This window comes from Mycobacterium sp. DL, assembly GCF_039729195.1.
Classification (GTDB): Bacteria; Actinomycetota; Actinomycetes; order Mycobacteriales; family Mycobacteriaceae; genus Mycobacterium; species Mycobacterium hippocampi_A.
Genome location: NZ_CP155796.1, coordinates 4,798,609 through 5,255,408, shown reverse-complemented (window position 1 = coordinate 5,255,408; position 456,800 = coordinate 4,798,609). Strand labels below are relative to the sequence as shown.

Sequence of the window (456,800 nt, the reverse complement as noted above, 5' to 3'; positions counted from 1 at the left end):
CTGCGTGGCGGATCAATCCGCCGCCACCGGCGCACGAGCTTCTCGAGCACTATCGACACACCGAGTCGGCGACTGGTGTCGGGTGGAACTATCTGGCGGCGATCAACCTGGTCGAGACCGCGTTCGGCCGCATCGAGGGCGTCAGCACCGCCGGGGCGCAAGGACCGATGCAGTTCATGCCGTCGACGTTCGCCGCGTTCGGCAACGGCGGCGATATTCTTTCGCCCCGCGACAGCATCATGGCGGCGGGCCGCTACCTCGCCGCCAACGGCTTCGTCGGCGACCCGGACTTCGCCCTGTACCGCTACAACAACTCACAGCAGTACGTCCGTGCGATCAAGGACTATGCGGCGGTGATCGCTTCCGCCCCAGAAGCATTCACCGCGTACCACCTGTGGGACGTGTACTACAGAACCACCGCCGGCGACGTCGTACTGCCCGTCGGGTACACCGCAGACACCCGCATTCCCGTCGAGGAGTACCTGGCCGACAACCCGCAGTGATCGTGCCGACGCGGCTAGATGCCCAACGTCGTGCCGGTCTCACGCTCGGCGAACTCCCAGAGCGTGCGGGCGTCCTCGTAGTCACAGGCCACGGGCGCGCGGCCGCTCAGCGTCGGGCCGCCCTTGAAACCGAGCCTGCCGTCGATGCCGACGTAACTGCCCGGCGGGATCGGCTCGGTGAGGCAGTACAGCGTGGGCGCGGCGCCGGCGTCGAGGTCGTTGCCGATGACGTTGGCCACCGACGTCACCACCGAGTGGAACGCCGACATCATCCGGGTGTCGGACAGGTTCGGCAGGTTCGAGGCCACCCAGCCCGGGTGGGTCAGGTAGGTGGTCACCGGCGAACCGGCCTCGCGCAGGCGGCGATCCAGTTCCAGGCCCCACAGCATCACCGCCAGCTTCGAGCGGGCGTACGCCGGAAACGAGGACCACTTGCGGGTGCGCAGATGGGGATCGTCGAACGCGATCGACGCCGACTTGTGGGCATCCGAACCGACGTTGACGATCTTCGAGCGGACCCGACCGAACATCAGATTGGTCAGCGCGAACGGACCGAGGAAGTTCGTGCCCATCGTCATCTCGAAGCCGTCGACGGTGTCGCTGCGGTGCTGGGCGACCAGCCCGGCGTTGTTGATCAGGACGTCGACGTCCCCGTCGACCAGCCCGGGGAACGCCTTGACCGAGGACTGATCCGCGAGGTCCAGTTTGACGATCGACGTGTCGCCGCCCATCTCGGCCGCACGCTGCGCGCCCAGTTCCAGATTGCGGACCGCCAGGATCACGTGCGCCCCTGCCCGGGCGAGCGCGCTCGCCGTCGCGAGGCCGACGCCGTTGGTGGCGCCGGTGACGATGATGCGTTTGCCGGTCATGTCTCCGAGGCGGGCCGGCGACCATTGTGAAGTCATCGTGTGAGGTTAGCGGTGCCCAACTGGGCGCAAAACGTTGACATGACAGTTTCTGGCTGGTTGTCTACCGCCGATGAGCGATGCCGCCCGCGAGATCGAGAACCTGGTGTACACCTACGCCGAGCGGATCGACGCGGGTGATCTGGACGGCGTCGCCGCGCTGTTCGCCCACGGCCGGATCTGCGGCGTGGAGAACGGCCCCCCGGAAACAGTCTTCGAAGGCACCGCCAGGGTCCGGCAACTCTACGAGATGGCGACGCGCCTCTACGACGACGGCACACCCAAGACCAGGCACTTCACCACCAACGTGCGACTGCATGTCGACGAGGACTCCGGTACCGCGAGCGGTGGTGCCTACTACTGCGTCACCCAGGCCACCCCGGATCTGCCCCTGCAGATCATCGTGACCGGCCACTACCGCGACACCTTCCACCGCATCGACGGCGCCTGGTGGTTCGACACCGGACCATGTTCATCGATCAGGTGGGCGACACGAGCCATCATCTGAAGTTCTGACCGCGGTGGCATCCTCCTTCGACGCGGCTGCGCTGATGGCCCGCGCCCAGCAGAAGGAGAACCTCTCCGACTGGGGTCCCCTGCCGTTCGAGGAGCCGCTGCAGGTTCTGGTCGACAGCTACCGTCGCGCCGACCTCAACGACATCGGCGTGCATATCCTGCGTTCGGGCCTGGTGCACAGCCTGCGGATGCGGCTGCGCGCCCAGGAGTGGATCCGCCGCCACCCGGAGATCACCGAGGAGGTCATCGCCGCGCCGATCGTCGTCGTCGGCATGATGCGGAGCGGAACCACCCTGCTCCAGCGACTCCTGGCTGCCGACAACCGCTTTCACTGCTGCTACGGCTGGGAGGTGGTCGAGGTCGCTCCCCGACTCGACTACGACTGGGCGGCTGCGCAGGATCCGCGGATCGCCATCAGCGAGAAGCGCGAGGCGACTTCGCGCGAACTGGCACCGGAGTTGTTCGCCATCCACCCGATGTACGCCCGGGAGCCCGAGGAGGAGATCGTCTTCCTGTCCGACGCGTTCCTGTCACACGTCCCGGAGTCCGGCGCCCACGTGCCGGACTACCGGTCGTGGATCGACGGACAGGACTTCGCACCGGCGTACGCCTACCTGCACCGGATGCTGCAGTTCGTGCAGTGGCAGAAGCGAAGGCAGGGTCGCACTGCGCAGCGGTGGGTGCTGAAATCCCCTGCACACCTGGGGTACCTCGACACCCTTCGTGCCCGGTTTCCCGATCTGCACCTCGTGCACATGCACCGTGACCCGCGGGAGACGATTCCGTCCGGCGCCGGCCTGAACGCCACCCTGCACGCCATGCACGCCGACGAGGTCGACCGCCACCGCGTCGGGGCCGAGTGGCTGGCCCGGATGGGCTGGACCAACGACCGCGCGATGACCACCCGGCGGGGCTGGGACGACGAGCGCGTCCGGTGCACCGACATCGAGTTCGCCGATGCCGTCGCCGACCCGATCGGCCAGGTGGCCCGGGTGTACGACGCGATCGACGTGCCGTTGACCTCCGAGGCCGAATCGGCGATGCGGCGCTGGCTGGCGCAGCGTCCGCGCGAGCCCGCGCGGACGCCCTACTGTGCGGCCGACTTCGGGTTGAGCGACGACCAGATCGCCGAGCGGTTCTCGGCCTACAACTCTCTATTCCGCCCTGTTCGAGGAGGACAAGATGACCCAGTTCACCGGTGATCCGGTAGCGACCGACTCACAACACGAGCAGGAGCTTGCCGCACTGGAACTCACCAGCCACCCGACGGTGAAAGCGGCGTATCGCAGTGTGGCCGACACCTGGCTGGGTCGCGCGAAAGCATCAGAGGCGATGCGGGAACGCTTCGACGCCGCCTTCGCCGAGGTGATGTTCTCCGCGGCGGTGTGGTCGTCCAATCAGGACAAGCTGCGGCCGAAAGTCAGCTGCATCACCCGGATCGGGCACCCCGTCGCCGGCCGCGCGGTGCCCGGATCACGTTGGGGCATCGACAATCCCGACAGCGTGTACCGGGTCATTCCGATCTCCGGTGACGAGCGCTACGAGATCACCGGGCGCGTCGGCGCGAACCGGATGACGGAGAACTACTTCACCCTGTGGGACGCCAACATGGGCACCGTCGCCGTGCTCAACGGCCGCACGATGGACGTCGGCGCCGACGGATCCTTCACGATCACCGTCGACGCCGACCCTGCCGGTGGTCGGCCCAACCATGTGCAGACCACGCCGGCCGCTCACGAGTTCTACATCCGTGACGTGCTGCTCAACTGGGACCGTGATGATCCGAATCACCTTGCGGTGCAGCGTCTCGGCGGGATGCCCTCGGTGCCGGCGCGCACGCTCGACGAGCAGGCCGACGCGACGGTGGAGATGATGGCGTACTTCGCGAACTTCACCGGCAAGCTCAGCCACGGCGTCTACAAGATGGCGCCCAACAACTTCAACCTCGCGTGGTCCGCCGACAAGGTCGGCGCGATGCGCAACCAGGTGTACGTCATGGGGCGCTTCGACCTGAACCCCGGGGAAGCGTTTGTGGTCGACGTGAGCGACGGCGGCGCCGAGTACTTCACCGTCCCGCTGAGCAACATCTGGGGCACCACACTCGACATCGTCGACCGCACCGGAAGCCTCAACAAGGCCCAGTCGGTACCGAACGAGGACGGCACCTACACCTACGTCATCTCGCCCACCGATCCCGGAGTGGTGAACTGGATCGACTCCGACGGACTCACCGAGGGGATCCTGACCCTGCGGATGGCCGAGTTCGGCGGCGACGGGCCGAAGGAGGACCTCGGCGCTCGCGGGCGGGTGATCAACCTCGACGACCTGGACGCCGAGGTCCCTGCGCTACGGCGAATATCGGCGCAGGAGCGGGCCACCGAGTTGGCCGACCGGCGCACCGCCTATCTGCGTCGGCTACCCGAAGGGACCAACTGACATGGCACGCTGGCTGATCACCGGATGTTCCACCGGCATCGGACGCGAAATCGCGCGCGCCGCATTGGAAGAGGGACATTCGGTGGTGGTGACCGCACGTCGCACCGAGTCGGTGGCCGATTTCGCCGACGAGTTCGGCGACCGTGCGGTGACCGTCGCACTCGATGTCACCGACAAGGATCAGATCGGTGCCGCGGTCCGGGCCGCAGACGAGGCGTTCGGCGGCACCGACATCCTGGTCAACAACGCGGGCAACGGCTACCTGTCGGCCATCGAGGAAGGCGAGGACGAGCAGGTACGTAAACTGTTCGACACCAACTACTTCGGCGTCGTCGACACCATCAAGGCAATCCTTCCCGGGATGCGTGCCCGCGGCTCGGGGCACATCGTCAACATCTCGTCGATGACCGGACTGGTCGCCAACCCGCCCAACGCGTACTACTCGTCGACGAAGTTCGCGCTCGAGGCGCTGACCGAAGCGCTGGCCCAGGAGGTCAAACCATTCGGCATCAAGGTCTCCGCGATCGAACCCGGCGCGTTCCGGACCGACTGGGCCGCGCGGTCGATGTGGGAATCCGCCACCCCCATCGGCGATTACGACGACAACGTCGGATCCCGCAAGACGCTGATCAAGGAATTCGCCAACCATCTACCGGGTGACCCCCGCAAAGTCGCCGAAGCGGTGCTGATGGTGACGAAGCTCGACGAACCACCCTTGCGACTGCTGCTCGGCCGCGACGTGTTGTATGCGGTGCGCGACAAGCTGGCCGCGTTCTCTGCCTCGATCGACGAATGGGAAGCGGTCACCAAGAACGTCAACTTTCCGCCCGCGGACGCGAGGAGCGAAAGTACCGGAGGTTGACCGTGACGACACTCGACGGCCACGTCGCCTTCATCACCGGTGCCGCACGCGGCATGGGCCGCGCGCATGCGGTCCGACTGGCCGGCCAAGGCGCAGACATCATCGCCCTCGACGTCTGCTCGGAGTTCGACTTCACCGACTACCCGGGAGCGACCGCCGACGATCTGGACGAAACCGTGAGGCTGGTCGAGGCCCAGGGCCGCCGGATCCTCGCCCGGCAGGCCGACGTGCGCGACGCCGACGCGGTGGACGCCGTCGTTTCGGACGGGCTCGAAGCGTTCGGCCGGATCGACATCGTCGTCGCGAACGCCGGCGTCATCCGCGTCACCGACAGTGACCGGCGACGTCGGGACTTCCGCGAGATCGTCGAGGTCAACCTCATCGGGGCCTGGAACACCGTCGATGCCGCGATACCCGCCCTCATCGCCGGCGGCCGTGGCGGCTCGATCGTGCTGACCAGCTCCACCCAGGGGCTCAAGGCCTCCGACACCGACCGGGCGGGACTACAGGCCTACGCGGCATCCAAGCGCGCGCTGGTGGCCCTCATGCAGGGATGGGCCAGCAACCTCGCACCCCACTCGATCCGCGTCAACACCATCCACCCCAGCGGGGTGAACACCGACATGATCATCAACGACGCGACGATGACCCTGGCCGCGGCCGGCGATCCGTGGCTGATGGCCCAGCAGAACGCCCTGCCGATCGCGCTCGTCGAACCCGACGACATCGCGACCGCCGTGGCGTGGCTGGTCTCCGAGGAGGGCAGGTTCATCACCGGCACTTCGTGGCCGCTCGACGCGGGGTTCACACTGCGCAATTGAGTGCGGGCCGCGGTGCGCGGGCGCCCGTAAGCCGCCCGTCACACTCAGCGCCCAACCAAGTGGTTAGTCTGCATGGAGATCCGACGATGGACCCAGGAGGCCGGAATGCAACTGGCACTGACACCCGAGGAAGCCGCGTTCCGCGACGAGCTTCGCAGCTTCTACCGGACGAAGATCCCCGCCGACATCCGCGAGCGCTCCCGCATCGGCGCGGAGGTCAGTCGTGAGGACATCGTCACCACCCACAAGATCCTCAACGACAACGGGCTCGCGGTACCCAACTGGCCGGCCGAATGGGGCGGCCAGGACTGGACGCCCACCCAGCAGCAGATCTGGCTCGACGAGATGCAACTGGCCAGCGTGCCCGAGCCACTGACGTTCAACGCCAACATGGTCGGCCCGGTGATCGCCGAGTTCGGATCCCAGGAGATCAAGGAACGCTTCCTGCCGCCCACCGCCGCGCTGGACATCTGGTGGTGCCAGGGCTTCTCCGAACCCGAGGCCGGTTCGGACCTCGCGTCGCTGCGCACCACCGCACTGCGCGACGGGGACAGCTACGTGGTCAACGGCCAGAAAACGTGGACGACACTCGGCCAGTTCGCCGACTGGATCTTCTGCCTGGTCCGCACCGACCCCGACGCGCCGAAGAAGCAGGCGGGGATCTCCTTCCTGCTCATCGACATGAACACCCCGGGCATCACACTGCGACCGATCAAACTGGTCGACGGCAGCTACGAGGTCAACGAGGTGTTCTTCGAAGACGTCCGGGTGCCCGCCGACCAGCTCGTCGGCGAGGAGAACCAGGGCTGGTCCTACGCGAAGTTCCTACTGGGCAACGAACGCAACGGCATCGCCCAGGTCGGCCGCACCAAGCTCCGGCTCTCCGAGGTCAAAGAGCGCGCGAAAGAGAGCGGCCTGCTCGACGATCCGCTGTTCGCGGCGCGGCTCGCCGAAGCCGAAAACGACGTCCTGGCATTGGAATTGACCCAGATGCGGGTCGCTTCCGGGTCGAAGGGCGGTAAGCCGAACCCGGCCTCGTCGGTGCTGAAGCTGCGCGGTAGCCAATTGCAGCAGCTGGCCACCGAACTGCTCGTGGAAGTCGCCGGGCCCGACATCCTGCCGTTCGACGCCGGCGACGGCATCGTGTCCCCCCAGTGGGCGCAGCGCAGCGCCCCTCGATACCTCAACTACCGCAAGACATCCATCTACGGCGGCAGCAACGAGGTGCAGCGCACCATCATCGCCTCGACCATCCTCGGATTGTGAGCTAAGCCATGGACTTTCAGCTGAGCGAAGAGCAGGTTCTGCTCCGCGACACCACCCGCGATGTGCTGTCGCGGACCTACGACACCGAAACCAGGCTCAAGGTCATCGACACCGACCTCGGGTGGAGCCGCGACGTGTGGCGTCAACTCGCCGAAATCGGCATCCTCGGGCTGGGATTGGACGAGGATTCGGGCGGTCAGATCGAACTGCAGGTGGTGGCAACCGAGATCGGCCGACGTCTGGCACCGGAGCCCGTCGTGCACGCCGCGCTCGGCCCGGGCACGCTGATCGCCGAAGCAGGCACCGTCGAACAGCGCGCGCTGCTCGACGAGGTCGCCGCTGGCGAGCGGCTGCTCGCATTCGCCCACCTCGAGCCCGGGATGCGGCTACCCAATGGCGCGGTCACGACAACCGCGGCGCGCGAGGGTGATTCGTGGGTTCTCAGCGGACAGAAGAACCCGGTGCTGGCCGGTGACTGCGCAGACACCCTGGTGGTCAGTGCAGCGCTGCCCGACGGCGGAAGCGGACTGTTCGTCGTCGACGCGTCGGCGGTGAACAGGCAGCCGTACCGGACCTTCGACGGTCAACGCGGCGCGCAGATCGACCTCGACAAGGTGGCCGCCGAACCGTTGGGCGAGGGCGGCGACGCGTCGGAGGCAATCGAGCGCACGCTGGTACGGATCTCCTCGGCGCTGTGCGCCGAAGCGCTCGGCGCGATGGAGGAGGCGCTGCGGCTGACAACCGAGTACCTCACCCAGCGCAAGCAGTTCGGCGTAACCCTGAGCAAGTTCCAGACCCTCACCCAGCGCGCCGCCGACATGTACGTCTCGCTCGAACTCGCGCGCAGCATGACGCTCTACGCGGCGATGTCGATCGCCGACGGCAACCTCGATCCGACCATCGCCGCGCGGGCCAAGCTACAGATCGGCCGTTCCGGCAAGCACATCAGCGAAGAAGCGATCCAATTGCACGGCGGCATCGGCGTGACCGCCGAATACCCCGTCGGGCACTACGCGGCGCGGCTGACCGCGATCGAGCACACTCTCGGTTCGTCCCAGGACCAGCTGCACGTGCTGATGAACCAGCTCGGCGGCTACGAGGTCGTCACCGTCTGACCTGCGTCTTCGTCACGGGTGAAATGTCTGCTGCCTCCGATGCGATATACCTTGGGTAGAAACCTGAACGACGCATCCATCCAGGCAAAGGAGTGCACGATGCAGGTGAAGAAGTATTTCGCCACCACCGCGATCTTCGCAGGTCTCGGGGCAACTGCCCTGGGGTTCGGCGCCGGCCAGGCCGGTGCGGGCCCGCACGGGTGGGGACCGCACCCACCGCCACCGCCGCCGCCTGGCCACGTTGGCCACATCGTGGGCGTTCCGCCCGGTCACATCGCACATTGGGTCGGTGTCCCGCCAGGTCATTGGGACAAGCCGTGGAAGTGGCTCAAGTAGCGCCGTAGGCGTCGTCACGAGTTACGTAGCGCGCTACTGAAGACCCGTACGCCGCAGTGGGCCATCCTTTGCTCAGCCGTGACAGCTGAGCAAAGGACGCATTGCCATGACGACGGAACCCACGCCCGTCTTCGATCGAGACGAATCAGAGGCTGAGGAGCGCCCGTACGCCGGGCCGGCTGTTCGACTGCTCGCGTTCCTCCTCGACGGCCTCTGTTTGACCATCGTCTCGTTTCTTGTCAGCGTGCCCGTCGCTTTCGTCTTGGAAGTCTTTTCTCCGGGCACCATCGGTGATTGGACGACCTCGTACGACGCGGTGGACGCGGGATGGACGGGATGGGCCATCTATGTGGTGGGCAGCGCGATCTTGCTCCTCTGGTTTGGTGCTTGGCAGTCCGGGCTCGGCGCCTCGCCTGGCATGCTGCTGTGCAAACTTCGTGTTGTCGACCCCAACGGGCGGAGTCGACCTTCCTTCCGGGCAGCGGTGATCCGCAATTGCCCGCAGACATTGCTCTATTTCGGTTCGCTGACCGGCATCGCCGCCGTTGACGCGGTGTTGGCCGTGATCACGCTCGGCGGCTACATCGCCATCGGTGTGTCGATCAGCAACAGCCCCACCCGTCAAGGGTTCCACGACCGGCTGGCCGGGGGCACCTTCGTGGTGCGGAAGCCGCGCAGACATCCCTCGGACGGCGGTCGCATTCAGTAGGCGTCGTGCAACCGCATCCACTCGTAGGGCGGCTGCTGCGGCCAACCCTCGGGCGAGTTCTCCCAGGTCTCCTGACGGCCATACGGGGTCAGGTCGAGCAGGTCGAACACCAGCATGAACGGTTCCTCGCCGCGGTTGAACGTCTGCCAGGTGTGGAACACCCGGTCACCGTCTCGTAGGAAAACGCTGATCGAATGGTGTTCCTCGCCGTCGACCGTGGCGTGGAAGTCCTCGTTGAACGTCGTGCGCCCCGACGACACCCACGGCAGGTCCCAGCCCATCCGGTCCTTGAACGCGATCAGCTTGCCCACCGGGGCGTGCGACACCATCACGAACGAGGTGTCTTTGGCGTGCAGGTGAGCCAGCGGGCCGATGTGGTCGGCCATCATCGAACAGCCCGAGCAGCCTTCATCCCAGTCGGACCCGAACATGAAGTGCTGCATGATCAGCTGACTGCGGCCGTCGAAGAGATCCGGCAGCGTCACCGGGCCCGACTCGGTGTCGAACAGGTACGGCGTCTCGATCTGCACCATCGGTAGCCGGCGACGGGCAGCACTGACCGAGTCTTTCAGCCGGAAGAGTTCCTTCTCACGGACCAGCAAGTCGGCGCGGGCGCTCTCCCATTCGGCGCGCGAAACGATCGGCGGCAAGGCTCTGTCAGTCCCCATACCCAGAGCATGCCACCGCGACTCAGCCGAAGTCTCGAACCACGTCGGCGACCCGGCGCACCTGGTCGATGTCCGAACTCGTCGGGATCAGGTGTACCTCGTCGGTGCCGATGTCGGCGAAGCTTTGCAGCACCGCGTGCAGTTCGTCTTCGGTGCCGGCCCAGCCGGTGGTCGGCGCCATCGCATCGACGAACTCCGCGGGAATCCAGTTCATATAGCGACGGAGGTGGCGATGCACCTGTGCGCGTGGTTCGTCGCCGTCGCCGATCGCGAACCAGAACGATGTCGCCAGGTGCGGTGCGCCCTTACCCGCCTGCCGCCAGGCATCCCGGGCGATGTCGAACAGTTCGTTCTGTTGGTCGGTGTCCAGATCCAGGGTGGTGCCGGCGAGCCCGTCGGCCCACGCGGCGGCATGGCGCGTCGTCTTGGGCCCCAGCGTGCCCACCATCAGCTTCGGACCACCCGTCTGTACCGGCGGTGGGCCCACCGGCAGCGTCGAGTCGGTCACCTTCTCACCGGCCCATACACGTTTCATCACGGCCACCCGCTCGGCCATCTCGCGCATCGTCTGGGTTGCGGGATCCGCGCCGGCGGCGACGTAGTCCTCGTGGCGCCCACCCACGCCGACCCCGACGGTGAGCCGGCCGCCGCTGAGCATGTCGCCGGTGGCCAGCGCCTTGGCCAGCATCACCGGGTCGTGCAACTGCGGGATGATCACCGTGGTCACCAGCTGGACCCGGTCGGTCCAGGCGCCCAAGGCCCCGAGAAGCGTCAGGCTCTCGGGGTTGTCGAACGCCATCCGCTCGCCCCAGCACAGCGAGGAGAACGGGCCGCTGTCGACGAGCAGCGCCCACGACTTCAGCATTGCGGCGTCGAGGTTGGGCTCCATCACCGGCATCGTCATTCCGATATCCACGTCGGCGATTCTGGCACGCCGGGCGAACAGGGCGCGGCTACCGACCGCAGTGGGGCATCAGCGCGCCGGATCCGCGGCGGGCGGGTCCTTCTGCGCCCGGATCGGATCGGCTGCCGGTGGCGCGAACAGGCCGCCCCTCATGCCACCGCCGAAGGTACGCACCCCGACCAGACACCAGGTACCCAGCAACCCGACGTAAGCGATCGCCGCGGCGATCCGGAATGCCGGCAGACCGGTGTGCACAGCCAACTGCGTCGTCCCGGTGACGAACGTGCCGACCGGGAACGTCAGGCTCCACCAGGTCAGCGCGAACGGCATCCCGCGGCGCAGGGTCCGCACGGTCAACGCGGTGGCCAACCCGATCCACAGCACGGCGAATCCCCACACCGGAACCCCGTACAGAATCGCGAAGATGCTCATCCCGTCGGCGAGCTGCTGGTCGACGGCGAGGGCCGCATCGGTGGCGAGAAGACCTGCGACGGTGATCGATTGGCCCAGCGGCCCGAGAACGATCCACAGTGTGGGCACCCGCGCGGTTCCTGATGTGCCGAAGTGCGCCAACCGACTCCAGATGATGGTGATGATGATCAATGACGCGATCAGCGACAGCCCGAACATCGCGAAGCAGCCGTAGAACATCGTGGTGCGGCCGGTTCCCGGCGCCATGTGCGGGATCAGCATCGCGCCCGTCGCGGCCGATACCATCGGCGGCACCACCGGCATCAGCCACCCGCCGAACGCGGCGTCGGGTTCAACGCGGTACTGGGTGAACATCATGAAAGGGATGCTCATCGCGGTGAACAGGCCGCCGACGGTCCCTGCGGTCCACAACACCCAGGCCAGGTTCACCGCGGCACGGTCGCCGATCAGGTCGTGACCGACCAGCAGTGCCCCGGCACCGACGGTCAGCAGGGCCATCGGAGCGGCCCCGTAGAAGTGCGCCATCTGCGGGTTGCGGGCGTGACTGCGGGCCACCGTGGGGTTACGCACCCAGTGGGCGATCATCGCGACGATGAGCAGCACCAACCAGACCGCCGAGGCCACCCAGACCACCAGTGCGAACGTCCGCAATCCCGGGACGTGTACCGGCAGCGTCGCGCCGGCCGTGGCGACGATGCCCGTGCCCATCACCGAGGCGAACCAATTGGGCCCGAGGTAACCGAGAGGGTTGGGCCGGTCGCCGGTCATGGAGTCAGTATGGCCACCGCGACTCGTCCGGGGGTTATCCCCCGCTGGAATCTGGGGAAAACGCTGTGTCGCGCGCCCGCGCAGGTCCCTAGGTTGGAGTCCATGACCGCAGTGACCGACATGGATGCCGTGACCGATCCGGGTTCCGGCGTCGCGCAGCCACCCACCGATCCGCCGCCGCGCACCCGCGCGATCGGGCTCGTGCCGAGCGCGTCCATGATCACCGGCGGTGCTCTGGCGACGGTGTGGTTCTGGATCCCGTTGGCAATCCTGATCATCGGCATCTCGTCGATCCCGAGCATCGTCGGCTTCCTGGTGGCCGGGGTGGTCTTCATCTACCTGATCCGCGGGGTCGACCGCATCGAGCGGGTACGCAGCGAAGCGGTGTTCGGCATGGGCATCGGCAGCCCGCCGCGGAAGCTTTCGCACTACACCGGCTTTCAGCGCTGGGCCCATCAGCTCTGGCTGGACGTCAGCAGCGCCCGGTTCTGGAAGTCGGTGGCCCACCACTACCTCCGGATGACCTACGACGTCCTGGTCACCGGTCTGGCTCTGGCGCTACTCGCGTTCGGGTTCCTGGCACCGGCGGCGGCGATCGCCATCGGCAACAGTGACGCCGAGGCCGGGCTGTCGTTCCTGCCCACGCCGGTGGCCTGGCTGTTGGCTGCGGTGGCGCTGGCCGCGGCCGCCGCGTTGCTGGTCTTCGCACCCGCGCTCGACGCGACCATCGACCGCTGGCTGTTGTCCCCGTCGCCGACCGCCGAACTGCAATATCAGGTCAGTGCACTCGCCGATGCCCGTCAGGGTGCGGTGACGTCCGCGCAGACCGAACGGCACCGCATCGAACGCGACCTGCACGACAGCGTCCAGCCGAGGCTGGTGTCGTTGGCGATGACGATCGGCCTGGCTCAGACCAAGCTCGACACCGACCTGCCTGCCGCGAAAGCCTTGATCACCGAGGCCCACGAGGACGCCAAGAGTGCCCTGGTGGAGCTCCGAAATGTGGTGCGCGGCATCGCGCCGACCATCCTGTCGGACCGCGGCCTCGACGCCGCACTGTCCTCGGTGGTGCAGCGCGCGGTGAACTCCGGGGTGCCGACGACGCTGAGTGTGCACCTGCCGCGCCGACTGCCCGACGAAGTCGAGGCATGCGCGTACTTTGTTGTCGCCGAGGCGCTGACGAACGTCACGCGCCACGCCGGCGCCTCGCACGCCGCGGTCACCGTACGACTCGAGGAACCCGCGAATCAGTTGCACGTCACGGTGTTCGACGACGGCCACGGAGGTGCATGGATCGTGGACGACACCAACGTCGATGCCACCGGACTGCGCGGCCTCGACGAACGGGTGCGCGCCGCCCGGGGCACGTTCGCGGTTTCCAGCCCGGCCACCGGACCCACCATCGTCACCGCGGTGCTGCCATGCGGATAGTGATCGCCGAGGATTCGGCGCTGCTGCGTGCCGGGATCGAGCGCATCCTCACCGACGCCGGCCACGAGGTGGTCGCCGGCGTACCCGATGCCACGAACCTGTTGCGCCTGGTCAACGACAAGCAACCCGATCTGGCGATCCTGGACGTGCGGATGCCACCGACCTTCACCGACGAGGGCATCAGGGCAGCGGCACTACTGCGCAGCCAGAACCCGGAGTCACCCGTGCTGGTGCTGTCCCACTACGTCGAAGAGCGGTACGCAGCCGATCTGATCGCCTCGGACACAAGAGGTTTCGGCTATCTGCTGAAGGACCGGGTCGCCGACGTCCCCGCGTTCCTCGATGCCGTGGGTGTGGTCGGGGCGGGCGGTACCGTCCTCGACCCCGAGGTGGTGTCCCAGATCCTCGCCCGCTCCCATCGACGCAACACCCTCGACGCGCTGACCATACGCGAACACGACGTGCTCCAACTGATGGCCGAAGGCAAGACCAATTCCGCCATCGCCGTAGCTCTGCACATGTCGGTCGGGTCCGCCGAGAAACACATCGCATCCATCTTCACCAAACTGAACCTCGCACCGGACGAGAGCGAGAACCGCCGGGTCCTCGCCGTGCTGCGGTACCTCGAATCCTGAAGTACTGAAAGGACTCTGACGTGACGATCATCGCCCCACCCCCGGCTCCCCCATCACCACCGGCACCGCCGCCCCCGTTGTCGCCGGGCGGACGAACCGCCGTCCGCGTGATGCTGGTCGTCGCCGCCGCTGTCCTGATCACCGGGGTCGTCGTGTCGCTGACGACGCTCGCGTGGGGTGTCAGCTCCTTCCGGGTCGTCACCGACTCGCAGACACTGCCGAGCACCCTGCGCTCGGTCGCGGTCGACACCGGTTCGGTTCCGGTGGCCATCCGCATCACCAGCGATCGCGACGTTCGCGAACCCCGGGTGGACATGCGGATGGTCAACTCCACCCGCGCCGGCTCAGACCCGCTGTCGGTCAGCACCGACGACATGACGGCGCGGGTGACGATCGACGCCGAAACCTCTCCGTTCCTGGATTGGGGCCGGGCCTCGGAGGTCACGCTGGTGCTCCCTCCGGAGCTGGCACGCCGATTGACGGTGACCACCCAGCAACAGATGGGTGTGGTGATCGCCCAGGCCGATATCGACCAACTGATCGCGCGATCGGTCGACGGCACCGTCGTGCTGAACGGCGCGGCGCGCCACGTCGACATCACCACTGAGCACGGCGACGTCACATCCCGCAGACCCGTCGCGGTGTCCGAGTCGTTCCGCGCGGTCACCACCACAGGAGATGTCGATGTCGAGTTCACGCAGGCCCCGCCGACGGTGGACGCGCAGACGGGCAACGGTGACATCGAGCTCGCGCTGCCCGCACCGGGCCCGTTCGTCGTCAATGCCACCACCGGGCAGGAGTGGGGCACGACGGTCGTGCGGGTGCCGCAGACCCGCGAGAGTGAGGACGCCGCATCAGTGGTCAACGCACGGTCGGAGACCGGCGACGTGATCGTCGAAACGCTGGATTAGCCGAGCGTTTCCCAGAAGTGGTTCAGCGGCGCGGTTCACAACGCCTCAGTCTCCGGATTGCCATGCACCAGAACGACCGTCATGGTTAGCCGTCAATCCGACAACATCTCCGCTATCGGTGTCGAATCGTCGGCGTGACTCGCCGACGCACACCGGCGATTGGCCCTAGCGACCCGCCAAAGGAACGACGGGTTGAGCAGACGTGTCGGGGGATCGAGCAGGCCGGTGACCCTGAAGAACTGGCCGCCGACAAGGGAATCGGTTTCGGCGGCGGTGAGCACCCAGTTGGCGAATCGGTTCGTCACGCGCATCACCGGTGTACGGCGACCCTGCACCTGCGGAAACTCCAGATCAGATGCCGCCGCCAGCTGCCACGGCACAGCGATCGACTTCGCAGCGGTGCGGAAGTAGCGGCGGGGCAGGTCGGTCACACCGCGCCGGAGACAGTCACGTAGAGCCAACGCATCCAATGCCGCCACCGACATCCCCTGCCCGTAGATCGGGTCGAAACTGCAGATGGCGTCGCCGGTGACGAGCAGGCCGTCAGGGAACCGTCGCATCGTGTCGTAGCGTCGCCACTGACTGGACGGCATCCGGTGCTGCACCGGTGCAGCGAGTGGTTCGCCGGCGCGTACCGCAGCCAGCAGATGCGGAGGGCTGTAGTCCTGAGCGAAGGACAGCATGCCGTCCAGATCGCGGGGCGGCTCGTGGCCGACCATCCCGAAGACCGTGAAGATCCACGTGTCGTTCTCGTAGCCGAAGAGGAACATCCCGGTCGGTCGGCCCGCGGCGGGGCCGATGATGGCCATCATCTCGTCCAAGGTGCCAGGCGGGATCCGCAGAGCTTGGCTGACGTAGCTCATGTGCATGACGACGTGGTCCTCGGTGGGGCGCCCGTATCCGAGGTTCTCCAGGAACGCGGGGGTATGCGCGGCGCGCCCCATCGCATCCATGACCAGATCGGCCGTCAACTCCCGTTCCGCCCCGTCGCCGCGGTCAGTCACGCGAACGCCGTTGACGCGGCCACGATCCGGCGTCGCAGTCAGTCCGACCACATCGTGACCGTCCACGATCGTCACGTTGTCCAGCTCCGTCAGGCGCCGTCGGACGTGGCACTCCAGGAACGGCCTGCTGGCCATGTACATCGCCACGGCCTTGTGATCGCCGACGAACGTACCGGTGCGGTCGGTGACGTGGCCGCTGTAGGACAGATAGAACCTCGAGAGTTTCCCGTCGTTCCACACAGGTGCGCCGTCGGCGACCAATTCGTCGAGGATGGACGGGAAGAACTCCTCCAGGGTCTGGGCGCCGCGGGCCAGCAGCACATGGACGTGCCTGCCCTGCGGTACTCCGCGCCGATTGGCGGGTTCGTCGAGCAACACGTCACGCTCGACCACTGTGACCGTCTCGAACCGATCGGCCAGCACTCTCGCCGCGAACAGCCCCGCCATGCTCGCTCCCAGAACGACCGCACGCTCCCCCAGCTTCGTCATGGGCTAATGGTGGGACGGCGCCGGCCTATCCGAATGCAGTAGTGCACTACCTAATTTGCGCCGAGAATCCGCTCTGCCTCCCGCAGACCGCTCAGGTAGGCGCCGTGCACGGTGGCGGAGAACTTTCGTGCGTCGCCTCGCCCGCGAACCCGAGCTGGTCACCCACCGGTTCAGCGAGCGCTCGCTGGTCGTCCGGACTCGACCCGACGGCGAGGAAGCTGTACGACCCCCTTGCGAACGGATCGGCCGCCCACCGGGTGACGAGCGCGCCGGTGGGCTGAGGGGCGCGCAATGTCGCGAGCACCTGCCCGACCGTTTCCTCATCCGACTGCGCCTCGCGCACCCGCGCATTCGCCCCTCCCCGCAGGCCCACCAACAGCGGGGAGTCGGTGAAACGCAGGCCGTTGACCAAGTCTGATACCGGTTGATCGCGGCCGGAGATGCCGATCATGTCCCGATCGGTCGGCCAGAAGGACTCGTCGAAGCTGAGCACGACCTTGTCGAGAAGCCCGAACCCGAGCCGCTGTATCGCCTGGCGCTTGGCGCCCGGCAGCGGCGGGTCGAAGGCGATGACGTCGGCCTTGAGCACCCCCAGCGGGACGGTGACGATCACCCGATCGCCCTCGAAGACACCCTGTGAGGTGTCCACGCGAACCCCTGTGTCGCCATACGCGATTCGGGTGACATCGGCATTCAGCGTGACCTTCAGTCCGCGTGCAAGATGATCGACCAGCTGTACATAACCTCCGGGCAGGATCACGTCTGGACCACCGAGTTGGCCTTCGCTGCCGAACCATCGGAGCGAGAGTTCGGCGGGGCCGGCGGCATACTCGGCTTCGATGGTGGACGCCACACACCACTGCATGAGCGGATCGTCGAGATCCACTCGCGACGCCAAAGCGTCGGCCACCGTCTCGGTGGGTCCGGCATCCCCGGCCGCATCGTAGATCTCGTCCATGATCTTCGGCCAGCCGCCCAATGCTGCTTCGACGACGGCGGGGGCCACCGGAGTTCCGTCGGCGAACACCACGGCATTCTCGAAGTCGGTCTCCACGGTCCGGGCCCCGATCTCGTCGGCTAGCGCCATCAGCGGGTTGCCGTCGGTGCCGTGCAGCCACGCCGCACCGAGGTCGACGGGCACACCGAGCGAGGTATCGGTCCAGGTCCGACCGCCGATCCGGCTGCGAGCCTCCAGCACCGTCACCGCGACTCCGGCGTCGGTCAGCCGACGCGCTGCAGCCAGCCCCGCCATTCCCGCTCCGACAACCACCACACTCTGCGCCGAGGGTGGCCGTGGTTCGCTGCAGGAACCAAGCAGCGGCACCATCACGGTCGCGCCGAGACCCAGCGTGAACTCCCGCCGGGTCAGCCTGATCATCGACTGCGCTTTGTCAGCTTCTCGATGATCGCCGCCACCGGGGCGGCCTCGGCCTGCCGAAACCCCGTGCCCGCCCAGACGTTGACGGCCTGCGGATCACCGGCCCGTACCGAGGCGGCGCGCACCGGGCTGGTCAGGTAGTGCAGCTCGGGATAACCGAACGGCGCCTCGGCGTCGTGGTCGTCGATGAACCGGTTGCGGAGTCCGCGCGCGTACCGACCCGAGAATGACCGGGTGACAGCGGTTTCGGTGAAACGCGGATCCTGCAGTGCGCTGCGATGCACCACGCTGCTGCCGGCCTCGTCGGCGAGTAAAAACGCTGTCCCGAGTTGTGCGGCAACCGCCCCCGCATCCAACACCCGTCGCACATCACCGGCGTTCATCAATCCGCCCGCAGCGATGACGGGGATGTCGAAGCCTGCGACGATCGAGGCCAGCAGGTCGTCCAACGGTTCCTCTGCGGGGGATGCGGTCGGGTCGAACGTGCCGCGGTGCCCACCCGCCGACGGGCCCTGCGCGACCACGACGTCGACGCCGCACCCGACCGCGAGTTCGGCCTCGGCCACCGACGTCACCGTGCCGACGGTGGTGATCCCCGCGTCGGTGAGCCGACGCCGTTCGTCGGCACTCGGCAGACCGAACGTGAACGACGCGACTGCAGGCCGCAGGTCCAGCAGCACCTCGAGCTTGGCCTCCCAGTCGTCATCGTCGAAGCGGGGCTCCCCGAGGGCGACGTCGTAGCGGTGCGCCTCCGGGGCCAGCGCCTCGGCGTAAGCCGTGATGGCGGCGGCGGTGGCCGCACTGGGTTGTGGCGCAAAAAGATTGGCACCGACCGGTCCGGTGGTCAGGCGCTGCGCCGCCTGCACCCGCTCGGCGAACACCTCGGCGGTGAGATAACCGGCCGGCACGAACCCCATGCCACCCGCGTCGGCGGCCGCAGCCACCAACTCAGGGGTGGACGGCCCACCTGCCATCGGCGCGACGAGGACCGGAACTGCCAGATCTCGAAAGTCGAACACCACTACCTCCCTGGACCCACATCTAACCGATCGAATGCCCGCGCGCTTCCTCCTGACCGCGGTAGTCGTCGGCCAGGACGCACACGTGCTCGGGGAGCGCACCGGCAGCGACGTCGGCGAGGGTGGTCTGCTCGAGCACCGACCGCATGCTGGCCCTTAGCGCCCGCCACACGTCGGTCAACGCCGCCGTGGGACCCGCGTACGGCAGGTCGCCCAGACCGATGTCGCGAACGCTGGCCAGCGGCCCGTCGATGCAACGCAATACATCGGCGATGCTGATCTCGGCCGCGGCTCTCGCCAGCTCGTAGCCGCCCTCGCGGCCGCGGTGGCTGCGCACCAGACGGTCGGTGCGCAGGTCGGAAAGGATGTCGACGAGGAACTGCGCTGGGATGCCCTGGGCCTTCGCCAGATCGTCGGTCTTGACGACGGTGCCGTCGTCGACCGTGGCCAGCTGGACCATCGCCCGGACGGCATACTCCGCCTTGGCCGACATCCGCATACGCCCAGGCTAGTCGGGTATGTCCGCCGAGCCCGCAACCACCACGGCAAACAGGTCGGCCATGGCCGCGAGGCTGGCGCTCTGCATGGCCGCGGCCGGGACCGCGTCCTCCCCCACGCCCGGCAGGGCGCGGGTCGCCGTCGCCGCCGCCACCACCGTGGGCGAATACCCCAGGTTGAAGGCGCCGCGGGCGGTGGAGTTCACACACATGTGTGTCATGAACCCAGCCAGCACCAGGTTCGAGGCATCGACGGTCTTGAGGAGCCCGTCGAGCTCGGTCTTCACAAACGAGTTCGGATAGTTCTTGACGACGACCGGCTCGGCATCACGCGGGGCGACCTGCGCGACGATCGCTCCGCTCTCTCCTGCGATGTCATAGAGCCCGCCGCCGTCATCGTGCTGGATGTGGATGACGGGGATACCCGCTGTTCGCGCCCGGTCGAGCAGGGCCGCGGCCTCGTCGAGGGCCGCCTGCACACCCTCGAGTTCCATCACCCCTCGGGTGTAGGTGTTCTGGCAGTCGATCAGCACAAGGGCAGAATCGGCCAGGCCCACCGGTTCGAGGGGAAGGCCGGACATCGCACGCAACGTATTGAGATCAGACACACCCGAAGCCTACTGCGGGTGATGACAGTCGTCGTCAGGATCCTGGCGCGCGGTCGCCGACCGGATCAGCGCGCGGTGACCGCCAGAACGGCATCGGCGTACTCGGGACGGCAGACGATCAGGTCGGGCAACTTCGAGTCGCGCTGGTTGTAGATCAGCGGAGACCCGTCGATGCGGGAGGTGTGCAGCCCGGCCGCCCGGGCGACCGCGACAGGGGCCGCGGAGTCCCATTCGTACTGGCCGCCGGCGTGCACGTACACATCCGAGAGTCCCTGCACGACCGAGGCGACTTTGGCTCCCGCGGAACCCATTTCGACAAGAACTCCGTTGAGCGCGTCACGAACCTCCAGCGCCACGGCGGGCGGACGGGTCCGCGACACCACGATCCGCGGAGCCTCGGGCGCGGCGGGCGGGGCGGCAACCGTCGGCGTGGCCAGGGTCATCCCCTGCGCCGGTAGGGCGACGGCGCCGGCGATCAACTCGCCGCCAGTGCCGTTGCGCTCCCACAGCGCCACATGCACCGCCCAGTCCGCCCGGCCCAACTCGGAGAACTCCCGCGTGCCGTCGAGCGGATCGACGATCCAGACCCGGTGCGCGGCCAACCGCACCGGATCGTCGACACCTTCTTCGGAAAGCACCGCGTCATCCGGGCGTTCCGCGCTCAGCGCCGCCATCAGGAAGTCGTGGGAGCGCTTGTCCCCCGCGGCTTTTCTCTCCTCGGCGGTCGCCTCGGCGAGTTCTTCCCGGACATCGAGCAGCAGGTCGCCCGCCTCGGTCGCCAACCGGGCGGCGAGCTCGTGCTCGTCGCTCACCTCTCCCGGCTTTCGAGCAACGCGATCACGGCGTCGGCGTGCTCATCCGGCGTCCGCTCCGGGGTCAATCGCACATCCGGATTCTTGGGCCGCTGATACGGACTGTCGATGCCGGTGAAGTGAGTGATCTCGCCGGCACGCGCCTTCGCGTACAAACCCTTCGGATCCCGGCGCTCGCAATCATCCAGCGGGGTGTCACAGAACACCTCCATGAACTCGACACCGGCCTCCGCGGCGACCTTGCGGGCCAATTCACGATGCTCGGCCAGCGGGCTGATCGCCGGGACCAGGACCACCTGCCCCGAATCGGCCAGGATCGATGCCACGTGGGCGAGCCTGCGCAGGTTCTCCGACCGGTCGGCCATCGAGAAGCCGAGGTCGGCGTTGAGGCCGTGACGCAAGTTGTCACCGTCGAGAACGTAGGCTGGGACGCCCTTTTCGAGTAGCTTCTGCTCGACCAGCATCGCGACCGATGACTTGCCCGAGCCGGAAAGGCCCGTGAACCAGATCATCCGACCTGTGCTCAGCCGATCCTCGGACTTGCACAGAGACTCATGGCGCACCGTGTTCGGGCTCGAGGTACGTGACGAAACCTGCGGAAGGATCATGCCGGCGCCGACAGTGCCGTTGGTGTTCGGGTCGATAAGGATGAACGAACCCGTGGCCGCGTTGCGGCTGTATTCATCGAGTAGCAGGGGCACCTGGGTACGCAGCGAGATACGGCCGAGCTCATTGAGTTTGAGCGCCGTGGCTTCCTTGTCGCGGTGAAGCGAGTTGACGTCGAGCCGGTAGTCCAGACCTGTCACCTTGGCCCGCGTCGTACGGGTGGTGTGCTTGATCAGGTAGTCGCGGCCGGGCTCCAGCGACGAACCGTCGGCCATCCAGCAGACGGTGGCGTCGAATTCCTGAGCGACCCTTGGCCGATTGTTGGGGCGCGCGATCATGTCACCGCGGGAGATGTCGATGTCGTCAGCCAAGCTGACCGACACGGCCATCGGTGGGAAAGCCTCCTCCACCGGTCCGCCGGGCCCCTCGATCGCCGCGATCCGCGACGACAACCCGCTGGGCAGCACGACGACGTCGTCGCCCACCTTCATCACACCGCCGGCAACCGTGCCGGCGTAGCTGCGGTGATCGTGGTGCTCCAGGCTCTGCGGACGGATCACGTACTGAACCGGGAACCGCACGTCGGTCAAGTTGCGGTCGCCCGCGACGTAGACCTCTTCGAGGTGGGCCAGCAGCGGCGGTCCCTCGTACCACGGCGTCTTGTCGGATTTCGTGACGACGTTGTCACCCGTGAGCGCCGACAGCGGGATGGTCGTGACGTCGTGGACGTCCAACCGCGCGGCGAAGTCATGGAAGTCGTCCCGGATCTTGTCGAAACGCTCCTGATCCCAGTCGACCAGGTCCATCTTGTTGACCGCCAACACGATGTGCTGGATACCGAGCAGCGACGCCAGGAACGCGTGCCGGCGGGACTGCTCGAGCAGGCCGTGGCGCGCATCCACCAGCACGATCGCCAGTTGCGCGGTCGATGTCCCGGTGACCATGTTGCGCGTGTACTGGATGTGGCCGGGAGTGTCGGCGATGATGAATTTCCGCTTGGCCGTGGCGAAGTAGCGATAGGCGACATCGATGGTGATGCCCTGCTCGCGTTCGGCGCGCAACCCGTCGGTCACCAGAGCCAGGTCGGTGTACTCGTTGCCACGTTCCTTCGAAGTGCGCTCGACGGCCGCCAGTTGATCCTCCATGACGGCCTTGGAGTCGAAGAGCAACCGCCCGATGAGCGTGGACTTCCCGTCGTCGACCGAACCGGCGGTCGCGATCCTCAGAAGCGTTGCCATGTTATTTCCCCCGTCGCTTCGCTCGCCCCGACATCAGAAGTAGCCCTCTCGTTTGCGGTCTTCCATACCGGCCTCGGAGATCCGGTCGTCGGCACGGGTCGCACCACGTTCGGTCAGCCGCGAGATAGCGGTCTCGGCAATGACCTCCGCGACGGTGGCCGCCGTGGACTCGACACATCCGGTGCAGGTGACGTCTCCGACGGTGCGGAACCGCACCGTCTTCTCGATGATCGGCTCGTCAGGGCGCGGCTGCAGGTGCTTGTCGACGGCCAACAGCATGCCGTCACGCTCGAACACCTTGCGCGTGTGCGCGTAGTAGATCGACGGGAGCTTGATCTTCTCGGCGCCGATGTAGGACCAGATGTCGAACTCGGTCCAGTTCGAGATCGGGAAGGCCCGGATGTGCTCGCCCTTGTGGTGGCGCCCGTTGTAGAGGTTCCACAGTTCGGGGCGCTGCGCCTTCGGATCCCACTGGCCGAACTCGTCGCGGAAGCTGAAAACCCGTTCCTTGGCGCGGGCCTTCTCCTCGTCGCGACGCGCGCCCCCGAAGGCGGCGTCGAACTTGTTCTCCCGGATGGCGCGCAGCAGCGTGAACGTCTGCATCGGGTTGCGCGACGGGATGGTCTCGACGACGCGACCGGCGTCGATGTCGTCCTGCACCTTGGCGACAACGAGGCGCACGCCGCTCTCGGCGACGAGTTCGTCACGGACTGCGAGCACCTCCTCGAAGTTGTGACCGGTATCGACGTGCATCACCGGGAACGGCAGTCGGCCAGGCCGGAACGCCTTGATGGCCAGGTGCAGCATGACGATCGAGTCCTTGCCACCGGAGAACAGCAGCACCGGCTTCTCGAACTCCGCGGCCACCTCCCGGATGATGTGGATGGCCTCGGCCTCCAACGCGCGCAGGTGGCTCAACTCGTAGCGGCCCGCGTTCTGGACGAGCTCCTCGGTCACCGTCATCATTTCTCCGTAAAGTTGGTAGAAATGACCAAGTTAGCAATCATGCCCTGCAATTTAGCGAGCGTTGGTGGTCGTGTCAACGTCGGCCCGATTCCGGCGCCGCAGGCGCGCCGAACGTGGCGGAGGCCTGCCTAAGCAGCGACTTCGTTCAACTGTCCGGTGGCGACGTCGAAGACGAAACCCCGCAGCGATTCGTGCTTGGTGACAAACGGGCTGGCCTCGATGCGGCGCAGTGACTGGCGCACATCCTCCTCGACATCCGGGAAGGACTCGGCCGCCCACTCGGGCTTGAGGCCGGTCTCTTCCTGGATGGCCCGCTTGAACTCGTCGTCGGTGAAAGTCAGCATTCCGCAATCGGTGTGGTGGATGAGGATGATCTCCCTGGTCCCGAGCAGTCGCTGGCTGATCGCCAGCGAGCGGATCTCGTCGTCGGTGACGACGCCTCCGGCATTGCGGATGACGTGTGCCTCACCATCGTGAAGACCCAGTATTCGGTAGACATCCAGGCGGGCGTCCATGCACGCGATCACCGCCACATGCTTGCTCGGTGGCAGCGGCAATGGCCCCTCGAACGACTTGGCGTACTCCTCGTTGTTCTTCAGGTACTCGTCTGTGACCGTCATGGCCGCAAGTTAGCAGCGTGATCAGGAGAAGTCACGAGTGCGAATCACCCAGATCCTTTCGACCCGATCCGGCCGGGTCGCTCAGTCCTGCAGGTCGTAGACAGTGCTCCCGCCGACATCGATCGGGGTGAAGCTCTGCTCGACCCACGAGGTGATCTCGCTCGACGAACCGGAACCACCCCCGGGCCCACCATGGCCGCCGGCGACGAAGTAGCCCACCTCGCCGTCGGCCACATAAGCCTGGAACTGCTCGAGGGTCGGCGAGTCGTCGCCGCCGGTGAACCCGCCGATCGCCATCACCGACGCGCCCGTCGCCAGTTCGAGACTCCCTGCCGACATCGACCCGACGGTTGCTGCCGCCCAGCGGTTGTCAGCCGCGTTCACGAGTTCCTGTAACTCTGCGTTGTCCGACACCGACTCACCGGGCACACGACCACCGGGTCCTCCGGGTCCTCCGGGTCCTTCGGGTCCTCCGGGGAAGCCCGGACCGCCATCGGTCGTCGCAGGGCCCGACATCGCCATCGGCCCGTTGTGGGATTGCAGGGCGGTCTCGATCGCGAACGCCGCGGGTGCCGCAGCTCCGAAGAGGATCGCCGCGGTGGCCACCACCGCGGCGGCACGACCGAGCTTGTGCACCCCGGCCGCGGTCACCGCCGCCACCAGCACGGCACCGATCAGCACCACCCATCGCAGCCACGGCAGCCACTCGGGGGTGCGGTCCAGAAGGATGAACGCCCACACGCCGGTCGCCGCGGACATCGCCGCCAGCACCAGTCGGGGCGCCAGATGGGTTCTGCCCCGCCAGAGTTCGATCACCGAGATTCCGACCAGCGCGGCGATCGCGGGTGCCAACGCCACCGTGTAATACGGGTGGATGATGCCGTCCATGAAGCTGAAGACAGCACCGGTCACCAGCAGCCAACCACCCCAGAGCAGCAGGTTGGCCCGCACGGCAGAGGTCCGCACGGCGCGGCGGGTGAACCACAGTCCCGCCACCAGCCCGATCAGCGCGGCCGGCAACAGCCAGGACGCCTCCGCACCCATCGATGCGCCGAAGAGCCTTCCGATTCCGGGGTCGCCGCCGAAGAACAGGTTGCCCGCCCCACCGGGGCCACTGGGCCCGCCTCCACCGCCGGGACCGCCGCCCGGGCCGCCTCCACCGCCGGTCACTCGCTGGATTCCGTTGTAGCCCAATGCCAGCTGCACCAGGCTGTTGTCTGTCGAACCACCGATGTACGGCCGGGAATCGGCTGGCCAGAAGCTGACCATCGCCAGGAACGACCCCGCGGTGGCGATCATCGCACCGGCCGCCAACAGCAGCTTGCGGATGCGCGGCCACAGGGCAACCGGCGCCGCCACCAGGAACGCCAGCGCGAATCCCGGAACGACGAGAACGGCCTGCAGCATCTTGGTCAGGAACGCGAACCCCAGAACCACCCCCACCAGGACCAGCCAGCGGGTGCCCGCCGTTTCGATGGCACGCACCATGAAGTAGCCGGCGATCACCAGCAGCAGCACCAGCAACGCGTCCGGATTGTTGTAGCGGAACATCAGGGCGGCCACCGGAGTAGCGGCCAGAACGACGCCGGCGACGAGTCCGGCACCGGGTCCGCTGACCCGGCGCACGGCGGCATACAGGACACCGGCGGCGGCCACCCCCATCAACGCCTGCGGCAACAGCATCGTGAACGGACTGAACCCGAACAACCTGCCCGACAACGCCATCAGCCACAGGGCGGCGGGCGGCTTGTCGACCGTGATCGCGTTGCCGGAGTCCAGTGATCCGAACAGCCAGGCTTTCCAGTCCTGCGTGCCCGCCTGCGCGGCCGCCGCGTAGTACTCGTTGGCCCAGCCCGAGGAGCCCAGATCCCACAGATAGAGCACCGCTGTGGCGGCCAGCAGAACAAGCAGAGCGGGTCGTACCCAGCGCGGTTGCGTGCCGTCCCCGAAGAAGATCCGGCCGGGAAGACCTGCTCTCGGAGGTGAATCTGCGCGGGTACGCACAGCTGCGTCAGCGGTGAGTGTCATCGGCGGTTTCCTTCTGTGTTGGTGCGGCGGGGGTGAAACACCCAGCCGCGCAGGAGAACAAAGCGCACGGCGGTGGCGAGCAGGTTCGCGGCGACCAGCACCGCGAGCTCGACCATGTGATGCGGCGCCGGTGTGGTGGCATGCAGCAGACCCAGTGCACCACTGGTGATCGACAGCGCGATACCGAAGACGATCAGGCCCTCCATATGGTGGCGTGCCAGGTGAGGGCTGCCCGCGACGCCGAAGGTGAAGCGCCTGTTGGCCGCGGTGTTGGCGATCGCGGTGAGCAACAGCGCGATCAGGTTCGCCAACTGTGCGCCGGCCCAGCCCTGCATCAGGATGAACAGCAGCACATACGCGGCGGTGGATGCCACCCCGACTGCGCCGAACCGGACCACCTGCCGCAGTAATGAGCCGGGCGCGGCCGCACCGCTGGACAGGCCGAGCTGGGCGGCGATGGTGTTGACGGGGATCGTACCGGTGGTGAAGCCGCGCAGCAGCCGCCCGATGCCGCGGAGGTCGGCCGCCGCGGTCGCGACGATGTCGACGCGGCTGTCGGGATCGTCCACCCAGTCCACAGGGACCTCGTGAATCCGCAGCCCGCTGCGCTCCGCGACCACCAACAGCTCGGTGTCGAAGAACCAGCCGGTGTCCTCGACGAACGGCAGCAGTCGGGCGGCGACATCGGCGCGGATCGCCTTGAAACCACACTGTGCGTCCGAGAATCCGGTGGACAGTGTGGATTTCAGGATCAGGTTGTAGCAGCGGGAGATGAATTCGCGCTTGGGTCCGCGGCGGACGCGCGCTCCGCGGCCGAGTCGGGTGCCGATCGCGAGGTCCGAATGACCGGAGATCAGCGGCGCCACCAGCGGGGCGAGCGCCGCGAGGTCGGTGGACAGGTCGACGTCCATGTACACCAGCACGGCTGCATCGGACTGCGACCACACCTGATGCAGTGCCCGCCCGCGCCCTTTCTGTTCCAGTCGCACCACGCGCACGTCGGTCAACTCGGTGGCGAGTTCGGCGGCGATCCGCGGGGTGTCGTCGACGCTCGCGTTGTCGGCGATGGTGATCCGGGCCGGGAAGGGGATCGCATCCCGCAGGTAGCGATGCAGGCGGTGCACCGAATCCGCCAGCGCGGCCTGCTCGTTGTAGACGGGGACGACGACATCCAGGACGGGCGCACCGGCGGCGCGCGGCGCGCGGGCGGCGTTCGGCCGTGGGCCGAAAGGGCGTCGAACGCAGTTCAACTCGAGGGCGGAGTGTGTCATGTCGTCAATGGTCGGTCGGGCAGGTGTGCTCACCGTTGGCCCGAGCTATGCACCGGCTGTGAGATGACACCGGGTTCGGTGAGGTCGTAGACCACTGCACCGTTCACGGTCTGCGCCGGGTAGCGTGCCTGGACCCACTCGCGGATCGCCGCCGAGGCGGTTGCGCCCTCGGCGCTCCCCCGTGCCATCATCATCCGGCCTTCGATGAAGTAGTGGATCTGACCCTCGTCGACCAAGCGGACGAACTGGTCGAGGGTCGGCGACGGATCGGTGCCGTTGAACCCGCCGACGGCCATCACCGGCACTCCGGCGGACAGTTGGTATCCCGCGGCGTTGTTGGACCCGATGACCGCTGCGGCCCAGGTGAATCGGTCTGCATCGGTGGACAGCAGCCGCGCCAGATCAGGGTGCGGAGTCGGTGCACTGAGCAGCCCGCCGCCGAAACCGCCGCCGGGGCCGAGTCCTCGCGACGGCCCGACCGAGGGGATCGCTCCGCTGTGTGGTGTCGACGCGGTGGCAAGCGAGTACGCGGCCGGAGCGGCGAGGCACGCCACCACCGCGAGACCGGCGACCGATCGGGTGAGCGCTTCGCTCAACCTGCCCGCCACCAGTATCAGTGCGGCCGCGCCCACCCCGGCGACGCCGATGGCCGCCCGAAGCCACGGCATCCACTCGCTGTGGCGCGACAGCAGCACCGCCGCCAGGATCGTGGTGACGAGCACAGCTCCCGACAGTGCGGTTCTGGCACGGATGTCGTCACGGCGCTGCCACAGCAGGGTGGCACCGATGCCGATTCCGGCGGCGATGGCAGGCGCGAGTGCCACCGTGTAGTACGGGTGGACGATGCCGTTCATGTAGCTGAACACCAGCGCGGTCACGGCGAGCCAGCCCGCCCAGATGATCAGGGCTGCCCGGGTGAGGTCGGTGCGCGGTCCGCGGCGGGTGATGACGAATCCGGCGGCGATGCAGATCACCGCGGCGGGCAGGAGCCACGCGATGTCCGCGCCCATGCTCGAACCGAACAGCCTCCCCCAGCCGACGTCGTGGTTGAGGTTGCCCAGACCACCCGGCTCGTCACCGGTCAGACGGCCGAATCCGTTGTAGCCCAGCGTGAGTTCGATGATGCTGTTGTGCTGCGACCCACCGATGTACGGCCGCGACGACGTCGGCCACAGCTCCACCAGCAGCAGGTACCACCCGGCGGACACCACAACGGCAGCGCCGGCGGCCGCGGTGTCGATGATCCGTCGACCCAGCTGCGCGGGGCCGGCCACCACATAGGCCGCGGCGAGTGCGGGCAGCACCAGCAGCGCCTGCAGCATCTTGGCCAGGAAGCCGACACCGACCGCCGCCCCCGCAGCGATCAACCACCATCGGCTCGCATTCTCCTCGCACGCGCGCTGGGTGCAGTACGCAGCCACGACGAGCAGTAGAACCAGCAGCGCATCCGGGTTGTTGAAGCGGAATATCAACGCCGCCACAGGCGTCAGCGCGAAGACCACACCCGCCAGAAGCGCCGCGGAGGTTCCACTGGCGCGCCGCACCGCGGCGTAGAGCACCGCGACCGCGGCCACCCCCATCACGGCCTGCGGCGCCAGCACGGCCCACGGGTTGAGTCCGAACAGGCGCACTGAGGCATCCATCACCCACAACGCGGCCGGCGTCTTGTCCACGGTGATGGCGTTGGCGGCGTCGCTGGAGCCGAACAGCATCGCTGTACCGTCGCTCGCGCCGGCCTGCACGGCAGCCGAGTAGTAGGCGTTGGCCCATCCGCCGGCACCGAGATTCCACAGGTAGAGAAGCCCCGTACCGAGCAGCAGCAGGACGAACCCGACCCGTGCAGGAGAGACGGGAAAATGCCTGCGGGGTGTGCTTTCTGCGCGATTCTGTGTCCGGTCGGCAGAAAGGAGAAGGGTCACCAGTCGAGCATCGAAGGCCGCGCTAGGTGCCCGATTGGTCTCCGCTGTGAGTCGACTGTGGATCGCCGGACAACCTCACGACAAATTGTGTTCTACCCGGCACGCTCTGCACCTCGATCGTGCCGGCGTGTGCCCGCACCACCGCGTCGACGATCGCCAGCCCCAGGCCGGTGCTGCCACCGCGCCGGGAGCGCGACGAGTCGCCCCGGGCGAAGCGCTCGAAGACATCGGGTTGCAGCCAGGCCGGGATGCCGGGCCCGTCGTCGAGGACCGTCAGGACCACCTCGGCCCTGTCGCCGACGGCGAGCGATGTCGTCACCGACGTGCCCGGCGGTGTGTGGGTGCGCGCATTGGCCAGCAGGTTGGCCAGCACCTGGTGCAGGCGCGCTTCATCTCCTGCGACAACGACGGGTTCGTCGGGCAGATCCAGTTCCCACACATGGTCGGGCCCGGCGATGTGCGCGTCGCTGACCGCATCCACGACGAGCCTGGTCAGGTCGACCGCTTCCTGTTGCAGTGGCCGCCCGGCGTCCAGGCGGGCCAGCAGCAGCAGATCCTCGACGAGTTGGGTCATCCGTTCGGTTTCGGACTCGACACGGTTCATCGCGTGGGCGACGTCGTCGGGAAGCTCCCGCTGTTTCCGTTGTGCCAGTTCGGTATATCCGCGGATGGCCGCCAACGGGGTACGTAACTCGTGGCTGGCGTCGGCGACGAACTGCCGCACCCGCGTCTCGCTGGCATGCCGCGCCGACAGCGCCGCGGCGATGCGGTCGAGCATCCGGTTCAGCGCGGCGGACAGCTGTCCGATCTCGGTGTGGGCGGCGGCCGGATCGACCTTGACGATCGGAGTGGGCAGCCGCACCTCGCCGCGGTCGAGCTCCAGATCGGCGACCTGTTGGGCGGCAGCGGAAACCCTTGCCAGCGGCTCGAGTTGGCGACGGACGATGACAACCCCCGCCGCGCCCGCAGCGACCAGAGCAATGGCCCCGACGACGCAGAAGATGACGAACACCCACAGCAAGGTGTCGTCGACGTCGGCGGTGGGCAGGCCCGTGACGATGGTCTGGCCCGGGTGATGAACCACCGAGCTCACCACGCGATAGCGGCCGAGCCCGTCGAGATCGACTGTCCTGGGCCGCATGTCGGCGGGTTGTTCGGCGAGCTGTTCGGCTGCGGCGCTGGAGATCTCGGCGCGGGCACCGTCGGCCGTGATGACACCTGCCTGCGCAGCGGTGCCTTCGACGACGACGGCACCGACGGTGCGGATCGCCTGCCCCGGTGCGTTCAGGAACTCCGGCCCGGGTCCGTCGTCGATCTCACCGATGACCGGGGGTCGACCGGGAACGGGCGGCCGGGGCCCGGCCCGTCGATCGCGCGGCCCCATCATGGGCGGCGCCATGCCCGGCGGTGGCGGCGGCCCGAAGTCGAAGATCACCGCCGATCGCTGGCCCGCTTCGACGACCTGCTCGTCGAGCTGATTCATCAGGAAGCGTTGCAGCGCGAACTCCGTCGCGATTCCGATCCCGGCGCACACCACCGCCAGGAGCAGGACCTGGGTGACCAGCAGGCGCGTCCGCAGCGTCCAGCTTCGTGGATCACGCAGCAGGGCCCGGCTGTGGTCAGCGCGCGGGCTTGAGGACATATCCCGCACCGCGCAACGTGTGGATCATCGGCTCTCGCCCGCTGTCGATCTTCTTGCGCAGGTAGGACACATACAACTCGACGATGTTGGATCGGCCGCCGAAGTCGTAGCTCCACACCCGATCCAGGATCTGAGCCTTGCTCAACACCCGTTTGGCGTTGCGCATCATGAAACGCAGCAGCTCGAACTCGGTGGCGGTCAGCGAGATCAGATCGCCGGCACGCGTCACCTCGTGACTGTCCTCGTCGAGCACCAGGTCTCCGACGACGATCTTGGCGCCGCCCGTCTCGGTGGTCACCCCGGTACGCCGCAGCAGCGCCCGCAGCCGCAGCACGACCTCCTCGAGGCTGAACGGCTTCGTCACGTAGTCGTCACCGCCGGCGGTCAGGCCGGCGATGCGGTCTTCCACCGAGTCCTTCGCGGTGAGCAGAAGCAAGGGCAGACCCGGCTTCTGCTCGCGCAGTCTGCGCAGCACCTCCAGCCCGCTCATGTCGGGCAGCATCACGTCGAGCACCACCACATCGGGCGGGGTCTCACGGGCCAGCGCGACGGCGGACGCACCATCGGCTGCGGTGGTGATCTCCCATCCTTCGTATCGCAGCGCCATCGACACCAGCTCGGCCAGCACCGGTTCGTCGTCGACGACGAGTACGTGGATCGGGCTGCCATCGGCACGGCGCATCACGACGCGGTCGTCGACCGCGGGTGCAGGGTTGTCAGCCACCGACCCATTATGTGTCCGCGGCCTAGGGGTTCTCTATGCCGTAGCTATGTGCAGGCTGTGAAGATCCGGGCACATCCGATGCTGGGTCGGCTCACAGCTGCTCCACATCGAGCGAGGCCAGTGTGGTGTTCCATGAGCACCGAGCACATGACGTCCGACGACCCGGCGTGGGGCAGCCCTGCGGAGGCGCCGCGACGATGGGGCAGGCGCGAGACGGCCGCTGCTGTGGGAATCGCGGCTGTCATCGCCGGACTGGGCGGTGCCGCGATCTATGCGGCAACCGGCCAGTCCTCACCGCACCTGGGCCCCGCCGCACATCAGGCGTTTCCAGCGCCGGGCGCCCCACAGCCGGGCGGCCCGCCGTGCGCGCCGGGACCGGCTGACCCCGGGACCCCGCCGCCGCGATAGCTGGTCAGCCACGCCGGGGCCACCCTGACGGGCTGTATCAACACATTTCTCATAACCTGTCCGGATGCGGCGCATCGGCGGAGTCACCGGGTGACCCGTTTTCTCGCGCGTCGGCTCCTCAACTACGTGGTGCTGCTGGGTCTGGCGTCGTTCCTCACGTTCTGTCTGACCTCGCTGACGTTCGAGCCGCTCGACAGCCTGCTCGAACGCAACCCGCGACCTCCGCAGGCCGTCATCGACGCCAAGGCCGCCGAACTGGACCTCGACAAACCGATTCCGCTGCGTTACGCGAACTGGGTGTCGGGGGCTGTTCAGGGGGACTTCGGCACCACGGTCACCGGCCAACCGGTCACCGAGGAACTGTGGCGACGCATCGGGGTCAGCCTGCGGCTGGTGCTCATCGGATCGGTGGTGGGAACAGTCATCGGGGTCGTGGTGGGCGCGTGGGGCGCGATCCGCCAGTACCGGGTGTCGGACCGGGTGATCACCGTGACGTCGCTGCTGATCCTCAGCACGCCCACCTTCGTGATCGCCAACCTGCTGATCCTGGGCGCGCTGAAGGTGAACTCGATCCTCGGCATGCAGGTGTTCGAGTACACCGGCGAGACATCCCCCGATGCGGTCGGCGGCGCCTGGCCGCAGTTCGTCGACCGTCTGCAGCATCTGGTGCTGCCCACCTTTACCCTCGCGCTGGCGTCCATCGCCGGGTTCAGCCGCTATCAGCGCAACGCGATGCTCGACGTGCTGGGCCAGGACTTCATCCGGACGGCGCGGGCCAAGGGGCTGACCCGGCGCCGCGCGCTGTTCAAACACGGCCTGCGCACCGCGCTGATCCCGATGGCCACGCTGTTCGCCTACGGCGTCAGCGCCCTGGTCACCGGTGCGGTGTTCGTCGAGAAGATCTTCGGCTGGCACGGCATGGGTGAATGGGTGATCCAGGGCGTCGCGACCCAGGACACCAACATCATCGCCGCGATCACGGTGTTCACCGGGGCGACGATCCTGCTCGCGGGACTGCTCTCGGATGTGTTCTACGCGGTTCTCGACCCCAGGGTCCGTGTCTCGTGAGCGCGCCCGAGTACCAGTTCGTGTCGCGGCGCACCCTCGTGCTGCGCCGGTTCGTACGCAACAGGCCCGCGGTGGTGTCGCTGATCGTGTTGGCGGTGCTGTTCATCGGCTGCTACGCGATCCCACCGCTGCTGCCCTACTCCTACAGCGATCTGGACTACTACGCGCTGCAGCAGCCCCCCACCACCACGCACTGGTTCGGCACCAACGCGCTGGGCCAGGATCTACTGGCGCAGACGTTGCGCGGGATGCAGAAGTCACTGCTGATCGGTGTGTGCGTGGCGTTCATCTCGACGATCATCGCGGCCACTGTCGGTGCGATCGCCGGCTACTTCGGCGGCTGGCGGGACCGGACCGCGATGTGGATCGTCGACCTGCTGCTCGTCATCCCGAGCTTCATCCTGATCGCGATCGTCACCCCCCGCACCCGGGAGTCCGGCACCATCCTGTGGCTGATCCTGCTGCTGGCGGCGTTCAGTTGGATGATCAGCTCACGCATGGTCCGGGGCATGGCGATGAGCCTGCGTGAACGCGAATTCGTGGTCGCTGCACGGTATATGGGCGTCAGTCACTGGCGCATCATCGTCCGCCACATCCTGCCCAACGTGGCGTCGATCCTGATCATCGACACCGCGCTCAACGTCGGCATCGCGATTCTGGCGGAGACCGGTCTGAGCTTCCTGGGCTTCGGGGTGCAGCCTCCCGATGTGTCGCTGGGGACGCTGATCGCCGACGGCACCCGGTCGGTGACGACCTTCCCGTGGGTGTTCCTGTTCCCGGCCGGGGTGCTGGTGCTGATCGTGTTGTGCGCCAACCTGATCGGCGACGGGCTGCGGGACGCGCTGGATCCCGGCGCGCGGCCCGCGCCGCGTCGTACCCGAAAGGGGCGGGCGATGAGCGCTCGCGCGAAGAGCAGAGGACACCAGTGAGCCTGCTGGAGGTGCGCGGCCTGACGGTGACGTTCCCCACCGACGCCGAACGCGTCGCCGCCGTGCGCGGGCTGGACTACCACGTCGACGCCGGCGAGGTCGTGGCCCTGGTGGGTGAATCCGGCGCCGGGAAATCAGCGGGCGCGATGGCCGTCGTCGGACTGCTGCCCGAGTACGCCGAGGTGGCCGGCTCGGTCCGGTTGCACGGCGACGAACTGCTGGGACTGTCCGATCAGCGGATGTCGCGCATCCGGGGAAACAGGATCGGGACCGTGTTCCAGGACCCCATGTCGGCGCTGACGCCGGTCTACACCGTGGGTGACCAGATCGCCGAGGCGATCCAGATCCACCACCGCGACACCGGCAAGCGGGCAGCGCGCACCCGCGCGATCGAACTGCTCGAACTCGTCGGCATCGCCCAGCCGGAGCGGCGGGCCCGCGCCTTCCCGCACGAATTGTCCGGCGGCGAACGCCAGCGCGTCGTCATCGCGATCGCGATCGCCAACGACCCCGATCTGCTGATCTGTGACGAGCCCACCACCGCGTTGGACGTCACAGTGCAGGCGCAGATCCTCGACGTGCTGCGTACTGCGCGCGACGTGACCGGCGCGGGGGTGCTGATCATCACCCACGATCTCGGCGTCGTCGCCGAATTCGCCGACCGCGCACTGGTGATGTACGCGGGCCGGGCCGTGGAGACGGCTCCGGTCGCCGATCTCTACCGCAGCCGCCGGATGCCCTACACGGCGGGACTGCTGGGCTCGGTCCCCCGCCTGAACGCACCCCAGGGCACCCGCCTGGTGCCGATCCCGGGCGCTCCCCCGTCGCTGGTGGCACTGCCCCCGGGCTGCCCGTTCGCCCCGCGGTGCCCGCTCGCCGTCGACGCGTGCCGGGAGGCCGAGCCGGACCTGGATACAGTCGCACCCGGCCATCAGGTGGCGTGCATCAGGAACGAGCAGGTCGCTGATCGCAGTGCGGCCGATATCTACGGCGTGTCCGCAGCTCCGACACCGGAGACCGATGCCCTCGCCGACGAGGCGGTGGTGCTGCGTGTCGACGGTCTGGTCAAGACATACCCGCTGACCAAGGGAGTGGTGCTGCGCCGCCGCATCGGCGAAGTGCGGGCGGTCGACGGCGTCGGCTTCGAGCTGCGACAGGGCCGCACGCTGGGCATCGTCGGCGAATCGGGGTCCGGCAAGTCGACGACGCTGCACCAGATCCTCGAACTCACCGCCCCGCAGGACGGGACCATCGAGGTGCTCGGCGTCGACGTCGCGACGTTGGACCGACGCGCCCGCAAAGCACTCCGGGGCGACCTGCAGGTGGTGTTCCAGGATCCCGTGGCCTCACTCGACCCTCGGCTCCCGGTCTTCGACGTCCTCGCAGAGCCGTTGCACGCCAACGGCTTCGACAAACTCGACACCGAAGATCGGGTCGGCGAGCTTCTCACCGTGGTGGGATTGCGCCGCGAGGACGCCGGCAGGTACCCGGCCGAGTTCTCCGGAGGGCAGAAGCAGCGCATCGGCATCGCCCGGGCGCTGGCGCTGCAGCCGAAGATCCTGGCGCTCGACGAACCGGTGTCGGCGCTCGACGTGTCCATCCAGGCAGGAATCATCAACCTGCTGCTGGACCTGCAGGAGCGGTTCGGATTGGCGTATCTGTTCGCGTCCCACGACCTGTCGGTCGTCAAGCATCTCGCCCATCGAGTGGCGGTGATGCAGAAGGGCAAGATCGTCGAGCAGGGTGACAGTGAGCAGGTCTTCGCCGACCCGCGCCACCAGTACACCCGCACGTTGCTGGCGGCAGTTCCGCAGCCACTGGCCGATCACAGTTAAAGTCGGTCGGCATGACCTACCTGAGGCCGCGAGCAGACGCACGATCGCACGATCCATCGCTCAGGCGTGTGACCCTGCGACTGCTCGGCATCACGATGGCGGCCACCCTGGTGCTGGCCGGTTGCTCCAGCGGCGACACCGAAGTTCCGTCCGCGGGCGGCAACGCCGAGATCGGCGCCACCGCCGACATCAACCCGCAGGACCCGAGCACGCTGCGCCAGGGCGGCAACCTGCGGCTCGCGTTGTCGGGCTTCCCGCCCAACTTCAACTACCTGCACGTCGACGGCAACCTCGGTGAACTCGGGGCGCTGCTGCGGACCACGCTGCCGCGCGCGTTCTTCATCAAGCCGGACGGGGAGATGACCGTCAACAGCGACTACTTCACCAGCGTCGAGCTGACCAGCACCGAGCCGCAGGTCGTCACGTACACGATCAACCCGCAAGCGACATGGTCCGACGGCACGCCGATCACCTGGGAGGACTTCGCCGCCCAGATCAACGCCACCAGCGGCGAGGACGACGCCTACCTGTTCGCCTCCCCCAACGGCAGCGAGCGTGTCGCGTCGGTGACCAAGGGCGTCGACGACCGGCAGGCGGTCATCACGTTCGCCAGCCACTTCGCCGACTGGCGGGGCATGTTCGCCGGCAACAGCATGCTCGCCCCCAAGGCGATGACAGCCGATCCCGAGGCCTTCAACCGCGGTTTCCTCAACGGTCCGGGGCCCTCGGCCGGTCCTTTCATGATCACCTCGGTCGACCGCGGCGCCCAGCGAATCACGTTGACCCGCAACCCGGACTGGTGGGGCACACCGCCGCTGCTGGACTCGATCACCTACACCGTGCTCGACGACGCGGCCAAGATCCCCGCCCTGCAGAACAACGCGCTCGACGCGGTAGGGCTGGCATCCTTGGACGACCTGGCAATCGCCCGCCGCACCGACGGGGTCTCGATCCGGCGTGCGCCGGCACCGAACTGGTATCACTTCACGTTCAACGGCGCGGAGGGCTCCATCCTGTCCGATCCCGCGCTCCGGGCCGCAGTCACCAAGGGCATCGACCGGCAGGCGATCGCAGCGATCACCCAGCGTGGTCTGACCGACAACCCGGCGCCGCTGAACAACCACATCTACCTGGCCGGCCAGGAGGGCTACCAGGACAACAGCATCGGTTTCGACGCCGAGGCGGCCAAGCGCGAACTGGACGCGCTGGGCTGGCAACTCAACGGCCAGTTCCGCGAGAAGGACGGCCGGCGACTCACGATTCGCGACGTGTTCTACGACGCCCAGAGCACTCGCCAGATCGCGCAGATCGCCCAGAACAATCTGGCCCAGGTCGGCGTCGAACTCGAGTTGATCCCCGTCGCCGGCGGCACCCTGTTCAGCGACTACGTGACACCCGGCAACTTCGACGTCGCCCAATTCGCCTGGGGCGGTGACGCGTTCCCGCTCGCGAGTCTCACCCAGATCTACGCCTCCAACGGTGAGAGCAACTACGGCAAGATCGGCAGCCCCGAGATCGATGCGAAGATCGAGCAGACGCTGTCGGAGCTCGACCCGGAGAAGGCCCGCACCCTCGCCAACGAGCTCGACGAGATGATCTGGGATGTCGGGTTCAGCCTGCCGCTGTTCCAGTCGCCGGGCAACGTCGCCGTGCGCAGCAGTCTCGCCAACTACGGCCCCGCCGGCATCGGGGATCTGAACTACAGCGCGATCGGCTTCATGAAGTAGGGGCCTGACGCATCACCCTCGGCACCGCATCGGGTACCACCGATTCGGCTCTTGCCGCGAAACTGATGCCGCGGACCAGGAGCCGAATCGTCAGGTTTGCCGATAGCGCGTCCAATTCTGCCGAGCGGGAACCGAGTTCATGCACGTTGCCGCCACTGGCCGCCAGGCAGACCCGCAGCGCGGCCTGCTCGCGGGTGTCGAGGATGCTGTGACCGGCAGTGGGGAGTTCGACGAGCACCGAATCCGGAATCAGCTCGGCGACGCGGCGCGCCACGGCGGGCGGTGTGGTCAGGTCGCGGCCCCCGGAGATCACCGCGGTGGGCCAGGAGAAGCCGGGCATGGCCGACACCAGATCGTAGGGTTCGGCGATGAAATCGACGTCTCCGGTTGCGATCTGCCGAAAGGCGACCGCGGGATCCAGCGGTCCGCCGTCGGGCACGGCGCCGTAGTTCAGTTCCCGGTAGGCGATGCGCTCGACGAGGTCGGGCTCGTGATGGTACGGAGTTTGGCGTTCCAGCAGCAGTCTGGTGCCCAGACCCACTGCGGCCCAGAGCCAGTCGTGGCCCGCCAGCAGCAGATCCAGCTGCCGGCGCAGCACCTCCGGCCCGGCGATGCCGTACATGTCCGCGGCCCGCAGCACGGCCGTCGGATCGAGAACGCCGTCGGAGACCAGTCGGCGCACCTTGGCTGCGAGGTCGGCGTCCTCAGGCACCACGCCCTCCCAGAGCACCCGGCGGATCTGCGCCCGGACCTCGTTGATGTCGTCAGCCGAGAGCAGCGGTGAATCGAGCACCATCGTGTGGATCCGTGCCGGGTGTCGTACGCCGAGGCCCGCGGCCAGATAGGTGCCGTACGACGCTCCGTAGACGACGGCCTGATCGACCCGGGCGTCGTCGAGCACTGCCGCGACGTCGTCGACGACCATGTCGACACAAAGCGCTTCCGGGGGCAGGTCGTGGCCCGCATCGTCGTGACGGGACAGACCCACCCCACGGTGCTCGACCATGATGACGTCGAGACCGTCGATGGCCGCGTGCCGCCGCAGCGACCGATACAGCGCGATCGATGCCGCACCTGGGCCGCCGGGGATGACCACCAGTGGATGGGCGGATTTGCGACCGGTCCGCACGTAGTAGAGATCGAACTCCTCGTCACTGCCGCGGCGGATCGGCCTGCGGATCGGGCGCACACCGGCCAGCGAGGCCAGCTTGTCATGTGCCCGGCGCCGTGAGGCGTTCATCGTCATCTCGTTCATTGTGCATGCCGGCAGGGTGCGCGCTCTCGACGGCGGCGAGCGCGCTCGTTTGTACGCAACACGCCGAGCGAGGGCGTGCAGACACGCGCACTCGCGGAAGAAGGGATCTCTAGGTGGCGCGGATGAGGTCGGCGGCCTTCTCGCCGATCAGGACGCTGGGTGCGTGGGTGTGGCCGCGGATGATCGTCGGCATCACCGATGCATCGGCCACCCGCAGCGCCTTGACGCCGCGGACCCGTAGCTGGGGATCGACGACGCTGGCGTCATCGCTGCCCATCCGGCAGGTGCCGACCGGGTGGTACAGCGTGTGGGACAGCGATTCCATTGCCCTGACCAGCGTTTCATCGTCAAGATCAGTGGCGTCCAGCGGACGGGCGATCCTTCCGATGGTGCCCCGCAGCGCAGGGGCCCGGGCGATGTCGGCGCACACGCGCAGTCCGGCCATCAACGCTTCCCGGTCCGCCCCGGCGTCGTCGGTCAGATACCGAGGGTCGACCAGCGGCTTGTCATGGGGGTCGGCGCTGCGCAGGGTGATGGTTCCCCGGCTCTGCGGCTTGAGCAGGATCGGACCCATCACCACGGCGTGGCCGACGTAGGGGTCGCCGATTCCCTCGTCAAAATACGGTGCGGGCGCGAAGATCAGCTCCAGATCCGGTAGCGCCAGATCCGGTCGGCTCTTGATGAAGCCGTAGGCCTCACCGATGTTCGAGGTGAGCATGCCGCGACGACGCACGAAGTAGTTGAGCAGTTCCAGCGGCTTCTGCGCCGCGAACAGCGAGTCATGGGGGACGTCGAAACCCAGTGGTATGACGAGGTGGTCGAGCAGGTTGGCGCCCACTTCCGGCGAGTGCGCAACGCTGACGATGCCGTGCCCGCCGAGTTGGTCGTGGTCCCCGATACCGGAGAGCATCAGCAACTGGGGGGTGTTGATCGCTCCTGCGCACAGCACCACCTCGCGTCGCGCGGTGGCCACCGTACGGCCGCGCGTGCCGTCGAACTCGACACCGATGGCCCGGTCGCCGGCGAACACCACCCGGGTTGCCGTGGCCTCGGTGATTACCTTCAGGTTCTTGCGTTTACGGATCGGCTTCAGGTAGGCGTCGGCGGTGCTCCATCGGGAGCCCCGACGCTGGGTGACGCGCGTCTCGCAGAACCCTTGCGGCTGAGCTTGATTCGGTTCCTCGACCCGATACCCGCATTCCTGCGCGGCGGTCAGCCACGCTGCGGTCGACGCCCGCGGGCTGCGCTGGCGCGAGATGACAAGCGGCCCCGACTCGATGCGCCGCAGGTACGGCTCGAGGTGGGCATGGTCCCATTCCTCGCCCGCGTGCTCGCCCCATTCGTCGTAATCGGCGGCGAACCCCCGCACCCACATCATCGCGTTCATCGACGACGAGCCGCCGAGCATCTTGCCGCGGGGCCAGTAGATCTGTCGTCCCGCAAGACCCAGCTGCGGCTCGGTCATGTAGTTCCAGTCGAGCGGACCGCGCATCAACTGGGCGAAGCCGGCCGGGATGTGGACGAACTTGTCCTTGTCGCGCATGCCCGCTTCGAGCACGACGACCCGCACGGAGGGATCCGCGCTGAGTCGGTTGGCCAGGACAGCCCCGGCAGAGCCCGTTCCCACGATGACGTAATCGGCGTCCACGTCCCGGAGTCTAAACAGCAGGCAGCGGCGAATCGGTCGATCTAGGCGCTCAACTCGATGTGCTGTGCACAGCGGATGCCGCCGTAACGCTGTGGACTGCACGTCAGGATGATGACCTGGCTGTCGCCGGCGACCGCGTCGAACACCTCGGCCATCTTCGTCAGCCGATCGGCGTCGGTGAAGCCGAGCGCATCGTCGATCACCACGGGCACACTGTCCTCCTTGGCCACCAGCGCGGCACCGGCCAGCCGCGCGACGATGCCCAACTGCTCCTTGGCGCCGCCGGACAGCGACTCATACGGCACCGTCCGTCCCGACAGGGTGCGGTGCCCGATGCGCAACTCGCTGTCGACGTCCACCTCGAAGGTCTCGCCGAACACCAGACGGCCCAACCGTTCGACCTCACCGCGAAACGGGTCGACATAGCGCAGCCGCATGGTGTCGCGGTGCCGGCCCATCACCGACCTGAGCAGCTCTGCGGCACGGGCCCGGCGCTGCACCCTGCGGTATTCACCTTCGGCGTGTTCACGTTCGGTTTCGGCGACGTCCAACCTGCCCTTGCGACCCTCGGTGCCGTACACCTTCAGCTGGGTGGCGACCTCGCGCAGCGCCTCGGCAGCCTGGTCGTACCGCACCTGAACCCCCGCGGCGTCGCGCTCGGCGTTCTCGAGTTCAGCGGTGACCGCGGCGGGCTGGTGCTGGGCCAGTTCGTCGCCGAGTTCGGCCACCAAGGCCTGCGCCTTGGCCAGCATCTCGCCGTCCGTCTCGGCCTTGACGGCGAGCTGATCGTCTCCGACGGCTCCGCGCTGGGCGGCGAGGCGCTGTCCCGCGACGTCCAGCTCCGTCTGTGCCGCTTCGAGCTTCTCCTTGGCGCGGGCGGCATGGAGCCCCCGCTGAGCAAGCAGCTTGGCGGCCTCTTCGGCCACCTTCCGATGCGTCTCGCAGTCCCGAACGGCCTGCTGGTGTGCCGCGGTCGCTCCGTCGAGTTCAGCGCGCAGCGTGGCGGAATCCTGCGGGCCGTCCGCGGCGGGGTCCCACAGCCCGTCCTCGGCGGGCAGTGCGGCCTGCAGCGCCGACAGCCGCAGCCGCAGGTTTTCCACGGTGTCGGCCCCGGTCACCGCGCAGAGCACGGACCGGGCTCGCTCGGCTTGAGTGAGAAGGGCGCGGCGGCGCTCGTCGAGCGCGCGCGCGGCGGCGACGTCGGCGACACCGGCCTGCTGCAGGGCGGCGGCCAGCGCGGCCTCGGCGGTGTCGAGCGCCGAACGGGTGGCGGCCGCGGGAGCGCCCGGGGTGACCCGGACGGTCAGCACGCCGGGGACGTCCAGACCCGTCGGTCCGCTGAGCGCGGCGGACCAGGTGCCGCCCGCGGCCAGCGTGACCGGTTCGTCGCCGATGTGCACCTCGAGATCGGTCGCGGCGAGCACTTCGACGTGGGCTGACGCCTGTTCGGCGGCGGCGGCGGCGCGGTCGACGTCGCGTGCGGCGGACTCGATGGTCTGCATCAGCTGATCGGTGAGGGTGATCGTTGCGTGCTGGGACTGCACGGAGTCGAGTTCGTGTTGGTGTGTCTCGATGGTGCTGATCCGGCCGACAAGATGGTCGACCTGTTCGCGATCGGCCAATCGCTGCGCGGCGCTGCGGGCGGCGTCGACGCGGGCCTGGCTGGTTTCCAGCTCCGCCCTCGATCGGACCGCCACCTCGTCGGCAGCCGCCTGAACCTCGGTTGCGGTTGCCAACTCGTCGGCGGCGGTCTGCGACGCCGCTTGCAGCACCACGATCGTCGCCATGCGCTCGTCGAGGTCGGCGCGGGCGCGGCGCCGTTCGGTCAGAGCCGCGAGCGACGCTGCGTGCGTCGACTTCGCCGCATCGGCCAGGACGGTGGCCCTGTCGAACTCGCCGCGCAACGTCGCGACCGCCTCGGCTGCGGCCCGGGCACGCACCAGTCGCTCTGCGGCACAGGTGCTTTCGACGGACAGTGCCGCCAACTCACCGGTCAGGTTCGTGTGCCGGCGCACTGCGTCGTCGACCTCGGCGATCGACGCGGCGCACCTGGCGACGTCCTCGTCGGCAGCCCGCAACCTGTTGGCTGCAGCGGCCCATTCTCCGGTGGGGCGTCCCGTGGCCGTGAAGTAGCGGCGGAACTCCTCGTCGATCCGGTCGATCAGCAGGGTGTCCACGTCGCCGCGATTCGCCGCCGCGGAGTCCGGGTCGTCCACCTCGCCGGCGACCACGTCGAGCGCACGGGACAGCGCGTTGCACCCGGACAGATCCGCTGCCGAGGTCGGCGCCGACTGCAGCACCCGTTGCGCCTGCCACAGGTCCAGGTCGACGGTCTCGGCGAGCATCGCGCGCACCTTCTCGTGCGCTTCGTCCCCGGTGAGTTGGGCGCGCCGCGGCGCCAGCAACGTCAACTCCGTCTCGGCGCGCTTGTGGAAACGCTTGCGGTACACGAATCGATAGGGACCGGTGGAGATCTCGGCGGTGACCTCGGCGCCGACGTCGGCGTGGGTCGGCTTGACCTGCTTGACTTCCTTCTTGGTCGAGCGGTCCTTGGCCTCCAGCAGCAGATCGAGCGCCTCGAGCATCGACGTCTTACCGATCTCGTTGGCGCCGCTGACGATGACGACGCCGTGATCCGGAAACTCGATGTCGCGGTGGGTGATTCCGCGGTAGTTCGTCAGGGTCAGACGATGCAACTTCACGCCGCACCTCCCTCGGCAAGACGCAGCAGCAACGCCAGTGCGGCCCTCGCGTCCTCGGCGTCCTCACCGGCGGAGCGTGCGGTGGCCACCAGCTCGTCGACCGCCGCGACCGCAAAACCGCCGATGCCGAGGTCGTCGAACTCGCCGTCGGCGGGCATCACGGCGATGTCGGTCTGCTTGTCCCACGGCACGAGCGCGGCGAACAACCGTGCATACCGGTCCAGGCAGGCATCCAGCGCCGCCCGGTCGGTGACTGTCAGCGACCCGGTGAGACCCAGCCGGATCACCGTGCGCTCCTTGTCGGGCATCAGGTCGAGATTGATGTCCAGGTCCGCGATGTCGCGACTGGTGTCCACGGCACGGCGCAGCGAGACGAACCGCCAGGCGCCGATCCGGCGGGCGTCGACCTCGACCGACCGCACTGGATCGGCCTCGTCGATGTCGACGACGAGCACCTGCCCCGGGTCGGGTTCGATGTCGTCGTAGTTCGTCACCTCGGGCGAGCCGGAGTACCAGATCCGGCCGGTCGAGCCGACGTTCATCCGGGAGTGCTTGTCCCCCAACGCCACATAGTGCACCGCACCTCGGTTGATGGCCGCCTCGAGCGCTGCCAGCCCGATCAACGACGCCCTGTCCTTGTCGGGAACCAGGATGTCGACCGCTCCGTGTCCGACGACGATGCGGGTGACCCCGTCGGCGGGCAGCGCGTCGAGCACCTCAGCGACCAGATCCGTGGTCGGCGCCTTCGAATGCCACGGCGCGGCGACCAATTCGAGCCCCGGGCGCACCTCGTGGACGCCGGGACGGTCCAGCACGATCACGTTGTCGGGTCGTTCCGCGGTGAACAGCGCACTGGTGTATACCGACCCCGCGTCCAGCGGGTCGTGATTCCCGGGAAGCAGGTAGACGGGCACCTTGACACCGCGCATCGCCTCCAACGACTGGCTCACGTCGCGCGGCGCCAACTGGTTGTGCTCGAACACATCTCCGGCCACCACGACGAACTCGGCGGCCACCTCTTCGGCGAGCGGACCGAGCGCGGTGACCGCGGCCCGGCGGGCGGCCGAATAACGGGGCTGCGCCTCCTCGCTGAGGAAGTGACGGGTCATGCCGAGTTGCCAGTCGGCAGTGTGCAGAAACCGCATCTCAAACCCTCCTCTCCATCAGTTCGTGATCGGGCAACGCGAGTCTAGGGCGGGCCGCCGACAAGTCCCGGGACGCGCACCGGCATGGCCTACCGTTATCCGGATGACGACGACCATTCGCACGCTGCTTCTGCTCCGACACGCCAAATCGGACTATCCGTCCGGCGTCGACGACCACGACCGCCCGCTGGCGGAGCGGGGTGTCCGGGAGGCCGCGGTGGCCGGCGATTGGATCCGGGCCTATCTGGGCGACAACTCCGAGGTGGACGCGGTTCTGTGCTCGACGGCGACGCGCACCCGACAGACACTGGAGCGGACGGGCATCACCGCCCCCGTGCAGTACGTGGATCGACTCTACAACTCGACGCCCGGGGTGGTCATCGACGAGATCAACGGCGTCCGGTCCCGGTTCGCCGGCGATATCGGCGATCACGGCGAGCTCGCCACACTGCTCGTCGTCGGACACGAACCGGTGATGTCGGGTCTGGCACTCAATCTGGCGAACGAGCAGACGGCCGACAGTGCTGTCGCCCAGGAGATCTCGGCGAAGTTCCCCACGTCGTCGATCGCGGTGCTGCGTACTGCCGCACCGTGGGATCAGCTCGCGCTCGGCAGCGCCGAACTCGTCGACTTCCACATCGCGCGCTGAGCGCGCAAGACGGCAGGGCGCGCTAAGCGCGGGTGGCCAGCGTCAACTCCATCAGCTTGATCGCCATTCCGCAGGCGTCGATGCCGGGCGACTGAGGGTTGACCCACCAGCCGACGACGCCGGCGGCGTCGCTGGCGACCCCGCACGCCCCGTTGGGGTCGTTGGGCCGCATCACGATCGACTGGATGCCGGCGATCGACCGGCTCTCGATCTGATACTCCAACTGTTCGGCGGTGGAGCGTTCGTTGTCCAGGTCGCCCAGTTCGAACCAGAAGCGGGTGATGTCGACCAGGCCGGCGGGATTGGCCGCCTGCCACCGACAGACCGCACCGACGAACGTGCTCTGGATGTCCAACGGATCGGCCCCGACGGTCTCGGCGAGGATGTCCTCGGTGAGCACGTCGCATTCCTTCAGCAGGTTCGGGTACTGGCGCTCCGAGTCGTTGTTGCGGGGCACGTTTCCGCTGCCCGCCTGTGCCGCCGTGCCCTCGACGGTCTGCGTGCACCCGGTCAGCACGACCAGGCCGGCCAACGCCCCGGCCAGGGCCCGACGGGCGCTCACCGGGAGTTCACGATCGACTGGCGGGTGAGTTCGGTCGCGACGTCGCACGCGTCCGGGAACGGCGGCTGGGCGTAGCTGATGGACCACTCGATGAAGTCGTCGTCGAACTGGATACCGATTTCGCAGAGGTTCACCGCACCCGTGGTGAGGTCTTCGTTGACCCCCATGAAGCCATCGTGGCCTTCGATGCTGATGTCTTCGACGCTGGTGCGGGACAACTCGATGGTCTTGCGCTCACGGCCGATCGGGCTGCCGCGGAACCAGGTGAAGGAGAAGTGCGGACCGAGGATGCTGCCGCCGGCCAGCCACTGGCAGCCCACCGACGTCTGGGCGGTGTTCACCAGACCGGGCACCTGGGTCTGCTTGATGATCTCCTCGTCGCTGATGCCGCCGCATTGGGGGAAGAACGGTCCGTGCGCGATCTCCTGCTGCGGAGCGTCGGTGGCGGGCACTTCCGGGGATGCCGGGTCCGAATCCGAGCACCCGGCGACCACCGTGAGCATGGCCGCGGCGGCCACGGCCAGCGCCCCGCGCACGCGGGGGGACGAGGCAGCGCGTGCCGACTTGCTGGATGTCACGCCATGCACTGTAGCGGCAGCGTTCGGCGTGAACCACCGACATGCCGACTGACCTGCTTATTTAAGCAATTCTCAGGTGGGCCAGCCGAACACGCGTCCCGCCGGGCCGGTGTGCGACAGTAGCGGGATGCTCTGGGTGCTGCTCCGACGGCACGTGCAGCCGTACCGGAAGCCGCTCTCGGTGGTGGCAGCACTCCAGGTCATCAGCACTCTCGCGACGCTCTACCTTCCGACGGTCAACGCCGCGATCATCGACGACGGCGTCGCGCGGGGCGACCTGCGGCGGATCGTCGAGCTGGGTGCGGTGATGCTCGCCGTGACCGCACTGCAGGTGGTGTGCGCCGTCGGTGCGGTCTACTTCGGATCCCGGGCCAGCATGGGTGTCGGCCGGGACCTGCGCTCGGTGATCTTTCACCACGTCACAGGGTTCTCCGCCGAGGAGACCGCACGCTTCGGCGCGCCGTCGCTGCTGACCCGGACCACCAACGACGTCCAGCAGATCCAGTTGCTCGTGCAGCTGACCTGCACGATGCTGATCACCGCGCCGATCATGTGTGTGGGCGGCATCTTCATGGCCATCCACCAGGACGCCGGTCTGTCGTGGCTGCTGGTGGTCAGCGTGCCGCTGCTGGCCATCGCCAACTACTGGATCGTCTCGCATCTGCTGCCGATCTTCCGACGCCTGCAGCACCAGATCGACGCCATCAACCGGGTGATGCGTGAGCAGCTCACCGGACTACGGGTGGTCCGGGCGTTCGCGCGGGAGTCGTTCGAACGCAAGCGATTCGCCGAGACCAACCGCGCGCTGGCCGACACCGCGCTGGAAGCCGGGCGATGGCAGGCGCTGATGCTGCCGGTGACCACCCTGGTGATCAACGTGTCCAGCGTGGCGTTGATCTGGTTCGGTGGGATGCGCATCGACGCCGGCGAGATGCAGGTGGGATCGCTGATCGCCTTCCTGTCCTACTTCATGCAGATCCTGATGGCGGTGCTGATGGCGACGTTCATCCTGGTGATCATCCCGCGGGCGTCGGTCTGCGCGGAGCGGATCACCGAGGTGCTGTCGACGCAGCCGGCGATCAGCAGCTCGCCGCAGGCACTGAGCCCGGCAACGCTGACCGGCGAGGTGCGGTTGGACGGGGCCACCTTCAGCTATCCGGGCGCGGACCGTCCGGTGCTGCAGGAGGTCTCGCTGACCGCGCGACCCGGCTCCACCACCGCCATCGTCGGCTCGACGGGGTCGGGCAAGTCGACGCTGCTGTCGCTGATCTGCCGCATGTACGACGTGACGGACGGCTCGGTCAGTGTGGACGGGATCGAGGTGCGGGAACTCGACGTCGAGCGCCTCTGGTCGATCATCGGCCTGGTCCCGCAGCGCGGGTACCTGTTCTCGGGCACGGTGGCCGACAACCTGCGCTACGGCAAAGGGGACGCAACGGACGAGGAGATGTGGTCCGCGCTACGGATCGCTGCGGCCGACGACTTCGTCGAAGCCCACCCCGACGGCCTGCAGATGCGGGTGTCACAGGCGGGCATGAACTTCTCCGGCGGACAACGCCAGCGGTTGGCGATCGCCCGCGCCGTCATCCGCCGGCCCGCGATCTATCTGTTCGACGACGCGTTCTCCGCGCTCGACGTGCACACCGATGCCCGCGTCCGCGCCGGCCTTCGCGGGATCTCCTCGCAGTCGACGGTGATGATTGTCTCGCAGCGCATCTCGACCGTCGCAGGCGCCGACCAGATCGTCGTGATCGACGACGGCCGAGTGGTGGGCACCGGAACCCACGAGCACCTCCTGCAGACCTGTGACGCCTACCAGGAGTTCGCGGAGTCCCAATCGGTGAAGGCCGGCGAGGCATGACCGGGCCGATGGGGCGTGCCATGCGCGGGACGGAACCGCCCGAGGTGCGGTCGCGCGACTTCAAGGGCACGGCGCTCCGGCTTCTCGCTCGTCTCACCCCGCAGCGGGGCATGACCGTCGCGGTGATGCTGCTCGGGGTCGGCGGCATCACGATCGGGGTGATAGGACCACGAATTCTCGGTCACGCCACGGATCTGCTGTTCAACGGCGTCATCGGCCGCCAGTTGCCCGACGGCCTGACCAAGGAGCAGGCGGTCGAGGCGGCGCGCGCCCGCGGCGACGACAGTTTCGCCGACCTGCTGTCCGGGATGAACGTGGTGCCCGGGCAGGGAGTCGACTTCGGCGGCGTGGCACGGACGCTGGCGCTGGCGCTGGCCCTGTATCTGGTTGCCGCGCTGTTGGTCTGGATGCAGGCGCGGCTGCTCAACGTCGTCGTCCAGCGAACGATGGTCGCGCTGCGGTCCGATGTCGAGGACAAGGTGCACCGGCTTCCGCTGCGGTACTTCGACTCGCGCCAGCGCGGCGAGGTACTCAGCCGGCTGACCAACGACGTCGACAACGTGCAGACGTCCCTGTCCATGTCGATCACCCAGTTGCTGACCTCGGTGCTGACCGTGTTCGCGGTGCTGGTGATGATGTTGACGATCTCCCCGCTGCTGACGCTGCTCACCGTGGTGACGGTGCCGTTGTCGCTGTGGGTCACCCGCTCGATCGCACGCAGATCGGCCAAACTGTTCGTCGCGCAGTGGCGTGACACCGGAAGGCTCAACGCCCACATCGAGGAGACCTACAGCGGCTTCACCGTCGTCAAGACCTTCGGACACCGGGCCCATGCCGAGGAACAGTTCCGCGAGCTCAACGACGACGTCTACCGTGCCAGCTTCGGCGCCCAGTTCCTGTCGGGGTTGGTGTCACCGGCGACGATCTTCGTCGGCAACCTGAGCTACGTGGCGGTGGCCGTGGTGGGCGGTCTGCAGGTCGCCACCGGCCAGATCACGCTCGGCAGCATCCAGGCGTTCATCCAGTACGTGCGGCAGTTCAACCAGCCGCTGACTCAGATCGCCGGCATGTACAACACTCTGCAGTCCGGCATCGCGAGCGCCGAACGGGTCTTCGATCTGCTCGACGCCGAGGAGGAGCCGCCCGATCCGTCGGAGGCACTACCCGACCCCGATCATCAGCGTCGTGGCCGGGTGGAGTTCGACCACGTGTGGTTCGGCTACCTGCCCGACACCCCGGTCATCGAGGATCTGTCACTGGTCGCCGAGCCGGGCACGACCGTGGCCATCGTCGGCCCGACCGGTGCGGGCAAGACGACGCTGGTGAATCTGCTGATGCGGTTCTACGACGTCGAGGCGGGACGGATCCTGCTCGACGGTGTGGACATCGCCTCGGTGAGCCGTGGTTCACTGCGATCGCGCATCGGGATGGTGCTGCAGGACACCTGGCTGTTCGCCGGCACGGTGTACGACAACATCGCCTACGGCCGGCCCGATGCCACCGAGGAGGAAGTGCTCGAGGCTGCCACGGCGGCCTATGTGGACCGCTTCGTGCACACGCTGCCCGACGGGTATCAGACCCGGATCAACGACGGCGGTACCAACATCAGCGCGGGTGAGAAGCAACTCATCACGATCGCGCGCGCGGTGCTGGCCCGACCTCAGCTGCTGATCCTCGACGAAGCGACGAGTTCGGTGGACACCCGCACCGAGGTCCTGATCCAGCACGCGATGAGCCGACTGCGTCGCGACCGCACCAGTTTCATCATCGCGCACCGGCTTTCGACGATCCGCGATGCCGACCTGATCCTCGTCCTGGAGGCAGGCAGGATCGTCGAACGCGGCAGTCACGCCGAACTGCTCGCCCGCCGCGGCGAATACTGGACCATGACGCAGGCGTGAGTCCATAAGCGTTGTGCTCAATGACGATCGGCGGATCTCGCCGACGGTGTCGGGCAGGATGGCGTCATGAGCCCCGAGTCGGACCCGAGGACGGTTCACACGTTCTGCAGGTACTGCCTGGCCTCGTGCGGTGTCGACGTGACGGTGCAGAACAACCGGGTGGTGAAGATCTCCGCCGACAAGCAGAACCCGCACACCTGGCACGACTTCTGCGCCAAGGGTCGCACCGCCGGTCGACTCGTCGAGCATCCGAGGCGGATCCTCAATCCGATGCGCCGGGTGGGCGAGTCCTACGTCGAAGCGACGTGGGAGGAGGCGATCGCCGACATCGCGGCCCGGATGAACGCCGTCATCGACGCCGACTGCCCGGACGCTGTCGGCGTGTACTACGGAAATCCGTCCGGCTTCTCGTCGTCCAACATCATCTTCATGAACGGCTGGCTGGACGCGATCGGCACCCACAGTCGGTACTTCGTCGGCTCGATCGACCAGAACGCGATGCACGTGGTGGCGGCGGCCATGTACGGGTCGATTCTGATGGCACCGGTCTCCGATATCGACAACTGCGACTACTTCCTGCTCATCGGCACCAACCCCGCAGTCAGCGCGTGGAACTGGCTGGAGACTGTGCCCGGTGGGTGGCGACGCGCACTGGCTCGCCAGGGGCAGGGCGCCACGATCGTCGTCGTCGACCCACTGCTCACCGAATCCGCAGAGAAGGCCGACCGTCACCTGGCGGTGCGGCCGGGCCAGGACTGGGCCCTGCTGCTCGCGATGGTCAAGGTGATCCTCGACGAGGGCCTCGAGCACCGGCAGGACTGCGCCGAACTCGCCACCGGCGTGGCGGAGCTGCGGACCCTCGTCGCCGACGCCGACATCAACGACCTTGCGCGGCGGTGCGACCTCGACAGCGCTCAGATCGTCGACGTGGCAAGGGAGTTCGCATCTGCCGAACGCGCGATGGTAGTGACCCGCACGGGAGTGTCGATGCACCTGACCGGCACCGTCGCGGAATGGCTCGGCCACGTGCTCAATGTGATCACCGGACGGATGGACCGCCCCGGTGGCCGACGGTACGAGCCCGGTTACGTCGACGCGATCCGGATGTCCGGCATGGTCAAGACGAGCCCGCACCGCAACCGACTGTCGGGTCGCGAGATGGTGGCCGGAGCCCACGCGCTGTCCGAACTCCCCGACGAGATCACCACACCCGGACCAGGCCAGATCCGGGCGATGCTGATCAACTGTGGCAATCCCGTGGTGTCCGGACCCGATGGGGCCAGGCTCGACGAGGCGCTGTCGCAACTGGACCTGCTGGTGGTGATCGACTTCGTGCAACGCGAAAGCCATCGCCACGCGCACTGGTTGCTGCCCGCGGTGCACTGGCTCGAACGCGATGATCTGCTGGCGTTCACCAGCAACATGCACGACGAGCCCTATCTGCAGTACGGCGCCAAAGCCGTCGAGCCACCCCCGGGCGCACGCCAGGAGTGGCGGATCTTCGTCGACCTCGCGATCGCGATGGGCAAACCGCTGTTCCGCGCCAAGGGTTTCAACAGCTTCATCACCGCCACCCGTCGGGCCGCCGCTCTGACGGGCACACCGCGACTGGAGTTCACTCCGCACTGGATCGACCGCCTTGTGCTCGCCACCGGCCGGAAGTTCAACGGCCGCAGGATCAGATGGCGCGATGTGCTCGCGCATCCGCACGGCTGGGTGCTGGGCCCGCGGGAATTCGGGCACTTCAAGGAAGCGCTGCGCACGCCCGACAAGAAGGTACACGTGGCGCCGCCCGAATTCGTCGCGCGGACAACCGAACTCCTGGCCGAACCTCCTGTCGAGGCCCCCGCAGGCTATCCGTTCCAGCTGGCCAACCGGCGGCACCGGCACTCGATGAACTCCTGGCTCAACGAGATACCCGGGCTGCACCCGGCGGGCAAGGGCACCGAGGTGCTCATCCACCCCGAGGACGCCGCCGCGCTGGGCATCAGCAACGGCGATCGGGTTTCGGTGTTCTCGGCGGTGGGCGCGATCGACCTCGATGCCGCGCTGAGCGAGCGACCCCGGCCCGGCGTGGTGATCATCGACCATGGCTGGGGCTCAAGAGTTTTCGACCCACGCGGCGGCGCGGCCCCCGAGTCGTTCGGGGTCAACCGCAACCTGCTGGTCGACGGCGGGCCGGTGGACCCACTGTCGCAGACCTCGGCGCTGAACTCGTCCTACGTCGGCGTCCGACGCGTGGGCTGACAACCACCCCGCAGTCAGACCTGCGGGCCCTCGGCCCTCAGGTCGTCGACGTTGCGCATGGCGTCCCGAAGCTTGCCGAGCCACTCGTCTGTGTGCTCGCCGACCAGCCGGACCGACCACGCCAGCGCATCGGAGCGCGACCGCGCCACGCCCGCATCGACCAGCGTGTCGAGGACCTGGCGCTCCGGCTGCCGCAGCCGGGTCATCACCGGTACCGCGATGTGGGTGAACAGAATTCGCTCGGGCGGAGAGTCGGAATCGATCGCTGGAATTTCTACGCCCCAGGCGACCTTGCGGTCGTAGCGCGCCTCGGCCTCGTCGGCAATGCGCATCCGGTCGGCGCGGGTCTGCTCCCGGAACCGCGCCGCCCGACCCGATGCGCGAGCGTCGCTCTCGGCGCTCTCGGGTTCGGGCAGTCGGCCGATCACGGTGATCTCCTCCCGGTCGACGACGACCTCGGGGTCACCGGCGAACCAGCCTTCGGGCAGCCGGCCGGCGAACCAGTCGGCGGCATCTGTGGCATCGGGTTGGTCGGCTTGCTGCCAGCCGCCGGAGCGGCCCGACCTACGGCTGTGCGGATGGTGTCTCATGATTACATGATTACACCGTTGCAGCGCTGGTGGGCATGCGTTCACCGCCGGCGAAACTGTTCGAGTGGCGAACCGTCAGCGGCGCTTGAGCAGCACTGCCGCGCCGGCGCCCAGAACCCCGGCGACCAGCAACACGAACGCCCAGCCCGCGCCGAACAACCACCAGACCACGCCGAGCGCAACGACGGCGGGCGACAGCACGGACAGCACCATGCCGGGATGCTGTTTGATGACCGCGACGGCGCCCTGCGCGCGCTGGCGATCCATTTCCTTTGCCATCTCCCAAGGATGCCAGCCCGCGGGCGCTGGGCGGCATAGTGTGTGAATCCGGTGCAAGTCGAAGGAGGCAGCGATGACAGGACCTGGACAAGGCAGTTGGCAGCCCGACCCCGAGGGTCGTTACGAGTACCGGTGGTTCGACGGACAGCAGTGGACCGATCAGGTCTCTGTCCAAGGTCAGGTGAGTAGGGCCCCGCTGGGCGGCGCGCCCCAGACGGAATCGGCGACAGACCCGGGCAGATACGGCCAGCACCAGGCCCAGCACCAGGGCGGCCAGGCGCAGCCCGTGCTCGGCGGAGCCGACGGATTCGCCGGCATCAGCGGTGACCTGGTCGACGGCCGGTTCAGCGAGAAGGAATCCAAGGCGATCGCCAACCAGAACTCGAGGCTGCTCCGGGTCCGGCTGGGCGAGCCGTTCATGGCCAGGCAGGGATCGATGGTGGCCTACCAGGGCAACGTGGATTTCGCCTTCGAGGGCGGCGGGGCGTCGAAGTTCATCAAGAAGGCCCTCACCGGTGAGGGACTGCCCTTGATGCGCTGCTCCGGCCAGGGCGACGTCTTCCTCGCCGAGCGGTCCTACCACGTGCACCTGCTGAATCTGACGAACACGGGCCTGTCGATCAGCGGAAAGAACGTCCTGGCCTTCTCCACGAGCCTCGACTGGAACATCGAGAGGGTCAAGGGCGGCAGCATCGCGACGGGCGGACTGTTCAACACCACGCTGCGCGGCAGCGGTTGGGTCGCGCTGACCACCGACGGCCCACCCGTCGTGCTCAACGCGGCCGAGGCCCCGACGTTCGCCGACACCCAGGCGGTGGTGGCGTGGTCGGCGAACCTGCAGACGCAGCTGAAAACGAGCTTCAAGGCAGGCGCCCTCATCGGCCGCGGCTCCGGCGAGGCCGTGCAGGTGTCGTTCTACGGCAACGGATTTGTCATCGTGCAGCCCTCGGAGGGGTTCCAGATCACGGCGGCGCAGTAGTAGGTCACAGCTCGAGCAGCACGGTCACCGGCCCGTCGTTGACGAGCTCGACCTGCATGTCCGCACCGAACACCCCGGTCTGCACCGGGGCGCCCAGCACCGTCAGCGCGTCGACGAACTCACCGACCAACGGTTCGGCGACCGCCCCCGGCGCCGCGGCGTTCCACGTCGGGCGACGGCCCTTCGCGGTGTTGCCGTAGAGCGTGAACTGACTGACCACCAGGATCGGCGCGCCGACATCGCTCGCGGATTTCTCGTCGTCGAGAATCCTGAGCTGCCACACCTTTTCGGCCAGCCGTCGCGCCTTGTCGACGGTGTCGTCGTGGGTGACACCAACGAGTGCGACAAGCCCCTGTCCCTGCGGGCGAATCTCGCCGACGGTCTCGGTTCCGAGACCGCCGGCGACCGTCACGCGAGCGAACGTCACCCGCTGCACCAGGATTCGCACGATCTACAGCGTGCCGAGGATCTGCTTCATCACGACGATCTCGCGCTGCTGGGTGTCGACGATGTCGTTGGCCAGCTGTCGCGCAGCCTCGGACTGCCCGCCGTCGATCTCGGTCTGAGCCATCCGCACCGCGCCCTCGTGATGGGCGATCATTCCGTCGAGGAAGAGCCGGCTCGCCTCGGCGCCCTGCGCCTGTCGGAGCTGCTCGAGTTGCTGTTCGGTCATCATGCCCATCTCTTCGTGGGCCGACATGTCTCCCGACATCTCGCCGGACATGTCGTGACCTTCGTGACCTGAGGGTGCCGAGTCCGTTCCCCACTGTGCGAGCCAGCCCCGCATGGTCTCGATCTCGGGATTCTGCGCCGCCTTGATCTGTTCGGCCAGCTCGCTGACGCGTGGGTCGATCCCGTCCTTGGCCAGCACGATGTCGCTCATCACGATCGCCTGCTCATGGTGGGGAATCATGTCCCGGGCGAACGTCGCATCCACGTCGTTGTGCGAACTGGCCGCCTGCGATGTCGACTCCTGGTCCTGCGTACTCTGCTCGCCCTCGGCTTCTGTCGCGGTGCTGCTGCACCCCGACATCAGCAACACGAGGGTGGCTCCCACGGCACCCGCTCCGGCCAGCACACTGTGTCTGCGCATCAGTCCATGCTCCTTTCACATCACTTGAATACCCTAGGGGGGTATGGTACACATGGGTCACGCGGCCGCCACGAACCACCCCGGGGAAGGAACTCCATGAGCAGCACGACCATCACCGTCGCCGGCATGAGCTGCGGCGGGTGCGCCTCGTCGGTGCGCGCCGAACTCTCCGCAATCCCCGGCGTCGTCGACGTCACCATCGACGTCTCCAACGGTACGGTGACGATCGACAGCGACGCGCCCGTCGAGGCCACGGCCGTGCGGACAGCAGTGGAAGAAGCCGGCTACCAGCTGGCAGGCTGACGCAGACCCCCATGACCGTCGTCGCCAGGATCGCCGCATTCGCCGCCGCGCTCGTCGCGGTGTTCGCCATCGCGGTCTGGGTCGGCGGAACCTTCGGCCCCAATCCCGACATCTCGGTGCCGCACCCGACCGTGACGAGCGAACAGCAGCCCTCCCACGACGGACACCTCCGATGAACACCGTCGAACTCTCGATCGGCGGGATGACGTGCGCGTCGTGCGCCGCACGCGTGGAGAAGAAGCTCAACAAACTCGACACCGTGACCGCCACCGTCAACTTCGCGACCGAAAAGGCCCGCGTGCGTTTCGGTGACGACGTCACCCCCGAACAACTCGTCGCCACCGTCGAGGCCACCGGCTACCAGGCCCGACTGCCCGAGCCCTCCCCCGGCGCCGAAGACCGGCCCTCCACCGATCCGACTGCGGCGCTTCGCCAACGGCTCCTGATCTGCCTTGCCCTGTCGATCCCGGTGATCCTGATGGCGATGGCCCCCGCCCTGCAGTTCACGAACTGGCAGTGGCTGTCCCTGACGCTCGCCGCGCCCGTCGTGGTGTGGGGCGCCTGGCCGTTCCACCGGGCGGCGTGGGCGAACCTGCGGCACGGCACCGCGACGATGGACACGCTGATCTCGGTGGGAACCCTCGCCGCACTGGGCTGGTCGGTTTTTGCGCTGTTCTGGGGCACCGCAGGCACACCGGGGATGACACACCCGTTCGAGCTGACGATCGCCCGCACCGACGGCACCGGCAACATCTATCTCGAAGCGGCCGCCGGGGTGACCACCTTCATCCTGGCGGGCCGGTACTTCGAAGCACGCGCCAAGCGGCAAGCCGGCACCGCCCTGCGCGCGCTGCTGGAGATGGGCGCCAAGGAGGTCTCGGTTCGCCGGGACGGTGCGGAGCGGCGCATCCCCGTCGAGCAACTGCAGATCGAGGACGAGTTCGTGGTCCGCCCCGGCGAGAAGATCGCCGCGGACGGCATTGTCGTCGAAGGCAGTTCGGCGGTGGATGCGTCGATGCTCACCGGTGAGTCGGTGCCGGTGGAGGTCGCACCCGGCGATCCCGTGGTGGGCGCGACGGTGAACATCGACGGCCGACTGGTGGTGCGGGCCGGCCGTGTCGGCGCCGACACCCAGTTGGCGCAGATGGCCCGGATGGTCGAGGACGCGCAGAACGGCAAAGCTCAGGCGCAGCGGCTGGCGGACCGGATCTCCGCGGTGTTCGTCCCGGTCGTGATCGCATTGTCAGTGGCCACGTTGGGATTCTGGCTCGGCACTGGGGTTTCGGTCGCCGCGGCGTTCACAGCGGCGGTAGCGGTGCTGATCATCGCGTGCCCCTGCGCTCTGGGATTGGCCACCCCGACAGCGCTGATGGTCGGGACCGGCCGAGGCGCGCAGTTGGGCATCCTGATCAAGGGACCCGAGGTGCTGGAGTCCACCCGGCGGGTGGACACGGTGATCGTCGACAAGACCGGCACCGTGACGACAGGGACGATGACGCTGTTCGACGTGTTCGCAGTCGATGACGAGCAACCCGACGAGGTGCTCAGAATCGCCGGCGCAGTGGAGAGTCCGTCGGAGCACCCCATCGCCCGGGCGATCACCGCCGGCGCCCGCGACAAACTCGGGGAACTCCCTGCCGTCGATGCTTTCGCCAACCTCAGGGGCCTTGGCGTGGAGGGTACGGTCGACGGTCACCCCGTGCTGCTGGGTCGGCTTCAACTGCTGGCCGATCGTTCGTACACGATTCCCGAGGGGCTGGCCGACGTCACGGAGCGCGCCGAACTCGAGGGTCGGACGGTGGTCGCCGTGGGCTGGAACGGCCGGGCCCGCGGGCTGCTGATGGTGGCCGATTCGGTGAAACCCACTTCCGCCGAAGCTGTTTCGCTGCTCAAACGACTCGGGCTGACACCCATCATGGTCACCGGTGACAACGCAGCGGTCGCTCGCGCCGTGGCCGCGCAGGTCGGCATCAACGAGGTGATCGCCGGGGTGCTGCCACAGGACAAGGTCGACACCGTCACACGTCTGCAGAATGAGGGCAGAGTGGTGGCGATGGTCGGCGACGGCGTCAACGATGCCGCCGCACTGGCGCAGGCCGACCTCGGCCTGGCCATGGGCAGCGGCACCGACGTGGCGATCGAAGCGAGCGATCTGACACTGATCGGTGACGACCTGCGGGCCGTGCCGGACGCTATCCGGTTGTCCCGCAGGACCCTGAGCACGATCAAGGGCAACCTGTTCTGGGCGTTCGGCTACAACGTCGCCGCGTTGCCGCTCGCCGCCGCGGGGCTGCTGAATCCGATGATCGCTGGTGCCGCAATGGCATTCAGCTCGGTGTTCGTCGTCGGCAACAGCCTGCGGCTGCGTGGGTTCACCCCGTCGCGCTGATCACCGTCGTCACTCTGCGCGTCGCGCCCTGAATGCCTTCACATCCGGCTTGATGCCCTTGAGGTGTTTGGCACCGGCGAACGACCACGTGAACCGCTCGTCGTCGCCGATCGCCTCGCGGGTCGCCTCGGCCACGAGCACCGACCCGGGGCGTGCCGCACCGGTCACCCGGGCCGCCAGGTTGACCGGGCTGCCGAACCAATCCCCCTCCCGGCTCACCGCCATGCCGCTCGCGACGCCGACACGCAGCCGCGGGAACCCGTCGTCGCTCTCGGCGGCGTCGACCAGCTGCAGAACCGCGTCGAGTAGCGGGGCCGGGTCCGGGCTGACGAGCATCACCTCGTCGCCGATGGTCTTGATGAATCGCACCGGCCCGACCGCAACGTCGCGGGTGAGGTCGGCCAGCCGCTGCGAGAGCCGCTCGAGGTCCTCGGGTGGAAGCGCTTCACCCAACCCGGTGAAACCGACAAGATCGGCGAACCCGATCGTCACCATCCGCGCGCCGGGCAGATGCTGCCCTTCCGCGCGCTCGGTGGCATTGACGGCTTCCGTCTCGATCGCGTGGCGCAACTGAAGCAGCAGCACCTCTTCGATCATCGGCCCCAGCAGCGGCGCGACGTTGCCGACGAGAACCTCGGACGCCTGCGCGATCTCCAATTCGGTTACGCCCGGCCGCATCACCGCGGCCAGCGCGGCATACCGCATCGCCTCAGCCGCCCGGGCCAGACCGTCGCCGAGGAGCCGGGTGATCTGCACCAGCTCGTCGGCATCGATGCCCGCTGCGAGGAACTCCCGGGTGAACTTCGCCGCCTCGGCGTCGGCACGCAGAAACACCGCGGCGTCCGGATCGTCGACCCTGGGCAGCCCCATGGCCCGCTGAATTCGCTCGAACAGCTCGAGGTCGACGCCGGCTTTGGCCGCTGCCTCGCACGCGGACACGTACACGCCGTCGTCGCCGATGGCGCGCCGGGAGCCCAGCAGCATCGGTGCCGGGGTGGCGCGGATCTGCTCAGCACGGACTCCCCGCTCCAGAAGCCAGTGGATCAACTCGGCCCGCTCTGTCCGTGCCTCACCTTCGAGCCCGTCCAGCAGTCCTGATGTCTCGAGATCGACGTCGTCACGCACCTGCCCACGGTATACGGCGCCCGTCGGTGCGATAGACATGAGCGATGACGCCGCCCACGTTGCAGGGATTCCCGCCGATCATCGCCGCCGGCGCGCGCATCCTGATACTGGGCAACATGCCGGGCGTCGCATCGCTGGACGCGCAGCAGTATTACGCACATCCGCGCAACACGTTCTGGCCGATCGCCGCCGAACTCTTCGGATTCGACCCGGCCGCGCCCTACGACGATCGGGCCACGGCCCTGACGGAAGCCGGCGTCGCCGTGTGGGATGTGCTGAGATCGTGTCGCCGAGTCGGCAGCCTGGACGCGGCGGTGCAACGGGACAGCATGGTGGCCAACAACTTCGGCGATCTGTTCACCACGTATCCGACGATTTCGCGAGTGTGGTTCAACGGCGCGGCCGCGGAGAGGAACTACCGCAGACTCGTTGCTGTCGAACAACCCCTGAGCTACGCGACACTCCCCTCGACCAGCCCTGCCCACACCCTGCGATTCGAGGACAAGCTGGCCGTGTGGCGTGAAGCGCTGAGCGGTTAGGACACCGCCGGGCGTCGATCCCGCCAGGGCCGCGCCGTCTCGATCTGCGCGCTCAGCGACAACAGCGTCGCTTCGTCACACGGCCTGCCCACCAGCTGGATCGACGTCGGAATTCCGTGCGCGTCCACCCCCCACGGCACCACCGCGGCGGGTTGGCCCGTGACATTGAACATCGCCTGGAACGGCACCCGCGCAGAGACCAGCGCCAGCGTGGCGATCGCGCCGCGCCGTTGATAAGCACCCACGCGCGACGGTCCCGCCGCGGAACCGGGCGTGATCACCACGTCGACATCGTCGAAGATCGACAGGATGCGGGCGGTGATGTCGTGTTCGGCGGCGCGCATCGCTGCCAACCTGCGATCGGAGACCATGGCGCCGATGCGGGCGAACGACCGGGTGCGCCGGTCCAGACGCTCGGGATGCGGCAGCATCGCGACATCGTCGCTGACACCGCGGAAGTAGCGGGGCAACGCCTGGGCGTAGACCGCAGACGGTGGATAGTCGGGGTCGCGCTGCACCACGTCGTGGCCGAGGTCTCGGAGCAACGCGCCGGCTCCGACGAGCGCGGCCCGCTGCTCCCGGCCGACACGAGCGGCCAGCGGCGGTGGAACTTTGTCGCTCAACGCAATTCGTAGGCGCCCAGGCGAGCGTCGGGCGGCACCGACGAATCCGCCGTCCGGGCCGGGCAACGTCGTCGTCGCGTCCAGGAACACCGCGGCATCCTCGACCGAGCGTGCCATCGGACCGTTCACACTCAGTCCGCTCCAGGCGTCGTCGTGCGGTGCCAGCGGAACACGATCGCGTTGGGGTTTGATACCGAACAGCCCGCACCACGTCGACGGAATCCGAATCGACCCCATGCCATCGGAACCGACGGCCAGCGCCGCCAGACCCGCTGCCACCGCGGCACCACTGCCGCCACTGCTGCCGCCCGGTGTGAAATCGGTGTTGTACGGGTTTCGGGTGGCTCCGAAGGTGAGGGTCTCGGTGAAGGGCCAGATCATCATCTCCGGCACCGCGGTCTTGCCGAGAATCACCGCGCCCGCGGCGCGAAGGCGGCCGACGACGTCGGCGTCGCTGGTTCGAGCCGGCCCGTGGGCGGCACTTCCGTAGGTGGTCACCTCACCGGCGACGTCGATGTCGTCCTTGATCGCGATCGGCACCCCGAGTAGTGATGACCGTTCCCCGGCATCGAGTCGAGCCTGCGCGGCGGCCGCCTCGTGCCGCGCGCTGTCGGCCAGCACCACCCGGTAGGACCTCAGCACGGGGTCGAGTGCCGCGATCCGGTCGAGGTAGGTCTCGACGAGGGCGGGCGCACTGATCACCCCGTCGGCCAGGAGTCGCGCCTGGGCAGCGGCGCCGGCGAAGGCGAGATCGTCGGGGTTCACGTGGATAGTGTGCGCCGGGATGCGGTGGTCCGTGGTCGATCGATACCCATTAGCGTGACGGCATGACCTGCGTGTTCTGTGCCATCGTCGCCGGGGATGCCCCCGCCATCCGGATCCACGAGGACGACGACTACCTCGCCATCCTCGACATCCGACCGTTCACCAAGGGGCACACGCTGGTCTTCCCGAAGAACCACGTCGTTGATCTGACCGACACTCCCCCGGACACCGTGGCCGGGATGGCGACCCTCGGCCAGCGCATCGCGAGAGCGGCACGGGTCTCCGGTCTGCACGCAGACGGCAACAACATCGCCATCAACGACGGCAAGGCCGCGTTCCAGTCGGTGTTCCACATCCATCTCCATGTGGTGCCGCGACGGACCGGCGACAAGCTGTCCTTCGCCAAGGGCATGTTCGTGCGACGGGACCCCGACCGCGAGCAGTCCGGTCGACTGCTGCGTGAGGCACTGGCGCGGATCGACACCGCAGAGAAGGATTGACGCCATGGGCATCGCACTCTGGATCGAGCAGAACATCGGATACCGACTGCTGATGGTGCACGACAAGGTCTACAAGAGCACCAACGGTCGCCTGGGACACCGCATCCCGCTGCCCGGCGTGGCGCCGAGCCTGCTGCTGCACACCGTGGGCGCCAAGACCGGCAAACAGCGCACGAACACCCTGTCGTACTTTCCCGACCGTGGCGACTATCTGGTGGTCGCCTCCAAGGGCGGTGACCCGAAAGCGCCCGGCTGGTATCACAACCTGAAGGCCAACCCCGACATCGAGATCAACGTCGGCCCAAAGCGATTGGCCGTGACGGCGAAACCTGTGCTTCCCGACGATCCCGACTACGCCCGGATGTGGAAGCTGGTGAATGCGCAGAACTCGAACCGCTACGAGGGCTATCAGCGGCGGACGTCGCGGCCGATCCCGATCGTCCGGCTCTCCCCTTAGAACAGCTCCTTGGCCAGCAGCTCCAGTGTGCGCTCGCGGCCCGGCGCCGTCGCCGGGTCGGTGCCGCGGAACGCCGAGGCCACCGGGTGAATCATCACCTCGTCCACACCGAACCGCTCCGCGAGCGCGCGCACCTGGTCTGCCGCCTCGGCGGGTGAGCCCACCACGGCCTGGCGCAGGCCCGCGTCGATGATCGCCTGCGCCTGCGGGCCGACCCGCTGCTGCTCGGCGTCCTCGACGAGGTCCAGTGGAACCATCGGCTGACCCGTCCGCAGCCGACCCATCATCTGCAGGTTCGGCAGGATCAAACGTGTTGCTTCGTCCCGTGTTTCGGCCACCGCGGCGTTGACCGTCAGGAATGTCACCGGCTCGGCGGCCTGCTCGCTGGGCCGGAACTCCGTGCGGTAGGTCCGCAACGCCTCCTCGGTGCCCTGGCCGGAGAAGTGGTGGGCGAAGACGTAGGGCAGTCCCTTGGCCGCAGCCAGCCGTGCCGAGTACATCGACGAGCCGAGCAGCCACAGTTTGGGCTCGCTGACCGCAGCCGGGGTCGCCTTGAGGATGTAGTTGTCACGCATCAGATCGCGGGGTAGCGGCACCCGCACGCCGCGGGCACTCATCAGCGACACCACGTCGTCGAGATATTCGGGGAAAGCCTCGATGTCACGATCGTCACGACCTGCGGCTCCCCGAAGCGCCATCGACGTCACCGGATCCGAACCGGGCGCGCGACCGATGCCCAGATCGATACGGCCGGGATGCGCGGCCTCCAGCAGCGCGAACTGCTCGGCGACGGCCAGCGGCGCATGATTGGGCAGCATCACCCCGCCTGACCCCAGCCGCAGCGCCGAGGTCTGGGCGGCCAGGTGGGCGATCAGCACCGGCGGGCTGGTCGCGGCGACCGACGGCATGTTGTGGTGCTCGGCGATCCAGTAGCGCGTGTAGCCGAGCCTGTCGGCGGTCTGGGCGAGACGGGTGGTCGCGGACAGCGCAGCCGAGGTGCTCTGGTCGGAACGCACCGGGACGAGGTCGAGAACAGAAAGACGCATTGAGGGTGCAACGCCTGCCGACCGCCTGACGTTCCCGGTGGCGTCGGTGCCGATTGTCACGGTGAGCGTGACGGGCTAGGCCGAAATCGCGCGGGCGGTGGCGAAGACCTCGTCCATCATCGCCGGGGTGAGCCTGCCGGTGAAGGTGTTCTGCTGGCTGGGGTGATAACAGCCCAGCAGCGCCACCTCACCACCTGCGAAGCCGAGCGTCGCGATGGTGCCGTGGCCGAACTTCGGCGCGGGCGTGCCCACGGTCCCGCCGGTCCGGCGGATCATCGCCAGCGCCACCTGCCAGGCGAACCCGCCGAGCGCGACGATCACTCGCACGTCGGACCCGGTCAGCCGCCACTCGGCGTCCAGCCACGGCGCACAACCGGTGCGTTCGGCCGGCGTCGGCGCGTTCGCCGGCGGTGCACACCGCACCGCTGCCGCCACCCGAACGTCGTTGAGCACCAAGCCATCTGCGCTGTCGGTGCACGTCGGCTGGTTCGCCAGGCCACAACGATGCAGCGACCCGAACAGGAAATCGCCCGACCGGTCACCGGTGAACACCCGTCCGGTTCGGTTGGCGCCGTGTGCCGCCGGCGCCAGTCCGACGACGAGGATGCGCGGTCTCGTCGATCCGAAACCCGGCGCAGGTCTGCCCCAGTACGGCTGGTCAGCGTATGACCTGCGCTTTTCCACGGCGACCTGTTCCCGCCACTGCACCAGCCGCGGGCATGCGCGGCACACCGACACCCCGGCATCAACCTGTTTGAGCGTCTTGGCCGCCGCGGCCAGCGCCACCACCTGGTCGGGGGCGGTCGCGACCGCCGTACGCACCGTCGCCGGATCACCGGGCCAGCCGGAGCCGGGCCGCACCGGAGAGTCGAACAGCTTTCCGGTGCGTGGGTGGGGCCGCGGCGGAGGGGGTTGCGTCACGCCTCCACTCTGACTCACCTCAGCCGGACGAGGAAAAACAGTCGTGGCAGTTGCCTTCGCGCTGCTAGATTCGCCGCGATACCCATGACGCAAGGACAAGCGCCGACGCGGCGCGGACCGATGATGATGATCCTGTTCGCGGCCCTGATGGCCGGGGCGGGCAACGGCATCTCGATCGTCGCGTTTCCCTGGTTGGTATTGCAGCGCACCGGCTCGGCGCTCGATGCGTCGATCGTCGCGATGGCAGGCACCCTGCCGCTGCTGGCGGCGACGTTGATCGCCGGGGCCGCAGTCGACTTCCTCGGACGCCGGCGGGTGTCGATGATCTCGGACGCGCTGTCCGCGCTGTCGGTGGCGGCGGTGCCGGTGCTGGCGCTCATATTCGGGGCGCAGGTCGTCAACGTGGCCGTGCTGGCCGGGCTGGCGGCGCTCGGCGCATTCTTCGATCCGGCCGGGATGACCGCCCGCGAGACGATGCTGCCCGAGGCGGCCACCGGGGCGGGGTGGACCCTCGACCACGCCAACAGCGTGTACGAGGCGATCTTCAACCTCGCCTACATCGTCGGACCCGGGATCGGCGGCCTGCTGATCGCCACGCTCGGCGGCGTCAACACGATGTGGGTCACCGCCGGGGCGTTCGGCCTGTCGATCGTCGCCATCGCCGGACTGCGCCTCGAAGGCGCCGGCACCCCCGATCCGGCGGCACGAACCGGTGGCGTGTGGGCCGGAATCCTCGAGGGCCTGCGGTTCGTCTGGAACAACCGGGTGCTGCGCACCCTCGCGTTCGTCGACCTGACCGCAACCGGGCTCTACATGCCGATGGAGAGTGTGCTGTTCCCGAAGTACTTCACCGACCGCAACGAGCCCGCGCAGCTGGGCTGGGTGTTGATGGCGTTGAGCATCGGCGGGCTGGTCGGCGCCCTGGGCTACGCGGTGATGTCGAAGTACATGCGCAGGCGGACCGTCATGTTGATCGCGCTGCTCACTCTCGGGGTGGCGATGACCGTCATCGCCTTCCTGCCGCCGCTGCCGATCATCCTCGTGCTGTGTGTCGTCGTCGGCTTCGTCTACGGCCCGATCGCCCCGATCTACAACTACGTCATGCAGACCCGTGCGCCCCAGCATCTGCGCGGCCGGGTCGTCGGGGTGATGGGATCGCTGGCCTACGCGGCGGGACCGCTGGGCCTGATCCTGGCAGGTCCGCTGGCCGACGCCACCGGTCTGCACGCGACGTTCCTGGCGCTGTCGGTGCCGATGCTGCTGCTGGCGGTCGTCGCGTTGTTCCTGCCCGCGCTGCGTGATCTCGACCGTGATCCGCGAGAGGGTGCGGGGATGCCCGAGCCTGTGTCGTGACGCGCCGGCCGACGCCTACCATCGGGCACATGGAGTCCCCTGTCGAAGGCCTGATCTCCACACTGCCCGAGGGCATGGTGATCACCGATCCCGACATCCTCGAGTCCTACCGACACGATCGAGCGGCGGATCCGAACGCGGGTACCCCGCTGGCGGTGGTCCGGCCCCGGCGTACCGAAGAGGTCCAGACAGTGTTGCGGTGGGCCACCGCCCACCGGATCGCCGTCGTGCCCCGCGGCATGGGCACCGGTCTGTCCGGCGGTGCGACGGCGCTCGACGGCGGCATCGTGTTGAGCACCGAGAAGATGCGCGACATCTCCGTCGACCCCGTCACCCGCACCGCGGTCGCGCAACCCGGCCTGCTCAACGCCGAGGTGAAGAAAGCCGTCGCCGAATACGGAATGTGGTACCCGCCGGATCCGTCGTCGTTCGAGATCTGCAGCATCGGCGGCAACATCGCCACCAATGCCGGCGGGCTGTGCTGCGTCAAGTACGGCGTCACGTCCGACTACGTGTTGGGTGTGCAGGTGGTGCTGGCCGACGGCACCGCGGTGCGCCTCGGCGGGCCCCGCCTCAAAGATGTTGCGGGACTCAGCCTGACGAAGCTCTTCGTCGGCAGCGAGGGCACGCTCGGCGTCGTCACCGAGGTCACGCTGAAGCTGCTGCCCGCTCAGCACCGCGGGTGCACGGTGGTCGCGACGTTCGACTCGGTGGCCGCGGCCGCCGACGCCGTCGTGACGATCACCGGCAAGATCAGGCCGTCGATGCTGGAGTTCATGGACGCCGTCGCGATCAACGCCGTCGAGGACAAGCTCAAGATGGGCCTGGATCGCAACGCCGCCGCGATGATGGTCGCGGCCTCCGACGACCGTGGGCCCGCCGGCGCCGAGGACGCCGAGTACATGGCCGCTGTGTTCACCGAACACGGTGCCACAGAGGTGTTCTCGACCGATGACCCGGATGAGGGAGAGGCCTTCGTGGCCGCTCGCCGGTTCGCGATCCCCGCGGTGGAGGCAAAAGGGTCCCTGCTACTCGAGGACGTCGGTGTGCCACTGCCCGCATTGGCCGAACTCGTCAGCGGTGTCGAGAAGCTCGCCGAACAGCACGACCTGATCATCTCGGTGATCGCGCATGCCGGCGACGGCAACACCCATCCGTTGATCGTCTTCGACCCCGGTGATGCCGCGATGACCGAACGGGCCCACACGGCGTTCGGCGAGATCATGGATCTGGCCGTAGGCCTCGGCGGCACGATCACCGGCGAGCACGGGGTCGGCAGGCTCAAGCGGCCATGGCTGGCCGGGTACCTCGGCCCCGAGGCCATGGAGCTGAACCGGCGCATCAAGGCCGCCCTGGACCCGGACAACATCCTCAACCCGGGTGCAGCAATCTGACCGTGCTATTGACACAAGGCCAGGAATTGTCGTACTCATAAGACATGACTGCGATTCTGTCTCAGGATGTGCCGGTGCGGTTCGAGCTGTTCAACGCCGCGACCTGGGCTGATCCCTGGCCGATGTATCAGGCGCTGCGCGATCATGATCCTGTCCATCACGTGATTCCCGCCGGAAAGCCCGACGCTGCCGAACCCGGGGACTACTACGTGCTCTCCCGCCATGCCGACATCTGGGCAGCGGCCCGGGATCACCAGACGTTCTCGTCGGCTCAAGGCCTGACCGTCAACTACGGCGAACTCGATCTCATCGGGCTCGCGGACAACCCACCGATGGTCATGCAGGATCCGCCCGTGCACACCGAATTCCGCAAGCTGGTCTCCCGCGGTTTCACCCCGCGGCAGGTCGAGGCGGTCGAGCCGAAGGTCCGGGAGTACGTCGTCGAACGTATCGAGCGCATCAAGAGCAACGGCGGCGGCGACATCGTCGCCGAACTGTTCAAACCCCTTCCGTCGATGGTCGTCGCGCACTATCTCGGTGTCCCCGAGGAGGATCGTGGGCAGTTCGACGGCTGGACCGATGCGATCGTCGCGGCCAGCACGTCGGAGGGAGGCATCGGCGGAGCACTGGAGACGGTGGGTGATGCGCTCGGCGGCATGATGGCCTACTTCACCGCGCTCATCGAGCGGCGCCGCGCCGAACCGGAAGACGACACGGTGTCCCACCTGGTGGCCGCCGGGGTCGGTGCCGACGGTGACATCGCCGGAGTGCTGTCCATCCTGGCGTTCACGTTCACGATGGTCACCGGAGGCAACGACACCACCACCGGCATGCTGGGTGGCACCGTGCAGTTGCTGCACCAACGGCCAGATCAACGGCGGCTGTTGGCAACTCAGCCCGAACTGATACCCGATGCGGTCGACGAACTGCTCCGGCTGACCTCCCCGGTTCAGATGCTGGGGCGCACCGTGACCCGCGATGTGACCATCGGCGACGTCACCATTCCCGAAGGACGGCGCGCGATGCTCCTCTATGGGTCGGGCAATCGGGACGAACGTCAATACGGCCCTGACGCAGCAGAACTCGATGTCACGCGCCGGCCACGCAACATCCTGACCTTCAGTCACGGCGCCCACCACTGCCTGGGCGCCGCCGCGGCCCGCATGCAATCCCGGGTCGCGCTCACCGAGTTGCTCGCCCGGATACCGGATTTCGAGATCGACGAGTCCGGGATCAGCTGGGCCGGCGGCAGTTATGTGCGCCGGCCCGTTTCGGTGCCGTTCACGGTGTCGACCTGATGGCCGGCGACTGGCTGGCGGGACGGCGCACCGAGGTGGCCGCCGACCGCATCCTGGACGCAGCGGGCGAGTTGTTCGTCAAGAAGGAGGCCGCGACCGTCGGCATGCACGAGATCGCCACGGCTGCAGGCTGTTCGCGCGCGACGCTGTACCGCTATTTCGAGAACCGCGACGCGCTCTACACCGCGTACGTGCATCGCGAGAGCTACCGTCTCTACCGCGAGATGACCGACCAGATCACCTCGGTGGTCGATCCGGGGGAACGGCTGATCGAGGGCATGCTGTCGTCGTTGCGCAATGTGCGCGAAAGCCCGGCCCTGGCATCGTGGTTCGCGACCACCCAGCGCCCGATCGGCGGTGAGATGGCCGAACAGTCACAGGTCATCAAGGCGCTCACCGAAGCATTCGTGATCTCGCTCGGACCCGATGAGCCGGCGCTGGTCGAGCATCGGGCGCGCTGGCTGGTGCGGGTGATGACGTCACTGCTGGTGTTCCCCGGCCATGACGAAGCCGACGAGCGCAGCATGCTCGAGGAGTTCGTGGTCCCGATCGTGGTGCCCGGCCAGCAGGCCGATCAGGCCACCCAGTAGGCCTGAGCCTTGATCGCCTTGCGGGAGATGTTGTAGTCCTCGCGGAGCAGCTTGGCCACCGCGCGGGTGGTCCGGTTGTCGCACGCCACCCAGCCGAAGTGATCCGCGGCGTCGAAGGCCGCCGATTCCACTGCCTGCACCAGCGATTCGCCGGCGTTCTTGCGGTCCACCCACGTCACGTCCGAGGCCCGCGCCACGGGCAGTTGCTTGTCGTCGTCGTGCGCCGCCTCGAGGAAGACCTTGGCCGGCGCATCCCCGATCGCGTCGAGCAGGGAGTTGATCGCCGGCAGGGACGCGGTGTCGCCGACGATGACGTACCCGGCCGGGGGCGGGTCAGGTAGCGCGAAGTTGCTGCCGAGGACGGTGACCTCGATGGTGTCGCCGACCTGGGCCTGCTCGGCCCAGCGCGACGCGACGCCGTCGTGCAGCGCGAACTCGATGTCCACGGTGTTGTCGGCCGGGGCCGGATTGACCAGCGTGTAGCCGCGCTGGTGCACCTTGTCTCCGTCGGCGAACCACATCCGGACCCACATCGTCGGATGCAGCGACCGCTCCGCCAGCACGCCGCCGGCGTCGAAGCTCAACCGCAGATAGTGCGCGCTGACCTGATTTCTCGCGGTGACCGTGAACTCGTAGTCGCCTGCGCGCAGCAGCTTGAGCACTGCGCCGGCGAACCCACGCGACGGCTTCGTGTCCGACATGAACCCTCGATCCGGGTGAAATTTGCTGGAAACTTAGGCCAGCTTAACCTAACTCGGTGATCGCCGGACAGGCTCGGCTACGACCGCACCCTGGTGAACCGGTGCAGCAACCAGGCCAGCGGGATCGTCGTCGCCAGCGTCCAGCCGAACAGCACCCAGACCGACCCGGTGTAGATCGGATAACGCACGATCTCGACCATCACCAACTCCATCAGGATCAGGTGGATCAGGAAGATCTCGTAGGAGATCTCGCCGAGGAACACCATGGGCCGACTGGCCATCACCCGGGTGTACAGCCCCCGGTCCCCCAGGGCCAACGGCGCGACGAGCAGCGTGGCGATGACGGCGTAGAACGCGGTCTTGACGAGTCCCTCCCGCAGTTCCGCCGGGGAGGTCGTGGGCTCTCCGGCGATCGGCGTGGACACGATGAAGTAGCTGACGATCGCCAACGGGACGCACGCCAAGGCATAGGCGCGCACCCCGAGCGGCTGTAATGCCGCCAGCGCCATCCCACCGACGAACCACGCCAGGTAGCCCGGCAGCCACAACCGGGCACCGTCGGGCAGCCAGTCGGTGTTGTGCACCAGGACCAGCCATGCCGGCGACACCAGCGCAAGCGCGACCAACCCGGCCAGCAGGAGTCGAGGCTGCCACCGCCGTCGGCACAGCACCACCAACAGCAGGTAAGCCAGCAGTGGGAGCACCACGTAGAACGCGACTTCGACGGCAAGGCTCCACATCTGGGTGAGTCCCTGATGCAGGAACGAGAACAGATAGTCGTCGGTGTAGATCTGGGTGAGCGTGAGGTTGCGGAACAGCCCCTCCCAGGTGTGCCCGGGATTGGGGCCACCCGTGCGGAAGTGGTACACGAGATAGGCCGCGATCACGGTCACCGCGTAGGCGGGCATGATGCGGCGCACCCGATGCCAGGAGTAGCGGCGCACCGACGGCGGTGTGCCACCCGAGGCGGCGGCCTTCACCCACGGCAAGAACAGCAGGAAACCCGACAGCACGAAGAAGATCGGCACGCCGATCTCCATCCGCGAATACACCAGTCCGACGTAGCCCTGCGGGTACTTGCCGGTGGTGTACGCGGCATGGGTCAGGACGACGAGCAGCGCTGCGACAGCGCGGATCCCGGTGAGCGAATCGACCCGCCCGGTCGCGGTGACCGACTCGAGGCCGCCCTGCGCATCGAGCTCTCTGGATACGGCCATGGGACGGGTCGCCTCAGTACGACGGCCGGCGCGCCTTCGGCCCGCGATCGGGTTCGAGGTGGATCAGCTGACCCTGGATCCTGGTGTGCTCCAGCTTTTTCAGCGTCTCCTTGGACAGCTTCGCCGGAAGCTCGACCAGCGAGTAGTCCACCTTGATGGTGATGTGCCCGAAGTCGCTGCGGTGCAGTCCGCCCTCGTTGGCGATGGCACCGACGATCGCGCCGGGCGCGACCTTGTGCCGCTTGCCGACGGCGATGCGATAGGTCGCGAGGTCGCTTCGGCGTTCGCGGGGCTTGCGTGATGGCCCGTCGTCACGCCCGGGGCGGTCGGCCCGCTCGCGTCGTTTCTCCGGCGGCGGCTCCTTCATCAGGAACTCTCCGCCGTCACGGCTCTGCAACGCCAAGGCCAACGCCGCGGCGATATCGGCCATCGGGACGTCGTGGTCGCGCTCGTAGCCTTCGATCAGCTTGCGGAACAACTCGATTCCCGGCGACGTCAACGCCTCGGTGATCGAGTCGCGGAACTTCTCCACACGCTGGGCATTGACGTCGTCGACCGACGGCAACTGCCCCTCGACAAGCTTCTGCCGGGTGACCCGCTCGATGGAGTTGAGCAGATGCCGCTCACGCGGGGTGACGAACAGCAGCGCCGTCCCGGACCTGCCCGCGCGCCCGGTGCGCCCGATGCGGTGGACGTAGGACTCCGGGTCGTGCGGAATGTCGTAGTTCAGCACGTGCGAGATGCGCTCGACGTCGAGTCCGCGCGCGGCCACATCCGTCGCGATCAGGATGTCGAGCTTTCCGTCCTTGAGGGAGGCGATGGTGCGCTCGCGTACGGCCTGCGGAATGTCACCGTTGATCGCCGCCGCGGAGAATCCCCGCGCGCGCAGCTTCTCGGCAACCTCCTCGGTCGCCTGCTTGGTCCGGACGAACACGATCATCGCCTCGAACGGCTCGACTTCGAGCAGCCGGGTCAGCGCATCCATCTTGCGCGGGCCGGCCACCTGGATGTAGCGCTGCAGGATGTTGTCGGCGGTTGCGGACTTGGATTCGACCCTCACCTGCACCGGGTCGTGCAGGTACTTGGTGGTGATCTTGCGGATCGCCGGCGGCATCGTCGCCGAGAACAGCGCGACCTGCTTGTACTCCGGGGTGCCTTCGAGAATGCGCTCGACGTCCTCGGCGAAGCCCATCTGCAGCATCTCGTCGGCCTCGTCGAGGACCAGGTAGTCCAGGTGCGAGAGGTCGAGACTGCCCTTCTCCAGGTGGTCGATGACCCGGCCGGGGGTTCCCACCACGACCTGCGCGCCACGCTTGAGCCCGGCCAGCTGGGGTCCGTACGGGGAGCCGCCGTAGATCGGCAGCACGTTGACGGGCAGATGCGCGCCATAGCGGCTGAAAGCCTCCGCGACCTGCAGGGCCAGCTCGCGGGTGGGCGCCAGCACCAGCGCCTGGGTGATCCGGCTAGAGGTGTCGATCTTCGACAGGATCGGGATCGCGAAGGCCGCGGTCTTGCCGGTGCCGGTCTGGGCGAGTCCGACGACGTCGGAGCCCGCCAGCATCGCCGGGATGGTGGCCGCCTGGATGGGCGAGGGTGTCTCGTAGCCGACATCGGCAACGGCCTGCAGCACCTTGGGGTGAATCTGCAGGTCAGCAAAGCTCAGGTCGCCGCTTTCCGGCTCCTCGTTCATAGACGTCATCGAGGTCGCAGTCTAGTGCCAGTTGCCGGGCTTTCCCGCCGCGCGCCTCACAGGACGCCGCGAGGCGTGCCGGTACGGTGCGCACTTGTGAATTGGTCGGCGGTCCTCGGCGCTGTGGCGGGTGTCGCCGCGCTGACCGTTGCGGGCTGCGGGTCGGGCGACTCCACCGCGTCGAAGACACCGGAACCGACGAGCGCGTCTCCGACGGCCGAACCGTCCGCGATCCCGGAACCGGCGCCGTCGACCGGCCCCGCCCCCGGCCCGCCGGCGGCCAACGATCCCTGCACGACCGACCTCGCCGCCCCGGAAATCGTCAGGGCGGTGTCCGAACTGCCCCCCGACCCACGCAGCGAGCAGGCCTGGAACCCCGAACCGCTGGACGGCAACTACAACGAGTGCGCGCTGCTGTCGGCGGTGATCATCAAGGCCAACACGAACTCGGAGAACCCCAACACCCGGGCGCTGCTGTTCCACCGCGGAAAGTTCATCCCGACGGGGGTGCCCGACACCTTCGGCTTCAACGGTCTGGACAGCTCGCAGACCACCGGCGACACCGTCGCTCTCCAGTACTCCGGCGGCGTGCCCGGGCTGGCCAGCGTCGTGAAGTTCCGCTGGAACGGCAGCGGGGTGGAACTGATCGGCAACACCGCCGGCTGAGTGTCCGCGGAATAGCGTTCCCGGCTGTGAATTGGACCTCGGTTGCGACCCGGAATGCGCTTCCGCGGGCGGCGGGGGTGTCGGTGGGTGCGCTTACAGTGGCTGGGTGTTCGTCACCGACGACGGCGCCGGAGAAGTCCGTGTCGTCTACAGCGCCTCCGATCTCGCCGCCGCCGCGCGCTGCGAGTACGCGCTGCTGCGTGCGTTCGACGCCCGGTTGGGATGGGGGCCCGCGACGTCGGCGGACGACGAACTGCTCAGCCGCACCGCCGAACTCGGCGACGAGCACGAGCAGCGCCACCTCGATGAACTTCGGCAGCGACGGGAGTTCGATGACATCGTGGTCATCGGCCGCCCGGAGTACACGGTCGCGGGTCTGTCGGCTGCCGCCGCTCAGACACTGGGGGCGATCGAACGCCGCGCACCGGCCATCTACCAGGCCGCCATGTTCGACGGCCGATTCGTCGGCTTCGCCGACTTCCTGCTGATCGAGAACACCCCCGACGGGCAGCGCTACCGGTTGCGCGACACCAAGCTGGCCCGCTCGGTCAAGGTCGAGGCCCTGCTGCAACTGGCGGCCTACGCCGACACGCTGACTGCGGCGGGTGTTCCGGTGGCACCCGAGGTCGACCTGGTGCTGGGCGACGGAACCGCCGTGAGTTACCCCGTCGACGAACTGCTCCCGGTGTACCGGCCGCGCCGAGAGTCACTGCAGCGGTTGTTCGACGACCATCTGGCCGGCGGAAGCCCGGTGGCGTGGGAGGACGGAAACGTTCGCGCCTGCTTCCGCTGCGCGGAGTGCGAGGTGCAGGTCCGCGCCCACGATGACCTGCTGCTGGTCGCCGGCATGCGGGTCAGCCAGCGCGCGCGACTGATCGACGCGGACATCACCACCGTGCACGACCTCGCCGGGCACCGCGGCCCGGTCCCCGAGCTGCCGGCCCGCGTGGTCACCGCCCTCACCGCGCAGGCGCGCCTGCAGGTCACCGAGCGCATCGACGGCAAACCTCCCTACGAGGTCGTCGATCCGCAGCCGCTGATGGTCCTGCCCGACGCCGACAGAGGCGATCTGTTCTTCGACTTCGAAGGCGATCCGCTGTGGACGGTCGACGGTCACGAGTGGGGACTGGAATACCTGTGGGGAGTGCTGACCACCACCGACGAGTTCACCCCGTTCTGGGCGCACGACCGGGCCGGCGAGCGTCAGGCGCTCGTCGACTTCCTGGCCATGGTCCGCAAACGGCGCAAGCGGTTTCCGGGCATGCACATCTACCACTACGCGGCCTACGAGAAGACCACGTTGCTGCGACTGGCCGGACGCTACGGCGTCGGCGAGGACCAGGTGGACGCGCTGCTGCGCGAAGGTGTCCTGGTCGATCTGTATCCACTGGTACGCAAGAGCATTCGGGTAGGCAGCGAGAACTACAGCATCAAGTCGCTCGAGCCTCTCTACATGGGCAACGAACTGCGCAGCGGCGAGGTCACCACGGCGACCGCATCGATCACCGAGTACGCCCGCTACTGCGGGCTGCGCGACGAGGGCCGCGTCGACGACGCCGCGACGGTGCTCAAGGAGATCGAGGAGTACAACCGTTACGACTGCCGGTCGACCCATCGGCTGCGCGACTGGCTGGTCGCCCGGGCCATCGAGTCGGGGGTACCACCACGCGGCCCGGTGGTGGTGACCGGCGACACGACACCGGCAGGTGTCGAGGTCGACGCGGTGGAGCGGAAACTGTCGAAGTTCGCCGGTGACGGGGTCGAAGCACGCACGCCCGCCCAGACCGCGGTCGCAATGTTCGCCGCTGCCAAAGGTTTCCACAAACGCGAGGACAAGCCCTTCTGGTGGGGGCACTTCGACCGGGTCAACAACCCCGTCGATGAATGGGCAGACAGTGGTGGGGTGTTCATCGCCGATGACCACGAACTCGTTGCGGACTGGCATCAACCGCCGAGAGCCCGAAAACCCCAGCGGCACATCCGGTTGTCCGGCGAGATCGCCACCGGCGATCTGACGAAGGACATGTACGCGCTCTACGACCCGCCGTCACCCGCCGGCCTGGCCGAGGATCCGGACCGCCGGGGATTCGGCATGGTGACCGTGCTCGAGTGCGACGACCCCGAAGTGCCCACCGAGGTCGTGGTGTGCGAGCGGCAGCCCAAGTCCGGTGATCCGCACACCCAGATGCCGTTCGCGCTCACCCCCGGCCCACCGATCAGCACCAGGACGCTGCAGGACGCCATCGCCGACGCCGCCGCCACCGTCGCCGACGGCCTGCCGAAACTCGGCACCGCCGCCATGACCGATCTGCTGCTGCGTCGGCCCCCGCGCACGGTCAGCGGTGACCCACTGCCGCGCGGCGATGATGCCGCGGCGGTGATCACCCGCGCGCTGCTCGACCTCGACTCGTCGTACCTCGCGGTGCACGGACCCCCCGGTACCGGAAAGACCTTCACCTCCGCGAAGGTTATCGCCTCCCTGGTCAACACCCACGGTTGGCGCATCGGGGTGGTCGCTCAAGCACACGCGGTCGTCGAGAACCTGTTCAGCGACATCGTCGCGGCCGGTGTCGACGGGTCACGAGTCGGGAAGAAGCAGACGACCAGCCCGTTGTGGACTGAGCTGGACCGGGACGACTACGCCGGTTTCCTCGACCGTCCCGGCGGGTGCGTGGTGGGCGGCACCGCGTGGGACTTCGCCAACGCCAACAAGATTCCGGCCGGAAGTCTCGATCTGCTGGTCGTCGAGGAGGCCGGGCAGTTCAGCCTCGCCAACACCATCGCGGTGTCGCGGGCGGCGCAGAATCTGCTTCTGCTGGGTGATCCCCAGCAGCTGCCACAGGTCAGCCAGGGCACGCATCCCGAGCCGGTGGACGGCTCCGCTCTGGCCTGGCTCGTCGACGGGCACAGCACGCTGCCTGCCGAACGCGGCTACTTCCTCGATCGCTCGTACCGGATGCATCCCGACGTCTGCGCGGCGGTGTCGCGGCTGTCCTACGACCGCAAGCTGCATTCGCACGAAGCGGTCACGAGCGCGCGCACCCTCGACGGTGTCGCGCCGGGAGTGCAGACACTGCTCGTCGACCACGACGGCAACGCCACCGAGAGCCCCGAAGAGGCCACGGCGATCGTCGCCGCGACAGCCCGCCTGCTGGGTGCGGCGTGGACCGACGAGGACGGCACCCGGGCGCTGACCCAGCACGACGTACTGGTCGTCACCCCCTACAACGCCCAGGTCGCGCTGATCCGACGGCAGTTGGACGCCGCAGGTCTCGGCGATGTGCGCGCAGGCACCGTCGACAAATTCCAGGGCCGGCAGGCGCCCGTGGTGTTCGTGTCGATGACGGCGTCGTCGATCGACGACGTCCCTCGTGGAATTGCCTTCCTGCTCAACAGGAACCGACTCAACGTCGCCATCAGCCGGGCCAAATATCTCGCGGTGATCGTGCGTTCGACGCAGCTGACCGAGTATCTGCCCGGCACACCCGACCGGCTGGTGGAGTTGGGGGCGTTCTTGGCGCTGACCGAATGTGATACACCGGCGAGGTGACCGAAACGCTCCCCGAACGGCTCGCGACGATCGTCGGTGCGTCCTACGTGAGCGTCGATCCCGACGTGCTGGCCGGCCGAAGCGTCGACCACACCGGACGCTATCGAGGCCGCGCCAGCGCGCTGGTGCGACCCGCCTCCGAAAACGAAGTCGCCGAGGTGCTGCGCGTCTGCCACGAGGCCGGTGTCTGCGTCACCGTGCAGGGCGGCCGGACGTCTCTGGTGGCCGGCACCGTGCCCGAATACGACGACGTTCTGCTCTCGACGGAGCGGTTGCGCGACGTGGGTGAGGTGGACGTGGTGGAACGCCGGGTGCACGTCGGTGCCGGGGTGACGCTGGCCGAGGTGCAACGCGCGGCGAGCGCGGCAGGCCTGGTCTTTGGTGTCGACCTGGCGGCGCGGGACACCGCGACGGTCGGCGGCATGGCGTCGACGAACGCCGGCGGCCTGCGCACCGTGCGCTACGGCAACATGGGCGAACAGGTTCTCGGCCTGGACGTGGTGCTGCCCGACGGGTCGGTGGTGCAGCGGCACAGTCAGGTACGCAGCGACAACACCGGCTACGACCTGGCGTCGCTGTTCGTCGGCTCCGAAGGCACCCTCGGCGTCATCACCGGACTCGATCTGCGGCTGCACCCCGCACCCCGGCACCGCGTGACGGCCATCTGCGGGTTCGCCGACCTGCACGCCCTCATCGAGACCGGGCGGGTGTTCCGCGACATGGAGGGCATCGCCGCGCTGGAACTGATCGACGCCCGCGCGAGCGTGTTGACCGCCGAGCACGTCGGCGTCGGCGCTCCGGTCGAGGGCGCGTGGCAGCTGCTGATCGAGTTGGCCGGCGACGCAGATCTCACCGAGCGACTCGCCGAGGCGCTCGAGCCCGCGGAACTGTCCGGCGAGCCGGCGGTCGGCGTGGACGCGACTGCCCAGCAACGACTCTGGCAGGTGCGCGAGGCGGTCGCGGAGGTGCTGGGGGTCTACGGACCTCCCCTGAAATTTGATGTGTCGCTGCCACTTTCGGCCATCCCCAACTTCGCCGCGGAGTCCGCCGAGCTGGTGGCCGCCCACGCCCCGCACGCGATCCCGGTGTTGTTCGGACATGTCGGCGAAGGCAATCTGCACCTCAACATCGTCCGCTGCGCGCTGGCCGGGGACGCCGAGCAGACCCTGTACGCCGCGATGATGACGCTGATCGCCCGCTGCGGCGGAAACGTCAGCTCCGAACACGGCGTGGGCACCCGCAAGCGCGACTACGTGTCGATGGCACGCACCGTTCCCGACATCGCCGCGATGCGGGCGGTGAAGACGGCATTCGATCCGGACGGCTATCTGAACCCCGCGGTGCTGTTCGAACGTCACCGACCCGTCACCGTCACAACCGATGCGGCCACGTAGCGTGTCCGTGCAGTGACACGGATCGAAGCGGATTACCTCGTCGTCGGGGCGGGCGCCATGGGCATGGCGTTCGTCGACACGCTGCTGACCGAAACCGACGCAACGGTGGTTCTCGTCGACGAGCACCATCAGCCCGGCGGTCACTGGAACTCGGTGTACCCCTTCGTGCGGCTGCATCAGCCGTCGGCGTACTACGGCGTGAACTCCTGCGCCCTGGGCAACGAGGACTCCGTGGACACCGCCGGCTGGAACGAGGGGTTCTTCGAGCTGGCCACCGGCCACGAGGTGTGCGCCTACTACGACCAGGTGATGCGTCACCGGATGCTGCCCACCGGCCGGCTGACCTACTTCCCGTCGGCCCGCTATCTGGGCGGGAGCACCTTCGCCACCCTGGACGGGACCGAACACTCCGTGAGCGTTCGGCGGCGGGTCGTCGACGCAACCTATCTGCTGACCGTCGTGCAGTCGATGAGGTCCGGGCCGCCGTTCGCGGTCGCCGACGGGGTCGACGTGGTGACCCCCAACGAGCTGCCCCGGCATGCCCCCGGCCGGCAGCACTTCACCATCGTCGGCGGCGGCAAGACCGGGATGGACTGCTGTCTGTGGTTGTTGCGCAACGGCGTTCCGGCCGATCGACTGCGGTGGATCATGCCGCGCGACTCGTGGCTGCTGAACCGCGCCAACGTGCAACCGGGTCCGGTATTCGTCAAGCAACTCCGCAAGTCGATCGGGACCCGGATGACGGCGATCACCGAGGCTACCTCGATCGATGACCTGTTCACCCGGCTGGAGGCCGACCAGAGCCTGCTCCGCCTCGACCCGACGGTGCGCCCCACCATGTATCACTGCGCGATCGTCTCGCTCGGCGAACTCGAGCACCTGCGCCTCGTCGAGGATGTGGTGCGGATGGGCCACATCAACCGGGTCGACCCGGATCAGGTGGCACTGCAGGGCGGCTCGGTCTCGACACCGGTGCCGTCGTTGTACGTCGACTGCACGACGCAGGGACTGCCGCGGCCCCCGTCGGTGCCGGTCTTCGACGGTGACCGGATAACTCTGCAGAGCGTGCGCGGATGCCAGCAGGTGTTCAGTTCGGCGTTCATCGCCCATGTCGAAGCGGCGTACGGGGACGACGCGGCGCGAAACGCCCTATGCGAACCGATCCCGCACCCCGATGCTCCGATCGACTGGTTGCGGATGTTGTTGGCGGACAACCGCGCCCAGGCGCGGTGGCTGAAGGACCCCGAGCTGCTGGAGTGGCTGCAATCTGCCCGGCTCAACGTGCTGCGCGATCTGTTCCTACTGCTGCCGGACAAGCCCCGGGTGCGGGAGAAGGCGATCGGTGCGCTCACGGTGGCGCTCGGGGCCGCCAACGAACGGCTCGCCGCACTGATGGAGAGCTCGGTTTAGTCCGCTTCCCGCGAATGTCGGCCTCGGGCGCCGAGTGGGTCCCCGTCGACATGAAAACCGTTGTGCGCGGATCCGACCGGGTCGTCGCCGGGTGATGTCGGCGGTTCCGCCAGCAGCTCATCGACGAGACTGCGCCATTCCCGTTGTGCGGCAGGGGGTTCAGTGACGGGGACCGACACCTCGGAAGGCAACGGTTCGGGGTCGTCCCAGGTCACCACATACTCGACGTACTCGTCGTCGTCGACGAAAGTTTCGTCGTCCCAGTCGTGGTGATCATCGTCGCCGGCGGGGACCCGGTCGGCTGCGGCGCCCTGCACGATGTGAGAGTTGGCGAATCCCAGCAGGAGCAGAGCAGCGATGACACCGAGCAGCGCGATGAAGGCCGGCAGCAGCATGGCCTGCGACATCGCCGCGGCGAACGGCCCCTGCAGGTAGGCCGGTAGTTGAGCGACCGACCCTTCGGTCTGCGGCGTCGCGGCCGTGGCGCCCGGCATCTCGGCGGACAGCCGGGACGCCATGAACGCGGCCATGCCCGCGCTGCCGAGGACCGACCCGACCTGGCGGTTGGTGTTGTAGACACCCGAGCCTGCGCCCGCCAGCTGCACGGGCAGGTTTCGGGTCGCGGTGGCGGCCAGCGGCGACCAGATGAACGCCATGCCCACCCCCATGGCGGTCAGGGGCAGCAGCAGGCGCCAGATCGGGGTCGTCGGCGTCATCTCGATCGAGAGCCACGTCAGCCCGATCGCCATCACCGAGAAGCCGAAACCCACCACCGGCCGCGGATGCGACCGGTCGACGATCCTGCCGACCAGCGGCGCCAGCACGCCGGTGGCGACCGCCATCGGCGCGGTCAGCAGAGCGGCCTGCGTCGGCGTCAGACCGCACACTGCCTGGGCGTAGAACATCAGCGGCAGGATCATCGACGTGGCGACGAACCCGATGGTCGCCACCCCCAGGTTGGACATGGAGAAGTCGCGGTCGCGGAAGATGGCCAGCGGGATGAGCGGCGCCCCGGTGGTGACCGACTGCCAGTAGACGAACGCGGCCATCACCCCGATCCCGACGACGATGGTCGCCCAGATCCACGGCTCCCAGTCGAAGGCCTGCCCCTCCTGCAGCGCGAACACGATCAGGAACATGCCGACGGCCGACAACACCACGCCGGGCACGTCGAACCCCTGCTTCTGGGTGGACAGCGCCGGCACCAACCGGACCGCGACCACCAGGCCGATGATGCCGACGGGCACGTTGACGATGAAGATCCACTGCCATCCCAGGTGCTCCACCAGCACCCCGCCGGCGAGCGGACCCACGAGCGTGGCGACGCCCGCGGTGGCACCCCAGATGCTCATCGCCACCCCGCGGCGGTGAGCCGGGAACGTCCTGGTGATCACCGACAGCGTCTGCGGTGTCAGCAGTGCCGCACCGACGCCCTGGACCATCCGGGCGGCGATCAACATGCCGATGCTGTCCGACAGCCCGCACCACAGCGACGCCACCGTGAACACCGCCAGCCCCAGCAGGTAGATGTTCTTGGGGCCGTACCGGTCCCCGAGCCTGCCGGACACCAGCAGCGGCACCGCGTAGGCCAACAGATATGCGCTGGTCACCCAGATCACGGCGTCGTAGTCGGCGCCGAGGCTCGACATGATCGCCGGGTTGGCGACGGCGACGATCGTGGCGTCCACCAGGATCATGAAGAACCCGATGAGCAACGCCCACAACGCATGCCAGGGATTGGCCTCGCGGGCGGGCGGTCTCACGGTCTCGAACATGGTGGGGTCGGCAGTCTCGTCTGATGGAGCGGTCGGCGGTCGGTCAGCGTGGCATCACGGTACGCGGAGCAGCGGACGGACCGACCGTACGGACCCGCGAGTATCCCGACAAATCAGCGTGTCCGACGCCGGGCCGTCACGCAGGTTCGGCGATGGCCTCTCCGGCGACGCGCTCAGCCGCAGCCGACTTGTGCACGCCCGTCGCCAGCAGAGCGGCCAGTGCGATCATCACCCCGGCCGACATCACCACCGCCATCGCCAGCTCGTTGTTGCCGAGCACACCGACCAGTGGGGCGACCGCGGCACCCAACCCGAACTGCGCGGCCCCCAGTAGCGCTGCCGCGGTGCCGGCCGCCTCCTGATGACGGGTCAGCGCAACAGCCGGAGCATTCGGGATCACCAGACCCATCGCAGCGAGGATCGCCCAGACCGGCACGATGAAACCGAACACTCCGCCGACCTGGGCCGCGGCCAGCGCGACGAAGACCGCGCCGGACACCGAGGCGGCCACCAGCGCCCACACCATGATCTGCTGGGGCGAGAAGCGTCGGAGCAGCACCACGTTGCACTGGGTGGAACCGATGAGCGCGATGGCGCCCGCACCGAACACCAGCGCGAAAGCGGTCTGGTCGAGCCCGTAGCGGCCCTGCAGGACAAACGACGCGCCCGAGATGTAGGCGAACAGGCCGGACATGCCCAGTGCCGCCACGAGCACCAGAATCACGAAACGCACGTCGCGCATCAGTCCGAGGTAGGTCGCGCCGATCCCCCGCACCCTTAGCGGACGCCGGTTCTTCTCCGGCAGCGTTTCGGGCAATGCGACGGCGGCCATCACCAGCAGCCCGCCCGCCAGGACCACCAACGCCGCGAAGATCCAGTGCCAGGACGCCTGGAGCAGCACCACTGCCCCGAGCGAGGGCGCGAGCACCGGCGCCACTCCCAGCACGAGCATCAGGCGCGACATCACCGTGGCGGCTGCGTTGTCTTTGTAGAGGTCACCGACGACCGCGATCGCCACGACCATCGCCGCGGCCGCGCCGAAGCCCTGCAGGCCGCGCGCGACGCCGAGCAGCGCGATGTTCGGCGCGAACATGCACAGCAGCGAGGCCACCATGTGCACCAGGATTCCGGCGATCATCGGTTTGCGGCGACCGAGGGAGTCCGACAGCGGGCCGACGATCAACTGCCCCAGCGCCAGCCCGGCGAGGGTGCCGGTCAACGTCAACTGCACCACCGACGAGGAGACCGAGAGATCCTCGGCGATCTTCGGCAGAGCCGGCAGGTACATGTCGATGGTCAGCGGACCCAGCGCCACCAGGAGTCCCAGGACCACGATCATCCGGGTGCGACCCGGCGGCCGGGCCGCCAGATCAGACTCCGGCGGGCGAGCAGCCACGCCGGATTGGGGTCGAGTCACGTCCACGTCACCGGATACTGCCATGCAATTGGTTAGCGTCGCTATCCGATTATTTCTTCCCCGATCCGCAGACAGTGACCGCTATCACCTTCGGGCACGCCTTGTCGGCCGCCGTTCGTTTCACAACCGTTAGCCTGAGTGCATCCGTCGTAGACGGTTTTGAACAGGAGAGGCCACCGAATGAGTGCCCGATCACGCACCAAGAATCAGTTGCCGGCTGTCAGGGACGAGGATCCGAGCACTGCGGCGAAGGTGCTGTCCCAGATCATCGAGCGCGGCGCCCGTGTCCAGGGCCCGGCGGTCAAGGCCTACGTCGACCGGTTGCGCGAGCACAATCCCGGCGCGACCCCTGCCGACATCATCGACAAGTTGGACAAGCACTACATGGCCGCGGTGATGGCCAGTGGGGCGGCGGTCGGGTCTGCCGCCGCGTTCCCGGGCATCGGCACGCTGATCGCGATGTCGGCCGTTGCGGGTGAAACCGTGGTGTTCCTCGAGGCGACGGCGGTGTACGTGCTCGCGGTCGCCGAGGTGCACGGCATCCCCGCCGAGCACCGTGAGCGCCGCCGCGCCCTGGTGCTGGCCGTCCTCGTCGGCGACGACAGCAAGCACGCCGTCGCCGATCTACTCGGCCCGGGACGGACCAGCGGGGCGTGGCTGTCCGATGGCGCGGCGTCGCTGCCGCTGCCCGCGGTGTCCCAACTGAATTCCCGACTGCTGCGCTACTTCGTCAAGCGCTACACCCTCAAGCGCGGTGCGATCGCGTTCGGCAAGCTCCTTCCGGTCGGCATCGGAGCGGTCGTCGGTGGTGTCGGCAATCGAATGATGGGCAAGAAGATCGTCGGCCACGCCCGCAGGGCGTTCGGCGAACCGCCGACGCGCTGGCCGTCACCGTTGCACCTGCTGCCCGCGCCGCGCCAGTAGTCGCATCCCCTGCCACTCGATCCTCGAGCGCACGGTTGGTGACGGTTTCCGGCTGAAATCCATCAGAAACCGTACTTTGGACGGGTGATCCCCGCCGCACGGCTGCGGTGATGGTGTGACCGCAATGACCATAAGCACGTTGCGTGGTCGGGTCCCCGGCGGAAGCGCTAGCCTTTACAAGGCGGAAATGCGGGAGACCGCACACCGGGGTTGGATTGGGTGGCCGGCTGCCGCTGGGGGCTGGCTCGAAGCGAAGAATTGAGGCGAACAGCAGCCGTGAATTCACCTTCACCATTCGGTCAGAACGAGTGGTTGGTCGAAGAGATGTACCGCAAGTTCCGAGAGGATCCCTCGTCGGTCGACCCGAGTTGGCACGAGTTCCTCGTCGATTACTCCCCCGAACCCACCGGTGACGCCGCCGCCGTGCGCAGCGCACCGCGCTCCGCCCCGAGCGGGAACGGAAAATCCGCTCCCACCACCGCGCCCGAACCCGCACCACCGCCACCGCCGAAAGCCACAGCCACCAACGGCGCCGGGAAACCCAAGGAAACCGGGTCCGACGCGGGCACCCCGAAGCCGAAGGCCGACAAGCCCGCCCCCAAGGCAGCCGCCCCCGAGAAGACGCCGGCCAAGAAGCCGGACGCGCCTGCGAAGAGCGCGCCGGCCGCCACCGAGGACGAGACCCAGGTGCTGCGCGGCGCCGCAGCGGCCGTGGTGAAGAACATGTCGGCATCGCTGGACGTGCCCACCGCGACCAGCGTGCGCGCCATCCCGGCCAAGGCGATGATCGACAACCGGATCGTCATCAACAACCACCTCAAGCGCACCCGTGGCGGCAAGATCTCGTTCACCCATCTGCTGGGGTACGCGATCGTGCAGGCGGTCAAGAAGTTCCCGAACATGAACCGCCATTTCGCCGAGGTCGACGGCAAGCCCAATGCGGTCACGCCGGCCCACACCAACCTCGGCCTGGCGATCGACCTTCCCGGCAAGGACGGCAAGCGCTCGCTGGTGGTAGCTGCCATCAAGAACTGCGAAACGATGAGCTTCGGTCAGTTCATCGCGGCCTACGAGGACATCGTGCGCCGCGCCCGCGACGGCAAGCTGACCGCCGAAGACTTTGGCGGGGTGACGATCTCGTTGACCAACCCCGGCACCATCGGAACCGTGCACTCGGTGCCCCGGCTGATGCAGGGTCAGGGCGCGATCGTCGGCGCCGGCGCGATGGAGTATCCGGCGGAGTTCCAGGGCGCCAGCGACGAGCGCATCGGTGAACTCGGAGTCGGCAAGCTGATCACGCTGACCTCGACCTACGACCACCGCATCATCCAGGGCGCGGAGTCGGGCGATTTCCTGCGCACCATCCACAACCTGCTGCTCGACGACGAGTTCTACGACGAGATCTTCCGCGAACTCGGTATCCCGTACGAGCCGGTGCGCTGGCGCATCGACAACCCCGATTCGATCGACGACAAGAACGCCCGCGTCATCGAACTGATCGCCGCCTACCGCAACCGCGGACACCTGATGGCCGATATCGACCCGCTGCGGTTGGACAACACCCGCTTCCGCAGCCACCCCGATCTCGACGTCAACACCCACGGGCTGACGCTGTGGGATCTGGATCGCGAATTCAAGGTCAACGGCTTCGGAGGCCAGACCACCAAGAAGCTGCGCGACGTGCTGGGGTTGTTGCGTGATGCCTACTGCCGCCACGTGGGTGTCGAGTACACCCACATCCTCGAACCCGAGCAGCAGAAGTGGCTGCAGGAGCGGATCGAGGTCAAACACGAGAAGCCCACGGTCGCCGAGCAGAAGTACATCCTGAGCAAGCTCAACGCGGCCGAGGCGTTCGAGACGTTCCTCGCAACCAAATATGTTGGCCAGAAACGATTCTCGCTCGAAGGCGCGGAAACCGTCATCCCGATGATGGACGCCGCGATCGACCAGGCCGCCGAACACGGCCTCGACGAGGTCGTCGTCGGCATGCCGCACCGCGGCCGGCTCAACGTGCTGGCCAACATCGTCGGCAAACCGTACTCGCAGATCTTCACCGAGTTCGAGGGCAACCTGAACCCGTCGCAGGCGCACGGTTCGGGCGACGTCAAGTACCACCTGGGCGCGACCGGCAACTACATCCAGATGTTCGGCGAGAACGACATCACCGTGTCACTGGTCGCCAACCCGAGCCACCTGGAAGCGGTCGATCCCGTCCTCGAAGGCCTGGTCCGCGCGAAGCAGGACATGCTCGACAAGGGCAACGGGCCCGACGGGTTCACCGTCGTGCCGATGATGCTGCACGGCGACGCCGCGTTTGCCGGCCAAGGTGTGGTCGCCGAGACGCTGAACCTGGCGCTGCTGCGCGGGTACCGCACCGGCGGAACGATCCACATCATCGTCAACAACCAGATCGGGTTCACCACCTCGCCGAACGACTCGCGCTCCTCGGAGTACTGCACCGACGTCGCCAAGATGATCGGCGCGCCGATCTTCCACGTCAACGGCGACGACCCGGAGGCTGCGGTGTGGGTCGCCAAGCTGGCCGTCGACTTCCGGCAGCAGTTCAAGAAGGACGTCGTCATCGACATGTTGTGCTACCGGCGACGGGGCCATAACGAGGGCGACGACCCGTCGATGACCCAGCCGAACATGTACGACGTCATCGACACCAAGCGCGGCGTGCGCAAGACCTACACCGAGTCGCTGATCGGCCGCGGCGACATCTCGATGAAGGAAGCCGAAGACGCGCTGCGGGACTACCAGGGCCAACTCGAACGGGTATTCAACGAGGTCCGCGAACTCGAGAAGCACACCATCGCGCCCAGCGAGTCGGTCGAGTCGGACCAGATGGTTCCGGCCGGGATGAACACCGCGGTGGACAAGTCGATGCTGGCCCGCATCGGCGACGCACACCTTGCGGCCGACGAGGACTTCAGCGTGCATCCGCGGGTGAAGCCCGTGCTGGAGAAGCGCCGGGAGATGGCCTACGAGGGCAAGGTCGACTGGGCCTTCGCCGAGCTGCTGGCACTCGGGACGTTCCTCGCCGAAGGCAAGACGATCCGGTTCACCGGACAGGACACCCGGCGCGGCACGTTCACCCAGCGTCATGCGGTGATCATCGACCGCAAGACCGGCAGGGAGTTCACCCCGCTGGACCTGCTGACGGTCGACACCGACGGCAACCCCACCGGCGGCAAGCTGATGATCTACGACTCGGCGCTCTCGGAGTTCGCCGCGGTGGGCTTCGAGTACGGCTACTCGGTGGGCAACCCCGACGCGCTGGTGTTGTGGGAGGCGCAGTTCGGCGACTTCGTCAACGGGGCTCAGTCGATCATCGACGAGTTCATCAGCTCCGGCGAGGCCAAGTGGGGCCAGCTCTCCGATGTGGTGCTGCTGCTCCCCCACGGCCACGAGGGCCAGGGGCCCGACCACACCTCGGGGCGCATCGAGCGGTTCCTGCTGCTGTGGGCCGAGGGGTCGATGACCATCGCGATGCCGTCCACCCCGGCGAACTATTTCCATCTGCTGCGACGCCACGGACTCGACGGCATCCACCGGCCGCTGATCGTCTTCACCCCGAAGTCGATGCTGCGCAACAAGGCCGCCGTCAGTGATCTGCGGGACTTCACCGAGATGAAGTTCCGCTCGGTCCTCGAGGAGCCCACCTACACCGAGGGCACCGGCGACCGCAGCGCCGTGAAGCGGGTTCTTCTGACCAGCGGCAAGCTGTACTACGAGTTGGCGGCCAGGAAGAACAAGGAACAGCGCGACGATGTGGCGATCGTCCGCATCGAGCAGCTGGCTCCACTGCCGAGGCGGCGACTGGCCGAGACGCTCGATCAGTATCCGAATGCCCAGGAGTACTTCTGGGTCCAGGAGGAGCCGGCGAACCAGGGCGCCTGGCCGACGATGGGGCTGACGCTGCCCGAGGTGCTGCCGGAGAAGCTCACCGGGATCAAGCGCATCTCGCGCCGCGCCATGTCGGCACCGTCGTCGGGCTCATCGAAGGTGCACGCGGTCGAGCAGCAGGAGATCATCGACGAGGCGTTCGGCTAGTCCCGTTGCACCGCGAGCGCGCATGTCTGCACACCGACACGCCGTAAATCGTGTGCACATGCGCGCGCTCGGCACCCGCGAAGGTGCGCTGCCCGTCAGAAGAACGAGAACGGGATCCCGTCGGTCATCGCGTCGACTGCGCGCGGGCAGAAGATCGTGATGGCCAGCCCGGTGAACATCGTCGCGGGCCCGAGCGGCCGGCCGAGATCGTCGGCGATGTCGGCGGCGACGTTGGCCATGTTCTGTCCCGGTTCGGACAACATCGGGCACACCTCTTGGCCGACCCGCGTCGCAATTGCCGGATCGATGTCGCCGAGGCGGTAGTGCTGCAGCGTCGAGAGGAACGCATCGGTGGTGGGGTCGGCGTGTGCAGGAGCCGCGGACAACGTCGCTGCGATGGCGGAGGAGGCGACAAGGGCCGCGACGGCGGGGAACTTCGACTTCATGTCCTTAGTGTCGCTCGGCGGCCGCTCACCATTACCGGCCCCTTGCGAGGACGCGACCGCCCTCACATACGCGGGACCACGGGTACCGGGTAGGCTGACCCTCACTCAACACGCGTAGAACAACCCAAAAGGAGCGGATATGCAGGGCTTCGCCGGAAAGGTGGCCGTCGTGACCGGCGCCGGCTCAGGCATCGGTCAGGCGCTGGCCATCGAGTTGGGACGCTCCGGCGCCCACGTCGCGATCAGCGACATCGACACCGAGGGCCTGGCTGTCACCGAAGAGCGCTTGAAGGCCATCGGCGCCCAGGTGAAGTCCGACCGGCTCAACGTCACCGAGCGCGAAGCATTCCAGCTCTACGCCGACGGTGTCGCCGAGCACTTCGGCAAGGTCAACCAGATCTACAACAACGCGGGCATCGCGTTCACCGGCGACATCGAGGTCAGTCAGTACAAGGACATCGAGCGGGTCATGGATGTCGACTTCTGGGGTGTCGTGAACGGCACGAAGGCATTCCTGCCGCATCTGATCTCCTCCGGCGACGGGCACGTCGTGAATGTCTCCAGCGTCTTCGGCCTGTTCGCCGTGCCCGGCCAGAGTGCTTACAACGCAGCGAAGTTCGCGGTGCGGGGCTTCACCGAAGCGCTGCGCCAGGAGATGACACTGGCCAAACACCCCGTGAAGGTCACCTGTGTGCACCCCGGCGGCATCAAGACCGCGATCGCGCGAAATGCCACCGCCGCTGAGGGCATCGACGCCGACGAACTCGCCAAGACCTTCGACAAGAAGCTCGCCAGCACCACACCCGAGAAGGCCGCCCAGATCATTCTCGACGGGGTCCGCAAGAACAAGGCGCGAGTCTTGGTGGGCAACGACGCGAAGATGTTCGACATCGTCATTCGCGCCGTCGGCGCCCACTATCAGTCGCTGTTCCCCCGAGTGGTCTCCAAGCTGACGGGACCGGCGGCACACTGACCGGCTAGTTGCCGACGCCCAACGGGTGGGCGTCGAGCCACTGCCCGGCCACCGCGGCGGGATCGTCGCCCTCGGCGACCTGACGGCGCATGTCGGCCAGAGAGCCGGTGTCCAGCACACCGGCGATCTCGTTGAGCGCCAACACCTGCGACTCGTTCAGTTCGTTGCGCCGATACAGCGGCACCACGTTCTCGGCACGGATCAGGGCGGTCTCATCCGAGAGCACCACGATCTCCGACGGCACGTCCGGCGCGGCCGTCGTCGTCCACGCGGCGTCGATCTGACCCGACTGCAGCGCCGCGAACAAGCCGGCGTCGTCGGCGAACTCGCGCGCATCCGGCAACGTGCAGGTGCCGATGGAGGACGGCCGCGGGGTGCCCGTCACCGCTCCGATCGACACGTCCTCACACCGACCGACCATCGCCGACACGTCGCTTGTATCCCAGTCCGCAGCGGTGGTCTCGGTGATTCCGAGGGTGGGTTTGTCCTCCGCCGAGGTGGTGTAGTCGCCGCCCGCGACCCCTTCGGGCAGGACCGAGAGCAGCACCCGGTACACCTGTACATCTGATCGCGCCGGCACATCCGGGGCGAACCGCGTCAGCAGGGTCCCGGTGAAACCGGGTGCGACGCGGACCTCTCCCGAATCCAGTCCACCGATCGGATCGTCTCCGATCTGGACGTGAGCCGAATTGCCATAGAAGCGCAGCGCCGACGCGTAGAGATGAGCTAACAGTGCGGACTCCGGGTCGGCCGTCGCCCCGACAGGGATCGACGGCGCCGGTTCCGGCCCGCCGCAACCTGCGGCGACCAACATCGCGACCATCACGGCCGCCAGTCGGCCGAAGATGCGTGCCGGGCTCAGTCGCCTGAATCCTGGGACGCCGCGGCGACCGCAGCCGCCACCGCAGGACCGACCCGCGGGTCCAGCGCGCTCGGCACGATGTGATCGACGGCCAGATCGTCGCCCACCACGGAGAAGATCGCCTCGGCTGCGGCAACCTTCATCTTCTCGGTGATCCGGCGTGCGCCCGCATCCAGTGCGCCACGGAAGACGCCCGGGAACGCCAGCACGTTGTTGATCTGGTTGGGGAAGTCGCTGCGGCCGGTGGCCACCACGGCGGCGTACTTGCGCGCCACATCGGGGTGGATCTCGGGGTCGGGGTTGGACATCGCGAACACGATGCAGTCCGGTGCCATCGTGGCGATGAGCTCTTCGGGAACCAGACCGGCCGACACCCCCATGAAGACGTCGGCTCCGGCCAACGCTTCGGCGGTGCCCCCGCGCAGCCCGCGCGGGTTGGTCCGGGACGCCAGTTCGGCCTTGAAGGGGTTGAGGTCGTCGCGATCGGCCGACACGATTCCCTTGCTGTCGAGCACCGTGACGTCACCGATGCCCTTGGCCAAAAGGATGTTCGCGCAGGCGATACCGGCCGCACCGGCACCTGAGATGACGATCTTGAGCGTGTGCATGTCGCGATCGAGCACCGTGCTGGCGCCGAGCAGAGCCGCCAGCACGACGATGGCGGTGCCGTGCTGGTCGTCGTGCATGACCGGGCAGTCCAACGCCTCGATGACGCGGCGTTCGATCTCGAAGCAGCGTGGTGCGGAGATGTCCTCGAGGTTGACCGCGCCGAACGTCGGACGCAGGCGGATGATCGTCTCGACGATCTCGTCGGTGTCCTTCGTGTCGAGCACGATCGGGATCGAGTCCAGCCCGCCGAAGGTCTTGAACAGCGCGCTCTTGCCCTCCATCACCGGCAGCGATGCCGCGGGCCCGATGTCGCCGAGGCCGAGCACGGCGGTGCCGTCGCTGATCACCGCCACCAGCCTGTTGGCCCACGTGTACTTGGCTGCGAGGGTGTGGTCAGTCGCGATGGCCCGGCTGACCTGCGCCACCCCAGGGGTGTAGGCGATCGAGAGGGCACGCTGGGTGTCCAGGGGCGATTTCAGTTCGACAGAGAGCTTGCCGCCCTCGTGGGCGGCAAAGATCTCGTTGTCCTCGATGACAACCTGCGGCGTGGGGGCCATCGACGAGCGCTCGCGCGAGGAGTCGACCTCTGTTTCCGACACGGCTTCACCGTAGCCGACCGGGGGTACTCACTGTGATGGGTTCCCCATCGTGAGGCGATCCGGTAAGACCCGGCGCGTAGCATCCCTGCGTACCGACGTGGGGTGCTCGCCCTGTCTCGGAGGGAGGTCCGCGCATGCCGTCATTTCGCGCGTTGCCGCCGTCGCGGCTACGGCCCGGGACCCGCTTCGACGGGCCGGACGCCACGACGATTCACGTGCCCGTCGCGCGGGCGATGGTCGACTGCGGCGTGTACTGCGAGGGCACCCGACTGCCCGGTAAGTACACCCACGCCGCCGCTCTGGACAAGGTGCACGAGATCGAGGCCGGGGGCCGGGACGCGTTCGTCTGGATCGGACTGCACGAACCCGACGAGCACCAGATGCAAGCCGTCGCCGACGTGTTCTGCCTGCACCAACTCGCCGTCGAGGACGCAGTCCACGCCCACCAGCGACCCAAGCTCGAGCGCTATGACAAGACGCTGTTCCTGGTCCTCAAGACGGTGAAGTACGTCGACCACGAGTCGATGGCCAACGCGCGCGAGATCGTCGAAACCGGCGAGATCATGATCTTCGTCGGACCCGACTTCGTCGTCACCGTGCGTCACGGCGACCACGGCGGACTGGCCGGGGTGCGTAAGCGTCTCGAGGCTTCCCCCGCCACCCTCAAACTCGGCCCCTACTCGGTGATGCACGCCATCGCCGACAGCGTCGTCGACACCTACCTCGATGTCACCGAACTGATCGAGACCGACATCGATTCGATGGAGGAGGAGATCTTCTCGCCGCTGTCGCAGACCAACATCGAATGCATCTACCTGCTCAAGCGTGAGGTGGTCGAACTCCGCCGTGCCGTCAGCCCGCTGGCGACCGACTTCGAGCGCATCGGCACCGAGCACAACGACCTCATCAACGTCGAGATCCGCCGGTACATGCGCGATGTGCTCGACCACACCATCAAGGCCGCAGACCGCATCGCCAGCTACGACGAACTGCTCAGCTCGCTGGTGCAGGCCGCCTTGGGCAAGGTCGCCATGCAGCAGAACGTCGACATGCGCAAGATCTCCGCGTGGGTCGCCATCGCGGCGGTGCCGACCGCGGTGGCCGGCATCTACGGCATGAACTTCGAGAACATGCCCGAACTGCAATGGGTTTGGGGTTATCCCGCCGTGTTACTGCTGATGGCGACCGTGTGCACGCTGCTGTACCGGACGTTCCGAAGGAACAACTGGCTCTGAGTTCACGCAGGACTGGCGGCCCGCCGCTCACGCAGGACTGGCGGCCCGCCGCTCACGCAGGACTGGCGGCCCGCCGCTCACGCAGGACTGGCGGCCCGCCGCCGTGGATCCGTGGGATCGACCCCGTCCTGCACCCACGCCTCCCTCATCGCCTCAGCACCTTTCAGTCGCACCCAGGCCGCCTCCGTCGCGGTGATGGGAACCGCCGACAACACCCTCACCGGCGACAGCGGCTCCGGTAGGTCGACGTCGTCGATGTCACTGCGCCCCAGGAGATAGGCCGTGAACGGCGCGCCCTGCCACACCGGGGTCTCCAGGTCGACGAGTGCGTCGGGCTCCAGGATCAGCCCTTCGACGGCGGGCGCCGCGGCGACCACCGCGAGCGAGCGAGCCAGCCCGGCGGGCGAGGGACCGCGCAGGGCCATGACGATCTCGGCGCGGGGGCCGCGGACCGGATCTGCGAGCAACTCGGCCGGATCCACCATCGGGTTTCGGGAACAGCCCACCGAGACATACTGCGCAGCAACATTATCGGCGTCATCCGGGATACCGAATCGGATGACGGCGATGGGGTCGGCGCCGAGGAAGGTGACGCTGGCCTCCACCGGTTCTGCCGTGATTCCCCTCTCGGAGAAATGCTCGCGCAGATGCGCGCGCACCCGGGTCAGGACGTCACTCACCCGGCGACCGTCCCGCAGAACTCGAACCGCACGAGGCCCCGGCAGCGGCATCTGGAGATGTGATGATCACCCCGCTGGTCAAATCGTCAGGCGGGCCAGCAGATCCCGGCCCCGCTCGGCGCTCTGCGGGTCACACAGCACGTCGTAACGGCCGGCCACCAACTGCATCGTCGAGCTGAAATCTCTTGTGCCCCGTGCCATCGCATACGGAATCGCTGTGGTGATCAGTCCGAAGAACACACCTGCCACCAGACCCGTGACCAGTGCGCTCCACGGGTTCGGGCTGAAGAAACCGAGGATCAGGCCGATGAACAGACCCAACCAGGCGCCGGTGAGCACCCCGCCACCGAGGACTTTGGGCCAGGACAATTTCCCGGTGACCCGCTCGACCTGCATCAGGTCGACGCCGACGATCGTCACGTGCTCGACGGGAAACTCCTTGTCGGAGAGATAGTCGACGGCGCGCTGGGCCTCGGCATAGGTCGGATACGACCCGATCGGCCACCCCTTGGGAGGGGTGGGCAGTCCGACCGGCCTGCGACGACCTGCCGTCGGGACACTGGGTGCCGCACCGGGATTCTGTCCAGGCTGGAATGGGCTGGTCATATCCTTGACTCCTTCGATTGCGCCACGTGCAACGCTAGTCTGCATGCCAACGATCCGGACCCGTCAAAGGTGCCCCGGTTCGCGCTCACCCGCGTCTCACTGGGGTTCCCGCGCATTGCGCTAGGTTTATCAGCATGACAAATTCGGACGACGACGCACGCCGAATCGAATCTTCTGATTCCACCGGCAGTGGGTCCGAGCCACCACCCTCCGGTCACGAGGCGCCCCCGGTCGAGCAGTCGTCGAGCTCTTCGACGCCCCCGCCCGAGCCGTCGGACTACCCGCCGCCGCCGGCGTACGACGCGCCGCCGTCCTACACCCAGCCGCCCTCCGGATACGACGCACCGGCGTACACCCCGACCGGCTATCCGCCCTCCGGGGAGTTTCCGCCGGCCGGCTACCCGCCCCCGCAGGGCGGCTACTCGCCGCCGCCCGGTTACGGCTACCCGCCGCCCTATCCCGATCCGAACTCCTCGCCCTACCCCGACCAGGGTTACAGCGCGCAGGGGTATCCGCCGCCACCGCCCTACGGGAGCTACCCCCCGCCGCAAGGTGGATACCCGGCCGAGTACGGCTACGGCGCTCCGGTCCAGCAGGGCAACAACACCTTCGCGATGTGGTCGCTGGTCGCGTCGATCCTCGGCGTGTGCTGCGGTATCGGCTCCATCATCGGCATCGTGCTCGGTGTGATCGCGCTCAACCAGATCAAGCAGTCGCGTCAGGCCGGCCACGGATTGGCTGTCGCGGGCATCGCGGTCGGTGTGGTGACAATGCTGATCAGTCTCGCGTGGACCATTTCGGCCCTCGCCGCCTGACGTCACCCATACGGGCATGACTGCGAGCGGGCCGGAAGGGCCGGAGCGTTTCGACCCGCCGCTGGACTATCCGGCGGATGTCGGTCTGCCACCGCCGGTGTACCCGACGTCGTATCACGGCCTGCCGAATCCCGGCTACTACCAGCCTTATCCGGCGTACCCGCCGCCGAAGCCGCCCGGCTACAACGGCAAGGCCATCGCGGCGCTGATCACCTCGCTCGCGGGCATGGTCTGCTGTGGGCTGCCCTCGCTCGTCGGGATGGTGCTCGGGATCATCGCGATTCGCGAGACCAAACGCACCGGTCAGGACGGGCACGCGATGGCTGTGGCCGCGGTGATCGTCAGCGCGCTCGTCATGGTCGGCTATTTCCTCTACCTGCTGGTGACGGCCCTGCTGTACTCCAGCGACCTCTAGCCGGGCGGCTGGAACGGCTCGCCGTGGCGCTGCATGCCCGCGGCGCGGCCCTTACCGGCGACGACGAGTGCCATCTTGCGGCTGGCCTCGTCGATCATCTCGTCGCCGAGCATCACCGCTCCCCTCGCGCCACCGGCCCCCGAGGTGTGCCACTCGTAGGCCTCCAGGATGAGCTCCGCGCGATCGTAGGCTTCCTGTCGCGGGCTGTAGATCGTGTTGCCCGCCGCGATCTGGTCGGGGTGCAGCACCCATTTGCCGTCGTAGCCCAGCGCGGCTGACCGGCCCGCCACCCGGCGGAAGGCGTCGGTGTCGCGGACCCTCAGATAGGGCCCGTCGATCGCGGCGATGCCGTGGGCACGCGCGGCGACCAGAATCCGCATCAGCACATGGTGGTACGCGTCGCCGACGTCGTATCCCTCGGGCTGCTCACCCACCTCGAGCGTGCGCATGTTCAGGCTCGCCATCAGATCGGCGGGGCCGAGCACCAGCGCCTGCACACGTGGCGCATCGGCGATCGCGTCGATGTGGGTGAGGCCCCTGGCGTCCTCGATCTGTGCCTCGATACCGATCCGCCCCACCGGCAGACCGTGGGTGGCCTCGAGCTGGCTGAGGAGCAGATCCAGGGCATGCACGTGCGAGACATCGGTCACCTTCGGCAGCACCACGACGTCGAGGGACGCGCCCGCTCCCGCCACCACGTCGATGATGTCGGCGTGAGTCCACGGCGTCGTCCAGTCGTTGACGCGGACGCCACGCAACTGGCCGGCCCAGCCGGGCTCACCGAGGGCGGCCGCGACCTGTGCGCGCGCTTGCGTTTTCGCGCCCGGGGCGACGGCGTCCTCGAGATCCAGGAACACCTCGTCGGCGGGCAGTGTCTTGGCCTTCTGGATCATCTTGACGCTGCTGCCCGGCACGGACAGGCACGTCCGCCGGGGTCGATACCGGTTATCCACAACAACACTCTCTACCCTTGTCACCCATGGCGTCGGTCAACAGGGTCTATGCGGCTCGACTCGCGGGAATGGTCGTGCTCGGCCCCGACGGTGAATCCATCGGCCGGGTCCGTGATGTGGTCATCGGCATCAGCCTCGTCCGCCAACAACCGCGGGTGCTCGGCCTGGTCTGTGAGTTGCTGACCCGCAGAAGAATTTTCGTGCCCATTCTGCGCGTGACCGCCATCGAGCCCGGCGCGGTGACCCTGGCCACCGGCAACGTCTCGCTACGTCGCTTCTCGCAGCGTCCCGGTGAGGTGCTCGTCCTCGGGCAGGTCATCGAAACCCGGGTCCGCGTCGACGATCCCGACCTGACGCAGCTGGCGGGAATCGACGTGGTCGTGGTGGATCTCGGCATCGAGCAGACCCGAACGCGTGACTGGTTGGTCACCAGGGTCGCCGTCCGTCCCCAACGTCGGCTCGGCCGTCGCAGCAATGTGTACGCCGTCGACTGGCAGCACGTGCACGGTCTCACCCCGTCGGGTCTTGCGATGCCCGACCAGGGCGTGGCTCAACTGCTCGAGCAGTTCCAGGGGCAACGACCCGTCGAGGTCGCCGACGCCATCCGCGAGCTGCCGGTCAAGCGCCGCTACGAGGTGGTCAACGCGCTCGACGACGAACGCCTGGCCGACGTGCTGCAGGAGTTGCCCGAGGACCAACAGGTGGCGCTGCTGCGGCAGCTGAAAACCGACCGCGCCGCCGATGTGCTCGAGGCGATGGATCCCGACGACGCCGCCGACCTGCTGGGGACGATGACACCCGCGGATGCCGAGCAGTTCCTGCGCCGGATGGATCCGGAGGACTCCGAGGACGTCCGCCGACTGCTCGCCCACTCGCCGAACACCGCCGGCGGCCTGATGACGTCCGAGCCGGTGATCCTGGCTCCGGACACCACGGTCGCCGAAGCCCTTGCGCGGGTACGGGATCCGGACCTGACGCCGGCGCTGGCATCGCTCGTTTTTGTGGTGCGCCCGCCGACCGCCACTCCCACCGGACGCTATCTGGGGTGCGTCCATCTCCAGCGCCTCCTGCGCGACCCGCCCGCTGCACTGGTCAGTGGGATCGTCGACACCGACCTGCCCAGCCTGCGGCCGGAGGACTCGCTGAGCGCGGTCACCCGATACTTCGCCGCCTACAACCTGGTGTGCGGGCCGGTGGTCGACGACGAGAACCATCTGCTCGGCGCGGTCTCGGTCGACGACGTGCTCGACCACCTGCTGCCCGACGACTGGCGCGAACGTGAGGCCGAACTCGTGATCGAGACCGCCGAGAGGGCGACATGAGCGAATCGTCGGCACGCCAGCGCCTCGACACGCCCCGGATCTCCCGGTCGTTCGCCCCGCGACTGGACGTCGAGGCGGTCGGCCGGGTCAGCGAACAATTCGCCCGCTTCCTCGGCACGGGTCGCTACCTGGCGATCCAGACGATTCTGGTGATCGTCTGGATCCTGCTCAACATCGGGGCCTTCGCCTGGCAGTGGGATCCCTACCCGTTCATCCTGCTCAACCTCGCGTTCTCCACCCAGGCTGCATATGCCGCACCCCTGATCCTGCTCGCCCAGAACCGGCAGGAGAACCGCGACCGCGTCGCTCTCGAAGAGGACCGCAGGCGTGCCGAGCAGACCAAGGCCGATACCGAGTACCTGGCGCGCGAACTGGCCGCGCTGCGGCTTGCCGTCGGCGAACTCACCACCCGCGACTACCTGCGCCGCGAACTGGAGGAGATCCGCGACCTGATCGGCGAATTGCAGCAACCGACCGGCACCGAGTCCTCGGGCAGGCAGGCCTCCGAGCGGCGCTCCAAGAAAAAGGGGTGAGACGGCTGTGGCGATTGCTGTTACGGCATCGTTGCTCAATAGGTATGGTGACTTGGTTCACAGGCGATCTCACAGCTAGGACGGTTGAGTGCATATAGGGGGACGTTCAACCCTCCGAGCAGCGGGGCGGCGTGCGGGACGCGTTGCCCGCATGCCGGCCGTCGGCGTGGCCGCCGTGCTCACCCCCCTGGTGCTGGCGGGCGCCGTCGGAGCATCGGCGCCGTCCACTGTCACGGCGACCCGCGATTCCGCGGTGATGCCCCTGGCCGCCGTGGAGCGCACACCCGGAGACGAGTCCGGCGTATCGGTGGTGGCGGTCACCAAGACACCGACGCCGGTACGCATCGCCGCGAGCGCCGCGTCCTCACCACCCCCCGCAGCGGTGGTGAATTCCCCCGGGACACTTCGCATTCCGTCGATGGCGCTGTCGGCCTACCGCAACGCCGAGAGCATGATGGCAGCCGCCTACCCGGGCTGCGGTGTGAGCTGGAACCTGCTGGCCGGTATCGGCCGGATCGAGTCGATGCACGCTTACGGGGCCACCGACGCGCGGGGCAATGCGGTGCGGCCGATCTACGGGCCCGCGCTGGACGGCACGCTGCCCGGCAACGAGGTCATCGTGCAGAGTCGCAGCGCCGACCGCGTCACCTACGCCCGGGCGATGGGCCCGATGCAGTTCCTGCCCGGCACCTGGTCGCGCTACGCGTCAGACGGCGACGGTGACGGCAAGGCCGACGTACAGAACGTCTTCGACGCGTCGCTGGCGGCGGCCCGCTACCTGTGCAGCGGAGGGTTGAACCTGCGCGACCAGTCCGATGTGATGGCCGCGATACTGCGCTACAACAACTCGATGGCCTACGCCCGCAATGTGCTGAGCTGGGCGGCGTCCTACGCAACGGGTGTCGTGCCTGTCGACCTGCCCCCGATCAACGGGTCCGTACCGGCCCTCGGCAGCGGCAGCAGCGACAGCGGGAGCACGCACCTCGAGAGCACCCGGGGCCAGGGCCTCGGACCGGGAATGCCGTTGAATGCCACCGGCTTGCCGGCGAACGATCCGCTGTCGCTGATACCGCTCATGGAGCGCACCGACGCGGCCAGCCAGATCTCCACCAACCTGCCGGGATTCGCTCCGGGGCAATCGCTGGGCCCGCTGCCCGGCCCGGCACCCGCGCCGCAGGCCGCACCGCAGCCGGTGGCCCCGCCGCCGGCCTGGCTGCCTCCGTGGGTGCAACCGCCGCCGCAGCAGCAGCCGGAGTGCGCCGTGTTCTGCATCCAGAGCACCGCACCGCCGGCCGCACCTCCCGCCCCGGCGGGCCTGCCCGGACCGGCCGTTCCGGTGGCCCAACCGTTGCTTCCGCCGGGGCCGCCTGCACCGGTGGCTCCGCCGCCGCCCGGCCCGCTACCAGCCGCTCCGGGACCCGCGCCCGGCCCCGTGGGCTGAGCGCCGCGGTCGCCCGCATGCCGGCCGGCCCCTGTCGGCGGCCTAGACTCGCAGGCGATGTCCCCAACTCCGACTGACCTCGAATCCTCGGTGCGCGCCGCGCTGGCCAAGGTGATCGACCCCGAACTGCGGCGCCCGATCACCGACGTCGGCATGGTCAAGAGCGTCACCGCCGAAGCCGACGGATCCGTGCACGTCGAGGTGTACCTGACCACGTCGGCATGCCCGAAGAAAACCGAGATCACCGACAGCGTCAGCCGGGCCGTCAGCGACGTCCCCGGTACCGGCGCGGTCAAGGTGACCCTCGACGTCATGAACGACGAACAGCGCGCCGAACTCCGCAAGCAATTACGTGGCGATTCCCGGGAACCGGTGATCCCCTTCGCCCAGCCCGGTTCGCTGACCCGCGTGTATGCCGTCGCATCCGGCAAGGGCGGTGTCGGCAAGTCCAGCGTCACCGTGAACCTGGCCGCCGCGATGGCCGCACGCGGTCTGTCCGTCGGACTCCTCGACGCCGACATCTACGGGCACTCGGTGCCCAGGATGATGGGCACCGCCGACCGCCCGACCCAGGTCGACTCGATGATCCTGCCGCCCGTCGCCCACGACGTCCGGGTGATCTCCATCGCGATGTTCACCCAGGGCAACACGCCGGTGGTGTGGCGAGGGCCGATGCTGCACCGCGCGCTTCAGCAGTTCCTCGCCGACGTCTACTGGGGTGATCTGGACGTTCTGCTGCTGGACCTCCCGCCGGGCACCGGCGACATCGCGATCTCGGTGTCACAGTTGATTCCCGGCGCGGAGATCCTGGTCGTCACGACGCCGCAACTGGCCGCCGCCGAGGTGGCCGAGCGTGCCGGCGCGATCGCGCTGCAGACCCGGCAGCGCATCGTCGGCGTGGTGGAGAACATGTCCGGGCTGCTGCTGCCCGACGGAACCACGATGCAGATCTTCGGCGAAGGCGGCGGCGCCAAGGTCGCCGAGTCCTTGACGAGGGCGGTCGGCGCGGATGTGCCACTGCTGGGTCAGGTGCCGCTCGACCCCGCGCTGGTGACGGCGGGAGATTCCGGTGTCCCGCTGGTGTTGTCCGCCCCGGACTCCGTGGCCGGCAAGGCGCTGCGCGGCATCGCCGATGCGCTGTCGAGTCGCAAGCGCGGTCTGGCCGGTATGTCGCTCGGCCTCGATCCCGCAGGCCGCTAGCACCCGGCCCGCCGGCCCTGCCGGCCTGCGGGCATGCCGAAACGGTATTCCGCGCGGTCGTCACGCGAGATGTCGCGCGTGGAATACAGTTTCGGCGCGAAAGCTAGGTGGCGTCGCTGTCGAACGGAGTGGCCGCCGAGGGTTCGGGTTGCTTCGTGACAGGCTGTTTCGTGACAGCCGTGGCGGCGGCCTCGGCCGGACCGCCCGCCGACTGCGGCTTCTCAGCGGGGCGTTGCGCCCCGTCGAACTTGCCGGTGAAGATCGAATCGTCGCCGTCGAGAAGATGTTTGGTCAGCGCCGCACGTGGCGTCATGCCCCTGAGCTTCTGCAACTCGGACAGCGGCTCCCTCAGATCCTCGAACTCCGGACCGAAGTCGTCGCGCAACTGGCTGGTGGCACCGCTGATGTAGTCCCGCGCCTGACGCAGCGCCCCGGATGTCCAGCGGATCGCTCCTGGTAGCCGTTCCGGCCCGAGGATCACCAAACCGGCGATCACCAGGACCAACATCTCGCCCCAACCGACGTTGGCGAACATCGGCTACGTGCTGGTGTCCGGGCCGGGGGTCACTTCCAGCGTGACGTTGCGGCCGTCGCGGACCACCTCGATGGGTGCGGCCTCGCCGATCCTGAGTTGCCGGACGGCGACGACGAACTCGTCGGCGTCGGCGACCTCACGATCCCCCACCTTGACGACCACGTCGTTCTCGAGGATGCCCGCCCGCTCCGCCGGTCCGCCGGCGGTCACATTCGCGATCTGCGCGCCCTTGGACACGTCGTTACTGACCGATCGGGCTGTCAGGCCCAGCGTCGGGTGGGAGATCTTGCCGGCCTCGATCAACGTCTCGACGACCTGCTTGACCTCGTTGACCGGGATCGCGAAACCGAGGCCGCTGGCGCTGTCCGACAGTGACTTGCCCGCGGTGTTGATGCCGATGACCTCGGCGTTCATGTTGATCAATGGCCCACCGGAGTTGCCGTGGTTGATCGAGGCGTCGGTTTGCACGCCGTCGATGACGGTGTCGGTGTCCGAGCCGTCACCGGACAGGGGCACCGGGCGGTTGAGCGCGCTGACGATGCCGGTGGTGACCGTGCTGCGCAACCCGAGTGGCGCACCGGCGGCTATCACCTCTTCACCGACCTGGAGTTTCTCAGAGTCGCCCATCCGGGCGACGACGAGGTTGTCGACGTTGTCGACCTTGAGCACCGCCAGATCGGTCTTGGGATCGCGGCCGACCAGGTTGGCCGGCACCTCGGTGCCGTCGTTGAACACCACCGCCAGCTTGTACTTGCTGGGGTTGGTGGCCGCCTCGGAGATCACGTGGTTGTTGGTGACGACGTAGCCGCGGCCGTCGACGACGACACCGGAGCCCTGCGAGCCCTCGGTGTCGCTGGAAGCCTCGATGGTGACGACAGAATCAGCCACCGCGGCAGCGACCTCGGTGAACCGTCCGGGCGGCAGGTGGGGCCTGTCGCTGGTCTCCAGAGTCACTTTCGACGTGGTGAACGCTTCGACGACCTCTGCGGTCTTCCGACCCACCAGACCGCCGGCGACGCCGATGACCAGCGCCACGATGCCGAGCACCGCGAGTGCGGTGAAGGAGACCCTGCGGCCGAAGATCACATCGCGGACGCCCAGCTTGCCGGGCACTTCTGTGGGCGCCGCCTGGGCGGTCGGCACGAAGGCGGGAGTCCCCAGTCCTGCTGCGGCGCCCGGGTTGCGCCACGGATCGTCAAAATCGTCGGCGCTGTCGTCGCGTTCCGCGTCGAGCGCACCGGCGTCGGTGGGATGCCGCTGGAGTGACTCTCCGGGGGTACGGCCGAACGCCTGGGCCAGCACGGGGTCGGGAGCTTGGTCTTTGGGCGTGTACTCGCCCTGATCGCGGTACTGGCCGGCACCGGTGAACGAGCCGTCCACACCCGCGGGCCTGCCGAACGCTCGCTGGGCTGCCGGATCGACAGGAGGACGCGACACGGGACGCGGTTCGAGACGCTCCCGACCGGACTCATCCAGATTGCTCACCCGTTCATCACCCTCTGCTCAGGCGCCAGCAATCGCCGACGCGCGTCTCTTATCGACTCTGCTCCACCCTACCGACGCTTGCGACGGGTGCGCTCCACGCCGTCAGCCAGCTGTGGGGCTTCGGCCGGCTCCTGAACCTCGTCCGGAGCATGGTGCGGGATCTGAGACAGCAGGCCCAGCAAAGAACTCGGCATCGCCACCGGGCAGGAGTCCCGCAGCGCGGTTCGTGCCTGCCGCTGCGCGTCGACCTCCCACGCGCACTCTGGACACAACGAAAGATGATGGGCTGCGCGCAGGTGGGCGGTCATCCGCAATTCGCCGTCGACGAATGCCGCGACAGCCTCGGTCGACAGATGCTCGGTGGACCCGAACTGGCGCGGACCGACGGGTCCCTCGCTCTGCGAGGCGAACTGAGAGGGCAGCCACGAGAAGGCGCGCCGGAAGGCATGTCCGGGATCGACCATCAGCAGCTCCTCTCGGCTCGTGTGATGCCGCTGCATTCGAATGTAGCGCGGCATGCTGTGGAGCAACGCGCGAACGTCAGGCCGACTTGGCGATGGCGCGGAAACCCTCCGCGGTACCGGCGTCGGAATGGCGCGCCAAATGCTCACGCAGCGCCTGCCGCCCCCGGTGGATGCGGCTGCGAACCGTTCCCAGCTTGACGCCGAGAGTCGCGCCGATCTCCTCGTAGGACAGACCTTCGATGTCGCACAACACCACCGCCGCGCGGAACTCCGGGGGAAGCGAATCCAGTGCCGCCTGCAGGTCCGGCCCCAGCCGGGAGTCGTGGTAGATCTGCTCGGGGTTCGGCTCGTCGGCCGGAACCCGGTCGTAGTCCTCAGGCAGCGCTTCCATGCGGATGCGGCCGCGGCGGCGGACCATGTCGAGGAACAGGTTCGTGGTGATGCGGTGCAACCAGCCCTCGAATGTGCCGGGCTGGTAGTTCTGCACCGACCGGAACACCCTGATGAAGGTCTCCTGGGTGAGGTCCTCCGCGTCGTGCTGACTGCCGGACAGGCGATACGCCAGTCGATATACGCGGTCGGCATGCTGGCGGACGAGTTCGTCCCAGCTCGGCATCGCCGCTTTGTCTCCGGTTGCGTCGAACACCGCCGTGCCGGTCAACTCGTCGGTCGGCTCGACCCATTCGCCATCGGTGAACTGCTCGAGATGCGCCATCGACACAGGTGCGGCCACGGGAGCGGCAGCTGGGCCTATCTGGGTGGTGGTCGTCGGATCCTCCAAGTCATGAGTGCCGCGGTCGTCGGTGACCGACGGCTCGATATCGACAACGCGGTGCGACATGGCTTTCTTCCCCGCGTCGACCCCGGGGCGGAAGATGCCACTGCGTGCGCTGAATGCGCCGTCTGTCATGCGACTACCGTCTCCTGCGCTGGTGTGCCTGGCATATGAGCAAACTGAACATTTCCTGAGAAAGATTTCTACCCATTTTGCGACCAGCAAAAACAGTGGTCACGCTCGTGAAGTATCGGAACTGGGGGCGGGCGTGTCGCGGCACCCGGCACCAGCGCTTGGCTCTACGCTGCGGGGCATGGCCAGCACCGACGAGCCCGTGGTCGGCTCCGGCGACTCCGGGGCGAGGGCGAGTCAGGCGGAGGCGATCGTCGCCCACGCCGAACACTCGATCTCCGAGGACGCCATCGTCGCGGCGGCACGCGAACGCGCGGTGGACATCGGCGCGGGGGCGGTGACCCCGGCGGTCGGCGCTCTTCTCTGCGTCCTGGCCAAGCTGACCCGGGCGAAAGCGGTGGTCGAGGTCGGTACCGGCGCGGGAGTCAGCGGCCTCTGGCTGCTGTCGGGAATGCGCGACGACGGGGTTCTGACGACCATCGACGTCGAACCCGAACACCAGCGCATCGCCAAACAGGCCTACACCGAGGCGGGAGTCGGACCGGGCCGCACCAGGCTGATCAGCGGCCGCGCCCAGGAGGTCCTCACCCGACTGGCCGACGAGACCTACGACCTGGTGTTCATCGACGCCGACCCGGCCGACCAGCCGCAGTTCGTCGTCGAGGGGGTGCGACTGCTCCGCCCGGGAGGCGCCATCGTCGTGCATCGCGCCGCCCTGGGCGGGCGGGCCGGCGATGCGTCGGCCAACGACAGCGAGGTCGGCGCGGTGCGTGAGGCGGCCAGGCTGATCGCCGAGGACGAGCGACTCACCCCCGTGCTGATCCCGTTGGGCGACGGCTTGCTCGCCGCCGCCCGCGACTGACCCCCTTTCCCTCTCCTCGGCGAGCGCGCATGTCTGTGCGCCGACACGCCGCCAGTTCCGGCATTTTGCGCGCGCTCATCCCCGTCGACGACCACCCGCCTGCGCACTCTTGACCGCCCACTGAACATTCGTTTAGCATACTGAACATGCGTTCAGCAGCAGCGGACCGAACTGCCCTCGCCCGCATCCGTGACGCCGCGATCGACGAGTGGGGCCGCGACGGCTTCACCGTCGGCCTGCGCCGCATCGCCGAGGCCGCCGGGGTCAGCGCCGCCCTGGTGATCCACCACTTCGGATCCAAGGACGGTTTGCGCAAGGTGTGTGACGACTACATCGCCGACGTCATCCGCTCCACCAAGTCCGAGTCGATCCAGTCCTCCGACCCCGCAACGTGGTTCGCGCAGATGGCCGAGATCGAGGACTACGCGCCGATGATGGCCTACCTGGTGCGCAGCATGCAGGCGGGCGGCGATCTGGCAAAAACTCTGTGGCACACCATGATCGACAACGCTGAGCAGTACCTCGAGGAGGGCGTGCGGGCCGGGACGATCACCCCGAGCGTCGACCCGCGGGCCCGGGCCCGATTCCTGTCGATGAGTGGCGGCGGCAGCTTCCTGCTGTACCTGCAACTGCATGACAACCCCTCCGACTTGCGCGCTGTCCTACGGGACTACAGCGAGGAGATGTTGTTACCCGCTCTGGAGATCTACACCCACGGCCTGATGAGGGACTCGACGATGTTCGACGCCTTCATGGAAAAGCGCGAGCAGGGCATCCCGTTCACCTCGGATGAAGGAGTTCACGATGACTGAGCAGGGCACCAGACTCGCCGTCGAGATCAGCGGCCTGTCGAAATCGTTCGGGCGCACCAAGGCTCTCGACGGCCTCGACCTCGCTGTCGCCCCCGGCGACGTGGCCGGCTTCCTCGGCCCCAACGGGGCGGGCAAGTCCACCACACTGCGAGTTCTCCTCGGGCTGCTTCGCGCCGACAGCGGCACCGTGCGACTGTTGGGCGGCGACCCCTGGCGTGACGCGGTGAAACTGCATCGTCGGATCGCCTATGTGCCAGGTGATGTCACGCTGTGGCCCAACCTCACCGGAATGCAGGCGATCAATTTCCTCGCCGACCTCCGGGGCAGAAGCGCCGTCGACACCAAGCGCAGAGACGACCTGATCGAGCGCTTCGAACTCGATCCACACAAGAAAGCCCGCACCTATTCCAAGGGCAACCGGCAGAAGGTGGCGATCGTCGCCGCCTTCAGCACCCGCAGCGAGCTGTTCGTCCTCGACGAACCGACTTCAGGCCTGGATCCGTTGATGGAGCACGCGTTTCAGCAGTGTGTCCGCGAAGTCGCGGACCAGGGTGCGGCAGTGCTGCTGTCCAGCCACATCCTGGCCGAAGTCGAAAAGCTCTGCCGCACCGTGACGATCGTGCGGGCGGGCCGGACGGTCCGGTCCGGGACGCTGGAGCAGATGCGGCATCTGATGCACACCACCATCACCGCACGCACCCGCGGCGACGGCCGCGCCCTGGAGCGGGCACCGTACGTCCACGATCTTCGCGCACAGGACGGTCGACTGCACTTCTCCGTGGACCGCGACGACCTCGACCGGGCGATGTCCGACCTGACCGGCTTGGGCATCGAGGAACTGACCGTATCGCCGGCCTCTCTCGAGGACATGTTCCTGCGGGAGTACCAGGGGACGGGCCGATGAGCGCCGGCGCGACCACCACCGCGTCGCCGACGACGGCGAGGCGCCATGCCGCATCTCCGGCAGTATCGCGCTGGACCGGCACCGGTCATTTGATCCGCCTGGCGCTGCGCCGCGATCGGGTCCGGCTGTCGGTGTGGATCACCGCACTGACCGCGATGATGGCGTACGCACCCACCACCATCGAGCTCGCATACCCCGAAGAGGCACAACGCCTGGCACGGGTCGAACTCCTCAAGACCCCTGCCGGAATGATGTTGGGCGGCCCCATGTTCGGTGGCAACGAGACCGAACTCGGGGCGATGATGGCCAACGAGATGATGCTCACGTTGATCGTCGCCACGTCGATTCTCGGGATTCTCACGGTTGTTCGACACACTCGCGCCGAGGAGGAGAGCGGAGCCGCCGAACTGGTGCTGGCTTCAGTCGTCGGCCGCTACGCCAGGACCACCGCCGCTCTGGTTCTTGTCGCCGCGGTCAATGTGGTTCTCGCCGTGACCATGACGGCCGCGATGGCGGCGACCGGCTTCGACCTGATCAACACCGCCGCGATGTGCGTGGGAGTCACCGCGGTGGCCACCGTGTTCGGCGCCGTCGCGGCCGTGACCGCACAGCTGTGGCGAACCGCGCGCGCCGCTACGGGTGCGGCGATGGCCACCCTCGCCCTGGCCGCGCTGGTCCGCGGGGTCGGCGACGTCATCAACAACTCGGGCAGCGTGCTGAGTTGGTTCTCCCCCATCGCATGGGCCCAGCAGATGCGTGCGTTCGTTGATCTGCGGTGGTGGCCACTGGCCCCGCTGATCCTGCTGACCATCGCAGTGGTCCTCGCCGCCGCGCTGCTGGAAGCCCGCCGCCAGTACGACGACGGCACCATCGCCTCGAGCGGCGAACGTCCCGACGCGCGCCCCGTCCGCGGTGTGCTCGGCATGCACCTCGTTCTGCAGCGCGGCCAGACCGTCGGCTGGTCGGTGGGTCTGTTCGTAGCGGGACTGGCGTTCGGATCGATGACGAAATCGCTGATCGATGCGGCCGAGGGCAACGAGTTGCTCGCCCGGATCATGTCCACCCAGGGCAATGACGGGGTCTATACGACGATGTCGCAGTTTCTCGCTGCCGCGGCATGCGCCTACACGGTGTCCGCCGTGTTGCGGGTGTACGCCGACGAACAGTCCGGACTCGGCGAGGCCGTGCTCGCAGGAGCGGTGTCACGCCGCCGGTGGCTGTTCACCGCGGTGGCATCGGCAGTCCTCGGTTCGGCGGTGTTGATGTTCTTCGCCGGTCTCGGCAACGGCCTGGGCGCCGGGCTGACACTGGCAGAACCGCACACCGTGGCGCGACTCACGCTGGCCGGACTGGCCTTCGTCCCTGCTCTCGCGGTGATGGCAGGCGTCGCGGCTCTTGCGGTGGCGGTGCGACACACCTGGATCGGCTGGCTCGCCGTGACCTTCGTCGTCACCTCGCTCTACCTCGGCGCGCTACTGCGCTTGCCGCGCTGGCTGCTCGACCTCTCACCCGTCGCGCAGACCACGGTCCCCACCGAGGTACCCGTCACCGCCTTGCTCGTGATGGTCGCGGCGGCAACAGCTTTGACGTTGGCTGCCGGATTCCTGTACAGGCGCCGAGACGCCGTGTGAGGAGAGAATCATGAAGCTTGCGCTGCAGTCCCTGGCATCGGCTCTGTTCGGCCTCCTGCTCTTCGGGTCGGCGCTGTTCCTGCCTGCCGGGACGTTTCACTACTGGCAGGGCTGGGTGTTCATCGCGGTGTTCACGGTCTGCACCCTGGTGCCCAGCAGTTACCTGGCGGTGCGCAGTCCCGCCGCGTTGGAGCGCAGGCTCAGAGCCGGACCCACCGCGGAAACCCGTCCCGCTCAACGGATCATCATCTCCGCCGCCGGGGCTGCCTTCGTGGCGGTGCTGGTGGTCAGCGCCTTGGACTGGCGATTCGGCTGGTCACCGGTACCGGTGTGGCTGGTGGTGGTCGGCAACCTCGCTGTCGCGGTCGGGCTGGTCGGAGCCCAACTGGTCGTGGTGCAGAACCAGTACGCGGGTTCGACCATCCGGGTCGAGGACGACCAGCCCCTGGTGTCCACCGGGATGTACGGCGTGGTCCGGCACCCGCTGTACAGCGCGTCGCTGGTCATGATGATCGGCTTGCCGCCGGCCCTCGGGTCGTTGTGGGGGCTGGTGGTGGTGGCGCTGACATTTCCGGCCGTACTTGTGGCCCGCGTTGTCGACGAGGAGAAAGCACTGGTCGACGAACTGGCGGGTTACCGCGAATATCGGGCGCGGGTGCGATACCGGTTGATTCCCGGAGTGTGGTGAAAGATCCGATCCGCGGGCGTCGCGCCGCCGCATACTGATCCGATGGAACTGCTCACCGGTTTCGGGTTGGCGACCGCAGCGGGGTTGAACGCCTACATTCCACTGCTGTTGCTGGGGCTGCTGTCGCGATTCACGGATCTCGTCACGCTGCCGCAGGGCTGGATCTGGTTGGAGAACGGCTGGGTGATGGCGATCGTGGCAGTTCTGCTGATCGTCGAGGTCGTCGCCGACAAGATCCCCGCCCTCGACAGCGTGAACGACATGATCCAGACGTTCGTGCGACCCACCGCGGGCGGCATCGTGTTCGGCTCCGGCACGGCGTCGCAGACCTCGGCGGTCACCGATCCGGGCGCGTTTGCACAATCCGGCCAGTGGATCCCGGTGGTCCTCGGCGTCGTCGTCGCGCTGGCGGTGTCCCTGACGAAGTCGACGGTTCGGCCGGCGGCCAACGTCGCCACCGCAGGGGTCGCCGCACCTGTGCTGAGCACCGCGGAGGACGTCACCAGCGTCGCCCTGGTCTTTCTGGCCATCGTGTTCCCGGTGCTGGTGCTGGCGGCACTCGTCGCGCTGGTGTGGGCCGCTGTCCGGTTGATACGCCGACGACGGCGTGACCGGCCTCGCGCGCCGAGTGAGAGCTGAGGGCTGTGCATCACGGCCGAATCGCGACCGGGAACGCTATTTCGGCGCAGAGGCGCTGCGCTAGACCCAGACGCCCTTGCCGACGGCGACCACGCCACCGCTGCTGATCGTGAAACGTTCGCGGTCCTTGTCCAGATCCACACCGACCATCTCGCCGGGCCCGACCACCACGTTCTTGTCCAGGATCGCGTGACGCACCACCGCTCCCCGCCCGACACGGGCGCCGGGCATCAGCACGCTGCCCTCCACGATCGCTCCGTCGTCGACGACGACATTCGACGACAGCACCGAGTTGCGCACCGACGCAGCGGAGATGATGCTGCCCGCACCGACGACGGACTCCTGGGCGGATCCGCCCCGCACGAACTTGGCAGGCGCCAGGTTCTCCGAGCTTCCCCGGATGGGCCAGCGCTTGTTGTACAGGTTGAACACCGGGTGCACCGAGACCAGATCCATGTGTGCGTCGTAGAAGGCGTCCAGCGTGCCGACGTCACGCCAGTATCCGTGGTCTCGTTCGGTGGCCCCCGGCACCTCGTTGGCGTTGAAGTCGTACACCGAGGCCATCCCGTCGGCCACCAACTTGGGGATGATGTCGCCGCCCATGTCGTGGTCGGAGTCGTCGTTGTCGGCATCGGCACGGATCGTGTCGATCAGCACCTTGGTCGTGAAGATGTAGTTGCCCATCGACACGAAGGTCTGCTCGGGATCGTCGGGGGTGCCCGGCGGGTCGGCCGGCTTCTCGATGAACGACCGGATCCGTCCGGACTCGTCGGAGTCGATGCAGCCGAATGCGCTCGCCTCCGAACGCGGCGCCCGGATTCCCGCGACGGTAGCGCCCGCGCCGCTCTCGATGTGCTGCTGCAGCATCTGCTCGGGATCCATCCGGTACACATGGTCGGCACCGAAGATGACGATGTATTCGGGGTCCTCGTCGTAGATCAGGTTCATCGACTGGTAGATGGCATCGGCGGATCCCGTGTACCACCGAGGTCCGAGGCGCTGCTGCGCCGGAACCGGCGTGATGTACTCCCCGGCAAGCCCCGACAACCGCCAGTTCTGCGAGATGTGGCGATCCAGCGAATGCGATTTGTATTGGGTCAGTACACAAATTCGCAGGAACCGAGCATTGACCAGATTGGAGAGCACAAAATCGATGAGCCGGTAGGCGCCGCCGAAAGGAACTGCGGGCTTCGCGCGGTCGGCCGTCAACGGGTACAGCCGCTTGCCCTCTCCGCCGGCCAGGACGATGCCCAACACATGTGGCGCTTCCCTCATGTGACAAACCTATCGGCACGTCGGGACGAGGGCTAGGCATTCGCGCTATTGATGGCTAGTGCGCGTGCTGTTTCAAGACAATTGGTGATGCGGCGCGACGGCTCGCGATTCTGGGTACGGTCACCTCATGCGGGTGGCGATGATGACTCGGGAGTATCCGCCCGAGGTTTACGGTGGCGCGGGCGTACACGTCACAGAACTGGTCGCGCAGTTGCGGCACCTCTGCGAGGTCGACGTGCACTGCATGGGGGCGCTTCGGGAGGGGGCCACCGTCGCTCAGCCGGATCCCGCTCTGAAGGGCGCCAATGCGGCGCTGTCGACACTGTCCGCGGACCTCAACATGGTCAACGCGGCGGCCGAAGCCACCGTCGTGCACTCGCACACGTGGTACGCCGGGATGGCGGGGCACCTGTCCGCCCTGCTCTACGGGGTGCCGCACGTTCTGACCGCGCATTCGCTGGAACCGATGCGCCCGTGGAAAGCCGAGCAACTCGGCGGCGGTTACCGGATCTCGTCGTGGGTGGAGAAGACGGCCGTCGAGGCCGCCGATGCCGTGATCGCCGTCAGTTCCGGGATGCGTGAGGATGTCCTGCGCTCCTATCCGGCTCTGGATCCCCACCGCGTCTACGTCGTCAAGAACGGCATCGACACCGAGGTGTGGCACCCCGCCTCCCCGGCCGACGGTGACTCCGTCCTCGCCGAGCTCGGCGTGGACCGCTCGCGACCGATTGTGGCTTTCGTCGGCAGGATCACCAGGCAGAAGGGGGTGGCCCACCTGGTGGCCGCCGCCCACCACTTCGCCCCCGACGTCCAGTTGGTGCTGTGCGCCGGCGCACCGGACACCCCTGAGATCGCCGCGGAGGTGGCCTCCGCGGTGCAGGAGCTCTCCGAGGCCCGCACCGGCGTGTTCTGGGTGCGCGAGATGCTCCCGACGAACAAGATTCGCGAAATCCTATCGGCATCAACAACTTTCATATGCCCGTCGGTGTACGAACCCCTGGGCATCGTGAACCTCGAAGCGATGGCGTGCGGGACGGCGGTGGTGGCCTCCGACGTGGGCGGCATCCCCGAGGTGGTCGCCGATCAGCAGACTGGTCTGCTCGTGCACTACGACGCCCACGACACCGCGTCCTTCGAGCGCGAACTCGCCTACGCGGTGAACTCACTGGTCGCCGACCCGGAGAAGGCCCGCCAGTTCGGCGTGGCAGGCCGGCAGCGGTGCATCGACGAGTTCTCCTGGGCGCGGATCGCCGAGGAGACAGTCGAGATCTACCGCAAGGTCACGTCCTAGCGGAACAGCAACGAACGGCCGCGGTGACCGCGACCGTTCGCCCGGGTTGACTAACTTGCGCTTGTGACGGCCTTGAGTTCTTCGCCCAAGGCGGCAGCTTCGTCGGGAGTGAGTTCGACGACGAGTCGGCCGCCACCTTCCAGTGGTACCCGCATCACGATGCCGCGCCCCTCCTTGGTCGCTTCCAGTGGACCGTCTCCGGTCCGGGGCTTCATCGCCGCCATCGAGTGCTCCCTCCGCATGGGCGTGCCCGTCAGGGCCCGGTCTGTCGATACGAGCCGGGTCTGCCCAACTCTGCGAGGAACACAGACAGCACCCGGCCTTGAACTGCTACAGACGTCCATTGTTCCCTATCCGGCACGCATCGTGTGCAAAGACCCGGCCAAGGCGCCTCAGTTGCCCGCGATGACCGCCGGTCTCGGCCTCCCGCTGCGCCGCCGTCAGCTGTCCTCGTCGGCTACTCGGACAGCCGCGGAACCCAGCAGTTGGTGACGTGATCGTCGACCATGCCGGTGGCCTGCATCAACGCGTAGGCCGTCGTCGGGCCGACGAAACGGAATCCGCGGCGTTTGAGCTCCTTGGCCATCGCCGTCGATTCGGGTGTCACCGCCGCGACCTTCGACAGATCCGCCGGTCTGTCCCGGGTGACCCGATCGGGCGGCGCGAACGACCACAGCAGTTCGCCCAGGTCGACACCGTCGTCCGCCAGATCGGCGACGATCCGGGCGTTGGAGATCGTCGCGTCGATCTTGGAACGGTTGCGCACGATTCCCGGGTCGGCCATCAGTCGGTCCACGTCCCGGTCGGAGTATTGCGCGATCCGCTCGACGTCGAACCCGTCGAACGCGGACCGGAAGTTGTCCCGCTTGCGCAGGATGATCAGCCAGGAGAGTCCGCTCTGGAAAGCCTCGAGGCTGACCCGCTCGAACATCGCCGCCGAGTCCCGGACGGGACGGCCCCACTCGGTGTCGTGGTAATCGCGGTACAACTCGAAATCGTCTGGTGACAGCCGTGATTGATCGATCCAGCCGCACCGGATGCGACGATCGGTGGGCACCGTCGTCACGGCTGTTCCCCATCCGGCGGCAGCGCGTGCGCGCCCGCCCTCTCGTCATCGGCGACGACGGGGTCGAGCAGGCCGTGGGCAGCGCGGACCGCCTCCAACTCACCACGCAGCTGGTCGAGTTCCTGCCCGAGCCGGTCGAGCACCCAGTCGACCTCGCCGGCCCGGTAGCCACGCACGGCCTGGCTGAACTTCACCGCGTCGACGTCGGCCCCGGTGACACCGGAGGCAGGCAGGACGGTCGCCGTCGTGGCGCGGGGCAGCGGAGGCAGCACCTCGCCGCGGCCGAAGAGCACGCTGCCGATGGCGAACAACACGACGCCGACCAACACGAGCACCAGGAGATAGAGCAGCACCAGGGTCACATGTCGATAGTGCCTCATCCCGCCGGAATTGCATTCCCGCAGGTCCCCTGTCGATCTACGGCTGCCGGAACACAGTTCCGGCGGGCGGAAGAGTCAGCGCGGCCGAAGCGTGATCATCGGCGGACGGTCGTCCAGCGACACCGATGACATCCGCGGGGTGTAGTCCTCGCCGTCGGCGAAGAACTGAGTGAGGCCGACACCGGAGTCCGGGATGCCGCAGCGGGACAGCAGCGTGGCGATGACCTGCCTGCTCATCGACGCGAGTTCGGTCAGCGGCCGGTTGCGGTGGGTCCGGACCCCGAGGTTCACCTGGGCGATGGCGTCGAGGCCGAGGCGGTCGTAGGCATCGATGAGCAGACCGATCTCCACGCCGTAGCCCGGGGCGAATGGCACCGAGGTCAGCAGCTCGCGCGTCCCCGCGTACTCGCCGCCCAGCGGCTGATACAGACACATCAACTCGGGCCGCAGCGCCGCCAGCAGCGGGCGGGCGACCAGTTCGGTGACGCGGCCGCCGCCGTTGGCATCCTCGCTCCCGCTGACCTTGAGAGGCCGCCGGTAGAAGCCCTTGACCAGGTGCACGCCGTCGGCGGTCAGCAACGGCCCGAGCAGCTTGGGCACGAACATCGGATCGGGATCGAGCAGGTCGGAGTCGACGAACGCGATGATGTCGCCCGCGGTGGCGGCCAGCGACCGCCACAGCACCTCACCCTTGCCCGGCTGCGGTGCGACCTCGGGCAGCGCGACCTCGCGGCTGATCACCCGGGCTCCGGCGGCGAGCGCGCGGATCTCGGTGTCGTCGGTGGATCCGGAGTCGAGCACGATCAGCTCGTCGACGAGTCCACCGAGCAGCGGGGTGATGGTCTCGACGACGCCGGCGACCGTCTCCTCCTCGTTCAGCGCCGGCAACACCACCGACACCGTGCGTCCCGCCTTGGCGGCCTCGAGTTCGGCGACCGTCCAGTCCGGGCGGCTCCAGCTGTGGTCTGTGAACCAGCGGTGTGCGGCGACACCTTCGGTGGCCAAGTCTGAGACTCGATCGGATAAAACTGTCATGCCAGTCCCCTCACCGTGCGAGTCGGCGGCCGCGCGCCCTGGATCGACGCGACCATTTCGAGTACGCGTCGTGTGGGCCCGACCTCGTGCACCCGGAACATCGCTGCTCCATCGGCGGCGGCCAGCGCGGTGGCCGCAAGGGTGCCTTCCAACCGTTCTGTCAGGTCCACACCCAGAGTTTCCCCGACAAAATCCTTGTTGCTGAGTGCCATCAGGACTGGCCATCCAGTGTTTACAAGGTCGTTTACGTGGCGCAACAAACTAAGACCGTGGTAAGTGTTCTTGCCGAAATCGTGCGTCGGATCGATCACGATGCCGTCCCGCCGCACGCCCAGGGCCGCGGCCCGCTCCGCTGCCGTGGTCACCTCGGTGATGACGTCGTCGACGACCCCGCGCTCGGTGATCCCGTAGTTGACCCGGAACGGGCGGGTCCGCGGCACGGCGCCGCCGGTATGCGAACACACCAGCCCGGCGCCGAACTCCGCGGCGACTCCCGCAAGGTCGGGATCCACCCCACCCCACGTGTCGTTGATCAGGTCGGCGCCGGCAGCGCAGGCCTGCTTGGCCACCTCCGCGCGCCAAGTGTCGACACTGATCAGCTGGTCGGGGAAGGCGTCGCGGAGCCACTCGATGAACGGCACCACCCGAGCGACCTCCTCGGCGACGTCGACGACGTCACCCGGTCCGGCCTTCACGCCGCCCACGTCGACGATGTCGGCACCCTCGCCGACCACCCGGTGCGCCGCCTGCTTGGCCGCTTCGTCGGTGAACGTCGCCCCACGGTCGTAGAACGAGTCCGGCGTGCGGTTCACGATCGCCATGATCAGGGCGCGATCGCCCGCCACCGGGCGCCCCAGAAACGTCGACTGCACGCTTCCAAGGCTACGGCCTGCTACTTGGGCTTCTTGCCGTCCTTCACCTCGGTCAGGTACTCGTCGTAGAACGGCACATAGCCCTCGTCCTTGCCGGACAGCACGTAGATCGGATCCTCGACGGTGACATCGTCGTCGTCGCCTTCACCACTGGAACCTCCGAAGCCCTCCTTGCGAAGGTCGCCCTTCTGGCTCTTGAACGTCGACGTGTGTGCGAGTTCCTTCACGATCCGGACGAAGAGGGGCACCGCATAGCCGGGCAGCTTGCTGTAGGCGGCGTCCGCGAGCGCCTTGCCGTCGAACTCCTGGCCGTCCTTGAGCTGAATCGCCACCATGCCCGCCTTGCCGCCGGTGTCGGGAACCTCGACGCCGAAGACCGTCGCCTCTTCGACCTGAGAGTCGGTGGAGACCGCGGCCTCGACCTCGGTGGTGGCCACGTTCTCGCCCTTCCAGCGGAACGTGTCGCCGAGCCGGTCGGTGAAGGCCGCATGCCCGAAGCCCTGCGAGCGCATCAGGTCGCCGGTGTTGAACCACACATCGCCCTCTTTGAAGGCGTCGCGCACCAGCTTCTTCTCGGTGGCTTTTTTGTCGGTGTATCCGTCGAAAGGCTGGAAGTTGCTCACCTTGGACAGCAGTAGACCGGGCTCGCCCTTGGCGACCTTGCGCACCCGGCCCTCCTTGTCGCGCACCGGATCGCCGGATTCGTCGTACTCGACGAACGCCACCGGTGTCGGGCAGATACCGGTGGTCTTGTCGACGTTGAGAACGTTGACGAACGCCGTGTTGCCCTCGGAGGCGCCGTAGAACTCGCAGACCCGCTGGATGCCGAAACGCTCGGTGAAGTCGTCCCAGATGGCCGGGCGCAAACCGTTGCCCGCGATGACGCGGACCCGGTGCTTGCGGTCGGTGTCCTTGGGCGGCTGGTTGAGCAGGTAGGTGCAGACCTCACCGATGTAGACGAACGCGGTCGCGTCGTAGCGGATGATGTCGTCCCAGAACTTCGACGCCGAGAACGACTTCCCGATCGCCAGGGTCGCCCCGGAGTTCAGCACCGACGACAGCGCGACCGTCAACGCGTTGTTGTGGTAGAGCGGCAGACAGCAGTACAGCGTGTCGTTGCTGGTGAGCCGCATGCCCAGGCCGCCGAAGCCCGCGAGTGCCCGCAACCACCGGTAGTGGGTCATCACGCTGGCCTTGGGCATGCCGGTGGTGCCCGAGGTGAAGATGTAGAACGCCTTGTCCTTGGCCAGCACGGCGGAGGTGGTCGCCGGGTTCGTGGTGGGCGCGGTCTCCGCGAGCTGCTTGAGTTCGTCGAGGGTCATCAGTCCGTCGGTCCCGGCGCCGCACTCGGTGATGGGTTCGACAAAATCGGTTTCGGCAACCACGACGGAGGCGGACAGCAGCCCGAGGCTGTGCTTGAGCACGTCGTCGCGCTGGTTGTAGTTGAGCATCCCCGAGATCGCGCCGCACTTCACCGCAGCCAGCATGAGCAGCACGGGGTCCACGGAGTTGCGCAGCATGATGCCGACGACGTCACCGTGTCCGACACCCTTGCTGGCCAGGACCGCGGCGTAGCGGTTGACGATCTTGTTGGCGTCGCCGTAGGTGACCTCGCGGTCTTCGAACTTCAGGAACAGTTTGTCGGAGTAGCGCGCGGCACGGTCCTGGAAGACCTTGCCGATCGAGGTCTTGGCCGAGGGTCGGGCGAGAAATCCGGTGGTGACGCCCCTCAGGATCGTCGGTGCATCCATCAGTAGACCGGGCACCTGGCCCGCGATGTCGAACAACCCGACGCTGCTGCGGGTCCCGGACTTCTCGCTCATAGATGTGTTTCCTCCGCTGTGTCGGTTGTCGGTCACCCTAGCCGTGGGCGATATTCGTCACAGGACCGGTGCGCACGCGGCAAGAGCGGAATCGACGTCGTCGACGACAACGAGGCGCCCCAGCGCGTCCTCGGCGACGTAACCACTCTCGACCAACCCCCGCAGCCAATCCAGCAACCCCGTGTAGTGCCCGAACGGGTCGAGCATCACGATCGGTTTCGAGTGCATACCCAAATAACCTGCTGTCCAGGCTTCGAAGAATTCCTCGAGGGTCCCGATGCCTCCGGGCAGCGCGATGAACGCGTCGGCGCGATCCTCCATCACCTGTTTGCGTTCCCGCATCGTGTCGGTGACGACGAGCTCGTCGGCCTCGGTGTCGGCGACCTCGCGATGGACCAGGGCCTTGGGGATCACCCCGACGGTGTGTCCCCCACCGGCCCTCGCGGCCGACGCCAGGGCACCCATCGCCGAGACGTTGCCGCCACCGGAGACCAGCGTCCACCCCCTGTCGGCGATGCCGCGTCCGATCCGGTCGGCGAGGTCGAGTAGCTCGGGGTGCGTCGGGCCTGAGGCGCAGTAGACGCAGACAGCCCATTCATGATCGGGTTCTCGGGACACGGCTCAAAGGTAGCCATAGGCCCCCTAGGCTTGGCCGGTGCCTGTGCCTGTCAACTGGGTGACCGCGCCCCGCGGACCCGCACTCGACCAGCTCGAGTCGGGGGTGCGCACCGGCGTCGGCGCGGTGCTGATCGGCTCTGCCGGTGTCGGTAAGACGTCCCTGGCACGGGACGCGGCCGGGCGTCTGGCCCCGGACTTCCCGCGGGTCGACTGGGTGCGAGCGACGGCGTCGGCGGCGGTGATCCCGTTCGCCGCCTTCGAACCGTTGCTCGACGTGCCCGAGAGCGGTAAGACCGCCGAGGTGTTGCAGACCGCGCGGGAGACCCTCGGTGACGGTCGACTACTGATCGTCGACGACGCGCACCTGCTTGATCCGCTGTCTGCCGCGCTCGTGTACCAGCTTGCCGTCGGCCGCCGGGTCCGGCTGCTGGTCACCGCCACCGTGGCCCGCAATCCGGTGCCCCCGGAGATCGCCGCGCTGTGGCAGGACGCAGTGGTGACGCGGATCGACCTCGACCCGCCCGGTCACGAGGACGGTCGGCTGATGGCGCAGGTGGCCGACTTCGTCGAGGCACTGCCCGCCCCTGCGCACCGCGTCCTGGAATTCCTCGCTGTCGCTGACCCGTTGCCGCTGTCCGATGCCTCGGCGCTGGCCGGGGCAGACGCGGTCGACGAGGCGTTGCACTGCGGGGCGGTCGTCGCCGAGGACAACACGCTGCGTCCCGCTCATCCGCTGTACGTCGACGCGGTCCGCGGGGCACTGGGCGGACCCGACCTGCGCCGGTTGCGCAGCGCGCTGGTCGAACAACTCTCGGCCTCAGGCCGTGGCGGTGTCGTGGGGCGGCTGCGGCTGGCGGTGCTGGCGATCGGCAGTGATCGCCCGGAGTCGGTCGCGGCTGTTCGCGCCGCCGCTGCGGAGGCGTTGCGGTTGGGCGATCTGGAGCTCAGCGAGCGTCTCGGGCAGGCCGCACTGGCGCGGGAACCGGATCTGGCCACCCGCCTGACCGTCGGATATGCGCTCGCGTGGCAGGGGCGCGGCCGAGAGGCCGACGCGGTGCTCGCCGAGATCGACCCCGTGACGCTGACCGAAGACGAACTGATGGCGTGGACACTGCCAACCGCAGCCAACCAGTTCTGGATGTTGTCCGAGCCGGAGCGTGCGACGGCCTTTCTGCGGGCCACCCGCGCGAAGGTGTCCTCTCCCGCAGCACTGACGACGCTGGACGCCCTGTCGGCGACGTTCACGATGAACGCCGGAAACCTCAGCCGCGCAAGGGAGATCGCCGACGAGGTGCTCGCATCGCCGACGGCCGACGACACCGCGATCGGGTGGGCGGCATCGGCGGCGGCGCTGAGTTCGGCGCGGATGGGCCGCTTCGACGAGGTGGACACGCTCGCCGAGCAGGCGCTCTCCGCCGGGCACCCCGGGTTGCTCCGTTTCACCAGCGGATTCGGCCAGACGACCGCACTGCTGATGACGGGCCAACCGGAGCGGGCGCTGGAGTTGGCGCAACGGCTCACCGATTTTTCGCAGCGGCAGCAGCCGGGACGCTCCATCGGTGAAGTGCTCGTCGCGGACGTGTTGATCAACACCGGCGATGTGCACGGCGCCGTGACGCTATTGCGGGGCGCCGCGCACACTCTCGCTCCGACGGGATACTCCTGGGGGCCGCTGGCGTGGATGCTGCTGGCGCAGGCGCTGGGCCGGCTCGATGAACCGGTCGAGGCGGCAAAAGCATTGGGCCGCGCGGAATCCCGGCATGGACTGAAATCGATGCTGTTCGCCCCGGAGCTGATCCTGGCCAAGGCGTGGACGATGGCATCACGAGCCGACACGCACGGCGCCGCCGCCGCAGCCCGCGACGCGGTCAAGGCCGCCGAGCGTGGCACCCAGAACGCGGTGGCGCTGCGGGCGGCGGCCGACGCGGTCCGCCTCGGCGATCCGCGGGGAGTCGACACCCTGGCCCGGCTGTGCGGGCAGGTCGACTGCCACTTCGGCCGTGCCGCGCTGGCGGCCGTCGACTAGCCCTCCACCAGCCTGCCGTCCACGAGGTTCAGCACACGTTCCACGCCGATCGCGTCCAGGAACGAGTTGTCGTGGCTGACCACGACGAACGCTCCCCGGTAGGAGGCCAGCGCGTTCTCCAACTGGGAGACGCTGCCGAGGTCGAGGTTGTTGGTCGGCTCGTCGAGCAGCAGCAGGTGTGGCGCCGGTTCGGCGAAGAGCACACATGCCAGGGTTGCGCGGAGCCGTTCACCTCCGGAGAGGGCCGACACGACCCTGTCGACGTCGTCATCACCGAACAGGAACTGCGCCAACAGGTGTCTGCGCCGCGTCGCGGACAGGCTCGGTGCGAAGTCCGCGAGATTCTCGGCGAGCGTCCTGTCGTCGTCGAGAAGATCGAGGCGTTGCGACAGGTACGCCACCCGCCCGTCGGCCACGTGGACCGTGCCCTCGTCGGGGGCGATCTCCCCCAGCAGGGTCCGCAGCAGCGTCGTCTTGCCTGCTCCGTTGGCTCCGGTCAGTGCGATCCGTTCCGGGCCGCGGACCGCGAGGTTCGCCTCCCGCACCACCGCCCGGCCGCCTCGCCGGACGCATAACCCGTTGACCTCCAACACCGTTCGGCCTGCAGGTGTCGCACTGTCGGGCACGTCGAGAACAAGGACGGCATCGTCGCGAAGCATCTGCTCAGCCCCCTCGAGTCGGGCCTTCGCGCCGTCGATCCGCTTGGCGTGGACGTCGTCGGTACGTCCTGCGGTTTCCTGGGCTCGTCGCTTCATCGCGCCGGCCACGATCTTCGGCAGCCCGGCATCCTTGAGGGTGCGCTTGGCGGTGCCCGCCCGTCGGGCCGTCCGCTCCCTGGACTGTTGCCGCTGGCGTTTCTCGCGTTTGAGGTGTTGCTCGGCGCTGCGCACCGCAGTCTCGGCTGCCTGCCGGGTCTGCTCCACCGCGGCCTGGTAGGCGGTGAAATCGCCCCCATAGAAGACGATCTCGCCGCGGTACAGCTCGGCGATCCGGTCCATTCGGTCCAGCAGCACCCGATCGTGGCTGACCAGCAGCAGGCAACCGGTGAAGTCGTCGAGCGCGCCGTAGAGCCGCGCCCGGGCATCGGAGTCGAGGTTGTTGGTCGGCTCGTCGAGCAGCAGCACATCGGGGCGCCGCAACAGTTCCCGGGCCACCCCGAGGGTGACCACCTCGCCCCCCGACAGCGTGCGCAGCGACCGGTCGAGCGCGACGTGCCCGAGTCCGAGACGATCGAGTTGAGCGCGGGCGCGTTCCTCGATGTCCCAGTCCTCGCCGATGGCGGCGAACACGGACTCGCCGGAATCGCCCGCGGCCAACGCCTCCAGCGCCTCGATCGTGGCCGCGACCCCGAGCAGTCCGGCGACGGTGCGGTCGTCGAGCAGCGGCAGCGTCTGGGGCAGGTAACCGATCGCGCCGTCGACGGTCACCGACCCGGAGGTGGGCCGCAGGTCACCGGAGATCAAGCGCAGCAGCGCGCTCTTGCCTGAACCGTTGGGGGCGACCAGCCCGGTTCGGCCGGGTCCGACCGTGAACGACAGGTCGGTGAACAGCGGCGTGTCGTCGGGCCAGGAAAAGGACACACCGGAAAAAGTCACGGAGGAAGACATGCGGGATCTCTCGAGAAGCGGGCAGCAGAACGCCCGAAGATCAGAGGTGGACGGTGAGGTCTCCGGAGCTATCCGGAGATGTCGTCTGCTCCCAGCATGGTTTCCAGGCTAGCGGCGACGTCAACCGATTAAGTAGCGGCGCAACGTGTCGGTGGTCGCGGTGATCTGCTCCGCGTCGACCCGCTCGTCGGCGCGGTGCGCGAGGTTGGGGTCACCGGGGCCGTAGTTGACGGCGGGAATGCCCAACGCCGCGAACCGGGCGACATCGGTCCAGCCGTACTTCGCGCGGACCTGCCCACCCGCAGCCTCGACCAGGGCGGCCGCGGCCGGTCGGGCGAGCCCGGGTAGTGCACCGGCCGCCGAGTCCGTGAGCTCCATACCGACATCGAGTCCGTCGAAGACCTCGCGCACGTGCGTGTAGGCCTGTTCCACGGTGCGATCCGGCGCGAACCGGAAGTTGACCGTCAGCGTCGCTGCGTCCGGGATGACGTTTCCGGCGATCCCACCGTCGATGCGTACCGCCGAAAGTCCCTCGCGGTACTCGCACCCATCGATGTCCACACTGCGCGGCCGGTACTCCGCGAGCCTGGCGAGCACCTCACCCAGCTTGTGGATGGCGTTGTCTCCCAACCAGGATCGCGCCGAGTGAGCGCGTGTTCCCGCGGCGCTGAGCACCACCCGCAGGGTGCCCTGGCACCCGGCCTCGATGAAGCCGCCCGACGGCTCCCCGAGGATCGCGACGTCGGCATCGAGCCACTCGGGCATCTCCCGCTCGATGCGGCCGAGCCCGTTGGCCGATGCCTCGATCTCCTCGCAGTCGTACATCACCAGCGTGATGTCGTGGGCGGGGTCGGCGACGGTGGCGGCCAGATGCAGGAACACCGCGTCCCCCGACTTCATATCCGAGGCTCCGCAGCCGTGCAGCACACCGTCGACGAGCCGGCTGGGCAGGTTGTCGGCGGCGGGCACCGTGTCGGTGTGGCCTGCGAGCAGCACCCGCGACGCTCTGCCCAGGTTGGTGCGGGCGAGCACCGCGTCACCGTTGCGCACCACCTCGAAACCGGTGGTCTGCTCGCGCAGCGCCGCCTCGATCTCGTCGGCGATGCGCGTCTCGTGACGCGATTCGCTGGGGATGTCCACCAGCGCCGCGGTGAGCGCAACAGGGTCGCGTCGTAGATCCAACACGGGTCATCACGTTAGTCGGTGATCACCCCCCGGGGACCGCGTCAGTACCGGATGGGCTCGATCAGCGGCGAGGGCTCGTCCATCAACGCCCAGAACCGGTCCCGGATGGCAACGGTCATCGGCCCCGGCTCGCCGTTCCCGATCGGTTCACCGTCGAGGGTGTTGATCGGAGTGACACCACCCGCGGTGGTCACGGCCATCAGCTCGTCAGCGTCGTAGAGTTCACGGCTGGAGACGTCACGCAGCGTGGCATCGATACCCATCGTCTCGGCGATCTCGAACACGGTCTTGCGGGTGATTCCGGGCAGGGCATTGCGAGAGGGCGAGGCCAGCTTGCCGTCCTTGACGACACAGACGTTGAAGCCGGGGCCCTCGGCGACGCAGTTGTCGGAGTCCAGAAGGATCGCGGTGCGCGCGCCTCGGTCCTTGGCCTCGAAGCTGGCGGCCGTCAAATCACCCCACTGGTAGTTCTTGATCGTCGGATCCACCGTGTTGCGGCCGGCACGCCGAACGTGGCGCGGCACGATCGCGGTGGTGCCGAAGATCTGCTCGTCCGGCGGGAAGGCCCACAGATAGGGGATGGCGTAGATGTACACCTGATGGGTGAGCTTCGACAAATCCTTCTCCCCCTTCTTCTTTCCGTACCCCCGGGTGACCGTCAGGTTGACGAACGACTCACGCAACTGCGACATCGAGACACACTTCTTGGTGATCTCGGCGAGTTCGTCCTTGCTCATCCCGGCATCGAGACGAAGCTTGCGGGCGCCGTCGAGCAGCCGGTCGATATGGTCGTCAAGTCGGAAGATGTTGCCGTGCCACACATGCGCGACGGTGTAGGTCACATCGGAGTGCCCGAAACCGGTGTCGAAGATCGAGATCCTGGCGTCCTCCGCGGGAATGAACTCGCCCTCGATCCACGCCACGCCACCCGCGAACGGGCTGGACGTGTCGAGTTCGTAGTCGCTGTACTGGATCACCGATCCCGGTGGCGTGTGTTCGCGGATGGCCGCGCCCGGTTCGACGGCGACCAGGTTGCTGGTGCCGGTGTCTGCGGTGGTGGTCATTGCATGAAATCCTTTTCTGGTAGCTGATTTTCAGTCGGAGTGGGTCTTGGCGTAGTTCTGCCCGGCATCACCGTTTCGAAGCCGTGCCCTGAGGCCGGTCGCCCACCAGATCGCGGCGACGACGACGATCCCGAGGAACACCCATTTGTTGCTGGCGAACTGTGGCAGGAACACCAGGTTGGCGGCGACCCCGAGGAACACCACCAGCGCGGTGATGTAGACCGGCAGCCGCCAGCGGCCCAGGTCGAATGTGCCGGGCTCCGGCGCCGGAATGGTGCCCCTGCGGTAACCGACGAGCAGTCCGATGGTCTGCAGGATGTAGACGAAGAAGAACAGCAACGAGGCGATCCCGAGAATGAAGTTGAAGGCCTTCTCGTTGACCAGGGCCGACAACAGCAACAGGGTCGACAGGCCGCCGAGGCAGAGGATCGAGTAGGTCGGCGTCTTGCGGGTCGGTGAGACGTGGCGCCAGATGTGTGAGAACGGCAGCATGTTGTCGCGGGCCATCGAGTAGGCCAGCCGGGTGGCGACCAGGATGTTGGCCAGCAGGCAGGCCAGGATGTTCGTCAGCGCCACGGCCACAATGATCTTGGTGACGACAGGCCCGGCCTGCTGGTTGATGATCTCCTCGATGGGCGCCGCGGAGTTGGCGGCAACGGCATCGGTATCGCGGATGGCCAGGACGAACACGATGTACATCGCCAACTCGATCACGATGGAGGCCACCAGGGCGTACATCATCGTGCGCGGCACCACGTGCCGGGCGTTCTTGGTCTCCTCGGCCACATCGGCGCCGGACTCGACGCCGATCAACCCGAAGAAGGGTCCCAGCGCCGCGGCCAACCAGGCGATCATGTAGGAGTCCTTGTCGCCGGATTCTCCGCCGGTGAACAGCACCGACAACGGCTGGTGGTTCTCGGGTGACGAGAACGCGATGATCGCGATCAGAGCGGTCGCACCGACGGTGACGACGAGTTCGAGGCTGACGCCGATGTTGTTGACCATTGTCGCGAACTTGACGCCGTAGATGTTGATCAGCACGCAGAGGAAGACGACGCCGATCGCGACCAGGATCTGCGCGGTCTGCGTCATCGCCCAGCCGAACAACCCGCCGAGATAGCCGGACAGGATGAAGCCGACGCCTGTCATGCCACAGACCCAGCCCATCAAGGCGATGAACCCGGTGAACCAGGCCAGGTCCGGACCGTTGATCCGGCTGATCCACTGATACGAGTAGCCGGCCAGCGGGAGCTTGGCGGTCAGGTCGGCGGCGATGAATGCCCACAGGGCGAACACTGCGCCGGCGAGCAGCAGCGTCCAGACGAACGGGGCTCCGGCCGAGAAGTAGCCGGCGCCGAAGCCGGTGAACACGGCGGTCGTGGCACTGATCGTCGCAAACCCGATCGCGAAGGACGCCCACGTCCCGACTGAGCGGTCGAGCTTCTGGACATACCCGAGTTCGGCGAGCTTCCTGTCTTCGGTGTTCAGCGCAGGCGGCGACGAATCGGTGGGTCGTGCGGGGGCATCGGTCATGGTCTCTCCAGGTCAGACGCAGGGGGCGAGCGTAACGACGGGATCAGAACGGGTTATCGAAGAACGACTGATGACAGGGAAGCCCCGTTTGGCGCCCACCGGAAGTTCGATGTTTTGATGTGCTCATAACCTGCGGTTATCACTGCCGGTCAGAAGCAGGTCGCCGGCGCGTCCCGGTGCCGACCGTCGCCGAAGTTCCAGTGCTCCTGCACGTACCGGACCAGCGCCTCGGCCTGCGGACTCAGGGCCGCCGGATTCCACGCGAGAGCCGTGTGGCTGGGCGGCCGATCTGTGATCGGCACGTAGACGATGCCCGGACGGTCGTAGAACCGGGCCACCGAGGACGTCGTGAAGCTGATGCCGAGCCCTCGGGCGATCGAGGTCGTCTCCGCTTCGTACGTCGCTGCTACAGCCGCGATGTTCGGGGGGCGGTTGCCACGGACATCCATCGCCAGCCAGTAATCGCGCCAGGTGCCCGCGGTCAGCGGCGCACACACGATGGGATCGTCGAGGAGTTCGGAAATGGCGACCTCGGTCCGTTCGGCCAACCCGTGATCCCGCGGCAGGCAGGCCATCCACGACTCGGAGTCCAGGATCAACATGCGGTGGCTGGGCAGATCGACCGGCGGACGGATCAGCGCGACCTCGGTCGACCCGTTGGCCAAACCTGCAGTGGGGTCGGCGAAGTCGAATTCGATGGGCTCGACCGTCACGTCGGGATAGGCGGATTCGAAATGACGGGCGACCCGGAACAACAGATCCGCGCCTGTGCCGATCAGGTAGCCGAGGCGCAACCGGCCCTGCCGGGTGCCGGACAGCGTGACGAGATTCTCGACGACGGCGTCCACCCCGGCCAAGGCCTGCTGCACCTGCGGCAGCCAGGCGGCGCCCAGATCGGTCAGTGCCACCTCGCGCGTGTTCCGGGTGAACAGCACAACACCGAACTGGTGCTCGAGTTGCTTGATCGCGGTCGACAGCGCCGGTTGGGTGATGAACAACATCTCCGCTGCACGCCGGTAGTTCAACTCCTCGCCGAGCGCGGCGAAGTATCGCAGCTGACGCAATGTCACATCACCGCTCGTGGTGCGCCTCCTCGCTGGTCGGGACCCCGTGAAGCGATGCTAGGCGCACCGGTAGCCTGAAGCACCGTGACTTCTGCATCTGGCGTCGGCGTGGCGACGATCGCGGCCGACGGAACGGTCCTCGATACCTGGTTCCCGGCACCCGAACTGATCGGGGACGGTCCGTCGGGCACGGCCCGGCTGTCGGTGGCCGAGGTGCCCGAGGAACTGGCCGCGCTGGCCGGGCGCGACGACGACCGCGACGTCGAGACCGTGCTGGTGCGGACCGTCATCGCGTCCCTGGCGGACAAGGCGGTCGACGCCTACGACGCCTACCTGCGGTTGCACCTGCTGTCGCACCGCCTGGTCGCACCGCACGGACTCAACGCCGACGGGCTGTTCGGTGTGCTCACCAACGTCGTGTGGACCAACCACGGCCCCTGCTCGATCGACGGCTTCGAGATCGTGCGCGCCCGGCTGCGCAGGCGCGGTCAGGTCACCGTCTACGGCGTCGACAAGTTCCCCCGGATGGTCGACTACGTGGTGCCCTCCGGCGTACGCGTCGCCGACGCCGATCGAGTCCGGCTGGGAGCGCACCTGGCATCGGGCACCACAGTGATGCACGAGGGCTTCGTCAACTTCAACGCCGGCACGCTGGGCAACTCCATGGTCGAGGGCCGCATCTCGGCGGGTGTCGTCGTCGACGACGGCTCCGACATCGGCGGTGGCGCGTCGATCATGGGCACGCTGTCCGGGGGCGGCACGCAGGTGATCTCCGTGGGCAAGCGGTGCCTGCTCGGCGCCAACGCCGGCCTGGGCATCTCCCTCGGCGACGACTGCGTCATCGAGGCGGGGCTTTACGTCACCGCGGGCACCAAGGTGCAGACAGGTGATGGTCAGACCGTCAAGGCGCGCGAGCTGTCCGGGGTGAACAACCTGCTGTTCCGCCGCAACTCGGTGACCGGGGCGGTCGAGGTCGTCAAGCGCGACGGCACCGGCATCACGCTCAACGAGGCCCTGCACGCCAACTAGCCCCGTGGCGCGAGCGCGCGCGTCTGCACAGTGGCGCGCCGCTACAGCTGGCATTCGGCGCACGCTCGCGGCCGACCAGAGTGCCCCGACTGCACTCACACCCGCTGGCGCTCAACCCAATCAGCGAGCCCGGCTGCGCTGGTCACATGGTCCATGGCCAACGCGACGGCGCCGTGGAGCGACCCGTCCTCGCCGTGCTGGGCATCTTCCACCGGCGGTGGAGAATCCTTCCGGAAAGCCATCAGGCCGTCACGGTAGGCCGCGTCGAAAACCTCGGCAGCCGTTGCCCGTAACGATGCGCCGACGCCGCCCAGCGTGACGATCTCCGGATCGTGGAGGTTCACCAGGCCGCCGATACCGCGGCCGAGCGACGACGCGACTGCGTCGAATGCCCGACGGGTCCCGGCGTCCTGCTCGCGGCCCAGCAGATCGTGCACGTACCCGACAGGGTCCGCAGGCGGGGGATCGCCTCTGTGCCGCGCCAGCGCTCGTCCGTCGACGGTGAGATCCCAACAGCCTCGAGCACCGCACGGGCACAGCAGCTCTGGGTCGCCGAACGGAATATGGCCGTACTCCCCCGCCGCGCCGTGGGCCCCGGCCAGCGGTTCTCCGTTGACGACAAGCGTCCCGCCGACACCCTGCGCGACGATCAGGTGCAGCGCCGTCGCCGCCGAACGGGCGGCGCCGGTGCGGGATTCGGCCAAGCCCGCGAGGGTGGCATCGTTTCCGAGTAGCAGACCGACCCCTGCGCGCCGTGGGATTCTCGAAGCCAGCACCGACAGATCGACGTCGCGCCAGCCTCTCGACGTGAACTGGACCAGCCTGTCGCCACTGATGGTCCCGGCTACCGAAACTGCTATTGCCCTGATTCGCTTGCTTTTTCGACGGTAAGCTGCGCCGATCGCGTGGGCCAGGGTCCCCAGCACACCGTCGAGGTCGTCGTCGGCGTAACCGGCTCGAGTGACCACCCGCGGCAGTCCGTCAATGCCGGCCCATGCCAGTTGCCAGTCCGCCGCGCGCAGGTCTGCTGCCAGGACCAGCGGCCCCTCCGCGTGGGCGCCCAGTACGGTCGTCGGCCTGCCGCGGCCGTGTGCCGGCGCGGGTGTCTCGTCGAGTAGTCGCGCCTGCCGCAGCCGAGCCACCAGTTCACTGCCGCTGCCACTGCCGATGCCGAGTCGCTGGGCAGCGGCCGCACGGGTGATGCCCGGCTCGGATCGCACCAGGCCGACGAGTTGGGCGGCGCCCGACCAGCGCACGTAGGTGGCCTGTGACGGGTCGGCGAACATCGTCGGTAGTATTGCACTTGATTAAACTCGCCGCACGAGTATATTCGAGTTCCATGACGCTGGCCGCCGAACCAGCTGCCCGACGCAGCCTTCGTCGCAGCCTCCCGGGGCTGTTGTCGCTCGCGCTGGCCTCGAGCCTTGCGGTCACCACCGAGATGCTGCCGGTGGGGCTGCTACCTCAGATCGGCGACGCCTTCGCGGTGCCCGACTCCGTCACCGGGCTCCTGGTCGGCCTCTACGCCGTCATGGTCGCCGCGCTCGCGGTGCCGCTGACGGTCGCCACCTCCCGGTTCTCCCGTAAACCCCTGCTGTTGACCACGGTGGCCGGCTACGCACTGAGCAACTTCCTCGTGGCGGCGGCGCCGGTGTTCGCGGTGCTCGCTGCGGGACGGGCGCTCGGCGGCGTGACGCACGCCCTGTTCTTCTCACTGGCCATCGGATACGCCCCACGGCTCGTGGCCCGGGCGCAGGCAGGGCGCGCCCTTGCTCTCGCCGGCGGTGGCGCCTCCGTCGGACTGGTTCTCGGCGTGCCTCTATTGACCTCGCTGGGCACCGCCGCGGGATGGCGAACGTCGTTCCTGGCTTTGGCCGCATTGTCGGTCGTCACGTTCGTCGTGGTCGGTCGGGCACTGCCCAAGGTGGACTACCACCCGACTGCGGGCGGATCGGCCCCGGGTGTCCGCCCTCGGCTGGTTGCCGTGACAACCTCGAACACGCTGGTGTTTCTCGGACAGTTCACCGTCTACACGTTCATCAGCACGCTGCTGCTCGGGAGCGGCGTTCGCCCCGTCTTCCTCGGACCCATCCTGCTCGGCTGTGGTGCCTGCGGGCTCCTCGGCCTGTGGTACGCCGGCCATGGCCTCGACCGGAACCCGAGACGAACCGCGGGTCTCGTATTGGGGCTGACCCTGGGAGCCGTCGTCGCGCTCGCCGGCACATGGCCCGGCCTGGTGGCCGTGCTCGTCGCGACTGCGGTGTGGAGCGGGGCTTTCGGGGGCGTGCCGTCGATCTACCAGACGTGCGCGGTGCGCATCCCCGCGGTCTCCCCTGAACGTGCCGGGGCATGGGTCAACGCGACGGCAAATGCCGGGATCGCCGGCGGGTCCGCCGTCGGCGCCGGCCTTCTCCAGACGACGGGCCCGTCGTCACTACCATGGGTAGGAGCGTCACTGATCGGCCTAGGATTGGCCGTGGCGATGTTGTCCCGCAGAGCATTCCCGGCGACGACGGGGTAGTCGTCAACCCGCGGCGTTGGGTCGCAGCGGCGGGCAGTTGCCGTTCACGTCGGCGGCGAGCTCGAAGTGCCAGATCTCGTTGTCGTAGATCTGACACAGCCCGAAGCGGCTGCCGTTGGCGATCAACCACATGTCGGCCTCGACCGGACCGATGTCGATCGCCTGTCCGGTGACGTGCTTGGACACCTCGGGCGTCGCGACGAACTCTGCGGCCGCGCCAACACTGCCGTAGCTGACCACCGCGTTGTCGAATAGCCTCTGCTGGAACCCTTTCGAGCGCCACCCGGAGGTGACCCAGAGCTGCACACCCTGAGCCTCCGCGGCACGGGCCGCTTCCTGTACGGCCTGCAACAGTGCCGGATCTAGTTGCGAGAGTATGGGATTCGATACATCGAACGGTGACAGCATGGTGCCGTCGGGTAGCCAGCCGCCGGTGGTGTCGACCGCAGCGGGTCCGATGTCGAAGGTGTCGCCGGGTGCTGGCGTCGGCGGTTCGGGAGCCGGCGGTTCGGGAGCCGGCGGTTCGGGAGCCGGGGGCACCAGAATGCTGGTCTGCACCAGAGCGACCTCGGGAGACTGCCCACACGCCGAGACCAGCAGGACACCGAACGCGCCGCCGATCGCCGCGAGCGCGCGCGACATGCCGGCGGGGCGCGGCGTGTCGTGTGCAGACACGCGCGCTCGCGGGGAAAGGGGAGTCACGGAGCGGCCAGGATGCAGAATTCGTTTCCCTCGGGATCGGCGAGGACCACCCAACTCTGGTCACCCTGCCCGACGTCGACATGCCGTGCGCCCAAGGCGATCGCCCGCGCGACCTCGGCATTCTGATCTTCGGGGACGAAGTCGAAGTGGATGCGGTTCTTGACCACCTTGCCGTCGGGTACCGCGAGGAACAGCCAGTCCGGACCCGCGCCGGCGGGGGCCCGCAGCGCCACGTCGCCGTCGTCGGTGAACTCCTGCGGCCAGCCCAACACCTGCGACCACCACGATGCCAGCGCATGGATGTCGGCGGCATCGATGCAGATCTCGGTGAACCTCAAACCCATTGCATCAGTTCCTTTTTGAGCACCTTACCCATGGCGTTGCGGGGCAGACCGTCCACCAGCCTGACCACACGTGGCCTTTTGTGCGCCGAGAGTTGCTGTGCCACGAACTCGATCAGCTCATCGGGCGCCGCGTCACCGACCACGAACGCGACGATGCGCTGACCGAGATCCTCGTCGGGGGCACCGACCACCGCGACTTCCCGCACGCCGGCATGCCCCAGCAGCACGGTCTCGATCTCCCCCGCGCCCACCCGGAAGCCACCGGTCTTGATCAGATCGACCGATTCCCGGCCCACGATCCGGTGCATCCCGTCCTGGTCGATGACGGCGACATCGCCGGTGTGGTACCACCCGTCGGCGCTGAGCACCTCCGCGGTGGCGTCCGGCCTGTTGAGGTAGCCGTCGAACATCGTGGGGCTCTTGACGTGAAGTCGTCCGATGGTTTCCCCGTCGTGTGGCACTTCGCCGCCGTCCTCGGCACCCAACCGCGTCTGGACGCCGACCAGCGGCAACCCGACCCAGCCCGGCCTGCGCTCCCCGGTCGCCAAGGTGCTCATCGTGATCAAGGCTTCGGTGCTGCCGTAGCGTTCGACGGGCTGATGTCCGCTCAGCGCGGCGAGCCCGTCGAAAACCGGTACAGGCAGCGGCGCACTGCCGGAGACGAGCAGCCGCGCCGAGGACAGCGCCCGCGCCGCGTCGCCGTCGTCGACGATCCGCGACCATACGGTCGGAACCCCGAACACCAACGATCCCCCGAGATCGGACACCGCGTGAGCGTAGGCCGCCGGGCTGGGTTTGCCGGTGTGCACGAAGCGGTTCCCGATGCGCAGCGACCCCAGCAGTCCCAGCACCAGACCGTGCACGTGGTACAGCGGCAGCCCGTGCACCAGGGTGTCGTCGGCAGTCCACTGCCACGCCGCGGCGAGCATGTCGATGTCGGCGGCGATCGCGCGACGGCTCATCACGACACCCTTGGGCAGCCCGGTGGTGCCGGAGGTGTAGACGATCAGCGCCGTGGCGTCAGGTGCCGGTTCGGCATACCGGTGCCAGGAGCGGGCGTGCAGCCGAACGGGGATGTGGCCGAGCCCCTCGGTGTCCTCGGGCCTGTCACCGAGCCAGGCCTGGGCACCGGAATCGGCGAGGATGTGACGCCGCTCGGCCACCCCGACGTCGGCGGGCACGGGCACCACGGGCACCCCGGCGATCAGACAGCCCGCGATGGCGAGCACGGTGGCAGGTGTGGGCGTGGCCAGCACCGCGATCCGGCTCGCGTGACCGACCCGTTCGGCGACCGAGGTCGCCGCACCGACCAGATCACTGCGGCTCAACGTCGTTCCGTCGATCCGCACCGCATCGTCAAGATCCGCACCGGCGGCCACGGCCGCGGGGTTCAAGGAGGCCAGCAGCACGGAAACTGAGGCTACTCCCCATACTGAGGCGGTGGATTCGATCCAGACCGTGGGGTCGCGCGAGGTGTACCGGAACAATTGGCTGACCCTGAGAGAGGATGACATCCGCAGGCCCGACGGCAGCGCCGGGATCTACGCGGTCGTCGACAAGCCGGCCTACGCGCTGGTGATTCCCCGGGACACCGACCGGTTCCACCTCGTCGAACAGTTCCGCTACCCCCTGGGCCTGCGGCGCTGGGAGTTTCCACAGGGCACCGCACCCGGTCGGGCCGACATCGATCCGGCCGAACTCGCCGCGCGCGAACTCCGGGAAGAGACCGGATTGCGTGCTGCGACGATGACCGAACTCGGGCTGCTCGACGTCGCCCCCGGAATGAGCAGCCAGCGCGGGCGGGTCTTCCTCGCCACCGGGATCACCGAAGGTCCCCATGAGCGCGAGCACGAGGAACAGGACATGCGCAGCGCGTGGTTCACCCGCGCCGAAGTCGAGGCGATGATGCGCGACGGCGTCATCACCGACGCTCAGTCGCTCGCCGCGTGGACGTTGCTGTTGCTCTCCGCAGGCTGACACCGAGCACCGTTCCGCACGAACGTGATTCGTTCGTCGGCTCCGAGACCAACCCGTGATCCAACTGTGCCCCAACCCGCCGTGTCGGTCAGGCACGTTGACTGTCAGGACAATTAGGTTTCAACTGCCACACTCAGACCATCGTGAGGAATCCATGTCTGCCCGACGGGCGCGCACTGCACTCACCACCGCGACTCTTGTTGCGGCCGCGGGGATTTGCACCGTAGCCACGGCGCAGGCAGCACCCGCGGAGTGGATCGGGCGTTACACCATGGTGACCTTCGCGTCGGACAAGATCGGTACCAGCATCGCCGCCCGCCAGCCGGAACCCGATTTCAGCGGGCAGTACACGTTCAGCACGTCCTGTGCGGGTACCTGCGTGGCCACCGCGGCCGACGGCCCGGCACCGAGCAACCCCACCGTCCCGCAGCCGAGTCGCTACACGTGGGACGGCAAGCAGTGGGTGTTCAACTACAACTGGCAGTGGGAGTGCTTCCGGGGCGACGACGTGCCGCGCGAGTACGCCTCGGCCCGTTCGCTGGTGTTCTATGCGCCCACGCTGGACGGGTCGATGTACGGAACCTGGCGCACCGAGATCCTCGAGGGCGTGTGCAAGGGCAGCATCGTCATGCCCGTCGCGGCGTACCCGACGTAACCCCCCGGTCACAGACAGGGAAAACTCCCGAAACCAACGGCTCCGAAAATTGGACCTTCGGCCCGGTCGCCATGTGGCGTGGGCACCGCAGAGGCGGGGAGCTGAGTTTCAGATGGCGACATTGACCAAGATCCTGACCCAGGGCAGAACCGGCACGAGACCGGTCGACGAGGTTCCACCGCTGAAACGGCTGCTGCCGCTTGGTATCCAGCATGTGTTGGCCATGTACGCGGGCGCGGTGGCGGTCCCGCTGATCGTCGGCGGCGCCATGGTGAGCGCGGGGCAGTTGGAGCAATCCGACATCGTCCACCTGATCATGGCCGACCTGTTCGTGGCCGGCATCGCGACCATCATCCAGGCCGTCGGGTTCTGGCGGTTCGGTGTGCGACTGCCGCTGATGCAGGGCGTGACGTTCGCCGCGGTGGGGCCGATGATCACCATCGGCCTGAACCACGGCGTGACCACGATCTACGGTTCGGTGATCGCCTGCGGGCTGTTCATGATGGTGCTCGCCCCGGTGTTCGGCAAGCTGATCCGCTTCTTCCCGCCCCTGGTCACCGGCACGATCATCCTGATCATCGGGGTGTCGCTGATGCGGGTGGCCGCCGGGTGGTTCGGCGGCGGCACCGCCACCGGCGCGGACTTCGGTTCACCCGCGGCGATCGGCATGGGCTTCTTCACCCTCGCCACGATTCTTGTCATCGAGAGGTTCGCGCCCGAGAGCCTGCGCCGGGTGTCGATCCTGCTGGGACTGCTCATCGGAACGATCGTGGCGATTCCGTTCGGCATGACCAACTGGAGCCACATGGGTGACTACAGCTGGATCGGCATCGTCACGCCGTTCCAGTTCGGGTTGCCGACCTTCGAGATCAGCTCGATCATCGCGCTGCTCATCGTCGGGATCGTGATCATGACCGAGACGACCGGCGACATCGTGGCGGTCGGCGAGATCGTCGACGAGAAGATCACCCCGCAGAAGCTGGCCGACGGATTGCGCGCAGACGGACTGGGCACCGTCATCGGCGGGGTGTTCAACACCTTTCCCTACACGGCGTTCGCCCAGAATGTCGGGCTCGTCGCGATCACCGGGGTCCGCACCCGCCACGTCGCGACCGTCGCCGGCATCATCCTGGTGCTCCTCGGTCTGCTGCCCAAGATGGCCGCGGTGGTGGAGGGCATCCCGCTGCCGGTGCTCGGTGGCGCCGGCGTGGCGCTCTTCGGCATGGTCGCGGCCAGCGGCATCCGCACGCTGACCAAGGTCAAGTTCACCAACACCAACATCCTGGTCGTGGCGATCTCGGTCGGTGTGGCGATGCTGACCGAGGCCAAGCTGTACTACACCGACCGGTCGCTGTCGGATTCACCGGTGAATGTGGCGCTGGACCTGTACCACCAGTTCCCCGACTGGTTCCAGACGATCTTCCACTCCGGCATCTCGGCCGGCGCGATCACCGCCATCCTGCTGAACCTGTTGTTGAACAGTCGAATCGACGACGAGCAGCTGGGCGACCTGGCCGCCCACGACGCGCCCCGCGGAGCGCTGCCCGACCCGCTGGATGCCCTGCGGGCCGCCGATCCGTCGACCTCCCCCGAGGAATTGGAGGCCCTGGCCCGTAAGCGGCCCGAGTTGCACACGATCATCGTCACCAATCCGTCGACGTATGTGACGACGTGCGACTGGATCAAGGAGCAGGGCAACCCGCAGGTCGACCAGGTGTATCAGAAGTGGGACGAAGTGACCGAGGGCAGATTCTCGAAGCGCAACCGGGAGTAGGACACAAGGACTCATCGAGACTGCAGCCAGGGCGGAAATGTTCGAGAGAACCGCGCCATGAGCGCAGTCTCAACGCCGTTGGCTCAACGAAGTTGGCTCAGTGCGTTGGCTCAGCGGCGTTCGGCCAGCGCCCGCAGGAAGAACGTGAGGTTGGCCGGACGCTCGGCTAGCCGCCGGACGAAGTAGCCGTACCACTGGGTTCCGAAGGGCACGTAGACGCGCACGTGATTGCCCTCCTCGGCAAGCCGGCGCTGCTCGGCGTCGCGGATACCGTAGAGCATCTGGTACTCGAAATCGTCGACGCCGCGGCCGTTCTCGCGAACCATGCCCGGTACGGCGGCGATGATCTCGGGGTCGTGGGACGCCACCATCGGATAGCCGCTGCCGGCCATCAGCACCCCCAGACACCGCAGGTAGGAATCGGTGACCGCCTCACGGTCCCGGTAGGCGACCGACGCCGGCTCGTCGTAAGCGCCTTTGCACAACCGGATCCGGGCGCCGCCGGCGAACTCGACACAGTCGGCCTGAGTGCGTTTGAGGTAGGCCTGCAGCACCGTGCCCACCCACTGGAAGTCGGTGCGTAGTTCGCGCACGATCGACAGCGTCGAGTCGGTGGTGGTGTGGTCTTCGGCGTCGACGGTCACCCAGATCCCCGACTGTTGGGCCCGTTCGCAGATCGCTCGCGCATTCTCCAGCGCGATCTTCTCGCCGTCGCGTGGCAGCGCCTGGCCCAGTGCGGACAGCTTGAGCGACACCTCCAGTGGCCGGACATCCTCGCGCGCTTCGCCACGGCCCGACAGGGCTTCCAACAGCTGCAGGTACGCCTCGACGGTGGCCTCGGCCGTATCGGCGTCGGTGACGTCCTCACCGAGGTAGTCGATCGACACCAGACGGCGGGAAACCCTCAGCGGCTCCACTGAATTCATCACCTCGGTGATGCTCTCCCCGGGGACGAACCGATGGACGACGTCGCGGGTCATCGGTAGTCGCTCGGCGGTCCGGCGCAGACCGTCGCGGTCGCCCGCAGCGAGGATCACCGGACGGGCGAATCGCTCGAACATGCCCATGGTCACGACTCCATGTGAGGGTAGCCGTGATGGGTCGGTGGCACGAACGACTCCTTGATCGACCGGGCCGAGGTCCAGCGCAGCAGGTTCTGCGCGGAACCGGCCTTGTCGTTGGTGCCCGACGCGCGCGAACCGCCGAACGGCTGTTGTCCCACCACCGCGCCGGTCGGCTTGTCGTTGACGTAGAAGTTGCCTGCTGCGTGCCGAAGTCGTTGGGCGGCGTGCAGCACCGCGGCGCGGTCGTCGGCGATCACCGCACCGGTCAGGGCGTATCGGGCCCCGGCGTCGACGACGTCGAGAATCCGCTCGTAGTCCGCGTCGGGGTAGACGTGCACCGCCAGGATGGGACCGAAGTACTCGGTCGAGAACGCCTCGTCGGTCGGATCGTCGGACAGCAACACTGTGGGCCTGACGAAATAGCCTTCGCTGTCGTCGTATTCACCACCGGCTGCGATCGTCACATTCGCCGCGCTCTTCGCTCGCTCGATGGCGTTGACGTTCTTGGCGAATGCCCGCTCGTCGATCAGTGCTCCGCCGTAGTTGGCGAGATCGGTGACGTCGCCGAACCGCAGCGCGTCGGTGGCGCCGAGGAAGTCGTCGCCCATCTGCTGCCACACCGAGCGCGGGATGAACGCCCGCGACGCGGCCGAACACTTCTGCCCCTGATAGTCGAACGCGCCGCGAATCAGGGCTGTGCGCAACACCTCTGGTCGGGCCGACGCATGAGCGACGACGAAGTCCTTGCCGCCGGTCTCGCCAACCAGTCGGGGGTAGGTGTCGTAGCGGTCGATGTGGGTGCCGACCTCGCGCCACAGATGCTGGAAGGTCGCGGTCGAACCGGTGAAGTGGATACCGGCCAGCCTGCTGTCGGCCAGCACCACGTCCGAGACGGCCTTCCCGTCCCCGGTCAGCAGGTTGATCACCCCGGCGGGCAAGCCGGCCGCCTCGAGCAACTGCATCGTCAGGTACGCCGCGAAGGTCTGCGTGGGTGACGGTTTCCACACCACGGTGTTGCCCATCAGCGCCGGCGCGGTGGGCAGGTTCCCGGCGATGGCGGTGAAGTTGAAGGGTGTGATCGCGTAGACGAAGCCCTCCAGAGGGCGGTAGTCGGTGCGATTCCACACCCCTCGCGAGCTGACCGGCTGCTGGGCGAGGATCTGGCGGGCGAACGCGACGTTGAAGCGCCAGAAGTCGATGAGTTCGCACGGCGAGTCGATCTCGGCCTGATACGCGGTCTTGGACTGCCCCAGCATCGTGGCGGCCGCGATGCGCTCCCGCCACGGCCCCGCCAACAGGTCGGCAGCTCGTAGGAACACCGCGGCGCGTTCGTCGAACGGCGTGGCCTCCCACTGAGCCTTGGCTGCCACGGCCGCCTCGACGGCAGCGGCGGCGTCGGCGTGGTCGGCGTTGGTCAGGGTGCCCAGCGTCGCCGAATGTCGGTGCGGCTGAACCACGTCGACTCGGGCACCGGCGCCCATCCGGTGCTCGCCACCGATGACGTGGGGCAGGTCGATCGGGTTCGCCGCGAGACTGCTCAGCGCGTCGGCGAGGCGGGTGCGTTCCGGTGATCCCGGCGCGTATTCGTGGATCGGTTCGTTCAGCGGCAGGGGTACGTCGGTGATGGCGTCCATGCAGCAACGATCCCTGCTTCGGCACCGATATCCGATAGTCGATCGGACAAGTCCTGGCACACTGGGTAGTCGAATCGGACAAAGGAGCGACGATGGCGTCCACGCCGGGCGGTCTCGGGTTCGGGCAGTTGCTTCTCGCACTGGACCGCACGATGGTCACGCTGGTGGAGGCGCCGCGTGGGCTGGACATGCCGGTGAGTTCGGTGGCGCTCGTGGATGCCGACGACGTCCGGTTGGGCCTGTCGGTCGGCCCCGGTTCGGCTGATCTGTTCTTCCTGCTCGGGGCGTCCGACGTCGAGGCGGTGGGCTGGCTCGAACACCACGCGGGCCGGCCCGTCGCGATCTTCGTCAAGGAACCCACCCCCACTGCGGTGGCCCGGGCGGTCGCGCTGGGCACTGCCGTCGTCGCCGTCGAACCCAGGGCCCGCTGGGAGCACCTGTACCGCCTGGTGAACTACGCCCTGGACCATCACGGCGACCGCAACGACCCCGACCGCGAGTCCGGCACCGATCTGTTCGGCCTGGCGCAGTCGATCGCCGACCGCACGCGCGGCATGATCTGCATCGAGGACGCCGACAGCCACATGCTGGCCTACTCCGCCTCCAGCGAGGAAGCCGACGAGTTGAGGCGGCTGACCATCCTGGGCCGCACGGGACCGGCAGAGCATCTGGAGTGGATCGGGCAATGGGGGATCTTCGATGCGCTGCGGTCGGGCACCGAGGTGGTCCGCGTCGCCGAGCGCCCCGAGTTGGGCCTGCGGCCCCGGCTGGCCGTCGGCGTGCATCTGCCCCGCACCGATGGCCGCCCCACCCCGCGGTTCGCCGGAACCATCTGGCTCCAGCAGGGGTCGTCACCGCTGAGCGAGGACGCCGAGCAGATCCTGCGCGGCGGGGCGGTGTTGGCGGCCCGGATCATGTCCCGACTGGCCGCCGTGCCGTCACAGCACGCCGCCCGCGTGCAACAGATGCTCGGCCTGACAGGCGCAGACACCGAGGACGTCGTCGCCCTGGCCCGAGAGCTCGGCATTCCCGCCGACGCCCGCGCCGCCCTCGTCGGCTTCCGGGCGCACGACGGAGTCGTTCCGCCTGATGTGATCGCGTTGAGCGCCAGCGCTTTTCGGGCCGACGCCCAGATCGCCTCAGGTGGTGACCGCGTCTATGTGCTGCTGCCGAAGATCACCGCCGCGGCGACGGTCACGTCGTGGGCCCGCGGCGTGGTCGCCGCACTGGGCCGCGAACTCGGCCTCGACGTCCGCGCCGTGACGGCCGCACCGTTGACCGGACTCGCCGGCGCGGCCGCCGTACGCACGGAGGTCGACCGGGTGTTCGACAGCGCGGCCCGGCACCCCTCTGCGATCGGCCAGGTCACCTCCCTGGACGAGGCCCGCACCACGGTGCTGCTCGACGAGATCGTGTCCCACGTCGCGGCCGAACCCCGGTTGGTGGATCCGCGGGTGCGTGAGCTGTGTGAGCACGAGCCCATGCTGGCGACGACGCTGCGGGCCTACCTCGACGGTTTCGGTGACGTGGCCACCATCGCCGGGCAGCTACACGTGCACCCCAATACCGTGCGCTACCGCATCCGCCGGATCGAGAAGCTGCTGTCGACGTCGTTGGCCGACCCCGACGAGCGCCTGGTTCTCGCTCTGGGACTGCGCGCCAACGAGCTTGCCTGAGCGGATCGAGCGGACGCAGCGACCGCGGGGGTGCTTCAGCGCGCCGGATCCGCCAGGCGTTGCACGGCCGCAGCGATGCGTTCGTCGGTGGCCGTCAAGGCCACCCGCACATGGCGGGTGCCCCGCGGCCCGTAGAACTCGCCGGGCGCTACCAGCATCCCGCGCTGGGCCAGCCAGGCGACGGTGTCGCGGCACGGTTCGTCGCGGGTCGCCCACAGATATAGCCCGGCCTCGGAGTGGTCGACGGTGAAACCGGCAGACCGCAGCGCCGGCAGCAGGGCGTCGCGCCGGTGCGCATATCGCTCGCGCTGCACCTTTTCGTGGGCGTCGTCGTCCAGCGCGGCGACCATCGCCCCCTGCACCGGCGTCGGCACCATCATCCCGGCGTGCTTGCGCACCGCCAGCAGTTCGGCGACGACGGCGGGATCGCCGGCGACGAACCCCGCGCGGTATCCGGCCAGCGACGAGGTCTTCGACAGCGAATGCACGGCCAGCAACCCGGTGTGGTCACCGTCGCAGACGTCCGGGTGAAGCACCGATACCGGCGCCGCATCCCAGCCGAGCCCGAGGTAGCACTCGTCGGAGGCGACCAGCGCTCCGCGTTCGCGAGCCCATTGGACGACTTTGCGAAGGTGATCAACACCCAGAACCTTGCCGGTCGGATTGCTCGGCGAGTTGAGGTAGATCAGGGCAGGCTGTTGCGGGCCGAGCTGGAGAAGCGAGTCGGCCCGCTCCACCATCGTCTCCGCCAGCAAAGCGCCCACCTCATAGGTGGGGTAGGCGAGCTCCGGGACGACAACGGTGTCGGCGGGACCCAGACCCATCAGTGTCGGCAGCCACGCGATCAGTTCCTTGGTGCCGATCACCGGTAGCACAGCATTCTCGGACAGCCCGGTGATGCCGTATCGACGCGCCAGCGCCTTGACGGCGGCCTCCCGCAGCGCTGGCGTGCCTGCGGTGGTCGGGTAACCCGGAGCGGCGCTGGCGGCCGCCAGCGCGTCCCGGATCACCGGGGCCACCGGGTCGACCGGCGTTCCTACCGAAAGGTCGACGATGCCGTCGGGGTGGGACCGTGCCAGCGCCGTGACATCGGCCAGAGTGTCCCAGGGGAACACCGGCAGCGACGACGAGACGCGCAGGCGGTGGTAAGCGCGAGACGTCGCTCAGTCCTCACCCTGCGGAGGCATGTCCTTGACCGGCTGCGGGTCGTTGTCGGTCTGGCCGACCTTCGATGCGCCGCCGGGCGATCCGAGCTCGGCGAAGAAGTCCGCGTTGTACTGCGTGTAGACGTTCCACTGGTCGGGGACGTCGTCCTCGTAGTAGATCGCCTCCACCGGGCAGACCGGTTCGCAGGCACCACAGTCGACGCACTCGTCGGGGTGGATATACAGCATGCGTGCACCCTCGTAGATGCAGTCGACAGGGCATTCCTCGATGCACGCCTTGTCTTTCACGTCGACGCAGGGTTCGGCGATCGTGTACGTCACGAAGGTCTCCTCAAGTCCTCTCGAACAACCGGTGTGGGCTGCTGTCTCAGGCACGGCACAGCTGGCGACCGCGACCAGCCTCAGCAAGTATCCCTGCTGGATGTCGGACGGGTTTCTCAGTGTGCCCTAACTCGCGCGCAGGCCCGGTTAGGGGTTGCGCGTGGTTACAGATACTAAACGTCCCACAGAGAAGTCGCCTAGTACCACACGCCTATGCGCCTGAGTGCAGTGCAACTAGTTGCATAGTGGTCGATGTCCGGCTTACTGTGCGCCGGTGGCACTTCCACACGCGATCCTGGTCTCGCTCTGCGAGCAGTCGAGTTCGGGCTATGACCTCGCCCGCCGTTTCGACCGCTCGATCGGCTACTTCTGGGCGGCCACCCATCAGCAGATCTACCGCACTCTGCGCACGATGGAGGACGACGGCTGGGTGCACGTCACCGAGATCGCCCAGCACGGCCGACCGGACAAGAAGGTCTACACCGCTTCGGCGGCCGGCCGCGCCGAACTGGCCCGCTGGATCGCCGCCCCCCTGGTCGGCCGGGGCGGATCGGTCGCCGACAGCCGAACACGTGACCTCGCGGTGAAGATCCGCGGGGCTGCACACGGCGACACCGGCGCCCTGCGCGCGCAGGTCGTCTCGCTGCGTTCCGAACGCGCCGAGTTGCTCGACGTCTACCGGGAATTCGAGAAGAGCCAGTTCCCGGATCCGAGCATCGTGCGGGGTACCGACCTTCACCAGTACCTGGTGCTTCGCGGCGGCATCCGCGCCGAGGAGAGCGCGATCGAGTGGCTCGACGAAGTGGCTACCGCCCTGGAAGGTCCCGCATGACCCACCCCTACCCAAACCTGTTGTCGCCGTTAGATCTCGGTTTCACCACGCTACGCAATCGGGTGGTGATGGGTTCGATGCACACCGGCCTCGAGGACCGCGCCCGTGACACCGGTCGACTGGCGGAATACTTCGCCGAACGCGCCCGGGGCGGTGTCGGACTGATCATCACCGGCGGTTACGCGCCGAACCGCACCGGTTGGCTGCTGCCGTTCGCTGCGCAGATGGTGTCGGGTTCGGACGCCCGCAGACACCGCCGAATCACCGGCGGCGTGCACGATGCCGGGGGCAAGATCCTTCTGCAGATACTGCATGCGGGCCGTTATGCGTTCCACCCGTTCTCGGTCAGCGCCTCGTCGATCAAGGCCCCCACCAACCCCTTCCGGCCGCGAGCACTGCGCGACGTCACGGGCACGATCGACGACTTCGTCCGCAGCGCGGTCCTCGCCCGCGAGGCGGGTTACGACGGCGTCGAGATCATGGGCAGCGAAGGCTATCTGCTCAACCAGTTCCTGGCGCCGCGCACGAACAGGCGGACCGACGCGTGGGGTGGCTCACCCGGGAGGCGCAGGCGGATGCCCGTGGAGATCGTGCGCCGCATCCGCGAGGCCGTCGGCCGCGACTTCATCATCTGCTACCGCCTGTCGATGGCCGACTACGTCGAGGACGGCCAGAGTTGGGACGAGATCGTCGCGCTGGCAACCGAAGTCGAAGCAGCCGGGGCGACGATCATCAACACCGGGATCGGCTGGCACGAGGCGCGGATCCCGACCATCGTGACCTCGGTGCCCAACAGCGCCTTCGTCGACATCAGCAACGCGGTCGCGCAGTACGTCGACATCCCGGTGATGGCGTCCAACCGGATCAACATGCCCCAGTCCGCCGAGCAGATCCTCGCCGACACCGACGTCAGCTTGATCTCGATGGCCCGACCGCTGCTGGCCGACCCCGACTGGGTGCACAAGGCGAGCGCGGATGCCGCTGACGAGATCAACACCTGCATCGCGTGCAACCAGGCCTGCCTGGACCACGTGTTCGTCCACAAGACCGTGTCGTGCCTGCTCAACCCGCGCGCGGGCCACGAGACGACGCTGACCCTCGGCCCGACCCGGCACACTCGACGGGTCGCGGTCGTCGGCGCCGGGCCCGCCGGACTGGCCACCGCCGTCACCGCTGCGCAGCGGGGACACCGGGTCACGCTGTTCGAGTCTCGACCCGAGATCGGGGGGCAATTCGATTTGGCCCGAAGGATTCCCGGCAAGGAGGAGTTCAGCGAGACCATCCGCTACTTCACCCGCATGCTCGACAAGCACGGCGTCGATGTGCGGCTCAACACCCGCGCCGACGTCGACGCGCTGGCCGGCTTCGACGACATCGTGTTGGCGACCGGCGTGGCACCGCGGATGCCCGACATCCCCGGTATCGACCACCCGATCGTGCTGTCCTATGCCGAGGCGATCACCGGCACACCCGTCGGCAAGAGCGTCGCGGTCGTGGGCGCGGGCGGCATCGGATTTGATGTCAGCGAGTTCCTGACCACCGATCACTCCCCCACCCTGAACCTCAAGGAGTGGAAGGCCGAGTGGGGCGTGGCCGATCCGCAAGAAGCCCGTGGTGCGTTGACGACACCGCTGCCCGCACCCGCGGCACGGGAGGTCTACCTGCTGCAACGCACCAAGGGCCCGCAGGGCCGCAACCTGGGCAAGACGACCGGCTGGGTGCATCGGGCCTCGTTGCGGGCCAAGGGTGTTCACCAACTCTCCGGCGTCAACTACGAGCGCATCGACGGCGCGGGGCTGCACATCAGCTTCGGCTCGGACCACTCCGACCCTCGACTGCTGGCGGTCGACAGCGTCGTCATCTGCGCAGGCCAGGAGCCGGTGCGTGACCTGGAGGACAGCCTGCTGGCACGCGGCATCACCCCGCACATCATCGGCGGTGCCGCCGTCGCTGCCGAGCTGGACGCCAAGCGGGCCATTCGTCAGGGCACGGAGCTGGCCGCCCGGCTGTAGCCCCGCTGTCCCGCAAGGGAGCGTTGTTTCGCGAGCGCGCATGTCTGCACGCGACACGCCGCGGCAGATTGGCATTTCGCGCGCGCTCGCGGGCTACGAGAGATCGGAGCCCGTCACCTGCGCCACCCGCAGGTGGGGCACATCGCCGGGATCGCCGGGGCGGTCCGGGAAGTCGAACAGCCCGAGAATCAGCATCATCGGGTAGTCGGGCGCCTGGTCGGCGGTGCGGGTCGTAACCCCGTCGATGGTGAACTCGACCGATCCCCGCCGCCAGCGGACGGCATAGGTGTGCGACTCTTCGATGTCGATCTCGCGCGGGTCGGCCGAGAAATCTTCGCGCAGTGCAGGATCACGGAACCGGTGGATACCCTGGCCCACCGAGGCGCGACCGTCGACGATCGAGTCGCCGAACACCTCCATAAGACAGATCTCGCCGCACCGCTCGGGTTCGTCCTCGAGGCCGACCATCCACGCCGAGCACATCGAGCGTGGAGTCAGGTGCGCCGAACAGGTGACGGAGATGCTGCCGAAGTGCGGGACAAAACCGAGGACAGTGGGTTGCGCCTCACGCACCACCAACCCCTCGCGGAACGGTTGCGGCGCGTCGGTGGAGCCGACGGGGCCAGATCGGTTGGCGCTGTGGATGGCGGACACCCGCAGAGGCCCGTCGTGCAGGTCGGGGCACCACAGGGGCTGTGACGGTGGAATCGACAGGTCGAGGCCGCCAGGTCCGGTCTCGTACGTCGCCGCGGCTGCGGTTCGGGAACTCCACGCCGGCAGGTAGGACGCCGTCCAGATCGTGGGGTCGAGACGGGTGAATCGCTCGTCGAGTTCCGCGCTGTTCACGCGGGAAGACTACCCGGGAATGAATTCGGACCATGGTCCGTTTAGCCGGAGGTACCCCGTCGGAGGACCCGACGCCCGTCCACGAAAAGAGACATCCCATGACCACCGCCACCAGCCAACTGTCCACCGGCACCTGGGCCATCGACCCCGTGCACTCCTCGGTCGGCTTCTCGGTACGCCACCTCGTCGTCAGCAAGGTCCGAGGCGAGTTCGAGACCTTCAGCGGCGCGATCACCATCGCCGAGGACGGCACGCCGTCGGTGCAGGCCGAGGTTTCCGTCGAGTCGATCAACACCCGCAACGAGCAGCGCGACGGGCATCTCAAGTCCACGGACTTCTTCGACGCCGAGAAGTACCCGCTGGCGACTTTCACCTCCACCGCGGTCCGCGCAGACGGCGACGGCTACGCCGTCGACGGCGACTTCACCCTCAAGGGCATCACCCGGCCCGTGACCTTGAACCTGGAGTTCAACGGCGTCAACCCCGGCATGGGCCACGGTGAGGTCGCCGGCTTCGAGGCCTCGGTCGTGCTCAATCGCAAGGACTTCGGCATCACCCTCGACATGCCGCTGGAGACCGGTGGTTCGGTCGTCGGCGACAAGGTGACCATCACGCTGGAGATCGAGGCGCTCAAGCAGGCCTGACGGCCTCCGGGAAGCCACTGCGGCGCTGGGCCGCAGTGGCTTTCACCGTGGGACGCTCAGGTCACCGGCCCCGGGGCCTCTGAGATCGGGTGGCTGATCTCGCCGATCTGGTCGATGGCCAACGTCAGCCGGTCCCCCGGCCGCAGCCACCGGCCGGTCTCCATGCCGCTGCCGCCGGGAAGGGTTCCGGTGGCAAAAAGCTCACCCGGATAGAGCATTTCGCTGCGGGATGCGTGGGCAAGCACCTCCCCGAGCGACCACTGCATACCGCTACTGAACACGGTGCTGATGGTCGTCCCGTTGATCGCGACGGATCCGCTGAGATCATCGATGCGGGGCAGGATCTCGTCGGCGCTCACCGCGATCACCGACATCGACGACAAAAAATGCTTGGCCTTCTGCGGCCCGAAGCCGGTCGCCATCTCCCTGCGCTGGACATCGCGGGCACTGAAGTCGTTGACCACCACGAACGCGCCGATCGCGTCGAGCGCGTCCCGCGGGCTCGCGTCGAACAGTGGGGCTTTGAGCACAAAGCCGATCTCCAGTTCGAAGTCCAGCGCCGAGGAGTACGACGGGATCGCGACCGGACTGCCACTGGGCACGAAGTTCAAATGGTTGGACATGTAGTAGACGGGTTGCCGGTAGAACAGCGCCTTGGGTTTGAACAGCGGGAACGGTTTGCGCGTCAGCTTCTCGACGGCCGCGGTCGCGCGGAACTGCCCGGGGTGGAACCGCTTGACCAGCCCGCGTGCCGCGTCGATCGCGTGTCGTTCGTAGAGCAGGAAATCGCGGAACGAGACGGGCTGGAACGGGAGCACGTGTCCGGCCGCGTCCAGGTGGCGCATAGCGGCCGCGAGTTCCCAATCCCCGTCGAACACCGCACCGCCCAGTGCTGACCGATCCTGCGTCGGCGCCCACGACCCGTCGGATGCCAGCGCCTGCAGTTCCAGGACACCGTCGGTGACAATCCGTCGAAGCTTCACACCGTCAGTCCTACCAGCCTCGCCGACGAGCAAAGAGGTCCGGGTCGACGCCCGCGAGCGCGCGCAGAATGCCAGCAGTTACGGCGTGTCGGCGTACAGACATGCGCGCTCGCGGGGCAAAGCCTAGGCGGCCAGCGGGGTGTAGGTGGTGGTGCGCTGCCGCGCGGGACGGCCGATACCGGCAGCGATACCGACCAGATCCTCGACGCTCTTGTACGAGCCGAACTCCGAACCCGCCATTCTGGAGATGGTCTCCTCCATCAGGGTGCCGCCGAGATCGTTTGCGCCGCCGCTGAGCATCACCTGGGTGCGCTCGATACCGAGCTTCACCCAACTGGTCTGGATGTTGGAGATCCGGCCGTGCAACATGATTCGTGCCAGCGCGTGCACTGCGCGATTGTCCCGGTGCGTCGGCCCCGGCCGGGCCCCGCCCGCCAGGTACAGCGGTGAGGACTGATGGACGAACGGCAACGGCACGAACTCGGTGAATCCGCCTGTCCGATCCTGGATTCCGCGCAGCACCCGGAGGTGTCCCACCCAGTGCTTGGGTGTATCGACGTGGCCGTACATCATCGTCGAACTCGACCGCAGCCCGACCTCGTGGGCGGTGGTGACCACGTCGATCCACGCCGAGGTCGGCAGCTTGCCCTTGGTCAGGATCCAGCGCACCTCGTCGTCGAGGATCTCCGCCGCGGTGCCCGGAATCGAGCCCAACCCGGCTTCCCGCAGCGAAATCAGCCATTCGCGAATACTCAAGCCGCTCTTGGTGACTCCGTTGGAGATCTCCATCGGGCTGAACGCGTGCACGTGCATCGACGGCACCCGCGCCTTGACCGCACGGACCAGGTCCGCGTAGCCGGTGACCGGCAGTTCGGGGTCGATGCCGCCCTGCATGCAGACCTCGGTCGCCCCGGCGACGTGCGCCTGCCATGCCCGCTCGGCGACCTCACCGGTCGACAGCGAGAAGGCGTCGGCGTCACCTTTGCGCTGGGCGAAAGCGCAGAAGCGGCACCCGGTGTAGCAGATGTTGGTGAAGTTGATGTTGCGGTTGACCACAAACGTCACGTCGTCGCCGACGACGTCGCGCCGCAGTGAATCAGCCAGTGCGGCAACCGCATCCATTGCCGGCCCTTCAGCGGTGGCCAGCGCGAGATACTCGTCGTCGCTGCATCCGGCGGGATCGCGTTCGGCTGACCGCAACGCGGCCAGCACGTCGGTGCCCAGACGCTCGGGGGCGCGCGCGGCAAGCTCGTGCACCTTCTCCCGGATGGACTCCCAGTCGCCGAACGCGCTGCCGAGATCGCTGCGGGTCTCGGTGAGCCGGCCCTGCGCGTCGATCGCCGAGTGCAGGTCGGTGCGGCCCAGCGACTCGGTCGCCTCGTCGGGCTCCTGCCAGGGACGACCGACGGGGTTGACGTCGAGGGCATACCCGGTCTCGGGATCGGCGAGGACGTCCACGTGTCCCTGCACCCGCGGGTCGATCCAACCGGCGCGGGCCTGCACGTACTCAGGCTGCGCCGTGAGCCGTTGCACCAGGTCGAAACCGGCTTCCGCGGTGACCGCGGCGAGTTCGTCCAGCGCGGGCCACGGACGCTCGGGGTTGACGTGGTCGGGTGTCAACGGTGACACCCCGCCCCAGTCGTCCACCCCGGCCCCGAGCAACGCCAGGCACTCTGCGCGCGACACCAGGTTCGGCGGGGCCTGGATACGCATCTTGGGCCCCATCACCAGCCGGGTGACGGCGAGGGTCGCGAGGAATTCGTCGATATCGACGTCGGGCGTCGAGGCCATCGCGGTGTGGTCCTTGGCGCGGAAGTTCTGCACGATCACTTCTTGGACGTGCCCGAACTCTTTGTGGGAGCGCCGGATGGCGTGGATGGTCTCGGCGCGTTCGGTGACGGTCTCGCCGATGCCCACCAACAGCCCGGTCGTGAACGGAATGGACAGCCGGCCCGCGTCGTCCAGCGTGCGCAGTCGCACCTGGGGGTCCTTGTCGGGACTGCCGTAGTGCGCCTCGCCGCGCACCTCGAAAAGGCGGCGCGACGTGGTCTCCAGCATCATGCCCATCGACGGCGCAACCGGTTTGAGCCTCGACAGTTCCGACCAGCTCATCACGCCGGGGTTCAGGTGCGGCAGCAGGCCGGTCTCCTCCAGCACCCGGATCGCCATCGCCCGCACGTAATCCAGCGTCGAGTCGTAGCCGCGTTCGTCCAACCACTGACGCGCCTCGTCCCACCGGTCCTCAGGGCGGTCTCCGAGGGTGAACAACGCCTCTTTGCAACCGACTTCGGCGCCGCGGCGTGCCACGTCGAGAATCTCGTCGGGCTCCATGTACATGCCCTTGCCCGCGGCACGCAGCTTGCCGGGAACCGTCACGAACGTGCAGTAATGACAGGTGTCGCGGCACAGGTGGGTGACGGGGATGAACACCTTGCGCGAGTAACTCACCGGCAGTCGGCCGGTGGCCCCGCGACGGCCTGCGGCCTCCAGACCCGCGTCACGCACCCGCGCGGCACTGACGCACAGGTCGGCGAGGGCGTCGCCGCGTGCCGTCAGGGCGATCGCGGCTTCGTCGATGTTGAGGGCCACGCCGTCACGGGCCCGGCGCAACACCCGCCTCAGGGCGGCCGGACTGGGAGTACTGGACCTCGGCGGAACCGCCGGGTTGGGCAGATCGGCGCCGCGCTGGGTATTCAGAGCCACTTCCCTGTAACCCCGGCGATCTCGCGGATCATCCGCGCGTCTCACTATTTGAAACCGAGTGCGCACGGAATGCCCCTGACATAGGAGTCACAGTAGTCACCCGATGCGGGCGCCGGTGTCCGCCCCGACAAAGGCCGGGGTCCGGCGTCATCGCCCCGGAGACGGCGGACGACGCGTGAGCAACCACGCCGCCGGCAGCGCTCCCAGCGTCAGGAGCAGGAGCGGGGCGAACTCCATGATGCCGGTGCCACCGAACACGATGTCGTCACCCGGACCACCGAAGCTGAATACCAGCACGGTCAGAAGCCAGGTCCACACCGGCACCGCCGCCACACGCGCGTTGTCCGTCCACTGCAGCGCCACCCAGACCAGGAGTGCATTCAGCACCCCGCTGAGCACCGCGCTGACGGGAACCGGGACGCCGCCGATCCGCAACGGCAGGAAAAACACCGCCATCAGGGCTGAGAGCACTCCGTCCACGCCGAGAAGGACGAAGACCACCACACGGAGCCGGTCCGACACCGGCGCGGGCGACTCTGTCAGGTCGGGATGCTGTCGAGCACCGAGACCAGCGAACCGACGACCCACTGGAAGCTGTCGAGGCGGTCCTGCCAGTGCTGCAGGTTGGGATCCAGGTCCGGGTCCATGTGCTTCCCCTCGGTGCGGCAGTCGGTTTCGGGCAGCTTACCCGGTCGCCGCGGCGTTAACCCACGTTCAACCCGGCCAGCAGGTCGGTCTCCCAGTTGCGGTCGTCGCGTTGCCCGGAAGCACCGGCAACCAGCACGTAGTACTCGGTCGAGTCGACAGGCAGTGCGACGTTGTTGGACAGAGCAAAGCTCCGGTCGTCAGGTGCGACGCTGACCTGCGTCTCGTGGGCCCGCATCGCGGCTACTCGGGCAGAGGCATGTGCGCTGACATCCAGCGCGGCGTCGATCGCTTCATCGGAGTAGCCGAAGAGAGGTAGGTCGTCGGCGGACACCGTGATCCATCCGTCGGGCACGTCGGTCATCGCGGCCAGTCCGGCCGCCAGCGCCGATGCCGACGTCACGGTCCAGTACAGCTTGGGCACCTGCCAGCGGGCCGCCTCCACAGCCGCAGTCGTCACCCGGTGGACGTGGATGTGGTCGGGATGTCCGTATCCGCCGTCAGGGTCGTAGGTGACGACGACGTGCGGACGGAACTCGTCGATCGCCGCGGCCAGCGTGGCCACCTGCTCGGTGAGATCCCCGTCGACGAACCGTTGCGGTCCCGGCCGAGGCGGTGCCTCAGGTCGCCGCCGGGGCGGCTCCGGTGTGCCCGCCATCCCCGAATCGCGCCAACGCCCGGGCCCGCCGAGGAACCGCGGGCGGTCCACTCCCAACGCGGCCAACGCCGCCGTCAGCTCACCGATGCGGTATCCGCCCAACTGGTCGGCGCGGTCGGCCGCGAGCTGCGCCCACTGATCGCCGATGACCTCACCCTCCTCGCCGAGCGTGCACGTGATCACCTGCACCTGCGCGCCGCGGGCCACGTAATGGGCGATCGTCGCGCCCGTGGTGAGGGTCTCGTCGTCGGGATGGGCATGAACGAACAGCAGCCGCGCGGTCTCCATGCCGACAGCTTGCCCGCTCATGGCGGTACGCGGGCGGCGGTACTGGCATAGATTCGCCTCGTGACGCGGCGCACCGTTGAGTTCGGCTGCGCGATCGTCGTCGTCGGGCTGCTCGCCGGTGTCGCCGGGGCTGCGACGACGCTGCTGCTGCACGCTGTCGAGCACATCACCTACCACTACAGTTTCGGCACCCTGCTGACCGGAGTCGAGAACAGCGAGCACCTCCGTCGCGCGCTCGGCCCGATGGTCGGCGGTGCGCTGGCCGGTTGCGGGTGGTGGCTGCTCCGGCGCCGCTGCGAGGTCCCGTCGCTGTCGGTCACCATCGCCGAACACCGCCCGATCCCCCGGCTGGCGATGTCGCTCGACGCGGGTCTGCAGGTGTTGCTCGTCGGATCGGGCGCCTCGCTCGGGCGCGAGGGCGCACCGCGACAGCTCGCCGCCGCGTGGGGCGATCTCGGCACGTCGCGGTGGGCGCTGACGGCGCGCGACCGCGAGATCCTGCTGGCCTGCGCTGCGGGCGCCGGCCTCGGCGCGGTGTACAGCGTTCCGCTCGGCGGCGCGGTGTTCGCCGCTCGCATCCTCCTGGGTACCTGGCATCCGCGGGTGCTCGGCACAGCGTTGATCACGTCGAGCCTGGCGGTCGCCGTCGCCGCGCCGGTGACCCACCTCGAGCACCCGCTGGTGTGGCCGGACTTCGAGCTGTCCTACCTGTTCGTTTTCCTCGCGCTGGCGCTCGCCCCGCTGGCGGTCGTCATCGGGCTGTCCTTCGACCGGGCGATGACCGCCGCCCGCCCGGGCGTGCAGCCGCGAACGTGGCTGCTGATCCCGGCGATCGCGGCCGCCGGGCTGTTGACGGGAATCTGCTCGATCTGGCTGCCGGAACTGCCCGGCAACGGCCGCAGCATCCTCGAAGTCAGCGTCAACAGCGGCCTGACGTTCGGCGCGGCGGCAGCGATCCTGCTGCTCAAGCCGCTGCTGACCGCGGCATTCCTGCGTGCCGGCGCGGTCGGCGGACTGCTCACCCCGGCGCTGGCCACGGGCGCGGCTGCGGGTTCACTGGTCGCCCTGGGGCTCAACCAGTGGGCGGGCACCGATCTGCACATCCCGGCGGTGTCATTGAGCTGCGCGGCGGGGGTCCTCGCGATCACTCAGCGCTCGCCACTTTTTGCGGCGCTGTTCGTGTGGGAACTCGCCCGACCGCCGCTGTGGCTACTGGCGGTGTTCGCGATCGCGGCCTACTCGGCGTACGGCATCGCCGAGATCCGCCGGCGCCACGCCACCGTGGCGGGTGACTCGGAGATCACCGACCCACCCGAACGTCATTGAGGCAGCTTGACCCAGTTGCCGGCGTCGCCGACGATCCCGACCGGCACGGCGCCGGTGAGGCTGACGTTCTGCAGTCGCGGTCCCGCGGCGACGATCGTGGTGTCCTGCAGGATCGGCAGTACCGTCCACATGTTCCACAGCCTGGGCTCGACCTCGTCGATCACCTCGCCGATGTCCGCCGTACCGCGCAGCGCGGCATCGATACGGGGTTGGATGGCACGGTCGCAGGTCCCGGTGATGTTGCTCGGCGCCTGAACCAGCTCACCGGTGTCGGGCACGGGTGTCGGCGTCGCCGTGGTGGTGGTCCCGGGCGGTTCCGGGGGCGACGTCGTCGACGACGGGGGCGACTCGGGTGACGCGGACGACTCGGTGGACGCGGCCGGCGACTCGGTGGTGGTCACGATCGGCGTCGCCTCCAGCGCGGGGCAGCCGTAGCGCGATGCGAGCGCGGTCGCCAGGTCCCCGCCGGCCTGACGCCATCCGATCACGGCGTCGACCCGGTTGTTGACCAGCGCGTCGCTGTAGAGCACCACCGGATCCAGCGCGGAGACCGATGCCGCGATACCGACGTTGCGCAGTTGGTCGGCGGCGGTGTTGGCGACCGAGATCGACGTCGGATCGTTCGCGGCGACACCGAGCACGAGCGTCAGCGCCTCGCCATCCTTGGTGAGATGCCCCCGGTTGTTCTCCGGGAGGGTGGGGGTGGGTGGCGCCGGGGGCGTGGTCGACACCGGGTCGATCTGGTATCCGGCGCCGGCCAGCAGCGTCATCGCCTGTTCCCGGCTCATCGCCGGCGGAGCGGTCGGGACGTAGCCGGGATCGGATGGGGAGCGCACCTGCGCCTGGGCGAGGGTGACGGAGTTGTCGTCGCCGGCCCCGACCGCGGCCAGCAGGTCGACGTCGAGCAGACCCAGGATCGCTTGTCGCACTTGGGGTTCCGCCAGAGCGGGCTGTTGGGCGCGCAGCGTCAGCTGCATGACGCGCGGGGTGACGATCCGCGCGGTCCGGACGTCGGGGATGGCGGACAGCTGCGCAAACGCCACTGCCCCGCCGTGTACCTGGGCTACCTGGGTGTCGCCGTTGCGGATCGAGTCGGCCAGTGCAGCGGGCGCGCCGCCGCGGCGGAACAGGATCAGATCGGGAACCGCGGGCTGACCCCAGTACCTGTCGTTGCGTGCCAGCAGGATCTCGTCACGCTGCGGATCGATGGTCTCGACCCGGAACTGCCCGCCGGTGACCGGTAGCGCCTGCACCAACCCGGCTCCGAATCCTCCCGGCACGTCCTTGACGATGTGGGCGGGCAGGATGTTGTTGAACAGCTCCCGCCACGCCGGGTACGGCTGCGAGAAGGTGACGACGGCGGTCTTCCCGCCCTCGATGGACTGCACCCCGGTGATCAGGTCATAGCCGGCCGGATCCACAGTGCCGGGCTGGCTGACCATCTGGCGCCACAGATACCAGTAGTCGTCGGCCCCGATCGGCGCGTTGTCCGTCCACTGCGCCTCGGGGCGCACCTGGTAGGTGACCGTGAACGGCTCCTCGGAGGTCACCTCCGCCGACTCCAGCAGCGACGTGTCCAACTCCCAGCGCGAGCCGGTGGGCGTCCGCGCGTCGGGGATCGGACGGAACGAACTGGGCAGCACCAGCGAGCTGATCGCCGCGTTGACCGGGGATTGGTCGGACAGCAGGTGGGCGTTGAAGCCGGGACCGATCGAATCGATCGCCATGATGATCTGGGTCGCCTTCATCGGCGGCGGCGGCGTCGACTCGGTGGTGTCGGTGCTCTGGGGCGCCGGTGGCGGCTTGACGGTACACGCCGTGACCAGCGCCAACGTCATGAACAGGGCGCCGGCGACGGCGCTGACGCGTCGCTGGGTCGTCGGCACGCCTACAGAGTATCCATCGGTCAGTTACGGGCTTTGGCGCGTGACCGCGCCCGCCCCCGGGTGGTCGCGTCGAGTTCGGCTTTGCGCACCCGCACGATCTCCGGCGTCACCTCGACGCACTCGTCCTCCGCACAGAACTCCATCGCCTGTTCGAGACCCAACTCGAGGGGACGGGCCAACGTCTCCATCACGTCCGCGGTCGAGGAACGCATGTTGGTGAGCTTCTTCTCGCGGGTGACGTTGACGTCGAGGTCTTCGGCACGTGGGTTGATGCCGACGACCTGCCCCTCGTAGGTGTCGTCACCGGGTTCGACGAAGAACTGACCGCGATCGGAGAGCTGGATCATCGCGAACGGCGTCACCGAACCGGAGCGGTCCGAGACCAGGGACCCGGTGTGGCGGGCCCGGATCTCGCCGGCCCACGGACGGTAACCCTCGAAGACAGCGTTGGCGATGCCGGTGCCACGGGTCAGTGTCAGGAAGTCGGTCCGGAAGCCGATCAGTCCGCGGCTGGGCACGATGAAGTCCATCCGCACCCATCCGGCGGCGTGGTTGGCCATCTCCTCCATGCGGCCCTTGCGGGCGGCCATCAGCTGGGTGATGGCGCCCACGAACTCTTCGGGGCAGTCGATCGTCATCGCCTCGAACGGCTCGTGCAGCTTGCCGTCGATCGTCCGGGTGACCACCTGCGGCTTGCCGACCGTGAGCTCGAAGCCCTCGCGGCGCATCTGCTCGACGAGCACAGCGAGCGCCAACTCGCCTCGGCCCTGCACCTCCCACGCGTCGGGGCGGCCGATGTCGACGACCTTGATCGACACGTTGCCGACCAGTTCCTGATCGAGGCGGCTCTTGACCATCCTGGCGGTGAGCTTGTGCCCGGAGACCTTGCCGGCGAGCGGCGAGGTGTTGGTGCCGATGGTGACCGAGATGGCGGGTTCGTCGACGGTGATCCGCGGCAGCGCGTGCGCATGCTCGACGTCGGCGAGGGTGTCGCCGATCATGATCTCGGGCATCCCGGCGACGGCCACGATGTCACCGGCGACCGCCTCGTCCGTGCTGGTCCGTTCGACGCCCTCGGTCGCGAGCAACTCGGTGATCTTGGCGTTGGTGATGACCGGATGGCCGTCCACTTCACGCATCCACGCCACCTGCTGGCCCTTGCGAATCCGCCCCTTGTAGATGCGGATCAACGCGAGCCTGCCGAGGAATGCCGACGCGTCGAGGTTGGTGACCAGCGCCTGCAGCGGAGCTTCCGGATCGCCCTGCGGCGGCGGGATGTGCTCGAGCAGGACGTCGAAGAGCGGATCGAGATTCTCGCCGTCAGGGTTCTCGCCGTTGGCGGGTTCGGTGGTGCTGGCGATGCCCGCCCGGCCCGATGCGTACAGCGTCGGCAGTCCGAGCGCGTGCTCGGCGGCCTTCTGCGCCTCCTCGTCGAGGTCGGAGGCGACGTCGAGCAGCAGGTCGTGGCTGTCGGAGACCACCTCGGCGATCCGCGCGTCGGGGCGGTCGGTCTTGTTGACCACGACGATCACCGGCAGGTGCGCGGACAGCGCTTTGCGCAGGACGAACCGGGTCTGGGGCAGCGGACCCTCCGACGCGTCAACGAGCAGCAGCACGCCGTCGACCATCGACAGGCCGCGTTCGACCTCACCGCCGAAGTCCGCGTGGCCCGGGGTGTCGATGACGTTGATGACGGTCATCCCGCCGTCGGGGTGGTGACGGTGGACGGCGGTGTTCTTCGCCAGGATGGTGATGCCCTTTTCCTTCTCGAGGTCACCGGAGTCCATGAGGCGTTCGATTGCGTCGTCGCCGCGGTGACTCAGGGCCCCCGATTGGCGCAGCATCGCGTCGACCAGGGTTGTCTTGCCGTGGTCGACGTGAGCCACAATGGCGACGTTGCGGAAATCGGGGCGTGCATTCACGTCGTGATTGTCGCAGTGCAGCGCACTGATCACGAAAACGAGAGAGACAACTCACTTGAAGCCCGGCAAGCTCGCCGACCTGAAACCGAAGAAGAAGTGTTGCCGCAGCAAGCCCCGATGCAAGCGCTGCCCGGTCGTCCTCAACAAGGTGCACAAGGCCGAACTGAACGGAATCCGGGGTAAGGAACTGGCCAAGGTGCTCAAGCGGGCCCGCAAGTCCTGACCTGCGGCGTACCGTGGAAACATCCCGTCAGAACGTCTCGGCGTTTGGAGGTCCGGTCATGACGGTTTACGAGATTCTCGCGGTGTTCACGATCCTCGCCGTCGGCACGTTGGCGACGGTGGCCCTCTATCTGGGCCTGCTCAGCTGGGTCGGAGCGTTGTACATGGTGCGATGTTCGGAATGCCACCACCTCTCGTTCAGCTCGGCCAAAGAGCCCAGGACGTCGTGTCCGCACTGCCGGCATCCCGTGCTCACGCACCCGATCCACGCGCTGCACCACCCCGGCAGCCGGACCGATGTGCGGATAGTCGGAGATCGCCTGCGCTACTGAGGCGCGGTCGGCTCGCTCGCTCGTGCGGCCGATGCCGAATTCCGTCGTGCCTCGTCGGCCGGACGGTCGTCAGAGATTTGCGGCAGGTAGGGTCTTCCGCGCGCCGACAACTCCGGCCCTCCACTGCGAAACCTGTACCGATACGTAACAGACGATGACGACGATGACGACGACGACTTTGAGGAGGCGGTAATCGTGCCGACCCCATCGGACCGCACGAGTGCCGAAGGCAAGCGGCAGAACCCGCTGATGAATGCGTGGCGAAGCCTCGAGCCGGCGGTGTTCATTCCCTCGTCGATCATCATCATCGGGCTCATCCTGTTCGCGGTGGTCTACTCCGGCCAGGCCGAAGATGCCTTCACTCAGCTCAACGGTGCGATCACCGACGGCGTCGGGTGGTGGTACGTGCTGGTCACCACCGGCTTCGTGGCGTTCGCGATCTACTGCGGCGCCTCCCGGATCGGCACCATCCGACTCGGCGACGACGATGAGAAACCCGAGTTCAGCTTCATGGCGTGGCTGGCGATGCTCTTCAGCGCCGGAATGGGCATCGGCCTGGTCTTCTACAGCGTCGCCGAACCGCTCACGCACTACGTGAGCCCGCCGGAGTCGCGAGGCATCCCGGGTCAGACCGACGAGGCGGCCAATCAAGCGATGGCGCTGACGCTGTTCCACTGGGCGCTGCACCCGTGGGCGATCTACGTCGTCGTCGGCCTCGGCATGTCCTACATGACCTACCGCCGCGGCCGGCCACTGTCGGTGCGCTGGCTGCTGGAGCCGCTGTTGGGGCGCGAGCGGGTCGAGGGCCCGATCGGGCACGCGGTGGACATCACCGCCGTCGTCGGCACCCTGTTCGGCGTGGCCACCTCCCTCGGCTTCGGCATCACCCAGATCGCGGCAGGGCTGGAGTACCTGGGCTGGATCCAGATCAACAACTGGTGGACGATCGGGATGATCGCCTTGATCACGCTGGTAGCGACGATTTCGGTAGTCACCGGAGTCAGCAAGGGCCTGAAATGGCTGTCGAACATCAACATGATGCTGGCCGCCGCACTGGCACTGTTCGTGATGTTGCTGGGCCCGACGCTGTTCCTGTTGCAGGCGTTCGTGCAGAACCTCGGGATCTACATCCAGTCGCTGCCGGAGCTGATGCTGCGCACGGCGCCGTTCACCGACGGCGAGTGGCTCGGCGGCTGGACCATCTTCTACTGGGGATGGTGGATCAGCTGGGCGCCGTTTGTCGGCATGTTCATCGCCCGCATCTCGCGGGGCCGCACCATCCGTGAGTTCGTCGGCGCAGTGTTGCTCGTCCCGAGTGTCATCGGCGCGCTGTGGTTCACCATCTTCGGCGACTCGGCGATCCTGCGGCAGCGGGAGAACGGCGACATGCTGGTCGACGGCGCCGTCGACACCAACACGTCGCTGTTCCAACTCCTCGGCACGCTGCCGATCGCGACGATCACCAGCGTGCTCGCGATCGCGGTGATCGTGTTCTTCTTCGTCACCTCGTCGGATTCGGGATCGCTGGTCATCGACATCTTGTCCTCGGGCGGAAATGTGGATACCCCGAAGCTGTCCCGGGTGTACTGGGCGGTCATGGAGGGGCTTGTCGCCGCCGTGCTGCTGCTGGTCGGCGGCTCCGGCTCTCTGACCGCGCTGCAGACCGCCTCCATCGCGACGGCGGTGCCGTTCTCACTGGTGATGGTGGCAGCCTGCGTGTCGATGTTGCGCGCGTTCCGGTACGACCTGGCGACCACGCCGAGACTGCTGCGCGTCTCGGTGCCCGACGAGATGTCCGCGTCTCAGCGCCACGACGTCTCGGCCACGTTGGCGGGGCTGGTTGCGGTCCGCTCGGTTCATCCCGATTCCTACGCCGTGCACCCCACCACCGGTGAGGTGACGTTCGAGGAACCGGTCGATCCCCTCAACGGCGAGCACGTCGGCGAGAGCGAGAGCGAGACCGAGACCAAGGCGCGGTGACAGCCGGCGTCACCGGAGCAGTGTCGCCAGCTGCGGCAGCCACGCGGTGTCTGCGGGCACCCACGCCAACTCATCGAGGTCGTCGGCGCGCACCCATCTCAGCGCGCGATGGTCGTGGGGTTGGAGCACGCCGTCGATCTGGGTGACGAGGTAGGCGCGCAACGTCGTCGTGGCGTTCAGCGCCACATCGGCGCCGAGGCGGGCCCCGACGACCACGCCGATACCCAGTTCCTCGCGTAGTTCGCGAGCCAGCGCGACCTCATCGGTCTCGCCGGCGGCGACCTTGCCGCCCGGCAGTTCCCACAGCCCGGCCAACTCGGGCGGCCGAGCACGCTGTGCGACGAGCAGCGCAGCGTCGTGGATCAACGCACCCGCGACCACGATCAGATTCGGCAACTGGTTTGACACCGTCTGGTTCGACACTGCCGCGAACGGTATACCGTCGAACACATGGCTGTGTTAACCGACGACCAAGTAGACGCCGAACTGCCCGACCTCAGAGGCTGGGAGCGCGCCGAGGGTGCGCTACGACGCGCGATCGAGTTCCCGTCGTTCCTCGACGGCATCAACGCCGTCACCCGCGTCGCGGAACACGCGGAGGCCCGTGATCACCATCCGGATATCGACATCCGTTGGCGGACAGTGACTTTTGCACTTGTCACGCACTCCGAAGGTGGCATCACCGACAAGGACGTGGAGATGGCGGGCGACATCAACCGGATCGTCGGCCAGTAGCGGCGATCCACGCCAGCGTCGCCAACGTGGCGACGATGTAGACAAGGCCGGCCCACGCCAGGTACCAGGGACGCGATATCTCCCAGATGGTCGGCTGCGCGAAGCTCAACAGCCACGGCACCCCGATCAGCGTCAGCACCAGCCAGCCCACCCCGAGCACCCGGGCCCCGAGCCGCTCACGCAGCGGACCGTGCAGCAGCCAGATCATCAACGGCACCAGCCAGGCCCAGTGATGGGTCCATGAGATCGGTGACAGCAGGAGACCGAACAGCTGCACGATCACGATCGCGGCGAGCCGGTCCCGGGCACCCCCGACCGCGCGCCACGCCAGCACTGCCAGCACGGCTGTCACGACGATGCCTGCCAACACGACGGGGCCGTAGCCGGCGTCATGGCCGAGGATCCGCGAGATGCCACCGCGCCACGACTGGTTGAACGACGTGCCGATCGGTCCGACCCTGCCGGCGTCGCCGAGGAGTTCGGTGAAGTAATAGCGCGCCTGGTCGCCGACGACGACGGCGGACAGGCCGACGGTCAGGAAGAACACCACCGCGGAGAACACCGCCGCACCCCAGCGACGCGCACCGACGAAGTACAGACCGGAGACCGCGGGCGTCAGCTTCACTCCGGCAGCCAGCCCCACCAGGAGCCCGGAGAGCCACCACCGCGTGGTGTACACGGCGTACAGAACACCCAACACCAGCAACACGTTGACCTGGCCGTAGTCGAAGGTGCTGCGCAACGGCTCGATCCAGATGCCGACTGCCGTCCACAGCATCGCGACACGCCGGCCGGCGCCGTGGCCGTCGGGGTTCGGCAGCAGGCGCTGGCTGATGCGCACCACGCCGTACAACGCGGCCATCGTGGCGATCTGCCATCCCAGGGCAGCCACGCCGAAGGGCAGCAGCTGCAACGGGTAGAACAGCACCGCGGCGAACGGCGGATACGTGAAGGGCAGTGGGAAGTCCGGGGTCTGGTCTGCGTAGACGTAGTCGTAGAGGGTGCCCGGCTGATCCAGCGCGGCTGCGCCTCCGAGATAGACGTGCAGGTCGACGAAGTTGGCGCCGTTGGGCAGCAGATACGTCCACGCCAGGCGCGCGGCGATGCTGAGGAGCAACAGCACGGGCGCCGCGGCGGACAGCCGGGACACCAGACGTGAGCCGGGAATTGCTGAGGCGGATGCGGTGGCGTCTATGACCCAGAACTCTATCGAGCGGTCACCATCGGCACTCGTGTCAGTAACGGTTCCATAAATGCCACACGTGTCACTTGAGTAACTCTAGTAACAGGCTAGCTTCGGGTGCAGGCGTGCCACCTATGCCGTTCAGAGCCACCAAAGGATTTGGGAGAACCATGCATCGCACCGGGAAATTGTTTGCAACCACGTTGGTCGCCGCGGCGGGAGCCGTCTCGGCTGCGTTGGCGCTCAGCACATCTGCGGCGGCGCAGCCCGCGCCCGCTCCGGCACCGGTGCCCGCACCCGAGGTGCCCGGCCTGCCGTTCCTGCAGCAGCTCGCGGCGAATCCCGCCGCGGCAACGCAGCTCATGCAGACGTTTGCGTCGGCGTTGGGCAATGCCGGGTCGACGGCTGCGACCGGTCCGGTCACCCCGGCCGCTCCGGTCACCCCGCCGGCGGCGACCGCGTCGGTCACCATCCCGCAGCCCGCATCCATGCTGCCCGGGGCAGCGGCACCCGCGCTGCCCGAAGCCACCATCCTGCCGGGCAATACGACCACTGTGCCGCCGGAGACGACCGCGGCATCCTCGACGACGGGCCCGTCACTGCTGCCCGCCGCGCTGACCGATCAGCTGGGCGTACCGGGCGGCCTCGCCTCGCTGCTGCCGGCCGGCACCCCGCTGGCCAACCTGCTGCCCACCGGCGGCACGGCGGCAGCACCTGCCGCACCCGCCGCGCCGGCGGCTCCGGCCGCGCCGCTCGCACCGGTGTTCACGCCGCTGTCGGCTCTGCCCTGACGTCCAGTCCGTCTCCAACCCACTGATCCACCGAATGCATTGGGGAATCATGACAACCACCAGGACGATGCTCACCACCGCACTGGCGGTGGGCTCGTCGGCCGCGTTGCTGATGGTCGGCGTGTCCGGAGTCGCTCACGCCGACCCGGCGGCCGCGCCGCCGCCGATCGACGGACTGCAGGCTCCGGGCCTGCCTGCGGTGCAGAGCATCGGACCCGTGATCCAGCAGGCGGCGTCTGACCCCACCAATGCCGCATCCATGCTGATGGCCGCCGCCGCGGTGTTCGCCGGAGATGCGGCCGCGCCGCGCCCCTCCCGCGACGTCGCGTCGGCGGTCAATCAGTTCGTGCAACCCGCGGCCCACGTACCGGCCACAGGTGCGACCCCGGGCACCGAAGCGCATCTGCCCGCGGGTGTGAATCCTGCGCATGCGGTGGGCCCGATCCCCGAGGTGCCGGCACCCCCGGCGGCCGAACTCGCCCACACCCCGGTCCCCGACGCTGCGCCCGGACCCGCTCCGGCCGCGGTACCAGCGCCGGATGCAGTACCCGCGCCGGCGCCCGGACCCGGTGGGCCGACACCAGGAGGCACTCCGGACTTCGGACCGGACGCACCGGTGACGCAGGACTTCCTGTATCCGTCGATCAGCAACGGATGCCTGGCCGACGGCGGAAACGTACTGGCGACAGCGATCTCGGTCGCCGGTCCCGCCAAGATCCCGGCCCCGGGCCCCGCACCCGGCCAGACCGCGTACGTCTTCACCGCGATCGGCACTCCCGCCCCCGCCGCTGAGCAGAAACTGCCGCTCAACGTCACGTGGGTGAACCTGAGCACGGGCAAGTCCGGCAGCGCGACGCTCACGCCGCGGCCGGACATCAATCCCGCCGGGCCGACGACCTTGACGGCGATCGCGGACACCGGATCGGGCAGCATCATGTCGACGATCTTCGGTCAGGTCACCACAACCGAGAAGCAGTGCCAGTTCATGCCGACGATCGGCTCCACCGTCGTCCCATGACCCGGCCCCGCTACTGCGCCGGAATAGCGTTCCTGGTTGCGAACAGCCAAGAAATCGCGACCCGGAGTGCTATTCCGCGGCTGATCAGTAGGCCATGAAGAGGATGGCGTCGCGGTCGTAGTCGCGGCCGGGATGGATCTCCGACAGGTGCGCCTGGGCCTTCTCCACCAGATCGTCCTCGTTCTCGCCGGTGATGGCTTCGCCGCAGGGGCAGTTCAGGTGAGTCTTCATCTGTTCACAATGACACAGCCACGCGATGCGCTCGACGGCTGACGGCGAGTCTCGCCGGCCCGACGCGCGCCACGTGAGACCTTCGAAGAGTGACGGTCACGTTGGGTTACGCCACGACCGGAGGCAACGACCACACGCTCGACGAGCAACTCGCCGAGCTGGCCGCCGCGGGCGTGGATCCGAAGCGGATCTTCACCGATCAGACGTCGGGATCGGTGGACAAGATGCGGGCGGGGCTGCTGGCGTTGCGCAGCTATGCCCGCGCGGGTGACGTCGTCGTGGTCGTGGCGCTCGACAAGCTGGGGCGCACGGCCGCGGAGGTCGCCCAGATCGTCACCGACCTCGGCGCCCGCGGGATCACGCTGCGCTGTGTGAACAACGGCCTCGACACGGCCACCGCGACCGGCCGGGTGGTGGCGACGGTCCTCGCCGAACTGGCTGCCCTCGACGCGGCTCAGCACACCGGGTCCACGCACCGAACGTGATCCGGGTTCAGGCCTTGGCCTCCTTGTTCTTGGCCTTCGCTTCCTTCTTGTAGGACCGCACTTTCTGCAGCGAGCCGGCGTCCTTCACGTCCGCGACCGACATGTGCGTCCCCGCCTTGCCGTAGTCGCCCGCAGCAGCCCGCCAGCCCTTCGGTGTCACGCGGTACTGCTTGCCCAGCAGCGCGAGGAAGATCTTGGCTTTCTGTTCGCCGAAGCCCGGTAGCGCCTTGAGTCTGCGCAGCACCTCCGGCCCGTCGGGGTCGCCTGCGGTCCACAGTGCTGCGGCGTCACCGCCGTACTCGTCGACGATGACCTGGGCAAGCGCCTGCACCCGCTTGGCCATCGACCCCGGAAACCGGTGTATCGCAGGCGTTTGCGAGCACAGCGCCGCGAATTCTTCGGGGTTGTAGTCCGCGATCACCCGGGCGTCGAAACCGCCGATGCGGTCGTCGATCTTCTTCGGACCGCCGAAGGCGACCTCCATCGCGATCTGCTGATCGAGAAGCATTCCGACCAGGAGCGCGAACGGGTTGGCATCGAGCAGGGCGTCGGCCGCAGGTTCCTGGGCCAGCTGCAAGGTAGGCACCCGGCCAGTTTATGACGACCCGGAATGCTGTGAGCCGACGAAACGCATCCTCTTCGGCGTGGCCGGGTCAGGTCGGTTCAGTAGGTGAGACCACTGCGGTCGTCGAGCAGGCGGTCGATCAGAGGGTGTTGATCCGCTGTTTGAGCACCGCCCCCACCGGCGTGTGCCCGAACTCCTGGCAGTGGTCGATCGCGTCGATCACCGCCATACCCCGGAAGATCCTCGGCTTCCCTTGGTAGCCGCATTGGCACTGGGCTCGGTTTCGCAACCAGGAGACGAGCACGTACGTGCGCTTCTCCACCATCGCGCAAATTTAGCAAACAATCGACATCCGTATGGTCGTGTTCTTCCAGGTTTTCACCCAACTGGATATGACACCGCTACCAATGAGCCACCCCGAGCGCAGATGACCTCTCCGGCGGCCGCGGTGTCGCCGCTGTCGTGACGACCGCGGGTTACCGAATCGACCGCAGTTCGGCCACGCCGCATGTTTAAGGTGGCACAACTGCAGACGAGGTGAGATGTCCGGCGAGCTCGCAATTGCGCTGACGACGGCGCTGATCCTGGCGGCCGTGGCTGCCGTGGTGCTCGCCGTGCGAACCAGGCGGGTGGTGGCCACCCCCACCGAGCGCGCCGTGCACGCCGCGCTGCACACCGCATCGCTGGCCGCGCGGGCACTGCGCCAGGGCCTCGACACCGACTCCGCCGAGACCGCCGCCCCGTTCCTGCGTGGGCTCACCGGGACCGACGGGCTGGCCCTGTTCGACGGCGACGGCCAACTGCTCGCTCGCGACCCCGCCGAAGACGACATCTGGCAGAGCCACGTGCTCGACGCCTGCGACGGCGCCGCGGCACAGTCGGTCTCCGGAGAACGCCGTGTGCTCACCCACGTGGGGACCTCCGCGGTCGTCGCGCAGCCACTGCTCGCCGAAGGCGGTGATCTCCTCGGCGTGCTCGTGGTAGTGACCACCCGCTCCCCCGCACCCGGAATGCTCGGCGCTGTCGGCGAAGTCGCGCGTTATGCGGCCAGCCAACTCGAGTTGGCCGAACTCGACGCTTCCCGCGCACGACTGGACCGGGCCGAGGTGCTGGCCCTGCGGGCACAGATCAGCCCGCACTTCATCTACAACGCGCTCAACACCATCGCCTCGTTCGTGCGGACCGATCCGGACCGCGCCCGTGAACTCATCCTCGAGTTCGCCGACTTCACCCGGTACTCGTTTCGCGCGGCCGGGCAGTACACCACGCTGGCCGACGAATTGCGCAACATCGACCGCTATCTGAATCTGGAACGTGCCCGCTTCGGCACGGCACTGAAGGTCACGCTGCAGGTGGCCCCGGAGGTACTCAACGTCGTCGTACCGTTCCTGGCGTTGCAACCGCTGGTGGAGAACGCGGTTCGGCACGGCTTCGCCGGACGCGGCGGCGGATCGATCGACCTCGTCGCCCGGGACGAGGGCTCCGACTGTGTCATCACCGTCGAGGACGACGGAGTCGGAATGGATCCCGCCGCGCTGCGTACCGGCCCCAGCGACGCACTGACCGATGGTGCGCCTGCCGAGGACGGGAACTCCGCGCATGTCGGCCTGACCAATGTGGACCATCGCCTGCGCGCGGCCTTCGGAAACGACTACGGTCTGGTGGTCGAAACGGCGATCGGCGCGGGCACCAAGGTCGTGATGCGAGTCCCGAAGTTCCGGTCGGGTGTGCGGGCCAGCGGAGGGGCGTACGGAGTGGGCAGGTGATGACGAAGCCACAGCAGCATTCGCTGACCGTGCTCGCCGTCGACGACGAAGCCCCGGCGCTCGACGAACTGGCCTATCTGCTCGGCAGGCATCCCGATATCGGCGAGGTACTGCGTGCCGGCGACGCCACGTCGGCGCTGCGAGAACTCAACGCGCGCACCATCGACGCGGTCTTCCTCGACATCAACATGCCCGGGTTGTCAGGTATCGAAATGGCCGGGGTGCTGACCAACTTCTCCCGACCGCCCGCCATCGTGTTCGTGACGGCCCACGACGACAAGGCGATCGCCGCCTTCGATGTGGGCGCCGTGGACTATCTGCTCAAACCCATCCGGGAACACCGCCTCGACGAAGCGATCCGGAGGGTGGTGACGGCGCAGGCCACGGCGACCACCGGTGCGCCGCCTGCCGATGGCACCGACGTCAGGGAAACCGATTCCGACGTCGTCCCTGCCGAACTGGGCGGCGTCACCCATCTGGTGCCCCGCGACAGCATCGGCTGGATCGAAGCGGAGGGCGACTATGCGCGACTGCACTCCTCGTCGGGTTCGCATCTGGTGCGTATTCCCCTCAGCACTCTCGAAACCCGTTGGCGTGAACACGGTTTCCAGCGGGTGCACCGCTCGTACCTGGTGGCCCTCCGGCTGGTCACCGGGCTGCGCACCATAGACGGCGGGGTGCTGGTGCGGCTGAAGGCCAACGGAGCCTCACCGCCGGTAGAGCTTCCCGTCAGCCGCAGGCAGGCCCGTGAACTGCGTGACCGGGTGGTGCGCAATCCGATGCGCAGCCTGCGACCTGCCGGCAGCGGCGATGACTAGCGGCGAACGGCCACAACGCCAACGGGTGGTGCTCGCGCACCGGCGAGGCGCGCGACTGGTGCGCACCCGGGTCGAGGTGCAGGAGCAGACCCAGGTCGGCGATGCGCTCGTGCGGGGCCTTGTGCGGGCCCAGCTGGGACTGGCATTGCGACTGGCCGCGGTCGTGGTGTGCCTGATCGGAGCCATCCCGTTGCTCAATGCGGCTTTTCCCGGCCTGGGTGCGATCACCGCTTTCGGTATCCGGCTCAACTGGCTCGTCCTCGCGGTCCTGGCGTATCCGCTGCTGTACGGCATCGGGTGGTTCTACGTGCGACTGGCCGAGCAGGCCGAGCGTGACTTCGTCGGCGTCGTCGACGCGGAGCCATGACCGGGTCCCCGCTGACCGCCGCGGCGCTGCTGGCTGCGGCGTTGGCCACCGTGGCGATCGGCGTCTACGGCGTGCGCTTCTCCCGCACCACATCCGACTTCCTCGTCGCGTCACGCTCGGTGGGGCCGCAGTGGAATGCCGCCGCCATATCCGGCGAATACCTCTCGGCTGCATCATTTCTCGGTGTAGCCGGACTGATCGCCAAGTACGGTGCAGACGCGCTGTGGTATCCGGTCGGGTTCACCGCCGGCTACCTCGGGCTGCTGCTGTTCGTCGCGTCCCCGCTGCGACGGTCGGGGGCCTACACGGTCCCGGACTTCGCCGAGTTCCGACTCGGCTCCGCGCGCCTGCGCAAGGTGGCGATGCTCGTCGTCGTCGTGATCTGCATCTTCTACCTGGTACCGCAGTACCAGGGAGCAGGTCTGGCGTTGAAAACCCTTCTGGGCACACCGGTATGGCTGGGACCACTCGCCGTCGGCGCCATCGTGATCACCAACGTCGTTGCCGGAGGGATGCGCTCGATCACGTTCGTGCAGGCATTCCAGTACTGGCTCAAGCTGACCGCGGTGGCGATCCCCGCGCTGGCATTGGCGGGTCTGTTCCTCTCCGACCGCACTGGTGACCTGGGAGGGCCGCTGCCCCCGACGGTGCAGCAGGAGACGACGGTGACCATCGAGACCGACGTCGTCGTGCAGGTCGCCCAGCCCGCCGGGATCACGGTCACGGGCACCCTCGACGATCGACGCGTCGACGCGGCAACCATCAGTCGGCCGGGTGAGCACACGCTGGGCGCGGGCAGCACGCTGACCGTGGCCGCGGGCGCAGCCACACCGGTGCTGGCCGGCACACCGGCCGCAGGTAGCGACTGGATCGCCTCGGGAGGTGGGTTCGGCGGTCACCACCCGCTGTACCAAGTGCTGTCCATCATGGTCGCGACGTTCCTGGGCACCATGGGACTGCCCCACGTGCTGGTCCGCTTCTACACCAATCCTGACGGGCGCGCCGCTCGTCGCACCGCGCTCGCCGTGATCGCCCTGCTGTCGCTGTTCTATCTGTTCCCCACGCTGCTGGGTGTCTTCTCCCGGCTCTACGTTCCGCAGTTGTTGATCACCGGGGCCGCCGACGCGGCAGTGCTGCTGGCACCGTCGTCGGCGATCGCGGGGGCCGCAGGGCAGTTGCTCGCTGCGCTCGTCGCCGCCGGCGCGATCGCCGCATTCCTGGCGACCTCGTCCGGCCTGCTGGTCAGTTTCGCAGGAGCGCTGGCCACCGACGTGCTTCCCGGGCGGGTCCGCGACTTCCGGGTGGCGGCGGTGATCGGTGGGCTGATCCCGATCCCGCTGGCGCTGGCCGCATCCGGCGAGATGGAGTTGTCCCGCAGCGTCGGTCTGGCCTTCGCGGTCGCGGCGTCGACCCTGTGCCCACTGCTCGTGCTCGGCATCTGGTGGCGCGGGCTGACCGCGGTGGGCGCCATGTGGGGCCTCGCCGTGGGCGGGGTGTTGTCCGGCGGAGCGGTGACCGTCGCCGTGGCGGGCGGGATCAACGACGAGGCGCTGGGCGGCTGGCCGGCCGTGCTGATCGACTATCCCGCCGCGGTCAGCGTCCCGCTGGCTTTCGCCACGATGATCGTCGTCAGCCGTCTCACCCGATCGGCGGTCCCTGTGGACGTCGCGCCGATCTTCGCCCGGATGCACGTACCCGAGAACCTCGGCATGGGCATCGAGCGGCTGCCCAGGGGCTGACGCGGACGACCTTCTGCCGTTCGTCGTCGACGACCGACCGCTCACCGCAGCCACTCCCGGCCTCAGCGTGTGACCTGCGTCAGGCCTGGGTATGTGACCCACATCTCAACTAGGTTCACCGCAGTACCGGTTCACTCAGTCAGGAGCGTGAGATCAAGGTGTCCGAGACAGATTCTCCTATTATTCGCCCGGAAGCGATCAGCGGTGAACGCTATCTGGAAGTCCAAGCCAGTCCCGAGTTCCAGGAACTGCGAAGTAGGCTGCGCCGCTTCGTGTTCCCCATGACGGCGATCTTCCTGCTCTGGTACGCCCTCTACGTCGCCCTGGGCGCCTTCGCCAGTGACTTCATGGGTACGCGGGTGTGGGGGGATGTCAACATCGGGCTGATCATCGGTCTGGGCCAGTTCCTCTCCACCTTCGTGATCACCGGCCTGTACGTGCGGTTCGCCAACCGCGAACTCGATCCGCGGTCGAGCAAGATCCGCGCCCAACTCGAGGAAGAGCTGCTCAAATGACCACGCTCCTTGCGCAATCCGAGACGGTCGGCAACCCGATCGCCAACATCGGCATTTTCAGCCTGTTCGTCATCGTCACCATGGTGGTGGTGATCCGGGCCAGTAAGAAGAACGCCACGGCCGACGAGTTCTTCACCGGTGGCCGAGGCTTCTCGGGCACGCAGAACGGCATCGCGATCGCGGGTGACTACCTGTCGGCCGCCAGCTTCCTCGGCATCGCCGGCGCGATCGCGGTGTACGGCTACGACGGCTTCCTGTACTCGATCGGCTTTCTGGTGGCCTGGTTGGTCGCCCTGCTTCTGGTAGCCGAATTGCTGCGCAACACAGGCAAATTCACGATGGCCGATGTGCTGAGCTTCCGACTGAAGCAGCGGCCGGTGCGCCTCGCCGCGGCGACCAACACGTTGACGGTGTCGCTGTTCTACCTGCTCGCCCAGATGGCAGGCGCGGGTGGCCTGGTGGCCTTGCTGCTCGACATCCAGAGCCGGGCGGGCCAGTCGGTCGTCATCGCCGTCGTCGGCGTGCTGATGATCACCTACGTGCTGGTCGGCGGCATGAAAGGCACCACCTGGGTGCAGATCATCAAGGCGGTCCTGCTGATCGCGGGTGCGGGAATCATGACGATCATGGTGTTCGCGAAGTTCGGCGCGAACTTCTCCGAGATCCTCGGCGCTGCGCAGTCGGCGATCAGCGGCGCCACCACTGCCGGAGTGGCCGACCGTGACGTGCTCGCCCCCGGCGCGCAGTACGGCGGTTCGCTGACCTCGCAGATCAACTTCATCTCGTTGGCAATTGCCCTGGTGCTCGGCACCGCGGGTCTGCCGCACGTGCTGATGCGCTTCTACACGGTGCCCACCGCCAAGGAAGCGCGGCGCTCAGTGGTGTGGGCGATCGCCCTCATCGGCGCCTTCTACCTGTTCACCCTGGTTCTGGGTTACGGGGCGGCGGCACTGGTCGGACCGGACCGAATCCTCAGCGCGGCAGGTGGAGTGAACTCGGCGGCCCCGCTGCTGGCATTCGAACTGGGCGGCGTGATCCTGCTGGGTGTCATATCGGCGGTGGCGTTCGCAACCATCCTGGCGGTGGTGGCCGGCTTGACGATCACCGCCTCCGCGTCGTTCGCCCACGACATCTACGCCACGCTGAGGAAGAGCCGTAAGGTCACCGAGGCGGAGCAGGTGCGGGTCTCGCGGATCACCGCGGTCGTGCTCGGCGCACTGTCGATCGGACTCGGCATCCTGGCCAACGGTCAGAACGTCGCGTTCCTGGTGGCGCTCGCGTTCGCGGTCGCCGCGGCGGCGAACCTGCCGACGATCGTCTACTCGCTGTACTGGAGGCGGTTCAACACCCGTGGCGCGTTGTGGAGCATGTACGGCGGTCTGATCTCGACCATCGTGCTGATCGTCTTCTCGCCCGCAGTGTCAGGGTCGCCGACGGCGATGATCCCCGGCGTCGACTTCTCCTGGTTCCCGCTGGCCAACCCGGGCATCGTGTCGATCCCGCTGGCCTTCATCCTGGGCATCGTCGGAACGTTCACCTCACCCGATGACGAGGATCCGAAGGTCGCCGCCGAGATGGAGGTGCGGTCGCTCACCGGGATCGGCGCCGAGAAGGCGGTCGCCCACTAACCCCACCCTCCGCCGGAATTGCATTCCAGCAGGCGCTTCGCGAGAAGCGGCCTGCTGGAATGCAATTCCGGCGTCAAGGGGTGTGCGGATCAGCCGCTCTTGCGGCGGAATTCGCGACGGTTCTCGACCGGCCCGTGCGCGCGTGGCTTCTTGAGGCCGCCGTCGGTGTGGGACGAGCCCTCGGCCGACTTCGCCTTCTTGCGTTCGAGCGCCTCGCGGAACTTGCGCTTCGTGTCGTCCTCGGCGGACTCTGAAGACTCTGCGGACTCCGCCGACCCCTTGGATGCCATTCCCGCAGCCTAGACCCTCAGCGCCGCCCCGGCGGCATGCCGTAGACGTGAGAGATGGGCAGTGTCATCAGGACCCGCCGGTCGTCGACCATCGCCCGGCGGTAGTCGTCCCAGTCCGGGTGCTCCCCTGAAATGCTGCGGTACAGCGCAATCAGTCCCTCGACGGTGTCGTCGTCCGGTTCGGCGGCCGGCGGGGTCAGCACCGCGTCTCCTTCGGCAACGGCGTAGGCCCAGCCGTCGTCGGAACTGACGTGCAGCGCAGCGCGCGGATCACGACGCAGGTTGCGGGTCTTGGCCCTGGGCTCGGTGATCGACACCGACAGGGTCAGCGCGCGGGCGTCGAAATGGTAGGAGACATTGGACAGCTGCGGCCTCCCGTCACTCTTGAGGGTGGCCAGCACGCCCAACGAGTTGCCGGCGATCACCGCCAGCAGCTTGTCGTCGAAGACATCGCGCGTCATGCCACGAGCCTACGACTCCGCTGCGTCTGGGATGATCGAACAGATGGCCCGATTCTCCTCGATCGACGGCGGCATCCTCGACGGCGTGTCCGCCACCACGCTGTGGACCCTGCGCAACCGTGCCGGCGAAGCCAAACGTTCCGACGGGGTCATCCGCGACCCGTGGGCGATCACCCTGTTCGACGCCATCGACTACGACTACCCGAAGTTCGGCAGGCCAGATCAGGTGCACGCTCTGCGGGCCAGGGCGTTCGACGCCGCGACCCGCGACTATCTGACGAGTCACCCGAAGGCCTCGGTGGTGGCTCTCGCCGAGGGTCTTCAGACCAGCTACTGGCGGTTGGGCGGGCACGGCGGACTCACCGGGTCGACGTGGTATTCGATCGACCTGTCTCCTGTCATGGAGTTGCGGGCTCGGCTCCTGCCTGCAGAGGACCACATCGTCGGGCTGGCCCAGTCGGCGTTGGACCTCAGCTGGATGGATCGCGTGGACGCGACGCACGGGGTGTTCATCACCGCCGAGGGGTTGCTGATGTACCTGCAACCAGAGGAGGCGCTCGGCCTGATCCGCGAGTGTGCGCAGCGATTCCCCGGCGGCGCGATGATGTTCGATTCGATCCCGCGGTGGTTCAGCAACCGCACACTGCGCGGTCTGAACCTGTCCGAGCGCTACGTGGCGCCGCCGATGCCGTTTGCGCTGAGCGCCGACGAAGGTGTCGCCCTGGCCGGTGGCGTCGCAGGGGTGAAGGTTGCCCACGATGTGCGGCTGCCCGCTGGTCGCGGCTGGTTCCGGTTCGCCTCGTGGCCGCCGCTTGACCGCGGGGTGATGCGCAGGATCCGGCCCAGCGTCACGCTGCTGGAATTCGGCTGATGACGCGCTACGCGGCGTTCCTGCGCGGGGTCAATGTGGGCGGAGTGAACCTGAAGATGGCCGCTGTGGCCGAGGCGCTACAGCAGGTCGGATTCACGAATGTGACGACGATACTGGCCAGCGGCAACGTCCTGCTCGACAGCCGATCCGCGACAGCTAAGGTCAGAAAACAGGCCGAGCAGGCGCTGCGTGATGAATTCGGTTACGACGCTTGGGTACTCGTCTACCCAGTGGATGCGCTTGCCGGAATCTCTGAGGCGTACCCGTTCGAGCGGGAGGTCGCCGACCACCATTCCTACGTGACGTTCGTCAGCGACGACGACGTGCTGGCCGAGCTCGCAGCGCTCGCCGACGGGCCGCACCCCGACGAGAAGGTTCAGCTCGGCGACGGCGTGGTGTACTGGCAGGTGCCGCGCTCCTCGACCCTGCAGAGCACCATCGGCAAGACGATGGGCAAGAAGCGCTACAAGTCTTCGACCACCACGCGCAACCTGCGCACAATCAACAAGGTCCTGCGTGGGCCGGGGATGGATGTCCGATGACCGGAAAGCACGCCGTCGACCTCACCGGGGTGTCCGAGACCGCTCTGATGACGCTGATGGTGCGCGCCAGCGAGGCCAGGAGGCCTGACGCCATCCTCGACGACCCGATGGCGATTCACCTCGTCGACTCGATCGACTACGACTTCGCCAAGTTCGGTTTCACCCGACGCCAGGATATGGCGTTGCGCGCGTTGGTGTTCGACAAGTACACCCGCCGCTACCTCGTCGACCATCCCGAGGCCACCGTCGTCGCGCTCGCCGAGGGGCTGCAGACGAGCTTCCATCGACTCGATGCCGCCGGCGGCGACACGAGCCGGTTCCGCTGGCTGACCGTGGATCTCCCCCCGATGGTCGAACTGCGACGCAAGCTCCTGCCGTCCTCCGATCGGGTGCGGTTGTGTGCGCAATCGGCCCTGGACTTCAGCTGGATGGACCAGGTGGATCCCGAGCACGGTGTGTTCATCACCGCCGAGGGACTGCTGATGTACCTGCAACCCGACGAGGCGATGGCGCTCATCACCGAGTGCGCGGCGCGGTTCCCCGGCGGCCAGATGATCTTCGACCTGCCGCCGTCGGCCGCCGCCGCGCTGGTTCGGCGCGGCGTGCGGACATCTCTGCGCTACCGGGTACCGCCCATGCCGTTCACGCTGTCAGTCGCGGAGGTGGCCGATCTGGTCAACACGGTTCCGGGGGTTCGGGCGGTCCACGACCTGCCGGCCCCGCAGGGTCGCGGGCGCCTACTCAACGCCTTGCTCTGGACGGTTCAGCGGATCCCGCTGCTCGACCCGGTGCGGCCGCTGACGACGCTGCTCGAGTTCGGCTGACCAACAGGCGCTGCCGGATCTCCGGCTCAGCCGAAAGCCGTCTCCACATAACGCAGCGCCTCACCTTTGTCGACGCCCAGCGCCCGTGCCGCCGACACGAACGTGTTGGCCGCTGTTGCCATCGCGGCATCGGCCGGGTCGGACCGCGCCACGAAAGTGCCGAAGCGACCCCTGGTTTCAAGAATGCCTGCTGCTTCCAACTCTCGGTACGCGCGCGCCACGGTGTTGACTGCCAGGTTGATCTGACCGGCCAGATCACGGACCGTCGGTAGCCGGGTGCCCGGGGCCAGTTCCCCGTCCCGGATGCCTTCGATGATCTGTGATCTGAGCTGGTCGAAAAGCGGCCTGGCATCGTGCGGATCGACGCGTACCCAATCCCCCAATTCGGCCACGTGCCCAGTATCACCCACAGCAGCTATTTTGGTGGGGTGCAGGTGACGGTATTCAGCGGGGCGGGCATTTCAGCCGAGAGCGGCGTGCCGACGTTCCGCGACGTCGAAACCGGTCTGTGGGCCGAGGTCGACCCCTATGAGATCTCCAGCGCTCAGGGGTGGCACGACCACCCGGAGCGGGTGTGGGCCTGGTATCTGTGGCGCCACCACATGATGCGCACCGTCGCACCCAACAATGCCCATCGCGCCGTCGCCGCCTGGGAGGACTACGCCGGCGTCCACGTCGTGACCCAGAACGTCGACAACCTTCACGAGCGCGCCGGCAGCAATCAGGTGTATCACGTCCACGGAAGCTTGTTCGAATTCCATTGCGACCGGTGCCGATCCGCGTACCGCGGCGAGGTGCCCGCGATGCCCGAACCGGTCGAGTCGGTGGATCCGCCGCGCTGCGAGTGCGGCGGGCTGATCCGGCCCGACGTGGTGTGGTTCGGCGAAGCGCTGCCCGATGACGCCTGGCAGCGGTCGGTCGACGCGGTGGTCAATGCCGACCTGGTGGTGGCCGTCGGCACTTCGTCGGTGGTGTATCCGGCGGCCGGACTGCCCGAGATGGCGGTCGCCAACGGCACCCCGGTGATCGAGGTCAATCCCGAGGCCACCCCGCTGTCGAGCAGTGCGACGGTGACGCTGCGCGAGTCAGCGGCGACCGCGCTGCCGGGGCTGTTGCAGCGGCTGCCGGCACTGCTGGGCTGACCGGGCCGGACCCGACTATCCGGGCTTGACCGCGGTGCCGATCGCGAACTCGGCAACCGGCAACGGCACCCACGCGGGAAAGGTCCACTCGCGGCGGGCACCGGAGACACGGAAACCCGCGCCGGTGATCGTCTCCTCGGTGTGCCGGTGTGTGTGGCAGTTGCCCAGCAGTCTCGGCCAGACGGTGGCGTCGGCGACCCGCTGCAGCCGGGCCCGGGCGCCGACACCGGCGATGTGCTCGAGGTAGCGCAGTTCGCCACCGGGTCGGAGCATCGAGAACAGTTGCCCGACAACCTGTTCGGGATCATCGACCGAACACAGCACCAGTGAGCACACCACGGCGTCGAACTGCCCGCCGTCGCGGAACTGTTCGACGGTGCGGGTGCTGACGGTCACCGGGACGGACGCGGTGGCTGCCGCGCGTTCGGCCAGCGCCGCGAGTCGGTGCTCGGGTTCGACGGCCACCACCTCGCTGACGGTGTCGGGATAGAACTCGAAGTTGGTCCCGGTACCCGCACCGACCTCCAGGACCCTGCCGGAGAGTCCGGCCAGGTTCTCACGCCGCAACCGACGCAGCGATTCGGGCTCGCGCGTCGACATCACGGTCCACAGCCGCGCGAAGAACGGGTTATCGACGACGTCGCTCATCAACGACCTCCTTGAGCCAGTTCACCGTCTCCGACGGCGCATCGGTGGGCCCGATGGCCCCGGACACGATCTGCCCGAGGCAGACCGCACGCAACACTCGCTCGGCGAACTCCTCGGCATCTGCCCAGGGGAGGTACGGACGCGAGATCATCAGCGCCACGACGCCGTGCGAGACGGTCCACAACTCCAGGGCGAAGGTGGTGGGGTCCCCCGGCGGATAGATCCCCTCGTCGATCAGCGCCTGAACCGACGCGCGCATGTGCACAAAAGCCGACGTGTTCAGCGTCATGTCGACATCGCTGCCGGGACTGCCCTCCCCCATCAACGCGATGCGGTACAGCTCAGGGTTTTTCAGGGCAAAGCGGACGTAGGCCAGACCCTGCGCCCGCAACACGTCGACGGCCGATTGACCACCCTCACCGAGGGCGCCCGAGACGCCCTGCATCTCCTCGTCGAGTTTCTCGAAGTACCGCGCGCACACGGCGTCGAGCAGTGCGTCCTTGTCGGCGAAGTGCAGGTAGATCGACGGTGGCGTCACCCCGACCCGGTGAGCCACCGACCGGATCGACACCGCTTTGGCGTCACCGGTATCCAACAGCAGATCGGTTGCCGCATCGAGGATCTCGTCGCCGAGTTGATCACCCGATCCACGGGGGGCGCGGTGGCGCCGCAGCCGTTGGCCACTCACGCTCGATGCCTCCCCGCTCCGACCCGATCCCCGGTCGTGGCGCCCGGCAGATCGTCGTCGGCCACGTGTTCGCTGAAGCCGATCCGTTCGTGCAACTTCGCCAACGGCTTGGGCGCCCACCAGTTCCAGCGGCCCAGCAGGTGCATGAAGGTCGGGACCAGCAACATCCGGACCAGGGTGGCGTCAGCGAGGATCGCGAGGGTCAGGCCGACGCCGAACATCCGCATGAAGGCCACCTTGGCTGCGATCAGCGCCGCGAACGAGATCGACATCACCAGCGCCGCCGCCGTCACCACCCGACCTGTCCTGGCCAGACCGAGTGCCACGCTCTCGTCGTTGTCGGCAGTCGTCTTCCCGGACTTCAGCCAGTACTCGCGGATCCGGGAGATGAGGAACACTTCGTAGTCCATCGACAGCCCGAAGGCGATGCAGAACAGCAGTACCGGCATGTTGGCCACCAGCGTGCCGGTCGGCGTCGTTCCCAGCGCGCCGAGATGGCCGTCCTGGAAGATCCAGACCAGTGCCCCGAACGCAGCACTGAGAGACAAGACGTTGAGCACCAAAGCTTTCAGCGGAAGCACCACACTTCCGGTGAGAAGGAACAGAAGCACGAAGGTGATGGCCGCGATGACACCGAGGACCATCGGGAGCCGGGAGGTGATCGCGTCGGCGCTGTCCCGGTTGATCTGCGCGAGACCGGTGAGCTGAACCTGCGCACCGGCGGGCGGCGCCACCGCATCCAGCCCGTCGAGCTGGGCGTCGGACGCGTCGGTGAACAGCGGCGCGGAGCTGGCGACGGTGAGGAAGGCGCTGCCGTCGGCGAAGCCGGTGGCCGCGGACGGCGGACCGGTCAACGCCCCGGCGACGAACGTGCCGCCCGGCGCGGACACCGAGGTGACGTCGGCGACGCGGGACAGTTCCGCGGCGTAGCCGTCGAGGGCGTCGGGGGTGATTCCGTCGGTGTTCGGCAGCACGACGGTGACGTTCGTGGACGAGTCGACCTCGAAGTCGGTGCGCAGCGCGTCGCCGATCTGACGCGACGAGGCCGATGTGGGCAGCACCCGGTCGTCGGGGAATCCCCACCTGGCGCCCAGGAATGGCGCACCGAGCAGCAACAGCAGCACGACGACGGTCAGCCCGATCGGAATCGACCGTCGCATCACGAATTTTGTCGATCGGTACCAGAACATCTGCTCGATCGGCTTGGGCTCCGGTTCGGGCCTGCCGAGGATGCGCCGGATCAGCCTGCGCACGTCGAGCGAGTCGAGGCGGTCGCCGGCGAGGACGATCGCAGCGGGCGCCACCACGATGGCTGCCACGGCCGCGAACCCGACCACGGCGATGCCCGCGTACGCGAACGACTTCAGGAAGTACATCGGGAACAGCACCATCGCCACCATCGACAAGGCCACCGTCATCGCCGAGAACAACACGGTCCGGCCCGCCGTCACCATCGTGCGCACCAGCGCCCGCTCCGGGTCGGCGCCGTCGGCGAGTTCGTCGCGGTATCTGCTGATGATCAGCAGGGTGTAGTCGATCGCGAGCGCGAGGCCCATGGCGATGGACAGGTTGAGCGCGAAGATCGAGACGTCGGTGACCATCGTGACGCCGCGCAGCACCGCCATCGAACCGAGGATCGCGAAGGCGCCGACCGCCAACGGCAGCGCGGCGGCGAGCAGCCCGCCGAACACCCAGACGAGCACGACGAAACTCAGCGGGATCGCGATCGCTTCCATCCTGAGCAGATCTTTTTCGCTCTGGGCGTTGATCTGCACATTGACCATCACAACGCCGCCGGCCTTGACCGTGACCCCGTCGCGGTCGTACACGAGCTCGTCGGTCAGGTCTTTGGCGTACTTCTGAGCAGCGCTCTCCCCGCCGGTGATGCCCGCGACGATCAGGCCGGTCTTGCCGTCCCTACTGATCAGTGCCGGGGTGGCGGCGGGCGGCGCCGTCCATGCCGACGTGACGTTCGCGACGTGAGGCGATTGCTCCAGCTTCGCGGCGATGTCGGTGCCGACGGCGCGCGCTGACCCTCCCTCGACGCCGTCGGCCCCATCGGAGGTGACGCTGATCAGCAGCTCCATGTCACCCTGGTCGAACTTGTCGACCAGTAGTTGCGTGGCCTCGGCGGACTCCGAGGTCGGATCCTGGAAGCCGCCGGCGGACAGATGCTGGGTCACCGGGACCCCGAAGATGCCACAGCCCACCATCACGAGCAGGGCGACAACAAGGATCCGGCGTGGCGCCGCGATGGCCGACAGTGCGATGCGTTGCAACACCTGGGAGTCCCGTCTGACACTGTGATATCACGGCTAAGTTATCAGCGATAACTTGCTTCGGTCAATGGTCGACGATGACTTCTCCGGCCGCGATGAGTCGACATGATCATGAACAACCACACCGCCGACACCGCGATACGCTCATCTGCGATGACGACCGACCACGCGACCGTGCAGACGGCCCCGACCGGGGTCGCCGACCTCGGCCTGTTGATCCTGCGTCTCGGGGTTGGTGGCGCCACTCTGCAGGCAGGTTTGATCAAGGCGCTCGACTTCTCCACCACCACCCAGTTCCTCGCCGAGGCCGGTTGGCGACTGCCGACGGTCGCGGCGTTCATGGTGACCGCATCGGAGACTCTCGGTGGGATCCTCCTGCTGCTCGGGGCGCTCACACCTCTCGCGGCGTGTGCCGTGCTGAGCGCGATGCTCTGTGCGTGGGCGGTGAACGTCTCGGGAGCGGCATTCTGGTCCGAACCGTTCAACGTCCCGTTCCTGATCGGCCTCGGCGCGGCGGCACTGTTGCTCACCGGGGCGGGCGGTTATTCGCTGGATCGGGCGCTTCTGCGGCGCGTGAACTGGTCACAGCGGGTTTTGCTGGCCCTGCTGGGCGTGGCCTTCGTCGCTGCGATCGTGACCTGGGTAGCGCTCTACGGCATCAATCCGATCCACTTCTCGGCGCCGCCGGCCTGACGGCTACCTGCCGGTAGATCGGCGAACCTACCGGGCGGTAGGAATTGCCACCATTTTGCGAGTAGTGGCTCATAGACTCCTTAAGAGCCGTGGTTACTGTTCAGTACATGTGGATCGACGACACCAGTGCTGATGTCATCAAGGTTGACTTCGAGGCTCTCTACCACGGCGATGTCCTGGTCGAGGGAATCACCTCCGAGCAGCTCGACGACGAACACTTCCTACCCACCGCAGTGTGAAAGAACGCGCGGCCCGCTGGGCCGCGCGTTCCTCATCCGGTGTGCCTGACGCAGGCGCGCGCAACGGCTAGTTGCGCCCCGACTCGCCTCCGTCGGATGTCTGCCTCACACTCCCGCACCCTCTACCGCCGGTGTCAGCATGTCGGCCAGGCGCCCGGCGATCAGGCTTTCGGCCTCGCCCACGATGCGCGCGACCAGATCACCGACGGTCGGGATGTCGTTGATCAAGCCCATGGCCGTGCCCACCGTCCAGATCCCGGCGTCGACATCGCCGTCGTCGAACACCTTGCGCCCGCGGACACCGGCGACCAGGTCCTTGACGTCCTCGAACTGACCACCCTGCTTGAGGATGTCCACCACTTCGCGTGACACCTCGTTGGACGCGACCCGCGCGGTGTTGTGCAGGCTGCGGAAGATCAACTCGGTGCCCCGCTCATCGCCGGCGACGATGGCTTGCTTGACGTTCTCATGGATGCAGGACTCAACGGTGCACATGAACCGCGAACCCATGTTGATGCCGTCGGCACCCAGCGCCAGCGCGGCGACCAAACCGCGGCCGTCGGCGAATCCGCCCGAGGCGACCATCGGGATCTCGATCTTGTCGGCCGCAGCAGGGATCAGCACCAGGCCCGGGATGTCGTCCTCCCCCGGATGGCCCGCGCATTCGAACCCGTCGATGCTGATGCCGTCCACACCCAGGCTCTGCGCCTTGACCGCGTGCCGCACCGAGGTGCACTTGTGCAGCACCTTGATGCCGTTGTCGTGGAACATCGGCAGGTGCGGCGCCGGGTTGGAACCCGCGGTCTCGACGATCTTGATGCCGGCATCGACGATGACCTGCCGGTACTCGTCGTAAGGCGGCGGGTTGATCGACGGCAGGATCGTCAGGTTCACCCCGAACGGCTTGTCTGTCAGATCCCGTGTCTTGGCGATCTCGTTGGCCAGATCGGCCGGCGTCGGCTGCGTCAGCGCCGTGATGAAACCCAGCGCACCCGCATTCGCCACCGCCGCAACCAGTTCCGCGCGGCCCACCCACTGCATACCGCCCTGGGCGATCGGATGCTCGACCCCGAAAGCCTCGGTGAACTTCGTCGTGATGCTCATCGCGGGGCCATGCGGATGGCGCCGTCGAGGCGGATCACCTCGCCGTTGAGCATCGGGTTCTCGACGATGTGCACGGCCAGCGCACCGTATTCGTCGGGATCGCCCAGCCGGGCCGGGTGCGGAACCTGCTTGCCCAGCGACGCCTGCGCCTCCTCGGGCAGACCGGCGAGCAACGGGGTCTTGAACAGGCCCGGAGCGATGGTGACCACACGGATGAACTCGCGGGCGAGGTCACGGGCGATCGGCAGGGTCATGCCGACCACACCACCCTTGGATGCCGAGTAGGCGGCCTGGCCGATCTGACCGTCGAACGCCGCCACGGATGCGGTGTTGACGATGACGCCACGCTCTTCACCGAGGGGTTCGGTCTTGGCGATCCGCTCAGCCGACAACCGCAGCACGTTGAAGGTGCCGATGAGATTCACCTGGACGACGGCGTTGAACCAGTCCAAGGGGAACGGCCCGTCCTTGCCGAGGGTCTTCACGGCGTTGCCGATGCCCGCACAGTTGATGTTGATCCGCAGCGGACCCATCTCCTCGGCGGCATCCAGTGCGGCGCTCACCTGCTCGGGATCGGTGACGTTGGCCTCGACGAACTTGGCACGTGAGCCGAGTTCCTTGACCACGTCCTCGCCCTTGAGGTCGATCACCACGACCGACGCTCCACGGTCGAGCAGTCGCTTCGTCGTCGCGAGGCCGAGCCCGGAGGCACCTCCGGTGACGACTGCTACGGCGTCTTTGATCTCCACAGATCTTTTCCCTTTCTGTTGCTCAAACCCATTCCTGGAGAATGTCTTCGGTGTCAGCACCGGGGATTCCCGGCGGCTTCGGAGCGGTGGTGGCGCTGCGTGAGAACCGCGGCGCCGGCGCCGGGTAGAGAGAGCCGTTCTCGCTGTAGAAGGTGTCGCGCTCGGTGTTGTGGGGTTCGGACTCCACTTCGGCGAACGACAGCACCGGCGTCACACACGCATCGGTGCCGGCAAAAACCCCAGCCCAGTGGTCCCGGTCGTGCGCGGCGAACGCCTCGGTGAGACGTTCACGGAGTTCGGGCCACCGGCTCATGTCGTTCTGGTCGGGCAGATCCGCCGGGTCGAGGCCGACGCCGGCAAGCATCTCGGCGTAGAACTGCGGCTCGATCGCGCCGACCGCGACATGGCGGCCGTCGGCGCAGGTGTAGGTGTCGTAGTAGGGCGCACCCGTGTCGAGCATGTTCACGCCGCGTTCGTCACTCCACATGCCCATCCCGCGGAACGCCCACATCATCATCGACAGCACGCTCGATCCGTCCACCATCGCGGCGTCGACGACCTGACCCTTGCCGGAGCGCTCCCGCTCCCACAGTGCCGACAGCACGCCGACCAGCAGGAACATCGACCCGCCACCGAAGTCGCCGACGAGGTTCAGCGGCGGCACCGGCCGTTCACCGGCCCGGCCGATCGCATGCAGGGCCCCGTTGAGTGAGATGTAGTTGATGTCGTGGCCGGCCTGCTGAGCGCGTGGTCCGTCCTGGCCCCACCCGGTCATCCGCGCGTAGACGAGCCGCTCGTTGACCTTGGCGCAGTCGTCCGGTCCCAGGCCGAGGCGTTCGGTGACACCGGGCCGAAAGCCCTCGATCAACACATCGGCCTTCGCGATCAACCGGAGCACGAACTCGCGGCCCTCATCGCTTTTCAGGTTCGCGGCCACCGACCGGCGGTTGCGCAGCAGGTAGTCGCCGCCGGGCTTGGTCGCCGGACCGGGCCCCTTACCCGGGCGCTCGACACGGACCACGTCGGCGCCGAGGTCGCCGAGGATCATCGCCGCGTGCGGCCCCGGGCCGATGCCGGCCAGCTCCACAACCCGCAGTCCTTGCAGTGGTCCCGCCATGCCTGCCCGCCCTTCATCAGAATCGCTCAGTTGACCGCCGACATAGCTTACTTGTATAACCAAGTCGGACCGGCCAGGGGGCATCAGCCCTCGGATAGGGGACGCTCGTGACCACCATCGACTCGGACACCGACGCCTACGCGGGAATCGAGGACCTCACCGTCGCCCTCGAGAAGGGGGTGCTGGCGGTGACACTCAACCGGCCGGACAGTCTGAACTCCCTGACCGCGCCGATGCTGAGCACGTTCGCCGCAACGCTGGAACGCGCCGCGGAAGACCCCCGGGTGAGGGTGGTCCGTATCGGCGGCACAGGACGCGGGTTCTCCTCCGGCGCGGGCATCAGCGAAGAAGACCACGCCAATCCCGGCGCCGCCGGAACCCCGGCCGACGTGCTCGACGCAGCCAACCGCTGCATCCGCGCGATCGTGAACCTCCCGCAACCGGCGGTGGCCGTGGTGCAGGGTGCGGCGGCCGGCGTCGGAGCGTCGCTGGCACTGGCGTGTGACGTCGTACTCGCCTCGGAGAAGGCGTTTTTCATGTTGGCGTTCACCAAGATCGGGCTGATGCCCGACGGCGGGGCGTCCGCCCTGATCGCGGCGGCGGTGGGCCGGATCCGCGCGATGCGGATGGCGCTGCTGGCAGAGCGGATCTCGGCGGCGGAGGCCTACGGGTGGGGCCTGGTCAGCGTCGTCTACCCCGCTGACGAGTTCGACGCCGAGGTCGACAAGGTCATCACCACACTGGTGTCCGGCCCGGCGGTGGCCTTGCGCAAGACCAAGAACGCGATCAATGCGGCGACGCTGACCGAGCTCGAAGACGCCCTCGAGCTCGAGAAGCAGGGCCAGCTGATGCTGCTGGAGTCCCGCGATTTCCGCGAGGGCACCAAGGCTTTTCAGCAGCGTAGAGCGGCGAACTTCACCGACTCCTGAGCGCTCTTACATCGAGACTGAGCGCTCATTCATCGAGACTGCATTCCTGGCGGAAAAGTCCGAGTGCGAGCCGCCGCCAGTGCAGTCTCAACGGCTGTTCGATCCGGGATTGCCTACAGACCGAAGATCGGCGGCAGTGCGAGCACCAGGACGAGGCCCCAGAAGAAGTGGGTGAGCATCGGTGCGAGCACACCGCCGGTCGCCCGGCGTTCCAGCGCACACACCGTGCCCAGGATGATCGCGGCGAAGCCCAGCATCGGGTTGCCCGTGGTCGCCGCTGTCGCGATCACGTACAACACCGTCGACACGAGCACCGGTCGGTACTTGGCCAGCGTCGTGTACAGCGCACCGCGGAAGAACAGTTCCTCGGCCACCCCGTTGATCACGGTGATGAAGACGATCAGCCACAGCGGGCCGGCGTTGGAGAACTCGAGTACCACGGTGATGTACTCACGCACACCGGGGATCTGGCGGGCGACCAAACCGCCCACGACGAAGACGGCGCCCAGCGCCAACCCGACCGCGGTGCCGGTGATGACGGGGCGCTGGTTGCGTGCCCGGAAACGGACATGTCCGAGGTGCAGCGGGCCGGAGGCGAAGGCGCCGACAGCCCACACCGCGGCCAGTGCGAGCGTGAGCCAGATGAACGATTCGTCGCCCGGCGGCCGACTCAGCGAGTAGCCGAGCAGCACAGCGCCGATCAGGAGGAAGACCGAGACGACGATCTTGCGACGACGGATCACCGCGGGCCATTCGTTGTACGGCGCCGCCCGGGTGCGCGCAATGCCGTACAACTCGCCGGGCAAGCCGGGATCCTTCGGTGTGGTCACGCAGGACTCCCCTTCGGCACCAGACCGATCATCGTATCGAGGCCGGTCCGCACCGCACCCGCGACGGGACCGGGCACCATCCCGATCAAGCCCAGGATCGGGCGCACCGGCGGCGGTGTCACCGCACGGGCGAGCTGACGGATCCTCGACGTGTCGCCCCCCGCCCACAGCGGATCGGTGTCGGCGAGATGGTGGTCGTCGGCCAGGGCGTTCACCGGCCGCCGCGGCGGACTCGTCACCGCACGACGCATCGCGTCCTCCACCCCGAGCAGCCCGCCCGGCGGCTCGGCGACGTGGTCGGCGATGCCGCGCTTCGACGCCATCATCGGATAGTCAAGGGACTCAATGAGATCCCCGGCCAGCCCCCCGGGCACGGGGAGGATGACACCGCTCACCCGCGACACCAGACAGGGCTCGACTCCGTATACCGCCACCGGTGTGCGCCAGATACCGGCGACGCGGGCGTAGGTCCGAAGCAGGTCGCCGTAGGTGGTGGTCTCCGGACCACAGATGTCATAGGCGCCTGCGGGCACCTTCTCATCGGCCACTGCGACGAGGTAGTGCAGTACGTCGCGGATGGAGATCGGGTCGATCGGATTGGCCGACCAATCGGGCATCGGCAGCAGCAGGAACCGGTCTGCCACGTACCGCAGCATCTCGAACGACGTCGACCCGGCGCCGAAGATCATCGCGGCGCCCAGCCACACCACGTCGGGTCCGCCGTCGACGGTCAGCGCCTCGGCCACTTCGGCGCGACTGGTCAGATGCTCGGACAGCGAGTCGTCGTCGGGAACGAAGCCTCCGAGGTACACGATGCGGCGCACCCCGGCATCCTTGGCCGCGGCGGCGACGTTGGCCGCGGCGAGGTTGTCGGCCTCCCGGAATCCGGGCTCGCCGATGCCGTGAACAAGGTAGTAGACGACGTCGATCGGGCCGGCGTCGACGAAAGCCTGCCGCGCCGAGACCTCGTCGTGTGCGTCGAGTTCGACGGCCGCCACCTCGTCGTGCCAGCCGAAATCAGCGAGCCGTCGCGGGTTGCGGCTGACCGCGACCACGTCGTGGCCCTCCGCGAGCAGCGAGGTGACCAGACGCGAGCCGATGTAGCCGGTCGCGCCGGTGACCAGTGTCCGCATGGTTTTCACCGTACGGATGTACCCGAACCCACCGGTTCGGAACCCGTTCTAGACGTTGCCTGCATCACGATGCACCTTGACCAGTTCCTGGTACAGCACCGCATTCATCCGGATGTTGGCGATCTCGTCGTCGCTGAGCTCACGGCGCACCTTCCCCGGCACCCCGGCCACCATGGACCGCGGCGGGATCACCGCCCCCTGCGGCACCACCGCGCCTGCAGCGATCAGCGACCCGGTGCCGATGGTGGCGCCGTTGAGCACCACCGCACCCATGCCGATCAGCGACTCGTCCTCGACCGTGCAGCCGTGCAGCACCGCGTTGTGGCCGACGCTGACACCCGCGCCGACGCGGGCGGGGAAGCCGGGGTCGACGTGGATGGTGACGCCGTCCTGGATGTTGGTGCCCGCGCCGATCTCGATGGGCTCCACCTCCGCACGCAGAATCGCGCCATACCAGGCGCTGGCCCCGTCTCCGAGGATGACCTGACCGATCAGGGTGGCATTCGGCGCCACCCAGCTCTGCGGGTGCAGCTCAGGGGTGTGCCCGGCGATGGGCAGGATCAGTGGCTCGGGCATGGCCGCCATCGTAGGGACTGCAGACCGGGTGACCCGGCGCGGGACTGCGCGTGCGATCCTCACGTCGTGACCACAGCATCCGCACCCTCCGCGCTCGATCTTGTCGACGGTGTCGACCTGACCGGCAAGATCTGTGTCATCACCGGTGCGTCGTCGGGTCTGGGACGGGAGTCGGCCAGAGCGCTGGCTGCGACGGGAGCCCACGTGATCATGGCCGGCCGCAACGGTGACGACCTCGCCGCCACCGAGACGTGGGTGCGTGAACACGTTCCGGCCGCGACGCTGTCGAAAGTTCACCTCGACCTGGCCTCACTGGCCGGCATCGCCGCCGCCGCCGCACAGATCCAGGACCTCACCGGCGCCGTGCACGTTCTGATGAACAACGCGGGCGTGATGTTCACCCCGTTCGGCCGCACCGCTGACGGCTTCGAAATGCAGTTCGGCACAAACCATTTGGGGCATTTCGAACTGACCAGAGCGCTGCTGCCGGCACTGGTGGCCGCGGATGGGGCGCGCATCGTCAACCTGTCGTCCGCCGGTCACCGGATGGGCGACGTGGACTTCGACGACCCGAACTGGGAACGGCGTGACTACGACAAGTTCGTCGCCTACGGCGCGTCGAAGACCGCTAACGTGCTGCACGCCGTCGAGCTGGACCGCAGGTTGCGCGACAACGGGGTGCGCGCGTTGGCGGTACATCCGGGGATCGTGGCGACCTCGCTGGCACGGCACATGAGCAGTGACGACTTCGCCGCCCTGGGCACGGTGAGGACCGTCGAGCGCGACCCTGCTGCGCGTCGTGTTGATGTCAGCCGCGAGTTCGTACCGCCGGAGATGGGCGCCGCGACACAGGTGTGGGCAGCGGTCAGCGACGAGTTGGACGGACAGGGCGGGATCTATCTGTCCGACTGCCGGGTCGCGACCGCGGCGTCCTACGCCGTCGACGAAGCCCGTGCGCTGGCGCTGTGGGACCTGTCCGAACGACTCTGCGCGCCGGGAGCAGCGCGCTTAGGCTCGAGCGTGTGAACTGGACGGGCAGGTAGCCGGCATGGCTGAGCCGGCACGGAATTCGTCCGCGAAGATCATCTACCTGCGTTCGTACGGCGAACGGGACCGCGAGGACCACGATGTGGTGGACCGCGTGCTGGATGTGACGGTCGAGTTGCTGCGCGACGTGGCGTTCGCCGATCTGAGCACTCGGGGCATCGCCGATCGTGCCGGTGTGTCGCACGGTGAGGTGTGCGCGTACTTCAGGTCGAAAGACGCGATCGTCGCCGAGGTGTACCTCGGCATGCTGCGGGGCGCCCCGCTGAGCGTCGACGTCACCCAGTCGGCCCGCACTCGCGTCGTCGCCCTGTTCAACCAGTTGGTGATGCTGCTCGCCGATGAACCAGAACTGGCTGCGGCCTGCTCGAGCGCGTTGATCTCCAATGAACGATCGGTGCAGGCGATCCGACGGCGTATTCACGCAGAGTTGCATCGACGGGTGCGCACGGTGCTGCGCTCGGATGCCTGGCCCGAGGTGGCCGAGACGCTCGAGTTCGGACTGGTCGGAGCAATGGTGCAGGCGAGTTCGGGTTCGGCGACCTTCCAGGACACCGCCGACGACCTCGCCCGGGTGGTCGCTGCGCTGCTGCCGGAAGAGCCCTGAGACCTGTTCCTCACCGGGCACAGAACCCGCTGGTCACAAGCTTGATTGCCGTCGGTTTCGGGGTCCACGGCAATGGTGCCGACTTGGTCGTAGCCAATTCGTGCACATACCATGCCAGACGACCTGAGAGCATGAGGAGCAGAACGTGAAGACCAACACCAGCAAAGCCATCGGCGTCGCTGTGGGTGCCGCCGCGATCGCCCTGTCGGTTCCGCTGGCAGTCACCGCGTACGCCCAGCCGACGACTCCCACCCCCACGCCCGTCGCTGAGATTCCCGATCCGCAGGGACCCGAGTGCGGGCCCTTCAAGGAAGCAGTGCCCAACTGGAAGGGCCTGGCCAACCTGCCCGTCAGCACGGCGCTGGCCAGCATTCCGGAAGCCGCGACGTTCAGCCAGGCGATCTCCGGCCAGATCAACCCCGCCGTCAATGTGGCGTCGGTGTTCGACAACGGCCCCTACGTGATCTTCGCGCCGACCAATGAGGCCTTCGCTGCCCTGCCGCCCGAGCAGCTCGAGATGCTGCGCACCGATCCGGCCGCGCTGACACAGCTGGTCTACTACCACGGGTTCCTCGGCCTGCTCGGACCCGACACCGTGAAGGGCCAGCGTCCGACCCAGGAGGGCACCGAGATCGAGGTGACCGGCTCCGGCGGCGACATCCAGGTCAACGAGACCACCAAGGTCCTCTGTGGCGGCATCCCGGCGCAGAACGCGAAGATCTATCTGGTCGACAACGTCTTGAACCCGGCCGACGCGCCGGAACCGATCCTGGCGACGCCGACGAGCCCCACCACCACGACCACGACTCCGACGACGACGCCGACCGAGACGCTGCCCGCCGAGGCGCCTGCCGCCGAGGCACCGCTCTCGCCGGCCGCCGAAGCACCCGTCGGCTAGATGCGAATCGGGCGCGTTGTGCGACGCTGAGCGTCGCAAAACGCGCCGAATTCGCTGTCAGAGGCCGAGGTCGCGGCCGATGATCTCCTTCATGATCTCGGTGGTGCCACCGAAGATCGTCTGGATTCGGGAGTCCACGTAGTCGCGGGCCACCCGGTACTCCATCATGTAGCCGTAGCCGCCGTGCAGTTGCACACAACCGTCGATCACCTTCTTGGCGGTCTCGGTGGCCCACCACTTCGCCTTGGCCGCTTCGACAGCGGTCAGTTCACCGTCGACGACACCCTGCAGACACCGGTCGACGTACTGCTCGGTCACGTCGAGTTCGGTGTCCATCTCGGCGAGCAGGAACCGGTTGTGCTGGAAGCTGCCGATCGACTGTCCGAAGGCCTTGCGATCCTTGGCGTATTGCACTGTCTGCCGCCAGGTTTCGCGGGCACCGGCGATCGCCGAGATGGCGATCGACAGCCGCTCCGAGGGCAGGTTCGTCATCAGGTGGTAAAAGCCACGGCCCTCTTTGCCGAGCACGTTGGCCGACGGCACCCGGACGTTCTCGAAATGCAGTTCCGAGGTGTCCTGGGCGTGCAGGCCCATCTTGTCGAGCTTGCGGCCACGGGTGAAACCGTCCATGTCACGCTCGACCACCAGCAGCGAGAAGCCCTTGTGGCCGGCCTCGGGATCGGTGCGGGCGACGACGACGACGAGATCGGAGTTGATCCCCGACGAGATGAACGTCTTGGACCCGTTGAGGATCCAGTCGTCTCCGTCGCGCACCGCCGAGGTGCGGATGCCTGCCAGGTCACTGCCGGCGCCGGGTTCGGTCATCGCGATCGCGATGATCGTCTCGCCGCTGACGATGCCGGGCAACCAGCGTTTCTTCTGCTCGTCGTTGGACAGGTCCTTGAAATACGGTGCGACGACGTCGTTGTGCAGGCTCAGCGCGGGTCCGGCGACACCGGCCTTGGCGATCTCCTCGTCGATGACAGCGTTGAACCGGAAATCATCGGTGCCACCGCCCCCGTACTCCTCGGGCATGTTGAAGCCGATGAGCCCGTGCTTGCCGGCGGCCACGTAAGCGGACCGGTCGACCATGCGGTCGGCTTCCCACTTCTCGGCGTTCGGAACCAGCTCACTCTCGATGTATCCGCGAACGGTGTCGCGGAACGCCTCGTGTTCGGCGTCGTAGATCAATCGCTTCATCGTGTTCCTAACTCTGTTGGCTTACTTGGCTTACTTCGCCTTCCATACCGGCGGTCTCTTCTGCGCGAACGCCAGCGGCCCTTCCCTGGCATCTTCGGTGGTGAACACCGTCGCGACCTCGCGCATCGTCCGCGACCACCCCGGCTCGTCGGCGGCCACCACGCCGTCGTCGGCGCCGACGGCGACACGCTTGCTGGCCTGAACGGCCAAGGGCGCGTTGACCGTGATCCGCTCGGCCAATGCCAGCGCGGCGTCCAGTTCGGTCCCGTCGGGCACCACGTCGTTGATCAGGCCCCATCGCAGCGCCTCGGCCGAGGTGATCGGCTCGCCGGTGAACATCATCTCCAGTGCGACCTTGCGCGGGAGTTGGTCGACGATCCGGAAGACACCGCCGGCGGCGGCGATCAGCCCGCGCTTCACCTCGGGCAGGCCGAATTTCGCGCTCTCACCGGCGACGACGAGGTCGCTGGCCAGTGCAAGCTCGGTGCCGCCGCCCAGCGCGGTGCCGTTGACCGCCGCGATCGTCGGCTTGTCGATGAAGTGGCGGACGTAACCGGCGAATCCCCACTTCGGACGGTCGGGATGGCCGATGTTCTCACCCTTCGACAGTGCCTTGAGATCCGCACCGGCACAGAAGGATTTGTCGCCTGCACCGGTGATGACAACGGCCCAGACATCCGGGTCCTGCTGCGCCTGATCCATCGCGTCACCCACCGCGATGCTGACCGCGCTGTTGATGGCGTTACGCGCCTCGGGCCGGTTGATCGTGATGACCATGACGTTTCCCCGGCGCTCGACCAGAGCGCCGGGGGCGTCGACTCCATCGGTCACAGCAGTTCCAGGATGGTGGCGTTGGCCTGGCCGCCACCCTCACACATCGTCTGCAGGCCGTACTGAATTCCCTTGTCCCGCATGTGGTACAGCATCGTCGTCATGATCCGCGCGCCGGACCCACCCAGCGGGTGACCCAACGCGATGGCGCCGCCGTTGGGGTTGACCTTCTTCTCGTCGGCGCCGATGTCCTTCAGCCACGCCAACGGGACGGGCGCAAAGGCCTCGTTGACCTCGAACACGCCGATCTCGTCGAGCGAGAGGCCGGAGCGCTGGAGCGCCTTCTGGGTGGCCGGGATCGGCGCGGTCAGCATGATCACCGGGTCCGCACCCGCAAGCACCGCGGTGTGCACCTTGGCAAGCGGCTTGAGCCCCAACGACTTCGCTTTCTCGGCGGACATGAACAGCAGTGCCGCCGAACCGTCCGAGATCTGCGAGCTGTTGCCCGCGTGGATCACACCGTCTTCTTTGAATGCCGGCTTGATCTTGCCGATCGACTCGATGGTGCCGCCGCGACGGATGCCCTCGTCCTTGAGCACCGGATTTCCGTCCTGATCCTTGATCGCCACGATCTGGTCGTCAAAAGCTCCGGAATCCTGTGCTGCGGCGGCCTTTTCGTGTGATCCCAGCGAGAACTGGTCCAGGTCGGTGCGGCTGAGTCCCCACTGGTCGGCGATCATCTCGGCGCCGATGCCCTGGTTGGGCGTCTGGGTGTAGCGGCTACGGAACGCTTCCGGGTAGGGATGACCGCCGTTGGCCAGCGACGAACCCATGGGCACGCGCGACATGGATTCCACGCCGCCGGCGACCACCACGTCGTAATGACCCGCGACCACACCCGCGGCGGCAAAGTGCACCGACTGCTGACTGGACCCGCACTGGCGGTCGACGGTCACCCCGGGGACGGATTCGGGCCACCCCGCGGCGAGCACCGCGGTGCGTGCGATGTCGAGAGCCTGCTCCCCGGCCTGCATGACGCAACCCCAGATGACGTCGTCGACGAGGGCGGGATCGACACCCGCACGCTCGACCAGGCCGTTGAGCACCTGCGCGGAGAGTTCGCCCGGATGCACCCCCGACAGGCCGCCATTGCGCTTTCCGACCGGTGAACGGACAGCCTCGACGATCACGGCTTCAGCCATGGAGATACTCCTTCAGTCTCAGTGGTGTCCCTCGAACGTAAACGAACAAGGTTTACTAGGTCAACCTACTGGTTGGTAGGCGTATCGCCACCCCCGGCACTCGCCGACCCCTCTGCTCAGACGACCGGTGAGCGTCCCTTCGCCGCGCGCTCGGCGGCAGCCAGCAGATCGTCACGGAACAGCGGGTGGGCGATCGCCGCGAGGGCGTGCCCGCGCTCCTGCACCGTCCGGCCTTCCAGTTCCGCGGCGCCGTACTCGGTGACGACGACGTCGACGTGATGGCGCGGGGTGGTGATGACCGCCCCGGGGCCGAACCACGGCACGATCCGCGAATGCAGTTCGCCGTCCTTCTCGAACGTCGAGCGCAGGCAGATCAGCGAGCGGTCCGACAGATCGAGGCCCGCACCGGCCACGAAGTCCTCGGCTCCGCCGATCCCGCTGAACTGGTCGCCCGCGATCGTGTCGGCGACGACCTGGCCCTGGATGTCGACCGCAAGTGCGCCGTTGATCGAGACCATCTCGCGGTTGGCGGCGATCACGTCCGGGGAGTTGACGATCTCCACCGGCAGGAACGCGACGGACTCGTTGTTGTCCAGCCACGCGTACAGATCCGCCGAACCGAACGCGAATGTCGTCACACTCACGCCGTCGTACTGTCCTTTGGCGGCGTTGGTGATCTTGCCCGCCCGGTGCAGTTGCATGCAGCCGTCGGTGAACATCTCGCTGTGCAAGCCGTAGTCACCACCCGCACCTTCTGCCAACAGCGTGGCGATCTGGCTCGGAATCGAACCGATCCCGGTCTGCAGGGTCGCTCCGGAGCGGATGAACTCGACGGCGTGCCGGGCGATGGCCGCGTCGGCGTCGGTCGGCGGCGGCCCCGGGAGCGACACCGGGCTGTCGTTCGAGCGCACCAGGATGTCCATCTCGTCGACGTGCAGCGCGTGGCGGTGCTGCTCGCCGAACCCGAACGTGCGCGGGTAGGCATCGGAGACCTCGACGACGAGCACCCGATCGGGATCGGCGCCCGCGCGGTGCATCTCGTCGATGGTGCCGCCCGCGTGCAGTGACAGCGAGCACCAACCGTCGGCGTCGGGCGGCGTCGCGACCGTGGTCATCACCCGCGGCGCCTGTCGTTCGATGAGCGGCGCGAACCGCCGGAAGTCAGCGGGCATGAACTCGATGTCGGCGCCGGCATCACGCAGCGCCCGCTCCAACGGGCCGTAGAAGCCCGACAGGTAGTGCACGCCGGTTTTCGAGAACAGGTCGGTGCCCACCGCGAGCAGCGCACCGAACACCCGCAGCCCGGTCCAGTCGTCACGTTCGCCCAGGGCGCGCAGAAACGCCGGGGGCTGACCCGGCCCGAGCGGTATCCCCAGCGTGTCGGCGGTCCTGAGCCGCGCGGCGGCCTCCTCGGCGGTGAGCTCCTCAGCCATGGCCGCTACCCTGCCATGCGACCCGGGAGCACCGCCCGCACTTGCGCACAGACAGCGTCACGCGGCGTCAACGTCCTGCGGAAACCATCGGGCCGGGCATCGGTGCCACCACATGGTTTACTGAGTTGCATAGCTTGCCGGTCCGCCGGTGACCAGTTGTTGGGAGAGGTCGTGACGCGTAGCACCCGGTTGGCGCCGATGATCGGGCCGGACGCCGCCAGTGCCAGTTCGGCGGTCCGGTCCCCGAAGACCGCCGAACTCGTGGCCGGAACGCTGCGCCGCATGGTTGTCGACGGCACGCTCAAAGACGGCGACTTCCTGCCCAACGAGGCCGAGTTGATGGCCCATTTCAGCGTGAGCCGCCCGACGCTGCGCGAAGCCGTCCGGGTGCTGGAGTCCGAGCGCCTCGTCGAGGTGCGCCGCGGTTCCCGGACCGGCGCGCGGGTGCGGGTTCCCGGGCCGGAGATCGTCGCGCGACCCGCGGGGCTGTTGCTCGAGTTGTCCGGGACCACGATCGCCGACCTGCTGACCGCGAAGTCCGGCATCGAGCCGATGGCCGCGCGCCTGCTCGCCGAATCCGGGCCCGCCGAGGCATTCGACGAACTCGAGCAGATGCTCGAAGTGCTCATCTCCGACGGCTGGCAGTCGAGTCGTCTGGCCGAGACCACAGGGGCTTTCCATCTGCGGGTGGTGCAGCTTTCCGGCAACGCGACGCTGGGAATGGTCGCCGGCATGCTCCACGAGATCACCGTCCGGCACACGGCGTTCGTGTTCAAGGAACGCCGTCCGGTGTCCAAAGCCGACTACGACAAGCTCATGCGGTCCTACCGCAAACTCATGCAGTATCTCCGCGCAGGGGACGCCCCGGGCGCGGAGGCACACTGGCGCAAGCACCTCGACACGTCGCGCGAACTGCTGTTGACGGGCCTGGAGAGCGTTCCGATCCGCGACGTGATGGGCTAGGCGGAGCGATTCAGGGCGCGTCGGCGCTGTCCTTGCGCCACGTCACCGTGACCGGCACCGTGTCGTCCCAGGGTTGCCGCGTCACCATGTCGGCGACCTGCACGTAACCGCGTTCGAACTCACCGGTGGCGGCGTCGACCAGGCGGTACTGCTGACGCTGCTGGTGAATCGGCTGCGCGTCGAGCAACATCACCCGCACCTCGCCCGGCTCGAACCCGCACCGTTTCTGCAGCGCGGCGATCAACTGCTCGTTGTGCATGTGCCCGTCGCCGAAGTTCCATCCGATCGCGGTGCTGCAGATCCGCTCCCCGTCGGTCAGCACGAAGTCGGATTCGTCGTGCCCGGCCATCACGTGGTGCGCGAGGGTGAACATGGCGCGGCCGTGGGTGTTGAACGAGCGGAACGCGTACCCCATGTACTGGTACATCTCCGCGGTTTCCTTGCTGCCGTAGAACTTCTCCATCTGCGCGGCGGGCATGCTGGCGATCGCGACGATGCCGTTCTCGATCTTGGCCGCCGCCGACGGCTTGATGCACCACAGCGAGGTGTCCCAGTTGCCCGCGTAGTACCGCATGCCGGGCAGGAAGGAGACTTTGCGCGGGAACAGGTTTCCGACCACCACGGTGCCCGCCACGACGGCGAACAGCACGAGCGGCCACGGGCTCTGCAGGTCGCCGAGACCCACGCCGGCATTGCCGACGAACAGCGCCAGCACGCTGAACATCATGAACACGTTCCACTCCAGCGGCACCCCCATCGGGATCGCCGACAGGATGCCGAAGTGGAAGCAGATCATCACGAACGCGGCGATTGCAGTCACCCAGCCCCCGTGGCTGAAGAACAGCACCAGCGGGACCAACATCTCGATCGCGGTGCTGAAGTGCGCGAGCCACCGCGACGCCCGCCCCGGGCGAAGGTCATCGGGGAAGTGCTCGAAGAACTTGCGCTTGATCCAGCGCGGCCGGAACACCGGGTTGTTGCTCATCATCGTCGAGATGACAAAGGGGAAGTGCTTGTTCAGCTTCGACGTCGCCGCCCCCATCCAGATGACCAGACAGACCAGCTTGGCGGCGATGATGATGTCCGCACCGCTGAACAGGAAGCACACCGCCAACGCGCCGTACACCTCACCGCGTGCGGCCAGGAAGATCACCTTGTCGCGCAGTCCGGCCACGGCGAGCAGCCCGACGATCGTCGCCGTCTGCCAGACGGGCAACACACCGACCTCGGAGCCGAGCTCCGGTATCGGGCCGGTGCCATCAGAAAAGAGAGCGATCACCAGAGCGACAAGCAGGGCGGCGTAGACCAGCACGTCGAACGGTGTGCGCGAATCGCCCTTGGTCAGCGGGATGCGGTTCGGCCATGGGGGCAGCCGGATGGTCTTCGGCCGCAACCAGTAGAGGATCGAACCCAGTGGCGGGAAGAACCGGTTGTTCAGCGGCCCGAACCCGCAGCCCAGCCCGACGACCTCGAACAACATCGTGAAGAGGACGACCTTCTGGTACACGATCGGCTCGTGGTACCAGGCTCCGACGTTGGTGAAGCCGTCTATGCCGGCGGTACTGAGCACGATCAACCACGCCACCAGCACGTACAGCAGGATCTTCACCACGTAGAAGAGGTGCAGCACACCCGGCGTGCCGAATCCGACCTCGGCCCAGTGCCGCGCCATCGGGACGATCCGCTCGGCCCGAGTCCCCTTGCTCCACTCCGCGTAGTCGACGACGGGCGCTTCCTGCTTGAGAAAACCCATGCCGGTCAGACTAGAACGTGTTCCAGTTCGTCAGCACCGATTGTGCGGTTTCCGCCGTGTCTCGCGCTATGCGTCCTGCTTGGCCGGCGGCCGGTAGAAGATCACCAGTTGCCCGATGCCGCCGCCGAGTCCGAGCACCACCGCGATCAGCAGACCCCACCAGCCGTGCAGCAGGTCGTAGACGCCGGTGCCGGCGAAGAGCAGGTGATCCAGGCTGAGCTTGCCCGCCCCGATCGTCGCGACGGCGACCGCCGCAACCGCCAGCACCAGGTTGTACTCCCAGCCCTCCTTGACGATGAAGAATCCGTTGGGCTTGTGCACCGTCCAGGCCGCCACCAGCATCAGCGCGACGAAGCCCGCCGCCGGGATCGGGGTGAGCAGACCGAGCGCCAGGCCCAGACCGGCCGCCATCTCCGTGCTGGCAGCGACGCGGGCGTGGAACATGCCCGGCTTCATGCCCATGCTGTCGAACCAGCCGGCGGTGCCCTTGAGTCCACCCTTGCCGAAGAACTTGTTGTAGCCGTGTGCGGCCATGGTCAGACCAAGGACAACACGCAGGATCAGCACTCCGACGTCGTAGGCAGTCATGTAACAGAATCTAGGCCATCTGTTACGCCGCCGCCGCACTACCCCGAGCCGCGAGCGTGTGCATTCTGCACCCAGTTGCCGTGGAATCCGGCGGGCACGCGGTGCGGCAGCTTGATGGCGGCGATGTCCTCGAGAGTGCGCGCGTCGAGTATCGCCAGCTCGCTCCGATCCGCCGACCGGTCGTACACATAACCCATCAGCACCCCGTCATCTTCGGCGGAATCCGGTGAGGACGCCTGGAAAACGAACTCGCCCAGTGCTTTTCCATCGCCGAAGTGCCGAGTCACACTGTCGCCGCCGACCAGGTCGTGTTTGAGCAGCGTGTCACTGCCGTCGGTTCCCTCACCGACGGTCGGCGCGTAACCGTAGCGATGCTGCTTTCCGACAAGCCGCTCGTCGACCCGCGGAAACTCCTGGGCGCGATCATCGATCCGCGACTCCCGCACCTTGCCGGCAACCAGATCGACGGTCCATCGCTCGAGTGTCGGCGGCCCCTCGTTGGGGCCGAGGTGGTCGGTGTCGAACATCTTCGGGTGCCGCACGACGTCGAGCACGATCGTGTCGTCGATCGGTGAGTCGTAGGCGTTCATCGGGTGGAAGACGTAACACGGCTCGACGTCGAACCACCGCACGTCGGCATTGCCGCCGTCGCGCGGCATGACGCCGATCCTGGCGGGGTACTTCGGATTCCACGAGTACGGGAATCGGCGATCCGAGCCACCTCCGGCCGGGATGCGCGCGGCGACGGGGTCGGGGATGCGCACGCGACCGATCAACGCGGACAACAACAGTCGCGCCGGCAGACGGAGACCACGCGGAACCGACATGCTCGCCGCCTGCTCGGTGTCGAACGTGACGGGCAGGTCGTAGAAGACCACGAAACGTTCGGTCAACGAGAAGTCGTGCATCATCGGGCTGCCGGTCACCTCGATGTCGACAGCGCGCCGGGCGCGACCGTCGGCGCCGATCACCGAGTACTGCACCGTGTTTCCCCGCAGCATGCTGTAGGACACCGCGTGCAGCTCACCGCTGTCGGGGTCACGTTTGGGGTGGGCGGTGTATCCGCCGGTGACTGTGCCGTCGAAATCGCAGACACCCACGGTGTCCAGTTCGTCGGTCAGTTCGTAACTGGTGGCACCGCCCTCGATCAACGCGAGTGTCCTGCCGGCGTGCCCGATCACGTTGGTGTTGGCGCCCACCTGCGAGACCGGGGACCGTGCGGCGGGCACCTTTTCGCCGAGCGCCCTGGCCACGATCGGACTGCGGACCCAGCGGTTCCGGTACCACTCGGCCTTACCGTCACGGATGCGGACGCCGTGCACCATTCCGTCGCCGATGAACCAGTGGTAGAGCGCCGGGTCGATCTCGCCGACGGGGTTGGGGCCGTTACGCAGGTAGCGACCATCCAGGTGGTCGGGGATCCGGCCCGTCACCACCAGATCGGTGAGCGTGACCTCCTCCGACACCGGGGCGAACGCCCCCTCCAGGTAGCGGTTGCCCATAAGAACTCCTCATAACAGTGTTATCGCCGCAGGCTCTCTGTATAACACCGTTATTGTGGCCAGGCAACGGGTCGACCGGCAGCAGCGGCGCCCCGATCTCGGCGCCTTGTCCAGCAGGACAAAGCCTCATTGCATTTCTGATGCGATTCGCCAAATGATTCGCGTCACATCCCCGGTTTACTGCACCCATGACCGACTCCACGTACCAGATGCTGGCCATCGGACTGTATTTCGCCGCGATGATCGCGATCGGCTACTACGCCTACCGCCAGACCAGCGATCTGGACGACTACATGCTCGGCGGCCGAAGGCTCAGTCCCGGCGTGGCAGCACTGTCCGCGGGGGCGTCCGACATGTCCGGTTGGCTGCTCCTCGGGGTGCCCGGCGCCATCTACGCAGCGGGCCTCGGCGAGTCGTGGATCGTCATCGGCCTGGTGATCGGCGCCTATCTCAACTGGCGCTTCGTCGCCCCGCGCCTACGCGCCTACACCGCGATCGCCAACAACTCGATCACGGTGCCGAGTTTCTTCGAGAACAGGTTGCGTGATCATTCGCATGTCCTTCGGATCGCGGCCGGGGTGATCATCCTGGTGTTCTTCACGTTCTACGTGTCCTCGGGCATGGTCGCCGGAGGCGTGTTCTTCGAAACCACCTTCGGCTCGTCGTACTTGCTGGGCATGCTGCTCGTTGCGGGAATCACGTTGAGCTACACGCTGTTCGGCGGCTTCCTCGGCGCCACGCTCACCGACGTCGCGCAAGGGTGTCTGATGCTCGCCACCCTCATCGCGGTACCCGTGGTCACCATCATCGCCGTCGGCGGTCCCGGTGAGGTGCTCAACGCGATCCAGGCTTCCGACACCGCCCAGAATCTCGCCGACCCCGGCAATGAAATCCATCGCACCTCCCTGTTCTACGGAGGAAGTGTGATGGCCATCCTGTCCGCTGCCGCCTGGGGACTCGGCTACTTCGGCCAGCCGCACATCATCGTCCGGTTCATGGCGCTGCGCTCCCCCGCCGACGCCAAGGCCGGTCGTCGCATCGGCATCAGCTGGATGGTGCTCAGCTCCCTGGGCGCCATCGTCACCGGCTTCGCGGGTTTCGCCTACTTCTACAATCGCGGCGAAACGCTGGACAATCCCGAAACGGTGTTCCTGGAACTGGCGAAGATCATGTTCCACCCCTTCATCGCCGGGATCGTGCTCGCGGCAGTGCTCGCCGCAGTCATGTCGACCATCTCCTCGCAGTTGATCGTCTGCTCGTCGGCCCTCGTCGAGGACATCTACAGGGCATTCGGCAAGGAAACGAGTCCGACGAGGCTGGTCGCCTATGGCCGGCTCGGGGTGCTGACGGTCGCCATCGTCGCGATCGCCCTCGCTCTGAACCCGGATGGATCGATCCTCGACCTGGTCGGCTTCGCGTGGGCGGGCTTCGGTGCGGCGTTCGGTCCGCTCATCATCTTGTCGCTGTTCTGGCGCGGACTCACCTCCCCCGGCGCGATCGCCGGCATGATCAGCGGCGCCGTGGTGGTGGGGATCTGGGGTCAGACCGAGGCGTTGGCCAGCGCGATGTACGAGATCGTTCCCGGCTTCATCGCCTGCGCGGTTGTCGCCACGGTGGTGTCGCTGATGACCGCGCGCCAGAACGACGACATCGACCGCGAGTTCACCGAGATGGACGCGGCAGTGCGTGAACCGGCCGTCGCCGCCGCCACCGCCGAATGATCACGGCGCGGCACAAGACTGGTGTCAGCACCCACTCGATAACGCCGTTATGGTTACATGGCATACGTGAGCGCACCCCGCCATTCCCTGATCGAGGCGGGAGTGCGCATCCTCGAACGCGACGGGCTTCCCGCGCTCAGTGCGCGCAATGTCGCGGCCGAGACCGGCACCTCCACGATGGCGGTGTACACACACTTCGGCGGAATGACAGGCCTGCTCGATGCCATCGCCGGGGAGGTGTTCATCCGTTTCACCCGGGCGTTGACCGAGGTGCCCGAAACCGACGATCCCGTGGCCGACTTCCTGGCGATGGGACTCGCCTACCATGACTTCGCGCTCGCCAATCCTCAGCGATACCAACTGATCTTCGGCACCTCCGCACCGGCCTCGCTCACGGTCTACCGCACCGACATCACCGTCACCGGAAGCGCAACCAACCGCGCCGAATGGGCCCCGTCCTTCGGGGCGCTGCACAGTGCCGTGCGCCGGATGATCGCCGCCGGCCGCATCCGCGACGACGACGAACTGGCGGTGGCGGGGCGGTTGTGGAGCCTCAACCACGGCGCGGTGATGCTGGAGATGGCCGGATACTTCGGGCATGAAGGGCACGGACTCACCCAGATCCTGGGACCTCTGGTGATCGACACCCTGGTGGGGATGGGTGATGACCGTGACGCAGCGATGAAGTCGATGAACGCGGTCGTCGCCGCGCTCGCCGAGAACGCCTGACTCAGTTCCCTTTGCGAACTTCGTGTTCCAATCGCTGCACATAGGAATCGATGTCGCCGATCGCCGACTCGGCCGCATGCACACTGATCACGATCGTCTCGCCGATGCCGTGCACACCGTGGGTCAACGCCATCATCGGGGACAGGCCGGGGAATCCGGCGGTCAGCGTCACCGGAGCCCCACCGAAATGCAGATCCTTCGCGCCGCGGTTGACGCTGGACACCACTGTGTTCCCGGTGGCTGTGGGCCACCGGGTGTCGGGATCGAACTGGGCTACGCCCCAACGGAGCACCGGTGCCGGAACCGCCGCGAATGCCGCGCTCTCGGCGCGCATCGCCGGGTGGGAGGCGCGCCGCCGGCGTTGCTCCAGCTCGACGCTGATCCGTTGGGCCCGTTGGTCGAAGGCCAGGTCCGGGTACAGGCCGACACCGACGTTGCCGAAATGATTGTGCGCCGCGCGCGGACCTGACTTGGCCATCGGCACCTCCGCAGCGAGCTGCGACGGGTCGTCGCCCAACGCGCGGAGCTGCCCGGACAGCGCCGCGGACACCGCAGCCAGCACCCCCACCGTCACCGTCGGCCCTCGCAGCCGCCCGCGGTCACACATCACTGTCCGCACGTGGCGAGATCCCGACGGTCGCGCGTTGCTACGCAGCAACGGGCGCGACGGTGCCTGGCCGGGAACCAATCCGGCACGGCCGTCACGCACCAACCGGCGATGCGCGAGCGCCGAGTCGAGTGCGCGCTGTGGGAGCGCAGTCGCGGAACCCCGCGGCGCCGGGACGGCATCCACCTCGCCGGCGCGGCCGAAAAGATGGCCGGCCAACGCCGCGGACCGGACCCCGTCACCGAGTGCATGACAGATCTGCACGACGACCACGGTGGCGCTGCGGGCGCCGGGAATGCCGTCGATGTCCGGGAACACGTGCACCCGCCAGGTCATCTCCCGCGGATCGAGCTGCCGGTCAACCAGATTCGTCACCGCGGCCAGACAGGACGCCCAGGTGCGGTCGGCCAACTCGTGGACGACGAACTGGTCCTCACCGATCCCGCGGGGCACCCAGGCCGGGTAGGTCCAGAAACCGGTTTCGGCGATGCACAGCCCCAGTTCGGCACAGCCCCGTGCCCGATCCGCCACCACCTCGACAGCGTGACCGATGTCGGCCGACCCCGGCCCGAAGGCGTAGAGCAGGAACTGGTCGCTGGGGACCGCAGCGGACATCCAGTAGGTCTGCGCATCGATCGCGGCGAGTCGGCGCACCGTCATCGACGCGCGAACCTATACGGGGTCGAACTGCGAGATGAGCCAGCGGTTGTCGACCTTGTCCAGCGTGACGCGCACGCTGGACGCCGTATCGGTGGGCGGGTCCTGGCCGACGCTGACGGTCTGGTTGACGAACACCAGCACCACCGCCTCGGTCGGGGATGCCGACACCGACGCCGCGGCCGGCACCGAGGCGACGGCGGAGATCTGCCTCTGCTGCGCACCGGGGATCACCACGTCGTTGGTGAGCGCGGTGTACGAATCGCGGAATTCTCCGGTCAGCAGCTCGCGCGCATCCCCCAGCTGCTGCTCCACCGTGTCGGGTGCATACGACAGCAGCGCGATGGTGATGTCTCTTGCCGCCTGCACCGATGTCGACGCCGCCAGGTCAGCGCTACGGACCGAGTTGTCCCGCCACTTCAGGTATCCGGCGCCCAGAGCGAGGACCAGGGCCAGCGCGGGCAGCAGCACGAAGGCGACCAGCCGCGACCACTGGATGCCGCGCTTGGGCGCGTCCGGTTCGGCCTCGGGGTGGTCGGCGTCGTCGGACGCGACCTCGGTGGCCTCGTCGGCAGTGTCTCCACCCGCAGTGTCATCGTCGGCAGTGTCATCGTCGGCGGGGCCGTCGGCCTCGGTGGTCTTCTCCGTGGTGTCCTCGACCGTGTCATCGACCTCGGTCTCAGCACCCACAGCGGTGTTGTCCTTCTCCAAGCTCACAGTCGCCTTGTCCTCGTTGTCCTTGCTCACGGGACGAACTCCACATTGGACACCTTGGCTTCGTCACCGATCTTCTCCACCAGGATCCGCATCCGCCATGCCCGCGGTTCCTGTTCTGGCGCACCGGCGTTCGACGTCCGCACCGTGACTGCGACCAGTACCTGCGCCTCGTTGTCGCTCTCGGACTCGATGCCCGCCTCGGCGATGGTGCCGACCGACTTCGATTGCGCCTGCTTGACGACCTCCACGAACGGTTGCGCACGCTGCTGGAAGTCGTCGTAGAAGGTGCCGGTCGCGGAGTCCAGAATGCGCTGGACATCGGCCTCGGCGTTCTCGAAGTCGATGCTGGTGAGATTCAGCGCACCCTGACGTCCCACCTGCAGGAACAGCGCGCTCTCGGCCGCAGCCTTGTTCGACTCGTACGCCCGGAAGCCCAGCCAGCCGGTCAGCCCGGCCAAGGCCAGAACACCGGCAAGCCCGCCGATGAGGGCGAGCTTGACGTGCGAGATCGGGGTGCGCACGGGAGCTTCGGCCTCGTAGTCCTCGGCTTCGGTGTCCCCGGCTTCGGTGTCCTCTACGTCGGTGCCCTCGGCTTCGTCCCGGGCGTCCGACTCGCCCGCGTCGATCTCGTCGGCAGCCGTCACCTCGGCGGCTGACTCCTCGACAGCCGTGGACTCTGGTTCCACCGCACCGGACTCTTCCACCCCGGCTTCATGGTTCGGCTCCGAGGTCTGCTTGCTCAATTCCCCGTCGGGGGCAGCATCATCGACTGCCATGTTTGCTCCTCTTCGGCACTGCGGGCCAGGTTGGACTGTGTGTACACATGTCCGTCCGGTCCAACGTACGTGCCGCTCGCCGGGTCGTATTCGGCGGCTGCGATCGGAGGCGGCGCGGGAGCCGCTGGCGGAAGCGCTTCTGCAGGTGGTGCCCCCGGCCGTAGCTGAGGGACGGCCTGGCCGGAGATCGTCGCGTTGGGGTCGCCCTTCCAGTTGTACCCGTCGTTGAGCGGTACGTAGTTCTCATCGCTCTCGCACATCTTCGCGGTCGGCGCGCGTTTGCCGGGCCTCGTGACGCACGGGATATTGCGGGCACCACGAACGTTGAACGCACCGTCCTGCGGCACGCGGCAGTACACGTCGCCCGCCGGGCGGTCGGGATAGTCCTCGAACGTCGGTGCCCGCTGCTGCTGGGCCGGCAGGAAGCCGGTGCTGCACGGCGGCGGAATGTTGAGGTTCAGATTCAAGGTGAGGTAGTCACCCATGTAGTCCTGTTTCGTCCCGTTCTTGGCCACGCCCACGCCCTGGGTCACCGCGGTGCCCTGCGGAAGCAGCACCAGCAGTTGCTCGAGGTTGGGCTGGTAGGTGACGGCGACCTCGCCGACGTTGACCAGATTGGCCAGCACGATCGGCAGGGTGGGTTGGAGCTGGTCGAGCAGCGCCCGCACCTCCTCGGCGGCGCCGGGACCGGTGCTGAGGAGGCCCGACACCGACGCATCCTCGCTTCGCAGCTGCCCGGTGACGTTCGCCAGGTTCGCCGCCCACGCCTGGATCGAGCCCGAGGTGTCGGTCTGGGAGTCCAAAATCGGACGAACGTCGTCGATCACCGTCGTCAGCGAATCGAGGTCCGCCCTGGCGTCGATCGCCAACTGGGTGGAACCGCTGACCAACCGCCGCAACTCCGGACCGAGCCCGCCGACCGCCAGGTACGCCTCGTCGACCACGGTGCGGAGGTTGTCCTGCGGAATCGCCTGCAAGCCACTGTTGGTGAGCTCGAGCACGGTGTTCACATCGACGGGCACCGACGAGCGGTCCCGCGGGATCACGTCGCCGTCGCGCAACTCCGGGCCGTCGCTGCTCTGGGGCAGGAGCTGGACGAACTGCTCGCCGACCGCCGACTGGCTGCGCACCTCGGCGATCAGGTCGGCGGGGATCGGCACGTTGGAGTTGAGCGAAAGCTTGGCCTCCACACCGGATTCGGTCAGGTCGACGCTGTCGACGATGCCGACCTGCGATCCCCGGTAGGTGACGTTGCTGCGCTCGTAGAGCCCGCCGGTCTCAGGCAACTCGAGGGTCACCCGGTACTGGCCGATGCCCATCAGTGCCGGCAGCCTCATGTATCCGAAGAGCATGATTCCCAGTGCCGTCACCGCGATCACGGAGAAGATCGCCAGCTGGATCAGCATCTGTCTTGTCACACGCATGTCATGGCCCCTGATCCCAGCGGTACGGCGCGAGCAACGGGTTCCCCGGGGTGGTCCCCGGGGACTTCCACGCCACCGACGGCGAGTTGGGCGCGGTGCAGGGGCTGGGCATCTGGCCGATGGTCCGGCCCCACTGCAGCTCCAACCATGTCAGGTCGCACTCCCACCGGGTTCCGGTGAAGAAGCCGGCGTCGATCCGACTCAGCGTCAGGTCGACGATCAGTGACAGGTTGGCGTAGTCGCCGCGCAGCCAGTTGGTCAGTGTCTCCTTCGGGAACGGGAACGTCGGCAGGAAGCTCAGTGACCGCGTCAGCGCAGGTCCGGCATCGGCCAAGGACTGCAGCACCGGGCCGAGATCCTTGAGTTCCTGCACGAGCGCTTCCCGGGTCTGGTTGACAGAGTCCGCCGCCAAAGCGCTGAACCTGCCGAGCTGCACCAGTGTCTCGGAGAGGGCATCGCGTTGGTCGCGCAGCACCGACAGCGCGTCGGGGATCGTCTGCAGCGCCCTGTCCACGACCGGTTTCTGTTCGGCGATCTGCCCGATCAGGCCGTCGAGGCTCTCCGCGGTGGCGATGATGTCGTTCTTCTGGTCGTCGAGGTGCCCGATCGCGATGTCGAGTTGCTCGATCAGGCTGCGCAGGTCGTTCTCACGCCCGGTGAAGGCAACGCTGAGCGCCTCGGTGATGTCCTGGATGTTGCCGAGACCACCACCGTTGAGCAGCAACGCGACCGCGGCCAGTGCCTGCTCGGTGGTCGGGAACGCACCTGAGGAGGCGAGCGGGATCAGCGAGCCGCCTTCGAGGCGGCCTTCCGGAGCCTCGTCGGCGGGCGCCGCCAACTCGATGTGCTGCGAACCCAGCAGGCTGGTCTGGCCGATCTTGGCGGTTGCGTTGGCGGGCAACACGACGTCACGGTCCAGCGACATCGTCACCAGTGCGTTCCAGCCCTGACGCTCGATTTCGGTGACGGTGCCGACGTTGACGTCTCCGACGCGGACCCGGGAGTTGCGTTCGACGTTGTCCACGTCGGGCATCTGCGCCTGGATGGTGAACGAACCCGGTCCCATGCCCTCGACACCCGGCAGGGGAACAGAGTTCAGGCCCCGCCACCCACATCCCGAGCTGACCAGTGTCACGGCGAGCAGCGTGACACCGACACCGGTGCGGACCCGCATCATGAGCCCGCCCCCGCCGGAACCATCAGCCCGTGCAGTCCGTCGGTCGGGTTGGTGGCGACCGGCGGCATCTCGGCCGCCAGCGGCGGAGCATCGGCCAGCGCCGTTGCCGGTGCGGGAACCCCGGCCGGTGCCGGGACCGGCGGCGCAGCAGGCGGCGGTGGCCCACCGGGCGGGATGTAGTCCGGACGCAGCCAATCCTCGCTGTAGGTCAGCTCATTCGGGCGCGTGCTCGCACCGATGAGCTGGTTCAGACCCAATGGCGGGAAGTTGTACTGCCGGTTCTTCATGATCGGCGCCAGGTACTGCACGCACAGCTTCGACGACTGCTCCGCTCCCAGCCTGGACGCGGCCTGCACTGCGCCGCAGAGGAATTGGATCGGGTTGGCGAAGTTGTTGACCGCGAGGATGGCGCTTGCCGCACCTTGGGCGGGCTGCCAGATGTTGACGTAGTTCTGGAACGTGTTGGGTGCACTGTGCAGGAACTGGGTGATGTCGTCGAGGCTCTCGTCGAGCGCCGTGGTCACCCCCGCCAGCTTCTCCGACGTCGTACCGAGGGCATCGCGGTTCTCGGCGACGAAGGACTGGACCTCACCGACGGCGGCGTTGAGATCCCGCACCGCCGTGCCCACTTCGCCGGGATCATCGGCGAGCAGCCCGCTGACCGAAGCCAGGTTCTGGTTGAGCTGCCGCATCAGGTCTGTGCTGTCCTGCAGCGCCGACACCAGGATCGCCAGGTTCTTGATGGTGGAGAAGATGTCGGTGCTGCGATCCCCCAGCGCCGAAAACGCCTGCGACAGCTTGATGACCGTCTCGCGGATATTGGCGCCCTCGCCCCGCAGGTTGTCTGCGGTGGTGTTGATCACCGACCCCAGCGGACTGACGCCGCCGGGCTCGGTGGGCTGCAGCGTCTCGCTGAGCCGTTCCAACTGCCCCCGCACCTGATCCCACTCGACGGGCACCGCGGTCCGCTCCTCGGGGATCACGGTGTTGTCGGCCATCACCGGACCGCCGGTGTAGACGGGCGTCAACTGGATGGCACGGGAGGTCACCAGCGCCGGCGACAGGATCGCGGCGTTCGCATCTGCGGGTACGTCGTAGCGGCTGTCGTACCAGAACGTGATCTTCACCCGTTCCGGCTCGGGATCGATCGAGGTGATCCTGCCGACCGGCACCCCGAGGATGCGGACGTCGTCACCGACGTAGATGCCGTTGCTGTTGTCGAAGTAGCCGACGACATTCACCCGGTTGACCGAGTCGGTGGTCCGCACCAGAACGGCGACACCGGCGACCAGCAGCAACGCCAGCACAGCGGCGACCCAGGTTCGGGGATTTCTCATGGGGTGCCCTCCACGGTCGCGATCGGAGGTGCCTCACCGGGCGCAGGGACGTACACCGGATTCGGCGTCGGGGCCGGGACGGAGCCGAGTCCGTGCGGTGCCTCAGCCGGTGGTCCCGGCGGCGGACCGCCCGGCGGCGGTGCGGGCGGCGGCTCACGGTACGGATAACAACCGGTGGGACCGGGCGCAGGCAGGCCTCCCGGTCCACCCGGGCCGCACCCCTGGTCGCCCACATTGCCGGTGATGGCATCGGGGATCGTCATCCGAGGTTCGCCACCCTGGCCGGTCCTCGGGAACGGCACCGGCATCGCGGGCGTGCCGGGCTGGCCGACCTGCGGGTCGCTGCGCTGGGACGGCAGCAGCACGTTCGGGTCCAGTCCCAGATCGGAGAAGGCCACGTCGATGAACGGCTGAAGGAACTGCCCGGGCAGCAGATTGGAGATGTAGTTCTTGAAGAACGGACCCGACGAGACCGACTCGCCCAACGACAGCGAGTACTGGTTCAACAGGTTGAGCGACTTCTGCAGGCGTTCTTTGCGGTTGTCCAGGATCGTCAGAACCCCGTTGAGCTTGTCCAACGCGGGTTTCATCGTTTCGCGGTTCTCGCCGATGAAGCCCTGGAGTTGTTGGCTGAGCGCGGAGATGCTGCCGGAGATCTGATCCAGCGCCGCACTCTGGCTCTGCAGTTCGGCCAGTAGCGCATTGGTGTTGGAGACGAGGCTGACCACCTGATCGCTGCGTTCGGCCAGCACGGTGGTGGCCTTGTTCGCATTGGCAAGCAGGCCACGCAGTTCCGCGTCGCGCTCGTTGAGGGTGTCGGAGAACCGCGCCACGCCCTCGACCGCGATCTTCAACTGCGGTGGTGTGTCGGCGAACGTCGCCGAGAGCACCCGAAGCGAATCGGACAGCTGATCGGTGTCGAGGCCGCTGATCGTGGTCGCGAGCTCACCGAGGGCGTCCGGGAGTTGGTAGGGCGAGGTGGTGCGGGCCAACGGAATGGTGCCGTCCTGCTGGCCGTCACCGCGCGCGACGACCTCCAGGATCTTGGTCCCGAGCAGGCCCTTGGTCTTGATCGCCGCCTCGGTCCGGTCACCGAGCCGGATGTCCTTATCGACCGTGAACGTCACCAGCACCTGGGGTCCGTCCAGCTCGATGGACTTGACCTGGCCGACCTTGAAGCCCGAAACCTGTACGGCCGCATCGGTGGTCAGGCCGCCGGCCTCGGCGAAGTTGGCGGTGTACTCGCGTCCCTGCTCGACGAACGGCAGTCGCTCGTAGTTGATCGCCCCGAGCACGATCGCCGCGGTGGCGGCGAGGCCGACGGCACCGACCACGAACTGGTTGCGTTCACTGAAAGGCTTCATCGCGGTGCGCACCTCCCGGTGTCCTGGCCGGCCACCTTCACATACACCGGTTGTCCGCCCTTGCCGTTGAGCTTGAGCACGAGGTCGCACAGGTAGAAGCTGAAGAAGTCACCGTAGATGCCCTGCCGGGCCAGCGCCTGGTAGGCATCCGGCAGCGTGTTGAGGAGGTTGTCGAAGTAGTCGGCGTCCGCGACGACGATCCCGGCGGTTCGGTCCGTCTCGTTGACCACCTTCTGCAGAGGCGGACGAGCCTCGGACAACAGGTCGGCGATGGTGCCCGCCGCGGCGTTGGTGTAGGCCAGCCCGCTGCTGATCTCTTCGCCCCGGGATTCCAGCCCTTCCACCAGTTCCGAGAGTGAGTCGACCGCCTTGCCGAACTGGTCGCTCTGATCACCCAGCGACCCGAGCACGGTGTTCAGGTTGATGATGACGTCACCGATCAACTGGTCCCGGTCGGCCAGCGTGCTCGTCAGGGCGGCGGTCTGCGCCAGGAACGAGTTGATGGTGCCGCCCTGGCCCTGCAGGGCGGTGATGAGCTGACCGGACAGCGCGTTGATCTGTTCGGGATCCAGCGCCTGGAACAGTGGCCGGAAGCCACCGATCAGTGCATCGAGATCCAGTGCCGGTGAGGTGAGGGCCAGCGGAATGGTGTCCCCCGGGTTGAGCCTCTCTACCCCGCCCGCGCCTTCCTCCAGCGCCAGGTAGCGGCCGCCGATCAGATCGTCGTATCGGATGACAGCTCTGTTGCCCTGGGTGAGAACCACCGAATCGTCTGCGGAGAACTCGACCAGCGCGGTGGTGTCGGGCTGGATCTCCACCTTCGTGACCTTGCCGACCTCGACACCGGCGATCCGGACGAAATCGTTGGTCTCCAACCCGGTCACGTTCACGAACTCGGCGCGGTACTGATGGGACTTCTCGCCGAACCGCATCTGCCCGAACACCGCGAACAGAGCGAACACACCGAGCAGGCACACAGCCAGGAACACCCCGAGACGCACTGCGTCTCCACGGATATTCGCTGTCATCGGTTACCTCTCATGATGGTTGGTCTGCTCCGGTCATGGCACTGGGTAGTAGGGCGGTAGAGGTGCGGGCTGTCCGGGCACGGCCGGAACCGGGGGCGGGACCTGTTGCCAGGGAACGGCCGTAGGTTGCAGCTGCGCAGGATTAGGAACCACGAACGGCTCGCTACCCGGCGTCGGTCCCGGATCCCGCGGAGCCCCTGGCGGTGGCGCCGGTGGCAGGCCGGGCCACAGCGGTGTGCCGTCGGGCGCGTAAAGCTGCGCACCGTAAGCCGGGGCGCCGGGGTACGGGATCGGTCCGATGGCGGGTCCGCCGAACAGGTTGCGGATGCTCGGCGGCTCCGGGACCGCACGGGTCACCGGCAGGTAGTTGGCGTAGATGGGGAAGGAGATGCCCGGGTTGGGGCGCCAGTCCAGCCCGCTGCCGAAGCCGGTGTTGGTGACGAGATTGCGTACCGGCCAGTTCTTCGACACGTCCGGCAGCGAGCCACAGCCGGGCTTGCCGCCGGGGCCACCCTTGGCGCCGATGATCGGCAGATGTCGCGGGTAGTTGTAGGGGTCGTCGCCCAGCGCCAATCCGGCATCGAGCACCAGCGAGCGGCCGTTGCCGCCGGGGCTTTCGTACCCACCGTTGTCGAGGAGGTGCTTGGCGCCCAACAGCAGGCAGGTGTACGACGGGTTGTACTTGTAGAGCAGGTTCGTCGTCGGCTCCAGCACGTTGATGGCCTTGATCAGGTTGGCCTGGTTCGGTGCCAGCAGGCTGATACCGCTGTTGGACAGCCCGATCGTGGACAGCAGCAACGCATCCAGTTCCTGGGACTGGTTCACCACGGTGGTGCTTGTTGTGCTCGCCGCGTCCAGCGTCGTCAGGATGTCCTGCGCGGCCGAACTGAACGTCTCGTTGAAGGAAGTCAGCGCCCGGAGGTCGGAGGTGATGGTTTCGTTGCGCGGGTTCAGCGCGAGCAGAACCTCATTGGCGTCGGTGGTGGCCTGGCCGATGCGCTCACCCTGACCGCGGACGCCGTCGGCCAGAGCCGACAGGGTGCTGTTGAGCTTGGCTGCATCAACCTGATCGAGCACCGCGACGAGGTTCTGGAACACGGTGTTGACCTCGGTGGTCACGTTCCGGGACTGCAGTACCTGGCCCGCCTCGAGGCGGCCGGTGGGGTTGTCGGGGAACACCAGATCGACGAACTTGGCGCCGAAGATCGTGGTCGCGCGGATCTGCGCCTCGACGTTGGACGGGATGAATTGCAGCTTGTCCGGGTCGATCTCGAGGCGCAACGCGACCGGGGGGTTCTCCTGACCCGTCACCCCGATGCCGGAGACCCGGCCCACCTGCACGCCGCGCAGTTTGACCTTCGCGTTGGTCTCCATGACCAGGCCCGCCCGGTCGGAGGTCAAGGTCACGGGGACCGTGGATTTCAGCGTTCCGGTGAACAGTGCATACGTCAGCCACACGGCCACGGCGAGCACCGCGACCAGGATGAGCGTCCACCACCCGGGTTGCAGACCTTCTTCGTCCATACCTCAGCCCGCCAGGTTGAAGTTGCCGGATTGCCCGTACACCGCAAGCGAGATCATCACCAGCACGAAGGCCGACACGATCAACGACGTGCGCACAGCGCGCCCGACGGCCTCGCCGACCCCCGCGGGCCCGCCGCGCGCCGTGAAACCGTAGTAGGTGTGCACCAGCATGATCACCACTGCCAACGCCACGCACTGGATCAGTGACCAGAACAGATCGACCGGGTTCAGGAACGTCCGGAAGTAGTGGTCGTAGACGCCGCTCGACTGTCCGTAGAGGACCGTCGTGCCGAATCGAGCCGCCCAGAACGACGCGAGCACGCCAACGCAGTACAGCGGAATGACCACGAGCAGACCGGCAATGACCCGGGTGGAGGCCAGATAGGCGACGCTGCGGATACCCATCACCTCGAGCGCGTCGATCTCCTCGTTGATCCGCATCGCACCGAGTTGCGCGGTGGCACCCGCGCCGATGGTCGCCGACAGCGCCACCGCCGTCGTCGCCGGCGCGATCAGACGCACGTTGAAGAACGCCGAAGCGAAGCCGGTGAGTGCCTCGACGCCGATTTCGGCGAAGTCGGTGTAACCCTGCACCGCCACCAGTGCGCCGGTGGTCACGGTGAGGAATCCGACGATCGCGACCGTGCCGCCGATGACGATCAACGCCCCTGCACCCAAACCCATCTGGGCGATCAGCCGGAGAAGCTCGACGCGGTAGTGGGTGATGGCCACGTGGATCGAGCGCAGCGTCCGGCCGTAGAACTTGGCCTGCACGCCGACGCTGTTCCATGGATCCACCACGGACCGGAACCGGGCTTTGAGCCACGGGAACTGAGAGTGGGGCCGCGAAACGGTCACATCGTCACCTTCACCGCGACCGCCGTGGCAACGATGTTGATGGCGAACAGCGCCATGAAGGTGAACACCACGGTCTCGTTGACCGCGTTGCCGACACCGGCCGGTCCACCACCCACCGAAATACCCTTGTAGCAAGCGATGAGGCCGGCCGAAAGCCCGAACAGCGCGGCCTTCACCAGCGCGATGAAGACGTCGGTGGCACCGATGATCAGTGTCAGGCCGGAGGCGAAAGCGCCCGGGGAAACGTTCTGGATGTACACGGTGAAGAAGTAGGCGCCGGCCAATCCGACCAGGATGACCGTGGCCGACAGGGCCAACGACACCAGCATTGCCGCGAGCACCCGCGGAACGACAAGAGCCTGAATGGGATTGATACCCATCACCCGCAGCGCATCGAGTTCCTCGCGGATCGTGCGCGCGCCCAGGTCGGCACACATCGCGGTGGCGCCTGCACCGGCGACCACGAGCACGGTGACGATCGGGCCGATCTGCCGCACGGTGCCCAGCGCCGCGCCGGTGCCGGAGAAGTCCGCCGCACCGAACTCCCGCAGCAGGATGTTGAACGTGAAGGTCAGCAGCACCGTGTAGGGGATGGTCAGCATCAGCGTCGGCAGGATGGATACCCGTGCGACGAACCAGGACTGGGAGATGAACTCGCGCCACGCGAACGGCGGCCTGAACATCGCCACGAACGTGTCGAGCGCCATCGAGAAGAATCCGCCGACTGCCCGGACGGGTTTGGCGACAACGCTAGAAGCGACCATCTAACGGGTCCTTCCTCGTGAACACCTCACCGCCATCGGCCGCTGTCCCCTCCGACGAAGCCTGCGCTCAGTCAGTTCGGCTGACGTTACACATGTGAGGACGCTGAGGAACCTTATATCAACAAAAATTGACGCGGCAACAGGAGACCACTTCCGCGCAGCACCGGGGCGATCTCGGCGTCCTGGGTCCAGCACCCTCGCACAGCGAACACCCTGTTCAGGGCCGGTCTCGATAGTGAAGGAGCGTCGCGGTGAACGGCTGGGGGCCCGCAACAGCGGGCTCGATAAGTCCCAGCAGTGGTCCAGTCCGGTCCGGTCCCGGCACGTGATCAGGAACGAGACGGCCTCGGTGAACGCGATCTGAGGTGCGTCGGCTTTGGGCGATGAACCGCTGACGGGCGAGGGTGAACGCTGCCGACACCCCCTGTCCGGGTGTCCCCGGCCCGGCGTCGCTGCAGCGGTCCACCCTCTCGACCGCCGAGTCGGAAACCCATCGTCGGAAATCACACGGCAGCGACCGCGCCCACGGCCCGCAGCGCGAAGTCGAGCACCTTGGCCTGTGTCTGCTTGAGGTGCTGGAGGTCGTCGGGGGTCTCGTTGTTCAGCGCCCGACTGACCACGGCACCGATCAACTCTGCGTCACAATCCGGATCGGTGATCGGGAACGAGCCGTCGTCGCGGCCCCGGCGCAGGATCGTCGCAAGGGAGCGCTCGCGGTCGCACCGCGCGCGGTCACGAGTCTCCTGATACCCCTTGGCCATTCGCACCTCTTCGGAGTCGACGACGCTCAGGTGCGCCCGCTGCTCGGGTTCCACCATCAGGTCGAACATCTCACCGATCCAGGCCGCGAGCTGGTTGGCGGGGGTACCGACGGCCGCTGCGGCGATCCGCTCCACCCGCGCGGCCACCTTTTCGCATTCCTGCTGGAGCAGCGCCAGGAACAACTCGTCCTTGGAGCTGAAGTGACGGTAGAACGCCCGTGTCGAAACCTCGGCGCTGCGCAGGATGGCCGACACCGGGATCGGACCGGAGTGCGGCTCGGAAAGGCAGCGATGCGCAGCCTCGATGATCCTGCGACGATCGTCGTCAGGATCGGACCATTTCTGCACGAGCGTAAATACTAGGGACTCGGTGGCCGCCCGGTACCCGAGACAGCCGGAAACGCCCCGCTCGGTAACGTGACATCCCTGGGGCCAGCCGAGAGGACGCCTGTGAGCACAATCCGCAGCGAGCCGACGACCGCGACGTTTCGTGGCTCTGACGACCTGACGCTCGTCGCCGACGAATGGAACAACCCCGACGCGACCGCGGGGTTCGACCGGTCCCGCCCGTCGGTGCTGATGTTGCACGGCGGTGGCCAGAACCGCTTCTCGTGGAAGAAGACCGGGCAGATCCTGGCGTCCCGCGGCCTGCATGTGGTGGCGCTCGACAGTCGGGGTCACGGGGACAGTGACCGCTCACCCGAGGCGAAGTACACCGTGGAGGCGTTGTGCGCGGACACCCGGCGGGTGATCGAGCAGATCGGCCGCCCGGTGGTTCTCATCGGCGCGAGCATGGGTGGGCTGACCGGCATCCTCGCCGCGCATGAAGCCGGCCCCGACAGCGTGACGCGACTGATTCTCGTCGACGTGGTGCCGCGCTACGAGAAGGACGGCAGCGCGCGCATCCGTGACTTCATGTTCAGCCACGTCCACGGGTTCGAAACACTGGAGGACGCGGCCGAGGCGGTCGCCGCGTACCTGCCGCACCGCCCGAAGCCGCGCAGCCCCGAAGGATTGAAGAAGAACCTGAGGCACCGCAACGGCCGGTGGTACTGGCACTGGGATCCGGCGTTCCTCACCAAGCCGCAGGAGGATCCGTTCGTGCGGGTCGAGTTGCTCGAGCAGGCGGCGATCGAGTTGACCATCCCGATTCTGCTCATTCGCGGAAAGCTCTCCGACGTGGTCAGCGAGGAGGCGGTCGCGGACTTCCTGGAGAAGGTCCCCAACGCCGAGTTCGCCGAATTGTCCGGGGCGGGACACACCGCCGCCGGCGACGACAACGACGCGTTCTCGGATGTGGTCGTCCGATTCGTGTTGCGATGAGAGCGTGCGCGGGCTTCAACTTCTTCGAGCAGTCCGAACTGCCCGCTCCCCGGGTCAGCGAGGAGCAGGCGCAGGAAATCCTGTCCTCCCATTACGGACTGACCGCTCGGGCGACATCGCTGGGCAGCCAACAGGACAAGAACTTCATCGTCAGCGACGCGCACGGCTCGGTGATCGCCGTGCTCAAGATCGCCAACCCCGCGTTCAGCGCGGCCGAGCTGCAGGCCCAGGACGACGCCGCACAACTGATCGCCGACGCCGACCCGGGCCTACGGGTCGCGGTGCCGTTGGCCAACACCACCGGCGAGAAGTGCACGGCCGTCGACGGTCTGGTCGACGGGACGGCCTACGTCCGGCTACTGCGACACCTCCCCGGCGGCACGCTCTCGGAGTCGGGCTATCTCCCCCCGGCCGCCGTAGCGGGCCTCGGGGACGTCGCAGGCCGGGTGAGCCAGGCACTGAGAGACTTCACCCATCCGGGTCTGGATCGAATCCTGCAGTGGGACTTACGCTTCGGTAGAGATGTTGTCGACGAGCTCAGCTCCTTCGTCGGCGACCCCGCGTTGCGCTCGCGACTGCAGACTGCGACCTACGACGCGTGGTCACGAATCTCTCCACTCGACGGCGCGCTGCCCCGGCAGGCCGCACACATCGACCTGACCGACGACAACGTGGTGGTGTCGTGGGACCGCGGAGGACCGCATCCTGACGGGATCATCGACTTCGGCGATCTGTCCTACACCTGGGCGGTGTCCGAGTTGGCGATCACGGCTTCGTCGGTTCTGGGACACGTTGGAAATCAACCGACTTCGGTGCTGCCCGCGATCCGGGCCTTCCACGCCGTCAGGCCGCTGTCGATCGCAGAAGCGGACGCCTTGTGGCCGCTGCTGGTGCTGCGGACCGCTGTGCTGATCGTCAGCGGCGCCCAGCAGGCCACCCTGGATCCCGACAACGAGTACATCACCGAGCAGACCGACGCCGAGTATCGGATGTTCGACGCAGCCACGTCGATCCCGCTCGACGTGATGAGTTCGGTGATCAAGGCTGACCTGGGGCTGACAGCGCCTCCGGCCGCAGTGACGGTGCAGGCACCCCTCATCGCCGTCGACCCGGCCACGGTGGCCACCCTGGACCTGTCCAGCACGTCGGAGGTCTACGACACCGCCGGCGTGCTGTCGACCGAGGTGGAGGCCGACGCGGCCCGCGCCGCACTGCGCAACGGCGCCACGCTCGCCGTCACCCGATTCGGGGAGGCGCGGCTCAGTCGGGCCCCCCGTCTGAGCCAGGACGCCCCCGCCGTCGTCGCCACCGGGATCAGCGTGTGGCTGGCGGCAGACACCTCCCTGGCCGCTCCGTGGGACGGGGAGGTGAGCGAGGACGGAACCGGCGGAATCACGCTGCGCAGCAAGGATCTCGAGTTGTCGGTCACAGGGGTGACAGAGGCCGTCGGCGGCACCGTCCGCGCCGGGCAACCCCTGGCGCAGGCGGGTGCGAATACTCCCGTCGAGCTTCACGTGCGCACCATCGGCTCACCTGTGGCACCGCCGTTCGTCCCCGCTGACCTGGCGCCGGGCTGGCTGGCCTGCACCCGAGATCCCCGCCCCCTTCTCGGACTGACACCGGCTGAGATGGTCGAGGCGACCGACCTGCTGTCGCGCCGGGACGCGAGCTTCGCGCCGGTGCAGGAGTTCTACTACCGCACCCCACCCCAGTTCGAGCGGGGCCGCCGCCATTTCCTGATGTCGACTGCCGGCCGCAGCTACCTCGACATGGTGAACAACGTCACCGTTCTCGGTCATGCCCATCCCCGTATCGCCGCCACCGCAGCCCGGCAGCTTCGACGGCTCAACACCAACTCACGTTTCAACTACTCGGCGGTGGTCGAATTCAGCGAACGCCTCGCCGCTCTGCTTCCTGAACCCTTGGACACCGTGTTCCTGGTCAATTCCGGTTCGGAGGCAAGCGATCTGGCGATTCGACTGGCGACAGCGGCCACCGGTAGGCGTGACGTGGTCGCCGTCCGCGAGGCCTATCACGGGTGGACCTACGGCACCGATGCGGTGTCGACGTCGATCGCCGACAACCCGAATGCGCTTGCCACCAGGCCAGATTGGGTACACACGGTCGAGTCGCCGAACAGTTTCCGGGGGAAGTACCGCGGCGCCGACGCGTCCCGGTATGCCGGGGAAGCGGTTGCCGAGATCGAGGCTCTGCGCGCGGCGGGCCGGGCGCCCGCGGCATTCATCTGCGAGAGCGTGTACGGCAACGCCGGCGGTATGGCCCTGCCCGACGGCTACCTGCAGCAAGTGTATGCAGCTGTCCGAGCCGGCGGTGGGCTGGCGATCTCCGACGAGGTGCAGGTGGGTTACGGGCGCCTCGGTGAGTGGTTCTGGGGATTCCAGCAGCAGCAGGCGGTGCCCGACATCGTGTCGGTCGCGAAGTCGACGGGCAACGGATATCCGCTGGGGGCGGTGATCACCAGTCGCGCAGTCGCCGATGCCTTCTCCTCGCAGGGCTACTTCTTCTCGTCGACCGGCGGGAGCCCGCTGTCCTGTGCCATCGGGATGACCGTCCTCGACGTGCTGCGTGACGAGGGGCTGCAGGACAACGCCCTGCGAGTCGGCGGCCACCTCAAGACCAGGCTTCTGCAGCTGCGGGACAAGCACCCCATCATCGGTACGGTGCACGGGTTCGGCCTGTATCTGGGGGTCGAGATGATCAGGGACACCACCACATTGGAGCCTGCATCCGAGGAGACCTCGGCGATCTGCGATCGGATGCTCGATCTCGGCGTGATCATCCAGCCTACCGGCGACCACGTGAACATCCTGAAGACCAAACCGCCACTGTGCATCGACACCGAGGCGGCCGACTTCTATGTCGACACGCTGGACCGAGTGCTCACCGAAGGTTGGTAGTCGGTGACAGGACTGCAGTTCGCGGCGTACGCACTGGCGGTGGTTGTCATCGGCGAGACCATCGCGCTGGTGGTCCTCGCGCTGCGCCTGAAGGCGGCGCAGCAGGAGGCAGAAGAGCTGCGTCGCCGCGTTGATACCCGCCACCTGCTCCTTTCCGGAGGGACCAAGGCTGTCAAGACCGTGTGGGAGACCGCAGGCATCCTGCGCCGGGACGGCTTCGGCGCGGCCGTGCGGTCCTCGATCGAGGAACTCGCCGACTGGGCTGAGGTGGAGCGGCCCGATCTGGCCCGACTGGCACCCGGCGGCAGAGTCGCGATCATGTTCTCCGACATCGAGGAATCCACTGCGCTCAACGAACGCATCGGCGATCGAGCCTGGGTCAGGCTGATCGGCAGGCACGACAAATCGGTGCGCCGACACGTCGACAACCACGACGGCTACGTCGTGAAAAGTCAGGGCGACGGATTCATGGTTGCGTTCGCCAAGCCCGAGCAGGCAGTCCGGTGTGCGGTCGACATCCAGCGTTCACTGCGGAAGGACCGCGACGGCATTCGGGTGCGGATCGGTATCCACGTCGGCAAGTCGGTGCTGCGCGGCGACGACCTGTTCGGCCGCAACGTCGCCATGGCTGCCCGGGTGGCCGGAGAAGCCGACGGCGGCGAGATCCTGGTCAGCGACGCGGTACTTGACAGCTGCGGGGACCTCGCAGACATCGGCTTCGATGACGGTCGGGACGCCGAGCTCAAGGGTTTCGCCGGGACTCAGACCCTGTATGCGGTGGCGCTCTAGCCGCGATCGCGCCAGTGCGGCTTGACGAACCGGACTTGAGTTCCTAACTGGAGTCAAGCTACTTGAGGACTCGTCGTAGGCTTGTGTGTAGCGGGCTGGGATGTTGGAGCGCCTGGCGACTCCTGTGACTCCTGGCCCGCCTTTTTGCGTCGGTCGCGCATGAGTTTGTGGCGGACGTGGTCGCGTCGGCGCGGATCGAGTTGGTAGCGCTCTTTGACGATGGCGCGGCCTTCGGATTCGGTGATCGCGGTGCCGTCGACATCGCGCAGCTGGTAAGGCGTGTCGTTGCGCATGCAGGTGGCGATGCGGGTGATCAGCATGGTGGCGAGGTGGCAGATCGCTGAGTCGTGGTGACGGTCTCCGGCCATCAGGCGGTGGTACTTCGCGGCGAACTGGGGATCGGTTTTGCGTGCCTGATCGGCTGCGGTGTAAAGCATTTCGCGTAGCAGCGGGTCGCCAGCCTTGGTGATCGACGACTCGGACTTGACCACTCCAGATTGGCTGACTTTCGGGACCAGCCCGGAGTAGGCGCGGATCGCCGCGAGGGAGGTGAACCGGTGTGGGTCGCCGATCCGGCCGGCGATGACCGCGCTGATGGTGGCTCCGACCCCGGGTGCGGACGCGACGATGCCCTGCGGGTCGGCGTCGGTGTAGAGGTTGGCGATCCGTTCGTCGATCTCTTTGATCTGGCCGGTCAAGAACAGCGCTTGTTCGGCCTCGTGGGCGATGTCAGCAGCCAGTTCGGCGAAGTTCATTCCATCGGTGCCGTCAACATTCCACAGGGCGAGGGTTTCCTTGGCCGCGGCGATCAGTCCGGCGGCATGGTCCTCACGCCAATTGCCACGCGAGCGGGCGATGAGGAACCTGGTCAGCCGGGCCTGGCCAAGCCGGATGACGGCGTGCGGATCGGCGTAGTGCGCCAGAAACTGCAGCGCGGCGTTGCCGTAGTTCGAGCCCAGTACCGCGTACCAGGCTGGTCCCAGTAGCTCGATGAGGGCGTCGAGGCGGGCATAGACCGCGGTGCGGCGCTTGACCATCGTGGAACGCTGCTTCGTCAGCCGCCGCAACGGGTCAGCTGGGCCTTGTCCGGTGTAGGGACGCAATCCTTCCGGGTGCAGTAGCGGCAGCCGGGCCAAAAGCTCGGAGTCGATTCGGTCGTTCTTTGCGTGCTTGGAGTAGTACTTGCGCAGGTCCGCCGATTGCGTGGTCGGCACCGGGCTTGTCAAGATAACTGTGTAAGGTGCTGTGGCCGTTGATGTTCGGGTTATAGGGGTAGTCGTTCGGGGAATTGGATGGCGAAGGTGTTTAGGGCCTGAGTCCAGTTGTGAGTTCCTTGTCCTTGGTTTCCTCGTTTCTGGTTGATGTTGCGGATGGCTAGATAAAGCAATTTCATCGCTGCGGCGTCAGAGGGGAACGAGCCGCGTGCTTTGGTGACCTTGCGCAGTTGGTAGTTCAGCGACTCGATGGCGTTGGTGGTGTAGATGATCTTGCGGATCTCGACCGGGAACGCCAGGAACGGCACGAACTCCGCCCAGGCCCGGTCCCAGACCGCCACCGCCCCGGGTGACTTGGTTTTCCACTCGGCGCGGAACTCCTCGAGCGCCAGGGCGGCGGCCTCCTCGGTGGAAGCGGTGTAGATCGGGCGCAGCGCGGCAGCCATTTTCTTGCGGTCGGCGTAGGAGGCATAGCGCATCGACGCTCGCAGCAGATGCACCACACAGGTCTGAATGATGGCCGCCGGCCAGACCGCGGCGATCGATTCCGGCAGCCCGGTCAGCCCGTCGCAGCAGACGAACAACGCGTCGCGACAGCCCCGGTTGCGCAGCTCGGTGAGCACGCCGTGCCAGAACTTCGCCCCTTCGGTCTGCTGGATCCAGATCCCCAGGACCTGCTTGATCCCGTCGACATCGACGCCGATCACGACGTGGGCGGCCTTGTTGGCGACTACGCCGCCGTCGCGGATCTTGATCCGGATCGCGTCGATGTAGAGGATCGGATACACCGGATCGACCGGACGGGACTGCCAAGCCGCGATCTCGTCGGTCACGACATCGGTCACCCGCGAAATCGTGGCCGCCGACACGCTGGCGCCGTAGACCTCGCCGAGGTGCTCGGTGATGTCACGGGTCGACATCCCGCGGGCGTAGAGCGACAGGATCATGTCCTCGACCTGCCCCAGGCGCCGTTGGCGCTTCGGGACGATCGCCGGGGTGAAGCTGCCGTTGCGGTCGCGGGGGACCTCGAGATCGACCGGTCCGGCGGTGGTCAGCACCGTCTTACGGCCGTGGCCATTGCGGGAGTTGCCTGAGCCCTTACCGGCCGGATCGCCATGTTCATAGCCCAGGTGATCGGCGATCTCGACGTCCAATGCACGTTCGAGCACGGCCTTGGTCATCTGCGCCAACAGCCCCTCCGGGCCATCGATGGGGGTTCCAGAGGCTTCCGCGTCGGCGAGCAACGCATCCACAGCTGCCGGCGGAAACATCTGCGCCAACCGCTGCGCAGCATCATCACGAGTTGAGTCGGATCGAGACAAAGCAATTCACTCCTGTCCGGCAGTCAGCATGCCTGACCACCATTCAGGCCCAACCCCTTACACAGTCAATGAGACACGCCCTCGGCACCATCACCACCTTCGCGCCGCGCCGGCGAAACCACTCGGCAACCACGATCCAGGCGTTTCTGGTCGGCTCGAGTACCACCGTCAGCTCAGCCGGATCCTCGACACCCACATCGGCCCACACCCGCTCCAGATCGTCAGGGCGGGTCAAGAACTTGCGGCCCCGCCACACCGTTTTCCCGTCACGGGCCAAGGTCGCCTGGTGCGCAGCCCGAACCGCGACGTCGATTCCCAACGTCAATGCCACTGCAAAACCCTCCTGCCCTAACATTTTCAGATCCTCAGGTGACTGACCGCCGCGGCCACGGCCCAGACATTCTCTAAGCAGGAATCCACACCCACGGGTGGCTCCAAGTTCCCGAACAAGGACACCGCACGACCAGACACCGAAGTCCACGGGAGGCCGCTCAAATCTCAGGGATCACCAAGTGTCCCGGTCGGACCCTCGGACCTGCCCGTGGACTCACACCAAGGCTAAATGTCGGACCTGTCTGTGATGATGGTGTCATGTCCTCGGCTGCACCGTGTTTCATCCCCAGCCCGCCCCGGGGGGCGCGGCTGGAGGTGCTGTTCGACGAGTTGTCTGAGCTGGCGGGTCAGCGGAATGCGATCGACGGGCGCATCGTCGATATCGTCGCCGAGATCGACCGCGACGGCTTATGGTCGACGACCGGCGCCAAGACGGTGGCCGCGCTGGTGGCCTGGAAACTGGGCACCTCCCCGCACAACGCCGAAACCCTGGTCACCGTCGCCGAACGCGTCGAAACCTTCCCACGCTGCCTCGACGCGCTCCGCGAGGGCCGGTTCTCCCTCGATCAGGTCGGTGTCATCGCCGAACGCGCCGCTGACGGCTCCGATGAGCACTACGCGCTGCTGACCGAGAGCGCCACGGTCTCCCAACTGCGGATCGCGCTGCGGGCCGAACCCCGACCCCAACCCGAACCCCAACCCGAACCCGAATCTGAGTTCGATTCTGAGCCCGAACCGCAGCCCCCACCCGAACCCGAACGCACGATCGCCAAAACCAGCGACCACACCCACACCACCTACCGGATCCGGCTCCCCCACGCCGAAGCCGCCACCGTCGACGCCGCCCTGGCCTCGCACCTCGACGGGTTGGTCGCCGACTGGAAACACCACCACGCCCCAGACGGTGAGCGGACCAGTGAGCAGGCGCCGCCGTTCCCGAGCACGATTGATGCGTTCATGAGTGTGGTCGAGGCCGGCTGGGACACCGAGGCCGCCCGGCGCCCACACGGACAACGCACCACCGCGGTGATCCACGTCGACGCCGACTCCCACGTCGCCTCTCTGCACCTGGGGCCGCTGCTGTCCGACGCTGAACGGCAGTACCTGCTGTGCGACGCGACCTGCGAGGTGTGGTTCGAGCGCCACGGCCAGGTGATCGGCGCCGGACGGGCCACCCGGACAGTCAACCGGCGGCTGCGTCGGGCGTTGGAACACCGCGACCGCTGCTGTGTGGTCCCCGGGTGCGGCGCAACCCGAGGACTACATGCCCACCACTTACGGCACTGGGAGGACGGCGGCCTCACCGAACTGTGCAACCTGGCGCTGGTCTGCCCGTACCACCACCGCGCCCATCACCGCGGGCTGATCACCATCACCGGACCCGCCGACCGCCTCGTCGTCACCGCCCACACGGGCCAACCACTGAACAACCGCTCGTTGGCCCGACCCCCGACGACACCACCACCAGCAGTGGACCCCTACCCCGGACCGACCGGCGAACGCGCCCAATGGAAGTGGTACCACCCCTACCAACCCAAGCCACCGCCCGCCACTGACAAAGCGAGCTAGTTAATCGGCCTCGTCGGCCTTGGCTTCTGCTTCGGCGAGCCGCTGATGCAGCCGGGCGCGGATGTCGTCGGGGGTGTAGGCATTGCGGCGCCGCTGATCGCGTGCGACCAGCACCCCGCCCGCGACGACGCCGGCGACGCTGGCCAGCCCGACCCACTTCCAGATTCCACGCATGCGTCGAGTCTGCCTAAACTCTGGGCGTGAATCCAAGCACGGTGTCGCTGCAGCGCGCGCTCGACGAGACTCGCACCGGCGACATCTGGTTGTTCCGCGGGCACTCCGGGCCGGATCGGGCCATCCAGTCGATGACGAACAGCCCCGTCAACCACGTCGGGATGACCGTGGCGATCGACGACCTGCCGCCCCTGATCTGGCATGCCGAACTCGGCGACAAACTGGTCGACATGTGGACAGGAACCAATCATCGTGGGGTGCAGCTCAACGATCTGCGTCAGGCCGTGGAGCGTTGGACCGAGACCTACGACCAACGTTGCTGGCTGCGTCAGCTCACCCCCTATGCCAGCCGTGAGCAGGAAGACCGGATGCTGCAGGTCATCGCCCGGATGGACGGCACGCCGTTCCCGACGACAGCGCGACTGACCGGCCGCTGGATGCGTGGTCGGCTTCCCAACACCGCCGACTTCACCCGTGGAATCCCGTTCCTGCACAGAAAGGTTCGTCAGTCCGTGGAACGGCGGAAGGCCGAAAAGTTCAGCGCCGGGTTTCAAACCGCCTACTGCGCCGAGACGGTCGCCATCACCTACGAGGAGATGGGCCTGCTCGAGACCGAGAAACACTCCAATTGGTTTGATCCAGGCTCATTCTGGAGCGGAGATAGCTTGCCGCTGAGGGCCGGGTACCGACTCGGTAACGAGATCTCGGTCCTCCCCTGAGTCTGCGTCCGCCATCTCAGTGGGCGAAACGCCGACCGAGATGGCGCAGCGCTCGAGGCTCAGGTGGTTTGCTGTTCGACAGAGAACTCTTTCGGCGAACGCAACAAGGGAGCGCAGGCATGCCCACAGCGACCGAGCCCGCTCCCACTCCCGACGCTCCGTCACGCGGCCTCCTCAGCGCGAAGGCGTCGGCGATCTCCATCGTGGTGGCGTCGATCGCAACGCTTGCCCTCGTCTACACCATGCTGAACTCCCCCGACGACGAACCTGCGCAGATGCAATCCATTCCGGCTCAACCGAATACCGCGTCCCCGTGGGTGGCCGCACCGGTGATGCCCACCACCACGGTCGCGCCGCAGCCGCAGCCGGAACCGGAACCCGCCGTGCTCGCCATCGACGATCGCGGCTTCGTCGACACCAGCGCGCGCTGCGACCCTCTCCAGGAGGCCGTCGCGATCGCGCGCACGGAACGGTCGGCGATGGTGGTCTGCCGTGGGGCCGACGGAGCCTACGAGTACTCGGGAATGCGACTGCAAGACGGGGCATCTCTGCAGTTGGACGATGTCCGCGTGATACCGACGGGCTTCGAGGCGCGCAACGACAACACCACCTACCGGCTTTCTGCGACCGAGTTGGTGGTCATCGCGGGTGAAGACCTGTTGAGCCGTGATGCGGTCGTGGAGTACCGCGCGGGTTGATCAGCGGCGCCCCGCGCACCTTCCGGTTTCACCGCGTCCGGGTGAAGATGATGGTGTGGCGGATTGGGATGGCGCTCAGTACGGCGTGGTGAGCGAACTGCAGCGGGAGATGGCTGCCGAATCGCTGTCACTGCTCACACTCGACGGCGGCGAGCGCGTCCTCGACATCGGCTGCGGCGACGGATATGTCACCGCGCAGATCGCCGACCGACTCCCCCGCGGCATGATCGTGGGCATCGACCCGAGCCCGCGGATGATCGAGGCCGCCCAACGCCGTGCGACGTCGGCCACCTTCCAGCTCGGCGAGGTGACCACGCTGACCTACGACGCCGAGTTCGACGTCGTGACATCGTTCAATGCGCTGCACTGGGTCCGCGATCAGCACCGGGCCTATCGGTGCATCGCCTCGGCGTTGCGCCCCGGCGGCCGGGCTCTGGTGACGTTCGTCTGCGGCGGCTCGCGTCCCAGCGTCGAAGACGTCGCGATGGACGTGTCCCGGGATGCCCGGTGGGCCGAAGGATTCGCCGGCTTCGTCGCGCCCTTCGTTCATCCGCTGCCGGAGTCGTTCGCCGCCATCACGAACGCTGAGGGGCTGGACGTTCTCGAGAGCGCAGTGGTCGACCAGTCGTGGGATTTCGGCTCGCGCGACGCCTTCGCGCAATGGTGCGCCGTGGGCTTCGGCGATTGGACGTCCCGACTGGGAACCGATCTGGCGGCGACGTTCGTCGACGAGGTGGTCGATCGCTATGCCGACGTCGCAGGCCGCGCGGGCCTGCTCGCCTTCTACCAGTTGAGAGCCATTCTGCGCCGGTCATAACGTCGCGGAAAAGGGCCCCATCGGTTGGCAGTCCGGCGCCGGTGGCTGTCCGATCCAGGCGCCGCAGCCTCTGCCCGTCGCCACATAGGTGGCACCGGCGACGTAGAGGTCGAGGAAAACCTGCGCGGTCCCGGAGGCGTCGCTCGGGTAGCAGCGCGGGACCCCGTCACCACCCTGCATCTGCAGACAGGCCACGCTGGTGGCGGGCTCTGCCGGTGGCCCGCACTCAGCCGGTGACAGCGTCGCCGTGACCGTGGCGACGCCGGCGACCTGCACGACCTGCGGCGCGGTGAGCGTGAACGAGCACGGCGGCGGCGGGCCGGCGTGAGCCAGGGGCGCACCCGGCACCCCGGTGAACACAGCGGCGAGGGTCACCGCGCAAGCGAGCATGGGCCGAGTCATACCTGATGGTAGGTCGCAGATGGACGGTGAGATTGCGGTTCGGCGCACGTCGTCCGGACACCGGCGCGCCACCGGAGGATGTGGGCACGCTCGGCGGTAGCCTCTGCCCGTGCCATCCCGCAGTCCGACTCGCGCGGTCAGATATGCGCGTCGCCGTAAGCGGCGGATGGCGTTGAAGGTGCATGACCTCACCGATTCCCAGTGGGCCGCATTGACATTGGCCTGGGGTGGGTGCGCGTACTGCGGTGCGGTTGGGACGCCCCTGCAGAAGGACTGTGTGCTCCCGATTTCGCGCGGCGGACGGTACGCGCTCGACAACGTCGTCCCCAGTTGCCGTTCCTGCAACACCAGCAAGTGCAACTCCGAGGTGACGAGCTGGATGCGACGCAAGAAGCTCGATGAGCGCGATTTCCTGATTCGTCAAGCCGAGATCAACAGGACCCTCGCAGCCGACGCTGAGTGATCTCGCCGGCAGGCCCGCGCGGTACGGTTCCGAGGTGCCACTCCGCTATGTCGATCCACACAAGAAGCGAGGCCCGCGGTATCAGTCGGGTGTTCGTTTCGGGCGCTCGCGCTTCGGGCAGTTCGTCGCGCGGCACATCGCCCGGCGCACCGACCCGTATCTGTTCCGCCTCACCGACGGACGGGTCAACATGGGGCCGATCGTCAACGCCCCGCTCACCACCACGGGCGCGAAGTCGGGAAAACCACGCACGGTGCAGCTCACGTACTTCCACGACGGGTCCGACGTGATCCTGCTCGCCTCGAACTACGGGGGCAGCAAGCATCCGCAGTGGTATCACAATCTGAAGGCCAATCCGGACTGCGACTTCGGCGGAGAGAGCTTCTCGGCTTCACAGGTCACCGACCCCGACGAGTACACGAGGCTCTACGCGCTCGCGGAGAACGTGTACGCCGGGTACTCCGACTACCGCGACAAAACCGCGCCCGCCGGCCGGCAGATTCCCATCTTCCGACTCACTCCGCGCTGACATCGGTCCCGCCGGAGGGGGTTGTGCCTGAGGCGACTCGTTAGCTACTCTGCGGTCGAGGCGGGGGCCGAGCTGCATCATCGACGTGGGGGAACGCATGATTCGCACCCTGATTGTCGCTGCCGTTGTCGCGGTAGCTGGAATCGGACTGGTCCCCCCGGCTACCAGCGCCGCCCAGGGCGTCGACACCACCGCCGAGGTGCTCAGAGTCGTCGATGGCGACACCATCGACATCCGCGATGACAACCGTGGACGTCTGCGTGTGCGTGTCCTCGGCATCGATACCCCTGAGACCAAAAAACCCGGACACACCGTCGGGTGCTGGGGACCCGAAGCGACCCAGTTCGCCACGACGACGTTGCTCGGGCAGCGTGTCGCCCTGCAACTCGACCCCACTCAAGACCGCACCGACAGCTACGGGCGCACTTATCTGCATTAGTCAAGCTGTTGCTGACGCGCCTGCCCGCGAAGGCCCGTGGCGAGGGGAGGACCTCCGCTCGCTGACCGGTTTATACCCGCGATATGCCCGTTTCATCGTCGGTGAGTTCACTCCAGATGCGTATTCACCGTCGTCGATCACAGGTGTGAGACAAGAAATGAGACACCGCGACCTGGCGCTATGCGAACACAAGTTAGGCCGTGCATGGCTGTCTCGTTTCTCTAGAAACGAGACACAGCCGCCCTAGCTGCGCCCCAATGCTTGGTCGAGTGCGGTGGTGAGGTCTTCATAGCTGCGGGGTTGGATGCGTTCGTCGTTGATGAAGAAGGTGGGGGTGCCTTGGACGCCTAGTGCGGTGCCGTCGCTGACGTCGAGTTGGATGCGCTCCAGGGTTGCGGGGTCGTTGTAGGTGGCGTCGAACGCGCCCATGTCGAGGCCAAGTTGTTGGGCGAACTCGCGGAACACGTCGTCGGCCGGAACCTGTTGTTCACCCCATTCGGCCTGTGTCTCATACATTTTCTTGTACATGGCTTCGAGTTGGCCTTGCTGGGCGGCGGCTTCGACAGCGCGGGCGGCGCGTTCGGCGTTGAAGTGGGAGCGCAGCGGGAAGTAGCGCAGCACGAAGTTCACCCGGTCGCCGTACTCGGCGCGCAGCTGCTCGACGACCGGGTAGAGCGCGCGGCAGCCTTCGCATTCGAAGTCGAGGAACTCGACGAAGTAGATATCGCTGTCGGGTACTGAGTTCAGTCGGTGGCTGTTGTCTCGGACTGTCTGGCCGGCGGTTGAATCGTCGAGTGCAACCTCGGCCGTCGAGCCGGTATCGCGCACTGAAAGAAACACCACCGTCGCAACGGTGGCGACCGCGATGACGAAGATCGTGAGGAGCACGCGGGTGTTGGCCAGGATCGAGCCGAGGCCTTTCATACTCATATCGACGTACTTTAGTATATGGATATGAGCGAGCCGCTGGGTACCTGCGATCTGCTGTGTTTGGACCTGCCCCACGCGGAGCAGATCCGGACCGCGGTGCCGGACATCGCCACGGTGCAGGCCGCGGCCGCGGCAGCCCGCGGCTTGAGTGATGCCACCCGGTTGTCGATCGCCGCGGCGTTGGCGGCCGGCGATGAGCTGTGCGTATGCGACATGGCCTGGGTGATTGGCCTCCCACAGGGTTTGGTGTCGCATCATTTGCGCCAGCTCAAGAACGCCTCGCTGGTGTCCTCGCGGCGGCAGGGAAAGTTGGTGATGTACCGGCTGACCGAGCGTGGACGTCAGTTGATGGCCGCGGTGCTGCCCACGGTGAACGTGGCCGCCGGGAAGGAGCCTGATCGTGTCTGATGCGTGCTGCGGATCCAGTAGCGCCGCCGAACCCGAGGCGGAACGACCGCGACCGGTGGTGCAACCCGGCCCGTCCTACCCGTCATCACACCTACACGCACCGCGGCTGCCGTTGAGGTCGGATGCCAGTGCTGCGCCCCCACCCCTGGGCCAGACGCCAAGAGCAGCACCACCGCACCCGCTAAGTCGGCAGCCAACCTGCAGCGACGAGGCTGACCGCCCCGAGAGGAGCACCCGATGACACGGATCAGCGACCAGGCCGCCCTGGTCTACCGCAACGAGATGGCGGCCGCCAAGAACGCCGCCGACGCGACGACTCGGTGGCGACATCTGGAGCGGGCGCACATCGTGTCGCAGCCCGACCCGTGGCTGCATACCTGCAACCACGCCGCGATGTTGGCGCTCGCGCTGCGCCAACGCGACCGCCGCGAAGCGCTCGGCCAGGTCGTGCGCCTCATCGTCGCCGCGGCGCCAGGCTCGCTGAGCGGGCGGTACCCCGTGGGCAACACCGGCCGTGTCGCTGCCGGGCTGATGACCCCGATGCTCATACCTGACGACCTCGCCACGCTGACCAGCTAACCCACCCAAGCGAGCACGCGCGAGACAGAAACTGAGACGTCCAAAATTCTCTAGAAACCAGACAGATTCGGTGGGGCGTCGCGCGGTCTCAGTCAAACCATGGATGCGTAGTGGAGCTGTTCCTCGCGCTCGCCTGACCATCGCCGAGCACGAGATTCATGAGGTGTGTGTCAGGGCTCGGTGGTCAGCCGGTCTAGTAGTGGTCGTAGGTCTTCGGCTAGTAGTGCCATGAGGTACACCGCCGCGACTCTGTGCTGGCGGTCGAGGACCATCGTGGTGGGCACCACGCTGGTCGGATAGTTGCGTCCCAGGGTGATGAGGCTGCGCAGCGAGGGGTCGAAGATGGAGGGATATTGCACGTTGCGGTCGGTCACGAAATCGCGTGCGGTGTCGCGGTTGTCGCGGACGTCGATGCCGAGGAACTGCACGCCCCGGTCGCGATATTCGGTGTACACCGTTTCCAGCTCCGGAGTTTCGGTGCGACACGGCGCACACCAGGAGCCCCACACATTGATGAGAACCACTTTTCCGGTGAAATCCGACAGCCGGATCGGTGTGTCGGTGAACAAGTCGGGTCCGCTCAGATCGCCGATCGTGCCCCGCGTCGAGGGTGGGTCATAGAAGATCGCGGTCTGGCCGCCGGGCGAGACGAAGTCGAAGGTGCCGCCTTGGGCGACGGCATCCTCGCCGGTGGTGCAGCCGGTGACCAGGCCTGTCGCGGCGACAACGGCCGCGACGGCGGCGACACATCGCCTGACGCTGGTCCTGACAAACCCTCGCGACGGCCACGTTGTGGACGGCGATGTCACCGCCGACGTTTCTGGCTGCTTAGTTCTCAAAGGCGAGACCGTGGACCAGGATGAAAATGCCGAGACCGATCAACACGATCGGGAAGAGGACGTGTTCCCAGCGTTCCAGGACTTCGGCGACGGGCCGGCGGGTGGCGACGAATTTAGCGGCGAGGACGAGGACCGCGACGAGGGCGAGGAAGACGATGCAGTAGGCCACTACGGCGGCAGGTCCCACGCTCAAAAAGACCGGAACGTAGACCCCGATGTTGTCTCCGCCATTGGCGAAAGTGACTGCGGCGACGGTCAAGACACCAACGTTCTTGCCCGCAACTTTGCCGTCGTCGTCGTCATCGCCGTTGCCCCGCCACGCTTGCCAGGCCGCCCACAGTCCCAGGGCCAGGGGGATGAGCCCGAAGTACGGAATGACCTCCGGGGGCAAGAACGCGCCCGCGCCCAGCGTCACGAGCACCGCCGCGCCCAGAATCCCGGCGAATCCCAGGTATTGCCCCGCGGTGATCCGCGCCGTTGTCCCCCGTTGTCCCGCGCCGCGGGCGAAAAACAGCGAGAGCACGATGATGTCGTCGATGTTGGTGACGATGAACAGGCCGATGGCGGGCAGAACGGAGGACAAGATCATGCCCCTGGCCCCATGTCTGCAGCCGCTTTCGCCTGCCCACCAGCTGTAACGCCGGTGTGGCCGGCGGTCATGACGGCGCGCCTACCGGTGCTGTGCTGGTGGGACTGGCGGCTGGATCGACCGGCGCGGGGGCCAGGGGTGTGGTGCGCCCGGCCCGTACACCGTTGGCGATGACCACGATCTCGGCGAGTTCATGGACGAGCACCACGGCGGCCAGACCAAGTACACCGAACAGTGCCAGCGGCACCAGCGCGATGATCAAACCCAAAGACAGGGCGACGTTTTGCAGCATGATCCGCCGGGCCCGGCGTGCGTGGCGGAACGCTTGAGGCAGGTGGCGCAGGTCTTCACCCATCAACGCGACGTCGGCGGTTTCGATGGCCACGTCGGTGCCCATCGCACCCATCGCGATACCCAGGTCGGCGGTCGCCAGCGCGGGAGCGTCGTTGACGCCATCGCCGACCATCGCCGTGGGACGCTGGGCGCGCAGCTGTTCGATCAGTCGGGCTTTGTCTTCGGGGCGTAGCTCGGCGTGCACGGCCTCGATCCCGACATCGTGGGCCAATGCGGTGGCGGTGGCGTGGTTGTCGCCGGTGAGCATCGCCACGTGGTAGCCGTCGCGGCGCAGTTGGGCGACCACTTCGGCGGCCTCGGGCCGCAGTTCATCGCGCACCGCGATCGCGCCGATCAGCTGCCCGTCGTCTTCGACGAGGACCGCAGTGGCGCCGGCCCGCTGCATCCGCGCGACGTCACCGGCCAGCGGCCCGGGCTCCAGCCAGCCCGGTCGACCCAGCCGGATGGTGCGCCCATCGCGGCGTCCGGTGAGCCCGGCACCGGTGACGGCTTCGACGTCAGTCGCGGGGACAACGCCGGGGGCGGCGGCGAGGATCGCCGCGGCCAGCGGGTGTTCGCTGCGCGCCTCCAGCGCCGCGGCCACACCCAGTACCTGCTCGCGGGTGGCGCCGCTGCTGGTGGCCACCTCGATGACGGTGGGCCGGTTCGCGGTCAGTGTGCCGGTCTTGTCCAGGGCGACGCCGCGGATCTTGCCCAACCCCTCCAGCGCCGCACCGCCTTTGACCAGGGCGCCCAGCTTGCTGGCGGCGCCGATGGCGGCCACCACGGTTACCGGCACCGAGATCGCCAACGCGCACGGTGAGGCAGCGACCAGCACCACCAGGGCGCGTTCAATCCATAAGGTCGGATCACCGAGCAGGCTGCCGATCCCCGCGATCAGCGCCGCGGCAATCATGATTCCGGGCACCAGCGGTTTGGCGATGCGATCAGCCAGGCGCTGGGAGGCGCCTTTGCGGGACTGCTCGGCTTCCACGATGCGCACGATGCGGGCCAGCGAGTTGTCCTCGGCGGTGGTGCTGACCTCCACCTCCAGCACCCCGGTGCCGTTGATCGACCCGGCGTACACCTCATCACCGGGCCCGGCTTCGACGGGCACCGACTCCCCGGTGATGGCCGAGACATCGAGTGCGGTGCGGCCCTGGCGGACGATGCCGTCGGTCGCGACCCGTTCACCGGGCTTGACCAGCATCCGGTCACCGATCCGCAAATCGGCAGGCGCAACAGTTATTTCGGCGCCGTCACGCAGCACCGTGGCCTCATCAGGCACCAGTGACAACAGCGCACGCAGACCGCGGCGCGTGCGCGCCAGCGAGTACTCCTCCAGTCCCTCGCTGATGGAGAACAGGAAGGCCAGCATCGCGGCCTCACCGACCTCGCCGAGGATCACCGCACCTACCGCGGCGACGGTCATCAGCGTGCCCACCCCGATCTTGCCCTTGGCCAGCCGCCTGAGGGTGGACGGCACGAAGGTGTAGGCGCCGGCCAACAACGCCACCGCTTGCAGCGTGAGGACCACCGGTTCAGCGGCGTTCATGAATCCCGCAATCACCCCCGCCAGCAGGAAAATCCCTGAGAGGGCGGCGAACTGCATTTCCTTGATCTGCCAGAGCCGTTCGGGCTCATGTTCCTGCTCGTCGGCGCTGCGGGGTTCGTCGTTGCCGCAGCCGCACGCATCGCTCATCGGTCAGTCTCCTGGGCATCAGTTGTCGCGTCGGTGCGCGAACGGTTTCCGTAGTTGGGGCACAAGGCGACGGCATTGCCGGTGGCGGCCAACAGCGTCTCGGCCGAGGCCAGCAGGTCGAGCAGCTCGGGGTGGGTCAGCGAGTAGAACACCTGCCGACCTTCGGGGCGACCGGTCACCAGCCCGCAGTCCCGCAGACACGCCACATGCGCCGACACCGTGGACTGCGCCAGGCCCAGCTCCCCGATCAGGTCGACCACGCGGGCCTCCCCGTCGGCCAGGCGGCGCACGATTGCCAACCGGGCCGAGTCGGACAGACTGTGAAACAGCGCTACCGCGGCATCGAGATTCGATTCCCCCGACGTCGTGTCGGCGAGGCAACCATCCGCCTTATTCATCGTCATTCATCGATGATAACCGGTCAGCAGCGATACTTCGAGGCCGGGTCGGAGGCCGATGTCGGCGCATCGCCGTGCGGCGTCGCGGTCGTGGACTTCAGCGCGCAACCCCCGCCGCGGGTGAACGGATAGATCATCTGGTGCAGGTAGTCGCTGGGGTAGTCGGGTTTGGCGGCCATGCCGAGCTGGGTGGAGTCGAAGCGGCGAGCCGGGTCATAGGAGTAGGTGCGCATCAGGTGATCCCAGATCAAGGTGAACAGTCCGAAGTTGACATCGCCGACGCCGGCCCATTTGAGGTGATGGAAGCGATGGCCTTCATTGAGGGCAAGCACGTACTTTGCGGGGCCGATGCGGTAGTCGGCGTTGGAGTGTTGCAGCAGCAGCTGAATGGCAACCGCCAGCGCCAACGCTGAGGCGACGTTGACCGGAAGGCCGATCAGGATCAGCGGGGCGACGCCAGCGGCCATCTCGACGGTTTGGTGCAACGGGTGTTTCATCAAGCCGTTGAGGCCGTAGAAGCGGGTGATGCTGTGATGCACCGCGTGGAAGCGCCACAGCAGGCCGACCTTGTGGCTGGCCAGGTGCACGACGGTAATGCCGACGTCGGCGACCAGAATCGCGGTGAGGACCTGGGCGACGAACGGCCAGTGCTGCGGCCACAAGTGGGGTGCGGGCACGATCGCCGCCAGGAGTGGGATGGCGGCGACGCTGGCCAGGATGAGGGTTTCGTTGACCGCGACGTGAATGCGGTCGCGGGTGCTGTCGGCGCGGTCGTGGTTCCACTCGGAGTCATAGGGAATGATTCGCTCGACCAGGAACGCCGTCACGATCGCGACCGCCAACACCACGAGCAACCAGACCTTGGGGGCTCCGGAGGAGGCCAGTGCGATGCCGACGCCATTGAGGCCGATCAGCATGAACGGCACGTACCCGTAGCGGGCCACCATCCGAATCGGGGTGCGGGTCGATGTCGAGGAAGTCGCGCTCATGCGTTGATGGTCGGCGCCCTGCCCGGTGTGGGGCTTGAACGTTTCGGCTACCCGCTGCCCGCGTCGAGGTCCCATGACACATGCCGGCTCAGCACCGAAGGCGCCAGGCCGAACATCTCGCGGGTGGTGCGACTCAGATGCGCGCTGTCGGCGAACCCCGCACCATGGGCGGCGCCGGTGAGGTCATCCCCGGCCTGCACCCGGGTGATTGCGATCCGCAGCCGCGTCCACAACACATACCGGCGTAGCGGGATGCCGACCTGCTCGGTGAACAGATGAGTCAATCGGCTCACCGAAACCCCCACTTGCGCAGCCAATTCCGTTCCGCTGACCGGGCCGTCCGCCGTCAGTTCGGGCAGCAGCCGCAACGCGTCGTCGACCGCCGGGTGACGCGTCGCGACGTCACCATGTGCGGCCGCGGCCGGCGCCAGGTGTGCGACCAGCTCATCAACCACGGCGGCAAGCGGGCGTCGCCGGGTGGAGGCGAAGCTGGGAGTGACCGCCCACCCGCAGCGCACGGCCCGCAGGTGCGCGGCCCGTCCCGGCGCGGACTCCGGCTCCAAGAACACCACCGTCCCCTCCTGCGCGCCGACCTCGATCCGATGCTCGGCGTCGGCGGGCACGACCACCTTCGAGCCGCGATACCGGGTGCCGTGGTCGTCGAGCACCGCCAACACCGTCGTGGCCGACATGACCTGCACAGCGTGATGGGCATGGGCATCGGTGCTGCCAATTGATCCGGTGAAGGCCAACACCCCCGGACGCAACAACGCCGATCCGCCCCAGCGCGGTCCAGCGGTGGGTTCAGTGCCAGACCTGTTTGTCGTCACGAGCGATGGGCCGGATTGGTCGGGTTACGCCGAATGGGTCGACACCGCGGCGGCGACGCGGTTGAGCGCCTCGGGGTTGACGCGGTAGTAGGCCCATTTGCCGCGTTGGTCTCGGCTGACGAGGCCGGTGTCGACGAGCAGTTTCATGTGGTGCGACACCGTGGGCTGGCTCAAGCCGAGTGGTTCGGTGAGGTCGCAGATGCACGCCTCCCCACCGGCCGATGCGGCAATCAGGGACACCAGTTTGACCCGCGCGGGGTCGGCCAGGGCCTTGAACACCGAGGCGAGACGTTCGGCGGCCGGGGTGTCCAGGACACCGCCGGTCAGCGGTGAGCAGCAGGCGGCCACGTCTCTTGAGGTCAACGCAGTGGTCGCGGTAGCCATGTCCCCATGATGACACACGCATTGACAAACGTCGATGCGTCACGCACCATCGGTCTCATCGAAGAACGTCGATGAGAGGAGTCGAGGATGTCGGAGCTGCCCGTCGTAGTGATCGGGGCCGGACCGCTGGGGTTGGCGGCCGCCGCGCACCTGTCCGAGCGTGGTCTGACCCCGTTGGTGCTGGAGGCCGGCAGCGGTCCAGGGGCGGCGGTCGAGCAGTGGGCGCACGTGCGCACGTTCTCCCCGTGGCCCGAGCTGGTGGACCCCGCCGCCGCCGCGCTGCTGGAACCGACCGGGTGGACCGCCCACGAGTCCGGGTTCCCGACCGGTCGGGAGTGGATCGACGACTATCTGGCGCCGCTGTCCGACGTCCTGGGCGCACGGGTCCGGTACGGCGCACGGGTGGAGGCGGTGTCGCGGCTGGGCCGGGATCGGCTGGTCACACCGGGCCGGGCGGAGACACCGTTCGTGGTGCACGTGAGCAACGCCGACGGCACGCAGTGCCGGGTGCAGGCCCAGGCCGTCATCGACGCCTCGGGCACTTGGGGTCAGCCCAATCCCGCTGGCGCTGATGGTGTTCCGGCGATCGGTGAGCGTGCGGCAGCGGCCGCCGGGGTGTTGAGCTACGTTCCTCCGACGCTGGCGCAGGCTTCCGCGCTGGCGGGCAGGCATGTGGTGGTGGTCGGTAGCGGGCATTCGGCGATGACCGCGGTGATCCAGCTCGGCGAGGTGGTGCGCACGGACCCGTCGACGACGGTGACGTGGGTGCTGCGCCGCGGGGTCACCGGCGACACCTTCGGCGGTGGTACGGCCGACGAACTCCCCGAGCGCGGCGCGCTGGGTGTGCGCTCCAGGGAAGCCGTCGAGGCGGGACGGGTGGCCCTGGCGACCGGGTTCCGCACCGAACGCATTGATCTGGTGGACGGTCGCGCGGTGGTGACCGCCGAGGACGGGCGCACGTTGGCGCCGGCTGATCACGTGGTGGTGCTGACCGGGTTCCGGCCCGACCTGTCGTTCCTGTCGGAGATGCGCATCGAGCTGGACCCGATCCTGCAGGCCCCGGTCAACCTGGCCGCCTCGATCGACCCGAACATGCACTCCTGCGGCAGCGTGGCACCCCACGGTGCCGCCGAGTTGGCCCACCCGGAGCCGAATCTGTACATCGTGGGCATGAAGTCCTACGGACGGGCGCCGACGTTCTTGGCGATGACCGGCTACGAGCAGGTCCGCAGCATCGCCGCCGAACTGGCCGGTGACCACGAAGCCGCTCGCCGGGTCGAGCTCACCCTGCCCGACACCGGGGTGTGCAACGGGGCCGGGCTGTTCGACAGCCCCGAGGGCGAGAACGCCGGCGGCGGCTGCTGCGGGTCCGCCCCGGCATCACAGCCGGTGTCACTGCAACCGTTGTCGTTGGCGCTGAACCCCGTTGGCGGATGACCCAAGCGGATTCTCCTGCGGCACCCAGTGCGGCCCGGCACGGGTTGCGCTGGGTGCTGGTGACGTTGTGCGTCACCGAGATCACCAGCTGGGGCGTGCTCTACTACGCCTTCACGGTGCTCTCGGAGCGGATCAGCACGGACACCGGGTGGTCGGCGCCGGCGGTGACCGCGGCGTTCTCCGCCGGGCTGGTGACGTCGGCGGTGGTGGGCATCCCGGTCGGGCGGTGGTTGGACCGGGTGGGTCCGCGCTGGATCATGACCGCCGGCTCGGTTCTCGGGGTGTTCTCGGTGGTGGCGGTCGTGACGGCACCCGACTACGGCTGGTTCGTCGCGGCGTGGGTGCTGGCCGGGGTGGCGATGAGCGCGGTGTTCTACGCACCCGCGTTCGCGGCGCTGACCCGGTTCTTCGGCACCGACGCGGTACGCGCCCTGACGGTGCTGACGTTGGTGGCGGGGTTCGCCAGCACCGTGTTCGCACCGGTGACCGCCGCGCTGTCCGCGCAGATGAGTTGGCGGCACACCTATCTGGTGCTGGCCGTGGTGCTGGCGGTGATCACCATCCCGGCGCACGTCGTCGGGTTGCGGCGGCCGTGGCCGCCGCTCACGGGCTCGCACCAGCACGTCGAGGCGCCGGGCCGCACGGCGCGCAGCGGGCCGTTCCTGGCGCTGGTGGCGGCGTTCGCGCTGGCCGGGCTGGCCTCGTATGCGGTGATCGCGAACCTGGTGCCGTTGATGAGCCAACGCGGCATCAGCACCGGCGCCGCCGCGGTCGCACTCGGCCTGGGCGGCGCCGGCCAGGTGCTGGGCCGCCTGGGCTACCGCACCCTGGTGCGTTCCGTCGGTGTCGTGGCGCGCACGGTGCTCATCATGGCCGGTGTCGCGGCCACCACGGCGCTGCTCGGAGTGTTCAGCTCCTACGCGGTGTTGGTGGCGGTCGCGATCGGGGCGGGAGTGATGCGCGGCATCATGACGCTGCTGCAGGCCACCGCGGTCACCGAACGCTGGGGCGCCACCCATTACGGCCACCTCAGCGCCTTCCTGAACGCCCCGATCATGATCGCCACCGCCATCGGCCCGTTCGTCGGCGCGGCACTGGCCAGCCTGCTCGGCGGGTACGCCGCGATGTTCCTCGCCCTCGGTGCGATCGCGGCGGCGGGGGCACTGCTGGCGGCGGCCAGCAGGCCGCGCGTCGCGACCCCCGCGCCGATCGTCCGGGTCTGACCGTTGTCGGCTCGCGGGCTGATCGGTTGCTGCCCGACGATCAGCTGAATGCTTCGGCTCGCAGGTGTCGGGCCCAGGTCTGGGTGGCCATTTGGGTGGCGTCCCAGGGCGATCCGAGCGGTGGGGTGTAGGACAGGTCCAGCTCGGAGAAGCCCTCGACGCTCATCTCGTGAAACAGCGCGGCGGCGTAGGTGTCGACCCGCTTGGAGACCTCGGCGCTGCGGTGCCCGACGAGCTGGGCGCCCAGCAGCCGGCCGGTGTGTTCGTCGCCGGTGATCCGGATGTGAATCGGGGTGGCGCCCGGATAGTAGGCCTTGTGGTCATCGGGGGTGGCCGTGGTGGTGACCGGTGTCCAGCCGCGGTCCGCGGCGAGGACTTCGTGGTCACGCAGGCCGGTGCGGGCGGCCACCAGGTCGAAGACCTTGACGACCTGGGTGCCCAGGCTGCCGGCGTACCGCGCTGAGCCGCCCAGGGCGTTCTCCCCGGCCACCCGGCCCTGCTTGTGGGCGGTGGTGCCCAGCGGCAGCCACGTCAGGCCGAGGAGGCGGTGGTGGGTCTGCACGCAGTCCCCTGCGGCGAACACATCGGGCAGGTTGGTGCGCATCGCCTCGTCCACGGCAATGGCGCCCTTGATCCCGAGTTCGGCCCCGGCATCGGCGGCCAGCTCCACATCGGGTCGCACACCGACCACCACCAGAACGAAATCGACTGTCTGCTGCAGTGTTTCGCCGTCACGGTGGGCGGTCACGGTCAGCGCTCCGGTGGCGGTGCGGGTAACCGCGGAGACGGTGGTGTTGGTGAGGACCCGCACGCCGTGGCGTTCCAGCTCGTCGTGGACCAGGGCGCCCAGCTCGGGGTCGACCGTCGGCAGCACTTCGGGCAGCGCCTCGATCTGAGTGACGGCGATACCGCGCATGGTGAGCCCTTCGGCCATCTCCAGGCCGATGTAACCGGCGCCGATGATGACCGCCGTCTTGGGGTCACGCTGGGTCAGGGAGTCCATCACGGCGAAGGTGTCGCCCATCGAATGCAGCAGGTGCACACCGTCTTTCGGGCCGAGCGCGTCCGGTCCGGTGAGCCCGTCGATCGGTGGTCGGGCGCTGACGGCGCCGGTCCCCACGATCAGGGCGTCATAGGACAGTTCCGTCGGTGCGCCGGTGGGGTCGAGGACGTCGAGGGTGTGCTCGGCGACGTTGATCCGGGTGGCGCGGGTGTCGGTGAGCACGCGCATGCCGGTGGCGGCCAGGTCATCGGCGGTGCGGTGCGCCAGGTTGGTCCAGTGGGTGACTTCCCCGGAGACGTAGTAGGGGATGCCGCAGATGGAGAAGTTGGGGTAGGCGTCGGCGACGACCACGGTGACCTCGGTGCCGGGGTCGAGTTCCCGGATGCGCAGGGCGGCGCTGATTCCGGCGTCGCTGCCGCCGATGGCGACGATGTGGCGTGCGGGCATGACGAGGACTCCTCGATGTGTCGAGTGGTTGACGGTGGGGTGCAGGCCGCGGCGCGGCGTGAGAGCGGGGTGGTGTCAGGCGCCGGTGAGTGTGGTGTGCAGGCGGTGCACGCGGGCGGTGATGTCGTCGCGGACCAGGCGCATGCGTTCGAGGCCGTCGATGCCGCGTTCGGAGGGTTCGTCGGTGTCCCAGTTCTGCACCCGTGTGCCGGGCAGCGGATCGAGTCGCGCTTCCCGGCCCAGGGTCACCACCAAGTCGACGTCACGGGCCAGCTCGTAGTCAACCGGCTTGGGCTTTTCGCCGGTGATGTCGACGCCCACCTCGAGTAGTGCTTGGGCAGACAAGTCGTTGACCGCACTGCCGGGTTGGGTGCCGGCTGAGTGCACGGTCACGGAGTCACCGGCGATCTGGCGCATGAGCCCGGCGGCCATTTGCGACTTGCCGCCGTTCTTGACGCAGACGAACAGCACTGAGGGCGTACTGGATACGGCCATGGTCATCCTTGGCGTGCGGTGACGTGGAGTTCAGTCAGGAGCCGGCGGACGCGTTCTTCGAGGTCGTCGCGGATGGGACGGACCGCGTCGACGTCCTGGCCGGCGGGGTCGGGCAGCTCCCAGTTCTCGTAGCGCTTGCCGGGGAAGATCGGGCAGGCATCCCCGCAGCCCATGGTGATCACCACGTCGGCGGCTTGGACGATCTCGTCGGTCCAGGGCTTGGGGAACTCGCCGGTGATGTCGATTCCGACTTCGGCCATCGCGGCGACGGCGGCCGGGTTGATGGCATCGCCGGGCTCAGAACCACCCGACCACGCCACCGCGCCGTCACCGGCGAAGTGGGTGAAGAACCCCAACGCCATCTGAGACCGACCGGCGTTGTGGGTGCACAGGAACAGCACGGTGGGTTTGCCGTCGCTGATCTTGCCTTCGACCCGGGCCAAGGCGTGCAGGCGTTGGCGGGCGAACCGTTCGGCCAGCAGGGGCAGGAAGTTCGGGACCGTTGCGCGGCCGGCGAACTGGTCGTAGGAGGTGTGCAGGAACCGTTCAATGGTCTCGACACCAAAGCTGTCGCCGAAGTCACGTTCCAGGCGGGTGGCCGCGGTGGTGAGTGCGTGTCGTTGATCGATGGACAGGTCGCGGTGTGGGCGCAGGGCGGCAGGACTGTCAGACATGGTGCTACGACTCCTTTGTCGCGACGGGGGGAACTGCATCGGTAGCGGTGGACTGGTCGGCGAAGCGGCGGCGCAGCGCCAACGACACATAAACCAGCGCCACCAGCACCGGGACCTCGATGAGCGGGCCGACGACTCCGGCTAGGGCTTGTCCGGAGGTGGCGCCGTAGGTGGCGATGGCAACCGCGATGGCCAGCTCAAAGTTGTTGCCCGCCGCGGTGAACGCCAGGGTGGTGGTCCGCTGATAACCCAGCCCGATCGCCGCACCCAGCAAGTAACCCCCGCCCCACATGATCGCGAAGTACACCAGCAACGGCAGCGCGATGCGTACCACGTCCAGCGGCTGGCTGGTGATCTGGTCACCTTGCAGCGCAAAGAGGATCACGATGGTGAACAGCAGCCCGTACAGGGCCCACGGCCCGATCTTTGGCAGGAATGTCGACTCGTACCAGTCGCGACCCCTAGCCTTCTCGCCGAGTCGGCGCGAGAGGTAGCCGGCCAGCAGCGGGATGCCGAGGAAGATGAGCACCGACTTGGCGATCTGCCACGGCGAGGTGTCGATGGTGGTCTGTTCCAGACCGAGCCACCCCGGTAGGACGGACAGGTAGAACCAGCCCAGGACGGCGAACATGATGACCTGGAATATCGAGTTCAGCGCGACCAGGACGGCGGCGGCTTCGCGGTCTCCGCAGGCCAGGTCATTCCAGATGATGACCATGGCGATGCATCTGGCGAGACCCACGATGATGAGGCCCGTGCGGTATTCGGGTAGGTCCGGCAGCATCAGCCAGGCCAGGGCGAACATCAGCGCCGGGCCGAACACCCAGTTCAAGAACAACGAGCTCAGCAGCAGTTTGCGGTCACCGGTCACGGTGTCGAGGCGGTCATAACGCACCTTGGCCAACACCGGATACATCATGATCAGCAGGCCCAGCGCGATCGGCAACGAAATACCGTCAAGCTGCACGCTTTCCAGCGCGGTGTTCAGACCCGGGATCCAGCGCCCCAGCAGCAGACCGGCGACCATCGCGATGCCGATCCACACCGGCAGGAACCGGTCCAGGGTAGACAGTTTTGCGACGACCGGTGTTGAAGAACCCGAGGCCACGGTGTCGGTCATACCGTCACCCCTGCCAGCGCTGCCGCGTTGAGATCCAGCAGCGCCGAGAGGTCACGAAGCGCTTCGGGGACCACGGCGTAATACACCCACGACGCCCGACGCTGCGAGGTCAACAGGCCAGCGTCGCGCAGCACCTTGAGGTGATGTGACACCGTGGGCTGGGAAACGTCAATGCCACCGGAAATGTCACAGACGCACGCCTCACCACCGGAATGGCTGGCAATGGCGCTGAACAGCCGCAACCGCACCGGATCGGCCAGCGCCTTCAACTTCTTGGCCATTTCGGTAGCGGCCAGCTCCGTCAGCGGCTCACGCAGCAGCGGCGGGGTGATGCAGCAGGCGTCCGCCCCACCACCGTCTTGATTCGACATACGTCGATATTGACAGTCATCAAATCAAGACGCAACCAAACAACTGGTGAACTCGCGGGACGATCGCTTGATACCTCACTCGGAGCACGTCGACGGCCCAGACTTCGCCGGGAGTCTTTGAGTCTCATTCGACCGGGCCGAGCTGATGATCTGTCTGTCATCAGTCCGGACGACAGCGCTCAGAGGGACGGAGCGTCGGTGGTCGTCAGGACGTGCGGCGCCAGCAGCATGGGGTCCGCCTCGGTGAGGGCGGCCAGTCTGGCCGCCTTGCGGTCGGCGTGCTCGATGGTGATGCGTAGCTGGTTGACGTCGCCCAGCCACCGATTCTTCTGGGCTTCGTCGACCTGGGCTCGAAGGTTGTCGCGAATCGCGTTGAGCCTCGCCGCTTGGGACGGTTCGACCTCGCAGAAATCGCACCGGAGGCAAGCATGTTCATGGCTGCAGTCAGATCCGTAGGGACGGTGGCAGTTGCCGAGCGCGATCCGGCGCTGGCCGAAGTGCTCGATGAAATCGTCCCATTCGGCTTGTGTGGGCTCACGATATTCGGCGGAGGGTCGCGCCTGTCTGCGGTTGTCAATGAAGCGGTCGTACGCTTCGAAGACATCTTTCTGGTACACCGCCGTGTATCCACGGGTGACCTCGATGTTGTTGTGACCCACGATCCGTGCTGCCAGATGAATGGGAAAGCCAGAGTTCACGATGTCGGTGATGAAGATCCGACGGAAATCATGGGGCGTGAAACAGAGTGCGGCACCATCGGCGCCCGCTAAGGTCATGCTGTTGGCTAACTCCGACAGCCATTTTCGGACTGTGCACTGGTTGATTACGCGGGAACGTCCGCCCTCGCGGATCTGGATCAGATGCGGCAGCGGCGCGGATACCTGGCGCTCCTGCGTGTCGATACGGCAGCACAGCGGGACCCGGCTGTCGATGCTGACAAAGTCCACCAGTCGCGCCAACGTAGTCGTCAACTCCGGGCTGCAGGGAAATATCCGCTCTTGATCGGTCTTGCTAGGTGCGATCTGCAGGAGCGGAATGACGGTGCCATCGGGCTTGCGGTACTGCTTAATGCTCAAATGCGTCAGTTCGAGCATCTCTTCGATCCGGATGCCGGTGTGGCGCAGAATTTCGATGATGGTCCACGTCATGAATGCGCGGGTAACGTTGTACTGCAGGTCGACTCGTGTCTCTGCCCCATCTCGCAGGGTGTTGATGCGCACCCGATCGGGGCGTTTGCGCGGGGCGTGCTTGATGTAAGTGTTCCCCTGCACGGAGAAGGGTTCTCCGACCGGCGCGGTCTTGGCTGCGTCTCGCAACTCGACGGCTTGCAGGTAGGCCGCTCGGGCCGCGGCGACGAGTGCATCGATGTGCGGTGCGAGGGTGCGGGTGCGTGCTTGCATGCGGTGTGCCCGCTGGGCCCGGCGCTTCTGTTGCCCTCGGACGTCGCGGATGCTGACCGGACACGAGACAGCCCAATGCGCCCAGGTGGAGGGATCCTCGTGGGCCCAGGCGGCCACATCGAGGTAGAAGCTGCGGACCGCTCCCAGAATGCTCTCTGCGTGGCGGCGCGGTGTTCCGTCTGGTTTGGTGCGCAACCACTCCTTCCATGCGGTTGCCTGGGCTTTGGTCAGGCTGATTGTGTCGATGCCGGGATTGGCGTCTTCGATCGGCTTCCAGAACAGCTTCACCAGGTTTCGGCTTGTTCCGTCGAGGCTGGCGTAGTCCTGGCCGGCGGCGATTTCAGCAAGGTAGGCAATCAAGAGCCTGCGAACGCTGGGGGCTCGCACGTCGAAGCGGTCGACCAGTTCGGTGGGGTTGAGGCGTTTGGCTATCAGGTAGCGCCGCAGATCGTCGGCTTCACCGGCGAACAGCCCGCCGCGGCGTCCGTAATGCCACATGGCGTGAAGATCGCCCGGCGTCCTGCCGGTTGAGGTCAGAAACTTTCGGTAGCCCAACACGTGCTGGCTCTGTAACTCGGTGACTGGCAGTCCGTTGACGATGCTGATGCGCACAAGGTGGGTGACGGTTCGCCACGTCTTCAGTTCGGGTGCGCCCTCGTGCTCCGCAGCGGCGAAGTAGCGATCCCACACGGCGGGTTCGTGGGTGGTTGTCCAGTCGCGGTAGAAACGGGCCTGCTTGTTCTCGATCAGCCAGTCGTAGCCTGGGCGAATCACGCCCAGGAGAATGAGGGCGTTGATTGACAGCCGCGCTCCGAGCCGCGTGTATGAACCCGTCGATAGGGCGGGACACCAGGCTTTCGGCTGGTTGTCGGAATCGCTGGCCTTCCAACGGTCTTGATAGCTATCGCCGGCGTAGCCGTCCAACCAGTCCAACAGCCGGCTCAGCCAGAGCTGGGCGCCGCTGCGGGCTTCCGCCTCGCTGCGGTATTTTGCACTCATCCGCGCCATTACCAGCGGAACCCCCGAGGCAATGATGCGCTCGCGTTCAACGGCGGTGGCGGTGTTTCCGAACCACGGGTGGTCCTTGGCCATCGGCGATAACGGCGGCAACACTTCGACTGGATGGTTGGCGAACACAGACGAACTCGCCAGTGACTGTGCACGCGTGAGGACCCGCGGCATCAGAAGGTCCGACCGAAGAGCACCTGGAGGTCTTCTGCCGCGTAGCCCTTCGCTGGCGCGGGTGGAGGCGAGGGGGGCTTGTGCCAGTGCTGGTCGAGTTTGTCGATGAGTTCGGTGAGGCTGGGCCGCAGGTAACGGGTCGTGCTGGCGATCGACGCGTGGCGCATCAGCTCCTGCATCTCCGCGATTGTCATGTTCTCGTCTTGCGCGAGCCGCATGCAGAAAGTGTGGCGGAAGTCGTGCATGGTCACATTGGAGCCCAGCAGCGCGTTGCTGCGCTCGAGGACTTGTCGCATGGCCCAGTACGTCAGCGGTCGTCGGCAACCGCGGACCGTCATCCATACCGGCTCGTCTGGAGGCCCCACCGGGCGCTCGGCCAAATATCGGGCAATCCAAAGAAAGGCGGTTGGACTGATGCGAACGAGTACACGACTTCCATTGCCGCCCTTCGGAATGATCTCCGCGGTCTGGTCCGCCGCGTGAAGCAAACCCCGCCGCATGCTGAGCAACTCACTGGCTCGTAAGCCCGAAGAGATTGCGGTAGCCACAACGGCACGGTCCCGATTGGTTCTCAGCGAGGTGAACACCTCCTCGTAGAGGTCCACGCTGAGCGCGCGTGGCGCTCGCTCAGCCACCTTCTGCCGATACGGCGCGCGCTTCTGCTCATGTCGGAGCGGACCGTCGAAATGTTGGCGATGTGCATCAACTCGACTGATATCCCGACGCGATTTCGGAACCGGGTTGATCAACGGCCCCATATCCGCCTCGAGAGCGAACTGGTAGAAGCTGCTAAGCGCCGACAGCCGGCGATTGATCGACGAACGAGCGTAGGACGAGTCAAGGTAGGGCTTACCGGTCCGCTCATTTACAGAGCCCGGCGCGGGCCGGTGACTCTCCGGGCTCGATCCACGGCGACGTTGAGGATTCGCCCGACCCCGGTACCACCGAACCCAATCACGCACTTCACTTCGCGTCGCACTAACCCAGCAAACCTGCACTGCGTCAAGGAAGCGAGTCCAGCTCAGCAGGTCATACGCATAGGCGCGAAGCGTCGCCGCCGAGTTGTCGCAAGCGTCGAGATCGGCAAGCCACAGATTGACATGGACGACTCCTGCACCCGATCCATCGACCAAACGCCATGGCAACGAGCCCGACTCTCCGCGCTGAACCGCGCCGACCTTCGGAACGTCGAGACCCGCGACAGCTCGTAACTCGGCTTCGTCATCCATTGCAACCCCCGGTTCAAAACCTCAACGCTGCCGAGATTAAACAGCCGGACCGACAAAGCCCCCCTGCGTATCCTCGCAGCGTGCCTATCCGAACTGCAGTTAACAGGACTCTGGCCTACCTTGTGCGAGCCGATGGCTGGGACTACTCCGTCGAAGCGGCCCGCGCCGGCACAGCCCGGTCGTACGTCTACGACGGCGTACCCGTGAGTCGACACAACTCGATCCAGGCCGCTGAGAGCGAAGCCAGAGATGCCGGCCGCGGTTTGTGGGGTCCACCGTGCTTTGGCAACACAGCGTCTACGGCCACCACCCAACCCCAATCCGCCTCTCCCGCTGCACCTCCGACGGCGGACACCGCACCGCCGCTCGGCCTGTATGAACCGCTGATGCCCTCCTCGAGCGCCTACTACGAGAACTGCGCGGCCGCGCGCAGGGCCGGCGCCGCGCCGCTGCTGGCGGGACAGCTGGGATACAGATCAGGTCTCGACGGAGACGGTGACGGCGTCGCCTGCGAGTAGCGGTGAGCAGATGTGAGGACGCCGCATATCCGTCCTGTCACAACACATTTCGAGTTGCGGGTCGCGGACGGGCAGGAGTTCGAATCCGGGGCACAGGCATCGTGCGCCGAACCTAAGCGTCGAGCCTCCAGTACGTCGGTCGCCACCAGTAGAGCACGGTCCAGTCGTAATCGGGCCAGTCCACGACCGGTGATACTCCCCACGCCTCGAAACGGTCACGCCTCGGATCCAAGGGTCGCCAACCAGGCTCAACCATTTCGACATCTGTCGGCGGGCGCACATGCGCCGTCATCCTCAACTTGCAGGAACCGAACTCGCGAAAATTCGCTTGCCCCTCGATAAGCGACACATCATTCGCGCCACCGCTCATAGTCGGCCAGCGGAGCTGAGAGACATCGTCTTCCCAGAAGCAGATCGGGCAGATGAAGTAGCTACCGGGCTGTTCCGGAATCGTGAGGTGCCCGCAGCACACGCAGGGGTACACCCGCCCGCCTCCTTCTGCCTAGATCCACACATTGAACCGGAACTCACCACTTCGCTGTCAATACGAACCCGCAACTCGATCCGGCCGCTAGGAGTTATAGCGTGCGGGGGACAGCCGCAGAACAGGAATCTTCCGCGACTCGCCGCTTCGCTTGTCATGCAAAGCGAACACCCGGGCGAGACGGTCGACCGCTAGGGCAAACAGCCGTTCCCGGTCTTTCCCATCAACCACCTCGCTCGCGGTAAACGCGCCACCACGAGTCCCGATGTACAACTCGCACCGCGGGTTGGCACGCAAGTTGTGATACCAAGCTGGATGCCGCGTGCTGCCGTAGTTCGAAGCGATCAGAATGACATCGCCTCTATCGGTGAAGTACGACAGAGGTACTTCGCGGCGTTCGCCACTGCGGGCGCCGACGGACGTCAGCACCACCATCGGAACGGAGACACTGAGCTTCAGGCGCCCGCGGCTGGCATTCATTAACCGTACCTCGAGGGGCGCCCCAACTTTTCGCCACACAGCCAGGCCCGTCTTGCTCGCCGCAACGAAACCCCCCAGCCACCACCACACTCGCCGTCTCCATCGCCCTCGCGACTCGAGGTCAACGCACGGTATCCCGTTGATGGCGACCTGGCCGGTCACCTCATCATCGTACGAATTAGGTGAGAGGGGTGGCGTGCATATGGCCAAGCCCAAACATGAAAGCCCTGGCGCAGACAATCCGATTATCCGCGACGGCGAGCATGCCTCTTGCATGTTGAGCCGGAATTGCACGTCCCATCACCGGGCCAATCTCTCAGCGCGACGAATAGCGCAGATGGGCGGTGCCGTCGTCAAAGATTTGGTGTCGGGCGAGAGTCACGTCGAGGCGTACGTCGCCCGGTAGGGCTGACAGGCCTCCGCCCACGACCTTCGGCACCACGAAGATATGGAACTCATCAACCAGTCCAGCGCGGATCGCAGCGGCCGCCGTTGTGGGCCCGAAGATCTCGACCGCGGCAGGGGCGTCGGCGACGATCCGCTGCAATTCAGCCAAGCTCAGGTCGGGGACCAGACGGACTCGTTCCGACTCGACCTCCTCGGGCGTCAGCGTCGACGACACCACCACTTTGTTGATGCCGCGCCACCGCCGCGCGAACTCCCGTTCTGCCGGGGACCACTCCTCGTCGACCGGATCGGTCTCCCAGTACTGCATCAGCGCGAACGTCTTGCGCCCCAACACCTCGGTCGAGACCTCAGCCATACGATCGACATGCGCAGCGAACGTCTGCCCACCCGGGGCGGACCACTGGAAGTCGCCGCTCGCGTCGGCAACGTAGCCATCGAGGGACATTATGGCGTTGTAACTCAGGGTTCCCATGCCATTGAGACTCCCTCACGCGGCGAAACTGATCGCGTCCTAGAGGTTGAACCGGAATATGGCGTCGTCGCACCGCCAAACAACGTCACCCTCCATCCGCGAGCACCTCGAGCGTCCCTCGTGGCCAAGACAACGCCATGCTCGCGCGCTGCCAACGAGACCAAAGCGCCGGATGTTTTTGCTCCTCCTGCGATACCTCGCCGGGCAAATTCGCGATGCGCGGATCTCGAGGCACGGGCACCGAGCTGCAACGACGCGGCGAAGTTCCCATCGATCAACGCCACCGCGTCGCCGTCGGCCATCGGGCACTTTGCACTGGGCACTGGGCACTGGGCACTGATTCACGCGCTTACGATCGACCCATCTGGTCCAAGGCGACGCTCAGAGAGGTGCTGGGGATCTTGACCAGCCCGCCGTAGGGCTGATCCATTTCGAGCATCATGAAGATCGGGCCGGCGAGTGCAATCGCGGCGACCAGTAATGCCGCGATCACGCTGGCGTTGCGCGGTGCGAACAGCCCGAAACTGGCAAAGATCACCGCCAGCCACGCCACGACGACCACGAAGAATGCCCATGGGAATCGGCTTTCGATCTGCCCGACGGTCGTCCACCGCGACTCGGCAATCGTGTTGGTGTTCTCCAGCGCGTTCGACTGCAGCCACTGCTGTCGCTCCGTCCGCGGCGACAGTTCAAAGAGCTCTCGCTGAACCAAATTGATGCCAGCCCCACTGCTGAGCGCGGTGAGCGACACCGCACCGCCTTCCTCCGGCCAGATCTGGTGAATTCGTTGTGCAAGTAGATCCTTGGCCAACGCTCGTGTTGGCGCGGTCTCCGGCCCATACTCGGCCAAGGTCCGATCTAGCATGATGAATTGCACTCCCGCACTGCGCAACTCACCTTCTTTCTCGGCAAGCGAGCTGATGGAGGAGCCGGTGAGGAGGCCGAGCACCACCGCCGACAGTGTCCCGAGCATGGCCATGATCGTCCTGATGGCATCGCGCGACTCCGGGCTTATATGGGGATCAGGAAGGATCTTCCCGAGAAACATCCCCAATAGCGCGCCGCCGAAGATGATGGCAAAGACACCGACACCGATCAGAACGTCTTTCATTTGGCCCCTCGCTCTCCACCGCGAGAACAGCGAAGAGTGCCTGCGGTTGGCCGCGTTCAACGTACTGCCTGGCGTTCGGCTTGTATGGGGATCGATGAGCTTGCGCTCTATGGCACCGGCGAAAGCTGTCGAGAGCCTCAGCCCAAGCTCGGCCACTTCATACGGCTGGCCGCATGCGGTGCCGCACGGCACCCTGTCCTCTTACACGTTGAACCGGAACTCCGCCACGTCGCCGTCCTGGACGAGGTGCTGGCATACCCGACCCGGCTGCGGCGTTCTGTGGCGGCTCGCTGATGGCTAAACGTGCGGTGATCGAGGCCCTGTGCGAAGTCCGGTTGCACCGTGGTCGTCGCGGGTCCAAGACGTTCGACCTCGACACGTTCTCATCAACTGGCGGTGCCGAAGTCAGTCGGCGAGTTGCCTGCCAAAGTCGGGTTGTTGTCCTGCACCTCAACATGTTTCGGCTGGCGAACACGAGCGCTAGTCGGCTACAGTCGCATTGACCCCGCGATGAGCAAGCCCTGCAAGAAGGGGTGGCACCAAAACGTCGGCCCAGATGGTCCTGACGGGCGGCACGCCCGAGCTATTCGGGCGTCGACAACGGCGTCCACGCACGTCAACCAGAGGGAAGCGCAGGGCATTCCTACTCAGGGACAGGTGTGAAATCCACCGACTCAACCCGGAGATTTCGCATGATGGCCGCTACGGCGCGCCACATCACGAGCGCGGCGGGCGCATCATGCCGCCGGGTCCCATCATGCCGCCGCCCATCATCCCCTGCATCATCGCTGGCATGCCCTCGCGCACAAAGCCGCTGACCTCACGGGCATGGTCGCGGATGGCTTCGACGATGTTCGGGTCGTCGGCGGTCTCCTCCGCGATTACACCCGTCGGAGTGAAAGTGAGTTGGCGGCGATAGCCACCGGCATTCCGAAAGAGTGTCGGCAAGCTACTGCTCATGCACATGACCTCGGATCCCTGCCCCAGACGGTCGTACATGCTAGACACGTGGGCCTGTAACTGGGCCGCCAGGTCTGGCGAGTTCGATTCGGTCGTGGTGCGCACGCCGCCGGGGATCTCATCGACGACTCGATTGATCTGGTTGTGCCGCATGAACATATCCATGTAGCTGCTCATGTCCGCCGGGCCGACGCCTATCATCCCGCCGTCTCCAGGCCCGTTGGTGAGCCGGAACCCGGGCGTGCGCGATTCGAAAATGCCGCGCAGGCCATAGCCAACTCCAAGAACACTGCCCGCCGCCAATACGCCGAATGCGGCGAGCGCCGCACGGCGATTCATCAACCGCGCCATCGTGACCTCACGGCGACCACCCCCATGGCCGATGCGTGGTCGGAGCCGTGGTCGTGGGCGTCTGCCGACCCGGCCACGGGCCGCCTGGTCCCGTCATGCCCGGCCCCCTCTGGCCGTACGGTCCCATCTGACTCGGTCCCATCATCCCCGGCTGGTGATATCCATCTCGAACTCGACCTGTTGCGCCTGCCATCGTGGTGAGGGATGGCGACTCAAAGACGCGCCGCTCCCCTACTGCTGCTGCGGCTCGTTCTGTCCCGGACTCACGAGATTCAGCCATCGTCCAATAGTCGCTGGCTGTCGAATCGGGGTTGTAGGGCATTTGTGCCCCTAAAGCGCGGCACAGTGTCGTATTTGTTCAGCCGCCGCCTCCCGGTGATGCGGCTCATACCGCGCTCTGTTCAGTCGTCGTCGTCATCGTCCTCGACCAGTTCCCCCTCCCAGGCTTCCCTGCCTTCGTGGATGGCGAACGCGGCGATGACGAAGCCAGCAACGGGGTCGAGCCAGCCGGCGCCGGTGAGGGCGTACAGCCCGACGCCGAGCAGCGTGGAGATGCTCAGCAGCACACAGATTCTCGTCTCGGCGGCATCGGCGAGGATGAGGTTGTCCTTGAGTTGGGTGCCGACCTTCTTCTTGGCGGCAGCCAACACCGGCATCACGATCATCGACGCCACCAGCAGACCGATCGCCAGTGACGAGCTTTCGGGCTCCTCGCCGCCGATCAGGCTGCGGATGCCCTCGATGGTGACGTAAGCGGCGAGCAGGAAGAACGTGCCGGCGACCAGCTTGAGAGCGATGCGCTCCTTACGTTCATCGGCGTGGCCGTGGCGCAGCCGCGCCGAAAGTCGGATAGCGACCAGGACACCGGCGATCGATTCGATGCCCGAGTCGATGCCGAACCCAACCACGGACACCATCCCGGCCATCAGCCCGGCGGTGATGGCGACAGCGCCTTCGACGACGTTGTAGCCGACGGTGAACTGAGCCAGCCGCAGTCCTTGGCGGGTGAGCCGTTCTGTCTCAGCGGCGGTCAGCGTGGTGTCGGGTGTGCTCATCGGGTCGGGTTGTCGGTGCCGTAGGTCGGGCACAGCGCGACGGCGTTGCCGGTCGCGGTGAGCAGGGTTTCAGCGGAGGCCAGGAGGTCGAGTAGCTCGGGTCGGGCCAGCGAATAGAACATCTGTCGGCCTTCGGGGCGTCCGTTGACCAAGCCGCAGTCCCGCAGGCAAGACAGGTGCGACGAGACCGTCGATTGGGGAAGGCCGAGCGCTCGCAGCAGGTCGACCACTCGCGCCTCGCCGCCAGCCAGGTGGCGGACGATGGCCAGCCGGGTCGGATCGGACAGGCCGTGGAACAGGGCGACTGCACCCGCCAGGTCCTCGCGCCCAGCCGGAGGAATGCGACTTCTTTTCATCGGCATTACACGATGATAGCTTCTGAATACGATTCAACCACTTATGCCGATGATAACGGTGGCACACGATGAGATGAGGTATCCGATGAAGCTGAACGCCATCGAACGGGCCGCGATGAACAACCCGATCCGCGCCGCCCACCAACACCTCCGGGAAGCGGCGTGGTTTCGCCGTCTTGCCGGTGGCGACCTCGCGGGCCAGGACGTGCTCGAAGTCGGGTGCGGTCGCGGCGTCGGGGCCGAGGTCATCCTCGACCGACTCCACGCCAGCCGGGTCACCGCGTTCGACCTTGACGAGCGCATGGTCGAGGTGGCGCGCCGACGCCTGCATGACCGTCCGGTGTCGCTCTCAGTCGGCGACGCCTGCGAGATCAAACAACCAGCCGCCAGCCAGGACACCGTGATGGATTTCGGCATCATCCACCACGTTCCGCAGTGGCAGCAGGCCATCGCCGAGATCACGCGAGTGCTGCGACCCGGCGGACAACTGCTGTTCGAGGAGGTTCCGCGCCACATGCTTGAGACGTGGGCGTTCCGCACGTTCACGGTGCACCCGCGCGAGAACCGTTTCGACGCCGAGGAGTTCGCTACCGAGCTGGCTCGTCACGGCTTGCACGGCACTGCGCGGATCGAGCGACACCTCGGCGGAGTGCTGTTCGTCGGAGCCGCTCGCAAGTCCTAGGCGGGCGGCCGTCGTTCGGCCCTGGGTAAGACTGAAATGCCCTCCCCTGTCGGGAAACCTGTGGGTTATTATGTTATCCCGCAATGCGATTCGTTACTCGCGGTGCGCGTGGTTTGCACACCTGAGTGTCACGCTCGACGGCATACCGGCACAGCCGATAACGCGACTGCGCCAAGTGGCAGGTAGTCGTCCTCCGGCAGCGGCGTGAGAGTCTCGCGCGCCACCTCGCTATTACTGCTTCGTCTTAGACGTTGAACCGGAACTCCACCACGTCGCCGTCGGCCATGGCGATAAACGGCACTGCATCGAAAAACGGCGGCCGCCTAGAGTCACCTTCATGACGGAATCCCTCATCAGGCTCCGCTACACCGAGGTATCAGATGTCTACACACGCATGTTCGGTACCGTCGCCCATGTCGATGCCGACGACCTCCAATTCCTCGACCGTAACTTCAGGCGTTGCGTCGGCACGATCCTTGATGCCGGCTGCGGACCCGGCCACCTGACCGGCTATTTGACTGACCTCGGCTTCAAGGCAATGGGGATAGATCTAGTTCCCGCGTTCATCGAGACCGCCCGCGCGAATCGGCCCGACGTAGAGTACGCCGTTAATTCGATGTGCCCCCTCGACCTGCCGGGCGGTTCCCTAAGCGGGATCCTCGCTTGGTACTCCCTGATCCACTACGAACCTGACGCGGTCGGAGATGTTCTGAATACGTTTCGTACGGCGTTGTCCGACAACGGAAGCCTTGTGGTCGGCTTCTTCGAGGGCGACGATTTGGAACCCTTCGCGCACAAGGTCACGACCGCTTATCGATGGCCCGTCGAAGAAATGTTGACGATGCTGTCGGCGGCCGGATTCGTCGAGGTGGATCGGTTACGGCGACCAGGTACGGATCTGGTCAGATCGCACGCTGCTCTCGCTCTCGTCGCCCAATGACCTCGCGACGTCGAACCGAAACGCACCTACACGTTGAAGCGGAACTCCACCAAAGTTCGGTCGCCGAACAACTTCACCTGTTGATGTAGGCGCGCTAGAGGACGCGCGCCGAAGATTCCAAATGGCCGCGGATGTAGGCCACCGTATCGGCAACGCTCAGTTCTGAGGTGTCGAGCCAACAACCGATACGCGGGGTGGTCGATCGGAGCCAATCGTCGAACATCGAGATGTCAGCCTGGCCGGGCTGATACGCAGCCTTTCCGCGGGTGGCCTGTCGTTCGGCGTTCCGCTCAGCGACGGCCTCAACTGACGGTGCCAACACCACGACAGAGAGCGGACGACTCCTGATGTGGTTGACGACGTTTTGCAGATGTTCTCCCAGGATGATGTCCTGCAGTACCACCATGAAACCTGCTTGCGCGTAGCGATCTGCTGTTTCGGCCGCCAACTCGTACCGCAGCGCGAGCTGCTCCAAAGCCTTGGGCTCGGGCGTCGTACCCCCCATCTCCACCCGGCCGTTCACGATCATGCGACGGAACAGGTCTCCGCGGACGTGGACGCTGTTCGGCAGACTCTCCGCCAGTGCCTGGGCAACCGTCGATTTGCCAGCCGCTTGGATGCCGGTGATGACAATGATGGACACACGCACATACTGCTTGACGGGTGCGCCGGATTGCGAACGATTTCGGTCGGGCCTACACGTTGAACCGGAACTCCACCACGTCGCCGTCGGCCATCACGTACTCCTTGCCCTCCATCCGGACCTTGCCGGCGGACTTGGCCGCGGCCATGGAACCGGCGGCGACGAGATCGTCGTAGGACACGATCTCGGCTTTGATGAAGCCCTTTTCGAAGTCCGAGTGGATGACGCCTGCGGCCTTCGGCGCGGTATCCCCCTGGTGAATCGTCCAGGCGCGGGCTTCTTTTGGACCCGCCGTGAGGTAGGTCTGCAACTTCAGCGTGTGAAACCCTGCCCGCGCCAACGCATCCAGGCCTCGCTCGGTCTGGCCGATCGACTCGAGCAACTCCGCGGCCGACTCCTCGTCGAGCTCCTGGAGCTCGGCCTCGATCTTCGCGTCCAAGAACACCGCATCGGCCGGCGCGACCAATTCGCGAAGCTCGGCGACCCGCGCGGAATCGGTGAGCACGGACTCGTCGGCGTTGAACACGTACAGGAAGGGCTTGGATGTCATCAGGTTCAGCTCACGCAGCATCGACACGTCGACACCGGCGGAGAACAACGTCTTGCCGCCGTCTAACACCTGTTGGGCAGCGGCCGCCGCATCGAGTACGGGCTTGCGATCCTTGTGGGTCCGCGCTTCCTTCTCCAGCCGAGGCAGTGCCCGCTCGAGGGTCTGCATGTCGGCGAGAATCAACTCCGTCTCGATGATCTCGATGTCGGATTGTGGATCGACCCGGCCGTCGACGTGCACGACGTCGTCGTCGGCGAACACCCGCACCACCTGGCAGATGGCATCACTCTCGCGGATGTTGGCCAGGAACTTGTTGCCCAGGCCGGCTCCCTCGGACGCCCCTTTGACGATTCCCGCGATGTCGACGAACGTCACCGGCGCGGGCACGATCTTCTCGGAGCCGAAGATCTTCGCCAGCTCGTCGAGCCGTGGGTCCGGCAGCGCGACCACACCTTCGTTCGGCTCGATCGTCGCGAAGGGGTAGTTGGCAGCCAACACGTCGTTTCGTGTCAACGCGTTGAACAACGTCGACTTGCCGACGTTGGGTAGTCCGACGATTCCCAGATTGAGGCCCACGGGATCCACAGTCTAAGCGGTGTGATCGGCTCGCCAATCCACGCTGGCGGCGTCTCGTCGAATCAGCCGGTACGGTCGATCTGTGTCAGGACAGCGCGCGCGGCCGTCGATACCGGCCGATCACCGCTCCGTGCACCCCAACATTCCAGGAGTTCCCTGGTGGGGTGCCGTCCTCATCGCGGTCGTCGCGTCGCTGCTCGGATTCGCCTTCGACTCCGGCGGGCAGGAGCTGAGCGGGCTCTTCTCCGCATTCTTCGTCTTCGGCTGCCTGGCCGCAGTGCTCGCGGTACGACGATCCGGGGTGTTCACCGCGGTCATCCAACCGCCTCTGATCCTGTTCGTCGTGGTTCCCGGCGCGTACTACGTGATGCACAGCGCGGAGATCCAGGGCATGAAGGACATCCTGATCAACTGCGGCTATCCGCTGATCGAACGCTTCCCGCTGATGTTCTTCACCTCGGCGGCAGTACTCCTGATCGGCGGCGCACGCTGGTACTTCGGCACATCCACCCCGCAGGAAACACCCGCCGCCGAGGCCACCCCCTCAGCGGGCGGGCGGATCTCGGCGAAGTTGTCGGCATTCCTGGGCGGCACTCCCGACGCCGATCCCTCCGACCGGGACGCGCAGCGCCGCCATTCGGCGGAGCGGCGGCCGACTCGCTCGTCGAAAGCAGCGGCGCAGCGAGCCGACCCGGCAGCGCGCCGCGCGCGGGCCGCCAAGCGCGAGGGCAGTCCGTCCCGGTCCCGGCATGCGCGTCCACCGGACACCGAGATCATCGAAGCCGTCGAGGCCGTTGATCGTCCCCGCAGACGCCGGCCCCGCCCCAGCGAACCGCCTCCGGCGGACGTACCGCGTCGACGCCCCCGTGGGTCGGACAGAGATCCGCGCGCTGCGCCGCCCGCGGAACGCCGCACCTCGAAGGAACGCGCCGAGCGTCGCGAGCGGGACCGTCCCGACCGGAACCGAGATCGTGACCGCCGCGACCGTCCCGAGAGTCTGGACCGGGAGCGTCCGCAACGGCGACGTCGCTCCGGCGATTGGTCCGGTCCCGAAGAACGTGGCGGATGGTCCGGCCCCGCCGAACGTGACGGCTGGTCCAGTCCGGGACGTGACGGCTACGAGCCCCTGGAACCGCACCGTCGGAGCGCAGCCAGTTCACACCATCCGGTCTCGCGGGTGCGCTACCGCGGTGCGGACGAATCGGTCGACGGCCCCGAGTACCGGCCGCGTCGGCGCCCGCCGCGTGACCACGAACCCGACCGGTGGGAGTACGACATCTAGCCGGTGGCCCGCAGGAATTGACCGGCTGCATCCACAGCGGGTCCGGAACTGCCTGCGTCGCTGACGAATACCGCCAGCGCCAGGTCGCCGTCGATGCCCACGAACCAGCCGTGCGCGTTCTGGTCGTCGATGTACTCAGCGGTGCCGGTCTTCCCGAGCAGCCCCGGGATGTCCTGCAGTTGGGTCGCGGTCCCGCCGGTGATCGTCTCGCGCATCATCGCCTGCACCTGCTCGTCCACGGTGGCCGGAAGTGGCTCCGGCGTGCGGTCGGCCACGCCGGGTTCGCCCTCGACGATCGCCGGCGCAGGAACCGATCCGTGCGCCAGCGTCGCGGCGACCAGCGCCATGCCGAACGGCGAGGCGATCACCTTCCCCTGGCCGATGCCTGCCTCGACCCGCAGTGCGGGGGTGTCGGCGACCGGCACCGATCCGGTGACCGTCGTCATGCCCGGCGCGGTGTAGTCGATCCCGAGGCCGAGTTGCGCGGCGGCCTGGGTCAGGCCGTCGGGAGGGAGGTTCACCGCGAGCCGGCCCATGGTGGTGTTGCAGGACTTCGCGAACGCCGTGTGCAGCGGCACCTCACCGAGATCGAAGTTGTCGTCGTTGGGAATCTGCCTGCCCTCGATGTTCTCGGTCCCCGGGCAGGCGACGACGCTGTCCGGAGTGACCTGCCCGGACTGCAAAGCCGCCGAGACGGTCACCGTCTTGAACGTCGACCCCGGCGGATACAGGCCGGTCAGCGCGATGGGCCCCTGCGCGTCGGCGGGCGCGTTCTGCGCCACAGCCAGCAGGTCGCCCGTCGACGGCTGAATCGCCACGATCGTCGCCGGCGTGGTCAGCGGTGCCAGCGCGTCCTCGGCGGCGCGTTGCAAGCCGATGTCCAGCGTGCTCGCGATGTCGCCGACGGGCCGAGCGTCCTGCCCGCCGACGCGTTGCGCACCGGCGCTGGTCTCGGCGCTCACCGCCCACCCGGCTGCTGCATCGGTGCGCTGCTGCCACAGGTCGGACAGGCCCGAGAGCGTCGGCGACGTCAACGCGCGGTCGGTGGCCAACAGCCTGAGCTGCTGGTTGAGCGTGACGTTCGGCAGCCCCGTGAGCTGCGACTCGATGGGCGCGAGGTCTTCCTGACGCAGGATGACCGCGGTGACCGGTTTGCCCGCTGCGGCGTCGAGGTCGCGCGCCAACGACTCGGGTGTGATGCCCGGCGCGATCGGATTGAGCAGTGCTGCAACAGCATTCACGTCGACACCGGCGGTGATGTCGACCAGGGTGACGATGTGCTGGGTGAGCAGTTCCGCCCCGGTGCGGTCGAGGACCCGTGCCGCAGGTTGTGGGACAAGCGTGCTGTAGCTCAGCGGCCCCTGGTCGAGTCCGGGAGCGACGGTGGTCGGGTTCCACCGGATGCGCCAGTCGTCGCCGTCGGCGGTGGCCGCCCCGTTTGTCGAGTAGGTCCACTCGTTGCGGCCGTCGGGACCGAACTTCCACGTGGTGTCGAGGGTGAACGTCGCCGCGCCGTCCTGCTCCTCGGCGGTGCCGGCGTCGACGCGGACGTCGTTGCCGAGACTGGCGAACAGCGCGCCGAGGGTGTCGGCGGCCGCAGGCTCGTCGGTGGTCAGGGCTGCCGCAGCGGCGTCGTCACCGCTGCTCAGCGCCTCGGCGAAGGACCGCAAGGTGGTGTTCAGCCGGTCTGCGGAGTCGCTGCAGCCGGCGAGGACCAGCAGGACCGCCACAAGCACCGCCAGCGGCGCACGTGCGAGGGATCGGGAGTTCGACCGTGGTGTCACGGTCGTCGAAGGTACCCGCTGTCAGCGTGGGGGACGGATCTCTCGCGGCAAGGCGAACACGAGTGTCTCGTTGGCCGTGGTGACCGGCTGAACCGTGCCGAAGCCGTATTCGGCCAGCCTGTCGAGAACGCCGCGAACCAGGACCTCGGGCACCGATGCGCCGGAGGTGACGCCGACGGTGGTGACACCCTCCAGCCACGCCGGGTCGACGTCCTCGGCGTAGTCGACGAGGTGGGACGCGTTCGAGCCGGCACCGAGCGCCACCTCGACCAGTCGCACCGAGTTCGACGAGTTCTTGGACCCGACGACGATGACGAGTTCGCACTCCGGCGCCATCGCCTTGACAGCGACCTGGCGGTTCTGGGTCGCGTAGCAGATGTCGTCACTCGGCGGATCCTGCAGCGTCGGGAACTTCTCCCGCAGCTTGCGCACGGTCTCCATGGTCTCGTCGACGCTCAACGTGGTCTGGGACAGCCAGATCACCTTGTTCACGTCGCGCACGGTCACCTTGTCGACCGATTCCGGGCTGTCGACCACCTGGACGTGCTCGGGAGCCTCACCGGCGGTGCCGACGACCTCCTCGTGTCCCTCGTGGCCGACGAGCAGGATGTCGTAGTCGTCGCGGGCGAAGCGCTTGGCCTCGTTGTGCACCTTGGTCACCAGCGGGCAGGTGGCGTCGATCGTCTTCAGATTGCGTTCGGCGGCCTCGACGTGGACGGTCGGTGCGACACCGTGGGCGGAGAACACCACGATGGCGCCCTCGGGAACCTCGTCGGTCTTCTCGACGAAGACCGCCCCGGCCTTGGCCAGCGTGTCCACGACGTAGCGGTTGTGCACGATCTCGTGGCGGACATACACCGGAGCGCCGTGCTTCTCCAGCGCACGCTCGACAGTCTCGACTGCGCGGTCGACCCCGGCGCAGTACCCGCGGGGCTCGGCCAGCAGCACACGCTTGCCGGAAACCTGGCCGGCGACCGAGCTGGCCGCCCCCGGAATCCCCATGTTGATAGTCGTCGGCATGAGTCCAAGGGTACTGACCCGCCGCCCTCCCCGCCCAGCCGTAGGCTGAGGACCATGGCAACAGCACCGTACGGGGTCCGTCTGCTGGTCGGTGCGGCGGTGACCGCCCTCGAGGAAACCCGCAAGCTCCCCCAGACCATCCTGATGTATCCGATGACCGTGGCGAGCCAGCTCGCGCAGATGGTGATGAAGATGCAGCAGGATGTCGCCGACTTGGTCAACAAGGGCGATGAGACGATCGACTCCCTGTTCCCGCCCAAGGACGAGCAGGCCGCGTGGGCGACGTTCGACGACGAGGTCAGCACCGACGACTCCCCCGGCGCCGACGTGGTCGACCTGCCGGTGCGCGACGGTGAGCGGCTCACCGAGGGGCGTTTCGCGCTGTTCAGCGGCGAGCCGGAGACCCCCAATGCGACACCGTCTCCGGAGCCGGTGACCACAGAGCCGGCGGCCGGTGCCGTCCCCGAGATCGTCACCGAACTCGGCTATCAGGATCTGACGCTGGCCCAGTTGCGTGCCCGGTTGACGACACTGCGGGTCGCCGACCTCGAGGAGCTGCTCAGCTATGAGGAGTCCACGAAGGCGCGTGCTCCGTTCCAGACCCTGCTGGCCAACAGGATCACCCGCGCCTCGGCGAAGTGACGGCGCCCGAGCAAGGCAAGTCCGCCGACAATCCGTGGCCGGTGCGGGCCGTCGCCACTCGCCTCGCCAAGTACATCGACCGGCTCGGCACGGTGTGGATCGAAGGCCAGCTGACCGAGCTGAAGGTGCGCCAGAACACCGCGTGGATGGTGCTGCGTGATCCCGCCGCCGACATGTCGCTGACCGTCAGTTGCCCGCGGGACCTAGTGACCAACGCTCCGGTGCCGCTCTCCGAGGGCACCCAGGTGATCATGCACGGCAGGCCGCAGTTCTACACCCGCAACGGATCCTTCAGCCTGCGCATCAGCGAGATCCGAGCCGTCGGACTCGGCGAGCTGCTGGCTCGCATCAACCGGCTGCGCCAACTGCTCGACGCCGAGGGGCTGTTCGATCCGCGGCTGAAACGGCCGATCCCGTTCCTGCCCGACACCATCGGGCTGATCACCGGACGCGCGTCGGCGGCCGAACACGACATCGTCGCCGTCGCGACGAACCGCTGGCCGGCGGTGCGGTTCGCGCTGCGAAACACCGTGGTGCAAGGTCCGAGTGCGGTGCCACAGATCGTCGAGGCGCTGCGGGCGTTGGATGCCGACCCCGAGGTCGACGTCATCGTGCTCGCGCGCGGTGGCGGCAGCGTCGAGGATCTGCTGCCGTTCTCCGATGAGACGCTGTGCCGGGAGATCGCCAGGTGCACCACGCCGGTGGTCAGCGCGATCGGCCACGAGCCGGACAACCCGCTGTGCGACCTCGTCGCGGACCTGCGGGCGGCCACGCCCACCGATGCCGCCAAGCGGATCGTCCCTGACACCGCGGCCGAACAGGCGCTAGTGACCGATCTGCGGCGGCGCAGCGCACGTGCGCTGCGCAACTGGGTGAACCGGGAGCAGCACACGCTCGCCCAACTGCGCAGCAGGCCGGTGCTGGCCAGACCGCTGGAGGCGGTTGATGCACGCGCCGCCGAGGTGCATCGCGCGCGAGCGGCCGCCCGGCGCGACATCACCCGCATGGTGGGCGCCGAGTCCGAACGGATCGGGCACCTGTCGGCGCGGCTGACCACACTGGGACCGGCTGCGACACTGGCCCGCGGCTACGCGGTCGTGCAGACCCTCCCGCCGCCGGGCGGGGCTGCGAAGGTCCTGCAGTCGGTCGCGGACGCGCCGGCGGGCGCCCGCCTGCGAATACGAGTGGCCGACGGCGCCGTCACGGCGACCAGCGACGGTAGTCAGGGAGACGGATCATGAAGCCTATTAGTGCCCTCGGATACGAGGAAGCACGCGACGAACTCATCGATGTCGTGCAGCAACTCGAGCAGGGCGGTTTGGACCTGGATGCATCGCTGAAGCTCTGGGAAAGAGGTGAAGAACTGGCTAAATGCTGTGAAAAGCACTTAGCTGGAGCTCGCAAGAGGGTGGAGGATGCGTTGGCCGCCGGAGACACCGAAGAAGGTTGATTCCGGAACCATCACGTGTGCCGGATCTCGAAATTGGAACACGTTTCAGTTACCCTCCCCTGCATGGGTGATGCATCTCTGACGACTGAACTCGGCCGGGTCCTGGTGACGGGAGGCTCCGGATTCGTGGGCGCGAACCTGGTGACCGAACTGCTCGAGCGTGGTTTCGAGGTTCGCTCGTTCGACCGCGCCCCGTCACCGCTACCGGCCCATCCGGGCCTCGAGACGATCCAGGGTGACATCACCGATCTCGACGACGTGGGCAGGGTGGTCGCCGGCATCGACACGGTGATCCACACCGCGGCGATCATCGATCTCATGGGCGGCGCGTCGGTCACCGAGGAGTACCGCCGCCGCAGCTTCGCCGTCAACGTCACCGGTACCGAGAACCTGGTGCACGCGGCTCAGAAGGCCGGGGTGAAGAGGTTCGTCTACACCGCCTCCAACAGCGTGGTGATGGGTGGGCAGCGCATCTCGGGCGGAGACGAAACGCTGCCCTACACCGAGCGTTTCAACGACCTCTACACCGAGACCAAGGTCATCGCCGAGAAGTTCGTGCTCGCAGCCAACGGCGGCGACGACGGCACGGGCATGCTCACCTGCTCGATCCGGCCCAGCGGTATCTGGGGCCGGGGCGACCAGACCATGTTCCGCAAGGTCTTCGAAAGCGTCCTCGCCGGCCACGTCAAGGTGTTGGTGGGAAACAAGAACGTCAAGCTGGACAACTCCTACGTGCACAACCTGGTGCACGGTTTCATCCTGGCCGCAGAACACCTGGTGCCGGGCGGATCGGCGCCGGGGCAGGCGTATTTCGTCAACGACGGCGAACCCATCAACATGTTCGAGTTCTCGCGGCCCGTGGTCGAGGCCTGCGGTCAGACGTTGCCGAGGTTCCGGGTGCCGGGCCGGCTGGTGTGGTTCGCCATGACACTGTGGCAACGGCTGCACTTCCGCTTCGGGATACCCAAGCCGCTACTGGAACCCCTTGCGGTGGAACGTATCTACCTGGACAACTACTTCTCGATCGCCAAGGCGAAACGCGATCTCGGATACCAGCCGGTGTACACCACCAGCCAGGCGCTGGAGCACTGCCTGCCCTACTACGTCGACCTGTTCGACCGTATGAAGGCCGAATCGGCCGAACCGGTCCTGCGGGCAGCCGCACCCGCCCCGCCCGCGGGCTGACGCGGCGAGTCGTCATCATGTGATGACGACACCGGGAGGGACATGCCCCACTTCTGCTCGACCGACAGCGGTGACGCGCAGATCGCCTACCTCGACTCCGGCGGGAACGACTGCGGTGCACCGATCATCTTCGTGCCGGGCTTCACCGACGTCGCCGACGACTACACCGAGATGCTGCCGTCCCTCGGTCGACGGGCGGCCATCGTCGAACTTCGTGGACACGGACGCAGCCAGGCCGCACCGGGGCCGTACGACTCGGACACCCTCGGCCGCGACGTCGGTGCGGTGGTCGACGCGATCACCGACGGACCGGTGCATGTCATGACGTTCTCCCGCGGCACCACCTACGCGCTGGCGTGGGTCCTCACGAATCCCGATCGGGTGCGGTCGATCTCGATCGGCGACTACGTTCCCGAGGAAATCGAGCTCACCGAGGACATCATGCTCGGCCTGCTCGACGGTCGCTGGCGCGGGACGCCGGTGCGCGACCGCGTGGACCACGACGCGGCCATCGCCACCGTCCGGGCCGCTCGGACGCAGTCCTTCTGGGAACCACTGTCACGGTCGCAGATCCCGCTGATGGCAGTGCGCAGTCCCAGCAGCCCGGTCATCAACGACGCCAACTGGGCCCGATACCGGCGCCTGTTCCCGGAGGCGCGACTGCACGAGTTCGCCAATTCACCGCACGACATCTTCCGTCCGGTCCGCACCCGGTTTCCGTCTCTGGTTCGCGAGCACATGGCCGCTGCGGAGAAGGCCATTATTTCGCTCGAAGATCGCGGAACACCTGCCTGAGCATCCGTGTCACGCCGCGCACCGCGAAGACACCTGCCAGCGTGGACAGCGAGATCATCAGGATGAACATCAGCATCCAGTGCGGTCGCTCGTGGCTGACGTTCCACCACACGAAGGTGAACAGCAGCGCACAGACGAAGAGCACGATATCTCGCCAGTTTCCGCTGTAGGAGGCGGCAGCCTCACGGAGAGCCTCGCCTCTGCGATTTGCCGTGATCAATGCGTCGATTCGATGATCGATGCTCTGCTGCAACCGCTCCCGTCGCTCGGTTTGCTCTTCCGGCAGCCGGTCGAGCAGGTCCATGTCCTTGGTGATCGCCGCACGAACATCGGGCGACTTCACATTGCCCGCTGCGATCCCGAACAGTGCTCCACCTGCGATGGGTGCCGCCCCCAAAGCAAGTTCACTGAGACCAGGCATCTGTACCCCCAACTTCTCATCGGTCGCATCCGGGCGAGTGCGGAGCCTCGGATGCGCGTCGACCTGACGCATCACATGCGTCTACCCACTCGCGCTGATCACGATGCAGACACGCCCGAACGCAATCTTCGCCGCGGTCTCTCACCCGTTCTGGGTGAGAGGTCCACTTCTTTCAATTGATATCTGTGTCGCGACCAGCGCGCTCGACAGAAGTTGCGGCGAACAGTAGGCATTCGCAAGCGGCGGTACTAGCGTTGACCGAGACCGATACCGCGACGGGGCACTGAGGAAGCGAGCGCACAATGCCGAACGGAAAGCCGAACATTCTCGTCATCTGGGGTGATGACATCGGCATCTCCAACCTGAGTTGCTACAGCCGCGGAATGATGGGTTACCACACGCCCAACATCGATCGGATCGCTGATGAAGGAATGCTTTTCACCGATTCCTACGGCGAGCAGAGTTGCACCGCGGGCCGGTCGTCGTTCATCACCGGCCAGAGCGTATACCGCACCGGGATGAGCAAGGTCGGCATGCCCGGCATGGACATCGGTCTGCAGAAGGAGGATCCGACGATCGCCGAACTGCTGAAGCCGATGGGCTACGCCACCGGGCAGTTCGGCAAGAATCACCTCGGCGATCTGAACAAGTTCCTGCCGACGGTGCACGGCTTCGACGAGTTCTTCGGCAACCTGTACCACCTCAACGCAGAAGAAGAGCCCGAGCACGAGGACTACCCCACAGCAGACGAAGCCCCGCTGCTACGCAAGGCGCTGATGCCGCGCGGCGTCATCCACTCCTGGGCCACCGACGAGGAGTCCGACGAAGTCGACGAGCGCTACGGGCCCGTGGGAAAGCAGCGCATCGAGGACACCGGGCCGCTGACGAAGCTACGGATGGAGACCGTCGACGACGAGACCACCGACGCGTGTATCGATTTCATCAACCGTCAACACGATTCGGACACCCCGTTTTTCGTCTGGATGAACATGACCCACATGCACTTCCGGACACACACCAAGCCGGAGAGCAGGGGCCAGGCCGGCCGCTGGCAGTCGCCTTACCACGACACGATGATCGACCACGACAATCACGTCGGCAGACTGCTCGACCTGGTCGACGACCTCGGCATCGCCGAGGACACGATCGTCATCTACAGCACCGACAACGGCCCGCACGCCAACAGTTGGCCGGACGGTGCGACGACGCCGTTCCGCAGCGAGAAGGCCACCAACTGGGAAGGCGCGTTCCGGATTCCCGAGGTCATTCGTTGGCCCGGCAAGATCAAGGCCGGGTCGGTGTCGAACGAGATTGTGCAACATCATGACTGGCTTCCGACGTTCCTGGCCGCCGCCGGCGAACCCGACATCGTGGACAAGCTCAAAGCCGGCCACAAGGCCGGGGCGGACGGCCAGACCGACTACAAGGTCCACATCGACGGGTACAACCTGCTGCCGTACCTCACCGGGGAGGTCGACAAGAGCCCCCGGCGCGGAATGATCTACTTCTCCGACGACGGTGACGTCCTGGGCATTCGGGCCGACAACTGGAAGGTTGTCTTCATGGAGCAGCGCTGCCAGGGCACGCTGCAGGTGTGGTTCGAACCGTTCACCAGGTTGCGCGCGCCGAAGCTGTTCAACCTGCGTACCGACCCGTTCGAGCGCGCGGATGTCACGTCGAACACCTACTGGGACTGGATGATCGACCGGGTTTACCTGATGTTCTACGCGTCCGCGATCGTCAACCAGTTCCTGGAGACCTTCAAGGAGTTCCCGCCTCGCCAAGAGCCTGCATCGTTCACCATCACCAACGCTGTGGAGGAATTGGAGAAGTTCCTCGCCAGTAGCGGTGGGTGAGCGTGGCGGAATTGGAATCCTGGGCCGACGGCACGGGCACTGCGGCGAAGTCGGCGATCGTCGACTTCGTGGCTCGTGTCACCACAGAAGGCCCGGACTTCGTCGCGCCCGAAGAGCGGGTAGCAGTCTTCGACAACGACGGCACGCTGTGGTGCGAGAAGCCGATGTACATCCAACTCGACTTCATCGTGCGCAGGCTCGTCGAGAAGGCCGGTACCGACGGTGCACTCGCACAGCAGCAGCCCTATCAGGCGGCAGTCGCCAACGATCTGAACTGGTTCGGCGGCGCGATCACCAAGCACTACCAGGGTGATGACGCCGACCTGAAAGTCCTCGCCGGGGCCGTGATGTCGCTCCATGAGTCGATGGCTGTCGAGGACCACGCGGCACTGGTGAATGCCTTCTTCGCCGAAGCCACCCATCCGACCCTGCGAAGGCCGTACCCGAGTTGTGTGTACACACCGATGGTGGAGTTGCTGCGGTATCTGGAAGCCCATGACTTCACCAACTACATCGTCTCCGGCGGTGGCCGGGATTTCATGCGGCCGATCACGGAATCGATCTACGGCATTCCTCCGGAGCGAGTGGTCGGCAGTTCGCAGGGACTGAAGTTCGAAGGCAGCAGCGGTGCGCAGGCAGGCCACGGAAACCTGTTGATCCAGCCCGCACTGGACGTGTTCGACGACGGCCCGGAGAAGCCAGTGCGGATCTGGAACCGAATCGGTCGGCGTCCCATCCTGTCCGCAGGCAACTCCAACGGCGATGACGAGATGCTGATGTACTCGGGGCGACCCGGCGCGCCTGCCCTCCGGTTGGTGGTCCTGCACGATGACGCCGAACGCGAATTCGATTACACCGCAGGGGCGGAACGCGTGCTCAAACATGCCGGCGACTACGGGTGGCGCGTGGTGAGCATGAAGAACGACTGGACGACCGTCTTTGCCTGACAACACCGTTGAGGCTGCGCCCTGGTTGCCGGTCACTCGGACTTCATCACCCTCACTGCAGTCTCGGCGCACACCGTGACCGGCGATGTGGTCTGGATCCCACCACAGACCACGATTCTCGGCGCCGACAACGACTACCCCGAAGAAGGCCCGGCACGTGAGGTCGAGGTTGACGGATTCTCTATCCAGAAATATCAGGTGACCAACGCTGACTTCGATGAATTCGTCAGCGCGACAGCATATGTGACAGTCGCCGAGCGCCCGCTGAACCCCGCCGACTATCCGGACGCGCCGCCGGAGAACCTACAGCCGGGATCCATGGTCTTCCACCGGACCGCAGGACCCGTCGACCTCCGTCACCTCAACCAGTGGTGGACCTGGACGCCGGGCGCGTGCTGGAACCATCCCCGTGGCCCCCGCTCCTCCCTCCGCAACCGCGAGCACCATCCCGTCGTCCACGTGGCGTTCGCGGACGCCGCCGCCTACGCGGAGTGGGCCGGCCTCGATCTGCCCACCGAAGCGCAGTGGGAAGTCGCCGCCCGGGGTGGCCTCGACGGAGCCGTTTACACGTGGGGTGACCAACCGGAACGACCCGGTCAGAGGTTGGCCAACTACTGGCACGGTGAGTTCCCCTATCTCCCCGACACCGGCTACGGCCAGACCGCCCCGGTGGGCAGCTTCGAGGCCAACGCATTCGGGCTCTACGACATGGCCGGAAACGTCTGGGAGTGGACGACTGACTGGTACGGCGCCGCCCGCGACGACCAACCATGTTGTGCCGCGGACTCTTACGACCCCCGGCAGCCACAGTTCCGCATCCCGCGGAAGGTCATCAAGGGCGGTTCGTTCCTGTGCGCGGACAGCTACTGCATGCGTTATCGGCCGTCCGCCCGCCGACCGCAGATGATCGACACCGGCATGAGCCACATCGGCTTTCGTTGTGTCGGGCGCTAGCGCGCCGCGATCCACTCCTCCCCGCGTCGCACCGCTTCTTCGACCGCCCCGAACACCCTGTCGCTGGCCGGCACGATGCCGTCGGCGCCCAGTACGTCCATCAGGCCACCTTCGTGCAGTACCTTGACCGTCGCCGGGCTCGCACCGGCCACGATCAACCGACCGCCCCGATCGCGGAGTTCGGAAGCCCAGCGCTGCAGCGATTTGAGCACCTTCGAGGAGGGCACATCGGGCAGCGTCCTCATACCGAGGACAACCACGGCGTTGTTCGAATCGGCGACCCGTGGCCACTCCTCGTCGATGCGCGGCACCTCCGCGAACAATCCGACACCGGAGTACTGCAACACCGTCACCGCGTTGCTGTCGACCGTCTCGGGCACCGGCCCGACCAGCCAATGACCCTCTGCCGACCGCGTCAAGCCGATGAGTGCGGCAGCCTGCGAAGCCTTCACGCAGTAGAGCACCAGCGACGTGATCGCGCCGATCAGGATCGCGGTGTGCAACGGCAACTGCGTGGTCGCGGCGAGCGTCACCAGCATCGCGACCGCTGACAGCGGGGCGGTCCGCAGGACCAGCCGGATATCGGACCACCGACCGGTGACCAACTCTGCACCGATGACCAGGATCAGTCCCCCGATCACCGGCATCGGGATCACCTCGGCGAGCGAGCCGGCGACCAGCACCAGCGCCGCGAGCCACACGCCGGCGAAGATGCCGGCCCACCGGGTCTGGGCACCGGCCGATACCGCCACTCCGGTACGCGAGAGCGAACCCCCGGTGGGCAGTGCACCGAAGAAGCCACCGGCGAGGTTGGCCGCGCCCTGGGAGACGAAGTCGCCGGAGGTGCTGGGGCGGCTGCGGTCGGGGTTCGGCACCGCGGCGGAGATCCCGGCCGCCTGCGCGAGTCCCACCAGCGCCACGGCGAGGCCGCCGACCAGAAGTTCAGGCATCGCGGCGAAGTGCGGAACAACAAACGGCGGTAGTGCATTGGGGATCGACGCGATGTCACCGACCGTCTCGACGTCGATCTGCAGGGCAGCGACGCCGACGGTGACCACCACCAGCGCGATCAGCGTCGCGAAAGCTTCCAGGGGTTTGACCAACCGGAACACGCCCCACACCGCGACCGTCGCGAGCGCGACCAGGCACGGCGCCAGTGCCCATGAGGAGATGTGGGCGAACGCGTCGATGAATTTGCCGATGGTGTTGTGACTGTCGGGCCGGTAGCCCGTCGCATCACCGATCACCCCGGCGATGATCTGCAAAGCGATCCCGGTGGTGAACCCTGTCATCACGGCGTTGGACACGAAGTTCATGATCGAACCGAACTTCAGCAAGCCGAAGATCAGCATCACCAGGCCCACCACGAGCGCCAGCGCGGCGACGTTGGCGGGGTCGGCGGGGTCCAGTCCCGCGTCGGTCAACACGCTGCGTGACGACAGGGCCAGTGCGCTGGTCAGGGTCGTGACCATCAACACGGTGCGGGCCAGGACCGAACCGACGATCGTCGACACGATGCCCGAATACAGCCCGGCCACCGGATTGAATCCGCCGATGCTCGCGTAGGCCATCCCCTCGGGAATGGAGAACAGGCCCGTCACCAGGCCTGCGATCACGTCACGGAATCGGGGCCGGCCCAGGGCGGCGGCGGATCCGCGCAGGCGGCCACCCACATGGCCCCGTTCGACCGGCGCGTCGTCCACAAGAAGCACCCTGCCACGGCCGGCCGTCTCGCGTAATCATTCGCTGAGGGTGAGAAGCGCCCCGGCACCGAGGGCGCAGGGAAGCGTCAGGCGCTCTCGGCGGCCGCCTTGATCGCCGCGAGCGTGGCAGGGATACCACTTCGTGCCGCATCGCTGCGCTTGCCGATCTCGGCGTCAGCAGCGTCTCCGAAACGCTCCTGGAACCCGGCGATGCCGGCCGGCAGGAACTCCCAGGATTCGGTGAGCCGGGTGCCGTCGCCCTCCGGTTCGAACTCGTAACCCCAGTAGACCCAGCCGTTGTTGACCTCCCACGCGAACTTCCGCCCGGGTTCGGCGGCCACCACCTGGCTGCGGGTCTCCCAGGTTCGCTCCGGCGTCTCGTTGCGGCCGGTGAACCACGCGCCCACGTGGGGCCCGGCGCCCTCGTCCCACCAGCAGGCCCGGCAGATCGGACTCCAGTCGCCCATCCGGGTCACGTCCGACACCAGCGCGTACAGGTTCTCGGGGGACACGGCCACGGAAATCGATTCGGACATCTTCAACTCGGTCACGGCCTCGAGTCTGCCATTGCGCCGATCTCCGTCGGCTATTGCACTTCGGCCCGCCGGATGTGAAGTTGGAACACGTTCTATTCCGTCTTCGAAGGGCCAACTGGATGACCAACGGTACCGAGCGTGTCGCCAGAGAGGCCGTCGTCATCGGCGGGGCGTCAGGGATCGGGTGGGCGACCGCACGGGCGCTGGCAGCCGAAGGGTGCCGGGTCACCATCGCCGACCTCAACGCCGACGGTGCCGATGCCCGCGCCGCCGAGCTCGGTGGCTGCCACGCCGGTGCCTTCGTCGACGTCACCGACGAGGAGTCGGTGCAGCGCCTGTTCTCCGATCTCGGCGCGATCGACATCGCGGTGAACTGTGCGGGTTTCAGCAATGTCGGACTGATCACCGAGATGGCTGCCGAAGATTTCCGGGCGGTGATCGACGTCTGCCTCAACGGTGCCTTCATCGTCGCCAAGCACGCCGGCCGGCACCTGCGGGAAGGCGGTTCGCTGGTGCAGATCAGCTCGCTCAACGGCAGGCAACCCGCAGCGGGTATGAGCGCCTACTGCGCGGCGAAGGCCGGCCTGTCGATGCTGACCCAGGTGGCCGCCCTGGAGATGGGGCCGCGCGGGATCCGGGTCAACGCCGTGGCCCCCGGCTTTGTCCACACCCCGCTGACCGAGGCGGCGGCCTCGGTGCCCGGGGTGGTCGAGGACTACGTGGACAACACCGCGCTCGGTCGGGCGGGTGTACCCGAGGACATCGCGAATGCCGTTGTGTACCTGTGTTCTCCGGGGTCATCCTGGCTCACCGGTGAGGTTCTCGACATCAACGGCGGCGCGCACCTCAAGCGCTATCCCGATGTGATGGGACACGTCATGCGATTGGTCGAACAGTCATGAGCGCCGCCGGAAAGCACGCCATCGTCACCGGCGCGGGTTCGGGCATCGGCGCGGCACTGTGCCGCGCCCTGGATCTAGCGGGCGCCCACGTGCTGTGCACCGACGTCGACGGTGATGCTGCCGAACGCACCGCGTCGTCGCTGAGCTCGCGGGCCCGCGCCAGCTCCCTGGACGTCACCGACGCGGGTGCTGTGCAGGCCGCTGTCGACGACGTCGTCGGCCGCTGCGGGCGGCTGGACCTGATGTTCAACAACGCAGGCATCGTCTGGGGCGGGGACACCGAACTGCTCACCCTCGACCAGTGGAACACGATCATCGACATCAACATCCGCGGTGTGGTGCACGGTGTCGCAGCGGCCTACCCGCAGATGCTCCGCCAGGGGCACGGCCACATCGTCAACACCGCGTCGATGGCGGGCCTGACCGCGGCCGGGCAGGTAACCAGCTACGTGGCGACCAAGCACGCGGTCGTCGGGCTGTCGATGGCGTTGCGCTCGGAGGCCGTGCCCCGGGGAGTCGGCGTGCTCGTGGTCTGCCCCGCAGCCGTGGAGACCCCGATCCTCGACAAGGGTGCGGTCGGCGGGTTCGTCGGACGCGATTACTTCCTGCAATCCCAGGGCGGCAAGGCCTACGACGCGGACCGACTGGCCCGAGACACCCTGCGCGCCATCGACCGCAACAAAGCGATCCTGGTCAAACCGACTGTGGCACATGCACAGTGGCTGTTCGCACGCGCCGCGCCGGTGCTGATGAACCGGCTGGCGATGAAGTTCGTCGCCGGGCAGCGGTCGCGGCAGACGACGGGATCGCCGCCGCGCGCCGTCGACTCGGGTTAGGGTTGCCGGTCGGCAGCAGCGGGGGTCGGGAGGGCGCATGACGGACGATTTCACCGTCACACAGAAGCGCGCTCTCGCCGTCCTCACGGTGATCGCTCTCGCGTTCGGCGCCTACTTCCTGCGAGGCTACGTACTGCTCATCGCGGTGGCGGCGGTGCTGGCGTACCTGTTCAATCCGCTGTACCGACGCCTCCTGGCGAAGACGAATGTCGGGTTGTCGGCCACGGCAACACTTCTCGCCGCGATCGCCATTGTCGCCGTCCCGGTGACCGGGGTGGCCTTCCTGGCGTTCCTGCAGATCAGCCAGATGGTGACCAGTGTCAGCAATTGGGTGGACCAGACCGACTTCACCGCATTGGCTCAGCGACTGCTGGATTCGGCCAACCAGGCGCTGGCGCGCATCCCGTTCATGGACGTCACCCTCACTCAGGATTCGGTCCGCGATGCGGCGGCCAGACTCGGACAGGGCGGTGGGCAGATCGCGCTGGAGTTCCTCCGCGATTCGGTGGGCAGCATCGCCTCGGTCGTGACGGGGATGATCATCTTCCTCTACGTCTTCGTCGCGCTGCTGACCAGAGGCGACAGGGTCCTGACGCTGTTCCGGGATCTGAATCCGCTGGGTGAGCGGGTGTCCGACCTCTACCTCGACAAGGTCGGCGCCATGGTGTCGGCCACCGTCAAAGGCCAGCTCATCATCGCGGTGTGCCAAGGTCTCGCAGGCGCCGTGTCGATCTACATCGCCGGCCTGCACGACGGCTTCTTCATGTTCGTCATCTTCTTGACGGCACTGTCCTTCATTCCCCTGGGCAGCGGCATCGTCACGATCCCACTGGGCATCGGGCTGGCGATCTTCGGCAACGTCGCAGGCGGAATCTTCGTCGTGGTGTTCCACATCATCGTGACGACGAGCATCGACAACCTGCTACGACCGTTCCTGGTCCCCAAGAGCGCCCACCTGCACCCGGCACTGATGCTGCTGGCGGTGTTCGCCGGCCTGACGATGTTCGGCTTCTGGGGGATCGTGCTCGGCCCGGTGATGATGATCGTCATCGTGACGACGATCAGCGTGTATCTGGCCGTGGACAAGGGAGCATCGCTGGAGTCGATCACCGGCACCCGCGCTGACCCGTCGGACGACGACGCCGAACGTCAGATTCCGTGGTGGCGCCGGATTCTCCCCGGCAAGCCCAAGCCCAGGACCGAGTCGGAGCCCGAGCCCGACCCGGCCGCCGCTACACCAGCTGAGACCTGAGGAACTCGACCACCCGTTTGCGGGCTTCGTAGGCGGGGTGTCCGTCGACCTCGCGCACCTGGTCGGTCAGCACCGAATGCGCCGCGCGGCCGATGCCGTGGACGTTGCCCTTCTTCGAGTTGATCTCGATGACCTCGAACGCGTCCCCGAGCCGGGCCTTGAGAGTGGTGAACCGGTCCCCCGGTGACATCGGGTCTTCGCTGAACCGCAACCCCATCGCGCACAATCCGTCTGCGGCACGGCGTTCGATCACCCGTAGTTCGTTCTCGGACAGCCCGGGGTCGCGCCGCTGGCGCGGGGTGAGCGGCAACGGCAGCGAAGGCTGGCTCATCACCGGCGCCAGCACACTGTCGTCGACGGCGGCGGCCAGCGCGAAGCCACCGGTGAAGCACTGGCCGATCACGCCGACGCCTTTGCCCGGAGTCCGGGCATTGAGGTCACGTGCCAACGCCCTCAGATAATGCGCGACCGGTCGATCGGCATTGGTCGCCATCGCGGCGAATTCCTTGGCCACACAACCCTTCAGCAGCACCGGCAGCGCTCCGGGCCGCAGCGCGGGCGCCCCCGGGGTGCCGAACAGTGACGGGGCGGCCACGGTGAAACCGTTGTCCACCAGATGATTTCCCAGCGCCAGCACGCCGGGGTGCAGGCCGGGCATCTCCGGGATGAGCACGACGCCGGGGCCTTCGCCCCTGCGGTAGACGTCGTAGGTGAAGCCTGCCGCCGTGAACGGCGCGGCGCTCCATCCACTCAGATCTGCTGTGGGCGCGCTCATGGCGTCTCCTGGAGTCAAGTGACAGGCAGCGGCGGCTGGGTTTGCGTCGCAGCAGCCAGCGTACGGTACTCGTCCGTACCTGCGGCCCCGGTCACGGCGAGCTGCGCAGGCCCGGTGGGCCCCCGCACCTGGGCAGTCCAGACGGGTTCGGGGGCCCGGCCGTCGCGTTCGCCACCCAGGTAGACGACCCACGTGACGCCGTCGACTTCCTGCGTCCCCGTCGGGACCAGGTCCGTGCCGAGCGAGGCCATCAGCTTGTCCTCGTCGGCGTTGCTCTGTGTCAGGCTCAGGTACATGCCGCTGGGCGTCAGGTAGCCGACGGTCGAGCTGACCGCCCGCACCTGCTGTCCGGTCACCGGGTCGGTACGCCCGCCTTCGATGCCTTTGCGGCTGCCGGAGTTCGCCGCCCACCCGTCGGGCAGCGCCGGCACCCGAATGGGGATGTCGAGCGCCTCGGCATCGGCCTGCAGTGCCGCGGGCGCGTCGTAGTCGGGCACCGGACCCGCACCGGGGCCTGTCGGTGCGAACGAGCACATCCCGAGCACACCGGCGAGAAGGATGCAGACCAGCACCAGGGGTGCGATCGACCAGAACATGTCGCGGCCGTCCTGGAGCAGGCGAGGCTTCGCAGGAGGCGGGCCCGGCGCCCCGTAGCCACCCGCGCCTCGGGACAGGCCGTCGTGGCCTGCGTGTTCGGGCTCGCTGCCCGGGTCGCCGGTGACCCGCTGGCCCGGCTCGGGTGGCGTCGTCATGCCTGCCAGTATCCCAGCTCCCGATCGTGCATCCACTAATGGGACAATCTGCCCATGAGTGCCGCACGTCGCGAAGCCCCGGACCGAAATCTTGCTCTCGAACTCGTGCGGGTGACCGAGGCGGGAGCCATGGCCGCCGGCCGCTGGGTCGGCCGCGGCGACAAGGAGGGCGGCGACGGCGCGGCCGTCGACGCCATGCGCCAGCTGGTGAACTCGGTGTCGATGCGCGGCGTCGTCGTGATCGGCGAGGGCGAGAAGGACAACGCCCCCATGCTCTACAACGGCGAGGAGGTCGGCAACGGCGACGGACCCGACTGCGACTTCGCAGTCGACCCCGTCGACGGCACCACGCTGATGAGCAAGGGCATGCCCAACGCGATCGCGGTGCTGGCCGTCGCCGAGCGCGGTGCCATGTTCGACCCGTCGGCGGTGTTCTACATGAACAAGATCGCCGTGGGACCTGACGCCGTCGACGTCATCGACATCACCATCCCGATCGGCGAGAACATCCGCCGCGTCGCCCAGGCGAAGAATCTGACCGTCGCCGACCTCACGGTGTGCGTCCTGGACCGGCCCCGGCATGCCCAGTTGATCGCCGACGTCCGCGAGGCGGGCGCCCGAATCCGGCTGATCTCCGACGGTGACGTCGCCGGCGCCATCGCCGCCTGCCGCCCCGGCTCGGGAACCGACCTGCTGGCCGGCATCGGTGGCACCCCGGAGGGCATCATCACCGCCGCCGCGATCCGCTGCATGGGCGGCGCGATCCAGGCCCAGCTCGCCCCGACAGATGACGCCGAACGACAGAAGGCTCTGGATCGTGGCCACGACCTCGACCGGGTGCTGCACACCGAGGACCTGGTGTCTGGCGAGAACGTGTTCTTCTCCGCCACCGGAGTCACCGACGGCGACCTGCTCAAGGGCGTGCAGTTCTACGGCGGCGGCTGCACCACGCAGTCCATCGTCATGCGTTCGAAGTCCGGGACCGTCAGAATGATCGAGGCCTACCACCGTCTGTCCAAGCTCAACGAGTATTCCTCGGTCGACTTCACCGGCGACAAATCCGCCGCATATCCGCTGCCGTAAACACCGACACACGAAGGGCATTCATGAGCACCGACGCCGCTGTTCAGCAAGCAGGCGAGTACCGGATCGAGCACGACACCATGGGCGAGGTCCGGGTGCCGATCGATGCGCTGTGGCGCGCGCAGACCCAGCGGGCCGTCGAGAACTTCCCGATCTCCGGACGCGGTCTCGAGCGCACCCAGATCCGCGCACTCGGCCTGCTCAAAGGCGCGTGCGCACAGGTGAACAAGGACCTCGGGCTGCTCGCCGCGGAGAAGGCCGACGCGATCATCGCCGCCGCCGCCGAGATCGCCGACGGCCGCCACGACGACCAGTTCCCCATCGACGTCTTCCAGACCGGTTCGGGCACCAGTTCCAACATGAACACCAACGAGGTGATCGCGGGCATCGCCGCCGCCAACGGCGTGAAGGTGCACCCGAACGATGACGTCAACATGTCACAGAGCTCCAACGACACCTTCCCCACCGCGACGCACATCGCCGCCACCGAAGCTGCTGTGCGCCACCTCATTCCAGCGTTGGAGATACTTCACGAGTCGCTGCGCGGAAAGGCGCGCCAGTGGCGCACCACCGTCAAGAGCGGCCGCACCCACCTGATGGACGCGGTCCCGGTGACACTCGGCCAGGAGTTCGGCGGCTACGCACGCCAGATCGAGGCCGGGATCGAGCGCGTCAAGGCGACGCTGCCCCGGCTCGGTGAGCTGGCCATCGGCGGCACCGCGGTGGGCACCGGCCTCAATGCGCCGGACGGTTTCGGCGCGAAGGTCGTCGACGTCCTCGTCGACCAGACCGGTATCGCCGAACTGCGCACCGCATCTGACTCTTTCGAAGCCCAGGCCGCTCGTGACGGCCTGGTCGAGGCGTCTGGAGCACTCAAGACCATCGCCGTCTCGTTGACCAAGATCGCCAACGACATCCGCTGGATGGGGTCGGGGCCGTTGACCGGGCTCGGCGAGCTGCAGCTGCCCGATCTGCAGCCGGGTAGCTCGATCATGCCGGGCAAGGTCAACCCGGTCATCCCCGAGGCGGTGACGCAGGTCGCCGCCCAGGTCATCGGTAACGACGCGGCCATCACATGGGGCGGCGGCAACGGTGCGTTCGAGTTGAACGTCTACATCCCGATGATGGCGCGCAACGCACTGGAGTCGTTCACGCTTCTGGCCAACGTGTCGAAGTTGTTCGCCGCCAAGTGCATCGACGGCCTGATCGCCAACGAGGCGCACCTGCGGGAGCAGGCCGAGTCGTCGCCCTCGATCGTCACCCCGCTGAACTCCGCGATCGGCTACGAGGAGGCCGCCAAGGTCGCCAAGGAGGCCCTCAAGGAGCGCAAGACGATCCGCCAGACGGTCATCGACCGCGGGCTGATCGGCGACAAGCTCTCCGAGGAGGAGTTGGACAAGCGCCTCGACGTGCTGGCCATGGCGAAGGTGAAAGACGGCGAGTAGGAACGAGCCTGGGCCCGCCCGCCGTCATTGCGGTTCGACCAGGACGTTGGCCGGTGGGCCGTTCTCGCGGCTGCCGTAGAGGCTGCCGGGTGCCCGCGGCCCGAGCATCTCGGAGACGGTCACCAAGTGGTAGCCGTTGCCGGTGAGCACCGGAATGAACTGCTCCATCAGGTCCACCGTCGAGGCGAAGGTGTCGTGCAGCACCACCACCGAACCGGGTCTGATCTGACTCATCAGCAGTGCCCGTGTCGGGGCGGTGTCGGGATCGTGAAGCCAGTCGAAAGGGACCACGTCCCAATTGATGTCGGCCAGGCCCTGGCGGCCGGCCTCGGCCAGCACCGTCTCGTTGACGGTTCCACCGCCGGTGCGGGCCAGCGTCGGCCGCCTGCCCGTGGCGGCCTCGATGGCTTCGGTGGCTCTGCTGAACTGGGACGGTATGTCCTGCGGTGGGATCGCCGTCATGTCGGGGTGCTGCCAGGTGTGGTTGCCGATCTCCATGCCGGCGTCGGCGATCCGCCTGGCGGCGGCGGGATCTGCCGCGACCTTGTCGCCGATCAGGAAGAACGTCGCCTCGGCGTTGTTGGCCTGCAGGATCTGCAGTAGCCGGTCGGTGTGCGGTCCGGGCCCGTCGTCGAAGGTCAGCGCCACACACTTGACCTGCGCGCAGTCGACGGTGTCTGCGTGGGCGTGGCCGCTCAGGCTACCGGCGAGGAGCACTGCAGCGACAGCGACGCCCACGACGTTTCGCACTCCGAAAGCCTACCGGCCCGTGCGGCGTGCGACGCGCGACGCGTGCACGCCGGAATTGCATTCCAGCAGTGGACGAGCGAGAACAGGCCTGCTGGAATGCAATTCCGGCGATGACAGCGCCACAGATCAGGGAAGGGCGCCGGGGCTGATCTCCTCGAGCATCTCGGTGACCAACGCCGCGATCGGCGAACGCTCGCTGCGCAGCAGGGTGATGTGCGCAAAGAGCGGGTGACCCTTGAGCTTCTCGATCACCGCCGCGACACCGTCGTGGCGGCCGACGCGCAGATTGTCCCGCTGCGCGACGTCGTGGGTCAGCACCACCCGCGACCCGCTCCCCAGCCGCGACAGCACGGTGAGCAGCACGTTGCGTTCCAGGGACTGCGCCTCGTCGACGATCACGAACGAGTCGTGCAGAGAGCGTCCCCGGATGTGGGTCAGCGGCAGCACCTCCAGCATGCCGCGCGCGAGCACCTCCTCGAGGACCGCCGGGCTCGCGAGGCCCTCGAGCGTGTCGAACACCGCCTGCGCCCACGGCCCCATCTTCTCGCTCTCGCTGCCGGGCAGGTAGCCGAGTTCCTGGCCACCGACCGCGTACAACGGCCGGAACACCACGACCTTGCGCTGAGTACGCCGCTCCAGCACGGCCTCCAGGCCGGCGCACAGCGCCAGGGCGGACTTTCCGGTGCCCGCCTTGCCACCGAGTGACACGATGCCGACGGACTCGTCGAGCAGTAGATCGAGTGCGACCCGCTGTTCGGCCGACCTTCCCCGGAGGCCGAACACCTCCCGATCGCCGCGCACCAGTTGCACCCGCTTGTCGGCGTTGACCCGCCCCAGCGCGTGAGAATTGCTGCCCAGCAACCGGACCCCGGTATGGCAGGGCAGGTCGCGCGCGGACTCGAGGTCGATGTCACCATCGGCGAAGAGGCCGTCGATGTCCTCGCTGGAGACCTCGACCTCCGCCATCCCGGTCCATCCCGACGTGACGACATCCTGTGCGTGGTATTCGTCGGCAGGCAAGCCCACGGCGCCGGCCTTCACGCGCAGCGGAATGTCCTTGGTCACCAACGTGACTCGCTTGCCTTCCGCGGCCAGATTGGCCGCGCAGGTCAGAATCCGCGAGTCGTTGCTGTCGGTGCGGAAGCCCGCGGGCAACACCGACGGATCACTGTGGTTGAGCTCGATGTGCAGTGTGCCGCCGTGATCGCCGACCGGAATCGGCTGGTCCAGCCGCCCGTGTTCGAGCCGGAGATCATCGAACATCCGCAGTGCCTGACGAGCGAACCAGCCGAGCTCATGATGATGCCGCTTGGCTTCCAGTTCGCTGATGACCACCAACGGAACTACCACCTCGTGTTCGGCGAACCGTGTGCAGGCCCAGGGATCGGACAGCAGCACGGAGGTGTCGAGCACGTAGGTCCGGACGAGCGATTCAGTCACGTAGCGCTCCTCGAGCCCGCGCGGCCCCACACGAACATCTCGGTGGACACACAGCGGTCTCTAGGACCGGGGCCGGTCCTTCATGATCGAGATCATCGGGACCGCCCGGATAGCAGAGCATGTCGCTAGCCATCACGGACGACGCTACTCCGAGTGCGGCTTTCGCGCCGCGCAGGCGCGCCGTGCCGAAGAGGCCCGCGGGTTAAGAGCTGATGAACTGAGCCAGCGTCGGCTCGTCGGCCAGCCCCCACGCGGTGATGCGATCGGAGATGACCTGACGCAGCTGCGCCCGATCGAAGATGCCTGCCTCGGCGACGTTGGCCACCTTGTCGCGGTAGGCGACGATGTCACCGCCGACGACGTCGAGTTCGGCGGCGCGGCGCTTGATGGCGTCGACGGTCTCGTCCCGCGAGGAGACCAGACAGTGGCTGACGAGCTTGGCGAAGAAGTCCTCGTGGCGTTCCTCGTCCTTGGCGATGCGGCCGATCATCTCCGCGAGCGTCGGGTCCTCGGTCTGCGCAGCCAGATTGCGGCAGTACACCGCGTGGGCGCGCTCGAAGAACGCCATGAACGCCAGCGTCTCCAGCTGGCTGTAGGTGTCGGCGCGGTAGCCCTGCACCACATGCTCGACGCGGACGTCCTCGTTGGCCACGGGGTCGACCTCACGGGTGACCACCAGGTAGTTGCGCAACGCGATGGCGTGGAGGTGCTCTTCGGCGGTCCAGCGGCCCAGCCAGCGGCCCCACTTGGCCTCGAGGATGAAGTGCTCGACGAGCTCGCGGTGATAGCCGGCCAGGTTGTCCTTGGTGATCAGCAGGATCTCGAGAGCGTCGGTGATGTGCTTGGGCAGCGTCACCTCCGACGGGTCCCAGTCCTTGCCGCCCAGGAACGCGAAGTTCTCACCCTGGTCGAAGGGCACGTAGTCGTGGGCGTACCAGAGATCCTCGGAGTCGAGGTGGCGCCGCAGCTCCTGCATGACGACCGGCTCGAGCTCGGTGATCAGCGCGTTAGGGACAGGTCTCTGTGCCATAAAAGTAACTGTAACCCGAATTCACATGTTCCTCGAAATCGGGTTCCGGAGTGTCGTCGGGCTACAGAGTCAAGCCCGGATACAGCGGATTGGCGGCCAGAAGTTCGGCCGACGCGGCGTGCACCCGTTCGGCTGTGCCGTCGGCCAGGACGTACTTGGCCTTCGACGGACCGTTCGAGGCCGCCGTCGGTTGGGTGTTCTGGAGCACCTCGACCACCAGGTCGGCGACACGGTCGAAATCGTCGCCCCCGAAGCCGCGGGTGGTCAGCGCCGGCGTGCCGAAGCGGATACCGCTGGTGTACCAGGCGCCGTTGGGGTCGGCGGGGATCGCGTTGCGGTTGGTGACGATCCCCGCGTCCAGCAGCGCCGACTCCGCCTGACGTCCGGTGAGCCCGAACGAGGTCACGTCCAACAGCACGATGTGGTTGTCGGTGCCGCCGGTGACCAGGCGGGCGCCGCGGGTGAGGAAACCCTCGGCGAGCGCCTTGGCATTGTCGGCGATGCGCTGGGCGTAGTCCTGGAATGCCGGCTGGCGCGCCTCGGCGAGCGCGACGGCCTTGGCGGCCATCACGTGCGACAGCGGGCCGCCGAGCACCATCGGGCAGCCCTTGTCGACCGCGGGGGCGAATTCCTCGGTGGCCAGGATCAACCCGCCGCGGGGTCCGCGCAGCGACTTGTGGGTGGTGGTGGTGGTGACGTGCGCATGGGGCACCGGGTCCTCGTCGCCGGTGAACACCTTGCCCGCGACCAGACCGGCGAAGTGCGCCATGTCGACCATCAGCGTCGCGCCCACCTCGTCGGCGATCTCGCGCATCTTGGCGAAGTTCACCCGGCGCGGGTAGGCGGAGTAGCCGGCGACGAGCACCAGCGGCTTGAACTCGCGGGCCGCGGCCGCTATCACGTCGTAGTCCAGAAGCCCGGTTTCCGGGTCGGTGCCGTACTGGCGCTGGTGGAACATCTTGCCGGAGATGTTGGGCCGGAAGCCGTGGGTGAGGTGGCCGCCGGTGTCCAGCGACATCCCCAGCAGCCGCTGGTTGCCGAGCTTGCCGCGCAGCGTCTCCCAGTCGGCCTCGGACAGGTCGTTGACGTGCTTCGCGCCGAACTCGGCAAGGCCGGGGGTCTCGACGCGGGTGGCGAGAATGGCCCAGTAGGCGACGAGGTTGGCGTCGATGCCGGAGTGCGGCTGCACGTAGGCGTACGGGGCGCCGAACAGCTCGCGGGCATGCTCGGCGGCCAGCGCCTCGACGGTGTCGACGTTCTGGCAGGCCGCGTAGAACCGGTGCCCGATGGTGCCCTCGGCGTACTTGTCGGAGAACCAGGTGCCCATGGTCAACAGCACCGCGGGCGATGCGTAGTTCTCGCTGGCGATCAGCTTGAGTGAATCCCGTTGATCGGCAAGCTCTTTGCGGGTGGCAGCGGCGATCCGCGGCTCGACGCTCTCGATCACCTGCAGCGCGGCCCGGTAGGCCTCACTCGCGGTCTCGGCGTACTCGGCGCCCAGGGCGGGAGTAGAGCGGGTCACGGAGATCCCAGAATCGAGAGTCATGGGGTTCAGAGTAGTCGGGACGGTGCGCCTCCCCCACCCCTAGTCCGCGCGGCCCTCAGGCAGTACGCAGCGATGACGGAATCAGTGGCTCGTCGAGCAGGGTGCCGAATCGTTCGGTCAGGCCCACGTTGTCGGGGCGGGCGTCCAACCAGCCCCGCAGCAGCCGATAACCCTCCACGTAGGTGCTGGTGTAAGCGCGCCACAGCGGCGACGACAGGAAGCGCAGCATCTGCCGGGCCCGCTCGTCGTCGACCAGCAGCCAGCGTTTGAGGTAGTCGACCACGTCGTCGACGTCGCGGTGCTCGTCGTGCAGCATCAGCGCGGCGTCCTGGCGGACGTCGGCCAGCGCGGCCGTCGCCTCCGACACCGTCTCGGAGCGCGCACCGTCGAACCGCAGTCCCAGGTCGGCGTAGATGTCGGTCGCCCAGGTGCCCCAACCGGGGCCAACCGCTGCATACAGCGCCAGATCGGCAAGCCCCTCCGCCATCAGGCATTGCGGGGTGTTGACCAGGAAGATCGTCTGCTCGGCCTGCCCCTTGCCCTCGACGAGGCCCGCTTCCTTGCGGCAGTGCTCGGTGTGGTGTCCCGGATAGGACTCGTGGGCCACCAAACGGGGCAGGTTCGACATCTGCTGTTTGAGGTCGGCGTTGACGGCGACCGTGGACTGGTAGTCGCCGAGGTAGTAGTTGAACCCGGACCACGGCTTGTCGGTGACGACCTCGTAGGTGACGGTCTCCCTGGCCGACAGCGGGAACGTCGCGCGGACGCGGTCGCGCAGGGCGCTGGAGAACGCGTGGATGCACTCCTCGAGGCGGGCCGGCGGGACCTGCTCCGACGCGCGGTGGTTCTGCATGCGCTCGGTGAGCGGGCCGGAACCGCCGAGTGCCTCGTCCAGCTCGAGGTGCGCAGCGCGGTACCGCTCGGGATCACCCTTGGTGATCGTGACGTCGAAATAGGCCTCGACCTCGTCGACGAACCCGACCTCTTCACCGGCGAACTTACGGCCCGCGCAGGCCAGCGCCCGCAGGTGCGCACCGACGAAGGCGGCGCGCGCCTCGTCGAGCCCCGCCGGTAGCTCGGCGAGCAGTCGCCCGGCTTGACGGGCCAGATCCGCGGGGTCGGGCTGCGGCTCGGCAGCGACGGCGCGCTTGAGCGCGGGGTCGCCGGTGAACGAGTCGACGTAACCTTCCTCGACTCTGTCGAAGCGCAGTCCGAGCATCAGGTATTCGCGGATCAGGGTGCTTGAATCCCGACCTAGGTCCATGGCTCCATACGCTAACTGCAAGACTGTGCCCATGGCGCGGCTGAGCGAACCCAGCCCCTACGTGGAGTTCGACCGAAGTCAGTGGCGTGCACTTCGAATGTCGACGCCGCTGAAACTGACCGAGGACGAGCTAGTCCGGCTGCGGGGTCTGGGCGAGAAGATCGACCTGCTCGAGGTCGAAGAGGTCTACCTGCCACTGGCCCGGCTGATCCATCTCCAGGTCGCCGCTCGTCAGGCGCTGTTCGCCACGACCGCGGACTTCCTCGGTGAGCCACAACAGAACCCGGACCGGCCGGTGCCGTTTGTCATCGGAGTCGCCGGCAGCGTGGCAGTCGGCAAGTCGACCACCGCCCGTGTGCTGCAGGCGCTACTGGCGCGATGGGAGCACCACCCTCGCGTCGATCTCGTCACCACCGACGGCTTCCTCTATCCCAACGCCGAACTCAACCGGCGGAACCTGATGCACCGCAAAGGTTTTCCCGAGAGTTACGACCGCAGAGGTCTGATGCGTTTCGTCACCGCGGTGAAGGCGGGTTCTGACACGGTGTGCGCGCCGGTGTACTCACACCTGCTCTACGACATCGTGCACGGCGAGAAGCAGATCATCCAGCACCCTGACATCCTCATTCTCGAGGGCCTCAACGTGCTGCAGACCGGCCCGGCCCTGATGGTCTCCGACCTGTTCGATTTCTCGGTGTACGTCGACGCGCGCATCGAGGACATCGAGGGCTGGTACATCTCAAGGTTCCTGTCGATGCGCGACGGCGCCTTCGCCGATCCGGCCTCGCATTTCCACCACTACTCGACGCTGACCGACGAGCAGGCCGTCTTCGCCGCCCGCGACATCTGGCATTCGATCAATCGGCCGAACCTGATCGACAACATCCTGCCGACCAGGCCGCGTGCCACGCTCGTGCTGCGCAAGGACGCCGATCATTCGATCAACCGGCTGCGCCTGCGGAAGCTGTGAACGCCGAAGGGCCACCTGTGGCACGTGTTTCGTGCACAGGTGGCTCCCCGATGGTCACGCCTTCGGGATGCGGCGCACGCCCTGGTACTGCAACTCGGCCATCACCAGCGTGTACACCCCGGTACCGAGCACCAGGACTACACCGGTGGTGGTCAGCGGCCACACCCCGGACAGGACGACGGCCACGGTGGCGACGCTGAACAGCGCGTTGCCGATCGCCAACACCAGACCTGACGTGCGGATCGCCGGGCGTGCGGCAAGAACCAGCACAGCCGCGGCGAAGACCACGAAGAACCCGCCGGTCGCGTACTCGATGACAGGGGTGGTGCCCGAGATCTCGGCGACCTGAGGGGCGAAGGCCAGCAGCGCAACACCGGTCAGCCCGCTCAGGACGGCGTCGGCTCGCATGGCGAATCGCAACAGCGAGTCGGTCGCCTCGTTGAGTCGGGGAGAGATGGTGGCGGTCATGGGTGATTCCTTTCTCGAGGGGTTATTCGGAGGTGGCCGGTCCCGGAGTCGACGCCGCAACCTCTTACGACGGCGACTCCGGGCCCAACCCATGAAGGGCTCACACCAGACGGCGGATCCCGAGGTACTGCAGGGCGGCGAAGCCCAGGGTGACGGCGGTGAACGCCACCGTCACCGCAACGCCGAATCCGGTCAGCGGCAGCCAACCCGCGGCGAGGACAACCGTGGTCGCGACGGCGAACACGATGTTGCCGGCGAGGACCCCCACGCCGACGAGACGCACGTCGGCGACACGGGCACTCAGATAGAGCAGTGCGCCGTAGGCGACCAGTGCCGCGCCGAACGCCCACTCGGCGGTCGGCGACAACCCGGACAGCCGCGCGAGCGGGTCGGCGGCCATGGCGACGAACAGTCCGACGCCCGCGCACAGGGTGGCGTCGGCACGCAGCGCGAAGCGCAGCAGTTGCGATTCGGTTCCGGCCGTGGCGGCTCTCGCGGCGACGGTGCCGGTGGTGATGGCGGTCATGTCACCTACGGTGCGCAGAACTCACTGCCAGCTCGACACCGAATGCTGCCAACTACTGCCAACCGCAGGTCAGGACCTGCTCGCCGGAATTGCATTCCGGCACGCAAGAGATCGAGTGCAGGCCTGCTGGAACGCAATTCCGGCGTCAGCGGACGGGCGCGAAGCTGCTCCGCAGGTCGGTGGCGATCACCCGCGCTGCCGCGTTCTGCCAGTTGTGCAACGACCGCTGCGGCACCTCGGCGACCAGCCAGTGCCAGGCCTGGCGGGCGACCGGGTCCAGGCCCGCCGCCGTGGCGTTCTGGGCGTAGGCCCGGACACCGACGACGTAGGGGAAGTACAGCGAGTTGTAATGGCGCCACTGCTCGGTGGTGCCGAAGTCACCGCCGTCTCGTGGTTTGAGGCCCGCGATCCGTTCGGCCAGAAGAGCCCGAAGTTCGTTGGCCCGCTCCAGCGGTTGGTCCGGCGCGCCGCGTCTGGCCAGTCGCTCGTCGATCGCAGGCAGCGCCGTCAGTGGGCTGGCCACCAGCTTGGACAGATCCCCGTAGTGCCCGAGCGCGCGGCGGGTCACCCGGACGAAGGTCTCTTCGTCCATGCCGTCCAACGGATTGCCGGACCGCAGCGGCAGTGCTGCCTCGGTGCTGCGCAGCGCGGCGCGGTCGGCGCGCAGCGCCGGTGAACGGGAGAACGCGAGCCGGTCGAACAGACCGGCCAGTGGATCGGCGAGCACGTTGATCGCGATGGCGATCGCGAGGCTGGTGAACAGCAGCACGACCAATGTGGTGTTCTGGCCCGCGACAGCCATGCCGATCAGCAGTTGGCCGCCGAAGAGGACGGCCACCACGGTCGTCCCGACAAACGACCGCAGCATGTCGCCACGCAACGCCTGGCCCTCGTCGAACGCATCCCCTATCGCCACCGCGATGCCGAGCAGCGCGACGTCGAAACCTGTGGACGCCAACGCCAACCAGCTGGGCACCAACCCGAGCGGGATCACCAGGATCGCGTTGCCGAGCGCGAAGAACAACGTCGCCACCACGATGAAGCCCACCACCGGCCCGGGCTGAGTGCGCCGGATCGCCGTGTGCACCATCGCCGCCAGCGACGGGACCGACACCGCGGCGAACATCACCCAGTGGCCCAGCCGCAGCGGGCCGTCCACTGATCCGGCCATCGCAGCACCGGTGAATGCGACCACCGCGACGCAGGCCACCGACGCGGCCTCACTCGCCCTGCTGCGCCAGGTGTCGCGCGGGCGTGAGAGCTCCAGCAGGACCGCGAACCAGGCGATGCCGGGCAAAGCGACGAGGTAGATCTCGATCCGACTCAGCAACTCCGAAGCACTGACCAGCCGGACCGTATCCAGCGCCACCACGAGGGCGAAGCTGGTCAGCCCGATCGACGCCAGCACCAGCACCGGCTTACGGGGATCGCGGGCCAGCAGATAGAGACCCAGCCACCAGCTCAGCGCGAAGACGACTGCGGACAGGGCGACCATGGCTGACTTCCTAGCGCCCGTAGCGTCGATGCCTGGCGCTGTAGTCACGCAGGGCGCGCAGGAAGTCGACCCGGCGGAACTCGGGCCAGTACGCCTCGGTGAACCACATCTCCGAATAGGCGCTCTGCCACAGCAGAAAACCCGACAATCGCTGCTCGCCCGAGGTGCGGATAACCAGGTCGGGATCGGGCTGGCCGGAGGTGTACAGGTTCTCCGAGATCGCCTCGGCGGTGACCGCTTCGATCAGCCGATCGCCGGTGGCCCCGTTGGCGAGCTCCTTGGCCAGCAGGGCACGGACGGCGTCGACGATCTCCTGACGTCCGCCGTAGCCCACCGCGACATTGACGTGGAACGTCCCGCCGTTGCCGCCGGTCGACTGCACCGCGTCGCGCAACCTCCTGGCCGGTTCCTCGCCGATGAGTTCGAGGTCGCCGACGGTGCGCACGCTCCACTGGTTGGCGGGCGCGCAGATCTCCTCGACGACCTCGGTGATGATCTCGATGAGCGAGGCCAGCTCGTCGGCGTCACGCCGCAGGTTCTCGGTGGACAGCAGATACACCGTCGCCATCTCGATGCCGGCTTCCTGGCACCAGCGCAGCATCTCGGCGATCTTGTGCGCACCCACGCGGTAGCCGTAGCTGACGTCGTCGTGCCCCAGCTCGCGGGCCCAGCGCCGGTTGCCGTCGCACAACACCGCGATGTGACGGGGCAGCTCCGACCGGGAGGGTGTCAGACCCTGGCGCAGCCGCAGCTCGTAGAGCCGGTACATCGGCTCCTTGAGACGCCGCGGAATGAGGTCCACGATGGTCCAGACTACTGTGACGCGAGGAAACCCTACGCAACTCAGTGGAGGTGACGTGGCCTCGTTTCGTGATCCTGTCGATACCGCTGATCCCGACCGCGAAAGCTCGCGAAGCGGACCTGAGGACTTCCCCGAAGCCGTCGCCGACGGCGTCGCGCAGTTCCTGGGCAAGCCACGCGCCCGGGGCTGGATCCACGTGTATTCGGCCGGGGTGGCAGCCATCGCAGGCACTGCGCTGGTGGCGGTGTCGTGGTCTCAGGTGTCGACGCGCGCTGGCATCGCCACGCTGATCTACACCCTGACCATCGTCGCGATGTTCGCCGTCAGCGGCACCTACCACCGGGTCACCTGGAAGTCGGCCACCGCGCGCACCTGGATGAAGCGTGCCGACCACTCGATGATCTTCGTGTTCATCGCGGGCAGTTACACCCCGTTCGCCCTTCTCGCGTTACCCGAGAGCAGCGGCATGACGCTGTTCTGGATCGTCTGGGGCGGTGCGACGGCCGGCGTCGCACTGAAGATGCTGTGGCCGTCGGCGCCGCGCTGGCTCGGGGTGCCGCTCTACATCCTGCTGGGCTGGGTGGCGGCCTGGTTCATCGGTCCGATCACCCACGGCGCAGGCGTCGCGGCGGTGGTGCTCCTGATCGTCGGCGGTGCGCTGTACAGCGTCGGCGGCGTGCTCTACGCGCTGAAATGGCCGAACCCATGGCCGACGACGTTCGGCCACCACGAGTTCTTCCACGCGTGCACGGCGGTCGCGGCGATCTGCCACTACGTCGCGATGTGGTTCGCCGTCTTCTGAGTGATTTCCGCGCGGCACACGACGCTGCGGGGCGGTCAGCGCGCCCGATTCGCTACAGCTGGGTGATGTTCTGCGGACCCCAGTAGGCCTTCATCGACGTGATCTTGCCGTCGCCGTCGAACGCCATCACCTCGATGGGCTCGATGCGCATCGCCCCGCCCACGGTGATGGCGAAGGCGAAGGCCGCCTCGTGTCCGCCTGCGCGGAAGCTCAGCAGTTCGGTCTTGATCTCCGTGCCACCCATACCCGAGTAGAACCCGGCGATGGCCTTCCGCCCGATGTGGACCTCGCCGCCGCCCACGGGATCTTCGAGGGTGGCGTCTTCGGCGTAGAGCGCAGCTACCTCGTCAGCGGTGCCACTGGACACGGTGTCGAGGTACCGCTGGACGAAACCCTGCAACACATCCGGCTCGAAACTCATGTGCGGGACGCTACACGGGGCGCCCGAGCGCGGCAGCAAGATCCTCGACGGTCGTGACGGGCATGTCGCAGGTCCTGCCACGGCACACGTACGCCGCGTCGGACCCACCCACCCGCGGCCGGTCGATCAGCAGCTCGGAGGAATTCTGCGGGCCGCCGACCACCACCGCCCCGCCCGGCGCCAGCCTGCGCGCGGCGTCGAGAAGCTCAGACGACGCCGGATCACACGCGACCGCAACCTGGATCGGGCCGCGCACCGCGGCTTCGGCGACCGCCAGCCAGTGCCCACTCGCGCGTGGCGCCCGGGCGAGCAGCACCGTCGCGTAGGCCAGTGTCGACTCGGCGGCGGCGGCGTACCGCTGCGCACGGTCCGCCGGGGCCAGATGTGCTGCCAGCTGGAGCGCTTCGGCGATCAGCGATGCTCCAGACGGGGTCGCACCGTCGAGCGGATCGGCGGGACGCATCACCAACTGTTCAGCGTCGTCGGCGACGTCGTACCAGCGTCCGTCCCGGTCCGGATCGGCGAAATGGTCCAGCGCCAGATCGAGCAGCATCATCGCGTCGTCGAGCCACGCCTGCTCGCCCGTCGCCTGGTGCAGGGTCAGCAGTCCGGTCGCCAGCGCCGCGTGGTCTTCCAGGATCGCCACGCTGTCCCCGACCTCGCCACCGAGGCTGGAACGCCTGAGTCGACCGTTCACCACGTGGAGGTCGAGGATGCGGCGCGCACAATGTGTTGCTGCGCTGAGCAATTCACGACGCCCGAGCCCGACTGCGGCTTCGGCGAGCGCGGTCACGGCCAACCCGTTCCACGCAGCGACGACCTTGTCGTCGCGCGCGGGCTGCGGCCGACGCGACCGCGATTCCAGTAGAGCGGTGCGCACCCGGTCGAACCGTGTGACGTCATCCGGGTCGCCGCGCAGCTGCAGCACCGATGCCCCGTCCTCGAACGTGCCCTCGACCGTCACCTCGAATAGCTCTGCGGCCCAACGCCCGTCGGTCTCACCGAGCACGTCTGTCAGCTGTCCGGGTGTCCAGACGTAGGTCGAGCCCTCCACCCCTGCGGCGTCGGCGTCCAGGGACGACACGAACATTCCGTCGCTGCGCAGCTCATCGAGCATGAACCTCGCGGTCGCGTCGGCGATCGTCATCGCCAACGGATCCCCGGTGGATCGGGCCCGGTGTGCGTAGACCCGCAACAGCTGGGCGTTGTCGTAGAGCATCTTCTCGAAGTGCGGCACCACCCAGGATTCGTCGACGCTGTAGCGGGCGAACCCTCCGGCGAGCTGGTCGTGGAGGCCGCCGCGCGCCATCGCCTCCGTCGCCCGCACGACCGCCGCCAGGGGCGCGCCGGAACCGGTGCGCTCGTGGTTGCGCAACAGCGCCTCCAGCAGAGCCGACGGCGGGAACTTCGGCGCACGGCCGAAGCCGCCGTTGGCGACGTCCTCGTCGCGCAGTACGGCCGCGACCGCGTCGTCGCACACCGTCGGCGCCACCGGCGGACCGCCTCCGGGCAGACCCGCGGCCATCGACCGGAGCTCATCGGCGATCCGGTCGGAGGTGTCCTCGACCTCGGCACGTCGGGTCCGCCACGTCTCGGTCACCGCGGCGAGCAGTTCCAGAAAGCTCGGCTTCGGGTAGTAGGTGCCGCAGAAGAACGGGCGGCCGTCGGGGGTCAGGAAGCAGGTCATCGGCCAGCCGCCCTGCCCGGTCAACGCCACCGTCGCGTTCATGTAGACCGCGTCCAGATCGGGACGCTCCTCGCGGTCGACCTTGATGCAGACGAAGTCCGAATTCATCACCTCGGCGACCTCACCGTCGTCGAAGGACTCGTGTGCCATGACGTGACACCAGTGACACGCCGCGTACCCGATCGACAGCAGGATCGGCACATCGCGCTGCGCCGCCAGGTCCAGCGCCTCAGCGGTCCACTGCTTCCAGTGCACCGGGTTGTCGGCATGTTGACGCAGGTAGGGACTCGTCGCCGTAGCGAGGGTGTTCAGCGGGGCGTCAGCCCGGCTCACGTTTCGTCCCGTCGGCGGGGTTCTCGGTGGTGAGGTCGGTGTCGATTCCGATGGTGCCGTCGTCGACGGCCTGGTCCGGTTCGGGATTGTCCCGGTCGAACGACTCCGGCAACCGCCGCAGGTGCCGGTTCATCGACCACACCAGCAGGAACACCGCGATCAGCAGAAACACGATCACGATCAGGCCGAACGGGCTGGCCTTGCCGAAGTCGGGACCGGTCTGCTGCGGACCGTCCTGAGCCAGCACCCCGCTCATCACTTCGATGCCGAACGTCATCACACTGCTCACCCGCGTCCCTCGATTCCGGCGAACAGGTCGGTCTCGGGCAGTCGCACCGGGACCCGCGACCGCGCCAACTCGTACTCCTCCGTCGACCAGAGACGCTGCTGCCACTCGATGGGCGTGCTGAAGAAGAAGCTGTTCGGATCGATCTGGGTGGCGTGCGCGAGCAGTGCCTCATCACGCTGGGCGAAATACTTCGAACATTCGATCCGGGTGGTCACCCGCTTGGCCAGCAGATCGTCGTCGGGATCCCACTTCTCCAGCCACTTCGCGAACGGGCCCTCCTGGCCGTGCTTGGCGAACTCGTCCTGCAGCACCTGCATGCGTTGCCGCAGGAACCCGTGGTTGTAGTACAGCTTGTGCACGTTCCACGGTTCGCCGGCGTCAGGGAACAGGTGGTGATCGGCGGCCGCTTCGTAGGCGGCGACGGACACCTGATGGCAGCGGATGTGGTCAGGGTGCGGATATCCGCCGTTCTCGTCGTAGGTGGTCATCACGTGGGGTTTGAAGTCACGGATCACCCGCACCAGCGCCTCGGTGGGGATCTCCAGCGGTTCGAGCGCGAAGCAGCCCTCCGGCAGCGGGGGCAGTGGATCACCTTCGGGCAGCCCGGAGTCGACGAAACCCAGCCAGTGGTGCTCGACCCCGAGGATCTCCGCGGCCCTGGCCATCTCGTCTCGACGGATCTCCGTCATCCGGCCGTGCACATCGGGCAGGTCCATCGCCGGATTGAGGATGTCGCCGCGCTCGCCACCGGTGAGGGTCACCACCATGACGCGCGCGCCCTCGTCGGCGTAGCGCGCCATGGTCGCCGCACCCTTGCTGGACTCATCGTCCGGGTGGGCGTGTACGGCCATCAACCGCAGTTCGCTCAACCTTTTCCCTCTTAGCTGCTCACCTGCACGGACACTCACGCTGACACTCACGCCTGAGTTCAACCACAACCTCTGGCCCTATAGTTCCAGTCCTAGTACACCCATTCGACCGACGGGCATGCAAAACGAGATGATCGAGCGTCCCACCGCCCGTTACGGACGGCAGCAGCTGCCCCGGCGTACGCGGCGCTGGATCGCCATCGGCTTCACCGTGCTGGTGGTCATCACCGGCGTGGCGATCGCCGCGGTGGCCTTCGTGCGATTCGGCGCCGGCGACGTCAAGGGTGAAGTGGCCGGTTACCGGATCGTCGATGGCAACACCGTGGAGGTGACGGTCAGCGTCACCCGGGACGATCCGTCCCAGCCCGTGGTGTGCATCATTCGGGCCCGCTCCTACGAGGGCATCGAAACCGGAAGGCGCGAGGTCCTGGTGACACCGTCGACGGCGGCGACGGTGCAGGTGACAGCCTTGGTGACGTCGAGCAGACCGCCCGCGGTCGGTGACGTCTACGGCTGCGGGAGCGACGTGCCGCCGTATCTGGTGGGCGGGTAGCGGCGCGGCCGCACAACAAACGTTCAACGCCCAAATCATGAAAACCGGGTATCCGTCCGGTGCTATCATGGAGCGATACACGGTTCCTGCTGGGGCCGTGTATTGCTGCATTTGGGCGCGCCGGATTGAGCGTCTGCGATCGCGGTAATACACGGAGGACGACTACCGGCGCCGTGTCAGAACTTCTCAGCGGCAAGCGCGGAAGCAACGACGACAGGAGCGCGACGACATGACCGACACTCAGGTCACCTGGTTGACCGAGGAGGCCTACGACCGGCTGAAGGCGGAGCTCGACCAGCTGATCGCCCACCGGCCGATCATCGCCGCAGAGATCAACGACCGCCGCGAAGAAGGCGATCTGCGGGAGAACGGCGGCTACCACGCCGCCCGCGAGCAGCAGGGCCAGGAAGAGGCCCGGATCCGTCAGCTGCAGGAACTGCTCAACAACGCCAAGGTGGGCGAGGCACCCAAGCAGTCCGGCGTGGCGCTTCCCGGCTCGGTGGTCAAGGTCTACTACGGCGAGGACGAGAACGAGACCGAGACGTTCCTGATCGCCACCCGCGAGCAGGGCGTCAGCGACGGCAAGCTCGAGGTCTACTCACCGAAGTCGCCGCTGGGCGAGGCCCTGATCGACGCCAAGGTCGGCGACGTTCGCACCTATCGGATCCCCAACGGCAACACCGTCACGGTGACACTCGTCAGCGCGGAGCCCTACCACTCCTGACCGGTGTGCCCCACCAGGTTCTGAGCGCCCGGGATACCCTCCAGCCCATGGCGCAGATCGCCGAGGACTTGTTCCTGCTGCTCGTCGACAACGCAGCCGCTTCACCCGGGCTGGACAGTCCGCGTCGAGAGCACGTGCTCGCCGCGGCCACCCTGCTCGACCTTGCGCACGCATGCCGTATCCGTCCGGCGGTCCAGGGCGAATCGGTTCCGCCGGGACGGTTGGTGGCGCTGAACGCCCCGGGGTTCACCGACCCTGTCACCGGACCCGCCTTCGAGTTGCTGCAGGCGCGGCCGCTGAAGCCGGGTGCGGCGATCAAGAAGCTCACGAAGCACACCCAGGGCCGACTGGTCGCGCACCTGGAGCAGACCGGGCAGGTTCGTCGAAGCACGTTGTCGGGCAAGCGGTTCAACCGCACGTCGACTTTTCCGTTGACCAGTCGGGATCGCGCCGGGCCGGCACGCGCAGCGCTGCTGTCCGCGCTGTTCGACCGGACGCCGCCGGCCCCGTCGACGGCTGCCATCATCACCGTCCTGCACGCTGCGGACGGACTCGGTGCGCTGCTCAGTCTCAACGACCGCGGGTGGCGCTGGGTGCACGCCCGCGCCGGCGAAATCGCCAGCGGCAGTTGGGTCGACGAGTCACCGACGGCACTGCCCGAGGTGAACCTCGCGGTCACCGCGGCCGCGGTCCGCCAGGCCCTGGCCGAACTCGTAAGGTCGTGATGCCGGTCATCGTCTTGCCCGACCCCATTCCGATGCGAGTTGCACAGCCTCGAACCAGCGGGCACGTTCGGCCTCACGCCGTGAATCCTCCATCGCCGGCAACCACTCGGCGGCGCGCTGCCAGTTCCGCCGCAGCACCGCTTTGTCCGGCCAGTACCCGGCGCTGAGGCCAGCGGCATAGGCAGCGCCGAGCGCCACCGTCTCGGTCATCATCGGACGCACCACGGGCACCCCGAGAAGGTCCGCCACCGTCTGCATGAGCAGGTTGTTGGAAGTCATTCCACCGTCGACAGCGAGCGATCGGGTCGACAGACCGGCATCGGAGTCCATTGCGTCGACGACGTCGCACACCTGGAATGCGACAGCCTCGAGGATCGCCCGGGCAAGGTGACCCCGACTCGTGTAACCGGTGAGACCCACAACGATCCCTTGCGCCGCGTGATCCCAGTACGGCGCAAGAAGTCCGGAGAAGGCGGGCACGATATAGCAGCCGCCGTTGTCGGCGACGGTGTTCGCGACGGTCTCGATCTCGGGAGAGGCGTCGATGAAACCCAGGGTGGTACGGCACCAGTCCACGAGAGCACCTGCTACCGCGATGGACCCTTCGAGCGCGTAGACCGGCGACTCGCCCTCGATCGCATAGGCGACCGTGCTGATCAACCCGTGGCTCGACGAGACGATGTCGGCACCAGTGTTGAGAAGCAGAAAGCTCCCGGTGCCGAAAGTGCACTTCGCCGCACCTGCGTCGAAGGCAGTCTGTCCGAACAGCGCCGCCTGCTGGTCGCCGATCAGCGCGGTCACCTCGATGCCTTCGATGGGATCCCGGGTGGCGCCGAAGTGGGCCAGGGTTGGTCTGATCTGCGGCAACATCTGAAGGGGAATGTCGAAGATCGCTAACAGTTCGTCATCCCAGTCGAGTGTCTGCAGGTTCATCAGCAGAGTCCGGCTCGCATTGGTGACGTCGGTGGCGTGCACGCCGCCGTCCACTCCTCCGGTCAGGTTCCACAGCAGCCAGCTGTCGATCGTGCCGAAAAGGATGTCGCCACGCTCAGCTCTCGGACGAAGGCTGGAATCCTGGTCGAACAGCCAGCGCATCCGCGGTCCGGAGAAATAGGTGGACAGTGGCAGACCGGTACGGGCAGTGATATCGGATGCGTCGAAGTCGCGGGCGATCCTGGTGATGATGTCCACGGTGCGCATGTCCTGCCAGACGATGGCGCGGTGCACCGGCCGTCCCGTGTGGCGGTCCCAGACGACTGTGGTTTCGCGCTGATTGGTGATTCCCAGCCCGATGATCTGGTCAGCGCCGATACCGGCGTCGGCGAGCGCCTCCGGGATGATCGAGCGGATCGTTTGCCAGATCTGTTCGGCGTCATGTTCGACATGCCCCGGACCGGGAAAGAACTGCTGGTGAGCGCGCTGGGCAATGGAAACCATATGGCCATGCCGGTCGAACACCATGCACCTGCTCGACGTCGTCCCCTGGTCCAGCGCGGCGACGTAGTACTCGGTCACTGACTCCTCCCGTGCCCGAGCTCACGGGAGATGGACCGGCCTGTGCGCACGACCAGCGTGACCAGCGCCTGGCGTGGTCGGCCACGCGGGTCACAGATCCGGTCGAGATGGCCGCCGACGCCGACCGCGGCCACGACCGATCCGTGCTGGTTGCGGATCGGGGCAGCCAGCGTGGCGATCTCGGGTTCACATTCTTCGACCTCACCGGCCCAGCCCTCGTCCCGCACGCCTGCCAGTTCCATGTCCAGCCGGGCCTTGTTGGTGATCGTGTGGAAGGTCAAGCCGTCGAGCACGACGCTGTCGATGCTGCGATACGCCCCAACATCGTGTGCCAGCAGAATCTTTCCCACCGCGGAGGCGTGCAACGGTGTTTCGGGTCCACCACCGAGGGATTTTTCGGTTGCGTTCGGCGGAACGATGCGGTGCACCGTCACGACGTGACCGTCGCGGAACGCCGCCACCTGGGTTGCCTCCCCCGATCGAGCGGCAAGAGCGTCGGTCCAGTTGATCGCGCGGGACCGAAGCAGATTGAGGTCGATCCGACTCGTCCCGAGCCGAAACAACAGTGGCGCGATCCGGTAGCGGGCGGTACCGGCTTCCTGTTCGGCGAAACCCACGGCCAGCAGAGTCTTCAACAGGCCGTGGGTTGTCCCCTTGGCCAGTCCGACGGCCTCGGCGACGCGCGCGAGGGTCAGGGGTTCCGGTTCGGCTGCCAGCACACGGATGATCGCGGCCGCTCGTTCTACCGACTGCACCGGCACGGACACCGACACAGCGTATCTCCGACCCGCCCCACCCGTTCGGCATTGCCGAACCCCGCCGGTTCGACCATGCCGAATCCGGGCCATTGGCCGGACTCACCCTGATCGCTAACGTCCGGTGAGATCGCGGTCACATCTCAGCCGAACCACTACTCAGATCACACAGACGATCAGGGGAGCCGGAATGACAACAGACGCACAGAAACAACCAACCATCGACCTGCCCTCCGCGGAGGAACGAGTTCCCTCCCTCGCCGGCGAGATGATGGCCGAGTTCTTCGGCACCATGGTCCTCATCCTGTTCGGGGTGGGCGTGGTCGCGCAGGTTGTTGCCGCCGACATCGGCGATCACGACAGCATCGCCTGGGCCTGGGGCCTGGGCGTCATGCTGGGCATCTACGTCGCGGGACGGATAAGTGGTGCACACATCAACCCGGCGGTGACCCTCGCACTGGCGCTCTTCCACGGCTTTCCCTGGCGCAAGGTGGCCCCCTATGCGACCGCGCAGGTGGCGGGGGCGTTCGTCGGCGCCCTGTTGGTGCGCTGGAACTACAGCGAGGTTCTCGCCAAGTTCGACCCGGGCCACACCATCAAGAGCCAGGGTGTGTTCTCCACACTCCCCGGAAATGGAACGCTGCCGGTCAGCGACCTGGGAGCGCTTCGGGATCAGATCATCGGCACCGCCATCCTGGTCTTGCTGGTCATCGCGATCACCGATGCCCGCAACTCGGCACCGCTGGCCAACCTGACACCGTTCATCGTCGGCCTACTGGTGGTGGCGATCGGTATGGCGTGGGGCACCAACGCCGGGTACGCCATCAACCCGGCACGTGATTTCGGCCCGCGGTTGGTGTCGTACCTGACCGGATACGACGGGGCATGGCGCGATCAGTACGGGAATCTGTACTTCTGGGTACCGATCCTCGGCCCGCTGATCGGCGCGGTCATCGGTGGAGCCCTGTACAAGTACTGCATCGCACGCTTTCTGCCCCACGAACCCCTTTCACCGACCAACCAGTAGTCGACACATCACACTGAAGGAGCAGCCATGCCTGAGTTCGTAGGCGCGATCGATCAAGGCACGACGAGTACTCGGTTCATGATCTTCGATCATGCCGGGAACGAAGTGAGCAAACATCAACTCGAGCACGAGCAGATCATGCCCCGACCCGGTTGGGTGGAGCACAACCCGGTGGAGATCTGGGAACGCTCCACGTCGGTGCTGCAGACCGCGATCAACAGCGCCAAGCTGCAGCCGAGTGACCTTGCGGCGCTTGGTATCACCAACCAGCGCGAGACCACCGTGGTGTGGAACAAGAAGACCGGGCGCCCGTACTACAACGCGATCGTGTGGCAGGACACCAGGACCGACAAGATCGCCACCGCCCTGGAGAGAGAGGGCAAGGGCGACGTGATCCGGGAGAAGGCCGGTCTGCCGCCGGCAACCTATTTCTCGGGCGGCAAGATCGCGTGGATTCTCGACAACGTTCCCGCAGCCCGCGCAGACGCCGAGAACGGTGACGCACTTTTTGGCAACACCGACTCATGGCTGCTGTGGAACCTCACCGGCGGAGTGGACGGCGGTATCCACGTCACCGACGTCACCAACGCCAGCCGGACGATGTTGATGAACCTGGAGACACTTGATTGGGACGATGAGTTGCTCGGGTTCTTCAACATCCCGCGGGCGATGCTGCCCCAGATCCGGCCGTCATCGGATCCGGACCTGTACGGGCGGACATGCTCGAGGACCCCCTACGGCGGAATCGCACTCAGCGGCGCTCTCGGCGACCAGCAGGCGGCGATGTTCGGCCAGGTCTGCTTCGCGCCGGGGGAAGCCAAGAACACCTACGGCACAGGCAACTTCCTGCTCCTCAACACCGGGACTGACCTGGTCCGCAGCAAGAACGGGCTGCTTACCACGGTGTGCTACCAGTTCGGCACCGATGCCCCCGTCTACGCGCTTGAAGGGTCCATCGCGGTAACTGGGTCGGCGGTGCAGTGGCTGCGCGACCAATTGGGGATCATCGCGGGCGCAAGCGAGGTGGAGACTCTGGCGCGCCAAGTCGAGGACAACGGCGGAATCTACTTCGTCCCAGCATTTTCGGGCCTGTTCGCCCCCTACTGGCGCAGCGATGCTCGCGGCGCCATCGTCGGCCTGAGCCGGTTCAACACCAACGCCCACCTCGCACGCGCCACCCTCGAATCGATCTGCTACCAGAGTCGTGACGTCGCCGAGGCCATGGAAGCAGATTCGGGTGTGCACCTCGAGGTGCTGAAGGTCGACGGCGGAGTGACGGCCAACAACCTGTGTATGCAACTTCAGGCAGACATCCTCGGCGTACCGGTCAGCCGCCCCGTCGTCGCCGAGACCACGGCGCTCGGTGCCGCCTACGCGGCCGGTCTGGCAGTGGGTTTCTGGAACGACACCGATGAGCTGCGCGAGAACTGGAACGAGTCCCGCCGCTGGACACCGGCCTGGAGCGTAGAGCAACGGACCGAGGGGTACGCCGGCTGGAAGAAAGCGGTCCAGCGGTCACTCGACTGGGTCGACGTCGGATGATGAGCCAGATCCACCAATTCGATTACAAAACACTGCTTTCCGAGGAGTCGACGACATGAGCACTGCACAACCCTTGAGCCCTTTTGAGCGTTCAGAGGCCCTACGCAGGCTGAGCACCGAAGAACTCGACATTCTTGTCATCGGTGGAGGGGTGGTCGGCGGCGGGGCCGCGCTCGACGCTGCCACGCGGGGCTTGAAGGTGGGACTGGTCGAGGCCCGAGACTACGCATCCGGCACGTCGAGCCGTTCCAGCAAGTTGTTCCACGGCGGGTTGCGCTATCTGGAGCAGTTCAATTTCGCCCTGGTATTCGAAGCGCTGCGTGAGCGCAGCCTGGTGTTGAACACGCTGTGCCCGCATCTGGCCCGCCCAGTGCCGTTCATCTATCCACTGGAGAAGAAAATCGACCGCGGCTACGTGGGGCTGGGTATCGGAGTCTACGACGTGATGGGTGCCGGACGCGGTGTGCCAGGCCATCATCGGCACCTGAGCCGGCGAAAAACCCTGGAGTCCTTCCCCTCCGGCAATCGATCCGCCATCCGCGGCGCTGTGCGTTTCTACGAGGGACAGGTCGATGACGCGCGGCACACCATGATGCTCTGCCGGACGGCAGCTCAGTTTGGTGCCTTGTGCGCGAACAGTGCGCGGGTCATCGGATTCCTTCGAGAAGGTGAGCGTGTGGTCGGAGCCACGGTGCGGGATCTGGAGAGTGGGCGCGAGTTCGACATCCGGGCCCGTGAGGTGATCAACGCCGCCGGGGTGTGGACCGACGAAATTCAGGAGATGGTCGGGGGCCGAGGACAATTCAAGGTGCGGGCATCCAAGGGGATTCACCTCGTGATCCCGAGGAACCGAATCAACTCGGCGACGGGAATCATCACCCGTACTGAGAAGAGCCTGCTGTTCATCATCCCGTGGGGCAGCCACTGGATCATCGGTACGACGGACACCGACTGGGACCTCGACCTCGCCCACCCCGCCGCCAGCCAAACCGACATCGATTACCTTTTGGCCCATGCGAACTCGCTGCTAGCCGATCCGCTCACCCGGGATGACGTCGTCGGGGTCTACGCCGGACTGCGGCCACTGCTCTCCGGAGAATCCGACTCGACCAGCAAGCTGTCGCGAGAGCACGCCGTCTCCAGTCCGGTGCGCGGCCTCACCGTGATCGCCGGAGGCAAGTACACGACCTACCGGGTCATGGCCGAAGACGCGGTGGACTCGGCGGTGCACGGACTCGAACGAAAGGTGCCGGCGTCCTGCACCGAACGCGTTCCGCTCGTCGGGGCCGACGGGTATGTCGCTGCGTGGAATTCGCGCCGGTTGACCGCGGACCGGGTGGGTCTGCGAGAATCCACGATCGAGCATCTGCTGGGGCGCTACGGCACGCTGATCACCGAGCTGCTGGAACTGATCGAGAAGCAGCCAGAACTCGGCGAGTCCCTCGCCGGTGCCGACGAGTATCTCAAGGTGGAGGCGTACTACGCCGCCAGCCACGAGGGTGCTCGGCATCTGGAGGATGTACTCACCCGACGCACCCGGATCTCGATCGAGGTCCCCGACCGGGGCATCGCCGCCGCCCGCGAGATCGCCGAATTGATCGCACCGGTGCTGGACTGGGACGACACCGACATCGCGCGTGAACTCGAACATTACGACGCGCGGGTCGCCGCAGAGAGGGATTCCCAGCACCAGGCAGACGACCTGACTGCCGACGCGTCCCGACTCGGCGCCCCCGATGTCCGCCTCGGAACGTCGCAGCAGAGCGGGGGTCTGTGATGGTGCAGAGCGAGGCCACGGTGCTGCACATGCGCCCGGACCGCAACCTGGCGCTGGAACTGGTCCGCGTCACGGAGTCCGGTGCGATGGCGGCGGGCCGCTGGGTCGGCCGCGGCGACAAGGAAGGCGGCGACGGCGCAGCGGTCAACGCGATGCGCCAACTCGTCAGCACGGTCGCGATGCGCGGCGTCGTCGTCATCGGTGAGGGCGAGAAGGACAAGGCCCCGATGCTGTTCAACGGTGAGGAGGTCGGCAACGGCGACGGACCCGAATGCGACTTCGCGGTCGACCCGGTTGACGGCACCACGCTGATGGCCAAGGGCATGCCCAACGCGATCTCAGTGCTGGCGGTCTCCGAGCGTGGCAGCATGTTCGACCCGTCCGCGGTGTTCTACATGGAGAAGATCGCTGTCGGTCCGGACGCAGCCGACGTCATCGACATCACCGCGCCCGTTGCGGAGAACGTGCGCCGGGTCGCCAAGGCGAAAAAGCTTTCGGTGTCGGATATCGCCGTGTGCATTCTCGACAGACCCCGACACAGTGCGCTGATCGAACAGGTCCGCGACACGGGGGCCCGAATCCGGCTGATCGCCGACGGCGACGTCGCCGGAGCTATTGCGGCCGCGCGTCCGGACTCCGGCACCGACATGCTGATCGGCACCGGAGGGACCCCCGAAGGCATCATCGCCGCCGCCGCGATGCGCTGTATGGGCGGCGCTCTACAGGGAAGGCTCGCGCCGAAGGATGATGCGGAACGTCAGCGCGCGATCGACCACGGGCACGATCTGGATCGCGTGCTGCTCACCGAGGACCTCGTCGCCGGCGAGAACGTGTTCTTCACCGCCACCGGTATCACCGACAGCGATCTTGTGCGCGGTGTCCGGTACAGCGGTGGCGGCGCCCATACGCAGTCAATCGTGATGCGCGCGAAATCGGGCACCGTCCGGATCATCGACGCTTTTCACAGCCTGTCGAAATTGCAGGAGTTCGTCTAACTCTGCGGCAACGAGCCCAGCGCCTGCTCGACATCGCCGAGCAGATCGGCAGCGTCTTCGATACCGACCGACAGTCGCACCAGGTCGTCGGGCACCTCGAGTTGGGATCCGGCGGTCGAGGCGTGCGTCATGGCACCGGGATACTCGATCAGTGACTCGACGCCGCCCAGAGACTCGGCGAGGATGAAAATCTCTGTGCGAGCACAGAAGTCCCGTGCCGCCTGGGGCCCGCCACGAAGCCGGACCGACACCATCCCCCCGAAGCCGCTCATCTGCCGGGCGGCGACGTCGTGGTTGGGATGGCTCGGCAGCCCCGGGTAGAGCACCGTGTCGATGGCGGGGTGCCCGTCGAGGAACTCGGCGATCAGGGCCGCGTTGTCGCTGTGGCGCTGCATCCGCAACGGCAGCGTCTTGAGTCCCCGCATCGTCAGGTAGGCGTCGAACGGACCCGGCACCGCACCCGCACCGTTCTGCAGGAACGCGAATGCCTCATCGAGGCCGTCGTCGTTGGTCAGAAGCGCCCCGCCGACCACGTCCGAGTGCCCTCCGATGTACTTGGTCGTCGAGTGCAGCACGATGTCGGCGCCCAGCGACAAGGGCTGCTGCAGCGCCGGCGACGCGAAGGTGTTGTCGACCAGGACCTTGGGCTTCGTCCCGGACTCCGCGGCCAGCGTGGCGATCGCACCGATGTCGGCGATCGACAGCAGCGGGTTGGTCGGTGTCTCGACCCAGATCAGCTTCGTGCGGTCGGTGAGGGCCGCGCGGACCGCGTCCAGGTCCGGAAGCGCCACGGCGGTGTAACTGATCCCCCACAGCGTGAAGACCTTGTCGATGAGCCGGAACGTGCCGCCGTAGGCGTCGTCGGGGATCACCACGTGATCGCCGGGCCGCAGCAGTGCCCGCAGGGCGCAGTCGGTGGCGGCCATCCCGGAACTGAACGCCCGGGCGTAGGAGGCGGACTCCACCGCCGCCAGCGACGCTTCCAGGGCGGCCCGGGTCGGGTTGCCGGTGCGTGCGTATTCGAATCCCCCGCGCAGGCCGCCGACGCCGTCTTGGGCGAACGTCGAGCTGGCATAGATCGGCGCATTGACCACGCCTGTGGCGGGGTCAGGCCGGTAACCGGCGTGAATGGCCTTGGTGGCCGGTCCGTAGGCCCGGTAGTGATCGGCCGCGCTGCGCTTCTCGCTCATGGTCGATCAGGGTAGCCGGGAACGCCGGTTGGTCGTCGGAGAGGCACCGGCTCCTGATGGTGCCTCTCCGACGAACGTCGCCTAGTACTGCGTCGGTCCGGATCCGGGTGGTAGCGGCTGCGGGTTGAGCGGGACACACACCGTGGTCATGATCTTGTCGGCCAACGTCTGACGCTTGCTGTCCCACAGCGGGAACAGGTAGCCGATGTAGCAGATGATCGCATCCACGAAGTGGGCCAGCTGACGCACCACCGAAAGGCCGAAACCGATGGGCTGCCAGGTCTTCTCACTGACCACCTTGAACTTCATCACCGACTTGCCGATGCTCGATCCGGTGGTGCCCTGGCGGTAGCCGTAGTTCCAGACGACGAACGCCAGCGCCAGCACGGAGCCCAGGAACGACACCACCGAGCCGACGACCGAATAGCTCGAGGTGCACGCGACACCGCTGCCGTAGGTGACGCATTCGTTGTCGCCGGTGAGGATCGCGATGCCCTGGGCGATGCCCACGACGATCAACACCGGGAGGTAGTCGATGAACCAGGCTGCCACGCGCGTGATCCACGAGGTGTACGCCTCCTTGGGCAGTGCCGGCCCGGACTGCGATGCGTAGCCTGAGGACTGTTGCGGCGGCGGGAAACCACCCGGCGGTGGGTAATTGCCTTGCGGCGGTGGCGGATAACCGCCCTGGGGCGGTGGGGGGTAACCGCCCGACGGCGGATAGTTCCCCTGCGGCGGCGGCGGATAACCACCCGGGGGCGGCGGCGGGAAACCACCCGGCGGCGGCGGATTGTCTGTCATCGATTCTCCTTATATTCGTCTTCGGCTAGCGGGATGCAGACCGTAGTCATGACCTTGTCGGCGATCGTCTGGCGCTTTGCGTCCCACAGTGGCCACAGGAAGCCGATGTAGCAGATCACCGCATCGAGCAGGTGGGCCACTTGGCGCACGATCGAAAGACCGAAACCGATTGGCTGCCAAGTCTTTTCACTGATCACCTTGAACTTCACGATCGACTTGCCGATACTCGAGCCCGTCGTACCCTGCCGGTAGCCGAAGTTCCAGATGACGTAGCCGAGGATCACGATGCCGGCGGCGGCGACCGCGAGCTGACCGGGCGTGGAGGCACCGGTGGCGCAGAACTCGCCGAGATCGAACTCGGAGGTGTCGGTGACACACACCGTCTCCTGGGTGCCCGCCAGAATCCCCCAGGCGATGGCCTGCACGAGCAACACCGGGATGATGTCGATGACCCACGCGACCACCCGGTTGAGCCACGGCGTGTACGACCCCTGCGACGGACCCGGCCCTGCCCCCGGCGGGACGTATCCGCCATGCTGCGACGGGTAACCGCCCCCTGGTGGAGGCGGGTGACTCCCCGGCGGCGGTTGATCGGTCATGGACGCCTTTCAGCGCTGTACCAACTGGGAACAAGCGTGCTTACGATACCTGAGAAACACCTGGGAGCAGCGTTTTCACGCGTGAAAATGATCTTGGTCCCGTGCGGTGTCCGGGTTTGCCAGATCCAGCGCGAGCGGTCAGCTGTGAGCGTTGCCGTCGGACAGGAATCCCAGGAGGTCGTGCCGGGTGAGCACCCCGACCGGCTTGCCTTCCTCGACCACCATCACCGCGTCGCATTCGCGCAGGGACTTGGCCGCGGTGCTCACGAGTTCTCCCGCCCCGAGCAACGGGAGCGCCGGGCTCATGTGCTGGGCGACGGCGTCGGCCAACTTGGCACGCCCCTCGAACACTGCCGACAGGAGTTCCCGCTCGGACACACTGCCCGCCACCTCCCCTGCCATGACCGGGGGTTCGGCGCCGACCACGGGCATCTGCGACACCCCGTACTCGCGCAGGATCCCGATGGCGTCGCGCACCGTCTCCGACGGATGGGTGTGGACGAGGTCCGGGAGTCCGCCGGACTTGCCGCGCAGCACGTCGCCGACCGTCGATTCCTGGACCGAACCGTCCAGGCGACTGCGCAGGAACCCGTAGGACGACATCCAGTCGTCGTTGAAAACCTTTGAGAGGTAACCGCGCCCGCCGTCGGGAAGCAGGACCACGACCAGCGCATCCGGACCCGCGCGTTCAGCCACCCTGATCGCCGCGACCGCGGCCATCCCGCACGATCCGCCGACGAGCAGTGCTTCCTCGCGCGCCAGCCGACGAGTCATCTCGAAGGAGTCGGCATCGGACACCGCGATGATCTCGTCGGGTACCGCAGGGTCGTAGGCCGACGGCCAGAAATCCTCGCCCACGCCCTCGACCAGGTAGGGGCGGCCGGTTCCGCCGGAGTAGACCGAACCTTCGGGGTCCGCCCCGATCACCTTGACCCGGCCGTCGGACACCTCTTTGAGGTAACGGCCGGCGCCGGTGATGGTGCCGCCGGTGCCCACGCCGGCGACGAAGTGGGTCACCTTGCCGTCGGTGTCGGCCCAGATCTCGGGGCCGGTCGTCTCGTAGTGGCTTTCGGGCCCCATCGGATTGGAGTACTGGTCGGGCTTCCAGGCGCCGTCCACCTCCTGCACAAGCCGGTCGGACACGCTGTAGTAACTGTCGGGATGGTCCGGCGGGACGGCCGTCGGGCAGACGACGACGTCCGCTCCGTACGCGCGCAGGACGTTGCGCTTGTCCTCGCTGACCTTGTCGGGGCAGACGAAGATGCACTTGTAGCCGCGCTGCTGGGCGACCAGCGCCAGCCCGACACCGGTGTTTCCCGAGGTCGGTTCGACGATGGTGCCACCGGGCCGGAGCTCGCCACTGGCCTCGGCGGCGTCGATCATCTTGACCGCGATGCGGTCTTTGGCGCTGCCACCGGGGTTGAGGTACTCGATTTTGGCCGCCACGACACCCGACCCCGGAGGGACCACCGAGTTCAGCTGTACCAGAGGGGTATTGCCGATGAGCTCACTGACGTGCCGGGCGATCCGCATACGTCCATCGTGTCAGGCCCGGCGGACGACTACCAGGTGGCCTCTCTGATGTACTCACCGATCTGGCGTAGCGACCGGCCTGCCTCCGACACCGCGGGCGCCCCGAGCTGGAAGACATGCATCTGACCAGGCCAGATACGGATCTCCACCGGGACCCCTGCGGCGGCCAGCAGACGCGCCGCTTTCCGGGCGTCGCTGAGCAGGACCTCGGACCCGGAGACGTGGATCAGAGTGCGCGGCAGTCCCGGCTCGATGTGGTCGAGCGGCTCGTAGATCTCCTCGGGCCGGCCGTCTTCGATGTTGCGGCTCGCCGCTTCGCCGATCAGCTCGACGAGCGCGTGGAAGGCCTTGTGCGGGAACATCACATCGGTGCGGACGTTCGGGTGGTCCGCGCGGGCCTCGTTGTCGATCTCGAACAGCGGCGACATGGTGGCGATGGCGGCGGGCGATTCACCCTCGTAGCCGTTGATGCCCTCGACGTGCAGCCGCTCAGCGAGCGCCAGCGACAGATAGCCGCCCGCCGAATCACCCGCCAGCACGATCTGATCGGGTTCGTAGCCGGTTTCCCGGAGCCACTTGTACGCGTCGTGGCAGTCGTCGAGCGCGGTACCGACCGAGTGTTTCGGGATCATCCGATAGTTGACGACCAGCACGGGGCTGTCCGCGTACTTCGACAGGGCCGTCACCAGGCGACCATGGGTGTTGACGCCGCAGGTCAGGAACGCCCCACCGTGCATGTAGAGAATGACGCTGCGCTTGCCGTCCGCCGGCAGGACACCGGCGGCGCGCACCAGCTGAGCGGTGCAGTGCGGAAGCGAGATGGTGGCACGCACGGTGCCGGGGGCGGGCCGCATGATCCGGGCGGCGAAGTCCACCAGGCCCCACGGCCACGGCGCCCTGGGGGCGTAGCTGCCGATGGTCAATGCCGGCTTGACGGTCAGAAGGGCGGCCAGGCCCATCAGCCGGCCCGCGATGCTCGGGCCGTCCTCGACGACCTCGACGGGAGCGCCGTCACTGACCGGGAATCGGCGAGGCTTATGCCCTCTGCCAGGCCTGACACCAAGATGCGAAGAGCTGGGGACCTTACTCGGTGCCGTCATCGCCACCACTTCCTACGCCGTTGTAGAGCCGGAGTGTGTTGAGTTACTCAGCCAACCTCGAAACTTAGCTTGGCACATGTAACCACTATCACAATTCATTAAACGTTTTTGGTACCGGAGTTGATACCGCACCGTGATCGCCGATCCGCAGCGCCGCCGGTGAAACCGTCGCGGACCGCTCTAGACTGGGCCGCGTGGGCATCCGTGCACCGCGTCGGTCGGCCGTCGCTCTGGCGGCTGCGGCAACGCTCGCGTCGACAGGTTCCGCCTACGTCGGAGCCCGCAATCTGCTGAGTGGGCAAGCCGAGCAGGCGCGCCAGGTCATACCAAAGTCATGGGACGTGCCGCCCCGCGCCGACGGGGTCTACTCACCCGGCGGCGGGCCCGTGGAGCGCTGGCACCGGGGGGTGCCGTTCGACCTGCACCTGATGATCTTCGGCGATTCCACCGCCACCGGCTACGGCTGCACCAGCGGTGACGAGGTGCCCGGTGTGTTGCTCGCCAGGGGGTTGGCCGAGGAGTCGGGGAAGCGGATCCGACTCAGCACGAAGGCGATCGTGGGGGCGACGTCTAAAGGTCTGTCCGGTCAGATCGACGCCATGTTCGTCGCCGGTCCCCCGCCGGACGCCGCGGTCATCATGATCGGCGCCAACGACATCACCAAACCCAACGGCGTGGGACCTTCGGCACGACGACTCGGCCGGGCGGTGCAGCGGTTGCGCAGCAGCGGCGCGGTGGTCGCGGTCGGCACCTGTCCGGACTTCGGCGTCATCACCGCGATTCCGCAGCCCCTGCGGTGGGTCGCCCGAGGACGAGGGCTTCGGCTGGCACGCGCGCAGGCGGCCGAGGTGCGGGCGGCCGGCGGCACCCCGGTGCCTTTCTCCGACCTGTTGGCGCCGCACTTCTACAAGACCCCTGAGCTGCTGTTCTCGCAGGACATGTTCCATCCGTCGGCCGCAGGCTACGAGCTCGCCGCCAAACAGTTGTTGCCGGCGCTGTGTATTGCGCTGGGCGAGTTCGTCTCTGGGATGCCGGACGAAAGGGCTCTGGAGTCGAGGGTGGCCGAGGGCAGTTCGCTGCTCGCGCGCATCGGCGGGTTGAGCCGACTGTGGCGGCGCTCGACCGGGGTCCCCGCTCCGGTCGTGGTGGCCGCGGGCTAGGTTCTGTGTAGTTTCCGATCCGCCAGTCGCTCGATCACCAAGGAGCCGTCATGCCCGAGGCCGTCATCGTCGCCACCGCACGTTCACCCATCGGCCGAGCAGGCAAGGGCTCGCTGGTCTCCATGCGCCCTGACGATCTCGCCGCGCAGATGGTCAAGGCCGCCCTGGACAAGGTGCCCGGCCTCGATCCCCGCGAGATCGACGACCTGATGATGGGCTGCGGTCAGCCCGCCGGCGAGGCCGGTTACAACATCGCTCGCGCGGTGGCCGTGGAGCTCGGTTACGACTTCCTGCCCGGCACCACCGTCAACCGCTACTGCTCGTCGTCGCTGCAGACCACCAGGATGGCCTTCCACGCGATCAAGGCCGGCGAGGGTGACGCGTTCATCTCCGCCGGGGTGGAGACGGTCTCGCGATTCGGCAAGGGTGCCGCCGACGGTGCGCCGGACTCCAAGAACCCGGTCTTCGCCGAGGCGCAGGCACGCTCGGAGCAGGCCGCGGCAGGTGCCGACGAATGGCACGACCCGCGCGACGACGGCAACCTTCCCGACGTCTACATCGCGATGGGGCAGACCGCCGAGAATGTCGCGCTGCACACCGGTATCAGCCGCGAGGATCAGGACCACTGGGGCGTGCGGTCGCAGAACCGCGCCGAGGAAGCCATCAACAGCGGCTTCTTCGCCCGGGAGATCTCGCCGGTGACCTTGCCCGACGGCACGGTCGTGTCGACCGATGACGGCCCCCGCGCCGGCACCACCTACGAAAAGATCAGCCAGCTCAAGCCGGTGTTCCGGCCCAACGGCACCATCACTGCCGGCAACGCGTGCCCGCTCAACGACGGCGCTGCCGCGGTCGTGATCATGAGCGACACCAAGGCCAAGGCGCTCGGACTGACGCCGCTGGCGCGCATCGTGTCGACGGCTGTGACCGGTCTGTCCCCGGAGATCATGGGCCTGGGCCCGATCGAGGCCGTCAAGAAGGCGCTGGCCAACGCCAAGATGAGCATCGCCGACATCGATCTGTACGAGATCAACGAGGCGTTCGCGGTGCAGGTGCTCGGCTCCGCCCGGGAACTGGGCATGGACGAGGACAAGCTCAACGTCTCCGGCGGCGCCATCGCGCTGGGCCACCCGTTCGGCATGACGGGCGCCCGCATCACCGCCACCCTGCTGAACAACCTGGCCACCCACGACAAGACGTTCGGCGTCGAGTCGATGTGTGTCGGTGGCGGGCAGGGCATGGCGATGGTCGTCGAGCGGCTGGCCTGATGTCTCGGCGTTGAGACTGAGACAGCGGCGCGAAAGTGCGAGTAGCGACCGCCCGCATCTCAGTCTCAACGCAATGAACGCACGAAAGAGGGGCGCCCACACCGTGGACGCCCCTCTTTCGTTGTCTAGCGCTAGTCGCTGTTGAAGTAGCTCAGCAGGCGCAGGATCTCGATGTACAGCCACACCAGGGTGACGGTCAGGCCGAGGGCAACGCCCCATGCCGCCTTGGCCGGCGCACCGGCACGGATCAGCTGGTCGGCCGAGTCGAAATCGATCAGGAACATGAACGCTGCCAGGCCGATGCACACCAGCGAGAAGATGATCGCCAGCGGGCCACCGCTACGCAGTCCGAAGCCCTCGCCGCCGCCGACTCCGAAGATCGCGAGCACGAAGTTGAGCAGGGCGATGGCGATCACGCCGAACATCGCGGCGATGAGCATCCGGGTGAACTTCGGCGTGACGCGGATGGCGCCGGTCTTGTAGACGACGAGCATGCCGAAGAACACGCCGATGGTGCCGAAGATCGCCTGCGCGATCATCCCGGGTCCGCCCGTTGACACCAGGTTGGCGAACAGGAACGACGCGGCGCCGACGAAGAGGCCTTCGAGCGCGGCGTAGCTCAGCACGATCGCCGGGTTGTCCTGCTTGCGACCGAACGTCGCGACCAGGATCAGCGCCAGACCGCCGAGACCGCCGACGAGCACGAACGGCATCATCAAGCCGACGTTCGACGACACGAGGAAGTACGAGACGATCGCGACGACAGTCAGGACGCCCAGTGAAGTGGCGGTCTTGGTGACGACGTCGTCGATGGTCATCGGCCGGGTGTCGACCGCTCGCTGATCCTGATACGGCTGAGCCGCGTAGGGATCCGCATGTACCGCTGCCGCCGCGCCTCCGGCGGCTCCGGTACCGAATTGCGCGTATCCGCCCTGCCCCTTGGGCAGCGAACGGAATACCGGGTTGCTGCTTTCGCGCACCGTCGTTCCTCTCCTGTGCTGGTGTCGACCTATGACGAACATTCCGTCAACGTGTGAGGGCCCCAGCCGGTTCCCGCGCATCGCGACGGCCTGCTCCCAGGCCCTTCACAGGAAACCTTACCTGGGCCGACTCTCCCTTGAGCAACGAACTACATTGCATTCCGTGGTCGATAACGAGGATGTCCTAGTATCTGTGGACCGTGGCGTGGGTCTGCTCACGCTGAACCGGCCCAAGGCGATCAATTCCCTGACCCACTCGATGGTCGGTCGGATCTCGGCGGCGCTGTCCATGTGGGAGCACGACGACGCGGTCCGCGCGGTCGTCGTCTCCGGCGCGGGTGACCGCGGGCTGTGCGCGGGCGGCGACGTCGTCGCGATCTATCACGACGCCAAGGTCGGCGGCGCCGCGACGCGGCAGTTCTGGCACGACGAATACCTGCTCAACGCCTACATCGGGCGCTATCCCAAACCGTATGTGGCGCTGATGAACGGCATCACGATGGGCGGCGGCGTGGGTCTGAGCGCACACGGCAGCGTCCGCGTCGTCACCGAGACGACCAAGATGGCGATGCCCGAGGTCGGTATCGGGTTCATCCCTGACGTCGGAGGCACGTTCATCCTGGCGCGCACCCCCGGCCTACTGGGCGTCCACGCCGCCCTCACGGGTGCGCCGTTCACCGGCGCCGACGCCATCGCGATGGGCTTCGCCGATCACTTCGTGCCCCACGATCGTCTCGACGCCTTCACCGAGGCGATCCTCGCCGACGGCATCGACAGTGCAGTCGCCGCTTGTGCCGTGGACCCGCCGCCGAGTCCCCTGCTCGCCCAGCGGGAGTGGATCGACCGCTGCTATGCGGGCGAGACCGTCGCCGACATCGTCGCCGCACTGCGGGACCACGCTGCGGCAGGGCAGATGGGCGGCTCAGCCGCCGGCGACGCCGCCGACCTGATCACATCCCGATCCCCCGTCGCGGTGTCGGTGGCGTTGGAGGCGGTGCGGCGGGCGGCGAACCTTCCGACGCTCGAAGACGCACTGCGCCAGGAATTCCGGACAGCGTGCGGCGCCCTGCGCTCGCATGATCTGGTCGAGGGCATCCGGGCACTGCTCATCGACAAGGACCGCAAGCCCCAATGGTCACCGGCGTCGCTGCCTCTGGTCACCCCCGCGGACGTCGACGCGTATTTTGTTTCAGCCGATCCCGACCTGACCTTCGACCACTGACACCCACAGGAGTAGCGATGACGTCCGACAACTACGAGACGATTCTGGTCACCCGCGAGGGCCGCGTTGCCACCATCACCCTGAACCGGCCGAAGGCCCTCAACGCGCTCAACAGCCAGGTGATGGCCGAAGTCACCACCGCCGCAGCCGAACTCGACGCCGACCCGGGTGTCGGCGCGATCATCCTCACCGGCAATGAGAAGGCCTTCGCGGCCGGGGCCGACATCAAGGAGATGGCGAACCTGTCGTTCGCCGAGGTGTTCGCATCCGATTTCTTCGCCGCCTGGGGCAAGTTCGCCGCGACCCGCACACCCACCATCGCGGCGGTGTCGGGGTACGCGCTCGGCGGTGGCTGCGAACTGGCGATGATGTGCGACATCCTGATCGCGGCGGACACCGCCAAGTTCGGCCAGCCCGAGATCAAGCTGGGGGTGCTGCCGGGCATGGGTGGGTCGCAAAGACTGACGCGCGCGATCGGCAAGGCCAAAGCCATGGACCTGATCCTGACCGGTCGCAACATGGGCGCCGAGGAAGCCGAGCGTGCCGGTCTCGTGTCCCGCGTCGTGGCTGCCGACGCGCTGCTCGACGAAGCCAATTCCGTCGCCGAGACGATTGCCGGGATGTCGCTGTCGGCGTCGCGGATGGCCAAGGAAGCAGTCAGCCGGGCATTCGAGACCACGCTGTCGGAGGGGCTGCTCTACGAGCGTCGACTGTTTCACTCCGCGTTCGCAACCGACGACCAGACCGAGGGCATGAACGCCTTCACCGAGAAGCGGGCCGCGAACTTCACACACCGCTAAAGTTCGTTCGTGACCGATACCGGTAAGGGCGCCGTAGCGACCGAAGACGCAACGCCGGAAGACCTGAAACCGGCGCCGCCGGCGAGGAAGGCCTGGTGGGTTCGGCGCTATACGTTCACCGGCACCGCTGTCGGTCTGGTTTTCCTGTATTTCTCCCTGACGCCGTCGCTGCTGCCCCGCGGCCCGCTGTTCCAGGGGCTGGTCAGCGGCGGCGCGGGCGCGATCGGCTACGCCATCGGGGTTTTTGCGGTCTGGCTGGTGCGCTACATGCTCTCGAAGGAGTCGACTCCGGCCGCGCCGCGCTGGGCGTGGCTGGTTCTCGTCGGGATCGGCGTCGTCGGCATGACGCTGATGATCATCTGGTTCCACGGCTGGCAGGACGACGTCCGCGACCTCATGGGAGTGCCCCGGCTGGGGTTCTGGGACCATCCGCTGGCCGCGGCGCTGTCGCTGATCACTCTGTTCGTGCTCGTCGAGATCGGCCAGCTGGTCGGCAAGCTGGTGCGCTTCCTGGTGCGCCAACTCGATCGCATTGCCCCGCCGCGGGTTTCGGCTGTCGTCACGGTCGTCCTGTTGCTCGCACTGACCGTCGCACTGCTCAACGGCATCGTCGTGCGATTCGCGATGAGCACCATCAACAGCACATTCGCCGCGGTCAACGACGAAACCGATCCCGACTTCGCCGCGCCGGAGACCGCCCTTCGCTCCGGCGGGCCCGAGTCGCTTGTCAGCTGGGAGTCACTGGGCCATCAGGGCCGCATCTTCATCGACGGTGGCCCCACGGTCGAACAGCTGGCCGAGTTCAACGGGAGTCCCGCGGTCGAGCCGATCCGCGCCTACGCGGGTCTGAACTCCGCGGACGGCATCAAAGAGACCGCCGAGTTGGCCGCTCGAGAGTTGCAGCGCACCGGCGGTCTGGACCGCGCTATCGTGGCGGTCGCCACCACCACCGGTACCGGCTGGATCAACGCCGCCGAGGCCGCCGCGTTGGAGTACATGTACAACGGCGACACCGCGATCGTCAGCATGCAGTACTCGTTTCTGCCCAGTTGGCTGTCGTTCCTCGTCGACAAGGAGAACGCCCGCCAGGCCGGCCAAGCGCTGTTCGAGGCCGTCGACGAACTGATCCGCGAGATGCCCGAGGCGCAGCGGCCGCAGTTGGTGGTCTTCGGCGAGAGCCTCGGCTCCTTCGGCGGCGAGGCACCGTTCCTGGCATTGAACAACCTCATCGCCCGAACCGACGGTGCGCTGTTCAGCGGGCCCACATTCAACAACACGATCTGGACGGATCTGACCCGCAACCGTGATCCCGGCTCCCCGGAGTGGCTGCCGATCTACGACAGCGGCGAGAACGTCCGATTCGTCGCCGAGGCTCGCGACCTCCAACGCCCACCCGACCCGTGGGGGCTACCGCGGGTCGTGTACCTGCAACACGCCTCTGATCCGATCGCGTGGTGGAACCCGGATCTGCTGTTCGCCGAGCCGGATTGGCTGCGCGAACCGCGCGGCTACGACGTGTCCCCGGACATGGAGTGGATTCCCATCGTCACGTTCCTGCAGGTGTCAGCGGACATGGCGGTGGCGGTCAACGTCCCCGACGGCCACGGCCACGTGTATGTCAGGAACGTCGCCGATGCGTGGGCGGCGATCCTGTCCCCGCCGGGATGGACGCAGGAGAAGACCGAGAAACTGCGCCCGATGCTACGCAGCAACGAGAGCTCTTAGTTCAGAACCACTTTGAGCGCGTGGTAGCCGCCGATCACATCGGTGGCCCGATGCAGTCCGAGTTCTTTCAGCGATGCGGCGGCCAGGCTGGAGGTATATCCCTCCGAGCACAGGATGACCCATTCGACATCGTCGTCGACGGCCTGCGGCATCCGCGCGTCGCTGGTGGGATCACAGCGCCATTCCAGGACGTTGCGTTCGACGATCAGAGCGCCGGCCACCTCGCCTTCGGCGGCACGCTGCGCGGCGGGACGGATGTCGACCAGCAGGGCGCCGCGGGCCAGCGCTGCGGGCACCTCCTCGGCCGACAGTCTGGTCAACGTGGCGCGGGCGTCGTCGAGGATCGCGTCGATGCGGCTGGGCACTAGGTTGCCTCCGGATGATCGGTCAGTTCGGTTCGGTTGCGGCGCAATGTATTGCCGTCGGTGACGTCGTAGTACGACATGGCGGTCAGTGGCGGCGAGTACGCGTGCACGCTCAACGTCGGAGCTGTGACCACCGGGCCTGCAGAAACCTCCTCGCGGGCCCACACGACATCGTGCACCCAACCGAGCGGGAACGCCGCCTGATCACCTGCCGTCAGCCTCCGCTTACGCAGAGACTTTCCGTCCCAACGGGTTTCGTCCAGAGAACCGGAGATCACGGTCAGCGCGCCGAGGGAGCCGCTGTGGTCGTGCAACTCGGTCGAGCGGTCCGGAACCCAGCTGATCAGCCAGACGTCCAGTTCGTCGTCGCCGTGCAACCGGGTGAACCACCGCTCCGTGGCCGGCGGCCCGCCGGGCGGTAGGAGATGGTCGAACCGGCGGCCGAGAACGTCGTCGGCGAATCGGTCGGTGACATGCAGTAGATCGGCGAGACGCAGCCGCGTAGGCGCGAGAACCATGAAGAACTCCAGAGACGGACGAAGGATTCAGGGGGCAGGCGGTCAGGCCTGACAACACTCCAGAAACCGGGTCCCGTCGTTCATGGCGGCCAGTGTTGCATAGATTGGCGGGATGCGCAGGCACCCACTTCGCGCCGTGTGCGCCGCCGCCGCCGGTTTGGTGATTCTCTCCGGTTGCTCGTCGGGCACCGAGCCGGAGGCGACGTCGTCGTCACCGGCAGCGACGTCCACGTCACCGTCAGACACTCCGACGTCGGTGGCCCCCGGTGAAGTCGGGGTGTCCCCGGGCGGGGTGACGACGGCCGTCGGTGCTCCCGCGGAGTCCACCGAAGACGACTACTTCCAGGCCTGCCTGGCTGCGCGGACGTGGATGGGCGAGCGGGGCGGTGACCCGAAGACGCTGATCGAGCCCTACCTGCAGACGGTCCAGAGCTCGAACTCGTCGGGTCCGGGAACCTTCGGCCGGCCCTGGGCGGAGCTCTCCCCTGGACAGCAGTCTGCCGTCATCGTCGCGGTCGAAGCGGCGGCCGACGCGCTCTGCGGCTGATCGCCCGCGGGAGTTCTGCTCACGGGTGTCATTAAGTCCATAACCATGACGCAGAATGAGATCCATGCGGGTCGCACTGGCGCTGGGCAGTGGCGGGGCCCGCGGTTACGCGCACATCGGCGTGATCAACGAGTTGCACGAACGTGGTCACCAGATCGTCGGCATCGCCGGGTCGTCCATGGGTGCATTGGTCGGTGGCTTGGAAGCCGCCGGCAAGATGGACGAATACGCCGTGTGGGCAAGTTCTTTGACCCAGCGCGCGGTACTGCGACTGCTCGACCCGTCGATCACCTCGGCGGGGGTGCTGCGGGCGGAGAAGATCCTGGTGGCCGTCCGCGAGATCCTCGGTGACGTCACCATCGAGGAACTCCCGGTGGCGTTCACGTCGGTGGCCACCGACCTGATCACCGGGAAGTCGGTGTGGATGCAACGCGGACCGGTGGACGACGCGATCCGGGCATCGATCGCGATACCCGGCCTCATCACCCCCCACGTGCTCGGCGGCAGACTGCTCGCCGACGGCGGCATCCTCGATCCGATTCCGATGGCGCCCATCGCGGCGGCCGTCGCGGACGCGACCATCGCCGTGAGCCTGTCCGGGGACGACCCCAACGCCCGACGCAGCGAGGCCGAAGCCGGGCTCACTGGAGAATGGCTGAACCGCATGTGGCGCAGCACTTCCACTCTGCTCGACACCAAGGCGGCGCGGTCACTGCTCGAGACGCAGACCGGCCGAGCTGTACTGGGCCGGTTCACCCCGCCCGACGAGGACGTCGAGTCCGTCGAGACGGAGAGCCTGCCGGTGGTCCCCAGACTGGGCGGGCTCGAGGTCATGAACCGCACCATCGACATCGCCCAGAGCGCGCTGGCCCGTCACACGCTGGCGGCCTATCCTCCTGACCTGCTGATCGAGGTTCCCCGCACGGTCTGCCGCAGCCTGGACTTCCATCGCGCCAACGAAGTCATCGAGATCGGGCAGGAACTCGCCAGCGCGGCGCTCGACGCGCTCGACCAGGAGTCAGAGCCCTAGGAACCGGGCCACCCGGTGCGCTTCGCGACGCCCCTGGACCCGGCCCGCCTCCGCCGACGGTGCCCGGCAGGCCGGGTCCAACGGGTTCGGCCCGTACGCGGCGAGCGATTCGGCATCTGCGAACACCGCCAGCGTCTCACCGGAAAACGTGTTGATCTCCTCCGCTGCGGCCATCCCCCACGGCGACGGTGAGTCGGCTCCGGAGGGAACCAGCACGACCGCGGTACCGCAGTCCCGCGCGACCGCGATGTTCACCGTGCTTCCCACGCCACCGTCCATGAAGCGACGATCACCGATCGTGACCAGCGGCCACACTCCCGGCACTGCGCAACTCGCCGCCACCGCATCCACCAGGGCGACACCGGACCCGTTGTCGAAGACCTCCAGTTCTCCTGTGGCGACGTCGATCCCGGTGACACGCAACATCCGCTGCGGCCATTCATGGGAAGGCAGCCGCTGGGCGATCACCGATCTGCGGACCGATTCGGGGACGGTCTCGGTGGCCGCGGCCACCGCGCCGATCTTCTGCAGCTTCTCCGCCTTCGTCGCGCCGGCGATGAGCATCGCGTCGAGGAACAACCCGGTGATCGTCTCGATGGACACGCCGGGGTTGATCTCGTGCGAGTCGCCCGGGGCCACCTGCCGCGCGAACAGCTCGGTCAGCGGCACGCCGCTACCGATCTGGGCCGCGACCGCGGAACCTGCCGAGGTTCCCAGGAGCACGTCGGAGTCGAGCAGTGCCTCGCCCGCTTCGGGTGCCTCGTCACAAATCCCCAGCAGCACACCGGTTTCCCAGGCGATACCGGCCAGTCCGCCGCCTGCGAGCACCAGGGCGCGCTTGTCAGTCGTCACGAGGGTCGAGTGTGCCAGGAGCTGGTGTCGCCGCTCGAGGTCAGGGCACGAGTTGGTGTGACAGTTCCTCGAGCGCCTGCCGCGCGTACCCGCGCCAGAGACGGCCGAACACCGGCAGTGCCGGCCGCGTCAGTCCGGATTTCGGGTGGATGGTCCAGCGCCAGGTCACCTTGGTTCCTGTGCCGGCGGGGTCGAAGACCCACTCGCCGTCGATGGCGCTCACCAGGGGACTCAGCGGGCCGGTGATGTCGGTGAGCGAATATCCGAAGCCGTTCGGGGGATCAAAGGCGGTCAGCCGCTCACGCATGCTGCCGCCACCGGCGAGCAGGACCGTGCGACTCTGCCCGACGGCGTCCCAGTCACCCGTTTGATCCACGACCGCCTTGATCGGTGGGATCGGCCCGTACCGGCGCCGGAACAGCATCGGCAACGAGATCGGCGCGGTGCCGTCGAAGGCATCGGCCGGTCGCACCGGGATTGCCCGTGACTGCTCGACGACCAGGGGCTCGTGCATCGTCCGATGGTAGCCCGGTCGCGGCCCGTTCCGTAGGGCTCAGCGGAAGCGCGGGGCGGCCTTGCCGCTGATCAGCGGCAGGTCCAGGTAGGTCGAGATGCCGGCGGGAGCCGCGCACACCGCGGGCACCGAGTTCACGCAGTGCGCGGCGGTGCCGACGACGCCGTACTCCGGACCTTCACCGCCGACCTCGGATTGGAATCCCTTCACCGACACGGTGAAGTCGGGGTTCCCGCGGACCTCCATCTCGTAGCGCTGCCCCTCCGGGCCGAATGACCATGCGGGGTCCAGATCGTCCTCACCCATCAACCAGTTGACCGTCACCCGCACCACGACTTCGCCGTCGGCGAGCGCCTCCCAGTGGAACTTGCGGCCGGCGACCTGTCCGGGTTCGATCGGGCCCATCGGGGAGTCGATGGTTGCCGTGGCGACCGCGATCTCCTGGGTGGCGCGCACCTTGGGATCCGCGGCGAACCCCAACTGGTCCACACACATTCGCACGGCCTGGATGAACCCCGCGTCGAGCATCTTCTGCATCGGACCGGTCAGCGCCTTGTCCGGCGTCTCGCCGAAGCCCATGACGTGACGCAGCACATCGGGTGCTTCATAGGTGCGCAGATCCGAGTACTCCTCGGCGCGCACGAACGTCACCCCGGTCGACATGGCCGACAACATCAACGGGAACTTCTCGCTGATGCCGCCGGGCGCAATGCCGGTGCCGTGCAGCGTGGTGTTGCCTTCCAGCGCCGCCTGCCGCAGTGGCGCGCCGCTGCGTTCGCTGGGATACAGCCAACCGACCGGGGTGATCACGTTCTTGCCCGATCTCAACAGCGACGCGACCTCGTCCGGATTTCCCATCAGCGGGGTGTAGATCACCGCGTCGGCGTCCAGCGCCAGGATCTCCTCGACACTGTCGGTCGCGGTCACACCGAGAAGGTCGGTGCCTACGAGCTGGCCGACGTCGTGGCCCGCCTTGGCCGGGGAGTGCACCCAGCACCCGACGAGTTCGAGATCGGGATGCTCGAGCACACCCTTGACTGCGGCCACACCGACTCCGCCGGTTGCCCACTGCACGACGCGCAGGGCCATCTGTACTCCTCCCGAAACAAAACTAGAACACGTTCTATTCAGATCTACACCACCCGGGGACGCCGGCGGACGTAAAACCGGCAACCCCGTTGACCATGTGCGTGTTCGCGCCCGGCATTAAGGTGTGTTCGCCGGTAGAAAACACATCTGAGGAGCGACGATGACCGATCCCCCGCGGGAATCGCCACCCCCACCGATGCCGCCGCCGCCCGGCCCACCACCGCCCGGCCCGCCGCCGCCCGGCCCACCACCGCCCGGGCCGCCGCCGGGTTGGGGTCCGCCGCCCCCGCCACCCGGTCCACCGCCGTCCGGTCCACCGCCGGGTTGGGGTCCGCCGCCGCCGCCACCTGGCAGCGGCGGTTCCAAAGCCCCACTGATAGTGCTCCTCTCGGTGGCAGCCGTGTTCGTCGTCGCCGTGAGCGGACTCGGCATCTGGTGGATGCTCAAGCCGGACGACTCGGCGCCGCGGCCGATGGCCACCCCCACCAGTAGCCCGTCGGAACCCACCACCTCCAGTGAACCGACCCGTCGCACCAGGACCACCACCGCAGCACCGCCACCGCCGACGGACTCCTACGACAGCCAGCTGATGGCGCTGTTGTCAGCGGGCCACGACAGCTCGAACTGCGAGCCGATCAGTCCGCCTGCCGGCACGGCACTGGCCACGGTGGACTGTGGTCCGGCAACCACTCCGGGCGGGCCGCAGAGCACTCGGTACTCGCTGTTCGGCGACCCCTCCGCACTCGACGCCGGCTTCGGCGAAGCGGTCAGGGTGAACTCCGAGCTGTTGGAGTGCCCGGGAAGCGGAGTCGACTCCCCCACGACATGGCACTACACCGAGACCCCCGATCAGGTCGCTGGCCAGATCGCCTGCGGCACCTACAACGACAGACCCGACGTCGTCTGGACCAACGACGAGAACCTGTTGCTCGCCGACGCCCAGGGGCCGGACCTCGAAGAGCTGCACAACTGGTGGCTGCAGTACGGCTGATCTGGCGCGGTACGGTGATGGACCGCAGAGCAGCGAAGGTAGGGGACTCCCATGGGCAACGCCAGAAACCGCGTGTTCGTCGTCGGCGTCGGCATGACGAAGTTCGAGAAGCCGGGTCGACGCGAAGGTTGGGACTACCCCCAGATGGCCAACGAGTCGGGCACCAAGGCGTTGCAGGACGCCGGCATCGACTACAGCGAGATCCAGCAGGGCTACGTCGGGTACTGCTCGGGCGATTCGACGTCGGGACAACGTGCCCTCTACGAACTCGGGATGACGGGCATCCCGATCGTCAACGTCAACAACAACTGTTCGACCGGATCGACGGCGCTGTACCTGGGCGCCCAGGCCATTCGCGGCGGCCTCGCGGACTGTGTGCTCGCTCTGGGCTTCGAGAAGATGCAGCCGGGCTCGCTGGGCGGTGGCGCCGACGACCGCGAGTCACCGATGAAGCGACACATCCTGGCGCTCAACGAGATCGATGAGATGCAGTTCCCGGTGGCGCCGTGGATGTTCGGCGCCGCAGGCCGCGAGCACATGAAGAAGTACGGCACCACCGCTGAGCATTTTGCGAAGATCGGCTACAAGAACCACAAGCATTCGGTGAACAATCCTTACGCACAGTTTCAGGACGAGTACACCCTCGACGACATCCTCGGCGCCAAGATGATCTCCGATCCGCTGACCAAGCTGCAGTGCTCGCCGACCTCGGACGGGTCCGCGGCGGTCGTGCTGGTCAGTGAGGACTACGTCAACGAGCACGATCTGGCCGGGCAGGCCGTCGAGATCGTCGGACAGGCGATGACCACCGACTTCGCGTCGACCTTCGACGGCAGCGCCGCGAACGTCATCGGCCACGATATGAACGTTCAAGCCTCCCAACAGGTTTACCAGCAGTCCGGGCTGGGCCCCGAGGACTTCCAGGTGATCGAGCTGCACGACTGCTTCTCGGCCAACGAGCTGCTGCTCTACGAAGCCCTCGGCCTGTGCGGACCGGGTGAGGCGCCCGAGCTGATCGACGCCAACGACACCACCTACGGTGGCCGGTGGGTCGTCAATCCGTCGGGCGGGCTGATCTCCAAAGGCCACCCGCTCGGCGCGACGGGCCTGGCGCAGTGCAGTGAGCTGACCTGGCAGTTGCGCGGTACCGCCGACAAGCGCCAGGTCGACGGTGTCACCGCTGCGCTGCAGCACAACATCGGACTGGGCGGCGCCGCTGTCGTCACCGCCTACCAGCGCGCCGAACGCTGAGGCTATCTGTCGACGGCGAAACGTCTCACCCGATACCGGCGATATGAGGAGTAGGTCGGGGTAGACGGAGGCGCGGTATGCGCACAGCATGGGTACTCGCCGCTCTGCTCGGCGCCGTATACGGCCCGGCCGGTCCGGCCGCAGCCGATCAGCAGAACCCGTGGGAAGTCATCGAACAGCTCGAGCTGGCCGGCTACTACGTCAACATCGACCGGATCGGCAACAAGCCGATCGGTGAATGCGTCGTCACCGACATCCGCAATCCCCAGCAGCAGACCGAGTTCATCGACGACGACGGACACGGCCGCCATTACGGCGGCCGGGGCGTGATCGAAGTGGTGGTCCGCCAGACGATCTCGGTCTCGCTGGACTGCACCGGCTGAAAGGCCGAAAGTACGGTTTCTGACGGATTTCGAGCTGAAATCGTCAGAAACCGTACTCTCGGCGGGAAACGCGCTCTACACCGTCGCAGGGACCTTCGCCTGCGGCGGCTCGTCAGCGCGTGAGCCGTGATCGTCGTCCAGCATGGTGAGTTCGTCGAACGGATCCTGACCCGCCAGAACGTTGTTCACCTTGTCCTTGTCGATGGTCTTCGTCCACGACCCGACCAGCAAGGTGGCCACCGCGTTGCCGGAGAAGTTGGTCAACGCCCGCGCCTCGGACATGAAGCGGTCGATGCCGACGATCAGGCCGACGCCGTCGAGCAGGTCGGGCCGGTGCGCCTGCAGCCCGCCGGCCAGCGTGGCCAGTCCGGCTCCGGTCACTCCCGCCGCCCCCTTGGAGGCGACGATCATGAACACCAGCAGGCCGATCTGCTCGCTGACGGTCAACGGGTCGCCGAGGGCGCCGGCGATGAACAGCGACGCCATCGTCAGGTAGATCGCGGTGCCGTCCAGGTTGAACGAGTAGCCGGTGGGGACCACGACGCCGACGGTGGAACGGTCGACACCGAGGTGTTCCATCTTGGCGATCAGGCGGGGTAGTGCCGACTCCGACGAGGACGTCGAGACGATGAGCAGGTATTCGCGGGCCAGGTAGCGCACCAGCTTGAAGATGGACACGCCCGAGACGACCCGCAGTAGTGAGCCGAGCACTCCGAACACGAAGATCGTGCAGGTCAGATAGAAGCCGAGCATCAACGCCATCAGCTGTCCGACCGCGGCCCAGCCGGTCTGGCCGACCACGTTGGCGATCGCGCCGAATGCGCCGATCGGGGCCAGCCACAGGATCATGACGAGCACCTTGAACACCAGCTTCTGCAGGTGCTCGATCCCGCGCAGGATCGGCTGACCCGCAGAGCCCAGGCCCTGAAGCGCAAAACCGACCAGCAGTGCGACGAACAGCGCCTGCAGCACGCTGCCCTCGGTGAGCGCCGAGAACAGCGACGTCGGGATGATCCCCTGGACGAAGTCGAGCAGGCCACCGGATTCATGGGCCTTCTCGGCCAGTTCGGCGCCCTTGCCCGAGGTCTCGGTGAGGTTCAGGCCGCTGCCGGGGTGCAGCAGGTTACCCACCACCAGACCGATGGCCAGCGCGAAGGTGGACATCACCAGGAAGTACACGAAGGCCAGACCGCCGACCTTGCCCACGGTCGCCGCCTTGCGTACCGATCCGATGCCCAACACGATCGTGCAGAAGATGACCGGGGCGATCATCATCTTGATCAGCGCGACGAACATCGTGCCCAGGACACCGACGCTCTTGCCGACCTCAGGCGCGAAGATGCCGACCCCGACACCGGCGATCACCGCGATGATCACCGCGATGTAGAGCCAGTGGGTACGGTCGCGGCGCTTGGGCGCCTCCGCCTCCGGCGGTTTGTCCATCGTGGTCGTCATAGCGGTTCCTCCAGGGTCGGGTTGGCGTTGTGGTCTGTAAGGATGTTCAGCGAGACCGTGAGCCAGGTCACGTATTAGTGCATTACGTTCATCCACGGAGGCCGGAGAAGAATGCGACAGACTCGATCGCCGCTGCGCCGCCCGGCGTGGCCGCGGTCGCTGGCCGGCCAGGCGATCGCGCTGCAGATCCTGGTGATCGCACTGATCGTGGCCGCCGGAAGCGCACTCGCCCTGATCGACGCGCGTCAGGACGGCGACGTGGCAGCCGAGGGGCAGGTGTTGGGAATCGCCTCCGCCCTGGCCGATTCGCCGTCCACGGCAGAGGCCATCGAGACCGGCCGTGCCACCGAGATCCTGCAACCGGTCACCGAGGCGGTACGGGCACACACCGACATCGCGTTCATCACGATCATGGCGCCGGATCGGACCCGGTTCACCCACACCGACCCGACACAGATCGGCGGCGACTATCTCGGCACCATCGAGCCTGCGCTGCGCGGTGAGACGTTCACCGAGGTGTACACCGGCACGCTGGGTTCCTCGATCCGCGCGGTGGCCCCGGTGCGCAACTCCGCGGGCGACATCGTCGGGGTGGTGTCGGCGGGGATCCTGCAGCGCAGCCTGGCCGACCGATGGCGCGCACAGTGGCCGGTGATCGCGGCGGTAGGCCTTGGCGCTCTGGCGGTTTCGTTGGTCGGGGTGTGGGCGATCAGGCGCCGGCTGCTGAGGCAGACCCACGGGTTGCGCCCCGACGAACTGCGGGTGATGTACGAACACCACGACGCCATCCTGCACTCGGTGTCCGAGGGTCTGGTCGTGCTCGATCGCAGCGGCATCGCTCTGGTCAACGACGAAGCACGGCGCCTGCTGGCGCTGCCCCCGGGTGAGGTCGAACAGTCGGAACTACCGGAGTTCCTGCGCACCTACAATCCCGGCGCCCGTGACGAGATCCACGTGACCGACGACCGGGTTCTGGTGGTCAACCGCTCCCCCGTCCACAACCCGGGGGGAGCCGACACCACCGGTTCGGAGGTGGTCACCATCCGGGACCGGACCGAATTGCAGGGCGCGCTCGGCGAACTCAACTCGCTCAAGGTGCTCACCGACTCACTGCGGTCGCAGGCGCACGAGGCCGCGAACAAGCTGCACACCATCGTGACCATGGTGGAGATGGGCCGCGCCGAGGAAGCTGTCGAGTTCGCGACCGCGGAACTCGCACTGTCCCAACAGCTCGTCGACAGGCTGTCGCACGACGTGGGCGAGCCTGCGCTGGTCGCGCTGCTGCTGGGGAAGTCGGCCCAGGCCGACGAGCGTGGCATCGAGTTGACCGTCACCGAGGACACCCACCTGCCCGCCGACACCGACGAACTGCTGCTGACGGGTCAGGAGATGGTCACTGTGCTCGGCAACCTGATCGACAACGCGATGGAGGCGTGCGACCGCGCGGATCCGTGGGTGGAGGTCACCGTCACCCAGGATGCCGACGGACTGTTGATCCGGGTGGCCGACAGCGGAGAAGGCATGGACACCAGCACTTTTCAGAATGCTATGCAGCGCGGGTACTCGACGAAGTCGAGCGCCGACACCGAACAGCACGGGCTGGGGCTGGCATTGGTGGCCCAGGTGGTCCAGCGCCACCGCGGCGTGCTGACCGCTGACGTGACCTACGGTTCGGTCGTGACAGTGACGGTGGCGAATTCGTGATCACTGTACTGATCGTCGAGGACGAACCGCTGATCGCTGAGGCCCATCAGACCTATCTCGGTCGCATACCGGGCTTTTCGGTAGCCGGCATCGCTCATACCGCACGCGATGCGATGCGGGCGGCATCCGAGGCCGCCGCATCACCGGCGCCGATCGACCTCGTTCTGCTCGACATCGGCCTCCCCGACGCCAGCGGCATCTCGCTGGCCTCGGCGCTGGCCGGGTTGCGGCCCACCCCGGACATCATCACGATCACCTCGGAGCGGGATCTCGAAATGGTGCGCGCCGCAGTCGGACACGGTGCGCTGGCCTACCTCCTCAAGCCTTTCACCTTCGCCGCCTTCCGGGATCGACTCGAGCGCTACCAGCGCTACCGCGACGCGTTGCCCGCGGGCACCGATGCCGCCAGTCAGGCCGAGGTCGATCGGGCGATGGCCGAATTGCGCGTCAGCTCAGATCGTGCCGCCGCACCCAAGGGCGCGGCCTCGGGCACGAATGACGAGATCGCCCGCACGGTGCGGGATTCCGTGGATGGGGCGACCGCCGATGAGGTGGCCCGGAAGGTGGGGGTGTCACGGGTGACCGCATGGCGCTATCTCGAACGCCTTGCCGACGAGGGCACCGTCAGCCGGAACACCGACTACGGCAAGGCCGGTCGACCCAAGACCCGGTATCAGTGGCGCTGACAGTGCCGAGCGGTTACGCCGTGACCGGCTCCAGCGCCCGGGGCACGCTCAGGGCGATCGGGTCGGTGGCAAGGAACTGCGTGTAGAGCATCTCGATGGTCGACGCCACCGAGTACACACTCATCGCACCGGAATAGTCGGCGACGTACAGGCGTGCTCCGTCGGCGCCCAACGCCACGCACGACGGGCGCGCATCCACGGACAACGAGTCGACGATCTCGAGGCTCAGCGTGCACAGCACGATCACGCGGTCGTAGTCGACGATGTACGCGCGAGCATGGTCCGGACTCACCACCAACTGGGTGGGAGCGCCGCCGACCTGCACTGTGTCGGTCACCTTGTTCGTCGAGAGCTCGATGACATGCACCGCACCACCGACCGCCCGATCGGAGGTCAACACGTAGGCCGTGCCGCCGGCGCAGGCGATGTCGCGGATCGGCGAGCCGACCGTGACCACGCTCTGCACCCGCGAGGTTTCGGCGTCGACGACGACCAACTGGCTACCGCGGTCGTCGGTGACAGCCACATAGAGGCGTCGGCCGCTCGAATCCACGGCGAGGGCATCGAGGCTCGCGGCGGGGCCGGAGCCGATCGTGATGGTGCCGACACGCTCGGTGACGGTGTCGATCACCGTGACGTCGACGCGGTCGTGAGAGGTGTGTCCCGCATAAACCCGCTTGCCGTCCGGGCTGAGTGCCAGTGCACTCACTCCGTACGCGAGCGGTATGGACGCGACCACAGCCCTGCTGTCCACGTCGATGATCGAGAGCGCGTCATGACTCGCCGAACCGGTGGTGACGTACGCGCGGTCGTCAGACGCGACGACAGCGGTCGGTTCGCCTACGAGGGCCATGGCCTCACCGACCGCCGATGCGGCGGCGTCGATGAGCGACAGTGAGTCGTCGCCGGAGTTGACGACAACGATGCCGTCACCGCCGGCGGCGATATCGCCGATCGGGCCGCGGCCCACCGTGATGTGGCGGTCGAAGACGACGTCACCATCCACGAGGACCTCGTCAGTCACACCTGAAGCAGTACTGCCGTCCAGCATCGCGTGCCCCATGGGCACCAAATTGTTTGCCATCGTGTCGCGGTACCTCCGCCGGCATGTCCTGCGCCGGGCCTAGATTCAGTGTCCCTGCGCCCGTGTGAGCGCGACTCGAAACGAGTGTAGCGACGTAAATTCGCTTCCCGAGATGACCAATGCGCTCAAATCCGCCGCGCTGCCGTGCCCTCTCAGGTAGCGCTTAGGAAATTCTTCGTTATCAGCTTGTGACTTTGTGTCGGCAATCTCGAAACTGGCCTGGAGCTGGGAAGAGGATCGCCTGGCAACCGTGCTTGCCGGCAATCAGGAAAACGCGTCAACAATGTTTTCTTAACATCGGGTTTCGAAGTGAGCGCCAAATCACACCCCGACACGCAGCAAAGCGCCCCATCCGAATCGGCGCGACAACGTCACGGCTGCGCGACGAGCGTTCGGATGGGGCGCCCTGCTGCGATCAGTTCGCTGAAGTGGTGACCCGGCGACTCGCTCCTACTGCTCGGCCTTCTGCCGTTCCTCGTTCGCCTTGGCAGCGGCGCGCGCGCTCTCGGCTTCGGCCTCCTTCTTGGCGGCCTCGCGCTGAGCCTCGGCCTTGTCCTGCTGGGCCTCGCCCTCGCGCTGCAGATCGTCGCGACCGGTGACGACGCCGACGACCTCCTTGGCCTTGCCCTTCACACCCTCGACGACGCCCTTGACGGCTTCCTCGGGACCCGAATTGTTGTCACCCATGAGACGCGCCTTCCTACGGATTCCACCCGGCTGCCGGAAGATTCCGGTCCGGTTCGCGGCACGAGCCGCGATTGGCGAAGCTCAAGTTCCCGTGGCGCAACGGGTTCAAACATCACCGTCGGCTACCGGGTGGATGCCGAGCCCTCCGCGAAGTTCTGCAGAGCGATGTCCAGGGTCGGGAAGATCTCGATGAGGTCGGTGATGCCGGTGATCTTCAGCGGGCGGGCCGTGGCGGGGCCATCGGCGACGACAGCGAGCCTGGTGCCCGGACCGAGCCGGTTCCGCGTGGTCATCAGCACTTGCATGCCCGCCGACCCGAGAAAATCGACATGCGTCAAATCGATGACGAGGCAGGCGGGCTCGCGTGCGAGCACTGCGGTCGCGAGCTCCTGCAACCGCGGCGCGGTCAGCATGTCGACGGCACCCGAAGCTGCGACGACGTCAACGCCGTCGACCTGACCTTCAGTGAATTGCTGCACGTCCCTGCACTCATCTCATGATTGGCGTCCGTCGATACGGTCGCGGAACACTCGGTGAGGCTGCAGTCTGAACCCACGCACGTTGTCACGAGGGCGGACAACACCTAGAAGGCTATCGGAATCGGTGACGGACGCGCATCTGCATCATTGATTCGGGCGACGTGCAGAATGTCCGAGCGAGGAATTACCGTGGTGCCCGGTGTCGCGCGGCGCGGGTCCGCCGGATCGGAGGTAGGCGCAGTTCGCACACGCATGCAGCTGGCCGAGGAGGTGGAACTCGGACTCACCGGCTCGCTCAATCATCGCCGCACAGCACTGCGCTTCCTCACTCTGCTCCGCCCCGAACTCGCCGACTGGGCGGTGTTGGTCCTCCCTGACGAGCGGACCGGCAGCGTGCGCCTCCACGGCGGCAGCACGGTGAGCTTCACCGACGTCGTCTCGCACTCCGCGATCAGTGGCACCCGCCTGGACCGGCTGCTGCGCACCGGCAGCACCGAGCTCACCGCGGTGGTGTCGACACCCGACGACGGTCCCCTGGTGCAGATCCTGCCGCACCCGCAGCTGCGTGGGGAGGTGATCGCAACAGGTGCGACACAACTCCTGGCAGTCGGTCTGTCCGCCCGCGGAGCCACGCTCGGGGTGCTGTTGTTGTCCCGCACCGGCGGATTCGACGCCGAGGACGTCGCACTCGCCACACGCATCGCCCCGCGCGCGGCCGTCGCGCTGGACTCGGCCCGGCTGTACGAGGAGCGCGCGCAGATCGCGGCCGTGCTCTCCCGCGCGCTGCGCCCCCCGTCGCTGCCCGATATCGACAACATCCGGCTCGCGGCTCGATACCGCCCTGCCGCAGCGCATCTCGACATCGGCGGTGACTTCTACGACGTGATCGCGACGGGTAGCGACTGGTTGCTCACGCTGGGTGATGTCTGCGGCAAGGGCGTCGAGGCGGCCTCGTTGACCGGGCGCACCCGCCAGAGCATTCGCACCGCTGCACATTTCGACGGCCACCCCGCCTCGCTGCTTCGCGCACTCAACACCGTCCTGCACGGGTCCGAAACAGATCAGTTCGTCACAGTGCTCTGCGCACGTCTGCGGGTGGCAGCGGCGCACGCCGACGTCGAGCTCGCGACCGCCGGCCACCCGGCGCCGATCATCCTGCGATCCACCGGCGAGGTCGAACAGCCCGAACTCTTCGGCACCGCAAGCGGATTGGTTCCCGACGTGCACTACCGCACCCTCGAGCTGCGGCTGCACCCCGGCGACACCATGCTGATGTTCACCGACGGAGTCGAGGAGGCCCGCGGAGCCGACGGTCTCTACGGCGTCGAGCGACTCATGGCTCTGCTACCCGAATATGCAGGCGCCTCACCGGATGTCGTCTGCGAAGCGATCGAACAGACCGTCGTGGAGTACGTCGACTCCGGACCCCACGATGACATCGCGTTGCTGGCGGTCACTTGCGGCCGCTAGATCCGGTGGCGCCGGAATTCAGCCCCACGCGGGCATACGAGGCGGCATTGGCCGCCGACGACGCCGGCGCCGCCAGAGCCCTCATGGAGCGTCTGCTCGCCGACGGCATGGATCCGGTCACCATCCTCACCGATGTCGTCGCCGCGTCCCAACGCACCGTGGGCGCCCGGTGGCAACGGGGCGAGTGGACGGTCGCCAAGGAGCACGCGGCCACCGCCATCGCGGTGGCCGCGACCCAGGCCGTCACCCGGAACGTGCAGCGCACCCCCCCGACGCGCGGCCGGGTACTGGTGGCGTGCGCAGAGCGGGAGTGGCATGCGTTGCCCGCCATGATCATCAACTGCGCGCTGCGCGCAGACGGCTGGGACAGCATCCTCCTGGGAGCCGCCACATCGCCGGCGCGACTCAACCAGTACCTCCAGGACCACGGCCCCGAGGCGGTGGCGGTGAGCTGCTCGGTCCTGGGGTCGCTGCCTGCGACGCGCCGGTTCATCGAGGCGAGCACTGCGTCGGGGGTGCCGATCGTCGCCGGCGGCCCGGCGCTGGGGTACGACGACGTCCGGGCCAGAGCGCTGGGAGCGACGGCCTGGGCTGCCGACGCGCACGGCGCGGTCACCGCGATCGCCTCGGTGCCGGCCGTGGTCGGTCCGGCGCCGCCGCTGCCCGCCGCCCAGGCCGCCGAGCAGGCCGACCTGGAACACGACCACCGCGGGCTCGTCGCCACCCTCAGGGCGGGCTGGTCGCTGACATCCGGACCACTGGCCGCCCCGCAGGTCGCCGAGGATGCGCTGCATCAACTGTTGCACGCGGTGTCGGCCGTTCTGCTGACCGGTGATTCGCGACCGGTCACCGAGACCGCCTTCTGGATAGTCGATCTGATGGCCACTCGAGGTATCGGCGCCGCAGTGATCGACGACCTGCGTACCCAGGCCGTCGTCGCGCTGGCCGACCGTCCGCTGTCTCGTGACATCGTCGCCACCCACTTCACCGTGAGCCTCTGAGCCCACCGGCCGACTCGGTGTTCAAATCACGGGTCGCACGGCGCGCGGCGGTTACCATCCGCACAGGCAACTCACTGGGAGGTCACATGTTCGGTCGGTACGCATCCCTCACGGTTGCCGCGTTCTCGGCGACCGCGACGGCGTTGACCCTCGGATCGCCGGTCGCGCACGCCACCGAAGCCGACGCCCAGTTCCTCGCTGTCGTCGAAAGCCTCGGCCTCCAGTTCGCCACACCGGATGAAGCAGTCGAAGCCGGGAACAACGTCTGCGACATCGTGGCCGAAGGCAGCGCCAACAACATCAATCCCGCCGAGATTCGCACCAGCCTGGTCGCTTCGCTGCTCGGAGAGGGCTTGGATGTTCCCTCGGCGACCCGATTGATGCAGGGCGCCGTCGGCGCCTACTGCCCGGACTTCCAGGCCATCGTCGCCGACTGATCCCGGGCTCACCTTCCCGCGCCGGAAGCACATCTGACAGATAACCGGCGGGCGCCGTCACTTGCCGTTAGCGTGTCATTCGCCAGTTGGCCATGTCGAAGCAACGTACGCGGGAGGCACTCATGCGAGCCGAACTGTCGGCCAACCCAGGTGGCAGCACCGCAGCCACCCACCGGCACGTGTTCACGGCGGTGTTCATTGCTCTGGCGGGCCTGCTCGGCATCGGCCTGCTCTCTCCGGCAGTGGCCTCGGCGCAGGACGAGACCTATCAGATCGCGACCGACATCACGTTCGCACCGTTCGAATTCCAGGACAGTTCGGGCGAATACGTCGGCATCGACATGGATCTCATCAGGGCGATCGCCGAGGATCAGGGCTTCACCGTCGACATCAAGCCACTCGGATTCGACGCCGCACTGCAGGCGGTGCAGGCAAACCAGGTCGACGGTGTCATCGCCGGGATGTCGATCACCGACGAACGCAAGCAGGTATTCGATTTCTCCGAACCGTATTTCGAGTCCGGCGTCCAGATGGCGGTGCTCGACACCAACAATGACATCAAGTCCTATGAAGACCTCAGGGGCAAGCGGGTCGCGGTGAAGAACGGCACCGAGGGTGCGACATTCGCCGACTCCATCAAGGATCGCTACGGGTTCACCACGGTGTCCTTCGCGGATTCGGCGTCGATGTACGACGAGGTCCGGACCGGCAACTCGCAGGCCATTTTCGACGACTACCCGGTCCTGGCCTACGGCATCGCTCAGGGCAACGGCTTCAAGACCGTGACGCCCAAGGAGAAGGGATCCAACTACGGGTTCGCGGTGAACAAGGGCCAGAACGCCGAGCTGCTCAGGAAGTTCAACGAGGGCCTGAACAACCTCCGCGAGTCTGGCCGCTACCAGGAGATCGTCGACGGCTATCTGGGTGCGGGCGCCACCGAGGCCGACAATTCCTTCTTCGGCCTGATCAAGAGCACCTTCCCGCTGTTGATGGCCGGCTTGAAGATGACCCTGATCCTGACGGTGGTGTCGATCGCCATCGCACTGGCCCTCGGTATCGTGTTCGGCCTCATGCGGGTGTCGCGGTCGATCTGGCTCCGCGGCATCGGCACCACCTATGTCGACATCTTCCGTGGCACACCGCTTCTGGTCCAGGCGTTCTTCATCTACTTCGGCATACCGACGGCACTGAACTTCCAGATGTCGGCGTTGACGGCAGGCATCATCACGCTCTCGCTCAACGCCGGCGCGTACATGACCGAGATCGTGCGCGGCGGAATCCTCTCCGTCGACAAGGGGCAGATGGAGGCATCCCGGAGCCTGGGCATCGGGTATCTGCCGACCATGCGCAAAGTGATTCTGCCGCAGGCGATCCGCACGATGATCCCGTCCTACATCAACCAGTTCGTCATCACCCTGAAAGACACCTCGATCCTGTCGGTGATCGGCATCGCCGAATTGACGCAGACCGGACGGATCATCATCGCCGGGAACTTCCAGTCCTTCAACATGTGGCTCATCATCGGCATCATCTACTTCGTCGTCATCATGGCGCTGACGAAACTTTCGGACCAACTCGAGAAGAGGCTCGTGAAATGACCGCACTCATTCCCGAGGCCGCTGCGTCCGAACCGGCGGGCACGGTCAAGATCCGGATCGAGGGACTCAAGAAATCCTTCGGCGACCTGGTGGTACTCGACGGGATCGACACCACGGTCAGCCACGGCGAAGTCGTCTGTGTCATCGGCCCATCCGGATCCGGCAAGTCGACGTTCCTGCGCTGCCTCAACAAGCTCGAGGACATCACCGGAGGCAAGGTGGTCGTCGACGAGTTCGACCTCACCGACCCGAAGGTGGACCTGGACAAGGTGCGCCAGCACATCGGCATGGTGTTCCAGCACTTCAATCTCTTCCCTCACATGACGGTGATCGAGAACGTCACGCTGGCACCGCTTTTGACGAAGAAGATGGACAAGTCGGCTGCGGAGAAGAAAGCGCTCGAACTGCTCGACCAGGTGGGACTTGCGGAGAAGGCGCACGTCAAGCCCGCCACGCTCTCCGGAGGCCAGAAGCAGCGGGTCGCGATCGCCCGAGCACTGGCGATGAACCCGTCGATCATGCTCTTCGACGAGGCCACCAGCGCGCTCGATCCGGAGATGGTCGGCGACGTCCTCGAGGTGCTGCGCGCACTCGCCCGGGGCGGCATGACCATGGTGGTGGTGACCCACGAGATGGGCTTCGCCCGGGAGGTCGCCTCACGGGTGCTGTTCATGGCCGAAGGCAAGATCGTCGAGGACGCACCGCCGGCGGAGCTGTTCGACAACCCCAAGCATCCGCGGCTGCAGGACTTTCTCTCCAAGGTGCTCTGAACGTCAAAAGTGCTCTGAACCCGCCCGGTTTCTCCATGGAATCTCCATGCAAGCTCCAAGCGTTGCAGTCTCTGCCTCGCGACCATGGTGTCAGTCAGTTTTCACCGTGGTCACGCAGGTGACCCACCACCGCAGGGAGTCACACCATGAAGAAGTTCATCGCCGCAGGCATTCTGCCGCTCGGGGCACTGCTGGCCGTCGCCGCGCCGGCACAGGCCGCCCCGGAACAGTCGGGAGGGGCCTCGACGACCATCAACCAGCTTCGGGCCCAGGGGTTCGACGTCCGCGTCAGCCGGATCGGCAGCGCCCCGCTCGACGAGTGCTCGATCACCGGGGTCCGCAATCAGCCGGTCGCCAACCAGCCGTTCCCCATCAACGACGATGATGACATCAACGTTTTCAGGATCGCACCGACACCGAAGGTCACGGTCTCGCTCGACTGCTCGCGCTGAGCGGCGCGGGCGCCGACTTCGGGAACCGCCGGCTTCATGAACCACTAGCTTTGAGCACGATGTCCGACCCCGGGTCCGCTCCGATGCCATCCCCCTCGTTCCCGAGGGGGATGGCATTGCTCGTTGCCGGGGCCTTCTTCATGGAGATCCTCGACGCCACCATCATCGTTCCCGCCATCCCCGCGATCGCCGCGTCGTTCGGGGTGGCTGCCGTCGACATCAACGTCGCGGTATCCGCCTACCTGGTGACCGTCGCGGTGCTGATTCCCGCCAGTGGGTGGTTGGCCGACAGGTTCGGCATCCGGCCGGTGTTCCTCGCCGCCATCGCCCTTTTCACGCTCGCCTCGGTGGGATGCGCCCTGAGCGTTTCGCTTCCGATGCTGGTCGGGATGCGGGTGCTGCAGGGCGTCGGTGGCGCCATGATGGTGCCGGTCGGCAGGCTGGCGGTGCTGCGCTTCAGCGCCAAGTCCGACCTGGTCCGCGCCATCGCTCTGCTGACATGGCCGGCGCTCGTCGCGCCGGTGGTCGCCCCGGTCCTCGGTGGCGCGATCGCCACGCTGGGATCGTGGCGCTGGATCTTCGTCGTCAACATCCCGATCGGCATCATCGGATTGCTGTTCGCCTTCAAGCTGATTCGTGGTGGACCCGCGCCGGCGACCAAACCCTTCGACTGGCGCGGCCTGCTGCTGGTGGGGACCGGCATCACCGCTGCGCTCGTCGCGCTGGAACACATCCGGGTCAGCGGAACGGACTGGATCCTTGTGGTGGCCGGCCTCGCGATGGGCGCGGTGTGCCTGACCATCGCGGTGTGGCACCTGCGTCGGACGGCCTCGCCGCTGGTCGAACTCGCGGTGCTGCGGGTGCGGACCCTACGCATCACCGTCTCGGGTGGATCGCTGTACCGACTGGTCATCACCGCGGTGCCGTTCCTGCTGCCACTGTTGTTCCAGCTCGAGTTCGGCTGGTCTGCATTCACCGCGGGACTGATGGTGGCCGCTCTGTTCATCGGCAACCTGACGATCAAGCCGTTCACCACCCCGTTGATGCGCAAGTTCGGCATCAAACGGGTGCTGTTGGTGAATGCCGTGATCTCGGTGGGTTGGCTGGGTCTGCTGGCGACTCTGCACGCGGAGATGCCCATCGTGGTGATCGCGGGCCTGCTCTACGTCAGCGGCGCGCTGCGCTCCATCGGCTTCACCGCCTACAACAGCCTGGCCTTCGCCGACGTCGACGGCGCCGAACTGACTCACGCGAACACCCTGAACGCCGCGGTGCAGGAGGTTGCGGCAGGTCTCGGCATCGCCGTCGCGGCGCTGTTGGTGACGGTCCTGGCCTCCTACGCGTGGGCCTTCGTCGCACTCGCCGCGCTGCTGGCGGTGACCATCATCGAGACACTACGGCTGCCGGGGGACGCCGCAGCACACGTCAGCTCCGCCCGGTGAGCGCCAAACCCATTGTGACCGAATAGCTTTTGGGATCATCACCGGTGTTCGCATCGTGACCGTCTGCACAGCCCCCACCCAGGGTCGGCACAGCGGTCGCCCATTCGGGTTCCCTAGCGTCATTGGCGTGCGGGTGAAGCACCCCACACCGACACGGAACGGAGTACACGATGAAGCTGACCCAGAAGGTGGGCGTCCCACTGGTTGCCGGGGGGATCGCACTCGCCGGGCCGTTCGGTTCGGGCCTCGGCACCGCCTCCGCCGGTCCTGGACAGCAGTGCGGTCCGCCCAATACGGCCGGCTGCCAGCAACAGGGCCCGAACAACAACCCACAGCAGCAGGCGCCGAACAACAACTGGCAGAACCGCGGCATGGACCAGGCGCGCCAGGACCGCCTGCCGTTCAACTACAACGGCCAGCAGGTCCACCCCTTGCGCGCGGGCAACGGTGACGGCTGGGGGTTCTGGTTCCTGGGACAGTGGATCCGCCTGTAGCCCGCCACCACCTGTGGCCGTGTGAACCCTTGGCCGGTCCCCGGCATCCGGGCAAGTGTTCACACAGTCGGGTTGCGTTTCTTGCGCGCGCCTCCCGCAGAAGTCTCGACCTTGACTTTAGCCTTGGTGGCCGTGACCACACTGCTCGAGCCGTCGCTGGCCGAACTGGATTTCGAGCACGACATCCTCTGCTCCTGCCACAAGCTGTGCAATCCGCTCGCCCATCCGGCGCAGTGGTGGGTCACGCTCTCCTGCGGGTGCCCGTACCCGATGTGCCAGCGAGCGCTTCGCATCGCCAATGTCCGCCTGAAGGTCCGGCCGCTGACCTGTCGGCACTGCGAAACAGAACAGATCGCCATTCGTTGCGTCGTTCGCATTTGACTCGTTAGCCCGATGGCCGACAGCACATCTAACGCTTATCGGCAAAACAGCAAAAAGTATTCGCTGCCGGATTAGTGTCCATCGCGTGACGGTGACAACGGCCGCGTCGATTCTGCTCAGTGCCATTTCGCGTGTCGGTCGGTTCGCGGGTTTCATTGCCGCACTGTCGATCTGCTTGACCATTGCCGGAACGTGCGCGCAGGCGTCCGCCGATACCGGGACGGAATCCGGTTCGACTCAGTCCCGCGAAACTTCAGCAAGCAGCAACGTCGATCGAGCAAGCACTGATTCGGTCGCGACGAATTCGTCGCCGGACTCGGATTCTGGCAAAGGCGACAACGACAAGAGATCGTCTTCGGCCAGCAGAATTCGTGAATCTGAGGACGACAGCGAATCTCGCGGCTCTGGCGCCGATGACCACGCGCCGGAGTCGGCGGACGACGCTGATGGCGCAACCGCCGCCGACGGAACCGATTCGACGGGCGGGTCCACCGAGGTCATCGGCACCGATGCCACCACCGAGACGCCCGCCTCCGAGGCTCCGGCGCCCGAGGGCACCGACGTATCCCAGGGCACCGACGTATCCGACGAGGCCGCGGCCACCCCTGAGCCCACTCCGGCTCCCGTGGCGACGCCCCCGCAGAGCGATTCGCCCGCAACCGTTTCCACACCGGGGCGGGTGGACGACATCGCCCCTGCCGGCGCACGCGCCGCCGTCGCGGCCGTCGAAGCCCCCAAGCCGGACTTCTTCACCTGGATACAGCGGACGTTCTTCAACCGGACACCGACCGTGTCGTTCGACCCGGACAACCAGAGCACCCAGGTGGACGGCACCATCATCGGATCGGTGATCGGCGCCGATGCCGACGGTGATGTGCTGACGTACTCGGCCGGCCGCCCCGCCGGCGGGGGCACCGTCACGATCGACGGAAACGGCCGATTCGTCTACACCCCAACGGCCGGATTCACTTCTGACGGTACGGATCTGTTCACCGTCACCGTCAGCGACGACGCCGAGGTCAACGGCTGGCGCGTGCACGGCCTGCTCGGCTTCCTGATCCCCGGGTGGGGTTCGACCGCGACCACAACCGTCGGTGTCGGTGCGGCGACGACCGCGGGCGGCCGCTACGGGTGGGGAACGCCGCAGGAGACCCGGTTCACCGATCCGCAGGCCCTCGCCAACGGCTGGTACGTGTACGACTCCCCCGGCCACAACGGCTGGGGACGCCGTACCCCGGAAGCGATTTCATTTGTCGACGGCGCCATGGTCATCACCGGCGACGCCGCGGGCAACACCGCCGGACTGGCGTGGGACATCGGTCAGATGTACGGCGCGTGGGAGGTCCGGGTGAAGGTCCCCGAGGGCGCGGCCGACTACCACGCCGTGGCGCTGCTCTGGCCCGACGCCGAAAACTGGCCCGTCGGTGGGGAGATCGACTTCATGGAGATCCTCGGCGACTCCGAGCGCCAGACGGTCAGTCACTTCCTGCACTACTCGGCCCAGAATCTGACCGAATCCGCGGCCACCGAGGTCGATGCCACGCAGTGGCACAACTACGCGGTCAGCTGGACCCCGGACGCCATCACCATCTACATCGACGGTGTGCCGGTCTTCCGGTCGACGACCCGGTCGCGGTTCCCGCCGGGTCCGATGCACCTTGCGCTGCAACTCGACGCTTCGGAGAAGCGGCCACCCGACCTGCGCGGCGGCGCGCAGATGTCGGTCGCCTGGGCCCGTCAGTACACGCTCGGTCAAATCAGCTGACGAAACCGCCACCGTGTCCGCTGACGAGCGCTTCATAGCGACCCGCACCGTGGCGGCGACACCGGCTGCGATCTTCGCGGTGCTGTCGAATCCGGCCCGGCACCGGGACACCGAGCCCGGCGACTGGGTGCGGGGGGCGGTGACCACCGAGCAGATCACCGCGGCCGGGCAGATCTTTGTGATGAACATGTATCTGGAACCGATGGGTGGGGACTACGTCATCGCCAACCTGGTCACGGTCTTCGAGCCCGATCGCACCATCGAATGGAAGCCCGGTCGGCTCGACGACGAGGGCCGTCACCAAGTCGCGGGGTGGTCGTGGCGGTATGACCTGAGCGCCCGCGGCGGGGCCACCGACGTGACGCTCACCTACGACTGGAGCGCCACGCCACAAACCGTGCGCGACGGCTTTTCCCGGATGCCACCGTTCGGTCCGGACTTCATCGAGCGGTCGCTGTCGACCCTGGCCACGAGTGTGGAGACGACGACACGGTCATAACCGAGGTCAGTCGCCGAAATGCGACTTGTACAACTGCCCGTGCACGCCGACGGTGCGATCGACCACCTGCGACACCGAGAAGTCGGCCGCCGCGGAGAGATACGCGTAGGCCGTCGCGCGATCCATGCCACGATCGGTCTCCAGGAAATCCAACGCATTCACCACCGCACGCCTCATCGCGACATCGAGGTCGGTGCCCTGACCGCCGACCGATCCGTCGGGGTCGGACAACCCGATGGGCACCCACGCGTCCGCCGTTTCGGCGAACGGGTACCGGTAGGCCACCGAAGGCGCGTCGCCCGAGCGGGGTTTGCACACCGAGAGCCGGTAGGTGCCCCGCAGTGATCCCTCCATCGCGGTGAGCGCGACCTCGCCGTCCCCCATGGCCATGTGCGGATCCCCGACATAGAACAGGGCGCCTTCGGCGAACACGGGCAGGTAGAAGGTGGCGCCTTCACCGAGCAGCCTGATATCGATGTTGCCTCCACCCACTGTCGGCGGGATGGAGTTCGCGGTCGCCGCCGTCAGGTCGGTGTCCTGGGAGAAGGCGACGCCCATCATTCCCATGAAGGGCCGCAACGGGAACCGCACCTGAGCGGCGCCGTACTTCATCACGCCGTAACCGTCCTCCACGCCGGTGAACGTCGACACGTTGCCGTACAACCGCGGATCAGGATTGGGCCGTCGGTCGGAGGCGATCGCAGGCATGACTTCCTGATCGGTGATCCCCGGCGGCGCTCCGCCGTCGGCGGTTCGCGCCAATGCCCCCTTGCCGTGACGGCTCGACACGACACCGTAGGGTACCCGCGGAATCGCCTGGAGAATCTCTATTTTCAGTACATCCCCGGGCTGAGCACCTTCGACGAAGACAGGACCGGTCACCACATGCGGCCCGTCCTTGTCGAAATTCCTTGGGGTGCGGTCGTAGTCGGCCGCGATGGCGACGGCGTCCTGCAGAACATCCGACTGGTCCACCCCCTGCGTGCCGAAATACTCGATCGGGTCGCGACCTTGATCTTCGAGGATCCCCTCGTGACTCACCGCATCGATCGTCACGGTCTGGCCCGACGCCATCTGCATCACCGGCGTGGCGTGCACGGTGGGGACATATCCCCAGAGCACCTCGTCAGGCGTGGACGGTAGGTAGTGGTCGCCTTCCGGGTCTCCCTGTCCCGGTTGTAAAACGCTGAAGCCCCCGGCGGTGGCCGACGGTGACCCGTCCGGAGTCGAACTCCCGGACGAGCAGGCCGACGCGAGGCCGGCAACACCGGCACCGGCGCCCACGGCGGCTACTGCCCGCACAAAATCCCGTCGCCCGATTCCGGCATACAGGTTCATTGCGGCCTCACGTGCGTGTTCACTCATGGTCTCTCCCGGTTTGCGGTAAGTCGTTGACGGCAGGGTGAACTCAAGTGGCAGTCACCATCGGTAGTCGAGGAACTTGCCGTCGAAGGTGACGACCACACGGTCGCCATCGGGATGCTCACGCCGCGCGATGTCGACCTTGAAATTGATGGCGCTCATGATGCCATCACCGAACTCCTCGTGGATGAGCTCCTTGAGCGCGGGTCCGTAGACCGCCAGTGCCTCATGGAACCGGTAGATGGTGGGGTCGGAGAGCATCTCCGGATCGAGACCCCGAGCAGGTTGAAGTTGCAGGCTCTCCGCGACAGACCCGTCGAGTTCGAGTAGCGCACAGACCTTCTCGGCCTGAGCCGCCGACATCGGATGCTGTCCCAGCAACGCCGCCACACACCAGACCACCGGCGCATCGATCTCCCCGGCGATGTCCGCCCACGTCAACTTCTTACGGATTCTCGCGGCGACGATCAGTTCCGCGGCATCGGCTTTGGCCAGGATCGGTGTCATGCGTTCACGCCCTCTCGGGTGGTGGTGGACTTGGCGGACTGGAGTTCGTCGAGTTCGACGAGGCGGTTTGCGCCCGTTCGTGCGTGTGTGGCGAACAGGGTGAGACCGACGAAGGCCAGTCCACCGACGAGATTGCCGAGCACTGTGGGGATTTCGTTCCATACCAGGTAGTCGGCGATGGAGAAGTCACCACCGAGCATCAGCCCCGACGGGAACAGGAACATGTTGACCACCGAGTGCTCGAACCCCATGTAGAAGAACAACATGATCGGCATCCACATCGTGATGACCTTGCCGGACACGCTGGTCGACATCATCGCCGCGACCACCCCGGTGGACACCATCCAGTTGCACAACACCCCGCGGATGAACAGCGTGAGCATTCCGGCGGCGCCGTGCTCGGCATAACCGACCGTGCGGCTATGACCGATTTCGCCGAGTTGGCGCCCGACGTCATTGGGGTCGACGCTGAAGCCGTAGGTGAACACCACGGCCATCATCAGCGCCACGGTGAGCGCGCCGGCGAAGTTGCCGAGGAACACCCAACCCCAGTTGCGCAGCATCGAGCGGACCGTCACCCCGCGGCGCTTGTCGAGCAGGGCCAGCGGCACCAGGGTGAACACCCCGGTGAGCAGGTCGAAGCCCAGGAGATAGAGCAGGCAGAACCCGACCGGGAACAGCACTGCGCCCAGCAGTGCGTTGCCGGTCTGCACCGTGATGGTGACGGCGAATGCCGCGGCCAGGGCCAGGATCGCGCCGGCCATGTAGGCGCGGATGAGGGTGTCGCGGGTGGACATCATTGCTTTGGACTCGCCGGCATCGATCATCTTGCCGACGAAGTCCGGTGGGCTCACATAGGACATGGGTGACCTTTCGGGTGATTGATGCCCGAGGGTTCCCACTTCGTATTGCCGAATGGCAACGTGGTCTATTCATCTGTGTTGCCGCCTCCTCACAGGCTCACCCGGCCCGTGTGAGGAGACACGGAGGCGGATCTACCTGCGCAGTGTTTCGCCGACGGCGCCAGCGGAGACTCCGACAGGTGCATGGATGCCGACACCGGATGGAGCTCAGCCGTGGAACAGACGAACGGACCGTCACCTACCCCGGAGGACGCCACCGAGGCGACCGAGGAGCAGCGCGAACTGCAGGAGAAACTGGAGCACCAGGACGACGATCCAGACGCCCCCGCCCGCTCTCAGACCCGCCACCAGATCCCGGACGAGACCTGAACCGCGCTCCCAGCGGACTGTTCGTCGGGGCGGCGACCCGGTCGTACTGCCCGTGAACTTTCCAGAACGCGCTGCCGACACGGTGTTCCGTCAACCGAACCGATGCCGCCCCGACCTCGGGATCCCTCGGTACACGAAACCCCAGCCGGTGACCGAGTCAGGCCGGGTCGGTGTGGTCGGCGTATTCCGGGTGCTTGTCGATGAATTCGGCGACCATCCAGCATTGCGGCACGATACGTAATCCCGCGGTCCGCGTACTGCGCAACGCTTCGGCGACGAGAATCGTTGCCAGACCCCGGCCTTGGTACTCGGCAAGAACCTCGGTGTGCGGAAAAACGCGGCGGCCGTCGCGGTCGTGAAAGTCGGCGAGTCCGACGATTCGGCCGTTGACCTCGATGACGAAGCGATCCGACTGTTCGGTGACGGTGGTGGCGGCGCCGGTCCTGTCGGGAGGGGTTGGGACACTCATGGGGCTCCTCGGTCTCGACTGCATGAGTATCACCCCTGCGCGCCGATTCGAAACAGGGACAAGCGCCCGCGGCGGCCTTACTCTGAACAGACCTTCGGCCAGAGCGAGGTCCCATGCAGATCGAGGCACCCGACCCGACCCCCCGCGCCGCGACGGGCGTGCAGGACAAGGGACTGTCTCATAACGCCGTCGGGGTGCTCGGTGGCACCGTTCTCGGCATCTCGTCGGTGGCGCCTGCCTATGCGTTGACCGCGACGATCGGCATCCTGGTCGCCGAGGCCGGATCGAAGATGGCCGTGGTCATCATCGCCGGATTCCTGCCGATGTTCTTCGCCGCCTATGCCTACCGCGAGATGAACAAGGTGGCACCGGACTGCGGGACGTCGTTCACCTGGACGACCAAGGCGTTCGGCCCTTACGTCGGCTGGATCGGCGGGTGGGCCGCGGTGGTCGCCACGGTGATCGTGTTGTCCAATCTCGCCGGCGTCGCGGTCCAGTTCTTCTATCAGTTCATCGGCGACCTCTTCGGCAACGAAAGCATCGCTTCGCTGTGGGAGAACCCGATCGTCAATGTGCTGACGTGTCTGGCGTTCCTGGGGGTGGCCACGGCGATCTCCTACCGCGGGATCACCACCACCGAGCGTGTCCAGTTCGTCCTGGTCGGTTTCCAGATGGTGGTACTGCTGACCTTCGCTGTCGTCGCGTTCGCGAAGTCGGGGTCATCGCCGACCGGCATCGCCTTCAGCTTCGACTGGTTCAGCCCGGCCGGGCTGACCATGTCCGCGTTCATCGCCGGCCTGTCCGGTTCGATCTTCGCGTTCTGGGGCTGGGACACCGCGCTGACCGTCAACGAGGAATCCCGCGATTCCGACAGCGCTCCGGGCCGCGCGGCATTGCTGTGTGTGGTCTCGATCCTGATGACCTACCTGTTGGTGGCCATCGCGACGCAGATGTACGCCGGAGTGGGCACCGATGGGGTGGGACTGGGCAACGAGGACATCGCCGACAACGTGTTCGGCGCGCTGGCCGAGCCGATCCTGGGTGGGCCCTGGCACCTGTTCCTGTTCCTCGCGGTCCTGGCGTCGAGCGCTGCGAGTCTGATCACCACCTTCCTGCCCACCTCCCGCACGATGCTGGCGATGGGCACGTACGGGGCGTTCCCCAAGCGATTCACCACGGTCCATCCCCGCTTCATGACCCCGTCCTTCGCCACCGTCGCCGCCGGTGTCGGAGCAGCGGTGTTCTATTCGGTCCTGACGTTTGTCAGCGAGAGCGTGCTCACCGACACGATCTACTCGCTCGGCATCATGATCTGCTTCTACTACGGTCTCACCGCGTTCGGCTGCGTCTGGTTCTTCCGCCACAGCTTGTTCAACAGCGCCTACACCGTGATCTTCAAGTTGCTGTTCCCGCTACTGGGCGGACTGGGGCTGTTTGCGGTCCTCCTCATCACCCTGCGCGACAGCGCCTCGCCGGACTACGGCAGCGGTGCCAGCATCGGCGGTGTCGGCCTGGTCCTGATCCTCGGACTCGGGCTGATCCTGGCCGGGGTGGTCGTGATGTTGGTGATGCGGGCACGTCAACCGGCGTTCTTCCGGGGTGAGACCCTGCGCAGGGACACCCCCGCGCTCGTCGTCGACGAACCGTAGCCGCGACGAGAGGCTAGGTAGCGATCTTCCGGAGGTGTGCGAGTGACTCGCGGAGGTGTACCGCGAGGCCGCGCCTCTGCGGATCGGCGAGCCAGCGGTCGAAGGCGACCCTGAAGACCGCCATTCCCGCCTCCGCGGTCAGGCTGGCCGCGGGTTCGGTGACGCCACGTTGCCGTAGCGCCTCGCCGATGGTCGCCGCCAGCGACGCCAGCTTGATGAGTTCGCGTTCCCGCAGTCCGGCGTTGCCGGCGATGACCGCCTGCCGTTTCTCCGAGTAGGGCCGCCGTTCGTCGAAGAAGTCGGACAGCGACTCGAGCGCCGCGGCGACCGCATCCAGCGCTGTCACCGAGTCGGGCACACCCGTGAGCGCGGTTGTCAGCCGTTGGGCCAATTCGTCACCGCGGAACAGCACTTCGCGTTTATCTGCGAAGTGCCGGAAGAAGGTGCGCTCGGTCAGGCCGGCACGCTCGGCGATCTCCGCGACCGTGGTCTGGTCGAACCCGCGGTCGAAATACAACTCGAGCGCCGCCCGCTCGAGGCGACCGCGCGCATCCGGTTCCCAACGACCCATGGTCGGATTGTATGGGGATGACAGTCGCTGACATCGAGTGTACGTTTGATGTCACTCACTGACATCACCCATACGGCGAACTCAAGGGACCCCTCATGCGAATTTTTGTCACCGGCGCATCCGGACACATCGGCTCACTCGTTGTCCGCGAGTTGCTCGACAACGGACACCAGGTCGCCGGACTGGCGCGCTCGGACGCTTCGACCGAGGCGCTGACCGCGGCGGGCGCGCAGGTACACCGCGGCACCCTCGATGACGTCGACGTCCTGTCCGCCGCTGCCGCCGAGGCCGACGGGGTGATCCACCTCGCCTTCAATCACGACTTCTCCGACTATCTCGACGCGGCCGCGACCGACCTACGGGCGGTGGAAGCCATGGGTGCGGCACTGGCAGGTTCGAACAAACCATTCGTCAACACCTCCGGAACCTCGTCGCTGGCCACCGGATCGGCGAGCGCCGTCGGCACCGAGGCGACTGTCGTCGATCCGTCCGGTGCCCGCGTGGCGTCGGAGAACGCAGCACTGCGACTCGCGCAGCGCGGGGTGCGATCAGCAGTGATCCGGCTGGCGCCGACGGTGCACGGGCCCACCGATCACCACGGGTTCATCCCAGCCCTCGTCACACATGCCCGAACGACCGGGCAATCCATCTACGTCGGCGACGGCTCCAACCGTTGGCCGGCCGTACACAACAGGGATGCCGCGCACCTCTACCGTCTGGCGGTCGAGTCCGCGCCGGCCGGTTCGATGCTGCACGGCGCCGCGGAAGAAGGGGTGCCGTTCCGCGAGATCGCCCAGACGATCGGCGAGCAGCTCGATGTCCCCGCGGTCAGCGTGACCGCCGACCACGCCCGCGAGCAATTGGGGTTCATCGGATGGGTTGCGTCCCTGGATAATCCGACCTCGAGCGCGGCCACGCAGGCGCTACTGGGTTGGACACCGGAACACCCGGCTCTGCTCGAGGACATCAAAGCCGGTCACTATTTCGCCACGCCCAGCTGAGACCGACTCCTAGATGGCTATCCGACGGTCGCCTGTCCCCCGCCACGCCTCGACGGCATCCTGCAGGGGCATGCCGAGTGCGGAACAGATCGCGACCACGTTGCCGAAGCTCGGACTGGGCATTCTGCCGACCTCGATCTTGCGCAGTGTCTCGGGCGAGATACCGGCCTCACGCGCGATCATCTCGGGGTCACGACCGGCACGCGCCGTCCTGATCAGCGCGCCGAGGCGTTGACCGGCTTCCAGTTGCTCCGGGCTCAGGGGTACACGCACCATGCCGGCCAGCATAGCCGGTATTCAAATACCGGACCTGGTACCGTCGCAACGGTATAAAAATACCGACTTGGAACGGAGCCCGAGCATGATCGAACTCAAGTCCGCCCATGAGATCGACAAGATGGCGGTGACCGGCGAGTTCGTTGCGGACACGCTGGCGACGCTGTCGGCCGAGGCGGAGCCGGGAGTGAACCTGATGCAGCTCGAGCGTCACGCCCGCACGCTGGTCAGCGACCGCGGTGCAACCTCGTGCTACTGGGACTACGCGCCGTCATTCGGTCGCGGCCCATTCCGCAACGTCATCTGCCTGTCCGTCAATGATGCAGTGCTGCATGGAAAGCCACATGACTACGTCCTCGGAGACGGCGATGTGTTGACCCTGGATTTTGCGGTCTCGATCGACGGGTGGGTGGCCGATGCAGCGGTCACGGTCATCGTCGGCGACAGCACCGACCCCGCCGACAGCGAGCTGGTCGAGTCCACCGAACGGGCTCTGGCGGCGGGGGTGGCCGCGGCGGTCCCCGGGGGCCGCCTCGGTGACATCTCCGCTGCCATCAGCGACGTCGCCGCCGAAACGGGGTATCGCGTCAACGCCGAATTCGGCGGGCACGGTTTGGGGCGCACCATGCACGAGGATCCCCACGTCTCCAACCGCGGACGCCGGGGTCGCGGACTGCTGCTGCGGGCGGGCATGACCCTTGCACTGGAGCCATGGTGGGCTCGGGGCAGCGATCGTCTGGTCATCGATGCCGACGGTTGGACCCTGCGGTCAGCAGACGGATCGAACACCGCGCACTCCGAGCACACCATCGCCATCACCGAAACCGGTCCACGGATACTGACGCCGTCACGATCGGCGCACCACATGACGTAATGCGGTGCATCCGTGGGGTCATCGCGGCGCTTCGGGCATCATCCGTTCTCGCAACGACTCGTAGATGGGCGGTGACCGGGTCACCTCGGCCGCCAGCACCGCCGCGGCCGTGGCCGCCAGCATCGGGATGGCGACCGCCGTCGTGGCCGTCATCTCGATGACGATGACGATGCCCGTCACGGGGGCGCGCACGGTGGCCCCGAAGAACGCCGCCATGCCGACCAGCGCCATCGGGATGGCCAATGTGGTTGTGTTGCCGGGCCACACGCTGTCGACGACCCCGACGAACAGCAGTCCCCACAGTGCGCCGATGGCCAGCAGCGGCGCAAACAGTCCGCCGGGAACAGCCGCCGAATAAGACAGCGGGCCGGCGACAAAACGCACCAGCAGGTAGCCGACGACGACCGGCAGCACGATCGTCTGCCCGCTCAGAATCATCTGCGTCAACGAGTCGCCGCCGCCCACCGCGAGGGGGTAGACGAACATCGCCAGCCCGATGACGGCGCCGATCACGGCCGCCTTGGCGACGGCCGGAATCCGACGCAGCCCTCCCACCCGGTCGAGAAACCACAACACCAGCCGGTTGTACACGGCGCCAAGGCATCCGGTGAGCAGACCAAAAACCACGAAGAGCGGAAGCCACGCCAACGCAGGCGCATCGATCTGTTCGACGAGGAAGTCCGGTTCGTTTCCGAGGACGAGTCGCATGCACCCGACGGCTGTCGCCGCCGCGAACAGTGTGGCCAACACCGTCTTCAACCGGAAGGACTTCGTGACCTCCTCGAGCGCGAACAACGTGCCCCCGATGGGGGCGTTGAAGGCGACCGCGAGGCCGGCGCCGCCGACGGCGGTCTGCATCATCCGGATGTCGGCGTCCTGGAGCCTGGCGCGGCGCGCCGCTTCGGCGCCGATCGCCGCACCCATGTGGACCGTCGGTCCCTCGCGACCCAATACCAGCCCCGACCCGATGGACAACACGCCGCCGATGAACTTCGCGGGCAGCAGGATCAGCAGTGGCGGGCGAGCCTCGCCGCGGTAGACGGCCTCGACATGCTGGATCCCGCTGCCGGCAGCCAACGGCACCCAACGCACGATCAGCGCTGCCAGCGCCGCGCCGAGCGCGACAGCGGCAATCGGGACCAACCACCCGGGGCCGGGAAGTCGGTGTGCCCAGTCGACGAGGTCGATCCGCAGCCGGTCCGCCGTCTGAAGGCACCAGCGGAAGGCGCCGCCGATGAAACCGATGGCCACGCCCGCGACGACGGCCGTCGAACACACGAGGATCCATCCCCGCACGGGGACGTCGGGCTCGCCGGACTCGACGTCCGACTCAGTCATGGAGGGTGTTGCGCAACAGGTGGGCCAACTCGGGCAGGTCGGACACGGACAGGTCGGCCTGCGGCTGCGGATGCGGTGCCGAGCCGGGGCCGTACTCCAGCGGCCGTGCGACGTACGCGGTACGCAGCCCTGCGCCGCGGGCTCCGTCCAGATCCCAGGGATGGGCGGCGACCAACATCAACTCGCCGGGGTCGACGCCCAGCAGGTTCGCCGCAGTCAGGTAGGCCGCAGGCGCCGGTTTGTAGGCGCGCGACAGTTCGGCCGACAGCACACAATCGAACCGCAGATCGGCATGGCGGGCCAGGTCCACCAGCAGGGCCACATGGCCGTTGGACAGCGTCGAGGTGATGTGGGTGCGCCGCAACTCGTCGAGGCCGGCCCGCACATCGGGCCACGGCGGCAGCCGATGCCACCCGGCAACAAGGCGGTCACGCACGTCGTCGGGCAGCGCTAAACCCTGCTCGGCCAGCAGATCGTCGAGCGTCGCCCGGTGGAGCTCGTCGAAGTCGCCCCACGGGCGCCGGTGCTCGTTCACCTCGGTGAGCATCGGCCGGTAGCGAGCCCGCCAGGCGTCGGTGAGGACGTCGGCGTCGCCGGGAACTGCGCACTCGCGAAACGTTTCGGCGATCCCGGTGCGCCAATCCAGCAGAGTGCCAAAGACATCGAAGACCAACGCCCGCACGACCACCCGGGTCAGGGTACTCGTCGCCTTCGTGTCCGGTCCGGAAGCGGGTTCGGTGCCGGGCCTGTCGTCTCATAGGGTCGACGTGATGGCACCACCGCAAAGCGAGCGTTCAGATCTGCGATCACGGCTGACGGCGTCCGCTGCGGCAACCCGGACGGCACTGCATCGGCGAGGCGCCGCGAGGTTCGCCCGCCTCCCCCGACCGGCGCGACAAGCCTGTCGACTGATCGAACGCACCCGTCGCGCCACAGTGGCCGACCGGGTACCCGGACTGGCGGCCGAGGCGGCACTGTTCACCCTGATCTCGCTACCGGCGCTGCTGTTGGCAGTGATCGGGTCACTTGGTTTCGTCGCGGCCGCGCTCGGCCCGGAGGGAAACGACCAACTCCGTGAACTCGTACTGGGTATCCCCAGATCATTCTTCTCGGATCCGACCTTCGCCACCTACGAGCAGGTGGTGGACACCGTGCTCGCCCAGACCCGGGGCAGCGTGGTGTCCATCGGCATCGCGCTCAGCATCTGGACTGGTTCTCGAGCGGTCAACCGCTATCTGGAGACGATCACGATCGCCTACGGTGTCGAGCCACGGCCCGCCTGGCGTCGACGCCTCTTGGCGCTCGGCCTCACGCTGGGTCTACTGCTCGGCGCAATAGCGATGCTGCCGCCGTTGATCTTCGGCCCGCGAATCCTCGAATGGCTGACTCCCACCGCCGTCGCCGACACCACACTGCGGATGCTCGACCTGATGTTCTGGCCCGCAGTGGTCGTTGGTGTGCTCGCCGGCCTGGCAACCCTCTACCACGTCGGTGTCCCGTGGAAAACGCCATGGCGCCGCGATGTGCCCGGCGCGGTACTGGCGATGGTGTTGTGGCTACTGGCGTCGGCGGGCCTGCGGGCCTACCTCGCGTTGAGCGTGCAGGACGACGCGGTGTTCAGCCAACTCGCGGTGCCGATCGCCGTCGTCCTGTGGCTCTACATCACCGCGTTCGCGGTGCTACTGGGCGCCGAGTTCAACGCCGAGATCGAGAGAATGTGGCCTCACCGGGACCACCCCTGGCAGCTTCGCCGACTCAGCGACTCCGCGCGGCCTCACGGCGGTTCGCCTTCTTGATCGCGGTCACCAACTCACCCTTGTCCATCTTCGAACGGCCGGGGATGTCGAGTCTGCGCGCGACCTGAACCAGGTGCTGCTTGGTTGCGTTGGCGTTGACCCCTTCAGCGCTCTTGCCCTTGGGGTTCGGGCCACCGCTGCGAGCACGGTCGTCGGACGGTCCCTTTGCGGGTTTCTTCTCCCAGCGATCGCCGACCTTCTCGAACTTCCGCTTGAGGGCGTTGTAGGCCACGCGGTGCGCGCGCTCGGCGTCGCCGTACTCTTTGGCCGCGGCGTCGTGGGCTTTGGCGAATGTGCGCTGGGCCTTCTTGCCCGACTTGCGGACCGTGTTGGGTAGTTCGCTCTTCTTGGGCTTGCCGCTCTTCTTGGTCATCGGCATCGTGGTTGCTCCTCGCAATCTTCGGTGAGTCAGAATCTGCCGTGAATCTTCGGGCAGTCGCCGCCGAGACGGACGAACAAGTGCGATAGGTGCAACGGGTACGACAGCCAGGGCGGCTGCTGTTTCCGATACCCGGGTGCAGTCCGAGCCAAACGCGACTGTGCGCAGGCGAACAGCTGAAGCCCGGCCGTTCGTTCACCTCGGTGAGGCTACGGGTCATCACAATTCTCCCGCCTGGCAAAGCTCGGAAGCGCAGGCAGCTAACCGTGCTCCGATGCGGGCCGCTCGGCGGCTCATCGGCTGCGCAACTGGGGTGTCATGACTCGCGTCGAGCGACACCTCGGACCGTTAGCCGAGCAACAACCAATTTGGCGCACTGACTGTTTCGAGTGGAAAGGAACACCTCAGAGATCCACGGTTCGGGTACCAGTTCGACGTGCCAGGGGCAGCATCGAGGGGTTACTGACAATCGCGTCCGGGCGGGGGCTCGATCCCGATGAGGAGGAGAGAAAATGAAGTATGTGGTGTCGATGACCTTCAGACTCAACGGCTCTGCCACCGAGAACGAGGAGGCGGCCAAGCGCGTGCTGGATCTGTACTCCAAGTGGAGTCCACCGGACGGTACGACATTTCACCAGTTCGTCGGCAGACTTGATGGCGGCGGCACATTCGCCGTCATCGAAACCGACAACCCCGCTGATCTGGCGGCAACCTCGGCCAAGTTCGGCCCGTACGTCGAGTATCAGGTCTATCCGGTGCAGGATGTCGCGGATACCGTACGGGCAGCACAGGAAGGAATTGCTTTCCGCGAGTCCGTGAGCTGACGCTCCCTACCGATTACGCGCGGCCACCTCACGGTTCTTCGAAGCACCCGGGTGCAGTCCGAGCCAAACGCGGCGCTGCGCAGGCGCGCAACCGAGACCGGCGGATCAGGCCGACGCGGCCAGGACTTTCAGATCCTCGGCGGCGAAGGTGTCCTCCAATTGCAGTGGCGAGTAATCGATGTCGATCTCGGCCAGCGGACGGCCGCGTGCACTGCCGATCGTTCCGAAGCGCCGCATCCCCTTGTCTGCGGCGTACTGCTGGAACTCATCGATCGTGAAGCCGAACGGGATCTCGTCGTAGAGGGCGAACGAGTCGTCGGTGTTCTTGAGGGCCAGGGGAATCAGTTCGTTCATGCGGGATTCGAAGACGCCCCAGTTGGCGTCGTCGGCGGCGACGTGCCGGCGGCACGTGAACGTGCCCCAGGCCATGTGGCGCCGCTCGTCGTCGCCGATGCGACGCACCAGCTCCTGCATGCCGGGCAGGATGCCGCGTTCCACACAAATACGGTGCCACGCATAGTATCCGGTCAGCGCCATCATGCCTTCGATGACGTGGTTGTAGGTCACCGACGCCCGCACCTGGGCGGCCGGCGACGGGTCGGTGGCCAGTGAGTCGAGAGATTGTGGCAACTCCTCGTAGAACATCTGCCGATAGGCCGGCAGGTCATCGAGGTACCACTGCAGGTCATCGGTGATACCCACCGCATCGAGCCACAGACGGAACACCTGCGTGTGTTTGGCCTCCTCGAAGGCGAACTGTGTCAGATACATCTCGTCGCCGAGTCGTCCCTCCGCCCGCATCGCGGCCATGAACGGCTGGATGTCCTGGGTGACCGCTTCCTCACCGGCGATGAACTCCGCGCACAACCGGGTCGCCCAGTCGCGCTCCAGTTCCGACAGTGCTTCCCAGTCCGCACGGTCGCGGGAGAAGTCGATGTCGGCGGGATTCCAGAACTTGGCATTGCCTCCGGCAAAAAGCTTCAGGGGCATGCTGTCCCAGTTGAGTCCTCCGGCAGCCAACGAGTCCGAACGTGTTCTCTCCATTGATGTGTACCTCCTAGGTTGTCGCGCGTTGATCGGGCTGTACATGGGCCGGTTGGAACGCCGTCGCCAATACCGCGACATATCGGCGCACCGCCAGCGCAGGTTGTTCGGGTGTCAGTTCGTCGAGACCCAGGACCGGGTCCAGACCCCGCACGTACGGCGCCAACGCCAGGTGCGGCAGGATCATCAACAGCAGCGAAAGCAGCGTTTCGATGTCGGCATCCTGTCCCAGATCGCCGCGCGTGCGGGCGTTGTGTACCAGCGGTCGCAGCACCTCGAGGTAGTGGCGGTGCATCACCGCGCGCACGCTCACCCGCGCATCCGTGTCGACCTCGAAGCTCGCGGCGGCATGCAGCGACCGCTCGCGGGGATGGTCGGCGAAGTAGGCGACCCAGGCGTCGAGAAGCTCGGTCAGGAACTCGAAAAACGGCCTCTCGGGGTCGATTTCGCGGATCTGGTCCTCCATGTAGGCGCGCACCCGCTGGCTGCCCACGTCGCAGATGTACGCATACAGATCACGCTTGTCGGCGAAGTACTGGAACAGGCTGCCTTTGGCCACGCCTGCGCGTCGCGCGATGACGTTGAGGCTTCCGCGGGAGAAGCCCTTCGAAGCGAACTCCGCCTCGGCGGCGGCCACCACCGCAGTTCGGCGGCCCCCGTCGAGTCGGGCCCATGTCACCGTCGGCATCACGCCTCCACGTCGTCTATGACCACTGGTCATATTACTGTGATGCAGGCCACAGTCAAGGGCGGCGCCGCTTCCTTCCCGCCGGAATTGCATTCCAACAGCTCAAAATCGAGTGCGGACCTGCTGGAACGCAGTTCCGGCGAAGTGGCGCGCGGCACCGGCGAGGGCTGCACATGCGTGCTGCAATGAGGAATGGCCAACACACTCAAACACGCACTGATCGCCACCGCGGTGCTCGCAGCCTCCATGGTTGCGCCCACCGCGTCCGCGCAGCCCCAACCGACCGCGCCGCCGGAGTTCGTTTCGCTGAGCGAGGTCGACCAATCGATTCTGATGGACATCCGCTACACCACCCCGCACACCTTCACCGGAGATCCGGTCGACGGCTACCTGGCTCCGATGTGCATCCTCACCCGCCCCGCGGCCGAGGCGCTTCAGCGCGCGCAGAGCGAGTTCGTCGAGCAGGGCTACTCGCTGAAGATCTACGACTGTTACCGACCTCAGCGCGCCGTCAACGACTTCGTCGCGTGGGCCAAAGACCTGGCAGATCAGCGCATGAAAGCAGAGTTCTACCCGCGGGTGGACAAGACACAGCTGTTCGCGGACGGCTACATCGCCGAGCAGTCGGGCCACAGCCGAGGCAGCACAGTCGATCTCACGCTGGTGGCGCTACCTGCCATGCCCGAGCCGGTGTACGTCCCGGGCCAGCCGCTGGTGGACTGCGCCGCACCGGCGACCGAGAGATTCCCCGATCCCACCATCGACATGGGCACCGGCTACGACTGTTTCGACACGTTGTCGCACACGTTCGATCCGCGAATTCAGGGCGATCAACTGAAGAATCGGCTGCTCCTCAAGGACGGCCTGGAGAAGCAGGGCTTTGAGTACTACCCGAACGAATGGTGGCATTTCACCTACAAGCCGGAGACCTTCCCGGAGACCTACTTCGACTTTCCGGTCGATCCGTCGTCGCTGACCGGCTGACTCGGCCGGGTGTCAGGTCCCGCTGCGCTCCGCCTGTCGCGACGGGTGCTCGCCGCGCACCAACGCGACGGTGTCGCCGACGTTGACCGTGACGACGTGCTCGCCGGACCGCTCACTGAACGGAATCTGGAACAGGCCGTGGAAGTCGTCGGTCCGGACGAACGTGTGCGCGCGGGCGAACAGCGGATGCACGTCAAAAACCCGCACCCGCAGTTCCTCGCGTCTGAGCCTGCCCAGTTCCCTTCCGGATTCGGGGTCTGTGATCACCTGTCCGACGTCGGAATACACCGCGAACACCATGCCCGGCGTCACCCCCGCTTCGGCGCCCCGGTTGATGACGAGCGTGTGGTCGTCCTCGACAAGCGCGACCTGCCCGGTGAAGTTCTGCCCGCTCACGACGCCGCCAAGGAATTGCTCTCTCGCATCAGCGATTTCGACGACGATCCGACTCGGATCCGCGGCCTCAGGTCCTGGTCGTCGACCGGCAGCGGGAAAGCGCCGTAGGTGGTGGTGTCCTGCTCGGTCCCCAGCGTGAGTTCAACCGCCGTCTTGGCCTGGAACAGGGCGATCACCGCTTGCTGATGACGTTCGGTGCCGAACGACTTCAGCGCCACCGCGAGCTTGTTGTCGACGTACTCGACGGAACGCTGCAGATCCGAGGTGGGGGGTTCGGCGGGGCCGGCGTCCGTCCGCCGCGCTTGCTGCTCGGCTGCGAGTCCGCTGTACCAGCGGTGCCCGAGGGCGCCGAGGGTGACCGAGCAGACCGGGATCACCACGAGGGTGCAGAGCAGTCCGAGGGAACTGTCGAGCGCGATCGCCCCGGCAAGCCCGAGCAGCAGCAGAAGTCCGGCGACGGCGAACACCTTGAGCGCCGTCGGCACGCTCTCGAATGCGCGCCATGCCTGGGTGAGGACGCGCGCGCCGAAACGTGCCACCCCGGCGATGAATCTGGCGGTACTCGTCACGGCGTCAACGGCGACGCGGCCGACCTTGTCCGCGTTCTCCCGGGTGACCGGAGGCTTGGGCATCTTCCATGTCCGTCGCTGCGGCGGCGCCGCCGTAGGCTCGGCGGTCTGCTGTCCGTCCGTCTCGACAGCAGCGGCGGTCTCTCCCGGTGCCGCGGGCTGCTCTGACGGCTCCAGCACCTCGGATGCCGACTTCCCATTAGTCACATTCGCAACATCAACCACTTGCGTATCATCTCCCGCCGCGGGGCCGATGTCAGCCTGACGCGCCGAGGGGCGCGCATCCGACGTGCACGGATCTGCCCACGCGGGCTAGGCCACCGCAGCCGCCGACTGCTGTTCAGACAACGACGGGATCGTCGCGAGGTCCGCGGTCGGCACCGAGATCTGCATGCCAGAGACCGTGAGCGTCCCCAGCGACGGCACCACCCGTTCATACAGCCCTGCGCTCGACACGAGTTGCAACGTGACGGATTCGCCGGGGCGCAGCGTGTGTGCCACCGGCTCGAGATCGACGGTGATCGTGTGCGTGTTGCCATCGAGGTTCACCGGCACCGGCGTGGCGATACTTCCCAGGACCAATCCCGTGGTGTTGTCGAAGAGCTGGGCGTAGACGTGCCGGGCGGTGCCGGTGCCCGAGTAGGTGAGCGTCAGCGTCGGTGCACCCACCAGGTACGTCGTGGCAGCGCTCGCCGGAACCTCGAGCTCTATCCCGTTGATCGCAGGCAGGGCGTAGGGAACGAACGGCAGACCCGACCCGCTGAGGTACGGGATCAGCGGCAACGTCCGCCGAGCAGTGAAACTCGCCACCACGGACGTCCCCGTGGTCACCGGGTACTTCGCCGACGAGAACCACTGTCCGCGTTGATCGACCCACTCGAACTCAGGACCGGTGTCCACGGTGAGATCTTCCTTCACGTACCGGTCCAACCACGCGAGGGTCCGCTGCTCGATCAGTACCCCGTCGCGCAGATCGAACAGGTTGCCGGCGCAGAGGCCGTGGCCGCCGCAGAACCACACGGCCTTGGTCGGCACCCCGTTCGCCAGCAGAGTCTGCGCCGTGGCGTCGGCTTCGGCGAGCGAGAAGATGGTGTCGACCGTGCCGTGGATCAGCAGGGTCGGGACGGTGATGTTCTCGATGGCCGGATTGCGTTGCACGAACAACTCGAGGTCACTCGGGAGCAGTTCTCCGGTCAGGTCGCCGTAAACCGTCGCGGGCAGGATCCGCGGATTGATGCGGCCGCCCAGGACCGTGAGCAACGCCGTGAGCGGGGTGGCCCAGCTGCTCTTGAACGCCTCGTTCTTGTAGAGCGACGTGTCGAGCCGGTTGTAGGTGATGGCCGGCACGATCGCGTCGACGCGCGAATCGTTCGCCGCAGTCACCAATTGGATTGCGCCGCCGTAGGATACGCCCACCATTCCGAGCCGGGGGTCGCCTGGTTCGTCGAGCTGCACCTCGGGCTGGGTGGCGATCCAGCTGACGATCGCCGACATGTCGCGACCCTCGAACTCGGCGGCGTTGAGCTCCAACGTGCCGCCTGAGTACCACTCGCCGCGAGGGTCCCAGGTGACGACGTTGTAGCCGGCCCGGCGCAGCGTCCCGACGCCCATGATTCCGACGAAGTCGGCGAGGATGGGATCGAGGAACGTGCCGTCGATGTTCGTCGCACCGGGCGCACCCAGACCGGGGCCGTTCAGCACGGTCGGCGCTTTCTGATCCTTCGCCAGACCGTAGGCGGGCATGAAGTGGACGTAGATCTCGGTGCCGTCGGCGGAGACCACTCTGACATCGCGGGATACCGGCGTATCGCGTGGCAGCCCCCATCGCACCGGATAACCGAACAACGGATGCAGCACGTCGCTGACGATCGGAATCTGATGTAGCAGAGCAACAATGGGCGTGAACAGAACGGGACCGAGAATCGGGATCTGTTGCAGGAACGCCAGCGGCGCGACCTGTTCGATTGCGATGACGCTCGGTGCCGCAGCGGCGGTGGTTGCGGTCTGCGCGGCGGTGACGGTGTCGCCGGCGAGGTCACGCCGCGCCGCTGCCGCCACAGTCCACATCGCCGTGGACACCACAGGCTCGGAAGGCCCCTCGCTCGGCGAGTCGACCACCACCGTGGAGGCCTCGACCGGCGGCGTGGCCGAGGCGAGTTCGATGCCCCCTTCCGTGACCACCGACGCCGACTCCGGCGGCGCGGTCGTCGTGACGTCGATGTCTCCCACAGCGGGTGGCGGCGTGACGCCGGCTTGCTGCTCGGTTTCCCCGTCGTCGTCGGCCTCTTCGTCCGGGGCGACCGGCGCGTCGTCGGTTTCTTCGTCCGGGGCGACCGGCGCGTCGTCGGTTTCTTCGTCCGTGGCGGACGGCGCGTCATCTGCGGCGTGCTCAGTCCCGGTATCGGCATCGCGCCCGGCCTCGGTCTCGGTCTCAGATCGCGAATCACCCTCGCCGTCAGGAGTTTCAGAGGAGTTATCGGCGTCGCGCTCGGTTCGGCCATCGCGCTTCGACGTGCCGTTGGACGACGATGATGGATCCGCCTGTGACGAGCTGGACGAGTCCGCTCCGGAGGCACCGTCGGTGTCGGCCGACGCCACCCCGGTGGCTGCCACCACCGCGTAGCCGAGACCCAGCGCGACGACGAGACCGCCCACCCGTGCTGAAACCATGAGCCGTCCCTTCGACCTGACAATCGCGCTCATCGTAGGGACGTGCACGACCGCGCAATCAGCGATTCGCGTGACCCGTCAGAAACCTGTTGCCGACCAGACGCGGTCAAATGGACGGACTGCCGTCAGAGAGACTTCGGGCCACAGTAGGTAGGTTCGTCAGTATGCGGATGGGATTGTTACTGGTGGCCGCCCTCGTGTCGCTGGTCGGCTGCGCCGCCGCACCGGCGAATGCCGCCTTCGCGCTGGACGGCACGGCGTGGCGGCTGACCGAGATCCAGTCGATGGATGACGCGCAGGGCACCACCGTGGTGCCCGAGGGGCAGCGCTACACCGTCAGGTTCGAACCCCGCGTCGACGGGCAGGGCGCGGCGTCGTTCCAGATCCACTGCAATCGAGGTTCCTCGACGTGGCAGTCCAGGCCTGACGAGTCCGGCACGTCGGGCGAGTTGACCTTCGGTCCGATCGCGACGACCAGAATGGGCTGTCCGCCGGGATCGCTCGATCAGCGGGTGTCGACGTCCCTGTCCGGGGTACGCGGCTATCTCGTCCAGGACGGCCGACTGCACCTCTCGCTGCTTGCTGATTCGGGCATCCTCACCTGGGAGCCCGATCTCTAGAAGCTGGCGTGCGGAGCGCCCATGCCCGGGTCGACCTGAACCGGTCCGGCGGCTGAGGGCGCGATCGGGAAATCGAAGATTGCTGTCGGAATGTAGACCGTCGCACACGAATTCGGGATATCGACGACGCCGGAGAGTCGTCCTTCGATCGGCGCCGACCCGAGCAGCAGGTAGGCCTGCTCCGGGCTGTAGCCGAATTTGGTCAGGTACTCGATCGCGTGAAGGCAGGCACGCTGATAGGCAAGATCGGAGTCCAGATACTTCTGCTCGCCGTCCAGAGTGACCGACGTCCCGGAGAATGCGATCCACTCCGAGTACTGCGGGTCGGTGTTGCCGGGCATGAAGATGGCGTTCTCCGATACGCCGTATGTCGCCATGCCGCCCTTGATGAGATCGACGTGCAAATCCATGAATCCGCCCATCTCGATCGCCCCACAGAAGGTGATCTCGCCGTCGCCCTGAGAGAAGTGCAGGTCACCGAAGGACAGGTTGGCACCGGGGACGAACACCGGGTAGAAGACCCGACTTCCCTTCGTCAGGTTCTTGATGTCCTGATTGCCGCCGTTCTCCCGGGGCGGTGCCGTTCGCGCGGCCTCGGCGGCGACGCGGGTGAAGTCGCCACCGGTCAGCGTGCCGAGGATGGCGTCCTGGGGCTCGGGAGGCAGGGCCAGCGGAGGGACGCGGTCCGGGTCGGTGGCGATCAGCGCACCCTCGCGCGTATTCCACTTGGCCAGCAACTCTGCCGACGGAGCGGTGCCCATCAGTCCGGGGTGCACGATGCCGGTGTACTTCACCCCGGGAACATGGCGTGATGTGGTGGTCTGCCCGGCGAAATCCCAGATTGCCTTGTAGGCGTCAGGGAACTGCTCGGTGAGGAAACCACCGCCGTTGAGTTTGGCGAAGATGCCGGTGTAACCCCAACCTTGGCCGGCGAGCGGTCCGGAGTCCTCCTGTGGGATCGGCCCGACGTCGAGGATGTCGACGATCAGCAGGTCACCGGGCTCGGCGCCCTCGATCGCGAACGGACCGGACAGGCAGTGCACACCCTTCAGCGGTGCGTTCAGGATGTCCTCGGCCGAGTCGTCGTTGTGGATCGCGCCGTCGAACCATTCCCGGCAGTGCGCGCGGAATGTGTCACCCGGTTTGACCGTGACCGCGGCGGGAATGTCGGGATGCCAACGGTTGTGGCCGACGATCTGCTGGTCGGTGAACTTCTTCGTCGAATCGAGGGGGAACAGTAGTTCGGGCACGTGGCCTCCTCCGTGCTGGGCGTCGGGCGCTTGCTTCGGTGTGGGAACTGTCTCTTTCGAACGTAGCGCGATCACCGCGACAGCGCCGCACGACTCAGGAACCGAACACGGCGCTATCGTTTTCCCCATGCCGTCTTACACGTTCCGATGCCGGCAGGACTGCGTCGACTTCGTCGAGCAACATCCCATTGCAGCGCCGCCGGACACGGCCGCGTGCCCGGAGTGCGGCGACCCGGCGAGGCGGATGATCGGCAAACCCGCACTGGGTGCGGGAGGCAGTTCGCAGATGCGGCTTCAGGACGCGACCCGAGCCTCCGCCGAATCCCCCGACGTGGTCACGAACATTCCGGCCGGCAATCGCAGGGCCACTCGAGTGTCGACCAATCCACTGCACCGCAAGCTTCCGCGGCCGTGAAGGGCCGAGTCGGCGATGGGTCAAAAGTCCCAGTCCTCCTGGAAAATGATGTGGTGCAACAACTTCCGAGTAGCGATCACCCCTGAATCATGAGGCGCACGGCGGTGGACCGCGTAGCCATCAGGGAGCTGACCGACGGAGGCTGGAACTCGGTGCTCATCGGCGCGACAGCGGTGCCGATCACCGTACCGCTGGCCGGTCCTTTCGGAGTCTCGACGGAGACGGTCTGCCCGGGCTCACCGTAGATCCCGGCGCAGTCGTCACCCTCGCACGCACCCGTGGCCGCATCGATCCGGCCGGCGAAGAAGTCATTGAGCCATCCGGCGATGATCGTCTGTGCGGCCGCTTTGTTCTGCTCGGTCGGGAATCCCTGGTAGAGGTACGAGACGAGCTGGATGAGCCAGCTGCCGCCTTGCATGGAATCCAGGTGGGCGCCGCGGTCGAGCACAAGCCCGTTGAAGTGCCCGGGCCGATGACCGTTGAGCGCCTCGTCCACCCGGCGCGCACCGGATTCCCGTGGCGCCCCCAGCTCGAGCACGGGGATGTAGGCGCCGAGACCGTCGAGTTTGACGAGCGCCTCGGGCAACACGTCCCCGGGCGGAGCACCGTCGAGAAGGACGATCCCGGCCAGCCTGCTGGTGGCACCACTGGCGATGACGGCGTCGGCGTAGTACCCGGCGGCGCCGGCGGCCACCCCGGCACCGAGCGAATGTCCGACCAGGGTGAACGTCTCCGGCAACGCGACGCCGGCGCCGTATTTCTTGGCGAAGCCGGCAGCGACCGCGCTTGCCGTCAGCGCGTCGCGGTCGCCGAGTAGGAGGTCTGCAGTGGCGCGGTGCACCTGATCGTCGCCGAGCCAGAACCCATCGCGGACATATCGATTCGACGACAGCGTGGGTACGACGACGATGCTGTTGGTGCGGTCGGCCAGCCACGACGCGGTGTAGCTGTACATCGAGCCGACGCCGAGGTAGCCGTGCTGCAGGTAGATCAGTCGCTGCGGTGGTTCGTCGCCGTCGGGGTAGTACCAATCCGCCGGCACGGTGCGGCCCTCGGTGATCTCCAGGCTGGAGCTGCGCACGGTCACATTGGTGCCCGGTGCCGCCACCGGGGGGCCGGAGATGAATCGGACGGCCACCCCGATGACGTCCAGGACCAATGACTGCACGATCTCTTGCAGTGTCCACGGTTGCGGTTGCACGAGTGCGGCAGGTTCGCTGAGCGTGGTCGATATGCGCTGCGCCGCAACAATGTTGGCTACCGTCGCGGCCGGGACCGCGGTCTCGACGGGCAGCTGCTGCTCTTCGGCTTCGACGGCGGTGGGCTCGCCGGCTTCCTCGGTAGGGGCTTCGGCGTGCTCGGGTTCCGCGGCGAACTCGTCGACGGTGTCGAGTTGTCGGGGCGACGCGGTGAGGTCGTGATCGACGGGACGGGCGTCGCCGGAACTGGGGCCGGTGTCGTCGGAGCCGGCCTCCGGTAGCTGATCGTCGGGGTCTTCGACGTCCTCGGTCTCGTCGGCGATGGCGTCCTCGGCCTCGTCGGCGAGATCCGCGGTGTCCAGGTCGTCGACTTCGGCCTCGTCGGCATCCGCCTCGGTGTCGGCGGCGTCCGCGTCGGTGTCCGCGTCGGTGTCGGATGCGTCGGTCGGCTTGGACGAGTCGGTGTCGCCCGTGTCGCGGTCGGTGCCGCGGGGACCGGGATCGGCGCTGCCGGAGGAACTGGCCGCTGCTCCCGAAGTATCAGATCCGCTGTCTGCGCCGGCGGTGTCGGCTCCGGCGATCATCGCGGCAGACACACCGGCAGCGAGCACGCCCGCACCCATCCAAGCTGGCAGCTGCGCCATGGTTCTCCCAATCTCGAAATTGACGGTCGGGTCATTCCGGCCGCGGCCCACCGTAGAGCATCGGCAAGCCGATGTAGACACTTTTTGAGAACTGGTCATTCCTGGGTCAGGGACACTCTCGCGGGCCCCTGCCACGAGAGCGCGAGCGGACGCTCAAAATCGCGATTCAGTAGTGCCGCGCCGGAACGAGGCGGGATTGCAGTGGGGTGCTACTGCGCTCGTTGGGCCGAACACGACTGATGATTCATCAGGTCATAACACCAACGAAGGAAACACGAAGTGTCCGATAACTCATCGTGGTTTCTCCATCCCCGTCATGGCGGAGGCATGGTGTCATGGCCCCTCTCTCCCCACCCGCGACCGGCCACAATCGCCGCACCCGTCGACGCAAAAAGAAGCGCATCGTGTTAGACCGGGTTGCGCGACTGGCCGTGGCCCGGCCGAAGGTGATTCTCGCCGCGACCTTGGTGCTCATGGTCGCCGCACTCGGGTTCGGGATGGGGATCAGCGAGCGACTTGCGGGCGGCGGCTTCTACAGCCCTTCTTCGGAATCCCAGCGCGCCGCTACCGCGCTCAAGCAACGTTTCGGCGTCGGCAAACCGAACTTGGTGATTCTCGCGACCGACACCGGCGGCGGGTCTGTCGACGATCCCGGCGCGGTTGCCGCCGGCGAGGCCCTGACTCGACAACTTGCCGCCACGGCTGGTGTCACGACGGTCAGCTCGTACTGGGGACCCGGCCAGTCCGACATGCTCCGTAGCCGTGACGGAACGAGGGCGCTGGTCGTGGCGCACATCGAAGGCGATGAGCGCGAGTTCGCGGCGGCGGCCAGACGCCTCATCGGCACCTACCGCGACACCGAACGCGGTCCGCTGAAGCTCGAACTCGGCGGTGAGGCGGTCAGCTACGACGATGCGACCGATCAACTCAACCACGACCTGATGATCAGTGAAGCGATCGCGATGCCGATAATCCTCGTGCTGATCACCCTGGTGTTCGGCAGCCTCACCGCCGCCGCCCTGCCGGTCGTGATCGGTGTGCTTTCGATCGTGGGTTCACTGGGTCTTCTCACGTTGTTGTCCGCTGTCACACCGGTTTCCAACTACGCGCTCAACGTGACGACGATCGTCGGTCTGGCTCTGGCGATCGACTACAGCCTTCTGGTGTTGACAAGGTTCCGGGAGGAGCGCACACAGGCTCGGTCCCTTGACGACGCGATCATCGAGTCGGTTCGAACTGCGGGACGCACGGTCGTGTTCTCTGCGACGGCAGCGTCGCTGTCGGTGCTGGCGCTGCTTGTCTTCCCGATGATGTACCTGCGTTCGATCGCCTACGCATGCATCGGAGTGATACTGCTCGCGACGGCGTGCGCCCTCGTTGTCATGCCCGCCATGTTGCGACTCCTGGGCCCCCGAATCGACTCGCTCGACGTGCGCCGGGTGATTCGGCGGGTTCTTCGGCGTCGCGCACCCTCCGAAGCCCCGGCCGACGAAGACGGGTTCTGGTTCCGCAGTTCACAGTTGGTGATGCGTAGACCGGTGCTGATGGGCGGCGCAGTCCTGCTCCTGGCTCTTGTGCTTGCGGCTCCGTTCGGCTCCATCCGGTTGAGCTCTGCGGATGACCGGTCGCTGCCGGCGACGATCGAGAGCCGAAGCGTCGGCGACGTGGTCCGCTCCGAGTTTCCGGCACAGGCGACCGCGGCGATGGATGTGATCCTCGAGGGCTCGGCGGGTGCGGATCAACTCGACGGGTACGCCGGGGCGTTGTCACAGTTGCCGCACGTCGTGGCCGTCAAGCTGGGGCTGACAAGCTATGTCGACGGTCAACGGATTGGCGAAAAACCGGCGCCCGAGCCGAATGGCGCCTATCTGCGGGTGCTCCCAGACGTCGATCCCTACAGCGACGCGGCCCACACGTTGCTCGATCAGGTACGCCAGACCCCAGCGCCGGACACTGTTTACGTCGGTGGACTCACTGCGGAAAACGTCGACACCAAAGAAGCTCTGCTCGAACGAGTTCCGCTGGCCGCGGCCCTGCTCGCGCTGGCGATGTTCGGCGTGCTGTTCGTGTTCACCCGAAGCGTGGTGCTGCCGCTGAAGGCATTGCTGCTCAACGTAATCAGCTTGTCTGCCACTCTCGGCGCAATGGTGTTCATCTTCCAGGAGGGTCACCTTCAGTGGCTGGTCGGAGATTTTGCTGTCACCGGGACGCTGGCCACCCCGACGCCGATCCTCATCATCTGTCTTGCGTTCGGGCTGTCCATGGACTACGAGGTGTTCCTGTTGTCCCGCATCACCGAGGAATACCGCGCGCACGGCGACACCAACCTCGCGGTGATGCGGGGACTGCAGCGCGTTGGCCCCGTCGTCACCGCAGCGGCACTGATCATGTCAGTCGTCTTTATCGCAATGGCCACCTCTCAAGTGTCGTTCATGAAGTTGCTGGGCGTGGCGTTGACGCTGGCAATCCTGTTCGACGTCACGCTCATTCGAGCGATACTCATGCCCGCTGCGATGACGCTGATGGGTCGCGTGAACTGGTGGGCGCCCCGGTGGCGACGGCCTCCCGCGCATCTGCTCGCGAGTGGGGCCCGTCGCCGACATCAACTGACCGTGCGCCAACTGACAGCACAATCGGCAGTGAATTGACGTGCGAGCACAACGAAACGGTGCGTGTGAAATGACCGCACAGCAACGCGCACTGGCCGATGTCGCAGCACAAGCTTCGGCGATGACCCAACGGCTATCGGCAAGCAATTCAACCGGCGATCGCGCGATGGGGACGTTCGTCGACGCGTTTTCCGCCATGATTCCGTTGGACGGCTCCGCGCCCAGTATCAACGGCATCGTCATGCTGCCCGTGCTCGTGTTCGGCGCCGAGACCGCTGCGCCGATGCTCGCGACACCCGTAGCGTTGATTCACACACTGTGGTGGGCGGCGGCGCGGTACCTGGACGACATGATCGACAGTCCGCAACTCGCACAGACCGATCCCGCGGAATTCAACCGCGGGGTGCTGACCGCCATTGCGGTGGGTAACTATCTACCGCTCGATATCATTGGCGACCTGGCAGTATCCGATGCCGTTCGGTTTCGGCTGATCACCGAGTACAGCACCGGATGTATCGACGCACTGAGCGGGCAGCTGACCGACCTGGATCTCAACGCGGAGACTGCAACTCTCGACGAAGTGCTGCGCAACTACGAGGACAAGACCGGCGCGGCCTACGGGATGGCCGCCGCGCTCGCCGCGCAGCTCGCGGAGTGCGATGCCGACCGGGTCGATGCCTGGCGCTCGTTCGGTAGGGCGCTCGGAGTGCTTCGTCAACTGGTCAACGACCAGCGCGACCTGGTCACCGAGCGCGACGAGGATCTGCGAAACGGCACTGCGACCTATCTGCTCGTTCATCTCCTAGGCACTGTGTCGACTGCCCGACGTGCGGAACTGATCGGCCTTCACCGGCAAGCGCGCACCTCCGAAGAGGCGCGGGCTGAACTGAAACGAGCGATGCTGGCGGCGGACATCGTTTCCAGTTACGCAGAGACGATCGAGCCCATCGTCCGTGCCGCTCGCGACACGCTCGGCTCTCTCGGCGGTGATCCGCAGTGTGTCACCGAGCTCGCCGGGCTCATCGACGAGACGGTTTCCTTGTTTCCCCAGTTTCAACTCCGATGACGATTCGACGAAGACGCCGGCGAGTCGCATTGGCGGCCTCAACCGACCGCTCCGACGACGGCGGAGGCGACCAGCGTGCCGAGTAGGCCGAGGGCTGATACTGCCGCCGGCCATCGGTTGTCCTCACCGCTGACGTACTTGATGCCGAATGCGGCAACACCGATCGCGGGCAACACGACGAATGCCTTGGAGAGAGGCGAAACCTGCGCGGCGACAACGAACAGCGCCACGGCGAGCGGGCCGGAGCCTGTCGTGAGCAACACTGTTGTCAGGTAGCCGAACGAATTGGAATAGCTGCGTTCCCCTGCGGCGGGTCGGCGGGCGAGCTTCTTTCCGAATTCGAGCTGGCCGGCGCACAGTGTCAGGATCAGAATTCCCACAGCGCCAACGTTTGCGTCAGGCGCCTCCTGCTGGATCTCGATGAACGCCACGAACAGGTACACATACAGCAGCAGTTGAACCGGGAAGCCGATGAGTAGGTTCAGGACCAGGTTGTCACCGCGCGTGGCGGGAAATCGTTGCCCCACCGCCAACACCGCGGCGGCGTACAGAAGCTGAGCAACGATGACGACCATCCCAGCGTGGAAGAACAGGTTGGCGGCGACAATGGTCGTCACGCACAGGGCACACAAAGGGTATAGATCCCGCTGCGCAACTGCGCCGGACGCAACGGGGCGCTGTGGGTTGGCAATCCGGTCGTAGTCCTGGTCTCGGATGTCATCGATCACCCGCATGATCAGCAAGTCGGCCAACAGGGTGACGGTGACTGTCGCCAGCAGCGGAATCGCACCGGCAGTGATGCGGTGTCCAGCCAGCGCCGCGAACAGACCGATTCCTCCGGTGCCCAATGCCACGGCATACACGCTTGACATGACCGGTGGATACCTCGTGAGAATGAAGTTCGAGATACCAACCGCGGCAATCACTGTCGGCCTCCTTGCCACATCACCGGCAGGCTCGATACCCCTCGGGTGAACATCTCAGTGCGCCAATCGATCTCGGACGTAGTCACAAGAGTGAGTCCGCTCAGCCGGGACAGCACGGCTTGCAGGCCAACTTGCAGTTCGAGGCGAGCGAAGGCCATTCCGAGGCACTGGTGCCGACCGTGGCCGAATCCGAGGTGCGGGTTGGGACTCCGCTGAGGGCAGAACTCGTCAGCGTTCGGGAACACATCGTGATCGCGGTTGGCGACATCGAGTATGGGCACGACGATCTCGCCCTGTGAAATCAGACGGTCGTGCAGCTTCACGTCAGCGGTTGCGATGTGTGGAAATCCTGCCGTGCCACCGATCGTGCCGCCGAACCAGATCCAGCGCAGCAGCTCTTCGACCACGGAAGGTATCTGCTCGGGATACTGGCGAAGCGAATCCACCAGTCCGGGCTGCTGAAGTACCTCGATGAGACTCAGTGCCAGGTGACTAGCGGTCGTCTCTGCGCCCGACATGAGGAGGCCCATGGCGAGCATGACGATCTCTGCGTCGGTCAGTCTGTTCGAGGATTCATCCTGGACCATTGCATCGATCAGTCCGCCCGCCGTCTTGTGACTACGCGATCGCTTGACTCGACTGTCGAAGTAGTCGCGCAGGTCACGGTGCGCTTCTGTGACCTCGCCGGGTTGGTGGTGACCCACTGACCATGCCAACGTCATTCGCGGCATGAGAAGAGGCAGATCGGCGGTGTCCAGCCCGAGGAGGGTCATGTGCACGAGGTTCGGGAAAGGCATGCAGAACTGCGTGAAGATGTCGGCTGGTGACCCCCTGGCGAGCAGGTCGTCGAGAAGTTGATCGGCGATGCGGCCGATGAGCGGCCGAGCCATCTGCGCCTGTCGCTTCGTGAACCACCCTTGCACGGCCCGGCGCCGATGTGTGTGGGTCGGCGGGTCCGAGGTGACCAGCGCCAGAGGCCGATCGACCTCCCCGTCATCGGTAGGCGCGAGACATTGTGCCCGACTGAAGCGGTTGTCACTCAACACGGTTCGTACGTCGCACTGACGCGTTACGGCAATCGCCGCCGTGCCGTTGGCCAACGTGATGTCGAGGGTCGGTTTGCTGCGAAAGAGATCGACATGATGTTGCGGCAGCGACGTGCCCGGGCAGTTCCCCAGCGGCAATTGCATGATGTCACCGCATTCTCTGCGAGTGGGTGCGGAGGATGCGGACGATGCCCGACCTACCGTCGATCTCGACCTCGTCGCCGTCGGATATCTTGGACGTCGCGCCAGGAACCGCTACTACGGTGGGAATACCGAGCATCCGTCCTGTTATTGCGGTGTGGGAGACCATGCTGCCGCGCTCCACCACGAGCCCCGTTGCGTTGAGCATCAGCGGTAGCCATCCAGGATCGGTTTCGCGGGCGATCAAGATCCGCCCAGCGCAGTCACACGGCGGAACATCGGGCCTCAGCACCAATTTCGCGCGACCACGGGCTATCCCGGCGCTGGATGGAAGACCGGTCAGTTCGGTGCCGGAACCTGCCGTCGCCGATGTCGCGGCCGTACGAAGTAGATCGGCGGGAACGATCGGCGGCGGGCCCGTTGTGAGATTGGCGGCGAGGGCGGGCCGATCGCACGATCGGAGGTAGGCGTCTCTTCGTGTCCGCGCCAGGACGCGAAGGTCGGGGTGTGTGGAGGTGCCGTCGAACGCTCCCAATAGTTCCTCGGCCTCCAGATGCACATAGTCCTCGGGTGAGTCCAGATACCCTGCAGCGGCCAGGTCAGACCCGAGTCGACGCATGACCTCCCGTGAGAATCCGTAGAGCTGGGTGCGGCAGAACCGGGTGTCCTCACGGGCTTTGACCAGGAACGTGCCCGCCCGCAACGCAACGCGAAGAACAGCGCGTCTCCACCATGACGGGCAGATGCGACGTAGTTCGTCACGTGCGGCCGCGGCCGCGGTAGATTCCTGAAGCCGCGTCTGCTGCATTGTCGCTCCCGCCGCAACGAACGGCCGCAGGGTGTCGATGACCATCTCAGGTCTCTGGCGTGGCGTCGGCTCCTCGATCTTGAGGTCGTGCATGGCGCGATCGCCGAACTTCCCGAGGTGCGCACGGGCATCGGACTCCAGTCTGCCGCCGTAGGCGCCCTGTGCGATACGGTCCCAGGTATCGCGTGCGTCGGCAGTCAGCACTCGCGCCGACAACACCCGGTCCGCGTTTATCTGCTCGGCGAGCGCCACCATGGAGTGCACCGACTGCAACGTTCGGTTCGGCGGCCCACCGGGCAACAGCGCAGTGAGGTCCACCTCAGGGGAGTCTGTCCACCGCTTCACCAGGACGGTCGCCGCGACACAGCCGGCCAGGGAGAGATAGCCGGCTAGAATCGTGATGCCCCAGCGTGATCCGGCCTCTGACCACACTCTCCGGTAGGTCTCGATGACTTCTTCGACCGGCTTCTGCGACAGTCCTGTCCCGAGGATGTGCTGGGCATCCCACCAGGACAGGAATCTCCGCAATTTTCGGGGATAGCTCACGGCCGCCCATATCAGTCGCGGTGAACGCCCGATGACGCGTGTGATGGCAGGGCGGTCGAGCACTCGGCCCGGGTCGGAATCTCGTTCTGCGAGTCCCAACGACCGCTCCCACATCGGACGGATCACGTCCCATCCGGGGAGCTGGCTGTGCAGTGCGTACCACGCGTCCAGGCGGTAGTAGGCCCGACCGTCGAGAAATCCGATCATGCGACGAAGGTGGTGCTCTTGACTCCGCAGTCGGCTCTCAGGGATTCCGACGATGCGATAGAAGTCGCGGAAACTCATGCGGTAGAAGACTCGCGCGTGAGAGTACGTCATCGCGGTGGTCACGCCCGGAAAGCTCTCCGTCAGATTGTGATTCGTCCATTCGGTCGCGGTCGTCGGCGTTTGCGGCGACGTGGCGGGCCGCGCCTGAACCAGGTGAATCGCCGAGTCGGCCGTGACGACACCCTCGATGTCCTGGGGGCCGGTCAACAGCCGCTCGGTGGTCTCCGCCAGCGCGGCTATCTGACTGATTTGCGCATCGGAGAACACGGGTAGGTCGGCGAGTTCATCCGGCACCCGATATTCGGCAACGCCACCGCCCGGTGCTCGGCGGAGCATCCTTTCCTTGTGGGAGATGAGCCTCTCGATTCCGTCCGCGCGGACGAAAAAGTGGTCGATGTCGGCATGTTCGGCCACCGCACCTTCTCCGATGCCGTAGACCGCGGCGACCACAGCTCCCCTGGCTCTGGTAGCAGGATCGTGGGTGAACGCGACGAACGACCGCTCGCCATCCATCATCTGCTGAACTCCGACGCAGATGCTGAGGACTCGGGGGTCGATTCCTCGCCGCGCGCGGTAGAGCACCGATCTGACACTGAAAAGCGATGCTATACAGGATGAAACGGCATCGATGAGCCCGTCTGCACCAACGTACAGGTAACTGTCCGTGAGGCCCGCGAACGGGTCTGCGGCGTCGTCTTCGCCCGGCTGTGCGTGGCGGCCGACCACGCATGCCCGGACTGCGACGTCGCGTGAGCCGAGGGCGGCATATCGGTCCCGGATCTCGGTTTCTGTCTCCGGCATGAGGCGCATGTGCTCGGTGGCGCGGTGAGCCGCCTCGGCCCAGGCAGTCAGTGTCTCGACACCGGCGCCGATACCGGGGAAGGTGCCGACCACATCGGCGATGGCTGTCCACGGAGTTTCCCTGACGACGCAGAAGAACAGGGGGACGGAAACTCCGGCATCGCGCAACTGTTGCTGGCGCGCGAACTTGTGCCCGACCACGCTGGCGTCAGCCAGTTCCGCAGGTGCGTCAATGATCTTGATCATCACCACACCCCGGGCACAATCCGGCATCGTGTGCTGGCGAAGGAGCGATATCGGGGCGTTTCAGTGAGGATGTCTTCTTCGACTCTGATGCGCCAGAGAACAACGGCGACAAGCAGAGTCAGCGCTGCGATACTCGCAGGACTCGAAAAGTATCCGACAAAACCGATGTTGGCGAGCAACATCCCGGCATAAGCAGGATGGCGCAGCACCCGATAAGGCCCGGATGCAATGAGGCCGCCCTCGGAGATCCGTACCACTCGGTGCGAATACTGGACGCCGAGTTCGTGAATCGCCCACGCGCGTAACGTCACACCAGCGATGAAAATCCCCGCCGGCACGATAACGAACTTGTCGGGCACCGCGGGCGCGGAGTACGCAGCCGTGAGTGCCGTCGCTACCCGCGCTACCGCATAGGGAACGAGGGTGCGAGTCTCCGCGGCCGACTGTGTTGGTGACCCGACAGTGATTCGTGATTCGGAAAGCAACCACACGAGATACGCGGCGACGAACGCCGCGGCGGTGAGGCGCCCGCCGACAAGGTGTGCCGCGACCGCAACAGCAAGGCCGATAGCGCTCAGCGGCAACAGAGTACGAAGAACGTACGTGGCGACTCGATCAGTCATGGCCGGCCTCCATCGAGTCGGGGGCTAGCCCGCGCGCAATTGCGCATACTCGACTTCGTCGGCGCACCGGCTCGCGATGACGATCGAGCCGACTTTGATCGCTCGATCGCCTACTGCATGCACGTCGATGTGGAGTTTGCGTGTCTGTTCTGGAGGAGTGGGCTGCCACGACAACGCCCGCGTCATATGGGCCTGCGGCACCGTAGTAGGCACGTCTGCGGTGAGCCCGACGAAGATCATCTTCGTCCCCATTGGCTGCTGACCCCACACGTGAAGAATCGCGATGACGAATTGGCGGGCGGCCTCGATGATGGAGGCGACCGCGCTGGCCCGCGGCGGTATTCCGCCGATGGCGGCCTGCTCGTGTACGCGGACCCAGACACGTCCGGTGTCGACTGTGAGCGGGCCGACTGCGACATTTCCGGGGTCGGCCCGGTGCACCAGTTCACGCGGGATCGAACCGTTCCCAAATGCCGGCACCGGGGCAAGCTCCGCGGGCAGCGCGGACCGGCGTCGGCTCAGCAGTCCCCTCGCTATGCTGCGACCTGATTGGGCGAATTCCAATGTGTTTCCGCCGTTTTCGCGGGTCGCTCTCACCTCGACCGGCGCGTCGAGCTCGCAGAATTTGGTGAAGGTGAGGCCGAAGTTCACATTGGCCGGCCGCAGCATCGCTGCGTGCTCAGCCAATTCGAGGCCGGCCACCACCAGCAGCATCCCCGGCACGTGATCGAGCGGATGGTCGAAGAACACCGGGTCGTGAGGATCCACGCGAATGAACCCGCGGCAAGCGCCTCCGTTCAGCGCCGGGTGCAGGGCGTCGATCGTGCGTCCGGTAATCGCCCGAGGCGTGCTCGGTGCAAGTGCATGCATCGTTGCCTCCTCCGCTCGTGTGCGCCGTCTCCGATCCGACGCGACAGATCACTGCACTAGGGATCGTCACTCGGAGTGGGGTGCTGGTTCTCAGTAGCTCCCTACTGCAATCGACGCTCGTCTCGGCGCGGTCCTACTGAGTCGCAGGGTTGAGCTGAGGTACTCGAGCTGCGAGTCGCCCACTCGTGGACTTACGTAGTTCTGGACCTCAGTCCAGCGAGATAGCAGTGGCGTACTACTGCGCTCCCTGCGCCACCCGGCAGCGACGATTTTCCGTGGTGAGACGAAACGCCGTTTTCCCGCGGCCGCATTTCGAAGACATCGCAGAAGGAATGACGATGGTTGAGGCGAGCATATTGGTCGCATCCGACGGCCTCGGTGTCGACCACCCTTCGCTGACCAACCCATCCGATCACTTGCCCCTGGTCGCCGCCCGGTTGCGCGAAATCCTCGTCAACGAAGGCGGTTTCGATGCAATCTACCGTCACCTACTCGCCGTCCCCGGCAAACGGGTCCGATCCGCGATGGTGCTGGCCTGTGCCCGTCTGCTGCCCTCGGCCGCCGCGGTGCCGCTGCGCGACGCAGTCGATGTGGCGTGCGCGATCGAGATGATCCATGAGGCGTCGCTCGTTCACGACGACATCTGCGACGGATCGCTCCTGCGGCGCGATGCGCCGTCAGTAGCGGCCGCATTCGGCGTCCGCACCGCAGCCCGGGCCGGATTTCATCTGGTCGGCAGGGCTTTACAGGTACTCGCACGAGTGCTGGCCGACAACCCGGCGGTGTTCGCGCGGCTCGGTGAGGCATCGAGCGTCACCTACCTCGACCGCATCTCGGACCTGTCGTTCGGGCAGCTCATCGAGACCCTGCCACCTGCCGTCGACGACGCCGCCATGCGCAGACACTACGAAGTCGTGGCCGAGGCGAAGACCGGCACGCTGTTCCGGTTGGCCTGTTCGTACGGTGGCACGGCGGGCGGCCTCGACCACGATCAGCTTCGCGTCCTGATGCGCTACGCAGACCAACTCGCCCTTGCCTTTCAGATCATGGATGACGTCCGCGACGTCGAGGGCGGCCCCTCGCTGGGCAAGGAGGCTGCTGGCGACCTCGACCGACGGGTGCCGACCTGGCCCGTGATCGAATGGCTGGCCATGCGGCCCGGGTCCCATGAAATGTGGCTCTCCAGGCTGACTTCCAGCGCCGACCTCCGAGCCGACCTCATGCGCAGCGGGGCGACCCGAACTGCCCGTGCCGTCGCGGTCCGCGCCGCCCGGACGGCCGGCCAGGCAATCAGTGCATTCCCGCCCTCCCCCGCGCGTGAGCAGTTGCGCGAACTCACCGTGCGGGTGGTGTCCCGATGAACGGGGGGCGACTCGGCACGCTGGCCGACGGACTTCGGTACCTGAGCCGCACGCCAGACCTGGATGCGATGCGAGCGGCCCGGTCACCGGACGAGTTGGCCCGGCTGGCGGTTGTCCCGGCGGCCCGACACCTCGGCATCGCGGCCGGATTCCTCCCCTCGGCCCTACGGTCCGAGGCCACCGCCGCCCTGCTGGCCTGCCGGGTGCTCGACGCCTATGCAGGCCTGTGCGCGCGCCCGCTGGCGGTCGGCGCCGTCGTCACCGCCGTGCACTACCTGAACGGCGCCATCGACACACCGCCACCGCCGTTGCGGGCTACCGCCGGCCGCTATGTCGAAGCGGTCGACCTGGTGCTCACCGAGCGTATCCACGACGTGCGGGTGATGCTGTCGGAACTGCCCCCCGAGGGTCGCAACCGGGTCGGCCGACTGTTGGCCGATGTCGGCCAGGTGATGACGTTGAACCTGGATTGCCCGCTGCCGCGGACCGCCTACGGCGAGGGCGTGCTTGGGCGGGCGATGTTGTACGTGTGCTCGCTGGTCGCCGAAGATGCCTGCGCCGAGACCGATTTGAGCGAGCTGGCCGGATGCATCGGCGTCATTGTCCAGTTGGCCAACGACTTGCGGGACGGCGAACTGGTGCCGTACGGCGCCCGCGACCGCGAGGATCTGACCCGGACCGTGATACAACGCGTGCTGCCCCCCGCGCTGGGCAGCATCGCCTTGCTGGCCCGGCTCGGTCCGTGTACCCGCAGTCGCGGCGCCCGGGTGGCGATGGCGTACATGACCATTGCGACAACCGGCTATTTATGCGAGGCCGTCGGAGCGCCTGCACCCCACCGGCGACCGGTGCGGCTGGCCGCGGCAGTGCTGGCCTCCGTCTCACCTGCTCAGTGGAACTCGATGCTGAAGCGAGTGCGCTGTTCCGTCGACGGGGCGATCCACCGTCTGTTGGATGCGTCGCCCCACCCCTCGGTGAAGGCCGGCCCCGCCGCCCGATCGGGTGCGGCTGATCTCCTTGCCCTCGGTGATCCGCGCTCGATGCCTCCCTCGGTGGTCCCGCTCATCGTCGGCGCCACCTTTGCGATCGTGGAGACCTTGCCGGAAGAACCGCTGACCGGCGAACTGCCCGAGTTCCACGTGCGCCGCATGATGATCGCCGACCATCTGGCCTTCGGCGCCCTGGAACGACTGCGACCCCCCGACGCCGACGCCATGTATTCCCTCGCAACGCAATTCCAGCTCGCCGCGCTCGACCCGCTGTAAAGGTCTAGCGAACCTATGACCATGACCACATCCTGCGGCACTAACCTGTGCCGACGATGATCATGCCGCGCCGAGCAGACCGAGCGGCTCCCTCTTTGGGGCGAGCCGCAGAGATCAATGCAGTGGCAGCGGCGTACCCGGACGGAGATAAGCGAGACGGGCGAGGCGCGGTCGGTGACTGGTCGACAGGCCGCGTCTTCTCATCGAGTCAGTGACGTCATCCGTGGAAACAGTATCGCTGGACCGAGCCATCGCGTGATGAAGCGGCGTAGTTCGATTCCGTCGCGCTCCTGCGGGCCGGGATCAATCAACAGGGACTGCACGGTGCGCAAGAACATTTCAGCAAGCTCATGAAGCGCCGCGGTGTCGAAACCGTGAAGCTCCCAATCGACATCCAAACGACCGAAAACCGACAAACACAATGCGGTCGCCGTGTCGGACGTCAGGGAGGTGACGGCCTCGCCCGCAATCCGCCGTGTCAGCAGGCTCTCCAGCTGTGGATCGCCGATGAGGTTCTCGACTCCGAACGACAGGCTCTCGACGAGAGCAGTCACGGGGTCGTTGAGTCCGCGAACGTGGTCTACGGCTTGATCGATAAACCCATCGACTGCACGCATTGAGCTGGCTATGAGCAGCGCGTCCGCGTTCGGAAAGTAGCGGTACACCGTCTGGCGAGTGACTCCGAGTCTGCGGGCGACATCGGCGAGGCGTAATCCCGCTCCGCCATGCTCGGCGATCTCGTCATCGACCGCACTCAGAATGCGCGAGATGGCTTCCTCGTCCGATGCGGGGGTGGCACCCGCCCAGCCGCGACTACGCATCCGCCGTCGAGAAGACGTCGCTGGTGAATTCGATCGGAAGAGTTGTGGGACCGGTCATTCCCAGTAGCGGTTTCCACGGTGCTGGTCCGATGCGATGTGTGGCGGACAGGCGGCGGGTGAGGACTGTCAGTGCTCCCGCCAGTTCCCGGCGCGCAAGGTTCGCCCCGAGGCAATAGTGCGCCCCACCGCCGAAGGTCAGGATTGCGGGTGCGTCCTTACGCGCTATATCGAAGCGATCGGCATCGGCGTAGATAGCTGGATCCCTGTTGGCTGCAAAGGTGTTCACGATCACGAAGGTGCCTACCGGGAACGTGTACCCGGCGAACTCCACATCGTCAGTGGCGACCCGCGGCACGATACTTCCTGACGGTGAGTGGCGCATGCTCTCCTCGACCGCCTGCATCGCGAGCTCTGGTTCGTTGCGCAGCTTCTCCCACTGATCTGGGTGCTCGCACAGCACCTGCACCGACGCGGCTAGCTGGTTCCGCGTCGTATCCGTTCCCGCCATGAGGAAGCCCGCCACCAGCGAGCGGAGTTCGTCGGCGTTGAGGCGGTCGCCGTCGCTTTCAGCGCGTATGAGCTCGGATAGCAAGTCATCGGTCAGCTTGTCTCGGCGACCTGCGACCATGTCGTCGACGTAGGTATCGAGTTCTCTCCAGGCGCCCATGATCGAGGCTTCATCGAAGGCGGCATCGGGCTGAAAACTGAAGGCTTTGAAGATCTCCTCGGTCCAGTCCGCGAACAGCTGCCAATCCTCGCGGGGCGCTCCGAGCACCGCGCAAATGATCGGGGTGGGGTACGGACGAGCGATATCGGTTACGACGTCGCACTGTCCGGCGTCCACTACCCGATCGACCAAGTCATTCATCACCTCATAGATCGTGCCCTGGAGACGTGATGTCGCGCGAGGGGTGAACGCCTTGGACACCAGTTTCCGTAACCGGGCGTGTGGTGGGCCGTCCAGACCAAGCAGGCTGTTCGCCAGTTTGTCGTATAAAGCACCCGAGGTGATGCCCTGCGCAGCCAAAGTGATGCCAGGAGGTAAACGGAACCTGTTGTCGCGCAACATATCGCGAGCCAATTCGTAGGATAGGATCTCCGGCCCGAGCGGCCCTATGGCGATGGGCGCACACGATTGCGCCTTCCGGACATCGTCGAGGATATCGTGCGGAGTGGCGGTCGGGCTGTACGTGAACGCGGGAAGGCCGGCGTCGAGGACGCTGGGGGCGGTGCTGTGCGTGGTCATCGCGATGTCTCGACTTCCGTCATCGGCCCGGGCGGGCAGGATGGTTAGACATAATCTTTGCTAGCGTATGACCTTACCTACGGCTCAGTCAACATTCTTGAATTTCCGCAGCTAAGCTTGACCCTGAAGGACGCCTGGTCATACGTTTTGTGGTTGAACGTCCGATGTCGCATACGGTTCGACCGGGAAGGTCGACGCTTGCCCCGATGGCCCGGCCAACCGGGCTGGGGATGGCTTCTTCCAGAAGACGGTCCGCGAGCCTGCGCCGGATCATTGCAGCCTCTTCCCGTTGTCTTGCAGGCTGTTTCAAGAGGCATTGCACGCGCCGCTTCTGCGGTGTCCGCGGCCTGAAGTTGTACGGGCGCTGAAAATCCCGGATACGCCGCAACGAGACGCCCGACTATGACCTTCGCCGTTCAGTCACAGCCCCCGATCTCGCCACGATTACCGACGAATACGGGCCCACCCCCGAGTGAGCTGCCGGGCCGCCTGGCTGACGCGTCTTACGAGTGCCACCAGTCGGACTCGAACAGAAACTGTACGGACTTTGAGCCGCTCCTCGGCTCGAAGTCCGGCGCGGCACAGAGGTCAGCCCGCAGAGCCCGCATTCGTCAGCAGAAGGGCTGCCTCGTTATAGGGAAACGCTCGGAAGAGCAGCCGAGAACGCAGTATGACGAGAAACGCGGCCTCGGCCTTGCTCACCACCCGTGGGTTGACGAGCGCGACAGCCCGTCCACGCTTGCGCAGCACCGTCGGTCCGCCAGCCTGCACGTTCTTCAACCAGTCCGTCTGTAGCCCGTAGCCGATGAGGATGGCGTAGCCATCATGGGTCTTGAATACCAACAGGGGCGTTCGATATCGCTTACCCGACTTCCGCCCGACGTGCTCGAGGGTCCCGAGGTTCGGAAGCCACGGTGAGATCGTGCGAGCCGCCGGATTGGTGACTCGCTTGTTGAACTCTGCGACTTGACGAGGCACGCGCATTCTCGGAGTCTAAGGATTGGTCGAAGTTCCTCGCTGACGCGGTGCCGACGCAGAGGGCCGACAACCGCAGCAACCGCTCAAGTGTCCGACGCAGAAACAGCATCTAGCTGCAAGAATGTCTGTGCCCCCAGTCGGACTCGAACCGACACTGTGCGGATTTTAAGTCCGCTGCCTCTGCCTATTGGGCTATGGGGGCCTAGCCGCTCAGAGCATACTTTGGCAGATTTCAGGCGGACTTGATCGCGGCGAATGGGCCTCGGCCCCCACGCCTTCGAATCAAGTGCAATGTCTCGTAGGGCTACCCTCCCGAGCGCACCAGCTCCACCACGGGAATCACCCGAGTCGTCTTGCTCTGGTACTCGGCGAACTGTGGCTCCACGGCCGACTGCTTGGCGTAGATGTCATCACGCTCGCCACCGCTGAGAACCCGGGCCGTTGCCGCGAAGGTCTCCGACCCGAGTTCGACAACCACATCCGGGTTGGTGACGACGTTGTGGTACCACGCCGGATTGACGTCGGCGCCGCCCAGGCTCGCGAACACGAACGTGCGACTCCCGTCGACATACGGCACCAGGGGCGCGATCCGCTTCACTCCCGACTTCGCGCCGACGTGGTGAACCAACACCAGCGGCTTGCCTTCGAACAGGCCGCCGACTTTTCCGCCGTTTTCCCGGAATTCCTCGATGACATTTCGATTCATGTCATCCAAAGTGCTCATATCGAAGTCGCCGTTGTCTGTCACGTGTCTGCGTCCCTTCCCAGTCGTCAGGTCAACGACGCAAAACGCGCGCCACCGGCCGGGTATTCCCCGGCGACCGCTCGTGGCCGCTCAGCTTGTCGGCGGCTCGGCAGGCGCTTCGGGATGCTCGGCATGCCATTGGCTTTCGACTTCGCGCACTTTGCGGTGCGCGAGGGCCAGCCAACCGAGCCCCCCGCCGACGAGCAAGACGGCCAGCACAACGCCGACCGTCCCGGCGACCGCCTGGCCGGTGGCGAAGGCGAACAGACCAGCTGACAGCGCCACCAAGCCGATACCGATGGCGATCAGGCCCGGCGCGTTGACGCCGTTCTTCATCGATTCGCCGGCATGTTGGCGGGTGGTCCGGGCGTGGTCAACGGGATCTTTGTGCAGGTCAGGCATGGGATTCCTCTCCAACATCATTCACATCGCAACTGTCTCGAGCACCTGGTGCAGTGCATCGGTCGCAGTGCTCGCATGGGCCGCGGATACCCGGCACGACGCAGCACCGAAACGATTCACGCACCGATGTCAGTCACACGTCATCGCTCGTTCTGATTGCCGCGTCCAGGGTTTCGGGTGTGCCGTACCCGGGCATGCCCGAGCCGACGGAAAGAAGGAGCCACACCATGAATCAGCCAGAGAATCAGCCGAATTCGGACAAGAACGAATCGGGCGTCGAGTCCGATCCCAAGGTGGCGAGTTCACGTGCCAGCTCAGACGACGACGGCGCCTACGTCGGTCGCACCGGTTCCGACGACGACTTCGATGCGCAGGAAAGTGGCGCCGAAGCGCGCAGCCAGCAGTCCTGAGCGCTAGCGTTGCGCCGGGTCGTTGCTGTTCCCGTCGCGCATGGCCATTGGCAGTATCAGCCAAAGTGCGGCGAATACGGCCAGCGCACACCCGCCGGCGATGAGTGCTGCAGTTCGGCCCGACACCGCGTCGAAGATGATCGTGGTCATCCCGGTCAGCGCGACTGCGAGGAAGAGCACACCTGTATAGGCACAACGATGCGCCGCGGTGACCAGGGAAACCAGCCGGTGGCGCCGGAACAACAATCGGTGCATCGGCACGGGCGCGACGAGTAACGCCGTGGACAGCACCGCCGCGCTCACGGTCACCATGTACACCGTGACCATGGTGTCGTCGAGGATGTCGAACCGCTGCTGAAACGGCAGCGTCAGCAGAAACCCCGTCAGCAGCGCCACGCCGGTCTGCACGACTCGCAACTCCTGCAGCAAGCTGGCCCAATTGCGGTCCAACCGTTCGCTCTCGGTTTCGTCGCGCAGGCGCGGGCTCTCGTCAGGTTCCTCGCCGGCCACCGCATGATCCTCCCACCACCGGGCCCGTCGGACGAGCGACTCGAGACTCAAAGGAATTCCACAGCAACCGATGAGCCGCCTCTTAGGCAACAACCTCACCGTTGAGTCATGACTGTCATCACGGGTCGCGGTGCCGGTGGCGGAGTGCCCCGTCACTCGCGCCATGCTGCGCTCGCAGCGGTGTTCGCACTCGCTGTCGGCGTTGTGCTGCTGACCTTGCTCGGCACCCACGCCGTGTGGGCGTATTGGGCTGCCTCATCGGTCGTGGTCGCGGGCGCCCTCACCCTGATCGTCACCGGAGAGCGCATCTGGGACCACCTGCTCACCAACGCCCGCGCTGCGGGTGTTGTCGCGCCTCACTGACCCAGCGCGCAAGGAGACCGTAAAAACGGCGCGCACCGGCGTCAAGAAACCGTCAATGCCCAGTTCAGCCACTCGGTAGCGGGCCTACCTTGGCGTTCGCACCTGCCCACTTCGGGCGCAGGTGTCAACGAACGCAGGAGTGCTGATACCCCGTGATGTCTGTGGCCATCTACGTCGCGCTGACGGTGGCGGTCTTCGCCCTACTCGGCTTGATCCAGAAGGGCGTCGAGCGCCTGTGATCCCGAACCTGGTCGGCCTCGCGCTGGCCGTCACGATCGCCGTGTTCCTGTTCGCCGCATTGCTCTTTCCGGAGCGGTTCTAGTGAGCGCCACCGCCGCCGGCGTTCTGTTCGCCCTCTCCCTCGCCATCGCGCTGGCCGCGGTCCACGTACCGCTCGGCGACTACCTGTACCGGGTATATGCGACCACCAAGGACTCTCGCGCCGAGCGGATGATCTACCGGATCATCGGCGCGGACCCGAAGGCCGAGCAGACCTGGGGGGCATACGCCCGCAGCGTGCTCGCCTTCGCGGCGGTCAGCATCGTGTTCCTGTTCACCTTCCAGCTCGTGCAGGGCAGGCTGCCGCTGCATCTGAGCGAGCCCGCCACCGAGATCACCCCCGCGCTGGCCTGGAACACCGCGGTCAGCTTCGTCACGAACACCAACTGGCAGGCCTACTCCGGGGAATCAACCCAAGGCCACCTGGTGCAGATGGCCGGGCTCACGGTGCAGAACTTCGTGTCCGCGGCGGTCGGAATGGCCGTCGCGGTCGCGTTCGTGCGTGGACTGGCCCGACGCAGCACCGGCGAACTCGGCAACTTCTGGGTGGATCTGGTGCGAGGTGTCCTCCGAATTCTGTTGCCGCTGGGCCTCATCGGCGCGGTCATTCTGGTCTCCGGCGGTGTGATTCAGAACTTCGGCTTGCACGACCAGGTCGTGAACACCATCGCCGGGGCGCAGCAGACGATCCCCGGAGGTCCGGTCGCCAGCCAGGAGGCGATCAAGGAGCTCGGCACCAACGGCGGTGGCTTCTTCAACGTCAATTCGGCCCACCCGTTCGAGAACCCCACCACATGGACGAACTGGGTCGAGATCTTCCTGCTCACCGTCATCGCGTTCTCACTGCCCCGGACCTTCGGCCGAATGGTCGAAAGCCGGAGGCAGGGTTACGCGATCGTGGCTGTGATGGCCGTCATCGCGACCGTCAGCGTGAGCCTGACGATGTTGTTCCAGATGCAGCACCACGGCACCGTCCCGACGGCTGTCGGCGCATCCATGGAAGGTGTCGAACAACGCTTCGGCGTCGCCAACTCGGCGGTGTTCGCCGCAGCCACCACGCTGACCTCCACCGGCGCGGTCGACTCCTTCCACGACTCCTACACCAGCCTCGGGGGCCTGATGTTGCTGTTCAACATGCAGCTCGGTGAGGTCGCGCCAGGCGGGGTGGGCTCGGGCCTGTACGGCATGCTCATCCTGGCCATCATCACGGTCTTCGTCGCCGGTCTCATGGTCGGCCGCACCCCGGAGTATCTGGGCAAGAAGATCACCCCCCGTGAGATCAAGCTGGCCGCAACCTATTTCCTGATCACCCCGCTGATCGTGCTGACCGGGACCGCGGTCGCGATGGCGATGCCGGGCGCGCGGGAGAGCATGCTCAACACCGGTCCGCACGGGCTCTCCGAGGTGCTGTATGCGTTCACCTCCGCCGGCAACAACAACGGCTCGGCTTTCGCCGGCATCGGCGTCAACACCACCTTTTACAACACCGCTTTGGGGCTGGCGATGGTGTTCGGCAGGTTCCTGCCCATCATCGTCGCGCTCGCCCTGGCCGGTGCCCTTGCCGCACAGGCGAAGACACCGGAGTCCATCGGGACCCTGCCCACACACCGGCCACAGTTCGTCGGTCTGGTCGTCGGCGTGACGCTGATTCTTGTCGCCCTCACCTTCCTGCCCGCGCTCGCGCTCGGACCCCTCGCTGAAGGACTTCACTGATGCCGGTCACCACCATCGAAGACGCACCACAGCAGCACTCGGAACCCGGTACGGCCACGAGGGTGAAGGGCGGACTTCTCGACCCCGCCATGCTGTGGACATCGATTCCGGACGCGCTGCGCAAGCTCGATCCGCGCACCCTGTGGCGCAACCCGGTGATGTTCATCGTCGAACTCGGTGCACTCTGCAGCACGATTCTGGCGATCATGGAACCCTCCTGGTTCGCCTGGCTGATCGTCGGATGGCTCTGGCTCACCGTGATCTTCGCCAATCTCGCCGAAGCGGTGGCCGAGGGTCGGGGCAAGGCGCAGGCCGCGAGCCTGCGCAAGACCCAGACCGCCACGACGGCACGCCGCCTCACCGGTTGGACACCCGGTGAGGCCGGTGCCGAGGAAGAAGTGGGCGCGCCGCTGCTCCAACAGGGCGATGTGGTCGTCGTGGAGGCCGGCCAGACCATCCCCGGTGACGGCGACGTCGTCGAAGGTATTGCGTCGGTCGACGAATCGGCCATCACCGGCGAATCCGCACCCGTCATCCGCGAGTCGGGCGGCGACCGGTCGGCGGTGACCGGCGGCACGACCGTGCTGTCGGACCGGATCGTCGTCCGGATCACGCAGAAGCCCGGCGAGAGCTTCATCGACCGGATGATCGGGCTCGTCGAAGGTGCGAACCGGCAGAAGACCCCCAATGAGATCGCGCTCAACATCCTGCTGTCCTCGTTGACGATCATCTTCGTCTTCGCCGTAACGACGCTGCAGCCACTGGCGATCTTCTCCAAGGCGAACAACCCGGGGGTGCCGGACACCCTGGCGTTGAACGGAAACGGCATCACCGGCATCGTCATGGTCGCCCTTCTGGTGTGTCTCATCCCGACGACGATCGGGGCGCTGTTGAGCGCCATCGGGATCGCCGGAATGGACCGACTGGTGCAGCGCAATGTGCTGGCCATGTCCGGGCGCGCGGTGGAGGCTGCCGGTGACGTGAACACCCTGCTGCTCGACAAGACCGGCACCATCACGCTCGGCAACCGTCAGGCTTCCGACTTCGTCGCTCTGCACGGGGTGACGGCCGACGCGCTGGCCGACGCGGCCCAGTTGTCCAGCCTGGCCGACGAGACACCGGAAGGCCGGTCCATCGTGGTGTTCGCCAAACAGCGGTACGGACTGCGGGCCCGCACCCCCGGCGAGCTGACCAACGCCACCTGGATCGAATTCTCCGCCACCACAAGGATGTCGGGTGTCGACCTGGACGGTCACCGACTGCGCAAGGGTGCGGCCGCCGCAGTGGCCGATTGGGTTCGCGCCGAAGGCGGCACGGTGCCGGCCGAACTCGGCGACATCGTCGACGGGATCTCCGCTGCCGGCGGCACGCCGCTGGCCGTCGGTGAGGTCCGGGATGGCAGGGCGACCGTTCTCGGGGTCATTCACCTCAAGGACGTCGTCAAGGCGGGGATGCGGGAACGCTTCGACGAGATGCGCCGGATGGGGATCCGCACGGTGATGGTAACCGGCGACAACCCGTTGACCGCCAAAGCCATTGCCGACGAGGCCGGTGTCGACGACTTCCTCGCCGAGGCCACCCCCGAGGACAAGATGGCCTTCATCAAACGGGAGCAGGCCGGTGGCCGACTCGTCGCGATGACGGGCGACGGCACCAACGACGCGCCCGCGCTGGCCCAGGCCGATGTGGGGGTGGCCATGAACACCGGCACCTCGGCGGCCAAGGAAGCCGGCAACATGGTCGATCTCGACTCCGATCCGACCAAGTTGATCGAGATCGTCGAGATCGGCAAGCAGTTGCTGATCACCCGCGGTGCGCTGACGACGTTCTCCATCGCCAACGACATCGCGAAGTACTTCGCGATCATCCCGGCACTGTTCGTCGGCCTGTTCCCCGGTCTGGACGTGCTCAACATCATGCGCTTGCACAGCCCGCAGTCGGCGATCCTGTCCGCGGTGGTCTTCAACGCGATCATCATCGTCGCCCTGATCCCGTTGTCGCTGCGCGGAGTTCGATACACCCCGAGCAGTGCGTCAAAGCTGTTGAGCCGCAACCTCTACGTCTTCGGACTCGGCGGCATCCTCGCGCCGTTCATCGGTATCAAACTGATCGATCTGGTCATCCAACTCTTCCCGGGAATGTGACATGAAATTTTCCACCATCGCTCGTCAGCACTGGGCCGCGCTGCGCGCGCTGCTGCTGTTCACCGCCATCCTCGGACTCGCGTACCCGCTGCTGGTGTGGGTTGTCGCCCAGCTGCCCGGCTTGGACGACAAGGCCGAGGGCTCACTGCTCGAGGTCGACGGGCGCCCCGTCGGCAGCAGCCTGATCGGCCAGCTGTACACCGATCCCGAGGGAAACCCGCTGCCGCAGTACTTCCAGGGCCGCCCGTCGGCCGCAGGCGACGGCTACGACACGCTGTCGACCAGCGCAAGCAACCTCGGCCCGGAGGACGTGGTGGATCTGCCCGACGCACCGAGCCTGCTCACCCTGGTGTGTTCGCGCAGCGCGGCCGCCGGCGAATTGGACGGGGTCAGCGGAGCGCGGCCGTTCTGCACCGACGGCGGTGTCGGCGCCGTGCTGTCGGTGATCGGCCCACGGGATGCCCGCCCCACCCGGGTGGTCAGCGTCAACGAGCCCTGCGACACGACGTCGACACCGTTCCTGGCGACCTACGAGGGCGTCCGGGTCGAGTGCGCCGAGCCCGGGGAGGACTACCGCGTAGGACGGATCGTGCCGGTCCGCGGTGCCGCCGCCGACGAGCCGCAAGTGCCCGCGGACGCTGTCACCGCGAGCGGCAGCGGCCTGGACCCGCACATCTCCACCGCCTACGCCGATCTGCAGGTCAACCGGGTGGCCGCCGCCCGCGGCATGACCCCCGATCAGGTGCGCTCGCTGGTCGCAGCCCACACCGAGGGCCGCACGCTGGGCTTCCTGGGGCACCCACGGGTGAATGTTCTCGAGCTCAACCTGGCGCTCGATGGCAGCGAGTGACCGCGGACGCGTGCTCGGGCCGAGATCGACACCATGGCCGTGATCGCTGAGAGATCCGGGCGCGCCACGACCGTAGTGTCGATCTGGCGCCGAGCACCGCGATGACCACATTGCCCGGCCGGCCAGTGGATGATGGGCATGTGAGCTCGTCGGACTCGCGCGACAAGCGGGGTGAACTGCGCATCTACCTCGGTGCGGCGCCGGGCGTCGGTAAGACCTTCGCGATGCTCGGCGAGGCACATCGACGCCTCGAACGCGGCACCGACGTGGTGGCCGCCGTCGTCGAGACTCACGGCCGGAAGAAGACCGCGGAGTTGGTCGACGGCATCGAGGTGGTGCCACCGAAGCTCATCGAATACCGCGGCCGCAGCTTCGAGGAACTCGACACCGAGGCCGTCCTGCGACGGCACCCGGAGGTGGTGCTGGTCGACGAACTCGCCCACACCAACACCCCGGGCAGCAAGAACCCCAAACGGTGGCAGGACATCGAGGAACTCCTCGACGCCGGGATCACCGTCATCACCACCGTCAACGTGCAGCACCTCGAAAGCCTCAACGACGTCGTCACCCAGATCACCGGCATCGAGCAGCAGGAGAAGGTGCCCGACGAGGTGGTGCGCGCCGCCGATCAGATCGAGTTGGTGGACATCACACCGGAGGCGTTGCGGCGCAGGCTCGCTCACGGCAACGTCTATGCACCTGAGCGGGTGGATGCGGCACTGTCCAACTACTTCCGGCGAGGCAACCTGACAGCGCTGCGTGAACTGGCGCTGCTGTGGTTGGCCGACCAGGTCGACGCCGCACTGGAGAAGTATCGCGCCGACAACAAGATCACCGACACCTGGGAGGCGCGCGAACGCGTCGTCGTCGCCGTCACCGGCGGGGCGGAGTCGGAGACATTGGTGCGCAGGGCATCCCGGATCGCATCTCGGTCCGGCGCCGAGCTGATGGTGGTCCACGTGGTGCGCGGCGACGGGCTGTCCGGCATCTCCGCACCGCAGATGGGGAGAATCCGGGAACTGGCCGTGTCACTCGGCGCGACCCTGCACAGCGTGGCCGGTGACGATGTGCCCGCCGCGCTGCTCGACTTCGCCCGCCAGATGAACGCCACCCAGTTGGTCCTCGGCACGTCACGGCGATCTCGCTGGGCGCGCATCTTCGACGAGGGTATCGGCGCCACCGTCGTCCAGCGATCCGGCAAGATCGACGTCCACATGGTGACCCACGACGAGGCCCGCGGCACCTCGCTGTGGGCCAGGGTCTCGCCGCGGCAACGACACGTCACGTCTTGGCTTGCAGCCGTTGTGGTTCCGTCCGTGATCGCGGCCCTCACCGCGCTTCTGCTGGACAGGTTCCTCGGAATCGGCGGCGAGAGCGCCCTGTTCTTCGTCGGTGTCCTGATCGTCGCGCTGCTCGGCGGCGTGGCGCCGGCGGTGCTCTCGGCGGTGCTGTCCGGGATCCTGCTGAATTACCTCCTCACCGAACCGAGGTACACCTTCACCATCTCCGAACCGGACAGCGCCATCACGATCGTCGTGCTGCTCGTGGTCGCCGTCGCGGTGGCCGCACTGGTCGACGGCGCCGCGAGCCGCGCCCGGGAAGCTCAGCTGGCCGCTCAGGAAGCCGAGTTGCTGGCGTTGTTCGCCGGATCGGTGCTGCGCGGAGCAGATCTCGACACCCTGCTGGAGCGGGTCCGCGAGGCATACTCGCAGCGGGCGGTCAGCCTGGTGCGCGGCGAAGGGCAGCGAGCGGAGATACTCGGCTGCGCAGGCTCCGACCCGTGCGTGAGCGCCGATGCGGCCGACACCGCCATCGAGGTCGGCTCGGGCGACGACCCCGACGCGTTCCGGCTGCTGATGACCGGACGTCGGCTCACCGCCCGCGACCGCCGGGTGCTCGGCGCAGTCGCCAACCAGGCGGCCGGGCTGGTCACGCAGAAGGAACTGACCGAGGAAGCCGGCCGGGCCGAAGCCATCGCCCGAGCAGACGAACTGCGCCGTTCCCTGCTGTCGGCGGTCAGCCATGACCTGCGCACCCCGCTGGCCGCCGCCAAAGCGTCGGTGTCGAGCCTGCGCAGCGACGATGTCGGCTTCTCCCCCGAGGACACCGAAGAGTTGCTGGCGACCGTCGAGGAGTCGATCGATCAGCTGACGGCGCTGGTCGGCAACCTGCTCGACTCGTCGCGCCTCGCTGCCGGCGTGGTGCGCCCCGAACTGCGCAAGGTCTACCTGGAGGAGGCGGTTCCGCGAGCACTGCTCGGAATCAACAAGGGCACCAGAGGTATTGGGAGCAGCTCGCTGGGCCGGGTGAAGATCGAGGTGAACGACTCTGTGGTGATGGCGGACAGCGGACTGCTCGAACGGGTGCTCGCCAACGTCATCGACAACGCACTGCGCTACTCCGACGACCATCCGGTGCGGGTCACCGCGGGGCGGGTGGGTGACCGGGTGCTGATCGCCGTTGCCGACGAGGGTCCCGGCATCGCCCGCGGTCACGAAGGACAGCTGTTCGCACCGTTCCAGCGACTCGGCGATCACGACACCAGCATCGGTGTCGGCCTTGGCCTTTCGGTTGCCCGAGGTTTCGTCGAAGCAATGGGCGGCACCATCGCCTCCACGGACACCCCCGGTGGTGGGTTGACGATCGAGATCGACCTCGCCGCGCCGCCTGCAGACGGTGCGCCGTGACGACGCCCGCCAAGACCCGGGTTCTCGTCATCGACGACGAACCGCAGATCCTGCGCGCGCTGCGGATCAACCTGTCGGTGCGCGGCTACGAGGTGCACACCGCCACGAGCGGGGCCCAGGGACTTCGGGTGGCCGCCGATCACCGGCCCGATGTGGTGGTGCTCGACCTCGGCCTGCCCGACATGTCCGGCATCGAGGTCCTCGCCGGACTGCGCGGTTGGCTCACCGCACCGGTGATCGTGCTGTCCGCTCGCACCGACTCCGCCGACAAAGTCGAGGCGCTCGATGCCGGCGCCGACGACTACGTGACCAAACCCTTTGGCATGGACGAGTTCCTGGCCCGCCTGCGGGCCGCGGTACGCCGGGCTGCAGCAGCCGCCGACACCGACGAGCCCGTCGTCGAGACGTCGTCGTTCACCGTCGATCTGGCTGCCAAGAAAGTCACCCGCAACGGCGCGGAGGTGCACCTGACCCCGACCGAGTGGGGCATGCTCGAGATGCTGGTACGCAACCGCGGCAAGCTCGTCGGCCGCGAGGAACTGCTCAAGGAAGTCTGGGGACCCGCCTACGCCAAGGAGACCCACTATCTGCGGGTGTACCTGGCGCAGTTGCGACGCAAACTCGAAGCCGACCCGTCGCACCCGGTGCACCTGATCACCGAGGCCGGTATGGGCTACCGCTTCCAGGCGTGAGCGCGCCCGTCCCGCCCCCGCGGAATAGCGTTCCTGGCTGTGATCTCGGGTCCGCGAGCAACCAGGAATGCTATTCCGCAGCGATGGCCGGGAACTCGGCGGCCAGGGCAATCAGCTTGGCGCGCACACCGTCCGGGTTCTCGTCGAGGATGAAGTGTCCGCCGTCGACGACTTCGAGGGTGTAGTCGTCGGCGCGGGCGGTCTCGGCCGCCGCCAGATCCGGGTGGATCGCCTTGTCGTCCTTACCGAACAGGGCACGCACCGGAACCGTCACGCGCCGCCGCTCACCCTTGCGCGCCGCGGCGGGCAACTCGCGGAACAGGAACGTCCGGTACGTGTCGCGCGCGGTTCGCGCGACCACCGGATCCCGGAACCGCTCGGTGTAGGTACGGACGACCTCCGGGCCGAGGCCGGGCGCCGCATGCTTGTAGAGACGCTCGAGGAATCGGCTGCGCCGTTGCAGCGGCACGCCGGCGATCGCGATGTGTGGCTGATACTGCGCGAACCGCCACGCATGCCGCGCGAACACCTTCGGAGGCACCCACGGATGGGCGATGTTCAGGACGAGGTAACCGTCGATGCGCTCCGGTATCCGCATGGTCAGCAGATAACCGATGAAGCCGCCCCAGTCGTGCCCGACGAGCAGGAACCGGTCCACGCCGAGCTCGTCCAGCAACGCCACCAGATCGCTGACGACGTCCTCCTTCGCCCACCGGTGCGGCGCCGGCCCGGACCACCCGTAGCCGGGCAGATCGGGGGCGATGATCCGCATCCCGGGCGGCGGGTCGGCCAGCAGGTCGCGGTACACCCAGTGGTGCTGCGGCCACCCGTGCAGGGCCAGGACCGGACGACCGTCGGCCGGACCGGCCTCGGTCACGTGGAATCGCACCCCTCGGGCGGTGACAAAGCTCCTGCGCACCTCTCCGATCGGCGGGGGTTGGTTCGTCATGCCCCTGAGACTAACGGGAAGGGTTTACCGTTTGGTATGCCCCGGTACCGCGACCTCTTCGACACCAGCATCAATGACCCGGCCGCCTTCTGGGCCGATGCGGCCACCGCGGTCACCTGGACCCGCGAGCCGCAGCGCATCCTCGACGACACGCATCCGCCGTTCTACCGCTGGTTCCCCGACGCCGAACTCAACACCTGCGCCAATGCGCTGGACCGCCACGTCGAGAACGGGCGCGGCGAGCAGCCCGCGCTGATCTACGACTCCGCGGTCACCGACACCAAGCGCACCTACACCTACGCCGAACTGCTCGACCACACCGCCCGGTTCGCCGGCGCACTGCGCGGCCTCGGTGTCGGCCGCGGCGACCGGGTGGTGATCTACATGCCGATGATCCCCGAGGCCGTCATCGCCATGCTGGCCTGCGCCCGGTTGGGTGCGGTGCACTCGGTGGTGTTCGGCGGGTTCGCCCCGCACGAACTGGCGGTGCGCATCGACGACGTCCGGCCGACGGTGATCGTGTCCGCGTCGTGCGGGATCGAGCCGTCCCGCGTCGTCGAGTACAAGCCGATGCTCGATGCCGCGGTGGCGATGGTGTCCCACCCTCCGCAGCATTGTGTTGTGGTGCAACGAGATCGGCACCGCTGCGACCTCGTCGAGGGTCGAGATGTGGACTGGGAGGACGCGATGGCGAGCGCGTCGCCCGTCGACGCGGTGCCCGTCGCGGCGACCGACCCGCTCTACGTGCTCTACACCTCCGGGACCACGGGCAAGCCCAAGGGCATCGTCCGTGACAACGGCGGGCACGCGGTCGCGTTGCTGTGGAGCATGCAGCACATCTACGACATCGGGCCCGGCGACGTGTTCTGGGCGGCCTCCGACGTCGGCTGGGTGGTCGGCCACTCCTACATCGTCTACGCCCCGCTGTTGGTGGGCGCGACGACGGTGCTCTACGAAGGCAAGCCCGTCGGCACCCCCGATCCCGGAGCGTTCTGGCGGGTGGCGTCCGAACACGGTGTGAAGGCGCTCTTCACCGCACCCACAGCGATCCGGGCGATCCGCAAGGAGGATCCGGAAGGCAAATACCTTGCCGACTACGATCTCTCAGCGCTGCAGTATCTGTTCCTGGCCGGGGAGCGACTCGACCCCGATACCTACCACTGGGCCACCGACAAGCTCGGCATCCCGGTCATCGACCACTGGTGGCAGACCGAGACCGGGTGGCCGATCGCCTCCAATCCGATGGGCACCGAACAGCTTCCGCTCAAGCCGGGATCGCCCACCGTTCCGATGCCCGGGTACGACGTGCACATCCTGCACGACGACGGGAACGGCTGCGAGATCGGCCAGGAGGGCGCGATCTGCATCCGGCTGCCGTTGCCGCCCGGCACGCTGCCCACGCTGTGGAACGCCGAGGACCGGTTCGAGGCGTCGTACCTGTCCGAACATCCCGGCTACTACCTCACCGGCGACGGCGGTCGCTTCGACGAGGACGGCTATCTGTTCGTGATGGGCCGCATCGACGACGTGATCAACGTGGCCGGGCACCGCCTGTCGACGGGGGCGATCGAGGAGGTGCTCGCCACCCACCCGTCGGTGGCGGAGTGCGCGGTGATCGGAGTGGCCGACGAGATCAAGGGGCAGGCCCCGCGAGGGCTGGTGGTCGTCAAGGCGGGCGCCGCCACCGACGGTCTCGCCGAGCAACTCGTGAAGTTGGTGCGCGACGAGATCGGCTCGGTGGCCGCGTTCAAGCTGGTCGACGTCGTGCCGGCGCTGCCGAAGACACGGTCGGGCAAGATCCTGCGCAAGACGATGCGCGGCATCGCCGCAGGCCGCGACGAGCCGGTGCCCTCCACCATCGAGGATCCCGCGGTGCTCGACGCACTCACGCCGATTCTTCGGTCCTGACCAGGTTCACCCGACCCCGAGGGTGGGTACTTCCTGAACACACACGTCAAAAACGTGCTGTGACGGGAGGCCCGAATGGCTGGCACGCCGAAGTACATGGCTGTCCAGGGTGCGGCCTTGATCGTGGGCTCGGCGCTCGTGCTGATCGGCGTGCTGGGCTTCGTTCCCGGGGTGACCACTCATCTCGACCAGCTCGCCTGGGCGGGGCAGCGCTCCGGCGCAATGCTTTTCGGCACCTTCCTGGTGTCCGCGCTGGTGAACATCCTGCATCTGCTGATCGGCGCCGCTGGTTTCATCCTGGCCCGGTCCTACGCGGGCGCCCGTGCCTACCTGCTGGGCGGCGGGCTGATCTACCTGGGGTTGTGGCTCTACGGAATGTTCGTCGAACACGGCAGCAGCGCCCACGTCCTGCCCTTCAACAGTGCCGACAACTGGCTGCACGCGGGATTGGGCGGGGTGATGGTGCTGCTCGCGGTCACGCTGGCCGGCCAGCGCGACCCGACCAAGCGGCGACCGCGCAGAATGCGGTCCGCCGCCTAGGTGCTGCCATTGGTTGGTTGCGCCGCGAGGAGGTGACCGGCGCTCACCCGATCGACAGCGCGATGCCGTCGAGAATGTCGTGCTCGCTGACAACGAGTTCGCTGATGCCCGCACGCTCGCCCAGGGCGGCGGCCAGTTCCTGCACGACGATCGCTCCCCCACCGATCACGTCGACACGGCCCTCGTGCATCGGCCCGAGCGCGGCCCGCTGCTGGCGGGTCATCACCAGCAGATCCGCGCACACGCCGAGTAGGTCCTCGAACCCGACCCGGGACAGGTGGATGGCGTCCGAGTCGTAGGTGGTCATCTGATTGGCCAGCGCGGCCAGCGTCGTGAACGTGCCCGCCACCCCGACCCAGGTCCGGGCCCGCTCGACGGGCACCAGGCGCAGCGCCTCAGCCAGTGCCTCGCGCACCACCGCGCGCGCCGCTGCGATCTCGTCCGCGGTGGGCGGATCGGAGTGCAGGCAGCGCTCGGTGAGCCGCACGCAACCGATGTCCGCCGAGAAGCCGGCCACCACCTCGTCGGAGTCCTCAGCACCCAGGACCACCTCGGTCGAGCCGCCACCGAGGTCGACAACCACAAAAGGAGCTGCGGCGGAGTCCAATTCACCGATCGCCCCGTGGAAGGACAGCCCGGCTTCCTCGGCTCCGGTGATGACCTCGGCCACCGCACCGGGCACGACGGCGCCCAGGATCTCCGACGTCATCGCGAAGAACGTCTCGCGGTTGGAGACATCCCGCGCCGCCGACGTCGCCACCATCCGGATGGCCGTCACGCCATGACGGGCCATCAGCTCGGCATAGTCGGCCAGGGCTGCGTGGGTGCGTTCCAGCGCATCGGGGGCGAACTGACCGGTCGCGTCGACACCCTGTCCGAGACGCACGATGCGCATCTCGCGGTGCACATCGGTCAACCGGCCGTCGGTGACATCGGCGATCAGCAGTCGGATCGAGTTGGTTCCGCAGTCCACAGCGGCGACTCTTGTCATGCGCGATCCCGCTTCGCTTCTCGCTCGCCCGTCACGTCCAGGTCTCCCGGTCCAGAATGCCGGCCATCGCGGGTTCGGCCGCCAACACCGCCAACGCCTCGTCACCAAACGGGTTCACACCCGGTCCTTTCGCCAATGAATGTGCGATCACCACGTGCAGACACTTGACCCGATCCGGCATACCGCCCCCGGAGAACGTCGTGCCCAACGGTGCGACCGCATCACGTTCGGCCAGATACGACTCGTGCGCCCGACGGTACGCCGCGGCCAACTCCGGATCCTGCGCCAGCCGTTCTGTCATCTCCCGCATCATGCCGGACGACTCGAGCCGGCTCGCGGCGGCCGTCAGCGCCGGGTGAGTCAGGTAGTACAGCGTCGGAAACGGCGTTCCGTCAGGAAGTTTCGGCGCTGTCTTCACCACTGCCGGCTCGCCGTTGGGACAGCGATACGCGATCTCGAGCACGCCCCGGGGCTCCCGGCCCAACTGCCGCGCGACGGCGTCGAGATCGACCTGGTCAACCACCGGGCGGCGGCGCGCCGGGCGCGACGGGTTCGGGCGCACCGGGTGCGCCGGGCGGACTGGGCGGCGCGGTCGGCGGAATGCCTTGCGGCACCTCGGCGATGGTGTGCCACAGCGCGGTGTACCAGGGGTCCCCGCTGTTCACCTCGGCGAGTTCTTCGGTGGGGGCACCAGGCACCGCGGCGCCGGGCGGGAGCTGCACCTGGTAGGGGATCTCGCCGGGCATCACGAAGCCCAACCGTTCCCGGGCCTGCGCCGCGATGAACACCGGATCGCCCAGTTTGTCCTTCTGCTCTTCGAGTTCGGCGATCTGTTCCCGCAGTTGGGCTTCGGACGCCTCGAGTTGCTTCATCTCGGTGCGTTGCGCGAAGTACGTCCGCACCGGGCCGGCGATCGTCAAGGTCAGCACACAGATGACGGCGGCCAGGATCGCCGCCCGCCGCGCGGCGGATCCGAATCGCTGCTCGGACGCCCGTTCGGCCGCCGCGGCAATGGAATCGCGGATCGAATCGCCCACCGCGGGATCGGATCCGTCGGGAACCGCCGGCTCGTCGGGGGCCTCACGGACCCGGGCGATCTCCCTACCCGGCCGCGCCTCGATGCTGCGGACATCCCGACGAGGCGACGAACTCGCCCGCGGCTTGGCCCGCCCGACGTCGCCAGACTTCCCCGGCCGCGACGCCGGCGCCTTCTTGCTCCTCGCGTCCGCGGCGGGCCGCCGCCTGGGGTCGGGCCGATTCGCTTCGGGCACGGGCTATTTGGTCTCCGGATTGAATCGCGGGAAGGCCAGGTCACCGGCGTAGCGGGCAGCGTCGCCGAGTTCCTCCTCGATGCGGAGCAGCTGGTTGTACTTGGCGACCCGCTCGCTGCGGGCCGGGGCGCCCGTCTTGATCTGACCGCTGCCGACGGCCACCGCGAGGTCGGCGATGGTGGTGTCCTCGGTCTCACCGCTGCGGTGGCTCATCATCGTGCGATAGCCGCTGTTGTGAGCCAGCGAGACCGCGTCGAGCGTCTCGGTCAGGGTGCCGATCTGGTTGACCTTGACCAGCAACGCATTGGCGGCGCCCCTGTCGATGCCGTCCTCGAGACGCTCGGGGTTGGTGACGAACAGGTCGTCGCCGACGATCTGAACCTTGTCGCCGATCGCGGTGGTCAGTGCCACCCAGCCGTCCCAGTCGTCCTCCGACAGCGGATCCTCGATGGACACCAGCGGGTAGGCGCCGACCAGGCCTTCATAGAAGGACGCCATCTGCTCGGCGCTGCGGGTCTCCCGCTCGAACGCGTAGCCGGTGCCCTCGGTGTGGAACTCGGTCGCGGCGACGTCGAGCGCCAGCGCCACATCGCTGCCCACCGTCAGGCCGGCGGCTTCGATGGCGGAGATGATCAGGTCCAGCGCCGCCGTGGTACCGGGCAGGTCGGGCGCGAACCCGCCCTCGTCACCGAGCCCGGTGGACAGACCCTGCTTCTTGAGCACCGACTTGAGCGCGTGGTAGACCTCCGCACCCCAGCGCAGCGCCTCCTTGAACGACGGCGCCCCGATGGGCGCGATCATGAACTCCTGGACGTCGACGCCGCTGTCGGCGTGGGCGCCGCCGTTGATGATGTTCATCATCGGCACCGGGAGGATGTGCGCGTTCGGTCCGCCGATGTAGCGGAACAGCGGCAGCTCGGCGGACTGTGCCGCAGCCTTGGCCACGGCCAGCGACACACCGAGGATCGCGTTGGCGCCCAGTCGTGACTTGTCGGGGGTGCCGTCGAGGTCCAGCAGTGCCTGATCCACCAGCCGCTGTTCGTCGGCACCGAGCCCGATCACCGCCGGGGCGATCTCGTCGAGCACCGCCTCGACGGCCTTCTGCACACCTTTTCCGAGGTACCTGGATCCACCGTCGCGAAGCTCGACGGCCTCGTGTTCACCGGTTGATGCACCTGACGGGACCGCCGCACGGGCAACGGTGCCGTCCAGCAGGCCCACCTCGACCTCGACTGTCGGGTTTCCCCGGGAATCGAGGATCTCGCGGGCTCCGACCTGCTCGATGATGGGCACAGCTGCCTCCTTGGATCTCTGCCTACAGGACTCTCACACGGGCTCGACCATGAGCCTAGAGCGTGCGCCGCCCGACGGTGTGCTCAGAGCGCATGTCCGGATGCGTAGGCCGTCGCCCAGTCCCGAACGGTCCGGGCATACACATCGGAGAGGTTGTAGGCCCGCAGCGCCTCCATCCAGCCACGCGGTGTGCTGAGATCCTTTCCGCGCCAACACAGATACCCCGCCGCCGACAGCGCCGCATCGTCGATGTTGTCGGCGTTGACGTCGCCGTCGTTGTTCGCGTCGACGCCGTAGAGCCGCCACGTCTCCGGGATGAACTGCATCGGCCCCATCGCCCTGGCGTAGGACTCCTCGCCGTCGTGGCTGACCGCCTCGTGATCCATGATCTCGAGGTTGCCGTTGGTCCCGTCGAGCAGGACGCCCCGGATCGGTGGCGAGATGTCGCCGTTGGGGGCGATGCGCGACCCGCGGTAGGTGCCGTGATGGCTCTCCACCTCGCCGATTCCCGCGAGCGTGGTCCACGACAGGTGACAGTCGGGGTTCTCCACCTCGGCCACCCGGGCGGCGTAGGCGTAGGCCTCCAGCGCGGTCACCGGGATGCCGAGCGCGGGCGCACGTTCTGCCGCCCACTCACGCAGCTGGTCAGCGGGCCGACCTTCGGCGAAGGTGTCGATCTGTGGCACCGGATCACCGGCGGGTGGCGGCACGCCCTCGGGGATGGGGGTCCCGAGATGCCATGAACAGCTCGAAGCCAGGAGCAGCGCTGTCGCGCCGATCACGGCCATCGCCTGCAGCCAACGCACCCGCGTCACCGGACTCCCTCAACCCACTGTGGTCACAACCATGCTGCCATGTGCCGAGGAATGGTCGCCTCAAGACACCGCCGCGGGGACCGTCCGTCACCCGCAGAAATTCGTCGTCGTGAGGGCGCTCCGCCATCAGAATTCTGCGATTTTAGGTGTGCCTACCCTTGTCCCAGCTTCACAATGTACTGTTCACGCACCCACCAAGTAGGAGGCTCAATGAAGCGGCATCTCGCCTGGCCAGTGTCGGTCGCGGCCCTCGGGCTGGTTCTCGCTGGCTGTTCCGGTAACAGCTCCGGCGGCGACGATGCCAGCGGCGGTGACACCAGCGCTGCCGAGACCACCTCGGCTGCGACGTCGGCTGCCGCTGCCCCGAACCCGCTGACCGAGCAGGCCGCGACGGAGTACAAGGCGTACGCCACCGCGCAGATCGACGAGCTCGTCACTGTCGTCAAGGTGTTCACCGACGCCGTGCGCGCCGGCGACCTGCAGGCCGCACAGGCCGCGTATGCGCCGTCGCGGATGCCGTGGGAGCGCATCGAGCCGCTCGCCGGACTGGTGGAGGAGATCGACGGCAAGGTCGACGCACGCGTCGACGACTTCGAAGGTGTCGACGATCCCGCGTTCACCGGGTGGCACCGCCTGGAGTTCCTGTTGTTCTCGGAGAACACCACCGAGGGCGGCGCCCCGTTCGCCGACCAACTCGACGCCGACATCGCCACCCTCAAAGAGCAGTTCCCGACGGTCGAGGTGACACCGGTCGATGTGTCCAACGGTGCCGCCGAGCTGATCGAAGAGGTCTCCGAAGGCAAGATCACCGGCGAGGAAGACCGCTACGCCAAGACCGACCTGTGGGACTTCGACGCCAACATGCAGGGTTCGCAGGCCGCGGTGGACAAGCTCACCCCGGCGCTGGTCGAAGCCGATCCGGCCCTGCTGGGCAAGATCGAGGCCGGGCTCACCTCGGTGTTCGACACCATGCGCCCGCTGCGCGACGGTGACGGCTGGGTGCTGTTCTGCACCGAGAACGACCCGTACCCGTCGCCCCGCTGCCCCGAGGTGACCGTCGATGCCGCGACGATCGACACGCTCAAGGCGGAGCTCGCCGGACTCTCCGAGAACCTGTCCCAGGTGTCCGGAGTGCTGAAGCTGCAGTGAGTCCGCAGTGAGTCGGGGTCCGCACGGACGGGGGCGTCCGGGACTGTCCCGCCGCGGGTTCGTCACCGGAGCGTTGGGCACCGGCGTCGCGGTGGGCGCGGGGGCTCTTGTCGGTTGCTCCGCGAGCGGGGAGACGGCACCGGCCCGAGCCGTCGAGCGGTTCGTGCCGTTCGAAGGTGAGCACCAGACCGGGATCACCTCCCTGCCCATCCCCGAACAGGGCCTGATCGCGTCGTTCAACGTGCTGTCCAAGGACCGGGCAGGGCTGACGGCGACGCTGCGGGAACTGACCGAGGAGATCCGGGGACTGATGGCGGGACACCCGCCGGAGACCCGCGACCCCGCCTTCCCGCCCGTCGACTCCGGGATCCTGGGCGACAAGCCGCCGGCCGACAACCTCTCGATCGTCGTCGGCGTCGGCGCGTCACTGTTCGACGACCGGTTCGGCCTCGCCGATCGCAAACCCAGGGAACTGGTCACCATGCCGTTCCTGGCCAACGACCGGCTGGATCCGAAGCTGTCCCACGGGGACATCTCGATCATCTTCGAAGCCGGCCACAACGACACCATGCAGTTCGCGCTGCGGCAGTTGATGCGGCGCACCCGTAGCGACCTGGTGCTGCGGTGGATGATCGACGGCTATGCCCGCGGGATCGGGGCGGGACGCGCCTCGGAGGCCGGGACCCCGCGCAACCTGCTGGGATTCAAGGACGGAACGGCCAACCTCGACGTCGAGGACGGCACCGTGATGGACCGCCATGTCTGGGTGTCGCCCGACGACGGCGAACCCGACTGGGCGGTGGGCGGTTCCTATCAGGCGGTGCGCATCATCCGGATGTTCGTCGAGTTCTGGGATCGCACCCAGCTCGTCGAGCAGGAGGCGCTCATCGGACGCACGAAAGTCAGCGGCGATCCGCTGGGCCTGTCGGGCGAATTCACCGATCCGGACTACCCGTCCGATCCCGACGGCGCCCGGATTCCGCTGACCGCCCACATCCGGCTCGCCAACCCGCGGACACCGGAGACCGACAGCAGCCTGATACTGCGCCGCGGTTTCAACTACTCACGCGGTTTCGACGGGGCCGGACGACTCGACCAGGGACTGGCCTTCATCGCCTACCAACGCAGTCTCGACAAGGGCTTCCTCGCCGTTCAGAGTCGGTTGACCGGCGAACCGCTCGAGGAGTACATCATGCCGGTGGGTGGCGGGTTCTTCTTCGTCCTACCCGGGGTCACCGGCGACGACCGCTTCCTCGGCGACCTGCTGGTCGACTGAGCGGGTAGCCGACGGCCAGTGAGCACGCCAATCGTCCTCGTCGATCGCCACCGGCGGCGCGTCGTCGAGCTCCTCGGCGACCTCGGCGCCCCGGTTGGCCGCCGCGACGGCGCGCTCGGCAGCACGCACCTCATCCATGAACTCCAGAACCGCTGAGCGCAAAGCGTTCTCAGCATCGAAGTCGGCCGACACCGTCACCGTGGTGATCGCCTCGGGGATCAGATCAGCCGGCAGTCCGGCGGTCTCGGCCCGGGCGAGTACCTTCTGCGCCAACGCCAACGCGGGTTGCGCGGTGGGGATGTCGTCCATGATCGACTCGCGGGCCAGCTTCTCCAGCGATTTGCGTTGCTCCCACTGAGCCAGTTGATCTTCCAGCGTGATCGACTCACCGGCGAGCACCGCGGGCACCCGGTTGCCGAGCTTTCGGACCAGCGCGTCGGCGACGTCGTCGATGTCGAACGACTTCTCGGGTGCATCCTCGGCGATGCGGGCGTGAAAAAGCACCTGCAGCAACACATCTCCGAGCTCGTCCCGCAACTCGGTGAGATCACCGCTGTGCACCGCGTCGAACAGTTCGTAGGTCTCCTCGAGCAGATAGCGCCGCAGTGAGTCGTGCGTCTGCTGACTCTCCCACGGGCCGGCGGTGCGCAACTTGTCCATCATCGCCACCGCATCCACCAGACGCTCGCCGGACTGCGGCTCGACCGAGATCACCCGCTCCCCCGCGGCGATCCGCATCGTCACCGACGGGTGGGCGGGGTCGGAGGACAGCAGCACCGCGGCGGGCTCGTCCTCCGGCGCGTCGGAGAAACACGGCCGGGCCGCAGGCAGCGACCACGGCACCTTGATCGGCATCTCCTCGGTGTACTGGACGTCACCGGCCAGCAGGGCGATCGCGTCGATGGGAACCAACGACGGGCGGCGGGGGTCGACCAGGACGACCGTCATCGGCTCCTGCTCATGTCGTTCTCGCGTCTTTCATTGGCTAGCGGTACCTCCGAACTTGGTTATATCAACTTCTTCCTGGGGTTTCCCGTCGATGGCCAGTACCAATCCCGCCACGAAGGCCACGAGCTCCAGATCACGCAGCCGCGGAGCCCCCACACCGCTGCCCGCCCGCGGGATCGGGACCTGGATGGTCGACGTGGTTGCGCGGTAGGCCGCGCTCGAATACAGCCTCTTGAGTCGCAGTTGCGCGGAGTCCGGCAGTGTCAGCGGTGAGATCTTCAGGGTCGATGCCGACACCGCCCCGATCTCGGTGATCCCGTGCGCCCGCGCCAGCAGCCGCAGCCTGGCGACGGCGATCAAACGCTGCGCCGGCTCCGGCAGCGGGCCGTACCGGTCGTCGAGTTCCTCGATCGCCGAGTCGACCGCGGCGTCATCGTGGGCGGCAGCAAGCCGCCGGTAGGCCTCCAACCGCAGCCGGTCACTGCCGATGTAGTCCGGCGGGAAGTGCGCGTCGACCGGCAGATCGATCCGGACATCCTTCGGTTCCTCAACGGCAGCAACGGTTTTCCCGTCAGCGACGGCCCGGTACGCCTCTACGGCCTCGCCGACCAGGCGCACGTAGAGGTCGAAGCCGACGCCGGCCACATGCCCGGACTGTTCGGCCCCCAGCACATTTCCGGCGCCACGGATCTCGAGGTCCTTCATCGCCACGGCCATACCCGCACCGAGTTCGTTGTTCTGGGCGATCGTGGCGAGCCGGTCGTAGGCCGTCTCGGTCAGCGGAACCTCGCGCGGATACAGGAAGTAGGCGTATCCCCGTTCCCGGCTGCGCCCCACCCGACCGCGCAGCTGATGCAGCTGCGAGAGGCCGAAGGTGTCGGCGCGCTCGACGATCAGGGTGTTGGCGTTGGAGATGTCCAGGCCGGTCTCGACGATCGTCGTGCACACCAGCACGTCGTACTCGCGGTTCCAGAAACCCTCGACGGTGCGTTCGAGTTGCTCCTCGGGCATCTGCCCGTGCGCGACGACCACCCGGGCCTCGGGCACCATCGACCTCACCTTGGCCGCGGCCTGGTCGATGGAACGGACCCGGTTGTGGATGTAGAACGCCTGCCCGTCGCGCAGCATCTCGCGGCGCAGCGCGGCGGCGACCTGCTTGTCGTCGTGCGGACCCACATAGGTCAGCACCGGGTAGCGCTCCTCGGGCGGCGTGAGGATCGTCGACATCTCCCGGATGCCGGCCAGGCTCATCTCCAACGTGCGCGGAATCGGAGTCGCCGACATGGTCAGCACGTCGACGTGGGTGCGCATCGACTTGATGTGCTCCTTGTGTTCGACGCCGAAGCGCTGCTCCTCGTCGACGACGACCAGACCGAGGTCCTTCCACGTCACCCCGGTCTGCAGCAGCCGGTGGGTGCCGATGACGATGTCGACCGAGCCGTCCTTCATCCCCTCGAGCGTCGCGCGCGACTGCGCGGGATCGGTGAACCGCGACAGTCCCTTCACCGTGATGGGGAAACCCGCCATCCGCGCGGTGAAGGTCTGCAGATGCTGGTCGGCCAGCAGAGTCGTCGGCACCAGCACCGCCACCTGCTTGCCGTCCTGCACCGCCTTGAACGCCGCCCGCACCGCGATCTCGGTCTTGCCGTAGCCGACGTCGCCGCAGATCACCCGGTCCATCGGCACCGGCTTCTCCATGTCGGACTTCACCTCGGTGATGGCGGTCATCTGATCGACCGTCTCGGTGAAGCCGAACGCATCCTCCATCTCCGTCTGCCAGGGGGTGTCGGGACTGAACGCGTGCCCCGGTGAGGCCTGCCTCTTGGCGTAGAGCGTGACCAACTCGGACGCGATCTCGCGGACCGCGCGTCGGGCCTTGGTCTTCGTGTTCGCCCAGTCGCTGCCGCCCAGCCGGGACAGCGTCGGTGCCTCCCCACCGACGTAGCGGGACAGCTGGTCCAGCGAGTCCATCGGCACATACAGCTTGTCCGTGCCGCCGCCACGTTTCGCCGACCCGTACTCCAGCACCAGGTACTCGCGCCGGGCCCCACCGATCACCCGCTCGGTCATCTCGACGAATCGACCGATGCCGTGCTGATCGTGGACCACCAGGTCGCCCGCGGTCAGCGCCAGAGGATCGACGACGTTGCGGCGTTTGGCGGCCAGCCGCTTGCCTTTTGCGGCCGCGGCACGGTTGCCGGTCAGGTCGGTCTCGGTGACCACGACCAGGTTGGCGCCTCCGATCACCACACCGTCGTGCAGCGGGCCCTTGATGACCCCGACGACACCTTCCCGAGGTGCGGCGCCGGACTCCAACATCGTTGCGGGAGTGTCTGCTTCGCCCAGCTGCTCGACGACGCGCATCGCGGTGCCGGTGCCGGGGGTGACGACTGCCGCCAGTCCCCCGGTGGCGACATGGGCGCGCAACATCGCGAAGATCTCTTCGACGTTGTGTTGCTGGCCCCGCGCCGACGGAGCCGGCCGGATATCAAGCGGGAGCGCCTGGCCGCCACCGTCGTCGAGTTGGCTCAGCGTCCACCACGGATGCCCGGCCGCGCGGGCCGCGTCGCGGGCCTCACCGAAGCCGACGAACCCGGAGGCCCCCATCGCCTCGATGTCGATGGGCGCATCTCCACCGACCGCCGCGGTCGACCACGACGCCTCGAGGAACTCGCGTCCGGTCTTGATCAGATCGGCGGCGCGGGTCCGCACCTTCTCCGGATCGCAGACCAGCAGCGGGGCGCCCTCGGGGAGATGATCCGACAGTGGCTTCAGGTCGGTGGGCCGCAGCAGCGGCAGCAGCGCCTCCATCCCGTCGACCGGGATTCCCTCGGCCAGCTTGGCCAGCATGTCGGGAACACTGCCCGACACGCTGTTCTCCAGCACCGGGTGCTCGGCGGACAACGCGGCAGCACGGTCGCGCACATCGGCGGTGAGCAGTACCTCGCGGCACGGCACCGCGATCATCGTGGTGATGTCGATCTCCGGGATGGACCGCTGGTCGGCCACGGAGAACATCCGCATCTCGGAGACCTCGTCGCCCCAGAACTCGATCCGCACGGGATGCTCGGCCGTTGGCGGGAAGACGTCGAGAATGCCGCCGCGCACCGCGAATTCACCGCGCTTGCCGACCATGTCCACCCGCGTGTAGGCCAGTTCCACCAGGTGCGCGATGACCGAATCGAACTCCTGCTCGGCGCCGACGGTCAGCGTGACCGGCTCGACGTCGGCGATATCGGGGGCCATCGGCTGCAGCAGCGACCGTGCCGTCGTCACCACGATCCGCAATGGCGGGCCCAGACGCTCGTCGTCAGGGTGCGACAACCGGCGCAGCAGCATCAGGCGGGCACCGACCGTGTCCACCCCCGGGGAGAGGCGTTCGTGCGGCAGCGTCTCCCAGGACGGGAACATCGCGACGGAGTCGCCGAACACGCCCTGCAACTCAGCGGTCAGGTCGTCGGCTTCACGTCCGGTGGCGGTGACGACCAGCAACGGTCCGCCCTGAGCCAGCGCGGACGCCACATACACCCGTGCGCTGGCCGGGCCGACAAGAGCAAGATCAGCGGGCCGGTCGGCAGCACGGCCGACCACCTCCTGCAGGGAGGGGTCACGCAGCGCCAGGTCGACGAGGCCCGCGATCGGGGTGTGGACACCGAGGGTCCCCGATACGGTCATAACGCTCCCATCGTAGGCACCCGCCGAAGGTCTTGCGGCAGTGGGCAATCTGTGAGCGCCGATCCTCGGCTACTCGGCGAGCAGGGCCGGGGGCGGGCCGTCACTCCTGGTGCAGCACCGGGTCGGGCTCCAGGTGGGTGAGCCCGTTCCAGCACAGATTGACCAGGTGGGCCGCCACCACTTCCTTCTTGGGCTCGCGCACGTCGAGCCACCACTGCGCGGCCATCGACACCGAACCGACGAGTGCCTGCGCGTACAACGGTGCCAGGTCGGAGTCCAGCCCGCGGCGGGAGAAGTCACCCGCCAGGATCGAGGCGACCTGGCTGACCGCGTCGTTGAGCAGCGTCGAATAGGTGCCCGAGGTGATGCTCGCCGGTGAATCGCGGATCAGGATCCGGAAGCCGTCGGTGTGCTCCTCGACATAGGTCAGCAGCGCCAGCGCGACCCGTTCGACGCGCACCCGGGACCGGTTCTTGGTCAACGAGGCCGTGATGCCGTCCAGCAGCGCGGACATCTCCCGGTCGACGACGACGGCGTAGAGCCCCTCCTTGCCGCCGAAGTGTTCGTAGACCACCGGCTTGGACACATTGGCCCGCAGCGCGATCTCTTCGATGGAGGTGCCGTCGAACCCGCGCTCGGCGAAAAGGGACCTGGCGATCTCGATCAGCTGCTGACGGCGTTCGCTTCCGGTCATCCTCGCGCGAGGAGCACGGATCTCCTTGTCGGACGCAGCCACGGCATTCAGGGTAAACCGTTGGTCTACCGCCTCTCGGCGTAGCGTCTGACGCTGTGATCTCGCTCGACCGCCTGATCAACGTTCTCGGCGGCTACGGTGTCCGACTGCGGCGCAGTCCTGTCGAGCGGTCCACCGTACTTCGCAGCGTGGTGGTGCCCGAAATTGTGGGCGGAGCCGCCGTGGCCGGAGACGTGTTGCTCGCCGTCGGCGCCGCATCGCCGGCGGAGGCCCTGCAGTGGGCGCTTGCAGCGCGCGCGACGGTGGTGCTCACCCGCGACGACGACCACAGCGACCTCCAGACCGACAGCGCACGTATCGCGGTGATGCTGATCGATCCCGCAGTGGCTTGGAGCGAGCTTGCGGCGATCGTCTTCGGGTTGGTGTTCGAAGGCCGCGAAACCGAGTCCGGGCGCGGACCCACCGACCTGTTCGCCCTGGCGGACACCCTGCGTGACACGACCGGCGGCGCTGTGGTCATCGAGGACCGCCATTCGCAGGTCCTGGCATACTCCCGGGGTCAGCAACACGCCGACCCCGCCCGCGCAGCGACGATTCTCGAACGGCGCGCCCCGGAAGCGCTGCGGACGGTGTTCGAGAAGCAGGGCGTCTTCACCCATCTGGCGGTGTCCGACGCGCCGATCTTCGTGCCCGGCGATCCGGCGCAGGGTCTGACCGGCCGCATGGTCGTCGCGGCGCGAGCCGGCCGCGAACTGCTCGGTTCAGTGTGGATCGCCTGCCCGCAGCCCCTGCGAGGCGAGGCATCGGATGCCCTCGCTGACGGCGCTCACGTCGCGGCGCTGCATCTGCTCCGCTCCCGGGCGAGTGCCGACCTGGAGCGTCAAGTGGAATCCGAATCGGTGCTGCGACTGTTGGACGGACCCGCGGATGCCGCGACGATGGCCAGCCGTCTCGGCCTACCGCCGCAGGGACTGAGGGTGGTGGCGCTGCGCGCACACGAGGTCGGCGAGCGCCACGCTGCGATGCTGTTGGCTTTCGACAAGGCGACCACCGGTTACGGCTGGTCCAGACCGGGCCGCAGCGGTCTCGCGGACACCACGATCTACACCGCGCTGGCAGCCGCGGACGTGTCGACCGCCCGACAGTGGGTGCAGGACTTGACCGCCGCGTTGCCCCCGCAGGTGACCGTGTTGGCCGGCATCAGTGCGCCCGCGGCCGTCGCCGACCTGACCGCCGCCCGCAGAGAAGCCGAGGAATGCCTGGCCATGCACGAGACCACCGATGCCGAAGGGTCACCGCCCGCTTACGACGAGTCGTGGGACAGCATCCTGCTGCGCCGACTGCGCACCGCGGCGCATTCGGGGCGCGGCCCGAAGCGCGGGACCATCGCCGCACTCGGCGTGCACGACGACGTCCACGGCACCCGCTATGTGTCCACCCTCCGGGCGTGGCTGCAGGAACAGGGTGATCCCGTGCGGACCGCGGAGCGCCTCGGTGTCCACGAGAACACCGTCCGCTACCGGATGCGCCGGATGGCCGAGATCACCGATCTAAGGCTGGCCGATGCCGACAAGCGCTTCGCGATGATGGTCGAGCTCGCGCTGTTCGACTGATTGTCAAGCATCGACAGTCTCGGGTCTGCGGGTTGTCGATTTACGACAAGCCAGACTGTCGTATCGGGCCGGATCATGGGTGCTGTCAACTACACAGCCCGGAGGTCAACGATGTCAGGCGAGTCGCGGATAGACGGCGTTCCCCGATCGGTGGTCGTGGTCGGTGCGGGCATCGTCGGGCTGTCCACCGCGTGGTTCCTGCAAGAACACGGGGTCGAGGTGACCGTCGTCGACCGAGAAGGCGTCGCCGCCGGAGCATCGTGGGGCAACGCGGGCTGGATCTCCCCGGCACTGACGGCCCCGCTGAACTCGCCGGCCGTGTTCCGCGAGGGCATGCGAGCCCTGACCAACCCGGCGGCGCCGTTGCACATACCGCTGCGGGCCGACACCGGGCTTGCCCGGTTCCTGCTGAAGTTCGCCCTCAACTGCCGTCCGCGGGTGTGGGAGGCAGCCACCCGGGCGAACGCGGTCCTCAACGACGAGGCCATTGACACGTTTGACGAACTGGTGTCCGGTGGGGTCGATGCGCCTGTCACCGACACCTCGGTCGCGGTCGCTTTCCGCAGCGGCGAGCAGGCCAAACGGTTCCTCAGCGAGTTGGCGCTGATGCCCGGTGCGCAGCACCCTCTGCGAGCCGATTCGCTCAACGGCCCGGAACTTCACGAATTGGTGCCGCTGGCTTCGGCGGCGATCACCACTGTGGTCAACGTGCACGGGCAACGCTTTGTCGATCCGGGCCGGTTCACCCGGTCGTTGGGCCAGGAGGTCGTCAACCGCGGGGCCGTATTGCGCACCGCTGACGTCGCCGACGTGACCGACAGCGGCTACGGTGTCCTCGTGACCATCCGGTCCGGCGATCAGATCAGCGCGGATGCCGCCGTGCTGGCCACCGGGGCCTGGCTGCCACAGCTGACCGACGGACGGATCAAGGTCCGGCTCCAGGCAGGCCGCGGCTATTCGTTCACGGTGCCCGTCGACCGGGCGTTGCCCGGACCCATCTACCTGCCTGAGGTGCGGGTCGCATGTACGCCGTATCGCGGCGCGCTCCGGGTGGCGGGCACCATGGAGTTCCGCCGCCCCTCCGAGCCGCTCATGCAACGCCGGGTGGACGCCATCGTCGCCGCGGCGGCGCCCCTGCTGGCTGGGGTGCGCTGGGCAGAACGCAGTGACACCTGGGTGGGTCCGCGGCCGGTCACCGACGACGGCCGACCCCTCATCGGCGAGTTGGCCCCCCACACCTTCGTGGCAGGCGGACACGGGATGTGGGGCCTGGCCCACGGACCGGCCACCGGCCGACTGTTGGCCGAACAGATCGTCACCGGCAAGCAATCCGAGGCCCTGCGCGCCTTCGATCCACGCCGCTGACAGTCGATCGGCGGCCAACGGACCCTCCTCAAGTTTCGTCCCCTTCACAGGGGCTGCCCGGTCGTCAGGGGCGGTGTGACTTGCCCGCCCCTGACGACGAACCAATCGGAAGGAAGTACCAGCCATGTCCATCGGTAACCGCGTCTGGATGACGACGCACGCCCGGCAACGCCTGGAGGAGGAACTGGCCGACCTGCTGTCGCACCGCACCGTCGCAACCGATGAGACCGGGGATCGCAGCGATCAGATCATCGATGCGTGGATGGCGCGCAAGGCCCGCATCCGGCAGATCCACGAGCTGCTCAGCACGGCGACAGTGGGCACAAGCCCGCCTGACGACGGTCTCGCCGAACCCGGCATGGTGTTGACCATCCGCTACGACGACACCGGCGAGACCGAGACCTTTCTGCTGGGGGCGCGCGGCGCCGAGGACACCGACATCGAGGTCTACTCGGTGAACTCACCGCTGGGTGATGCGCTTGCAGGGGCGATCGTGGGCGAGCAACGCAGGTACCGACTGCCCAGCGGAGCCGTCCAGCCCGTCACGTTATTGTCCGCGAAACCGTTCGGCGCACACGTCGTCGACGCTGCGGCCGACCCCGCCGTCAGCGTTTAACGACTTCAACGCGGTCCGCACCGTCAGCTAAAGTCGCACGCGTACAAAGTCGACCGATCCGTCGTGGTGTAATCGGCAGCACCTCTGATTTTGGTTCAGAAAGTTCAGGTTCGAGTCCTGGCGACGGAGCGAGCGGGGCCCGCCCGACGCACGGGAAGGACAGCTATGCGTGAGGCCGCGGTCCTGGTTCTGGCGGCAGGTGCCGGCACGAGGATGAAGTCCGATACCCCCAAGGTGCTGCACACCCTCGCGGGCCGCAGCATGCTGTCGCACTCGCTGCACGCCGTGGCGAAAGTGGCGCCACAGCATCTGGTGGTTGTCGTCGGACGGGATCGTGAGCGCGTCGCCCCCGCAGCCCTCGAGATCGGTCAGGAGCTGGGTCGCCCCGTCGAGATCGCGGTGCAGGAGCAGCAGCAGGGCACCGGCCACGCAGCCGAATGCGGACTGTCGGCGTTGCCCGACGACTTCACCGGGGTCGTGGTCGTCACCGCCGGCGACGTCCCCCTGCTGGACGCGGACACGCTGGCCGACCTGATCGCCACCCACAGCGCCGAGGCGGCGGTCGCCACGGTGCTGACCACCACGCTGGCAGATCCGACCGGGTACGGCCGGGTGCTGCGCACCCAGGACCGTGAGGTCATCGGGATCGTCGAGCAGGCTGACGCCAGCCCGTCTCAGCAGGCGATCTCCGAGGTCAACGCCGGTGTGTACGCCTTCGACATCGCGGCGCTGCGCTCAGCGCTGAGCAGGTTGCGCTCCGACAACGCCCAGCACGAGCTCTACCTGACCGACGTCATCTCGATCGTGCGCTCCGACGGGCACATCGTGCGGGCCAAGCACGTCGACGACACCGCGCTGGTCACCGGCGTCAACGACCGTGTCCAGATGGCCGAGATGGGCGCCGAGATGAACCGCCGCATCGTCGCCGGACACCAGCGCGCCGGGGTGACGATCGTCGATCCCGCATCCACGTGGGTCGACGTCGACGTCCGCATCGGCCGCGACACCGTCGTGCGGCCGGGCACCCAGCTGCTCGGCGCGACGCACATCGGCGGCCGCTGCACGATCGGGCCCGACACCACCCTGACCGACGTCACCGTAGGCGACGGAGCAGAGGTGGTCCGCACCCACGGCAGCTCCTCGGTGATCGGCGACGACGCGGTCGTGGGTCCGTTCACCTATCTGCGCCCCGGCAGTGTGCTGGGCGTGGCGGGCAAGTTGGGCGCGTTCGTCGAGACCAAGAACGCGACGATCGGCGACGGCACCAAGGTGCCGCATCTGACGTACGTCGGCGACGCCGACATCGGCGAGCACAGCAACATCGGCGCCTCCAGCGTCTTCGTCAACTACGACGGAGAAGCCAAGCGGCGCACCACCATCGGTTCTCATGTGCGCACCGGTTCGGACACCATGTTCGTGGCGCCGGTGACCATCGGCGACGGCGCGTACACCGGCGCAGGCACGGTGATCCGGGAGGACGTGCCGCCGGGGGCGCTGGCCGTCTCGGCCGGTCCGCAACGCAACATCGAAGGCTGGGTGGCCCGAAAGCGCCCGGGCAGCGCGGCGGCTTCCGCCGCGGCAGCGGCGAATCAGGCCCCGGCCGCGGCGGCAGCGGAGGATCCCGAACCTACCGATCAGTAGCCGTTTGTTGGCATTCTGGTAACCCGGCAGCGTGCGTGCGTCAGCGCTACGTACGATGGCCCGGTATCGATCGCCGACGCGAGGGCAGCCCGTGAGCCACGACTGGACCGACAATCGCAAGAACCTGATGCTGTTCTCGGGCCGAGCGCACCCTGAACTCGCCGAGCAGGTCGCCAAGGAACTCGACGTCCACGTGACCGCGCAGAGCGCACGTGACTTCGCCAACGGCGAGATCTTCGTCCGCTTCGACGAGTCGGTGCGCGGCAGCGACGCATTCGTCCTGCAGTCCTGCCCCGCACCGCTCAACACGTGGCTGATGGAACAGCTGCTGATGATCGACGCACTCAAGCGCGGCAGCGCCAAGCGGATCACCGCGATCCTGCCGTTCTACCCCTACGCCCGGCAGGACAAGAAGCACCGCGGCCGCGAGCCCATCTCGGCCCGACTGGTCGCCGATCTGCTCAAGACCGCGGGCGCGAACCGCATCCTGACCGTCGACCTGCACACCGATCAGATCCAGGGCTTCTTCGACGGACCCGTCGACCACATGCGGGCGCAGAAGCTCCTCACCGGCTACATCGCCGAGAACTACGCCGGCCGCGACATGGTGGTCGTCTCCCCCGACTCCGGCCGGGTGCGTGTCGCCGAGAAGTGGGCCGACTCGTTGGGCGGGGTTCCACTGGCCTTCATCCACAAGACCCGCGACCCGCTGGTGCCCAACCAGGTGGTGTCCAACCGCGTCGTCGGCGACGTCCGGGGCAAGACCTGCATCCTCACCGACGACATGATCGACACCGGCGGCACCATCGCCGGGGCCGTGCGGCTGCTGGAGCAGGACGGCGCGACCGATGTCGTCATCGCCGCCACCCACGGCGTGCTCTCCGACCCCGCCCGCGAGCGACTGGCCGACAGCGGGGCGTGTGAGGTCATCGTCACCAACACGCTGCCGATCGGCGAGGACAAGATGTTCCCGCAACTCACCGTGCTGTCGATCGCGCCGCTGCTGGCCAACACCATTCGCGCGGTGTTCGAGAACGGCTCGGTGACAGGGCTTTTTGACGGGTCCGCTTGATATGTCGGAGCGTGGCGCGACAACCATCTACCACAACCCGAAGTGCTCGACCTCGCGCAAGACACTGGAGTTGTTGCGCGACAACGGTGTTGAGCCCGAGATCGTGCTGTACCTCAAGACCCCGCCGTCGCGTGCGGAGTTGGCGACGTTGATCGCCGACGCCGGGATCGACGTGCGCACCGCGGTGCGCAAACGCGAAGCGCTCTACGGCGAACTCGGGCTGGCCTCGGCCTCCGACGACGAACTGCTCGACGCCATGGCGGCGCACCCGATCCTGATCGAGCGTCCGTTCGTGGTGACGCCCAAGGGCACCCGACTGGCCCGGCCGCTCGACAACGTCCGAGAGATCCTGTGAAGGTCCTCCCCCACGCGGGCGCGGCCGTCGTGATCCTGTTCGCCGCGGGCTGTGCGACGGAGGCGCCCGACTACCAGACCGTGTGGTCGACGCCGAGCACGACGACGAGCGCACCACCGACACCCGCCGCGGAAGCGCAGGTGAACATCGCCACGTTCCTGGAACAGGCCGGCGTCGTCGGCCGACCCGTGGCCCCCGACATGCTGACCGACCTCACCGTGTCGATACCCACGCCACCCGAGTGGACGCCGTACCAGGGCACGAACCTGGGACCGGGCACCCGGATGATCGTCAAGGGCGACACCTACCCGACCGCGATGCTGATGGTGTTCGCCCTCGACGGAGACTTCGACGCCCGCGAGGCCGTCACCCACGGCGACGTCGACGCCGAGATGTCGGAGAACTTCCGCGAACTCAACTCGTCGGCAACGGATTTCAACAGCTTCCCGTCGTCGATGATCGAGGGCAGCTACGACCTCAACGGCGAGCGGATGCACAGCTACAACCGCATCGTCATCGCGACCGGTGCCCCGCCGGCCAATCAGCGCTATCTCGTCCAGTTCACCGTCACCGGCTACGCCGATCAGGCCGCCGACGAGGCGCCGGACATCGAGGCGATCATCAGCGGCTTCACCGTCGAAGTTCCCTGAGTTACCCGCCCGCTGAAGACCCCGCCGGAATTGCATTCCAGCAGAGGTTTTGCGAGTGGCGGCCTGCTGGAACGCAATTCCGGCGGAAGATCAGAGGCGCACTAGGGTGAACGGCATGAGCGACTGGACTGCCGCCGACCTGCCCTCTTTCGCCGGACGCACCGTCATCGTCACCGGCGCCAACTCAGGGCTGGGTCTGGTCACCGCCCGGGAGTTGGCCCGTGTCGGCGCCAAGACCATCCTGGCGGTACGCAACCTCGACAAGGGCAACGCCGCCGCGGCGGACATGGCCGGCGACGTAGAGGTCCGCAAACTCGACTTGCAGGACCTGGCATCGATCCGGGCGTTCGCCGACGACATCTCGGCCTCGGGGGCCACCGTCGACGTGTTGATCAACAACGCCGGCATCATGGCGGTGCCCTACGCGCTGACCGTCGACGGCTTCGAGAGCCAGATCGGTACCAACCACCTCGGGCATTTCGCGCTGACGAACCTGCTGCTGCCGATGATCACCGATCGGGTCGTCACGGTGTCGTCGATGATGCACCTGCTCGGCCACATCAGCCTCAAGGATCTCAACTGGAAGGCGCGGCCGTACCTCGCCTGGCCGGCCTACGGTCAGTCGAAGCTGGCCAACCTGCTGTTCACCAGTGAACTGCAGCGCAGGCTCGACACCGCTGGGTCGCCGGTGCAGGCACTCGCGGCACATCCCGGGTACTCGGCGACCAACCTGCAGGGCCAGACGGGCAACCGGTTGGGCACCCGGTTCTGGGACGCCGGCAACCGGTTGCTCGCGACCGACGCCGACTTCGGCGCCCGCCAAACCCTCTTCGCCGCGTCTCAGACGGTGCCGGGCGACAGCTTCATCGGCCCGCGATTCGCGATGCGTGGTCCCACCGGTCAGGGCTGGCGCAGTCCGCTGGCGCGTGACCGCGACAAAGCCCGGGCGCTGTGGGCACTGTCCGAGGAGCTCACCGGGGTCGAATTTCCGCTCTGAGGACGGCTTGCGCTACCCTTGCGGACGCGTCACGGCGAGGGTGGTCTCCTAATCGGCCACCGTTATCGACGGGAATCGCATCTTCACCGATGTGCAACCCTGGCCGTGCCCGACACCGATCACCGGCACAGGAGCACAGAACATGGCGAAGAACGCCCCCAACAATCTGATCGCGCAGGTCCGCACCGCGACCGGCAAGGGCGCCTCGCGTCGCGCCCGCCGCGAGGGCAAGGTCCCCGCGGTGCTCTACGGCCACGGCTCAGATCCCCAGCACCTCGAGCTCGATTCCCGCGACTTCGCCGCAGTGCTGCGCAACACGGGTACCAACGCCGTGCTGACGCTCGACATCGAGGGCACCGAGCAGCTCGCGCTGACCAGGGCCCTGGAGATCCACCCGATCCGCCGGAACATCCAGCATGCCGACCTGCTCGTGGTGCGGCGCGGCGAGAAGGTCACCGTCGACGTCAACGTCCTCTTCGAAGGTGACGCGGCCCCCGGCACGCTGGTCAATCAGGAGACCAACACCATCGAGATCGAGGCCGACGTCCAGTCGATCCCCGAACAGTTCCTCGTCTCGATCGAAGGCGCACAGGCCGGAACCCAGATCACCGCCGCCGACGTCGAGCTGCCCGAGGGCGTCACGCTGATCTCAGACCCCGAACTGCTGGTCATCAACGTGATCGTCGCGCCGACCGAAGAGGACCTCGAGGCCGACGGTGCCGGCGAGGAGACCGAGGCTGCCGCCGACGAGGAGACCTCCGACGAGGACAGCTCCGAGGACGCCGAATCCGGCTCCGACTCCGAATAACCCGGGCAGTACGGACGCTGTTCATGACCGAGCCGTCCGCAGCCGACGGCCAGGGACCCCTCCTGGTCGTCGGCCTGGGCAACCCGGGACCGAACTATGCCGCAACGCGGCACAATGTCGGGTTCATGGTGGCGGAAGTGCTCGCCGACCGCATCGGCGAGAAGTTCAAGCTGCACAAGAAGTCCGGTGCTGACGTGGCCACCGGGCGGCTCGCGGGTCGTCCGGTGGTGCTCGCCATGCCGCGGGTGTACATGAACGAGTCCGGCAGGCATGTCGGTCCGCTGGCGAAGTTCTACTCGGTGCCGCCGGGCGACATCGTGGTGATCCACGATGAGCTCGACATCGACTTCGGCCGGATCCGGCTCAAGCGCGGCGGCGGCGAGGGCGGCCACAACGGTGTGCGGTCGGTCGCATCGGCATTGGGCTCCAAGGACTTTCACCGGGTACGGATCGGCGTCGGCCGGCCACCCGGGCGGCAGGATCCGGCGGCCTACGTGCTGCAGAACTTCAACGCGGCCGAACGCAAGGACGTCCCGACGATCTGCGAGCAGGCCGCCGATGCGACGGAGTTGCTGATCGCCCAGGGCCTGGAGCCCGCCCAGAACATCGTCCACGCCTGGGCCTAGCGGCCGCCGATCCCGCTGTCGACCACCTTGGTCACCTTGTGGGGGTATCGCTTCTTGGCGAACGCCTCCGCCTCGGAATCCGCCAGCACATAGAGAGTTTCGACTTTCTCCTGCAGCGGCTTGAGCACGAGGTCCATGAAGCCCTTGCGGTCGTCGAGGTAGGGCTCGATGACCTCCTCGCCCGCCGGGCAGACAGCCAGACAGTAGGCGGCCTTGTAGTTCGCCTTGAAGGACAGGCTCTGCCACATCGAGGCATTCTCCGAATCGGTGACGCGAGAACGGTAGTCGGCTGCGTCAGTGCTGTCGGCGACCGTCTGCACCCAGTCGGTGAAGCCGCCCATGAACTCGCGGTAGTTGTGGGTCGAGCAGGCGAAGAAGTCGAAGTCGCCGTTCTTCTTGATCGCGCCGACGGGGCAGGCGGCCACGCACAGCTTGCATTCCAGGCACGGCGAGTAGTCCAGCGGTTCGCCGTAGGCGGTGATCGGCGCGGCCACCAGGATGGTCCCCAACAGGATGAAGTTGCCGAATCGCGGGTGGATCACGTTGCGGTGGATGCCCATTGCGCCCATCCCGGCGGCCACCGCCACCGGTTTGTGCGCCACCACCCAGATGCGGCCCGGAAAGCGATCCATCTCCATCGGAAAGGTCGCCGACGGATTCACCACGCGGTAGCCGGTGTCCTGGAGCACGCGGGTGATGCGATGCGCTGCTTCGTTCATGATCTCGCCGCTGCGGTGGAATTCCTGGTTGGCCACGCTGCGGGCGGTGGAGCGCACATTGTCGCGGTTCATCTTGACGACCAGCGAGATGTAGCTCACCGCGCCCGGGAGGGCCGCTTGCACGTGAGGCAACTCCGAGGCCAGGGCAGGATCGGCGACGCGGGCGAAACCGACGTCGTCGGCACCCGCGTCCAGACACACCTGCCGCAGCCAGTCCGCGTTGATGTCGCCCGGTGTGGCCGACGGCCGGGCCCGCACCGCGCGCACCGTGGGGTGGTCAGCCAACCGGGCCGGCAACTTTTCCGTCATTCTGGGTATAGTACACAATACTCAGCTGTAGCGTGTGGAAGGTCTTCGTGGCACGACCGTCCCGATCGTGGGCCACGAACGTGCGCGAAATGCCGCGACTCGCCGCGCAGAGGCGTACAAACACGCGCGTTCGCGGAACGGCAGGCGAGGTCAGCCCGACGTGCGGCGCCGGTAGGCGTACAACGCGACCGGCGCGAACACCGCCGTCAACGCCAGCGACCACAGAATCGTCGACAGCACCGGATGATGAAGCGGCAGTTGGGCACCCGCGGGAGCGGGCCCGCCGTTGCCCCACAGCTCGCGCATGGCCTGCGCCAGCGACGAGACCGGGTTCCATTCGGCGATCATGCGCAGCCAGTGCGGCATCGGCTCGGTCGGCACAAACGTGTTGGCCAGGAACGTCACCGGGAACAGCGCGGTGAACATGACGCCGTTGACGGCCTCGACCGAACGCATCACCGAACCGATCAGGATGCCGAACCAGATCATCCCGAAGCCGAACAACAGCAGTAGCGCGAACGCCAGCACCGCTTCGGCGATGCTGCCCCGGATCCGCCAGCCGATCAACAGACCCGTCACCGCCATCACCACCACACCCAGCGACGAGTGGATCACGCTGGCGATGCTGCGCCCGATCAGCACCGACGATCGGGAGATGGGCAGCGACCGGAACCGGTCGATGATGCCTTTCTCCACGTCAGCGGTGATTCCCGACGCCACCACGAACGCAGAGAAGACGATGGTCTGCGCCAGGATGCCCGGCAGCAGGAACTCCCGGTAGGACGCCCCGCCGGTGTTGGTGATCGAGGCGCCGAAGACGAACGCGAACAGCAGCACGAACATGATCGGCTGCGCGGTGACGTCGCTGAGCATCTCAGGCATCCGCTTGGTGTGGATCATGTTGCGCTTGACCATGATCCACGACTGCTGGGCAAGATTTGTCGGATGCGTGCGGACGGGCTGTGCCGTGACGGTGGGCGGGGTGTCCAGTGCGGTCATGCGCCGATCTCCTCACTGTCGTCGGTGCGGTGTCCGGTGAGCGTCAGGAACACGTCGTCCAGACTGGGCCGCGACAGCCCGATGTCGTCGACGCCGATGCCACTGTCGCGCAACCAGCCGGCCACACTGATCATGTCGTCGAGGCCGTCGGCCGAGGCGGTCAGCCGACGGGCCGCGGTGTCGATGAACACCTCGGCGCCGGTCCTGGCCAACAGCGCCTGGGCGGGCCGCAGATCGGCGGCGTCTGCGACAGTGACCACCAGACTCGCCCGGCCGGCCTGCTGCTTGAGTTCCAGCGGCGAACCCTGCGCGATGATGCGTCCCTTGTCGATCACCACGATGTTGTCGGCGAGCTGATCGGCCTCCTCGAGGTACTGGGTGGTCAGCAGCAGTGTGGTGCCCTGAGCCACCAGACCCCGCAGGACCTCCCACAGCTCGCTGCGGCTGCGTGGATCCAGCCCGGTGGTCGGCTCGTCGAGGAACAGCACCGGCGGTGACGCCAGCAGGCTCACCGCCAGATCCAGGCGACGCCGCATCCCCCCGGAGTAGGACTTGACCACCCGATCGGCGGCGTCGGCCAGCGAGAACTGGTGCAGCAGCCGGTCTCCGAGGCGTTGCAGGTCTTTGCGGCGGATGCCGTACAGGCCACCGATCATCCGGATGTTCTCGCGACCGGTGAGCAGTTCGTCGACGGTGGCCACCTGACCGGTCAGACCCATGTGGCGGCGCACCTGGTCTGGGTCGTCGAGCACGTCGTAGCCGGCGACGCGCGCGGTGCCGCTGGTGGGCTCGGTCAGCGTCGTCATCATTCGGACGGTGGTCGTCTTCCCGGCGCCGTTGGGGCCCAACAGACCCAACACCGTGCCGGGCGGCACCGTGAAGCTGACGCAATCGACCGCCGTCTCCCGGCCGTAACGCTTGACCAGTTCGATCGCTTCGATCGCCGGAGGAGAGGACATGCCCTCGACGGTATCGGCGACGACCGACATCAAGCCACTCGATTACCGGTCGATGACGATGACGAGCGCGACGTTTTGTACGCAACACGCCGCGCGAGGGCGTGCAGACACGCGCGCTCGCCGGACGAAAGAAGTTATCCGGTGACGAGCGAGACCGACGTCGAGCGACGCAGCTTGCCCGACGGCGTCTTGGGGATGCTGCCCGGCCCGAGCACGACGACGTTGCGGGGGCGCACGTCGACCTCGGCCACCACCTCGTGGGCGACCTGATGCTCGATCCGTCGCACCTCGACCGGATCTTCCCAGGCGTTGGACTCGACCGCGACGGCGAACGTCTCACGCGAGTGCCCGGCATCCAGCCGCACCGCGACGGCGCAGCCGGCCCGCACGCCTTCGACACGGCCCGCGGCACGTTCGATGTCGGTCGGGTAGATGTTGCGGCCCGCCATGATGATGACGTCCTTCACACGTCCGCAGACCACGACATGGCCGTTGTCGGTCAGATAGCCGAGATCTCCGGTGTCATACCAGCCCTGCTCGTCCTGGGCGGGGATGAAACCGCCCATGGTCAGATATCCGGGCGTCAGGCATTCGCCGCGCAACTCGATGACGCCGACACCACGCGTCGGCATGATGTTGCCGTGGTCGTCGATGATGCGGGCCTCGAGATCGGTGAGCAGCGGGCCAAGAGTGGCCAGCCGCTTGGTGTTGCCCTTGCTCGAGGGCACCGCACGACGCAGCGCGGCCAGCAGATCGGCGTCGACCTCGTCGACGACCAGTCCGGCGTTGCACGGCGAGAACGACACCGCCAGCGTCGTCTCGGCCATGCCGTAGGCGGGCAGGATCGCCTCGGGCCGCAGGCCGAACGGCTTGCCGGCGTCGATGAGGTCCTCGACGTCAGCCGGCTCGACCGGCTCGGCCCCCGACAGCGCGAAGCGCAGCGTGGACAGGTCGAACTCACCAGGCTTGGCCTGCCGGCGCAGCCGCTTGGCGAACAGCGCGTAGGCGAAGTTCGGCGCCGCGGTCATGGTGCCCTTGTATTTGTCGATGAGCTTGGCCCACAGCAGCGTGTCGCGCAGGAAGTCCATCGGCGTGACCTTGACGAGCTCGGCGCCGAAATACATCGGGATGGTCAGGAAGCCGACCATGCCCATGTCGTGGAAGCAGGGCAGCCAGCTCACCATGACGTCCTTCTCGACGTCGTACTCGGCGCCGATGAACATGGCCTCTGCGTTGGAGTAGATGTTGCGGTGGGTGATCTGCACCGCTTTGGGAGATCCAGTCGACCCACTGGTCAGCTGCATGAGCGCCAGATCGTCTTCGCCCACCTCGATGGGATCGATCGGCTCGGCCGCGAGCAGCTCGTCCACGGTCAGCACCGCGATGCCCTTTTCCTGCAGCACGGGGATCGCGACCAGGAACGGATCGGAGACGATCACGACCTTGGCCTCGATCATGCCGATCACCATCATGGTGTCTTCGGCCCACATGGCCAGATCGGTGCGGGGGGTCGGCTGGTGCAGCATCGTCAGGCTCGCGCCGCGCATCCACAGGCCCTGGGCCGTGGGGGCGATCTCCACCGGGTAACCGGCGAGCACGCCGACGGCGTCACCGAGACCGACACCGGCTGCTGCGAGCCCGCCGGCGATGCGTCGCGCGCGCTCGTGGACCTCACCCCAGGTGTGCCGGACCGGCTCGTGGGGTTCGCCGGTCACCATGCCTCTACCGGTGGTATGGGCACTGCGGTACATCTTCTCGGTGAATCTGCTCACCACGACCTCCTCGCCGACATTTGCCCCGGTGCGCATACGCGTTTGCCATGCTCCGCCTGATGGGAGGCCTTTTCACGGAGGCGCGCACACATTTCGGGAGCGGTTGTGTCTCGAATCGGTGATGTCCCATGAGCACGATCGATTTCAGCCCATCGCCCACCGCTCGACGCGGAGGCGGAACTGGTTGCGTCCACTGCTCGACCGCTAGCTCTCACCGTCGATCATCTTAAGCAACTCTTAAGTAGCTGCCAAACGCAAGCGATTATTGAGGCATTAGTCACACCGGTTCGTGACCAACGCGCAGTCTGATCACGGAGACGGTGGCGGACTGGGTACGACCCGCGCCCCGTGTACCGGACCGCTGGCCACCCGCACGGTGCGACAGACGCCCGCTCCGGCGAGTTCGGTGCCCACATCCACCGCGGCACCCGCGGACGGGCACAAAAAGGCGCAGGTGGGCCCTGAGCCCGACACCACAGCCGCCAGCGCGCCGGCGCCGACTCCGGCACGCAGCGTGCGGCGCAGCGACGCATCCAGGCTCAGCGCCGCGGGCTGCAGGTCGTTGCCGAGCAGCGGCGCCAACTCGGCCGGATCCCCCGAGGCCAATGCGGCCAGCACCGGTTCGGGCGATTCGAGGCGGGGCGGCAGGTTGCGGTCACCCGCGGCCCGCAACCGGTCGATCTCACCGAAGACCTTCGGGGTGGACAGCCCGGTCGCGGAGAATGCCAGAACCCAGTGAAAAGTGTTGCGCGCCAGCACTGTTGCCAGTTCCTCGCCGCGGCCGGTGCCCAGCGCCGTGCCGCCGTGCAGCGCGAACGGCACGTCACTGCCCAGCTGAGCTCCGAGGGCGTGCAGGTCACGCCGGGGGACGCCGAGTTCCCACAGCGCATTCATCGCCACCAGCACCGCAGCCGCGTCGGCGCTTCCACCGGCCATCCCGCCGGCGACCGGGATCGTCTTCTCGATCGAGATCGCGACGTCCGGAGCCCGCCCGACATGTTCGGCCAACAGTTCCGCCGCCTGCCACGCGAGATTGCGCTCATCGGTCGGCAACGATTCTGCGCCCTCACCGGAGACTTCCAAGCTCAACATGTCGGCGTTGGCGACCGTCACCTCGTCGAGCAGCGAAACGGCGTGGAAGACGGTCGTCAGCTCGTGATAGCCGTCGTCGCGTTGATCGCCCACCTCCAGGTAGAGGTTGACCTTGCCCGGCACCCGGACGTTGACCGACCCGGTGGGGACCCACTCAGATGCTGTATTTCCGTCACGCGCGGACACGGCACGACACTAACGCTGCACGAACTCGCGGGCGCATTCGACGCCCGACCCGTCTGATCAGAGCGCGCTGTGCGACTGCTGGTCGGTGTCGGAGACGGGTTCTTCGACCGCCGCCGGCTCGACCTTGGGCGTGACGTGCCAGTCCTCGGAGCGCTGTAGCAGCCGGACGAAGTCGGCGACACCGAGCGTCTCCCCGCGGCGGGACGGGTCGATGCTGGCAGCCAGCAAACGGCTGGCCGATTCATTGCCCGATCCGGCCCATTCGGCGAACGCGTTGCGCGAGGTCTTTCGCCGCTGGGCGAATGCCACGTCGATGAGCTCGAAGACCTGCTCGCGGAATTCCGGATCGGTCGGCCATGGCGAAGTTTCGTGGCGATCGATGCGCACCAGGCCGGAGTACACCCGCGGGATCGGCCAGAAGACCGTCGGTGACACCATTCCGTACCGCCGGACGTTGCCAAAAAAGCGCACCTTGACGCTGGGCACGCCGTAGTCCTTGCCGCCGGGTTCGGCGGCGAGCCGCTCGGCGACCTCGGCCTGCACCATCACCATGACCGTGCGGATCGACGGGAACTCCGCGAGCATGTTCAGCAGCGCCGGCACGGCCACGTTGTAGGGCAGGTTCGCCACCAGCGCGGTCGGCATCTCGGTCATGTCCGACTGCTTGAAGGTCAGGATGTCGCGGTTGAGCACCGTGAGGCGGTTGATCTCGCTGTGCGAGTGGTCGCCGATGGTCGTCGGCAGCTGGCGGGCCAGCACCGGGTCGATCTCCACCGCGGTGACCTTGGCCCCACGATCGAGCAGCGCCAATGTCAGCGAGCCCAGACCGGGACCGACCTCGAGAACATGATCGGAACGGTTGACCCCGGAGGCCGAGACTATTCGGCGCACGGTGTTGGCGTCGTGGACGAAGTTCTGGCCGAACGACTTGCGCGGCCTGAAGTCCATGGCCTTAGCCAGGTGTCGAATCTCGGTTCGCCCGAGGAGTCGAATTGTCACGAAGCACCGATCCTCCCGCTACAGGTCGGCCACGCCCCCCAACCCTGACGCGACCGAGTTACCTCAGCAATCGCGATCTGCTCTTCTCTTGTTGCCAGATCCGCCCTCGCAGCATAGCGCAGACCACCGCTGCGCTCCCATGTGTTTTGGTCAAATTGCACCCCACCGAAATATCCGTTGCCGGTATTGATGGCCCAGTTACCTCCCGCTTCGCAGCGGGAGAGCGCGTCCCAGGTGGCTCCGTTGGATACCGGAGGTACCTCCGTGCCGGGTTTTGCGCCGACTCTCAGCACACCATCGCGCGCCGGCGTGACGACGACATTGGCTACTGGCAAACGGCCGGTCTCGACCCCGTTGACCGTCGCGACCGCGAAGGTGACGTCCTGGGTGCCGGGACTGCCGGGGTTCTCCACGATCTGGCGGCTCATGTTGAGCGTCACATCGTCGATGCGCTGGTTGTTTGGGGTGAGCGGCACCCGCTGGGTCACTTTCGCGACGCGGATCCGGGTGACCTGAACGTCCATGCCGTCGGTCACGGGTGTGGACGGCGCGGGAGAGACGGTGTCGCTTTGCTGCAGCGGAATTCCCGCCGCGTCGAGAAGGGCGGCGACGTTCGGTGCGGCCACGCGCACGGTTCGGACCTCGCCACCATCGTTGACCTGCACCGACTTCGGACCCACCACGGGCAACGACATACCGCCGAGCGGCACGCGACTGCCGCGCGAGGCAGCAAGCGGCGCCTTGTCGGTCATCTCCAGTTCGGCCAGTGCCTCCTGCACCGTCGAGGCGGTGGTCCAGACCTGCTCGGTGCCGCCGCCGTCGGTCGAGATCTCCAAGGGCCTGCTGCGACGCAGCACGATCGTCTCGGACTGGCCGATGGAGGCATCGGCGGCGGGGAACAGGTCGTCTCGGTCGCCGACCTCGAAGCCGTTCTCCTCGACGACGTCGATGACCCGGGTCTTCATCGTCGGGACCGTCATCGAGGCGCCGTCGACGGTCAAGGTCACGGTCTTGTGCGCCGCCACTGCGGTGCCGCCGGCAAAGACGAGCGTCAGCAGCATCGCAGCAACGACGGCGCGCAACATGGGCGAGCGCGATTGATGAAGTTGGTTCAGAGCATTCAAGGTCGTCGTCTATCCCCGACTAGGTAATACGGGCGGCAGAGCGGCCGTTCCGCGTTTGATTACAAGACGGTAACGAAAAGGCCTACGAGCAGCAACTCTGCAGCCCGTACACCCGCTCGGCAGTCGCGGAACTCTCCTGGGCGATCGTCTCCGCGGGCCGGCCGACGACGTCGGCCAACGCTCGCACAGTGTAGGGCAGGCAGTACGGCTCGTTCGGCGCACCGCGATAGGGGTGCGGGGTCAGGAACGGCGCATCGGTCTCGACGAGCAGCTGGGCCGGTGGAATCAGCGGGGCGGCCTCCCGCAGCTCACGCGCATTGCGGAAGCTCACCGTCCCGGACAGGCTGAGCAGCCAGCCGGCGTCCACACATGTCCGCGCCATGTCCACGCCGGACGAGAAACAGTGGAAGATCACAGTCTCGGGCGCACCCTCGGCACGCAGCACGTCGAGCACGTCGGCATCGGCGTCACGGTTGTGGATCATCAGCGGCTTGCCGGTCCGCTTCGCCAGATCGATGTGCCAGGCGAACGCCTCACGCTGTTCGGCCGGTTCGGCACAGCCCTCCAACCGGCCGGGCCAGTACCGGTCCATGCCGGTCTCCCCGATCGCGACCACCCGCGGATGCTCGGCCAGGCGTTCGATCACCGTCCGCGCCTCCTCGGTCAGCGCGTTGGCACGGGTGGGATGCAGGGCGACAGCGGCGTACACCCGCGAATCCCAGTCGGCCGCTTCGACCGCCCACCGGGCGGATGCCAGGTCATCGGCGATCGTCACGACCGCGCGGACTCCGGCGGTCGCCGCCCGGTCCAGGATCGCGCGGACGTCGTCGGCGTCGGTGGCGCCGCATGCGTCCAGGTGGGTGTGAGCGTCGACGAGGGGGGTGAGGGGGTCCGGAACAGGGGGCGGCTCACGCCGCTGTTTCGTGGAGCTCACCGCTCACACTTTAAGGTGACTTCCTGATGACCACCCCATTCCCCGGCGCGGCGACGCGCACCCCAGGTGCGCCGTTCTACGTCACCACAGCGATCGCGTACCCCAACGGGACCCCGCACATCGGCCATGCGTACGAGTACATCGCGACCGATGCGGTGGCCAGGTTCAAACGCCTCGACGGTTTCGACGTCCGGTATCTGACGGGTACCGACGAGCACGGGCTGAAGATGGCCCAGACCGCCGCCGCCGAGGGCATCCCGACCGCCGAGTTGGCGCGCCGCAATTCCGACGCGTTCCAGGCGATGCAGAAACGCCTCGGCGCGACGTTCGACCGCTTCATCCGCACCACCGACGCCGACCATCTCGAGGCTTCCGTCGAGATCTGGCAGCGGATGGACGCCGCAGGCGACATCTACCTCGACTCCTACTCGGGCTGGTACTCGGTACGCGACGAACGCTTCTACACCGACGACGAGCTCGAGGAACGGCCTGACGGGTCACGGGTGTCCACCGAGACGGGCACCGAGGTGACCTGGACCGAGGAGCAGACGTACTTCTTCCGGCTGTCGGCCTACACCGACCGGCTCCTCGCCCACTATGAGGCGCATCCCGAGTTCATCGGCCCCGACGTGCGGCGCAACGAGATCGTCAGCTTCGTCTCCGGCGGGCTGCGCGACCTGTCCATCTCACGGACCACGTTCGACTGGGGAGTGCCGGTCCCCGACCACCCCGACCACGTCATGTACGTGTGGGTCGACGCGCTGACCAACTACCTGACCGGTGTCGGCTTCCCCGACACCGACAGCGAGGACTTCAGGAAGTACTGGCCGGCCGACCTGCACATGATCGGCAAGGACATCATCCGGTTCCACACGGTGTACTGGCCGGCGTTCCTGATGTCGGCCGGGATCGAACTGCCCCGCCGGGTGTATGTGCACGGTTTCCTGCTCGTCAGCGGCGAGAAGATGAGCAAGTCGGTGGGCAACGTCGTCGACCCCGTCGCGCTCGTCGACGCGTTCGGGCTCGACCAGGTGCGCTACTTCCTGCTGCGCGAGGTGCCGTTCGGTCAGGACGGCAGCTACAACGAAGAGGCCATCATCGGCAGGATCAACGCCGACCTCGCCAACGAGTTCGGCAACCTGGCTCAGCGCTCGCTGTCGATGGTCAACAAGAACCTCGGCGGCGTGGTGCCCGAGCCGGGGCCGTTCACCGACACCGACCGGGAGCTGCTGGCGCTGGCCGACGCGCTGTTGCCGAAGGTCCGTGCGCACTACGACGTCCCCGCGATGCATCTGGCGCTGGAGGCGATCTGGTCGGTGCTGGGCGCAACCAATCGGTACTTCTCAGCGCAGGAGCCGTGGGTGTTGCGCAAGACCGACCCGCAGCGCTTCGCGACGGTGCTCTACACAACGCTCGAGGTCGTGCGCATCGCGGCGCTGCTGAGCCAGCCGGTGATGCCGGACTCGACCGCCAAGCTCCTCGACCTGCTCGGCCAGCCGGAGGATCAGCGCGACTTCGCCGCGATCCCGGTGCGGCTGGCGCCCGGTTCGGCGCTGCCCGCCCCCACCGGGGTCTTCCCGCGCTACCAGACCGACTGACTCCTTCCTCTATCCATGTGATGCGCGTCACGTCGTGTCACATCGGGCGGCCCCGCGGTGTCTCGAGGGCATGTCCGAGAGAAAGAGAGACACCATGACCGAGAAGACAGCCCGCGTCGTCGTGATCGGCGGCGGTTACGCCGGAGTGATGGCGGCCAACCGGATCCAGGGGGGCGGCGCCACCGTGACGCTGGTCAACCCCCGCACGAAGTTCGTCGAACGAATCCGGCTGCATCAGTTGGCCATCCAAAATGACGACGCAATCGAAGAGTTCGCGACGCTGTTGAACCCGGGTGTGCGACTTGTGGTCGACGGCGCCGAGCGCATCGACGCCGCAGCGCACACCGTCGCGCTGGCATCCGGGGCGACGCTCGCCTACGACTACCTGGTGTACGCCGTCGGCAGTACCGGCGCTGTGCCGGCCGGGGTGCCCGGTGCGCGGGAGTTCGCCTATCCCCTCAGTGAACTCGAGCAGGCCGAGCGGCTGCGCGCACGGCTGGCCGACCTGCACGTGTCGGCGCCGATCGTGGTGGTCGGCGGCGGCCTGACGGGAATCGAGGCGGCGTCGGAGTTCGCGGAGGCGGGCCGTTCGGTCACCCTGGTCGGCGAGCTCGGCCCGTCGTTGAGCGAGCCGGGCCGCCGGTCGGTGGCCAAGCGGCTGCACAAGCTGGGGGTCGCGGTCATCGAGACGATGGTCACCGAGGTGACGGGCTCGGAGGTGGCGCTCGCCGACGGCCGGCGGCTGCCGAGTGCGGCGACGGTGTGGACGGCCGGGTTCGGCGTGCCCGGGCTGGCCGCCGACAGCGGTCTGGCCACCGACGGAATCGGCCGACTGCTCACCGACGAGACGCTGACCAGCATCGACAATCCCTACATCGTGGCCGCCGGGGATGCGGCGGCACCGTCGGGGCTGCCGTACCGGATGAGCTGCCAGGCGGGGCTGCCGCTGGGAGCGCAGGCGGCGAACACCGTGCTGAGCCGAATCGGCGGCGTCGAAGCTGCCGACGCGAGCGTGCCGATGTCGGCCCAATGCATCAGCCTGGGCCGCCGCGGAGGCACCCTGCAGTTCCAGCACAAGGACGACACCCCCACCAACCTCTATGTCGGGGGGCGCGCCGGCGCGTTGATCAAGGAGCAGGTGTGCCGCTGGACGCTGAAGTGGATGCGCGGCGAGGCCGTCAAGCCGGGTTCGTACAAGTCGCAGAAGGGCCCGGACCGCAAAGCTGCACTCGCCGCCCGCGAATCGGAGACCATGGCACCATGACCGCCACGCCGGGTGACGTGCACGCCGAACGGTTCACGATGTTGCGGCCCCTGCTGTTCACGATCGCCTACGAGATCCTGGGCAGCGCAACAGAATCCGACGATGTCCTGCAGGAGAGCTACCTGCGGTGGGCTGAGGTGGACCTGGCCGTGGTCACCGACACCAAGGCCTACCTCGCCCAGCTCGTCACCCGGCAGTCGCTCAATGCGCTGCGGGCACAGTCGCGGCGTCGCGAGGAGTACGTCGGGCCGTGGCTGCCCGAGCCTCTGCTGACCGAACAGGATGCCTCCGCCGATGTGGTGCTGGCCGAGTCCGTGTCGATGGCGATGCTGGTGGTCCTGGAGACGCTGGGACCCGATGAACGCGCGGTGTTTGTGCTGCGGGAAGTGTTCGGCTTCTCCCACGACGAGATCAGCTCCGCGGTCGGCAAGTCGGCAGCGGCGGTGCGCCAGATGGCGCACCGTGCCCGTGAACACGTCCAGGCGCGGCGCAAGCGGTTCGAGCCCGTCGACCCCAAGGTGTCCTCGGAACTCACCGCCCGGTTCTTCGCGGCCGCCGCCACCGGAGACCTCGACGGGCTGATGTCCATGCTGGCGCCCGACGTGGTGTGGACCGCCGACAGCGACGGAAAGGTCAGCGCCGCACGCAGACCGGTGTCGGGGGCAGACCGGGTGGCGCGGCTCCTCATGGGCTTCGCCCGACTGGCCGGCGCCGAGGGCCGGGTCGAGCCCGCGATCTACAACAGCGCGCCCGCGATGGTGCTCTACATCGGCGATCATCTCGAGGGCGTGGTGTCGTTCGAGGTGGTCGACGGCAGGATCACCAACTTCTATGCGATGCGCAATCCGGAGAAGCTGGCGACGGTGATGATGCCCCGGGTGATCAGCCGATAGCCCGCACCGGGTCGGGGTCTGTCAGGCTGGGTCGGTGCGCATCGAGCGACTCGGCGACCTGGGCGACGCCCCGTCGGTGCTCAGCGCCCTGGCCGCGGCGACGGCACGACTCGGGCTGGTCGCCCCCGCCGCCCTGATCGGTGAGTGGTTCGGGTCGCGCGCGGTCATCGCCCCGTCGCTGACCACCCGTGAGGCGACGCCGGGTGGCGTTTTTGATGTGGCGCCGGGCGACCGCGCCGACGGGCCCGTCGGCGGAGGCTGGTTCGGATACCTGTCCTACCCCGATCCCGGGGCCGACGGGCTGGGGCCGCGCATCCCGCAGGCCGCAGGCGGATGGTCGGACTGCGTCCTGCGATGCGACCTCGACGGCCTCTGGTGGTACGAAAGCCTCTCCGGCGCACCACTGTCCGGCTGGGTTTCCGACGCGCTGCACGACACAGGTGCGCCCCGGGACGCCGTCGTCACCTGGGGTGAGGCCGACCGGGCCGCGCACCACCTCGGGGTGCTCGCATGCCTGGAGGCCATCGCCGCAGGCGAGGTGTATCAGGCGTGCGTGTGCACGCAGTTCACCGGCACCCTCGACGGCGACCCGGTGGACTTCTTCGTCGACGCCGTCCAGCGGACCGCTCCGGCGCGCGCGGCCTACCTCGCAGGCGACTGGGGTGCAGTGGCATCGCTGTCACCCGAGTTGTTCCTCCGCCGTCGCGGCGAGGCGGTGACGTCGAGTCCGATCAAGGGCACGCTGCCCGCCGACGCCGATCCGGCCACCCTGCGGGACTCGGTCAAGGACGTCGCGGAGAACATCATGATCGTGGATCTGGTCCGCAACGATCTGGGACGGATCGCGCGCACCGGGTCGGTGGCGGTCACCGAACTCCTGGCGGTGCGCCCGGCACCGGGAGTGTGGCACCTGGTGTCGACGGTGACGGCGCAGGTTGCGGCGGACCTGCCGATGGCGGCGGTGCTCGATGCAACGTTCCCGCCGGCGTCGGTGACCGGGACACCCAAGGCGCGGGCCCGCGAGCTGCTGGCCGGATGGGAGCGGCATCGGCGCGGAGTCTATTGCGGCACAGTCGGTCTGGCGTCACCAGTGGCGGGCTGCGAACTCAATGTGGCGATCCGCACGGTGGAGTTCGCTGCGGACGGATCCGCGGTGCTCGGCGTCGGCGGCGGGATCACCGCGGACTCCGACCCGGCCCGCGAATGGGACGAATGTCTGCACAAAGCCAGGCCGATCATCGGTTCGCCGGCATCAGTCACGCGCGCGTAGCACCGCGTCGTAGAGGTCGCGTCGCGACGGCGAACCCGGATTCGCGGCGATCACCTCTGCGCACGCATCCTTGACCCGCATGCCCGCCGCGACGAGCCGGTTCACATCGGCCACCAGGGCGTCGGGGTCCGCCGTCGGCGTCGCCCCGGCGAGCACCACGGTGATCTCACCGAGCACCCCGTCGGCGGCCCAGTCGGCGAGCTCGCCGATGGCACCCCGCTTGATCTCCTCGTGGGTCTTGGTCAACTCCCGGCAGACCACTGCACGGCGCTCGGGCCCGAACACGGCGACGGCGTCGCGCAGGCAGTCGGCCAGCCGTCGCGGCGACTCGAAGAACACACAGGTGCGGGGTTCAGCGGCCAGCGACCGGAGCCAGGACGTCCGGGCCGCCTGTTTGCGCGGCGCGAAGCCCTCGAAGCAGAACCGCTCCGACGGAAGGCCCGCGACTGCGAGCGCTGTCGTCACCGCCGACGGGCCGGGAAGGCACTGCACCCCGAGCTCGTTGTCGATGCAGGCCGACACCAGCCGGTAGCCGGGGTCGCTGATCAACGGCATCCCGGCGTCACTGACCAGCAGCACCGTGGCGCCGCCGCGGATGTCCTCGAGCAGTGCCGGTATCCGGGATGCCTCGTTCTGGTCGAAGAGGCTGACGACCTTGCCGGCCAGGCGTACCTCGAGCGACTGCGCCAGCGTCCGCACCCTGCGGGTGTCCTCGGCGGCGATCACGTCGGCGCTGCCCAGCGCCCGCACCAGCCGGGCGGACGCGTCCGACGGCTGGCCCAGCGGCGTGGCTGCGACGAGCAGACGGCCGGTGGTCATGCCTGACAGCCTACGATCGCAGGCGTGAGCGCCCCGTCCGACGAACGTGTTGTTCGCCCGCGGACGGCTCCCGTGATCAGCCCGGGACCCCTGGTACCCGTCGCGGACTTCGGTCCGATCGACCGCCTGCAGGGATGGGCGATGACTGCGGTGATCACCGCACTGGCCGCGGTGACTCGCTTCCTGAACCTCGGCTCGCCGACCGACGCGGGCACCCCGATCTTCGACGAGAAGCACTACGCGCCGCAGGCCTGGCAGATGGTGCACAACAACGGCGTCGAGGACAACCCCGGTTACGGGCTCGTCGTGCACCCGCCGGTGGGCAAGCAGTTGATCGCGATCGGCGAGGCGCTGTTCGGCTACAACGGGCTGGGCTGGCGGTTCTCCGGCGCGGTGTGCGGCGTCGTTCTCGTGCTCCTGGTGGTGCGCATCACCCGGCGCATCAGCCGATCGACCCTGGTCGGAGGAATCGCGGGGTTGCTGCTGATCGCCGACGGGGTCAGCTTCGTCACCGCACGCACCGCGCTGCTCGACGGGTTCCTCACGGTGTTCATCGTCGCCGCGTTCGGGTGTCTGATCGTCGACCGCGACCAGGTGCGCGAGCGGATGCACATCGCCCTGCTCGAAGGCCGCATCGGGGAGACACCGTGGGGCCCGCGCCTCGGGGTCCGGTGGTGGCGTTTCGGCGCGGGGGTGCTGCTCGGACTGGCCTGCGCGACCAAATGGTCGGGCCTGTACTTCGTGATGTTCTTCGGCGTGATGACCGTGGTTCTCGACGTCGTCGCGCGCCGCCAGTACCGGGTTCCGCGCCCCTGGCTCGGGGTGTTCCGCCGCGACGTCGGGCCGTCGCTCTATGCGCTGGTGCTCATCCCGTTCGGGGTGTACCTGGCGTCGTACTCGGCGTGGTTCGCGTCCGAGACGGCGGTCAACCGCTATCAGGTCGGCCGTTCCATCGGAGCCGACAGCCTGCTGCCGATACCCGACGCGGTGCGGTCGCTGTGGCACTACACCTACGCGGCGTTCCGCTTCCACTCCGGTCTGACCAACGCCGACGGCAACCATCACCCGTGGGAGTCCAAGCCGTGGACGTGGCCGATGTCGCTGCGGCCGGTGCTGTACGCGATCGACACCGAGAACATCCCGGGATGCGGGGCACAGTCCTGCGTCAAGGCCGTCATGCTGGTCGGCACCCCAGCCATGTGGTTCCTCGCGGTGCCGGTGCTGGCGTGGGCGGTGTGGCGGGCATTCGTCAAGCAGGACTGGCGATATGCGGTGCTGCTGGTGGGCTACAGCGCGGGATTCCTGCCGTGGTTCGCCGACATCGATCGGCAGATGTACTTCTTCTACGCCGCGACGATGGCGCCGTTCCTGGTCATGATGATCGCGATGATCCTCGGCGACATCCTCTACAAACCGGGGCAGAACGCCGAGCGACGAACGCTCGGCCTGGTCGTGGTGTGTTGTTATGTCGCGCTGGTGATCACGAACTTCGCGTGGCTGTATCCGATTCTGACGGGCCTGCCGATCTCGCAGACCACCTGGAACCTGCAGATCTGGCTGCCCTCCTGGCGGTAGCGCGGCCCGGCTACTTCCCGCGGAATAGCATTCCGGGTCGCTGCCGGGCAGGAAATCACAGCCCGGAATGCTATTCCGCGGCAGGACGGAGGCTACAGCGGATCGCGGCCCGCGGGGCACGACATACAGCGGGGCCCGCCGCGACCGGTGCCCAGTTCCGACGCGGCGATCGGCAGCACCTCGATACCCGAATCAGTCAGCCGCGCATTGGTTTCGGTGTTGCGCTCGTAGGCGACCACCACGCCGGGGGCCAGCGCGAGGGTGTTGTTTCCGTCGTCCCACTGCTCACGCTCCGCGGTGACGGGATCCAGTCCGGTGTCGATGACACGAAGCTTGCCGATGCCCATCGCGTCGGCTGCCGCTTCGACAAAGGGCGCGGCGCCGTCGATCTTCACACCGGTGGCCGCGCGCCGAATCGTGAAGGCCGTCAACGAGTCCACGATGTTCGGGTACATCACCACCGCATCGGTGTCGACCATCGTGCAGACGGTGTCCAGGTGCATCTGCGCCCGCTCCTGAGCGATCGGTACGGCCAGCACCGTGTGCGCCAGATCATCGTCGAACAGACTGCGCGCCAACGCCTCCGCGCCCGCAGGCGTGGTCCGCTCCCCCACACCCACTGCCACCACCCCCGGTGCCAGCAACAACACGTCACCGCCCTCGACGGGCGCCGATCGTGACTCATAGGCGCGGCGCACCCCGAGGAACCGCGGATGGTGGGCATAGATGACGTCGGTCAGCGACGTCTCGCGTGCCCTGGCGGGCAGCGCCAGCGACGTGATGGCGACCCGCGGACCGATCCAGAACGACGAGTCCCTGGCGAACAGCAGGTTCGGCAGCGGGTCGATGACGAAGTCCCCGCCGTGGTGCATCCGCCGCACCAGCGAGAGTTCGTTCTCCCCGAACGACAACTCGTCGAACGTCAACCCGGCCATCAGCACGTGCGCCAACGCATCGGCACCGAGAGTGCGCAGATATGCCGAGAGCTCTTGGGCCAGCGGCACACCGAGTCTGCGGGAATCCACCGCCGCGGAGATGCCGTGCATCCGGGCCGCCCCGCTGTTGGCCAGCGCTTCGGTCAACAGGTCACCGAGCAGCAGCACCTCGACCCCACGCGAGCGCAGCAGTGCGGCGAACGCGTCGTGTTCCTCCTGGGCCTTGGCCACCCACGGCAGACCGTCGAAGAGCAGGGTGTCGTTGTTGCGTGGCGTCAACCGCTGCAGTTCGGGCCCCGGCCGGTGCAGGATGACCACCCGCAGCGTGCCCACCTCCGAATTGCACCCCAACACAGCGTCCGTCACACCTAGCACCGTAACGCCAAACGTCACCTCAACTATGGTTGAGGTCATGGACACGGCTACCGAGCTCACGCCTAGCGACATGGCGGTCCGCAGCGGGGTCGCGATCTCCGCGTTGCACTTCTACGAGCGGGAAGGCCTGATCCACAGCAGACGCACCAGCGGGAACCAGCGCCGGTACAGCCGCGAAACCCTGCGCCGGGTCGCCTTCATCCGGATGTCGCAACGACTGGGAATCCCGTTGGCCCGCATCCGAGAGGCACTGTCGACGCTGCCGACGGATCGTGTACCCACCAGCAAGGATTGGGCACGCCTGTCCGCGGGATGGCGCGCCGATCTCGACGAACGCATCGTGCACCTGCAACGGCTGCGTGACAACCTGACCGGCTGCATCGGTTGCGGTTGCCTGAGCCTGAAGATCTGCACGCTCGCCAACCCCGATGACGCGCTCGCCGCGCACGGACCCGGCGCCGTCCGACTCTGACGGTGAGCCACGCGTCCGCGGCGTGACTTCGAACGCCTGTGCGATAGACTGCGCCGCATGGAGCCGGCTCTGCAAAGCTCTCTGTTCGATCAGACCGATCGCCGCGATCTCGGCAACGGCGCGTGGCTCGAGGTGCGGTCCGGGTGGCTGCCTCAGGACGACGGCGACGAATCACTGTTCGGTGAACTGCGCGATGCGATTCCCTGGCGGGCCGAGCGCCGCCAGATGTACGACCGCGTCCTCGATGTCCCACGGCTGGTCAGCTTTCACAACCTGGTCGACGACCCGCCGCCGCATCCACGCCTCAAACAACTCAGGAGGCGGCTCAACGACGCCTACGCCGGTGAACTCGGCGAGCCGTTCGTGACGGCGGGGCTGTGCCTCTACCGCGACGGCACCGACAGCGTGGCCTGGCACGGGGACAACATCGGCCGAAGCCGCACCGACGACACCATGGTCGCGATCGTGAGCCTGGGCGCGACGAGAGTTTTTGCGCTGCGGCCCCGCGGCGGCGGTCCGTCGTTGCGACTGCGGCACGGCCACGGCGATCTGCTGGTGATGGGCGGGTCGTGCCAGCGCACCTGGGAGCATTCGATCCCGAAGACCACCCGGCCCACCGGACCGCGCATCAGCATCCAGTTCCGGCCCTACGACGTGCGGTGAGTCATCCCCTGACCAGGCTGACCGCTTGGGTGACGAGCTCGCGGGCGCGCTCGGTGTCGACGGGCACAACCGGAGTGTCGGGCAGCACCAACGGGTTTGCCGTGACGATCACGATGAACTCACCGAAGTTGGCGACGTAGTTGTAGAGCTCGCCGGTGCGCTGCTCCCCCTCCGCCGTGGTCTGCAGGACACGATGGGTGCCGACGACGTGGGTGCCGTCGATCTGCGGCGCGTCGACGACCTCGACCAGGCCGCGGACGCCCGGACCGTCGAACGACACCGTGCGGCACTGCTCCGACGGTGTGCTGACCGGCACGGGTTCGGAGGTCTCGACGGCGATCACGATGTAGCGGACACCTTCACCCTCGGCCGTGGTGGCCGCCATGTTGCCTTGCACCCCTTCGGGCACAGCCTGGCGACTTGCCGATTCGCCGCATTCCGGGGGCGCGAACGTCACGCCCGGGGGCAGCGTCTGCGGACCCAGAAGGCGCGGGTCGATGGCGGCGGGACCGACCGTGTTCACCGTGAACGGCGGTCCGAAAGAGGACTTGACGTCGGCGACGTTGGCGATATCAGCCTGCGAGAGATCCTCGGGTTGCCCTGAGCCACACGCCACCAACAGCCCTGCCGACGCGACAGCAAGGGCCACCGTGGGTTTCGACATCGCCGCCAATGTACCCGCGCGACCCCGCTCAACCGCGCAGCGCCGACACCGTTTCGACCAGGAGGTCGGCCGCGAACCCCGCGTCGAGGCCCGGGCTTGGTGATCCGGGGTCGGTCACCAGGGCGATGAAGCAGACGTAGTCACCCAGGTAGGCAACGAATGTGTCTGCACCCGAACGTGTTTGTGTGCCACCTTCGACGACGGTGGTGGCAGCGGTGTTCATCCCGGCGGTCTGGGCCGCGTCGACGACCGGCCCGGGGACTGTGGCCACGGTCCCCGCGGTCCGCCCGGAGTTCAACCTCCACTGCGCGCACTCGGCGAGCAGAGCGGGGTCGGGCGCCTGCGGGTGCAACGACCGGGCCACCACCGCGTAGACGATCCCGCCCGGTCCCGAGGCCGACCAGCCCCGCGCCGTCGCGTGATCGACGGCGGGAGTAGCCAACGTCAGGCACTGCGGAGGTTCGGACACCGCGGCGTCGGCGAAGCCCCACAGGGTGATCGGAGTGGGCGGCCCGGTGTACCCGGTGACCTCGTATCCGTCCGGCACTCCGTTGCGTGCCCGATCGATCCTTGCCGGGTTGATCGTCGTGGTGTCCGGTGTCATCGACGACGGGGCGGGGGCCGGCGGTTCCGGAGGCTGGGCGCAGGAGGCGCTCAACAGAGCCAGCGCGACGACGCCCAACAGCCTCACGGCCCTGTTGATACCACGCTCACGCCGATGTGTTGTTCGCGACGCTCACGCCGCGGCGGCGTTGTTGTCGGACGGTTGGGAATCTCCATCGGCCGGATCCGTCGTTGTGGATGCATCCGTGTCGGTGCCGGCCGCCTCGTCAGGTTCGGGGTCGGGTTCAGGTGTCGGTTCGGGGTCGGGTTCGGGTTCGGCTTCGGGCTCGGTTTCGGCCGATACGTCAGGTTCGGCTTCGGGCGACGACTCCTCGGGGTCCGACTCCGCGACCGCCGCTGGTTCCTCGCTGCCGGTATCGGTGACCTCGCCGCGCTTCTCGCTCTCGCCGATGGACCCGGTCATCGAATCGACCTCGAGCTGACCATCTTCGGAACCCGTTCCGTCCGATGTGAGGACCGTCCGATGCGATTGCGCAGTCACCGCGGCGGGGTCTGCTGGCAGTTCCGGGCCTGCCACGCCGAAGGTGCCGGGCGCCTCGGTGCGGAGAACCCGGGGCAGGCCGAAACCCTCGAAGAGATTGTCCACCGCCACGGGGATCGCCCTGATCACATCTGCGATCAGACCGAACAGGTCGTTGGTCGGCCACCAACCGGCGGCAGTCGGCACACCCGGGTTGATGCCACGGTCGTACGCGTCCTCGATGATCACCCGAAGGGGTGCGTCGATCGCCTTGAGAATCGCTTTCGGGATGAAGAACGCAAAGGGTTGCAGGAGCGGGACGATGTCGGTCTCGATGAGGTAGTAGCTCGTATCGCCCTCGCGACCCTGATACCGCGCCTCGCCGAAAGGAACGTCCACGGTTTCGCCGTGCAGGAGTCCGTACCCCAACAGCGCATTGAGCGTCGCGACGAGATTCAGCGGGCGGACCGGGAAATCGCCACCGAGGCCGTCGTACTGCCTGGCGATATCGACCGTGGGGTAGGCATAGTTGCCGTCCGGCAGCATCACGCTGTCCGTCGGCGAGGCGCCGGTGAACGTGATGCCCAGGATCGGGATGGTCGGCAGGCCGGCACCGCGCATCAGCACGCCACCGTTGGGCCGCATCGGGTTGGCCACCAGCATGAACGGCATCACCGCGTCGCCGGCCGAGTAGTCGGCGATCAGATCCCGTTTGAGCAGCGAGGCGATCACCGAACTCTGCGAGTAACCGAAGACCTGAAACGAATCCCCGGGCTGAGGCGCGACAGAACCGACGCCGGGTGTCACCGCGGCGTCGTCGTTGTACACACAGTCGGCCGTGGCCGCCAGACACCGGTGCAGATTCGCCCGCCCTTCGGCCACCGACCTGTCGAGCGTGAGCCGACCGATGGGGAAGAACTCCTCCGGCGTGAACACGGCGACGGCATTGGTCACCGGACCCGCGAAGGCAGCGTCCAGGTGACCGATGACCGCGTTGTCGAGGTAGGACGTGACGAAGTCGGGCTTGTCTCGCGGACCCGTCAGCGGATGGAACGTGCCGCCCATGATCAGGGCGGTGGTGTGAGCTGCCAGCAACGGAATCGCCGTGGCGGTCACCCACGACGCCGACATCGCCACCACAGCGCCCAGCGCGAGGAAAATCGACATGAAGGAACGGACCACCGACTGCATTCCCGACCCACTTCCGCAGATGTAGCAAAGGGATCATGCACCCTCGGAGGTCATGTGCGTGCCGGAATCGGCAACTGGGGTTCCCGCACCGGGCAAATTCGTGTGCCTTTTCCTGAGAACTGGGGCGCGGGCGGTTATGCTGCGCAGCGATCCGGCCTTCGTCGCGCGGACATCGCGCGACGCCACCAGGCCCACACACATCAGGAGACGACATGACCATCCCCATGCGGGCCGGCGTCATCGCCATCGCGGCCGTCGCACTCGGAATCGGACTCTCAGGTTGCGGCTCGGACACCTCGACCGAGGAGACCACCACCACTTCGGCCACGGAATCCGAAGAGACCACCACCAGCGAGGCGGCGCCCACCACGTCGGCCGAGGCCGCAGGGCCGGCCATGACCATCGTCGACTACATCCAGCAGAACAACATCACCGAAGCCCCGGTGAAGCGTGGCGATCCCGGCGCGCCGACCATCGACCTGCCCTTCCCGGAGGGCTGGGAAGACGCCGGAGCCAATACCCCCGAATGGGCCTACGGCGCCATCGTATTCACCGGCGATCCGGCGATGGCCCAGGATCCGCCGACGATCATCGCGATCGTCTCCAAGCTCACCGGCAACGTCGACCCGGCCAAGATCCTCGAGTACGCCCCCGGCGAACTGCAGAACCTGCCCGAGTTCGAAGGCCCCACCACCGGTCAGCCGGGCACGCTGAGCGGATTCGAGGCGACCCAGATCGGCGGCATGTACGTCAGGGACGGCGTGACCCGGATGATCGCGCAGAAGACGGTGGTGATCCCGGGCCAGGACGGCCTCTACGTGCTGCAGCTCAACGCGGACGGCACCGAGGATCAGGCGATGCCGTTGATGGACGCCACCGCGGCCATCGACGACGAGACCACGATCACCCCCTGACGCCGGTCACCCCCCGACCACCGGTCAGGCCCGCGACACCGCCGAGGCCTCGGCGATCTGGGCCGGGCTGGGTCGCACCCCGGTGTACCGCTCGAATTGTTCGGCCGCCTGCAGCGCGATCACCTCTGCGCCGGTGATGACGTCGATCCCCGCGCGCCGCGCCGCGCTGATCAACGGAGTCTCCGAAGGCAGCGCGACCACGTCGAACACGGTGCCCGCTCGGGCGATCGTGGCCTCCGCGAACGCCAGATCGTGTTCCTCGTCCCCGCCGGCCATGCCGATCGGGGTGACGTTGACGACGACGTCGGCGCTGCGCGCGCCGACCTCGGCGGCGTACTCGTAGCCGAGCCGATCGGCCAACGCCGACCCGGACACGGAGTTGCGTGCGACGACGACGCCGTCGCCGAATCCCCGGTCGACGAACGCCGCGCCCACCGCGCCGGCCATGCCTCCGCTTCCGCGGATCAGCACCGTCTGCTGTGGCTGCAATCCGTGCTCGTCGATGAGTTGTTGCACCGCAAGGTAATCGGTGTTGGACGCGGTGAGCCGGCCGTCGTCGTTGACGATCGTGTTGACCGATCGGATGGTCAGAGCCGAGGGCTCGACAGCGTCGACGAGGCTCAACACCGCTTCCTTGTACGGCATCGACACCGAACATCCGCGGATCCCCAACGCGCGCACCCCACCGATCGCCGCGTCGATGTCGGTGGTGGTGAACGCCTTGTAGATGAAGTCGAGGCCGAGGACGTCGTAGAGATGATTGTGGAAGCGGGTGCCGATGTTGCTGGGCCGCGCCGCCAGCGAAATGCACAGTCGGGTGTCCCTGCTCAAGGGAGGCCGCCGACCACCTTCGACCCCCGGTTCGCGGGTCATCCGACCGCCCGGATGACCTGGCGGGCGACATCGCGGATCTGTTTGGTCAGCTCCGGCGGGAACGGCAGGTCTTCGGGTTGGGGCACGTCGATCTCGGTCACCACGACGCCGAGATCGTCGCGGTGCCACGTGGCACCGAAGCGGTCGAGAATTGCGCGCATGGGCTGATTGTCGCTGAGCACCCGTGCGGTGAAGCGCTGCACGCCGTCGTACCCGGCCGCCACCGAGATGGCGCCCATCAGCAGTGTGCCGATGCCCCTGCCCTGATAGGCATCGCCGACGATGAAGGCGATCTCGGCCACGGCGGGATCGGCCTCGTCGCGGACGAACCGGGCGTCGGCCACCACCGGGCCGTCGGGCCCGTCGGTGAGCACGAACACGAAGTGTTCGAGGTAGTCGACCTCGAACAGGTAGGCCATCAACGATTTCGACGGCACCCTGATCGACTGGAACCGGCGGTAGAGGGTCTCGCCGGAGAATTCGACGGGGCCGTTGGTGGTTCGCTCGATGTCACCCGGGAGCACCGGACGCAGGTACAGGATCGATCCGTCGCGCACCGGAACCGGGATGGGGCTGATGAACGCGGCCAGGCGCTGACGGGCGGTGCGCACCAGCCTGTCCATGACCCCCGGCACCTCGAGCATGGTGGCGAACGCTTCGCGACCGCCGACCCAGCCGGTCAGCGGCTCCGTGGCCATCACCGTCGCGGTCCTCGGCGTGTCGCGGAGCAACGCGATCTCACCGATGATGAGGCCGGGTGTCACCTCGACGACGGTGTCGTGACCGTCCGCGCCTGTGTGGGTGACTTCGGCCCTGCCGGACCCGATCAACAGGAACGACACCGCCATCTCGCCCTGGTGCATCAACACCTGACCCTCAGCGGCTACCAGCGGGCGCAGTTGCGCGGCAAGTGGGATCAGCGTCTCCACATCGGTACCCGCGAAGACCTCCAAGCCGACGAGATCGTCGGCTCGGACAACGGTCAGGCCGGACACGTCACGAGGCTACGGCGACGTGCACAGGGGGGCAAGGAACAGTGACTGGGCGGCCCGGACCGCTGTCCCGACACCACATCAGACCGCGTAGCGAAGTCGAGACCGCAGTCGAGCAATAGTCACCGCGAATCGACGCCCTCGGCGTAACGGCTAATGCGCCGCGTCGAAAGCTTCGACGATCTCGGCTTTTATGCGACCACGATCGGCGACCTCGTGCCCATTCTTACGAGCCCAGTCACGAATCGCCGCCAACTGCTCCGGGGAGGACTTGCCGTGCCCGTTGGTCTTGGTCCGGCGAGCACGACCACCACTGCGCACCTTGGCAGACGCGTCGATGTAGGGCTTCAGCGCCTTTTCGAGTTTGGCGATATTAGCGGCGGAAAGATCAATGTGGTAGTCGACGCCGCGAAACGAGAATTCAACCCGTTCGCCTCCACCGTCGCGTATTTCAGAACCGTCAATATCGTCGATCAGTTGGCGGACAATTACCTCGGCCATAACAGCTCCTCGTCGAACTCAATTACTGGCCAGTAACACTACCAGTGATTTCGGCAATGTCCTTACAGAAGTTCGCCGGGGTTACGCCATTCAAAGAATTACTGCCGTGCCATCGCGATCCGGAACCTCTCGTCGGGGTCGATGTAGTGGTCGGCTTCTTTGGCGTCGTCCCCGAGATCGATGCGAACCCAGTCGATCTTGCCGGTGAATCTGCTGCTGTGGGCCGTGTAGTCGGGACTCACCGTGGTACCGGATTCATAACCCACATCGGTGGTCTCGTCCGCGGAGAAGATGAAACCCTGGGTCTGATCGACCCGGCCCCGGCCCACTTCCCTGCCGTCGTAGTAGAGCGATACCGTTCCGCCACGGCCCATTCCACCGCCGTCGTATTCGAATTCCATTCGCACCTGAGAGGTGCCCACGGCAACAGGCTCGGACGCCTCGATCTCATAGGACTTGATTCCGAGCACGTTGTAATGGAACTTGGCATGCCCACCCTTGGTGTACAGACTCCACCCACCGAACCTTCCGCCTTGCGCGATGATCACGCCTTCGGCGCCATTACTCGGCACGTCCACCTCGGAGGTGACCGCGAAGGATTTGTTTTTTATGTTCAGCACGCTGTTCTCCGACAGTCGGCCCATCCCCGAGAACAACAACTGACTGTTGCCCTTGATCAACGAGGGACGTCCGGCGGTGGCGGGGTTGATGCGTTCGATCTGCCGGTCATCAAGCGGGAGAACGTTGTATTTGACGGCTTCGATAAGCCACAGGCGTTGCAGCTCATGCAGTTTGTCCGGATGCTTATCGGAAAGGTCGTCGGACTGCGTCCAATCGGTGTTGCCGTCATAGAGTTCCCAGACGTCGTCGTCGAAAGCGGGCATCGCTTGTCCGCCCATCGCCCACGGCGTGCGGTGTTTCGTCACCGCGCTCCAGCCTTTGTGGTAAATGCCACGGTTGCAGAACATTTCGAAGTACTGGGTCTGGTGACGCTCGGGCGCATCGGCGTCGTTGAAGCTGTAGACCATGCTGGTCCCCTCGTAGGGGCTCTGCATCACCCCGTTGACCATCGTCGGCGCCGGGAGGCCCGCCGCCTCGAGCACCGTCGGCGCAAAATCGATGACGTGGCTGAACTGATTACGGTGGCCGCCCTTGTCTTTGATTCCCTTGGGCCAGTGCACGATCGTGCCGTTGCGGGTGCCACCCCAGTGCGAGGCCACCTGTTTGGTCCACTGGTAGGGGGTGTCCATCGCCCAGGCCCAGCCGACCGCGAAGTGACCGTAGGAGCCCTCGCCACCGAACTCGTCGAGTTTGGAGATCAGGAACTCGGGTGTCTCGATGTCCGCCATGCCGTTGAAGTTGGCCATCTCGTTGAACGCACCTTGCAGCGTCCCCTCCGCCGAGGCGCCGTTGTCGCCGACGATCAGGTAGATGAGCGTGTCCTCGATCACCGGTTCCAGCGCATCGAGCAGGCGGCCGACGTGATGATCGGTGTGTTCCATGAAGGCGGCGTACACCTCCATCTGACGCTCGAGTGCCGGCTTGAGCGCCGGATCCATGTCGTCCCAGCCCGGGATCTCGGGGTCGCGCGGCGTCAGCACGGCATCCGGGGGGATGACTCCCAGTTCCTTCTGTCGCTCAAAGGTGATCTCGCGCTGGCGGTCCCAGCCGTGAGCGAATTTGCCCCGGTATCTGTCGATCCACTCCCGAGGCACCTGGTGCGGCGCGTGGGTGGCGCCCGGCGCGAAGTACATGAAGAACGGTTTGTCCGGTAGCAGGGCTTTCTGCTGGCGCACCCAGTTGATCGCCTTGTCCGCCAGGTCTTCTGTCAGGTGATAGCCCTCGGCTGCGGTCCTGGGCGGCTCGATGGGGGTGGTTCCCTCGTAGAGCGCAGGATCCCACTGGTTGTTCTCCCCGCCGATGAAGCCGTAGAAGTATTCGAATCCACCACCGCCGGTCGGCCATGCGGTGAACGGCCCTGCCGGGCTGGTCTGCCACACCGGGACCTCGTGGCACTTGCCGAATTGTGCCGTGGAGTAGCCGTTGAGCTTCAACGTCTGCGCCAGCGGCGCTTTGGTGTTGGGTAGTACCGAGGTGTAACCCGGTGCAGCGGTCGCGGTTTCGGTGATGTTGCCCATGCCCACCGAGTGATGGTTGCGTCCGGTCAGCAACGCCTGCCGTGTCGGCGAACACAACGCAGTGGTGTGGAAGCGGTTGTACTTCAGGCCCCCCGCCGCGAGTTTCTCGAAGTTCGGCGTCTGGCACGGTCCGCCGAACGCGCTGCTGGCGCCGAAACCCACATCGTCGATCAGGATGACCACGACGTTCGGGGCAGTCGCCGGCGGCCGGACGTCCTTGATCGGCGGATAGCTGGTATCCGGATCCTTCGCGTCGTACGTCGTCAACCCCACATGTGCCACGTCGGGCATCGGGAGGATGTCGCGACGCACGGTGTCCGGCTTCTGCGCTTCGGTCATGGTCAGTGCGCCTTCCGAGCTGGGAGGCCCACGCCGGCCGGCCGAGCGCCCGCCTCCTGGAGCACTCAGTGCAGATCGTAGGCACAAATCCCGGCCGACACGCGATGACCGCGTGATACCCCTGATCTCACCCCGGTTCCTCGCGGCGGCGCTGTGTTGGCGCATGATGCAGGGCGGACACAATCCGACGGGAGAGGGAGCCGAAAGCAGTGAGAACCGTGATCACCGGAGTCGACGCCGACGGCAGGTCCTGCGTCGTCAGCCAGGATGGGCTGTCGCTGGACCAGTTGGCACCCGGCTTCGCGATGGGCATCCCGTACGCGACGACGACGAGTCCACCCCCGAGCCGTCCCACAGGTACCGCACCCCTGATCGACCAGGGCATCGCCCCCGGTCACGTCAGATGGATGGTGGTCGAGCTCGGACCCGACTCCGAGACACCGATGCATCACACCGACACCCTCGACCTGCAGACGGTGTTGTCGGGCAGCGTCGACCTGGTGCTCGACGACGGCGCCCACCGACTCGGACAGGGCGACCTGGTGGTGCTGACCGGCGTCGACCACGCGTGGCGAGCCGGGGCCGACGGCTGCCGGCTCAGCGCGGTGCTGGTCGGCACACCGCCACCCGACACGGAGACGGCCTCCTGATGACCACCGCTCAATTCAGCTCCCACGCAGAGCTTTTTGATCTCACCGGCAAACGGGCGCTGGTCACCGGAGGTACCCGTGGCATCGGCCTGATGATGGCCCGCGGGCTGCTGCAGGCCGGCGCCCGTGTTGTGGTGAGCTCCCGCAAGGCGGACGCCTGCGAACAGGCACGGGCGGACCTGTCCGAGTTCGGCGACGTGCAGGCCATCGCCGCCGACCTGTCCCGGCACGACGAATGCACCAGGCTGGCCGACCTCGTCACCGCGGACGGCGAACTTCACATCCTGGTCAACAACGCCGGAGCCACCTGGGGTGAGCCCATCGAGAGCTTTCCCGACTCGGCATGGGACAAGGTGCTCGACCTCAACGTCAAGTCGCCGTTCTGGATGGTCCAGGCGCTTCTTCCCGCGCTGAAGGCCGCGGGCACCGCAGAGGATCCCGCCAGGGTCGTCAACATCGGCAGCATCGACGGCCTACGCGTCAGCTCGATGCCTACCTACTCCTATGCCAGCAGCAAGGCGGCGCTGCATCAGCTGACCCGGGTGCTCGCCCGCGAACTGGGCCCGCAGCATGTCACCGTCAATGCTGTTGCGCCAGGGCCATTTCCGTCGAAGATGATGGCGGCCACCCTCGAGACCTACGGCGATGCGATCGCCGAGGCGGCGCCACTGCGCCGGATCGGGCGCGACGACGACATGGCCGGCATCGCCGTGTTCCTCACGAGCAGGGCGGGCTCGTACCTCACCGGAGCGATCATCCCGGTCGACGGTGGCATCTACACGACCGCCGGATGACCTGTGGCCGTCAGCGAACAGCGCGCCGGCGTTGACCTGACCAACCTCGATGAGCCGTTGAGCCCCGAGGCCGGGGCCACCAAGCGCGACCTCGTCGACTACCTCGACGCGGTCGCCGACCGCCTACTGCCCGCTCTCGCGGGGCGGCCGCTCACGGTGCTGCGGGTGCTGCGCGGCCAGAAGCCGTTCATGCAGAAAAACGTGCCCAAGTACACACCGGACTGGGTACGGACCGTGCCGATGTGGGCGGAGGCCTCCAAACGCGAAGTGCACTATGCACTGTGCGACGACCGGCGCACGCTGCTGTGGTTGGCCAATCAACGTGCCGTGGAGTACCACCCGACACTCGGGCTGGCCGGCGACGTCTACCGGCCCACACACCTGGTGCTCGATCTGGACCCGCCCGACGAGGACTTCTCGAAGGTGGTGGCCGTCGCCCACCTGGTGAGGCAGGCACTGGCCGACAACGGCTTGAGCGGTGCGCCGAAGACCAGCGGCGCCAAAGGCATTCACGTCTTCGTGCCCATCGACGAAAGCGCTCCGGTCGATGATGTGGCGGCGGCGACGCGGGCGCTGGCGGCCCGTGCCGAAGCCCTCGACCCGTCGATCGCGACGACGGCGTTCATCGTTGCCGACCGCGGCGGCAAGGTGTTCGTCGACTCCACCCGGGCCGGCGGGGCCACCGTGGCCGCCGCGTACAGCCCCCGGCTCCGTGCGGGTACCCCGGTGTCGTTCCCGCTCGACTGGGACGAACTCGAGGACATCACACCAGCCGATTTCACCGTCCACACGGCGCTGGAAGCTCTCGTCGGCCGACCGTCATGGACGGAGTCGATGCCCGACCCGCAGCGGCTTGCACCCGAGCTGATCGAGTTCGGCCGCACGATTCCCGTCGCGCGGGTGGCGGCGATGCACGAGGGCAAGCGGCGCGCCCGGACCCGCCGGCAGTCCTCGTAGCCCACCCCCTCCGCGCCGGAATTGCATTCCAGCAGCACCTTTTCGAGAAGCGCGCTGTTGGACTGCAATTCCGGCGAAGCTAGGCGGGGACGCCGAGCGCGAGCAGCGCGGTGTCATCCTGCACACCGTCGCCGAGGTCCAGCAGGAGGCCGTGCACCGCGTCGACGATGGCCTGCGCCGACGAGGGGGCGTGGGCCTGCGCGAAGCTCAACAACGCGCCTTCGTCGTCGTAGCGCTCGCGGCCGATACCGGTGCTCGCCTCGGTCAATCCGTCGGTGTAGAGCACCAGCGTGTCCCCCGGGGCCAGATGCAATCGGTGCGCGACGAAGTGCGGTGTGCTCGTGATCCCCACGGCCTGGCCGCCGACCGTGTCGGCGTAGGCGGCACTGCCGTCGGCACCCAGCAGCAACGGTGGCGGATGACCTCCGCTACCCAGCTCGATGTCGAAACCGTTGTCGCGCTTGGTCAGATTGCCGTAGATCACGGTGCACAGGCTGCTGCTGGTGATCCCCAGCTTCTGGGTGAGCACCGAGTTGAGATTGTGCAGCACCCGCACGGGATCGTGATCGGACACCGCCGCGGAGCGCAGCACGTACCTCGTCAGCCCGGTCATGACGGCGGCGTCGACACCTTTCCCGATGACGTCTCCGAGGAAGAACCCCCATGTCGAATCGGTCAGCGGGAACAAGTCGTAGAAGTCGCCACCGATGTCCTCGACCGAGGCGGCGTAGTAGTAGTCGGCGGCATCGAGACCGGGCGGCGGCGAGAGCACCGGCGGCAGCAACGAGCGACGCAGCGTGTCGGCGAACACCCTGACGCGCGCCTGCTCGGCCTCGGCCAACCGGCGCTGCTCAAGAAGTGCCTGCTCATACGTTCGGCGGTCGGTGGCGTCCAATGCGCTGATCCGGACGAGCTCGGGCCGGCCGTCCTCGCCGGTCTTGACGTTGGCGGTCAGGAACATCGGCAGGCGGGTTCCCTGCGCCGTGACCAGGTCGACGGTGACGCCCGCAAGCTCGCCCTTCATCCGCAGCAGCGGCCCGAAGTGGGTGTCGTAGTGAATGCGCCCACCGGGTGTCAACAGGTCGCCGATCAGCTTGCCGCGCAGCTCATCCGGCTCGTACCCCAGCCACCGGAGCAGGGTCGTGTTGGCCCGCAGGATCCGTCCGCCCGGGTCGGCGATGAGGTGGCCGCTTGGGGCGTGCTCCCACAGATCCTCGATGTCCGCGTCGATCATGAGGCCCTGGCGAATTCGGCGATGGCGAGCGCGGTCGGTCCGGGGTCGCTCACGTGGGGGCAGTGCCCGCTGGCGTCGAGGGTGACCAGTCGACTGCCGGGGATGTGATCGCGAACGAACTGCCCGACACCCTGCGGTGCGATCGCATCCTGGGCGCACTCGATCACCAAGGTGGGCACGGACACCTGGGCGAGATCGCCACGATTGTCGGACAGGAAGGTCGCGCGCGCGAAGATCCGGGCGCACGCCGGATCGGTTCGGCAGAACGCCGCCTCGAGTTTCCTGCTCAGGTCGGGACGCTCGGTGTTGCCCATGATCACCGGCGCGATCGCGTGCGACCAACCCAGGTAGTTCATCTCCATCGACTCCAGCAACTCGTCGATGTCGGCGCGGGAGAATCCGCCGCGGTAGTCGCCGTCGTCGATGTATCGAGGCGACGGCGTGAGCATGATCAACTTCGCGAACCGGGACGGGTCGGCGATGACCGCGAGCACGCCCATCATCGCCGCGACGGAGTGACCGACGTACACCACATCACGCAGGTCGAGTTCACGCGCGATCTCGACGATGTCCTGGGCGTAACCCGACAGCGACGAGTACTTGTCGGCGTCCCACGCGCTCGGATCCGACGCTCCACAACCCACATGATCAAGGAGCACCAACTGGAACTCGGACTGGAGCAGGTCCGCGACCGGCCACCACAGATTCTGGTCGCAACCGAACCCGTGCGCCAACATCAGCACCGGCGCCCCCGGCGCGCCGACGATCGTGACGTTGTTACGGGCGTGCACATCCACCGGTCCAGCCTAGGACCCGCCCGGACGCCGCGGCGCCGAGTCCGCTCCATCGGTCACAGCAACCTCCAAGCAAGCCCGGGTATCTTCCTTAGGCCAACCTCACCTCACTCGAGGAAAGGATCCCGGATGCGCGTCCCCCGTGGTCGAGTCATACCGCTGCTGTTCACCGTCGTGCTCGCGATCGGACTGACCGGATGTTCGTCGTCGAACGAGTCCGAGGGCCTGCTGATCTACAACGCCCAGCACGAGTCCCTCACCAAGGAGTGGATCGATGCGTTCACCGAGGAGACCGGCATCGAGGTCACCTATCGGCAGGGTGGCGACACCGAGCTCGGCAACCAACTGATCGCCGAGGGCTCCTCCTCCCCCGCAGACGTTTTCCTGACCGAGAACTCTCCGGCCATGGCCGCGGTCGAGGAGGCCGGCCTGTTCACCGACGTCGACCAGGCGACCATCGCACAGGTGCCGCCCCAGTTCCGGCCGTCGACGGACAAGTGGACCGGGGTGGCCGCACGCACGACGGTGTTCGCGTACAACACCGAAAGGCTCAGCGAGGCGCAGCTTCCCGCGTCGATCATGGATCTGGAGCGCCCGGAGTGGAGCGGGCGCTGGGGAGCGCCCCCGGTCAAACCCGACTTCCAGGCCATCGTCGCGGCGATGTTGCAGCTGACCGGAGAACCGGCCACCGCGCAGTGGCTCGCGGGCATGAAATCCAACGCCGAGATCTTCTCCGACAACATCGCGACGTTGCGCGCGGTCAACGACGGCGAGGTCGACGGTGGCGTGATCTACCACTACTACTGGTTCCGCGACCAGGCCGAGACGAAAGAGATCAGCAACAACACTGCGCTGCACTACTTCCGCAACGAGGATCCGGGCGCCTTCGTGTCCATTTCGGGCGGCGGCATCCTGGAGTCGAGTGACAAGAAGGACGACGCGCAGAAGCTCCTGACCTTCATCACCAGCAGGGCCGGCCAGGAGGTGCTCGAGAACGGCACCTCGTTCGAGTACCCGGTGGCCAGCGGGGTGCCCGCCAACAAAGCGCTCGTACCGCTGGACCAGTTGCAGGCCCCTGCGGTCAACCCGTCCGACCTCGACTCCCAGCAGGTGACCGATCTGATGACCAAGGCCGGCCTGCTCTAGGTGGTCACGACCGACCCGTCCCTCGAAGCACCGCCGACCCCCGCACCGGGCAGGGCGCGCCCCGGGCCCGTCGTCAGTGCCGGGGTGGCGCTGCTGGTGGCGGCGACGTTCATCCCGATCGGCTACGTGCTCTGGTCCATGGCCACCCTCGGAACCGGCCGGCTCTACGAACTGCTGGCCCGGCCCCGCGTCGGTGAACTGCTGGTCAACACCGTCGGGCTGGTGGTCGTGACGGTGCCGCTGTGCCTCGTGCTCGGCGTCGGCGCCGCGTGGCTGGTCGAGCGCACCGACCTGCCCGGTCGAGCGGTGTGGCGCCCGTTGTTCGTCGCGCCGGTCGCGGTGCCGGCGTTCATCAACAGCTATGCCTGGGTCAGCGTCATCCCGTCACTGCATGGTTTCTGGGCGGGTGTCCTGGTGGCGACCATGTCCTACTTCCCTTTTGCCTATGTGCCGGCCGCGGCCACACTGCGCAGACTCGACCCCGCCATCGAGGAGTCCGCCAGGGCGCTGGGCTCGAGCGCCGCAACCGCCTTCCGGCGCGTGGTGCTGCCGCAACTACGGCTGGCGATCCTCGGCGGCGCATTGCTGATCGGAGTGCATCTGCTCGCCGAGTACGGCGCCTTCGCGATGCTGCGCTTCAACACCTTCACCACGGCGATCTTCGAACAGTTCCAGGCCACGTTCAACGGCGCGGCGGGGAGCACACTGGCCGGGGTGCTGATACTGCTGTGCCTGGTCTTGATCGTCGGTGAGGCGGCGGCCCGGGGCGGTGCCCGGTACTCCAGGATCGGCTCTGGATCCCAGCGCACCGCCACACCACACCCGCTGGGCGCCATGATGTTTCCGGCCAGCCTGGCGATGGTGGTGCTGGCCGTGCTGTCCCTCGGCGTGCCGACGTGGATCATCGGGCGGTGGCTGTGGAAGGGCGGCCCCCGGGCATGGCTGGACGGCGGCGTCGTGGACTCCGCGCTGCAGACGATCACGCTGGCCGCCGCGGCCGCGGCGCTGACGACGGTGCTGGCGTTTCCGTTCGCGTGGGTCGCCGTGCGCTACACGGGTTTCTTCGCCCGCTTCGTCGAGGGTTCCAACTTCGTCACCAGCTCGATGCCGGGCATCGTCACCGCGCTCGCATTGGTGACGGTGGCGATCCGGTACCTGCCTGCGCTCTACCAGACGGTGACGTTGGTGCTGGCCGCCTACGTGCTGTTGTTCCTGCCCCGGGCAATGGTCAACCTGCGATCCGGACTGGCCCAGGTGCCGCCGAGCATGGAAGAGGCATCCCGGTCGCTGGGCGTCTCGCCCACCTGGACGTTCCTGCGAGTCACGTTGCGGCTCACCGCACCTGCGGCCGCGGCGGGCGCCTCACTGGTGTTCGTCGCGGTGGCCACCGAACTGACCGCCACACTGCTGCTCGCGCCCACCGGCACGAACACGCTGGCGATGCGGTTCTGGTCGTTGTCCAGCGAGTTGGATTACGCGGGCGCGTCGCCGTATGCGTTCCTCCTGGTCGCGCTGTCGGTGCCGGTGACGGTGGTGCTGTTCAGGCAGTCGACGAAGGCGGCCGCGCTGTGACGTCCGATGCCGTCGAGGTCGCCGGTCTGGCCAAGTCGTTCGGCGGCCAACCGGTGTTGCACGGCATCGACCTCGAGGTCGGCGCCGGCACCATCACCGCAGTCGTGGGTGCGTCGGGCTGCGGCAAGACCACGCTGCTGCGACTCATCGCGGGCTTCGAGACACCCGATGCCGGAACGGTTTCCATCTCCGGACGTGAGGTGGCGGCACCCGGGAGGAGCACTCCACCGCACCGTCGCGGCGTCGGCTACGTTGCGCAGGACGGCGCCCTGTTCCCCCACCTCACGGTCGGCCAGAACATCGCCTACGGACTCAACGGCAATGCGCGCCGCGCCCACTCCCGAGTGACCGAACTGCTTGCCACGGTGTCGCTCGACGAGTCCTATGCGCAGCGCAGGCCGCACGAACTCTCCGGCGGTCAGCAGCAGCGCGTCGCGCTCGCACGCGCACTCGCCCGCCGTCCCGCGCTGATGCTGCTCGACGAACCGTTCAGCGCGTTGGACACCGGATTGCGGGCCTCGACCCGCAAGGCCGTCACGGCACTGCTCGCCGATGCCGGCGTGACCACGCTGCTGGTCACCCACGATCAGCAGGAAGCGCTTTCGGCCGCCACCCAGGTCGCTGTGATGCGTGACGGTCGATTCACCAAAGTCGGTACACCCGAGGAGGTTTACCGCGCACCCGGCGATCTGTTCACCGCCGAGTTCCTCGGCGAGTGTGTGCTGCTGCCGTGCACGGTCGACGGTGACACAGCCGAATCCGCGCTCGGTCGATTGCCGGTACACAACACCTCCGTTGCCGGGTCCGCCACGCTCATGCTGCGCCCCGAGCAGCTGACCGCCGTCACCGTCAGCGACCGACAGACTGCCGCCGCCAACCGGGCGGCCACGGTGCTGGCTTCGGAGTTCCGCGGGCACGACGTGATGTTGACGGTCGCCCTGGGAGACGGTCATGCGCCGATCACCGTTCGCCAGCACAGCATCAATCCACCCGCGGTCGGCGCCATGGTGCGCCTCGAGGTCGACGGCACCGCAGTGGCGTTCGCAGACTCATCAGCACACTGAGAAGACTCCGCTGCCCGGCAGCCGATCGGACTGCACCACCCTCTGCGTCCTGCCGAATACACCGGTCAGCAAACTTCATTCCAAAGCCCGTCCGTTATTGCGCGTCGTTTGCTCCAGCGACAATAAGAAGTGCGCGGAAGTGTCGACACCACCAGTAATTCGCTGTCGAATACGACATGTCATCGCTCGCGCAGATCTAAGCGATTCTTGTGGATCCGTCGAGATCAGGGCACGGATATTGCTTTTCTACCAAGCGATCTGGACGCAACACAAACGTACGCCATCGGCTTGAATTTTACGCTTCCGTCATTGCCGCTCGGCATCGATCGCACTGCTCACGCTCCCGTCGTCGTACTCGACGCGACGTCATATATTACGAATTCTGTTTGCTTCAAGATCAATTCGATATTCGCTATTCAGCGATACAGCAAAACGTTAGCGTGAGCAGCGTCTCACGGATGACGCAATCTGCCTGCGACCGGCAGCACTACTTCGGAGGGTTCTAGGAAATGTCCAAACACGGCAAACGCGCATCGCGGATGGCGGTCAGGCAGTATCTCGCCACAGGTATCTCAGGGGCGGCACTGGTCGGAGTCGGCGTGCTGCTGTCCTCGGCCCAGGATGAGCCGACCACCGTCACCGCCGATGTCCAATTGGTGTCCAACGAGACGCTGCTCGCGCAGACAGACCCGTGGTTCTTCGGATCGGGTGGCTCGAACGCCTCCTCGGCCGGCCTCGGCGCCGTGACGCAGGTGACCGCGATGCGGCCTGCCATCGGCCCGGGTGGCTGGTTGATCGGCGACGGACTCGACGCACTGGACCTGGACCCGGATTGCACCGTGAACTGCAGGGGCGGCAACGGCGGGCTGCTGAGCGGTAACGGCGGCGATGGAGCGTTCGGCGGCGTCGGCGGCAGTGGTGGCTACTTCTTCGGAGATGGCGGCGACGGAGGCGACGGCGTGGATGCCTTCACCGACGACGAGGGTGTCCGGGTGGCAGCGGTCGCGGGCGGCGCCGGCGGCAACGGTGGCTTCCTGTTCGGCAATGCCGGCCGCGGCGGCAACGGCGGTAGCGACTTCAACTCTCTGGACTCCGACGTGGAAGGCGCCAATGACGCCACCGGTGCGGCGGGCGGCGCCGGAGGCAGAGGCGGATTCTTGGGCGGCAACGGCGGAGACGGCGGCACGGGTGGCGTCGCGAACTCGGTCAACGGAAATGCCGACGGTGGTGATGGCGGTGCCGGCGGAGATGCCTCCACCGGCACCGGTGGCGCCGGTGGCGGTGGCGGTTCGGGATCGACCGACGCAGACGGCACCACCACGGCCACCGGAGGCAATGGCGGCGACGGCGGTGACGGCGCACCTGGCGGCGCCGGCGGTAGTGGCGGCACGGTGAACAACGCGTTCGGCGACGGCGCCAACGGTGTCGGCGGCAACGGCGGGGCCGGCGGATCGTCGTCGAGTGGCGCAGGTGCAGCCGGCGGCGACGGCGGCTTCGTGGCGACCGACGAGGGCGACGCGACCGGCGGTTCCGGCGGCGCGGGCGGTAGCGGCGGCGGCTCCGAGACCGGCGGTGACGGCGGTGACGGCGGCGGCGCCAGTTCCGCCGGAAGTAATCGCTTCGGTCCCGACGGCGACGGCGGCACGTCCGTCGGTGGCGCCGGAGGTAGCGGCGGCAACGGTGGTGGGTTCCTCGGCGAAGGCGGGACCGGCGGCAGCGGTGGTGACGCGGATACCGATGGCGGACCGAGTTCGGACGGCGGCGACGGCGGCGACGGTGGCGGCGGCGGGTTCGTCGGCGGCAACGGCGGCGACGGCGGTGCGGGCGCTGACGCCACCGGCGGCGACACCAACGAAGGCGGCACCGGCGGAAGCGGCGGCCGGGGCGGCATCGGCGGTCAGTCCGGCGATGACGGTTCAGACGGTAGCGGCGACAGCGGCAGCGACAGCAGCAGTAGCGACGACTGAGGACCTGCCCGAGGCATCGCGGAACCTCGCTGGAGGTTCCGCGATGTCGCGCCGGTCAATCGTGCGGACGACCGGTCGCCGGGTAAGCGTGCACTAGAGCCGATGCCAGTTTCGGGACGGCGTGGGTCAGGGTGTGCTCGGCTTCGTGGGCGATGTGGTGTGCCTCGGCGAGGCTGGTGGCGGGGTCGATGTCCAGTTCGGCGTCGGCGTGCAGGCGATGGCCGATCCACCGCATCTTCACGCTGCGCACCTCGGTGACACCGGGTTCGGCAGCCAGCGCAACTTCGGCGGCATCCACCAGGGCCGGGTCGACGCCGTCCATGAGCCGACGGAAGACATCACGCGCGGCGGTGCGCAGGACGACGAGGATGGCCACCGTGATCAGCAAGCCGATGATGGGGTCGGCGAGCGGGAAACCCACAGCGACGCCACCCGCCCCCAACAGCACCGCCAGCGAGGTGAATCCGTCTGTGCGGGCGTGCAATCCGTCCGCGACGAGCGCGGCGGAGCCGATCCGCCGACCCACCCGTATGCGGTACACCGCGACGAGTTCGTTGCCGATGAAGCCGACCAGGCCGGCTGCTGCGACCCATCCGACGTGCTCTATCGGGACCGGGTTGATCAAGCGGCGCACTGATTCGACCCCGGCGATGACGGCAGAGAGCGCGATCATCGCGACGACGAAGAGTCCGGCGATGTCTTCGGCTCGACCGAAGCCGTAGGTGTAGCGACGGGTGGCGGCCCTGGTGCCGAGTGCGAACGCAATCCACAACGGAATGGCGGTCAGGGCGTCGGAGAAGTTGTGAATGGTGTCGGCCAGCAGTGCGACCGACCCCGAGATCACGACGATGACGATCTGAGCGGCCGCCGTCGCGCCGAGGACGAGCAGGCTGATCTTCACCGCGCGGATCCCGGCGGCGCTGGATTCCAGAGCCCCGTCGATGCTGTCGCCGGCATCGTGGCTGTGGGGGGCGAACACCTCCCGGAGGGCGGCGCCGATCGGGCCGCCGGATCCGTGGTGGCTGTGCCGATGATGGTGATCTTGCCCGTGATGGTGGATGTGCTCGGACGAGGCGTTGTGTGTCACGGCCGGGACCCGTCAGCCGCGTCGGAGCCTGACTCGGCGTCGCGGTCGCCGGGATGCAGCAGCGCGAGTTCGGCGGCGTCGCGGTGATGACCGGGGATGCCCGGACCTGCGTGCTCGGCGTTGAAAACGGCGTCGGTGACCAGTTGTCGGATGTGGTCGTTGTCGAGGCTGTAGAAGATGGTGGTGCCCTCGCGACGGGTGCGGACCAGGCGCGCCATTCGCAGTTTGGCCAGATGCTGAGATACCGACGGGGCGGGTTTCCCGATGTGTGCGGCCAGATCGTTGACGGCCATCTCACGGCTGCCCAGGGCCCACAAAACCTGAACTCGCGTGGCGTCGGCCAGCATCCGGAAAACTTCGACGACCAGGTCCACCTGATCATCGGGAAGCCGCCGCGCGCATGCTCCCTTATCTGCGTTCATACGCAGATAGTAGGCCATCGCAACGGAAGTAGCTCACGACAACTGCCGGATGACCTCTTTCAGTGGCTCCGAGGACGTCCCCACATCGCCGAGGAAGGGGTGCGACAGTTCCATCACCAGGAACAGGTTCACCGCCACCAGCACGCCGAGGATCGCCACCATCGCGTAGTGCGTGGACGGCTTCTTGACGTCGTAGATGATGGCGCAGAGCAGCATCAGTGCACTGGTCAGCCAGATGACTGCCCACAGTGACCACGGCGGGCCGACATCCGTCCGCGATTGCAGCACCCGCTGCGTGCGGGCCTGGCTGAGGCTGTCCAGATTGCTGAAAGAAGTTGCGAGCAAGGTCTTTTGCGTGTCGGTGCGCGCTTGGACGTCTTCGTATGCCGAATACAGTCGTGTCAGCGCATCCTCAGCCGCCGGGTAGGAATTGCCCTTGGCGTTCTCGTTCCACTCGACCACTGCAGCCTGTTGGTACTCGAGGAGCGCCTTGCGAACCCTGTCGCTGTCAGGCTCGTCGAACAGCGTGGCATTGCGGGCGAGTTGCACGCCTGTTGATCCTTCGATCCTGGCCCTTGCGTCCGCATCGCCGATCTGTCCCCACATCGCTGAGACGACGAAGCCGAGAAAGAAGGCGAAGACGAAACCCACCACCCCGAAGGCGAATCTGATGACGTCGTTGTGCTCCTCGCCCTTGAGGCTGGGGAACTTGCGCCGCACCACTGTCTGGATGAGCACTGCACCGCCGGCCACGGCCACCACGATCCCCAGCAACAGCAACCACGACGGCAGAGTGCTCACCAGCCATTGACTGATCATGAGGTCTCCTGGGGTCACGCCGGGTTGCTCGCTCGGGCGCGGTTGCCCCGGTGCGCTCTACATGTCTAGCTGGCGGACTCGGCGGCCGTAGGACTTACCGCAACAATGATGGCGCCGAAGTGAGGTGTTCCGCCGGATGCTGTGGCACACCCCGGTGACCGGTCGATCTCGACCGTCCTGAACTGCACAAACTGTGTGGAGCTAAGGGGATTCGAACCCCTGACCTTCTCGATGCGAACGAGACGCGCTACCAACTGCGCCATAGCCCCTGATACCGGTAGCAGGCTACCAGTCACCGCACACCGGCTGAAATTGGTCCTCCGCTCCCGCGCGGGCGTTCGTCGGAGACCGGTGTATCACTGTCCTGCGGCGCGCGGTAGGTCGTAGTGGCGGGCGAACGGGACGTATTCGAGATGCTCGAACTCGGGATCCTCATCGTCGATCTCCAGAACCGCGGCACCTGGCCTGCGTAGCCGCGCCGGGACGACGTCGAACTCCTGATCCGCGGTGTTCTCCACGCCCAATCGCGATCTGGCGACCCGCTGGGCGCGCCGGCGGCGCACCCGCTCCTCGATGCGGGTCTGCCGACGCAGGTAGGCCAGGTACAGCAGCGTGATCGCGCCGACCACACCGCACACCCACCACATCGTCGACGACCAGGTGAACGCCGCCACCGCACTGGAGAGCAACAGCACCGCCATCACCGTCAGGGTCCGCGCGCGGAACCGGTACTTGCGTGCCGTCACCGCTTCGGCGGTGCTCGACTCACGGCGACGGCGACGCGATGCGCTCATCGAGTCGGCGATGCGCAGATCGGTGTCCGACGGCGCCTCGAGTCCTGACGAGTCGTCGACGTACTCGTACCCATCCCCGTACCCGTCGTCGGATTCCTGGTCCTCGTAGGCTGCGTCGTCCTCGTAGGCTTCGTCATCCTCGTGTGACGACTCGACCGTTTCGAGATCCTCGGACCCGACGCGGGCGGACTCGCGCTGCCTCGAGTCGCCGTAATCCAAAGTCAGCTCGTCGCTTTCGGCAGCGGCCACCGGGGCCACCCGCTCGTCTTCAGCGGTCAGCGTGCTGATGGGCAGCGCTCCGGAATCCTCCACCACGTCGACGTCGAGGTAATCGCTGTCGGCATCGGCGTCCCGGACTTCTGCGGCGACCATGACGACCGAGCGGCTCGGCGCTTCGTTCTCGAGGTCATCGGACTCGTCGATGTCATCGTGGGAGGGGCGCCAGTCCGGATCGCTGCGATGTCCTGTTGCGGGTCCACGGCGCCGGCGGAGTCGGGCGGTGGCGCTGCTGTTGAGCACGCGGGTGGCCAGCGCGACGTCGCTCGTACGGCGGACGGCGTCGCGCTTGTTGATCAACATCGGAACCAGCACGAAGAGCCAGAGGACGACGAGGGAAATCCAGAGAAGAGATTGGGGGATGCTTGGCATGGCGCCTGCTCCTTTCCCCATCAGGCTAGGTCTGTGACCAGCGCATCCAAGGGCGGCGCGCCGAGGACAATTACACACCTGTAATTCGCTGGAGACAAGCACCAAACGTCACACGTGTCACATCAGTAACAGTGACGGCATTTTTCCGGGCGCGTCAGGCCCATGACGCGTGACCCGCGCGGACCAGCGCGGAGCTCACCGAACCGTTCAATTCTTCGATCGTCAGAGCCACCAACAGGTGATCCCGCCACGCCCCGTCGACGTCCAGATAGCGCTTCAGAAGGCCTTCCTCGCGAAAGCCGGCCTTTGCCAGCACCGCGCGGCTCGGCGCATTCTCGGGCCGCACGGTGGCCTCGACGCGGTGCAGCATCACCGGGCCGAAACAGTGGTCCAGCCCCAAGGCCAACGCTGCCGTGGCAACCCCGCCACCCGTCGAGCCGCTGGCGACCCAGTAGCCGATCCACGCCGACCGCAGCGCCCCGTGCGTCACGTTACCGATGGTCAACTGCCCCGCGAACTGTCCGTCGAGCTCGATCACATAGGGCAGCATCCGACCCTTGCGGGCTTCGGCGCGCAGTCCCGAACACACTGATGGCCAGGACGAAACTGCATGTCGCACTTCCCAACTGAGATCGGTGGAGGGCTCCCACGGCTCGAGGTGACTGCGGTCGGAAAGCCGGTTCCTGCTCCACTGCGCGGCGTCGCGCAGCCGTACCGGGCGCAACCGCACGACCCCGGCGGACACCCGCAGCGGCCCTACCGACAACGGCCATCCCGGATGCTGGGAACGGGAGCTCCACAGGTTCATCACGGCAGCCATCTGGCGATCAGCCGCGTTGTGCCAGGAACGCGACGTCGACGACCTCACCCGTGCGGACCTGCTCGGCTTCGGTGGGGACAACAACCAGACAGTTTGCCTCGGCCAGAGTTGCCAGTAGATGCGACGACGCGCCCGGCGCCCCGCCCAGCGCCTGCACCAGATACTCGCCGGTGTCCTGGTCGCGCATCAGCTGCCCGCGCAGATACCCCTTACGCCCGGGCACCGAGCTGATCGGTGACAACGCGCGCGCCTGGACGACACGCCGGGCCGGCTGCCGTTTGCCCAACGACAGCCGGATCAGCGGGCGCACCATCACCTCGAAGACCACGAGTGCACTGACCGGATTGGCCGGCAACAGGAACACCGGCACCCGCTCGGGACCGAGTTGGCCGAAGCCCTGTACCGAACCCGGATGCATGGCGATCCGCGAGACCTCCATGTCGCCGAGTTGCGACAGCACCGATCGCACCCGCTCGGCCGCTGCGCCACCCACCGCTCCCGCGATCACCACAGCCTCGGCCCGGTTCAATTGGCCTTCGACGACCTCGCGCAACTTCGCGGGATCGGTGCTGACGATTCCCACCCGGTTCACCTCGGCGCCGGCGTCCCGTCCCGCAGCCGCCAGGGCGTACGAGTTCACGTCGTACACCTGACCATTGCCGGGCGTGCGGGAGATGTCGACGAGTTCACCGCCGACACACATCACCGACAACCGCGGTCGCGGGTGAACCAGCACGCGTTCACGTCCTACCGCGGCAAGCAGTCCCACCTGCGCAGCGCCGATGATCGTGCCGGCACGCACCGCGACATCCCCGGGTTGCACATCGTCGCCGGTGCGACGCACATATGCCCCCGACCGGACGCCGCGCAGCACCCTGACCCGCGACTCGCCACCGTCGGTCCAGCGCAGCGGCAGCACGGCGTCGGCCAGGGTCGGCATCGGAGCGCCGGTCTGCACGCGCGCCGCTTGGCGCGGCTGCAATCTGCTCGGCGTTCTCGCACCGGCCTCGATCGTGCCCATCACCGGCAGGCTGATCTCGCGATCCCGGGTCTCGCCGGCCTCGTCGCCGTCATCCCGCTCGTCGGAAGCGCCATTACCCAGCACATCGACGCTGCGTACTGCGTAGCCGTCGATGGCGGCCTGATCGAATCCGGGTAGCGGACGCTCGGTCACCACCTCTTCGGCGCACATCAAGCCCTGCGCTTCTGCGATAGCAACCCGCACCGGCCGCGGCGCTACCGCGGCGGCAGCCACTCGGGCCTGTTGCTCCTCCACCGACCGCAAATCACGCCTTTCTCCCGTTCAGCCTCACCGGGCCGACGCTGGATGACACCGACTGCGCGCGGTTCGATGCGCGGGCGGTACCGCCGTCAGCGCTCAGTCGTCGCGTGAGCGAGCCCCAACCGCTCGACCAGCCACTCGCGCAGTTCGGGTCCGTAGTCGTCTCGCTCCAGCGCAAAGTCAACCGCAGCCTTCAGGTAGCCGCCGGGATTTCCCAGGTCGTGTCGAGATCCTCGGTGGACCACCACGTGCACCGGGTGCCCTTCCTCGATCAGCAGGGCGATCGCATCGGTGAGTTGCAGTTCGCCACCGGCACCCCGCGGAATCCGTTTGAGGGCGTCGAAGATTGCGCGGTCCAGGACGTAACGGCCGGCCGCCGCATACGGCGAGGGCGCGTCCTCCGCCTTGGGCTTCTCGACCATGCCGATCACCTTCAGGACGTTCGGATTCGCCGCATCGGGGACTATTTCGACGTCGAAAACGCCGTAGGCGCTGATGTGCTCTTTGTCCACCTCGATGGCGCAGAGCACCGACCCGCCGCGCTTGGCGCGAACCTTCGACATCGTCTCCAGCACGCCGGTCGGCAACACCAGATCGTCGGGCAACAGCACCGCGATCGCGTCCTCGTCGGGCGCCAGGCTGGACTCCACGCAGCTCACAGCGTGCCCGAGGCCGAGAGGCTCAGCCTGCACCACCGATTCGACCTTGATCAACGCCGGTGCCCGACGGACCTTCTCGAGCATCGACTTCTTGCCGCGCGCCTCGAGCGTCCCCTCGAGCACCAGGTCCTCGACGAAGTGTGCGACCACACCGTCCTTGCCCTCGGAGGTGATGATGATCAGCCGCTCGGCCCCGGCTTCGGCTGCCTCGGCGGCCACCAACTCGATGCCCGGCGTATCGACGACGGGTAGCAACTCCTTGGGCACCGTCTTGGTGGCAGGCAGAAAGCGCGTCCCCAGTCCCGCCGCGGGCACTACCGCGGTGTACGGGATCGGAACTTCAGGCCGATTCATCGTTCACACATTAACCTCTCTGCGTTGGATGTTCCCTTCCTACCCGGCTCCGGAGGGCTTCACGGTGCGATCGACAAAGGCACAGGTTAGGGCCGAGATCCTGGCCGCCCGCCGGACCGTGGATCCGCAAGTCCGCGACGCCGAGGCAGCGGCACTCTGCTCGTACCTCGGAGCAGTCGTCAAGGCTGGTCAAACCGTGTGCGCGTACGTCCCTGTCGGTTCCGAGCCGGGCTCACCGGGGCTGCTCGATGCGCTGCTCGGTCACGACGTCGTCCTGCTCCTGCCTGTCGCCCGGCACGACGCCGACGGCACACCGCTTCCGTTGAGGTGGGGACGGTTCCGCCCGGGCGAGTTGGTGGCCGCGCCGTTCGGTCTGCGTGAACCAGCCCAGCCCTGGCTGCCCTCCGATGCACTGGCCGACGCCGCGGTGGTCCTGGTGCCCGCTCTCGCGGTCGACCGAGGCGGTGTGCGACTGGGACGCGGTGCCGGCTTCTACGACCGGACGCTGCCGTCGGCCGATCCCCGCGCGGCGCTGGTGGCAGTGGTGCGCGACGACGAACTCGTCGATCACCTCCCGTCGGAACCGCACGATGTGCGGATGACACATGCTTTGACGCCGCGTGCAGGTCTGGTCGCGCTCGACAGTCGAGCGACGCCGTAAGCGGTGGGAATCACGCGGGCCGCCTGGCGGTTCTAGCACTTGAGCCGGTAGAGTGCTAAAGAAGTTTGACCACCTCGGAGGGTTTTGTGCCTACGTATTCCTATGCATGCACCGAATGCGACAACAAGTTCGACATGGTGCAGGCCTTCACCGACGACGCGTTGACCCAGTGCCCGCAGTGCGACGGACGGCTGCGCAAGATCTTCGGCAAGGTGGGCGTGGTGTTCAAGGGAAGCGGTTTCTACCGCACGGACAGCCGCGAAGCCTCCAAGTCCTCTGCCGCGAGTTCCGGCTCGGCCAGCTCGGATTCCTCGGCCTCGGATTCATCGACCTCGAGCT

440 protein-coding genes, 3 tRNA genes and 4 pseudogenes (2 of these 447 only partly in view) are annotated in these 456,800 nt (G+C 67.1%); 208 read left to right on the top strand and 239 right to left on the bottom strand.

Annotated elements, in window-relative coordinates; genetic code table 11:
* On the top strand, positions 1-503 hold the 3' portion of the coding sequence (locus tag ABDC78_RS25145; protein ID WP_178357879.1) for a lytic transglycosylase domain-containing protein. Its footprint begins 430 nt before the window's first position; only the last 503 of its 933 coding nucleotides appear in the window; its start codon lies off the left edge, out of view; its stop codon occupies positions 501-503.
* A 14-nt stretch (positions 504-517) separates the two neighbouring features.
* On the opposite strand, the gene ABDC78_RS25140 is transcribed toward ABDC78_RS25145, so the two are convergent.
* Positions 518-1,408, bottom strand: a complete 891-nt coding sequence (locus ABDC78_RS25140; protein WP_178357880.1) for an SDR family NAD(P)-dependent oxidoreductase — start codon at positions 1,406-1,408, stop codon at positions 518-520.
* Positions 1,409-1,481: 73 nt separating this feature from the next.
* Between ABDC78_RS25140 and ABDC78_RS25135 the strand changes: the two are divergent.
* The 9 genes and pseudogenes from ABDC78_RS25135 to ABDC78_RS25095 all read left to right on the top strand — a co-directional run bounded on the left by ABDC78_RS25135 (position 1,482) and on the right by ABDC78_RS25095 (position 9,469).
* Positions 1,482-1,924: pseudogene (locus ABDC78_RS25135) on the top strand (nuclear transport factor 2 family protein).
* A 35-nt stretch (positions 1,925-1,959) separates the two neighbouring features.
* On the top strand, positions 1,960-3,126 hold the full coding sequence (locus ABDC78_RS25130) for a sulfotransferase (RefSeq protein ID WP_178358058.1): 1,167 nt from the start codon (positions 1,960-1,962) through the stop codon (positions 3,124-3,126).
* Entirely contained in the window at positions 3,107-4,360 is a 1,254-nt protein-coding gene (locus tag ABDC78_RS25125; protein WP_178357881.1) for a hypothetical protein, read from the top strand. Before ABDC78_RS25130 ends, ABDC78_RS25125 begins: the two co-directional genes overlap by 20 nt.
* Position 4,361: 1 nt before the next feature.
* Positions 4,362-5,222, top strand: a complete 861-nt coding sequence (locus tag ABDC78_RS25120; RefSeq protein ID WP_178357882.1) for an oxidoreductase — start codon at positions 4,362-4,364, stop codon at positions 5,220-5,222.
* Positions 5,223-5,224: 2 nt separating this feature from the next.
* Positions 5,225-6,043, top strand: a complete 819-nt coding sequence (locus ABDC78_RS25115) for a mycofactocin-coupled SDR family oxidoreductase (RefSeq protein WP_347133221.1) — start codon at positions 5,225-5,227, stop codon at positions 6,041-6,043.
* A gap of 105 nt (positions 6,044-6,148) precedes the next feature.
* Entirely contained in the window at positions 6,149-7,309 is a 1,161-nt protein-coding gene (locus ABDC78_RS25110; RefSeq protein ID WP_178358059.1) for an acyl-CoA dehydrogenase family protein, read from the top strand.
* 8 nt (positions 7,310-7,317) lie between these two features.
* On the top strand, positions 7,318-8,424 hold the full coding sequence (locus tag ABDC78_RS25105; RefSeq protein WP_178357884.1) for an acyl-CoA dehydrogenase family protein: 1,107 nt from the start codon (positions 7,318-7,320) through the stop codon (positions 8,422-8,424).
* A gap of 99 nt (positions 8,425-8,523) precedes the next feature.
* Positions 8,524-8,760 carry a hypothetical protein gene (locus ABDC78_RS25100; RefSeq protein WP_178357885.1) on the top strand — a complete coding sequence of 79 codons (237 nt, stop codon included), beginning with the start codon at positions 8,524-8,526 and terminating at the stop codon, positions 8,758-8,760.
* Positions 8,761-8,977: 217 nt separating this feature from the next.
* The gene (locus ABDC78_RS25095; RefSeq protein ID WP_347133220.1) at positions 8,978-9,469 is read left to right on the top strand and encodes an RDD family protein; all 492 of its coding nucleotides are present in this window, start codon (positions 8,978-8,980) and stop codon (positions 9,467-9,469) included.
* On the opposite strand, the gene ABDC78_RS25090 is transcribed toward ABDC78_RS25095, so the two are convergent.
* The 3 genes from ABDC78_RS25090 to ABDC78_RS25080 all read right to left on the bottom strand — a co-directional run bounded on the left by ABDC78_RS25090 (position 9,463) and on the right by ABDC78_RS25080 (position 12,241).
* Positions 9,463-10,137, bottom strand: coding sequence for a DUF899 domain-containing protein (locus ABDC78_RS25090; RefSeq protein WP_178357887.1), 675 nt, complete (start codon positions 10,135-10,137; stop codon positions 9,463-9,465). The two genes, ABDC78_RS25095 and ABDC78_RS25090, sit on opposite strands and share 7 nt — an antisense overlap.
* Positions 10,138-10,159: 22 nt before the next feature.
* Positions 10,160-11,041: an LLM class flavin-dependent oxidoreductase gene (locus tag ABDC78_RS25085; protein WP_178358060.1), complete on the bottom strand. Its 882-nt coding sequence runs from the start codon at positions 11,039-11,041 to the stop codon at positions 10,160-10,162.
* A gap of 69 nt (positions 11,042-11,110) precedes the next feature.
* Positions 11,111-12,241 (bottom strand): TDT family transporter, encoded by a 1,131-nt coding sequence (locus tag ABDC78_RS25080; protein WP_178357888.1) that lies wholly within the window; start codon positions 12,239-12,241, stop codon positions 11,111-11,113.
* 120 nt (positions 12,242-12,361) lie between these two features.
* On the opposite strand from ABDC78_RS25080, the gene ABDC78_RS25075 reads away from it, so the two are divergent.
* The 3 genes from ABDC78_RS25075 to ABDC78_RS25065 are packed head-to-tail and all read left to right on the top strand — an operon-like array spanning position 12,362 to position 15,218.
* Positions 12,362-13,672 (top strand): histidine kinase, encoded by a 1,311-nt coding sequence (locus tag ABDC78_RS25075; RefSeq protein WP_256735946.1) that lies wholly within the window; start codon positions 12,362-12,364, stop codon positions 13,670-13,672.
* Positions 13,663-14,307 (top strand): response regulator transcription factor, encoded by a 645-nt coding sequence (locus ABDC78_RS25070; protein ID WP_178357890.1) that lies wholly within the window; start codon positions 13,663-13,665, stop codon positions 14,305-14,307. The genes ABDC78_RS25075 and ABDC78_RS25070 overlap by 10 nt, the downstream gene beginning before the upstream one ends.
* A 20-nt stretch (positions 14,308-14,327) precedes the next feature.
* The gene (locus tag ABDC78_RS25065) at positions 14,328-15,218 is read left to right on the top strand and encodes a hypothetical protein (protein ID WP_178357891.1); all 891 of its coding nucleotides are present in this window, start codon (positions 14,328-14,330) and stop codon (positions 15,216-15,218) included.
* A 92-nt stretch (positions 15,219-15,310) separates the two neighbouring features.
* On the opposite strand, the gene ABDC78_RS25060 is transcribed toward ABDC78_RS25065, so the two are convergent.
* The 14 genes from ABDC78_RS25060 to ABDC78_RS24995 form a co-directional block, all read right to left on the bottom strand.
* Positions 15,311-16,711: a 2-polyprenyl-6-methoxyphenol hydroxylase-like oxidoreductase gene (locus ABDC78_RS25060; protein ID WP_178357892.1), complete on the bottom strand. Its 1,401-nt coding sequence runs from the start codon at positions 16,709-16,711 to the stop codon at positions 15,311-15,313.
* A 91-nt stretch (positions 16,712-16,802) separates the two neighbouring features.
* Complete coding sequence (locus ABDC78_RS25055; RefSeq protein ID WP_256735937.1) at positions 16,803-18,089, bottom strand: FAD-dependent oxidoreductase; 1,287 nt, start codon at positions 18,087-18,089, stop codon at positions 16,803-16,805.
* A complete protein-coding gene (locus tag ABDC78_RS25050) occupies positions 18,086-19,111 on the bottom strand; it encodes a nitronate monooxygenase (RefSeq protein WP_178357893.1) in 1,026 nt (341 codons plus the stop codon). The genes ABDC78_RS25055 and ABDC78_RS25050 overlap by 4 nt, the downstream gene beginning before the upstream one ends.
* A gap of 19 nt (positions 19,112-19,130) precedes the next feature.
* On the bottom strand, positions 19,131-19,607 hold the full coding sequence (locus ABDC78_RS25045) for an RrF2 family transcriptional regulator (RefSeq protein ID WP_178357894.1): 477 nt from the start codon (positions 19,605-19,607) through the stop codon (positions 19,131-19,133).
* Positions 19,608-19,616: 9 nt separating this feature from the next.
* The gene (locus ABDC78_RS25040; protein WP_178357895.1) at positions 19,617-20,213 is read right to left on the bottom strand and encodes an isochorismatase family protein; all 597 of its coding nucleotides are present in this window, start codon (positions 20,211-20,213) and stop codon (positions 19,617-19,619) included.
* 65 nt (positions 20,214-20,278) lie between these two features.
* The gene (locus ABDC78_RS25035) at positions 20,279-21,025 is read right to left on the bottom strand and encodes a 3'(2'),5'-bisphosphate nucleotidase CysQ (protein ID WP_178357896.1); all 747 of its coding nucleotides are present in this window, start codon (positions 21,023-21,025) and stop codon (positions 20,279-20,281) included.
* Positions 21,022-22,869 (bottom strand): sulfate adenylyltransferase subunit CysN, encoded by a 1,848-nt coding sequence (gene cysN / locus ABDC78_RS25030; RefSeq protein WP_178357897.1) that lies wholly within the window; start codon positions 22,867-22,869, stop codon positions 21,022-21,024. Before cysN ends, ABDC78_RS25035 begins: the two co-directional genes overlap by 4 nt.
* Before the next feature lie 33 nt (positions 22,870-22,902).
* A complete protein-coding gene (gene cysD / locus ABDC78_RS25025; protein WP_178357898.1) occupies positions 22,903-23,832 on the bottom strand; it encodes a sulfate adenylyltransferase subunit CysD in 930 nt (309 codons plus the stop codon).
* A 131-nt stretch (positions 23,833-23,963) separates the two neighbouring features.
* A complete protein-coding gene (locus ABDC78_RS25020) occupies positions 23,964-24,455 on the bottom strand; it encodes a carbonic anhydrase (RefSeq protein ID WP_178357899.1) in 492 nt (163 codons plus the stop codon).
* Positions 24,456-24,536: 81 nt separating this feature from the next.
* The gene (locus ABDC78_RS25015) at positions 24,537-26,483 is read right to left on the bottom strand and encodes a glycosyltransferase family 39 protein (RefSeq protein WP_178357900.1); all 1,947 of its coding nucleotides are present in this window, start codon (positions 26,481-26,483) and stop codon (positions 24,537-24,539) included.
* Positions 26,480-27,754, bottom strand: coding sequence for a bifunctional glycosyltransferase family 2/GtrA family protein (locus ABDC78_RS25010; RefSeq protein WP_178357901.1), 1,275 nt, complete (start codon positions 27,752-27,754; stop codon positions 26,480-26,482). The genes ABDC78_RS25015 and ABDC78_RS25010 overlap by 4 nt, the downstream gene beginning before the upstream one ends.
* A gap of 29 nt (positions 27,755-27,783) precedes the next feature.
* A complete protein-coding gene (locus ABDC78_RS25005; RefSeq protein WP_178357902.1) occupies positions 27,784-29,673 on the bottom strand; it encodes a glycosyltransferase family 39 protein in 1,890 nt (629 codons plus the stop codon).
* Positions 29,674-29,695: 22 nt separating this feature from the next.
* The gene (locus ABDC78_RS25000) at positions 29,696-31,315 is read right to left on the bottom strand and encodes a HAMP domain-containing sensor histidine kinase (protein WP_178357903.1); all 1,620 of its coding nucleotides are present in this window, start codon (positions 31,313-31,315) and stop codon (positions 29,696-29,698) included.
* Entirely contained in the window at positions 31,293-31,997 is a 705-nt protein-coding gene (locus tag ABDC78_RS24995) for a response regulator transcription factor (protein ID WP_178358061.1), read from the bottom strand. The genes ABDC78_RS25000 and ABDC78_RS24995 overlap by 23 nt, the downstream gene beginning before the upstream one ends.
* Before the next feature lie 174 nt (positions 31,998-32,171).
* Here ABDC78_RS24995 and ABDC78_RS24990 point away from each other — a divergent pair, with 174 nt between their 5' ends.
* From ABDC78_RS24990 to ABDC78_RS24970, 5 genes are all read left to right on the top strand, one after another.
* Positions 32,172-32,447 carry a hypothetical protein gene (locus ABDC78_RS24990; protein ID WP_256735938.1) on the top strand — a complete coding sequence of 92 codons (276 nt, stop codon included), beginning with the start codon at positions 32,172-32,174 and terminating at the stop codon, positions 32,445-32,447.
* Between the two features lie 90 nt (positions 32,448-32,537).
* Positions 32,538-33,515 (top strand): ABC transporter permease, encoded by a 978-nt coding sequence (locus ABDC78_RS24985; RefSeq protein ID WP_178357904.1) that lies wholly within the window; start codon positions 32,538-32,540, stop codon positions 33,513-33,515.
* The gene (locus ABDC78_RS24980; protein WP_178357905.1) at positions 33,512-34,444 is read left to right on the top strand and encodes an ABC transporter permease; all 933 of its coding nucleotides are present in this window, start codon (positions 33,512-33,514) and stop codon (positions 34,442-34,444) included. Before ABDC78_RS24985 ends, ABDC78_RS24980 begins: the two co-directional genes overlap by 4 nt.
* Entirely contained in the window at positions 34,441-36,279 is a 1,839-nt protein-coding gene (locus ABDC78_RS24975) for an ABC transporter ATP-binding protein (RefSeq protein ID WP_178357906.1), read from the top strand. The genes ABDC78_RS24980 and ABDC78_RS24975 overlap by 4 nt, the downstream gene beginning before the upstream one ends.
* A 95-nt stretch (positions 36,280-36,374) precedes the next feature.
* A complete protein-coding gene (locus ABDC78_RS24970; protein ID WP_256735950.1) occupies positions 36,375-38,006 on the top strand; it encodes an ABC transporter family substrate-binding protein in 1,632 nt (543 codons plus the stop codon).
* Here ABDC78_RS24970 and ABDC78_RS24965 read toward each other — a convergent pair.
* The 4 genes from ABDC78_RS24965 to ABDC78_RS24950 all read right to left on the bottom strand — a co-directional run bounded on the left by ABDC78_RS24965 (position 37,996) and on the right by ABDC78_RS24950 (position 44,756).
* On the bottom strand, positions 37,996-39,252 hold the full coding sequence (locus ABDC78_RS24965) for an alpha/beta fold hydrolase (protein WP_178357908.1): 1,257 nt from the start codon (positions 39,250-39,252) through the stop codon (positions 37,996-37,998). The two genes, ABDC78_RS24970 and ABDC78_RS24965, sit on opposite strands and share 11 nt — an antisense overlap.
* 118 nt (positions 39,253-39,370) lie before the next feature.
* Positions 39,371-40,909 carry a GMC family oxidoreductase N-terminal domain-containing protein gene (locus ABDC78_RS24960; protein ID WP_178357909.1) on the bottom strand — a complete coding sequence of 513 codons (1,539 nt, stop codon included), beginning with the start codon at positions 40,907-40,909 and terminating at the stop codon, positions 39,371-39,373.
* A gap of 41 nt (positions 40,910-40,950) precedes the next feature.
* Positions 40,951-43,611 (bottom strand): AAA family ATPase, encoded by a 2,661-nt coding sequence (locus ABDC78_RS24955; RefSeq protein ID WP_178357910.1) that lies wholly within the window; start codon positions 43,609-43,611, stop codon positions 40,951-40,953.
* Positions 43,608-44,756 (bottom strand): exonuclease SbcCD subunit D, encoded by a 1,149-nt coding sequence (locus ABDC78_RS24950; protein ID WP_178357911.1) that lies wholly within the window; start codon positions 44,754-44,756, stop codon positions 43,608-43,610. Before ABDC78_RS24950 ends, ABDC78_RS24955 begins: the two co-directional genes overlap by 4 nt.
* A 103-nt stretch (positions 44,757-44,859) precedes the next feature.
* Between ABDC78_RS24950 and ABDC78_RS24945 the strand changes: the two genes are divergently transcribed.
* Positions 44,860-45,405, top strand: a complete 546-nt coding sequence (locus ABDC78_RS24945) for a histidine phosphatase family protein (protein ID WP_178357912.1) — start codon at positions 44,860-44,862, stop codon at positions 45,403-45,405.
* 22 nt (positions 45,406-45,427) lie between these two features.
* Here ABDC78_RS24945 and ABDC78_RS24940 read toward each other — a convergent pair whose 3' ends face one another.
* On the bottom strand, positions 45,428-45,967 hold the full coding sequence (locus ABDC78_RS24940; RefSeq protein ID WP_178357913.1) for a DUF3558 domain-containing protein: 540 nt from the start codon (positions 45,965-45,967) through the stop codon (positions 45,428-45,430).
* Complete coding sequence (locus tag ABDC78_RS24935; protein WP_178358063.1) at positions 45,964-46,470, bottom strand: DUF3558 domain-containing protein; 507 nt, start codon at positions 46,468-46,470, stop codon at positions 45,964-45,966. The genes ABDC78_RS24940 and ABDC78_RS24935 overlap by 4 nt, the downstream gene beginning before the upstream one ends.
* Before the next feature lie 202 nt (positions 46,471-46,672).
* Between ABDC78_RS24935 and ABDC78_RS24930 the strand changes: the two genes are divergently transcribed.
* The 3 genes from ABDC78_RS24930 (at position 46,673) to ABDC78_RS24920 (ending at position 52,554) form a co-directional block, all read left to right on the top strand.
* Positions 46,673-48,406 carry an ABC transporter ATP-binding protein gene (locus tag ABDC78_RS24930; protein ID WP_178357914.1) on the top strand — a complete coding sequence of 578 codons (1,734 nt, stop codon included), beginning with the start codon at positions 46,673-46,675 and terminating at the stop codon, positions 48,404-48,406.
* Positions 48,403-50,307 carry an ABC transporter ATP-binding protein gene (locus ABDC78_RS24925; protein ID WP_178357915.1) on the top strand — a complete coding sequence of 635 codons (1,905 nt, stop codon included), beginning with the start codon at positions 48,403-48,405 and terminating at the stop codon, positions 50,305-50,307. Before ABDC78_RS24930 ends, ABDC78_RS24925 begins: the two co-directional genes overlap by 4 nt.
* Before the next feature lie 66 nt (positions 50,308-50,373).
* Positions 50,374-52,554 carry a molybdopterin-dependent oxidoreductase gene (locus ABDC78_RS24920; RefSeq protein WP_178357916.1) on the top strand — a complete coding sequence of 727 codons (2,181 nt, stop codon included), beginning with the start codon at positions 50,374-50,376 and terminating at the stop codon, positions 52,552-52,554.
* Positions 52,555-52,568: 14 nt separating this feature from the next.
* On the opposite strand, the gene ABDC78_RS24915 is transcribed toward ABDC78_RS24920, so the two are convergent.
* Positions 52,569-53,144 (bottom strand): hypothetical protein, encoded by a 576-nt coding sequence (locus tag ABDC78_RS24915; RefSeq protein WP_178357917.1) that lies wholly within the window; start codon positions 53,142-53,144, stop codon positions 52,569-52,571.
* 75 nt (positions 53,145-53,219) lie between these two features.
* Positions 53,220-53,423: a hypothetical protein gene (locus ABDC78_RS24910; RefSeq protein ID WP_178357918.1), complete on the bottom strand. Its 204-nt coding sequence runs from the start codon at positions 53,421-53,423 to the stop codon at positions 53,220-53,222.
* Positions 53,424-53,496: 73 nt separating this feature from the next.
* Between ABDC78_RS24910 and ABDC78_RS24905 the strand changes: the two genes are divergently transcribed.
* Positions 53,497-54,402, top strand: coding sequence for an AIM24 family protein (locus ABDC78_RS24905; protein ID WP_178357919.1), 906 nt, complete (start codon positions 53,497-53,499; stop codon positions 54,400-54,402).
* Between the two features lie 4 nt (positions 54,403-54,406).
* Here the strand turns inward: ABDC78_RS24905 and dtd are convergent, their stop codons facing one another.
* A complete protein-coding gene (gene dtd, locus ABDC78_RS24900; RefSeq protein WP_178357920.1) occupies positions 54,407-54,850 on the bottom strand; it encodes a D-aminoacyl-tRNA deacylase in 444 nt (147 codons plus the stop codon).
* A 3-nt stretch (positions 54,851-54,853) separates the two neighbouring features.
* Positions 54,854-55,495: a DUF305 domain-containing protein gene (locus ABDC78_RS24895; protein ID WP_178357921.1), complete on the bottom strand. Its 642-nt coding sequence runs from the start codon at positions 55,493-55,495 to the stop codon at positions 54,854-54,856.
* 96 nt (positions 55,496-55,591) lie between these two features.
* Here ABDC78_RS24895 and ABDC78_RS24890 point away from each other — a divergent pair, with 96 nt between their 5' ends.
* From ABDC78_RS24890 to ABDC78_RS24880, 3 genes are read left to right on the top strand one after another with little or no spacing between them, the layout of a single operon-like run.
* Positions 55,592-55,798, top strand: a complete 207-nt coding sequence (locus tag ABDC78_RS24890) for a heavy metal-associated domain-containing protein (protein ID WP_178357922.1) — start codon at positions 55,592-55,594, stop codon at positions 55,796-55,798.
* A gap of 11 nt (positions 55,799-55,809) precedes the next feature.
* Complete coding sequence (locus tag ABDC78_RS24885; protein WP_178357923.1) at positions 55,810-55,974, top strand: hypothetical protein; 165 nt, start codon at positions 55,810-55,812, stop codon at positions 55,972-55,974.
* Entirely contained in the window at positions 55,971-58,187 is a 2,217-nt protein-coding gene (locus ABDC78_RS24880; RefSeq protein WP_178357924.1) for a heavy metal translocating P-type ATPase, read from the top strand. The genes ABDC78_RS24885 and ABDC78_RS24880 overlap by 4 nt, the downstream gene beginning before the upstream one ends.
* Positions 58,188-58,196: 9 nt before the next feature.
* On the opposite strand, the gene ABDC78_RS24875 is transcribed toward ABDC78_RS24880, so the two are convergent.
* Positions 58,197-59,312: an adenylate/guanylate cyclase domain-containing protein gene (locus ABDC78_RS24875; RefSeq protein WP_347133219.1), complete on the bottom strand. Its 1,116-nt coding sequence runs from the start codon at positions 59,310-59,312 to the stop codon at positions 58,197-58,199.
* A 44-nt stretch (positions 59,313-59,356) separates the two neighbouring features.
* Here ABDC78_RS24875 and ABDC78_RS24870 point away from each other — a divergent pair, with 44 nt between their 5' ends.
* A complete protein-coding gene (locus ABDC78_RS24870; protein ID WP_178357926.1) occupies positions 59,357-59,851 on the top strand; it encodes a DNA-deoxyinosine glycosylase in 495 nt (164 codons plus the stop codon).
* On the opposite strand, the gene ABDC78_RS24865 is transcribed toward ABDC78_RS24870, so the two are convergent.
* Positions 59,848-61,239: an amidase gene (locus tag ABDC78_RS24865; RefSeq protein ID WP_178357927.1), complete on the bottom strand. Its 1,392-nt coding sequence runs from the start codon at positions 61,237-61,239 to the stop codon at positions 59,848-59,850. The two genes, ABDC78_RS24870 and ABDC78_RS24865, sit on opposite strands and share 4 nt — an antisense overlap.
* A 62-nt stretch (positions 61,240-61,301) precedes the next feature.
* On the opposite strand from ABDC78_RS24865, the gene ABDC78_RS24860 reads away from it, so the two are divergent.
* Positions 61,302-61,739 (top strand): HIT family protein, encoded by a 438-nt coding sequence (locus tag ABDC78_RS24860; protein ID WP_178357928.1) that lies wholly within the window; start codon positions 61,302-61,304, stop codon positions 61,737-61,739.
* Between the two features lie 4 nt (positions 61,740-61,743).
* A complete protein-coding gene (locus tag ABDC78_RS24855; RefSeq protein ID WP_178357929.1) occupies positions 61,744-62,196 on the top strand; it encodes a nitroreductase family deazaflavin-dependent oxidoreductase in 453 nt (150 codons plus the stop codon).
* Here the strand turns inward: ABDC78_RS24855 and ABDC78_RS24850 are convergent.
* Both ABDC78_RS24850 and ABDC78_RS24845 read right to left on the bottom strand, forming a co-directional pair.
* A complete protein-coding gene (locus tag ABDC78_RS24850; RefSeq protein ID WP_178357930.1) occupies positions 62,193-63,242 on the bottom strand; it encodes an LLM class flavin-dependent oxidoreductase in 1,050 nt (349 codons plus the stop codon). The genes ABDC78_RS24855 and ABDC78_RS24850 overlap by 4 nt on opposite strands.
* Before the next feature lie 75 nt (positions 63,243-63,317).
* Positions 63,318-64,163 (bottom strand): uracil-DNA glycosylase, encoded by an 846-nt coding sequence (locus tag ABDC78_RS24845; RefSeq protein ID WP_178357931.1) that lies wholly within the window; start codon positions 64,161-64,163, stop codon positions 63,318-63,320.
* A gap of 84 nt (positions 64,164-64,247) precedes the next feature.
* Between ABDC78_RS24845 and ABDC78_RS24840 the strand changes: the two genes are divergently transcribed.
* Genes ABDC78_RS24840 through ABDC78_RS24825 form a run of 4 tightly spaced genes read left to right on the top strand, consistent with a single transcriptional unit; the run spans position 64,248 to position 68,798 of the window.
* A complete protein-coding gene (locus tag ABDC78_RS24840; RefSeq protein ID WP_178357932.1) occupies positions 64,248-65,516 on the top strand; it encodes an MFS transporter in 1,269 nt (422 codons plus the stop codon).
* Positions 65,517-65,545: 29 nt separating this feature from the next.
* Entirely contained in the window at positions 65,546-66,910 is a 1,365-nt protein-coding gene (locus tag ABDC78_RS24835; protein WP_178357933.1) for an FAD-linked oxidase C-terminal domain-containing protein, read from the top strand.
* Between the two features lie 44 nt (positions 66,911-66,954).
* On the top strand, positions 66,955-68,208 hold the full coding sequence (locus tag ABDC78_RS24830; RefSeq protein WP_178357934.1) for a cytochrome P450: 1,254 nt from the start codon (positions 66,955-66,957) through the stop codon (positions 68,206-68,208).
* On the top strand, positions 68,208-68,798 hold the full coding sequence (locus ABDC78_RS24825) for a TetR/AcrR family transcriptional regulator (protein WP_178357935.1): 591 nt from the start codon (positions 68,208-68,210) through the stop codon (positions 68,796-68,798). The genes ABDC78_RS24830 and ABDC78_RS24825 overlap by 1 nt, the downstream gene beginning before the upstream one ends.
* Here ABDC78_RS24825 and ABDC78_RS24820 read toward each other — a convergent pair.
* From ABDC78_RS24820 to ABDC78_RS24810, 3 genes are all read right to left on the bottom strand, one after another.
* Positions 68,783-69,499 (bottom strand): siderophore-interacting protein, encoded by a 717-nt coding sequence (locus ABDC78_RS24820; protein WP_178357936.1) that lies wholly within the window; start codon positions 69,497-69,499, stop codon positions 68,783-68,785. The genes ABDC78_RS24825 and ABDC78_RS24820 overlap by 16 nt on opposite strands.
* Positions 69,500-69,576: 77 nt before the next feature.
* Positions 69,577-70,716 (bottom strand): acyltransferase, encoded by a 1,140-nt coding sequence (locus ABDC78_RS24815; RefSeq protein ID WP_178357937.1) that lies wholly within the window; start codon positions 70,714-70,716, stop codon positions 69,577-69,579.
* A gap of 13 nt (positions 70,717-70,729) precedes the next feature.
* Positions 70,730-72,415 (bottom strand): DEAD/DEAH box helicase, encoded by a 1,686-nt coding sequence (locus tag ABDC78_RS24810; protein ID WP_178357938.1) that lies wholly within the window; start codon positions 72,413-72,415, stop codon positions 70,730-70,732.
* Positions 72,416-72,502: 87 nt separating this feature from the next.
* Between ABDC78_RS24810 and ABDC78_RS24805 the strand changes: the two genes are divergently transcribed.
* From ABDC78_RS24805 to ABDC78_RS24790, 4 genes are all read left to right on the top strand, one after another.
* Positions 72,503-73,072, top strand: a complete 570-nt coding sequence (locus tag ABDC78_RS24805; RefSeq protein ID WP_178357939.1) for an LppP/LprE family lipoprotein — start codon at positions 72,503-72,505, stop codon at positions 73,070-73,072.
* Between the two features lie 106 nt (positions 73,073-73,178).
* Positions 73,179-76,622: a TM0106 family RecB-like putative nuclease gene (locus ABDC78_RS24800; protein WP_178357940.1), complete on the top strand. Its 3,444-nt coding sequence runs from the start codon at positions 73,179-73,181 to the stop codon at positions 76,620-76,622.
* Positions 76,619-78,016, top strand: a complete 1,398-nt coding sequence (locus ABDC78_RS24795; RefSeq protein ID WP_178357941.1) for an FAD-binding oxidoreductase — start codon at positions 76,619-76,621, stop codon at positions 78,014-78,016. The genes ABDC78_RS24800 and ABDC78_RS24795 overlap by 4 nt, the downstream gene beginning before the upstream one ends.
* Before the next feature lie 12 nt (positions 78,017-78,028).
* Complete coding sequence (locus ABDC78_RS24790) at positions 78,029-79,426, top strand: FAD/NAD(P)-binding protein (protein ID WP_178357942.1); 1,398 nt, start codon at positions 78,029-78,031, stop codon at positions 79,424-79,426.
* On the opposite strand, the gene ABDC78_RS24785 is transcribed toward ABDC78_RS24790, so the two are convergent.
* Together ABDC78_RS24785 and ABDC78_RS24780 are read right to left on the bottom strand one after the other, a co-directional pair.
* On the bottom strand, positions 79,423-81,201 hold the full coding sequence (locus ABDC78_RS24785) for an MFS transporter (protein WP_178357943.1): 1,779 nt from the start codon (positions 81,199-81,201) through the stop codon (positions 79,423-79,425). The two genes, ABDC78_RS24790 and ABDC78_RS24785, sit on opposite strands and share 4 nt — an antisense overlap.
* Before the next feature lie 136 nt (positions 81,202-81,337).
* Positions 81,338-82,540 carry a multidrug effflux MFS transporter gene (locus ABDC78_RS24780; protein WP_256735954.1) on the bottom strand — a complete coding sequence of 401 codons (1,203 nt, stop codon included), beginning with the start codon at positions 82,538-82,540 and terminating at the stop codon, positions 81,338-81,340.
* 258 nt (positions 82,541-82,798) lie between these two features.
* On the opposite strand from ABDC78_RS24780, the gene ABDC78_RS24775 reads away from it, so the two are divergent.
* Both ABDC78_RS24775 and ABDC78_RS24770 read left to right on the top strand, forming a co-directional pair.
* On the top strand, positions 82,799-83,542 hold the full coding sequence (locus ABDC78_RS24775) for a hypothetical protein (protein ID WP_178357945.1): 744 nt from the start codon (positions 82,799-82,801) through the stop codon (positions 83,540-83,542).
* Between the two features lie 324 nt (positions 83,543-83,866).
* A complete protein-coding gene (locus ABDC78_RS24770) occupies positions 83,867-87,598 on the top strand; it encodes a multifunctional oxoglutarate decarboxylase/oxoglutarate dehydrogenase thiamine pyrophosphate-binding subunit/dihydrolipoyllysine-residue succinyltransferase subunit (RefSeq protein WP_347133538.1) in 3,732 nt (1,243 codons plus the stop codon).
* A gap of 95 nt (positions 87,599-87,693) precedes the next feature.
* Here the strand turns inward: ABDC78_RS24770 and ABDC78_RS24765 are convergent, their stop codons facing one another.
* Complete coding sequence (locus ABDC78_RS24765) at positions 87,694-88,044, bottom strand: DUF732 domain-containing protein (RefSeq protein ID WP_178357947.1); 351 nt, start codon at positions 88,042-88,044, stop codon at positions 87,694-87,696.
* A gap of 139 nt (positions 88,045-88,183) precedes the next feature.
* On the opposite strand from ABDC78_RS24765, the gene ABDC78_RS24760 reads away from it, so the two are divergent.
* On the top strand, positions 88,184-89,017 hold the full coding sequence (locus ABDC78_RS24760) for an SDR family oxidoreductase (protein ID WP_178357948.1): 834 nt from the start codon (positions 88,184-88,186) through the stop codon (positions 89,015-89,017).
* Between the two features lie 4 nt (positions 89,018-89,021).
* Here the strand turns inward: ABDC78_RS24760 and ABDC78_RS24755 are convergent, their stop codons facing one another.
* Complete coding sequence (locus ABDC78_RS24755; RefSeq protein ID WP_178358064.1) at positions 89,022-89,840, bottom strand: glycine betaine ABC transporter substrate-binding protein; 819 nt, start codon at positions 89,838-89,840, stop codon at positions 89,022-89,024.
* A 35-nt stretch (positions 89,841-89,875) separates the two neighbouring features.
* Positions 89,876-91,045: an NADP-dependent malic enzyme gene (locus tag ABDC78_RS24750; RefSeq protein WP_178358065.1), complete on the bottom strand. Its 1,170-nt coding sequence runs from the start codon at positions 91,043-91,045 to the stop codon at positions 89,876-89,878.
* A gap of 176 nt (positions 91,046-91,221) precedes the next feature.
* Here ABDC78_RS24750 and corA point away from each other — a divergent pair, with 176 nt between their 5' ends.
* Complete coding sequence (gene corA / locus ABDC78_RS24745) at positions 91,222-92,322, top strand: magnesium/cobalt transporter CorA (protein ID WP_178357949.1); 1,101 nt, start codon at positions 91,222-91,224, stop codon at positions 92,320-92,322.
* 77 nt (positions 92,323-92,399) lie between these two features.
* On the opposite strand, the gene ABDC78_RS24740 is transcribed toward corA, so the two are convergent.
* A complete protein-coding gene (locus ABDC78_RS24740) occupies positions 92,400-93,002 on the bottom strand; it encodes a suppressor of fused domain protein (protein WP_178357950.1) in 603 nt (200 codons plus the stop codon).
* A 78-nt stretch (positions 93,003-93,080) separates the two neighbouring features.
* Complete coding sequence (locus ABDC78_RS24735) at positions 93,081-93,608, bottom strand: general stress protein (protein WP_178357951.1); 528 nt, start codon at positions 93,606-93,608, stop codon at positions 93,081-93,083.
* A 134-nt stretch (positions 93,609-93,742) separates the two neighbouring features.
* On the opposite strand from ABDC78_RS24735, the gene ABDC78_RS24730 reads away from it, so the two are divergent.
* Both ABDC78_RS24730 and ABDC78_RS24725 read left to right on the top strand, forming a co-directional pair.
* The gene (locus ABDC78_RS24730; protein ID WP_178357952.1) at positions 93,743-94,423 is read left to right on the top strand and encodes a DUF4190 domain-containing protein; all 681 of its coding nucleotides are present in this window, start codon (positions 93,743-93,745) and stop codon (positions 94,421-94,423) included.
* 16 nt (positions 94,424-94,439) lie between these two features.
* The gene (locus ABDC78_RS24725; protein WP_178357953.1) at positions 94,440-94,838 is read left to right on the top strand and encodes a DUF4190 domain-containing protein; all 399 of its coding nucleotides are present in this window, start codon (positions 94,440-94,442) and stop codon (positions 94,836-94,838) included.
* On the opposite strand, the gene ABDC78_RS24720 is transcribed toward ABDC78_RS24725, so the two are convergent.
* Positions 94,835-95,791: a CoA ester lyase gene (locus ABDC78_RS24720; protein ID WP_178357954.1), complete on the bottom strand. Its 957-nt coding sequence runs from the start codon at positions 95,789-95,791 to the stop codon at positions 94,835-94,837. The genes ABDC78_RS24725 and ABDC78_RS24720 overlap by 4 nt on opposite strands.
* Positions 95,792-95,817: 26 nt before the next feature.
* Between ABDC78_RS24720 and ABDC78_RS24715 the strand changes: the two genes are divergently transcribed.
* The 4 genes from ABDC78_RS24715 (at position 95,818) to ABDC78_RS24700 (ending at position 100,287) form a co-directional block, all read left to right on the top strand.
* Complete coding sequence (locus ABDC78_RS24715) at positions 95,818-97,113, top strand: CBS domain-containing protein (RefSeq protein WP_178357955.1); 1,296 nt, start codon at positions 95,818-95,820, stop codon at positions 97,111-97,113.
* Positions 97,110-97,646 carry a DUF1003 domain-containing protein gene (locus ABDC78_RS24710; RefSeq protein WP_178357956.1) on the top strand — a complete coding sequence of 179 codons (537 nt, stop codon included), beginning with the start codon at positions 97,110-97,112 and terminating at the stop codon, positions 97,644-97,646. The genes ABDC78_RS24715 and ABDC78_RS24710 overlap by 4 nt, the downstream gene beginning before the upstream one ends.
* An 88-nt stretch (positions 97,647-97,734) precedes the next feature.
* Positions 97,735-99,087 carry a lytic murein transglycosylase gene (locus ABDC78_RS24705; RefSeq protein ID WP_347133218.1) on the top strand — a complete coding sequence of 451 codons (1,353 nt, stop codon included), beginning with the start codon at positions 97,735-97,737 and terminating at the stop codon, positions 99,085-99,087.
* Between the two features lie 57 nt (positions 99,088-99,144).
* Positions 99,145-100,287: a P-loop NTPase gene (locus tag ABDC78_RS24700; RefSeq protein WP_178357958.1), complete on the top strand. Its 1,143-nt coding sequence runs from the start codon at positions 99,145-99,147 to the stop codon at positions 100,285-100,287.
* A 103-nt stretch (positions 100,288-100,390) separates the two neighbouring features.
* Here ABDC78_RS24700 and tatB read toward each other — a convergent pair whose 3' ends face one another.
* The 4 genes from tatB to sigE form a co-directional block, all read right to left on the bottom strand.
* On the bottom strand, positions 100,391-100,822 hold the full coding sequence (gene tatB / locus ABDC78_RS24695; RefSeq protein ID WP_178357959.1) for a Sec-independent protein translocase protein TatB: 432 nt from the start codon (positions 100,820-100,822) through the stop codon (positions 100,391-100,393).
* A 3-nt stretch (positions 100,823-100,825) separates the two neighbouring features.
* Positions 100,826-102,307 carry a trypsin-like peptidase domain-containing protein gene (locus tag ABDC78_RS24690; RefSeq protein ID WP_178357960.1) on the bottom strand — a complete coding sequence of 494 codons (1,482 nt, stop codon included), beginning with the start codon at positions 102,305-102,307 and terminating at the stop codon, positions 100,826-100,828.
* A 68-nt stretch (positions 102,308-102,375) separates the two neighbouring features.
* Positions 102,376-102,771, bottom strand: coding sequence for an anti-sigma E factor RseA (gene rseA / locus ABDC78_RS24685; RefSeq protein WP_178357961.1), 396 nt, complete (start codon positions 102,769-102,771; stop codon positions 102,376-102,378).
* 76 nt (positions 102,772-102,847) lie between these two features.
* Complete coding sequence (sigE, locus tag ABDC78_RS24680) at positions 102,848-103,612, bottom strand: RNA polymerase sigma factor SigE (RefSeq protein ID WP_178358066.1); 765 nt, start codon at positions 103,610-103,612, stop codon at positions 102,848-102,850.
* A gap of 247 nt (positions 103,613-103,859) precedes the next feature.
* Between sigE and ABDC78_RS24675 the strand changes: the two genes are divergently transcribed.
* From ABDC78_RS24675 to ABDC78_RS24650, 6 genes are all read left to right on the top strand, one after another.
* Positions 103,860-104,540 carry an O-methyltransferase gene (locus ABDC78_RS24675; protein WP_178357962.1) on the top strand — a complete coding sequence of 227 codons (681 nt, stop codon included), beginning with the start codon at positions 103,860-103,862 and terminating at the stop codon, positions 104,538-104,540.
* 146 nt (positions 104,541-104,686) lie between these two features.
* Entirely contained in the window at positions 104,687-105,352 is a 666-nt protein-coding gene (locus ABDC78_RS24670; protein WP_178357963.1) for a TetR family transcriptional regulator, read from the top strand.
* Positions 105,345-106,256, top strand: a complete 912-nt coding sequence (locus tag ABDC78_RS24665) for an ABC transporter ATP-binding protein (protein WP_178357964.1) — start codon at positions 105,345-105,347, stop codon at positions 106,254-106,256. Before ABDC78_RS24670 ends, ABDC78_RS24665 begins: the two co-directional genes overlap by 8 nt.
* Positions 106,253-107,887 carry an ABC transporter gene (locus ABDC78_RS24660; protein ID WP_178357965.1) on the top strand — a complete coding sequence of 545 codons (1,635 nt, stop codon included), beginning with the start codon at positions 106,253-106,255 and terminating at the stop codon, positions 107,885-107,887. Before ABDC78_RS24665 ends, ABDC78_RS24660 begins: the two co-directional genes overlap by 4 nt.
* A 10-nt stretch (positions 107,888-107,897) precedes the next feature.
* On the top strand, positions 107,898-108,575 hold the full coding sequence (locus ABDC78_RS24655) for an isoprenylcysteine carboxylmethyltransferase family protein (RefSeq protein ID WP_178357966.1): 678 nt from the start codon (positions 107,898-107,900) through the stop codon (positions 108,573-108,575).
* Between the two features lie 42 nt (positions 108,576-108,617).
* Positions 108,618-109,214 (top strand): DUF4126 domain-containing protein, encoded by a 597-nt coding sequence (locus tag ABDC78_RS24650; protein ID WP_178357967.1) that lies wholly within the window; start codon positions 108,618-108,620, stop codon positions 109,212-109,214.
* 60 nt (positions 109,215-109,274) lie between these two features.
* On the opposite strand, the gene glgC is transcribed toward ABDC78_RS24650, so the two are convergent.
* Positions 109,275-110,489, bottom strand: coding sequence for a glucose-1-phosphate adenylyltransferase (gene glgC, locus ABDC78_RS24645; protein WP_178357968.1), 1,215 nt, complete (start codon positions 110,487-110,489; stop codon positions 109,275-109,277).
* 127 nt (positions 110,490-110,616) lie between these two features.
* Here glgC and glgA point away from each other — a divergent pair, with 127 nt between their 5' ends.
* Entirely contained in the window at positions 110,617-111,780 is a 1,164-nt protein-coding gene (gene glgA, locus ABDC78_RS24640; RefSeq protein WP_178357969.1) for a glycogen synthase, read from the top strand.
* Positions 111,781-111,830: 50 nt separating this feature from the next.
* On the opposite strand, the gene ABDC78_RS24635 is transcribed toward glgA, so the two are convergent.
* From ABDC78_RS24635 to ABDC78_RS24605, 7 genes are all read right to left on the bottom strand, one after another.
* Positions 111,831-112,004, bottom strand: a complete 174-nt coding sequence (locus tag ABDC78_RS24635) for a DUF3117 domain-containing protein (protein WP_178357970.1) — start codon at positions 112,002-112,004, stop codon at positions 111,831-111,833.
* A gap of 233 nt (positions 112,005-112,237) precedes the next feature.
* A complete protein-coding gene (locus ABDC78_RS24630) occupies positions 112,238-112,846 on the bottom strand; it encodes a DNA-3-methyladenine glycosylase I (protein WP_347133217.1) in 609 nt (202 codons plus the stop codon).
* On the bottom strand, positions 112,843-113,208 hold the full coding sequence (locus ABDC78_RS24625) for a DivIVA domain-containing protein (RefSeq protein WP_178357971.1): 366 nt from the start codon (positions 113,206-113,208) through the stop codon (positions 112,843-112,845). Before ABDC78_RS24625 ends, ABDC78_RS24630 begins: the two co-directional genes overlap by 4 nt.
* Positions 113,209-113,301: 93 nt before the next feature.
* Complete coding sequence (locus tag ABDC78_RS24620) at positions 113,302-114,261, bottom strand: glucosyl-3-phosphoglycerate synthase (RefSeq protein WP_178357972.1); 960 nt, start codon at positions 114,259-114,261, stop codon at positions 113,302-113,304.
* Entirely contained in the window at positions 114,258-115,082 is an 825-nt protein-coding gene (gene folP, locus ABDC78_RS24615) for a dihydropteroate synthase (protein ID WP_218620521.1), read from the bottom strand. The genes ABDC78_RS24620 and folP overlap by 4 nt, the downstream gene beginning before the upstream one ends.
* Positions 115,083-115,153: 71 nt before the next feature.
* A complete protein-coding gene (fadD6, locus tag ABDC78_RS24610) occupies positions 115,154-116,956 on the bottom strand; it encodes a long-chain-acyl-CoA synthetase FadD6 (RefSeq protein WP_178357974.1) in 1,803 nt (600 codons plus the stop codon).
* 57 nt (positions 116,957-117,013) lie between these two features.
* A complete protein-coding gene (locus tag ABDC78_RS24605) occupies positions 117,014-117,574 on the bottom strand; it encodes a TIGR00730 family Rossman fold protein (protein WP_178357975.1) in 561 nt (186 codons plus the stop codon).
* Positions 117,575-117,617: 43 nt separating this feature from the next.
* Between ABDC78_RS24605 and ABDC78_RS24600 the strand changes: the two genes are divergently transcribed.
* On the top strand, positions 117,618-119,600 hold the full coding sequence (locus ABDC78_RS24600) for an AAA family ATPase (protein ID WP_347133537.1): 1,983 nt from the start codon (positions 117,618-117,620) through the stop codon (positions 119,598-119,600).
* On the opposite strand, the gene ABDC78_RS24595 is transcribed toward ABDC78_RS24600, so the two are convergent.
* From ABDC78_RS24595 to ABDC78_RS24575, 5 genes are all read right to left on the bottom strand, one after another.
* Positions 119,597-121,207, bottom strand: a complete 1,611-nt coding sequence (locus ABDC78_RS24595; protein ID WP_178357976.1) for an ABC-F family ATP-binding cassette domain-containing protein — start codon at positions 121,205-121,207, stop codon at positions 119,597-119,599. The genes ABDC78_RS24600 and ABDC78_RS24595 overlap by 4 nt on opposite strands.
* A 120-nt stretch (positions 121,208-121,327) precedes the next feature.
* Entirely contained in the window at positions 121,328-122,392 is a 1,065-nt protein-coding gene (dapE, locus tag ABDC78_RS24590; protein ID WP_178357977.1) for a succinyl-diaminopimelate desuccinylase, read from the bottom strand.
* 41 nt (positions 122,393-122,433) lie between these two features.
* On the bottom strand, positions 122,434-123,456 hold the full coding sequence (locus tag ABDC78_RS24585; protein ID WP_178357978.1) for an aminotransferase class IV: 1,023 nt from the start codon (positions 123,454-123,456) through the stop codon (positions 122,434-122,436).
* 30 nt (positions 123,457-123,486) lie between these two features.
* Positions 123,487-124,989, bottom strand: coding sequence for an amino acid permease (locus ABDC78_RS24580; RefSeq protein ID WP_178357979.1), 1,503 nt, complete (start codon positions 124,987-124,989; stop codon positions 123,487-123,489).
* Positions 124,990-125,138: 149 nt separating this feature from the next.
* Positions 125,139-126,059 (bottom strand): LysR family transcriptional regulator, encoded by a 921-nt coding sequence (locus ABDC78_RS24575; RefSeq protein ID WP_178357980.1) that lies wholly within the window; start codon positions 126,057-126,059, stop codon positions 125,139-125,141.
* Positions 126,060-126,137: 78 nt separating this feature from the next.
* Here ABDC78_RS24575 and dapD point away from each other — a divergent pair, with 78 nt between their 5' ends.
* On the top strand, positions 126,138-127,082 hold the full coding sequence (gene dapD, locus ABDC78_RS24570) for a 2,3,4,5-tetrahydropyridine-2,6-dicarboxylate N-succinyltransferase (protein ID WP_178357981.1): 945 nt from the start codon (positions 126,138-126,140) through the stop codon (positions 127,080-127,082).
* A 95-nt stretch (positions 127,083-127,177) separates the two neighbouring features.
* On the opposite strand, the gene ABDC78_RS24565 is transcribed toward dapD, so the two are convergent.
* The gene (locus ABDC78_RS24565) at positions 127,178-128,368 is read right to left on the bottom strand and encodes an ROK family transcriptional regulator (protein ID WP_178357982.1); all 1,191 of its coding nucleotides are present in this window, start codon (positions 128,366-128,368) and stop codon (positions 127,178-127,180) included.
* 53 nt (positions 128,369-128,421) lie between these two features.
* Between ABDC78_RS24565 and ABDC78_RS24560 the strand changes: the two genes are divergently transcribed.
* Positions 128,422-129,603, top strand: a complete 1,182-nt coding sequence (locus ABDC78_RS24560) for an MFS transporter (RefSeq protein WP_178357983.1) — start codon at positions 128,422-128,424, stop codon at positions 129,601-129,603.
* Positions 129,604-129,606: 3 nt separating this feature from the next.
* Here ABDC78_RS24560 and ABDC78_RS24555 read toward each other — a convergent pair whose 3' ends face one another.
* From ABDC78_RS24555 to ABDC78_RS24545, 3 genes are read right to left on the bottom strand one after another with little or no spacing between them, the layout of a single operon-like run.
* Positions 129,607-130,245, bottom strand: coding sequence for a M15 family metallopeptidase (locus ABDC78_RS24555; RefSeq protein WP_178358069.1), 639 nt, complete (start codon positions 130,243-130,245; stop codon positions 129,607-129,609).
* Positions 130,246-130,301: 56 nt separating this feature from the next.
* Positions 130,302-130,649 (bottom strand): VOC family protein, encoded by a 348-nt coding sequence (locus ABDC78_RS24550; RefSeq protein WP_178357984.1) that lies wholly within the window; start codon positions 130,647-130,649, stop codon positions 130,302-130,304.
* Positions 130,640-132,058 carry an acyl-CoA synthetase gene (locus ABDC78_RS24545; protein WP_178357985.1) on the bottom strand — a complete coding sequence of 473 codons (1,419 nt, stop codon included), beginning with the start codon at positions 132,056-132,058 and terminating at the stop codon, positions 130,640-130,642. Before ABDC78_RS24545 ends, ABDC78_RS24550 begins: the two co-directional genes overlap by 10 nt.
* 31 nt (positions 132,059-132,089) lie before the next feature.
* Here ABDC78_RS24545 and ABDC78_RS24540 point away from each other — a divergent pair, with 31 nt between their 5' ends.
* The 3 genes from ABDC78_RS24540 (at position 132,090) to ABDC78_RS24530 (ending at position 135,055) form a co-directional block, all read left to right on the top strand.
* Positions 132,090-132,626, top strand: coding sequence for an NUDIX hydrolase (locus ABDC78_RS24540; protein WP_178357986.1), 537 nt, complete (start codon positions 132,090-132,092; stop codon positions 132,624-132,626).
* Between the two features lie 154 nt (positions 132,627-132,780).
* Positions 132,781-133,281, top strand: a complete 501-nt coding sequence (locus tag ABDC78_RS24535; protein WP_178357987.1) for a hypothetical protein — start codon at positions 132,781-132,783, stop codon at positions 133,279-133,281.
* A gap of 112 nt (positions 133,282-133,393) precedes the next feature.
* Positions 133,394-135,055 carry a nucleobase:cation symporter-2 family protein gene (locus ABDC78_RS24530; protein ID WP_178357988.1) on the top strand — a complete coding sequence of 554 codons (1,662 nt, stop codon included), beginning with the start codon at positions 133,394-133,396 and terminating at the stop codon, positions 135,053-135,055.
* A 110-nt stretch (positions 135,056-135,165) separates the two neighbouring features.
* Here ABDC78_RS24530 and ABDC78_RS24525 read toward each other — a convergent pair whose 3' ends face one another.
* Both ABDC78_RS24525 and pruA read right to left on the bottom strand, forming a co-directional pair.
* Positions 135,166-136,122 carry a proline dehydrogenase family protein gene (locus ABDC78_RS24525; protein WP_178358070.1) on the bottom strand — a complete coding sequence of 319 codons (957 nt, stop codon included), beginning with the start codon at positions 136,120-136,122 and terminating at the stop codon, positions 135,166-135,168.
* Positions 136,123-136,124: 2 nt separating this feature from the next.
* Positions 136,125-137,753, bottom strand: a complete 1,629-nt coding sequence (gene pruA, locus ABDC78_RS24520; protein WP_178357989.1) for an L-glutamate gamma-semialdehyde dehydrogenase — start codon at positions 137,751-137,753, stop codon at positions 136,125-136,127.
* Between the two features lie 92 nt (positions 137,754-137,845).
* Between pruA and ABDC78_RS24515 the strand changes: the two genes are divergently transcribed.
* Positions 137,846-139,429 (top strand): PucR family transcriptional regulator, encoded by a 1,584-nt coding sequence (locus ABDC78_RS24515; RefSeq protein ID WP_178357990.1) that lies wholly within the window; start codon positions 137,846-137,848, stop codon positions 139,427-139,429.
* 35 nt (positions 139,430-139,464) lie between these two features.
* On the opposite strand, the gene dapC is transcribed toward ABDC78_RS24515, so the two are convergent.
* Together dapC and fdxA are read right to left on the bottom strand one after the other, a co-directional pair.
* Positions 139,465-140,568, bottom strand: coding sequence for a succinyldiaminopimelate transaminase (gene dapC / locus ABDC78_RS24510; protein ID WP_218620525.1), 1,104 nt, complete (start codon positions 140,566-140,568; stop codon positions 139,465-139,467).
* A 24-nt stretch (positions 140,569-140,592) separates the two neighbouring features.
* Positions 140,593-140,916: a ferredoxin gene (gene fdxA, locus ABDC78_RS24505; RefSeq protein ID WP_178357991.1), complete on the bottom strand. Its 324-nt coding sequence runs from the start codon at positions 140,914-140,916 to the stop codon at positions 140,593-140,595.
* Positions 140,917-141,190: 274 nt separating this feature from the next.
* Between fdxA and ABDC78_RS24500 the strand changes: the two genes are divergently transcribed.
* Together ABDC78_RS24500 and ABDC78_RS24495 are read left to right on the top strand one after the other, a co-directional pair.
* The gene (locus ABDC78_RS24500; protein WP_178357992.1) at positions 141,191-141,748 is read left to right on the top strand and encodes a PadR family transcriptional regulator; all 558 of its coding nucleotides are present in this window, start codon (positions 141,191-141,193) and stop codon (positions 141,746-141,748) included.
* Complete coding sequence (locus ABDC78_RS24495; protein WP_178357993.1) at positions 141,745-143,760, top strand: NADPH-dependent 2,4-dienoyl-CoA reductase; 2,016 nt, start codon at positions 141,745-141,747, stop codon at positions 143,758-143,760. Before ABDC78_RS24500 ends, ABDC78_RS24495 begins: the two co-directional genes overlap by 4 nt.
* Before the next feature lie 93 nt (positions 143,761-143,853).
* Here ABDC78_RS24495 and ABDC78_RS24490 read toward each other — a convergent pair whose 3' ends face one another.
* The gene (locus tag ABDC78_RS24490; protein ID WP_178357994.1) at positions 143,854-144,606 is read right to left on the bottom strand and encodes a glycoside hydrolase family 16 protein; all 753 of its coding nucleotides are present in this window, start codon (positions 144,604-144,606) and stop codon (positions 143,854-143,856) included.
* Between the two features lie 98 nt (positions 144,607-144,704).
* Here ABDC78_RS24490 and ABDC78_RS24485 point away from each other — a divergent pair, with 98 nt between their 5' ends.
* Positions 144,705-145,250: a YceI family protein gene (locus ABDC78_RS24485; protein ID WP_178357995.1), complete on the top strand. Its 546-nt coding sequence runs from the start codon at positions 144,705-144,707 to the stop codon at positions 145,248-145,250.
* Between the two features lie 56 nt (positions 145,251-145,306).
* Here the strand turns inward: ABDC78_RS24485 and ABDC78_RS24480 are convergent, their stop codons facing one another.
* The 4 genes from ABDC78_RS24480 to mshB all read right to left on the bottom strand — a co-directional run bounded on the left by ABDC78_RS24480 (position 145,307) and on the right by mshB (position 150,527).
* Entirely contained in the window at positions 145,307-146,233 is a 927-nt protein-coding gene (locus ABDC78_RS24480) for a fumarylacetoacetate hydrolase family protein (protein WP_178357996.1), read from the bottom strand.
* A 123-nt stretch (positions 146,234-146,356) separates the two neighbouring features.
* Positions 146,357-148,936, bottom strand: coding sequence for a bifunctional FO biosynthesis protein CofGH (locus ABDC78_RS24475; RefSeq protein ID WP_178357997.1), 2,580 nt, complete (start codon positions 148,934-148,936; stop codon positions 146,357-146,359).
* Between the two features lie 147 nt (positions 148,937-149,083).
* Positions 149,084-149,458: a hypothetical protein gene (locus ABDC78_RS24470; protein WP_347133216.1), complete on the bottom strand. Its 375-nt coding sequence runs from the start codon at positions 149,456-149,458 to the stop codon at positions 149,084-149,086.
* A 181-nt stretch (positions 149,459-149,639) separates the two neighbouring features.
* A complete protein-coding gene (gene mshB, locus ABDC78_RS24465) occupies positions 149,640-150,527 on the bottom strand; it encodes an N-acetyl-1-D-myo-inositol-2-amino-2-deoxy-alpha-D-glucopyranoside deacetylase (protein WP_178358072.1) in 888 nt (295 codons plus the stop codon).
* Positions 150,528-150,587: 60 nt separating this feature from the next.
* Between mshB and ABDC78_RS24460 the strand changes: the two genes are divergently transcribed.
* On the top strand, positions 150,588-151,853 hold the full coding sequence (locus ABDC78_RS24460; RefSeq protein ID WP_178357999.1) for a chloride channel protein: 1,266 nt from the start codon (positions 150,588-150,590) through the stop codon (positions 151,851-151,853).
* Here the strand turns inward: ABDC78_RS24460 and ABDC78_RS24455 are convergent.
* Entirely contained in the window at positions 151,847-153,691 is a 1,845-nt protein-coding gene (locus tag ABDC78_RS24455) for an ABC transporter family substrate-binding protein (protein WP_178358073.1), read from the bottom strand. The genes ABDC78_RS24460 and ABDC78_RS24455 overlap by 7 nt on opposite strands.
* Before the next feature lie 68 nt (positions 153,692-153,759).
* Positions 153,760-155,661: a translational GTPase TypA gene (gene typA, locus ABDC78_RS24450; protein ID WP_178358000.1), complete on the bottom strand. Its 1,902-nt coding sequence runs from the start codon at positions 155,659-155,661 to the stop codon at positions 153,760-153,762.
* 55 nt (positions 155,662-155,716) lie between these two features.
* Here typA and ABDC78_RS24445 point away from each other — a divergent pair, with 55 nt between their 5' ends.
* From ABDC78_RS24445 to ABDC78_RS24435, 3 genes are all read left to right on the top strand, one after another.
* On the top strand, positions 155,717-155,884 hold the full coding sequence (locus ABDC78_RS24445) for a hypothetical protein (RefSeq protein WP_178358001.1): 168 nt from the start codon (positions 155,717-155,719) through the stop codon (positions 155,882-155,884).
* 58 nt (positions 155,885-155,942) lie between these two features.
* Complete coding sequence (locus tag ABDC78_RS24440) at positions 155,943-156,215, top strand: hypothetical protein (RefSeq protein ID WP_178358002.1); 273 nt, start codon at positions 155,943-155,945, stop codon at positions 156,213-156,215.
* Positions 156,216-156,464: 249 nt separating this feature from the next.
* A complete protein-coding gene (locus ABDC78_RS24435) occupies positions 156,465-158,195 on the top strand; it encodes a BCCT family transporter (RefSeq protein ID WP_178358074.1) in 1,731 nt (576 codons plus the stop codon).
* A gap of 9 nt (positions 158,196-158,204) precedes the next feature.
* Here the strand turns inward: ABDC78_RS24435 and ABDC78_RS24430 are convergent, their stop codons facing one another.
* Positions 158,205-158,591, bottom strand: a complete 387-nt coding sequence (locus tag ABDC78_RS24430) for a (deoxy)nucleoside triphosphate pyrophosphohydrolase (RefSeq protein ID WP_178358075.1) — start codon at positions 158,589-158,591, stop codon at positions 158,205-158,207.
* 54 nt (positions 158,592-158,645) lie between these two features.
* On the opposite strand from ABDC78_RS24430, the gene ABDC78_RS24425 reads away from it, so the two are divergent.
* The gene (locus tag ABDC78_RS24425; protein ID WP_178358003.1) at positions 158,646-158,930 is read left to right on the top strand and encodes a 4a-hydroxytetrahydrobiopterin dehydratase; all 285 of its coding nucleotides are present in this window, start codon (positions 158,646-158,648) and stop codon (positions 158,928-158,930) included.
* On the opposite strand, the gene ABDC78_RS24420 is transcribed toward ABDC78_RS24425, so the two are convergent.
* Positions 158,908-160,125, bottom strand: coding sequence for a mannosyltransferase (locus ABDC78_RS24420; RefSeq protein ID WP_347133536.1), 1,218 nt, complete (start codon positions 160,123-160,125; stop codon positions 158,908-158,910). The genes ABDC78_RS24425 and ABDC78_RS24420 overlap by 23 nt on opposite strands.
* A gap of 158 nt (positions 160,126-160,283) precedes the next feature.
* On the opposite strand from ABDC78_RS24420, the gene ABDC78_RS24415 reads away from it, so the two are divergent.
* Both ABDC78_RS24415 and ABDC78_RS24410 read left to right on the top strand, forming a co-directional pair.
* The gene (locus ABDC78_RS24415; protein ID WP_178358004.1) at positions 160,284-160,904 is read left to right on the top strand and encodes a hypothetical protein; all 621 of its coding nucleotides are present in this window, start codon (positions 160,284-160,286) and stop codon (positions 160,902-160,904) included.
* Between the two features lie 49 nt (positions 160,905-160,953).
* Positions 160,954-161,922, top strand: coding sequence for a hypothetical protein (locus ABDC78_RS24410; RefSeq protein WP_178358005.1), 969 nt, complete (start codon positions 160,954-160,956; stop codon positions 161,920-161,922).
* Positions 161,923-162,006: 84 nt separating this feature from the next.
* On the opposite strand, the gene ABDC78_RS24405 is transcribed toward ABDC78_RS24410, so the two are convergent.
* Positions 162,007-162,153: a DUF1059 domain-containing protein gene (locus ABDC78_RS24405; RefSeq protein WP_178358006.1), complete on the bottom strand. Its 147-nt coding sequence runs from the start codon at positions 162,151-162,153 to the stop codon at positions 162,007-162,009.
* Positions 162,154-162,242: 89 nt separating this feature from the next.
* On the opposite strand from ABDC78_RS24405, the gene ABDC78_RS24400 reads away from it, so the two are divergent.
* Positions 162,243-162,638: a recombinase family protein gene (locus ABDC78_RS24400; RefSeq protein ID WP_178358007.1), complete on the top strand. Its 396-nt coding sequence runs from the start codon at positions 162,243-162,245 to the stop codon at positions 162,636-162,638.
* Between the two features lie 7 nt (positions 162,639-162,645).
* On the opposite strand, the gene ABDC78_RS24395 is transcribed toward ABDC78_RS24400, so the two are convergent.
* Positions 162,646-163,224 (bottom strand): HhH-GPD-type base excision DNA repair protein, encoded by a 579-nt coding sequence (locus ABDC78_RS24395; protein WP_178358008.1) that lies wholly within the window; start codon positions 163,222-163,224, stop codon positions 162,646-162,648.
* Between the two features lie 521 nt (positions 163,225-163,745).
* Here ABDC78_RS24395 and ABDC78_RS24390 point away from each other — a divergent pair.
* The 6 genes from ABDC78_RS24390 to ABDC78_RS24365 all read left to right on the top strand — a co-directional run bounded on the left by ABDC78_RS24390 (position 163,746) and on the right by ABDC78_RS24365 (position 170,036).
* Complete coding sequence (locus ABDC78_RS24390; RefSeq protein ID WP_178358010.1) at positions 163,746-164,969, top strand: histidine kinase; 1,224 nt, start codon at positions 163,746-163,748, stop codon at positions 164,967-164,969.
* Positions 164,969-165,787 (top strand): LytTR family DNA-binding domain-containing protein, encoded by an 819-nt coding sequence (locus tag ABDC78_RS24385; RefSeq protein ID WP_178358011.1) that lies wholly within the window; start codon positions 164,969-164,971, stop codon positions 165,785-165,787. Before ABDC78_RS24390 ends, ABDC78_RS24385 begins: the two co-directional genes overlap by 1 nt.
* Positions 165,780-166,154, top strand: coding sequence for a hypothetical protein (locus ABDC78_RS24380; protein WP_178358012.1), 375 nt, complete (start codon positions 165,780-165,782; stop codon positions 166,152-166,154). The genes ABDC78_RS24385 and ABDC78_RS24380 overlap by 8 nt, the downstream gene beginning before the upstream one ends.
* Positions 166,151-167,893, top strand: a complete 1,743-nt coding sequence (locus ABDC78_RS24375; RefSeq protein WP_178358013.1) for a cation acetate symporter — start codon at positions 166,151-166,153, stop codon at positions 167,891-167,893. The genes ABDC78_RS24380 and ABDC78_RS24375 overlap by 4 nt, the downstream gene beginning before the upstream one ends.
* A gap of 158 nt (positions 167,894-168,051) precedes the next feature.
* Positions 168,052-168,408 carry a DUF485 domain-containing protein gene (locus ABDC78_RS24370; RefSeq protein WP_178358014.1) on the top strand — a complete coding sequence of 119 codons (357 nt, stop codon included), beginning with the start codon at positions 168,052-168,054 and terminating at the stop codon, positions 168,406-168,408.
* Positions 168,405-170,036: a cation acetate symporter gene (locus tag ABDC78_RS24365; protein WP_178358015.1), complete on the top strand. Its 1,632-nt coding sequence runs from the start codon at positions 168,405-168,407 to the stop codon at positions 170,034-170,036. Before ABDC78_RS24370 ends, ABDC78_RS24365 begins: the two co-directional genes overlap by 4 nt.
* Positions 170,037-170,125: 89 nt before the next feature.
* Here the strand turns inward: ABDC78_RS24365 and ABDC78_RS24360 are convergent, their stop codons facing one another.
* A complete protein-coding gene (locus ABDC78_RS24360) occupies positions 170,126-170,326 on the bottom strand; it encodes a DUF5302 domain-containing protein (protein ID WP_178358016.1) in 201 nt (66 codons plus the stop codon).
* A 17-nt stretch (positions 170,327-170,343) separates the two neighbouring features.
* Entirely contained in the window at positions 170,344-170,787 is a 444-nt protein-coding gene (locus tag ABDC78_RS24355) for a PPOX class F420-dependent oxidoreductase (RefSeq protein ID WP_178358017.1), read from the bottom strand.
* Between the two features lie 43 nt (positions 170,788-170,830).
* Between ABDC78_RS24355 and ABDC78_RS24350 the strand changes: the two genes are divergently transcribed.
* Genes ABDC78_RS24350 through ABDC78_RS24340 form a run of 3 tightly spaced genes read left to right on the top strand, consistent with a single transcriptional unit; the run spans position 170,831 to position 173,024 of the window.
* Complete coding sequence (locus ABDC78_RS24350) at positions 170,831-171,658, top strand: class I SAM-dependent methyltransferase (protein ID WP_256735943.1); 828 nt, start codon at positions 170,831-170,833, stop codon at positions 171,656-171,658.
* Positions 171,658-172,200, top strand: coding sequence for a DUF1697 domain-containing protein (locus tag ABDC78_RS24345; protein ID WP_178358019.1), 543 nt, complete (start codon positions 171,658-171,660; stop codon positions 172,198-172,200). Before ABDC78_RS24350 ends, ABDC78_RS24345 begins: the two co-directional genes overlap by 1 nt.
* The gene (locus tag ABDC78_RS24340) at positions 172,197-173,024 is read left to right on the top strand and encodes a class I SAM-dependent methyltransferase (RefSeq protein WP_178358020.1); all 828 of its coding nucleotides are present in this window, start codon (positions 172,197-172,199) and stop codon (positions 173,022-173,024) included. The genes ABDC78_RS24345 and ABDC78_RS24340 overlap by 4 nt, the downstream gene beginning before the upstream one ends.
* Before the next feature lie 26 nt (positions 173,025-173,050).
* On the opposite strand, the gene ABDC78_RS24335 is transcribed toward ABDC78_RS24340, so the two are convergent.
* Entirely contained in the window at positions 173,051-173,416 is a 366-nt protein-coding gene (locus ABDC78_RS24335) for a GntR family transcriptional regulator (RefSeq protein ID WP_178358077.1), read from the bottom strand.
* Positions 173,417-173,452: 36 nt separating this feature from the next.
* On the opposite strand from ABDC78_RS24335, the gene ABDC78_RS24330 reads away from it, so the two are divergent.
* Positions 173,453-174,166, top strand: coding sequence for an NAD-dependent deacylase (locus ABDC78_RS24330; RefSeq protein ID WP_178358021.1), 714 nt, complete (start codon positions 173,453-173,455; stop codon positions 174,164-174,166).
* Positions 174,167-174,181: 15 nt separating this feature from the next.
* Here ABDC78_RS24330 and ABDC78_RS24325 read toward each other — a convergent pair whose 3' ends face one another.
* Genes ABDC78_RS24325 through ABDC78_RS24315 form a run of 3 tightly spaced genes read right to left on the bottom strand, consistent with a single transcriptional unit; the run spans position 174,182 to position 177,784 of the window.
* Positions 174,182-174,814, bottom strand: coding sequence for a class I SAM-dependent methyltransferase (locus tag ABDC78_RS24325; RefSeq protein ID WP_178358022.1), 633 nt, complete (start codon positions 174,812-174,814; stop codon positions 174,182-174,184).
* Positions 174,795-175,502 (bottom strand): TetR/AcrR family transcriptional regulator, encoded by a 708-nt coding sequence (locus ABDC78_RS24320; RefSeq protein ID WP_178358023.1) that lies wholly within the window; start codon positions 175,500-175,502, stop codon positions 174,795-174,797. Before ABDC78_RS24320 ends, ABDC78_RS24325 begins: the two co-directional genes overlap by 20 nt.
* Complete coding sequence (locus ABDC78_RS24315) at positions 175,499-177,784, bottom strand: MMPL family transporter (protein WP_178358024.1); 2,286 nt, start codon at positions 177,782-177,784, stop codon at positions 175,499-175,501. The genes ABDC78_RS24320 and ABDC78_RS24315 overlap by 4 nt, the downstream gene beginning before the upstream one ends.
* A gap of 150 nt (positions 177,785-177,934) precedes the next feature.
* Here ABDC78_RS24315 and ABDC78_RS24310 point away from each other — a divergent pair, with 150 nt between their 5' ends.
* On the top strand, positions 177,935-178,474 hold the full coding sequence (locus tag ABDC78_RS24310; protein WP_178358025.1) for a DoxX family membrane protein: 540 nt from the start codon (positions 177,935-177,937) through the stop codon (positions 178,472-178,474).
* 107 nt (positions 178,475-178,581) lie between these two features.
* Complete coding sequence (locus ABDC78_RS24305; RefSeq protein ID WP_256735944.1) at positions 178,582-178,713, top strand: hypothetical protein; 132 nt, start codon at positions 178,582-178,584, stop codon at positions 178,711-178,713.
* Between the two features lie 105 nt (positions 178,714-178,818).
* Here ABDC78_RS24305 and ABDC78_RS24300 read toward each other — a convergent pair whose 3' ends face one another.
* Genes ABDC78_RS24300 through ABDC78_RS24290 form a run of 3 tightly spaced genes read right to left on the bottom strand, consistent with a single transcriptional unit; the run spans position 178,819 to position 181,683 of the window.
* Complete coding sequence (locus tag ABDC78_RS24300; protein ID WP_178358026.1) at positions 178,819-179,817, bottom strand: nitronate monooxygenase family protein; 999 nt, start codon at positions 179,815-179,817, stop codon at positions 178,819-178,821.
* The gene (locus ABDC78_RS24295) at positions 179,814-180,566 is read right to left on the bottom strand and encodes a 3-hydroxyacyl-CoA dehydrogenase (RefSeq protein ID WP_178358027.1); all 753 of its coding nucleotides are present in this window, start codon (positions 180,564-180,566) and stop codon (positions 179,814-179,816) included. The genes ABDC78_RS24300 and ABDC78_RS24295 overlap by 4 nt, the downstream gene beginning before the upstream one ends.
* Before the next feature lie 22 nt (positions 180,567-180,588).
* Entirely contained in the window at positions 180,589-181,683 is a 1,095-nt protein-coding gene (locus tag ABDC78_RS24290) for a CaiB/BaiF CoA-transferase family protein (RefSeq protein WP_178358028.1), read from the bottom strand.
* A 107-nt stretch (positions 181,684-181,790) separates the two neighbouring features.
* Between ABDC78_RS24290 and ABDC78_RS24285 the strand changes: the two genes are divergently transcribed.
* The gene (locus tag ABDC78_RS24285; protein ID WP_178358029.1) at positions 181,791-182,612 is read left to right on the top strand and encodes an enoyl-CoA hydratase; all 822 of its coding nucleotides are present in this window, start codon (positions 181,791-181,793) and stop codon (positions 182,610-182,612) included.
* A gap of 113 nt (positions 182,613-182,725) precedes the next feature.
* Here ABDC78_RS24285 and ABDC78_RS24280 read toward each other — a convergent pair whose 3' ends face one another.
* The 3 genes from ABDC78_RS24280 to ABDC78_RS24270 are packed head-to-tail and all read right to left on the bottom strand — an operon-like array spanning position 182,726 to position 185,151.
* A complete protein-coding gene (locus ABDC78_RS24280; RefSeq protein ID WP_178358030.1) occupies positions 182,726-183,442 on the bottom strand; it encodes a type II CAAX endopeptidase family protein in 717 nt (238 codons plus the stop codon).
* The gene (locus ABDC78_RS24275; RefSeq protein ID WP_178358031.1) at positions 183,439-184,584 is read right to left on the bottom strand and encodes an NAD(P)H-binding protein; all 1,146 of its coding nucleotides are present in this window, start codon (positions 184,582-184,584) and stop codon (positions 183,439-183,441) included. The genes ABDC78_RS24280 and ABDC78_RS24275 overlap by 4 nt, the downstream gene beginning before the upstream one ends.
* A 39-nt stretch (positions 184,585-184,623) precedes the next feature.
* Positions 184,624-185,151, bottom strand: coding sequence for a gamma carbonic anhydrase family protein (locus ABDC78_RS24270; protein WP_178358032.1), 528 nt, complete (start codon positions 185,149-185,151; stop codon positions 184,624-184,626).
* Positions 185,152-185,217: 66 nt separating this feature from the next.
* Here ABDC78_RS24270 and ABDC78_RS24265 point away from each other — a divergent pair, with 66 nt between their 5' ends.
* From ABDC78_RS24265 to ABDC78_RS24255, 3 genes are all read left to right on the top strand, one after another.
* Complete coding sequence (locus tag ABDC78_RS24265) at positions 185,218-186,177, top strand: SDR family NAD(P)-dependent oxidoreductase (protein WP_178358033.1); 960 nt, start codon at positions 185,218-185,220, stop codon at positions 186,175-186,177.
* Between the two features lie 22 nt (positions 186,178-186,199).
* On the top strand, positions 186,200-186,802 hold the full coding sequence (locus ABDC78_RS24260) for a TetR/AcrR family transcriptional regulator (protein ID WP_178358034.1): 603 nt from the start codon (positions 186,200-186,202) through the stop codon (positions 186,800-186,802).
* Between the two features lie 145 nt (positions 186,803-186,947).
* Positions 186,948-187,700: a fasciclin domain-containing protein gene (locus ABDC78_RS24255; RefSeq protein WP_178358035.1), complete on the top strand. Its 753-nt coding sequence runs from the start codon at positions 186,948-186,950 to the stop codon at positions 187,698-187,700.
* A 57-nt stretch (positions 187,701-187,757) separates the two neighbouring features.
* On the opposite strand, the gene ABDC78_RS24250 is transcribed toward ABDC78_RS24255, so the two are convergent.
* The 4 genes from ABDC78_RS24250 to ABDC78_RS24235 all read right to left on the bottom strand — a co-directional run bounded on the left by ABDC78_RS24250 (position 187,758) and on the right by ABDC78_RS24235 (position 192,306).
* On the bottom strand, positions 187,758-188,900 hold the full coding sequence (locus tag ABDC78_RS24250; RefSeq protein WP_178358036.1) for an acyl-CoA dehydrogenase family protein: 1,143 nt from the start codon (positions 188,898-188,900) through the stop codon (positions 187,758-187,760).
* A gap of 30 nt (positions 188,901-188,930) precedes the next feature.
* Positions 188,931-189,677 carry a crotonase/enoyl-CoA hydratase family protein gene (locus ABDC78_RS24245; protein ID WP_347133535.1) on the bottom strand — a complete coding sequence of 249 codons (747 nt, stop codon included), beginning with the start codon at positions 189,675-189,677 and terminating at the stop codon, positions 188,931-188,933.
* A gap of 50 nt (positions 189,678-189,727) precedes the next feature.
* Entirely contained in the window at positions 189,728-190,873 is a 1,146-nt protein-coding gene (locus ABDC78_RS24240) for a thiolase family protein (protein WP_178358038.1), read from the bottom strand.
* Between the two features lie 116 nt (positions 190,874-190,989).
* A complete protein-coding gene (locus ABDC78_RS24235; protein ID WP_178358039.1) occupies positions 190,990-192,306 on the bottom strand; it encodes an acetyl-CoA hydrolase/transferase C-terminal domain-containing protein in 1,317 nt (438 codons plus the stop codon).
* A gap of 171 nt (positions 192,307-192,477) precedes the next feature.
* Between ABDC78_RS24235 and ABDC78_RS24230 the strand changes: the two genes are divergently transcribed.
* Positions 192,478-193,269, top strand: a complete 792-nt coding sequence (locus ABDC78_RS24230) for a GntR family transcriptional regulator (RefSeq protein ID WP_178358040.1) — start codon at positions 192,478-192,480, stop codon at positions 193,267-193,269.
* A gap of 10 nt (positions 193,270-193,279) precedes the next feature.
* On the opposite strand, the gene ABDC78_RS24225 is transcribed toward ABDC78_RS24230, so the two are convergent.
* From ABDC78_RS24225 to ABDC78_RS24215, 3 genes are all read right to left on the bottom strand, one after another.
* Positions 193,280-195,022 (bottom strand): DUF3556 domain-containing protein, encoded by a 1,743-nt coding sequence (locus tag ABDC78_RS24225; protein WP_178358041.1) that lies wholly within the window; start codon positions 195,020-195,022, stop codon positions 193,280-193,282.
* Positions 195,023-195,088: 66 nt separating this feature from the next.
* The gene (locus ABDC78_RS24220) at positions 195,089-195,610 is read right to left on the bottom strand and encodes a DoxX family protein (RefSeq protein WP_178358042.1); all 522 of its coding nucleotides are present in this window, start codon (positions 195,608-195,610) and stop codon (positions 195,089-195,091) included.
* A gap of 38 nt (positions 195,611-195,648) precedes the next feature.
* Positions 195,649-197,112 carry a carotenoid oxygenase family protein gene (locus ABDC78_RS24215; protein WP_178358043.1) on the bottom strand — a complete coding sequence of 488 codons (1,464 nt, stop codon included), beginning with the start codon at positions 197,110-197,112 and terminating at the stop codon, positions 195,649-195,651.
* A 188-nt stretch (positions 197,113-197,300) separates the two neighbouring features.
* On the opposite strand from ABDC78_RS24215, the gene putP reads away from it, so the two are divergent.
* Together putP and ABDC78_RS24205 are read left to right on the top strand one after the other, a co-directional pair.
* Positions 197,301-198,833, top strand: a complete 1,533-nt coding sequence (gene putP, locus ABDC78_RS24210) for a sodium/proline symporter PutP (RefSeq protein ID WP_178358044.1) — start codon at positions 197,301-197,303, stop codon at positions 198,831-198,833.
* A gap of 66 nt (positions 198,834-198,899) precedes the next feature.
* Complete coding sequence (locus ABDC78_RS24205; RefSeq protein ID WP_347133215.1) at positions 198,900-199,562, top strand: TetR/AcrR family transcriptional regulator; 663 nt, start codon at positions 198,900-198,902, stop codon at positions 199,560-199,562.
* 1 nt (position 199,563) lies between these two features.
* On the opposite strand, the gene ABDC78_RS24200 is transcribed toward ABDC78_RS24205, so the two are convergent.
* From ABDC78_RS24200 to ABDC78_RS24145, 12 genes are all read right to left on the bottom strand, one after another.
* Positions 199,564-200,829, bottom strand: a complete 1,266-nt coding sequence (locus tag ABDC78_RS24200) for a WS/DGAT domain-containing protein (RefSeq protein ID WP_178358046.1) — start codon at positions 200,827-200,829, stop codon at positions 199,564-199,566.
* Between the two features lie 12 nt (positions 200,830-200,841).
* Entirely contained in the window at positions 200,842-201,573 is a 732-nt protein-coding gene (locus ABDC78_RS24195) for a hypothetical protein (RefSeq protein ID WP_347133214.1), read from the bottom strand.
* Positions 201,570-202,319 (bottom strand): Mce protein, encoded by a 750-nt coding sequence (locus ABDC78_RS24190; protein WP_178358047.1) that lies wholly within the window; start codon positions 202,317-202,319, stop codon positions 201,570-201,572. The genes ABDC78_RS24195 and ABDC78_RS24190 overlap by 4 nt, the downstream gene beginning before the upstream one ends.
* On the bottom strand, positions 202,283-203,743 hold the full coding sequence (locus tag ABDC78_RS24185; RefSeq protein WP_178358048.1) for an MlaD family protein: 1,461 nt from the start codon (positions 203,741-203,743) through the stop codon (positions 202,283-202,285). Before ABDC78_RS24185 ends, ABDC78_RS24190 begins: the two co-directional genes overlap by 37 nt.
* 1 nt (position 203,744) lies before the next feature.
* Complete coding sequence (locus tag ABDC78_RS24180) at positions 203,745-204,920, bottom strand: MCE family protein (protein WP_306172904.1); 1,176 nt, start codon at positions 204,918-204,920, stop codon at positions 203,745-203,747.
* Positions 204,917-206,257: an MCE family protein gene (locus ABDC78_RS24175; protein ID WP_178358049.1), complete on the bottom strand. Its 1,341-nt coding sequence runs from the start codon at positions 206,255-206,257 to the stop codon at positions 204,917-204,919. Before ABDC78_RS24175 ends, ABDC78_RS24180 begins: the two co-directional genes overlap by 4 nt.
* The gene (locus tag ABDC78_RS24170) at positions 206,254-207,621 is read right to left on the bottom strand and encodes an MCE family protein (RefSeq protein ID WP_178358050.1); all 1,368 of its coding nucleotides are present in this window, start codon (positions 207,619-207,621) and stop codon (positions 206,254-206,256) included. Before ABDC78_RS24170 ends, ABDC78_RS24175 begins: the two co-directional genes overlap by 4 nt.
* On the bottom strand, positions 207,618-208,649 hold the full coding sequence (locus ABDC78_RS24165; RefSeq protein ID WP_178358051.1) for a virulence factor Mce family protein: 1,032 nt from the start codon (positions 208,647-208,649) through the stop codon (positions 207,618-207,620). Before ABDC78_RS24165 ends, ABDC78_RS24170 begins: the two co-directional genes overlap by 4 nt.
* A gap of 33 nt (positions 208,650-208,682) precedes the next feature.
* The gene (locus ABDC78_RS24160; protein ID WP_178358052.1) at positions 208,683-210,173 is read right to left on the bottom strand and encodes an MCE family protein; all 1,491 of its coding nucleotides are present in this window, start codon (positions 210,171-210,173) and stop codon (positions 208,683-208,685) included.
* 3 nt (positions 210,174-210,176) lie between these two features.
* Complete coding sequence (locus tag ABDC78_RS24155; protein ID WP_178358053.1) at positions 210,177-211,031, bottom strand: ABC transporter permease; 855 nt, start codon at positions 211,029-211,031, stop codon at positions 210,177-210,179.
* Positions 211,028-211,795, bottom strand: a complete 768-nt coding sequence (locus tag ABDC78_RS24150) for an ABC transporter permease (protein WP_178358054.1) — start codon at positions 211,793-211,795, stop codon at positions 211,028-211,030. The genes ABDC78_RS24155 and ABDC78_RS24150 overlap by 4 nt, the downstream gene beginning before the upstream one ends.
* A gap of 503 nt (positions 211,796-212,298) precedes the next feature.
* Positions 212,299-212,904: a TetR/AcrR family transcriptional regulator gene (locus tag ABDC78_RS24145; RefSeq protein ID WP_347133213.1), complete on the bottom strand. Its 606-nt coding sequence runs from the start codon at positions 212,902-212,904 to the stop codon at positions 212,299-212,301.
* Positions 212,905-213,006: 102 nt separating this feature from the next.
* Between ABDC78_RS24145 and ABDC78_RS24140 the strand changes: the two genes are divergently transcribed.
* From ABDC78_RS24140 to ABDC78_RS24130, 3 genes are read left to right on the top strand one after another with little or no spacing between them, the layout of a single operon-like run.
* On the top strand, positions 213,007-213,879 hold the full coding sequence (locus tag ABDC78_RS24140; protein WP_178358055.1) for an alpha/beta hydrolase: 873 nt from the start codon (positions 213,007-213,009) through the stop codon (positions 213,877-213,879).
* Positions 213,876-216,797, top strand: coding sequence for an aminotransferase (locus ABDC78_RS24135; protein WP_178358056.1), 2,922 nt, complete (start codon positions 213,876-213,878; stop codon positions 216,795-216,797). Before ABDC78_RS24140 ends, ABDC78_RS24135 begins: the two co-directional genes overlap by 4 nt.
* A gap of 3 nt (positions 216,798-216,800) precedes the next feature.
* Positions 216,801-217,586, top strand: coding sequence for an adenylate/guanylate cyclase domain-containing protein (locus tag ABDC78_RS24130; RefSeq protein WP_178358057.1), 786 nt, complete (start codon positions 216,801-216,803; stop codon positions 217,584-217,586).
* A gap of 53 nt (positions 217,587-217,639) precedes the next feature.
* Here the strand turns inward: ABDC78_RS24130 and ABDC78_RS24125 are convergent.
* The 3 genes and pseudogenes from ABDC78_RS24125 to ABDC78_RS24115 form a co-directional block, all read right to left on the bottom strand.
* Positions 217,640-218,806, bottom strand: a pseudogene (locus ABDC78_RS24125) (transposase); the annotation flags it as partial.
* A gap of 44 nt (positions 218,807-218,850) precedes the next feature.
* Positions 218,851-220,080, bottom strand: a complete 1,230-nt coding sequence (locus ABDC78_RS24120; RefSeq protein ID WP_178357649.1) for an IS256 family transposase — start codon at positions 220,078-220,080, stop codon at positions 218,851-218,853.
* 85 nt (positions 220,081-220,165) lie between these two features.
* Complete coding sequence (locus ABDC78_RS24115; RefSeq protein ID WP_256736360.1) at positions 220,166-220,453, bottom strand: hypothetical protein; 288 nt, start codon at positions 220,451-220,453, stop codon at positions 220,166-220,168.
* Between the two features lie 260 nt (positions 220,454-220,713).
* Here ABDC78_RS24115 and ABDC78_RS24110 point away from each other — a divergent pair, with 260 nt between their 5' ends.
* Complete coding sequence (locus ABDC78_RS24110; protein ID WP_178361186.1) at positions 220,714-222,024, top strand: HNH endonuclease signature motif containing protein; 1,311 nt, start codon at positions 220,714-220,716, stop codon at positions 222,022-222,024.
* Here the strand turns inward: ABDC78_RS24110 and ABDC78_RS24105 are convergent, their stop codons facing one another.
* Positions 222,025-222,198 (bottom strand): hypothetical protein, encoded by a 174-nt coding sequence (locus ABDC78_RS24105; RefSeq protein WP_178361185.1) that lies wholly within the window; start codon positions 222,196-222,198, stop codon positions 222,025-222,027.
* Between the two features lie 41 nt (positions 222,199-222,239).
* On the opposite strand from ABDC78_RS24105, the gene ABDC78_RS24100 reads away from it, so the two are divergent.
* The 3 genes from ABDC78_RS24100 to ABDC78_RS24090 all read left to right on the top strand — a co-directional run bounded on the left by ABDC78_RS24100 (position 222,240) and on the right by ABDC78_RS24090 (position 224,432).
* Positions 222,240-222,917 carry a guanylate cyclase gene (locus ABDC78_RS24100; RefSeq protein ID WP_178361195.1) on the top strand — a complete coding sequence of 226 codons (678 nt, stop codon included), beginning with the start codon at positions 222,240-222,242 and terminating at the stop codon, positions 222,915-222,917.
* A gap of 119 nt (positions 222,918-223,036) precedes the next feature.
* The gene (locus ABDC78_RS24095; protein WP_178361184.1) at positions 223,037-223,615 is read left to right on the top strand and encodes a hypothetical protein; all 579 of its coding nucleotides are present in this window, start codon (positions 223,037-223,039) and stop codon (positions 223,613-223,615) included.
* A gap of 55 nt (positions 223,616-223,670) precedes the next feature.
* The gene (locus ABDC78_RS24090) at positions 223,671-224,432 is read left to right on the top strand and encodes a class I SAM-dependent methyltransferase (RefSeq protein WP_178361183.1); all 762 of its coding nucleotides are present in this window, start codon (positions 223,671-223,673) and stop codon (positions 224,430-224,432) included.
* Here the strand turns inward: ABDC78_RS24090 and ABDC78_RS24085 are convergent.
* The gene (locus tag ABDC78_RS24085; RefSeq protein ID WP_178361182.1) at positions 224,427-224,834 is read right to left on the bottom strand and encodes a hypothetical protein; all 408 of its coding nucleotides are present in this window, start codon (positions 224,832-224,834) and stop codon (positions 224,427-224,429) included. The genes ABDC78_RS24090 and ABDC78_RS24085 overlap by 6 nt on opposite strands.
* Positions 224,835-224,943: 109 nt before the next feature.
* Between ABDC78_RS24085 and ABDC78_RS24080 the strand changes: the two genes are divergently transcribed.
* From ABDC78_RS24080 to ABDC78_RS24070, 3 genes are all read left to right on the top strand, one after another.
* Positions 224,944-225,297, top strand: coding sequence for an HNH endonuclease signature motif containing protein (locus tag ABDC78_RS24080; protein ID WP_178361181.1), 354 nt, complete (start codon positions 224,944-224,946; stop codon positions 225,295-225,297).
* Positions 225,298-225,331: 34 nt separating this feature from the next.
* Positions 225,332-225,826, top strand: a complete 495-nt coding sequence (locus tag ABDC78_RS24075) for a nitroreductase family deazaflavin-dependent oxidoreductase (RefSeq protein WP_178361180.1) — start codon at positions 225,332-225,334, stop codon at positions 225,824-225,826.
* Between the two features lie 97 nt (positions 225,827-225,923).
* Complete coding sequence (locus ABDC78_RS24070; RefSeq protein WP_178361179.1) at positions 225,924-226,265, top strand: thermonuclease family protein; 342 nt, start codon at positions 225,924-225,926, stop codon at positions 226,263-226,265.
* Positions 226,266-226,508: 243 nt separating this feature from the next.
* Here ABDC78_RS24070 and ABDC78_RS24065 read toward each other — a convergent pair whose 3' ends face one another.
* Complete coding sequence (locus tag ABDC78_RS24065; RefSeq protein ID WP_083741752.1) at positions 226,509-227,195, bottom strand: thioredoxin domain-containing protein; 687 nt, start codon at positions 227,193-227,195, stop codon at positions 226,509-226,511.
* Positions 227,196-227,219: 24 nt separating this feature from the next.
* On the opposite strand from ABDC78_RS24065, the gene ABDC78_RS24060 reads away from it, so the two are divergent.
* Together ABDC78_RS24060 and ABDC78_RS24055 are read left to right on the top strand one after the other, a co-directional pair.
* Positions 227,220-227,603 (top strand): metalloregulator ArsR/SmtB family transcription factor, encoded by a 384-nt coding sequence (locus ABDC78_RS24060; protein WP_083741751.1) that lies wholly within the window; start codon positions 227,220-227,222, stop codon positions 227,601-227,603.
* A gap of 237 nt (positions 227,604-227,840) precedes the next feature.
* Complete coding sequence (locus tag ABDC78_RS24055) at positions 227,841-228,182, top strand: DUF3703 domain-containing protein (RefSeq protein ID WP_178361178.1); 342 nt, start codon at positions 227,841-227,843, stop codon at positions 228,180-228,182.
* 170 nt (positions 228,183-228,352) lie between these two features.
* Here ABDC78_RS24055 and ABDC78_RS24050 read toward each other — a convergent pair whose 3' ends face one another.
* From ABDC78_RS24050 to ABDC78_RS24020, 7 genes are all read right to left on the bottom strand, one after another.
* Positions 228,353-228,892: a TlpA disulfide reductase family protein gene (locus tag ABDC78_RS24050; protein ID WP_083741825.1), complete on the bottom strand. Its 540-nt coding sequence runs from the start codon at positions 228,890-228,892 to the stop codon at positions 228,353-228,355.
* Positions 228,893-229,010: 118 nt separating this feature from the next.
* Positions 229,011-229,610, bottom strand: a complete 600-nt coding sequence (locus tag ABDC78_RS24045; protein ID WP_178361177.1) for a cadmium resistance transporter — start codon at positions 229,608-229,610, stop codon at positions 229,011-229,013.
* Between the two features lie 67 nt (positions 229,611-229,677).
* Positions 229,678-231,645, bottom strand: a complete 1,968-nt coding sequence (locus ABDC78_RS24040) for a heavy metal translocating P-type ATPase (RefSeq protein WP_178361176.1) — start codon at positions 231,643-231,645, stop codon at positions 229,678-229,680.
* A complete protein-coding gene (locus ABDC78_RS24035; RefSeq protein WP_178361175.1) occupies positions 231,642-232,049 on the bottom strand; it encodes a metalloregulator ArsR/SmtB family transcription factor in 408 nt (135 codons plus the stop codon). The genes ABDC78_RS24040 and ABDC78_RS24035 overlap by 4 nt, the downstream gene beginning before the upstream one ends.
* A 17-nt stretch (positions 232,050-232,066) precedes the next feature.
* Positions 232,067-233,032: a sterol desaturase family protein gene (locus ABDC78_RS24030; protein WP_178361174.1), complete on the bottom strand. Its 966-nt coding sequence runs from the start codon at positions 233,030-233,032 to the stop codon at positions 232,067-232,069.
* Positions 233,033-233,079: 47 nt separating this feature from the next.
* Complete coding sequence (locus ABDC78_RS24025) at positions 233,080-233,862, bottom strand: AraC family transcriptional regulator (RefSeq protein WP_178361173.1); 783 nt, start codon at positions 233,860-233,862, stop codon at positions 233,080-233,082.
* A 24-nt stretch (positions 233,863-233,886) separates the two neighbouring features.
* Positions 233,887-234,246, bottom strand: coding sequence for a metalloregulator ArsR/SmtB family transcription factor (locus ABDC78_RS24020; protein WP_178361172.1), 360 nt, complete (start codon positions 234,244-234,246; stop codon positions 233,887-233,889).
* Between the two features lie 87 nt (positions 234,247-234,333).
* On the opposite strand from ABDC78_RS24020, the gene ABDC78_RS24015 reads away from it, so the two are divergent.
* Positions 234,334-235,683 (top strand): NAD(P)-binding domain-containing protein, encoded by a 1,350-nt coding sequence (locus ABDC78_RS24015; RefSeq protein ID WP_178361171.1) that lies wholly within the window; start codon positions 234,334-234,336, stop codon positions 235,681-235,683.
* Complete coding sequence (locus ABDC78_RS24010) at positions 235,680-236,906, top strand: MFS transporter (RefSeq protein WP_178361170.1); 1,227 nt, start codon at positions 235,680-235,682, stop codon at positions 236,904-236,906. Before ABDC78_RS24015 ends, ABDC78_RS24010 begins: the two co-directional genes overlap by 4 nt.
* Positions 236,907-236,946: 40 nt before the next feature.
* Here the strand turns inward: ABDC78_RS24010 and ABDC78_RS24005 are convergent, their stop codons facing one another.
* The 7 genes and pseudogenes from ABDC78_RS24005 to ABDC78_RS23975 all read right to left on the bottom strand — a co-directional run bounded on the left by ABDC78_RS24005 (position 236,947) and on the right by ABDC78_RS23975 (position 244,827).
* Positions 236,947-238,356: an FAD-dependent oxidoreductase gene (locus ABDC78_RS24005; RefSeq protein ID WP_178361169.1), complete on the bottom strand. Its 1,410-nt coding sequence runs from the start codon at positions 238,354-238,356 to the stop codon at positions 236,947-236,949.
* Between the two features lie 75 nt (positions 238,357-238,431).
* Positions 238,432-238,851, bottom strand: a complete 420-nt coding sequence (locus ABDC78_RS24000) for a low molecular weight phosphatase family protein (protein WP_178361168.1) — start codon at positions 238,849-238,851, stop codon at positions 238,432-238,434.
* Between the two features lie 2 nt (positions 238,852-238,853).
* Positions 238,854-239,525: an arsenate reductase ArsC gene (locus ABDC78_RS23995; protein WP_083741742.1), complete on the bottom strand. Its 672-nt coding sequence runs from the start codon at positions 239,523-239,525 to the stop codon at positions 238,854-238,856.
* A 70-nt stretch (positions 239,526-239,595) separates the two neighbouring features.
* A pseudogene (gene arsB, locus ABDC78_RS23990) lies at positions 239,596-240,645 on the bottom strand (ACR3 family arsenite efflux transporter); the annotation flags it as partial.
* On the bottom strand, positions 240,642-241,016 hold the full coding sequence (locus tag ABDC78_RS23985; RefSeq protein ID WP_083741740.1) for a metalloregulator ArsR/SmtB family transcription factor: 375 nt from the start codon (positions 241,014-241,016) through the stop codon (positions 240,642-240,644). The pseudogene arsB and the gene ABDC78_RS23985, both read right to left, overlap by 4 nt.
* Before the next feature lie 179 nt (positions 241,017-241,195).
* Positions 241,196-243,553 carry a site-specific integrase gene (locus ABDC78_RS23980; RefSeq protein ID WP_236950560.1) on the bottom strand — a complete coding sequence of 786 codons (2,358 nt, stop codon included), beginning with the start codon at positions 243,551-243,553 and terminating at the stop codon, positions 241,196-241,198.
* Between the two features lie 44 nt (positions 243,554-243,597).
* Positions 243,598-244,827: a tyrosine-type recombinase/integrase gene (locus ABDC78_RS23975; RefSeq protein ID WP_083741738.1), complete on the bottom strand. Its 1,230-nt coding sequence runs from the start codon at positions 244,825-244,827 to the stop codon at positions 243,598-243,600.
* On the opposite strand from ABDC78_RS23975, the pseudogene ABDC78_RS23970 reads away from it, so the two are divergent.
* Together ABDC78_RS23970 and ABDC78_RS23965 are read left to right on the top strand one after the other, a co-directional pair.
* A pseudogene (locus ABDC78_RS23970) lies at positions 244,737-245,036 on the top strand (hypothetical protein); the annotation flags it as partial. The gene ABDC78_RS23975 and the pseudogene ABDC78_RS23970 overlap by 91 nt on opposite strands.
* Positions 245,037-245,213: 177 nt before the next feature.
* Entirely contained in the window at positions 245,214-245,345 is a 132-nt protein-coding gene (locus ABDC78_RS23965; protein ID WP_306172949.1) for an excalibur calcium-binding domain-containing protein, read from the top strand.
* A 571-nt stretch (positions 245,346-245,916) separates the two neighbouring features.
* Here ABDC78_RS23965 and ABDC78_RS23960 read toward each other — a convergent pair.
* The 6 genes from ABDC78_RS23960 to ABDC78_RS23935 form a co-directional block, all read right to left on the bottom strand.
* Positions 245,917-246,309, bottom strand: coding sequence for a nitroreductase/quinone reductase family protein (locus ABDC78_RS23960; protein WP_256736359.1), 393 nt, complete (start codon positions 246,307-246,309; stop codon positions 245,917-245,919).
* A 316-nt stretch (positions 246,310-246,625) separates the two neighbouring features.
* Positions 246,626-247,189, bottom strand: coding sequence for a dihydrofolate reductase family protein (locus ABDC78_RS23955; RefSeq protein WP_178361165.1), 564 nt, complete (start codon positions 247,187-247,189; stop codon positions 246,626-246,628).
* 349 nt (positions 247,190-247,538) lie between these two features.
* Positions 247,539-248,300 (bottom strand): hypothetical protein, encoded by a 762-nt coding sequence (locus ABDC78_RS23950; RefSeq protein WP_178361164.1) that lies wholly within the window; start codon positions 248,298-248,300, stop codon positions 247,539-247,541.
* Positions 248,301-249,017: 717 nt separating this feature from the next.
* The gene (locus ABDC78_RS23945; RefSeq protein WP_178361163.1) at positions 249,018-249,611 is read right to left on the bottom strand and encodes a hypothetical protein; all 594 of its coding nucleotides are present in this window, start codon (positions 249,609-249,611) and stop codon (positions 249,018-249,020) included.
* A 401-nt stretch (positions 249,612-250,012) separates the two neighbouring features.
* Positions 250,013-250,666: a cation transporter gene (locus tag ABDC78_RS23940; RefSeq protein WP_178361162.1), complete on the bottom strand. Its 654-nt coding sequence runs from the start codon at positions 250,664-250,666 to the stop codon at positions 250,013-250,015.
* Positions 250,663-251,022, bottom strand: a complete 360-nt coding sequence (locus ABDC78_RS23935) for a metalloregulator ArsR/SmtB family transcription factor (RefSeq protein ID WP_178361193.1) — start codon at positions 251,020-251,022, stop codon at positions 250,663-250,665. Before ABDC78_RS23935 ends, ABDC78_RS23940 begins: the two co-directional genes overlap by 4 nt.
* Positions 251,023-251,107: 85 nt before the next feature.
* On the opposite strand from ABDC78_RS23935, the gene ABDC78_RS23930 reads away from it, so the two are divergent.
* Together ABDC78_RS23930 and ABDC78_RS23925 are read left to right on the top strand one after the other, a co-directional pair.
* On the top strand, positions 251,108-251,704 hold the full coding sequence (locus ABDC78_RS23930) for a class I SAM-dependent methyltransferase (protein WP_178361161.1): 597 nt from the start codon (positions 251,108-251,110) through the stop codon (positions 251,702-251,704).
* 337 nt (positions 251,705-252,041) lie between these two features.
* Positions 252,042-252,644, top strand: a complete 603-nt coding sequence (locus ABDC78_RS23925; RefSeq protein ID WP_178361160.1) for a class I SAM-dependent methyltransferase — start codon at positions 252,042-252,044, stop codon at positions 252,642-252,644.
* Between the two features lie 94 nt (positions 252,645-252,738).
* On the opposite strand, the gene ABDC78_RS23920 is transcribed toward ABDC78_RS23925, so the two are convergent.
* Both ABDC78_RS23920 and ychF read right to left on the bottom strand, forming a co-directional pair.
* A complete protein-coding gene (locus ABDC78_RS23920) occupies positions 252,739-253,293 on the bottom strand; it encodes an AAA family ATPase (RefSeq protein WP_347133212.1) in 555 nt (184 codons plus the stop codon).
* A gap of 46 nt (positions 253,294-253,339) precedes the next feature.
* The gene (gene ychF / locus ABDC78_RS23915) at positions 253,340-254,413 is read right to left on the bottom strand and encodes a redox-regulated ATPase YchF (protein ID WP_178361159.1); all 1,074 of its coding nucleotides are present in this window, start codon (positions 254,411-254,413) and stop codon (positions 253,340-253,342) included.
* An 82-nt stretch (positions 254,414-254,495) separates the two neighbouring features.
* On the opposite strand from ychF, the gene ABDC78_RS23910 reads away from it, so the two are divergent.
* Entirely contained in the window at positions 254,496-255,695 is a 1,200-nt protein-coding gene (locus tag ABDC78_RS23910; RefSeq protein ID WP_178361158.1) for a DUF6542 domain-containing protein, read from the top strand.
* On the opposite strand, the gene ABDC78_RS23905 is transcribed toward ABDC78_RS23910, so the two are convergent.
* Both ABDC78_RS23905 and ABDC78_RS23900 read right to left on the bottom strand, forming a co-directional pair.
* Positions 255,692-257,479, bottom strand: coding sequence for a penicillin-binding transpeptidase domain-containing protein (locus tag ABDC78_RS23905; RefSeq protein ID WP_178361157.1), 1,788 nt, complete (start codon positions 257,477-257,479; stop codon positions 255,692-255,694). The genes ABDC78_RS23910 and ABDC78_RS23905 overlap by 4 nt on opposite strands.
* Before the next feature lie 21 nt (positions 257,480-257,500).
* Positions 257,501-258,499, bottom strand: a complete 999-nt coding sequence (locus ABDC78_RS23900) for a 4-hydroxy-3-methylbut-2-enyl diphosphate reductase (RefSeq protein WP_178361156.1) — start codon at positions 258,497-258,499, stop codon at positions 257,501-257,503.
* A gap of 54 nt (positions 258,500-258,553) precedes the next feature.
* Here ABDC78_RS23900 and ABDC78_RS23895 point away from each other — a divergent pair, with 54 nt between their 5' ends.
* The 5 genes from ABDC78_RS23895 to ABDC78_RS23875 all read left to right on the top strand — a co-directional run bounded on the left by ABDC78_RS23895 (position 258,554) and on the right by ABDC78_RS23875 (position 262,571).
* Entirely contained in the window at positions 258,554-259,141 is a 588-nt protein-coding gene (locus ABDC78_RS23895; RefSeq protein ID WP_178361155.1) for a lipid droplet-associated protein, read from the top strand.
* Positions 259,138-260,382 (top strand): exodeoxyribonuclease VII large subunit, encoded by a 1,245-nt coding sequence (gene xseA, locus ABDC78_RS23890; protein ID WP_178361154.1) that lies wholly within the window; start codon positions 259,138-259,140, stop codon positions 260,380-260,382. Before ABDC78_RS23895 ends, xseA begins: the two co-directional genes overlap by 4 nt.
* Entirely contained in the window at positions 260,379-260,591 is a 213-nt protein-coding gene (locus tag ABDC78_RS23885; RefSeq protein WP_178361153.1) for an exodeoxyribonuclease VII small subunit, read from the top strand. The genes xseA and ABDC78_RS23885 overlap by 4 nt, the downstream gene beginning before the upstream one ends.
* A gap of 63 nt (positions 260,592-260,654) precedes the next feature.
* Entirely contained in the window at positions 260,655-261,776 is a 1,122-nt protein-coding gene (locus ABDC78_RS23880; RefSeq protein ID WP_178361152.1) for an NAD-dependent epimerase/dehydratase family protein, read from the top strand.
* 42 nt (positions 261,777-261,818) lie between these two features.
* Positions 261,819-262,571 carry an alpha/beta fold hydrolase gene (locus ABDC78_RS23875; RefSeq protein ID WP_178361151.1) on the top strand — a complete coding sequence of 251 codons (753 nt, stop codon included), beginning with the start codon at positions 261,819-261,821 and terminating at the stop codon, positions 262,569-262,571.
* Here the strand turns inward: ABDC78_RS23875 and ABDC78_RS23870 are convergent.
* Complete coding sequence (locus tag ABDC78_RS23870; RefSeq protein ID WP_178361191.1) at positions 262,537-262,992, bottom strand: hypothetical protein; 456 nt, start codon at positions 262,990-262,992, stop codon at positions 262,537-262,539. The genes ABDC78_RS23875 and ABDC78_RS23870 overlap by 35 nt on opposite strands.
* Positions 262,993-263,294: 302 nt before the next feature.
* Here ABDC78_RS23870 and ABDC78_RS23865 point away from each other — a divergent pair, with 302 nt between their 5' ends.
* The 3 genes from ABDC78_RS23865 (at position 263,295) to ABDC78_RS23855 (ending at position 266,749) form a co-directional block, all read left to right on the top strand.
* A complete protein-coding gene (locus ABDC78_RS23865; RefSeq protein ID WP_178361150.1) occupies positions 263,295-264,848 on the top strand; it encodes an arylsulfatase in 1,554 nt (517 codons plus the stop codon).
* A gap of 2 nt (positions 264,849-264,850) precedes the next feature.
* Positions 264,851-265,795 (top strand): HAD family hydrolase, encoded by a 945-nt coding sequence (locus ABDC78_RS23860; protein WP_178361149.1) that lies wholly within the window; start codon positions 264,851-264,853, stop codon positions 265,793-265,795.
* A 75-nt stretch (positions 265,796-265,870) separates the two neighbouring features.
* A complete protein-coding gene (locus ABDC78_RS23855) occupies positions 265,871-266,749 on the top strand; it encodes a formylglycine-generating enzyme family protein (protein WP_178361148.1) in 879 nt (292 codons plus the stop codon).
* Here ABDC78_RS23855 and ABDC78_RS23850 read toward each other — a convergent pair.
* Both ABDC78_RS23850 and ABDC78_RS23845 read right to left on the bottom strand, forming a co-directional pair.
* Entirely contained in the window at positions 266,746-268,452 is a 1,707-nt protein-coding gene (locus ABDC78_RS23850) for a SulP family inorganic anion transporter (protein WP_347133211.1), read from the bottom strand. The genes ABDC78_RS23855 and ABDC78_RS23850 overlap by 4 nt on opposite strands.
* 86 nt (positions 268,453-268,538) lie before the next feature.
* The gene (locus ABDC78_RS23845) at positions 268,539-269,003 is read right to left on the bottom strand and encodes an SRPBCC family protein (RefSeq protein WP_347133210.1); all 465 of its coding nucleotides are present in this window, start codon (positions 269,001-269,003) and stop codon (positions 268,539-268,541) included.
* Positions 269,004-269,107: 104 nt separating this feature from the next.
* Here ABDC78_RS23845 and ABDC78_RS23840 point away from each other — a divergent pair, with 104 nt between their 5' ends.
* From ABDC78_RS23840 to ABDC78_RS23830, 3 genes are read left to right on the top strand one after another with little or no spacing between them, the layout of a single operon-like run.
* A complete protein-coding gene (locus ABDC78_RS23840) occupies positions 269,108-269,890 on the top strand; it encodes an SDR family NAD(P)-dependent oxidoreductase (protein ID WP_178361147.1) in 783 nt (260 codons plus the stop codon).
* Complete coding sequence (locus tag ABDC78_RS23835) at positions 269,887-270,726, top strand: SDR family oxidoreductase (protein WP_178361146.1); 840 nt, start codon at positions 269,887-269,889, stop codon at positions 270,724-270,726. The genes ABDC78_RS23840 and ABDC78_RS23835 overlap by 4 nt, the downstream gene beginning before the upstream one ends.
* A gap of 37 nt (positions 270,727-270,763) precedes the next feature.
* Positions 270,764-271,978 (top strand): AI-2E family transporter, encoded by a 1,215-nt coding sequence (locus tag ABDC78_RS23830; RefSeq protein ID WP_178361145.1) that lies wholly within the window; start codon positions 270,764-270,766, stop codon positions 271,976-271,978.
* Here the strand turns inward: ABDC78_RS23830 and ABDC78_RS23825 are convergent.
* Together ABDC78_RS23825 and ABDC78_RS23820 are read right to left on the bottom strand one after the other, a co-directional pair.
* Positions 271,959-272,753 carry a dienelactone hydrolase family protein gene (locus ABDC78_RS23825; protein WP_178361144.1) on the bottom strand — a complete coding sequence of 265 codons (795 nt, stop codon included), beginning with the start codon at positions 272,751-272,753 and terminating at the stop codon, positions 271,959-271,961. The two genes, ABDC78_RS23830 and ABDC78_RS23825, sit on opposite strands and share 20 nt — an antisense overlap.
* A 14-nt stretch (positions 272,754-272,767) precedes the next feature.
* Positions 272,768-273,505 carry a DUF4245 domain-containing protein gene (locus ABDC78_RS23820; protein WP_178361143.1) on the bottom strand — a complete coding sequence of 246 codons (738 nt, stop codon included), beginning with the start codon at positions 273,503-273,505 and terminating at the stop codon, positions 272,768-272,770.
* A gap of 54 nt (positions 273,506-273,559) precedes the next feature.
* Between ABDC78_RS23820 and glpX (ABDC78_RS23815) the strand changes: the two genes are divergently transcribed.
* Entirely contained in the window at positions 273,560-274,588 is a 1,029-nt protein-coding gene (gene glpX, locus ABDC78_RS23815; RefSeq protein ID WP_178361142.1) for a class II fructose-bisphosphatase, read from the top strand.
* A 23-nt stretch (positions 274,589-274,611) separates the two neighbouring features.
* Entirely contained in the window at positions 274,612-276,033 is a 1,422-nt protein-coding gene (locus tag ABDC78_RS23810) for a class II fumarate hydratase (protein ID WP_178361141.1), read from the top strand.
* Between the two features lie 24 nt (positions 276,034-276,057).
* Here the strand turns inward: ABDC78_RS23810 and ABDC78_RS23805 are convergent, their stop codons facing one another.
* The 5 genes from ABDC78_RS23805 to ABDC78_RS23785 form a co-directional block, all read right to left on the bottom strand.
* Positions 276,058-276,783 (bottom strand): polysaccharide deacetylase family protein, encoded by a 726-nt coding sequence (locus ABDC78_RS23805; protein WP_178361140.1) that lies wholly within the window; start codon positions 276,781-276,783, stop codon positions 276,058-276,060.
* A 126-nt stretch (positions 276,784-276,909) separates the two neighbouring features.
* Positions 276,910-278,223, bottom strand: a complete 1,314-nt coding sequence (locus ABDC78_RS23800) for a PhoH family protein (RefSeq protein WP_178361139.1) — start codon at positions 278,221-278,223, stop codon at positions 276,910-276,912.
* A gap of 202 nt (positions 278,224-278,425) precedes the next feature.
* Entirely contained in the window at positions 278,426-279,253 is an 828-nt protein-coding gene (locus tag ABDC78_RS23795) for an acyl-ACP desaturase (RefSeq protein ID WP_178361138.1), read from the bottom strand.
* 61 nt (positions 279,254-279,314) lie between these two features.
* Positions 279,315-280,799: a glycine hydroxymethyltransferase gene (locus tag ABDC78_RS23790; RefSeq protein WP_178361137.1), complete on the bottom strand. Its 1,485-nt coding sequence runs from the start codon at positions 280,797-280,799 to the stop codon at positions 279,315-279,317.
* A 55-nt stretch (positions 280,800-280,854) separates the two neighbouring features.
* A complete protein-coding gene (locus ABDC78_RS23785) occupies positions 280,855-282,063 on the bottom strand; it encodes a DUF885 domain-containing protein (RefSeq protein ID WP_178361136.1) in 1,209 nt (402 codons plus the stop codon).
* A 31-nt stretch (positions 282,064-282,094) separates the two neighbouring features.
* Here ABDC78_RS23785 and coaA point away from each other — a divergent pair, with 31 nt between their 5' ends.
* Entirely contained in the window at positions 282,095-283,033 is a 939-nt protein-coding gene (coaA, locus tag ABDC78_RS23780; protein ID WP_178361135.1) for a type I pantothenate kinase, read from the top strand.
* Between the two features lie 54 nt (positions 283,034-283,087).
* On the opposite strand, the gene ABDC78_RS23775 is transcribed toward coaA, so the two are convergent.
* From ABDC78_RS23775 to ABDC78_RS23760, 4 genes are all read right to left on the bottom strand, one after another.
* Positions 283,088-283,501: a hypothetical protein gene (locus tag ABDC78_RS23775; protein WP_178361134.1), complete on the bottom strand. Its 414-nt coding sequence runs from the start codon at positions 283,499-283,501 to the stop codon at positions 283,088-283,090.
* 100 nt (positions 283,502-283,601) lie between these two features.
* The gene (locus ABDC78_RS23770; protein WP_178361133.1) at positions 283,602-284,027 is read right to left on the bottom strand and encodes a hypothetical protein; all 426 of its coding nucleotides are present in this window, start codon (positions 284,025-284,027) and stop codon (positions 283,602-283,604) included.
* A gap of 145 nt (positions 284,028-284,172) precedes the next feature.
* Positions 284,173-285,522: a hypothetical protein gene (locus tag ABDC78_RS23765; protein WP_178361132.1), complete on the bottom strand. Its 1,350-nt coding sequence runs from the start codon at positions 285,520-285,522 to the stop codon at positions 284,173-284,175.
* 10 nt (positions 285,523-285,532) lie between these two features.
* Positions 285,533-286,324, bottom strand: a complete 792-nt coding sequence (locus ABDC78_RS23760; protein WP_178361131.1) for a (2Z,6E)-farnesyl diphosphate synthase — start codon at positions 286,322-286,324, stop codon at positions 285,533-285,535.
* A 55-nt stretch (positions 286,325-286,379) separates the two neighbouring features.
* On the opposite strand from ABDC78_RS23760, the gene ABDC78_RS23755 reads away from it, so the two are divergent.
* Positions 286,380-287,126, top strand: coding sequence for a hemolysin III family protein (locus ABDC78_RS23755; RefSeq protein WP_347133209.1), 747 nt, complete (start codon positions 286,380-286,382; stop codon positions 287,124-287,126).
* 52 nt (positions 287,127-287,178) lie between these two features.
* On the opposite strand, the gene ABDC78_RS23750 is transcribed toward ABDC78_RS23755, so the two are convergent.
* From ABDC78_RS23750 to mca, 4 genes are read right to left on the bottom strand one after another with little or no spacing between them, the layout of a single operon-like run.
* Entirely contained in the window at positions 287,179-287,547 is a 369-nt protein-coding gene (locus tag ABDC78_RS23750) for a nuclear transport factor 2 family protein (protein ID WP_178361129.1), read from the bottom strand.
* 10 nt (positions 287,548-287,557) lie between these two features.
* Complete coding sequence (locus ABDC78_RS23745; RefSeq protein WP_178361128.1) at positions 287,558-289,567, bottom strand: thioredoxin domain-containing protein; 2,010 nt, start codon at positions 289,565-289,567, stop codon at positions 287,558-287,560.
* The gene (locus tag ABDC78_RS23740) at positions 289,554-289,844 is read right to left on the bottom strand and encodes a hypothetical protein (RefSeq protein ID WP_178361188.1); all 291 of its coding nucleotides are present in this window, start codon (positions 289,842-289,844) and stop codon (positions 289,554-289,556) included. The genes ABDC78_RS23745 and ABDC78_RS23740 overlap by 14 nt, the downstream gene beginning before the upstream one ends.
* Positions 289,845-289,852: 8 nt before the next feature.
* Positions 289,853-290,725, bottom strand: coding sequence for a mycothiol conjugate amidase Mca (gene mca, locus ABDC78_RS23735; RefSeq protein WP_178361127.1), 873 nt, complete (start codon positions 290,723-290,725; stop codon positions 289,853-289,855).
* A 130-nt stretch (positions 290,726-290,855) separates the two neighbouring features.
* Between mca and ABDC78_RS23730 the strand changes: the two genes are divergently transcribed.
* The 3 genes from ABDC78_RS23730 to ABDC78_RS23720 all read left to right on the top strand — a co-directional run bounded on the left by ABDC78_RS23730 (position 290,856) and on the right by ABDC78_RS23720 (position 292,727).
* Positions 290,856-291,278 carry a DUF4307 domain-containing protein gene (locus ABDC78_RS23730; RefSeq protein WP_178361126.1) on the top strand — a complete coding sequence of 141 codons (423 nt, stop codon included), beginning with the start codon at positions 290,856-290,858 and terminating at the stop codon, positions 291,276-291,278.
* A 229-nt stretch (positions 291,279-291,507) separates the two neighbouring features.
* Positions 291,508-292,002: a transcription elongation factor GreA gene (gene greA, locus ABDC78_RS23725; protein WP_178361125.1), complete on the top strand. Its 495-nt coding sequence runs from the start codon at positions 291,508-291,510 to the stop codon at positions 292,000-292,002.
* A gap of 47 nt (positions 292,003-292,049) precedes the next feature.
* On the top strand, positions 292,050-292,727 hold the full coding sequence (locus tag ABDC78_RS23720) for a GPP34 family phosphoprotein (protein ID WP_178361124.1): 678 nt from the start codon (positions 292,050-292,052) through the stop codon (positions 292,725-292,727).
* 6 nt (positions 292,728-292,733) lie between these two features.
* Here the strand turns inward: ABDC78_RS23720 and glpK (ABDC78_RS23715) are convergent, their stop codons facing one another.
* Together glpK (ABDC78_RS23715) and ABDC78_RS23710 are read right to left on the bottom strand one after the other, a co-directional pair.
* The gene (gene glpK / locus ABDC78_RS23715; protein ID WP_178361123.1) at positions 292,734-294,242 is read right to left on the bottom strand and encodes a glycerol kinase GlpK; all 1,509 of its coding nucleotides are present in this window, start codon (positions 294,240-294,242) and stop codon (positions 292,734-292,736) included.
* Positions 294,239-295,009: an IclR family transcriptional regulator gene (locus tag ABDC78_RS23710; RefSeq protein ID WP_178361122.1), complete on the bottom strand. Its 771-nt coding sequence runs from the start codon at positions 295,007-295,009 to the stop codon at positions 294,239-294,241. The genes glpK (ABDC78_RS23715) and ABDC78_RS23710 overlap by 4 nt, the downstream gene beginning before the upstream one ends.
* A 256-nt stretch (positions 295,010-295,265) precedes the next feature.
* Between ABDC78_RS23710 and ABDC78_RS23705 the strand changes: the two genes are divergently transcribed.
* From ABDC78_RS23705 to glpX (ABDC78_RS23690), 4 genes are read left to right on the top strand one after another with little or no spacing between them, the layout of a single operon-like run.
* Positions 295,266-296,024: an MIP/aquaporin family protein gene (locus ABDC78_RS23705; protein ID WP_347133534.1), complete on the top strand. Its 759-nt coding sequence runs from the start codon at positions 295,266-295,268 to the stop codon at positions 296,022-296,024.
* A 27-nt stretch (positions 296,025-296,051) separates the two neighbouring features.
* Positions 296,052-297,566, top strand: coding sequence for a glycerol kinase GlpK (gene glpK, locus ABDC78_RS23700; protein ID WP_178361120.1), 1,515 nt, complete (start codon positions 296,052-296,054; stop codon positions 297,564-297,566).
* A 55-nt stretch (positions 297,567-297,621) separates the two neighbouring features.
* Entirely contained in the window at positions 297,622-299,343 is a 1,722-nt protein-coding gene (locus tag ABDC78_RS23695; protein ID WP_178361119.1) for a glycerol-3-phosphate dehydrogenase/oxidase, read from the top strand.
* A complete protein-coding gene (gene glpX / locus ABDC78_RS23690; protein WP_256736356.1) occupies positions 299,343-300,338 on the top strand; it encodes a class II fructose-bisphosphatase in 996 nt (331 codons plus the stop codon). The genes ABDC78_RS23695 and glpX (ABDC78_RS23690) overlap by 1 nt, the downstream gene beginning before the upstream one ends.
* Here glpX (ABDC78_RS23690) and ABDC78_RS23685 read toward each other — a convergent pair.
* From ABDC78_RS23685 to ABDC78_RS23665, 5 genes are all read right to left on the bottom strand, one after another.
* Entirely contained in the window at positions 300,335-301,528 is a 1,194-nt protein-coding gene (locus ABDC78_RS23685; protein WP_178361118.1) for a cystathionine gamma-synthase, read from the bottom strand. The genes glpX (ABDC78_RS23690) and ABDC78_RS23685 overlap by 4 nt on opposite strands.
* Positions 301,529-301,609: 81 nt before the next feature.
* Entirely contained in the window at positions 301,610-302,329 is a 720-nt protein-coding gene (locus tag ABDC78_RS23680) for an RDD family protein (RefSeq protein WP_178361117.1), read from the bottom strand.
* Positions 302,326-302,928: an RDD family protein gene (locus ABDC78_RS23675; RefSeq protein WP_178361116.1), complete on the bottom strand. Its 603-nt coding sequence runs from the start codon at positions 302,926-302,928 to the stop codon at positions 302,326-302,328. The genes ABDC78_RS23680 and ABDC78_RS23675 overlap by 4 nt, the downstream gene beginning before the upstream one ends.
* Before the next feature lie 138 nt (positions 302,929-303,066).
* On the bottom strand, positions 303,067-304,461 hold the full coding sequence (locus ABDC78_RS23670) for a cystathionine beta-synthase (protein WP_178361115.1): 1,395 nt from the start codon (positions 304,459-304,461) through the stop codon (positions 303,067-303,069).
* A 29-nt stretch (positions 304,462-304,490) separates the two neighbouring features.
* Positions 304,491-305,561 (bottom strand): alpha/beta hydrolase, encoded by a 1,071-nt coding sequence (locus ABDC78_RS23665; RefSeq protein WP_178361114.1) that lies wholly within the window; start codon positions 305,559-305,561, stop codon positions 304,491-304,493.
* A 194-nt stretch (positions 305,562-305,755) separates the two neighbouring features.
* Between ABDC78_RS23665 and ABDC78_RS23660 the strand changes: the two genes are divergently transcribed.
* Positions 305,756-306,721, top strand: coding sequence for an SGNH/GDSL hydrolase family protein (locus ABDC78_RS23660; RefSeq protein ID WP_178361113.1), 966 nt, complete (start codon positions 305,756-305,758; stop codon positions 306,719-306,721).
* A 50-nt stretch (positions 306,722-306,771) separates the two neighbouring features.
* The gene (locus ABDC78_RS23655) at positions 306,772-307,989 is read left to right on the top strand and encodes an acetyl-CoA C-acetyltransferase (protein WP_178361112.1); all 1,218 of its coding nucleotides are present in this window, start codon (positions 306,772-306,774) and stop codon (positions 307,987-307,989) included.
* Between the two features lie 131 nt (positions 307,990-308,120).
* On the opposite strand, the gene ABDC78_RS23650 is transcribed toward ABDC78_RS23655, so the two are convergent.
* Positions 308,121-308,969 carry a Bax inhibitor-1/YccA family protein gene (locus ABDC78_RS23650; protein WP_178361111.1) on the bottom strand — a complete coding sequence of 283 codons (849 nt, stop codon included), beginning with the start codon at positions 308,967-308,969 and terminating at the stop codon, positions 308,121-308,123.
* 163 nt (positions 308,970-309,132) lie between these two features.
* On the opposite strand from ABDC78_RS23650, the gene ABDC78_RS23645 reads away from it, so the two are divergent.
* From ABDC78_RS23645 to ABDC78_RS23635, 3 genes are all read left to right on the top strand, one after another.
* Positions 309,133-310,191: an enoyl-CoA hydratase/isomerase family protein gene (locus ABDC78_RS23645; RefSeq protein ID WP_178361110.1), complete on the top strand. Its 1,059-nt coding sequence runs from the start codon at positions 309,133-309,135 to the stop codon at positions 310,189-310,191.
* Positions 310,192-310,208: 17 nt separating this feature from the next.
* The gene (locus ABDC78_RS23640; RefSeq protein ID WP_178361109.1) at positions 310,209-310,991 is read left to right on the top strand and encodes an enoyl-CoA hydratase; all 783 of its coding nucleotides are present in this window, start codon (positions 310,209-310,211) and stop codon (positions 310,989-310,991) included.
* 63 nt (positions 310,992-311,054) lie between these two features.
* On the top strand, positions 311,055-312,716 hold the full coding sequence (locus tag ABDC78_RS23635) for an alpha/beta-hydrolase family protein (protein ID WP_218621283.1): 1,662 nt from the start codon (positions 311,055-311,057) through the stop codon (positions 312,714-312,716).
* Here ABDC78_RS23635 and ABDC78_RS23630 read toward each other — a convergent pair.
* Both ABDC78_RS23630 and ABDC78_RS23625 read right to left on the bottom strand, forming a co-directional pair.
* Positions 312,713-313,081 carry a rhodanese-like domain-containing protein gene (locus tag ABDC78_RS23630; protein WP_178361107.1) on the bottom strand — a complete coding sequence of 123 codons (369 nt, stop codon included), beginning with the start codon at positions 313,079-313,081 and terminating at the stop codon, positions 312,713-312,715. The two genes, ABDC78_RS23635 and ABDC78_RS23630, sit on opposite strands and share 4 nt — an antisense overlap.
* Positions 313,081-313,599 carry a cysteine dioxygenase gene (locus tag ABDC78_RS23625; RefSeq protein WP_178361106.1) on the bottom strand — a complete coding sequence of 173 codons (519 nt, stop codon included), beginning with the start codon at positions 313,597-313,599 and terminating at the stop codon, positions 313,081-313,083. Before ABDC78_RS23625 ends, ABDC78_RS23630 begins: the two co-directional genes overlap by 1 nt.
* 112 nt (positions 313,600-313,711) lie before the next feature.
* Between ABDC78_RS23625 and ABDC78_RS23620 the strand changes: the two genes are divergently transcribed.
* Both ABDC78_RS23620 and ABDC78_RS23615 read left to right on the top strand, forming a co-directional pair.
* Positions 313,712-314,146, top strand: a complete 435-nt coding sequence (locus ABDC78_RS23620) for a lipoprotein LpqV (protein ID WP_178361105.1) — start codon at positions 313,712-313,714, stop codon at positions 314,144-314,146.
* Positions 314,147-314,210: 64 nt separating this feature from the next.
* Positions 314,211-315,176 (top strand): patatin-like phospholipase family protein, encoded by a 966-nt coding sequence (locus tag ABDC78_RS23615; protein WP_178361104.1) that lies wholly within the window; start codon positions 314,211-314,213, stop codon positions 315,174-315,176.
* Here the strand turns inward: ABDC78_RS23615 and ABDC78_RS23610 are convergent.
* Genes ABDC78_RS23610 through ABDC78_RS23600 form a run of 3 tightly spaced genes read right to left on the bottom strand, consistent with a single transcriptional unit; the run spans position 315,165 to position 317,631 of the window.
* Positions 315,165-316,028, bottom strand: coding sequence for a patatin-like phospholipase family protein (locus ABDC78_RS23610; RefSeq protein ID WP_178361103.1), 864 nt, complete (start codon positions 316,026-316,028; stop codon positions 315,165-315,167). The two genes, ABDC78_RS23615 and ABDC78_RS23610, sit on opposite strands and share 12 nt — an antisense overlap.
* 40 nt (positions 316,029-316,068) lie before the next feature.
* Entirely contained in the window at positions 316,069-316,542 is a 474-nt protein-coding gene (locus tag ABDC78_RS23605) for an SRPBCC family protein (RefSeq protein ID WP_178361102.1), read from the bottom strand.
* 39 nt (positions 316,543-316,581) lie between these two features.
* Positions 316,582-317,631: a dihydrodipicolinate reductase gene (locus ABDC78_RS23600; protein WP_178361101.1), complete on the bottom strand. Its 1,050-nt coding sequence runs from the start codon at positions 317,629-317,631 to the stop codon at positions 316,582-316,584.
* Positions 317,632-317,791: 160 nt separating this feature from the next.
* On the opposite strand from ABDC78_RS23600, the gene ABDC78_RS23595 reads away from it, so the two are divergent.
* From ABDC78_RS23595 to ABDC78_RS23585, 3 genes are all read left to right on the top strand, one after another.
* Positions 317,792-318,622: a hypothetical protein gene (locus ABDC78_RS23595; RefSeq protein ID WP_347133208.1), complete on the top strand. Its 831-nt coding sequence runs from the start codon at positions 317,792-317,794 to the stop codon at positions 318,620-318,622.
* 51 nt (positions 318,623-318,673) lie between these two features.
* Positions 318,674-319,873, top strand: coding sequence for a lipid-transfer protein (locus ABDC78_RS23590; RefSeq protein ID WP_178360339.1), 1,200 nt, complete (start codon positions 318,674-318,676; stop codon positions 319,871-319,873).
* A gap of 77 nt (positions 319,874-319,950) precedes the next feature.
* Positions 319,951-320,256, top strand: coding sequence for a hypothetical protein (locus tag ABDC78_RS23585; protein ID WP_178360340.1), 306 nt, complete (start codon positions 319,951-319,953; stop codon positions 320,254-320,256).
* A 75-nt stretch (positions 320,257-320,331) separates the two neighbouring features.
* Here ABDC78_RS23585 and ABDC78_RS23580 read toward each other — a convergent pair whose 3' ends face one another.
* Positions 320,332-321,711 carry a cation:dicarboxylase symporter family transporter gene (locus tag ABDC78_RS23580; RefSeq protein ID WP_178360341.1) on the bottom strand — a complete coding sequence of 460 codons (1,380 nt, stop codon included), beginning with the start codon at positions 321,709-321,711 and terminating at the stop codon, positions 320,332-320,334.
* A gap of 111 nt (positions 321,712-321,822) precedes the next feature.
* Between ABDC78_RS23580 and ABDC78_RS23575 the strand changes: the two genes are divergently transcribed.
* Both ABDC78_RS23575 and ABDC78_RS23570 read left to right on the top strand, forming a co-directional pair.
* Positions 321,823-323,415: a sensor histidine kinase gene (locus ABDC78_RS23575; RefSeq protein WP_178360342.1), complete on the top strand. Its 1,593-nt coding sequence runs from the start codon at positions 321,823-321,825 to the stop codon at positions 323,413-323,415.
* The gene (locus ABDC78_RS23570; RefSeq protein WP_178360343.1) at positions 323,412-324,101 is read left to right on the top strand and encodes a response regulator; all 690 of its coding nucleotides are present in this window, start codon (positions 323,412-323,414) and stop codon (positions 324,099-324,101) included. Before ABDC78_RS23575 ends, ABDC78_RS23570 begins: the two co-directional genes overlap by 4 nt.
* A 13-nt stretch (positions 324,102-324,114) precedes the next feature.
* On the opposite strand, the gene ABDC78_RS23565 is transcribed toward ABDC78_RS23570, so the two are convergent.
* The 3 genes from ABDC78_RS23565 to ABDC78_RS23555 all read right to left on the bottom strand — a co-directional run bounded on the left by ABDC78_RS23565 (position 324,115) and on the right by ABDC78_RS23555 (position 326,351).
* Positions 324,115-325,125 (bottom strand): hypothetical protein, encoded by a 1,011-nt coding sequence (locus ABDC78_RS23565; protein ID WP_347133207.1) that lies wholly within the window; start codon positions 325,123-325,125, stop codon positions 324,115-324,117.
* Between the two features lie 510 nt (positions 325,126-325,635).
* On the bottom strand, positions 325,636-325,872 hold the full coding sequence (locus tag ABDC78_RS23560) for a CsbD family protein (RefSeq protein ID WP_178360345.1): 237 nt from the start codon (positions 325,870-325,872) through the stop codon (positions 325,636-325,638).
* Between the two features lie 122 nt (positions 325,873-325,994).
* Complete coding sequence (locus tag ABDC78_RS23555; protein WP_178360346.1) at positions 325,995-326,351, bottom strand: STAS domain-containing protein; 357 nt, start codon at positions 326,349-326,351, stop codon at positions 325,995-325,997.
* A gap of 252 nt (positions 326,352-326,603) precedes the next feature.
* On the opposite strand from ABDC78_RS23555, the gene ABDC78_RS23550 reads away from it, so the two are divergent.
* The 11 genes from ABDC78_RS23550 (at position 326,604) to ABDC78_RS23500 (ending at position 336,660) form a co-directional block, all read left to right on the top strand.
* Positions 326,604-327,821, top strand: coding sequence for a GAF domain-containing SpoIIE family protein phosphatase (locus ABDC78_RS23550; protein WP_256736241.1), 1,218 nt, complete (start codon positions 326,604-326,606; stop codon positions 327,819-327,821).
* Positions 327,822-327,826: 5 nt separating this feature from the next.
* Complete coding sequence (locus ABDC78_RS23545; protein ID WP_347133206.1) at positions 327,827-328,822, top strand: cobalamin B12-binding domain-containing protein; 996 nt, start codon at positions 327,827-327,829, stop codon at positions 328,820-328,822.
* A gap of 86 nt (positions 328,823-328,908) precedes the next feature.
* Entirely contained in the window at positions 328,909-329,259 is a 351-nt protein-coding gene (locus tag ABDC78_RS23540) for a DUF732 domain-containing protein (RefSeq protein ID WP_178360348.1), read from the top strand.
* Positions 329,260-329,381: 122 nt separating this feature from the next.
* Positions 329,382-330,857, top strand: a complete 1,476-nt coding sequence (locus ABDC78_RS23535) for an amino acid ABC transporter substrate-binding protein/permease (protein WP_178360349.1) — start codon at positions 329,382-329,384, stop codon at positions 330,855-330,857.
* Positions 330,854-331,627, top strand: a complete 774-nt coding sequence (locus ABDC78_RS23530; protein ID WP_178360350.1) for an amino acid ABC transporter ATP-binding protein — start codon at positions 330,854-330,856, stop codon at positions 331,625-331,627. The genes ABDC78_RS23535 and ABDC78_RS23530 overlap by 4 nt, the downstream gene beginning before the upstream one ends.
* A gap of 146 nt (positions 331,628-331,773) precedes the next feature.
* On the top strand, positions 331,774-332,079 hold the full coding sequence (locus tag ABDC78_RS23525) for a hypothetical protein (protein ID WP_178360351.1): 306 nt from the start codon (positions 331,774-331,776) through the stop codon (positions 332,077-332,079).
* Between the two features lie 110 nt (positions 332,080-332,189).
* The gene (locus ABDC78_RS23520) at positions 332,190-333,521 is read left to right on the top strand and encodes an MFS transporter (protein ID WP_178360484.1); all 1,332 of its coding nucleotides are present in this window, start codon (positions 332,190-332,192) and stop codon (positions 333,519-333,521) included.
* 170 nt (positions 333,522-333,691) lie between these two features.
* Positions 333,692-334,015, top strand: a complete 324-nt coding sequence (locus tag ABDC78_RS23515; protein WP_178360352.1) for a hypothetical protein — start codon at positions 333,692-333,694, stop codon at positions 334,013-334,015.
* Positions 334,016-334,147: 132 nt separating this feature from the next.
* The gene (locus ABDC78_RS23510; RefSeq protein WP_347133205.1) at positions 334,148-334,396 is read left to right on the top strand and encodes a hypothetical protein; all 249 of its coding nucleotides are present in this window, start codon (positions 334,148-334,150) and stop codon (positions 334,394-334,396) included.
* An 85-nt stretch (positions 334,397-334,481) separates the two neighbouring features.
* Positions 334,482-336,161: a family 16 glycosylhydrolase gene (locus tag ABDC78_RS23505; protein WP_178360354.1), complete on the top strand. Its 1,680-nt coding sequence runs from the start codon at positions 334,482-334,484 to the stop codon at positions 336,159-336,161.
* 13 nt (positions 336,162-336,174) lie between these two features.
* Positions 336,175-336,660, top strand: a complete 486-nt coding sequence (locus ABDC78_RS23500; RefSeq protein WP_178360355.1) for an ATPase — start codon at positions 336,175-336,177, stop codon at positions 336,658-336,660.
* 6 nt (positions 336,661-336,666) lie between these two features.
* On the opposite strand, the gene ABDC78_RS23495 is transcribed toward ABDC78_RS23500, so the two are convergent.
* From ABDC78_RS23495 to ABDC78_RS23485, 3 genes are read right to left on the bottom strand one after another with little or no spacing between them, the layout of a single operon-like run.
* The gene (locus ABDC78_RS23495; RefSeq protein ID WP_178360356.1) at positions 336,667-338,025 is read right to left on the bottom strand and encodes an acetamidase/formamidase family protein; all 1,359 of its coding nucleotides are present in this window, start codon (positions 338,023-338,025) and stop codon (positions 336,667-336,669) included.
* Positions 338,026-338,079: 54 nt separating this feature from the next.
* Complete coding sequence (cynS, locus tag ABDC78_RS23490) at positions 338,080-338,529, bottom strand: cyanase (protein ID WP_178360357.1); 450 nt, start codon at positions 338,527-338,529, stop codon at positions 338,080-338,082.
* The gene (locus ABDC78_RS23485) at positions 338,526-339,392 is read right to left on the bottom strand and encodes a formate/nitrite transporter family protein (protein WP_178360358.1); all 867 of its coding nucleotides are present in this window, start codon (positions 339,390-339,392) and stop codon (positions 338,526-338,528) included. Before ABDC78_RS23485 ends, cynS begins: the two co-directional genes overlap by 4 nt.
* A gap of 213 nt (positions 339,393-339,605) precedes the next feature.
* Here ABDC78_RS23485 and ABDC78_RS23480 point away from each other — a divergent pair, with 213 nt between their 5' ends.
* The gene (locus ABDC78_RS23480) at positions 339,606-339,761 is read left to right on the top strand and encodes a hypothetical protein (RefSeq protein WP_347133204.1); all 156 of its coding nucleotides are present in this window, start codon (positions 339,606-339,608) and stop codon (positions 339,759-339,761) included.
* A gap of 157 nt (positions 339,762-339,918) precedes the next feature.
* Here the strand turns inward: ABDC78_RS23480 and ABDC78_RS23475 are convergent, their stop codons facing one another.
* Positions 339,919-340,230: a GNAT family N-acetyltransferase gene (locus ABDC78_RS23475; protein WP_178360360.1), complete on the bottom strand. Its 312-nt coding sequence runs from the start codon at positions 340,228-340,230 to the stop codon at positions 339,919-339,921.
* Between the two features lie 113 nt (positions 340,231-340,343).
* On the opposite strand from ABDC78_RS23475, the gene ABDC78_RS23470 reads away from it, so the two are divergent.
* The gene (locus ABDC78_RS23470) at positions 340,344-341,879 is read left to right on the top strand and encodes an APC family permease (RefSeq protein ID WP_178360361.1); all 1,536 of its coding nucleotides are present in this window, start codon (positions 340,344-340,346) and stop codon (positions 341,877-341,879) included.
* A gap of 13 nt (positions 341,880-341,892) precedes the next feature.
* Here the strand turns inward: ABDC78_RS23470 and ABDC78_RS23465 are convergent, their stop codons facing one another.
* Positions 341,893-342,450 (bottom strand): TetR family transcriptional regulator, encoded by a 558-nt coding sequence (locus tag ABDC78_RS23465; RefSeq protein ID WP_178360362.1) that lies wholly within the window; start codon positions 342,448-342,450, stop codon positions 341,893-341,895.
* A gap of 95 nt (positions 342,451-342,545) precedes the next feature.
* Between ABDC78_RS23465 and ABDC78_RS23460 the strand changes: the two genes are divergently transcribed.
* Positions 342,546-343,451 (top strand): SDR family oxidoreductase, encoded by a 906-nt coding sequence (locus tag ABDC78_RS23460; RefSeq protein ID WP_178360363.1) that lies wholly within the window; start codon positions 342,546-342,548, stop codon positions 343,449-343,451.
* A 9-nt stretch (positions 343,452-343,460) separates the two neighbouring features.
* Here ABDC78_RS23460 and ABDC78_RS23455 read toward each other — a convergent pair whose 3' ends face one another.
* The gene (locus ABDC78_RS23455) at positions 343,461-343,727 is read right to left on the bottom strand and encodes a helix-turn-helix transcriptional regulator (RefSeq protein WP_178360364.1); all 267 of its coding nucleotides are present in this window, start codon (positions 343,725-343,727) and stop codon (positions 343,461-343,463) included.
* Positions 343,728-343,812: 85 nt separating this feature from the next.
* Here ABDC78_RS23455 and map point away from each other — a divergent pair, with 85 nt between their 5' ends.
* Positions 343,813-344,601, top strand: coding sequence for a type I methionyl aminopeptidase (gene map, locus ABDC78_RS23450; RefSeq protein WP_178360365.1), 789 nt, complete (start codon positions 343,813-343,815; stop codon positions 344,599-344,601).
* Positions 344,602-344,619: 18 nt separating this feature from the next.
* Here the strand turns inward: map and ABDC78_RS23445 are convergent, their stop codons facing one another.
* The gene (locus ABDC78_RS23445; RefSeq protein WP_178360366.1) at positions 344,620-345,939 is read right to left on the bottom strand and encodes a ClC family H(+)/Cl(-) exchange transporter; all 1,320 of its coding nucleotides are present in this window, start codon (positions 345,937-345,939) and stop codon (positions 344,620-344,622) included.
* Positions 345,932-346,627, bottom strand: a complete 696-nt coding sequence (locus ABDC78_RS23440; protein ID WP_178360367.1) for a haloacid dehalogenase type II — start codon at positions 346,625-346,627, stop codon at positions 345,932-345,934. The genes ABDC78_RS23445 and ABDC78_RS23440 overlap by 8 nt, the downstream gene beginning before the upstream one ends.
* A gap of 82 nt (positions 346,628-346,709) precedes the next feature.
* Here ABDC78_RS23440 and ABDC78_RS23435 point away from each other — a divergent pair, with 82 nt between their 5' ends.
* Positions 346,710-347,735 carry a YihY/virulence factor BrkB family protein gene (locus tag ABDC78_RS23435; RefSeq protein WP_178360368.1) on the top strand — a complete coding sequence of 342 codons (1,026 nt, stop codon included), beginning with the start codon at positions 346,710-346,712 and terminating at the stop codon, positions 347,733-347,735.
* On the opposite strand, the gene ABDC78_RS23430 is transcribed toward ABDC78_RS23435, so the two are convergent.
* Positions 347,695-348,114, bottom strand: coding sequence for a ChaB family protein (locus tag ABDC78_RS23430; protein WP_178360369.1), 420 nt, complete (start codon positions 348,112-348,114; stop codon positions 347,695-347,697). The two genes, ABDC78_RS23435 and ABDC78_RS23430, sit on opposite strands and share 41 nt — an antisense overlap.
* A 512-nt stretch (positions 348,115-348,626) precedes the next feature.
* Between ABDC78_RS23430 and ABDC78_RS23425 the strand changes: the two genes are divergently transcribed.
* Positions 348,627-348,938, top strand: a complete 312-nt coding sequence (locus tag ABDC78_RS23425) for a DUF3303 family protein (protein WP_178360370.1) — start codon at positions 348,627-348,629, stop codon at positions 348,936-348,938.
* Between the two features lie 105 nt (positions 348,939-349,043).
* On the opposite strand, the gene ABDC78_RS23420 is transcribed toward ABDC78_RS23425, so the two are convergent.
* The gene (locus ABDC78_RS23420; protein WP_256736243.1) at positions 349,044-349,982 is read right to left on the bottom strand and encodes a R2-like ligand-binding oxidase; all 939 of its coding nucleotides are present in this window, start codon (positions 349,980-349,982) and stop codon (positions 349,044-349,046) included.
* 13 nt (positions 349,983-349,995) lie between these two features.
* Positions 349,996-350,670 (bottom strand): TetR/AcrR family transcriptional regulator, encoded by a 675-nt coding sequence (locus ABDC78_RS23415; RefSeq protein ID WP_178360372.1) that lies wholly within the window; start codon positions 350,668-350,670, stop codon positions 349,996-349,998.
* A 42-nt stretch (positions 350,671-350,712) separates the two neighbouring features.
* Here ABDC78_RS23415 and ABDC78_RS23410 point away from each other — a divergent pair, with 42 nt between their 5' ends.
* Together ABDC78_RS23410 and ABDC78_RS23405 are read left to right on the top strand one after the other, a co-directional pair.
* The gene (locus ABDC78_RS23410) at positions 350,713-350,859 is read left to right on the top strand and encodes a hypothetical protein (protein WP_178360373.1); all 147 of its coding nucleotides are present in this window, start codon (positions 350,713-350,715) and stop codon (positions 350,857-350,859) included.
* A gap of 3 nt (positions 350,860-350,862) precedes the next feature.
* Positions 350,863-351,654: a M15 family metallopeptidase gene (locus ABDC78_RS23405; RefSeq protein ID WP_178360374.1), complete on the top strand. Its 792-nt coding sequence runs from the start codon at positions 350,863-350,865 to the stop codon at positions 351,652-351,654.
* A gap of 12 nt (positions 351,655-351,666) precedes the next feature.
* Here ABDC78_RS23405 and ABDC78_RS23400 read toward each other — a convergent pair whose 3' ends face one another.
* The 3 genes from ABDC78_RS23400 to ABDC78_RS23390 all read right to left on the bottom strand — a co-directional run bounded on the left by ABDC78_RS23400 (position 351,667) and on the right by ABDC78_RS23390 (position 355,289).
* The gene (locus ABDC78_RS23400) at positions 351,667-352,050 is read right to left on the bottom strand and encodes a hypothetical protein (protein ID WP_178360375.1); all 384 of its coding nucleotides are present in this window, start codon (positions 352,048-352,050) and stop codon (positions 351,667-351,669) included.
* Complete coding sequence (locus ABDC78_RS23395; protein WP_347133203.1) at positions 352,047-352,826, bottom strand: hypothetical protein; 780 nt, start codon at positions 352,824-352,826, stop codon at positions 352,047-352,049. The genes ABDC78_RS23400 and ABDC78_RS23395 overlap by 4 nt, the downstream gene beginning before the upstream one ends.
* Positions 352,827-352,931: 105 nt before the next feature.
* Positions 352,932-355,289, bottom strand: coding sequence for a CocE/NonD family hydrolase (locus ABDC78_RS23390; RefSeq protein ID WP_178360377.1), 2,358 nt, complete (start codon positions 355,287-355,289; stop codon positions 352,932-352,934).
* Between the two features lie 164 nt (positions 355,290-355,453).
* Here ABDC78_RS23390 and ABDC78_RS23385 point away from each other — a divergent pair, with 164 nt between their 5' ends.
* Positions 355,454-355,909, top strand: a complete 456-nt coding sequence (locus ABDC78_RS23385; protein ID WP_178360378.1) for an META domain-containing protein — start codon at positions 355,454-355,456, stop codon at positions 355,907-355,909.
* On the opposite strand, the gene fmdA is transcribed toward ABDC78_RS23385, so the two are convergent.
* Positions 355,906-357,159 (bottom strand): formamidase, encoded by a 1,254-nt coding sequence (fmdA, locus tag ABDC78_RS23380; RefSeq protein WP_178360379.1) that lies wholly within the window; start codon positions 357,157-357,159, stop codon positions 355,906-355,908. The genes ABDC78_RS23385 and fmdA overlap by 4 nt on opposite strands.
* Before the next feature lie 127 nt (positions 357,160-357,286).
* Here fmdA and ABDC78_RS23375 point away from each other — a divergent pair, with 127 nt between their 5' ends.
* Positions 357,287-357,574, top strand: a complete 288-nt coding sequence (locus tag ABDC78_RS23375) for a zinc ribbon domain-containing protein (protein ID WP_178360380.1) — start codon at positions 357,287-357,289, stop codon at positions 357,572-357,574.
* A gap of 76 nt (positions 357,575-357,650) precedes the next feature.
* Here ABDC78_RS23375 and ABDC78_RS23370 read toward each other — a convergent pair whose 3' ends face one another.
* Positions 357,651-359,417 carry a hypothetical protein gene (locus ABDC78_RS23370; protein ID WP_178360381.1) on the bottom strand — a complete coding sequence of 589 codons (1,767 nt, stop codon included), beginning with the start codon at positions 359,415-359,417 and terminating at the stop codon, positions 357,651-357,653.
* 404 nt (positions 359,418-359,821) lie between these two features.
* Between ABDC78_RS23370 and ABDC78_RS23365 the strand changes: the two genes are divergently transcribed.
* Both ABDC78_RS23365 and ABDC78_RS23360 read left to right on the top strand, forming a co-directional pair.
* Positions 359,822-362,065 (top strand): MMPL family transporter, encoded by a 2,244-nt coding sequence (locus ABDC78_RS23365; protein WP_178360382.1) that lies wholly within the window; start codon positions 359,822-359,824, stop codon positions 362,063-362,065.
* A 31-nt stretch (positions 362,066-362,096) separates the two neighbouring features.
* A complete protein-coding gene (locus ABDC78_RS23360; protein WP_178360383.1) occupies positions 362,097-363,092 on the top strand; it encodes a polyprenyl synthetase family protein in 996 nt (331 codons plus the stop codon).
* 38 nt (positions 363,093-363,130) lie between these two features.
* On the opposite strand, the gene ABDC78_RS23355 is transcribed toward ABDC78_RS23360, so the two are convergent.
* The 5 genes from ABDC78_RS23355 to ABDC78_RS23335 all read right to left on the bottom strand — a co-directional run bounded on the left by ABDC78_RS23355 (position 363,131) and on the right by ABDC78_RS23335 (position 369,264).
* Entirely contained in the window at positions 363,131-363,964 is an 834-nt protein-coding gene (locus ABDC78_RS23355; RefSeq protein ID WP_178360384.1) for a hypothetical protein, read from the bottom strand.
* A 50-nt stretch (positions 363,965-364,014) separates the two neighbouring features.
* Complete coding sequence (locus ABDC78_RS23350) at positions 364,015-364,908, bottom strand: cytochrome P450 (protein ID WP_178360385.1); 894 nt, start codon at positions 364,906-364,908, stop codon at positions 364,015-364,017.
* A 304-nt stretch (positions 364,909-365,212) separates the two neighbouring features.
* The gene (locus ABDC78_RS23345; protein ID WP_178360386.1) at positions 365,213-367,873 is read right to left on the bottom strand and encodes a PEP/pyruvate-binding domain-containing protein; all 2,661 of its coding nucleotides are present in this window, start codon (positions 367,871-367,873) and stop codon (positions 365,213-365,215) included.
* Positions 367,873-368,496, bottom strand: a complete 624-nt coding sequence (locus tag ABDC78_RS23340) for an isoprenylcysteine carboxylmethyltransferase family protein (RefSeq protein ID WP_178360387.1) — start codon at positions 368,494-368,496, stop codon at positions 367,873-367,875. The genes ABDC78_RS23345 and ABDC78_RS23340 overlap by 1 nt, the downstream gene beginning before the upstream one ends.
* Before the next feature lie 24 nt (positions 368,497-368,520).
* On the bottom strand, positions 368,521-369,264 hold the full coding sequence (locus tag ABDC78_RS23335) for a hypothetical protein (RefSeq protein ID WP_178360388.1): 744 nt from the start codon (positions 369,262-369,264) through the stop codon (positions 368,521-368,523).
* A 440-nt stretch (positions 369,265-369,704) separates the two neighbouring features.
* Between ABDC78_RS23335 and ABDC78_RS23330 the strand changes: the two genes are divergently transcribed.
* Together ABDC78_RS23330 and ABDC78_RS23325 are read left to right on the top strand one after the other, a co-directional pair.
* Positions 369,705-370,727: a polyprenyl synthetase family protein gene (locus ABDC78_RS23330; RefSeq protein WP_178360389.1), complete on the top strand. Its 1,023-nt coding sequence runs from the start codon at positions 369,705-369,707 to the stop codon at positions 370,725-370,727.
* Positions 370,724-371,992, top strand: coding sequence for a hypothetical protein (locus tag ABDC78_RS23325; protein WP_178360390.1), 1,269 nt, complete (start codon positions 370,724-370,726; stop codon positions 371,990-371,992). The genes ABDC78_RS23330 and ABDC78_RS23325 overlap by 4 nt, the downstream gene beginning before the upstream one ends.
* 200 nt (positions 371,993-372,192) lie before the next feature.
* On the opposite strand, the gene ABDC78_RS23320 is transcribed toward ABDC78_RS23325, so the two are convergent.
* From ABDC78_RS23320 to usfY, 6 genes are all read right to left on the bottom strand, one after another.
* On the bottom strand, positions 372,193-372,813 hold the full coding sequence (locus ABDC78_RS23320; RefSeq protein ID WP_178360391.1) for a TetR/AcrR family transcriptional regulator: 621 nt from the start codon (positions 372,811-372,813) through the stop codon (positions 372,193-372,195).
* Positions 372,806-374,059 carry a cytochrome P450 gene (locus ABDC78_RS23315; RefSeq protein WP_178360392.1) on the bottom strand — a complete coding sequence of 418 codons (1,254 nt, stop codon included), beginning with the start codon at positions 374,057-374,059 and terminating at the stop codon, positions 372,806-372,808. Before ABDC78_RS23315 ends, ABDC78_RS23320 begins: the two co-directional genes overlap by 8 nt.
* A 588-nt stretch (positions 374,060-374,647) precedes the next feature.
* Entirely contained in the window at positions 374,648-375,043 is a 396-nt protein-coding gene (locus tag ABDC78_RS23310) for a nitroreductase family deazaflavin-dependent oxidoreductase (protein ID WP_178360393.1), read from the bottom strand.
* A 122-nt stretch (positions 375,044-375,165) separates the two neighbouring features.
* Positions 375,166-375,239 (bottom strand) — tRNA-Leu (locus tag ABDC78_RS23305).
* 102 nt (positions 375,240-375,341) lie between these two features.
* Positions 375,342-375,743 carry a nitroreductase/quinone reductase family protein gene (locus ABDC78_RS23300; RefSeq protein ID WP_178360394.1) on the bottom strand — a complete coding sequence of 134 codons (402 nt, stop codon included), beginning with the start codon at positions 375,741-375,743 and terminating at the stop codon, positions 375,342-375,344.
* Positions 375,744-375,872: 129 nt separating this feature from the next.
* A complete protein-coding gene (usfY, locus tag ABDC78_RS23295; RefSeq protein WP_178360395.1) occupies positions 375,873-376,184 on the bottom strand; it encodes a protein UsfY in 312 nt (103 codons plus the stop codon).
* Between the two features lie 227 nt (positions 376,185-376,411).
* Here usfY and ABDC78_RS23290 point away from each other — a divergent pair, with 227 nt between their 5' ends.
* Positions 376,412-376,594: a hypothetical protein gene (locus ABDC78_RS23290; RefSeq protein ID WP_178360338.1), complete on the top strand. Its 183-nt coding sequence runs from the start codon at positions 376,412-376,414 to the stop codon at positions 376,592-376,594.
* A gap of 3 nt (positions 376,595-376,597) precedes the next feature.
* On the opposite strand, the gene ABDC78_RS23285 is transcribed toward ABDC78_RS23290, so the two are convergent.
* Positions 376,598-377,104, bottom strand: coding sequence for a DUF6328 family protein (locus ABDC78_RS23285; RefSeq protein ID WP_178360396.1), 507 nt, complete (start codon positions 377,102-377,104; stop codon positions 376,598-376,600).
* Positions 377,105-377,212: 108 nt separating this feature from the next.
* Here ABDC78_RS23285 and ABDC78_RS23280 point away from each other — a divergent pair, with 108 nt between their 5' ends.
* From ABDC78_RS23280 to ABDC78_RS23255, 6 genes are all read left to right on the top strand, one after another.
* Positions 377,213-377,467 (top strand): hypothetical protein, encoded by a 255-nt coding sequence (locus ABDC78_RS23280; protein ID WP_178360397.1) that lies wholly within the window; start codon positions 377,213-377,215, stop codon positions 377,465-377,467.
* A 321-nt stretch (positions 377,468-377,788) separates the two neighbouring features.
* Complete coding sequence (kdpA, locus tag ABDC78_RS23275) at positions 377,789-379,459, top strand: potassium-transporting ATPase subunit KdpA (protein WP_178360398.1); 1,671 nt, start codon at positions 377,789-377,791, stop codon at positions 379,457-379,459.
* Entirely contained in the window at positions 379,459-381,603 is a 2,145-nt protein-coding gene (kdpB, locus tag ABDC78_RS23270) for a potassium-transporting ATPase subunit KdpB (protein ID WP_178360399.1), read from the top strand. Before kdpA ends, kdpB begins: the two co-directional genes overlap by 1 nt.
* Before the next feature lies 1 nt (position 381,604).
* Positions 381,605-382,453, top strand: a complete 849-nt coding sequence (locus tag ABDC78_RS23265) for a potassium-transporting ATPase subunit C (protein WP_178360400.1) — start codon at positions 381,605-381,607, stop codon at positions 382,451-382,453.
* Positions 382,454-382,554: 101 nt separating this feature from the next.
* Positions 382,555-385,140 carry a sensor histidine kinase KdpD gene (locus ABDC78_RS23260; protein ID WP_178360401.1) on the top strand — a complete coding sequence of 862 codons (2,586 nt, stop codon included), beginning with the start codon at positions 382,555-382,557 and terminating at the stop codon, positions 385,138-385,140.
* Positions 385,137-385,832 (top strand): response regulator, encoded by a 696-nt coding sequence (locus tag ABDC78_RS23255; protein WP_178360402.1) that lies wholly within the window; start codon positions 385,137-385,139, stop codon positions 385,830-385,832. The genes ABDC78_RS23260 and ABDC78_RS23255 overlap by 4 nt, the downstream gene beginning before the upstream one ends.
* Positions 385,833-385,902: 70 nt before the next feature.
* Here ABDC78_RS23255 and ABDC78_RS23250 read toward each other — a convergent pair whose 3' ends face one another.
* Positions 385,903-386,781 carry an alpha/beta hydrolase gene (locus tag ABDC78_RS23250; RefSeq protein WP_178360403.1) on the bottom strand — a complete coding sequence of 293 codons (879 nt, stop codon included), beginning with the start codon at positions 386,779-386,781 and terminating at the stop codon, positions 385,903-385,905.
* Positions 386,782-386,817: 36 nt separating this feature from the next.
* Between ABDC78_RS23250 and ABDC78_RS23245 the strand changes: the two genes are divergently transcribed.
* Entirely contained in the window at positions 386,818-388,689 is a 1,872-nt protein-coding gene (locus tag ABDC78_RS23245; protein ID WP_178360404.1) for a propionyl-CoA synthetase, read from the top strand.
* A gap of 75 nt (positions 388,690-388,764) precedes the next feature.
* A complete protein-coding gene (locus ABDC78_RS23240) occupies positions 388,765-389,229 on the top strand; it encodes a DUF4383 domain-containing protein (RefSeq protein WP_178360405.1) in 465 nt (154 codons plus the stop codon).
* A gap of 43 nt (positions 389,230-389,272) precedes the next feature.
* Here the strand turns inward: ABDC78_RS23240 and ABDC78_RS23235 are convergent, their stop codons facing one another.
* The 5 genes from ABDC78_RS23235 to ABDC78_RS23215 all read right to left on the bottom strand — a co-directional run bounded on the left by ABDC78_RS23235 (position 389,273) and on the right by ABDC78_RS23215 (position 393,599).
* Positions 389,273-390,220, bottom strand: coding sequence for a Ppx/GppA phosphatase family protein (locus ABDC78_RS23235; protein WP_178360406.1), 948 nt, complete (start codon positions 390,218-390,220; stop codon positions 389,273-389,275).
* A gap of 31 nt (positions 390,221-390,251) precedes the next feature.
* On the bottom strand, positions 390,252-390,743 hold the full coding sequence (locus ABDC78_RS23230; protein ID WP_178360407.1) for a DUF501 domain-containing protein: 492 nt from the start codon (positions 390,741-390,743) through the stop codon (positions 390,252-390,254).
* Positions 390,736-391,491: a septum formation initiator family protein gene (locus tag ABDC78_RS23225; protein ID WP_178360408.1), complete on the bottom strand. Its 756-nt coding sequence runs from the start codon at positions 391,489-391,491 to the stop codon at positions 390,736-390,738. Before ABDC78_RS23225 ends, ABDC78_RS23230 begins: the two co-directional genes overlap by 8 nt.
* A gap of 3 nt (positions 391,492-391,494) precedes the next feature.
* Positions 391,495-392,784: a phosphopyruvate hydratase gene (eno, locus tag ABDC78_RS23220; protein WP_178360409.1), complete on the bottom strand. Its 1,290-nt coding sequence runs from the start codon at positions 392,782-392,784 to the stop codon at positions 391,495-391,497.
* Between the two features lie 83 nt (positions 392,785-392,867).
* Positions 392,868-393,599 (bottom strand): lytic transglycosylase domain-containing protein, encoded by a 732-nt coding sequence (locus ABDC78_RS23215; RefSeq protein WP_178360410.1) that lies wholly within the window; start codon positions 393,597-393,599, stop codon positions 392,868-392,870.
* Between the two features lie 210 nt (positions 393,600-393,809).
* Here ABDC78_RS23215 and ABDC78_RS23210 point away from each other — a divergent pair, with 210 nt between their 5' ends.
* Both ABDC78_RS23210 and ABDC78_RS23205 read left to right on the top strand, forming a co-directional pair.
* Complete coding sequence (locus tag ABDC78_RS23210) at positions 393,810-394,748, top strand: EfeM/EfeO family lipoprotein (protein WP_178360411.1); 939 nt, start codon at positions 393,810-393,812, stop codon at positions 394,746-394,748.
* Positions 394,749-394,755: 7 nt separating this feature from the next.
* On the top strand, positions 394,756-396,024 hold the full coding sequence (locus tag ABDC78_RS23205; protein ID WP_178360412.1) for a Dyp-type peroxidase: 1,269 nt from the start codon (positions 394,756-394,758) through the stop codon (positions 396,022-396,024).
* Here ABDC78_RS23205 and ABDC78_RS23200 read toward each other — a convergent pair.
* The 3 genes from ABDC78_RS23200 to ABDC78_RS23190 all read right to left on the bottom strand — a co-directional run bounded on the left by ABDC78_RS23200 (position 395,971) and on the right by ABDC78_RS23190 (position 401,341).
* Positions 395,971-396,972: a nucleoside triphosphate pyrophosphohydrolase gene (locus ABDC78_RS23200; RefSeq protein WP_178360413.1), complete on the bottom strand. Its 1,002-nt coding sequence runs from the start codon at positions 396,970-396,972 to the stop codon at positions 395,971-395,973. The two genes, ABDC78_RS23205 and ABDC78_RS23200, sit on opposite strands and share 54 nt — an antisense overlap.
* A gap of 30 nt (positions 396,973-397,002) precedes the next feature.
* Entirely contained in the window at positions 397,003-400,647 is a 3,645-nt protein-coding gene (mfd, locus tag ABDC78_RS23195; protein WP_178360414.1) for a transcription-repair coupling factor, read from the bottom strand.
* 100 nt (positions 400,648-400,747) lie between these two features.
* On the bottom strand, positions 400,748-401,341 hold the full coding sequence (locus tag ABDC78_RS23190; protein ID WP_178360485.1) for a TetR/AcrR family transcriptional regulator: 594 nt from the start codon (positions 401,339-401,341) through the stop codon (positions 400,748-400,750).
* Between the two features lie 95 nt (positions 401,342-401,436).
* On the opposite strand from ABDC78_RS23190, the gene ABDC78_RS23185 reads away from it, so the two are divergent.
* The 11 genes from ABDC78_RS23185 (at position 401,437) to pth (ending at position 411,084) form a co-directional block, all read left to right on the top strand.
* The gene (locus tag ABDC78_RS23185; RefSeq protein WP_178360415.1) at positions 401,437-402,954 is read left to right on the top strand and encodes a PucR family transcriptional regulator; all 1,518 of its coding nucleotides are present in this window, start codon (positions 401,437-401,439) and stop codon (positions 402,952-402,954) included.
* Between the two features lie 111 nt (positions 402,955-403,065).
* Entirely contained in the window at positions 403,066-404,319 is a 1,254-nt protein-coding gene (locus ABDC78_RS23180; RefSeq protein ID WP_178360416.1) for an FAD-binding oxidoreductase, read from the top strand.
* A gap of 124 nt (positions 404,320-404,443) precedes the next feature.
* Positions 404,444-404,935, top strand: coding sequence for a GreA/GreB family elongation factor (locus tag ABDC78_RS23175; RefSeq protein ID WP_178360417.1), 492 nt, complete (start codon positions 404,444-404,446; stop codon positions 404,933-404,935).
* Between the two features lie 57 nt (positions 404,936-404,992).
* Positions 404,993-405,064: transfer RNA gene (locus tag ABDC78_RS23170), tRNA-Gln, on the top strand.
* A 36-nt stretch (positions 405,065-405,100) separates the two neighbouring features.
* Positions 405,101-406,576 (top strand): bifunctional UDP-N-acetylglucosamine diphosphorylase/glucosamine-1-phosphate N-acetyltransferase GlmU, encoded by a 1,476-nt coding sequence (glmU, locus tag ABDC78_RS23165; RefSeq protein WP_178360418.1) that lies wholly within the window; start codon positions 405,101-405,103, stop codon positions 406,574-406,576.
* 91 nt (positions 406,577-406,667) lie between these two features.
* Complete coding sequence (locus ABDC78_RS23160) at positions 406,668-407,648, top strand: ribose-phosphate diphosphokinase (protein WP_178360419.1); 981 nt, start codon at positions 406,668-406,670, stop codon at positions 407,646-407,648.
* A gap of 1 nt (position 407,649) precedes the next feature.
* Positions 407,650-408,003: an arsenate reductase (glutaredoxin) gene (gene arsC, locus ABDC78_RS23155; RefSeq protein WP_178360420.1), complete on the top strand. Its 354-nt coding sequence runs from the start codon at positions 407,650-407,652 to the stop codon at positions 408,001-408,003.
* Positions 408,000-408,653, top strand: coding sequence for an LpqN/LpqT family lipoprotein (locus tag ABDC78_RS23150; protein ID WP_178360421.1), 654 nt, complete (start codon positions 408,000-408,002; stop codon positions 408,651-408,653). The genes arsC and ABDC78_RS23150 overlap by 4 nt, the downstream gene beginning before the upstream one ends.
* Positions 408,654-408,768: 115 nt before the next feature.
* Entirely contained in the window at positions 408,769-409,650 is an 882-nt protein-coding gene (locus ABDC78_RS23145; RefSeq protein WP_178360422.1) for an oxidoreductase, read from the top strand.
* Positions 409,651-409,792: 142 nt separating this feature from the next.
* Entirely contained in the window at positions 409,793-410,458 is a 666-nt protein-coding gene (locus ABDC78_RS23140) for a 50S ribosomal protein L25/general stress protein Ctc (protein ID WP_178360423.1), read from the top strand.
* A 23-nt stretch (positions 410,459-410,481) separates the two neighbouring features.
* Positions 410,482-411,084, top strand: a complete 603-nt coding sequence (pth, locus tag ABDC78_RS23135) for an aminoacyl-tRNA hydrolase (protein WP_178360424.1) — start codon at positions 410,482-410,484, stop codon at positions 411,082-411,084.
* On the opposite strand, the gene ABDC78_RS23130 is transcribed toward pth, so the two are convergent.
* From ABDC78_RS23130 to ABDC78_RS23095, 8 genes are all read right to left on the bottom strand, one after another.
* The gene (locus tag ABDC78_RS23130; RefSeq protein WP_178360425.1) at positions 411,081-412,112 is read right to left on the bottom strand and encodes a 4Fe-4S binding protein; all 1,032 of its coding nucleotides are present in this window, start codon (positions 412,110-412,112) and stop codon (positions 411,081-411,083) included. The genes pth and ABDC78_RS23130 overlap by 4 nt on opposite strands.
* Before the next feature lie 150 nt (positions 412,113-412,262).
* Positions 412,263-413,111: an ABC transporter permease gene (locus ABDC78_RS23125; protein ID WP_178360426.1), complete on the bottom strand. Its 849-nt coding sequence runs from the start codon at positions 413,109-413,111 to the stop codon at positions 412,263-412,265.
* On the bottom strand, positions 413,108-414,070 hold the full coding sequence (locus tag ABDC78_RS23120) for an ATP-binding cassette domain-containing protein (protein ID WP_178360427.1): 963 nt from the start codon (positions 414,068-414,070) through the stop codon (positions 413,108-413,110). The genes ABDC78_RS23125 and ABDC78_RS23120 overlap by 4 nt, the downstream gene beginning before the upstream one ends.
* A 134-nt stretch (positions 414,071-414,204) precedes the next feature.
* The gene (locus ABDC78_RS23115) at positions 414,205-415,842 is read right to left on the bottom strand and encodes a fatty acyl-AMP ligase (protein ID WP_178360428.1); all 1,638 of its coding nucleotides are present in this window, start codon (positions 415,840-415,842) and stop codon (positions 414,205-414,207) included.
* Between the two features lie 309 nt (positions 415,843-416,151).
* Entirely contained in the window at positions 416,152-417,120 is a 969-nt protein-coding gene (locus tag ABDC78_RS23110; protein WP_178360429.1) for a 4-(cytidine 5'-diphospho)-2-C-methyl-D-erythritol kinase, read from the bottom strand.
* 57 nt (positions 417,121-417,177) lie between these two features.
* Complete coding sequence (gene rsmA / locus ABDC78_RS23105; protein WP_218621091.1) at positions 417,178-418,068, bottom strand: 16S rRNA (adenine(1518)-N(6)/adenine(1519)-N(6))-dimethyltransferase RsmA; 891 nt, start codon at positions 418,066-418,068, stop codon at positions 417,178-417,180.
* Positions 418,069-418,115: 47 nt separating this feature from the next.
* Positions 418,116-419,243: a resuscitation-promoting factor gene (locus ABDC78_RS23100; RefSeq protein ID WP_218621092.1), complete on the bottom strand. Its 1,128-nt coding sequence runs from the start codon at positions 419,241-419,243 to the stop codon at positions 418,116-418,118.
* Between the two features lie 82 nt (positions 419,244-419,325).
* A complete protein-coding gene (locus ABDC78_RS23095) occupies positions 419,326-420,177 on the bottom strand; it encodes a TatD family hydrolase (protein ID WP_178360432.1) in 852 nt (283 codons plus the stop codon).
* Positions 420,178-420,203: 26 nt separating this feature from the next.
* Here ABDC78_RS23095 and metG point away from each other — a divergent pair, with 26 nt between their 5' ends.
* From metG to ABDC78_RS23075, 4 genes are all read left to right on the top strand, one after another.
* Positions 420,204-421,775: a methionine--tRNA ligase gene (gene metG / locus ABDC78_RS23090; protein ID WP_178360433.1), complete on the top strand. Its 1,572-nt coding sequence runs from the start codon at positions 420,204-420,206 to the stop codon at positions 421,773-421,775.
* A 94-nt stretch (positions 421,776-421,869) separates the two neighbouring features.
* Entirely contained in the window at positions 421,870-423,039 is a 1,170-nt protein-coding gene (locus tag ABDC78_RS23085) for an FAD-dependent oxidoreductase (RefSeq protein WP_178360434.1), read from the top strand.
* Positions 423,036-423,932 (top strand): RNA polymerase sigma-70 factor, encoded by an 897-nt coding sequence (locus ABDC78_RS23080; protein ID WP_178360435.1) that lies wholly within the window; start codon positions 423,036-423,038, stop codon positions 423,930-423,932. Before ABDC78_RS23085 ends, ABDC78_RS23080 begins: the two co-directional genes overlap by 4 nt.
* Before the next feature lie 34 nt (positions 423,933-423,966).
* Positions 423,967-425,202 carry an aminodeoxychorismate synthase component I gene (locus tag ABDC78_RS23075; protein WP_178360436.1) on the top strand — a complete coding sequence of 412 codons (1,236 nt, stop codon included), beginning with the start codon at positions 423,967-423,969 and terminating at the stop codon, positions 425,200-425,202.
* Here the strand turns inward: ABDC78_RS23075 and rsmI are convergent.
* On the bottom strand, positions 425,185-426,021 hold the full coding sequence (gene rsmI, locus ABDC78_RS23070) for a 16S rRNA (cytidine(1402)-2'-O)-methyltransferase (protein ID WP_178360437.1): 837 nt from the start codon (positions 426,019-426,021) through the stop codon (positions 425,185-425,187). The genes ABDC78_RS23075 and rsmI overlap by 18 nt on opposite strands.
* A 24-nt stretch (positions 426,022-426,045) precedes the next feature.
* Here rsmI and ABDC78_RS23065 point away from each other — a divergent pair, with 24 nt between their 5' ends.
* Complete coding sequence (locus ABDC78_RS23065; protein ID WP_178360438.1) at positions 426,046-427,596, top strand: phospholipid carrier-dependent glycosyltransferase; 1,551 nt, start codon at positions 426,046-426,048, stop codon at positions 427,594-427,596.
* A gap of 92 nt (positions 427,597-427,688) precedes the next feature.
* Here ABDC78_RS23065 and arcA read toward each other — a convergent pair whose 3' ends face one another.
* Entirely contained in the window at positions 427,689-428,897 is a 1,209-nt protein-coding gene (gene arcA, locus ABDC78_RS23060; protein WP_178360439.1) for an arginine deiminase, read from the bottom strand.
* 46 nt (positions 428,898-428,943) lie between these two features.
* On the opposite strand from arcA, the gene soxR reads away from it, so the two are divergent.
* Together soxR and ABDC78_RS23050 are read left to right on the top strand one after the other, a co-directional pair.
* A complete protein-coding gene (gene soxR / locus ABDC78_RS23055) occupies positions 428,944-429,378 on the top strand; it encodes a redox-sensitive transcriptional activator SoxR (RefSeq protein ID WP_178360440.1) in 435 nt (144 codons plus the stop codon).
* A 57-nt stretch (positions 429,379-429,435) separates the two neighbouring features.
* Positions 429,436-430,041: an alpha-ketoglutarate-dependent dioxygenase AlkB gene (locus ABDC78_RS23050; protein ID WP_178360441.1), complete on the top strand. Its 606-nt coding sequence runs from the start codon at positions 429,436-429,438 to the stop codon at positions 430,039-430,041.
* A 1-nt stretch (position 430,042) separates the two neighbouring features.
* On the opposite strand, the gene ABDC78_RS23045 is transcribed toward ABDC78_RS23050, so the two are convergent.
* From ABDC78_RS23045 to ABDC78_RS23035, 3 genes are read right to left on the bottom strand one after another with little or no spacing between them, the layout of a single operon-like run.
* Positions 430,043-430,705 (bottom strand): DUF5642 family protein, encoded by a 663-nt coding sequence (locus ABDC78_RS23045; protein WP_178360442.1) that lies wholly within the window; start codon positions 430,703-430,705, stop codon positions 430,043-430,045.
* Between the two features lie 28 nt (positions 430,706-430,733).
* Positions 430,734-431,396 carry a DUF5642 family protein gene (locus tag ABDC78_RS23040; RefSeq protein WP_178360443.1) on the bottom strand — a complete coding sequence of 221 codons (663 nt, stop codon included), beginning with the start codon at positions 431,394-431,396 and terminating at the stop codon, positions 430,734-430,736.
* 45 nt (positions 431,397-431,441) lie between these two features.
* Positions 431,442-432,956 carry a PE-PPE domain-containing protein gene (locus ABDC78_RS23035; RefSeq protein ID WP_256736248.1) on the bottom strand — a complete coding sequence of 505 codons (1,515 nt, stop codon included), beginning with the start codon at positions 432,954-432,956 and terminating at the stop codon, positions 431,442-431,444.
* Positions 432,957-433,192: 236 nt separating this feature from the next.
* On the opposite strand from ABDC78_RS23035, the gene ABDC78_RS23030 reads away from it, so the two are divergent.
* Complete coding sequence (locus tag ABDC78_RS23030) at positions 433,193-433,894, top strand: LpqN/LpqT family lipoprotein (protein ID WP_178360445.1); 702 nt, start codon at positions 433,193-433,195, stop codon at positions 433,892-433,894.
* Between the two features lie 24 nt (positions 433,895-433,918).
* Here ABDC78_RS23030 and ABDC78_RS23025 read toward each other — a convergent pair whose 3' ends face one another.
* From ABDC78_RS23025 to ABDC78_RS23010, 4 genes are all read right to left on the bottom strand, one after another.
* Positions 433,919-434,767 carry a shikimate 5-dehydrogenase gene (locus ABDC78_RS23025; RefSeq protein ID WP_178360446.1) on the bottom strand — a complete coding sequence of 283 codons (849 nt, stop codon included), beginning with the start codon at positions 434,765-434,767 and terminating at the stop codon, positions 433,919-433,921.
* The gene (locus ABDC78_RS23020; RefSeq protein ID WP_178360447.1) at positions 434,764-435,762 is read right to left on the bottom strand and encodes a GNAT family N-acetyltransferase; all 999 of its coding nucleotides are present in this window, start codon (positions 435,760-435,762) and stop codon (positions 434,764-434,766) included. The genes ABDC78_RS23025 and ABDC78_RS23020 overlap by 4 nt, the downstream gene beginning before the upstream one ends.
* Positions 435,763-435,912: 150 nt before the next feature.
* Positions 435,913-436,260, bottom strand: coding sequence for an Lsr2 family protein (locus ABDC78_RS23015; protein WP_178360448.1), 348 nt, complete (start codon positions 436,258-436,260; stop codon positions 435,913-435,915).
* 98 nt (positions 436,261-436,358) lie between these two features.
* Positions 436,359-438,737: an arylsulfatase gene (locus tag ABDC78_RS23010; RefSeq protein WP_178360449.1), complete on the bottom strand. Its 2,379-nt coding sequence runs from the start codon at positions 438,735-438,737 to the stop codon at positions 436,359-436,361.
* A gap of 209 nt (positions 438,738-438,946) precedes the next feature.
* Between ABDC78_RS23010 and ABDC78_RS23005 the strand changes: the two genes are divergently transcribed.
* From ABDC78_RS23005 to ABDC78_RS22995, 3 genes are read left to right on the top strand one after another with little or no spacing between them, the layout of a single operon-like run.
* Positions 438,947-439,387 (top strand): cupin domain-containing protein, encoded by a 441-nt coding sequence (locus ABDC78_RS23005; RefSeq protein WP_178360450.1) that lies wholly within the window; start codon positions 438,947-438,949, stop codon positions 439,385-439,387.
* Positions 439,387-440,181, top strand: a complete 795-nt coding sequence (locus ABDC78_RS23000) for an SDR family oxidoreductase (protein ID WP_178360451.1) — start codon at positions 439,387-439,389, stop codon at positions 440,179-440,181. The genes ABDC78_RS23005 and ABDC78_RS23000 overlap by 1 nt, the downstream gene beginning before the upstream one ends.
* Before the next feature lie 3 nt (positions 440,182-440,184).
* Positions 440,185-441,138, top strand: coding sequence for an ATP-dependent DNA ligase (locus ABDC78_RS22995; RefSeq protein WP_178360452.1), 954 nt, complete (start codon positions 440,185-440,187; stop codon positions 441,136-441,138).
* A gap of 79 nt (positions 441,139-441,217) precedes the next feature.
* Here the strand turns inward: ABDC78_RS22995 and ABDC78_RS22990 are convergent, their stop codons facing one another.
* On the bottom strand, positions 441,218-442,372 hold the full coding sequence (locus tag ABDC78_RS22990; protein WP_178360453.1) for a SpoIIE family protein phosphatase: 1,155 nt from the start codon (positions 442,370-442,372) through the stop codon (positions 441,218-441,220).
* Positions 442,369-443,169, bottom strand: a complete 801-nt coding sequence (locus ABDC78_RS22985) for an alpha/beta hydrolase (RefSeq protein ID WP_178360454.1) — start codon at positions 443,167-443,169, stop codon at positions 442,369-442,371. The genes ABDC78_RS22990 and ABDC78_RS22985 overlap by 4 nt, the downstream gene beginning before the upstream one ends.
* A gap of 126 nt (positions 443,170-443,295) precedes the next feature.
* On the opposite strand from ABDC78_RS22985, the gene ABDC78_RS22980 reads away from it, so the two are divergent.
* The 4 genes from ABDC78_RS22980 to ABDC78_RS22965 all read left to right on the top strand — a co-directional run bounded on the left by ABDC78_RS22980 (position 443,296) and on the right by ABDC78_RS22965 (position 448,915).
* Positions 443,296-444,312 (top strand): iron ABC transporter substrate-binding protein, encoded by a 1,017-nt coding sequence (locus ABDC78_RS22980; RefSeq protein ID WP_178360455.1) that lies wholly within the window; start codon positions 443,296-443,298, stop codon positions 444,310-444,312.
* Positions 444,313-445,884, top strand: coding sequence for an iron ABC transporter permease (locus ABDC78_RS22975; protein ID WP_347133202.1), 1,572 nt, complete (start codon positions 444,313-444,315; stop codon positions 445,882-445,884).
* Positions 445,881-446,948, top strand: coding sequence for an ABC transporter ATP-binding protein (locus ABDC78_RS22970; RefSeq protein WP_178360456.1), 1,068 nt, complete (start codon positions 445,881-445,883; stop codon positions 446,946-446,948). Before ABDC78_RS22975 ends, ABDC78_RS22970 begins: the two co-directional genes overlap by 4 nt.
* Positions 446,949-447,457: 509 nt before the next feature.
* On the top strand, positions 447,458-448,915 hold the full coding sequence (locus ABDC78_RS22965) for a hypothetical protein (RefSeq protein WP_178360457.1): 1,458 nt from the start codon (positions 447,458-447,460) through the stop codon (positions 448,913-448,915).
* 55 nt (positions 448,916-448,970) lie between these two features.
* On the opposite strand, the gene ABDC78_RS22960 is transcribed toward ABDC78_RS22965, so the two are convergent.
* The 8 genes from ABDC78_RS22960 to ABDC78_RS22925 form a co-directional block, all read right to left on the bottom strand.
* Entirely contained in the window at positions 448,971-449,915 is a 945-nt protein-coding gene (locus ABDC78_RS22960; RefSeq protein WP_347133533.1) for a cation diffusion facilitator family transporter, read from the bottom strand.
* Between the two features lie 83 nt (positions 449,916-449,998).
* Complete coding sequence (locus ABDC78_RS22955; RefSeq protein WP_178360459.1) at positions 449,999-450,424, bottom strand: metalloregulator ArsR/SmtB family transcription factor; 426 nt, start codon at positions 450,422-450,424, stop codon at positions 449,999-450,001.
* A 33-nt stretch (positions 450,425-450,457) separates the two neighbouring features.
* Entirely contained in the window at positions 450,458-451,243 is a 786-nt protein-coding gene (locus ABDC78_RS22950) for a DUF4239 domain-containing protein (RefSeq protein WP_178360460.1), read from the bottom strand.
* Positions 451,244-451,439: 196 nt separating this feature from the next.
* Positions 451,440-451,512, bottom strand: a tRNA-Ala gene (locus ABDC78_RS22945).
* 87 nt (positions 451,513-451,599) lie between these two features.
* The gene (gene glpR / locus ABDC78_RS22940) at positions 451,600-452,685 is read right to left on the bottom strand and encodes a gephyrin-like molybdotransferase receptor GlpR (RefSeq protein ID WP_178360461.1); all 1,086 of its coding nucleotides are present in this window, start codon (positions 452,683-452,685) and stop codon (positions 451,600-451,602) included.
* A 154-nt stretch (positions 452,686-452,839) separates the two neighbouring features.
* Positions 452,840-453,493, bottom strand: a complete 654-nt coding sequence (locus ABDC78_RS22935; protein ID WP_178360487.1) for a GNAT family protein — start codon at positions 453,491-453,493, stop codon at positions 452,840-452,842.
* 19 nt (positions 453,494-453,512) lie between these two features.
* Entirely contained in the window at positions 453,513-454,790 is a 1,278-nt protein-coding gene (glp, locus tag ABDC78_RS22930) for a gephyrin-like molybdotransferase Glp (protein ID WP_178360462.1), read from the bottom strand.
* Between the two features lie 86 nt (positions 454,791-454,876).
* On the bottom strand, positions 454,877-455,800 hold the full coding sequence (locus ABDC78_RS22925; protein ID WP_178360463.1) for a UTP--glucose-1-phosphate uridylyltransferase: 924 nt from the start codon (positions 455,798-455,800) through the stop codon (positions 454,877-454,879).
* Positions 455,801-455,828: 28 nt separating this feature from the next.
* On the opposite strand from ABDC78_RS22925, the gene ABDC78_RS22920 reads away from it, so the two are divergent.
* Both ABDC78_RS22920 and ABDC78_RS22915 read left to right on the top strand, forming a co-directional pair.
* On the top strand, positions 455,829-456,461 hold the full coding sequence (locus ABDC78_RS22920) for a 5-formyltetrahydrofolate cyclo-ligase (RefSeq protein WP_178360464.1): 633 nt from the start codon (positions 455,829-455,831) through the stop codon (positions 456,459-456,461).
* Between the two features lie 86 nt (positions 456,462-456,547).
* Positions 456,548-456,800 carry the 5' portion of an FmdB family zinc ribbon protein gene (locus tag ABDC78_RS22915; RefSeq protein ID WP_178360465.1) on the top strand. 113 nt of this gene lie beyond the right edge of the window, so 253 of the gene's 366 nt are visible here — the first part of the coding sequence; its start codon is at positions 456,548-456,550; its stop codon lies beyond the right edge, outside the window.

Bases quoted from the DNA above. Each gene is read 5' to 3' on its own strand.
- ABDC78_RS24620 (WP_178357972.1), bottom strand. From the start codon at position 114,261: ATGACAGTTTTATCCGATCGAGTCTCAGACTTGGCCACCGAAGGTGTC.
- ABDC78_RS23895 (WP_178361155.1), top strand. From the start codon at position 258,554: ATGGCAACAGCACCGTACGGGGTCCGTCTGCTGGTCGGTGCGGCGGTG.
- ABDC78_RS23250 (WP_178360403.1), bottom strand. From the start codon at position 386,781: ATGACGAACCAACCCCCGCCGATCGGAGAGGTGCGCAGGAGCTTTGTC.
- ABDC78_RS24760 (WP_178357948.1), top strand. From the start codon at position 88,184: ATGCAGGGCTTCGCCGGAAAGGTGGCCGTCGTGACCGGCGCCGGCTCA.
- ABDC78_RS23655 (WP_178361112.1), top strand. From the start codon at position 306,772: ATGCCCGAGGCCGTCATCGTCGCCACCGCACGTTCACCCATCGGCCGA.
- ABDC78_RS24815 (WP_178357937.1), bottom strand. From the start codon at position 70,716: ATGGCCGTATCCAGAGAGCTCGATGCGCAGGGCGGCCTCGAGTCGGTC.
- ABDC78_RS23540 (WP_178360348.1), top strand. From the start codon at position 328,909: ATGTTCGGTCGGTACGCATCCCTCACGGTTGCCGCGTTCTCGGCGACC.
- ABDC78_RS25130 (WP_178358058.1), top strand. From the start codon at position 1,960: ATGGCCCGCGCCCAGCAGAAGGAGAACCTCTCCGACTGGGGTCCCCTG.
- ABDC78_RS24325 (WP_178358022.1), bottom strand. From the start codon at position 174,814: ATGAGCGACGTCGTCGATAACCCGTTCTTCGCGCGGCTGTGGACCGTG.
- ABDC78_RS24415 (WP_178358004.1), top strand. From the start codon at position 160,284: ATGCATCGCACCGGGAAATTGTTTGCAACCACGTTGGTCGCCGCGGCG.
- ABDC78_RS23900 (WP_178361156.1), bottom strand. From the start codon at position 258,499: ATGCCGACGACTATCAACATGGGGATTCCGGGGGCGGCCAGCTCGGTC.
- ABDC78_RS24785 (WP_178357943.1), bottom strand. From the start codon at position 81,201: ATGTTCGAGACCGTGAGACCGCCCGCCCGCGAGGCCAATCCCTGGCAT.
- ABDC78_RS24180 (WP_306172904.1), bottom strand. From the start codon at position 204,920: ATGATGCGGGTCCGCACCGGTGTCGGTGTCACGCTGCTCGCCGTGACA.
- ABDC78_RS24435 (WP_178358074.1), top strand. From the start codon at position 156,465: ATGAATGCGTGGCGAAGCCTCGAGCCGGCGGTGTTCATTCCCTCGTCG.
- ABDC78_RS23370 (WP_178360381.1), bottom strand. From the start codon at position 359,417: ATGGCGCAGCTGCCAGCTTGGATGGGTGCGGGCGTGCTCGCTGCCGGT.
- ABDC78_RS23120 (WP_178360427.1), bottom strand. From the start codon at position 414,070: ATGTCCTCTCCTCCGGCGATCGAAGCGATCGAACTGGTCAAGCGTTAC.
- ABDC78_RS23390 (WP_178360377.1), bottom strand. From the start codon at position 355,289: ATGGTTTCAGCACGGGTGGGCGGTCTCGTCGTCGCGCTGGGTCTCGGC.
- rsmI (WP_178360437.1), bottom strand. From the start codon at position 426,021: ATGACCACCGGCCGTCTGCTCGTCGCAGCCACGCCGCTGGGCCAGCCG.
- ABDC78_RS24580 (WP_178357979.1), bottom strand. From the start codon at position 124,989: ATGACCGATGCCCCCGCACGACCCACCGATTCGTCGCCGCCTGCGCTG.
- arsC (WP_178360420.1), top strand. From the start codon at position 407,650: ATGTCGGAGCGTGGCGCGACAACCATCTACCACAACCCGAAGTGCTCG.
- ABDC78_RS22980 (WP_178360455.1), top strand. From the start codon at position 443,296: ATGCGCGTCCCCCGTGGTCGAGTCATACCGCTGCTGTTCACCGTCGTG.
- ABDC78_RS23200 (WP_178360413.1), bottom strand. From the start codon at position 396,972: ATGACGGTCGTCCTGGTCGACCCCCGCCGCCCGTCGTTGGTTCCCATC.
- ABDC78_RS23810 (WP_178361141.1), top strand. From the start codon at position 274,612: ATGAGCACCGACGCCGCTGTTCAGCAAGCAGGCGAGTACCGGATCGAG.
- ABDC78_RS23210 (WP_178360411.1), top strand. From the start codon at position 393,810: ATGAAGCGGCATCTCGCCTGGCCAGTGTCGGTCGCGGCCCTCGGGCTG.
- ABDC78_RS24405 (WP_178358006.1), bottom strand. From the start codon at position 162,153: ATGAAGACTCACCTGAACTGCCCCTGCGGCGAAGCCATCACCGGCGAG.
- ABDC78_RS24725 (WP_178357953.1), top strand. From the start codon at position 94,440: ATGACTGCGAGCGGGCCGGAAGGGCCGGAGCGTTTCGACCCGCCGCTG.
- ABDC78_RS24990 (WP_256735938.1), top strand. From the start codon at position 32,172: ATGAGCACCGAGCACATGACGTCCGACGACCCGGCGTGGGGCAGCCCT.
- ABDC78_RS23670 (WP_178361115.1), bottom strand. From the start codon at position 304,461: ATGCGGATCGCCCGGCACGTCAGTGAGCTCATCGGCAATACCCCTCTG.
- ABDC78_RS23665 (WP_178361114.1), bottom strand. From the start codon at position 305,561: ATGACGGCACCGAGTAAGGTCCCCAGCTCTTCGCATCTTGGTGTCAGG.
- ABDC78_RS24425 (WP_178358003.1), top strand. From the start codon at position 158,646: ATGGCTGTGTTAACCGACGACCAAGTAGACGCCGAACTGCCCGACCTC.
- ABDC78_RS24530 (WP_178357988.1), top strand. From the start codon at position 133,394: ATGGCGACATTGACCAAGATCCTGACCCAGGGCAGAACCGGCACGAGA.
- ABDC78_RS23355 (WP_178360384.1), bottom strand. From the start codon at position 363,964: ATGTCAAGCGTGTATGCCGTGGCATTGGGCACCGGAGGAATCGGTCTG.
- ABDC78_RS25120 (WP_178357882.1), top strand. From the start codon at position 4,362: ATGGCACGCTGGCTGATCACCGGATGTTCCACCGGCATCGGACGCGAA.
- ABDC78_RS24300 (WP_178358026.1), bottom strand. From the start codon at position 179,817: ATGAGCATCACGACGAAGTTCACCGAGGCTTTCGGGGTCGAGCATCCG.
- ABDC78_RS24245 (WP_347133535.1), bottom strand. From the start codon at position 189,677: ATGGTCATCACGATCAACCGGCCCGAGGCGCGTAACGCCATCAACAGC.
- ABDC78_RS23345 (WP_178360386.1), bottom strand. From the start codon at position 367,873: ATGATCAAGATCATTGACGCACCTGCGGAACTGGCTGACGCCAGCGTG.
- ABDC78_RS24855 (WP_178357929.1), top strand. From the start codon at position 61,744: ATGGGCATCGCACTCTGGATCGAGCAGAACATCGGATACCGACTGCTG.
- putP (WP_178358044.1), top strand. From the start codon at position 197,301: ATGACCGACTCCACGTACCAGATGCTGGCCATCGGACTGTATTTCGCC.
- ABDC78_RS23875 (WP_178361151.1), top strand. From the start codon at position 261,819: ATGCCCCACTTCTGCTCGACCGACAGCGGTGACGCGCAGATCGCCTAC.
- ABDC78_RS23145 (WP_178360422.1), top strand. From the start codon at position 408,769: ATGAGCGACTGGACTGCCGCCGACCTGCCCTCTTTCGCCGGACGCACC.
- ABDC78_RS23750 (WP_178361129.1), bottom strand. From the start codon at position 287,547: ATGAGTTTCGAGCCGGATGTGTTGCAGGGTTTCGTCCAGCGGTACCTC.
- ABDC78_RS23430 (WP_178360369.1), bottom strand. From the start codon at position 348,114: ATGCCGATGACCAAGAAGAGCGGCAAGCCCAAGAAGAGCGAACTACCC.
- ABDC78_RS23445 (WP_178360366.1), bottom strand. From the start codon at position 345,939: ATGACTGAGTCGGACGTCGAGTCCGGCGAGCCCGACGTCCCCGTGCGG.
- ABDC78_RS24560 (WP_178357983.1), top strand. From the start codon at position 128,422: ATGACGCTGGCCGCCGAACCAGCTGCCCGACGCAGCCTTCGTCGCAGC.
- ABDC78_RS24675 (WP_178357962.1), top strand. From the start codon at position 103,860: ATGGCCAGCACCGACGAGCCCGTGGTCGGCTCCGGCGACTCCGGGGCG.
- ABDC78_RS23485 (WP_178360358.1), bottom strand. From the start codon at position 339,392: ATGTCCTATGTGAGCCCACCGGACTTCGTCGGCAAGATGATCGATGCC.
- ABDC78_RS24485 (WP_178357995.1), top strand. From the start codon at position 144,705: ATGACCACCGCCACCAGCCAACTGTCCACCGGCACCTGGGCCATCGAC.
- ABDC78_RS23825 (WP_178361144.1), bottom strand. From the start codon at position 272,753: ATGAGCGCGCCCACAGCAGATCTGAGTGGATGGAGCGCCGCGCCGTTC.
- ABDC78_RS23245 (WP_178360404.1), top strand. From the start codon at position 386,818: ATGCCCCGGTACCGCGACCTCTTCGACACCAGCATCAATGACCCGGCC.
- kdpB (WP_178360399.1), top strand. From the start codon at position 379,459: ATGCCGGTCACCACCATCGAAGACGCACCACAGCAGCACTCGGAACCC.
- ABDC78_RS23465 (WP_178360362.1), bottom strand. From the start codon at position 342,450: ATGGGTCGTTGGGAACCGGATGCGCGCGGTCGCCTCGAGCGGGCGGCG.
- glgA (WP_178357969.1), top strand. From the start codon at position 110,617: ATGCGGGTGGCGATGATGACTCGGGAGTATCCGCCCGAGGTTTACGGT.
- ABDC78_RS24535 (WP_178357987.1), top strand. From the start codon at position 132,781: ATGTCTGCCCGACGGGCGCGCACTGCACTCACCACCGCGACTCTTGTT.
- ABDC78_RS24595 (WP_178357976.1), bottom strand. From the start codon at position 121,207: ATGTCTTCCTCCGTGACTTTTTCCGGTGTGTCCTTTTCCTGGCCCGAC.
- ABDC78_RS23260 (WP_178360401.1), top strand. From the start codon at position 382,555: ATGACCACATTGCCCGGCCGGCCAGTGGATGATGGGCATGTGAGCTCG.
- ABDC78_RS23350 (WP_178360385.1), bottom strand. From the start codon at position 364,908: ATGGCTCGGCCGCTCATCGGCCGCATCGCCGATCAACTTCTCGACGAC.
- ABDC78_RS24950 (WP_178357911.1), bottom strand. From the start codon at position 44,756: ATGCGGTTTCTGCACACTGCCGACTGGCAACTCGGCATGACCCGTCAC.
- ABDC78_RS23820 (WP_178361143.1), bottom strand. From the start codon at position 273,505: ATGACGACGCCACCCGAGCCGGGCCAGCGGGTCACCGGCGACCCGGGC.
- ABDC78_RS24935 (WP_178358063.1), bottom strand. From the start codon at position 46,470: ATGCTCACGGTGGTCGCCGGGTGCTCGGATTCGGACCCGGCATCCCCG.
- ABDC78_RS24345 (WP_178358019.1), top strand. From the start codon at position 171,658: ATGACGCGCTACGCGGCGTTCCTGCGCGGGGTCAATGTGGGCGGAGTG.
- ABDC78_RS25060 (WP_178357892.1), bottom strand. From the start codon at position 16,711: ATGACGAAGCTGGGGGAGCGTGCGGTCGTTCTGGGAGCGAGCATGGCG.
- ABDC78_RS24135 (WP_178358056.1), top strand. From the start codon at position 213,876: ATGAGAGCGTGCGCGGGCTTCAACTTCTTCGAGCAGTCCGAACTGCCC.
- ABDC78_RS23470 (WP_178360361.1), top strand. From the start codon at position 340,344: ATGCAGATCGAGGCACCCGACCCGACCCCCCGCGCCGCGACGGGCGTG.
- ABDC78_RS24340 (WP_178358020.1), top strand. From the start codon at position 172,197: ATGACCGGAAAGCACGCCGTCGACCTCACCGGGGTGTCCGAGACCGCT.
- ABDC78_RS23000 (WP_178360451.1), top strand. From the start codon at position 439,387: ATGACCACCGCTCAATTCAGCTCCCACGCAGAGCTTTTTGATCTCACC.
- ABDC78_RS24730 (WP_178357952.1), top strand. From the start codon at position 93,743: ATGACAAATTCGGACGACGACGCACGCCGAATCGAATCTTCTGATTCC.
- ABDC78_RS23460 (WP_178360363.1), top strand. From the start codon at position 342,546: ATGCGAATTTTTGTCACCGGCGCATCCGGACACATCGGCTCACTCGTT.
- ABDC78_RS24755 (WP_178358064.1), bottom strand. From the start codon at position 89,840: ATGGTCGCGATGTTGGTCGCCGCAGGTTGCGGCGGGCCGGAACCGGCG.
- ABDC78_RS25110 (WP_178358059.1), top strand. From the start codon at position 6,149: ATGCAACTGGCACTGACACCCGAGGAAGCCGCGTTCCGCGACGAGCTT.
- ABDC78_RS24040 (WP_178361176.1), bottom strand. From the start codon at position 231,645: ATGAGCGATGCGTGCGGCTGCGGCAACGACGAACCCCGCAGCGCCGAC.
- ABDC78_RS23590 (WP_178360339.1), top strand. From the start codon at position 318,674: ATGGGCAACGCCAGAAACCGCGTGTTCGTCGTCGGCGTCGGCATGACG.
- ABDC78_RS24225 (WP_178358041.1), bottom strand. From the start codon at position 195,022: ATGGGTTTTCTCAAGCAGGAAGCGCCCGTCGTCGACTACGCGGAGTGG.
- ABDC78_RS23765 (WP_178361132.1), bottom strand. From the start codon at position 285,522: ATGGTCGCCCTGTCCGCAGTCGTCTTCGCGCTGAGCTGGTGGCTGGGT.
- ABDC78_RS25070 (WP_178357890.1), top strand. From the start codon at position 13,663: ATGCGGATAGTGATCGCCGAGGATTCGGCGCTGCTGCGTGCCGGGATC.
- ABDC78_RS23695 (WP_178361119.1), top strand. From the start codon at position 297,622: ATGAGCACTGCACAACCCTTGAGCCCTTTTGAGCGTTCAGAGGCCCTA.
- ABDC78_RS24830 (WP_178357934.1), top strand. From the start codon at position 66,955: ATGACTGCGATTCTGTCTCAGGATGTGCCGGTGCGGTTCGAGCTGTTC.
- ABDC78_RS24310 (WP_178358025.1), top strand. From the start codon at position 177,935: ATGACGACCGACCACGCGACCGTGCAGACGGCCCCGACCGGGGTCGCC.
- ABDC78_RS24555 (WP_178358069.1), bottom strand. From the start codon at position 130,245: ATGTCGCGCGCGCTCGCGGCGATCGGCGGCGCGTTCGGTGTCCTGCTG.
- usfY (WP_178360395.1), bottom strand. From the start codon at position 376,184: ATGCCTGACCTGCACAAAGATCCCGTTGACCACGCCCGGACCACCCGC.
- ABDC78_RS23685 (WP_178361118.1), bottom strand. From the start codon at position 301,528: ATGAGCGAGAAGCGCAGCGCGGCCGATCACTACCGGGCCTACGGACCG.
- ABDC78_RS23925 (WP_178361160.1), top strand. From the start codon at position 252,042: ATGACGGAATCCCTCATCAGGCTCCGCTACACCGAGGTATCAGATGTC.
- cysD (WP_178357898.1), bottom strand. From the start codon at position 23,832: ATGACGGTGACCGAGGAGCTCGTCCAGAACGCGGGCCGCTACGAGTTG.
- ABDC78_RS24965 (WP_178357908.1), bottom strand. From the start codon at position 39,252: ATGACGATGAACGCCTCACGGCGCCGGGCACATGACAAGCTGGCCTCG.
- ABDC78_RS25085 (WP_178358060.1), bottom strand. From the start codon at position 11,041: ATGACGATGCCGGTGATGGAGCCCAACCTCGACGCCGCAATGCTGAAG.
- ABDC78_RS22990 (WP_178360453.1), bottom strand. From the start codon at position 442,372: ATGATCGACGCGGACATCGAGGATCTGTGGGAGCACGCCCCAAGCGGC.
- soxR (WP_178360440.1), top strand. From the start codon at position 428,944: ATGGACACGGCTACCGAGCTCACGCCTAGCGACATGGCGGTCCGCAGC.
- glmU (WP_178360418.1), top strand. From the start codon at position 405,101: ATGCGTGAGGCCGCGGTCCTGGTTCTGGCGGCAGGTGCCGGCACGAGG.
- ABDC78_RS24890 (WP_178357922.1), top strand. From the start codon at position 55,592: ATGAGCAGCACGACCATCACCGTCGCCGGCATGAGCTGCGGCGGGTGC.
- ABDC78_RS24005 (WP_178361169.1), bottom strand. From the start codon at position 238,356: ATGCCCGCACGCCACATCGTCGCCATCGGCGGCAGCGACGCCGGAATC.
- ABDC78_RS23190 (WP_178360485.1), bottom strand. From the start codon at position 401,341: ATGACCGGAAGCGAACGCCGTCAGCAGCTGATCGAGATCGCCAGGTCC.
- ABDC78_RS24270 (WP_178358032.1), bottom strand. From the start codon at position 185,151: ATGCCCGAGCCACTGATCCTGCCCATCGCCGGGCACACCCCTGAGCTG.
- ABDC78_RS24820 (WP_178357936.1), bottom strand. From the start codon at position 69,499: ATGTCGGACACGAAGCCGTCGCGTGGGTTCGCCGGCGCAGTGCTCAAG.
- ABDC78_RS23340 (WP_178360387.1), bottom strand. From the start codon at position 368,496: ATGACTGATCGAGTCGCCACGTACGTTCTTCGTACTCTGTTGCCGCTG.
- ABDC78_RS24020 (WP_178361172.1), bottom strand. From the start codon at position 234,246: ATGGCTACCGCGACCACTGCGTTGACCTCAAGAGACGTGGCCGCCTGC.
- ABDC78_RS24045 (WP_178361177.1), bottom strand. From the start codon at position 229,610: ATGATCTTGTCCTCCGTTCTGCCCGCCATCGGCCTGTTCATCGTCACC.
- ABDC78_RS24670 (WP_178357963.1), top strand. From the start codon at position 104,687: ATGCGTTCAGCAGCAGCGGACCGAACTGCCCTCGCCCGCATCCGTGAC.
- ABDC78_RS24105 (WP_178361185.1), bottom strand. From the start codon at position 222,198: ATGCGTGGAATCTGGAAGTGGGTCGGGCTGGCCAGCGTCGCCGGCGTC.
- ABDC78_RS23960 (WP_256736359.1), bottom strand. From the start codon at position 246,309: ATGAATGCCAGCCGCGGGCGCCTGAAGCTCAGTGTCTCCGTTCCGATG.
- ABDC78_RS24350 (WP_256735943.1), top strand. From the start codon at position 170,831: ATGGCCCGATTCTCCTCGATCGACGGCGGCATCCTCGACGGCGTGTCC.
- ABDC78_RS23680 (WP_178361117.1), bottom strand. From the start codon at position 302,329: ATGACAGACAATCCGCCGCCGCCGGGTGGTTTCCCGCCGCCGCCCCCG.
- ABDC78_RS23985 (WP_083741740.1), bottom strand. From the start codon at position 241,016: ATGTCGAATCAAGACGGTGGTGGGGCGGACGCCTGCTGCATCACCCCG.
- ABDC78_RS24085 (WP_178361182.1), bottom strand. From the start codon at position 224,834: ATGACTCGGCCCATGCTCGCTTGCGCGGTGACCCTCGCCGCTGTGTTC.
- ABDC78_RS23615 (WP_178361104.1), top strand. From the start codon at position 314,211: ATGCGGGTCGCACTGGCGCTGGGCAGTGGCGGGGCCCGCGGTTACGCG.
- ABDC78_RS24710 (WP_178357956.1), top strand. From the start codon at position 97,110: ATGAGCGAATCGTCGGCACGCCAGCGCCTCGACACGCCCCGGATCTCC.
- ABDC78_RS23235 (WP_178360406.1), bottom strand. From the start codon at position 390,220: ATGACAAGAGTCGCCGCTGTGGACTGCGGAACCAACTCGATCCGACTG.
- ABDC78_RS24175 (WP_178358049.1), bottom strand. From the start codon at position 206,257: ATGAGAAATCCCCGAACCTGGGTCGCCGCTGTGCTGGCGTTGCTGCTG.
- ABDC78_RS24065 (WP_083741752.1), bottom strand. From the start codon at position 227,195: ATGAGTATGAAAGGCCTCGGCTCGATCCTGGCCAACACCCGCGTGCTC.
- ABDC78_RS24715 (WP_178357955.1), top strand. From the start codon at position 95,818: ATGGCGTCGGTCAACAGGGTCTATGCGGCTCGACTCGCGGGAATGGTC.
- glgC (WP_178357968.1), bottom strand. From the start codon at position 110,489: ATGAGGGAAGCGCCACATGTGTTGGGCATCGTCCTGGCCGGCGGAGAG.
- ABDC78_RS25000 (WP_178357903.1), bottom strand. From the start codon at position 31,315: ATGTCCTCAAGCCCGCGCGCTGACCACAGCCGGGCCCTGCTGCGTGAT.
- ABDC78_RS25045 (WP_178357894.1), bottom strand. From the start codon at position 19,607: ATGCGGATGTCGGCCAAGGCGGAGTATGCCGTCCGGGCGATGGTCCAG.
- ABDC78_RS23795 (WP_178361138.1), bottom strand. From the start codon at position 279,253: ATGGCACAGAGACCTGTCCCTAACGCGCTGATCACCGAGCTCGAGCCG.
- glpX (WP_256736356.1), top strand. From the start codon at position 299,343: ATGGTGCAGAGCGAGGCCACGGTGCTGCACATGCGCCCGGACCGCAAC.
- ABDC78_RS23595 (WP_347133208.1), top strand. From the start codon at position 317,792: ATGACCGATCCCCCGCGGGAATCGCCACCCCCACCGATGCCGCCGCCG.
- ABDC78_RS24220 (WP_178358042.1), bottom strand. From the start codon at position 195,610: ATGACTGCCTACGACGTCGGAGTGCTGATCCTGCGTGTTGTCCTTGGT.
- ABDC78_RS24910 (WP_178357918.1), bottom strand. From the start codon at position 53,423: ATGGCAAAGGAAATGGATCGCCAGCGCGCGCAGGGCGCCGTCGCGGTC.
- ABDC78_RS25015 (WP_178357900.1), bottom strand. From the start codon at position 26,483: ATGACACTCACCGCTGACGCAGCTGTGCGTACCCGCGCAGATTCACCT.
- ABDC78_RS23575 (WP_178360342.1), top strand. From the start codon at position 321,823: ATGCGACAGACTCGATCGCCGCTGCGCCGCCCGGCGTGGCCGCGGTCG.
- fadD6 (WP_178357974.1), bottom strand. From the start codon at position 116,956: ATGAGCGAGAAGTCCGGGACCCGCAGCAGCGTCGGGTTGTTCGACATC.
- pth (WP_178360424.1), top strand. From the start codon at position 410,482: ATGACCGAGCCGTCCGCAGCCGACGGCCAGGGACCCCTCCTGGTCGTC.
- ABDC78_RS24200 (WP_178358046.1), bottom strand. From the start codon at position 200,829: ATGACGGTGCGCCGACTCGCCGCGATCGATGCGCAGACCTACTGGATG.
- ABDC78_RS23995 (WP_083741742.1), bottom strand. From the start codon at position 239,525: ATGTCTGACAGTCCTGCCGCCCTGCGCCCACACCGCGACCTGTCCATC.
- ABDC78_RS24515 (WP_178357990.1), top strand. From the start codon at position 137,846: ATGGCGTCCACGCCGGGCGGTCTCGGGTTCGGGCAGTTGCTTCTCGCA.
- ABDC78_RS24735 (WP_178357951.1), bottom strand. From the start codon at position 93,608: ATGACCAGCCCATTCCAGCCTGGACAGAATCCCGGTGCGGCACCCAGT.
- ABDC78_RS23085 (WP_178360434.1), top strand. From the start codon at position 421,870: ATGACCGAGAAGACAGCCCGCGTCGTCGTGATCGGCGGCGGTTACGCC.
- map (WP_178360365.1), top strand. From the start codon at position 343,813: ATGATCGAACTCAAGTCCGCCCATGAGATCGACAAGATGGCGGTGACC.
- ABDC78_RS23880 (WP_178361152.1), top strand. From the start codon at position 260,655: ATGGGTGATGCATCTCTGACGACTGAACTCGGCCGGGTCCTGGTGACG.
- ABDC78_RS24455 (WP_178358073.1), bottom strand. From the start codon at position 153,691: ATGACGTTGGCGCTGGTCACGGCGTGTACCGTCAAGCCGCCACCGGCG.
- ABDC78_RS23360 (WP_178360383.1), top strand. From the start codon at position 362,097: ATGACCGCACAGCAACGCGCACTGGCCGATGTCGCAGCACAAGCTTCG.
- ABDC78_RS23130 (WP_178360425.1), bottom strand. From the start codon at position 412,112: ATGACGGAAAAGTTGCCGGCCCGGTTGGCTGACCACCCCACGGTGCGC.
- ABDC78_RS23830 (WP_178361145.1), top strand. From the start codon at position 270,764: ATGACGGACGATTTCACCGTCACACAGAAGCGCGCTCTCGCCGTCCTC.
- ABDC78_RS24010 (WP_178361170.1), top strand. From the start codon at position 235,680: ATGACCCAAGCGGATTCTCCTGCGGCACCCAGTGCGGCCCGGCACGGG.
- ABDC78_RS24215 (WP_178358043.1), bottom strand. From the start codon at position 197,112: ATGGGCAACCGCTACCTGGAGGGGGCGTTCGCCCCGGTGTCGGAGGAG.
- ABDC78_RS23940 (WP_178361162.1), bottom strand. From the start codon at position 250,666: ATGAGCACACCCGACACCACGCTGACCGCCGCTGAGACAGAACGGCTC.
- ABDC78_RS23025 (WP_178360446.1), bottom strand. From the start codon at position 434,767: ATGACCCGCGAACCGGGGGTCGAAGGTGGTCGGCGGCCTCCCTTGAGC.
- ABDC78_RS25020 (WP_178357899.1), bottom strand. From the start codon at position 24,455: ATGACGGTCACAGACGAGTACCTGAAGAACAACGAGGAGTACGCCAAG.
- ABDC78_RS24000 (WP_178361168.1), bottom strand. From the start codon at position 238,851: ATGGCCGTATCCAGTACGCCCTCAGTGCTGTTCGTCTGCGTCAAGAAC.
- ABDC78_RS23475 (WP_178360360.1), bottom strand. From the start codon at position 340,230: ATGAGTGTCCCAACCCCTCCCGACAGGACCGGCGCCGCCACCACCGTC.
- ABDC78_RS24765 (WP_178357947.1), bottom strand. From the start codon at position 88,044: ATGAAGTCGAAGTTCCCCGCCGTCGCGGCCCTTGTCGCCTCCTCCGCC.
- rsmA (WP_218621091.1), bottom strand. From the start codon at position 418,068: ATGGACTTCAGGCCGCGCAAGTCGTTCGGCCAGAACTTCGTCCACGAC.
- ABDC78_RS23015 (WP_178360448.1), bottom strand. From the start codon at position 436,260: ATGGCCGAGGTAATTGTCCGCCAACTGATCGACGATATTGACGGTTCT.
- ABDC78_RS22950 (WP_178360460.1), bottom strand. From the start codon at position 451,243: ATGATCAGTCAATGGCTGGTGAGCACTCTGCCGTCGTGGTTGCTGTTG.
- ABDC78_RS24925 (WP_178357915.1), top strand. From the start codon at position 48,403: ATGACCGGGCCGATGGGGCGTGCCATGCGCGGGACGGAACCGCCCGAG.
- ABDC78_RS24930 (WP_178357914.1), top strand. From the start codon at position 46,673: ATGCTCTGGGTGCTGCTCCGACGGCACGTGCAGCCGTACCGGAAGCCG.
- ABDC78_RS23280 (WP_178360397.1), top strand. From the start codon at position 377,213: ATGACTGTCATCACGGGTCGCGGTGCCGGTGGCGGAGTGCCCCGTCAC.
- ABDC78_RS24190 (WP_178358047.1), bottom strand. From the start codon at position 202,319: ATGGCAGTCGATGATGCTGCCCCCGACGGGGAATTGAGCAAGCAGACC.
- ABDC78_RS25080 (WP_178357888.1), bottom strand. From the start codon at position 12,241: ATGACCGGCGACCGGCCCAACCCTCTCGGTTACCTCGGGCCCAATTGG.
- ABDC78_RS24650 (WP_178357967.1), top strand. From the start codon at position 108,618: ATGGAACTGCTCACCGGTTTCGGGTTGGCGACCGCAGCGGGGTTGAAC.
- ABDC78_RS24015 (WP_178361171.1), top strand. From the start codon at position 234,334: ATGTCGGAGCTGCCCGTCGTAGTGATCGGGGCCGGACCGCTGGGGTTG.
- ABDC78_RS23675 (WP_178361116.1), bottom strand. From the start codon at position 302,928: ATGACCGATCAACCGCCGCCGGGGAGTCACCCGCCTCCACCAGGGGGC.
- ABDC78_RS24525 (WP_178358070.1), bottom strand. From the start codon at position 136,122: ATGGGCATGTTCGAGCGATTCGCCCGTCCGGTGATCCTCGCTGCGGGC.
- ABDC78_RS25010 (WP_178357901.1), bottom strand. From the start codon at position 27,754: ATGACACACTCCGCCCTCGAGTTGAACTGCGTTCGACGCCCTTTCGGC.
- ABDC78_RS23525 (WP_178360351.1), top strand. From the start codon at position 331,774: ATGAAGAAGTTCATCGCCGCAGGCATTCTGCCGCTCGGGGCACTGCTG.
- ABDC78_RS24750 (WP_178358065.1), bottom strand. From the start codon at position 91,045: ATGGCCCCCACGCCGCAGGTTGTCATCGAGGACAACGAGATCTTTGCC.
- ABDC78_RS23730 (WP_178361126.1), top strand. From the start codon at position 290,856: ATGATCGAGCGTCCCACCGCCCGTTACGGACGGCAGCAGCTGCCCCGG.
- glpR (WP_178360461.1), bottom strand. From the start codon at position 452,685: ATGCCAAGCATCCCCCAATCTCTTCTCTGGATTTCCCTCGTCGTCCTC.
- ABDC78_RS24770 (WP_347133538.1), top strand. From the start codon at position 83,867: ATGTACCGCAAGTTCCGAGAGGATCCCTCGTCGGTCGACCCGAGTTGG.
- ABDC78_RS23930 (WP_178361161.1), top strand. From the start codon at position 251,108: ATGAAGCTGAACGCCATCGAACGGGCCGCGATGAACAACCCGATCCGC.
- ABDC78_RS24550 (WP_178357984.1), bottom strand. From the start codon at position 130,649: ATGGGTTTGAGGTTCACCGAGATCTGCATCGATGCCGCCGACATCCAT.
- ABDC78_RS24365 (WP_178358015.1), top strand. From the start codon at position 168,405: ATGACCACGCTCCTTGCGCAATCCGAGACGGTCGGCAACCCGATCGCC.
- ABDC78_RS24655 (WP_178357966.1), top strand. From the start codon at position 107,898: ATGAAGCTTGCGCTGCAGTCCCTGGCATCGGCTCTGTTCGGCCTCCTG.
- ABDC78_RS23375 (WP_178360380.1), top strand. From the start codon at position 357,287: ATGCCGTCTTACACGTTCCGATGCCGGCAGGACTGCGTCGACTTCGTC.
- ABDC78_RS23620 (WP_178361105.1), top strand. From the start codon at position 313,712: ATGCGCAGGCACCCACTTCGCGCCGTGTGCGCCGCCGCCGCCGGTTTG.
- ABDC78_RS24160 (WP_178358052.1), bottom strand. From the start codon at position 210,173: ATGGACGAAGAAGGTCTGCAACCCGGGTGGTGGACGCTCATCCTGGTC.
- ABDC78_RS23405 (WP_178360374.1), top strand. From the start codon at position 350,863: ATGGCCAACACACTCAAACACGCACTGATCGCCACCGCGGTGCTCGCA.
- corA (WP_178357949.1), top strand. From the start codon at position 91,222: ATGCCGTCATTTCGCGCGTTGCCGCCGTCGCGGCTACGGCCCGGGACC.
- ABDC78_RS24700 (WP_178357958.1), top strand. From the start codon at position 99,145: ATGTCCCCAACTCCGACTGACCTCGAATCCTCGGTGCGCGCCGCGCTG.
- ABDC78_RS23330 (WP_178360389.1), top strand. From the start codon at position 369,705: ATGGTTGAGGCGAGCATATTGGTCGCATCCGACGGCCTCGGTGTCGAC.
- ABDC78_RS24390 (WP_178358010.1), top strand. From the start codon at position 163,746: ATGTCCGGCGAGCTCGCAATTGCGCTGACGACGGCGCTGATCCTGGCG.
- ABDC78_RS24305 (WP_256735944.1), top strand. From the start codon at position 178,582: ATGTGGATCGACGACACCAGTGCTGATGTCATCAAGGTTGACTTCGAG.
- ABDC78_RS24945 (WP_178357912.1), top strand. From the start codon at position 44,860: ATGACGACGACCATTCGCACGCTGCTTCTGCTCCGACACGCCAAATCG.
- glpK (WP_178361120.1), top strand. From the start codon at position 296,052: ATGCCTGAGTTCGTAGGCGCGATCGATCAAGGCACGACGAGTACTCGG.
- mshB (WP_178358072.1), bottom strand. From the start codon at position 150,527: ATGGAGACCGCGCGGCTGCTGTTCGTTCATGCCCATCCCGACGACGAG.
- ABDC78_RS24970 (WP_256735950.1), top strand. From the start codon at position 36,375: ATGGCGGCCACCCTGGTGCTGGCCGGTTGCTCCAGCGGCGACACCGAA.
- ABDC78_RS25055 (WP_256735937.1), bottom strand. From the start codon at position 18,089: ATGATCAGGCTGACCCGGCGGGAGTTCACGCTGGGTCTCGGCGCGACC.
- tatB (WP_178357959.1), bottom strand. From the start codon at position 100,822: ATGTTCGCCAACGTCGGTTGGGGCGAGATGTTGGTCCTGGTGATCGCC.
- ABDC78_RS25100 (WP_178357885.1), top strand. From the start codon at position 8,524: ATGCAGGTGAAGAAGTATTTCGCCACCACCGCGATCTTCGCAGGTCTC.
- ABDC78_RS25090 (WP_178357887.1), bottom strand. From the start codon at position 10,137: ATGGGGACTGACAGAGCCTTGCCGCCGATCGTTTCGCGCGCCGAATGG.
- ABDC78_RS23410 (WP_178360373.1), top strand. From the start codon at position 350,713: ATGCAGGCCACAGTCAAGGGCGGCGCCGCTTCCTTCCCGCCGGAATTG.
- ABDC78_RS23945 (WP_178361163.1), bottom strand. From the start codon at position 249,611: ATGGCGCGGTTGATGAATCGCCGTGCGGCGCTCGCCGCATTCGGCGTA.
- pruA (WP_178357989.1), bottom strand. From the start codon at position 137,753: ATGGACGCCATCACCGACGTACCCCTGCCGCTGAACGAACCGATCCAC.
- sigE (WP_178358066.1), bottom strand. From the start codon at position 103,612: ATGTCGCACCGCGTTGTCGATATCGAGCCGTCGGTCACCGACGACCGC.
- ABDC78_RS24060 (WP_083741751.1), top strand. From the start codon at position 227,220: ATGAGCGAGCCGCTGGGTACCTGCGATCTGCTGTGTTTGGACCTGCCC.
- ABDC78_RS23955 (WP_178361165.1), bottom strand. From the start codon at position 247,189: ATGGGAACCCTGAGTTACAACGCCATAATGTCCCTCGATGGCTACGTT.
- ABDC78_RS23010 (WP_178360449.1), bottom strand. From the start codon at position 438,737: ATGACCGAAGCGCAGAAGCCGGACACCGTGCGTCGCGACATCCTCCCG.
- ABDC78_RS24825 (WP_178357935.1), top strand. From the start codon at position 68,208: ATGGCCGGCGACTGGCTGGCGGGACGGCGCACCGAGGTGGCCGCCGAC.
- ABDC78_RS24850 (WP_178357930.1), bottom strand. From the start codon at position 63,242: ATGCGTCTTTCTGTTCTCGACCTCGTCCCGGTGCGTTCCGACCAGAGC.
- ABDC78_RS23740 (WP_178361188.1), bottom strand. From the start codon at position 289,844: ATGACGTTCGGCATCGAAGTGATGAGCGGGGTGCTGGCTCAGGACGGT.
- ABDC78_RS25125 (WP_178357881.1), top strand. From the start codon at position 3,107: ATGACCCAGTTCACCGGTGATCCGGTAGCGACCGACTCACAACACGAG.
- ABDC78_RS23950 (WP_178361164.1), bottom strand. From the start codon at position 248,300: ATGAAAGACGTTCTGATCGGTGTCGGTGTCTTTGCCATCATCTTCGGC.
- ABDC78_RS24380 (WP_178358012.1), top strand. From the start codon at position 165,780: ATGACTAGCGGCGAACGGCCACAACGCCAACGGGTGGTGCTCGCGCAC.
- ABDC78_RS24920 (WP_178357916.1), top strand. From the start codon at position 50,374: ATGAGCCCCGAGTCGGACCCGAGGACGGTTCACACGTTCTGCAGGTAC.
- folP (WP_218620521.1), bottom strand. From the start codon at position 115,082: ATGGCGATCGTGAACCGCACGCCGGACTCGTTCTACGACCGTGGGGCG.
- ABDC78_RS23240 (WP_178360405.1), top strand. From the start codon at position 388,765: ATGGCTGGCACGCCGAAGTACATGGCTGTCCAGGGTGCGGCCTTGATC.
- ABDC78_RS24585 (WP_178357978.1), bottom strand. From the start codon at position 123,456: ATGACCACCACCGCAGACACCGGCACCAGCAACCTGGTCGCCGTCGAA.
- ABDC78_RS23180 (WP_178360416.1), top strand. From the start codon at position 403,066: ATGTCAGGCGAGTCGCGGATAGACGGCGTTCCCCGATCGGTGGTCGTG.
- ABDC78_RS23315 (WP_178360392.1), bottom strand. From the start codon at position 374,059: ATGACCACGCACAGCACCGCCCCCAGCGTCCTCGACGCCGGCCTTCCC.
- ABDC78_RS23720 (WP_178361124.1), top strand. From the start codon at position 292,050: ATGGCGCAGATCGCCGAGGACTTGTTCCTGCTGCTCGTCGACAACGCA.
- ABDC78_RS23870 (WP_178361191.1), bottom strand. From the start codon at position 262,992: ATGCCTGGTCTCAGTGAACTTGCTTTGGGGGCGGCACCCATCGCAGGT.
- ABDC78_RS23300 (WP_178360394.1), bottom strand. From the start codon at position 375,743: ATGAATCGAAATGTCATCGAGGAATTCCGGGAAAACGGCGGAAAAGTC.
- ABDC78_RS23035 (WP_256736248.1), bottom strand. From the start codon at position 432,956: ATGTCGATTTTCCTCGCGCTGGGCGCTGTGGTGGCGATGTCGGCGTCG.
- ABDC78_RS25140 (WP_178357880.1), bottom strand. From the start codon at position 1,408: ATGACTTCACAATGGTCGCCGGCCCGCCTCGGAGACATGACCGGCAAA.
- ABDC78_RS23865 (WP_178361150.1), top strand. From the start codon at position 263,295: ATGCCGAACGGAAAGCCGAACATTCTCGTCATCTGGGGTGATGACATC.
- ABDC78_RS23520 (WP_178360484.1), top strand. From the start codon at position 332,190: ATGGCATTGCTCGTTGCCGGGGCCTTCTTCATGGAGATCCTCGACGCC.
- ABDC78_RS23080 (WP_178360435.1), top strand. From the start codon at position 423,036: ATGACCGCCACGCCGGGTGACGTGCACGCCGAACGGTTCACGATGTTG.
- ABDC78_RS23530 (WP_178360350.1), top strand. From the start codon at position 330,854: ATGACCGCACTCATTCCCGAGGCCGCTGCGTCCGAACCGGCGGGCACG.
- ABDC78_RS25075 (WP_256735946.1), top strand. From the start codon at position 12,362: ATGGATGCCGTGACCGATCCGGGTTCCGGCGTCGCGCAGCCACCCACC.
- ABDC78_RS24775 (WP_178357945.1), top strand. From the start codon at position 82,799: ATGAGTGCCCGATCACGCACCAAGAATCAGTTGCCGGCTGTCAGGGAC.
- ABDC78_RS23785 (WP_178361136.1), bottom strand. From the start codon at position 282,063: ATGGACCTAGGTCGGGATTCAAGCACCCTGATCCGCGAATACCTGATG.
- ABDC78_RS23840 (WP_178361147.1), top strand. From the start codon at position 269,108: ATGACCAACGGTACCGAGCGTGTCGCCAGAGAGGCCGTCGTCATCGGC.
- ABDC78_RS23550 (WP_256736241.1), top strand. From the start codon at position 326,604: ATGCAGCTGGCCGAGGAGGTGGAACTCGGACTCACCGGCTCGCTCAAT.
- ABDC78_RS22935 (WP_178360487.1), bottom strand. From the start codon at position 453,493: ATGAACCTGTGGAGCTCCCGTTCCCAGCATCCGGGATGGCCGTTGTCG.
- ABDC78_RS23265 (WP_178360400.1), top strand. From the start codon at position 381,605: ATGAAATTTTCCACCATCGCTCGTCAGCACTGGGCCGCGCTGCGCGCG.
- ABDC78_RS23050 (WP_178360441.1), top strand. From the start codon at position 429,436: ATGGAGCCGGCTCTGCAAAGCTCTCTGTTCGATCAGACCGATCGCCGC.
- glpX (WP_178361142.1), top strand. From the start codon at position 273,560: ATGAGTGCCGCACGTCGCGAAGCCCCGGACCGAAATCTTGCTCTCGAA.
- ABDC78_RS23425 (WP_178360370.1), top strand. From the start codon at position 348,627: ATGAAGTATGTGGTGTCGATGACCTTCAGACTCAACGGCTCTGCCACC.
- ABDC78_RS23325 (WP_178360390.1), top strand. From the start codon at position 370,724: ATGAACGGGGGGCGACTCGGCACGCTGGCCGACGGACTTCGGTACCTG.
- greA (WP_178361125.1), top strand. From the start codon at position 291,508: ATGACCGACACTCAGGTCACCTGGTTGACCGAGGAGGCCTACGACCGG.
- ABDC78_RS24055 (WP_178361178.1), top strand. From the start codon at position 227,841: ATGACACGGATCAGCGACCAGGCCGCCCTGGTCTACCGCAACGAGATG.
- ABDC78_RS22925 (WP_178360463.1), bottom strand. From the start codon at position 455,800: ATGAATCGGCCTGAAGTTCCGATCCCGTACACCGCGGTAGTGCCCGCG.
- ABDC78_RS23385 (WP_178360378.1), top strand. From the start codon at position 355,454: ATGCGGATGGGATTGTTACTGGTGGCCGCCCTCGTGTCGCTGGTCGGC.
- ABDC78_RS23835 (WP_178361146.1), top strand. From the start codon at position 269,887: ATGAGCGCCGCCGGAAAGCACGCCATCGTCACCGGCGCGGGTTCGGGC.
- ABDC78_RS23580 (WP_178360341.1), bottom strand. From the start codon at position 321,711: ATGACGACCACGATGGACAAACCGCCGGAGGCGGAGGCGCCCAAGCGC.
- ABDC78_RS24250 (WP_178358036.1), bottom strand. From the start codon at position 188,900: ATGAAGCGATTGATCTACGACGCCGAACACGAGGCGTTCCGCGACACC.
- ABDC78_RS24385 (WP_178358011.1), top strand. From the start codon at position 164,969: ATGACGAAGCCACAGCAGCATTCGCTGACCGTGCTCGCCGTCGACGAC.
- ABDC78_RS22965 (WP_178360457.1), top strand. From the start codon at position 447,458: ATGTCCAAACACGGCAAACGCGCATCGCGGATGGCGGTCAGGCAGTAT.
- ABDC78_RS24870 (WP_178357926.1), top strand. From the start codon at position 59,357: ATGACGCCGCCCACGTTGCAGGGATTCCCGCCGATCATCGCCGCCGGC.
- ABDC78_RS23535 (WP_178360349.1), top strand. From the start codon at position 329,382: ATGCGAGCCGAACTGTCGGCCAACCCAGGTGGCAGCACCGCAGCCACC.
- ABDC78_RS24360 (WP_178358016.1), bottom strand. From the start codon at position 170,326: ATGGCATCCAAGGGGTCGGCGGAGTCCGCAGAGTCTTCAGAGTCCGCC.
- ABDC78_RS23560 (WP_178360345.1), bottom strand. From the start codon at position 325,872: ATGGGTGACAACAATTCGGGTCCCGAGGAAGCCGTCAAGGGCGTCGTC.
- ABDC78_RS24110 (WP_178361186.1), top strand. From the start codon at position 220,714: ATGTCCTCGGCTGCACCGTGTTTCATCCCCAGCCCGCCCCGGGGGGCG.
- ABDC78_RS24235 (WP_178358039.1), bottom strand. From the start codon at position 192,306: ATGGCTGAGGAGCTCACCGCCGAGGAGGCCGCCGCGCGGCTCAGGACC.
- ABDC78_RS23310 (WP_178360393.1), bottom strand. From the start codon at position 375,043: ATGCGCGTGCCTCGTCAAGTCGCAGAGTTCAACAAGCGAGTCACCAAT.
- ABDC78_RS23455 (WP_178360364.1), bottom strand. From the start codon at position 343,727: ATGGTGCGTGTACCCCTGAGCCCGGAGCAACTGGAAGCCGGTCAACGC.
- ABDC78_RS23705 (WP_347133534.1), top strand. From the start codon at position 295,266: ATGATGGCCGAGTTCTTCGGCACCATGGTCCTCATCCTGTTCGGGGTG.
- rseA (WP_178357961.1), bottom strand. From the start codon at position 102,771: ATGGTCGATCCCGGACATGCCTTCCGGCGCGCCTTCTCGTGGCTGCCC.
- ABDC78_RS23965 (WP_306172949.1), top strand. From the start codon at position 245,214: ATGCCCTCCTCGAGCGCCTACTACGAGAACTGCGCGGCCGCGCGCAGG.
- ABDC78_RS24290 (WP_178358028.1), bottom strand. From the start codon at position 181,683: ATGGCGGGACCACTGCAAGGACTGCGGGTTGTGGAGCTGGCCGGCATC.
- ABDC78_RS24440 (WP_178358002.1), top strand. From the start codon at position 155,943: ATGACGGTTTACGAGATTCTCGCGGTGTTCACGATCCTCGCCGTCGGC.
- ABDC78_RS23790 (WP_178361137.1), bottom strand. From the start codon at position 280,799: ATGACTCTCGATTCTGGGATCTCCGTGACCCGCTCTACTCCCGCCCTG.
- ABDC78_RS22955 (WP_178360459.1), bottom strand. From the start codon at position 450,424: ATGAACGCAGATAAGGGAGCATGCGCGCGGCGGCTTCCCGATGATCAG.
- ABDC78_RS24035 (WP_178361175.1), bottom strand. From the start codon at position 232,049: ATGACGATGAATAAGGCGGATGGTTGCCTCGCCGACACGACGTCGGGG.
- ABDC78_RS24565 (WP_178357982.1), bottom strand. From the start codon at position 128,368: ATGTTCGCCGACCCGTCACAGGCCACCTACGTGCGCTGGTCGGGCGCC.
- cynS (WP_178360357.1), bottom strand. From the start codon at position 338,529: ATGACACCGATCCTGGCCAAAGCCGATGCCGCGGAACTGATCGTCGCC.
- ABDC78_RS23775 (WP_178361134.1), bottom strand. From the start codon at position 283,501: ATGACCGCCACCATCTCTCCCCGACTCAACGAGGCGACCGACTCGCTG.
- ABDC78_RS24030 (WP_178361174.1), bottom strand. From the start codon at position 233,032: ATGAGCGCGACTTCCTCGACATCGACCCGCACCCCGATTCGGATGGTG.
- ABDC78_RS24635 (WP_178357970.1), bottom strand. From the start codon at position 112,004: ATGGCGGCGATGAAGCCCCGGACCGGAGACGGTCCACTGGAAGCGACC.
- coaA (WP_178361135.1), top strand. From the start codon at position 282,095: ATGGCGCGGCTGAGCGAACCCAGCCCCTACGTGGAGTTCGACCGAAGT.
- ABDC78_RS24905 (WP_178357919.1), top strand. From the start codon at position 53,497: ATGACAGGACCTGGACAAGGCAGTTGGCAGCCCGACCCCGAGGGTCGT.
- ABDC78_RS24240 (WP_178358038.1), bottom strand. From the start codon at position 190,873: ATGGCTGAAGCCGTGATCGTCGAGGCTGTCCGTTCACCGGTCGGAAAG.
- ABDC78_RS24410 (WP_178358005.1), top strand. From the start codon at position 160,954: ATGACAACCACCAGGACGATGCTCACCACCGCACTGGCGGTGGGCTCG.
- ABDC78_RS23030 (WP_178360445.1), top strand. From the start codon at position 433,193: ATGACCATCCCCATGCGGGCCGGCGTCATCGCCATCGCGGCCGTCGCA.
- ABDC78_RS23125 (WP_178360426.1), bottom strand. From the start codon at position 413,111: ATGACCGCACTGGACACCCCGCCCACCGTCACGGCACAGCCCGTCCGC.
- ABDC78_RS24810 (WP_178357938.1), bottom strand. From the start codon at position 72,415: ATGACGTCTATGAACGAGGAGCCGGAAAGCGGCGACCTGAGCTTTGCT.
- ABDC78_RS23320 (WP_178360391.1), bottom strand. From the start codon at position 372,813: ATGCGTAGTCGCGGCTGGGCGGGTGCCACCCCCGCATCGGACGAGGAA.
- ABDC78_RS23045 (WP_178360442.1), bottom strand. From the start codon at position 430,705: ATGTCGAAACCCACGGTGGCCCTTGCTGTCGCGTCGGCAGGGCTGTTG.
- ABDC78_RS24880 (WP_178357924.1), top strand. From the start codon at position 55,971: ATGAACACCGTCGAACTCTCGATCGGCGGGATGACGTGCGCGTCGTGC.
- ABDC78_RS23605 (WP_178361102.1), bottom strand. From the start codon at position 316,542: ATGCACGAGCCCCTGGTCGTCGAGCAGTCACGGGCAATCCCGGTGCGA.
- mfd (WP_178360414.1), bottom strand. From the start codon at position 400,647: ATGACCGTATCGGGGACCCTCGGTGTCCACACCCCGATCGCGGGCCTC.
- ABDC78_RS24375 (WP_178358013.1), top strand. From the start codon at position 166,151: ATGACCGGGTCCCCGCTGACCGCCGCGGCGCTGCTGGCTGCGGCGTTG.
- ABDC78_RS23515 (WP_178360352.1), top strand. From the start codon at position 333,692: ATGAAGCTGACCCAGAAGGTGGGCGTCCCACTGGTTGCCGGGGGGATC.
- ABDC78_RS24170 (WP_178358050.1), bottom strand. From the start codon at position 207,621: ATGAAGCCTTTCAGTGAACGCAACCAGTTCGTGGTCGGTGCCGTCGGC.
- ABDC78_RS23585 (WP_178360340.1), top strand. From the start codon at position 319,951: ATGCGCACAGCATGGGTACTCGCCGCTCTGCTCGGCGCCGTATACGGC.
- ABDC78_RS23935 (WP_178361193.1), bottom strand. From the start codon at position 251,022: ATGAAAAGAAGTCGCATTCCTCCGGCTGGGCGCGAGGACCTGGCGGGT.
- cysN (WP_178357897.1), bottom strand. From the start codon at position 22,869: ATGGCAACGCTTCTGAGGATCGCGACCGCCGGTTCGGTCGACGACGGG.
- ABDC78_RS24780 (WP_256735954.1), bottom strand. From the start codon at position 82,540: ATGATCGTGGTCCTGGGACTCCTGGTGGCGCTGGGTCCGCTGACCATC.
- ABDC78_RS22920 (WP_178360464.1), top strand. From the start codon at position 455,829: ATGTTCCCTTCCTACCCGGCTCCGGAGGGCTTCACGGTGCGATCGACA.
- ABDC78_RS24665 (WP_178357964.1), top strand. From the start codon at position 105,345: ATGACTGAGCAGGGCACCAGACTCGCCGTCGAGATCAGCGGCCTGTCG.
- ABDC78_RS24165 (WP_178358051.1), bottom strand. From the start codon at position 208,649: ATGACAGCGAATATCCGTGGAGACGCAGTGCGTCTCGGGGTGTTCCTG.
- ABDC78_RS23640 (WP_178361109.1), top strand. From the start codon at position 310,209: ATGACGTCCGACAACTACGAGACGATTCTGGTCACCCGCGAGGGCCGC.
- ABDC78_RS24660 (WP_178357965.1), top strand. From the start codon at position 106,253: ATGAGCGCCGGCGCGACCACCACCGCGTCGCCGACGACGGCGAGGCGC.
- ABDC78_RS24895 (WP_178357921.1), bottom strand. From the start codon at position 55,495: ATGCGCAGACACAGTGTGCTGGCCGGAGCGGGTGCCGTGGGAGCCACC.
- ABDC78_RS24355 (WP_178358017.1), bottom strand. From the start codon at position 170,787: ATGACGCGCGATGTCTTCGACGACAAGCTGCTGGCGGTGATCGCCGGC.
- ABDC78_RS23175 (WP_178360417.1), top strand. From the start codon at position 404,444: ATGTCCATCGGTAACCGCGTCTGGATGACGACGCACGCCCGGCAACGC.
- ABDC78_RS24095 (WP_178361184.1), top strand. From the start codon at position 223,037: ATGCCCACAGCGACCGAGCCCGCTCCCACTCCCGACGCTCCGTCACGC.
- ABDC78_RS24260 (WP_178358034.1), top strand. From the start codon at position 186,200: ATGGCTGAGCCGGCACGGAATTCGTCCGCGAAGATCATCTACCTGCGT.
- ABDC78_RS23885 (WP_178361153.1), top strand. From the start codon at position 260,379: ATGAAGCCTATTAGTGCCCTCGGATACGAGGAAGCACGCGACGAACTC.
- ABDC78_RS23975 (WP_083741738.1), bottom strand. From the start codon at position 244,827: ATGGATGACGAAGCCGAGTTACGAGCTGTCGCGGGTCTCGACGTTCCG.
- ABDC78_RS24150 (WP_178358054.1), bottom strand. From the start codon at position 211,795: ATGGTCGCTTCTAGCGTTGTCGCCAAACCCGTCCGGGCAGTCGGCGGA.
- ABDC78_RS23495 (WP_178360356.1), bottom strand. From the start codon at position 338,025: ATGAGTGAACACGCACGTGAGGCCGCAATGAACCTGTATGCCGGAATC.
- ABDC78_RS24995 (WP_178358061.1), bottom strand. From the start codon at position 31,997: ATGCGCCGTGCCGATGGCAGCCCGATCCACGTACTCGTCGTCGACGAC.
- ABDC78_RS25105 (WP_178357884.1), top strand. From the start codon at position 7,318: ATGGACTTTCAGCTGAGCGAAGAGCAGGTTCTGCTCCGCGACACCACC.
- ABDC78_RS23140 (WP_178360423.1), top strand. From the start codon at position 409,793: ATGGCGAAGAACGCCCCCAACAATCTGATCGCGCAGGTCCGCACCGCG.
- ABDC78_RS23420 (WP_256736243.1), bottom strand. From the start codon at position 349,982: ATGGAGAGAACACGTTCGGACTCGTTGGCTGCCGGAGGACTCAACTGG.
- ABDC78_RS23435 (WP_178360368.1), top strand. From the start codon at position 346,710: ATGGCACCACCGCAAAGCGAGCGTTCAGATCTGCGATCACGGCTGACG.
- ABDC78_RS24840 (WP_178357932.1), top strand. From the start codon at position 64,248: ATGACGCAAGGACAAGCGCCGACGCGGCGCGGACCGATGATGATGATC.
- ABDC78_RS24860 (WP_178357928.1), top strand. From the start codon at position 61,302: ATGACCTGCGTGTTCTGTGCCATCGTCGCCGGGGATGCCCCCGCCATC.
- ABDC78_RS24495 (WP_178357993.1), top strand. From the start codon at position 141,745: ATGACCCACCCCTACCCAAACCTGTTGTCGCCGTTAGATCTCGGTTTC.
- ABDC78_RS23770 (WP_178361133.1), bottom strand. From the start codon at position 284,027: ATGACCGCCATCACCACCGGCACCGTCGCCGCGAGAGCCGCCACGGCC.
- ABDC78_RS24915 (WP_178357917.1), bottom strand. From the start codon at position 53,144: ATGAGACACCATCCGCACAGCCGTAGGTCGGGCCGCTCCGGCGGCTGG.
- ABDC78_RS23290 (WP_178360338.1), top strand. From the start codon at position 376,412: ATGAATCAGCCAGAGAATCAGCCGAATTCGGACAAGAACGAATCGGGC.
- ABDC78_RS23415 (WP_178360372.1), bottom strand. From the start codon at position 350,670: ATGCCGACGGTGACATGGGCCCGACTCGACGGGGGCCGCCGAACTGCG.
- ABDC78_RS24070 (WP_178361179.1), top strand. From the start codon at position 225,924: ATGATTCGCACCCTGATTGTCGCTGCCGTTGTCGCGGTAGCTGGAATC.
- ABDC78_RS23625 (WP_178361106.1), bottom strand. From the start codon at position 313,599: ATGGTTCTCGCGCCTACGCGGCTGCGTCTCGCCGATCTACTGCATGTC.
- ABDC78_RS24185 (WP_178358048.1), bottom strand. From the start codon at position 203,743: ATGCGTGTGACAAGACAGATGCTGATCCAGCTGGCGATCTTCTCCGTG.
- ABDC78_RS24885 (WP_178357923.1), top strand. From the start codon at position 55,810: ATGACCGTCGTCGCCAGGATCGCCGCATTCGCCGCCGCGCTCGTCGCG.
- ABDC78_RS24835 (WP_178357933.1), top strand. From the start codon at position 65,546: ATGGAGTCCCCTGTCGAAGGCCTGATCTCCACACTGCCCGAGGGCATG.
- ABDC78_RS23600 (WP_178361101.1), bottom strand. From the start codon at position 317,631: ATGGCCCTGCGCGTCGTGCAGTGGGCAACCGGCGGAGTCGGTGTGGCC.
- metG (WP_178360433.1), top strand. From the start codon at position 420,204: ATGACCACCCCATTCCCCGGCGCGGCGACGCGCACCCCAGGTGCGCCG.